Source organism: Streptomyces mirabilis, from assembly GCF_018310535.1.
Classification (GTDB): Bacteria; Actinomycetota; Actinomycetes; order Streptomycetales; family Streptomycetaceae; genus Streptomyces.
The window spans coordinates 6,532,300-6,989,435 of record NZ_CP074102.1 but is presented as its reverse complement, the minus strand read 5'-3'; the positions used below and the strand labels follow the sequence as shown (position 1 = coordinate 6,989,435).

Annotated in this window: 399 protein-coding genes, 1 tRNA gene, 3 rRNA genes, 7 pseudogenes and 1 riboswitch (2 of these 411 only partly in view); of the genes and pseudogenes, 171 read left to right on the top strand and 239 right to left on the bottom strand. The window is 70.6% G+C overall.

Annotated elements, in window-relative coordinates; genetic code table 11:
- Together SMIR_RS30840 and SMIR_RS30835 are read left to right on the top strand one after the other, a co-directional pair.
- Window positions 1-831, top strand: partial view of a DUF5925 domain-containing protein gene (locus SMIR_RS30840; RefSeq protein ID WP_168490266.1) — the 3' portion only. It extends 264 nt beyond the left edge of the window; the window shows 831 of its 1,095 coding nt (coding positions 265-1,095); its start codon lies beyond the left edge, outside the window; the stop codon is at window positions 829-831.
- A 35-nt stretch (window positions 832-866) separates the two neighbouring features.
- A complete protein-coding gene (locus SMIR_RS30835; RefSeq protein ID WP_168490267.1) occupies window positions 867-1,631 on the top strand; it encodes a DUF72 domain-containing protein in 765 nt (254 codons plus the stop codon).
- Here SMIR_RS30835 and SMIR_RS30830 read toward each other — a convergent pair.
- Complete coding sequence (locus SMIR_RS30830; RefSeq protein ID WP_177324034.1) at window positions 1,628-1,996, bottom strand: GntR family transcriptional regulator; 369 nt, start codon at window positions 1,994-1,996, stop codon at window positions 1,628-1,630. The two genes, SMIR_RS30835 and SMIR_RS30830, sit on opposite strands and share 4 nt — an antisense overlap.
- A gap of 71 nt (window positions 1,997-2,067) precedes the next feature.
- Between SMIR_RS30830 and SMIR_RS30825 the strand changes: the two genes are divergently transcribed.
- Window positions 2,068-2,997 carry a GNAT family N-acetyltransferase gene (locus tag SMIR_RS30825; RefSeq protein WP_168490269.1) on the top strand — a complete coding sequence of 310 codons (930 nt, stop codon included), beginning with the start codon at window positions 2,068-2,070 and terminating at the stop codon, window positions 2,995-2,997.
- Complete coding sequence (locus tag SMIR_RS30820) at window positions 2,978-3,478, top strand: ribonuclease FAU-1 family protein (RefSeq protein ID WP_168490270.1); 501 nt, start codon at window positions 2,978-2,980, stop codon at window positions 3,476-3,478. Before SMIR_RS30825 ends, SMIR_RS30820 begins: the two co-directional genes overlap by 20 nt.
- A gap of 49 nt (window positions 3,479-3,527) precedes the next feature.
- On the opposite strand, the gene SMIR_RS30815 is transcribed toward SMIR_RS30820, so the two are convergent.
- Window positions 3,528-4,124, bottom strand: coding sequence for a class I SAM-dependent methyltransferase (locus SMIR_RS30815; protein ID WP_422664476.1), 597 nt, complete (start codon window positions 4,122-4,124; stop codon window positions 3,528-3,530).
- 239 nt (window positions 4,125-4,363) lie between these two features.
- Here SMIR_RS30815 and SMIR_RS44395 point away from each other — a divergent pair, with 239 nt between their 5' ends.
- Window positions 4,364-4,498 (top strand): hypothetical protein, encoded by a 135-nt coding sequence (locus SMIR_RS44395; protein WP_282190303.1) that lies wholly within the window; start codon window positions 4,364-4,366, stop codon window positions 4,496-4,498.
- A 52-nt stretch (window positions 4,499-4,550) separates the two neighbouring features.
- Here the strand turns inward: SMIR_RS44395 and SMIR_RS30810 are convergent, their stop codons facing one another.
- Window positions 4,551-5,012 carry a GNAT family N-acetyltransferase gene (locus SMIR_RS30810; RefSeq protein WP_168490271.1) on the bottom strand — a complete coding sequence of 154 codons (462 nt, stop codon included), beginning with the start codon at window positions 5,010-5,012 and terminating at the stop codon, window positions 4,551-4,553.
- Between the two features lie 170 nt (window positions 5,013-5,182).
- On the opposite strand from SMIR_RS30810, the gene SMIR_RS30805 reads away from it, so the two are divergent.
- Window positions 5,183-6,235 (top strand): lytic polysaccharide monooxygenase auxiliary activity family 9 protein, encoded by a 1,053-nt coding sequence (locus SMIR_RS30805; protein ID WP_168490272.1) that lies wholly within the window; start codon window positions 5,183-5,185, stop codon window positions 6,233-6,235.
- A 61-nt stretch (window positions 6,236-6,296) separates the two neighbouring features.
- Here SMIR_RS30805 and SMIR_RS30800 read toward each other — a convergent pair whose 3' ends face one another.
- Window positions 6,297-7,154: an esterase/lipase family protein gene (locus tag SMIR_RS30800; protein WP_212727639.1), complete on the bottom strand. Its 858-nt coding sequence runs from the start codon at window positions 7,152-7,154 to the stop codon at window positions 6,297-6,299.
- Window positions 7,155-7,337: 183 nt separating this feature from the next.
- Window positions 7,338-7,781, bottom strand: coding sequence for a MarR family winged helix-turn-helix transcriptional regulator (locus SMIR_RS30795; RefSeq protein ID WP_212727638.1), 444 nt, complete (start codon window positions 7,779-7,781; stop codon window positions 7,338-7,340).
- 93 nt (window positions 7,782-7,874) lie between these two features.
- Between SMIR_RS30795 and SMIR_RS30790 the strand changes: the two genes are divergently transcribed.
- Window positions 7,875-8,249 (top strand): cupin domain-containing protein, encoded by a 375-nt coding sequence (locus SMIR_RS30790; protein ID WP_075027785.1) that lies wholly within the window; start codon window positions 7,875-7,877, stop codon window positions 8,247-8,249.
- Window positions 8,250-8,266: 17 nt separating this feature from the next.
- On the opposite strand, the gene SMIR_RS30785 is transcribed toward SMIR_RS30790, so the two are convergent.
- The 11 genes from SMIR_RS30785 to SMIR_RS30735 form a co-directional block, all read right to left on the bottom strand.
- Complete coding sequence (locus tag SMIR_RS30785) at window positions 8,267-9,241, bottom strand: DNA polymerase Y family protein (RefSeq protein WP_168490275.1); 975 nt, start codon at window positions 9,239-9,241, stop codon at window positions 8,267-8,269.
- The gene (locus SMIR_RS30780) at window positions 9,238-12,801 is read right to left on the bottom strand and encodes a DNA polymerase III subunit alpha (protein WP_212727637.1); all 3,564 of its coding nucleotides are present in this window, start codon (window positions 12,799-12,801) and stop codon (window positions 9,238-9,240) included. Before SMIR_RS30780 ends, SMIR_RS30785 begins: the two co-directional genes overlap by 4 nt.
- A 191-nt stretch (window positions 12,802-12,992) precedes the next feature.
- Window positions 12,993-14,075, bottom strand: a complete 1,083-nt coding sequence (locus SMIR_RS30775) for a S1 family peptidase (protein ID WP_212727636.1) — start codon at window positions 14,073-14,075, stop codon at window positions 12,993-12,995.
- A 245-nt stretch (window positions 14,076-14,320) separates the two neighbouring features.
- Complete coding sequence (locus SMIR_RS30770; RefSeq protein ID WP_101406003.1) at window positions 14,321-15,211, bottom strand: slipin family protein; 891 nt, start codon at window positions 15,209-15,211, stop codon at window positions 14,321-14,323.
- 188 nt (window positions 15,212-15,399) lie between these two features.
- Window positions 15,400-16,299 carry a S1 family peptidase gene (locus tag SMIR_RS30765; RefSeq protein ID WP_212728432.1) on the bottom strand — a complete coding sequence of 300 codons (900 nt, stop codon included), beginning with the start codon at window positions 16,297-16,299 and terminating at the stop codon, window positions 15,400-15,402.
- A 303-nt stretch (window positions 16,300-16,602) separates the two neighbouring features.
- Entirely contained in the window at window positions 16,603-17,433 is an 831-nt protein-coding gene (locus SMIR_RS30760) for a DUF1684 domain-containing protein (protein ID WP_212727635.1), read from the bottom strand.
- A 4-nt stretch (window positions 17,434-17,437) separates the two neighbouring features.
- Window positions 17,438-18,730: an NtaA/DmoA family FMN-dependent monooxygenase gene (locus SMIR_RS30755; protein ID WP_212727634.1), complete on the bottom strand. Its 1,293-nt coding sequence runs from the start codon at window positions 18,728-18,730 to the stop codon at window positions 17,438-17,440.
- Complete coding sequence (locus SMIR_RS30750; RefSeq protein WP_212727633.1) at window positions 18,727-19,845, bottom strand: LLM class flavin-dependent oxidoreductase; 1,119 nt, start codon at window positions 19,843-19,845, stop codon at window positions 18,727-18,729. The genes SMIR_RS30755 and SMIR_RS30750 overlap by 4 nt, the downstream gene beginning before the upstream one ends.
- Before the next feature lie 51 nt (window positions 19,846-19,896).
- Window positions 19,897-20,658: an amino acid ABC transporter ATP-binding protein gene (locus SMIR_RS30745; RefSeq protein WP_283959564.1), complete on the bottom strand. Its 762-nt coding sequence runs from the start codon at window positions 20,656-20,658 to the stop codon at window positions 19,897-19,899.
- A gap of 43 nt (window positions 20,659-20,701) precedes the next feature.
- Window positions 20,702-22,474 (bottom strand): FAD/NAD(P)-binding protein, encoded by a 1,773-nt coding sequence (locus SMIR_RS30740; RefSeq protein WP_212727631.1) that lies wholly within the window; start codon window positions 22,472-22,474, stop codon window positions 20,702-20,704.
- On the bottom strand, window positions 22,471-23,328 hold the full coding sequence (locus SMIR_RS30735; RefSeq protein WP_212727630.1) for an amino acid ABC transporter permease: 858 nt from the start codon (window positions 23,326-23,328) through the stop codon (window positions 22,471-22,473). The genes SMIR_RS30740 and SMIR_RS30735 overlap by 4 nt, the downstream gene beginning before the upstream one ends.
- A gap of 447 nt (window positions 23,329-23,775) precedes the next feature.
- Here SMIR_RS30735 and SMIR_RS30730 point away from each other — a divergent pair, with 447 nt between their 5' ends.
- Window positions 23,776-24,732, top strand: a complete 957-nt coding sequence (locus SMIR_RS30730) for an ABC transporter substrate-binding protein (RefSeq protein ID WP_168490283.1) — start codon at window positions 23,776-23,778, stop codon at window positions 24,730-24,732.
- Between the two features lie 111 nt (window positions 24,733-24,843).
- On the opposite strand, the pseudogene SMIR_RS30725 reads toward SMIR_RS30730, so the two are convergent.
- A pseudogene (locus SMIR_RS30725) lies at window positions 24,844-25,939 on the bottom strand (transposase); the annotation flags it as partial.
- A gap of 382 nt (window positions 25,940-26,321) precedes the next feature.
- On the opposite strand from SMIR_RS30725, the pseudogene SMIR_RS30720 reads away from it, so the two are divergent.
- Window positions 26,322-26,816, top strand: a pseudogene (locus SMIR_RS30720) (transposase); the annotation flags it as partial.
- 227 nt (window positions 26,817-27,043) lie between these two features.
- On the opposite strand, the gene SMIR_RS30715 reads toward SMIR_RS30720, so the two are convergent.
- On the bottom strand, window positions 27,044-28,279 hold the full coding sequence (locus SMIR_RS30715) for a DUF5685 family protein (RefSeq protein ID WP_168490284.1): 1,236 nt from the start codon (window positions 28,277-28,279) through the stop codon (window positions 27,044-27,046).
- A gap of 290 nt (window positions 28,280-28,569) precedes the next feature.
- Between SMIR_RS30715 and SMIR_RS30710 the strand changes: the two genes are divergently transcribed.
- Window positions 28,570-29,010, top strand: a complete 441-nt coding sequence (locus SMIR_RS30710; RefSeq protein ID WP_168490285.1) for a cell division protein SepF — start codon at window positions 28,570-28,572, stop codon at window positions 29,008-29,010.
- A gap of 39 nt (window positions 29,011-29,049) precedes the next feature.
- Here SMIR_RS30710 and SMIR_RS30705 read toward each other — a convergent pair whose 3' ends face one another.
- Window positions 29,050-30,240 (bottom strand): acyl-CoA dehydrogenase family protein, encoded by a 1,191-nt coding sequence (locus SMIR_RS30705; RefSeq protein WP_212727629.1) that lies wholly within the window; start codon window positions 30,238-30,240, stop codon window positions 29,050-29,052.
- A 282-nt stretch (window positions 30,241-30,522) separates the two neighbouring features.
- Window positions 30,523-32,130, bottom strand: a complete 1,608-nt coding sequence (locus tag SMIR_RS30700) for an MFS transporter (RefSeq protein ID WP_168490287.1) — start codon at window positions 32,128-32,130, stop codon at window positions 30,523-30,525.
- Window positions 32,131-32,389: 259 nt separating this feature from the next.
- Here SMIR_RS30700 and SMIR_RS30695 point away from each other — a divergent pair, with 259 nt between their 5' ends.
- Entirely contained in the window at window positions 32,390-33,559 is a 1,170-nt protein-coding gene (locus SMIR_RS30695) for a glycosyltransferase family 39 protein (protein ID WP_249938498.1), read from the top strand.
- A 239-nt stretch (window positions 33,560-33,798) separates the two neighbouring features.
- Window positions 33,799-34,839: a phosphatase PAP2 family protein gene (locus SMIR_RS30690; RefSeq protein WP_168490289.1), complete on the top strand. Its 1,041-nt coding sequence runs from the start codon at window positions 33,799-33,801 to the stop codon at window positions 34,837-34,839.
- Between the two features lie 145 nt (window positions 34,840-34,984).
- Here SMIR_RS30690 and SMIR_RS30685 read toward each other — a convergent pair whose 3' ends face one another.
- Entirely contained in the window at window positions 34,985-35,200 is a 216-nt protein-coding gene (locus tag SMIR_RS30685) for an I78 family peptidase inhibitor (protein WP_099940606.1), read from the bottom strand.
- Between the two features lie 415 nt (window positions 35,201-35,615).
- Here SMIR_RS30685 and ctaD point away from each other — a divergent pair, with 415 nt between their 5' ends.
- The gene (ctaD, locus tag SMIR_RS30680; protein ID WP_168490290.1) at window positions 35,616-37,310 is read left to right on the top strand and encodes an aa3-type cytochrome oxidase subunit I; all 1,695 of its coding nucleotides are present in this window, start codon (window positions 35,616-35,618) and stop codon (window positions 37,308-37,310) included.
- On the opposite strand, the gene SMIR_RS30675 is transcribed toward ctaD, so the two are convergent.
- The 4 genes from SMIR_RS30675 to SMIR_RS30660 form a co-directional block, all read right to left on the bottom strand.
- Window positions 37,192-38,229, bottom strand: a complete 1,038-nt coding sequence (locus SMIR_RS30675; RefSeq protein ID WP_168490291.1) for a helix-turn-helix transcriptional regulator — start codon at window positions 38,227-38,229, stop codon at window positions 37,192-37,194. The genes ctaD and SMIR_RS30675 overlap by 119 nt on opposite strands.
- Window positions 38,230-38,296: 67 nt before the next feature.
- Window positions 38,297-39,127 (bottom strand): hypothetical protein, encoded by an 831-nt coding sequence (locus SMIR_RS30670; protein WP_248002866.1) that lies wholly within the window; start codon window positions 39,125-39,127, stop codon window positions 38,297-38,299.
- 134 nt (window positions 39,128-39,261) lie between these two features.
- Entirely contained in the window at window positions 39,262-40,524 is a 1,263-nt protein-coding gene (locus SMIR_RS30665; protein WP_248003633.1) for an ABC transporter substrate-binding protein, read from the bottom strand.
- 48 nt (window positions 40,525-40,572) lie between these two features.
- Entirely contained in the window at window positions 40,573-41,115 is a 543-nt protein-coding gene (locus tag SMIR_RS30660; RefSeq protein ID WP_168490293.1) for an MTB12 C-terminal domain-containing protein, read from the bottom strand.
- A gap of 131 nt (window positions 41,116-41,246) precedes the next feature.
- On the opposite strand from SMIR_RS30660, the gene SMIR_RS30655 reads away from it, so the two are divergent.
- From SMIR_RS30655 to SMIR_RS30645, 3 genes are read left to right on the top strand one after another with little or no spacing between them, the layout of a single operon-like run.
- Window positions 41,247-41,741, top strand: coding sequence for a hypothetical protein (locus SMIR_RS30655; RefSeq protein ID WP_168490294.1), 495 nt, complete (start codon window positions 41,247-41,249; stop codon window positions 41,739-41,741).
- Window positions 41,741-44,422, top strand: coding sequence for an ABC transporter permease subunit (locus tag SMIR_RS30650; protein WP_212727627.1), 2,682 nt, complete (start codon window positions 41,741-41,743; stop codon window positions 44,420-44,422). The genes SMIR_RS30655 and SMIR_RS30650 overlap by 1 nt, the downstream gene beginning before the upstream one ends.
- A complete protein-coding gene (locus SMIR_RS30645; RefSeq protein WP_168490295.1) occupies window positions 44,419-45,075 on the top strand; it encodes an ATP-binding cassette domain-containing protein in 657 nt (218 codons plus the stop codon). Before SMIR_RS30650 ends, SMIR_RS30645 begins: the two co-directional genes overlap by 4 nt.
- Here SMIR_RS30645 and SMIR_RS44390 read toward each other — a convergent pair.
- Together SMIR_RS44390 and SMIR_RS30635 are read right to left on the bottom strand one after the other, a co-directional pair.
- Window positions 45,072-45,545: a transglycosylase family protein gene (locus SMIR_RS44390; RefSeq protein ID WP_348774695.1), complete on the bottom strand. Its 474-nt coding sequence runs from the start codon at window positions 45,543-45,545 to the stop codon at window positions 45,072-45,074. The genes SMIR_RS30645 and SMIR_RS44390 overlap by 4 nt on opposite strands.
- 100 nt (window positions 45,546-45,645) lie before the next feature.
- Window positions 45,646-46,362 (bottom strand): LysM peptidoglycan-binding domain-containing protein, encoded by a 717-nt coding sequence (locus SMIR_RS30635; RefSeq protein ID WP_212727626.1) that lies wholly within the window; start codon window positions 46,360-46,362, stop codon window positions 45,646-45,648.
- A 539-nt stretch (window positions 46,363-46,901) separates the two neighbouring features.
- Between SMIR_RS30635 and SMIR_RS30630 the strand changes: the two genes are divergently transcribed.
- Both SMIR_RS30630 and SMIR_RS30625 read left to right on the top strand, forming a co-directional pair.
- Window positions 46,902-47,675: a DUF8842 C-terminal domain-containing protein gene (locus tag SMIR_RS30630; RefSeq protein WP_099923453.1), complete on the top strand. Its 774-nt coding sequence runs from the start codon at window positions 46,902-46,904 to the stop codon at window positions 47,673-47,675.
- A gap of 240 nt (window positions 47,676-47,915) precedes the next feature.
- Window positions 47,916-48,323, top strand: coding sequence for a hypothetical protein (locus tag SMIR_RS30625; protein WP_168490297.1), 408 nt, complete (start codon window positions 47,916-47,918; stop codon window positions 48,321-48,323).
- A gap of 63 nt (window positions 48,324-48,386) precedes the next feature.
- Here SMIR_RS30625 and der read toward each other — a convergent pair whose 3' ends face one another.
- From der to SMIR_RS43715, 6 genes are all read right to left on the bottom strand, one after another.
- Window positions 48,387-49,871, bottom strand: coding sequence for a ribosome biogenesis GTPase Der (gene der / locus SMIR_RS30620; RefSeq protein WP_168490298.1), 1,485 nt, complete (start codon window positions 49,869-49,871; stop codon window positions 48,387-48,389).
- A gap of 77 nt (window positions 49,872-49,948) precedes the next feature.
- On the bottom strand, window positions 49,949-50,662 hold the full coding sequence (locus SMIR_RS30615; RefSeq protein WP_168490299.1) for a lysophospholipid acyltransferase family protein: 714 nt from the start codon (window positions 50,660-50,662) through the stop codon (window positions 49,949-49,951).
- A complete protein-coding gene (gene cmk / locus SMIR_RS30610) occupies window positions 50,620-51,315 on the bottom strand; it encodes a (d)CMP kinase (protein WP_168490300.1) in 696 nt (231 codons plus the stop codon). The genes SMIR_RS30615 and cmk overlap by 43 nt, the downstream gene beginning before the upstream one ends.
- Before the next feature lie 193 nt (window positions 51,316-51,508).
- The gene (locus SMIR_RS30605; protein WP_168490301.1) at window positions 51,509-52,594 is read right to left on the bottom strand and encodes a prephenate dehydrogenase; all 1,086 of its coding nucleotides are present in this window, start codon (window positions 52,592-52,594) and stop codon (window positions 51,509-51,511) included.
- Window positions 52,591-52,953, bottom strand: a complete 363-nt coding sequence (gene aroH, locus SMIR_RS30600) for a chorismate mutase (protein WP_054234458.1) — start codon at window positions 52,951-52,953, stop codon at window positions 52,591-52,593. Before aroH ends, SMIR_RS30605 begins: the two co-directional genes overlap by 4 nt.
- 165 nt (window positions 52,954-53,118) lie before the next feature.
- A complete protein-coding gene (locus tag SMIR_RS43715; protein WP_282190386.1) occupies window positions 53,119-53,235 on the bottom strand; it encodes a YidB family protein in 117 nt (38 codons plus the stop codon).
- 135 nt (window positions 53,236-53,370) lie between these two features.
- On the opposite strand from SMIR_RS43715, the gene SMIR_RS30595 reads away from it, so the two are divergent.
- The 4 genes and pseudogenes from SMIR_RS30595 to SMIR_RS30580 all read left to right on the top strand — a co-directional run.
- On the top strand, window positions 53,371-54,039 hold the full coding sequence (locus SMIR_RS30595; RefSeq protein WP_168500937.1) for a hypothetical protein: 669 nt from the start codon (window positions 53,371-53,373) through the stop codon (window positions 54,037-54,039).
- A 76-nt stretch (window positions 54,040-54,115) separates the two neighbouring features.
- Window positions 54,116-54,700 carry a DUF6529 family protein gene (locus SMIR_RS30590; RefSeq protein ID WP_168490302.1) on the top strand — a complete coding sequence of 195 codons (585 nt, stop codon included), beginning with the start codon at window positions 54,116-54,118 and terminating at the stop codon, window positions 54,698-54,700.
- Complete coding sequence (locus SMIR_RS30585) at window positions 54,697-55,128, top strand: Rieske (2Fe-2S) protein (protein ID WP_168490303.1); 432 nt, start codon at window positions 54,697-54,699, stop codon at window positions 55,126-55,128. The genes SMIR_RS30590 and SMIR_RS30585 overlap by 4 nt, the downstream gene beginning before the upstream one ends.
- A 19-nt stretch (window positions 55,129-55,147) precedes the next feature.
- Window positions 55,148-55,933 (top strand): annotated as a pseudogene (locus tag SMIR_RS30580) (nucleotidyltransferase domain-containing protein); the annotation flags it as partial.
- Here SMIR_RS30580 and SMIR_RS30575 read toward each other — a convergent pair.
- From SMIR_RS30575 to pyrG, 12 genes are all read right to left on the bottom strand, one after another.
- Window positions 55,829-56,614: a nucleotidyltransferase domain-containing protein gene (locus SMIR_RS30575; protein ID WP_422664475.1), complete on the bottom strand. Its 786-nt coding sequence runs from the start codon at window positions 56,612-56,614 to the stop codon at window positions 55,829-55,831. The pseudogene SMIR_RS30580 and the gene SMIR_RS30575 sit on opposite strands and share 105 nt — an antisense overlap.
- 47 nt (window positions 56,615-56,661) lie before the next feature.
- Window positions 56,662-57,687, bottom strand: a complete 1,026-nt coding sequence (locus SMIR_RS30570; RefSeq protein WP_168490305.1) for an ADP-ribosylglycohydrolase family protein — start codon at window positions 57,685-57,687, stop codon at window positions 56,662-56,664.
- Window positions 57,684-58,427, bottom strand: a complete 744-nt coding sequence (locus tag SMIR_RS30565) for an NUDIX hydrolase (RefSeq protein ID WP_168490306.1) — start codon at window positions 58,425-58,427, stop codon at window positions 57,684-57,686. Before SMIR_RS30565 ends, SMIR_RS30570 begins: the two co-directional genes overlap by 4 nt.
- Window positions 58,428-58,679: 252 nt before the next feature.
- Complete coding sequence (locus SMIR_RS30560) at window positions 58,680-59,825, bottom strand: pseudouridine synthase (protein ID WP_101405971.1); 1,146 nt, start codon at window positions 59,823-59,825, stop codon at window positions 58,680-58,682.
- Complete coding sequence (scpB, locus tag SMIR_RS30555) at window positions 59,825-60,481, bottom strand: SMC-Scp complex subunit ScpB (protein ID WP_168490307.1); 657 nt, start codon at window positions 60,479-60,481, stop codon at window positions 59,825-59,827. The genes SMIR_RS30560 and scpB overlap by 1 nt, the downstream gene beginning before the upstream one ends.
- Window positions 60,478-61,809 (bottom strand): segregation and condensation protein A, encoded by a 1,332-nt coding sequence (locus SMIR_RS30550; protein WP_212727625.1) that lies wholly within the window; start codon window positions 61,807-61,809, stop codon window positions 60,478-60,480. The genes scpB and SMIR_RS30550 overlap by 4 nt, the downstream gene beginning before the upstream one ends.
- Window positions 61,810-61,827: 18 nt before the next feature.
- Window positions 61,828-62,397, bottom strand: a complete 570-nt coding sequence (locus SMIR_RS30545; RefSeq protein WP_212727624.1) for a hypothetical protein — start codon at window positions 62,395-62,397, stop codon at window positions 61,828-61,830.
- Entirely contained in the window at window positions 62,382-63,509 is a 1,128-nt protein-coding gene (locus SMIR_RS30540) for a ParA family protein (RefSeq protein WP_075027827.1), read from the bottom strand. The genes SMIR_RS30545 and SMIR_RS30540 overlap by 16 nt, the downstream gene beginning before the upstream one ends.
- Window positions 63,510-63,932: 423 nt before the next feature.
- On the bottom strand, window positions 63,933-65,057 hold the full coding sequence (gene ald / locus SMIR_RS30535) for an alanine dehydrogenase (RefSeq protein ID WP_067364910.1): 1,125 nt from the start codon (window positions 65,055-65,057) through the stop codon (window positions 63,933-63,935).
- A gap of 165 nt (window positions 65,058-65,222) precedes the next feature.
- Window positions 65,223-67,322 (bottom strand): tetratricopeptide repeat protein, encoded by a 2,100-nt coding sequence (locus tag SMIR_RS30530; RefSeq protein WP_212727623.1) that lies wholly within the window; start codon window positions 67,320-67,322, stop codon window positions 65,223-65,225.
- Window positions 67,323-67,523: 201 nt separating this feature from the next.
- Window positions 67,524-68,150 (bottom strand): NUDIX domain-containing protein, encoded by a 627-nt coding sequence (locus SMIR_RS30525; protein ID WP_168490309.1) that lies wholly within the window; start codon window positions 68,148-68,150, stop codon window positions 67,524-67,526.
- Window positions 68,151-68,236: 86 nt separating this feature from the next.
- The gene (gene pyrG, locus SMIR_RS30520) at window positions 68,237-69,886 is read right to left on the bottom strand and encodes a CTP synthase (RefSeq protein ID WP_067364904.1); all 1,650 of its coding nucleotides are present in this window, start codon (window positions 69,884-69,886) and stop codon (window positions 68,237-68,239) included.
- A 490-nt stretch (window positions 69,887-70,376) separates the two neighbouring features.
- Here pyrG and SMIR_RS30515 point away from each other — a divergent pair, with 490 nt between their 5' ends.
- The 3 genes from SMIR_RS30515 (at window position 70,377) to SMIR_RS30505 (ending at window position 75,481) form a co-directional block, all read left to right on the top strand.
- On the top strand, window positions 70,377-72,185 hold the full coding sequence (locus SMIR_RS30515; RefSeq protein WP_101405965.1) for a glycoside hydrolase family 15 protein: 1,809 nt from the start codon (window positions 70,377-70,379) through the stop codon (window positions 72,183-72,185).
- Window positions 72,186-72,433: 248 nt separating this feature from the next.
- The gene (locus SMIR_RS30510; protein ID WP_168490310.1) at window positions 72,434-73,771 is read left to right on the top strand and encodes an FAD-binding oxidoreductase; all 1,338 of its coding nucleotides are present in this window, start codon (window positions 72,434-72,436) and stop codon (window positions 73,769-73,771) included.
- A gap of 57 nt (window positions 73,772-73,828) precedes the next feature.
- Complete coding sequence (locus SMIR_RS30505; RefSeq protein WP_389604091.1) at window positions 73,829-75,481, top strand: PucR family transcriptional regulator; 1,653 nt, start codon at window positions 73,829-73,831, stop codon at window positions 75,479-75,481.
- A gap of 15 nt (window positions 75,482-75,496) precedes the next feature.
- Here SMIR_RS30505 and SMIR_RS30500 read toward each other — a convergent pair whose 3' ends face one another.
- The 5 genes from SMIR_RS30500 to SMIR_RS30480 form a co-directional block, all read right to left on the bottom strand.
- Window positions 75,497-76,633, bottom strand: coding sequence for a glycosyltransferase family 4 protein (locus SMIR_RS30500; protein ID WP_212727622.1), 1,137 nt, complete (start codon window positions 76,631-76,633; stop codon window positions 75,497-75,499).
- Window positions 76,634-77,088: 455 nt separating this feature from the next.
- Window positions 77,089-78,807, bottom strand: coding sequence for a DNA repair protein RecN (gene recN / locus SMIR_RS30495; RefSeq protein ID WP_168500940.1), 1,719 nt, complete (start codon window positions 78,805-78,807; stop codon window positions 77,089-77,091).
- Window positions 78,808-78,945: 138 nt separating this feature from the next.
- Window positions 78,946-79,851, bottom strand: a complete 906-nt coding sequence (locus SMIR_RS30490; protein ID WP_067364895.1) for an NAD kinase — start codon at window positions 79,849-79,851, stop codon at window positions 78,946-78,948.
- A complete protein-coding gene (locus SMIR_RS30485) occupies window positions 79,848-80,663 on the bottom strand; it encodes a TlyA family RNA methyltransferase (protein ID WP_168490311.1) in 816 nt (271 codons plus the stop codon). Before SMIR_RS30485 ends, SMIR_RS30490 begins: the two co-directional genes overlap by 4 nt.
- 7 nt (window positions 80,664-80,670) lie before the next feature.
- A complete protein-coding gene (locus tag SMIR_RS30480; RefSeq protein WP_168490312.1) occupies window positions 80,671-80,982 on the bottom strand; it encodes a hypothetical protein in 312 nt (103 codons plus the stop codon).
- A gap of 42 nt (window positions 80,983-81,024) precedes the next feature.
- On the opposite strand from SMIR_RS30480, the gene SMIR_RS30475 reads away from it, so the two are divergent.
- A complete protein-coding gene (locus SMIR_RS30475; RefSeq protein ID WP_168490313.1) occupies window positions 81,025-81,372 on the top strand; it encodes an SCP2 sterol-binding domain-containing protein in 348 nt (115 codons plus the stop codon).
- On the opposite strand, the gene SMIR_RS30470 is transcribed toward SMIR_RS30475, so the two are convergent.
- The 4 genes from SMIR_RS30470 to SMIR_RS30455 form a co-directional block, all read right to left on the bottom strand.
- Window positions 81,356-82,237: an ABC transporter ATP-binding protein gene (locus SMIR_RS30470; RefSeq protein ID WP_168490314.1), complete on the bottom strand. Its 882-nt coding sequence runs from the start codon at window positions 82,235-82,237 to the stop codon at window positions 81,356-81,358. The genes SMIR_RS30475 and SMIR_RS30470 overlap by 17 nt on opposite strands.
- Window positions 82,234-83,277 (bottom strand): FecCD family ABC transporter permease, encoded by a 1,044-nt coding sequence (locus SMIR_RS30465; protein ID WP_168490315.1) that lies wholly within the window; start codon window positions 83,275-83,277, stop codon window positions 82,234-82,236. The genes SMIR_RS30470 and SMIR_RS30465 overlap by 4 nt, the downstream gene beginning before the upstream one ends.
- Window positions 83,274-84,317 carry a FecCD family ABC transporter permease gene (locus SMIR_RS30460; protein ID WP_212727621.1) on the bottom strand — a complete coding sequence of 348 codons (1,044 nt, stop codon included), beginning with the start codon at window positions 84,315-84,317 and terminating at the stop codon, window positions 83,274-83,276. Before SMIR_RS30460 ends, SMIR_RS30465 begins: the two co-directional genes overlap by 4 nt.
- 78 nt (window positions 84,318-84,395) lie before the next feature.
- Window positions 84,396-85,424: an HAD hydrolase-like protein gene (locus SMIR_RS30455; RefSeq protein ID WP_168490317.1), complete on the bottom strand. Its 1,029-nt coding sequence runs from the start codon at window positions 85,422-85,424 to the stop codon at window positions 84,396-84,398.
- Between the two features lie 72 nt (window positions 85,425-85,496).
- Between SMIR_RS30455 and SMIR_RS30450 the strand changes: the two genes are divergently transcribed.
- The gene (locus tag SMIR_RS30450; RefSeq protein ID WP_168490318.1) at window positions 85,497-86,789 is read left to right on the top strand and encodes a DUF1015 domain-containing protein; all 1,293 of its coding nucleotides are present in this window, start codon (window positions 85,497-85,499) and stop codon (window positions 86,787-86,789) included.
- A gap of 92 nt (window positions 86,790-86,881) precedes the next feature.
- Here SMIR_RS30450 and SMIR_RS30445 read toward each other — a convergent pair whose 3' ends face one another.
- From SMIR_RS30445 to SMIR_RS30420, 6 genes and pseudogenes are all read right to left on the bottom strand, one after another.
- Window positions 86,882-87,727, bottom strand: a complete 846-nt coding sequence (locus SMIR_RS30445; RefSeq protein WP_422664529.1) for a hypothetical protein — start codon at window positions 87,725-87,727, stop codon at window positions 86,882-86,884.
- A 21-nt stretch (window positions 87,728-87,748) separates the two neighbouring features.
- A pseudogene (locus SMIR_RS44635) lies at window positions 87,749-89,044 on the bottom strand (hypothetical protein); the annotation flags it as partial.
- Between the two features lie 109 nt (window positions 89,045-89,153).
- Window positions 89,154-89,270, bottom strand: a 5S ribosomal RNA gene (gene rrf / locus SMIR_RS30435).
- A 136-nt stretch (window positions 89,271-89,406) separates the two neighbouring features.
- Window positions 89,407-92,529, bottom strand: a 23S ribosomal RNA gene (locus SMIR_RS30430).
- 315 nt (window positions 92,530-92,844) lie between these two features.
- Window positions 92,845-94,370, bottom strand: a 16S ribosomal RNA gene (locus SMIR_RS30425).
- Together the 16S, 23S and 5S rRNA genes form the textbook arrangement of a ribosomal RNA operon.
- 659 nt (window positions 94,371-95,029) lie before the next feature.
- On the bottom strand, window positions 95,030-95,671 hold the full coding sequence (locus tag SMIR_RS30420) for a DNA-3-methyladenine glycosylase (RefSeq protein ID WP_212727620.1): 642 nt from the start codon (window positions 95,669-95,671) through the stop codon (window positions 95,030-95,032).
- Between the two features lie 225 nt (window positions 95,672-95,896).
- On the opposite strand from SMIR_RS30420, the gene SMIR_RS30415 reads away from it, so the two are divergent.
- From SMIR_RS30415 to SMIR_RS30405, 3 genes are all read left to right on the top strand, one after another.
- Window positions 95,897-96,682: a sporulation protein gene (locus SMIR_RS30415; RefSeq protein WP_054230566.1), complete on the top strand. Its 786-nt coding sequence runs from the start codon at window positions 95,897-95,899 to the stop codon at window positions 96,680-96,682.
- 39 nt (window positions 96,683-96,721) lie between these two features.
- On the top strand, window positions 96,722-97,255 hold the full coding sequence (locus SMIR_RS30410; RefSeq protein ID WP_212727619.1) for a YbhB/YbcL family Raf kinase inhibitor-like protein: 534 nt from the start codon (window positions 96,722-96,724) through the stop codon (window positions 97,253-97,255).
- 158 nt (window positions 97,256-97,413) lie between these two features.
- A complete protein-coding gene (locus tag SMIR_RS30405; RefSeq protein ID WP_168490322.1) occupies window positions 97,414-97,920 on the top strand; it encodes an HNH endonuclease in 507 nt (168 codons plus the stop codon).
- Window positions 97,921-98,024: 104 nt separating this feature from the next.
- On the opposite strand, the gene SMIR_RS30400 is transcribed toward SMIR_RS30405, so the two are convergent.
- From SMIR_RS30400 to SMIR_RS30390, 3 genes are all read right to left on the bottom strand, one after another.
- Entirely contained in the window at window positions 98,025-98,960 is a 936-nt protein-coding gene (locus SMIR_RS30400; RefSeq protein WP_054230569.1) for an SPFH domain-containing protein, read from the bottom strand.
- Window positions 98,961-99,091: 131 nt separating this feature from the next.
- A complete protein-coding gene (locus SMIR_RS30395) occupies window positions 99,092-99,526 on the bottom strand; it encodes an NfeD family protein (protein WP_168490323.1) in 435 nt (144 codons plus the stop codon).
- 124 nt (window positions 99,527-99,650) lie between these two features.
- Window positions 99,651-100,442: an ABC transporter ATP-binding protein gene (locus SMIR_RS30390; protein ID WP_168490324.1), complete on the bottom strand. Its 792-nt coding sequence runs from the start codon at window positions 100,440-100,442 to the stop codon at window positions 99,651-99,653.
- 121 nt (window positions 100,443-100,563) lie between these two features.
- Here SMIR_RS30390 and SMIR_RS30385 point away from each other — a divergent pair, with 121 nt between their 5' ends.
- Window positions 100,564-101,352, top strand: a complete 789-nt coding sequence (locus tag SMIR_RS30385; RefSeq protein ID WP_168490325.1) for an Rv1486c family protein — start codon at window positions 100,564-100,566, stop codon at window positions 101,350-101,352.
- A gap of 227 nt (window positions 101,353-101,579) precedes the next feature.
- On the opposite strand, the gene SMIR_RS30380 is transcribed toward SMIR_RS30385, so the two are convergent.
- The 3 genes from SMIR_RS30380 to SMIR_RS30370 all read right to left on the bottom strand — a co-directional run bounded on the left by SMIR_RS30380 (window position 101,580) and on the right by SMIR_RS30370 (window position 103,788).
- On the bottom strand, window positions 101,580-101,825 hold the full coding sequence (locus tag SMIR_RS30380) for a chaplin (protein WP_054232214.1): 246 nt from the start codon (window positions 101,823-101,825) through the stop codon (window positions 101,580-101,582).
- A 159-nt stretch (window positions 101,826-101,984) separates the two neighbouring features.
- Window positions 101,985-102,626 carry a response regulator gene (locus tag SMIR_RS30375; RefSeq protein ID WP_054232215.1) on the bottom strand — a complete coding sequence of 214 codons (642 nt, stop codon included), beginning with the start codon at window positions 102,624-102,626 and terminating at the stop codon, window positions 101,985-101,987.
- Entirely contained in the window at window positions 102,619-103,788 is a 1,170-nt protein-coding gene (locus SMIR_RS30370; RefSeq protein WP_168490326.1) for a GAF domain-containing sensor histidine kinase, read from the bottom strand. Before SMIR_RS30370 ends, SMIR_RS30375 begins: the two co-directional genes overlap by 8 nt.
- A gap of 188 nt (window positions 103,789-103,976) precedes the next feature.
- Here SMIR_RS30370 and SMIR_RS30365 point away from each other — a divergent pair, with 188 nt between their 5' ends.
- The 3 genes from SMIR_RS30365 (at window position 103,977) to SMIR_RS30355 (ending at window position 106,833) form a co-directional block, all read left to right on the top strand.
- On the top strand, window positions 103,977-104,672 hold the full coding sequence (locus tag SMIR_RS30365) for an SDR family NAD(P)-dependent oxidoreductase (protein ID WP_212727618.1): 696 nt from the start codon (window positions 103,977-103,979) through the stop codon (window positions 104,670-104,672).
- Complete coding sequence (locus SMIR_RS30360) at window positions 104,669-105,751, top strand: S-adenosylmethionine:tRNA ribosyltransferase-isomerase (protein WP_212727617.1); 1,083 nt, start codon at window positions 104,669-104,671, stop codon at window positions 105,749-105,751. The genes SMIR_RS30365 and SMIR_RS30360 overlap by 4 nt, the downstream gene beginning before the upstream one ends.
- A gap of 299 nt (window positions 105,752-106,050) precedes the next feature.
- Complete coding sequence (locus SMIR_RS30355) at window positions 106,051-106,833, top strand: transglycosylase SLT domain-containing protein (RefSeq protein WP_168490329.1); 783 nt, start codon at window positions 106,051-106,053, stop codon at window positions 106,831-106,833.
- Between the two features lie 84 nt (window positions 106,834-106,917).
- On the opposite strand, the gene SMIR_RS30350 is transcribed toward SMIR_RS30355, so the two are convergent.
- A complete protein-coding gene (locus tag SMIR_RS30350; protein WP_168500941.1) occupies window positions 106,918-109,422 on the bottom strand; it encodes an ABC transporter ATP-binding protein/permease in 2,505 nt (834 codons plus the stop codon).
- A gap of 243 nt (window positions 109,423-109,665) precedes the next feature.
- Between SMIR_RS30350 and SMIR_RS30345 the strand changes: the two genes are divergently transcribed.
- Both SMIR_RS30345 and serB read left to right on the top strand, forming a co-directional pair.
- Window positions 109,666-111,426, top strand: a complete 1,761-nt coding sequence (locus SMIR_RS30345; RefSeq protein ID WP_212727616.1) for a streptophobe family protein — start codon at window positions 109,666-109,668, stop codon at window positions 111,424-111,426.
- A gap of 111 nt (window positions 111,427-111,537) precedes the next feature.
- Window positions 111,538-112,749, top strand: a complete 1,212-nt coding sequence (serB, locus tag SMIR_RS30340) for a phosphoserine phosphatase SerB (protein WP_168490330.1) — start codon at window positions 111,538-111,540, stop codon at window positions 112,747-112,749.
- A gap of 67 nt (window positions 112,750-112,816) precedes the next feature.
- Here the strand turns inward: serB and SMIR_RS30335 are convergent, their stop codons facing one another.
- From SMIR_RS30335 to SMIR_RS30325, 4 genes are all read right to left on the bottom strand, one after another.
- Window positions 112,817-113,335, bottom strand: a complete 519-nt coding sequence (locus SMIR_RS30335) for a SixA phosphatase family protein (protein ID WP_168490331.1) — start codon at window positions 113,333-113,335, stop codon at window positions 112,817-112,819.
- 65 nt (window positions 113,336-113,400) lie between these two features.
- Window positions 113,401-113,616, bottom strand: coding sequence for a hypothetical protein (locus tag SMIR_RS30330; protein ID WP_054232224.1), 216 nt, complete (start codon window positions 113,614-113,616; stop codon window positions 113,401-113,403).
- Window positions 113,617-113,796: 180 nt separating this feature from the next.
- On the bottom strand, window positions 113,797-113,910 hold the full coding sequence (locus SMIR_RS44385; protein ID WP_097284109.1) for an SGM_5486 family transporter-associated protein: 114 nt from the start codon (window positions 113,908-113,910) through the stop codon (window positions 113,797-113,799).
- 48 nt (window positions 113,911-113,958) lie between these two features.
- Complete coding sequence (locus tag SMIR_RS30325) at window positions 113,959-115,263, bottom strand: CynX/NimT family MFS transporter (protein WP_249938496.1); 1,305 nt, start codon at window positions 115,261-115,263, stop codon at window positions 113,959-113,961.
- A 111-nt stretch (window positions 115,264-115,374) separates the two neighbouring features.
- On the opposite strand from SMIR_RS30325, the gene SMIR_RS30320 reads away from it, so the two are divergent.
- Entirely contained in the window at window positions 115,375-116,070 is a 696-nt protein-coding gene (locus tag SMIR_RS30320; protein ID WP_168490333.1) for a FadR/GntR family transcriptional regulator, read from the top strand.
- Window positions 116,071-116,079: 9 nt separating this feature from the next.
- Here the strand turns inward: SMIR_RS30320 and SMIR_RS30315 are convergent, their stop codons facing one another.
- From SMIR_RS30315 to fabG, 3 genes are all read right to left on the bottom strand, one after another.
- On the bottom strand, window positions 116,080-116,424 hold the full coding sequence (locus SMIR_RS30315; RefSeq protein ID WP_168490334.1) for a hypothetical protein: 345 nt from the start codon (window positions 116,422-116,424) through the stop codon (window positions 116,080-116,082).
- Window positions 116,425-116,575: 151 nt separating this feature from the next.
- A complete protein-coding gene (gene fabI, locus SMIR_RS30310; RefSeq protein WP_168490335.1) occupies window positions 116,576-117,343 on the bottom strand; it encodes an enoyl-ACP reductase FabI in 768 nt (255 codons plus the stop codon).
- 5 nt (window positions 117,344-117,348) lie between these two features.
- On the bottom strand, window positions 117,349-118,068 hold the full coding sequence (fabG, locus tag SMIR_RS30305; RefSeq protein ID WP_168490336.1) for a 3-oxoacyl-[acyl-carrier-protein] reductase: 720 nt from the start codon (window positions 118,066-118,068) through the stop codon (window positions 117,349-117,351).
- Between the two features lie 228 nt (window positions 118,069-118,296).
- On the opposite strand from fabG, the gene SMIR_RS30300 reads away from it, so the two are divergent.
- From SMIR_RS30300 to tyrS, 3 genes are read left to right on the top strand one after another with little or no spacing between them, the layout of a single operon-like run.
- A complete protein-coding gene (locus SMIR_RS30300) occupies window positions 118,297-119,820 on the top strand; it encodes a TldD/PmbA family protein (RefSeq protein ID WP_168490337.1) in 1,524 nt (507 codons plus the stop codon).
- Complete coding sequence (locus SMIR_RS30295; protein ID WP_168490338.1) at window positions 119,817-121,211, top strand: metallopeptidase TldD-related protein; 1,395 nt, start codon at window positions 119,817-119,819, stop codon at window positions 121,209-121,211. The genes SMIR_RS30300 and SMIR_RS30295 overlap by 4 nt, the downstream gene beginning before the upstream one ends.
- Before the next feature lie 44 nt (window positions 121,212-121,255).
- Window positions 121,256-122,527 carry a tyrosine--tRNA ligase gene (tyrS, locus tag SMIR_RS30290; RefSeq protein ID WP_212727614.1) on the top strand — a complete coding sequence of 424 codons (1,272 nt, stop codon included), beginning with the start codon at window positions 121,256-121,258 and terminating at the stop codon, window positions 122,525-122,527.
- A gap of 96 nt (window positions 122,528-122,623) precedes the next feature.
- On the opposite strand, the gene SMIR_RS30285 is transcribed toward tyrS, so the two are convergent.
- Window positions 122,624-122,899: a GlsB/YeaQ/YmgE family stress response membrane protein gene (locus tag SMIR_RS30285; protein WP_067364569.1), complete on the bottom strand. Its 276-nt coding sequence runs from the start codon at window positions 122,897-122,899 to the stop codon at window positions 122,624-122,626.
- A 247-nt stretch (window positions 122,900-123,146) separates the two neighbouring features.
- Here SMIR_RS30285 and SMIR_RS30280 point away from each other — a divergent pair, with 247 nt between their 5' ends.
- Together SMIR_RS30280 and SMIR_RS30275 are read left to right on the top strand one after the other, a co-directional pair.
- On the top strand, window positions 123,147-123,554 hold the full coding sequence (locus SMIR_RS30280) for a DUF3099 domain-containing protein (RefSeq protein ID WP_168490340.1): 408 nt from the start codon (window positions 123,147-123,149) through the stop codon (window positions 123,552-123,554).
- A gap of 232 nt (window positions 123,555-123,786) precedes the next feature.
- Window positions 123,787-124,008, top strand: coding sequence for a hypothetical protein (locus SMIR_RS30275; RefSeq protein ID WP_101405928.1), 222 nt, complete (start codon window positions 123,787-123,789; stop codon window positions 124,006-124,008).
- Window positions 124,009-124,104: 96 nt separating this feature from the next.
- On the opposite strand, the gene moaA is transcribed toward SMIR_RS30275, so the two are convergent.
- The 3 genes from moaA to SMIR_RS30260 all read right to left on the bottom strand — a co-directional run bounded on the left by moaA (window position 124,105) and on the right by SMIR_RS30260 (window position 127,217).
- A complete protein-coding gene (gene moaA, locus SMIR_RS30270) occupies window positions 124,105-125,094 on the bottom strand; it encodes a GTP 3',8-cyclase MoaA (protein WP_168490341.1) in 990 nt (329 codons plus the stop codon).
- Window positions 125,095-125,238: 144 nt separating this feature from the next.
- A complete protein-coding gene (locus SMIR_RS30265; protein ID WP_168490342.1) occupies window positions 125,239-126,864 on the bottom strand; it encodes a monocarboxylic acid transporter in 1,626 nt (541 codons plus the stop codon).
- The gene (locus tag SMIR_RS30260; RefSeq protein ID WP_054232238.1) at window positions 126,861-127,217 is read right to left on the bottom strand and encodes a DUF485 domain-containing protein; all 357 of its coding nucleotides are present in this window, start codon (window positions 127,215-127,217) and stop codon (window positions 126,861-126,863) included. The genes SMIR_RS30265 and SMIR_RS30260 overlap by 4 nt, the downstream gene beginning before the upstream one ends.
- Window positions 127,218-127,633: 416 nt before the next feature.
- Between SMIR_RS30260 and SMIR_RS30255 the strand changes: the two genes are divergently transcribed.
- The 4 genes from SMIR_RS30255 (at window position 127,634) to SMIR_RS30240 (ending at window position 133,443) form a co-directional block, all read left to right on the top strand.
- Entirely contained in the window at window positions 127,634-129,160 is a 1,527-nt protein-coding gene (locus tag SMIR_RS30255) for a S8 family serine peptidase (RefSeq protein ID WP_168490343.1), read from the top strand.
- Window positions 129,161-129,230: 70 nt separating this feature from the next.
- Window positions 129,231-130,775, top strand: coding sequence for a S8 family peptidase (locus SMIR_RS30250; RefSeq protein ID WP_168490344.1), 1,545 nt, complete (start codon window positions 129,231-129,233; stop codon window positions 130,773-130,775).
- A 79-nt stretch (window positions 130,776-130,854) separates the two neighbouring features.
- The gene (locus SMIR_RS30245; protein WP_168490345.1) at window positions 130,855-132,237 is read left to right on the top strand and encodes a CoA transferase; all 1,383 of its coding nucleotides are present in this window, start codon (window positions 130,855-130,857) and stop codon (window positions 132,235-132,237) included.
- A 144-nt stretch (window positions 132,238-132,381) separates the two neighbouring features.
- A complete protein-coding gene (locus tag SMIR_RS30240; RefSeq protein WP_168490346.1) occupies window positions 132,382-133,443 on the top strand; it encodes a CopD family protein in 1,062 nt (353 codons plus the stop codon).
- Here the strand turns inward: SMIR_RS30240 and SMIR_RS30235 are convergent.
- The 8 genes from SMIR_RS30235 to SMIR_RS30200 all read right to left on the bottom strand — a co-directional run bounded on the left by SMIR_RS30235 (window position 133,438) and on the right by SMIR_RS30200 (window position 141,205).
- Window positions 133,438-134,487 carry a zinc-dependent alcohol dehydrogenase family protein gene (locus SMIR_RS30235; RefSeq protein ID WP_075026128.1) on the bottom strand — a complete coding sequence of 350 codons (1,050 nt, stop codon included), beginning with the start codon at window positions 134,485-134,487 and terminating at the stop codon, window positions 133,438-133,440. The genes SMIR_RS30240 and SMIR_RS30235 overlap by 6 nt on opposite strands.
- 41 nt (window positions 134,488-134,528) lie before the next feature.
- Window positions 134,529-135,224, bottom strand: a complete 696-nt coding sequence (locus SMIR_RS30230; RefSeq protein ID WP_212727613.1) for a lysoplasmalogenase — start codon at window positions 135,222-135,224, stop codon at window positions 134,529-134,531.
- A complete protein-coding gene (locus SMIR_RS30225; protein ID WP_168490348.1) occupies window positions 135,221-136,093 on the bottom strand; it encodes a sterol desaturase family protein in 873 nt (290 codons plus the stop codon). The genes SMIR_RS30230 and SMIR_RS30225 overlap by 4 nt, the downstream gene beginning before the upstream one ends.
- A 147-nt stretch (window positions 136,094-136,240) precedes the next feature.
- The gene (locus tag SMIR_RS30220) at window positions 136,241-136,951 is read right to left on the bottom strand and encodes a VIT1/CCC1 transporter family protein (RefSeq protein WP_168490349.1); all 711 of its coding nucleotides are present in this window, start codon (window positions 136,949-136,951) and stop codon (window positions 136,241-136,243) included.
- A gap of 24 nt (window positions 136,952-136,975) precedes the next feature.
- On the bottom strand, window positions 136,976-138,232 hold the full coding sequence (locus SMIR_RS30215; protein ID WP_249938495.1) for an amidohydrolase family protein: 1,257 nt from the start codon (window positions 138,230-138,232) through the stop codon (window positions 136,976-136,978).
- Window positions 138,229-139,512, bottom strand: a complete 1,284-nt coding sequence (locus SMIR_RS30210; protein ID WP_212727612.1) for an amidohydrolase family protein — start codon at window positions 139,510-139,512, stop codon at window positions 138,229-138,231. Before SMIR_RS30210 ends, SMIR_RS30215 begins: the two co-directional genes overlap by 4 nt.
- Before the next feature lie 11 nt (window positions 139,513-139,523).
- Window positions 139,524-140,408: an SDR family NAD(P)-dependent oxidoreductase gene (locus SMIR_RS30205; protein WP_168490351.1), complete on the bottom strand. Its 885-nt coding sequence runs from the start codon at window positions 140,406-140,408 to the stop codon at window positions 139,524-139,526.
- Complete coding sequence (locus SMIR_RS30200) at window positions 140,408-141,205, bottom strand: acetoacetate decarboxylase family protein (RefSeq protein WP_168490352.1); 798 nt, start codon at window positions 141,203-141,205, stop codon at window positions 140,408-140,410. The genes SMIR_RS30205 and SMIR_RS30200 overlap by 1 nt, the downstream gene beginning before the upstream one ends.
- A 251-nt stretch (window positions 141,206-141,456) precedes the next feature.
- Between SMIR_RS30200 and SMIR_RS30195 the strand changes: the two genes are divergently transcribed.
- The 5 genes from SMIR_RS30195 to SMIR_RS30175 all read left to right on the top strand — a co-directional run bounded on the left by SMIR_RS30195 (window position 141,457) and on the right by SMIR_RS30175 (window position 146,377).
- Window positions 141,457-142,476 carry a DEDDh family exonuclease gene (locus tag SMIR_RS30195; RefSeq protein WP_168490353.1) on the top strand — a complete coding sequence of 340 codons (1,020 nt, stop codon included), beginning with the start codon at window positions 141,457-141,459 and terminating at the stop codon, window positions 142,474-142,476.
- A gap of 112 nt (window positions 142,477-142,588) precedes the next feature.
- Window positions 142,589-142,822, top strand: coding sequence for a metallothionein (locus SMIR_RS30190; RefSeq protein ID WP_054232337.1), 234 nt, complete (start codon window positions 142,589-142,591; stop codon window positions 142,820-142,822).
- Window positions 142,823-142,915: 93 nt separating this feature from the next.
- A complete protein-coding gene (locus tag SMIR_RS30185; RefSeq protein WP_168490354.1) occupies window positions 142,916-143,707 on the top strand; it encodes an SURF1 family cytochrome oxidase biogenesis protein in 792 nt (263 codons plus the stop codon).
- Window positions 143,708-143,800: 93 nt separating this feature from the next.
- Window positions 143,801-145,606, top strand: coding sequence for a glycoside hydrolase family 15 protein (locus SMIR_RS30180; protein WP_168490355.1), 1,806 nt, complete (start codon window positions 143,801-143,803; stop codon window positions 145,604-145,606).
- Between the two features lie 15 nt (window positions 145,607-145,621).
- Complete coding sequence (locus SMIR_RS30175) at window positions 145,622-146,377, top strand: SDR family oxidoreductase (RefSeq protein ID WP_168490356.1); 756 nt, start codon at window positions 145,622-145,624, stop codon at window positions 146,375-146,377.
- Between the two features lie 22 nt (window positions 146,378-146,399).
- On the opposite strand, the gene amaP is transcribed toward SMIR_RS30175, so the two are convergent.
- The 5 genes from amaP to SMIR_RS30150 are packed head-to-tail and all read right to left on the bottom strand — an operon-like array spanning window position 146,400 to window position 148,790.
- Window positions 146,400-146,987, bottom strand: coding sequence for an alkaline shock response membrane anchor protein AmaP (amaP, locus tag SMIR_RS30170; RefSeq protein WP_168490357.1), 588 nt, complete (start codon window positions 146,985-146,987; stop codon window positions 146,400-146,402).
- The gene (locus SMIR_RS30165; RefSeq protein ID WP_168490358.1) at window positions 146,984-147,679 is read right to left on the bottom strand and encodes a DUF6286 domain-containing protein; all 696 of its coding nucleotides are present in this window, start codon (window positions 147,677-147,679) and stop codon (window positions 146,984-146,986) included. The genes amaP and SMIR_RS30165 overlap by 4 nt, the downstream gene beginning before the upstream one ends.
- On the bottom strand, window positions 147,676-148,059 hold the full coding sequence (locus SMIR_RS30160; RefSeq protein WP_422664474.1) for an Asp23/Gls24 family envelope stress response protein: 384 nt from the start codon (window positions 148,057-148,059) through the stop codon (window positions 147,676-147,678). Before SMIR_RS30160 ends, SMIR_RS30165 begins: the two co-directional genes overlap by 4 nt.
- Window positions 148,056-148,241: a hypothetical protein gene (locus SMIR_RS30155; protein ID WP_054232254.1), complete on the bottom strand. Its 186-nt coding sequence runs from the start codon at window positions 148,239-148,241 to the stop codon at window positions 148,056-148,058. Before SMIR_RS30155 ends, SMIR_RS30160 begins: the two co-directional genes overlap by 4 nt.
- 60 nt (window positions 148,242-148,301) lie before the next feature.
- On the bottom strand, window positions 148,302-148,790 hold the full coding sequence (locus SMIR_RS30150; RefSeq protein ID WP_101405911.1) for an Asp23/Gls24 family envelope stress response protein: 489 nt from the start codon (window positions 148,788-148,790) through the stop codon (window positions 148,302-148,304).
- Between the two features lie 86 nt (window positions 148,791-148,876).
- On the opposite strand from SMIR_RS30150, the gene SMIR_RS30145 reads away from it, so the two are divergent.
- The gene (locus tag SMIR_RS30145) at window positions 148,877-149,605 is read left to right on the top strand and encodes a nucleopolyhedrovirus P10 family protein (protein WP_168490360.1); all 729 of its coding nucleotides are present in this window, start codon (window positions 148,877-148,879) and stop codon (window positions 149,603-149,605) included.
- 11 nt (window positions 149,606-149,616) lie between these two features.
- On the opposite strand, the gene SMIR_RS30140 is transcribed toward SMIR_RS30145, so the two are convergent.
- From SMIR_RS30140 to SMIR_RS30125, 4 genes are all read right to left on the bottom strand, one after another.
- Window positions 149,617-150,420 carry an enoyl-CoA hydratase/isomerase family protein gene (locus SMIR_RS30140; RefSeq protein ID WP_168490361.1) on the bottom strand — a complete coding sequence of 268 codons (804 nt, stop codon included), beginning with the start codon at window positions 150,418-150,420 and terminating at the stop codon, window positions 149,617-149,619.
- Window positions 150,421-150,566: 146 nt separating this feature from the next.
- The gene (locus tag SMIR_RS30135) at window positions 150,567-150,788 is read right to left on the bottom strand and encodes a helix-turn-helix domain-containing protein (protein WP_006123601.1); all 222 of its coding nucleotides are present in this window, start codon (window positions 150,786-150,788) and stop codon (window positions 150,567-150,569) included.
- A gap of 388 nt (window positions 150,789-151,176) precedes the next feature.
- Window positions 151,177-152,775, bottom strand: coding sequence for an ABC-F family ATP-binding cassette domain-containing protein (locus SMIR_RS30130; protein ID WP_168490362.1), 1,599 nt, complete (start codon window positions 152,773-152,775; stop codon window positions 151,177-151,179).
- A 91-nt stretch (window positions 152,776-152,866) separates the two neighbouring features.
- Window positions 152,867-153,667, bottom strand: a complete 801-nt coding sequence (locus tag SMIR_RS30125) for a PQQ-binding-like beta-propeller repeat protein (protein ID WP_212727611.1) — start codon at window positions 153,665-153,667, stop codon at window positions 152,867-152,869.
- 280 nt (window positions 153,668-153,947) lie between these two features.
- On the opposite strand from SMIR_RS30125, the gene ypfJ reads away from it, so the two are divergent.
- Together ypfJ and SMIR_RS30115 are read left to right on the top strand one after the other, a co-directional pair.
- Entirely contained in the window at window positions 153,948-154,838 is an 891-nt protein-coding gene (gene ypfJ, locus SMIR_RS30120; RefSeq protein ID WP_168490363.1) for a KPN_02809 family neutral zinc metallopeptidase, read from the top strand.
- Window positions 154,839-154,985: 147 nt separating this feature from the next.
- Window positions 154,986-155,399 carry a VOC family protein gene (locus tag SMIR_RS30115; RefSeq protein WP_168490364.1) on the top strand — a complete coding sequence of 138 codons (414 nt, stop codon included), beginning with the start codon at window positions 154,986-154,988 and terminating at the stop codon, window positions 155,397-155,399.
- 34 nt (window positions 155,400-155,433) lie between these two features.
- Here the strand turns inward: SMIR_RS30115 and SMIR_RS30110 are convergent, their stop codons facing one another.
- The 3 genes from SMIR_RS30110 to SMIR_RS30100 all read right to left on the bottom strand — a co-directional run bounded on the left by SMIR_RS30110 (window position 155,434) and on the right by SMIR_RS30100 (window position 159,046).
- On the bottom strand, window positions 155,434-156,837 hold the full coding sequence (locus tag SMIR_RS30110; RefSeq protein ID WP_180362570.1) for a hypothetical protein: 1,404 nt from the start codon (window positions 156,835-156,837) through the stop codon (window positions 155,434-155,436).
- 226 nt (window positions 156,838-157,063) lie between these two features.
- Window positions 157,064-158,188: an alpha/beta hydrolase family protein gene (locus SMIR_RS30105; RefSeq protein WP_168490365.1), complete on the bottom strand. Its 1,125-nt coding sequence runs from the start codon at window positions 158,186-158,188 to the stop codon at window positions 157,064-157,066.
- A gap of 132 nt (window positions 158,189-158,320) precedes the next feature.
- A complete protein-coding gene (locus SMIR_RS30100) occupies window positions 158,321-159,046 on the bottom strand; it encodes a class II aldolase/adducin family protein (RefSeq protein WP_168490366.1) in 726 nt (241 codons plus the stop codon).
- Between the two features lie 196 nt (window positions 159,047-159,242).
- Between SMIR_RS30100 and SMIR_RS30095 the strand changes: the two genes are divergently transcribed.
- The 10 genes from SMIR_RS30095 (at window position 159,243) to cobI (ending at window position 172,908) form a co-directional block, all read left to right on the top strand.
- The gene (locus tag SMIR_RS30095) at window positions 159,243-159,995 is read left to right on the top strand and encodes a lysozyme (RefSeq protein WP_168490367.1); all 753 of its coding nucleotides are present in this window, start codon (window positions 159,243-159,245) and stop codon (window positions 159,993-159,995) included.
- Window positions 159,996-160,207: 212 nt separating this feature from the next.
- On the top strand, window positions 160,208-161,452 hold the full coding sequence (locus SMIR_RS30090) for an inorganic phosphate transporter (RefSeq protein WP_101405904.1): 1,245 nt from the start codon (window positions 160,208-160,210) through the stop codon (window positions 161,450-161,452).
- A 12-nt stretch (window positions 161,453-161,464) separates the two neighbouring features.
- Window positions 161,465-161,689: a hypothetical protein gene (locus tag SMIR_RS30085; protein WP_054232266.1), complete on the top strand. Its 225-nt coding sequence runs from the start codon at window positions 161,465-161,467 to the stop codon at window positions 161,687-161,689.
- A gap of 111 nt (window positions 161,690-161,800) precedes the next feature.
- Window positions 161,801-161,941, top strand: a riboswitch (cobalamin riboswitch).
- Between the two features lie 101 nt (window positions 161,942-162,042).
- Entirely contained in the window at window positions 162,043-162,999 is a 957-nt protein-coding gene (locus tag SMIR_RS30080; RefSeq protein ID WP_168490368.1) for a cobalamin biosynthesis protein, read from the top strand.
- Window positions 162,996-164,504: a cobyric acid synthase gene (locus tag SMIR_RS30075; RefSeq protein ID WP_168490369.1), complete on the top strand. Its 1,509-nt coding sequence runs from the start codon at window positions 162,996-162,998 to the stop codon at window positions 164,502-164,504. Before SMIR_RS30080 ends, SMIR_RS30075 begins: the two co-directional genes overlap by 4 nt.
- Window positions 164,501-168,154 carry a cobaltochelatase subunit CobN gene (gene cobN, locus SMIR_RS30070; protein WP_168490370.1) on the top strand — a complete coding sequence of 1,218 codons (3,654 nt, stop codon included), beginning with the start codon at window positions 164,501-164,503 and terminating at the stop codon, window positions 168,152-168,154. The genes SMIR_RS30075 and cobN overlap by 4 nt, the downstream gene beginning before the upstream one ends.
- On the top strand, window positions 168,151-170,184 hold the full coding sequence (locus SMIR_RS30065) for a putative cobaltochelatase (RefSeq protein ID WP_168490371.1): 2,034 nt from the start codon (window positions 168,151-168,153) through the stop codon (window positions 170,182-170,184). The genes cobN and SMIR_RS30065 overlap by 4 nt, the downstream gene beginning before the upstream one ends.
- Window positions 170,184-170,783 (top strand): cob(I)yrinic acid a,c-diamide adenosyltransferase, encoded by a 600-nt coding sequence (gene cobO, locus SMIR_RS30060; protein WP_054232271.1) that lies wholly within the window; start codon window positions 170,184-170,186, stop codon window positions 170,781-170,783. The genes SMIR_RS30065 and cobO overlap by 1 nt, the downstream gene beginning before the upstream one ends.
- A complete protein-coding gene (locus SMIR_RS30055; RefSeq protein WP_168490372.1) occupies window positions 170,777-172,162 on the top strand; it encodes a cobyrinic acid a,c-diamide synthase CobB in 1,386 nt (461 codons plus the stop codon). Before cobO ends, SMIR_RS30055 begins: the two co-directional genes overlap by 7 nt.
- The gene (cobI, locus tag SMIR_RS30050) at window positions 172,159-172,908 is read left to right on the top strand and encodes a precorrin-2 C(20)-methyltransferase (protein WP_168490373.1); all 750 of its coding nucleotides are present in this window, start codon (window positions 172,159-172,161) and stop codon (window positions 172,906-172,908) included. Before SMIR_RS30055 ends, cobI begins: the two co-directional genes overlap by 4 nt.
- A gap of 11 nt (window positions 172,909-172,919) precedes the next feature.
- Here cobI and SMIR_RS30045 read toward each other — a convergent pair whose 3' ends face one another.
- The gene (locus SMIR_RS30045) at window positions 172,920-173,654 is read right to left on the bottom strand and encodes a ZIP family metal transporter (protein WP_168490374.1); all 735 of its coding nucleotides are present in this window, start codon (window positions 173,652-173,654) and stop codon (window positions 172,920-172,922) included.
- 119 nt (window positions 173,655-173,773) lie between these two features.
- On the opposite strand from SMIR_RS30045, the gene cobM reads away from it, so the two are divergent.
- The 6 genes from cobM to cobC all read left to right on the top strand — a co-directional run bounded on the left by cobM (window position 173,774) and on the right by cobC (window position 180,345).
- Window positions 173,774-174,598: a precorrin-4 C(11)-methyltransferase gene (gene cobM / locus SMIR_RS30040; RefSeq protein ID WP_168490375.1), complete on the top strand. Its 825-nt coding sequence runs from the start codon at window positions 173,774-173,776 to the stop codon at window positions 174,596-174,598.
- Window positions 174,595-175,845 (top strand): precorrin-6y C5,15-methyltransferase (decarboxylating) subunit CbiE, encoded by a 1,251-nt coding sequence (gene cbiE, locus SMIR_RS30035; protein ID WP_212727610.1) that lies wholly within the window; start codon window positions 174,595-174,597, stop codon window positions 175,843-175,845. Before cobM ends, cbiE begins: the two co-directional genes overlap by 4 nt.
- Window positions 175,842-177,575: a precorrin-3B C(17)-methyltransferase gene (gene cobJ, locus SMIR_RS30030; RefSeq protein WP_168490376.1), complete on the top strand. Its 1,734-nt coding sequence runs from the start codon at window positions 175,842-175,844 to the stop codon at window positions 177,573-177,575. The genes cbiE and cobJ overlap by 4 nt, the downstream gene beginning before the upstream one ends.
- A 184-nt stretch (window positions 177,576-177,759) precedes the next feature.
- Window positions 177,760-178,344, top strand: a complete 585-nt coding sequence (locus SMIR_RS30025) for a precorrin-8X methylmutase (protein WP_168490377.1) — start codon at window positions 177,760-177,762, stop codon at window positions 178,342-178,344.
- Window positions 178,341-179,276: a sirohydrochlorin chelatase gene (locus SMIR_RS30020; protein ID WP_168490378.1), complete on the top strand. Its 936-nt coding sequence runs from the start codon at window positions 178,341-178,343 to the stop codon at window positions 179,274-179,276. Before SMIR_RS30025 ends, SMIR_RS30020 begins: the two co-directional genes overlap by 4 nt.
- Window positions 179,266-180,345, top strand: coding sequence for an Rv2231c family histidinol phosphate aminotransferase CobC (cobC, locus tag SMIR_RS30015; protein WP_168490379.1), 1,080 nt, complete (start codon window positions 179,266-179,268; stop codon window positions 180,343-180,345). The genes SMIR_RS30020 and cobC overlap by 11 nt, the downstream gene beginning before the upstream one ends.
- Window positions 180,346-180,657: 312 nt before the next feature.
- On the opposite strand, the gene SMIR_RS30010 is transcribed toward cobC, so the two are convergent.
- The 5 genes from SMIR_RS30010 to SMIR_RS29990 form a co-directional block, all read right to left on the bottom strand.
- A complete protein-coding gene (locus SMIR_RS30010; protein ID WP_212727609.1) occupies window positions 180,658-181,566 on the bottom strand; it encodes an SCO1860 family LAETG-anchored protein in 909 nt (302 codons plus the stop codon).
- Window positions 181,567-181,856: 290 nt separating this feature from the next.
- Window positions 181,857-182,948 (bottom strand): amidohydrolase family protein, encoded by a 1,092-nt coding sequence (locus SMIR_RS30005; protein ID WP_168490381.1) that lies wholly within the window; start codon window positions 182,946-182,948, stop codon window positions 181,857-181,859.
- 35 nt (window positions 182,949-182,983) lie between these two features.
- Complete coding sequence (locus SMIR_RS30000) at window positions 182,984-183,796, bottom strand: amino acid ABC transporter ATP-binding protein (RefSeq protein ID WP_282190304.1); 813 nt, start codon at window positions 183,794-183,796, stop codon at window positions 182,984-182,986.
- Window positions 183,793-184,626, bottom strand: a complete 834-nt coding sequence (locus SMIR_RS29995) for an amino acid ABC transporter permease (RefSeq protein ID WP_212727608.1) — start codon at window positions 184,624-184,626, stop codon at window positions 183,793-183,795. The genes SMIR_RS30000 and SMIR_RS29995 overlap by 4 nt, the downstream gene beginning before the upstream one ends.
- On the bottom strand, window positions 184,623-185,471 hold the full coding sequence (locus SMIR_RS29990; protein WP_168490383.1) for a transporter substrate-binding domain-containing protein: 849 nt from the start codon (window positions 185,469-185,471) through the stop codon (window positions 184,623-184,625). The genes SMIR_RS29995 and SMIR_RS29990 overlap by 4 nt, the downstream gene beginning before the upstream one ends.
- A 235-nt stretch (window positions 185,472-185,706) precedes the next feature.
- On the opposite strand from SMIR_RS29990, the gene SMIR_RS29985 reads away from it, so the two are divergent.
- The 5 genes from SMIR_RS29985 (at window position 185,707) to thpD (ending at window position 190,662) form a co-directional block, all read left to right on the top strand.
- The gene (locus tag SMIR_RS29985) at window positions 185,707-186,807 is read left to right on the top strand and encodes a pyridoxal-phosphate-dependent aminotransferase family protein (protein WP_168500944.1); all 1,101 of its coding nucleotides are present in this window, start codon (window positions 185,707-185,709) and stop codon (window positions 186,805-186,807) included.
- A gap of 522 nt (window positions 186,808-187,329) precedes the next feature.
- Window positions 187,330-187,869, top strand: coding sequence for a diaminobutyrate acetyltransferase (ectA, locus tag SMIR_RS29980; RefSeq protein ID WP_168490384.1), 540 nt, complete (start codon window positions 187,330-187,332; stop codon window positions 187,867-187,869).
- A 135-nt stretch (window positions 187,870-188,004) separates the two neighbouring features.
- Window positions 188,005-189,276 (top strand): diaminobutyrate--2-oxoglutarate transaminase, encoded by a 1,272-nt coding sequence (ectB, locus tag SMIR_RS29975; RefSeq protein ID WP_168490385.1) that lies wholly within the window; start codon window positions 188,005-188,007, stop codon window positions 189,274-189,276.
- A gap of 60 nt (window positions 189,277-189,336) precedes the next feature.
- Window positions 189,337-189,741: an ectoine synthase gene (locus SMIR_RS29970; RefSeq protein WP_054232284.1), complete on the top strand. Its 405-nt coding sequence runs from the start codon at window positions 189,337-189,339 to the stop codon at window positions 189,739-189,741.
- 6 nt (window positions 189,742-189,747) lie between these two features.
- Window positions 189,748-190,662: an ectoine hydroxylase gene (gene thpD / locus SMIR_RS29965; RefSeq protein ID WP_168490386.1), complete on the top strand. Its 915-nt coding sequence runs from the start codon at window positions 189,748-189,750 to the stop codon at window positions 190,660-190,662.
- Between the two features lie 63 nt (window positions 190,663-190,725).
- Here thpD and SMIR_RS29960 read toward each other — a convergent pair whose 3' ends face one another.
- The 5 genes from SMIR_RS29960 to SMIR_RS29940 form a co-directional block, all read right to left on the bottom strand.
- Window positions 190,726-191,811 carry an aminotransferase class V-fold PLP-dependent enzyme gene (locus SMIR_RS29960; RefSeq protein ID WP_212727607.1) on the bottom strand — a complete coding sequence of 362 codons (1,086 nt, stop codon included), beginning with the start codon at window positions 191,809-191,811 and terminating at the stop codon, window positions 190,726-190,728.
- 80 nt (window positions 191,812-191,891) lie between these two features.
- Window positions 191,892-192,611, bottom strand: a complete 720-nt coding sequence (locus SMIR_RS29955; RefSeq protein ID WP_168500945.1) for a DsbA family oxidoreductase — start codon at window positions 192,609-192,611, stop codon at window positions 191,892-191,894.
- 76 nt (window positions 192,612-192,687) lie between these two features.
- Window positions 192,688-193,194 carry a GNAT family N-acetyltransferase gene (locus SMIR_RS29950; protein WP_168490388.1) on the bottom strand — a complete coding sequence of 169 codons (507 nt, stop codon included), beginning with the start codon at window positions 193,192-193,194 and terminating at the stop codon, window positions 192,688-192,690.
- 63 nt (window positions 193,195-193,257) lie between these two features.
- Entirely contained in the window at window positions 193,258-193,866 is a 609-nt protein-coding gene (locus SMIR_RS29945; RefSeq protein ID WP_101405881.1) for a DUF1349 domain-containing protein, read from the bottom strand.
- 107 nt (window positions 193,867-193,973) lie between these two features.
- Window positions 193,974-195,503: an aldehyde dehydrogenase (NADP(+)) gene (locus SMIR_RS29940; protein ID WP_168490390.1), complete on the bottom strand. Its 1,530-nt coding sequence runs from the start codon at window positions 195,501-195,503 to the stop codon at window positions 193,974-193,976.
- A 131-nt stretch (window positions 195,504-195,634) separates the two neighbouring features.
- On the opposite strand from SMIR_RS29940, the gene SMIR_RS29935 reads away from it, so the two are divergent.
- From SMIR_RS29935 to SMIR_RS29925, 3 genes are all read left to right on the top strand, one after another.
- Window positions 195,635-196,408, top strand: a complete 774-nt coding sequence (locus tag SMIR_RS29935) for an IclR family transcriptional regulator (protein WP_028803360.1) — start codon at window positions 195,635-195,637, stop codon at window positions 196,406-196,408.
- Between the two features lie 3 nt (window positions 196,409-196,411).
- A complete protein-coding gene (locus SMIR_RS29930) occupies window positions 196,412-196,885 on the top strand; it encodes a GNAT family N-acetyltransferase (protein ID WP_212727606.1) in 474 nt (157 codons plus the stop codon).
- 80 nt (window positions 196,886-196,965) lie between these two features.
- Window positions 196,966-198,417 carry a peptidoglycan D,D-transpeptidase FtsI family protein gene (locus SMIR_RS29925; RefSeq protein WP_168490393.1) on the top strand — a complete coding sequence of 484 codons (1,452 nt, stop codon included), beginning with the start codon at window positions 196,966-196,968 and terminating at the stop codon, window positions 198,415-198,417.
- Between the two features lie 79 nt (window positions 198,418-198,496).
- Here the strand turns inward: SMIR_RS29925 and SMIR_RS29920 are convergent, their stop codons facing one another.
- Window positions 198,497-199,948, bottom strand: coding sequence for an NCS2 family permease (locus tag SMIR_RS29920; protein WP_212727605.1), 1,452 nt, complete (start codon window positions 199,946-199,948; stop codon window positions 198,497-198,499).
- Between the two features lie 260 nt (window positions 199,949-200,208).
- Between SMIR_RS29920 and SMIR_RS29915 the strand changes: the two genes are divergently transcribed.
- From SMIR_RS29915 to SMIR_RS29905, 3 genes are all read left to right on the top strand, one after another.
- Window positions 200,209-200,775: a SigE family RNA polymerase sigma factor gene (locus SMIR_RS29915; protein WP_168490395.1), complete on the top strand. Its 567-nt coding sequence runs from the start codon at window positions 200,209-200,211 to the stop codon at window positions 200,773-200,775.
- On the top strand, window positions 200,772-201,635 hold the full coding sequence (locus SMIR_RS29910) for a hypothetical protein (protein WP_168490396.1): 864 nt from the start codon (window positions 200,772-200,774) through the stop codon (window positions 201,633-201,635). Before SMIR_RS29915 ends, SMIR_RS29910 begins: the two co-directional genes overlap by 4 nt.
- A 99-nt stretch (window positions 201,636-201,734) precedes the next feature.
- Entirely contained in the window at window positions 201,735-202,565 is an 831-nt protein-coding gene (locus tag SMIR_RS29905) for a pectate lyase (RefSeq protein WP_212727604.1), read from the top strand.
- 108 nt (window positions 202,566-202,673) lie between these two features.
- Here the strand turns inward: SMIR_RS29905 and SMIR_RS29900 are convergent, their stop codons facing one another.
- Entirely contained in the window at window positions 202,674-203,831 is a 1,158-nt protein-coding gene (locus SMIR_RS29900; RefSeq protein ID WP_168490398.1) for a right-handed parallel beta-helix repeat-containing protein, read from the bottom strand.
- 234 nt (window positions 203,832-204,065) lie between these two features.
- Here SMIR_RS29900 and SMIR_RS29895 point away from each other — a divergent pair, with 234 nt between their 5' ends.
- Window positions 204,066-206,288 carry a glycoside hydrolase family 43 protein gene (locus tag SMIR_RS29895; protein ID WP_168490399.1) on the top strand — a complete coding sequence of 741 codons (2,223 nt, stop codon included), beginning with the start codon at window positions 204,066-204,068 and terminating at the stop codon, window positions 206,286-206,288.
- A gap of 18 nt (window positions 206,289-206,306) precedes the next feature.
- Here SMIR_RS29895 and SMIR_RS29890 read toward each other — a convergent pair whose 3' ends face one another.
- Window positions 206,307-207,101 (bottom strand): HAD family acid phosphatase, encoded by a 795-nt coding sequence (locus SMIR_RS29890; protein WP_168490400.1) that lies wholly within the window; start codon window positions 207,099-207,101, stop codon window positions 206,307-206,309.
- Between the two features lie 232 nt (window positions 207,102-207,333).
- Here SMIR_RS29890 and SMIR_RS29885 point away from each other — a divergent pair, with 232 nt between their 5' ends.
- Genes SMIR_RS29885 through SMIR_RS29870 form a run of 4 tightly spaced genes read left to right on the top strand, consistent with a single transcriptional unit; the run spans window position 207,334 to window position 212,955 of the window.
- Window positions 207,334-207,711, top strand: coding sequence for a hypothetical protein (locus tag SMIR_RS29885; protein WP_168490401.1), 378 nt, complete (start codon window positions 207,334-207,336; stop codon window positions 207,709-207,711).
- The gene (locus SMIR_RS29880; RefSeq protein ID WP_168490402.1) at window positions 207,701-212,062 is read left to right on the top strand and encodes an RHS repeat-associated core domain-containing protein; all 4,362 of its coding nucleotides are present in this window, start codon (window positions 207,701-207,703) and stop codon (window positions 212,060-212,062) included. The genes SMIR_RS29885 and SMIR_RS29880 overlap by 11 nt, the downstream gene beginning before the upstream one ends.
- A gap of 8 nt (window positions 212,063-212,070) precedes the next feature.
- Window positions 212,071-212,610, top strand: a complete 540-nt coding sequence (locus tag SMIR_RS29875) for a hypothetical protein (protein ID WP_212727603.1) — start codon at window positions 212,071-212,073, stop codon at window positions 212,608-212,610.
- Window positions 212,611-212,643: 33 nt separating this feature from the next.
- On the top strand, window positions 212,644-212,955 hold the full coding sequence (locus tag SMIR_RS29870; protein WP_168490404.1) for a hypothetical protein: 312 nt from the start codon (window positions 212,644-212,646) through the stop codon (window positions 212,953-212,955).
- Window positions 212,956-213,023: 68 nt separating this feature from the next.
- Here SMIR_RS29870 and SMIR_RS29865 read toward each other — a convergent pair whose 3' ends face one another.
- From SMIR_RS29865 to SMIR_RS29795, 15 genes are all read right to left on the bottom strand, one after another.
- A complete protein-coding gene (locus SMIR_RS29865) occupies window positions 213,024-214,136 on the bottom strand; it encodes a right-handed parallel beta-helix repeat-containing protein (protein WP_212727602.1) in 1,113 nt (370 codons plus the stop codon).
- Between the two features lie 60 nt (window positions 214,137-214,196).
- Complete coding sequence (locus SMIR_RS29860) at window positions 214,197-215,213, bottom strand: pectinesterase family protein (protein WP_212727601.1); 1,017 nt, start codon at window positions 215,211-215,213, stop codon at window positions 214,197-214,199.
- Window position 215,214: 1 nt separating this feature from the next.
- Window positions 215,215-216,387, bottom strand: a complete 1,173-nt coding sequence (locus SMIR_RS29855) for a pectinesterase family protein (protein ID WP_168490407.1) — start codon at window positions 216,385-216,387, stop codon at window positions 215,215-215,217.
- A 189-nt stretch (window positions 216,388-216,576) separates the two neighbouring features.
- Entirely contained in the window at window positions 216,577-217,911 is a 1,335-nt protein-coding gene (locus SMIR_RS29850) for a pectate lyase family protein (protein ID WP_212727600.1), read from the bottom strand.
- Window positions 217,912-217,948: 37 nt separating this feature from the next.
- Complete coding sequence (locus SMIR_RS29845; protein ID WP_168490409.1) at window positions 217,949-218,743, bottom strand: rhamnogalacturonan acetylesterase; 795 nt, start codon at window positions 218,741-218,743, stop codon at window positions 217,949-217,951.
- Window positions 218,744-218,899: 156 nt separating this feature from the next.
- On the bottom strand, window positions 218,900-220,237 hold the full coding sequence (locus SMIR_RS29840) for an ABC transporter substrate-binding protein (protein ID WP_168490410.1): 1,338 nt from the start codon (window positions 220,235-220,237) through the stop codon (window positions 218,900-218,902).
- Window positions 220,238-220,281: 44 nt separating this feature from the next.
- The gene (locus tag SMIR_RS29835) at window positions 220,282-221,817 is read right to left on the bottom strand and encodes a glycoside hydrolase family 43 protein (RefSeq protein WP_212727599.1); all 1,536 of its coding nucleotides are present in this window, start codon (window positions 221,815-221,817) and stop codon (window positions 220,282-220,284) included.
- Entirely contained in the window at window positions 221,817-222,671 is an 855-nt protein-coding gene (locus SMIR_RS29830; protein ID WP_168490412.1) for a DUF6807 domain-containing protein, read from the bottom strand. Before SMIR_RS29830 ends, SMIR_RS29835 begins: the two co-directional genes overlap by 1 nt.
- On the bottom strand, window positions 222,668-223,909 hold the full coding sequence (locus tag SMIR_RS29825) for a Gfo/Idh/MocA family protein (protein ID WP_212727598.1): 1,242 nt from the start codon (window positions 223,907-223,909) through the stop codon (window positions 222,668-222,670). The genes SMIR_RS29830 and SMIR_RS29825 overlap by 4 nt, the downstream gene beginning before the upstream one ends.
- The gene (locus SMIR_RS29820) at window positions 223,906-224,808 is read right to left on the bottom strand and encodes a carbohydrate ABC transporter permease (RefSeq protein ID WP_168490414.1); all 903 of its coding nucleotides are present in this window, start codon (window positions 224,806-224,808) and stop codon (window positions 223,906-223,908) included. The genes SMIR_RS29825 and SMIR_RS29820 overlap by 4 nt, the downstream gene beginning before the upstream one ends.
- Window positions 224,805-225,740, bottom strand: coding sequence for a carbohydrate ABC transporter permease (locus SMIR_RS29815; RefSeq protein WP_101405858.1), 936 nt, complete (start codon window positions 225,738-225,740; stop codon window positions 224,805-224,807). The genes SMIR_RS29820 and SMIR_RS29815 overlap by 4 nt, the downstream gene beginning before the upstream one ends.
- Before the next feature lie 163 nt (window positions 225,741-225,903).
- Window positions 225,904-227,646: an L-arabinonate dehydratase gene (gene araD / locus SMIR_RS29810; RefSeq protein ID WP_168490415.1), complete on the bottom strand. Its 1,743-nt coding sequence runs from the start codon at window positions 227,644-227,646 to the stop codon at window positions 225,904-225,906.
- The gene (locus SMIR_RS29805) at window positions 227,643-228,551 is read right to left on the bottom strand and encodes a dihydrodipicolinate synthase family protein (protein ID WP_168490416.1); all 909 of its coding nucleotides are present in this window, start codon (window positions 228,549-228,551) and stop codon (window positions 227,643-227,645) included. Before SMIR_RS29805 ends, araD begins: the two co-directional genes overlap by 4 nt.
- A complete protein-coding gene (locus SMIR_RS29800; protein WP_168490417.1) occupies window positions 228,548-229,204 on the bottom strand; it encodes a GntR family transcriptional regulator in 657 nt (218 codons plus the stop codon). The genes SMIR_RS29805 and SMIR_RS29800 overlap by 4 nt, the downstream gene beginning before the upstream one ends.
- A 420-nt stretch (window positions 229,205-229,624) precedes the next feature.
- The gene (locus SMIR_RS29795) at window positions 229,625-230,224 is read right to left on the bottom strand and encodes a TIGR03086 family metal-binding protein (RefSeq protein ID WP_212727597.1); all 600 of its coding nucleotides are present in this window, start codon (window positions 230,222-230,224) and stop codon (window positions 229,625-229,627) included.
- 161 nt (window positions 230,225-230,385) lie between these two features.
- On the opposite strand from SMIR_RS29795, the gene SMIR_RS29790 reads away from it, so the two are divergent.
- Entirely contained in the window at window positions 230,386-231,558 is a 1,173-nt protein-coding gene (locus SMIR_RS29790) for an MFS transporter (RefSeq protein ID WP_168490418.1), read from the top strand.
- 25 nt (window positions 231,559-231,583) lie between these two features.
- Here the strand turns inward: SMIR_RS29790 and SMIR_RS29785 are convergent, their stop codons facing one another.
- Together SMIR_RS29785 and SMIR_RS29780 are read right to left on the bottom strand one after the other, a co-directional pair.
- The gene (locus tag SMIR_RS29785) at window positions 231,584-232,756 is read right to left on the bottom strand and encodes a hypothetical protein (RefSeq protein WP_168490419.1); all 1,173 of its coding nucleotides are present in this window, start codon (window positions 232,754-232,756) and stop codon (window positions 231,584-231,586) included.
- Window positions 232,753-233,739 carry a 5-dehydro-4-deoxyglucarate dehydratase gene (locus SMIR_RS29780; RefSeq protein ID WP_168490420.1) on the bottom strand — a complete coding sequence of 329 codons (987 nt, stop codon included), beginning with the start codon at window positions 233,737-233,739 and terminating at the stop codon, window positions 232,753-232,755. The genes SMIR_RS29785 and SMIR_RS29780 overlap by 4 nt, the downstream gene beginning before the upstream one ends.
- A gap of 253 nt (window positions 233,740-233,992) precedes the next feature.
- On the opposite strand from SMIR_RS29780, the gene SMIR_RS29775 reads away from it, so the two are divergent.
- The 7 genes from SMIR_RS29775 to SMIR_RS29745 all read left to right on the top strand — a co-directional run bounded on the left by SMIR_RS29775 (window position 233,993) and on the right by SMIR_RS29745 (window position 241,439).
- On the top strand, window positions 233,993-234,817 hold the full coding sequence (locus SMIR_RS29775) for an NAD-dependent epimerase/dehydratase family protein (RefSeq protein ID WP_168490421.1): 825 nt from the start codon (window positions 233,993-233,995) through the stop codon (window positions 234,815-234,817).
- Window positions 234,818-235,149: 332 nt separating this feature from the next.
- Entirely contained in the window at window positions 235,150-235,911 is a 762-nt protein-coding gene (locus SMIR_RS29770; protein ID WP_060902183.1) for a DeoR/GlpR family DNA-binding transcription regulator, read from the top strand.
- Window positions 235,912-235,989: 78 nt separating this feature from the next.
- Window positions 235,990-237,357 carry an ABC transporter substrate-binding protein gene (locus tag SMIR_RS29765; RefSeq protein WP_212727596.1) on the top strand — a complete coding sequence of 456 codons (1,368 nt, stop codon included), beginning with the start codon at window positions 235,990-235,992 and terminating at the stop codon, window positions 237,355-237,357.
- Window positions 237,354-238,292, top strand: coding sequence for a carbohydrate ABC transporter permease (locus SMIR_RS29760; protein WP_168490423.1), 939 nt, complete (start codon window positions 237,354-237,356; stop codon window positions 238,290-238,292). Before SMIR_RS29765 ends, SMIR_RS29760 begins: the two co-directional genes overlap by 4 nt.
- Window positions 238,289-239,140, top strand: coding sequence for a carbohydrate ABC transporter permease (locus SMIR_RS29755; RefSeq protein ID WP_168490424.1), 852 nt, complete (start codon window positions 238,289-238,291; stop codon window positions 239,138-239,140). The genes SMIR_RS29760 and SMIR_RS29755 overlap by 4 nt, the downstream gene beginning before the upstream one ends.
- Window positions 239,137-240,126 carry a zinc-dependent alcohol dehydrogenase family protein gene (locus SMIR_RS29750; RefSeq protein WP_168490425.1) on the top strand — a complete coding sequence of 330 codons (990 nt, stop codon included), beginning with the start codon at window positions 239,137-239,139 and terminating at the stop codon, window positions 240,124-240,126. The genes SMIR_RS29755 and SMIR_RS29750 overlap by 4 nt, the downstream gene beginning before the upstream one ends.
- Window positions 240,127-240,227: 101 nt before the next feature.
- Window positions 240,228-241,439: a TerD family protein gene (locus SMIR_RS29745; RefSeq protein WP_168490426.1), complete on the top strand. Its 1,212-nt coding sequence runs from the start codon at window positions 240,228-240,230 to the stop codon at window positions 241,437-241,439.
- Between the two features lie 194 nt (window positions 241,440-241,633).
- Here the strand turns inward: SMIR_RS29745 and SMIR_RS29740 are convergent, their stop codons facing one another.
- Window positions 241,634-242,200 (bottom strand): TetR/AcrR family transcriptional regulator, encoded by a 567-nt coding sequence (locus SMIR_RS29740; protein ID WP_168490427.1) that lies wholly within the window; start codon window positions 242,198-242,200, stop codon window positions 241,634-241,636.
- Between the two features lie 137 nt (window positions 242,201-242,337).
- Between SMIR_RS29740 and SMIR_RS29735 the strand changes: the two genes are divergently transcribed.
- Window positions 242,338-243,789: an MFS transporter gene (locus SMIR_RS29735; RefSeq protein WP_168490428.1), complete on the top strand. Its 1,452-nt coding sequence runs from the start codon at window positions 242,338-242,340 to the stop codon at window positions 243,787-243,789.
- A gap of 30 nt (window positions 243,790-243,819) precedes the next feature.
- Here SMIR_RS29735 and SMIR_RS29730 read toward each other — a convergent pair whose 3' ends face one another.
- The 5 genes from SMIR_RS29730 to SMIR_RS29710 all read right to left on the bottom strand — a co-directional run bounded on the left by SMIR_RS29730 (window position 243,820) and on the right by SMIR_RS29710 (window position 251,132).
- Window positions 243,820-244,836, bottom strand: coding sequence for a 1-aminocyclopropane-1-carboxylate deaminase (locus SMIR_RS29730; protein ID WP_168490429.1), 1,017 nt, complete (start codon window positions 244,834-244,836; stop codon window positions 243,820-243,822).
- Window positions 244,837-244,849: 13 nt separating this feature from the next.
- Window positions 244,850-245,500 (bottom strand): GntR family transcriptional regulator, encoded by a 651-nt coding sequence (locus SMIR_RS29725; RefSeq protein ID WP_168490430.1) that lies wholly within the window; start codon window positions 245,498-245,500, stop codon window positions 244,850-244,852.
- 84 nt (window positions 245,501-245,584) lie between these two features.
- Window positions 245,585-247,168, bottom strand: a complete 1,584-nt coding sequence (locus SMIR_RS29720; protein WP_168490431.1) for a TROVE domain-containing protein — start codon at window positions 247,166-247,168, stop codon at window positions 245,585-245,587.
- Window positions 247,169-247,675: 507 nt separating this feature from the next.
- A complete protein-coding gene (locus SMIR_RS29715; RefSeq protein WP_212727595.1) occupies window positions 247,676-249,127 on the bottom strand; it encodes an alkaline phosphatase PhoX in 1,452 nt (483 codons plus the stop codon).
- A 583-nt stretch (window positions 249,128-249,710) separates the two neighbouring features.
- Window positions 249,711-251,132: a hypothetical protein gene (locus SMIR_RS29710; RefSeq protein WP_212727594.1), complete on the bottom strand. Its 1,422-nt coding sequence runs from the start codon at window positions 251,130-251,132 to the stop codon at window positions 249,711-249,713.
- 573 nt (window positions 251,133-251,705) lie between these two features.
- On the opposite strand from SMIR_RS29710, the gene SMIR_RS29705 reads away from it, so the two are divergent.
- Entirely contained in the window at window positions 251,706-253,532 is a 1,827-nt protein-coding gene (locus tag SMIR_RS29705) for a DUF8508 domain-containing protein (RefSeq protein ID WP_168490433.1), read from the top strand.
- A gap of 91 nt (window positions 253,533-253,623) precedes the next feature.
- Here SMIR_RS29705 and SMIR_RS29700 read toward each other — a convergent pair whose 3' ends face one another.
- The 4 genes and pseudogenes from SMIR_RS29700 to SMIR_RS44380 all read right to left on the bottom strand — a co-directional run bounded on the left by SMIR_RS29700 (window position 253,624) and on the right by SMIR_RS44380 (window position 256,054).
- On the bottom strand, window positions 253,624-254,358 hold the full coding sequence (locus SMIR_RS29700; RefSeq protein WP_168490434.1) for an SRPBCC family protein: 735 nt from the start codon (window positions 254,356-254,358) through the stop codon (window positions 253,624-253,626).
- A gap of 209 nt (window positions 254,359-254,567) precedes the next feature.
- Window positions 254,568-255,167 (bottom strand): annotated as a pseudogene (locus tag SMIR_RS29695) (ArsR/SmtB family transcription factor); the annotation flags it as partial.
- A gap of 87 nt (window positions 255,168-255,254) precedes the next feature.
- Window positions 255,255-255,923 carry a hypothetical protein gene (locus SMIR_RS29690; RefSeq protein WP_212727593.1) on the bottom strand — a complete coding sequence of 223 codons (669 nt, stop codon included), beginning with the start codon at window positions 255,921-255,923 and terminating at the stop codon, window positions 255,255-255,257.
- Window positions 255,920-256,054, bottom strand: coding sequence for a hypothetical protein (locus tag SMIR_RS44380; protein ID WP_282190305.1), 135 nt, complete (start codon window positions 256,052-256,054; stop codon window positions 255,920-255,922). The genes SMIR_RS29690 and SMIR_RS44380 overlap by 4 nt, the downstream gene beginning before the upstream one ends.
- A gap of 167 nt (window positions 256,055-256,221) precedes the next feature.
- On the opposite strand from SMIR_RS44380, the gene dapA reads away from it, so the two are divergent.
- The gene (dapA, locus tag SMIR_RS29685) at window positions 256,222-257,160 is read left to right on the top strand and encodes a 4-hydroxy-tetrahydrodipicolinate synthase (RefSeq protein ID WP_212727592.1); all 939 of its coding nucleotides are present in this window, start codon (window positions 256,222-256,224) and stop codon (window positions 257,158-257,160) included.
- Here the strand turns inward: dapA and SMIR_RS29680 are convergent, their stop codons facing one another.
- Both SMIR_RS29680 and SMIR_RS29675 read right to left on the bottom strand, forming a co-directional pair.
- Window positions 257,161-258,354, bottom strand: a complete 1,194-nt coding sequence (locus SMIR_RS29680) for a WD40 repeat domain-containing protein (protein ID WP_212727591.1) — start codon at window positions 258,352-258,354, stop codon at window positions 257,161-257,163.
- A pseudogene (locus SMIR_RS29675) lies at window positions 258,351-258,909 on the bottom strand (SigE family RNA polymerase sigma factor). The gene SMIR_RS29680 and the pseudogene SMIR_RS29675 overlap by 4 nt, the downstream one beginning before the upstream one ends.
- A gap of 289 nt (window positions 258,910-259,198) precedes the next feature.
- Between SMIR_RS29675 and SMIR_RS29670 the strand changes: the two are divergent.
- The 3 genes from SMIR_RS29670 (at window position 259,199) to SMIR_RS29660 (ending at window position 264,036) form a co-directional block, all read left to right on the top strand.
- Window positions 259,199-260,434: a glycosyltransferase gene (locus SMIR_RS29670; protein WP_168490437.1), complete on the top strand. Its 1,236-nt coding sequence runs from the start codon at window positions 259,199-259,201 to the stop codon at window positions 260,432-260,434.
- A gap of 122 nt (window positions 260,435-260,556) precedes the next feature.
- A complete protein-coding gene (helR, locus tag SMIR_RS29665) occupies window positions 260,557-262,728 on the top strand; it encodes an RNA polymerase recycling motor ATPase HelR (RefSeq protein ID WP_168490438.1) in 2,172 nt (723 codons plus the stop codon).
- Window positions 262,729-262,977: 249 nt separating this feature from the next.
- Entirely contained in the window at window positions 262,978-264,036 is a 1,059-nt protein-coding gene (locus SMIR_RS29660) for a zinc-dependent alcohol dehydrogenase family protein (RefSeq protein WP_168490439.1), read from the top strand.
- 211 nt (window positions 264,037-264,247) lie between these two features.
- Here the strand turns inward: SMIR_RS29660 and dapD are convergent, their stop codons facing one another.
- The 5 genes from dapD to SMIR_RS29635 form a co-directional block, all read right to left on the bottom strand.
- Entirely contained in the window at window positions 264,248-265,237 is a 990-nt protein-coding gene (gene dapD, locus SMIR_RS29655) for a 2,3,4,5-tetrahydropyridine-2,6-dicarboxylate N-succinyltransferase (protein WP_168490440.1), read from the bottom strand.
- A 133-nt stretch (window positions 265,238-265,370) separates the two neighbouring features.
- A complete protein-coding gene (locus SMIR_RS29650; RefSeq protein ID WP_212727590.1) occupies window positions 265,371-265,910 on the bottom strand; it encodes a TetR/AcrR family transcriptional regulator in 540 nt (179 codons plus the stop codon).
- Window positions 265,910-266,230, bottom strand: a complete 321-nt coding sequence (locus SMIR_RS29645) for a DMT family transporter (RefSeq protein WP_060902166.1) — start codon at window positions 266,228-266,230, stop codon at window positions 265,910-265,912. The genes SMIR_RS29650 and SMIR_RS29645 overlap by 1 nt, the downstream gene beginning before the upstream one ends.
- A 64-nt stretch (window positions 266,231-266,294) precedes the next feature.
- Window positions 266,295-266,558, bottom strand: a complete 264-nt coding sequence (locus SMIR_RS29640; protein ID WP_211118677.1) for a hypothetical protein — start codon at window positions 266,556-266,558, stop codon at window positions 266,295-266,297.
- Complete coding sequence (locus SMIR_RS29635; RefSeq protein ID WP_249938493.1) at window positions 266,516-266,788, bottom strand: sulfotransferase; 273 nt, start codon at window positions 266,786-266,788, stop codon at window positions 266,516-266,518. The genes SMIR_RS29640 and SMIR_RS29635 overlap by 43 nt, the downstream gene beginning before the upstream one ends.
- Window positions 266,789-267,257: 469 nt before the next feature.
- On the opposite strand from SMIR_RS29635, the gene SMIR_RS29630 reads away from it, so the two are divergent.
- Entirely contained in the window at window positions 267,258-268,232 is a 975-nt protein-coding gene (locus SMIR_RS29630; protein WP_168490442.1) for an AbfB domain-containing protein, read from the top strand.
- A gap of 69 nt (window positions 268,233-268,301) precedes the next feature.
- Here SMIR_RS29630 and SMIR_RS29625 read toward each other — a convergent pair whose 3' ends face one another.
- From SMIR_RS29625 to SMIR_RS29590, 8 genes are all read right to left on the bottom strand, one after another.
- Window positions 268,302-268,640: a metal-sulfur cluster assembly factor gene (locus SMIR_RS29625; RefSeq protein WP_101405825.1), complete on the bottom strand. Its 339-nt coding sequence runs from the start codon at window positions 268,638-268,640 to the stop codon at window positions 268,302-268,304.
- The gene (sufU, locus tag SMIR_RS29620) at window positions 268,637-269,101 is read right to left on the bottom strand and encodes a Fe-S cluster assembly sulfur transfer protein SufU (protein WP_054235893.1); all 465 of its coding nucleotides are present in this window, start codon (window positions 269,099-269,101) and stop codon (window positions 268,637-268,639) included. Before sufU ends, SMIR_RS29625 begins: the two co-directional genes overlap by 4 nt.
- 15 nt (window positions 269,102-269,116) lie before the next feature.
- The gene (locus tag SMIR_RS29615; protein WP_054235894.1) at window positions 269,117-270,373 is read right to left on the bottom strand and encodes a cysteine desulfurase; all 1,257 of its coding nucleotides are present in this window, start codon (window positions 270,371-270,373) and stop codon (window positions 269,117-269,119) included.
- Entirely contained in the window at window positions 270,370-271,152 is a 783-nt protein-coding gene (gene sufC / locus SMIR_RS29610; protein ID WP_101405823.1) for a Fe-S cluster assembly ATPase SufC, read from the bottom strand. The genes SMIR_RS29615 and sufC overlap by 4 nt, the downstream gene beginning before the upstream one ends.
- 7 nt (window positions 271,153-271,159) lie before the next feature.
- Entirely contained in the window at window positions 271,160-271,483 is a 324-nt protein-coding gene (locus SMIR_RS29605; RefSeq protein WP_101405822.1) for a bifunctional 3-phenylpropionate/cinnamic acid dioxygenase ferredoxin subunit, read from the bottom strand.
- Window positions 271,483-272,664 carry a Fe-S cluster assembly protein SufD gene (gene sufD / locus SMIR_RS29600; protein ID WP_168490443.1) on the bottom strand — a complete coding sequence of 394 codons (1,182 nt, stop codon included), beginning with the start codon at window positions 272,662-272,664 and terminating at the stop codon, window positions 271,483-271,485. Before sufD ends, SMIR_RS29605 begins: the two co-directional genes overlap by 1 nt.
- 90 nt (window positions 272,665-272,754) lie before the next feature.
- Window positions 272,755-274,179: a Fe-S cluster assembly protein SufB gene (sufB, locus tag SMIR_RS29595; protein WP_101405820.1), complete on the bottom strand. Its 1,425-nt coding sequence runs from the start codon at window positions 274,177-274,179 to the stop codon at window positions 272,755-272,757.
- Entirely contained in the window at window positions 274,176-274,928 is a 753-nt protein-coding gene (locus SMIR_RS29590) for a helix-turn-helix transcriptional regulator (protein ID WP_168490444.1), read from the bottom strand. The genes sufB and SMIR_RS29590 overlap by 4 nt, the downstream gene beginning before the upstream one ends.
- 161 nt (window positions 274,929-275,089) lie before the next feature.
- Here SMIR_RS29590 and SMIR_RS29585 point away from each other — a divergent pair, with 161 nt between their 5' ends.
- The 4 genes from SMIR_RS29585 (at window position 275,090) to SMIR_RS29570 (ending at window position 278,828) form a co-directional block, all read left to right on the top strand.
- The gene (locus tag SMIR_RS29585) at window positions 275,090-275,920 is read left to right on the top strand and encodes an AAC(3) family N-acetyltransferase (RefSeq protein ID WP_168490445.1); all 831 of its coding nucleotides are present in this window, start codon (window positions 275,090-275,092) and stop codon (window positions 275,918-275,920) included.
- A 46-nt stretch (window positions 275,921-275,966) separates the two neighbouring features.
- Complete coding sequence (locus tag SMIR_RS29580; protein ID WP_168490446.1) at window positions 275,967-276,890, top strand: ABC transporter ATP-binding protein; 924 nt, start codon at window positions 275,967-275,969, stop codon at window positions 276,888-276,890.
- A 142-nt stretch (window positions 276,891-277,032) separates the two neighbouring features.
- A complete protein-coding gene (locus tag SMIR_RS29575) occupies window positions 277,033-277,749 on the top strand; it encodes an ABC transporter permease (protein ID WP_248003634.1) in 717 nt (238 codons plus the stop codon).
- Between the two features lie 71 nt (window positions 277,750-277,820).
- Entirely contained in the window at window positions 277,821-278,828 is a 1,008-nt protein-coding gene (locus tag SMIR_RS29570) for a COX15/CtaA family protein (RefSeq protein ID WP_168490448.1), read from the top strand.
- A 27-nt stretch (window positions 278,829-278,855) separates the two neighbouring features.
- Here the strand turns inward: SMIR_RS29570 and SMIR_RS29565 are convergent, their stop codons facing one another.
- The 3 genes from SMIR_RS29565 to SMIR_RS29555 form a co-directional block, all read right to left on the bottom strand.
- Window positions 278,856-279,962 carry an amidohydrolase family protein gene (locus tag SMIR_RS29565; protein ID WP_168490449.1) on the bottom strand — a complete coding sequence of 369 codons (1,107 nt, stop codon included), beginning with the start codon at window positions 279,960-279,962 and terminating at the stop codon, window positions 278,856-278,858.
- Window positions 279,963-280,122: 160 nt separating this feature from the next.
- Window positions 280,123-280,479 (bottom strand): hypothetical protein, encoded by a 357-nt coding sequence (locus SMIR_RS29560; protein WP_168490450.1) that lies wholly within the window; start codon window positions 280,477-280,479, stop codon window positions 280,123-280,125.
- Window positions 280,480-280,573: 94 nt separating this feature from the next.
- On the bottom strand, window positions 280,574-281,527 hold the full coding sequence (locus SMIR_RS29555; RefSeq protein WP_168500946.1) for a heme o synthase: 954 nt from the start codon (window positions 281,525-281,527) through the stop codon (window positions 280,574-280,576).
- Between the two features lie 379 nt (window positions 281,528-281,906).
- Between SMIR_RS29555 and tkt the strand changes: the two genes are divergently transcribed.
- From tkt to pgl, 5 genes are read left to right on the top strand one after another with little or no spacing between them, the layout of a single operon-like run.
- Window positions 281,907-284,009 carry a transketolase gene (gene tkt, locus SMIR_RS29550; protein WP_212727588.1) on the top strand — a complete coding sequence of 701 codons (2,103 nt, stop codon included), beginning with the start codon at window positions 281,907-281,909 and terminating at the stop codon, window positions 284,007-284,009.
- A 34-nt stretch (window positions 284,010-284,043) separates the two neighbouring features.
- Entirely contained in the window at window positions 284,044-285,162 is a 1,119-nt protein-coding gene (gene tal / locus SMIR_RS29545) for a transaldolase (protein WP_168490452.1), read from the top strand.
- A 4-nt stretch (window positions 285,163-285,166) separates the two neighbouring features.
- Complete coding sequence (gene zwf / locus SMIR_RS29540) at window positions 285,167-286,690, top strand: glucose-6-phosphate dehydrogenase (RefSeq protein WP_101405810.1); 1,524 nt, start codon at window positions 285,167-285,169, stop codon at window positions 286,688-286,690.
- Entirely contained in the window at window positions 286,687-287,736 is a 1,050-nt protein-coding gene (gene opcA / locus SMIR_RS29535) for a glucose-6-phosphate dehydrogenase assembly protein OpcA (protein ID WP_212727587.1), read from the top strand. Before zwf ends, opcA begins: the two co-directional genes overlap by 4 nt.
- Window positions 287,733-288,515 (top strand): 6-phosphogluconolactonase, encoded by a 783-nt coding sequence (gene pgl / locus SMIR_RS29530; RefSeq protein WP_168490454.1) that lies wholly within the window; start codon window positions 287,733-287,735, stop codon window positions 288,513-288,515. Before opcA ends, pgl begins: the two co-directional genes overlap by 4 nt.
- Window positions 288,516-288,621: 106 nt before the next feature.
- Here pgl and SMIR_RS29525 read toward each other — a convergent pair whose 3' ends face one another.
- From SMIR_RS29525 to SMIR_RS29505, 5 genes are all read right to left on the bottom strand, one after another.
- Complete coding sequence (locus tag SMIR_RS29525; RefSeq protein WP_101405807.1) at window positions 288,622-289,461, bottom strand: carbohydrate ABC transporter permease; 840 nt, start codon at window positions 289,459-289,461, stop codon at window positions 288,622-288,624.
- On the bottom strand, window positions 289,458-290,816 hold the full coding sequence (locus tag SMIR_RS29520; protein WP_168490455.1) for an ABC transporter permease: 1,359 nt from the start codon (window positions 290,814-290,816) through the stop codon (window positions 289,458-289,460). Before SMIR_RS29520 ends, SMIR_RS29525 begins: the two co-directional genes overlap by 4 nt.
- A gap of 5 nt (window positions 290,817-290,821) precedes the next feature.
- On the bottom strand, window positions 290,822-292,147 hold the full coding sequence (locus SMIR_RS29515; protein ID WP_168490456.1) for an ABC transporter substrate-binding protein: 1,326 nt from the start codon (window positions 292,145-292,147) through the stop codon (window positions 290,822-290,824).
- 69 nt (window positions 292,148-292,216) lie between these two features.
- Window positions 292,217-293,854 carry a glycoside hydrolase family 13 protein gene (locus SMIR_RS29510; RefSeq protein ID WP_168490457.1) on the bottom strand — a complete coding sequence of 546 codons (1,638 nt, stop codon included), beginning with the start codon at window positions 293,852-293,854 and terminating at the stop codon, window positions 292,217-292,219.
- Window positions 293,855-294,053: 199 nt separating this feature from the next.
- The gene (locus SMIR_RS29505) at window positions 294,054-295,325 is read right to left on the bottom strand and encodes an ABC transporter substrate-binding protein (protein ID WP_212727586.1); all 1,272 of its coding nucleotides are present in this window, start codon (window positions 295,323-295,325) and stop codon (window positions 294,054-294,056) included.
- A gap of 177 nt (window positions 295,326-295,502) precedes the next feature.
- Here SMIR_RS29505 and SMIR_RS29500 point away from each other — a divergent pair, with 177 nt between their 5' ends.
- From SMIR_RS29500 to SMIR_RS29490, 3 genes are read left to right on the top strand one after another with little or no spacing between them, the layout of a single operon-like run.
- On the top strand, window positions 295,503-296,018 hold the full coding sequence (locus SMIR_RS29500) for a PadR family transcriptional regulator (protein WP_168490459.1): 516 nt from the start codon (window positions 295,503-295,505) through the stop codon (window positions 296,016-296,018).
- Complete coding sequence (locus SMIR_RS29495) at window positions 296,015-296,761, top strand: ABC transporter ATP-binding protein (RefSeq protein ID WP_168490460.1); 747 nt, start codon at window positions 296,015-296,017, stop codon at window positions 296,759-296,761. The genes SMIR_RS29500 and SMIR_RS29495 overlap by 4 nt, the downstream gene beginning before the upstream one ends.
- Before the next feature lie 5 nt (window positions 296,762-296,766).
- On the top strand, window positions 296,767-299,058 hold the full coding sequence (locus SMIR_RS29490) for an ABC transporter permease (RefSeq protein ID WP_212727585.1): 2,292 nt from the start codon (window positions 296,767-296,769) through the stop codon (window positions 299,056-299,058).
- A 19-nt stretch (window positions 299,059-299,077) separates the two neighbouring features.
- On the opposite strand, the gene SMIR_RS29485 is transcribed toward SMIR_RS29490, so the two are convergent.
- The 13 genes from SMIR_RS29485 to uvrC all read right to left on the bottom strand — a co-directional run bounded on the left by SMIR_RS29485 (window position 299,078) and on the right by uvrC (window position 315,855).
- Entirely contained in the window at window positions 299,078-299,983 is a 906-nt protein-coding gene (locus SMIR_RS29485; RefSeq protein ID WP_168490462.1) for a hypothetical protein, read from the bottom strand.
- A gap of 101 nt (window positions 299,984-300,084) precedes the next feature.
- On the bottom strand, window positions 300,085-301,737 hold the full coding sequence (gene pgi / locus SMIR_RS29480) for a glucose-6-phosphate isomerase (RefSeq protein ID WP_168490463.1): 1,653 nt from the start codon (window positions 301,735-301,737) through the stop codon (window positions 300,085-300,087).
- Between the two features lie 72 nt (window positions 301,738-301,809).
- The gene (locus tag SMIR_RS29475; RefSeq protein ID WP_168490464.1) at window positions 301,810-303,078 is read right to left on the bottom strand and encodes an MFS transporter; all 1,269 of its coding nucleotides are present in this window, start codon (window positions 303,076-303,078) and stop codon (window positions 301,810-301,812) included.
- Window positions 303,079-303,266: 188 nt separating this feature from the next.
- Window positions 303,267-303,602, bottom strand: coding sequence for an RNA polymerase-binding protein RbpA (locus SMIR_RS29470; protein ID WP_075026247.1), 336 nt, complete (start codon window positions 303,600-303,602; stop codon window positions 303,267-303,269).
- A 236-nt stretch (window positions 303,603-303,838) separates the two neighbouring features.
- A complete protein-coding gene (secG, locus tag SMIR_RS29465) occupies window positions 303,839-304,075 on the bottom strand; it encodes a preprotein translocase subunit SecG (RefSeq protein WP_006373292.1) in 237 nt (78 codons plus the stop codon).
- Window positions 304,076-304,200: 125 nt separating this feature from the next.
- Window positions 304,201-304,977: a triose-phosphate isomerase gene (gene tpiA / locus SMIR_RS29460; RefSeq protein ID WP_168490465.1), complete on the bottom strand. Its 777-nt coding sequence runs from the start codon at window positions 304,975-304,977 to the stop codon at window positions 304,201-304,203.
- Between the two features lie 6 nt (window positions 304,978-304,983).
- The gene (locus SMIR_RS29455; RefSeq protein ID WP_212727584.1) at window positions 304,984-306,195 is read right to left on the bottom strand and encodes a phosphoglycerate kinase; all 1,212 of its coding nucleotides are present in this window, start codon (window positions 306,193-306,195) and stop codon (window positions 304,984-304,986) included.
- Between the two features lie 130 nt (window positions 306,196-306,325).
- Window positions 306,326-307,336 (bottom strand): type I glyceraldehyde-3-phosphate dehydrogenase, encoded by a 1,011-nt coding sequence (gene gap, locus SMIR_RS29450; RefSeq protein ID WP_168490466.1) that lies wholly within the window; start codon window positions 307,334-307,336, stop codon window positions 306,326-306,328.
- A 190-nt stretch (window positions 307,337-307,526) separates the two neighbouring features.
- A complete protein-coding gene (locus tag SMIR_RS29445) occupies window positions 307,527-310,484 on the bottom strand; it encodes a M14 family metallopeptidase (RefSeq protein WP_212727583.1) in 2,958 nt (985 codons plus the stop codon).
- A gap of 163 nt (window positions 310,485-310,647) precedes the next feature.
- Complete coding sequence (gene whiA / locus SMIR_RS29440; RefSeq protein WP_010987695.1) at window positions 310,648-311,637, bottom strand: DNA-binding protein WhiA; 990 nt, start codon at window positions 311,635-311,637, stop codon at window positions 310,648-310,650.
- Window positions 311,628-312,698 carry a gluconeogenesis factor YvcK family protein gene (locus SMIR_RS29435; RefSeq protein ID WP_168490468.1) on the bottom strand — a complete coding sequence of 357 codons (1,071 nt, stop codon included), beginning with the start codon at window positions 312,696-312,698 and terminating at the stop codon, window positions 311,628-311,630. The genes whiA and SMIR_RS29435 overlap by 10 nt, the downstream gene beginning before the upstream one ends.
- The gene (rapZ, locus tag SMIR_RS29430) at window positions 312,695-313,582 is read right to left on the bottom strand and encodes an RNase adapter RapZ (RefSeq protein WP_075026813.1); all 888 of its coding nucleotides are present in this window, start codon (window positions 313,580-313,582) and stop codon (window positions 312,695-312,697) included. The genes SMIR_RS29435 and rapZ overlap by 4 nt, the downstream gene beginning before the upstream one ends.
- Before the next feature lie 122 nt (window positions 313,583-313,704).
- Complete coding sequence (gene uvrC, locus SMIR_RS29425) at window positions 313,705-315,855, bottom strand: excinuclease ABC subunit UvrC (protein WP_212727582.1); 2,151 nt, start codon at window positions 315,853-315,855, stop codon at window positions 313,705-313,707.
- Window positions 315,856-316,147: 292 nt separating this feature from the next.
- On the opposite strand from uvrC, the gene SMIR_RS29420 reads away from it, so the two are divergent.
- Window positions 316,148-317,095, top strand: a complete 948-nt coding sequence (locus SMIR_RS29420) for a hypothetical protein (protein WP_101405790.1) — start codon at window positions 316,148-316,150, stop codon at window positions 317,093-317,095.
- A 39-nt stretch (window positions 317,096-317,134) separates the two neighbouring features.
- Here SMIR_RS29420 and SMIR_RS29415 read toward each other — a convergent pair whose 3' ends face one another.
- Complete coding sequence (locus SMIR_RS29415) at window positions 317,135-317,539, bottom strand: Rieske (2Fe-2S) protein (RefSeq protein ID WP_168490470.1); 405 nt, start codon at window positions 317,537-317,539, stop codon at window positions 317,135-317,137.
- A 207-nt stretch (window positions 317,540-317,746) separates the two neighbouring features.
- On the opposite strand from SMIR_RS29415, the gene SMIR_RS29410 reads away from it, so the two are divergent.
- The gene (locus tag SMIR_RS29410; RefSeq protein ID WP_168490471.1) at window positions 317,747-318,832 is read left to right on the top strand and encodes a LacI family DNA-binding transcriptional regulator; all 1,086 of its coding nucleotides are present in this window, start codon (window positions 317,747-317,749) and stop codon (window positions 318,830-318,832) included.
- Window positions 318,829-319,740 carry a carbohydrate kinase family protein gene (locus SMIR_RS29405; protein ID WP_168490472.1) on the top strand — a complete coding sequence of 304 codons (912 nt, stop codon included), beginning with the start codon at window positions 318,829-318,831 and terminating at the stop codon, window positions 319,738-319,740. The genes SMIR_RS29410 and SMIR_RS29405 overlap by 4 nt, the downstream gene beginning before the upstream one ends.
- 125 nt (window positions 319,741-319,865) lie before the next feature.
- Here the strand turns inward: SMIR_RS29405 and uvrA are convergent, their stop codons facing one another.
- The gene (uvrA, locus tag SMIR_RS29400; RefSeq protein ID WP_212727581.1) at window positions 319,866-322,907 is read right to left on the bottom strand and encodes an excinuclease ABC subunit UvrA; all 3,042 of its coding nucleotides are present in this window, start codon (window positions 322,905-322,907) and stop codon (window positions 319,866-319,868) included.
- 223 nt (window positions 322,908-323,130) lie between these two features.
- On the opposite strand from uvrA, the gene SMIR_RS29395 reads away from it, so the two are divergent.
- The 5 genes from SMIR_RS29395 (at window position 323,131) to SMIR_RS29375 (ending at window position 327,373) form a co-directional block, all read left to right on the top strand.
- Window positions 323,131-323,820, top strand: coding sequence for a maleylpyruvate isomerase family mycothiol-dependent enzyme (locus SMIR_RS29395; RefSeq protein ID WP_212727580.1), 690 nt, complete (start codon window positions 323,131-323,133; stop codon window positions 323,818-323,820).
- A gap of 9 nt (window positions 323,821-323,829) precedes the next feature.
- Window positions 323,830-324,486 carry an MBL fold metallo-hydrolase gene (locus SMIR_RS29390; RefSeq protein ID WP_168490475.1) on the top strand — a complete coding sequence of 219 codons (657 nt, stop codon included), beginning with the start codon at window positions 323,830-323,832 and terminating at the stop codon, window positions 324,484-324,486.
- A 342-nt stretch (window positions 324,487-324,828) separates the two neighbouring features.
- Window positions 324,829-325,713 (top strand): ABC transporter substrate-binding protein, encoded by an 885-nt coding sequence (locus SMIR_RS29385; RefSeq protein ID WP_168490476.1) that lies wholly within the window; start codon window positions 324,829-324,831, stop codon window positions 325,711-325,713.
- On the top strand, window positions 325,710-326,624 hold the full coding sequence (locus SMIR_RS29380) for an amino acid ABC transporter permease (RefSeq protein ID WP_168490477.1): 915 nt from the start codon (window positions 325,710-325,712) through the stop codon (window positions 326,622-326,624). Before SMIR_RS29385 ends, SMIR_RS29380 begins: the two co-directional genes overlap by 4 nt.
- The gene (locus tag SMIR_RS29375) at window positions 326,621-327,373 is read left to right on the top strand and encodes an amino acid ABC transporter ATP-binding protein (protein WP_067364105.1); all 753 of its coding nucleotides are present in this window, start codon (window positions 326,621-326,623) and stop codon (window positions 327,371-327,373) included. Before SMIR_RS29380 ends, SMIR_RS29375 begins: the two co-directional genes overlap by 4 nt.
- Before the next feature lies 1 nt (window position 327,374).
- Here SMIR_RS29375 and aroQ read toward each other — a convergent pair whose 3' ends face one another.
- Complete coding sequence (gene aroQ, locus SMIR_RS29370; protein ID WP_168490478.1) at window positions 327,375-327,848, bottom strand: type II 3-dehydroquinate dehydratase; 474 nt, start codon at window positions 327,846-327,848, stop codon at window positions 327,375-327,377.
- Between the two features lie 223 nt (window positions 327,849-328,071).
- Here aroQ and SMIR_RS29365 point away from each other — a divergent pair, with 223 nt between their 5' ends.
- A complete protein-coding gene (locus SMIR_RS29365; protein ID WP_211118679.1) occupies window positions 328,072-329,373 on the top strand; it encodes an MFS transporter in 1,302 nt (433 codons plus the stop codon).
- A gap of 43 nt (window positions 329,374-329,416) precedes the next feature.
- On the opposite strand, the gene SMIR_RS29360 is transcribed toward SMIR_RS29365, so the two are convergent.
- The 6 genes from SMIR_RS29360 to SMIR_RS29335 form a co-directional block, all read right to left on the bottom strand.
- Window positions 329,417-330,517, bottom strand: coding sequence for a calcium:cation antiporter (locus SMIR_RS29360; protein ID WP_168490480.1), 1,101 nt, complete (start codon window positions 330,515-330,517; stop codon window positions 329,417-329,419).
- A 126-nt stretch (window positions 330,518-330,643) separates the two neighbouring features.
- Window positions 330,644-331,660, bottom strand: coding sequence for a TerC family protein (locus SMIR_RS29355; RefSeq protein ID WP_212727579.1), 1,017 nt, complete (start codon window positions 331,658-331,660; stop codon window positions 330,644-330,646).
- 283 nt (window positions 331,661-331,943) lie between these two features.
- Entirely contained in the window at window positions 331,944-333,962 is a 2,019-nt protein-coding gene (locus SMIR_RS29350) for a TerD family protein (protein WP_168490482.1), read from the bottom strand.
- Window positions 333,963-334,007: 45 nt separating this feature from the next.
- Window positions 334,008-334,586, bottom strand: a complete 579-nt coding sequence (locus SMIR_RS29345) for a TerD family protein (protein WP_101405777.1) — start codon at window positions 334,584-334,586, stop codon at window positions 334,008-334,010.
- A gap of 161 nt (window positions 334,587-334,747) precedes the next feature.
- Window positions 334,748-336,877: an excinuclease ABC subunit UvrB gene (uvrB, locus tag SMIR_RS29340; RefSeq protein WP_101405776.1), complete on the bottom strand. Its 2,130-nt coding sequence runs from the start codon at window positions 336,875-336,877 to the stop codon at window positions 334,748-334,750.
- Between the two features lie 40 nt (window positions 336,878-336,917).
- A complete protein-coding gene (locus tag SMIR_RS29335; protein ID WP_168490483.1) occupies window positions 336,918-337,784 on the bottom strand; it encodes an MHYT domain-containing protein in 867 nt (288 codons plus the stop codon).
- 279 nt (window positions 337,785-338,063) lie between these two features.
- Between SMIR_RS29335 and SMIR_RS29330 the strand changes: the two genes are divergently transcribed.
- The 3 genes from SMIR_RS29330 (at window position 338,064) to SMIR_RS29320 (ending at window position 341,046) form a co-directional block, all read left to right on the top strand.
- Window positions 338,064-338,939 (top strand): glycerophosphodiester phosphodiesterase, encoded by an 876-nt coding sequence (locus SMIR_RS29330; RefSeq protein WP_168490484.1) that lies wholly within the window; start codon window positions 338,064-338,066, stop codon window positions 338,937-338,939.
- A 93-nt stretch (window positions 338,940-339,032) separates the two neighbouring features.
- Complete coding sequence (locus SMIR_RS29325) at window positions 339,033-339,587, top strand: methylated-DNA--[protein]-cysteine S-methyltransferase (protein WP_168490485.1); 555 nt, start codon at window positions 339,033-339,035, stop codon at window positions 339,585-339,587.
- 184 nt (window positions 339,588-339,771) lie between these two features.
- Window positions 339,772-341,046 carry an MFS transporter gene (locus SMIR_RS29320; protein ID WP_168490486.1) on the top strand — a complete coding sequence of 425 codons (1,275 nt, stop codon included), beginning with the start codon at window positions 339,772-339,774 and terminating at the stop codon, window positions 341,044-341,046.
- Between the two features lie 13 nt (window positions 341,047-341,059).
- Here SMIR_RS29320 and SMIR_RS29315 read toward each other — a convergent pair whose 3' ends face one another.
- Together SMIR_RS29315 and SMIR_RS29310 are read right to left on the bottom strand one after the other, a co-directional pair.
- Entirely contained in the window at window positions 341,060-341,422 is a 363-nt protein-coding gene (locus SMIR_RS29315) for a cupin domain-containing protein (RefSeq protein ID WP_168490487.1), read from the bottom strand.
- Between the two features lie 63 nt (window positions 341,423-341,485).
- Window positions 341,486-341,914, bottom strand: coding sequence for a VOC family protein (locus SMIR_RS29310; protein ID WP_168490488.1), 429 nt, complete (start codon window positions 341,912-341,914; stop codon window positions 341,486-341,488).
- Window positions 341,915-342,011: 97 nt separating this feature from the next.
- Here SMIR_RS29310 and SMIR_RS29305 point away from each other — a divergent pair, with 97 nt between their 5' ends.
- Both SMIR_RS29305 and SMIR_RS29300 read left to right on the top strand, forming a co-directional pair.
- Window positions 342,012-342,917: a pseudouridine-5'-phosphate glycosidase gene (locus SMIR_RS29305; protein WP_168490489.1), complete on the top strand. Its 906-nt coding sequence runs from the start codon at window positions 342,012-342,014 to the stop codon at window positions 342,915-342,917.
- Window positions 342,914-343,906 (top strand): carbohydrate kinase family protein, encoded by a 993-nt coding sequence (locus tag SMIR_RS29300; protein ID WP_212727578.1) that lies wholly within the window; start codon window positions 342,914-342,916, stop codon window positions 343,904-343,906. Before SMIR_RS29305 ends, SMIR_RS29300 begins: the two co-directional genes overlap by 4 nt.
- Window positions 343,907-343,911: 5 nt before the next feature.
- Here SMIR_RS29300 and SMIR_RS29295 read toward each other — a convergent pair whose 3' ends face one another.
- Window positions 343,912-344,703: a methyltransferase domain-containing protein gene (locus tag SMIR_RS29295; RefSeq protein WP_168490491.1), complete on the bottom strand. Its 792-nt coding sequence runs from the start codon at window positions 344,701-344,703 to the stop codon at window positions 343,912-343,914.
- 260 nt (window positions 344,704-344,963) lie between these two features.
- On the opposite strand from SMIR_RS29295, the gene corA reads away from it, so the two are divergent.
- On the top strand, window positions 344,964-346,091 hold the full coding sequence (gene corA, locus SMIR_RS29290) for a magnesium/cobalt transporter CorA (RefSeq protein WP_168490492.1): 1,128 nt from the start codon (window positions 344,964-344,966) through the stop codon (window positions 346,089-346,091).
- Between the two features lie 85 nt (window positions 346,092-346,176).
- Here the strand turns inward: corA and SMIR_RS29285 are convergent, their stop codons facing one another.
- Together SMIR_RS29285 and SMIR_RS29280 are read right to left on the bottom strand one after the other, a co-directional pair.
- On the bottom strand, window positions 346,177-346,605 hold the full coding sequence (locus tag SMIR_RS29285) for a CBS domain-containing protein (protein ID WP_095855260.1): 429 nt from the start codon (window positions 346,603-346,605) through the stop codon (window positions 346,177-346,179).
- A 128-nt stretch (window positions 346,606-346,733) separates the two neighbouring features.
- A complete protein-coding gene (locus tag SMIR_RS29280) occupies window positions 346,734-347,366 on the bottom strand; it encodes a nucleoside/nucleotide kinase family protein (RefSeq protein WP_168490493.1) in 633 nt (210 codons plus the stop codon).
- Window positions 347,367-347,571: 205 nt separating this feature from the next.
- Here SMIR_RS29280 and SMIR_RS29275 point away from each other — a divergent pair, with 205 nt between their 5' ends.
- The 3 genes from SMIR_RS29275 to gltD (SMIR_RS29265) all read left to right on the top strand — a co-directional run bounded on the left by SMIR_RS29275 (window position 347,572) and on the right by gltD (SMIR_RS29265) (window position 350,552).
- Window positions 347,572-348,267, top strand: a complete 696-nt coding sequence (locus tag SMIR_RS29275) for a DUF2293 domain-containing protein (protein WP_168490494.1) — start codon at window positions 347,572-347,574, stop codon at window positions 348,265-348,267.
- A 160-nt stretch (window positions 348,268-348,427) separates the two neighbouring features.
- Entirely contained in the window at window positions 348,428-348,907 is a 480-nt protein-coding gene (locus SMIR_RS29270) for an anthrone oxygenase family protein (protein ID WP_168490495.1), read from the top strand.
- 157 nt (window positions 348,908-349,064) lie between these two features.
- Window positions 349,065-350,552 (top strand): glutamate synthase subunit beta, encoded by a 1,488-nt coding sequence (gene gltD, locus SMIR_RS29265; RefSeq protein WP_168490496.1) that lies wholly within the window; start codon window positions 349,065-349,067, stop codon window positions 350,550-350,552.
- A gap of 49 nt (window positions 350,553-350,601) precedes the next feature.
- Here the strand turns inward: gltD (SMIR_RS29265) and SMIR_RS29260 are convergent, their stop codons facing one another.
- The gene (locus SMIR_RS29260; protein WP_422664473.1) at window positions 350,602-351,141 is read right to left on the bottom strand and encodes a carboxymuconolactone decarboxylase family protein; all 540 of its coding nucleotides are present in this window, start codon (window positions 351,139-351,141) and stop codon (window positions 350,602-350,604) included.
- A gap of 47 nt (window positions 351,142-351,188) precedes the next feature.
- Here SMIR_RS29260 and pdxR point away from each other — a divergent pair, with 47 nt between their 5' ends.
- A complete protein-coding gene (gene pdxR, locus SMIR_RS29255) occupies window positions 351,189-352,601 on the top strand; it encodes a MocR-like pyridoxine biosynthesis transcription factor PdxR (protein WP_168490498.1) in 1,413 nt (470 codons plus the stop codon).
- A 156-nt stretch (window positions 352,602-352,757) separates the two neighbouring features.
- On the opposite strand, the gene SMIR_RS29250 is transcribed toward pdxR, so the two are convergent.
- Together SMIR_RS29250 and SMIR_RS29245 are read right to left on the bottom strand one after the other, a co-directional pair.
- Entirely contained in the window at window positions 352,758-353,036 is a 279-nt protein-coding gene (locus tag SMIR_RS29250; RefSeq protein WP_101405759.1) for a DUF397 domain-containing protein, read from the bottom strand.
- Window positions 353,037-353,897 (bottom strand): Sco1979 family transcriptional regulator, encoded by an 861-nt coding sequence (locus SMIR_RS29245; protein WP_168490499.1) that lies wholly within the window; start codon window positions 353,895-353,897, stop codon window positions 353,037-353,039.
- A gap of 289 nt (window positions 353,898-354,186) precedes the next feature.
- On the opposite strand from SMIR_RS29245, the gene SMIR_RS29240 reads away from it, so the two are divergent.
- The 3 genes from SMIR_RS29240 to SMIR_RS29230 all read left to right on the top strand — a co-directional run bounded on the left by SMIR_RS29240 (window position 354,187) and on the right by SMIR_RS29230 (window position 357,533).
- Window positions 354,187-354,903 carry an ATP-binding protein gene (locus SMIR_RS29240; RefSeq protein WP_168490500.1) on the top strand — a complete coding sequence of 239 codons (717 nt, stop codon included), beginning with the start codon at window positions 354,187-354,189 and terminating at the stop codon, window positions 354,901-354,903.
- Complete coding sequence (locus SMIR_RS29235; RefSeq protein ID WP_168490501.1) at window positions 354,900-355,346, top strand: hypothetical protein; 447 nt, start codon at window positions 354,900-354,902, stop codon at window positions 355,344-355,346. The genes SMIR_RS29240 and SMIR_RS29235 overlap by 4 nt, the downstream gene beginning before the upstream one ends.
- Window positions 355,347-355,523: 177 nt before the next feature.
- Complete coding sequence (locus SMIR_RS29230; protein WP_168490502.1) at window positions 355,524-357,533, top strand: ABC transporter ATP-binding protein; 2,010 nt, start codon at window positions 355,524-355,526, stop codon at window positions 357,531-357,533.
- A gap of 12 nt (window positions 357,534-357,545) precedes the next feature.
- On the opposite strand, the gene SMIR_RS29225 is transcribed toward SMIR_RS29230, so the two are convergent.
- The 7 genes from SMIR_RS29225 to SMIR_RS29195 all read right to left on the bottom strand — a co-directional run bounded on the left by SMIR_RS29225 (window position 357,546) and on the right by SMIR_RS29195 (window position 365,356).
- Window positions 357,546-357,719, bottom strand: a complete 174-nt coding sequence (locus tag SMIR_RS29225; protein WP_095855250.1) for a DUF8839 family protein — start codon at window positions 357,717-357,719, stop codon at window positions 357,546-357,548.
- Between the two features lie 189 nt (window positions 357,720-357,908).
- Complete coding sequence (locus SMIR_RS29220) at window positions 357,909-358,598, bottom strand: DUF899 domain-containing protein (protein ID WP_168490503.1); 690 nt, start codon at window positions 358,596-358,598, stop codon at window positions 357,909-357,911.
- 89 nt (window positions 358,599-358,687) lie between these two features.
- The gene (locus SMIR_RS29215; protein WP_168490504.1) at window positions 358,688-359,860 is read right to left on the bottom strand and encodes a cytochrome P450 family protein; all 1,173 of its coding nucleotides are present in this window, start codon (window positions 359,858-359,860) and stop codon (window positions 358,688-358,690) included.
- A 24-nt stretch (window positions 359,861-359,884) separates the two neighbouring features.
- The gene (locus SMIR_RS29210) at window positions 359,885-361,258 is read right to left on the bottom strand and encodes an amidohydrolase (RefSeq protein WP_168490505.1); all 1,374 of its coding nucleotides are present in this window, start codon (window positions 361,256-361,258) and stop codon (window positions 359,885-359,887) included.
- A gap of 34 nt (window positions 361,259-361,292) precedes the next feature.
- Entirely contained in the window at window positions 361,293-363,170 is a 1,878-nt protein-coding gene (locus tag SMIR_RS29205; RefSeq protein WP_168490506.1) for an FUSC family protein, read from the bottom strand.
- Between the two features lie 606 nt (window positions 363,171-363,776).
- Complete coding sequence (locus SMIR_RS29200; RefSeq protein WP_054235966.1) at window positions 363,777-364,508, bottom strand: DUF7873 family protein; 732 nt, start codon at window positions 364,506-364,508, stop codon at window positions 363,777-363,779.
- A 41-nt stretch (window positions 364,509-364,549) separates the two neighbouring features.
- The gene (locus SMIR_RS29195; RefSeq protein WP_168490507.1) at window positions 364,550-365,356 is read right to left on the bottom strand and encodes a nucleotidyltransferase family protein; all 807 of its coding nucleotides are present in this window, start codon (window positions 365,354-365,356) and stop codon (window positions 364,550-364,552) included.
- A gap of 184 nt (window positions 365,357-365,540) precedes the next feature.
- Here SMIR_RS29195 and SMIR_RS29190 point away from each other — a divergent pair, with 184 nt between their 5' ends.
- Window positions 365,541-365,987, top strand: coding sequence for a RidA family protein (locus SMIR_RS29190; protein WP_168490508.1), 447 nt, complete (start codon window positions 365,541-365,543; stop codon window positions 365,985-365,987).
- 41 nt (window positions 365,988-366,028) lie between these two features.
- Here the strand turns inward: SMIR_RS29190 and SMIR_RS29185 are convergent, their stop codons facing one another.
- Together SMIR_RS29185 and SMIR_RS29180 are read right to left on the bottom strand one after the other, a co-directional pair.
- The gene (locus SMIR_RS29185; RefSeq protein WP_168490509.1) at window positions 366,029-366,745 is read right to left on the bottom strand and encodes an aspartate/glutamate racemase family protein; all 717 of its coding nucleotides are present in this window, start codon (window positions 366,743-366,745) and stop codon (window positions 366,029-366,031) included.
- A 5-nt stretch (window positions 366,746-366,750) separates the two neighbouring features.
- Window positions 366,751-368,226: an NCS1 family nucleobase:cation symporter-1 gene (locus tag SMIR_RS29180; protein WP_168490510.1), complete on the bottom strand. Its 1,476-nt coding sequence runs from the start codon at window positions 368,224-368,226 to the stop codon at window positions 366,751-366,753.
- 196 nt (window positions 368,227-368,422) lie between these two features.
- On the opposite strand from SMIR_RS29180, the gene SMIR_RS29175 reads away from it, so the two are divergent.
- Window positions 368,423-369,106, top strand: coding sequence for a GntR family transcriptional regulator (locus tag SMIR_RS29175; protein WP_168490511.1), 684 nt, complete (start codon window positions 368,423-368,425; stop codon window positions 369,104-369,106).
- A 6-nt stretch (window positions 369,107-369,112) separates the two neighbouring features.
- On the opposite strand, the gene pip is transcribed toward SMIR_RS29175, so the two are convergent.
- The 3 genes and pseudogenes from pip to SMIR_RS29160 form a co-directional block, all read right to left on the bottom strand.
- Entirely contained in the window at window positions 369,113-370,075 is a 963-nt protein-coding gene (gene pip, locus SMIR_RS29170) for a prolyl aminopeptidase (RefSeq protein WP_168490512.1), read from the bottom strand.
- A 9-nt stretch (window positions 370,076-370,084) separates the two neighbouring features.
- Entirely contained in the window at window positions 370,085-370,879 is a 795-nt protein-coding gene (locus tag SMIR_RS29165) for a uracil-DNA glycosylase (RefSeq protein WP_168490513.1), read from the bottom strand.
- Between the two features lie 52 nt (window positions 370,880-370,931).
- Window positions 370,932-371,306: pseudogene (locus SMIR_RS29160) on the bottom strand (HoxN/HupN/NixA family nickel/cobalt transporter); the annotation flags it as partial.
- 193 nt (window positions 371,307-371,499) lie between these two features.
- Between SMIR_RS29160 and hslR the strand changes: the two are divergent.
- Window positions 371,500-371,997, top strand: a complete 498-nt coding sequence (gene hslR / locus SMIR_RS29155; RefSeq protein ID WP_168490514.1) for an Hsp15 family ribosome-associated heat shock protein — start codon at window positions 371,500-371,502, stop codon at window positions 371,995-371,997.
- Window positions 371,998-372,086: 89 nt separating this feature from the next.
- On the opposite strand, the gene SMIR_RS29150 is transcribed toward hslR, so the two are convergent.
- Both SMIR_RS29150 and SMIR_RS29145 read right to left on the bottom strand, forming a co-directional pair.
- Window positions 372,087-372,542, bottom strand: coding sequence for a DoxX family protein (locus SMIR_RS29150; RefSeq protein WP_168490515.1), 456 nt, complete (start codon window positions 372,540-372,542; stop codon window positions 372,087-372,089).
- Window positions 372,543-372,633: 91 nt separating this feature from the next.
- On the bottom strand, window positions 372,634-373,680 hold the full coding sequence (locus tag SMIR_RS29145; protein WP_422664472.1) for an acyltransferase domain-containing protein: 1,047 nt from the start codon (window positions 373,678-373,680) through the stop codon (window positions 372,634-372,636).
- A gap of 64 nt (window positions 373,681-373,744) precedes the next feature.
- Here SMIR_RS29145 and SMIR_RS29140 point away from each other — a divergent pair, with 64 nt between their 5' ends.
- Entirely contained in the window at window positions 373,745-374,011 is a 267-nt protein-coding gene (locus SMIR_RS29140) for a DUF6343 family protein (RefSeq protein ID WP_211118680.1), read from the top strand.
- Between the two features lie 122 nt (window positions 374,012-374,133).
- Here the strand turns inward: SMIR_RS29140 and SMIR_RS29135 are convergent, their stop codons facing one another.
- The 5 genes from SMIR_RS29135 to rpsA form a co-directional block, all read right to left on the bottom strand.
- Window positions 374,134-374,514 (bottom strand): tetratricopeptide repeat protein, encoded by a 381-nt coding sequence (locus tag SMIR_RS29135; protein ID WP_054235974.1) that lies wholly within the window; start codon window positions 374,512-374,514, stop codon window positions 374,134-374,136.
- Between the two features lie 50 nt (window positions 374,515-374,564).
- A complete protein-coding gene (gene coaE / locus SMIR_RS29130) occupies window positions 374,565-375,173 on the bottom strand; it encodes a dephospho-CoA kinase (protein WP_101405738.1) in 609 nt (202 codons plus the stop codon).
- Window positions 375,174-375,304: 131 nt separating this feature from the next.
- On the bottom strand, window positions 375,305-376,243 hold the full coding sequence (locus tag SMIR_RS29125) for a PAC2 family protein (RefSeq protein ID WP_212727577.1): 939 nt from the start codon (window positions 376,241-376,243) through the stop codon (window positions 375,305-375,307).
- Between the two features lie 147 nt (window positions 376,244-376,390).
- Window positions 376,391-377,917, bottom strand: coding sequence for a flavin monoamine oxidase family protein (locus tag SMIR_RS29120; RefSeq protein WP_211119031.1), 1,527 nt, complete (start codon window positions 377,915-377,917; stop codon window positions 376,391-376,393).
- Between the two features lie 295 nt (window positions 377,918-378,212).
- A complete protein-coding gene (rpsA, locus tag SMIR_RS29115; protein WP_075026303.1) occupies window positions 378,213-379,712 on the bottom strand; it encodes a 30S ribosomal protein S1 in 1,500 nt (499 codons plus the stop codon).
- A gap of 226 nt (window positions 379,713-379,938) precedes the next feature.
- On the opposite strand from rpsA, the gene SMIR_RS29110 reads away from it, so the two are divergent.
- Window positions 379,939-380,934, top strand: a complete 996-nt coding sequence (locus SMIR_RS29110) for a class I SAM-dependent methyltransferase (protein ID WP_248002873.1) — start codon at window positions 379,939-379,941, stop codon at window positions 380,932-380,934.
- A gap of 4 nt (window positions 380,935-380,938) precedes the next feature.
- On the top strand, window positions 380,939-383,509 hold the full coding sequence (hrpB, locus tag SMIR_RS29105; protein ID WP_212727576.1) for an ATP-dependent helicase HrpB: 2,571 nt from the start codon (window positions 380,939-380,941) through the stop codon (window positions 383,507-383,509).
- On the opposite strand, the gene pgfA is transcribed toward hrpB, so the two are convergent.
- The 3 genes from pgfA to SMIR_RS29090 form a co-directional block, all read right to left on the bottom strand.
- Window positions 383,499-384,491 (bottom strand): cell envelope lipid trafficking protein PgfA, encoded by a 993-nt coding sequence (gene pgfA, locus SMIR_RS29100; RefSeq protein WP_168490519.1) that lies wholly within the window; start codon window positions 384,489-384,491, stop codon window positions 383,499-383,501. The two genes, hrpB and pgfA, sit on opposite strands and share 11 nt — an antisense overlap.
- 39 nt (window positions 384,492-384,530) lie before the next feature.
- Entirely contained in the window at window positions 384,531-384,665 is a 135-nt protein-coding gene (locus tag SMIR_RS29095) for an SPW_0924 family protein (RefSeq protein ID WP_107469484.1), read from the bottom strand.
- 154 nt (window positions 384,666-384,819) lie between these two features.
- Window positions 384,820-386,544, bottom strand: coding sequence for a lytic transglycosylase domain-containing protein (locus SMIR_RS29090; protein WP_212727575.1), 1,725 nt, complete (start codon window positions 386,542-386,544; stop codon window positions 384,820-384,822).
- Window positions 386,545-386,800: 256 nt separating this feature from the next.
- On the opposite strand from SMIR_RS29090, the gene SMIR_RS29085 reads away from it, so the two are divergent.
- A complete protein-coding gene (locus SMIR_RS29085) occupies window positions 386,801-387,655 on the top strand; it encodes a DUF4184 family protein (protein ID WP_212728429.1) in 855 nt (284 codons plus the stop codon).
- Here the strand turns inward: SMIR_RS29085 and SMIR_RS29080 are convergent.
- Both SMIR_RS29080 and polA read right to left on the bottom strand, forming a co-directional pair.
- The gene (locus tag SMIR_RS29080; protein WP_168490521.1) at window positions 387,576-388,538 is read right to left on the bottom strand and encodes a serine hydrolase; all 963 of its coding nucleotides are present in this window, start codon (window positions 388,536-388,538) and stop codon (window positions 387,576-387,578) included. The genes SMIR_RS29085 and SMIR_RS29080 overlap by 80 nt on opposite strands.
- A 605-nt stretch (window positions 388,539-389,143) precedes the next feature.
- A complete protein-coding gene (gene polA, locus SMIR_RS29075) occupies window positions 389,144-391,873 on the bottom strand; it encodes a DNA polymerase I (RefSeq protein WP_212727574.1) in 2,730 nt (909 codons plus the stop codon).
- Between the two features lie 122 nt (window positions 391,874-391,995).
- Between polA and SMIR_RS29070 the strand changes: the two genes are divergently transcribed.
- The 7 genes from SMIR_RS29070 (at window position 391,996) to SMIR_RS29040 (ending at window position 401,444) form a co-directional block, all read left to right on the top strand.
- On the top strand, window positions 391,996-394,275 hold the full coding sequence (locus SMIR_RS29070) for an FdhF/YdeP family oxidoreductase (RefSeq protein WP_168490523.1): 2,280 nt from the start codon (window positions 391,996-391,998) through the stop codon (window positions 394,273-394,275).
- 54 nt (window positions 394,276-394,329) lie between these two features.
- Window positions 394,330-394,815, top strand: coding sequence for a PaaI family thioesterase (locus SMIR_RS29065; protein WP_212727573.1), 486 nt, complete (start codon window positions 394,330-394,332; stop codon window positions 394,813-394,815).
- An 815-nt stretch (window positions 394,816-395,630) separates the two neighbouring features.
- On the top strand, window positions 395,631-396,851 hold the full coding sequence (locus SMIR_RS29060; RefSeq protein ID WP_211118681.1) for a branched-chain amino acid ABC transporter substrate-binding protein: 1,221 nt from the start codon (window positions 395,631-395,633) through the stop codon (window positions 396,849-396,851).
- Window positions 396,852-397,025: 174 nt separating this feature from the next.
- Entirely contained in the window at window positions 397,026-397,958 is a 933-nt protein-coding gene (locus SMIR_RS29055) for a branched-chain amino acid ABC transporter permease (RefSeq protein ID WP_075026312.1), read from the top strand.
- A gap of 5 nt (window positions 397,959-397,963) precedes the next feature.
- Entirely contained in the window at window positions 397,964-399,760 is a 1,797-nt protein-coding gene (locus tag SMIR_RS29050) for a branched-chain amino acid ABC transporter permease (protein ID WP_168490525.1), read from the top strand.
- Window positions 399,761-399,765: 5 nt separating this feature from the next.
- On the top strand, window positions 399,766-400,731 hold the full coding sequence (locus tag SMIR_RS29045; protein ID WP_168490526.1) for an ABC transporter ATP-binding protein: 966 nt from the start codon (window positions 399,766-399,768) through the stop codon (window positions 400,729-400,731).
- Window positions 400,728-401,444, top strand: coding sequence for an ABC transporter ATP-binding protein (locus SMIR_RS29040; RefSeq protein ID WP_101405726.1), 717 nt, complete (start codon window positions 400,728-400,730; stop codon window positions 401,442-401,444). Before SMIR_RS29045 ends, SMIR_RS29040 begins: the two co-directional genes overlap by 4 nt.
- A 116-nt stretch (window positions 401,445-401,560) precedes the next feature.
- Here the strand turns inward: SMIR_RS29040 and SMIR_RS29035 are convergent, their stop codons facing one another.
- A complete protein-coding gene (locus SMIR_RS29035) occupies window positions 401,561-401,944 on the bottom strand; it encodes a DUF2267 domain-containing protein (protein WP_168490527.1) in 384 nt (127 codons plus the stop codon).
- A gap of 123 nt (window positions 401,945-402,067) precedes the next feature.
- On the bottom strand, window positions 402,068-402,718 hold the full coding sequence (locus tag SMIR_RS29030) for an ANTAR domain-containing response regulator (RefSeq protein WP_168490528.1): 651 nt from the start codon (window positions 402,716-402,718) through the stop codon (window positions 402,068-402,070).
- Window positions 402,719-402,819: 101 nt separating this feature from the next.
- Between SMIR_RS29030 and SMIR_RS29025 the strand changes: the two genes are divergently transcribed.
- A tRNA-Leu gene (locus SMIR_RS29025) sits at window positions 402,820-402,902 on the top strand.
- An 88-nt stretch (window positions 402,903-402,990) separates the two neighbouring features.
- Window positions 402,991-403,779, top strand: a complete 789-nt coding sequence (locus SMIR_RS29020) for a helix-turn-helix domain-containing protein (protein WP_168490529.1) — start codon at window positions 402,991-402,993, stop codon at window positions 403,777-403,779.
- A gap of 9 nt (window positions 403,780-403,788) precedes the next feature.
- On the opposite strand, the gene pyk is transcribed toward SMIR_RS29020, so the two are convergent.
- Window positions 403,789-405,225 (bottom strand): pyruvate kinase, encoded by a 1,437-nt coding sequence (gene pyk / locus SMIR_RS29015; RefSeq protein ID WP_168490530.1) that lies wholly within the window; start codon window positions 405,223-405,225, stop codon window positions 403,789-403,791.
- A 150-nt stretch (window positions 405,226-405,375) separates the two neighbouring features.
- Window positions 405,376-406,089, bottom strand: a complete 714-nt coding sequence (locus SMIR_RS29010) for an SIMPL domain-containing protein (RefSeq protein ID WP_212727572.1) — start codon at window positions 406,087-406,089, stop codon at window positions 405,376-405,378.
- Between the two features lie 138 nt (window positions 406,090-406,227).
- Between SMIR_RS29010 and SMIR_RS29005 the strand changes: the two genes are divergently transcribed.
- A complete protein-coding gene (locus SMIR_RS29005) occupies window positions 406,228-408,042 on the top strand; it encodes a bifunctional metallophosphatase/5'-nucleotidase (protein WP_212727571.1) in 1,815 nt (604 codons plus the stop codon).
- Between the two features lie 77 nt (window positions 408,043-408,119).
- Here SMIR_RS29005 and SMIR_RS29000 read toward each other — a convergent pair whose 3' ends face one another.
- The 6 genes from SMIR_RS29000 to SMIR_RS28975 form a co-directional block, all read right to left on the bottom strand.
- Complete coding sequence (locus SMIR_RS29000; RefSeq protein WP_168490533.1) at window positions 408,120-409,541, bottom strand: lysine N(6)-hydroxylase/L-ornithine N(5)-oxygenase family protein; 1,422 nt, start codon at window positions 409,539-409,541, stop codon at window positions 408,120-408,122.
- Window positions 409,538-410,902: a pyridoxal phosphate-dependent decarboxylase family protein gene (locus SMIR_RS28995; protein WP_101405719.1), complete on the bottom strand. Its 1,365-nt coding sequence runs from the start codon at window positions 410,900-410,902 to the stop codon at window positions 409,538-409,540. The genes SMIR_RS29000 and SMIR_RS28995 overlap by 4 nt, the downstream gene beginning before the upstream one ends.
- Window positions 410,903-411,511: 609 nt before the next feature.
- Window positions 411,512-414,010, bottom strand: coding sequence for an aminopeptidase N (gene pepN / locus SMIR_RS28990; RefSeq protein ID WP_168500952.1), 2,499 nt, complete (start codon window positions 414,008-414,010; stop codon window positions 411,512-411,514).
- Between the two features lie 82 nt (window positions 414,011-414,092).
- Window positions 414,093-414,692 carry a response regulator gene (locus tag SMIR_RS28985; protein WP_212727570.1) on the bottom strand — a complete coding sequence of 200 codons (600 nt, stop codon included), beginning with the start codon at window positions 414,690-414,692 and terminating at the stop codon, window positions 414,093-414,095.
- Window positions 414,693-414,866: 174 nt separating this feature from the next.
- On the bottom strand, window positions 414,867-415,235 hold the full coding sequence (locus SMIR_RS28980; protein WP_168490536.1) for a chorismate mutase: 369 nt from the start codon (window positions 415,233-415,235) through the stop codon (window positions 414,867-414,869).
- Between the two features lie 11 nt (window positions 415,236-415,246).
- Complete coding sequence (locus tag SMIR_RS28975) at window positions 415,247-416,131, bottom strand: helix-turn-helix transcriptional regulator (protein WP_101405715.1); 885 nt, start codon at window positions 416,129-416,131, stop codon at window positions 415,247-415,249.
- Between the two features lie 110 nt (window positions 416,132-416,241).
- Here SMIR_RS28975 and SMIR_RS28970 point away from each other — a divergent pair, with 110 nt between their 5' ends.
- Complete coding sequence (locus tag SMIR_RS28970; RefSeq protein WP_168490538.1) at window positions 416,242-417,990, top strand: glycoside hydrolase family 35 protein; 1,749 nt, start codon at window positions 416,242-416,244, stop codon at window positions 417,988-417,990.
- A 142-nt stretch (window positions 417,991-418,132) separates the two neighbouring features.
- Here the strand turns inward: SMIR_RS28970 and SMIR_RS28965 are convergent, their stop codons facing one another.
- The gene (locus tag SMIR_RS28965) at window positions 418,133-418,915 is read right to left on the bottom strand and encodes a S1 family peptidase (RefSeq protein ID WP_212727569.1); all 783 of its coding nucleotides are present in this window, start codon (window positions 418,913-418,915) and stop codon (window positions 418,133-418,135) included.
- 230 nt (window positions 418,916-419,145) lie between these two features.
- Here SMIR_RS28965 and SMIR_RS28960 point away from each other — a divergent pair, with 230 nt between their 5' ends.
- Entirely contained in the window at window positions 419,146-420,042 is an 897-nt protein-coding gene (locus SMIR_RS28960; RefSeq protein ID WP_212727568.1) for a hypothetical protein, read from the top strand.
- Window positions 420,043-420,104: 62 nt separating this feature from the next.
- On the top strand, window positions 420,105-421,139 hold the full coding sequence (locus SMIR_RS28955) for an ankyrin repeat domain-containing protein (protein ID WP_168490540.1): 1,035 nt from the start codon (window positions 420,105-420,107) through the stop codon (window positions 421,137-421,139).
- A gap of 67 nt (window positions 421,140-421,206) precedes the next feature.
- On the opposite strand, the gene SMIR_RS28950 is transcribed toward SMIR_RS28955, so the two are convergent.
- Together SMIR_RS28950 and SMIR_RS28945 are read right to left on the bottom strand one after the other, a co-directional pair.
- Window positions 421,207-422,124: an SDR family oxidoreductase gene (locus SMIR_RS28950; protein ID WP_168490541.1), complete on the bottom strand. Its 918-nt coding sequence runs from the start codon at window positions 422,122-422,124 to the stop codon at window positions 421,207-421,209.
- 10 nt (window positions 422,125-422,134) lie between these two features.
- Window positions 422,135-422,890: an SDR family oxidoreductase gene (locus tag SMIR_RS28945; RefSeq protein ID WP_168500953.1), complete on the bottom strand. Its 756-nt coding sequence runs from the start codon at window positions 422,888-422,890 to the stop codon at window positions 422,135-422,137.
- 108 nt (window positions 422,891-422,998) lie between these two features.
- On the opposite strand from SMIR_RS28945, the gene SMIR_RS28940 reads away from it, so the two are divergent.
- Genes SMIR_RS28940 through SMIR_RS28925 form a run of 4 tightly spaced genes read left to right on the top strand, consistent with a single transcriptional unit; the run spans window position 422,999 to window position 426,445 of the window.
- The gene (locus tag SMIR_RS28940; protein ID WP_168490542.1) at window positions 422,999-423,763 is read left to right on the top strand and encodes an enoyl-CoA hydratase family protein; all 765 of its coding nucleotides are present in this window, start codon (window positions 422,999-423,001) and stop codon (window positions 423,761-423,763) included.
- Window positions 423,760-424,623, top strand: coding sequence for a CoA transferase subunit A (locus SMIR_RS28935; RefSeq protein WP_168490543.1), 864 nt, complete (start codon window positions 423,760-423,762; stop codon window positions 424,621-424,623). Before SMIR_RS28940 ends, SMIR_RS28935 begins: the two co-directional genes overlap by 4 nt.
- Window positions 424,620-425,390: a CoA-transferase subunit beta gene (locus tag SMIR_RS28930; RefSeq protein ID WP_168490544.1), complete on the top strand. Its 771-nt coding sequence runs from the start codon at window positions 424,620-424,622 to the stop codon at window positions 425,388-425,390. Before SMIR_RS28935 ends, SMIR_RS28930 begins: the two co-directional genes overlap by 4 nt.
- Window positions 425,390-426,445: an NAD(P)H-dependent flavin oxidoreductase gene (locus SMIR_RS28925; RefSeq protein WP_168490545.1), complete on the top strand. Its 1,056-nt coding sequence runs from the start codon at window positions 425,390-425,392 to the stop codon at window positions 426,443-426,445. The genes SMIR_RS28930 and SMIR_RS28925 overlap by 1 nt, the downstream gene beginning before the upstream one ends.
- On the opposite strand, the gene SMIR_RS28920 is transcribed toward SMIR_RS28925, so the two are convergent.
- Genes SMIR_RS28920 through SMIR_RS28910 form a run of 3 tightly spaced genes read right to left on the bottom strand, consistent with a single transcriptional unit; the run spans window position 426,429 to window position 429,068 of the window.
- Window positions 426,429-427,586: an acetyl-CoA C-acetyltransferase gene (locus tag SMIR_RS28920; protein WP_212727567.1), complete on the bottom strand. Its 1,158-nt coding sequence runs from the start codon at window positions 427,584-427,586 to the stop codon at window positions 426,429-426,431. The genes SMIR_RS28925 and SMIR_RS28920 overlap by 17 nt on opposite strands.
- Before the next feature lie 39 nt (window positions 427,587-427,625).
- On the bottom strand, window positions 427,626-428,237 hold the full coding sequence (locus tag SMIR_RS28915; RefSeq protein ID WP_099923177.1) for a TetR/AcrR family transcriptional regulator: 612 nt from the start codon (window positions 428,235-428,237) through the stop codon (window positions 427,626-427,628).
- A 39-nt stretch (window positions 428,238-428,276) separates the two neighbouring features.
- Complete coding sequence (locus tag SMIR_RS28910; RefSeq protein ID WP_168490547.1) at window positions 428,277-429,068, bottom strand: SDR family oxidoreductase; 792 nt, start codon at window positions 429,066-429,068, stop codon at window positions 428,277-428,279.
- A 46-nt stretch (window positions 429,069-429,114) separates the two neighbouring features.
- On the opposite strand from SMIR_RS28910, the gene SMIR_RS28905 reads away from it, so the two are divergent.
- Complete coding sequence (locus SMIR_RS28905; protein WP_212727566.1) at window positions 429,115-430,260, top strand: acyl-CoA dehydrogenase family protein; 1,146 nt, start codon at window positions 429,115-429,117, stop codon at window positions 430,258-430,260.
- Window positions 430,260-431,228 (top strand): acyl-CoA dehydrogenase family protein, encoded by a 969-nt coding sequence (locus SMIR_RS28900; protein WP_168490549.1) that lies wholly within the window; start codon window positions 430,260-430,262, stop codon window positions 431,226-431,228. The genes SMIR_RS28905 and SMIR_RS28900 overlap by 1 nt, the downstream gene beginning before the upstream one ends.
- Here the strand turns inward: SMIR_RS28900 and qcrB are convergent.
- From qcrB to SMIR_RS28885, 3 genes are all read right to left on the bottom strand, one after another.
- Window positions 431,203-432,864: a cytochrome bc1 complex cytochrome b subunit gene (qcrB, locus tag SMIR_RS28895; protein WP_212727565.1), complete on the bottom strand. Its 1,662-nt coding sequence runs from the start codon at window positions 432,862-432,864 to the stop codon at window positions 431,203-431,205. The two genes, SMIR_RS28900 and qcrB, sit on opposite strands and share 26 nt — an antisense overlap.
- Window positions 432,865-433,248: 384 nt before the next feature.
- Complete coding sequence (locus SMIR_RS28890) at window positions 433,249-433,809, bottom strand: HutD/Ves family protein (protein ID WP_168490551.1); 561 nt, start codon at window positions 433,807-433,809, stop codon at window positions 433,249-433,251.
- Window positions 433,806-434,525: a vWA domain-containing protein gene (locus SMIR_RS28885; protein ID WP_212727564.1), complete on the bottom strand. Its 720-nt coding sequence runs from the start codon at window positions 434,523-434,525 to the stop codon at window positions 433,806-433,808. The genes SMIR_RS28890 and SMIR_RS28885 overlap by 4 nt, the downstream gene beginning before the upstream one ends.
- Window positions 434,526-434,681: 156 nt before the next feature.
- On the opposite strand from SMIR_RS28885, the gene SMIR_RS28880 reads away from it, so the two are divergent.
- Together SMIR_RS28880 and SMIR_RS28875 are read left to right on the top strand one after the other, a co-directional pair.
- Complete coding sequence (locus SMIR_RS28880; protein ID WP_168490553.1) at window positions 434,682-435,611, top strand: rhomboid family intramembrane serine protease; 930 nt, start codon at window positions 434,682-434,684, stop codon at window positions 435,609-435,611.
- Window positions 435,612-435,631: 20 nt separating this feature from the next.
- Window positions 435,632-436,480: a chitosanase gene (locus SMIR_RS28875; RefSeq protein ID WP_168490554.1), complete on the top strand. Its 849-nt coding sequence runs from the start codon at window positions 435,632-435,634 to the stop codon at window positions 436,478-436,480.
- Between the two features lie 107 nt (window positions 436,481-436,587).
- Here SMIR_RS28875 and SMIR_RS28870 read toward each other — a convergent pair whose 3' ends face one another.
- Entirely contained in the window at window positions 436,588-437,319 is a 732-nt protein-coding gene (locus SMIR_RS28870) for an ABC transporter ATP-binding protein (RefSeq protein ID WP_168490555.1), read from the bottom strand.
- 104 nt (window positions 437,320-437,423) lie between these two features.
- On the opposite strand from SMIR_RS28870, the gene SMIR_RS28865 reads away from it, so the two are divergent.
- The 3 genes from SMIR_RS28865 to SMIR_RS28855 are packed head-to-tail and all read left to right on the top strand — an operon-like array spanning window position 437,424 to window position 444,650.
- On the top strand, window positions 437,424-440,864 hold the full coding sequence (locus tag SMIR_RS28865) for an FtsX-like permease family protein (protein WP_212727563.1): 3,441 nt from the start codon (window positions 437,424-437,426) through the stop codon (window positions 440,862-440,864).
- 1 nt (window position 440,865) lies between these two features.
- Window positions 440,866-443,643: an ABC transporter permease gene (locus tag SMIR_RS28860; protein ID WP_212727562.1), complete on the top strand. Its 2,778-nt coding sequence runs from the start codon at window positions 440,866-440,868 to the stop codon at window positions 443,641-443,643.
- Window positions 443,640-444,650 (top strand): ABC transporter ATP-binding protein, encoded by a 1,011-nt coding sequence (locus SMIR_RS28855; protein WP_168490557.1) that lies wholly within the window; start codon window positions 443,640-443,642, stop codon window positions 444,648-444,650. The genes SMIR_RS28860 and SMIR_RS28855 overlap by 4 nt, the downstream gene beginning before the upstream one ends.
- A 135-nt stretch (window positions 444,651-444,785) precedes the next feature.
- On the opposite strand, the gene gltD (SMIR_RS28850) is transcribed toward SMIR_RS28855, so the two are convergent.
- From gltD (SMIR_RS28850) to SMIR_RS28840, 3 genes are all read right to left on the bottom strand, one after another.
- A complete protein-coding gene (gene gltD / locus SMIR_RS28850) occupies window positions 444,786-446,246 on the bottom strand; it encodes a glutamate synthase subunit beta (protein ID WP_168490558.1) in 1,461 nt (486 codons plus the stop codon).
- Window positions 446,239-450,831 (bottom strand): glutamate synthase large subunit, encoded by a 4,593-nt coding sequence (gltB, locus tag SMIR_RS28845; RefSeq protein ID WP_168490559.1) that lies wholly within the window; start codon window positions 450,829-450,831, stop codon window positions 446,239-446,241. The genes gltD (SMIR_RS28850) and gltB overlap by 8 nt, the downstream gene beginning before the upstream one ends.
- A 364-nt stretch (window positions 450,832-451,195) precedes the next feature.
- Window positions 451,196-451,927, bottom strand: coding sequence for a VIT1/CCC1 transporter family protein (locus tag SMIR_RS28840; protein WP_168490560.1), 732 nt, complete (start codon window positions 451,925-451,927; stop codon window positions 451,196-451,198).
- A gap of 249 nt (window positions 451,928-452,176) precedes the next feature.
- Between SMIR_RS28840 and SMIR_RS28835 the strand changes: the two genes are divergently transcribed.
- The 5 genes in view from SMIR_RS28835 to SMIR_RS28815 are tightly spaced (at most 7 nt apart) and all read left to right on the top strand, a layout consistent with a single transcriptional unit that may run on beyond the window.
- A complete protein-coding gene (locus SMIR_RS28835; RefSeq protein ID WP_168490561.1) occupies window positions 452,177-453,277 on the top strand; it encodes an ADP-ribosylglycohydrolase family protein in 1,101 nt (366 codons plus the stop codon).
- Complete coding sequence (locus SMIR_RS28830; RefSeq protein WP_248002875.1) at window positions 453,274-454,569, top strand: ADP-ribosylglycohydrolase family protein; 1,296 nt, start codon at window positions 453,274-453,276, stop codon at window positions 454,567-454,569. The genes SMIR_RS28835 and SMIR_RS28830 overlap by 4 nt, the downstream gene beginning before the upstream one ends.
- Before the next feature lie 7 nt (window positions 454,570-454,576).
- Complete coding sequence (locus SMIR_RS28825) at window positions 454,577-455,737, top strand: ADP-ribosylglycohydrolase family protein (RefSeq protein WP_212727561.1); 1,161 nt, start codon at window positions 454,577-454,579, stop codon at window positions 455,735-455,737.
- The gene (locus tag SMIR_RS28820; protein ID WP_212727560.1) at window positions 455,737-457,110 is read left to right on the top strand and encodes an ADP-ribosylglycohydrolase family protein; all 1,374 of its coding nucleotides are present in this window, start codon (window positions 455,737-455,739) and stop codon (window positions 457,108-457,110) included. Before SMIR_RS28825 ends, SMIR_RS28820 begins: the two co-directional genes overlap by 1 nt.
- Window positions 457,107-457,136, top strand: partial view of a PfkB family carbohydrate kinase gene (locus SMIR_RS28815; RefSeq protein ID WP_168490564.1) — the beginning only. It continues 816 nt past the right edge of the window; the window shows 30 of its 846 coding nt (coding positions 1-30); the start codon lies at window positions 457,107-457,109; its stop codon lies off the right edge, out of view. The genes SMIR_RS28820 and SMIR_RS28815 overlap by 4 nt, the downstream gene beginning before the upstream one ends.

The following is a 457,136-nucleotide window of genomic DNA, read 5'->3' as shown; positions in this document are numbered from 1 at the left end:
AACCGCGGCGCCGACGTCACGGTCACCGCGACCAGCACCGAACTGGCCGCCAAGATCCTCGACCAGGCGACGGACGGCGCGGCGGACGAACCCGAACCCCAGCCGGAGAACGTGACGATGGGGTTCTGGTACGTCTCCCCGCGCCGCGGCCCGCACCGCACCACCCGGCAGATCTCCGCGGGTACGTGGGAGGAGGTGCGGCCGAACTACACCGGGCCGGTGGCGGACGCCATGGACCGGCTGATGAAGACGACGCCCGAGGACATCGCGGGCCGGCTGTTGCTGCTGCACGGCCCGCCCGGCACGGGCAAGACCTCGGCCCTGCGCACCCTGGCCCGTTCCTGGCGCGACTGGTGCCAGGTGGACTGCGTCCTCGACCCGGAGCGGCTCTTCTCCGACGTCGGCTATCTGATGGACATCGCGATCGGCGAGGAGGACGGCACGGGCAAGGGCCGCTGGCGGCTGCTCCTGCTGGAGGACTGCGACGAGCTGATCCGCGGCGAGGCCAAGCACACCGCGGGCCAGGCGCTCTCGCGGCTGCTCAACCTCACCGACGGGCTCCTCGGCCAGGGCCGCAACGTGCTCGTGGGCGTCACGACCAACGAGGACCTCGAGCGCCTCCACCCCGCCGTGGTCCGCCCCGGCCGTTGTCTCGCCCGGATCGAGGTCGGCGCGCTGACCCGCCCGGAGGCGGTGAGCTGGCTGGGCACGGAGGAGGGCGTCGGCCGCGACGGCGCGACCCTGGCCGAGCTGTACGCGCTGCGCCGGGGTACGACGCCGACGTCGGTGCCGGACCAGCGGGAGGGCGCGGACGCGGGGCTGTATCTGTAGCTGCCCGGCACTCCGTGCGGTGCTTTGATGGCCGTATGACCCTGTTCGTCGGCACGTCGGGGTGGCAGTACAAGGACTGGCGCGGCGTCCTGTACCCGGACGGAGTGCCGATGCGGCTCTGGCTGGAGGAGTACGCGGCGCGGTTCGCCACGGTCGAGATCAACAACGCCTTCTACCGGCTGCCGACGCACGAGACCTTCGAGAGCTGGCGGGAGCGCACCCCGCCGGACTTCGTCGTCGCTCTCAAGGCGAGCCGCTATCTGACGCACATCAAACGGCTGCGCGACCCGGCGGAGCCGGTCGGCCGGCTGCTGGGCCACGCCGCCGGGCTCGGTGACCGCCTGGGCCCGGTCCTGCTCCAGCTCCCGCCCACGCTGCACGCCGATCCCGCCCTTCTCGACGAGTGCCTGGGCCGCTTCCCCGCCGGCGTCCGGGTCGCGGTCGAACCGCGACACGATTCCTGGTGGACACCGGAGGTGCGCAAGGTACTGGAGTCACGGGGCGCCGCCCTCTGCTGGGCCGATGTGCTGGCCCGCCCCGTGACGCCCCTGTGGCGGACCGCCGACTGGGGCTACGTCCGCTTCCACGAGGGCCGCGCCCAGCCGTGGCCCCGCTACGGCCGGCAGTCCCTGACGACCTGGGTACGACGCGTCGCGGACACCTGGTCCGACGACCACGAGGTGTACGCGTACTTCAACAACGACCCGTACGCGGCGGCCGTCCGGGACGCGGTGGCCTTCGCCCACGCGGCAAGGTCAACGGGCCTGACGGTGTCCCGCACGCCGAACGACAAGACCTAGTCCCCGTAAGCCGCCCGCAGGGCATCCCGCACGGCGTCCAGCGCGGCGGACTCCGAGAGGCCGAGGCGGTGCACGCGCTCGGCGTACGCCTGTGCGGCCGACGCCGCTTCGCGCTCCGCCGCCGAGCCCGCGGCGGCGACGAACGTCCCGTTGCGGCCGCGCGTCTCGATCACCCCGTCCGACTCCAGTGCCCGGTAGGCCTTGGCGACCGTGTTGGCGGCGAGGCCGAGCTCCTCGGCCAGCCCCCGCACGGTGGGCAGCTTGTAGCCGACCGGCAGCGCACCGGACCGCGCCTGCTCGGAGATCTGGGCACGCACCTGTTCGTAGGGCGCGGCCCCCTCATCGATGTGGATCTTCAGCGTCACGGAGCGATTGTCCCGTACGGGAAGGAAAATGAGAGGCACTCGAACACACCTCGCGCGTAGCGTTCGACTCCATGACTGTGATCATCAGCGACGTCCGCCCGGACGACCGACGGCACACCGAGGGCTTCGCCCACGTCCGCAACCGCGCCCTCCCCTTCGTGCTGTACACACCTGACTCCATCGCGTACGACGTCACGCACGCGCACCCCGACGCCCACTACCGTCCGCTGCTCGCGGAGCAGGACGGCGAACCGGTCGGCACGGCCCAGGTCGGCATCGCGCACGACAGCGCGGAGCCGAATCAGGGCTACCTCAACGTGTACGTCGACCCCGGCCGCACCCGCCGGGGCGCGGGCTCGCTCCTGGTGCGCACCGCCGAGGAGCACCTGGCGGCCCTGGGCGCGACCAAGCTCTTCGCCTGGGTCCTGGACGAGCCGGACAACCGCGCGTTCGCCGAGAAGCACGGCTACCACGCGAGCCGCTCCGCCCACTTCCTCCGCCTCGACCTGGCGGGCGGCACCCTGCCGCCGCTCCAGGACCCGCCGCCGGGCGTCGAGCTGCGCAAGGGCTCGGACTTCGCCGACGACCCGCGCCCCCTGTTCACCCTGGACGCGGAGACGATGGCGGACGAACCCAGCGACATCCCCCACGAGTTCACGGACTACCAGGCCTGGCTCCAGGAGACCTGGCACCACCCCCTGTTCAGTGCCGAGCTGACCACGGTCGCGCTCGTCGACGGCCGCCCGGCGGCGTTCAGCGCGGCCCGCACGGACGGCGGCACCCGCTACGGCACCGTGATGACGGGCACCGCCGCCGCGTTCCGCGGTCGCGGCCTCGCCAAGCTCGCCAAGAACGACTCGCTGCACCGTGCCCGCGCCGCCGGGTGCACGGAGGCGTTCACGGGCAACGACGCCGGCAACGAACCGATGATCGCGATCAACAAGTGGTTCGGCTACGAGATCTGCGGGACGGAGGTGCGGTATGTCCGCGAACTCGCCTGACGCACCCCGCACCGTGGAGATCGTCCTCGTCAAGTCCGGCCGCACGAAGATCCGTTACCCCGCCGAGCTGCTCGCCGACGACGGCACCCGCGTCACCGTGCGCGCGCCGTGGGCGGGCGAGGGCGTCCGCGACTTCGGCTTCGTACGGTTCGAGCCGGGCGATGTCTTCACCGAGTACTACTGGCGGGACCGCTGGTACGCGGTCAAGGAGGTCCGGGACGCCGAGGGCGTACGGAAGGGCTGGTACTGCGACATCACCCGCCCGGCCACCCTCTCCGGCGGCGAACTGGTCGTCGAGGACCTCGACCTGGACCTGTGGCGCTCCGCGGACGGCACGGACGTACTGCGCCTGGACGAGGACGAGTTCGCGGCGAGCGGCCTCGCGACCACCGATCCGCGGGCCGCGACCGCCGCGCGGAACGCCCTCGACACGCTCGAACTCCTGGCTCACGAGGGTGACTTCGAGGCACTGCTCGGCTAGAGCGGGTACCCGGCGGATACCCGCTCGACGACCGTCGAGTACCCGGTGGTCAGACGTGGGCCACCACCGCGTACCGCTCGTCCGCCACCTCGCGCCCCCACAGCCGTGCGTCGTCGGACAGCCGCTCCACTCGGAGGTCCGAGGTCAGGGGCTCCAGCAGGGCGGCCAGCCGGTCCGCGGGTATGCCGACCGGGCTCAGCGTCCCCCACACCCCCTCGACCAGGACGAGCCGCCCTCCGGGGCGCAGCAGCCCGCGCCAGTGCCGCAGGACGCGCTCGGGGTCGGGCAGGGCCCACAGGACGTGCCGGACGAGCACGACGTCGAACCGCTGCTCGCCGACGGGCGGTGCCGTCGCGTCGCCGAGGAGGAACACCGCGTCACGTCCGGCGAGCTTGGCGCGGGCCAGGTCGACCATGCGCGGCGCGCGGTCGACCCCGGTGACGTGGTGGCCCCGCTGGGCCGCGAGGAGCGCCAGGCTGCCGGTGCCGCAGCCGAGGTCGAGCACGTCGGACGGGGTCTCGGGCAGCCAGGCGCGCAGCCGCTCCGCCCAGGCCTCCCGCACGGCGGCGTCGCGCAGCCCGTGGTCCGGCTCGTCGTCGAAGGTGGCGGCCTCGGCGTCCCAGTCCACCTGGTCCGCGTCGGCCACCGGGTCCACACCCCCGCCCGCGCCACCGAGCTCCGGCCGCACACCGCTCTGACACGGTTTGACACCGCTCTGACCTGGATTCATTTCGCTGTAACCCGCCATGTGCCCCAGGGTGACACCCACCACTGACAGTCGAATCGTGACAGCCGCCACAGACAGATCCCGACTGATGAGCAACTCTCCCGGAAAGGGTCTACCTCCGTACAACCGCGGATCCCGGTAGGCACAAGGAGGCAGCCATGCGCCGTGTGACCGTGCAGAAGCCCCTGAGGAAGTCGGAGTCCCGCCGAGTGCGGGACGAGGCCGACGAGCGTCCGGCCGAGCGTCCGGAGGTCCGCAAGGACATCCACCGCACGTGGTGGCCGGACGGGTGAGCGGCCCGGGCCGCGCGCCCCGGCACTGAGACACGCCCCGGCACGGAAACCGTCAGTCGAGCCGCTTGCGGTAGTGGATCCGGTCGTACCGGCCGTCCACGCGGCGTTCCACCACCTCGTACCCGTACTTCGGGTAGATCTTCTGGTTCTCCCACATCATCGCGTTCGTGTAGAGCCTGACCTCGGACAGCCCGAGCGCACGCGCGTGTGCGTCCACGAACGCCAGCAGCCGTTGCCCGACACCCTTGCCATGGGCGTCGGGGTGGACGGCGATGCTGTCGAGGAAGAGATGGTCCTCGTGCGCCTCGATCACCACGAGGCCCCTCACGGGCTCCCCCGTGACGAACACCCGCCCCGCGGCCACGTTCGCCGCGTGGTCCGCCTCCATGGGCTTCGGCACCACTCCGATGCGCTCGATGTAGTGGTGGTACGCGGCGTCGGTCACCGCCTTCACTGCGGCGACGTCGGCGGCGACGGCCGGGCGGATCTCCGGTTCGTTCGGGGCATCTGTCATGGCCAGAACGGTAGCTACCTGAGCGCAGGCTCAGCACTCCCTTAAGCCGACCATAAGGATCTCCCGCACCCGCCTCCAGCAGGCGAATTCGCGGTTTCTTCGGGCTAGCTTGCTGATCACCCCCCACGGGTCCGCCGTAGACGTGAAGGTCCGCTTCGAGGAGTTCCCCCATGCCTGCTCGCCGCAAGGCCGCCACCGTCGCGGTCGCCGTCGGTGTCGGTGTCGCCCCGGTCGCCCTGATCGCGCTCGCCGCGGCGCCCGCCGCCGCGCACGGCACGATGGGCGACCCGGTCAGCCGGGTCTTCCAGTGCTACGCGGAGAATCCCGAGAGCCCGAGGTCCGGCGCCTGCAAGGCGGCCGTCGCGGCCGGCGGCACCCAGGCGCTGTACGACTGGAACGGCATCCGGATCGGCGACGCGAACGGCAGACACCAGCAGCTCATTCCCGACGGGAAGCTGTGCGGCGCGGGCAACGACGAGTTCAAGGGCCTGGACCTGGCCCGCGCCGACTGGCCGACGACGAGCGTGAGCGGCGGCGCGTACACCTTCAAGTACCGGGTGACGGCCCCGCACAAGGGCACCTTCAACGTCTACATCACCAAGGCGGGTTACGACCCGTCCAAGCCGTTGGCCTGGGCCGACCTGGACCTGGCGCACCCGGTCGCCACCAAGACCGACCCGGCCGCGACGAACGGCTACTACACCTTCTCCGGCACCCTGCCGCAGCGCTCGGGCAGGCAGCTCCTCTACGCGATCTGGCAGCGCTCGGACAGTCCGGAGGCGTTCTACTCCTGCTCGGACGTCACCTTCGGTGGCGGGGGTTCCGGCAACACCGGTTCCGGCGGCGGCAGCACGGGCAGCAGCGGTACGGGCAGTACCGGAAGCGGTACCACCCCCGCGCCGACCTCCCCGGCACCCACCGCTTCCGCGCCCTCCGAGCAGCAGATAGCCGATGGTGCCGACAAGTCGTCGGTGCGGCACGACCACCACGACGGCACAGCCACTCCGGCCGCCGGCACGAACCCCTCCGACGCCGCTACCGGCGGCTCCGACGCCCGGCCCGAGGCCGCGGGTGTCTCGGAGCGGCACCTCGCCGAGACCGGCGGTGACTCCTCCAGCGCCTACCTCGCGATCGGCGGGGCGAGCGCGCTGGCGCTGGGCGCGGCGGCGCTGTTCTCCTCGGTCCGCCGTCGCGCGACGACCGGCGGCCGGCGCGACCGCTAGTTCCCGGTGTACTCCGGGGCCTGTCCGGCGGCTCAGGTCGGACAGGCCCCGGCCGGGGCGGTCAGCTGAACACGGAGGCGCAGTTCGTGGGGGTGGCGTGTGCCGGGTCGAGGGCGTTGGCCGCCTCGTGGAAGGCGATCCGGTCGAGGAGGCCGATCGCGGCGTGCTCGGAGAGATCGACCGGGCACAGGTCCTGCAGCAGAACGTTGTGGACGTCGGATCCGGTGAGGAACTGTGAGCGGTACGGCGTGACCACCTCGTCGTACTTGGTGGCGATCACCGTGTAGTGCACGCCCGGGACGGTGTCGCCGCCGGCGTTGAGTTTGGTCAGGAAGGCGGAGCCGACGATCTGGTCGGCGAGCGCGGGTGTGGCCGCGGACAGCAGGTCCTCGGCGCCCGGGAAGTACGGCAGCAGGTTGGTCAGGCCGTCCAGGGTGGTGCCGTGGTTGTCGGGCGCGATGCCGACGAAGGCGTTCACCTTGGCGGCTCCGCCGAGGAACTTGAGGTAGTAGCGGGGCATCAGGCCGCCCTGCGAGTGGCCGACGAGGTCGGCCTTGGGGGCGCCGGTCGCGGCGAGCACCTTGTCGACGAATACCTGAAGCTGTTCGGCCGACTTGTCGATGGGGCCGAGGGCGTTGAAGAGGGGGACGCCGGGCAGTTGCCCGTAGTCGAGGGAGAAGACGCAGTACCCGCGGTCCACCAGGTAGGGGGCGAAGGCCAGCCAGTTGTCGGTCGAGTTGGCGAAGGTGCCGTGGACGAGGACGACGGGGCGGGGATGGCCGGCGGAGGGCTTGCAGGAGTAGTCGTTCCAGCCGCTGCTCGGCGCGGCGGCGTGGGCGGTGGCGGCGGGGACCACGGCGACCACGGCGGTCAGCAGCAGTGCGGTGAGGGGTCTGAGCAGGCGCTTCCAGGGCAGCATCGGGTGATCTCCTTGCGGCTCAAGGGAGTTGCGACGACGTACGCCCTGTGATCCGGATCACGAGGATGCTGTTCACTCGTCAAGTTACGGGCGAGTAGCCCAAGTGTGAAGTTACGCGTCAGTAAAAAACTTCCGGCGACAAACAGCGGCAGTCCCAGCCACCGGTCAACACCTGAAGAACCATCACCAGGCGGGCCTGATGGGACCATAGGGCGCGATTCGCGCCAAGCGGTCACGCAACACGCCCACTTCACCCTCACCGAGCACCTCGATCCACGCCCGCACGGCATCGGCGGCCGCCTCCTCCGCCGCACGGGTGCAGGCCCAGCCGCGTTCGGTCAGCACGACGAGCCGGGCGCGCGCGTCGCCGGGATACGGGCGCCGCTCGGCGTATCCCTTGCGCACGAGCTCGTCGACGAGCTGGCTGGCGGCCTGTTTGGTCACCCCCAGGTGGGTCGCGAGGTCGGTGACCGTCGCACCGTCCGGGGCGAGCCGGGTGAACGCGAAGCCGTACGCGGGCCGCACCTCGAAGCCACGGGCTTCTACGCCGTCGTTGATGCGTCGCGTCAGGTCGCCCGCGACGGTGAGCAGGGCGGCGGTCAGGGCCATGGCCTCGGAGTTCTCCACGGATGCATTGAAACACCCTTGACGGATTGGTCAAGCAGCTTGACCATGAGGGCATATAGTCAAGCTACTTGACCACTTGCCCAGGAGGCAGCCATGCCCGTCATCCACCCGTCCGATGCCGTCGTCCACGAGATGCACGGCGCCCGCTTCGTCTCGTACGCCCGTCCCGGCGCCGGCAGCAAGGAACTGTGCGCCTGGCGGGGCGAGATCCCCGCCGGCACCAAGGCGCCCCTGCACACCGTCAGCCGCGAGGAGATCCTCCACATCCTCGAGGGCGAGCTGGTGATCACGCTCGACGGACGCACCGAGCGGGTCACCGCGGGCGACACGCTGATCATCAACCCCGGGGCGACCTTCGGTGCCGAGAACCCGACCGACCGGACCGTGATCACCTGGGTCACCACGCCCATCGGCCTGACGGCGGAACTGTCCGACGGCACCCGCATCACCCCGCCGTGGGCCAACTGACACACACCTGAGGAGAGTTACGCCGCCAGCGTGCCCGGCATCACCGCATGCGGGCCGAACTTCGCTCGCGCGCGGTCCGCGACCTCCTCGATGCGGCGGACCTTCTCGTCCACGGGGTCGAAGGTGAGCTGGTGGGAGGCCTGTCCGGCGGGGGTGAGTCCCTCGGCGCGCAGGCCGATCGCGCGGACCCGGGCGCGCTGGAGGCCGAGTGTCTCGTACAGGGCGTACGCGGTGGCGGTGAGCGCCGAGGAGTGCGCGGTCGGTTCCTTGAGGGTGCGGCTGCGGGTGGTCGAGGAGCGGTCGGCGTAGCGGACGGTGAGGGTCAGAGTGCGGCAGACCTTCTCCAGGGCGCGCAGCCGGGTGCCCAGTTCCTCGGTGGCGGAGAGCAGCGCGCGGCGGTGCAGGGACGGGTCCAACTCGTCCCGGGAGAAGGGGCGTTCGGTGGCAAGAGAGCGCGAGGTGGCGTTCGGGACGACCCGGCCGCGGTCGATGCCGGACGCCTTCTCATGCAGTTCGCGGCCGGTCCGGGCACTGGTCAGGCGCTGGAGCGTGGACAGGGGCGCGGCAGCGACCTTGCCGATGGTGTCGAGGCCGTACTCGCACAGGGTGCGGGCGGTGGCGCCGCCGACCCCGGGCAGCGCGGCGACGGGCCGCTCGGCGAGGAACTCCGCGACGGCGTCCGGCTCCCCGGGCACCACCCGGGTCACTCCGGGCACGGCCTCCCGCAGTGCCATCCGCGCGAGCATCGGACCGGGCCCGGCACCGATCACGCAGTCGACCCCGTACCGGGCGAGTGCCCGTACCCGGATCAGCGAGGCGAACTCCACGGCGGTCCGCCCGAAGTACCTTTCGGCGCCCCGCAGATCGACCAGCGCGCCGTCGGGCGGCAGCGCCTCGATGACGGGGGTGAACTCCTCCAACAGTCCGAGGAGCCCCGGCAGGGCGGCCTCGTACATCGGAGGCAGCTGGAAACGTACACAGAGGATGGTCATCCCGCACTCCCCGGACTCTGGTGCCACAACTTCTTTCCCCCCGCGGGCCCTTCGCCCGCGGGACGCAGATCGGCCCAGGGGTGCATCTCGTACCCCGTGGGCATCCGGATCTTCCGGCTCTCCTTCGCGCCCTCCCCCTCCGGCAGGGGCTCCGGTACGGGCTCCGCCAGCCGCGCCGCCACCACGTCGAGGCCGCCCTCGGCGCGCAGCTCGACCAGTTCGGCGAGGTTCCAGGCCGCCGCGCCCACCACACTGAGACTGCGCGGGCCCCGGCGCTGCACCACTCCGCGCACCAGCAGCAGCCAGGAGTGGAAGACGGTGTGGGCGCAGACGTCGTGGGAGTCGTCGAAGAAGGCGAGGTCGACCAGGCCGGTGCCGTCGTCCAGGGTGGTGAAGATGACGCGTTTACCGGAGCGGATCGGCGGGGTCTGGGTGGCCGCCTTGGCGCCCGCGACCAGGACCGTCTCTCCGTGCCGCGCCTCCCGCAGCCGGCGTGCCGTCACCACGCCCAGCTCCTCCAGGAACTCCCGGTGGTCGTCCATCAGGTTGCGCGAGGCGTCCATCGACAACACGCCCAGTTCGGCGCTGAGCCGCTCGGCCGAGGAGAGGTCGGGCAGCCCGGCGGAGGCGGTCTTCCGCCCACCCGTCAGCGGGAGTTGGCCTCCGCCCGCACCTCGGGCGCCCCGGTGCAGTTCGGTCAGGTGCAGTTGCAGGTCACGCCGGTTGGCGCCGAACGCGTCCAGCGCGCCGACCTGCGCGAGCCGCTGTGCGAGCGGCCTGCTCGGCCGGGCCCGCTCCCAGAAGTCGAGCAGGGAGGCGTACGGCTGTCCGTCCGCGATCCGCGCCGCCTCGGCCTCGCTGATGCCGTGCACGTCGGAGAGGGCAAGGCGGACGCCCCAGCGGCCGGCAGAGCCAGCAGATTCAGACACCAGTTCGATACGGTGGGCGACCGCCGACCGGTTCACGTCCAACGGCAGGACCGGCACCCCCCGGCGCCGCGCGTCCGCCAGCAGCAGCCGCTTCGGATACATCCCGGGGTCGTGCGTGAGCAACCCAGCGTAGAAAGCGGCCGGGTGATGGGCCTTCAGCCACGCCGACTGGTACGTCGGCACGGCGAAGGCGACCGCGTGCGCCTTGCAGAAGCCGTACGACCCGAAGGCCTCGACGATCTCCCAGGTCCGCGCGATGGTCTCGGCGTCGTACCCCTTGGCCGCCGCGTTCTGTGCGAACCAGAACCGGATCCGCCCCTGCGACTCGGGGTCGGACAGCCCGCGCCGCACTCGGTCCGCCTCGTCACGTCCGCAGCCGGTCATGATGTCGACGATGTCGATGATCTGCTCGTGGAAGACCACGACGCCGTACGTCTCCTTCAGCGGTCCCTCCAGGTCCGGGTGCGGATAGCGGATCGGCGCCCGCCCGTGCCGCGCTTCGATGAACGGCCGCACCATGTCGGCGGCGACCGGTCCCGGCCGGAAGAGCGAGATGTCGACGACGAGGTCGTGGAAGGTCGCGGGCTGCAGCCGTCCGACCAGGTCGCGCTGTCCGGGCGACTCGATCTGGAAGCAGCCCAGCGTCTCGGCGGACTGGATGAGTCGATAGGTCGCCGGGTCGCCCGGCGCCACCGCGTCGATGTCCGGCCGGTCCCCCGTGGCCCGCTGCACCTCGGCCACCGCGTGCGCCATCGCGGACTGCATCCGCACGCCCAGCACATCGAGCTTGAGCAGCCCGAGGTCCTCGACGTCCTCCTTGTCGAACTGCGACATGGGCAAGCCCTCGCCACTGGTCGGCACGACCGGTGTACGGGCGAGCAGGGAGGCGTCGGAGAGGAGCACCCCGCACGGGTGCATGGCGATGCCGCGCGGGAGGGCGTCGAGGGACTCCACCAGCTCCCACAGCCGTCCGTACTTCTCGCCTTCCCGCTGAACCCCCCTCGCCAGCTCCCGCAGTTCGGGCAGCTCGTCCATCGCCGTGCGGGCGTCGCGGGCGCGGATGTGCGGGAAGGACTTGGCGATCCGGTCGATGTCTGCCGGGTCCATGGAGAGCGCGGCGCCCACATCGCGGACGGCGTGCCGCACCCGGTAGGTCTCGGGCATCGAGACGGTCGCGACCCGCTCGGTGCCGAACCGGTCGATGATCGCGCGGTAGACCTCCAGCCGGCGCGCGGACTCCACGTCGATGTCGATGTCGGGCAGCACCGAGCGGCGCTTGGACAGGAAGCGCTCCATCAGCAGCCCGTGCTCGACCGGATCGGCGTGCGCGATACCGAGGAGGTGGTTGACGAGGGAACCCGCGCCGGAACCGCGCGCGGCGACCCGGATGCCCATCTTCCTTACGTCGTCCACGACCTGGGCGACCGTCAGGAAGTAGGAGGCGAAGTCGTGGTGGGCGATGATGTCCAGCTCGCGGTGCATCCGCTCCCAGTAGGCCCGCTTGCCGCCGTATCCGCGCAGCACCATGCCCGCCGCCGCCCGGGAGGCCAGGACGCGCTGGGCGGTGCGTCGGCCCGCCCCGACGAGATGCGGCTCGGGGAAGTGGACGGTACCGATGCCGAGGTCGTCCTCGGGGTCGACGAGGCACTCGGCGGCGGTGGCCTGGGTCTGTTCGAGCAGACGGTACGCGGTGTCACGGCGGTAGCCCGCGGCCTCGACGATCCGTTCGGCGGCACCCAGCATGGCGGCCTCGCCCTTGAGCCAGGCCTCGCCGGAGTCCAGCTCGCGCCGGGGGTCGACGGGGACGAGACGGCGGGCGGCGTCCAGGACGTCGGCGACCGGACCGAGGCCCGGGTCGGCGTACCGGACCGCGTTGCTGAGCACCGGGCGCACCCGCTGTTCGGCGGCGAAGCCGACGGTGCGGGCGGCGAGCCGCAGGGACCCCGGCCCGGTACCCTCGCGGCCGTGCCAGACGGCTTCGAGGCGCAGGGCGTCGCCGTAGATCTCCCGCCAGGGCGCGAGCAGCTTCGCGGCGCGGTCGGGGCGCCCCGCGGCGAGTGCGCGGCCGACGTCGGAGGCGGGGCCGAGCAGTACGGTCAGTCCTTCGGCGTGGTTGTCCGGCCGGAGCAGCAGGGGCTGCTGCCCCGGGCCGCTGCCGGGACCGCCGCCCGCATGCGCCGCCGTAACGATTCTGCAGAGGTCGGCCCAGCCGGCCGCGCCGTCCCGGGCGAGGAAGGTCACCCGGGGAGTCGACTCATCGATGAAGGCACCGCCACGGACCGGGGCGCGGCGCCGCTCCCCTCCTACGGACTCCCCGGCCGCTCGGGCAAAAGCCCCGCCCGTCGGCGCGGAGGCCCCGGCCGTCCGCGCGAAGGCCCCCGCCGTCCGGGCGGAAGCCCTCGCTTCCCGGGCGGGAGCCTCGACCGCGAGGTCCGCCCCGAACAGTGGACGGACACCCGCCTTCGCGCAGGCCTTGGCGAACCGGACCGTGCCCGCGAGGCTGTCCCGGTCGGTGAGCGCGAGGGCGTCCATGCCCCGCTCCGAGGCACGCTCGGCCAGCCGCTCCGGGTGCGAGGCCCCGTACCGCAGGGAGAACCCGGAGACGGTGTGCAGATGCGTGAACCCCGGCACACGCACCTCCCGTACCCGTCCGTATCCATTCGTGTCCGAGGGCCCTCCCACCAGGCTCTCGAACATTAGTTCCCAATGACCTCACCCCCACCATAGACCAATTTCCGAACAAGTGTGCGACATCCGTTCGAGCCCGTCCCACCTGCGCAAACACCGGTCCACCCGGCCCTGAGCAGGCAGGACGGATCGCGTCAGCCGATCTGGGCGCCGAAGGCCGACAGCGCCTCGGTGACCGGCTGGAAGAAGGTCTCGCCGCCCGAGGTGCAGTCGCCACTGCCGCCCGAGGTGAGGCCGATGGCCGTGGAGCCCGAGAAGAGCGAGCCGCCGCTGTCACCGGGCTCGGCACAGACGTCGGTCTGGATGAGTCCGTCGACGATGTCGCCGTTGCCGTAGTTCACGGTGGCGTCCAGGCCGGTGACCGTGCCGCTGTGCACCTGGGTCGTCGAACCGCTGCGCGTCACCGACTGCCCGACGGTCGCCGCACCCGCCTGGGTGATGGGCTGCGCGGAGCCGTTGTAGAGATCGACCTCGCTCGGGTGGGCGACCGTCGAGGTGTACTTGACCAGACCGAAGTCGTTGCCGGGGAAGCTGGACTGCTCGTTCGTGCCGATCTCCTTGCCGCTGGAGTCCGACCAGGTGGAGATCGCCCGGGTGCAGTGCCCGGCGGTGATGAAGTACGGCTGGCCGCCCTTGACCACGTTGAAGCCGAGCGAGCAGCGCCCGCCGGAGCCGGTGATCGCGTCGCCGCCCGCGATGAAGGTCTTGAACTCCCCCTTCGTGCGCTGGAGTTCGGCCTTGGCGCCGAGACCGTCGACGACCTTGGTCAGCCGGGCGAGGGTCGCGCCGCCGACCGTGCGGTCGGCGGTGACGACGACCTTGTTGGTCCCCGGGTCGGTCGCCCAGGACGTGCCGGGGATGGTCGCGTCCTTCTTGAGGGTGGTACGGGCGCTCGTCAGTTCGGCGAGGGAGTTCTCGACGATTCTGGCCTGGGCGCCGGCCGCCTCGACGACGCGCGCCGCGGCCCGGTCGAGCACGTTGACGACGAGGTGCCCGGCCTTCGCGTCGTAATACGTTCCCGCCGCGTCGGGACCCAGGTCCTTGCCGAGCGTCGAGGCGAGCTTTCCGGCCGCCGTGATCGAGAGCGGCCGGGGCGCCGCACTCTTCTGCGTCTCGCTCGCGTTCGCAGTCTGGAAGGTGACTCCCGCGGCGACCAGGGCGGCGACACTCGCGCCTGCCACGGCTGCGCGCCGCCCGGATATACGTCGGTGCTTCACTTCGCGTCCTCCTGTGGGGGCGGCCCGGGAGGTCGTGGGGACCTCCGGGGCCGGAAGGCGTACGGAATCGAAAGGCGTACGGGCGCCCACTATTCCGAGACCCACAGGTGGCTCACAAGGTCGACTTCAGGACGCGCGTACAGCAACGGGCGTACGCCCCCGGCACCTTGACCCTGTGTGATCGCACCCTGTGCGTTCGCAGTGCAAACACCGAGCGCGAGTGACGTATGCGCAGCCCGTGAGGTCTAGCCCTGTCTGGTTTTCGACCCTTCAGGGTCCGATCCCAACGGGGGCGCGAGGGAGGACGGTTGCTCCTGCACCGATTGCTCAACGCCTTCCGATGCCCGCACCGGCTGCTCGGGCGCCGGCGCGGCCGGCTGCTGCGCCCGTTCCAGGAACCGCAGCAGTTCCACCGGGAAGGGGAGGACGAGGGTGGAGTTCTTCTCGGCGGCGACCGCCACCACGGTCTGCAGCAGCCGCAGTTGGAGCGCGGCGGGCTGTTCGGACATCACCCCGGCGGCCTCCGCCAGCTTCTTCGACGCCTGGAGCTCCGCGTCCGCGTTGATGACCCGCGCGCGCCGTTCACGGTCGGCCTCGGCCTGCCGGGCCATCGAGCGTTTCATCGTCTCCGGCAGTGACACGTCCTTGATCTCGACCCGGTCGATCTGCACACCCCAGCCCATCGCCGGACTGTCGATCATCAACTCCAGGCCCTGGTTGAGCTTCTCCCGGTTGGAGAGCAGATCGTCCAGGTCGCTCTTGCCGATGATCGAGCGCAGCGAGGTCTGCGCCATCTGCGAGACCGCGAACTGGTAGTCCTCGACCTGGATGACCGCGTCGGCCGCGTCGACCACCTTGAAGTAGACGACCGCGTCGACCCGCACCGTGACGTTGTCCCGCGTGATGCCCTCCTGCGCGGGCACCGGCATCGTCACGATCTGCATGTTGACCTTGCGCAGTTTGTCGACGAAGGGCACCACCATGGTGAACCCGGGCCCACGCACGTCCGAGCGCAGCCGGCCGAGTCGCAACACCACACCGCGTTCGTACTGTTTGACGACACGGGCCCCGGCCATCGCATAGACGATCCCCACGGATACGACGGAGACTCCCGCCGCCACCAGTTCCTCGACCATCACGGCCCCCCAGGGTCCGAAGTGGGCGCATCGGGCAAGTACCGCATCAGGCGCGTACCCGGCGTGTACTTCGACGGTAACTCCGTCACCCGAGCAAGGGCGAGCCCCCGCACGACAGTTGCGTACGGGGGCTCGCCTGCTGCTGGCTGCAGATCCGGTCGTGCGGGTGTTACGGGGGGGACCGTCGGTCAGCCGACGCTCACGCCGTAGTAGCTCAGTGCCTCGGTGACCGGCTGGAAGAAGGTCGTACCGCCGGAGGTGCAGTCACCACTGCCGCCCGAGGTCAGACCGTAGGCGACGGAACCCGCGTAGAGCGGACCGCCGCTGTCGCCGCCCTCGGCGCAGACCGTGGTCTGGATCATCTGGTAGACCACGTCGCCGCTGCCGTAGTTGACCGTGGCGTTCAACGCGGTGACCCGGCCGCTGTGCGTGCCGGTGGTCGAGCCGCGACGGTAGACGGTCGTGCCCACGCTGGGCGTGGCGGCGCTGCTGATGGTCTGGCTGCCGACCGCGCTCGGGTGGGCGATCGAGGTGTTGGTGTAGCGCACCAGCGCGAAGTCATTGGTCGGGAAGCTGTAGCTGACGTTCGTGCCCAGCGTGGTGGTGTGACCGGAGTTGGAGTACCAGGTGGAGGCGACCTCACCGCAGTGGCCGGCGGTCAGGAAGTAGTAGGTGCTCCCGCTGTGCACGTTGAAGCCGAGCGAGCAGCGGTAGGAACCGCCGTAGATGGCGTCGCCGCCGGTGATCAGCTTCTTGAACTTGCCCGGGGTGTGCTTGATCGTGATGGCCGCGGAGTTGCCGCCCGCGTCCTTCTTGATCTTTGCGATCTCGGCCTTGGAGACCGTGCTGTCGACGGTGACGACGACGCGGTTCGTCTTGGTGTCGACCGCCCAGGCGGTTCCCGCGATGTCGGACTTGAGTACCGACTTGTTCACCGAGCTCAGCTGGGTGGCGCTGAACGTATGGACGTCGGATGCGTTCGCGGTGGGGACGGAGAACGCTGCGGCGGCCAGGAGTCCGGTGGTCACGGCGATCAGCCGGGTCCGTCTCGCTATACCGCTGCGGGGGGTGGTGCGCTTGATCCTCACTTGTCGTTCCTCCCGAGGGAAGTAGGGGGCCCGCGTGGGGTCGGGGCCCGTGAGGCGCAGCCGGGAGCCGCCCGACCGGATTCCGGACAAGCCGTGCTCCTGACAAGCGCTGTGGGGGAGTATTCGGCCGCACGGCCGACCGGCGCAAGGGCACCTTTCGGCCGTGCAGCGTTCAACTTACGTACCACCAGCGGGAGTTGATCTTCCCAGACTCGGGTGCGCGGATTGCGTGTGGATCGTCGGGGCACTCGAAGCGCCTGAAGGGCTTGGAGGAGTGAGCGGAGGGCGCGGAGGAGTGAACCGTCAGAGCAGCGTGCGCTCCCCCGCCGGGACGGCCACGCCCAGGGTGTTCCCGGGCGGCGGGAAGGGGCAGATGAAGTGGTCGGCGAACGCGCACGGCGGGAGCACGGCCCGGTTGAAGTCCACCGTCGTACGCCCCTCGGCGTCGGGCGCCGCGGGGCGCAGGAACCGGAAGCGGTAGCTGCTGTCCCCGCTGGTGGTGTCGGCGAACACGGCCCACAGCGAGCCGTCGCTCTCCACCGACACCTGGAGCGTGAGGTCCTCGCCGTCCAGGGTGAAGGCGAGGATGCCGCCGAGCCCCAGACCGCGGGCGACTCCGTCCGCGTTCTCCACGTGTACGGTGCGGCTCTCGCCGTACGGCGTGAAGTGCCCCGGCACCGACCAGCGCGGGTCGTACGGCGTCGCCTCGACGCCCTTGAAGGCCGCGCGCCCTTCGGAGGCGGGGTCGAAGTCGCGTACGCCCCAGATCCCTTCGCGCACCAGGACGACGAAACGGCGCTCGCCGAGCCCGACCCGGGCCTCGGCCGCCGACCCGAGGTCGGCGTCGAGCCGGACCTCGCCGGTGAAGGGATTTCCGTCCAGGCTCAGACCGTCCTCGGGGGCGGCCGTCAGCAGGACCCCGTCCTCCTGGTCGGTCCACAGCCCGGGGATGTCCGGAAGTCGCCCGTCCGGATAGTCCTCCAGCCAGTGCGTGCCGGTGAGCGCCAACGGGCCGTAGGGGGCGGACACCGTCTCGACGCGGCGCTCGTGCCACCGCTCCCAGCCCTCGGTTGCGCCGTCGAACACGTCTGCGGATGTCCCGTCAGATGCGTCTGCGGATGCGTCTTTCGTCATGTGATCAACCCTTCCATACGGGTTCCGGCAACCCGAGATGTGAGCGCAGCGTCATACCCGTGTATTCCGTGCGGAAGGCGTCCCGCTCCTGGAGCAGCGGGACCACCCGGTCCACGAACTCGTCCAGTCCGTCCGGGGTCAGATGGGGGACGAGGATGAAGCCGTCGGCGGCGTCGGCCGTCACGAACTCGTCGAGTTCGGCGGCGACCGCCTCCGGAGTGCCGATGAAGGACTGCCGCCCGGACGCCTCGATCACGGTCTGCCGGATGGACAGCCCCTTCGCCCGCGACAGGGCCCGCCACTTCTCCGCCACCGCGAGGGGGTCGGCGACGCGCACCCGCCCCTGCGCGAGGGCCGGCTCCGGGTCGATGTCGGGCAGGGGCCCATCGGGGTCGTACGAGGAGAGGTCGACGCCCCAGATCTGTTCCAGGGCGAGGAGCGCGTTCTGCGGGGAGACCTGCCGGCGGCGGATCTCGGCGGCCCGCTCCCGCGCGTCGGCCGCGGTGTCACCGAGCACGACGGTGACACCGGGCATGATCTTCAGGTCCTCGGGCGACCGCCCGTACGTCGCGAGCCGCCCCTTCACATCGGCGTAGAACTCCCGGCCGGCTTCCAGAGTCCCGTGCCGGGTGAAGACCACGTCCGCCGTGGACGCGGCGAACTCCCGGCCCTCGTCCGAGTCCCCGGCCTGGATGACGACGGGCCGCCCCTGCGGTGAGCGCGGCAGCCCGAACTCCCCCGCGATGTCGAAGTGCCGCCCCTGGTGCGCGAAGGGGCGCGCCACGCCTTCCGGCGTCCAGGAGTCCCACAGCTCTCGTGCCGTGGCGACGAATTCGGCGGCGCGCGCATACCGGTCGGCGCGGTCGAGAAAGCCGCCGCGGCGGAAGTTCTCCCCGGTGAAGGCGTCGGAGGAGGTGACCACGTTCCAAGCGGCCCGGCCCCCGCTGAGGTGGTCCAGCGTGGCCAGTCTGCGGGCGAGTTCGTACGGCTCGTTGAAGGTCGCGTTGACCGTGGCGGCGAGCCCGAGCCGCTCGGTGACGGCGGCGAGCGCGTTGAGGACGGTGATCGACTCCGGTCGCCCCACGACGTCCAGGTCGTGGATACGTCCCTTGTGTTCACGCAGCCGCAGCCCCTCGGCGAGGAAGAAGAAGTCGAACAGGCCGCGTTCGGCGGTGCGCGCGAGGTGCTCGAAGGAGGCGAAGTCGATCTGGGACTTCGAGCGCGGGTCGGTCCAGACGGTGGTGCTGTTGACGCCCGGGAAGTGCGCCGCCAGATGCATGCGCTTGCGTACGGTCATGACGCTCCCCCTGTCACGGCGTACTGGTTGGCGGGCCGGGCCAGCCCCAGGTGCTCCCTGAGCGTGCTGCCCGGATAGAAGGTGCGGAACAGACCGCGGTGCTGGAGCAGCGCCACCGTTGCGTTCACGAGCCGTTCCAGGTCACGGCGCGGCTCGACCGGGGTGAGGTGGAAGCCGTCGACGGCCTCGGACGCGTGCCAGGCGGCGATCAGCTCGGCCAGGTCCACCGGGCCGCCCCGGTACAGCGGCCCCTGCGCGGTCTGCCGGGGACCGCCACCACCTCCCCCAAGTTCTCGGCTTCGCTCGAACAGGGGGGACCCCCATCCCGGCTCGGCCGCGCACTCCCCGTCGCCGAGGTCGACGACGAGCGAACCGAGGACCCGCAGGGTGTCGGGGTTGCGGCCGAACTCCGCTGCCGCCTCCCGGAGTTCGGTCCGCACGGCCCGGGCCTGCGCGGGTCCCACGACCCGGACGAGCGCCACGTCGGCGTACCGGGCGGCGACCCGCCGGGCGGCCCCCTCGGTGGCGTCGACGACCCGCACGGGGTGGCCCTGCGGGGGCCGCGGCACGACCGAGGGGCCCTTCACGAAGAAGGTGGCGCCCTGGAAGTCGACGTGGTGCAGCTTGTCCCGGTCGATGAATCGGCCGGTGGCCTCGTCGCGTATCTCGGCGTCGTCCTCCCAGCTGTCCCAGAGCCGGGCGGCCGCCTCGGCGATCTCGCCGGCCTCCCGCCACAGCGCGTCGGTGGGTGCGGCGTGCCGGCGGCCGAAGAGGCGGGCCTCGCCCTCGGTCGTCGACACGTCGAGCTGCCAGCCGGCCCGGCCGCGGCTGACCCAGTCGAGGGTCGCCACGGCCGCCTGGACGTGGAAGGGCTCGGTGTGGGTGGTGGTCACGGTCGGCACCAGACCGATCCGGCGGGTGGCGGGCGCGACACGGGAGAGCACGGCGAGCGCGTCGGGCCCGGGGCGCGCGAAGGTGTCGCCGAGCGTCACGAAGTCGAGCCCGCCACGCTCCGCGAGCTGCGCCGTCCCGACGTACGAGGCGGCGTCGAAGGCCGCCTGTTGATCGAGGGCGGCGGCCAGGTGCAGCAGCCCCCGGCCGTGCGGTGCGGTCATATCGAGTGAAACCTCTCTCCGGTAAACCGATCAAAGACCCCTGGAGAGGGATCAAAGAACCTTGGACAGGAACGACCGCGTCCGTTCGTGCCGCGGCCGGTCGAGTACGTCACCGGGGGCGCCCTGCTCGACGATCCGCCCGTCGTCCATGAAGACGACGGTGTCGGCGACCTCCCGGGCGAACCCGATCTCGTGCGTGACGACGATCATCGTGGTGCCCTGGTGGGCCAGATCCTTGATGACGTCGAGGACTTCGCCGACCAGCTCGGGGTCGAGCGCCGAGGTCGGCTCGTCGAAGAGCAGCAGCTTCGGCTCCAGGGCGAGCGCGCGGGCGATGGCGACGCGTTGCTGCTGGCCGCCGGAGAGCCGCTTCGGGTAGGCGTCGGCCTTGTCGGCGAGCCCCACCCGGTCGAGCAGTGCCCGCGCCGCCTCGACGGCGTCCTTGCGCGGGCGCTTCAGCGCGGAGACCGGGGCCTCGACGATGTTGTCCAGCACGGTGAGGTGCGGGAAGAGGTTGAAGTTCTGGAAGACGAACCCGATCCGGGTGCGCTGCCTCAGGATCTCGCGCTCACGCAGCTCGTACAGCTTGTCGCCGGAGCGCCGGTAGCCGACCAGCGAGCCGTCGACGCTGATCCGGCCCCGGTCCACCTTCTCCAGGTGGTTGATGGTGCGCAGCAGCGTGGACTTGCCGGAGCCGGACGGGCCGAGGACCACGGTGACCTCGCCGGTGCGCACCGCGAAGTCGATGCCCTTGAGCACTTCCAGTGGTCCGAAGCTCTTGTGGACGGACCTGATGTCGACCATGAAGGTCATCGTGTGAATCCCTTGTGCTGGCAGTGGAGTTGACGGTCGGGAGTTACGCGGCGGCCCGACACGCAAGGTCGCGCAGGAACGCCAGCGCGGCTCGCGCGGTGGCGTCGTTCTGCCGGAACGCGGGCCCGCCGGTGCGCGGCCGGGTGAAGGCGCCGGGGGTACGTACGTCGGTGTAGGGCCCCAGCGCGAACCGCCGGGGGTGTGGCTGCCCGGCCCTGTCGAGGATCCGCCCGTCGGTGCGGTCCACCCGCAGCAGCCCCTCCGGGGTCTCGACGGCCCCGTCGTCGTGCAGTTCACGCAACAGCGGGTCGAGGGCGCGTCCGACGGTGGGCTCGGGCAGCCGCGCCTCGACGAGCGCCCGTGCCTCGACCGTCGCGCCCGGCACGGTCGCGCTCGACGCCCGGAACACCCCGCCCTCGGCGACCACGGCCATGTCCGCGCCCACGAACCGCACGACGCCGGCCCGGGAGAGTGCGAGCATCTGCCGCAGCCGGGGTCCGGGCGGCCCCGAGGCGAGGTAGCTGAAGAAGCCGTGCCACCAGGGCCCGACGTCACCGAGCCGGATCAACTGCCCGTAGACGGAGAGCAGTCCGAGGAAGACGGCCAAGTCAGGGCTGTTCCCGGGATCATGACGTCGCCTCAGATCACCCTCTATGTACGCCCGGAGTCCCTCCTGGAACTCCTCCTCCGACGCGTACCGCACCCCGTCCAGTGGACGGTCGAGCGCCGCGAGGTCGAGCCGGTCGGCGGGGTCGGGCACGGCGGACGCCACGAGAGCCTCGCGCTCCGCCGCCTCCCCCGCCGCGTACTTCTCCTCGAAGTCGGTCCAGGCGATACTCGTCCGCTCGGGATGCACGCCGAACAGCCGGTGGTAGTGCGCGAACCCCAACTCCTTCTCGATCAACGGCCACACATCGCGCCGGAAGTCGAAACCGTCCGGTCGTGCGAGCACCGCGTCGACCTCGGCGGGCCCGAAGAAGCGGGGAAGCGGCGGCCGTTCACCGGTCCAGTCGTAACCGATCTTCGAGTGGTACGGCACTCCGCGCCGCGACCCGACGTACAGCACCGGCTCCTGCCCCGAGGGCACGTACGTGTCACCGTCGTACCGCCCGCCCCGCCCCTCCGTGAGCAGCACCATCAGGTCGACGAAGGCGAGTCCGAAGCCGCGCACGAGGACGGGTTCGCCGGGCGCGAGCGAGGACAGGTCGCTGTCGGCGGTGAAGTCGGGCGGCAGGTGGACCAGGTCGTGGGCACGGGCGTACGCCGCCAATTCGCGCTGCTCCTGGTCGAGTTCGGCGTCCAGATGGCCGAGCGCGAGAACGACGAGGTCGGCGAGGAGGGGACGCGGACGGCCCTCCAGCCACACCTGCTGGCGCCCCTCGCGCGGGCCGCTGACGCGCAGGGCCCTGCACGGGTGATGGTGGACGGTGACGTCCGGCGGCAGGGCAGCCACGGCTTGCTCGTGCACCCAGCTCAGGTAGGCCCCTTGCAGCTGTCGGTCGGCGAAGGTGCGGCCGTCGACGGCCGCCCATTCGTGCAGTGTGGGACCGGGGCGCACAGGCCCGGCCATGGCCACCGTCTCGTCGGTGAACATGGTGACGTCCTCGGCGTGCGAGTTCATCCACAGCAGCGGCGACTGCGCCTCGCGCCAGATGCGTCCGGCACCCGGCGGATGGGGATCGACAAGATGGATGTCGAGACCTTCGGCGCCCGAACCGGCGTACAGCTCGGGCGCGTTGGCGGCGATGCGCTCGATGAGACCGGTCCCCCGCGGCCCGGCCCCGACGATCACGAGAGTCGGCTTCGACGTGCTCATCGCGAGCGCTCCGAACCGCGCGCGTAGTGCTTCTCGACGTAGTACTGGCCGAGGCTGAGCACCGAGGTGACGACGGTGTACCAGATGGTGGCGACCATCAGCAGCGGGATGACCTGGTAGGTGCGGTGGTAGACGAGCTGCACGGAGAAGAGCAGGTCCTGGACGGCGATGACGCTGACGATCGAGGTGCCCTTGAGGGTGCCGATCAGCATGTTCCCGGCGGGCGGCACGATGGAGCGCATCGCCTGCGGCAGCACGATCCGCCACCAGCGGCGCCACCGGCTCAGCCCGAGCGCCTGCGCGGCCTCGATCTGCCCGCGGTCGACGGAGAGGATGCCGCCGCGGACGACCTCGGCGGCATAGGCGGCCTCGTGCAGGGTGAGCCCGATGATCGCGACCGCGATCGGGGTGAACAGATTGACCGTCTTCACGCCGAGAAGCTGCGGATACAGCGCCCCGATGTTGAACCACAGCAGCAGCTGCACCAGGATCGGGATCGACCGGAACAGCCACACGTAACCCCAACTCACGCCGCGCAGCACGGGGTTGGCGGACAACCGGGCCGCCGCGAGCAGCGCCCCAAGGACGAAGCCGAGCACCATCACCACGGCCGTCAGCCACAGGGTGAGCCACAGGCCGCGCAGTACGGAGTCCGAGGTGAAGTAGTCGCCGACCACTCCCCACTGGAACGCCTTGTTGCGGACGACGGAGGTGACGGCGAGCCCGAGCAGCACCAGCACGGCGACGGCGGCCGTCCACTGACCGAGACGGCGCTGCGGGACGATCCGCAGGGAGTCGGCCTGCTCCGGTATGTCCGGTGCGGCGGATGTTTTGGCGAGGGTGTCGGAAGACATGCGGAAGACTCCGTGACGTCGGTCGAACACGGGTGCCTTCACACGGAGCGCCTCACGGCGCCGTACGGCCGAGCCCCTCAGCAGGGCCGTCCACCGAGAGTACGGGCCCGTTTCCCCCCGCTGTCAAGGCTGTCCATACTGTGAGCCGTACGTCTCAAGTCAGTTGACGCACAACCGGATGCCTGTTCCACTTGGCCCATGCATCCACAGCAGTGGCTGGTCAAGCGCTCCCACATCGACTTCGGTCGAGTGTGGTCCTCTTCCTGTTGAGCTGACCCACTGCGCGCCCTGATCGCTTGATCCCTTGATCGATCCGATCGCTTGGTCAATCCGATCGCTTGATCCTTTGATCAATCGGGCGCCTTTCGCGTTCTCCCTCCCCTTCGCCTTCACACACACCCCTCCCCTCGGGTTCTGCTCACTCTTGCTCTCAGGAGACCGCACACCATGCGTACGTCCACGCGTACCCGTTATCGGCATTTTGCTCCCTTTGTCATCATCACCTCGACGGCCCTGCTCCTCACTGCATGCGGCTCCGGCTCGGACGACACGACCGGCAGCGCGGCGAATGCGGCGGCGGCCAAGGCCGACAAGATCCCCACCACGGACGTCGTCTCGGACATCACGAAGGACGAGGCCGCGGCCAAACTGCTCCCGTCCGGCGTCACCAGCCTCACCGTGGCGGTCGCCGTCGGCGGTACGCCACCCGGCACGACGTACCTGGACGACGGCAAGACGCTGACGGGCCAGGACGTCGACTTCGCGGACGCCGTGGCCAAGGTGCTCGGCATCGAGCTCAAGACGGAACAGGCCAGTTTCGAGGCGATCCTGCCGGCCCTGGACAGCGGCAAGTACGACTTCGGCGCCAGCAACTTCGGCGTGACCGACGAACGGCGCAAGACGATCGACTTCGTCACCTACATCAACGACGGCCAGGGGTTCGCCACCCGCAAGGACAGCAAACTCGCCAAGATCACCGACCTCGAGCAGCTGTGCGGCCTGAACGTCGCGACCGGCGCGGGCACCACCTTCGAGGCGACGCTGGAGGAGAACAAGAAGGTCTGCACCGACGCCGGCAAGAAGGCGTACAAGGTGCAGACCTACAGCGAGCAGGGCGCGATCTGGTCCTCACTCCAACAGGGCCGCAGCAACATCGTGATGAGCACCATCAACGGCCTGCGCTACGCCGTCACCCAACAGCAGGGCGTCAAGTTCCTCAACGAGTTCCACCGCCTCGACGTCGGCTTCGCCTTCAAGAAGGACACCAAGCTCGCCCCCGCCTTCCAGGCGGCGGTGAACAAGCTGATCGCGGACGGCACGTACGACAGGATCCTCAAGAAGTGGGGGACGACGGGTTCGGCGATAGAGAAGTCGCAGGTCTCGCCGCCGGAACTGAAGAACTAGGGTTGTAGGGGGTCGGTTTCCCAGGCCGACCCCCGTTCCCGCGCATCGCACTCCAGCACGGGCACATCCGCGCTCAGCCCCAACGCCTCCCGAGCCTCCTCCGCTTCGAACCCCGCAGTTCCGGCACGCGAACCAGGCCTGGGAGACCCGGTTCGCCCTGTCGATGTGCCCGCACTCGGCGCAGGTGCGGGAGGTGTACGCCGGATCGACGTACACCACCGCCACCCCCGCCCGGCGGGCCTTGTATCCGATGAAGCTCCCCAACTGGGCGAACGACCAGGCGGAGTGGGTGGCCCGTTGGAGCTTGCGAAGCCGTACCCGCTCGCGGATCCCTGTCAGGTCTTCCAGGGCGATTCCGCGACCGGTGCTCCCCCACTGCCTCAAGGGCGTGGGAGGTACCCCCAGCCTCGGCCACCACATGCTTCGCGATCTTGTGGTTGATGTCCCGCGCCCGCCGCGCCTCCTTGCGCCGCCGTTTCTTCAGGCGCCGCTTGGCGGACGGTGTGTTCTTTTTCTGCAGCTTGGTGCGCAGGCCGCGCTCGCGCAGGCGGGTGCGGTTGAGCTCGCGTCCGGCCATGATCTCGCCGTCACTGGTGGTGGCGATGTTCACGATCCCGAGGTCGATACCGAGGAAGTCCACCGGACCGATGTTGAGCGCCGCCTCAGGGACCTCGCAGGTGGCGTTGAGGAACCACATGCCGTCCCGCTCCAGCAGATCCGACTCGCCCTTGCGGTACAGGGCCAACGTGGCCAGCTGCTCCACCGACGCGGTGAACGCCACGCTCTTGACCCGGCCGCTGGTGGTCCAGATGGACACCGTGCGCTCAGCGGTCTGCCAGGACAACATGCGGTCGTCGTAGGGCTGCGCGCCCCGGGGGGGGCGGAAGGCGATCGGCTTCTCAGCGGCCCTGCGGTAACGGCGCGAGCCGGGCCTGCCGAGGTTCCCGGCCCTCAGGTTCGCCCTCAGCGTGGTGTAGGCGTCACACACTTTCCTGATCGAATGCTGCGCGGCCTGCGCACCCAGATTCCAACGGGATTTGACAGCATCGTAGGTGTGCTTACGCAAGGCGAAGTTCTTGAACTCCCCACACTCGAAAGCGACCTCACTCACCCACGTTGCGGCCTCGTTACAGGCACGCAGGGTCGCCTCAAGCGTCGCCGCCTGTTTCGGAGTCGGCTCCAGCTTGACCTGCACGACCAGCTTCACGATCACCGATCGTAGGCACCCGTACGAGACACCACCACACGTTCGGGTCCGTCATCACATGGAGTGATCCACCCGGCCATGCGTTCGCACCACCCGGCTCGCCGGAGAAGGCACCCGGCCGCTCCGCGGCCGAACAGACACAGTGATACTGCGGCGCTCCGCGCCGCAGCCACGGGGATGCGATTCCTCCCGAGCGTAAACGCCCGGGGTTCCTAATTCGTTCGTAGCAGTCCTGGCTGGGGCAGGTTGCCGCTTGGGCTGTTCGAGCGTGAAGTCCATGACGCCTTGCATGGTCCTGGTGCCTGACACCTGCCCACAGGCTGGTGCATCGGCCTCGCGCTCACGGTGTTGACGAGCGCATGAGTGCCGGATGTATGCCTTCGCCCTCCTGCGGCAGCTGGAGGCCGCCTGCCTCGCCGCCGACGAGCTCACCGAGGCGGTCGAGGAGTCTTTTCTCCAGCACCCGGACGCTGAGGTCATCGTGAGCTTCCCCGGTCTCGGGGTCCAACTCGGCGCCCGGGTCCTAGCCGAGGTCGGCGACGACCGTGAGCGCTTCGCCGACGCCCGCGGCCTGAAGGCCTACGCCGGATCGGCCCCCGTCACCCGGGCCTCGGGCAAGAAGCACCACGTCGGACGGCGCATGGTCAAAAACGACCGGCTCAACCACGCCGGTTACCTGTGGGCTTTCTCCGCCCTGCGCTCCTCGCCCGGAGCCGACGCCCACTACCGGCGACGGCGCGAACGGGGAGACTGGCACGCGGCCGCCCAGCGGCACCTGTTCAACCGCATGATCGGCCAGCTCTACCACTGCCTGCAGAAGGGCGAACTGTTCGACGAACTCGTCGCCTTCCCTACCAAAACGGCCGCAGCGGCTTGACGACTTGGCATCGTGAGATGTCTCGCAAGAATTCGCTGAAGTGCCTTAGGGCGAGGACGAGTTACTGGCAGGGCAGAATTGGTTCTGCGCCGGACCAACGACCGCTACGGCATCCCGGTCACCCGATCATGTTTTTGTTTTACGCCCCGGAAACAATGACATCCCCGAATGGGCAGGCCCGATCCTTTCGTCGGCGTGATCGCCCACGCCGCCGTATACGAGGTCCGTCACAGGCCGCAGTCGCAGCACGAGCAGCATTCACAGCACTCGCAGATCTCACAGGCCTCGCAGCAGCTGCAGTCACAGTCGCAGTTGCCGAGGCAGCCCTCGCGCCTCTTTCGCGACCACGGCCCCTCGAACTCGTCGGCACAGCACACCTTGCAGGTGCAGCACACCCCGATCGCGGCCGCGCACCCGGCCCAGAAGCCTCGCTTGCCGGGTCCGGGCGGCGGGAAGGAGGGACCGCCGCCGAAGGGGTTGCCGCCACCGGCGTAAGGATTCTGCCCGTCGTACGGACCCGGCGGGCTCTGCGGGTTGTACGGCCCACCGTGCTGCGGCGGCCCGAAGGCCCCTCGCACACCGTCCGCGTGGACCTGGTGCCCGCATCCCGCGGTCCCGAACGCGCGGTCCACCGACCGCCCCAGCTCGTGCGCGAGCAGCAGATGGGCCAGCTTGCCGTCCGTGAACTCCACCTCGCGCAGCGCGAGCCGTATCCCGCGCAGAGCGTCATCGGCGAGCCGACGCGCCTCCACGAGCGGGGTGCCGGTGGCCGTGAGCGGGTTCCACGCCCCCGACGCGGCGTCGGTCTCCCGGTCCTCCACGGCGTCCAGCAGATGCGCGAGCCGCCCGAAGAGCCGGCCGGCCTCGGCGAGCGGCTCGGCGTTGCCCGGCCGCCCGGCCAGGACGGCCGTGTGCGCGAAGGCGGCGGCGGTCGCGGTCTCGGTGGGCTCGGTGACGGTCAGAAGCGGCGTCCCGGGACCGGCGAGCGCCTCGATGCCGACCTGCCGGTCGACGGCGTCGACGAGTACGGCGGTGTCGAAGCCCACGTCGGATCCGGTACGGGCCCCGGCGCGCCCCCAGCTCGCGGCGACCCGGCGGGCGGCGAGCGCCACCGGCCTGCGCGCCAACAGCCCGTCCTTGTCCGCCACGTGGTCGCGCACCTTGGCCGAGGCCAGCACCAGCGAGACGGCGGCGGCGAGGCGGGCTCCCTCACCCTGTGCGACGGACGCGGTCCGCATCCCGCGCAACGGGCACGGCCCCGCCGTACGCCGCCACCCGGTGGTGCGCTCGACCTGAGCCTCCGTCAAAACCGATATCAGCAGCCCATCGTAATTGGTGACAACCCGAGCGAACTGTCCGTGGTCTCCGCGCAACGCGAGACAGAGTCCGCACAGATGCGCCATCCACTGCGTTTTGAGCCCCTCACCGAGGCGGTGGCTGCAGGGCCTCACGATTCCGAACATGACACTCCCCCGTGCCTCGTACGACGTTGAGCTGCGGCATCGTACCGACCCCCTCGTTCACCCGTACGCCCCACCCATCACCCGAACGCCGTCGAGAATCATATTTCACTCACAGTCAGCAGTCGTACACGGCAAGACCCTTGGGGCACGCGGGCTCTCGACGAATTCGCTGTGCACCAGTACCGTCACGAAACCCCCGCGCGGCGTCTATCCACTTGGCGCGACATCCGCATCATGGACGACCATGGGGATGCGGAAAGCAAGAAAGACCGCTGTGAGAGGAGGCGTCCATGGGATCGGTGCGCAAGGCGAGTGCCTGGCTTGGCCTCGTCGACGACAACGATGACGAGCGTTACTACGACGACGACAACTACGCCGAAGGACAGGACTCCGGCGATGCCTGGGTCACGGACCCGCGCGTGAAGGTCGCGTCCGAGACGGCGGAAGAATCAGGCCGCCGGATCGGCACGGTCACCCCGGACAGCTTCCGGGACGCACGCGGCATCGGCGAACTCTTCCGGGACGGCGTCCCGGTCATCATCAACCTCACGGCCATGGAGCCCGCCGACGCCAAGCGCGTGGTGGACTTCGCGGCCGGCCTGACCTTCGGCCTGCACGGCACCATCGAGCGGGTCGCCACCCGGGTCTTCCTGCTGACCCCTGCCAACACCGAGATCGTCAGCGGCGAGGCCCCAAGGCGTCAGGCGGACGGCTTCTTCAACCAGAGCTGAGGCAGGGCCGCTCACCGGCCCTGCTCTCCGGTGCTCGACTCACCGAAAGGCGTCGAGTCCGGTGAGCGCCTTGCCCAGCACGAGTTGGTGCATCTCGACGGTGCCCTCGTAGGTGAGCACCGATTCGAGGTTGGTCGCGTGCCGCATCACGGGGTATTCGAGCGAGATCCCGTTGGCGCCGAGGATGGTACGGGCGGTCCGGCAGATCTCGATCGCCTCCCGTACGTTGTTGAGCTTGCCGAAGCTGACCTGCTCGGGACGGAGCCGTCCCGCGTCCATGCGCCGCCCAAGATGGTGGGCGAGCAGAATCCCCTTGTGCAGTTCCACCGCCATGTCGGCGAGCTTGGCCTGGGTGAGCTGGAAGCCGCCGATGGGACGCCCGAACTGCTCGCGCGTCTTCGCGTACTCGACGGCGGCCTCGAAACTGGCCCGCGCGGCACCCATCGAGCCCCACACGATCCCGTACCGCGCGTGCGACAGACAGCTGAGCGGGCCCTTGAGCCCGGTCACGTCCGGCAGCACGGCGTCGGCGGGCAGCCGTACGTCGTCGAGTACGAGCTCACTGGTGACGCTCGCCCGCAGGGACCATTTGTGCTTGATCTCGGGAGCGGAGAACCCGGGAGCGTCGGTGGGCACGACGAACCCCCGGATCCCGTCCTCACTCTGCGCCCAGACGACCGCGACCCCGGCCACGGACCCGTTCGTGATCCACATCTTCCGCCCGTTGAGGACCCAGTCGCCGCCGTCGCGCTTGGCATACGTCCGCATGGCGCCGGGGTCGGACCCGTGGTCGGGCTCGGTCAGCCCGAAGCACCCGATGACCTCACCGGCGGCCATGCGCGGCAGCCACGCCTGCTTCTGCTCCTCGCTCCCGAACCGGTGAATGGCGTACATGGCGAGGGAGCCCTGTACGGAGACGAGGGACCGGATGCCCGAGTCGGCGGCCTCCAGCTCCAGACAGGCGAGCCCGTACTGCACGGCGGTCGCCCCCGCGCATCCGTACCCCTCCAACGACATCCCGAGCGCCCCGATCCCGCCCAGCTCGCGCGCCAGCTCCCGGATCCCGGGCAGCTCGCCCTTCTCGTACCACTCGGCGACATACGGCAGCACCCGGTCCGCGGCCCATGTCCGTACGGTCTCCCGGATCGCCAGGTCCTCCGGGTCCAGGAGGTCGTCGAGGCCGAGGGGGTCGGTGGGGTCGAAGGGCGGGAGCTTCGGGGACGCGGACATGGGGGCAGCCTCCGGCACGCTAAAACTAGCACCGCTAGTTACGGTCTCGCCCCGACGGTACGACCCAGCGTCCCGCACGTCCAGTACCTCTCCCACCCACGCACCACCCGTTTCCAGCACCCCGACACGTGCGGGTCCCCCGCGGGGGTGAAGCGCCGTCGGCGGCGGCGCGTGGCCGCTCTCCGAGCGGACCGGCAGGCGCCGACGGCGGACAAGCCCCCCGGGAGAGCCGCACGTGGCGACATGGTGGAAACGGGTGGTGCGTGGGTGGGTGAAGCTCGGCTACGCCGAGACGCGGGACTCCGCAACCCCCCGCGGCGCCGGAATCTCCGCCGAGCCCGCCGCAGGCACCCCGCACTCCATGACCCGGGGCAACCGCAACGCCATCCCCGCCCCCAGCAACAACAACCCCGCACTGACGAGCAACGTCACATGCAGTCCGTGCACGAAGGAGTCCCGAGCCGCATGACGCAGGGCCGCACCCCGCACCCCGCCGAGCCGCGCGGCGACGTCGTACGCCTCTCCCAACGAGTGCCCCGCCGCAGCGGAGTCCCCCGGCGAGACCCCCGGTACGGACGACAGTCCGGGCGCGTACGCCGCGTTCATCACACTCCCCAGAAGCGCGATCCCGATCCCCGCCCCCAGCTGGTACGAGGTCTCGCCGATCGCCGCCGCCCCACCCGCCTGCGCCGGCGGCGCCTCGCTCAGCATCGACTCGTACGCCCCGAAGAGCGTCGTCTCCAGCCCGAACCCCAGCAGCACGAACCCGAACAGCAGCAGCCCGGTGTTGTCGTCGCCGCCCATCGCGGTGAGCGTGACGACGGCCACCGCCGTGAGACAGAACCCGAAACAGACCATCGCGCGCGGCCCGAACCGTCGCAGCAGCCGCGCCCCCGCGAGCCCCGCGGCCATCGCCGCGAAGGTGAGCGGCAGCAGCCGCAGGCCGGTCTGCAGGGGCGAGAGCCCGAGGACCAGTTGCAGGTACTGCGCGGCGATCAGCTCAAGGCCGACCAGCGCGAGCATGGCGAGGACGATGCAGCCCACGGACGTACTGAACGCGGGCCGCGAGAACATCCGCAGGTCCACCAGCGGATGCGTACGCCGTCGCTGGCGCCGTACGAAGGCGAACATCAGCGCGCCGCCCACGACCAGCGGCGCCAGCGTGAACGGACCGAACGGCGCTTCGCCGCCGCCGAGCCGCTTGACCCCGAGCACGAGCCCGAAAAGCCCGGCGGCTGCCATCAGGGCCCCCACCACGTCCCAGGGACCGTCGCGGTCGCCGTAGGACTCGGGCAGCAGCAGCCGTCCGATCGGCAGGCTTATCAGCATCAGCGGAATGTTGACGAGGAAGACCGATCCCCACCAGAAGTGTTCGAGGAGGAACCCGCCGAGCAGCGGCCCGACCGCCGCGCCCACCGCCGCGACGGCGCTCCAGATGCCGATCGCGAGCGCCCGCTCCCGCCGGTCGGGAAAGACCTGGCGCAGGATCGACAGGGTCGCGGGCATGATCATCGCGCCGCCGACGCCGAGCAGGGCGCGCGCGCCGATGAGGACCTGGGCGTTGTCGGCGAGCGCGGCGATCCCGGAGGCGATGCCGAAGAGTCCGTATCCGAGGAGGAGCACACGCCTGCGGCCCACCCGGTCACCCAGCGTGCCGAAGAGGATCAGCAGCGCGGCGCAGACGAGCGGGTAGATGTCGACGATCCAGAGCAGTTCTATCGCGCCGGGCTTGAGGTCCTCGGTGACGGCGGGCACCGCGACGTGCAGCACGGTGGCATCGAGGGCCACGAGGAGCAGGCTGGCGCACAGCACCACGAGGACGACCCAGCGGTTGGCACCGGCTCCGGCCTCCCGACGGCGACGCGCGGCGGCCGTGGTCGTCCCGGACATGTACGTACCTCCCAGATGTTCCCTCGCGTTCGGCGATCCGCTGGGTGGGGACTCCCTGCGGCTGCGGTCCTGGAGGAGCGGGGTCCCGGACGCACGCATCAAAGGCGAGTGAGCGGCCAGCGTACGCGAGTTCCTGTCTCATACACGTGGCAGACCTCTCACGTTCTCCTTACCGAGCATGTGGCGTACGCCACGCCCCCTCTGGGGCACCACGCCCCGGACGGCCGCCCGGTTCCGCTCGCCGTCGATAATCGAGCCCGTGACCGATCTTGAGACGCCCCTCGCGACGCCGCCCGGCGCGAGCGCGCCAAGCCGGGCCGCGCCGGCCCTCCTCGGGTACGCCGCGGTGCGGGCCCTGGGCGTCCTCACGCTCGCCCTGTGGAGCGCGGCGAACGGCAAGAGCGCCCACAAACTGCTGACGGCGCGCTGGGACTCGCTCTGGTACACCCGCGTCGCCGATCTCGGCTACGGCTACGAGGTGCGGCTGCCCAACGGCGACGTCCACTCGAACCTCGCATTCTTCCCCCTGCTGCCCTGGCTGGAGCGGCTCGTCTCGGCGCTCACCCCTCTGTCGTACGCGGATGCCGGGCTGCTGGTCAGCACGCTGGCCTCGCTCACCGCGGCCTGGGGGATCTTCGCCGTCGCGGACCACCTGTACGGCCCCCGCGTGGGCGTCTGCGCGGCGCTGGTCTGGGCGGTGCTGCCCGTCGGCATCGTGCAGTCGATGGCGTACAGCGAGTCCCTGTTCACGGCGCTCGCCGCCTGGTCGCTCTACGCGGTACTGACCGGCCGCTGGGTGACGGCGGGCCTGCTCGCCGCGTTCGCCGGGCTGACCCGCCCGGTGGGGGCCGCGGTGGTCGCGGCCCTGTGGGTGGCGGCCATCGCCTCGTTCGTGCGGGATCGAAGCGCGCGCCCCGCGCACGGCGCAACCGTGCTCCGACGCGCCCTCGGCATGCTTCTCGCGCCGCTCGGCGCCGCCGGGTATGTGCTCTGGGTCGGCCGTCGCACGGGCAAGGGGCCGCTCGGCTATCTCGACGTCCAGGCGGGCTGGCGCAACGGATTCGACGGCGGGTATGCGTTCGCCCGCTTCGTGGGCGACAAGTTCACGTCAATTCCGTCGGCTCTGGCCGGCGTCGGACTGATCGCCGGAGTCGCACTGATCGTCTGGCTGTACGTGACGTGCGTACGACAGGGCCAGCCGCCGGCTCTGCTGGTGTACGCGGGAATCGTCATCGCGCTCGCCCTGTGCGCGTCGAGTTACTTCGGCTCGAAACCGCGCCTCCTGCTGCCCGCTTTCCCCCTCTTGCTCCCCCTCGCGCTGGCCCTGGCCCGACTGCGTACGTCCAGGTCAGCGCTGATTCTCGGTGGTGCGGCGATGGCCTCCGCGCTCTACGGGGCGTTCTGGCTGAACGGCTCCGGTCCGCCATGATCCACCCGTTGACGCTCGGTGAGCGGCCGGAGAATTCCACCCCAGGATTCGGTGAACGAATTCAAAAGTGGCATAAAACCGAAGCCCGAGCCGATCAATGGAATTGAAGGATCAAGGCGTCGATGATTAGAGAATCATTGGAATTAAACATCACCCTGAGAGGAATCCCACATCACATCGTCATCACAAAGCGAGTGATTCGGCCTGGAACGCAGCTCACTCGCTGTAACGTCGATTGAGTGCGTACCGAACGAAACCTCACCCGTCTGGACCGGGTCTTCGCCCGGTTGGACCGTGAGCCGGAACGGCCGGCGAACATCGATGTGCCGAAGATGAGCAGGCACAGGGTTGTGCTCTTCGGAGCCACCCTGGCCTTCTACGTGGCCATCGTGTGGGCCGTTGCGATCACATCGTGGCTGGTCCGGTTCGACTGGCAGGTCATGTTCTTCCGGCCCTATCAGCAGTGGCCGGAGATCCACGCGTTCCTCGACTACTACGTGGTGCTGGGCCAGCGCGGCCCCACCGCCGTGATGGTCGCCGCGTGGCTCGGCTGGCGCTCCTGGCGGCAGCACACCCTGCGCCCGCTGCTCACGCTGGGCGCCTCGCTGCTGCTGCTCAACATCACGGTCGGCGCCGCGAAGCTCGGCATGGGCCGCCTCGGCCCGCACTACGCCATCACGATCGGCTCGAACGAGATGGGGCTCGGCGGCGATATATTCCCTTCGGGCCACACCGCGAACGCCGTCGTGACCTGGGGAATCCTGGCCTATCTGGCCTCCACCCCGCGGGCGAGGCGCTGGCTGTCGGCGCTGTCCGCCGTGACCTCGCTCGGCGTCGGCCTCACCACCGTCTACCTCGGCACGCACTGGCTGAGCGATGTGCTGCTGGGCTGGGCCGCCGGTCTGCTGATCCTGCTGGCGCTGCCGTGGTGCGAGCCGCTGATCGCCCGCGCCGAGACCGGCCTGTTCACTCTGCGCGACGCCTGGCGCGCCCGCCGCGGCCGTGCGCTGCCCGTCCCGGCCGAGGCTCCGGTCGGCTCCCCGGTCGGTGCGCCCGTGCTGGTCAAGCAGTCGGTCCCGGTGGACGAGGAGGTTCCGGCGCGCGCGGCGGTGGCCACCGGCCGCGCGCCCCGGGCGCCGGTCTACCTGGCGCCGGGACCGCACACGACCCGCTCGGAGCGCACCCCGGTCACCCCGGTCGGCAGCCGCCGTCCACCGCACTCGGACCGCGCGGCGCGCACCGCCACGACGACGTCCGCCCGGCCGCTGACAGGCGGATGAGGCGCAACGGACCGATCATGGAGAACAGCGGGGCCGGTACGCACAACCTCCCCGCACGGCGAAGGCCCCCGGCTCGTGAGCCGGGGGCCTTCGCGCATTCCGAGGATTCCGGCCCCCGGCCTCCGTGGGTTCGGCCTCCGCGGCCTCAGCCCTTCCAGCAGCGGGTCACCCGGCCGTCGGTGACCTCGAAGTTCAGCCGGCCCGCGCGGTACTCCATGGTGATGATCGCGCCGGGCGGCAGCGAGCGCACCGTGGACCAGCCGTGCTCCCGGGCGCGGTGCTCGGCGTTCCTCGCCTCCAGGCCGACATAGGCCTGCGGACTGTCCTGGGGCTCTGCGGGCGGGGTGGGAATGGGTGCCATGACCGCCACGTTAGGCGGCCGACCTCGGCGGGGGAAGTCCGGGCCGGAGACCATGCGTCACCCGTGCCCCTCCGGTCACGCTTCTGTCACAGGATCTCGACACGCGTTTCGGCCGAACTCCGTCACACGTACGAGGGGTTCCGTACGTGTCCCGCACGCCTTCGAACGTAATTCGGGACTACCTTGACGCCGTCCCGAATAACCCAATGGAAAGTGCGGAGTCCCCCGTCGAGATCCCGTGGGGCGAAGCATTTCCATTCCGATTCCGGGGCATGTCGCGGAAGCTGACACCGCATAGGAAATGCACGGTTCCAGCACAGAACCCCCGCACACCCTCTGTCGGAGCGCGGAGCGACGCGAGCACCACGGCGTGGGCTTCCGTCAGGCCCACGGCGCGACGGCGAAGGGGCGAGCAATGGGCACGGACACCGCGCAGGCGACGGCGCGCCCCGTACACAGGAGGCAGCGGCCGGGGCGGCTCGCCGTGGACTGGCTCACCACGACGGACCACAAGAAGATCGGCCACCTCTACCTGATCACGTCCTTCGCCTTCTTCCTCATCGGCGGTCTGATGGCGTTGGTGATGCGCGCCGAACTCGCCCGGCCCGGTCTGCAGATCGTGGACAACAACCAGTTCAACCAGTTGTTCACCCTGCACGGCACGATCATGCTGCTGCTGTTCGCCACCCCGACCTTCGCCGGGTTCGCCAACGAGATCATGCCGCTGCAGATCGGCTCCCCGGACGTCGCCTTCCCCCGCCTGAACATGCTGTCGTACTGGTTCTTCCTCTTCGGCGGCCTGATCGTCCTCGGCTCGCTCATGGTGCCCGACGGGCCCGCCTCCTTCGGCTGGTTCGCCTATGCCCCGCTCAACAGCCTGGAGCGCTCTCCGAACATCGGCGCCGACATGTGGATCATGGGCCTGGCGCTGACGGGCTTCGGCACGATCCTCGGCGCGGTGAACTTCATCACGACCATCGTCGGGATGCGGGCCCCTGGCATGACGATGTTCCGGCTGCCGATCTTCACCTGGAACATCCTCTTCACCTCGATCCTCGTCCTCTTCGCGTTCCCGGTGCTCGCGGCGGCGCTGCTGGTCCTGGAGGCGGACCGGCGCTTCGGGTCGGTGGTGTTCGAGGCGGCCAACGGCGGCGCGCTGCTGTGGCAGCACCTGTTCTGGTTCTTCGGGCATCCCGAGGTCTACATCATCGCGTTGCCGTTCTTCGGGATCATCACGGAGATCCTGCCGGTCTTCAGCAGGAAGCCGGTCTTCGGCTATCTGACGCTGGTCGCCGCGACGATGGCCATCACCGGTCTGTCGATCGTGGTGTGGGCGCACCACATGTTCGCGACGGGCGCGGTGCTGCTGCCGTACTTCTCCTTCATGTCGTTCATGATCGCGGTGCCCACGGGGGTGAAGTTCTTCAACTGGAGCGGGACGATGATCAAGGGCTCGCTCTCCTTCGAGACCCCCATGCTGTGGGCCATCGGCTTCCTGGTGTCGTTCCTGTTCGGCGGTCTGACCGGAGTGATCCTGGCCTCGCCGCCGATGGACTTCGAGGTCACCGACTCGTATTTCGTGGTCGCGCACTTCCACTACGTCGTCTTCGGCACCGTCGTCTTCGCGACCTTCGGCGGCTTCTACTTCTGGTGGCCCAAGTTCACCGGCAAGATGCTCGACGAACGGCTCGGCAAGATCCATTTCTGGACGCTCTTCGTCGGCTTCCACACGACGTTCCTGGTGCAGCACTGGCTGGGTGCCGAGGGCATGCCGCGCCGGTACGCGGACTATCTGGCCGCCGACGGCTTCACTGCGCTCAACACCGTCTCGACGATCGGCGCGTTCCTGCTGGGCATGTCGACGCTTCCGTTCCTCTACAACGTCTGGAAGACGTCCCGGTACGGCACGAAGGTCGAGGTGGACGACCCCTGGGGCTTCGGCCGCTCCCTGGAGTGGGCGACCTCGTGTCCGCCGCCCCGGCACAACTTCGTCACGCTGCCCCGGATCCGCTCCGAGAGCCCGGCGTTCGACCTGCACCATCCCCAGTACGGGGCGATCGCTCAGGAGGCCGCTCCAGCGCCCGGGACAGCCGGTCCCGGGCCGTCCTGATCGCCTCGGTGAGTTCGGCCGGCTCCAGGACCTCGAACTCGAAGCCCATCAGCATCACGTGAATCACCATCACATCGAGGCTGGCGGCGCCGGTGCGCAGGACGCAGCTGTCCTCCCCGGAGGCTTCCAGCGTTCCCGCCGAGGGGGAGATCCGCTCGGCCGCCTCTTCCAGGGGCACGAAGAGCCGGACGACCGCCCGCGAGGCGTACGCGCGTGTGGAGACCCCTTTGGAGACGTACGCCGCCAGATCCTCGGCCGGTGGCGTACGGGGGGTGAAGCGGGGTCCGTGCGGAGGCCTGGGGGTGATGCGGTCGGCCCGGAACGTGCGCCAGTCGCCGCGGTCGACGTCCCAGGCGACCAGGTACCAGCGGTGCTCGGTGCACACCAGGCGGTGCGGTTCGACGGTCCGGCGGGTCGGGGAGCCGCCGTGGTCTCGGTACTCGAAGCGCAGCCGCTCACCGTCGCGGCAGGCGTTGGCGAGTTCCGTGAGCACGCCCGGGTCCACGGCGGAGGGCTGGGGGCCGCGCAGCATCGGCACGGTGAAGGCGTTGAGGGCGCTCACGCGGCGGCGCAGTCGGCTCGGCAGTACCTGTTCGAGCTTGGCGAGGGCGCGTACAGAGGTCTCGCCGATGCCCTCGATGCCCTGCCCGGCGGCCGTGCGCAGCCCGACCGCGACGGCCACCGCCTCGTCGTCGTCCAGCAGCAGCGGCGGCAGCTCGGCTCCCGCCCCGAGTTGGTAGCCGCCTCCCGTGCCCGGGCTGGCGTTGACGGGATAGCCCAGCTCGCGCAGCCGGTCCACATCGCGGCGGATCGTGCGGGGCGTCACGCCCAGACGGCCCGCCAGATCGGCCCCGGACCATTCGCGGTGGGCCTGGAGCAGTGAGAGCAACCGCAGCAGTCGTGCCGATGTCTCCAACATGGCGTCGAGTCTGCCAGCCCTTGCGGACAACCACTGTCCGCAAGGTGCTCCTGGGCGCCGGGCGCGGTCAGCCGACCGCGGTGACCGTCACGGACAGGTCGTTGTCCCGCGTGTAGTAGGGCCCGGCCTCCACCGGGCCGTACAGGGTCTTCACCGGCACCCTCGGATGGATGAGGAAGGGGCGCTTGTCGGCGATGTCGTCGAGCAGCCGCGCGATCCGTACCCGGGGCCCGCCCTCCCCCGCCGGGCGCAGCCAGAGGTCCCAGACGCCGGGCCGCAGGGCGCCGTATGCCACCGTGAAGCCGAACTCCACCTGCTCCACGGCCACTTCCGCGCGGATCAGCGGACCCGCCGTGTCCCGGTGGCAGACCTCGGCATGCGCGTCCGGCGCGAGGGGGATGCCGTACACCCGGCCTCGTACGCCCAGTCCCCGCTCTCCTCGGTACAGCTCCACGGCCTCCGCGTGCGGGGCCCGCAGCCAGCTGCGCACGGAGAGGTTGCCGTGCCGGGTCGCGTACGGGATGCGCACGGCGACATGGCCGAGGGAACCGCTGGGGACCCGGGCGACGAGCGAGCGCAGGTCGTTGGCGCCCGGGGCCAGTCGTCGCGGCTCGCCTCCCGCGACCTGGGCGTAGGCGTCCCAGCGGCCCTCGGGCAGGGCGACGCCGCTGGGCAGCGCCGCGCGCAGCCGGCCGTCCCCGGTGGGGGTCAGCGGCAGGCTGACCTCGTCGTGGCCCTCGCGGCGGCGCAGCACCAGGAGCGCGGCGCCCGGCTCGCCGGTCTCGATGACGTCGAAGGTCAGTCCGCCCGCGGAGTCGGCGATGCAGTCGGCGCACGGGGGCACGGCGGTGCCCGGGTCGGCGCGGTGCCGAGCGGTCCACGGGACCGGCGTCATCATGCGGGCGCCCTTTCGTGCGGGGCGGCACCACCGGGTCCTCCGTCGGATCCGCCTCCTGTCGGGATAGACCCCAGGCCCGGGTGAATGGTTGCTTCTCATGCGCACATCAGGGCGCGCAGGACAGCCGAGGCACGTCAGGGCTCGTACGACAGTTGCGGCACGTCGAAGCAGTCGCTGTTCATGTCGCCCTGGGAGACCCAGCCCCTGCCGTCCTCCCAGCGGGCCACCGACACGCAGGTCCGGCGGGTCTTCGGGGGCGTGGGCAGGCGCTCGGAGGAGACGGGGATCAGCAGGCCGTCGGCGGTGTACGGGGCGCCGCGGTCCATGAAACGGTCGACACACGCGCGTGTGACGCCCGTTTTCGCGCAGGACTTCGCGGCGTCCGTGAACCACATCGCGGCCGCCCAGCCCTCCAGCTGCCACTGGGAGTGAGTCGGCAGGCCCTTGGTGGCGCCCCGGAACGCGCGGACGGCGGCGTCGGAGGTGTCCTCGTAGTTCCGGCTGGATCCGGTCACCCACAGGGCGTTTCGGCAGCGCGGGGCGTCCTTGTAGTCCTCGGGGACGGTGGAGGTCCAGTTCTGCACGTTGGTGACCTTGGCGATGACCTTGGCGCCGACGTCGTCCATCGCCTTGCACAGCTGGGCGTTGCCGTGCGTGTCGAGGGCGTCGAAGACGAGGTCGGCGCCCTGGTCCTTCAGATCGGCCGCGGCGGCACGGAAATTGGGCAGCGCGAAGTCGACCTGTTCGGTGACCACCTGGTAGCCCTCGGCCTTCAGACCCCGGGTGACGAGCCGGGCGTACGCGGCGGACGCGGACTGGTTGTAGGAGATCACGGCGGCCGTACGGGCGCCGTGGACACGCTTGAAGTAGCGGTAGACCTCGGTACCGCCGTACAGCTTCCCGCCCCAGCCCGGTGTTCCCTCGCGGGGCGCGAGGCTGCCGTAGATCCCGTAGAGGTGCGGATAGGTGTCGTAGGCCGCGCCTATGGGCTGTCCGCCGATGTCGGGCACCCCCGCGGCGGACACCCGGGAGGCGCCCGCGTAGTCGAGGGCGGTGGTGGCGACGAGGGCGACGACCTTGTCCTCGTCGATGAGCCGGTGCACGCACTCGTTGTCGCCCACGCCGCTGCCGCCGTCGTCGCAGGTGCGCACCTCGACCGGGCGGCCGCCGATGCCCCCGCGCGCGTTGAGGCGGTCGAAGTAGGCCTTGGCCCCGTCGCGCGGGCCGGTGAAGGCGGAGCCGCCGACGGGGCTGGTGGCGCTGGTGACGATGCCGACCCGGAGCGGGGCGGTGCCCTGCGGGGCGGGCGTGGTCCGGTGCTCGAAGTCGCTCTCGGGCAGACGGCTGCCGCAGGCCGCCGTGCCCAGGACGAGCGCCGTGCCCAGCAGGAGCGGCAGGCCCGCGGCGAGGACTCCTTCGGCAACACCCTTGGGGCGCACGGCGGGTCAGCAGCCGGCCGGGGTCGCGGATCCGTCGCCGCTCAGCGCGACCAGTGCGCAGAGGGTGTTGTCGGAGACCTTCCAGGTGCCGTTCTCGTAGACGGCCGTCCCGGAGGCGTTCGGCAGGGCGGTCGCGCCCTTCAGGGTCAACGCGTACGTCACCTCGGCCTCGGCCGGCGCGGTGAACACGACCTTCTGGACCTGGGCCGCGACCTGCTGACCACGCTTGTCGCCGCTGAAGCCCTGGACGACCGCGGCCATCCTGTCGCCGTTCTCCAGGTAGTTCAGTTTGTCCTTGACGGGGACGGACGGGGAGAAGAACTTCTCCCAGTTCCGCCTGACCTGGTTCTCGGCCGCCGCCGGGTCGTCCGGGCCGGTCGGGCTGGGCGACGCGCTGCTGGGCCGCTCCACGGTGGGGGCGGGCGGAGGGGTCGAACTCCCGCCGCCGCTGCTGTCGCCGCACGCCGTGAGGGCCCCGGCGAGGACGAGCACGACCAGCGCCGCCACCCCCCGGCCGTTGTCCCGCCTGAGGTCGCTCCCGAGAACCATGCTGGCTCACCACCGGGTGTCGGTCCGGGCCGACCGCGCCCGGAGCTTTCAGGGTCAGCTTCCAGAAGGCATAGTGCAAGTCCATTGGCGGACTTGGAAGACAGACAGCCACACGACGTCTGGGAGCCAGGATGCGGACACCTCGACTGCGGACCGTGCACCCCGTCCTGTGGGCCGGGTGCGCCGCGCTCGCCGCCGGGGCGGTGCTGTGCGTCATCGGCTGGTACGGCGTCTCGGGCGAGCGGTACGCGGAACGGCAGTTGCCCTACCTGGCGTCCTGCACGATTCCCGGGGCCGCGCTCATCGTCGCGGGCGCGGTGCTGCTCACGCACGGCAGGAACGCCCTGGCGGCGGCGCGCGTCGAGGAGTTGTACGGACTGCTGGTGGCGACGGAGCCCGCCGACCCGGAGCGGTCCGAACAGGCCGCCGTGGCGCCCCTCGCCGTCAGCGGGGAACTGCTGATGGTCCCCGGGGGCACGCTGTGGCACCGCGCGGACTGCCCGCTGGTCGCGGGGAAGCCGGCCGCCGTGCCGGTGGACTCGCGGGTGCTGGCGAGCGGGGAGCTGGGCCCGTGCCCGATCTGTGAGCCGCCCGCGGCCGAGCGTGCGCCCGCGCCGGAGCGGTGATGAGCGGCTCTCTGACCTACGACCTCACGCTGGCCGGGCTCTCGGTCGGCGGCGCGGCGGCGCTCACCGGGATCGGACTGGTCGTCACCCACCGGGCGACCGGGGTGCTGAACTTCGCGCACGGCGCGATCGCGATGGTGTGCGCGTATCTGCTGCGGCAGTTCACGGTGGTGTGGGGCTGGCCGCTCGCGCTCGGTGCCGCGGTGACGCTGCTGCTGGTGGCCCCCGCGATCGGCGTGACCCTGGAACGGTTCGTCTTCCGCCCCCTGTCCGTCCTCGGCGGCGACCCGGCGCAGACGCTGGTCGCGTCTCTCGGCGTCTTCGTGCTGCTGGTCGGCGGGGCCGCGCTGGTGTGGGGCACCGGGGCGCGCGCGGACGCGCCGACGCTGGTGTCGGCGGACCCGTGGGGGCAGTTGGCGGTCGCCCTCGCACTGGCGGTCGGGGTGGGGGGCGTGACGCGCTGGACGCGCTTCGGCACGGAACTGCGGGCTGTCGTCGACGACCGCTCGCTCGCCGTGCTCGGCGGCATCGACGCGGACCGGGTGGCCGCCGCGGGCTGGGCGTTCGGCTCCTTCACGGCGGGCCTGACGGGCGTGCTCCTGGCGCCGTACGTACGACTCGATCCGTACGGCATGCCGTTGCTCGTCATGGAGGTGATGGCGGTGGCCGTCGCCGCCCGGATGCGCAGCCTCCCGGTGGCCGTCGTGGTGGCGCTGGGTCTCGGGGTCGCGCAGAGTCAGCTGACGCGGCTGCATCCGGCGGGCTGGGCGGAGCCGCTGCTCCAGGCGGTGGGCGCGAACCTGTTCGTGGTGGCCCTGTTGGTCGCGGCGCTCGTCCTGCCGGGGATCGGCGACCGGGACGCCCTGCCGCGTACGGCGACGACCCGGGCGGCGACGCCCCCGGGCGCGTGGATCGTCGCGGTCGTCCTGTTCCTGCTGCCGCTCGGCCTCGCGGGCTCGGACCTGCACACGTCGGTGCAGGTGCCCGCGCTGGGTGTGGTGCTCCTGTCCCTGGTCGTGGTGACCGGCCGCGGCGGTCAGATCTCCCTCGGGCAGGCGGCGTACGCGGGTCTGGGCGCGCTCTTCACCGCACTGCTGGCCGCCGGCCGCTTCCCCGGCCTGCCCCGTCTGCCCGAACTGGCCGCGCTGGCGGTGGCGGTGGTGCTGGTCGCCCCGCTCGGGGTCCTGACCGGCTGGCCGGCGATCAGCCGCCACGGCCTGGCGCTGGCCCTGGCGACGTTCGCCGTGGGGGTGGGCGTCAGCCGTTTCGTCTTCGCCCAGCCCTACGCGACTTCGGGGCTGTCCCTGGACCGCCCGGCGGGCTTCGACGGCGACCGCGCGTACTACGTGCTCGAACTGGGGCTGCTGGCGACCGCGTTGCTGGCGACGGGGGCGCTGCGCCGGGGCCGTACGGGCCGCGCCCTGGCCGCGATGCGCGACCACGCGTCGGGCGCCTCGGCGGCGGGCGTACGGGTCCCTTCGCTGAAGCTGACGGCCTTCGTCGCGGGCGCCGCCCTGGCCGCGCTGGGTGGGGGGATGCTCGGCATGGGTCTGCGCGCCTTCGACGCGACGGCGTACGACCCGGTGCGTGGGCTGCTCTGGTTCGCGGCGGTCGTGGTCCTCGGCGCCGACAGCGCCCTCGGCGCGCTGGCCGCGGCGGCGTTGCTGGTGGGGCTCGACGCGGGGGCGCGCGGCGGGGTCGCCGCGGCACTGATCGGGGTGCTCGCGGTACTCGTCGGCCGGTTCCCCGGTGGCCCGTACGAGGCCCTGCGCACGGCGACGTCCCGGCTCCGGCCACGCCGCCGGGCGACGCCGACCCCGCTGGGGGCGCGGGTGCGGCGACGACTGCGGTCGGTGGAGACGGGGCCCACCCAACCGCCCGCCGACCAACCGCCCGCCGACGAACGGCCGGACGGTGCCGGCCCGGAACCCGCCACACCCCGGCGGGGCGCAGCATCCCGCCGGGCGGACACCCCGCATGCTCCTGCCGTGCCGGCCCCCGGATCTCTGCTCGCCCGAGGTATACGGGTCGCCTACGACGGTTTCACCGCGCTCGACGGGGTCGATCTCGAGGTCCGGCCCGGGTGGGTCACCGCTGTCGTGGGGCCCAACGGGGCCGGCAAAAGCACCCTGTTCCACTGCCTCGCCGGCACGCTGCGCCCGTCGCACGGCCGGGTGCTGTTCGGCGAGCAGGACATCACCCGGCTCGCCGCGCACGCCCGGACCCGGCTGGGCATCGCGCGGACCTTCCAGCAGCTGGCCGTCTTCCCCTCGTTGGCGGTGGCCGAGAACGTGCAGGTGGGGGCGGAGCAGGGCCGGATCGTCGATCCCGCCGCGGCGGAACGAGCGTTGCGGCTGTTCGGGCTCGACGGCTCGGTCCGCGCGCTGCCCGCCGAGGGCCTGCCGACCGGGACGCTCAGACGCGTCGAGCTGGCGCGGGCCCTCGCCGGAAGTCCGCACGTGCTGCTGCTCGACGAGCCCGCCGCGGGCCTGGACACCGCCGAAGTGACCTCGCTGGCCCGGATACTGCGGGCACTCGCCGCGGACGGCACGGCCCTGCTGGTCGTCGAGCACGACCTCGATCTGGTCGCCGACCTCGCCGACGTCGTCCATGTCATGGCCGCCGGACGCGTCGTCACCTCCGGCCCCGCCCGCCACGTACTGGAGCGGGGACGCGGATGAACATCTCGCTGCGCCACGCGCGCGTGCGCTACGGCCCCCTGGAGGCCCTGCACGGCGTGACCCTGGTCGCGCCCGGCCCCGGCCTCACCGTGCTGCTCGGCCGCAACGGCTCGGGCCGTACGACCGCCCTGCGCGCCCTCGCGGGAACCGTGCCGCTGTCCGACGGCACAGTCCTCTGGGACGGGGTGGACGTGACCCGGCTGGCCGCCTTCGAACGGGCCCGGCGCGGGTTGTGCCTGGTCCCGGAGCGCCGGGCCGTCTTCGGCTCGCTCACGGTTCGCGAGCACCTGGTGCTGGCCGCGCCCGACTTCACTCCCGTCCTCGACGCGTACCCGCAGTTGGAGCCTCTTCTCCCGCGCCGCGCCGGCACCCTCTCCGGGGGCGAGCAACGCATGCTCGCCCTCTCCCGCGCCCTGCTGGCACGCGCGCGCGTGGTGCTCGTCGACGAGCCCGCGCAGGGCATGTCACCGGCGGTCGCGGCCCGCACGTACGAACTTCTCGGCGGCCTCGACGCGTGCGTGGTGGTCGCCGAGCAGCGGCTGCCGCCCGGTCTGCGCGAACGGACGGGCCGGACGACCTACGTCCATGAACTGAGCCGGGGCTCGGTCGCGTTCAGCGGAGAGGCGGCCGAAGTGCGGCGCCGGGAGACCTAGAACGTCCGACCGGGGTTCATCACACGTGTGTGGTTCCGGAGTTTGTACCTCTTGGCACAGACGGGCCAGGCGCCCCACCCCTGGGTGTGCACCACCCGCTTGGCGACCTTGATCTGCTCCTTCCGCCGGGCCAGGTCCGCACGCGGGGCATACGCCAGGCCGCCGAACGCCACCCAGGTGGCCTGCCTGAACTGCAGTCCTCCGTAGTGGTGGTTTCCGGTGTTCGCGTGCCAGCGCCCGCCGCTCTCGCACTTGGCGAGGCAGCCCCAGGGCCAGTGGTCCCGAGCACAGTTGTACGACACCCGCCCCGCCGGCCGGCCGGAGAACGGGGACAACGGGGACAACGGGGACGGGGACGCGACGGCCGCCCTCTCGGGAACGAGGACGGCCAGGGTGGCGGCGACGACGGTCGCGGCCACGTACCGCATGCGCTTGTTCAACAGGGGCGACGGCGTCGGATAGAGGTGCATCGGGTCACGCTAAACAGCACACCGGGCGCGTCCGCCCCGCCGCGCCCGGGGCCCCACCCGGTCGGAGGACCGGGGTGGGGCGGCGGGATGGAGCCGGGGCTCAGAGGTCGAGCCGCTGGCCGGGCATGATCAGGTCGGGGTCACCGCCGATGACCGCCCGGTTGGCGGCGTAGATCTTCCGCCAGGTCGTTCCGTGCCGCTCCGCGATGCCGCTCAGGGTGTCGCCGCCGCGGACGGTGTAGTCGCCGCGGGACGCCGCGCGGTTCGTGTGGCCGGATGCGCGCGCCGGGGCCTCGGACGCCTGTGCGGGGGCCGACTTGGTCGTCGACTCGGTGGGAGCCGACTTGGAGGCCGACTTCGACGTCGACCTGGGTGCCGCCTTGGGGGCCGACTTCGTGGTGGCCGACCCTCCGGACGACGCGGCGCCCGAGGACGCGGGTGCGTTGCCGTACGCTCCGGCCCGCGCCGAACAGGTGGGCCAGGCGCCCCATCCCTGTGCGTTCTGGACCTTGGTGGCAACGGCTATCTGGGCGGCCTTGGAGGCCTTGTCGGCGGTCGACGCATAGGCCGAACCGCCGTACGCCCGCCAGGTGCCGGCGGAGAACTGAAGTCCTCCGTAGTAGCCGTTGCCGGTGTTGATGTGCCAGTTTCCGCCGCTCTCGCACTTGGCGATGCGGTCCCACACTCCGCTGTCGGCCGCGGCGGCGTTGCCGGTCGCGGCGAGCAGTCCGAGCGGGGCGAGCAGAGCCGCCCCGGCGAGGACCGCCGTCGTACGCGTCGTACGAACCTTACGAGTGTTATCGGCACATGCGGACATGTAGTTCCCTCTCGAAACACCCGGGATCCCCCAAGGCGGGGCGCGACTTCCTGCGTGTAGGACGCGGTCGTCGTGCTCCGCCCCGTCCGCCGGAGGTGGTGCTGCGAACCAGTCGTACGGTTCGGCCGGCGGACGTACCCGAGCGGTGCTCTGTGCACACGGCCGAGAAATCTATGGAGGTGGTCGCCCCGATATCAACCAACTCCATGTCATTCGAGGCCAGTTCACAGTTACCGCGGGTATCGGCGATTTTCGGCCACCCACTTCATAGGCTGATTTCAGGATTTGTCGACCAGCCGCTCAAGTGACCTGTGACCCACTTCACGGAACCAACTTCCTTGAACGCACACGAAGTTGGCTCGGAGTAACAGATTCCGCACGAGGGATCACCCTGCGCGTCGGATGGTTCGATTCCGTTCGCTCCCGGGCGTGACTCCGGCCACAGATCGCCCGTTGTCATCTTCATGAGCCGGGACCCCCGGATTCATGGGCCGGGAGCCACCCGGCATCGCCACGTACCGCATCCCGAGGAGCCACCCGTGCCGCGCATGCTCGACGTCAGCGACGACGTACGCGCCGAGATCGGCGACGAAGAAGCCGACCGGCTGCTCGCCGGAGAGAACGCCCCGGGCAGTTACGACTGCACGTCCTGCCGCACCCCGGGCGACTCGGAACAGGAGCGCACCAGCACCGTCCTGTTCATCGGCGACGAGACCGCCGTCCTCGCCTTCGCCCACGCCACCTGTCTGCCCTCACAGGTCGTCCAGGTCACCGAGGAGCAACTCCAGGGCGCCGTCCGCTCGATCAACCCCGACGGCGTGCCCGCCCAGGCCGCGCCCGAGCAGGCCGTGCTCGGCGTGACCAGCGGACTCATCCTGATCAGTGGCGAGTTGCACCCCGCGCTCGTCGTCGAGCCGACGGGGCCCATCGTGCGGCCCGGCTCGACGGACATCGGTGACGACTTCCTGCCGCTCCTCATCGAACAGGGGTTCATGCCGGTGACCGAGCTGAGCTCGGTGCCGCCGGTGCTGCACGGGTGGTCCGTGCTGCTCGCCATGGGGCAGTTGCACGCCGTGCTCCAGCCGGGCACCGGGGGCGGGTCGCCCGTCGCCTGGTGGCAGGCGCACCAGGCGCTCCAGGTCGCCGAGAGCTGGCGGGCCGCCGCCAACAAGCACCAGCAGGTGCTGCTGTTCGCGGCGCCGGTCGGGTCGATCGGGCGGCAGCCGCGGGAGGATCTGCTGCGGGACGCGCTGGACAAGGCGGCGGCGAACGGGAAGTTGGTGGCTGCCGCGATGCCGCTCGCCGGAACGTGAGCGTTCCACTGGGTTGAGCCGGGCTGCGCGGGTGCGTTGTCGGCTGCGGGTCGTGTGTGGCTGGTCGCGCAGTTCCCCGCGCCCCTGGAAGAAGGGGGCTGCGCGTGCGTTGTCGGCTGCGGGTCGTATGTGGCTGAGCGCGCAGTTCCCCGCGCCCCTAAGGGGCTTGCGCCTCTGACGGGGCGGGCTGAAGCAAAGGTGTGACCGCATCTGTTGGGCTGTGGGGTCGTTGGCACATACGTGCACACCTACGACGCCCCCCGCCGCCAGCCCTTCCAGCAGATCCCGGCCGCGCGATCGGCTCAGGATCCTCCGCGTGGCCCATCGGCCACGCCGATCTATGACGCGCTCTACGCCGAGTGGGTCAGATCGTTCAAGGCCCTGCCCGGCGACCGCCACGGCGAGGACCAGCTCGGCTTCACGGCCTTCGGGATCCTGACACAGGGTTCCAGCGCGTACGGCGGATCCTCGTACCCCTCGTCGTACAGCTCCTACAGCGCGGGGGCGTACTCCGCGCGCAACGGCGGCTCTCAGCAAGGTCAAGGCGCGTCGACGACCGGCGTCTGGCAGCCGGTGGCGCGCCAGCACGGTACGGGACTGCACCACATCCCGGCCGCGCTGCCACCCGCGCCCCGCAGGGGGCTGTGAGCAGAAACAGTTGAACAGGTGAGGGGCGGCTCCCATGGGAGCCGCCCCTCACCTGTCGCTACGTCACTTCTTCTTGGTGCCGCGCTTCTCGCGCACCCGTACGGAGATGTGGATCGGCGTCCCCTCGAAGCCGAACTCCTCGCGCAGTCGGCGCTCGATGAAGCGCCGGTAGCCGTGCTCGATGAAGCCGGAGGCGAAGAGCACGAACCGCGGAGGCTTGGTGCCGGCCTGCGTACCGAAGAGGATGCGGGGCTGCTTGCCGCCGCGGACCGGGTGCGGGTGGGCGGCGACGAGCTCGCCGAGGAAGGCGTTCAGACGGCCGGTCGGGACACGGGTCTCCCAGCCGTCCAGGGCCGCCTCGATCGCGGGGACGAGCTTCTCCATGTGCCGTCCGGTGCGCGCCGAGACGTTCACCCGGGGCGCCCACGCCACCTGGAGAAGCTCGGTCTCGATCTCCCGCTCCAGGTAGTAGCGGCGCTCCTCGTCGAGGGTGTCCCACTTGTTGAAGGCGAGGACGATCGCGCGGCCCGCCTCGACGGCCATCGTCACGATGCGCTGGTCCTGTACGGAGATGGTCTCGGACGCGTCGATCAGGATGACCGCGACCTCGGCCTTCTCGACGGCGGCGGCCGTACGCAGCGAGGCGTAGTAGTCCGCGCCCTGCTGAAGGTGGACGCGCTTGCGGATGCCCGCCGTGTCGACGAACTTCCAGGTGACACCGCCGAGTTCGATCAGCTCGTCGACCGGGTCACGGGTGGTGCCCGCGATCTCGTTGACGACCACGCGGTCCTCGTTGGCCACCTTGTTCAGGAGCGAGGACTTGCCGACGTTCGGGCGGCCGATGAGGGCGATACGGCGGGGGCCGCCCACCGCGACGCCGAAGGTCTGCGCCGGGGCCTCGGGCAGGGCCTCAAGGACGGCGTCCAGCATGTCGCCGGTGCCACGGCCGTGCAGCGCGGAGACGGGGTGCGGCTCGCCGAGACCGAGGGACCAGAGGTACGAGGCGTCGGCCTCGCCGCTCGGGCCGTCGACCTTGTTGGCGCACAGCACGACGGGCTTGCCGGCCTTGCGCAGCAGGCGGACGACCGCCTCGTCGGTGTCGGTCGCGCCGACCTTGGCGTCGACGACGAAGACGACCGCGTCGGCCGCCTCGATCGCGTACTCGGCCTGCGCGGCCACGGACGCGTCGATGCCGAGGACGTCCTGCTCCCAGCCACCGGTGTCGACGAGCTTGAAGCGGCGGCCCGCCCACTCGGCCTCGTAGGTGACGCGGTCGCGGGTGACGCCGGGCTTGTCCTCGACGACCGCCTCACGGCGGCCGATGATCCGGTTCACCAGGGTCGACTTGCCGACATTGGGCCGGCCGACGACGGCGAGAACGGGCAGCGGGCCGTGGCCCGCCTCCTCGATCGCGCCCTCGACGTCCTCGATGTCGAAGCCCTCTTCCGCGGCGAGCTCCATGAACTCCGCGTACTCGGCATCGCCAAGCGCCCCGTGCTCGTGCTCGGCCGGGCCGGCCGAGCCGTCGGGCTGGATGTGGTCGTTCATGAAGTCCGTACCTCGTCGTTCATCGTGGTGATCGGTGGACCGCCCGCATATCGGGTGATCCACTACTCAAGTGTCGCCTAGTGCCCGGTGGGGCGCCCGGCGTTTTCCGGGCGTCCGGTCAGACGCCTGGCGTGGTCCAGGTGGGCGCTCAGCTGCTTCTGGATGCGGGCGGTCGCCTCGTCCAGCGCCTTGCGGGTACGCCGTCCGCTGCCGTCGCCCGCCTCGAAGGGGTCTCCGAAGACGACGTCGACCCGGCTGCGCAGCGGGGGCAGCGCCTTTGTCAACCGGCTGCTCTTCTCGGAACTTCCCAGGACCGCCACCGGGACGACCGGCGCGCCGGAGCGCACCGCGAAGTACGCGAGTCCGGCACGCAGCGAGGCGAAGTCGCCGTCGCCGCGGGTGCCCTCCGGGAAGATCCCGAGCACGCCACCGGACGACAGGACTCCGAGAGCGTCGGTGATGGCGGTGCGATCGGTGGTCTCACGGTCCACCTTCAGCTGGCCGATGGCGAGCAGGAAGGGGTCGAGCGGGCCGATGAACGCTTCCTTCTTGATCAGGAAGTGGGTGGGGCGGGGCGCCACGCCCATGACCATCGGGCCGTCGATGTTGTGCGAGTGGTTCACGGCCAGGATCGCCGGGCCGGTCGCGGGGACCTTCCAGGCGCCGAGCACGCGCGGCTTCCACAGCCCGTACATCAGGCCGACGCCGATACGGCGCCCTACCTCGGCTCCTCTCTCGGAGGTTGCGGTCACTTGGCGGCCCGCTTCTCCTCGACGAGGGTGACGACGCACTCGATGACCTGCTGGAGCGTGAGATCGGAGGTGTCCACCTCGACCGCGTCGTCCGCCTTGGCGAGGGGGGAGGTCTTACGGCTGGAGTCGGCGGCGTCCCGCTTGAGCAGGGCCTCGCGGGTGCTGTTGACGTCCGCGCCCTTCAGCTCACCGCTGCGGCGGGAGGCACGCGCCTCCGGGGAGGCGGTGAGGAAGATCTTCAGATCGGCGTCCGGCAGCACGGTGGTGCCGATGTCGCGTCCCTCGACGACTATGCCCAGCTCGGCGGCGGCCGCGATCGAACGCTGCAGCTCGGTGATATGGGCGCGCACCTCGGGCACCGCGCTGACCGCGCTGACCTTGGAGGTGACCTCCTGGGTGCGGATCGGGCCCGCGACGTCGGTCCCGTCGACCGTGATGGCCGGCGCGGACGGGTCGGTCCCGGAGATGATCTCCGGCTTTCCGGCCACGGCGGCGATCGCGGTCGGGTCCGTGATGTCGATGCCGTTGGTCACCATCCACCAGGTGATCGCCCGGTACTGCGCGCCCGTGTCCAGGTAGCTGAGGCCCAGCTGCGCGGCCACGGCCTTGGAGGTGCTCGACTTGCCCGTGCCGGAGGGGCCGTCGATGGCGACAATCACTGCCGGGGCGGGCCGGGCGGCGCCGTTTTCCACGGTGGGAACACCTTCCTGGTGCGGGGTGGAGGTCTGTGCGGGGCACGATCGCGCCCCGCACAAGGTTACTGGCTTCCCGGACCCCGCATTACTGGCCCTTCCCGGGGCCGATCACCCACCGCACCACGGCCCACCACACAGGCCCCCCGCCCCGGACGCCGGCCCTACTGCCACAGCGGGGCCTCACGACGGCCTACTGCCGCAGCGCCCAGCCCCGTTCCCGTAGTGCCGTGCTCAGCACCGGTGCCGCCTTCGGCTCCACCATCAGCTGGACGAGGCCGGCCTGCTGTCCGGTCGCGTGCTCGATGCGTACGTCCTCGATGTTGACTCCGGCGGCCCCCGCGTCGGCGAAGATGCGGGCCAGCTGGCCGGGCTGGTCGTCGATGAGGACGGCCACCGTCTCGTACGTCAGCGGCGCGGCACCGTGCTTGCCGGGGACGCGGACCTGGCCCGCGTTGCCGCGGCGCAGGACGTCCTCGATGCCGCTCACGCCCTCGCGCCGCTTGGCGTCGTCGGAGGACTGGAGGGCGCGCAGGGCCTGGACGGTCTCGTCGAGGTCGGCGGAGACGTCCGTGAGGAGGTCGGCGACCGGGCCCGGGTTCGCGGAGAGGATGTCGATCCACATCCGGGGGTCGGAGGCCGCGATCCGGGTCACGTCACGGATGCCCTGCCCGCACAGCCGTACCGCCGCCTCCTCCGCGTTCTCCAGGCGCGCGGCGACCATGCTGGACACCAGGTGCGGCATGTGGGAGACGAGCGCGACCGCGCGGTCATGGGCGTCGGCGTCCATGACGACCGGGACGGCACGGCAGTGCGACACCAGCTCGAGGGCGAGGTTCAGGACCTCGGTGTCCGTGTCCCGAGTGGGGGTGAGAACCCAGGGGCGGCCTTCGAAGAGGTCGCCCGTCGCGGCCAGCGGGCCCGACTTCTCACGGCCCGACATGGGGTGCGAACCGATGTACGCGGAGAGGTCGAGGCCGAGCGCCTCCAGCTCGCGGCGCGGTCCGCCCTTGACGCTCGCCACGTCGAGGTAGCCGCGCGCGACCCCACGCCGCATGGCGTCCGCGAGCGTCGCCGCCACGTGCGCCGGCGGGGCCGCCACGATCGCGAGGTCCACGGGCCCGCCGGGCGCCTCGTCGGTGCCGGCGCCGAGCGCGGCCGCCGTACGGGCCTGCTCCGGGTCGTGGTCGGTGAGGTGGACGACGACGCCCCGCTGGGAGAGCGCGAGGGCCGCCGACGTACCGATCAGCCCGGTTCCGATGACGAGCGCGGTTCTCACTGGGCGATGTCCTTGCGCAGCGCGCCCGCGGCGCCCAGGTAGACGTGCGCGATGTCGGCGCGGGGCTTGTCGGACTCGATGTGCGCGAGGACCCGTACGACCCGGGGCATCGCGCCCTCGATGTCCAGCTCCTGCGCGCAGATCAGCGGCACGTCGACGATGCCGAGCTTGCGGGCGGCGGCGGCCGGGAAGTCGCTGTGCAGATCGGGCGTCGCGGTGAACCAGATGCTGATGAGGTCGTCGGTGGTGAGACCGTTCCGCTCCAGGACAGCGGTAAGCAGCTCGCTGACCTGCTCGTCCATGTGGCCGGCCTCGTCCCGTTCCAGTTGGACGGCGCCCCGGACCGCTCGTACCGCCACGATGTCACTCCTCGCTGAGCCGAGCTACGTACTGGTCGTATCTCGTCGTATGTCGTCGTGTCTCGCCTTGTCACACCAGCGTAGTCAGGCCGCAACCCGCGAGTGTGCGGCGCCCGCCTGACGAGACGGCCGCCGCACACGAAAAGGAGCACGTCTCGGAGCGACTCAGAGCGACTGCTGCTTGTCGAGGCCGCTGACGGGCTTGTTCTCTCCCGTGCCGATCCACGACTGGGCCTGGTCGATCAGGCCGGACCTGGTGAGCATGTCCAGCAGGCCGCCCAGGTCTCCGCCAATGTCACTTGAATCGCCCTATTCCGCTACTTGTAGTGAGAACACACCCGTGCGCCTCTGGACGCCGGGGCACGGGTCCGCTCTCATGGCAGGAGACTCGCCTCGGGGGAGGCCCGCATGGCCCGTATGAAACGCCCAGGACCGCTGCTCACCCTTCTGGCGGGGCTCCTGCTCGCCGTGTTCATGCTGACGCTCAACGCGACGGCGGGGACGAAGAACGCGTCCTCGTCGTACCAAGAGGCCTCACCCAGCGCCACGCCACAGGCGAGCCCGCCGCCCACGAGTACGTCGCCGCCGTCGAGCCCCCCGCCCCCTTCGAGGAGCGCGCCACCGAACGCCGACTACGCGGGCCGCACCGACGACGACTCCTCCGCGGTCTCCGTCTCCCTGCGGGGCGGCAAGGCGATCGCGTACTTCTGCGACGGCCGCAGCAAGGAGTCGTGGCTGAAGGGCGATGTCAAGGACGACGGCACCATGAAGCTCACCGGCAAGCACGGCGCCGAACTGAACGGCACGCTCAAGGACGGCAGAAGCATCCGCGGCACCGTCGACCTCGGCGGGCAGCGCTACGCGTTCACCGCCGACAAGGCGGTCAAGCCGTCCGGGCTCTACCGCGCGACCGCCACGGTGCGCGGCGCCAAGCTCGACGGCGGCTGGATCGTGCTGCCCGGCGGCAAGCAGGTCGGCATTCTCGACCGTGACGGCAAGCCCGCGGCGGCGCCGACGATCGACCCGGAGACCGGCACCGTGACGGTCGACGGACAGACACTCACCGCCTCGCCCGTCACTCCATGACCTGTCACTCCAAGACGCGTCACTCCAAGACCCGTTCGTGAACCCTTTCCTGGCCCTTTCCTGATCGGGAACCGATATGACCGTGGATCCGAACGCCGCCACCCAGGGCTTCCCCTCTCCCCCGCCCGCCCACCGCCGCCCGGGCGCGGCCCGCTATCTCGTCCCCGCCCTGGTCGCCGCGGCGGTCGCGGTCGGCCTCGGCGCCTATGGCAAGTCGCACCACCCGGCGGGGACCGCCTTCAACCTCGCGGGGTTCAGCAGCACGGGCGCGGTGAAGTCGTGGCTGGCGACGACGGCGTTCGCCTTCGCGCTGGTCCAGCTGGTCTCGGCGTTCATGGTCTACGGGAAGCTGCCCGGGCCGAGCTGGGCGCCGACGCTGCACCGCTGGTCGGGGCGGATCGCGTTCCTGGTGGCGGTGCCGGTCGCGGTGCACTGCCTGTATGCGTTGGGCTATCAGACGTACGAACCGCGAGTGATGTGGCACTCGCTCCTGGGTTGCTTCTTCTTCGGTGCATTTAGTGCCAAAATGCTCCTGCTCCGCTCGGAGCGACTGCCCGGCTGGCTGCTGCCCATGGTCGGAGGACTCGTCTTCGTCGTCCTCACGGCCATCTGGCTGACGTCGGCTCTCTGGTTCTTCCGCACGTTCGGAGTGACGACATGACGAACCCCCCGGCGCGGCGCACGGTGCTCGGGACGGGCGCGGCCTTCCTGCTCGCGGGATGCAGCAAGTACGGCGACAGCAACAGCTCGTCGGCATCCTCCCCGACCGCGACCACCTCCCCGATCGCCAAACCCTCAGCAGGCAAGGAACTCGCCGAGAAGAGTGACATCCCGGTCGGCGGCGGCAAGGTCTTCAAGGAAGAGAAGGTCGTGGTCACCCAGCCGAAGAAGGGCGAGTTCAAGGCCTTCTCGGCGATCTGCACCCACCAGGGCTGCACGGTGAACAAGGTCGCCGACGGCACCATCGACTGCCCCTGCCACGGCAGCAAGTACCGCATCACCGACGCCTCGGTGGTCCACGGCCCGGCCCCGCGTCCCCTGCCCGCGAAGAAGATCACGGTGAAGGGAAAATCGATCTTCCTGGTGTGAGCGGGCGCGTACGCTCCAGGACATGCATGCCGAGACCCAGGTGTCCCTGGTGCGCGACCACACGATCTACTCCTGCGTGATGGGCTCGCGCGCCTTCGGGCTGGCCACGGACGGCAGCGACACGGACCGCCGGGGCGTGTTCCTCGCGCCGACCCCGCTCTTCTGGCGCTTCGAAAAGCCTCCGACGCACGTCGAGGGGCCGGCCGAGGAACAGTTCAGCTGGGAACTGGAGCGCTTCTGCACCCTCGCGCTGCGCGCCAACCCGAACATCCTGGAGTGCCTGCACTCCCCGCTCGTCGAGTACGTCGACGACACGGGTCGCGAACTGCTCGCCCTGCGCGAGGCGTTCCTCTCCCGCCGGGCACACGACACGTTCGCCCGCTACGCGCTGGGCCAGCGCAAGAAGCTGGACGCCGACGTCCGGCAGCACGGCGCCCCGCGCTGGAAGCACGCCATGCACCTCCTGCGCCTCCTCATGAGCTCCCGTGACCTGCTGCGCACCGGCGCACTGACGATAGACGTCGGCCTACGGCGCGAGGCGCTGCTCGCGGTGAAGCGCGGCGAGGTCCCGTGGCCGGAGGTCGAGGCCTGGATGACCCGGCTGGCGGCCGAGGCGGACGACGCGGCCGCCCACAGCCCGCTGCCCGCCGAACCGGACCACGCCCGCGTCGAGGACTTCCTCCTGCGCACCCGCCGCGCCTCAGCCCTCCGCGCGGACTGCGACGCTCCCCGGACCCTCCAGCCGGACCCGGACGACGAACGCGTGCAGGGCGTCGTACGCGGACGGGGCGTCCGGCAGCGCTGAGGCGTCCTGCGCCACGTCCAGCACGCCGTGCAGCCGCTCCACGTCGGCCGCCACACGCGCGTGGTCGACGTCCGCGTCCCCGTGCTCCCGCTCCGCCTTCGCCGCGATCAGGTCGGGCAGATACACGGGAGCCTCCCCGACCTCCGAGACCAGCGTGCGCAGATCGGGCTGCACCTCGCCGCTGCGCATCAGATGGATACCGGTGAGCAGCACCCGGAACGTGTAGAGCAGCGGCTTGAGTTCACCGGTCTTCTCGAACAGCCGCCACTGGGTCGCCGCGAAGCCCCGGTAGTGATGGGCGTGGTGGGAGGTGAGGACTCCGGGGGCGAGCGAGACCAGCTCGCTGTGCGCCTCCCCGGTGTGCACGACCAGTGGCGAGAGCAGCTGCTCCAGCACATAGCCGTTGCGCCGCAGCATCAGCCGTACGAACTTGCGCAGGTCGTGGGTGACGAGGTCCATCTCGACACCGTCCCGGTCCCACATCCGCGACCGGGTCTCGTCCGGCTCGCGCAGGCCGACCAGTTCGGCCGCCGACAGCAGGTGCACGCCCCTGAGGTCGACGTCCGAGTCGCGCGAGGGGAAGCCGTACAGGTGCGCCCCGGAGACGGTGGCGAACAGCACCGGGTCGGGCTGCTCGGCCACCACGGCCGCGAGGTCGATGTCCAGGACGTCGTCGATCATCACTCAAGCATCCCAGAGCCGTATCTCATGCATCCCAGAGGCATCTCTCACGCATCCCAGAGCGCCCCCAGCGACATGAGGTCGCTCTGGTACTCGATGCGGTCGGCCCACTCCGTCGGCCAGGTGTCGGAGCCGTGGTGGGCGCCGGCGAACGCGCCCGTCAGGCAGGCGATGGAGTCGGAATCGCCCGAGGTGCAGGCCGCGCGGCGCAGCGCGGTGACGGGCTCGTCGACGAACTGCAGGAAGCAGAGCAGTCCGGTGGCGAGCGCCTCCTCGGCTATCCAGCCCGCGCCGGTGGCCAGGCACGGGTCGCTCTCGGGCGAGGCGGTACGCACGGCGTCCTGAAGGCGGTCGAGGACCGCGAGGCACTCGTCCCAGCCGCGTCCGATGAAGTGCTCCGGTGTGGGGTCCTGGCTGCGGGTCCACAGGTCGCCGAGCCAGCGGGAGAGGTAGCGGCCGCGGTTCTCCTGGGCGTACGAGCGCAGGAGGCCGATCAGTTCGGTCGGCTCGGCGCCTCCGGCGAGGAGCCACACGGCGTGGGCGGTGAGGTCCGAGGCGGCGAGCGCGGTGGGATGGCCGTGGGTGAGCGCGGCCTGCAACTGCGCGGCGCCCGAGCGCTGTTCGTCGCTGAGCCCCCGTACGAGCCCGACCGGCGCCACCCGCATGTTGGCCCCGCACCCCTTGGAGTCGATCTGGCTGGCCTCCTGCCAGGGCCGGTCCTCGGTCTTCAGGAGGTTGCAGGCCACGAGGCAGGTGCGGCCGGGCGCGCGGTTGTTGTCGGGCGACTGGTACCAGTCCACGAACTCCTCGCGCACGGGCCGTTCCATCCGCAGCGGTGTGAGCAGGCCGCGGTCCATCGCCGTACGCAGTCCCCGCCCCAGCGCCAGCGTCATCTGCGTGTCGTCCGTGACGATCGCGGGTCGCGGCAGCTTCATCTCCCGCCAGGGGCCGAACTTGGCCAGGATCGAGGGGACGTCGTTGAACTCGGTCGGGAAACCCAGCGCGTCGCCGAGGGCGAGGCCGAGCAGGGATCCGGTGGCGGCGTGCTTCGCGAGCGTCGGGGTGGTGGTCATGAGGGCCGTCCTTCCGAAGGGGGACGCAGCAGGGGTGGCTGCAGGGCGGTGGCGCCGCCCGCGCGGTAGAGCGCGGCGGGTTTGCCGCGGCCTCCGGTGAGGCGTGCGGCCCCCGGGACCGGTTCGACGAACCCGGGCGTGGCGAGGACCTTGCGCCGGAAGTTGGGCCGGTCGAGGACGGCGCCCCACACCGTCTCGTAGACCCGCTGCAGCTCCCCGAGGGTGAACTCGGGCGGGCAGAAGGACGTGGCCAGGCAGGTGTACTCGAGCTTGGCGCCGACGCGTTCGTGGGCGTCGGCGAGGATGCGGTCGTGGTCGAAGGCGAGCGGGCCGACCGAGCCGTACGGCACCCACCGGGCCTGCACCGCGTCCCCGCCGCCGTGCGGCTCGGGAGGGTCGGGGAGCAGTGCGGCGAACGCGACGGAGACGACCCGCATCCTCGGGTCGCGGTCGGGTTCGCTGTAGGTCCGCAACTGTTCCAGATGGAGGCAGGAGAGGTCCGGGATGCCGGTCTCCTCGGCGAGTTCACGCCGGGCGGCCGTCTCCGCGGACTCCTTCGGCAGCACGAAGCCGCCGGGCAGTGCCCAGCGGCCGGCGTACGGTTCCTGCCCCCGTTCGACGAGCAGCACTTCGAGTTCGCCCGCGCGGACGGTCAGGACGGCGAGGTCGACGGTGACGGCGAAGGGTTCGAAGGCGTACTTGTCGTAGCCCTCGGGGGCGAGACCTCCCCTTGCGCGCAAGTCACCCGCCCCCGGTTCCGCACGAGTCGTAGCCGGTCATGACCGGCACGAGTAATAGTCAGTACGACTATAAAAAGCCGAACCGCGCCCCCACAAGACCTCGGGCGCGGTTCTCGGCACATCCGTGTTCTCGGCACATCCGTGACAGAAGCCCTCAGCGGCCCCTGGAGCGTGTCGGAGCCCGCCGCGCTCCCCGAGGGCGGTGAAGGCGGGCGGAGGGCGCACAGCGCCCTCCAGGGCCGTCAGTCGGGCCTAGAGATCGACCTCCTGCATGAGCATCCCGACCTCGGTGTTCGACAGGCGGCGCAGCCAGCCCGACTTCTGGTCGCCCAGGGTGATCGGACCGAAGGCCACACGCACGAGCTTGTCGACCGGGAAGCCGGCCTCCGCGAGCATGCGGCGCACGATGTGCTTGCGGCCCTCGTGCAGGGTCACCTCGACGAGGTAGTTCTTGCCGGTCTGCTCGACGACCCGGAAGTGGTCCGCCTTGGCGTACCCGTCCTCCAGCTGGATGCCGTCCTTGAGCCGCTTGCCCAGGTCGCGCGGGATCGGACCCACGATGTGCGCGAGGTAGACCTTCTTCACGCCGTACTTGGGGTGGGTCAGCCGGTGCGCCAGCTCGCCGTGGTTGGTGAGCAGGATGACGCCCTCGGTCTCGGTGTCGAGCCGCCCGACGTGGAAGAGCCGCGTCTCGCGGTTCGTCACGTAGTCACCGAGGCACTGCCGGCCCTCCGTGTCCTCCATCGTCGAGACCACACCGGCGGGCTTGTTCAGCGAGAAGAACTGGTACGACTGCGTGGCCACGGTCAGCCCGTCGACCTTGATCTCGTCGTGCTCCGGGTCGACGCGCAGACCCTGCTCCAGGACGATCTCGCCGTTGACCTCGACCCTGGCCTGCTCGATCAGCTCCTCGCAGGAGCGCCGGGAGCCGTAGCCCGCACGCGCGAGCACCTTCTGCAGGCGCTCGCCCTCCTGCTCGGCGCCCGGGAAGGTCTTGGGCAGCTTGACTTCCTTCTTGCCCGCGTACCGGTCCCGGTTGCGCTCCTCGGTCCGCGTCTCGTACTCGCGGGAGCGCGAGGGCTCCGTACGGCCACCACGCGGCTGGCCCTGCTTGGGGCCGCCCTTGGCGCCGCCGCGCGCCGCGTTGCCGCGCCCGGACTTCGGGCCGTCCGGCGAGGCCCCGGGGCCTACGTCGTAGCGGCGCTCCTCAGGGCGGGGCTTGCTGGGACGCTTCGGCCTGTCGTCGCGCCCTCCCGCGCTCCTCGGCTGGGAGCCGCTCCCACCACTCCCCCGCGGGTTGCCGCTCCCACCGGTTCCCCGCGGGTTGCTGCCCCCGCCGGTTCCCCGCGGGTTGCCACGCCCGCTGTTCCTGCCACTGCCACTGCCACTGCTTCGCATCAAAGTTCCGTCGTCGTCGTGTCGTCTGCATCTGCATCCGGTGCATCCGGATCGAACGACGGGACCCCTTCCAGCGTCTCGGCCTCGATCGCGTCCGCCTCGGGAAGGAAGGGCGCGAGCTCCGGGAGCTCGTCCAGACCGCGCAGGCCCATTCGCTCCAGGAAGTAGTTCGTCGTCACGTACAGGATCGCACCTGTTTCGGGTTCCGTGCCCGCCTCCTCGACCAGACCGCGCTGCAACAGGGTGCGCATCACACCGTCACAGTTCACTCCGCGGACCGCCGAGACCCGGGATCGGCTCACCGGCTGGCGGTAGGCGACGACCGCCAGAGTCTCAAGGGCCGCCTGGGTCAGCCGGGCCTGCTGCCCGTCGAGGACGAAGCGTTCGACGGCCGCCGCGTACTCGGGCCGGGTGTAGAAGCGCCAGCCGCCCGCGATGAGCCGCAGCTCGAAACCGCGGCCCTGGACGGTGTACTCGTCGGCCAGCTCCCGCAGCGCGTCCTTGATCTGCCGTCTGGGCCGCTCCAGGATCTTCGCGAGGTGCTCCTCGGTCGCGGGCTCGTCCACGACCATGAGGACGGCCTCCAGGGCGGGCTTCAGGTCGAGGTCGGCGACGGTACGCAGGCCCGCCGCGATGTCGGTGGTCTCCTGGTTCACGCCTTCTCCTCCTTGGCGCCGTCCTTGATCTTGTCGTCCTTGGCGCCGTCCTTGATCTTGTCGTCCTTGGTGTCGCCGTCCTTGGCCCGGTCGTCCTTGGCCCGGTCGTCCTTGGCCCGGTCGTCCTTGGCCGCCTCCGCCGGGCGGTCGAACTCGTCCGTCACCCTCGGCTGGTCGTCGCCGTCCCCACCCGTCCAGCGCACCATGAGCTCCCCGAGGGCCTCCTCCTGGTCGAGGGCGACGGCCTTCTCCCGGTAGAGCTCCAGCAGGGCCAGGAACCGGGCCACGACGGTGAGGGTGTCCTCGGTGTCCTCGACGAGGGCGCGGAAACTGGCCTCCCCGAACTCCCGCAGCCGCGCCACCACGATCCCGGCCTGCTCCTGCACGCTCACCAGCGGGGCGTGGATGTGGTCGACGTACACCTGCGGCTTGGGCTTGGGCTGCATCGCCTTCACGGCGAGCCTGGCGAATCCTTCCGCCCCGATGCTGATGACCACCTCGGGCAGCAGCGCGGCGTGGTGCGCTTCGAGCCCGACAGTACGGGGGTAGCGGCGGCCCTCTTCCTCCAGCCGGGCGTTGAAGATGTCCGCGATCTGCTTGTAGGCGCGGTACTGGAGCAGCCGCGCGAACAGCAGGTCCCGCGCCTCCAGCAGCGCCAGATCCGCCTCGTCCTCGACCTCGGCGGCCGGGAGCAGCCGGGCGGCCTTCAGATCGAGCAGCGTCGCCGCGACGACCAGGAACTCGGTCGTCTGGTCGAGGTCCCAGTCGGGCCCCATCGCCCTGATGTGCGCCATGAACTCGTCGGTGACCTTGGACAGCGCCACTTCGGTGACATCGAGCTTGTGCTTCGAGATCAACTGAAGCAGCAGGTCGAACGGCCCCTCGAAGTTCGCAAGCCGCACCTTGAAGACCCCGCCACCGACCTCGTCGGAAGCCGCGGACTCGGCAGCACCCTCCGAACGGGGCAGACGCTCCGGCCCCGCGGAGGCCTCGGCCTGTGCCGGAGACTCGGGCGCCGTCTCCGCCGGAGGCTCGGCGCTCTCATGCGCAGGAAGCTCGGGCGCCGTCTCCGCGGCGGCCTCAACGGGCTCATGCGCCTCGACGGGCTCATGCGCAGGAGGTTCGGGCGCCGTCTCCGCGGCGGCCTCGACGGGCTCCTCGACCGACTCGGCCCGCCCTTTGACCGGCGCCCCCTCGGCCGACTCGACGCGCTCCTCGGGCCGCCCGTCCCGCCCCTCCGTCGGGACCGGCGTCGCGCCGGGGCCCCGGCCCAGGACACGGCGACGGCCGCCGGAGCCGGCGGGGACAGAGGTGTCGTTCGAGGTCATAGCCGTCGCAGGCTACCGCTACCGCCCGCGAAGCCGTCGTACGAGGATGCTCGCGTCCCCGCGGGATTCAAGATCGGCGAGTACGACGGCGACCGCCTCGCGGACGATCCGGCCCCGGTCGACCGCGAGCCCGTGCTCCCCGCGGAGCACCAGCCGGGCGTGCTCGAGGTCCATGAGCTCCTCGGCGGACACGTACACCGTGATCTTCTCGTCGTGCCGCTCCCGCCCGCTGGGCCGCCGGTTCGCGGCGCGGGAGCGCTTGCCGCCGCGGGCGGGCTGCCCGTCGGCACCCTCCTGCGTCGCCTGGCGCCGCGCCGAGCGCTCCGGGGCCGTACCCCGGCTGCGGGACTCTCCCGCGTCCGCCGCGGCGTCCGCCGCGACGTGTTCGTCGCCCTCGCCGTCACCACCCTGCACGGGCACCGACTGCGGCGCGTCCTCCGCTACGGCGGCCGGGTCGCTCTCACCGGCCGGAGCCGGTACCCGGGCCTCGCCGTTGGTCCGGCGGGTGGGGGTGGATGACTGGAGCGCCATGCCCCCGGTGGTACGGAACAGTTCGTCGGCCCCCGGCAGACTCACTCGGCGTGACACCGGGCGAGCACCTCCCTGGCGAGCTGGCGATAGGCGGCGGCACCGACGGAGTTGGAGGCGTACGTGGTGATCGGCTCACCGGCGACGGTGGTCTCCGGGAAGCGGACGGTCCGGCCGATCACCGTGTGGTAGACGTGATCGTCGAACGCCTCGACCACGCGCGCGAGCACCTCACGGCTGTGCACCGTGCGGGAGTCGTACATCGTGGCGAGGATGCCGTCGAGCTCCAGCTCGGGGTTGAGCCGCTCCTGGACCTTCTCGATGGTCTCGGTGAGCAACGCGACACCGCGCAGGGCGAAGAACTCGCACTCGAGCGGCACGATCACCTTGTGGGCCGCCGTGAGGGCGTTGACGGTGAGCAGGCCGAGCGAGGGCTGACAGTCGATCACGATGTAGTCGTAGTCGGCCATCAGGGGCTTGAGCGCCCGCTGAAGCGTGGACTCGCGCGCGACCTCGGACACCAACTGCACCTCGGCGGCGGACAGGTCGATGTTGCTGGGCAGCAGGTCCATGTTCGGGACCGCCGTCTTCAGGAGCACCTCGTCGGCCGCCATGCCCCGCTCCATGAGCAGGTTGTAGACGGTGAGGTCGAGCTCCATGGGGTTGACGCCGAGGCCCACGGAGAGCGCGCCCTGCGGGTCGAAGTCGACGAGCAGGACCCGGCGTCCGTACTCCGCGAGCGCGGCGCCCAGGTTGATGGTCGACGTCGTCTTGCCGACGCCGCCCTTCTGGTTGCACATCGCGATGATCGTCGCGGGGCCGTGGCTGGTCAGCGGACCCGGGATCGGGAAGTAGGGCAGCGGGCGTCCGGTCGGTCCGACGCGCTCACGGCGCTGACGGGCCGCGTCGGGCGCGAGCGTGGCTGCGTACTCCGGATCGGGCTCGTACTCGGCGTCGGGGTCGTAGAAGTGCCCCTCGGGCAGTTCGTCGTAGTCGGCGAAGTGGGTGTGGTTCCCGCCACTTCCGTTGCCGGCCATGGCGTTCACGTGATGGCCATCCATGCTCTGGTGTGCTGTCTGAGTCATCCGGGGACTCTTTTGCGCTGCGAAGGTTCGGACAGCGACGGAGCCGACAGCCTCGAGCCCCGTGGGGCCCTGGCCCCGCGCCGGCATTCCTGGTTGACCACCCCCGGGAGTAAATGTCGACTCATTCACAAGTCGTCTTACCTCCTTGGTGACCAGGAAACTTCTAGATAGGTCAGCGTGGCACCATGCCGACGATTGGCGACTCTATGGCGTGTCACCGGTCCGCAGCAACACAATCCGCCGTACCCGACCCGATGTGTCGGCAACCGAACACCCCTCTGTCAAGGGCGTAAGGCCGTCGCACAGCAGGTTTCACGGGTGTGCGAATCGGTTGAAGGGTTACGTTCGTGGCGAGTTGAACGAGTGTCGCAAAGTGACCCGACACACACCCGGCCGGACCTCGCTGGGCAAGGTCCGGCCGGGTACGGGGCGTTGACGACCTGTGTTGACGTATCGCCTTTTGCTGATTGATGGGTCAGCCGGCCACTCGTCCGGTCACCCTTCGGTGTCTCAGCCGAGCAGGGACTCCAGCTCGACGTGCTCCAGGCCGTGCGCCTCCGCGACCTCCCGGTACACGACCTTGCCGTCGTGCGTGTTGAGGCCCTTGGCCAGCGCGGGGTCGCGGCGCAGCGCCTCGGCCCAGCCGCGGTTGGCCAGTTCCACGATGTACGGCAGCGTGGCGTTGGTCAGCGCGTACGTGGAGGTGTTGGGCACGGCGCCGGGCATGTTGGCGACGCAGTAGAAGACCGAGTTGTGGACCGGGAAGGTCGGCTCGGCGTGCGTGGTCGGGCGGGAGTCCTCGAAGCAGCCGCCCTGGTCGATCGCGATGTCGACAAGAACACTTCCCGCCTTCATCCGGGAGACCAGCTCGTTGGTGACGAGCTTCGGGGCCTTGGCGCCGGGGATGAGGACCGCACCGATGACGAGGTCGGCCTCGAGGCAGGCCTTCTCGAGCTCGAAGGCGTTGGAGACGACGGTCTGGATCTTCGTGCCGAAGATCTTGTCCGCCTCCTTGAGCTTGTTGATGTCACGGTCGAGCAGGGTCACCTGGAAGCCCATGCCGATGGCGATCTGCGCGGCGTTCCAGCCGGAGACGCCGCCGCCGATGACGACCGCCTTGGCGGGCAGGACACCGGGGACACCGCCGGGCAGCACACCGCGGCCGCCGTTGGCGGCCATCAGGTGGTAGGCGCCGACCTGGGGGGCGAGGCGGCCCGCGACCTCGGACATCGGGGCGAGCAGCGGCAGCGCGCGGCTCGGCAGCTCGACCGTCTCGTACGCGATCGCCGTGGTGCCGGACTCCAGGAGCGCGTCCGTGCACTCCTTGGACGCGGCCAGGTGCAGGTAGGTGAAGAGGGTCTGGTCCTTGCGGAGGCGGTGGTACTCCTCCGCGATGGGCTCCTTGACCTTCAGCAGCAGGTCGGCGGCGGCCCAGACCTCGTCGGCGGTCTCCAGGATCTGCGCACCGGCGGAAACGTACTCGTCGTCCGTGATCGAGGAGCCGACACCGGCGTTCCGCTCGACGACGACCTGGTGGCCGTTGCGCACCAGCTCGTGCACACCGGCGGGGGTGATGGCCACCCGGAACTCGTTGTTCTTGACCTCGCGGGGGATGCCGACCTTCACGTCGATCACGGTCCTTGGCTCAGAGGGTTCTGGGGCTATGCACGGCCGGGGCGATGCAAGCCGGGGCAATGCATGTCATACCCGGATACACGGGGGCGCACCGGGAGACACCACGAAAGAACGCGGCGGAGCCAGTCTAATGAAGGGGTTCTCTCTGTCTAGCCTTTCAATGCATCAATCTTCGACGGATGTACTACGGATTTCGCAGGCGTTAGCGTCTTGTTCCGTGTCTTCTGTGTCTTCCTTGGCCGTCGCGCTCTCCGGAAGCTCATCACCCAGCATGCGCTCGGCGGCCTTGCGGTGCAGTCGCGCCGCGGCGGGGTCGCCGAGCCGGTCCAGGGTGTCGGCCAGCCGGAGCTGCAGTGCGGCCTGCAGCCGGTGGTCGTCGGCGCGGCGCGCCCACTCGACCGCCTCGTGGCAGGTGCGCAGCGACTCCTCGGGCCGCCCTGCGTACTCCTGGACGCGCGCCAGCTCGCTCAACGCCCGCGCCTGGGCGGGCACATCGCCGTTCCTGCGGTGTCCGGTGACGGCGGCGCGCCAGTTGCGCAGCGCCTCGCCGTAGCGGCCCGCGTAGGTGTGCGCGGTGGCGATACGGCCGTACAGCCGGGCGGCGTCCACCCGCTCGTCCCGCGCCAGCCGCTGGGCGAGCGCCCTGCCGTACCAGTCGGCGGCCCGGTCGTGGTCACCGAGCTCCTGGTGGGCGCCGCCTACGGATTCCATCGCGCGGCCGGTCGCATACGGGTCGTTCGCCTCGCGTCCGGCGTCCAGGGCGGCCCGGTAGCGGGCCAGGGCGTCGGCCGTACGGCCGGTCTGCGCGTCCAGGTCGGCGAGGTTCAGCAGGGCGGCGGCCTTCTCGCGGGGCTGGCCCTGGCGCTCGGCGACGTCGAGGACGAGGCGGTGGATGCCGTACAGCTCGGCCGCCGCGGCCCGGGTGCCGAAGTGGGCGACCATCGCCCGCACCAGCGCGGCCATCAGTCTCCTGGCCAGGGTGTCCAGCTCCCCGTCCGCGACCGCGAGCCGGGCCGCGGCCAGCAGCGCGGGCTGCCGGATGCGCAGCCAGTCCTCGGCCGCCCTGGGGGTCGGGAAGCGCAGTTCGCGGGGAAGCGCGGCGAGCTTCTCGCGTGCGGGCGCGTTGTCGGTCTCGGTGATGGCGCGGCAGGACGCCAGCAGCCGTACGGTCCGCTCCAGCATCCGGGCGCGGGCCAGCTGCAGCTCCGCCGGACGGTCCTGGCTCTCGGCCAGGGAGCGCAGCAGCGGCAGCAGGCAGCCGGGCACCTCGTACTGCGGCAGCCGCGACTCGACGGGCCGTACGAGGCCGAAGCCGACGAAGTCGTCCAGCGCGGACCGTGCGGTGTCCACCGAGCAGCCGGCCAGCGCGGACGCCGTGTGCGGGTCGATGAGGCCGGCCGGGGCGAGCGAGAGCAGACGCAGTATCCGCGCGGCGGTGGCGGACAGCGCGGTGTAGACGAGGTGGAAGACCCGGCCGAGCGGGGTGCTCTCGTCGCCCTCGGTGCGCAGTTGCTTGGCGAGGTCGGCGACGGCCGAGGTGGGGCGGGCGGCGAGCCAGCCTCCCGCGAGACGCAGGGCGGCGGGCTGACCGGCGCACTCCTCGACCAGTCCCTCGGCGGCGAGCGGGTCGACGGTGATGCGCACCGAGCCGGTGAAGCGGTCGAGCAGTTCGAGCGCGGACTTGGTGTCCAGGCCGCCCAGGGTGCAGGGGCGGACGTCCGCGATGCCGGTCAGCGGTCCGCCGGAGACCGCGACGACCAGGCACTCGGGGGTGTCCGGGAGCAGCGCGTCGACCTGCTCGGCGTCGGCCGCGTCGTCGAGCAGCAGCAGAACGCGGCGGGTGGCGAGGGCCTCGCGCACCGCCTCGCTCAGGTCGTCGGCGGCTGCCCCCGCCGGCGCGGGCAGCTCCAGGGCCCTCAACAGCTCCCGCGCGGTGCGCTCGGTGGGCACGGGGGTGCCGTCGGGTTCGGCGAGCCGGGCGCGCAGCACCCCGTCGGGGTAACTCCCCGCAACCTGCCGTGCGAGCTCCTCGGCGAGCGCGGTGCGGCCCGAGCCGGGCCTGCCGGCGATGAGCAGCACGCGCGCGCGGGGTGCCTTGCGGCCCGCGAGGGTGTCCAGGCCCGCGCGCTCGATGTCGACCCTGAGTTCCTTCAACTCTCGTGTGCGGCCCAGGAACTGACCCTCCGTAGGAGCGGACTCGGCAGCCGGGCGCCGCCCCGCCGACGACACTTTCGTGCCGTCTGTGTCCACCGCCTGATCCGCCACGGGCCACGCTCCCGTCCCACTGCGCGCGCAAGCCCGCCGGGACTCCGGTTCGGGCGTTTCCAGAGCCTAGTTCACGCTCTGCGACGATCCGGGCGGAGCACGGCGGAGACGTCCCCCGATCGGATCAGCCGATCGTAGGACTGATGCTGTCGGATCTTGGGAGAGGAGAGCCCAGGGTGGGAGAGCGGCGTCCAGGGTGCGTCAGGACTCGAAGGGGCGGGCCGGCCAGGGCGCCTCGGCCGGGCGCAGCGCGTCGAGTCCGTCGCCGCTACGGGCGGCGATCAGGGCGAGGACACCCACGACGAGACAGTTGTTGTGCAGGTCTCCGGCGAGCACCCCGCGCACGAGTTCGCCGACGGGGACCCGGGCCAGCTCCATGTCGGCCTCTTCGTCCTCGACCTCGAAGCGCTCGCCCTCGGCCTCGGAGAGTTCGCGGGCGAGGAAGATCCGCACGGCCTCGGAGCAGCCGCCCGGGGTGGTGTAGACATCGGTCAGCACACGCCAGTCCTCGGCCTTGACGTGCGCCTCCTCGTACAGCTCGCGCTGGGCGGCGTGCAGCGGGTTCTCACCGGGGACGTCGAGGAGGCCGGCCGGGATCTCCCACAGCTTGTGGCGCACGGGGTGCCGGTACTGACGCAGCACCACCGCACGGTCCTGGTCGTCGAGGGCGAGGACGGCCACGGAGCCGGGGTGGACCTGGTAGTCGCGGCGGGCGACCGATCCGTCCGGCATGACCACGTCGTCGGTGCGGACGGACGTCTTGTTGCCGACGAAGGGAGTCGCGGTGGCCCTGACTTCCCACTCCTCGGGAGTGTCCTTGATCGTCATGTCGCCCTGTTCCTCCTACGCACCGAACGAAAACCGGGGCACGTGTCCCGAAAGACGCGTACCCCGGCCACCGTACAGCCCTTGTGCTACTTGCCCGTCTTGCGCTCGACGGCGGCCTTGACCAGGCCTGCGAAGAGCGGGTGCGGGCGGGTCGGGCGGGAGCGCAGCTCGGGGTGCGCCTGGGTCGCGACCAGGTAGGGGTGCACCTCGCGCGGGTACTCCACGTACTCCACGAGCTTGCCGTCCGGGGAGGTGCCGGAGAACTGCAGACCGGCCTTCTTCTCCAGCTCGCCGCGGTAGGCGTTGTTCACCTCGTAGCGGTGGCGGTGACGCTCCTCGACGTACTCCTTGCCGTCGTACACCTCGCGCGCGATGGAACCCTCGGCGAGCTTGGCCGGATACATGCCCAGGCGCATCGTTCCGCCCATGTCGCCCTCGCCCGCCACGATGTCGAGCTGCTCGGCCATGGTGGAGATGACCGGGTGCGCGGTGGCGGAGTCGAACTCGGTGGAGTTGGCGTCCGGGATGCCGGCCAGGTTGCGCGCGGCCTCGATCACGATGCACTGCAGGCCGAGACAGAGGCCGAGCAGCGGGATCTTGTTCTCGCGGGCGTACTGGATCGCACCGACCTTGCCCGACACGCCACGGTCGCCGAAGCCGCCGGGGATGCAGATCGCGTCGACGTCGCCGAGCTGCTTGGCGGCGCCCGCCGGGGTCTTGCAGTCGTCCGAGGTGACCCACTTGATCTTCACGCGGGCCTTGTTGGCGAAGCCGCCGGCGCGCAGCGCCTCGGTGACCGAGAGGTAGGCGTCGGGCAGGTCGATGTACTTGCCGACGAGCGCGAGGTTGATCTCGTGGAGCGGGTTGTGGACGCGGTCGAGCAGGTCGTCCCAGGTCGTCCAGTCCACGTCACGGAAGGGCAGGTCCAGCTTGCGCACGACATAGGCGTCCAGGCCCTCGGTGTGCAGCACCTTCGGGATGTCGTAGATCGACTTGGCGTCGATGGCAGCGACCACGGCCGCCTCGTCGACGTCGCACATCAGCGAGATCTTGCGCTTGATGGCGGTGGGCACCTCGCGGTCGGCGCGCAGCACGATCGCGTCGGGCTGGATACCGATGTTCCTGAGAGCCGCGACCGAGTGCTGGGTCGGCTTGGTCTTCAGTTCGCCGGAGGGGCCGATGTACGGCAGCAGCGAGATGTGGACCACGAACACGTTGTCCCGGCCGACCTCGTGCCGGACCTGACGGACGGTCTCCAGGAAGGGCAGCGACTCGATGTCGCCGACCGTGCCGCCGACCTCGGTGATGACGACGTCGACGTCGTCGGTCGCCATACGCCGGATGCGGTGCTTGATCTCGTTGGTGATGTGCGGGATGACCTGCACGGTGTCGCCCAGGTACTCGCCGCGCCGCTCCTTGGCGATGACCGTCGAGTACACCTGCCCTGTAGTGACATTGGCGGAGCCGTCCAAGTCAACGTCGAGGAAGCGCTCGTAGTGTCCGATGTCCAGGTCGGTCTCGGCGCCGTCATTGGTGACGAACACCTCGCCGTGCTGGAACGGGTTCATGGTGCCCGGGTCGACGTTCAGGTAGGGGTCGAGCTTCTGCATGGTGACCCGCAGGCCCCGCGCCTTGAGCAGCGCACCCAGGCTGGAGGCGGTCAGGCCCTTACCGAGGGAGGAGGCGACACCCCCGGTGACGAAGATGTGCTTGGTCGTCGTGGATTTGGGCGGCATGGCCAAGAGGGGGCTCCCGTGGTCGCGGTCTGGGGTGCGTACCGGCGTGGTGTCCGAAGATTTCCGGAGGTGCCGTCGCTGCGGTTCGGGGGTTTCTTGCCCACCGGTCCACGGGCTACCAGGGTATCAGCGACCCGGGGAGGCCGCTTCCGGCCACGCTCCGCACACACATCGGCACAGACCACGCACAGCGCTCACTCGATCGGACCACTCGGGTTGCCTGGAGCGGCACGCGGATCACCCACGTGCGTCGTATCCTGCTCGGACACTCGCTGCCGAGTCCGGCCGGCACACGGCACCATCCCCGCCCGTATCCCGGAACCACGAGAGCTCGTCAGTTCGTTTCGCAACGACAATCGCACCGATAATTGACGTTCCGCAACGACGCTTTACCAACGTTCTAACGTTCAATCTTCTAACGTTTTAACGTTCCTGTTCCCTGACCGCAGAGCGACCGCCCCTCGGGGGCGACGTGGCCGTTCGACTGGAGATGCACGTGGCCGGGCGCATCGAGGACTACGCACTCATCGGAGACATGCAGACCGCAGCACTGGTCTGCCGGGACGGCACGGTGGACTGGCTGTGCCTGCCCCGCTTCGACTCCCATGCCATCTTCGCGGGACTGCTCGGCACGGAGGAACACGGATTCTGGCGGCTCGGGCCCGCCCACGCGGCCGACGCCGAACCGCCGACGGCGGCGCGCCGCTCGTACCGCGGCGACTCGCTGATCCTGGAATCCGAGTGGGACACCCCTCGCGGCACGGTCCGAGTGACCGATTTCATGCCGCCGCGCGACGGCGCGCCCCAGCTGATCCGGATCGTGGAAGGCGTCACGGGCCGGGTCCCGATGCGCTCCGCGCTGCGGATGCGTTTCTCGTACGGCCGTGTCGTGCCCTGGGTGCACAAGCACGAGGGGCGCACGGTCGCCGTCGCCGGACCCGACTCGGTGTGGTTCGACACCGCCTGTGAGACCTACGGCAAGGCGCTGACCACGTACGCGGACTTCACGGTGGCACCCGGTGACCGGATCGCGTTCACCATCTCGTGGGAACCCTCACACAAGAAGCCCCCCGCGCTGCCCGAGCCGGAGCAGGCCCTGGAGGCCACCGAGGACTTCTGGCGCGACTGGGTCGATCAGTGCACGTACCACGGCCCCTACCGCGAGGCCGTCGTCCGCTCCCTGATCACCCTCAAGGCCCTGACGTACGCCCCCACGGGCGGCATCGTCGCCGCGCCCACCACCTCCCTCCCGGAGGAGATCGGCGGCGTACGCAACTGGGACTACCGCTACACCTGGCTGCGCGACGCCGCGATCACCCTCTCCTCCCTCCTGCGCACCGGCTACCGCGAGGAGGCCCGCGCCTGGCGCGAATGGCTGCTGCGCGCGGTGGCCGGCGACCCCGAGAACCTGCAGATCATGTACGGCATCGCGGGCGAGCGGGAGTTGGGCGAGGCGGAGCTCGACTGGCTGCCCGGATACGAGAACTCCGGCCCCGTGCGGGTCGGCAACGGCGCCGCGCACCAGCTCCAGCTGGACGTCTACGGCGAGGTCACCGAGGCCCTGCACCTGGCCCACATGACGGGCCTGTCCCGCAACGACTACGCCTCGCTCCTGCAGCTGAAGCTGATCCGCTACCTGGAGGACCATTGGGACCAGCCGGACGAGGGCATCTGGGAGGTCCGCGGCCCGCGCCGCCACTTCGTGCACTCCAAGGTGATGGCCTGGGTCGCCGTCGACCGCACGATCAAGCTCATCGAGTCCGGTGACGCGGACGGCCCGCTGGAGAAGTGGCGCGAACTGCGCGACGACATCCACCGGGACGTGTGCGAGAAGGGCTACGACAAGGAGCGCAACACCTTCACGCAGTCGTACGGCTCCAAGGAACTGGACGCCTCGCTGCTCCTCATCCCGCAGATGGGCTTCCTCCCCCCGGACGACAAGCGCGTGATCGGCACCATCGAGGCGATCCAGCGCGAGCTGTCCACCCCGGACGGCTTCATCCTGCGCTACCCGACCACCGGCGAGGACGCGGGCGTGGACGGCCTCGAGGGCGACGAGGGGGCCTTCCTGGCCTGCTCCTTCTGGATGGCGGACGACCTGGCGATGATCGGTCGCGTCGACGAGGCCCGCAAGCTCTTCGAAAGGCTCCTGGCCCTCCGCAACGACCTGGGCCTCCTGGCCGAGGAATGGGACCCCCGCCTCCAGCGCCAGGTGGGCAACTTCCCCCAGGCCTTCAGCCACGTGCCCCTGATCGACACGGCCCTGCGGCTGACGGCAAGCGGGGCGTACGGCGGCTGACACGAGCGCGACAGCGGCCCGCGCTCCCCTTTCGGGGGGGGAGTCGCGGGCAACTGCTGTTCTTCAGGGACACGGGCCGCTGCCTTCTTCGGGGGCGCGGACAGCCGCCCCTGAGGTGCGCGGGGCTGCGACACTGTGCGGCTCCGCCGCGTGGGGGCGCGACCAGCCCTCACCGGCCCGCGGCCTCACAACAAGCCCCTAGGCTGAAAGCAGTCCCGTCCCCTACTGAAAAAATGGGGGCAACTGCGATGTCCCCCTTCTCAAAGGCCCACACCCGCCTCGCCGCCCTACGCGCGGACCTGACCGGCGACGCTTTCAGGCCGGAGGACCCCGGCTACGACAACGCCCGCAAAGTCTTCAACGCCCGCATCGACCGCCACCCCGCAGTGATCGCCCAGTGCGCAACCATCGCGGACGTAGTCCATTCGGTCCGCTTCGCCCGGGACCTGGACCTCCACATCGCGATCCGAGCCGGCGGCCACAGCCCGGCCGGGATGTCACTCAACGACAACGGCTTGGTCATCGACCTGCGCCGGATGCGCACGGTGACCGTCCACCCCGGCTCCCAGACGGTACGGGTCGAGGGCGGCGCCCTGATGAGCCACCTCGACCACGCCACCCGGCCCCACGGCCTGGCCACCACCGGCGCCCGGAACTCCACCACCGGCGTCGCCGGCTTCGCCCTCGGCGGCGGCACCGGCTGGCTCGACCGCGCCTTCGGCCTCGCCGTCGACAACCTGCTCGGCGTCGAACTGGTCACGTCCGACGGCTCGCAGATCCAGGCCAGCGATCACGAGAACCCGGAACTCTTCTGGGCGCTGCACGGCGGTGGTGGCAACTTCGGCGTCGCCACCGCACTGACCCTGAGACTGCACCCGCTGCCGGATTTCTCGATCGCCCTGCTGACGTACCGCCCGGAGACCGGCCCGGATGTGGTCCGCACCTACCGCGAGATCATCGAGGCCGCTCCGCCGGAGACGGGCGGCGGCATCATCCGCACACAGCTGGTCGACGCGCTCCTGACGTACGCGGGAGCCGAGCAGGACCTCCGCAAACTCGCCCGGCCGCTGCTGGCGCTGCCTCACGCGGCCGAGATGCTCACGCCCCTCCCCTACGCCGCCTTCCAGCGCATCCTGGACAGCCCCCCGGGGCTGAGGAACCACTGTTCCGCGGAGTCCCTGACCTGCCTGCCCGACGAGGCCGTGGATGTCTTCTGCGAGCTGGGGAACGCCATGCCCATGCCCACGGCCACCCGGCACTCGCTGTTCCCGCAGGGCGGCGCGATCGCCTCCGGCCCGGACCGCTTCCCGGTCCCGTTCCGGGACGCCCGGTGGACCGTGCACCCCTTCGGGATGTGGGAGGACCCGGCCGACGACGGGCGCTGCGTCCAGTGGGTCGAGGACGTGCGCGCCGCCGTCCGGCCGTGGAGCACCGGCGCGGTCTGCCTCAACCTCATCGGCGACGAGGGCGCGGACCGCGTGGTGGGCGGCCTCGGCGCCGGGAACTTCCGACGGCTGGCCGCGGTGAAGGCCGCGTACGACCCGGACAACGTCTTCCGCTTCAACCACAACATCCCGCCCCTGTAGCTAGCGGCTCGGCCTCGGACATGCCTCAGGGAGGCCTCCCCGGGTAGCGTCCGCTGCATGGACAGCCGTTTGGACAGCCATGTGGACAGTCGATACGACACCCAGGGCGCCGGAATCACCGTGCAGCGGGCGCTGGAGCTGCCCGGGCTGCGCAGCGGGCTGCCGGAGATCCTCGCAGGCGCCGACCGGCTGGGCCGCACCGTGCGCTGGGTGCACGCGGGCGAGGTCCCGAACATCGCCTCGCTCCTCAAGGGCGGCGAGCTGCTCCTGACCACGGGCTACGGCCTCGGCACCCGCCCCGCCGACCAGCGCGCGTTCGTCCGCACCCTCGCGGAGCGCGGTATCGCGGCGCTCGTCGTGGAGCTCGGCCCGCGCTTCACCCGGCTGCCCTCGGCCCTCGTGGAGACGGCCCGCTCCGCCGGCCTCCCGCTGGTCCAGCTGCACCGCGAGGTGCCCTTCGTGGCGGTCACGGAGGAGATCCACACCGAGATCGTCAACGGCCACTACGCGCTGCTGCAGCGGGCCGAGGAAGTGCACCGGCGCTGTACCGAGGCCCTCCTCGGCGGCGGGGGCATACCCCAGGTGCTCGGCATCCTCGCGGACTTCAGCGGCAACCCCGTCTTCCTGGAGACCGCGGACGGACAGCTCCTGTACGCCGCGGGGGCCGGCTCCGCCGGCGCCGATCCGCTCCAGGTGTGGGAGGGGCTGCGAGGCCAGCACAAGGAGGAGCCACCCGCCGGGACGACCCTCGTGGACGTGCCGGGCGGCGGCCCCGGCACCGGTTCGGTGCGCGCCCGGCTGGTCCTCCTTCCTGTCAGCGCCCCGGTCGCCCCCGTGCACCGGATCGCGGCGGAGCGGGCCGCGGGCATCCTGGCCGTCGTCCTCATGCAGGCCCGCCAGGAGGAGGAGCTCGCGGCACGCGGACGCGGCGACTTCCTCACCGACCTCGCGGAGGGCCGTATCGCCGCCGAGGACGCCCCGGCACAGGCCCGCGTGCTCGGCTTCAAGCCCGGCAACAGCCCGCTCCTGCCGGTCGTGATGCGGCTCGCCGACGGCCCCTCCCCCGGCGGCGGCTGGGCCGTCCTGGCGCGCGCGGTCGCGGAGGAGCTGGCCTCGGTGGGGGTGCCGGTCCTTCTGGGCGTACGCCCGGTGGAAGGCCGCGTCCCCCTGCTGCTGGGCCTGCGTTCGGAGTCCGAGCGCGCCGCGGTCGCGGACCGGGTCGCGGCAGCGCTCAGGGCGGGCGTGGAGCGCGCGGGCATGCAGCGGCCGGGGGCACAGCCGCCCGTGGTGGTGGTCGGGGTCGCGGGCGGCTGGGCGGCGGCTTCGGCGGGCCTGCGGCACGCGGCGGAGACGGCGACGGCCGCACAGGGCCTGACGGACCGCCCCTGGTACGACGCCCGCCGCCTCGACACCGACCTGCTCCTGTGGCGGCTGCGCGACCATCCGGACCTGGCGGCCTTCGTGGACCGCGCCATCGGCCCCCTCCGCGACCACGACCTCCGCTCCAAGCCGCCGCTGCTGCCCACTCTGGAGACGTACTTGGCGCACGCGGGCCGCAAGGCGGAGACGGCCCGCGAGCTGCACCTGAACCGGCAGACCCTCTACAACCGCCTCGCCCGGATCGGGGAGTTGCTGGGCACGGACCTGGACGACCCGCAGACGGTACTGGCGTTGAGCCTGGCACTGCGAGCACGACGGCACGTGCCCTGAGTCACCGGACGGCCTCTAGGCGAGGGGCCTCGCCTGGGTCAACTCGTCGTAGACACTGAGCACTTGGGCCACCGTCTCGTCCTCGGTCGGCCAGGTCGCGGCCTGCCGCACCCCCCGCTCCTTGAGCAACTCCCGGCGATCGTCGTCCCCGAGCAGCCGTACGACGGCCTCGGCGAGCGCGTCGGCGTCCGCGCACGGGACGAGTTCGGCCGCGTCGCCGACCAGTTCGGGGATGCCGTCGGCGGCGGTCGCGACGAGCGGCACGCGCGCGTGCAGGGCCTCCTGGGCGAGCACGGAACGGGACTCCCAACCGCTCGGCAGCACCGCGAGATCGGAGGCCAGAAGCAGCTCGGAGACGTCGTCGCGCCGCCCGACGAGCCGAACCGGCAGCTCCTCGTCCTCGATCCGCCGCTGGAGGGCCGCCCGCAGCGGCCCCTCCCCGGCGATCACCAGGAGCGGCACGGGGTCGAGCGAGCGCCATGCGCGCGAGGCGTCCAGCAGGGTGTCGTATCCGCGGTGCCGGTCGAGGGAGCCGACGGCCATGAGCAACGGGCGTTCGGTGGCGCCGAGTTCGGCCCGCGCCTTGTGGCGGAGCCGGTCGGGGTCCCCGTACTCGATGGCCTTGCGTGGCGTCGGGAACGCGACGGCAGCAAGCCGTGCGTCCCGCGCCCCGCGCCTGCGGGCGCGGTCCACGAGGTCGGACGAGGAGCCCAGCACCACCGCCGCGGCCCTGGCGACCCGTCGCTCCAGCAGCCGCAGCAGATGTGCCCGCGCCCCCTCCGCGTGCGAACGGGTGTGCCAGGTGACGACGAGCGGGATGCGCCGCCCGCTGAGCGCGAGCGCGGCCCGCAGCGCGGCATGCAGTCCGTGCGCGTGCACGAGGTCGGCGTCCGCGCAGACCGCCCGCAGCGCGGCCACGGCGGTCGGATCGCTGCTGCGCGGCACGGGAACGTGCTGGGCGCCCACGCCACTGAACCCGTACGCGAGGTCGGCCTCGGCGGGTGCGCACACGGTGACCCGCACGCCCCGGGCGACGAGCCCCGAGGCCAGCGACCGCACATGCGCGCTGCTGCCCGCGCTTCCGCCGCCGAGCACCTGCACGGTGCGCAGCGGCGACTGACCGTGCGGTGAGTGGCTGCTCACGTGGCTCACGTGGCCGGGGCTCCTGGTTCGGCGTCGGACGGGCACGGAGAACATACAGAAAGAAAGACAGAGGGGGGTGTACCGCACGTCGTGCTCCGCGTACTACGCCAAGGATGCCAGGCCGCACGGGTGTTCCGGGACCGCCAACGGAGCAAGCCACGCGGCGTAGCGCCCAACTCGACGACACCTGTCACCCACAAGAGTGATAAGTCGCTTGTCTTCGCGACGGGTTGCCCAACCCTCACCCCAACGATCGCGCGACGGCCGTCGCCGCACGCGCCGGCGATCGGGACCGCGGCCCCGGCTCCGCGGTGGACGCGCACGGTCGCGAGCGCCGCTCCGAGGGCGGTGGCGGAGCGCTCGCGCTGGGGCCTTGCCTCGCAGGCCTGTCCAGGGGCCCGCGGAGCGGTCAAGGCGCCCGTCGCGGAGCGACGCAAAAGCCGGCCCTCCGCCCGCAGACGGAACTACACGTCACCCCGAGCCGTAGCCAACAATTCCTCCGCATGCGCCCGGGCCGTCTCCGAGTCCTCCTGCCCCGCCAGCATCCGGGACAGCTCCCGAATCCGCTCCTCCCCCTCGAGCACCTTCACCCCGGAGCGCGTCACAGAACCGTCGTTGGTCTTCTCGACCAGCAGCTGCCGGTCGGCGAACGCGGCGACCTGCGGCAGATGAGTCACCACGACGACCTGCGCACTCTTGGCGAGCTTGGCCAACCGCCGCCCGATCTCGACCGCGGCCTTGCCACCCACACCGGCGTCGACCTCGTCGAAGAGATACGTCGGCACAGGGTCGGTCCCCGCGAAGACGACCTCCACCGCGAGCATCACGCGTGAGAGCTCACCACCGGAGGCCCCCTTGGCGATGGGCCGCGGCGGCGCCCCGGGATGCGGGGCGAGCAGCAGCTCGACCTCGTCCACACCCGCGGGCCCGTACGCGACGGTGCGCCCGCCGAGCTCCACGCCCTCGGGGTCGTCGGTCTGCCGGATCTCGAACGACACGCGCGCGTGCGGCATGGCGAGCGAGGCCAGCTCGGCGGTCACGGCGGCGGCGAACCGTTCGGCGGCCTCGGTCCTGGCGTCCGTCAGCGCCTGCGCAAGCCCGCCCAGTTCGGCGCGCAGCGCGTCCCGCTCGCCGGTCAGTTCGTCGATCCGCTCGTCGTCGCCGTCGAGTTCGAGGAGTCGCGCGGCGCCCTGCTCGGCCCACGCGAGTACGGCGTCGATGTCCTCGCCGTACTTCCGGGTCAGCTGGGTGAGCGCGGCCCGGCGCTCCTCCACGGCCGCGAGCCGCAAGGGGTCGGCGTCGAGGTCGTCGGCGTACCCGGCCAGCTCCCCCGCCACGTCGCGCAGCAGGATGTTGATCTCCCCGATCCGCCCGGACAGCCCGGCGAGCGCGGCGTCGTGCGACCGTACGGCCTCCAGGGCCCGGTGTGCGCCCGCGACGAGCGTCGCCGCGTCGATGCCCTCGGGGTCCTCGGGGTTGCCCGCGAGCGCGGCATGGGCGGCCGTGGCGGCTGACGCGAGTGCCTCCGCGTGCCCGAGCCGCTCCGCCTCCGCCGACAGTTCCGCGTCCTCGCCCGCGCGCGGTTCGACCGCCGCGATCTCGTCGAGTCCGAAGCGCAGCAGGTCGGCTTCCTGGGCCCGCTCACGCGCGCGTGTGGTGATCTCGTCCAGCTCGGCCGAGATGGCCCGCAGCCGCCGGTAGGCCCCCGCGTACTTGGCGAGCGGCACGGCGACCGCGTCCCCGGCGTACCGGTCGAGCGCCTGCCGCTGCCGGGACAGTTTGAGCAGCCCCTGCTGGTCGGTCTGCCCGTGCACGGCCACCAGCTCGTCGGCCAGCTCGGCGAGCACGCCCACCGGGACGGAGCGGCCGCCCAGGTGCGCCCGTGAGCGCCCCTCGGCCGAAACGGTACGGCTGATCAGCAGCGCACCGTCGTCGAGCTCGGCGCCCGCCTCCTCGGCCCGTACGATCGCCGTACCGCCCGTGGGTACGGTGATCCGGCCCTCCACGACGGCGTTCTTGGCGCCGATCCGTACGAGGGCGGGGTCCGCGCGCCCGCCGAGCAGCAGCCCGAGGCTGGTGACCACCATCGTCTTGCCCGCACCGGTCTCACCGGTCACGGCGGTGAAGCCGGGCGACAGCTCGACGACCGCGTCGTCGATGACTCCGAGCGACCGTATCCGCATCTCCTCCAACACGGACACGACCTTACGAGGTCCAGCCACGGATGTGCGACGGCCCCCGCCCCGCAGCCGCGAACCCGCAGGTGACAAGCACCTACAAACGGTGCCTTGTCACCCACGGGAGTGGACCTGGCGGGAGCGTCAGTGCGGCGCCCCGCGCCATCCGGAAACCGGCAACGCGAACTTGGCCACCAGCCGGTCGGTGAACGAGGCGTGGTGCAGCCGGGCCAGCCGCACCGGCACGGCCCCCCGCCGTACCTCCACCCGCGCCCCCGGCGGCAGCTCCACCGTCCGCCGCCCGTCGCACCACAGCACCCCCGGCGGAATGTGCGGCAGCACCTCCACCGCGAGCACCGAGTTCGGCGAGGTCACCATCGGCTTGGCGAACAGCGCGTGCGCGCTGATCGGCACCATGAGCAGCGCCTCGACCTCGGGCCAGACGACGGGTCCGCCTGCGGAGAAGGCGTACGCCGTGGACCCGGTCGGGGTCGCGCAGACGATGCCGTCGCAGCCGAAGCCGGTGACCGGCCGCCCGTCGATCTCCAGGATGACCTCGAGGAGCTTCTCGGCGGAGACCTTCTGCACGGCGGCCTCGTTCAGCGCCCAGTCGGTGTGCACGATGTCGCCGTTCTGGTGGACGACGACGTCGACGGTCATGCGTTCCTCGACCTCGTACGCCTTGGTCACCACCCGGTCGACGACCTTGTCGAGGTCGTCACGCTCGGCCTCCGCGAGGAAGCCGACGCTGCCGAGGTTGACGCCGAGCATCGGCACGCCGGAGGCGCGGGCGAACTCGGCGCCGCGCAGCAGTGTGCCGTCACCGCCGAGCACGATCAGCAGTTCGCATCCGTCGAGGCACTGCGGAGTGGCTTCCTTCACCAGCTCCACCTCGGGCGGCAGCGGCAGATCGGCCGCCTCCGCCTCCAGCACGCGCACCCCGATCCCGGAGCGCAGCAGCCCCTGGACCACGAGTTCGGCGCTGCGGATCGCGGCCGGCCGCCCGGTGTGGGCCAGCAGGAAAACAGTACGAGCTCGGGTCTCTGTCAACGCGGCCCCTCCGCCACTGCACGGTCAACGTCGGCCGGGTCGAGTTCGGGTGCCCCGGCACGCAGCCACAGAAAGTACTCGACATTGCCCGAGGGTCCGGGCAGCGGACTCGCGGTCACGCCCTTCACCCCGAGCCCCAGCTCCGCGGCCCGCCGGGCCACTCCGCGCACCGCCTCGGCGCGCAGTTCGGGACTGCGTACGACTCCACCACTCCCCAGCCGTTCCTTCCCCACCTCGAACTGCGGCTTGACCATCATCACCAGATCGGCGTCGGGCGCCGCGCACCGCACGAGGGCGGGCAGCACCAGGCCGAGCGGGATGAAGGACAGATCCCCGACAACAAGATCCACGGGCTCCCCATCGATCGCCTCCAACGTCAACTCGCGTACGTTCGTACGGTCCTTGACGGTGACGCGTTCATCGCTCTGCAGAGACCAGGCGAGTTGACCGTAGCCGACGTCGACGGCGACGACATGGGAGGCGCCCGCGCGCAGCAGTACGTCGGTGAAGCCTCCGGTGGACGCTCCGGCGTCCAGCGCCCGCCGCCCCTCGACCTTCAGCCCACGAGGTACGAAGGCCGCCAGAGCGCCCGCGAGCTTGTGTCCGCCGCGCGAGACGTAGTCGGGGTCGCTGTCGTCCTGGGTGACCACGATCGCGGCCGCGGTCTCCACCTGGGTGGCGGGTTTGGTCGCGAGGGTCTTGCCGACGCTCACCCGGCCGGCGGCGATCAGCTGGCTGGCGTGCTCGCGCGAGCGGGCGAGCTTCCGGCGGACCAGCTCGGCGTCGAGACGGCGGCGTGCCACTCCTGCCACGTTGGGTTCAGCTCCTGCGGTCGTACGGCGTAGGGGGCACCGGAGGTCCCGGGCGGGCGTCGAGCGCGGTCAGCGCGTCGCGCAGCCCCCGGTGTACATCCTCGTACACCTCGACATGTCCGTCCGTGGCGAGGTGGTCGGCGTCGCCCAGCCGGTCGAGCTGGGCGTCGACCTCGGCGTTCCCGGTGGGGGTGCGGTCCACGTCCAGCGGGGCCGGGGCGGCGGGGTCGTACTCGAGTTCGGGTTCGACCTCGACCGGAACCTCCGGCTCCGGCATCGGGCTCTGCGGAGTCCCGGCCTCCGGCACTGACTCGTTCATGCCCCGACGCTACCCCGAAGCGCTGCGGTACCGTCGACCGCGATGGCCACGATTGAGGAGTGCCGCAGCGCACTCGACAAACTCTCGGACAACATGGCGGGCGCCGACGGGAAGGTACGCGAGGCGGCGGCCCTGGACCGCTCGCTCAGCTGCCATATCACCGACCTCGACATCACCTTCGTCGGCCGCCTCAAGGACGGCCGGATCGAGGTGCTCGACACCCTCCAAGGGCCGCCCCGCGAGAAAGCCCAGATCAGACTCGCCATGGCTGGCGACGACCTGGTCGCCATGGTCGGCGGGGAGCTGAACTTCGCGAAGGCCTGGGGCTCGGGCCGGGTGCGGCTGGAGGCGGCCCTGCTCGACCTGTTCCGCCTCAGGAAGCTTCTTTAGCGGCTCCGGCGGCCACCTTCACGCGGGCCTTCCGCGCCGCCGGCACCACCAGCGGCGTCCCCGTCTCCGGGTCGTCGATGACCTGGCAGCGCAGCCCGAAGACCTCCTCGACCAGTTCGGCCGTGACGACGTCGTTCGGCGCGCCCTCGGCAATGACCCGGCCCTCGCGCAGGGCGATGAGGTGGGTGGCGTACCGAGCCGCGTGATTGAGGTCGTGCAGGACGGCGACCAGGGTGCGCCCCTGCTCCTCGTGGAGTTCGGCGCACAGGTCGAGCACGTCGATCTGGTGCTGGATGTCGAGGTAGGTCGTCGGCTCGTCGAGCAGCAGCAGCGGGGTCTGCTGGGCGAGGGCCATCGCGATCCACACGCGCTGACGCTGGCCGCCGGACAGTTCGTCGACATAGCGATCGGCCAGTTCGGCGACGCCGGTCGAGGCCATCGACTCCTGTACGACCCGTTCGTCCTCCGTCGACCACTGGCGCAGCAGGCCCTGGTGCGGATAGCGGCCCCGGCCGACCAGGTCGCCGACCGTGATCCCGTCCGGCGCGATCGACGACTGCGGCAGCAGCCCGAGCGTCCTGGCCACCTTCTTCGCAGGCATCGACTGGATGACCTGCCCGTCGAGCAGCACCCGTCCCTCGGAGGGCTTGAGCATCCGCGACAGGGCGCGCAGCAGCGTGGACTTGCCGCACGCGTTCGGGCCGACGATCACGGTGAAGGAGTGGTCGGGGATCTCCACCGACAGCTTCTCCGCGATGACGCGCTGGTCGTAGCCGAGGGTGACGTTGTCGGCGGACAGGCGGTTCACAGTGCTCCTTCGAGTGTTCTTGTTCGCCTGAGTGCTCTTGTTCGCCGCGGCGCTCATATCCGGCCCGCCTTGCGCTCGGTGACCAGCAGCCACAGCAGATAGATCCCGCCCAGAACCCCCGTCACGACGCCGACGGGCAGCTGATCGGCGCCGAAGGCCCGCTGCGAGGCCCAGTCCGCGACGATCAGCAGGGTCGCGCCCATGCACATCGACGGCACCAGGTTGGGCCCCGGCGAGCGGGTCAGCCGCCGGGCGAGCTGCGGCGCGGTGAGCGCCACGAAGCCGACCGGGCCCGCGGCGGCGGTGGCACCGGCGGTGAGCAGCACGGCGGCCAGCATCAGCAGCAGTCGTACGCGCTCGACGCGCACTCCGAGGGCGTACGACACGTCGTCGCCCATCTCCATCATGCGCAGCCCGCGCGTGTTGGCGAGGACGAGCGGGACGAGGACGGCGCACAGGACGAGCAGCGGCCAGACCTGCGCCCAGTCACGGCCGTTGAGGGAGCCGGTCATCCAGACGACCGCACGGGCGGCGTCGACGATGTCCGCCTTGGTGAGCAGATAGCCGTTGACCGCCGTGACGATCGCGGAGACTCCGATACCGACCAGGACCAGTCGGTATCCATGCACGCCCCGCTTCCAGGCGAGCAGATAGATGGCGAGCCCGGTCAGCAGACCGCCGACGAGCGCTCCGAGCGCGACCTGGTTCGCGCTGCCCGAGAAGAGCACGATCATGATGAGCGCCCCGGCCGTCGATCCCTGGCCGAGGCCGAGGACGTCCGGGCTGCCCAGCGGGTTGCGGGAGATGGACTGGAAGAGCGCCCCGCCGAGCCCGAGCGAGGCCCCGACCAGCAGGCCGACGAGCACCCGCGGCAGCCGCAGGTCGTTGACGATGAACTCCTGGCCCGCGCTCCCGTTGCCGACGAGCGTCTTGAGGACGTCGGCGGCCGGGATCGGGAAGTCGCCGGTGCCGATCAGCACCACGCTCGCGGCGAGCGCGGCCATCAGCAGCAGTACGACGACGGTGAACGCCCGGACGTCGAGCCGGACGGAGAGACCGCCGCGCGTCCGCACGGCTCGGGTACGTGTGGTCGTCACAGCTGCGCCGTCCTCCGCCGTCGTACGAGATAGATGAAGACCGGCCCGCCGAGGACCGCGGTGACGATGCCGACCTGCAGCTCCGCGGGCCGCGCGACCATCCGCCCCACGACATCGGCGCCGAGGAGCAGAACGGGCGACAGCACGGTCGCGTACGGCAGGATCCAGCGCAGGTCGGGCCCGGTGAAGGAGCGGACCACGTGCGGAACCATGAGCCCGACGAAGACGATCGGCCCGCAGGCCGCGGTCGCGGCGCCGCACAGCACGGTGGCGGCGGCCATGGACAGCGCCCGGGTGCGGTTCAGATTGGCGCCGAGCGCGCGGGCGGTGTCGTCGCCCATGGCCATGGCGTTCAGGGGCCGGGCGAGCGCCAGCGCGACCACCGTGCCGACCACGAGGAAGGGCAGCACCTGCTTGATGGTCGAGTCGGTGGCCGAGGCCAGCGAACCGACCGTCCAGAAGCGCATCTTGCCGAGCGCCGCGTCATCCGTGATCATCACGGCCTGCAGATAGCCGTAGAGCGCGGCGCTGATCGCCGTGCCGGCCAGCGCGAGCCGCACCGGGGTGGCGCCGCGGCTGCCGCCCAGGAACCAGACCAGCGCACCGACCCCTGCCGCGCCGAAGAAGGCGAACCAGACATAGCCGCTCAGGCTCGTGACACCGAAGTAGGTGATGGCGGTGACGACCGCGGCGGACGCGCCCGCGTTGATGCCGAGCAGTCCGGGGTCGGCCAGCGGATTGCGGGTGAGCGCCTGGAGGACGGCACCCGACAGCCCGAGCGCGGCGCCGACGAGCAGCCCGAGGACGGTACGTGAGATCCGGTCGTCCACCACGACGTCGGAGTATGTCCCCGTGCCGTGGAACAGACCGTGCCAGACCTGGTCCAGCGGCAGCGCTTTCGCACCGATCGCGATACTCGCCAACGCGACGAGCACCAGAAGGGCCAGGGACGCGAGGAGCCCAACGGCGCGTATCGCCTGACGGCTTGGGGGCGCGGGGGCGGTCTCCGCGCGCTGTTCGGGGGGACTGTCGACCAACACGTGGTTAGGTTAGCCTACCCTCGCTCACGCTTCGATCCCGGGTGACTACGCCCCACCACCGACGAGCCCCCGGGGCCTTCAGAGCCCCAGCCGCGCCAGCGCCTTCCCCCCGTCCAGCTCGCACGTCCCGTCCCCCGCGGCCGTCCACGCCGCCGCGCACAGCGCCCGCAACCCGTCAAGCGCCTCACCGTCGCCCGCCAGCTCCAGACCATCGCTCCCGGCCCGCGCCGTCCAGCCGCCGCAGCAGAACCCGTCGCCCTCCTCCACGACCTCCGGCTGCCCGGTGAGCAACCCGCGCAGATCCGCGTCCACGTACGTCGGCCGGTGCTGCGGCGGGGCCGCGAGGAGCTGCGCGCCGTCCGTCACCCCGGTGAGCACGAGCAGCGAGTCCACCTCGCCGTTGAACGCGCCCTCGATGTCCGTGTCAAGCCGGTCGCCGACCACCAGCGGCCGCTTCGCCCCGGTCCGCAGGATCGTCTCGCGGTGCATCGGGGGCAGCGGCTTGCCCGCCACCTGCGGCTCGGCGCCCGTGGCGATGCGTACGACCTCCACAGCGGCCCCGTTCCCGGGCGCGATCCCCCGCGCGCTCGGGATCGTCAGGTCGGTGTTGGACGCGAACCACGGCACCCCGCGCGCGACGGCGTAGGACGCCTCCGCGAAGCGCCCCCAGGGCAGGTCGGGACCGCCGAACCCCTGGACGACCGCCGCCGGGTCGTCGTCCGCCGACTCGACCGGCTCCAGCCCGCGCTCGCGCAGTGCGACCCGCAGTCCCTCGCCGCCGATGACCAGCACGCGCGCACCGGCGGGCACCTGCTCACTGATCAGCCGCGCCACGGCCTGCGCCGAGGTGATGACGTCATCGGCGCCCGTCGGTATACCGAGCTCACTCAGATGCTCCGCCACCGCATCGGGCGTACGCAGCGCATTGTTCGTGACATACGCGAGATGCAACCCTCCTGAACGGGCCGTGCCCAGTGATGCCACGGCGTGCGCGATCGCGTTGCCACCCGCGTACACCACGCCGTCGAGGTCGAGCAGAGCCGTGTCGTAGGCCTCGCTCAGCGCCTGTTCACTGGCCTCGGGCCGGGTCCTGGCGGTCTGGCTCATTACGCATCGCTCCTCGTTCGATCACTTTCCCCCGATCATCCCGCACAGCGCCGGCACACTTACGATGCCTCAATGAACTATGCAGGTCCCGCGGAGGAGACCCCGGCGCGCAGCGGCCTCGAACTGACCCCGTTCCGGGGCCTGCGCTACGACCCCGACCGGGTCGGCAGCCTCGCCGCCGTGACATCTCCGCCGTACGACGTCATCGTCCGGCCGGACGGTCTGCTCCACCTCGAGTCCGCCGACCCGCACAACATCGTCCGGCTGATCCTCCCCCAGGACACGACCCCGACGGCCCGCAACCGCCAGGCGGCGGACACCCTGCACGACTGGGTGTCCGAAGGCGTCCTGGCCGCCGACCCCGAGCCGGGCCTGTACGTCTACGAGCAGCACGACGACGGCATGCTGCAACGCGGCATCATCGGCGCCCTGCGCCTGTCGGAGCCGTCCGCCGGCGTCGTCCTCCCGCACGAGGACGTCATGCCGCACATCATCGCGGACCGCGCGGCCCTGATGCGTGCCACCTCGGCCAACCTCGAACCGCTGCTGCTGACCTACCGCGGCAACGGCTCCCGGGTCGGCACGGCCGCCGTCATCGAGCGCGCCGCGGAGGGCGACCCGCTGCTCTCGACGACCACGGAGGACGGTTTCAGCCACCGTCTGTGGGCCATCACCGACCCGGCCGACCTGGCCGAGATCCAGACGGACCTGGGCCGGCACCAGGCCCTCATCGCGGACGGCCACCACCGCTGGGCGACGTACCTGCGGCTGCGCGCCGAGCACCCCTCACCCAGCCCCTGGGACTACGGGCTCGTGCTCCTGGTGGACACCGCGCGCTACCCGCTCCGGGTCCGCGCGATCCACCGCCTGCTGCACAATCTGCCGGTCGCGGAGGCGCTGAGCGCCCTCACGGACTCGTTCCGCGTACGTCACCTCGATGTTCCGCTCCCCGAGGCCCTGGAGGCCCTCGCCGCGGCCGCCGCCGAGGGCAACGCCTTCCTCCTCGCGGGCGACGGCTCGTTCCACCTGGTCGACCGCCCGTCCCCGGACCTCCTCGCCCGTACGGTCCCGGCGGATCGCCCCGAGGCCTGGCGCACCCTGGACGCGACCGTCCTGCACGCCACTCTCCTGGCCCACATCTGGGACATCCCCGAGGACTCGCCCGCCCAGATCGCGTACATCCACGACACGGCCGCCACGGTGGACAAGGCGGAGCGCGACGGCGGTACGGCCGTCCTCATGCACCCGGTCCGGGAGGAGGTCGTACGCGACCTCGCCCGCCAGGGCGTCACGATGCCCCGCAAGTCGACGTCGTTCGGCCCGAAGCCGGCTTCGGGGCTGGTACTGCGGGCGCTGCCCCTCTGAGCCACCCCGGCGAAAACAGGGGCTGAAACGCCATGGGCGGCGAGATCCCTTCCGGAATCCCGCCGCCCATGTCCTACGACAACCGCTGTACGTCAGTCGCGCGGAGCATCGTCATCGTCGTCGGCCTCGACGACGGGCTTGGTCTGCCCGGCCTCGACGATGTCGTCCTCGCCGTCGTCCTCGGTCTCGACCTCGGCGTCGGTGTCTGCCTCCGCGTCCGCCGGGGCCTCGACGATGTCGTCCTCGTCCTCGACGAACGCGTCGACGAACTCGACGCCGTCCAGCTCGGCGAGCCGGTCGGAGGCGTCCGTGCTGCCGTCCTTGTCGGACTCGACGGCCTTCGCGAACCACTCGCGCGCCTCGCCCTCACGACCGGCGGCCAGCAGCGCGTCGGCGTAGGCGTAACGCAGTCGGGCCGTCCAGGGCTGTACGGAGTTCGAGGCGAGCTCCGGGCTCTGGAGCGTCACGATGGCGGCGTCGAGCTGCCCCATGTCGCGCCGGGCGCCGGCCGCAACGAGCCGCATCTCGACCTGACCGGCCTTGTCCAACTTGTGCACCTCGGGCGCACCCGCCATGTCCAACGCCTTCTCGGGCCGGCCCAGGCCGCGCTCACAGTCCGCCATGACGGGCCACAGGTCCACGTTCCCGGTCATACGGCGCGCCGCCCGGAACTCGGCGAGCGCCTCGCTGTACTTCTGGTTCGCGTACGCGGCGAACCCGGCCGCCTCGCGTACGGCGGCCACACGCGACGCCAGCCGCAGGGCGATCTTCGAGTACGCGTACGCGCCCTCGGGGTCCTCGTCGATGAGCCGGGCGACCATCACCAGGTTCCTGGAGACGTCCTCCGCGAGCCCCTTCGGCAGGCTCTGGAGCTCCTGCCGTACGTCCGCGTCGATCTCCTCGCCCGTGACGTCATCGGGGATCGGCAGCCGCTTGATCGGCTCACGGTCCCGGTCGCGCTCGTCGCGGCCGCGGAAGCCGCCACCGCGCCGGTCGTCGCCCCGACGGTCGTCACGGCCCCGGAAGCCACCGGTGCCACCGGGGCGGCCACCCCGGTCGTCACGACGGGGGCCACCACGTCCGCGGTCGTCGCGACCCCGGTCGTCGCGGGCGCGGAAACCGCCGCCGCCACGGCTGTCGTCACGACGGTCATCGCGCCGGTCGTCCCGCCTGTCGTCGCGACGGAAGGCCGGACGGTCGCCCTCACGACGGTCATCACGGCGGAAGTCACCGCGGTCGTCGCGCCGGAAACCGCCGCCACCACCACCGCGGTTGTCGTCCCGACGGAACCCGCCACGGTCACCACTGTCACGACGGTCATCGCGCCGGTCGTCCCGACGAAACCCACCGCGGTCTCCACTGTCACGACGGTCGTCACGGCGGTCATCGCGACGGAATCCGCCACGGTCGTCGTCACGACGGGGACCACTGCTGGGTCGGTCGTCGCGACGCGGGCCGCTGCTGGGTCGGTCGTCACGGCGGAACGGCGGACGGTCCCCGTCCCGACGGAACCCGCCACGGTCGTCACCCCGGCGATCGTCACGCCGGAAGTCACCGCGATCATCACGGCGGAAGCCACCGCGGTCGCCGCTGTCGCGACGGTCATCGCGGCGATCGTCGCGACGGAACCCACCACGGTCGTCACCCCGGCGATCGTCACGCCGGTCGTCCCGACGGTCATCACGGCGGAAGTCACCGCGGTCGTCGCGCCGGAAACCGCCGCCACCACCACCTCGGTTGTCGTCCCGACGGAACCCACCGCGGTCGTCGTCGCGGCGCGGTCCACCACCGCGGTCGTCGTCGCGGCGCGGTCCACCACTGGGTCGGTCGTCTCGGCGCGGGCCGCTGCTGGGGCGGTCGTCTCGGCGCGGGCCGCTGCTGGGGCGGTCGTCACGGCGGAACGCCGGACGGTCCCCGTCCCGACGGACCCCACGGTCACGGTCGTCGCGACGCGGACCACTGGTGGGCCGATCGTCACGGCGGAACGGCGGGCGACCGCCCCGGTCGCCCTCACGCCGGTCGTCACGCCGGTTGTCGTCGCGCCGGAAACCGCCGCCACCACCACGGTTGTCGTCCCGACGGAACCCACCGCGGTCGTCGTCGCGGCGCGGAGCACCACTGGGGCGGTCGTCACGCCGGTCGTTGTCGCGGCGCGGACCCCCGCGGTAGCCCCCGCGGTCACCACTGTCCCGGCGGCGCTGATCGCGCTCCGGTCGCTCGTCGGGAGAGTTGGTGGACATGGTGACTCCTGTCATCGGTACCGCAAGTCATTCTCGCGCAGCCGGGTACCCGGCGCGCTTCGGAAAAACAAAAAAGGACCTCTGGTCCCAGCGAGTCGCTGGGACCAGAGGTCCTCCAAAGATTGTTCGGCGGCGTCCTACTCTCCCACAGGGTCCCCCCTGCAGTACCATCGGCGCTGTGAGGCTTAGCTTCCGGGTTCGGAATGTAACCGGGCGTTTCCCTCACGCTATGACCACCGAAACCCTTTCAGACACCCCGCAATAAAGCGAGGTCTTGAACGGGCAGCGAACAAGCACACTATTCTATTGATAAGTGAAACTGTTCAGCCAGCACAACCGTTCGTTGTCTGGGAACTACACAGTGGACGCGAGCAACTGAGGACAAGCCCTCGGCCTATTAGTACCGGTCACCTCCAGCGGTTACCCGCCTTCCAGATCCGGCCTATCAACCCAGTCGTCTACTGGGAGCCTTAACCCCTCAAGGGGGTGGGAATACTCATCTCGAAGCAGGCTTCCCGCTTAGATGCTTTCAGCGGTTATCCCTCCCGAACGTAGCCAACCAGCCATGCCCTTGGCAGGACAACTGGCACACCAGAGGTTCGTCCGTCCCGGTCCTCTCGTACTAGGGACAGCCCTTCTCAATATTCCTACGCGCACAGCGGATAGGGACCGAACTGTCTCACGACGTTCTAAACCCAGCTCGCGTACCGCTTTAATGGGCGAACAGCCCAACCCTTGGGACCGACTCCAGCCCCAGGATGCGACGAGCCGACATCGAGGTGCCAAACCATCCCGTCGATATGGACTCTTGGGGAAGATCAGCCTGTTATCCCCGGGGTACCTTTTATCCGTTGAGCGACGGCGCTTCCACAAGCCACCGCCGGATCACTAGTCCCGACTTTCGTCCCTGCTCGACCCGTCGGTCTCACAGTCAAGCTCCCTTGTGCACTTACACTCAACACCTGATTACCAACCAGGCTGAGGGAACCTTTGGGCGCCTCCGTTACTCTTTAGGAGGCAACCGCCCCAGTTAAACTACCCATCAGACACTGTCCCTGATCCGGATCACGGACCCAGGTTAGACATCCAGCACGACCAGAGTGGTATTTCAACGACGACTCCACAACAGCTGGCGCTGCCGCTTCAAAGTCTCCCACCTATCCTACACAAGCCGAACCGAACACCAATATCAAACTGTAGTAAAGGTCCCGGGGTCTTTCCGTCCTGCTGCGCGAAACGAGCATCTTTACTCGTAGTGCAATTTCACCGGGCCTATGGTTGAGACAGTCGAGAAGTCGTTACGCCATTCGTGCAGGTCGGAACTTACCCGACAAGGAATTTCGCTACCTTAGGATGGTTATAGTTACCACCGCCGTTTACTGGCGCTTAAGTTCTCAGCTTCGCCACCCCGAAGAGTGACTAACCGGTCCCCTTAACGTTCCAGCACCGGGCAGGCGTCAGTCCGTATACATCGCCTTACGGCTTCGCACGGACCTGTGTTTTTAGTAAACAGTCGCTTCTCGCTGGTCTCTGCGGCCACCCCCAGCTCAGAGTGCAAGACTCATCACCGGTGATGGCCCCCCTTCTCCCGAAGTTACGGGGGCATTTTGCCGAGTTCCTTAACCATAGTTCACCCGAACGCCTCGGTATTCTCTACCTGACCACCTGAGTCGGTTTAGGGTACGGGCCGCCATGAAACTCGCTAGAGGCTTTTCTCGACAGCATAGGATCATCCACTTCACCACAATCGGCTCGGCATCAGGTCTCAGACTATGTGCCAGGCGGATTTACCTACCTGACGTCCTACACCCTTACCCCGGGACAACCACCGCCCGGGATGGACTACCTTCCTGCGTCACCCCATCACTCACCTACTGCAGGTCTGGTCCGTCGGCTCCACCACTCCCCTTTGCCCGAAGGCTCCGGGGCGGCTTCACGGACTTAGCATCGCCTGGTTCAATGTTTGACGCTTCACAGCGGGTACCGGAATATCAACCGGTTATCCATCGACTACGCCTGTCGGCCTCGCCTTAGGTCCCGACTTACCCTGGGCAGATCAGCTTGACCCAGGAACCCTTAGTCAATCGGCGCACACGTTTCTCACGTGTGTATCGCTACTCATGCCTGCATTCTCACTCGTGAACCGTCCACCACTGCCTTCCGGCGCGGCTTCACCCGGCACACGACGCTCCCCTACCCATCACAGCCGCCGTTGGGCGTATTGCTGCAATGACACGACTTCGGCGGTACGCTTGAGCCCCGCTACATTGTCGGCGCGGAATCACTAGACCAGTGAGCTATTACGCACTCTTTCAAGGGTGGCTGCTTCTAAGCCAACCTCCTGGTTGTCTCTGCGACTCCACATCCTTTCCCACTTAGCGTACGCTTAGGGGCCTTAGTCGATGCTCTGGGCTGTTTCCCTCTCGACCATGGAGCTTATCCCCCACAGTCTCACTGCCGCGCTCTCACTTACCGGCATTCGGAGTTTGGCTAAGGTCAGTAACCCGGTAGGGCCCATCGCCTATCCAGTGCTCTACCTCCGGCAAGAAACACACGACGCTGCACCTAAATGCATTTCGGGGAGAACCAGCTATCACGGAGTTTGATTGGCCTTTCACCCCTAACCACAGGTCATCCCCCAGGTTTTCAACCCTGGTGGGTTCGGTCCTCCACGACCTCTTACAGCCGCTTCAACCTGCCCATGGCTAGATCACTCCGCTTCGGGTCTTGAGCGCGCTACTATGTCGCCCTATTCGGACTCGCTTTCGCTACGGCTTCCCCACACGGGTTAACCTCGCAACACACCGCAAACTCGCAGGCTCATTCTTCAAAAGGCACGCAGTCACGACGCACTGAGTAAACTCAATGCGCGACGCTCCCACGGCTTGTAGGCACACGGTTTCAGGTACTATTTCACTCCGCTCCCGCGGTACTTTTCACCATTCCCTCACGGTACTATCCGCTATCGGTCACCAGGGAATATTTAGGCTTAGCGGGTGGTCCCGCCAGATTCACACGGGATTTCTCGGGCCCCGTGCTACTTGGGTGTTTCTCAAACGAGCCGTTGACGTTTCGACTACGGGGGTCTTACCCTCTACGCCGGACCTTTCGCATGTCCTTCGCCTACATCAACGGTTTCTGACTCGTCTCACGGCCGGCAGACCGTGAAAGAGAAATCCCACAACCCCACATACGCAACCCCTGCCGGGTCTCACACGCATATGGTTTGGCCTCATCCAGTTTCGCTCGCCACTACTCCCGGAATCACGGTTGTTTTCTCTTCCTGCGGGTACTGAGATGTTTCACTTCCCCGCGTTCCCTCCACTTGCCCTATGTGTTCAGGCAAGGGTGACAGCCCATGACGACTGCCGGGTTTCCCCATTCGGAAACCCCCGGATCAAAGCCTGGTTGACGACTCCCCGGGGACTATCGTGGCCTCCCACGTCCTTCATCGGTTCCTGGTGCCAAGGCATCCACCGTGCGCCCTTAAAAACTTGGCCACAGATGCTCGCGTCCACTGTGCAGTTCTCAAACAACGACCAACCACCCATCACCCCCGGTTACCACCGGAGTTCACTGGGGCCGGCACTGAAGGCAGCCAACAATCGGCCGTACCCTCAGACACCCAACAGCGTGCCCGACACCCCCGCCACTCATGATCAGCTTTCCACGCCCCGAAGAGCAGTACTCACAGCCTGAGATGACTGAAGATGCCGAATAATCAACGTTCCACCCATGAGCAACCACCGTCGAACGTGTGCCGACGTAATGGCCCTGGACCACCAAGCAAGCTTGGCGGCCTAGATGCTCCTTAGAAAGGAGGTGATCCAGCCGCACCTTCCGGTACGGCTACCTTGTTACGACTTCGTCCCAATCGCCAGTCCCACCTTCGACAGCTCCCTCCCACAAGGGGTTGGGCCACCGGCTTCGGGTGTTACCGACTTTCGTGACGTGACGGGCGGTGTGTACAAGGCCCGGGAACGTATTCACCGCAGCAATGCTGATCTGCGATTACTAGCAACTCCGACTTCATGGGGTCGAGTTGCAGACCCCAATCCGAACTGAGACAGGCTTTTTGAGATTCGCTCCGCCTCACGGCTTCGCAGCTCATTGTACCTGCCATTGTAGCACGTGTGCAGCCCAAGACATAAGGGGCATGATGACTTGACGTCGTCCCCACCTTCCTCCGAGTTGACCCCGGCAGTCTCCTGTGAGTCCCCATCACCCCGAAGGGCATGCTGGCAACACAGAACAAGGGTTGCGCTCGTTGCGGGACTTAACCCAACATCTCACGACACGAGCTGACGACAGCCATGCACCACCTGTACACCGACCACAAGGGGGCGACCATCTCTGGCCGTTTCCGGTGTATGTCAAGCCTTGGTAAGGTTCTTCGCGTTGCGTCGAATTAAGCCACATGCTCCGCTGCTTGTGCGGGCCCCCGTCAATTCCTTTGAGTTTTAGCCTTGCGGCCGTACTCCCCAGGCGGGGAACTTAATGCGTTAGCTGCGGCACCGACGACGTGGAATGTCGCCAACACCTAGTTCCCACCGTTTACGGCGTGGACTACCAGGGTATCTAATCCTGTTCGCTCCCCACGCTTTCGCTCCTCAGCGTCAGTAATGGCCCAGAGATCCGCCTTCGCCACCGGTGTTCCTCCTGATATCTGCGCATTTCACCGCTACACCAGGAATTCCGATCTCCCCTACCACACTCTAGCTAGCCCGTATCGAATGCAGACCCGGGGTTAAGCCCCGGGCTTTCACACCCGACGTGACAAGCCGCCTACGAGCTCTTTACGCCCAATAATTCCGGACAACGCTTGCGCCCTACGTATTACCGCGGCTGCTGGCACGTAGTTAGCCGGCGCTTCTTCTGCAGGTACCGTCACTTTCGCTTCTTCCCTGCTGAAAGAGGTTTACAACCCGAAGGCCGTCATCCCTCACGCGGCGTCGCTGCATCAGGCTTTCGCCCATTGTGCAATATTCCCCACTGCTGCCTCCCGTAGGAGTCTGGGCCGTGTCTCAGTCCCAGTGTGGCCGGTCGCCCTCTCAGGCCGGCTACCCGTCGTCGCCTTGGTGAGCCACTACCTCACCAACAAGCTGATAGGCCGCGGGCTCATCCTTCACCGCCGGAGCTTTTAACCCACCCGGATGCCCGGGCAGGTGTTATCCGGTATTAGACCCCGTTTCCAGGGCTTGTCCCAGAGTGAAGGGCAGATTGCCCACGTGTTACTCACCCGTTCGCCACTAATCCACCCCGAAGGGCTTCATCGTTCGACTTGCATGTGTTAAGCACGCCGCCAGCGTTCGTCCTGAGCCAGGATCAAACTCTCCGTGAATGTTTTCCCGTAATCGGGACGACACCACGAGAGCGGAACCAAGGAGAGGAATAATCCCCTCGGTTCACAGCGTCCTCGCTGTGCGCCTACCGGACAGTGCCCGGCAGGACTTTTTCAAAGGAACCTCGTCCCAGCCGATCGGCCGGAGACGGGGTATCAACATATCTGGCGTTGATTTTTGGCACGCTGTTGAGTTCTCAAGGAACGGACGCTTCCTTTGTACTCACCCTCTCGGGCTTTCCTCCGGGCGCTTCCCTTCGGTCTTGCTGTCTTGCTTTGTTCTTGCGTTTCCGACTCTATCAGACCGTTTCCCGATCCGATTTCCTCGGTGCTTTCCAGGTTCCCGCTCTCGCGTTTCCCTTTCCGGCGGTTCCGACTGTATCAGACTCTTTGGTGTCCGATTCCCTGTCGGAGAGGGATTCCGTCTTCTGGCTTTGAGTGCTTTCGCATCTCGGCCTTTCGACATTCACTACGCTAGCCGATTCCCTCGGTAACTCATAATCGAGTTCCGCGGGCTGCAATTCGGGCATGCAGGCACGCCGAATTGACCCCCGCTGAGGGGAAGTCGTAGGTAGTGGGTTGGCCACTTCCGGCTGCAGGCTGAACGCCGTACCCGGGTCAAGCGGCTTGGGCTACATTACGGACCCCCCAGGGGCGAGTCAAGTTGAGCGACGGCGTGGCGTATGGGCCCGATAAGGACTCACGGTGGGGTCGTTGGCGACCCAGAAGCGCCAGGGGTGAACGCCACCGTCGCCGGCCACTCCGGTGCGCGGACCGTTACGTACCTGGTCGGAGTGGACGGGGGTGCCCGTCAGGAGGGTCAGTGGAGAGCCCTCGGGGGCGCAGGCGTCGACACCGTCGAGGGCCCTGTCCACGCCGAGTGCCGTGGCCAGGCGCGCGGGCCCTTTGGCCAGTTCCTTGTCACTTCGGGCCGAGAGTCGACGTTTGCGAGCGAGTTCGGCGCCCTCGGTGATCTCTCCGGCACGGAGGAGGACCCCGCTGGGGTTGCCCTCCGGACCACACACCAGGTTCATGCAGAACCACATGCCGTAGGTGAAGTAGACGTATACATGCCCGGGCGGACCGAACATCACGCCATTGCGGGCCGTGCGGCCGCGATAAGCATGGGAGCCGGGATCGTTCGGGCCGTCGTACGCCTCCACCTCCGTGAGACGGAGCTCGATCGGACCGTCCGGTGTCGTGCGGACGAGGATGCGACCCAGCAGGTCGGGGGCGACCTCCAGCACGGGGCGGTCGAAGAAGTCCCGGGTGATGGGCGTACGGTCAGGGGCCGCGATCATGGCGTACGAGCGTAGTCCAGTGGCCCGGACGCATGCAGCCCGGTGAGGGACTGTGCGTACGGGTCGGCACGAGTGCGTGTCAGTGCGTGTCTACGGGTGGTCAGGGAGCGTCCTCCTTGTAAGGGTGAGGGCGCGGAACCGGCCGCGGCCGGATCGCGTTTGTAGGGATCAAGGATCCAGACGGATGTACGACGGAGCACAGGCGTTGCCTGGGGAGGAAGAGACATGGGGTTCAAGCGGCTGCTTGCGAGCCTGGGAGCCGGTGGGGCTTCGGTCGAGACGGTGCTGACCGAGGTCAACGTCGTTCCGGGCGGTGTCGTGCAGGGTGAGGTGCGGATCCAGGGCGGGTCCGTGAACCAGGCCATCGAGGGGCTGTCGGTCGGGCTCCAGGCCAAGGTCGAGGTCGAGGGCCACGACGACCAGGAGTACAAGCAGGACATCGAGTTCACCAAGCTGCGGCTCGGTGGGGCCTTCGAGCTGCAGGCCGGTGCCGTGCACGCCGTTCCCTTCGGGCTCGAGATCCCGTGGGAGACGCCGATCACCACGATCGACGGGCAGGCGCTTCGGGGCATGCACATCGGTGTGACCACCGAGCTGGAGATCGCGCGCGCCGTGGACTCCGGTGACCTGGACCCGATCAACGTGCACCCGCTGCCGGCGCAGCAGGCGATCCTGAACGCCTTCATCCAGCTGGGCTTCCGCTTCAAGAACGCGGACATGGAGCGCGGTCACATCCGGGGCACCCGGCAGAAGCTGCCGTTCTACCAGGAGATCGAGTTCTTCCCGCCGTCGCAGTACCGCGGGCTGAACCAGGTCGAGCTGAGCTTCGTCGCGGACGACCACGAGATGGACGTCATCCTGGAGATGGACAAGAAGCCGGGCCTCTTCAGTGAGGGCAGCGACTCGTACCGCTCCTTCCGCGTGGGGCTGCACGACTACCAGGGCACGGACTGGGCCGCGTACCTGAACCAGTGGCTGTCCGAGGTCGGCAGCAAGCGCAGCTGGTTCTAGGCTCGGGTCGAGAGATTCCGCCGTTCAGGAGGTTCTGACGTGACCGAGCTCAAGAGGCCGCCGCTTCCCCATGACTTCCACCCGCCCGTTGCGACCTTCACGGTCATCAGTGAGGACGTCGAGCCGGGCGGGGTGCTGAAGGACGCTCAGGTCTACGCGGCTGGGAACACCTCGCCGCAGCTGAGCTGGGAGGGGTTCCCGCCGGAGACCAAGAGCTTCGCCGTGACCTGCTTCGACCCGGACGCCCCGACGGGGAGCGGGTTCTGGCACTGGGTGGTGTTCGACATTCCCGCTTCGGTGACGGAACTGCCGACGGGTGCGGGCAGCGGCAAGTTCGAGGGGCTGCCGGAGGGTGCCGTCCAGGTGCGCAGCGACTACGGGTCCAGGGACTTCGGTGGCGCCGCGCCGCCGGCCGGGGATCCCGCGCACCGATATGTGTTCACGGTGTACGCCGTGGATCAGGAGAAGCTCGGTCCCGACGCGGAGGTGTCGCCGGCCGTCGTGGGATTCAATCTGCGGTTCCACACGCTGGCGCGCGCCCAGCTGATGGGTGAGTACGCGTCTCCCGCGTAAAGCGGTGAAGACTCACGTTCACTGAACGTTTGCCCGCCTCTGGTCTTGGAAGTGATCAGGGGCGGGCATTTTTATTGCGTTGTCCATCTCGGCGTGCCCGGCCAGAGTTGATCCAAGCCCGCCAGGGGGTGGGCCGGTGCGCACGGGAGGTGGGCTGGATGCGGGACACGCTGGTTTTGAACGCGAGCTTTGAGCCGCTGTCGACGGTGACGTTGAACCGAGCCGTCGTTCTGGTGCTGCAGGACAAGGCTGTCGTCGAGCAGGCCCACCCCGAACTCCGTATGCGCGGCGCCGCGCTGGACATACCCGTGCCTCGAGTCATCAGGCTGTGCAGGTATGTGAGGGTGCCTTTCCGAAGACAAGCGCCGTGGTCGAGGCGCGGTGTGCTGGTACGCGACCAGCACAGGTGCGCGTACTGCGGAAGGCGGGCGACGACGGTCGACCACGTGGTGCCGCGCGCACAGGGCGGTCGGGACTCCTGGCTGAATACGGTCGCGTCCTGCGCGGAGGACAACCACCGCAAGGCGGACCGGACTCCGGAGCAGGCGGGTATGCCGCTGCTGCGGCAGCCGTTCGAGCCGACGCCCGCGGACGCGATGCTGCTGGCGCTGGGCCGTGACGACCTCGACGCCCTCCCGGAGTGGCTGGCCCAACCCGCTGCGTAGCCGCTCCGCTGGGAGAACCCGGGAACCCGCCGGTCGTTCGGCTGCGGGTCGTCCGTGGCCGGGTCTCGCAGTTCCCCGCGCCCCTGACGGGGCGCGGGACGGCGTCAGTCGGTGACGGACGGCTTCTCGCGGCGCTCGGTGCCCGCGTTGCCCGAACCGCCGCCCATGGGGCCGAAGTTGCCCATGGCGCCGCTCAGGCCCTTGAGGGCGTCGCCGATCTCGCTGGGCACGATCCAGAGCTTGTTGGCGTCGCCCTCGGCGATCTTGGGGAGCATCTGGAGGTACTGGTAGGCGAGGAGCTTCTGGTCGGCGTCGCCGGCGTGGATGGACTCGAAGACCGTGCGGATGGCCTGGGCCTCGCCCTCGGCGCGCAGGGCGGCGGCCTTCGCTTCACCTTCGGCGCGCAGGATCGCGGACTGCTTCTCACCTTCGGCGGTGAGGATCTGCGACTGGCGGATACCTTCGGCGGTGAGGATCGCGGCGCGCTTGTCACGGTCGGCGCGCATCTGCTTCTCCATCGAATCCTGGATGGAGGTGGGCGGTTCGATCGCCTTGAGCTCGACGCGGTTGACGCGGATGCCCCACTTGCCGGTGGCCTCGTCGAGGACGCCGCGCAGGGCCGCGTTGATCTCCTCGCGGGAGGTGAGGGTCCGCTCCAGGTCCATGCCACCGATGATGTTGCGCAGGGTGGTGACGGTGAGCTGCTCGATCGCCTGGATGTAGCTGGCGACTTCGTAGGTGGCGGCGCGCGCGTCGGTGACCTGGTAGTAGATGACCGTGTCGATGTTGACCACCAGGTTGTCCTGGGTGATCACCGGCTGCGGCGGGAACGGCACGACCTGTTCACGCAGGTCGATGCGGTTGCGGATCGAGTCGATGAACGGGACCACGATGTTCAGGCCCGCGTTCAGGGTCCGTGTGTAGCGGCCGAAGCGCTCCACGATGGCCGCGCTGGCCTGTGGGATGACCTGGATGGTCTTGATCAGGGCGATGAATACCAACACCACCAGAATGATCAGGACGATGATGATTGGTGCCATCGATGCTCCCCGTACCCTTCTCCGCCTCGGTATGTCCGAAAGATCTTATGGTTGTTGAAGATCTTGCTCGACGAGTCTGACAGACCGTCGTCTGCCACGTGGGGCGTTCGGTTCACTTGCGTCGCACGAGGTCACATCACAATCGCCGTGGCTCCTTCGATGTCCACGACGTCCACCTCCTGGCCCACTTCGTAGGCCTGTCCGGCGTCGAGAGCGCGCGCCGACCAGATCTCTCCGCCGAGTTTGATCCGGCCGCCGCCCGAACCGTCCACCCGTTCCAGGACGATGGCCTGTTTGCCCTTCAACGCCTCCACGCCGGTGGCGAGTTGGGGGCGCTGGGCGCGGTGCCGGGCCGCGATGGGTCGTACGACGCCGATGAGCGCGAACGAGACGACGGCGAAGACGAGTACCTGAAGGACGACATCGCCGCCGAGGCCCGCTGTCACCGCCGCCGCAGCGGCGCCGAGGGCGAGCATGCCGAACTCCGGCATCGCGGTCACCACGAGCGGGATGCCCAGCGCGGCCGCGCCGACGAGCCACCACACCCATGCGTTGATGTCGTTCACGTGGTCATGGTAGGTCCGCGGGCCGGGCGCGGACAGGGCGCAGATCGGTTGAGAAGGGGCTCGTACCGGGTGTTTCGTGCCGGAGGCTTCGCACGAAGCACCTCGTACGCGTGTTTCCGGTCGGTCAGGACATCGGCAGGCCCTGCGCGGTCCAACGTTCGCCGACCTGTTCGACGATGAGCGGGAGTCCGAAGCAGAGGGAGAGGTTGCGCGAGGTGAGTTCGAGCTCGAGCGGGCCGGCGGCGAGCACCTTGCCCTGACGGATCATCAGGACATGGGTGAAGCCGGGGGCGATCTCCTCGACGTGGTGCGTGACCATGATCATGGAGGGGGCGATCGGGTCGCGGGCGAGACGGCCGAGGCGGCGGACGAGGTCCTCGCGGCCGCCGAGGTCGAGGCCCGCGGCGGGCTCGTCGAGCAGGAGCAGCTCGGGGTCGGTCATCAGGGCGCGGGCGATCAGGGTGCGCTTGCGCTCGCCCTCGGAGAGCGTGCCGAACCGGCGGTCCAGGTAGTCGCTCATGCCGAGGCGGTCGAGGAACGCGCGGGCGCGCTGCTCGTCGATCTCCTCGTAGTCCTCGTGCCAGCCCGCGGTCATGCCGTACGCGGCCGTCAGCACGGTCTGCAGGACGGTCTGGCGCTTGGGGAGCTTCTCGGCCATGGCGATACCGGCCACGCCGATGCGCGGGCGCAGCTCGAAGACGTCGACCTTGCCGAGGGTCTCGCCGAGGATGGTGGCGGTGCCCTGGCTGGGGAAGAGATAGCTGGAGGCGAGGTTCAGGAGGGTGGTCTTTCCGGCGCCGTTCGGGCCGAGGATCACCCAGCGCTCCCCCTCCTTGACCGACCAGGAGACCTGGTCCACCAGAGCCCGGCCCTCTCGGACCACGGACACGTCCTCCAGCTCCAGTACATCGCTCATGAGCGCGTTGTCTCCCATTGCAGTCTCGGCCGTCGCTTACGTCTGTGGACGCAGCCCCCAGGGAAAACCTACGCCACCGGTCGGTCGCTCCCATCCATCGGTCGGTCCTTAGGGTGGAGGCATGCTCTCGGAACCACGCTCAGGACGTCTGGCCGCATGGGGAAACGCCCTTTTGGCCGGACTTGTTTCGCCGGATGACGCGGTGCTCGCCATCGTCGGTGAGGACGCGGTGCACCGGGTCGAGGGGCTGCCGGGTGAGTCCGGCCCCGTCGGGCTCACGCTCGCCCTCGGCCGGCTTCGCGCGCTCGGGGTGACCGGACTGCGGGTCGCTCTGCCCGCGCCGGGGCATCCGCTCGGGCTGAGCGGGCCGCCGGACTTCAATGCGCGCGCCCTCGACGCGGAGGAGGCGGTGGTCTGCCACGGGGCGGCACTCGGGCTCGTTCCCGAGGTGTACGAGGCCGGGCCCGACGGTGATGTCCATGTCGAGGTGGTGTGGCACTGCCTCGCCGTGCGGGAGGCGCCGCCCGCGGATGTGCCTTCGCTCGGTGAGGCCGAGCGGGAGCTCGCGGAGGCGCTGCGTGAGGCGACGGAGGTGTTGTCGCGGCTCGACGTGGCGGGGTCGGGGCCGGTCGCCGAGGCGGCGGTCGACGCGTACCGGGCGCGGGCCGAGCGGGGGCGGGAGGTGTTGGCGCCCGGGTATCCGCCGCGTGCGGTGCGGGTGCTGGAGCTGGCCCAGCGGGTGGGGGTGCTCATCTCGGTCGCGTACGAGAACGGGCATGGCGGTGCGGTGAGTGCGTCGGAGATTTCGGCGCGGGCGTTGGCGTTGCGGCCGGTCGAGCGGACGGCTCGGCGGGCGCAAGTGGCGGCGTACAACGCGTTCGTGGAGGAGCGGGAGCGGGGGGTTCGCTGAGGTCTGTTTGCGCCCCCGCCGCCCCTACCCGTCCCATCCCGTCCCTGGGGCTTCGCCCCCAGACCCCCCGGGTGGGCTTGTTGGCTGCGGGTGGGTGGGAGCTGGGTGCGCAGTTCCCCGCGCCCCTGGGGGCGGGGAACTCGGCCCGGCCCCCCGTCGGCCTGAACGGACCGAACGGCCTCCCAGGAGAGCCTGGGAGGCCGGTGGGGGTGGTGGGGGCGTGGGTCTCAGTGGTTGAGGCCCAGGTTGCCGAAGGCCGGGTTCAGGACGCCGATGACGTTCACGCTGTTGCCGACCGCGTTCACGGGGATGTGGATCGGGGCCTGGATGACGTTGCCCGAGACGACGCCCGGGGAGCCCGCGGCATTGCCGCCCGCCCACGAGCCGTCCGTCGCGGACGCCATACCGGCACCGGCGGCGACGAGCCCGCCGGCCACCATCGCGACAGCCGTGGCCTTCTTCAGGTTCTTCACTTCTGAGCCCTCCCTAGCGATCACCGCGGCAGTCGCCGCGGCACGCACTGGAGAACGGCCGAGATCCCCGGAGGATGCGCCATCCGGGTGACATACACACGACGGTATGAATCTCAGCCCGGAGCGGAACCCTCCGAGTTGCCGCCACCGGGCGGGCGATCAGCCCGCTGCCCCATGGCGTACGGCCCAGAGCGCGGCCTGTGTGCGGTCGGCGAGGTCGAGCTTCATCAGGATGTTCGAGACATGCGTCTTGACGGTCTTCTCGGAGAGAACGAGCGCGCGTGCGATCTCGCGGTTGGAGCGGCCGTCCGCGATCAGGCCGAGCACTTCGCGCTCCCGTTCGGTGAGCGAGCCGCCTCTCCCCTGGCCCGAGTTGGCCTCCTCCTGGGACAGCAGGACGCCCGCCACCTCGGGCTGGAGCAGGATGTGCCCGGCGTGCACGGAGCGGATGGCTCCGGCGAGGGCGTCCGGGTCCACGTCCTTGTAGACATAGCCGGCGGCGCCCGCGCGCAGGGCCGGGACGACCGTGCGCTGTTCGGTGAAGCTGGTGACGATCAGCACACGCGCGGGGTTGGCGAGTTCACGGAGCTTGCGCAGCGCGTCGATGCCGTCCATGCCCGGCATCTTGACGTCCATGAGGACGACGTCGGGCTTCAGCTCCTCGGCGCGGGCGACCCCTTCGGCGCCGTCGGACGCCTCGCCCACGACCTCGATGTCGTCCTGCACTTCAAGAAAGGTGCGCAGCCCCCGGCGGACCACTTGGTGGTCGTCGACGAGCAGCACCTTGATTGCGTCAGCCACCAGGGACCTCCATCTCGATCGTGGTGCCCTTCCCGGGCGCCGATTCCACGCTGAGGGTGCCGCCGACCCCGCTCGACCGGTCGCGCATGGAGACCAGGCCCAGGTGGCGTCCCGCGGCGCGGGTCGCCGTGGGTTCGAAGCCGCTGCCGTCGTCACTGACGCGCAGGACGCTGCCGGGGCCGCGCTTCTCCAGGGTGACGTCGACGCGGCCGGCTCCAGAATGCCGCAGTGCGTTGTGCAGGGCCTCCTGGGCGACGCGCAGCACGGCCTCCTCCTGGGCGGCGGGCAGCGCCCGCACCCCGTGGCTCGCGAAGGTCACGCGCGCGGAGTGGGCACGGTCGAGGACCTGTATCTGGGTGCGCAGGGTGGCGACCAGGCCGTCCTCGTCGAGGGCGGCGGGGCGCAGCTCGATGACGGCGGCGCGCAGCTCCTCGGTGGCCTCCGCGGCGAGCATGGCAACCTGGTGCAGCTCGCCCTTGGCGCGTGCGGGGTCGCGGTCCACGAGGGCGGCGGCGGCCTGCGCGGTCAGGCGCAGGGAGAAGAGCTTCTGGCTGACGGCGTCGTGGAGCTCGTGGGCGAGCCGGGAGCGCTCCTCGGCGATGGTGAGCTCGCGGCTGCGCTCGTAGAGACGGGCGTTGGTCAGGGCGATCGCCGCGTGCTGGGCGAGGATCGTGAGGAGTTCCTGGTCGTCCTCGGTGAAGCCGCACCCTCCGTCCGGCGCGGAGCAGTCCTTCTTGTCCCCTTTCGTCCTGTTCTTGTTCGCCAGGAACAGGGCGCCGATGACCTCGTCGCCGTCGCGGATGGGCAGGCCCAGGAAATCGGACATGTCGGGGTGGGCGGTGGGCCAGCCCTCGAAGCGGGGGTCCTTGCGCACGTCCGCGAGGCGCTCGGGGCGGGCCTCGTGCAGCATCGCGGCGAGGATGCCGTGCTGGCGAGGAAGCGGGCCGATGGCCTTCCACTGGGCGTCGCTGACGCCGTCGACCACGAACTGGGCGAAGCCTCCGTGGTCGTCGGGCACACCGAGCGCCGCGTACTGCGCGTCAAGCAGCTCACGGGCCGAGGCGACGATCGTCTTGAGGACGTCGCGCACCTCGAGGTGCCTGCTCATGGCCAGCAGCGCGGTGCTCACCGCGTACAGACCGGACCGGGGGCCTTGGCTCATGTCCCCAACGTACCGGCGGGGTGTGACAGTGCGTATCCGACCTGTGGGGGCGGCCGCCTAGGCCGGTGGGCCTAGGGCGAAGGGCCCCAGGTCATTGGGGCCAGCGCACGAGGCGGCGGGGGCGGCCCGGTTCTTACGTTGAAGGCACCCGCCGGGAGCGGCGGTGCTGGGACGAGGGGACGGACGTCATGCCGGTAGCGATCATCACGGGTGCTTCGAAAGGGCTGGGTCGGGCGCTCGCCGCGGCCCTGGCGGAGCGCGGCTGGGATCTGGTGCTCGACGCCAGGACCGCGGGAGTGCTGAAGGAGACGGCGGAGGCGCTGTCCGCGTACGGGACCCGGGTGGAGGCGTTGCCCGGGGATGTCGGGGACGCCGGGCACCGCGCCGGGCTGGTGGCGGCGGCCCGTGGGCTCGGCGGCGTGGACCTGCTGGTGCACAACGCGAGCGCGCTGGGCGCCGAGCCGCTGGTGCGCCTGGAGGACCTGACCCTGGACGGGCTGCGCCACGCCCTGGAGGTCAACGTGGTCGCGGCGCTGGGGCTGGTCCAGGAGGCGCTGCCACTACTGCGGGCCGCGGAGGCCGGTGCGGTCGTCGCCGTCAGCTCGGACGCGGCCGCGGAGGCGTACGAGACGTGGGGCGGGTACGGGGCGTCCAAGGCCGCCCTGGACCATCTGGCGGCCGTGCTCGGCGTGGAGGAGCCAGGGCTGCGGGTGTGGGCCGTGGACCCGGGGGACATGGGCACGGACCTTTACGCGGCGGCCGTACCGGATGACGACGACCCGCGGCCGACGCCGGACAGCGTGGTTCCGGCCTTTCTGCGGCTGCTGGACGAACGCCCTGCCAGTGGCCGCTACGGCGCTCCGGCGCTGCTGGAGGTGCGATGACGACGACCGTGCGGGTTCCGGAGGAGCGGTCGGCGCGGGTGCCGGCCGAGCAGCGCGGGCCCGGGCGGGACCGGGACTCCGTGCGGCTGCTCGTGTCGTGCGGTACGGAGGTGTCGCATCACGCGTTCGTGGAGCTGCCGCGGCGGCTGCGGGCGGGGGATCTGCTGATCGTCAACACCTCCCCCACGCTGGCGGCCGCTGTGGACGGGCGGATCGGGCACGCGCGCGTGGTGGTGCATTTCTCCACGCGGGGCGATGACGGACGGTGGGCCGTCGAACTGCGGGATCCCGACGGGAGGGGCACCACACGTGCGCGCGCGGGCGGACCCGCGGGGACGGAGGTGCGCCTTGCCGGGGACGTACGCCTCGTGCTGGAGGAGCCGCTGACGCCGTACGGCTCGCGGCTGTGGTGGGGGCGGGTGTCGGATCCGGACGTGCTCGGGCTGCTGCGGCGCCACGGGCGCCCCATTCGCTACTCCTATACACAGAGGGACCAGCCGCTGTCCGTCTACCAGACGGTGTTCGCGCTGCCGTCGGCCGACGGCAGCGGCAGTGCGGAGATGCCGAGCGCGGCGCGGCCCTTCACCGCGCGCCTGGTGGCGGAGCTGGTGAGCCGGGGCGTGCAGTTCGCGCCGATCACGCTGCACACCGGTGTCGCGTCGGCGGAGGCCCACGAGCCGCCGTATCCGGAGCGGTACGAGGTGCCGGAGGCGTCGGCCCGGCTGATCAACGCCGCGAGGGCGGGAGGGGGGCGGATCCTCGCGGTCGGTACGACGGCCGTACGCGCCGTGGAGTCGGCCGTCGACGCCGGCGGGGTGGTCCGGGCCCGGAAGGGCTGGACGGACCTCGTGGTGACCCCGGAGCGGGGCGTGCGGGTGGTGGACGGGCTGCTGACCGGGCTGCACGAGCCGGAGGCCTCGCATCTGCTGATGCTGGAGGCGATCGCGGGACGGGCGGCGGTCGAGCGCAGCTACGGCGAGGCGTTGAGCGGGCTCTACCTCTGGCACGAGTTCGGGGACGTGCACCTCATCCTCCCGGAGGGGCCTCACGCTGAGCGTTGCTCCAGCAACTGCCGGTGAGAATTCCACAGGGCCGATGTGAGCCCGCACATAGGGCGCACATCACGTACGAAGGCGCATAGGAGATAAAGGCGGGCATAGTGAGCGGGGCAGACGTGACAGTCTGCCCCGATTTGCCCCTACTGGGCCTACTACCTTCCGTCGTACGTCACACCTTTGCCACGGTATTTTGCGGCCGCTAAGAATGGCACCCGTCGCTCAGCACCGCGGGTTTCACCCCACGGCGCCAGATCCGGAAACACTCTGTCCCCCACCGGATCGGGAGCGACCTCCGCGCTATTCGAAGAGGTCCATCAGCCATGACCAAGAACACCCGCACTCCTGGCCATAGTCCGAAGCTGACCCAGGTCCGCAAGCTCTCGATCGCCGGCGTCGCCACGCTCGGTGCCGCGACCCTCGCGTTCTCGCTGGCGCCGAGCCACACGCAGACCACCACGAACGACGCCGCCGTCTCCGCGGCGCCGGTCGTCTTCAGCCAGCAGCCGATCAAGAACGTGCAGGCCCGCCTCACCGACCAGCTGGCCGGCACGAGCCTGAAGACCCAGGCCATCGAGGCGAAGAAGAAGGCGGCCGACGACGCCGCCAAGAAGGCCGCCGACGCGGCCGCCGCCAAGAAGGCCGCCGAGAACGTGCGCAAGGTGCAGGCCGCGAGCCGCTCCGTGCAGCGCCCCGCGATCGAGACGGTCGCCATGAAGACGGTCGCCATGAAGACGGTCGCCATGAAGACGGTGGCCCTGAAGACGGCCGCCACGAAGACGTACGCCAACAACCTCGACGGCTGGATCCGCCAGTCGCTCGACATCATGAAGCGCAGGGGCATACCGGGTTCGTACAACGGGCTGCACCGCAACATCATGCGCGAGTCCTCGGGCAACCCGATGGCCATCAACGGCTGGGACATCAACGCCATCAACGGGATCCCCTCGAAGGGCCTGCTGCAGGTCATCCAGCCGACCTTCAACGCGTACCACGTCCCCGGCACCTCGTGGAACATCTACGACCCGGTCGCCAACATCACGGCCGCCGCCAACTACGCGGCCGACAAGTACGGCTCGATGGACAACGTCAACAGCGCGTACTGAGGCCGGCGCGGACCTCTGACACGTACGCCGAAGGGCGGCACCCCGGTGTTGGGGTGCCGCCCTTCGGCGTACGTACGCGCGGGACTACTTGCGCATGACCTCGGGCTCGTGGCGGCGCAGGAAGCGCGCCACGAAGAAGCCGCAGACGGCGGCGAGGACGAGCAGCGCGACGATGTCCATGCCGTAGGCGGACGCGGTGTGGTTCCACAGCGGGTCCGTGCTGGACGGGTCGTCCGTGTTCGGACTGATGTTGTTGAAGTCCAGCGTGGCGCCGGCGGCGGCGACCGCCCAGCGCGAGGGCATCAGGTACGAGAACTCGTTGACGCCGATCTTGCCGTTCAGGATGAACAGGCAGCCGGTGAACACGACCTGGATGATCGCGAACATGACCAGCAGCGGCATGGTCTTCTCGGCCGTCTTCACCAGCGAGGAGATGACCAGGCCGAACATCATCGAGGCGAAGCCCAGCGCCATGATCGGGATGGAGAGTTCCAGCAGCACCGAATGGCCGAAGACCACGCCCTCGGTGGGCTTGGTGCGGCTGGTGAAACCGATCGCGCCGACCATGGCGCCCTGCAGCACGGTGACCACGCCGAGCACGACCACCTTGGACATCAGGTACGCCGAGCGGGACAGGCCGGTGGCGCGCTCCCGCTCGTAGATCACCCGTTCCTTGATCAGCTCACGGACGGAGTTCGCCGCGCCCGCGAAACAGGCGCCGACCGCGAGGATCAGCAGCACCGTGGTGGCCGTGCCGTTCGGCACGTGCACGCCGGTCTTCGGGTTCACCTGCGGGTTCACCAGCAGGGTCTTGTTCGGGTCGATGAGCAGGCTCACCGCGCCGAGCACGGCCGGCAGGATTACCGTCAGCGCCAGGAAGCCCTTGTCGGACACGATCACCGACACATAGCGCCGTACCAGCGTGCTGAGCTGGGAGAACCAGCCCTGCGGCTTCGGCGGCTTCATCGCCTGCGGCGGCGTCACATTGGCCGACTGCGGGGCGACGGCGTCGATGTCCGCGGCATACATCTGGTAGTGCTGCGAGCCCTTCCAGCGGCCCGCCCAGTCGTAGTCGCGGTAGTTCTCGAAGGCGGAGAAGACGTCGGCCCAGGTCTCGTAGCCGAAGAAGTTGAGGGCTTCCTCCGGCGGACCGAAGTACGCGACCGAACCACCCGGTGCCATCACCAGCAGCTTGTCGCAGATCGCCAGCTCGGCCACGGAGTGCGTGACGACGAGGACGGTACGCCCGTCGTCGGCGAGGCCGCGCAGCAGCTGCATGACGTCCCGGTCCATGCCCGGGTCGAGACCTGAGGTCGGCTCGTCCAGGAAGATCAGCGACGGCTTGGTCAGCAGCTCCAGGGCCACCGAGACGCGCTTGCGCTGGCCGCCGGAGAGGGAGGTGACCTTCTTCTCCTTGTGGATGTCCAGCTTCAGCTCGCGCAGCACCTCGTCTATGCGGGCCTCACGCTCGGCCGCCGTGGTGTCGGCGGGGAAGCGCAGCTTGGCCGCGTACTTGAGGGCCTTCTTGACGGTGAGTTCCTTGTGCAGGATGTCGTCCTGCGGGACCAGACCGATGCGCTGACGCAGCTCGGCGAACTGCTTGTACAGGTTCCGGTTGTCGTAGAGGACGTCACCCTGGTTGGCGGGGCGGTAGCCCGTGAGCGCCTTCAGGAGCGTCGACTTGCCGGAGCCCGAGGGGCCGATGACCGCGATGAGCGACTTCTCGGGGACACCGAAGGAGACGTCCTTGAGGATCTGCTTGCCGCCGTCGACCGTCACCGTCAGATGGCGGGCCGAGAAGGAGACCTCACCGGTGTCGACGAACTCCTCGAGCCGGTCCCCGACCAGGCGGAACGTCGAGTGGCCCACGCCGACGATGTCGTTCGGGCCGAGCAGCGCCGAGCCGCCCTTGGCGATCGGCTGGCCGTTGACGTAGGTGCCGTTGTGCGAGCCGAGGTCGCGGATCTCGAAGCGGCCGTCGGGCGTCGCGTGGAACTCGGCGTGGTGGCGCGAGACCTGGAGGTCGGAGACGACCAGCTCGTTCTCCAGCGCACGACCGATGCGCATCACCCGGCCGAGGTCGAGCTGGTGGAAGGTGGTCGGGCTGCGGTCGCCGTAGACCGGCGGCGCCCCCGCGCCACCGCCGGGTCCCTGCTGCTGCGGCACTCGCGCCGCGGGCTGTTGCGGCTGCTGGTGACTCTGTTCCGGCGTCTGCTGCTGCGGTGCCTGCTGGGCCCAGCCGGGGCTCGCGCCCTGCGCGGCGTAGGGCTGCTGCTGAGGCTGCGCGACGGCGGCCGCGGCGCCGGAGAGGTTCAGGCGCGGGCCGTCGGTCGCGTTGCCGAGGTGCACGGCCGAACCGGGGCCGATCTCCATCCGATGGATCCGCTGCCCCTGCACAAAGGTGCCGTTGGTGCTGCCGTGGTCCTCGATGACCCAACTCCGGCCGTCCCAGCTCATCGTGGCGTGACGCCAGGAGACCCTGGCGTCGTCGAGCACGACGTCCCCCTGCGGATCACGTCCGAGGGTGTATGGCCTGGACGCATCGAGCGTCCAGGTCCGTCCATTCAATTCCAGTACGAGTTCCGGCACTCCATGCCCCACTGAGTTGTCCCCCGAAGTTCCCCCATCACAGGGAGTCTAGGGATGTCGAACATCGGGGGGAACTATTTCAGGAGCAGCCCCCTGACCGAAAGTCGGGCCATGTGAAGAGCGCGTACGGGCGGGTTGCCCGTTTCCGTTGACGGGGTTGAAACCGGCCCGGAGAGTGGTAATCCCACGCGAGGGGGACATCCGCGGTGATGACGCCGTGGCGCGGATCGGGGGGGTCTGACGATGAGCATCGACACCGCGGGACACGGCAGGCGACTGCCGTGGGGGGATGTGCTGTTGTCCGCGATCGCCTCGGTGAGCTGGGCGTTGATCGCGATGGCGGGCACGGCCGCGCTCGGTCTGCATCTGGTCGGCGCGGACGCGGCGGGCTCGCTCGGGCCGATGACCGCGGCGGTGGTGGCCCTTGGGGCCAATGGTGCGGTCAAACCGTCCGGCGATGTGTCGGCCTTCGGTCTGAAGGGGGCACAGGCGCACACGGCCATACAGATCACGCCACTGGGTGTGGGACTGGTGGGCGCGCTCCTGCTCTCCTTCTTCTTCCTGCGCTCCCTGCGCGGGGCGGGAGTTGTGATCGCGCCGTCCGAACTCCTCGCGCGCGCGGGCGCGGTGGTCGTGCTGTTCGTGGCGACGCTGGGCGGGCTCGCCTGGGCCGGGCACGACATCATCACGATCGACGGGAGCAAGCTCGGCCTCGACCGGGTGACGGGCGGCGGCGGCCTCGGGAACATCACCGACAAGCTCCCCGGCGGGCTCGGGGACCTCGGCGGACTGCTGCCCGGCAAGATCGGCGACCTGGTGCACGCGCAGGCGGCCGTGGGCTTCACCGTCGACACGGTGCCCACGCTGCTCGGCGGCGCGGCCTGGGCGGCCGGAATCCTGGTGATCTCCCTGCTCGCCTCCCGGCGCACCCCGCTGCCGCGCGGCTGGGAGGGCGTGCACCGGATGGTGCGCCCGGCCGCGTCCGCGCTGGTCACGGTGTTCCTGGTGGCGGTCCTCGCGGGCCTCGCGGCGGCGGCGTACGCGGCGATCGGTGATCCCCATCCCAAGCTGATCGCGGGCGCCGCGCTGCTCGGCGCGCCCAACGGGGTGTGGCTCGGCATCCCGATCGGCCTCTTCGTGCCCTGGGACGGCAAGGCCACCGGCGAACTCGCCAAGCTGCTCCCCCACCCGCTGGACCGGTTGCTGAGCGTCAATTCCGATCAGCCCGTCACCCTGGGCCGGCTCGCCGAACTCGACGGACGGGTGTGGCTGTTGGGGGTCGCGACCGCGGTCATGATGCTGTTCGCGGGCGTCCTCGCCGCCTCGCGTACGCCTTTTGTACGGGGGCAGGGTGCGGCTTCGGTGGGAACACCGACTGCTCCCGATGTACGAGGAGGGGGCGCCCTCGGTTTCGCCGGGCGCTGCGCTCTTCGGCTCGGCATCGTGACGGCGCTTGCGCTGCCGCTGCTGGCGTGGCTGACGGACGTGTCCGTGGACGCCTCGCTCTCGGTGTTCGGCATCGACGCGTTCGGTGCCGGAATCCGGTTGCACGGGCATCTGGGCATGGCGCTGCTGCTCGGCGCCGCCTGGGGTGCGGGCGCGGGGGCGGCGGGGGCGCTGCTGGCGTACACGAGTGGGGCCGCGGGGCGGCGGGCGGCGCCGCTGGCACTGGGTGACGCGGGTCCCCCGGTCACCGCGCCCGCCCCTGACCTCTCCGGGCAGAGCGGACCGTACGCCCCGAGCGCGCCGTACCGGCCGGCGAACCCCGACACCAATCCCTATCTGCGACTGCCCGACGCACTGCGGGAACCCGCCGACGGTCGGCCGTCGGAGCGGCCGCGCTCGCCCGACGACGTGTACGGCGCACCGACGGTCGTCCGGCCGATGGCGCCGCCACCCGGACCACAGAAGCGGCGGCCACGGGGGCGCAATGTGCCGCCTCCGCCGCAGCCGCCGCCCGACCAGGGACCTTCCGCGCCGCCGGGGCCGGGGCGGCAGAACTGATCGCCGTTGCCGGGCAACGCGCTCGACACCGCTCCGACACCCAGTGTTCCCCGTCCGCTGGACGGACCTCAGGGGCGGAAGGCACTGGGTGCCGGATACGGTGGAGTCACCATGAGCGCTTCGCAGACCCCCGAGGTCCCCACTCTCCTCGTCAAGATCTTCGGCAAGGACCGGCCGGGCATCACGGCCGGACTCTTCGACACCCTCGCCGCCTACTCCGTCGAGGTGGTCGACATCGAGCAGGTCGTCACCCGTGGCCGGATCGTGCTCTGCGCGCTCGTGACCGAGCCGCCGGCCGGCCTGGAGGGCGATCTGCGGGCCACCGTCCACAGCTGGGCGGAGTCGATGAAGATGCAGGCGGAGATCATCTCCGGCCTCGGCGACAACCGGCCGCGCGGCCTCGGGCGGTCCCTCGTCACCGTGCTCGGGCATCCGCTCACCGCCGAGTCGACGGCCGCGATCGCCGCCCGGATCACCAAGACCGGCGGCAACATCGACCGTATCTTCCGGCTCGCCAAGTACCCGGTGACGGCGGTCGAGTTCGCCGTGTCCGGTACGGGGACCGAGACGCTGCGCACCGCACTGGTGACCGAGGCCGCGGCGCTCGGAGTGGACATCGCCGTGGTGGCGGCGGGGCTGCACCGCAGGGCACAGCGTCTGGTCGTCATGGATGTGGACTCGACGCTCATCCAGGACGAGGTGATCGAGCTCTTCGCCGCGCACGCCGGGTGCGAGGAGCAGGTCGCCGAGGTGACGGCGGCGGCGATGCGCGGGGAGCTGGACTTCGAGCAGTCGCTGCACGCGCGTGTGGCACTGCTCAAGGGGCTGGACGCCTCGGTGGTGACCAAGGTGCGCGAGGAGGTGCGGCTGACACCGGGCGCGCGCACGCTGATCCGTACGCTGAAGCGGCTCGGTTTCCAAGTCGGTGTCGTCTCGGGCGGATTCACGCAGGTCACGGACGATCTGAAGGAGCGGCTCGGGCTCGACTTCGCGCAGGCCAACACGCTGGAGATCGTCGACGGGAAGCTGACGGGCAGGGTCACCGGGGAGATCGTGGACCGCGCGGGCAAGGCACGGCTGCTGCGCCGGTTCGCCGCCGAGGCGGGGGTGCCGCTCGCCCAGACCGTGGCGATCGGCGACGGGGCCAATGACCTCGACATGCTCAACGCGGCCGGTCTCGGCGTCGCCTTCAACGCCAAGCCCGTCGTCCGCCAGGCCGCGCACACCGCGGTGAATTTCCCCTTCCTGGACACCGTGCTGTATCTGCTGGGTGTCACCCGCGAAGAGGTCGAGGCGGCGGACATGCACCTCGGCGACCACTGAGGGCAGGACATACGTCGGCGGGGGCCCGGAACCGTGCTGGTGCCCGGCCCCCGTCCTGTCGGGTGGGTTACTCGGTCGGCGCCCAGTAGTCGGTCAGCGTGCACACTCCGGGCTCCAGGGATTTCCAGGAGCCCTCGACGGAGAGCACGGCGAAGGCGCCCGTGTGGAAGCCGTGGGCGGCCATCCGGGCGCGGGTGTCGCCCTCGGCCTGTCCGGCCAGAACGTCGGCGAGGCCCTGGATGCCGGGGTTGTGGCCGATCAGGACCACGTTGTGCGCGTCGTCCGGGGTCTCGTTGAGTACGGCGATCAGCTCGCCGGGCGAGGCCTCGTAGAGCCGCTCCTCATAGACGGTTTTCGGCCGGTGCGGGAGCTCGTGGACGGCGAGCTTCCAGGTTTCCCGGGTGCGGGTCGCCGTGGAGCAGAGGGCCATATCGAAAGGGATCCCGGTGTCGGCCAGCTTGCGTCCGGCGAGGGCGGCGTCCTTACGGCCCCGGTCAGCGAGCGGCCGCTCGTGGTCGGACACCTGTGGCCAGTCGGCTTTCGCATGCCGGAAGAGGACAATCCTGCGGGGTTCTGCGACGCTCATGGGTCCCAGCTTCGCATGAAACACGCCATGCGGCGCTGAGAGTTGACCTGCTCCCCCAGGGGTGCTCAGGGGGTCTGGTGCAGCACCGTCTGCTGGACGCGCTCGAAGAGGTGGGTGATCGCGGGGTCGCCGCCCGCGGCGTGCGCGTCCGCCGGGTTCAGTATCAGGAGCAGCAGGGCGACGAAGGCGAGGGCGGGCAGGGCGAGGGCCCACCAGGGCAGCCGGATGTCCACGCCGCCCGGGGTCGCCGGGTGGGGCCGGGTGTGCGTACGGGCCGACATGCCGCCTCCGTGGGGCTTCGAATGCTCCGTGGTCCGCGTCCTCGCGGCCACATCTCGAAGTTACGGATTCCTGGGCCGTCAACCCATCCGGTGATCCACCCACTTGACCCTGACACTCACCCCCTAGGGGACAGGGGGGCTAGCCCCACCATCGGCGGCCCAGGGAGCCCGCGGCGGCGGTCAGGGTGAGGCGATCGACGCGATGATGCCGATGATCACGGTGATGGCCAGCATCGCGCCGAGCACGAGCAGCAGCTTCTTCTGGCCGTTCTGGGGGTTCGGGTCGAGCGCCATACGGCCAGTCTCGCACCCTTCGTCCCCACCTCCGCCCTCGGGGGGGTCTCAGGCGCGTCGGCCGGGCGCGGCCTCGTCCTCCACCGTGCGGTCCCGGCCGGCCAGGACGCCCACCGCGATCTGCGGGATCATCAGGGCGGCCATGAGCGCGATCGGCAGCCCCCAGCCGCCGCTGTGCTGGTAGAGCACGCCCACGAGGAGGGGTCCGGGGATCGAGATCAGATACCCGGTGCTCTGCGCGAACGCCGACAGCTGGGCGACGCCCGCACCGGTCCTGGCCCGCATGCCGACCATGGTGAGGGCCAGCGGGAAGGCGCAGTTGGAGACACCGAGCAGGAGAGCCCAGGCCCAGGCTCCGCCCGCCGGGGCGAGGTAGAGGCCCGCGTATCCCGCGAGGCCGCAGACACCGAGCGCGACCACGATCGGCCCCTGGTGGGGCATGCGGGTGGCGAGGCGCGGGATGACGAAGGCCAAGGGCACGCCCATCACCATCGTGACGGCGAGGAGCAGCCCCGCGGTGCCCGCGGAGACACCCGCATCGCGGAAGATCTGCGCCATCCAGCCCATCGTGATGTACGCGGCGGTGGCCTGGAGTCCGAAGAAGACGGCGAGCGCCCAGGCGGTCCGGCTGCGGGTGATGCGCAGTGCGCCGGGTTCCCGCCGGGCGGGGTGTGCCGCCCGCGCCGGCTCGCCGTCGCGGGAATCGGCGCCCCGCGCGCGTGCCAGCGCGATCCAGGGCAGTACGGCGGCCGCCGCCAGGCCCGCCCACACCGCGAGGCCCGACTGCCAGCCGCCGCCCAGGGCGTCGGTCACGGGCACGGTCACCGCCGCCGCGGCCGAGGTGCCCAGGGCGAGCGCCATCGAGTAGAGGCCGGTCATGGAGCCGACCCGGTCCGGGAACCAGCGTTTGACGATCACCGGCATCAGGACGTTGCTGACGGCGATACCCATCAGTGCGAGGGCGCTGGCGGCCAGAAAGCCGACCGCGCTCCCGATGTACGGCCGGATCGCGAGCCCCGCCGTGATGGCGACCATTCCGGCGCAGACGACCGCGCCGGGTCCGAAGCGGCGGGCGAGGCGCGGCGCCATGACGCCGAAGACGGCGAAGCAGAGCGGGGGTACGGAGGTGAGCAGTCCGGCGACGCTGCCGCTCATGCCGAGCCCGTCGCGCACGTCTTCCAGGAGTGCGCCGAAGCTGGTGATGGCGGGGCGCAGGTTGAGGGCCGTGAGGACGATGCCGACCGTCACCAGCCGCGTCATCCACGCGCGCGTGGGCTGCGATCGAGGCTCCGTGCCCTCGGCGGAACTGCATATGGGTGTGGACGTCGTCGTCCGGGTCTCCTCGCTCACCATGAGGCCCATCATAGAATCATGGGATGATTGGATGTCCAATCCCGTTGCGTTAATCTCCGGATTCTCCGGCCCCGCGCGAACGATCACACCGGGCCCGTACGAAGGACCGCCATGCCGCTGAGCCACCCCCGCCGTTCGGCGCTGTCCGAGCAGGTCATCGCCGAGCTGCGGAACCAGATCACCTCGGGCGAGTGGCCGGTCGGCTCCCGCATCCCCACCGAGCCGGAGCTCGTCGACCAGCTGGGCGTCGCTCGCAACACCGTCCGCGAGGCCGTCCGCGCGCTGGCCCACAACGGTCTGCTCGACATCCGCCAGGGCTCGGGCACCTATGTCGTGGCGACCAGCGAACTCGCGGGCGTGATGCACCGGCGCTTCGCCGACGCCGATCCGCGGCACATCGCGGAGCTGCGCGCCACGCTGGAGTCGAGCGCGGCGAAGCTGGCCGCCGAGCGGCGCACCGAGCGCGATCTGAAGCAGCTCGACGCGCTGCTCGTACGGCGGGAGGAGGCCTGGGAGTCGGGTGACGCGGAGGCCTTCGTGGCCGCCGACGCGACCTTCCACCTGGCGGTCGTGGCCGCGTCCCACAACGACGTCATGACGGCGATGTACGCGGACCTGGGCGAGGTGCTGCGCGACTGGCTGCGCGAGGACGTCGGCGGGAAGCTGACGCCGGAGACATACATGGACCACGCGCGGCTCGTCGACGCGATCCGCGCGGGGGACAGGGAGACGGCAGGCGCGGAAGCCGGGGGCTATCCGTTCCAGTGCCGTCCGGGACGGCTCAGGCCCTCGGCCTCCGACCGCTGACGAACACGGTCACTTCTGGTGGCTGACCCAAGCCGACCGGACCTCCTCCCAGCACCGGCCGGCCAGCCGGACCGTCATCGCGGGGCCCGCGTCGACCGGGTCGGTGTCGGTGTCGATGTCCCACCAGCGGTCGCACTCGATGTGCAGGGCGACCCGGTCGGTCTCCGGGTAGGGGTTGTGGCAGTAGGCGGTCACGTGCGACCCCTGGACCGTGGTGCGGCACTCAGCGCCGAAAGGCTGAGGGACGGGGAGCCTTCCGTGCACTACGCGCGCGTGGGGCACGGCGTCGTACGGCAGAACCATCATGAGGGCGACAGCGGCGAACACCGGGGCAAAACGGCGGGACAGGCGCACAAGGGGGACCTCCTCGGCCGTACGGCTGCGGGGCGGTGCGTAGTTCCAGCGTGCGCGGTGCGATGCCCGGGACGCCCGGCCGACTAGGCCGAACGGGCGACGCCCCGCTCCCCGCGTTGCGGGAAACGGGGCGTCGGCCAGACGGGGGAAATCAGGCGCCGATGGCGTGCAGTCCGCCGTCCACGTGGATGATCTCGCCGGTGGTCTTCGGGAACCAGTCGCTCAGCAGCGCGACGACACCGCGGCCGGCCGGCTCCGGGTCCTTGAGGTCCCACTCGAGGGGCGCCCGGGTGTCCCAGACGGAAGCGAGCTCGCCGAAGCCCGGGATGGACTTGGCGGCCATGGAGCCGATCGGGCCCGCCGAGATCAGGTTGGAGCGCACGTTCTGCTTGCCCAGGTCACGGGCGAGGTAGCGGTTCACGGACTCCAGGGCGGCCTTGGCCGGGCCCATCCAGTCGTACTGCGGCCACGCGTACTGCGCGTCGAAGGTGAGGCCGACGACCGAGCCGCCGTTCTGCATCAGCGGCAGGCAGGCCATGGTCAGCGACTTCAGGGAGAACGCCGAGACGTGCATGGCCGTGGCGACCGACTCGAAGGGGGTGTTGAGGAAGTTGCCACCGAGGGCGTCCTGCGGCGCGAAGCCGATGGAGTGCACGACGCCGTCGAGGCCGCCCAGCTCCTCACCGACGACGTCGGCGAGACGCGCCAGGTGCTCGTCGTTGGTCACGTCGAGCTCGATGACCTTGGTGGGCTTGGGGAGCTTCCTGGCGATGCGCTCGGTCAGCGTGGGCCGCGGGAACGCGGTCAGGATGATCTCGGCGCCCTGCTCCTGGGCCAGCTTGGCGGTGTGGAAGGCGATGGAGGACTCCATCAGCACACCGGTGATCAGGACGCGCTTGCCCTCGAGGATTCCGCTCATGGTGATCAGTGACCCATTCCCAGTCCGCCGTCAACCGGAATGACGGCTCCAGTGATGTACGAGGCGTCGTCCGAGGCGAGGAACCGCACCGTCGCGGCGATCTCCTCGGGCTGCGCGTACCGGCCGAGCGGCACCTGGGCGACGATGCCCTCACGCTGCTCGTCGGTGAGCGCCTTGGTCATGTCGGTGTCGACGAAACCGGGCGCGACGACGTTGAAGGTGATGTTGCGCGAGCCGAGTTCGCGGGCGAGTGAACGCGCGAAGCCGACGAGGGCGGCCTTGGAGGCGGCGTAGTTCGACTGCCCCGCGGAGCCGAGCAGCCCCACGACCGACGAAATGAGGACGACCCGCCCCTTCTTGGCACGGAGCATCCCACGGTTGGCACGCTTGACGACCCGGAAGGCGCCGGTCAGGTTGGTGTCGAGGACGGAGGTGAAGTCCTCCTCGGACATCCGCATCAGAAGCTGGTCCTTGGTGACGCCCGCGTTGGCGACCAGGATCTCGACGGGGCCGTGCTCGGCCTCGATCTCCTTGTAGGCCTGCTCCACCTGCTCGGTGTCGGTGATGTCGCACTTGACGGCGAGGCAGCCCAATGCGGTGAGGGCGGCCGGCGGCTCACCCGAGCGGTATGTGATCGCGACCTTGTCGCCGGCATCGGCGAACGCGCGGGCGATGGCGAGGCCGATGCCCCGGTTGCCTCCGGTGACGAGAACCGAGCGGCTCAACGGATCACCCTTTCGATAGCTGTCTGAAACCCCTGCAAGACAGGCGCCTTCCTTGGAAACCTATCGGTCCCCTACGCCTCCCGGAGAATCGGGCACCGACAGTGGCGCGGGGGACTCACTGTCGGATCCCTACAGAAAGCCTCGATACGCGAACGGAAAGATGTGGCCCCCGCACCCGCCCGCGCGACATGATCGGACCCGACAGGCCACGACAGCAGGGAGACCTCCGTGCCTCATTCCATCGACGAAGCCTTCACGGCACTTCCACTGCGGGCCCTGGCCGACGCCGCGCTCGCACGGGCGCGCGCGCTGGGGGCCGAGCACGCGGACTTCCGGTTCGAGCGGGTGCGCAGCGCGTCCTGGCGGCTGCGGGACGCCAAGCCCGCCGGATCGTCGGACACCACGGACCTGGGGTACGCGGTGCGGGTGGTGCACGGCGGGACCTGGGGGTTCGCGTCAGGTGTGGATCTGACGATGGACGCGGCCGCGAAGGTCGCGTCGCAGGCCGTGGCGATGGCGAAGCTCTCGGCCCAGGTGATCAGGGCGGCGGGCTCCGACGAACGCGTGGAGCTGGCGGACGAGCCGGTGCACGCCGAGAAGACGTGGATCTCGTCGTACGACATCGACCCCTTCTCCGTGCCGGACGAGGAGAAGGCCGGGCTGCTCGCGGACTGGAGCGCGCGGCTGCTCGCGGCCGACGGCGTCAACCACGTCGACGCCTCGCTGCTGACCGTCCACGAGAACAAGTTCTACGCAGACACCGCCGGGACCGTGACCACCCAGCAGCGCGTGCGGCTGCACCCGCAGCTCACCGCCGTCGCCGTCGACGAGTCCAGCGGCGAGTTCGACTCCATGCGCACCATCGCGCCGCCGGTCGGACGCGGCTGGGAGTACCTGAGGGGCACCGGCTGGGACTGGGAGTCCGAGCTCGCGCGGATCCCGGAGCTGCTCGCTGAGAAGATGCGGGCGCCGAGCGTCGAGGCGGGGCTGTACGACCTCGTCGTCGACCCCTCCAATCTGTGGCTGACGATCCACGAGTCCATCGGCCACGCCACCGAGCTGGACCGCGCGCTGGGCTACGAGGCGGCGTACGCCGGCACCTCCTTCGCCACCTTCGACCAGCTCGGCAAGCTGAGGTACGGCTCCGAGCGGATGAACGTCACCGGTGACCGCACCGCCGAGCACGGCCTCGCGACCATCGGGTACGACGACGAGGGCGTCGAGGGGCAGTCCTGGGACCTCGTGAAGGACGGCACCCTCGTCGGCTACCAGCTGGACCGGCGGATCGCGAAGCTCACCGGCTTCGACCGGTCCAACGGGTGCGCCTACGCCGACTCCCCCGGGCACGTGCCCGTACAGCGCATGGCCAACGTCTCGCTCCAGCCGGACCCCGCGGGGCACTCGACCGAGGACCTGATCGGGGGCGTGGACCGCGGCATCTACGTCGTCGGTGACCGGTCCTGGTCCATCGACATGCAGAGGTACAACTTCCAGTTCACCGGCCAGCGGTTCTTCAAGATCGAGAACGGCCGGATCACCGGGCAGCTGCGGGATGTCGCGTACCAGGCCACGACCACCGACTTCTGGGGTTCGATGGCCGCGGTGGGTGGTCCGGGGACGTACGTCCTGGGCGGTGCCTTCAACTGCGGCAAGGCCCAGCCGGGTCAGGTCGCGGCGGTCTCGCACGGCTGCCCGTCGGCTCTCTTCCAGGGGGTCAATATCCTCAACACGACTCAGGAGGCCGGTCGATGAGCGCCCGTACGAACAAGCCGCACGAGGTCGTCGAGCGCGCCCTCGAACTCTCCCGCGCCGACGGCTGCGTCGTGATCGCCGACGAGCACTCGACCGCCAACCTGCGCTGGGCCGGCAACGCGCTGACCACGAACGGGGTCACGCGCGGGCGCACCCTGACCGTCATCGCGACCGTCGACGGCCGTGAGGGCACGGCCTCCGGGGTCGTCTCGCGCGCGGCCGTGACGGCGGACGAGCTGGAACCCCTGGTGCGGGCCGCGGAGGCGGCGGCCCGCGGCGCGGGGCCCGCCGAGGACGCCCAGCCGCTGGTCACCGGCGTGCCGGAGTCCCCCGACTTCACCGACGCGCCCACCGAGACCTCCTCCGCCGTCTTCGCCGACTTCGCCCCGGCGCTCGGCGAGTCCTTCGCCCGCGCCCGTGCGGGCGGACGCGAGCTGTACGGCTTCGCCAACCACGAGCTCGTCTCCAGCTATCTCGGTACGTCGACGGGGCTGCGTCTGCGCCACGACCAGCCGAACGGGACGCTGGAACTCAATGCCAAGTCGCCCGACCGGACGCGCTCGGCGTGGGCGGGGCGGTCCACGCGGGACTTCAAGGACGTCGACCCGGCCGCCCTGGACGCCGAGCTGGCGACCCGGCTCGGATGGGCCGAGCGGCGCGTCGACCTGCCCGCCGGCCGCTACGAGACGCTGCTGCCGCCGACCGCCGTCGCGGACCTGCTGATCTACCAGATGTGGTCGGCTGCGGCCCGGGACGCGGCCGAGGGCCGGACCGTCTTCAGCAAGCCCGGCGGCGGCACCCGTGTCGGCGAGAAGCTCACCGAGCTGCCGCTGACCCTGCGCAGCGACCCGAACGAGCCGGGGCTCGAGTCCGCGCCCTTCGTGCTCACGCACTCCTCGGGCGACGACGCCTCCGTGTTCGACAACGGGCTGCCCCTGTCGGCGACGGACTGGGTGCGCGAGGGCACACTGAACCGTCTCTCCACCACCCGCCACAGCGCGGGCCTCACCGGGCTGCCCGTCGCCCCGATCATCGGCAACCTGATCCTGGACGGCGGCGAGGACCGCTCCCTGGAGGAGATGGTCGCCGCCACCGAGCGCGGTCTGCTGCTGACCTGCCTCTGGTACATCCGCGAGGTCGACCCGGCGACGCTGCTGCTCACGGGGCTGACCCGGGACGGCGTCTACCTCGTCGAGAACGGCCAGGTCGTCGGCGCGGTGAACAACTTCCGGTTCAACGAGTCGCCGGTGGACCTGCTGTCGCGGGCGACGGAGGCGGGGCGTACCGAAAAGACATTGCCGCGTGAATGGAGCGATTGGTTCACTCGTGCTGCGATGCCCGCGCTGAGGGTGCCCGACTTCAACATGAGCTCTGTCAGCCAGGGCGTATAACCTCGTACCTGATTCACGAGACCACTCAAGGAGATACGAGAACCGTGACGGACATCGTCGACGAACTGCAGTGGCGTGGGCTGATCGCCCTCTCCACTGACGAGGACGCATTGCGCAAGGCGTTCGCGGACGGTCCCGTCACGTTCTATTGCGGCTTCGACCCGACCGCGCCCAGTCTGCATCTCGGCAACCTCGTGCAGATCCTCACGATGCGCCGGATCCAGCAGGCGGGCAACCGCCCGCTGGGCCTGGTCGGCGGTGCCACCGGCCTGATCGGTGACCCGAAGCCGAACTCCGAGCGCACGCTGAACTCGCCCGAGGTCGTCGCCGAGTGGGTCGGGCGGCTGCGCGCGCAGATCGCACCGCTGCTGGACTTCGAGGGTCCGAACGCCGCGGTGATGGTCAACAACCTGGACTGGACCCAGGGCCTGTCGGCCATCGAGTTCCTGCGTGACGTGGGCAAGCACTTCCGGGTCAACAAGATGATCGCGAAGGAGGCCGTCTCCCGGCGGCTCAACTCCGACACGGGCATCAGCTACACCGAGTTCAGCTACCAGATCCTGCAGGGCATGGACTTCCTGGAGCTGTACCGGAGGTACGGTTGCACACTTCAGACCGGCGGCAGCGACCAGTGGGGCAACCTCACCTCGGGCACCGACCTGATCCACCGGGTCCAGCCGGAGGCCGTGGTGCACGCGCTCGGCACCCCGCTGATCACCAAGGCGGACGGCACCAAGTTCGGCAAGACGGAGTCCGGCACGGTCTGGCTGGATCCCGAGATGACCACGCCGTACGCGTTCTACCAGTTCTGGCTGAACGCGGACGACCGGGACGTCTCCAAGTTCCTGCGCATTTTCAGCTTCAGGTCCCACGAAGAGATCGAGGAGCTGGAGAAGCAGACCGAGGAGCGCCCTCAGGCCCGCGCCGCCCAGCGCGCGCTGGCCGAGGAGCTGACGACGCTGGTGCACGGCGCCGACCAGACGGCCGCGGTGATCGCCGCGTCCAAGGCTCTCTTCGGCCAGGGCGAGCTGACCGAGCTCGACGGGAGGACGCTGGCCGCGGCGCTCTCCGAGGTACCGCACATCCAGGTCGCCGAGCTCGGCTTGGTGGTGGACCTCTTCGCGGAGGTCGGCCTGGTGGCCAGCAAGTCGGCCGCGCGCCGCACGGTCAAGGAGGGCGGTGCCTACGTGAACAACGTCAAGGTCACCACCGAGGACGCGGTCCCCGCCAAGGAGGACCTGCTGCACGGGCGCTGGCTGGTGCTGCGCCGGGGCAAGAAGAACCTGGCGGCGGTGGAGGTCACAGAGGAGGCCTAGACACGAGTCGCTGAGGCCTGGACACGACGAGGGGGCGGTTTCCCGTGCGGGAGGCCGCCCCTTCGTCGTACCTCGTCATCGGGCTTCACGCTTTCGTCAGGCTCTTTGCTTGTTGCCCCGCAGCGCCATGTAGGCCATGTCGCCGAGGAAGACGATGATGATCGCGGCCACGAGCTGGAAGGCGTGGCGGCTCCAGTCGATGCCTCGGGTCTCGGCGACGCCGACCGCCCGGGCGATCGCGTTGCCGACGATGGCTCCGAGGATGCCGAAGATGGTGGTCAGCCAGAGTGGGCTGTGCTGCTTGCCCGGAAGGATCGCCTTGGCCAGCAGCCCCAGCACGAAGCCCACGATGATCGCCCACAACCAGCCCATGTCTGCCTCCTAGTACGGCTCTACGTGAGCATTACGCCCAGTCTCGGCGTTGTGCGCCATACGGCGCATGTCGGGCGCGGCCATACGCGGTACGGCGCATCATGTCCACCCAGGTCGGACCCGCCCCGGTCTCGAAGGCGACGGAGCCGCGGCGTAACGTGGGACGTGTTCGGGCCTGCTTCCCAGACCGGGTTCGGACCGGGTACGGGCCGGGGAGAGTCCGACACAGGGCAGGTGGTGGAACGCGATGCGGAAGCAGAGCAAAAGCCAGGTCTTCCGGATCACCGGGGCCAGGCAGGGGCTCGACGAGGACGTCCGCGGCAGGCAGCGCCGCTATGTCATCTCGATGTCGGTCCGCACGGTCTCCGTGATCCTCGCCGTGACCCTCTGGAACGTGGAGCGGCACGTCGCGATCGTCGCACTGGTGCTCGGCGTACTCCTCCCCTACATCTCCGTGGTGATCGCCAACGCCGGACGGGAGAACGCGCCGTCGCTGCCGTCGACGTTCGTCACCCTGCCCGGCCCTGCGATGATCGCGCCGCCGCGCCCGGACGCCTCCGCGGAATCCGTCCCGCAGGACGTCGTGACCGACCCCGGGGTGCGTCCGGGAGGCGGGCCGCACGAGCGGGCCGAGCCCGACTCGACCCTCACCTGACCACGGGGGATCCGCCGAAAACGGAATCCGATCGCGCACCAAGCTCAAGAAAAGCTCAGATCAATCATGTTGTTCCGGTGCCGGGCAGCGGGCTACCCGTGACATACTTCGTACGCGCTCCGCATCCCCCGTCGGAGCGACAGACCGACGCCGGGCAGCTCCCCCCGTGGCTGCTCGGCGTCGCCTTTTCGGGGCCGTTTAGGGTTGAGGCGTGACTTTCCCGCTCCCCGACATGTCCCCGGCCCCCAGCACTCCGCAGTGCTCCGCCAAGGGCTGCCGCACCGATGCCGTGTGGGTGCTCGCCTGGAACAACCCGAAGCTGCACACGCCCGAGCGGCGCAAGACGTGGCTCGCCTGCGAGGAGCATCGCGAGCACCTGTCCAAGTTCCTCGGTGTGCGGGGCTTCTTGAAGGACGTGGTGCGGCTGGAGGACTGGGAGGAGCCAGGGGCCTGAGCTCGCCCCGGAAGGCAGTTCGCCGACTGCGGACCGGTTGTGGCTGGTCGCGCGGTTCCCCGCGCCCCTGAAGGGGCGCCTACCTCGACGGGGTTACTAGCCGCCGATCGACGACATCGGTCTGGCCGGCTGGAGGAACGACGGGTCGTCCAGGCCCGAGCCCGCCTTCTTGCCCCACATCGCGAGGCGCCAGACGCGGGCGATCTCCTCGTCGGGGGCGTCCGAGCGGAGCGCGGTGCGCAGGTCGGTCTCCTCGGTGGCGAACAGGCAGTTGCGTATCTGGCCGTCGGCCGTCAGGCGCGTACGGTCGCAGGCCGCGCAGAACGGGCGGGTGACCGAGGCGATCACGCCGACGCGGTGCGGGCCGCCGTCCACGAGCCAGCGCTCGGCCGGGGCGGAGCCCCGCTCGTCGACACCCTCCTCGGTGAGCGCGAAGCGCGTACGCAGCGAGGTGAGGATGTCGCCCGCGGTGACCATGCCCTCGCGCTTCCAGCCGTGCTGGGCGTCCAGAGGCATCTGCTCGATGAAGCGCAGTTCGTAGTCGTGCTCCACCGCCCAGGCCAGCAGGTCGGGGGCCTCGTCGTCATTGAGGCCCGGCATCAGGACGCAGTTGACCTTGACGGGGGTCAGGCCGGCGTCGCGGGCGGCTTCGAGACCCGCGATGACGTCCTGGTGTCGGTCACGGCGGGTGAGGGCCTTGAAGACGTCGGGGCGCAGGGTGTCCAGCGAGACGTTCACCCGGTCCAGACCCGCGGTCTTCAGGGCGGCGGCGGTGCGCTTGAGGCCGATGCCGTTGGTCGTCAGGGACGTCTGGGGGTGGGGTTCGAGCGCGGCGACCCGCTCCACGATGCCCACGATGCCGGGGCGCAGCAGGGGTTCGCCGCCGGTGAAGCGGACCTCGGTGATGCCGAGGCGGGTGACCGCTATCCCGATGAGACGGACGATCTCGTCGTCCGTGAGCAGGTCGGGCTTGGCCAGCCACTGCAGGCCCTCTTCGGGCATGCAGTACGTACACCGGAGATTGCACCTGTCCGTCAGTGAGACGCGCAGGTCGGTCGCCACTCGGCCATAGGTGTCGATGAGCACGTGGGCCCCCTCCCGCGTTGCGGATCACTTCTACTGACACGATCGAGCCTACGTGACACGGCTGACATCAACCCCGGCCGGATCCCACGAGACGCGGCGCGGCCGCATCGTAGAGATCTACGACGCGGCCGTCGGCGAGGGGGATCAGTGTGCTCCGGTGCCCGTCAGGGACCGCACCTCCAGCTCGGCGTACTTGCCGGCGTCCGGCTCCTCCTTGGACAGGAGCGTGCCGAGCCAGCCCAGCAGGAAGCCGACCGGGATCGAGATGAGGCCCGGGTTCTCCAGCGGGAACCAGTGGAAGTCGACGCCGGGGAACATCGAGGTGGGCTTGCCCGAGACCACCGGCGAGAACAGCACCAGGCCGACCGCCGTGATCAGGCCGCCGTAGATCGACCACAGCGCGCCCTGGGTGGTGAACCGCTTCCAGAAGAGGCTGTAGAGGATCGTCGGCAGGTTGGCGGAGGCGGCGACCGCGAAGGCGAGCGCGACCAGCCCCGCGACGTTCAGGTCGCGGGCGAGGGCGCCCAGCAGGATGGACACGGCACCGATGCCCACCGTCGCGTAGCGGGCGGCGGTCATCTCCTGTTTCTCCGTGGCCTGCCCCCTCTTGATGACGTTCGCGTAGATGTCGTGCGCGAAGGAGGAGGACGAGGCCAGGGTCAGGCCGGCGACGACCGCGAGGATCGTGGCGAAGGCGACGGCGGAGATCGAGGCGAGCAGGATGGCGCCCCAGTTGGAGTCGACGCCTCCCAGGTGCAGTGCCAGGAGTGGCGCGGCGGTGTTGCCCGCCTTGTTGGAGGCGATGATCTCGTCGGGTTTGATCAGCGCGGCGGCGCCGAAGCCGAGGGCGAGGGTCATCAGGTAGAAGGCGCCGATGAGGCCGATCGCCCAGTTCACCGACTTCCGCGCGGTCTTCGCCGTGGGCACGGTGTAGAAGCGGATGAGGATGTGCGGCAGGCCCGCGGTGCCCAGGACCAGCGCCATGCCCAGGGAGATGAAGTCCAGCTTGGTGGTGGACGTGGCGCCGTACTTGAGGCCGGGCTCCAGGAAGGGCGCGCCCTTGCCGCTGTTGTCGGCCGCCTTGCCGAGCAGGTCGGAGATGTTGAAGTTGAACTTCAGCAGCACCAGGAAGGTGAGCAGCAGGGCGCCGATGATCAGCAGGACGGCCTTGACCATCTGGACCCAGGTGGTGCCCTTCATGCCGCCGATGGTGACGTACACGATCATCAGGACGCCGACGAGGGCGACGATGCCGATCTTGCCGCCGTCGCTGGTGATGCCGAGGAGCAGCGAGACCAGGACACCCGCGCCCGCCATCTGCGCCAGCAGATAGAAGATCGACACGACGATGGTGGAGGTGCCCGCGGCCGTACGGACCGGGCGCTGGCGCATCCGGTACGCCAGTACGTCGCCCATGGTGTAGCGGCCGGAGTTGCGCAGCGGTTCGGCGACCAGGAGGAGGGCCACCAGCCAGGCGACCAGGAAGCCGATGGAGTAGAGGAAGCCGTCGTACCCGAAGAGGGCGATCGCGCCCGCGATGCCGAGGAACGAGGCCGCGGACATGTAGTCGCCGGAGACGGCCAGGCCGTTCTGGAAGGCGGTGAACTGTCGGCCGCCCGCGTAGAAGTCGGCGGCGTCCTTGGTCTGGCGGCCCGCCCAGACGGTGATGACGAGGGTCGCGGCGACGAACACCGCGAAGAGGGTGATGATCAGCGGCCGGTGCTGGCTGGCCTCACCGGCGGCGAGCACGGTCGTCTGTACGGGGCTCATGCGTCGCCCTCCAGCCGGGACTTGATCGCCTCGCCCTTGGGGTCGAGCTTCGCGGCGGCGTACCGCGAGTACCACCAGGCGATGAGGAACGTGGTGAGGAACTGGGCGAGCCCCAGGACCAGGGCGACGTTGATGTTGCCGACCACCTGGGTGCCCATGAAGTCGCCCGCGTAGTTCGAGAGCAGGACGTACAGCAGGTACCAGGCGATGAAGGCGACGGTCAGGGGGAAGGCGAAGGAGCGGTGCGAGCGGCGCAGTTCGGCGAACTCTGCGCTCTCCTGCACCTCGACGAACTGCTCGGTCGAGGGCAGCCGGGGATCGGCCTTCGATGGGGGCGGTGCGTCGGTAGCCACGAAGTCTCCTCGCGTTGCGGGTGCGGTTACGACGGTGGACGGGGGCGGGTCGGTGCTCGCGGACGGGGACGGCTGGGGTGCGGACATACGGTTGCGACCTCACAGTGACCTGGATCACACAACCGGGAGCGACGGAATTGCTTCCGTGCGTGATCCAACAGGGGGCTCGATCGTCCTCGGGCTCCCTGCTCAAGGTCACGGCGCCACGCGTGGACCGGTTCAACTCCCCCGACTTCTTTCGGAAGTCATCTCCGGAAGTCATTGCTGGCCAGTTGGGACGGGAGATAGCTTCGGCCTGCAGTACTCGTCATGCACCTGCCGAAGCGCCACCCGCACCAGCCTCAGCACCATCACGCACCTGCCCGAGCACCACCTGTGTTCGGGCGGCTTTCTTTTCCGGATGATGTGGAGATCCCATGGCTCATCTGCGTTCCAGACGTCGCCTCGCCCTCGCGGTGCCGGTCGTCCTGTCCCTCACCGCCTCGCTCGGCTTCCTGCCGGGCGCAGCGTCGGCCGCCCCGCTGACCGCGTCCGCCACGCCGAGCGCGGACGGCCCCAACCTCGCGTACGTGGTCAACACCAGGACGGACCACCGCACGATCGAGTCGGTGGAGAAGGCGATCACCGCGGCGGGCGGCACCGTCGTCATCGCCTACGAGAAGATCGGCGTGATCGTCGTCCATTCGGCCAACCCGGACTTCGGCAAGCGGATCCGCGCCGTGCGCGGGGTGCAGTCGGCGGGCGCGACCCGGACCGCGCCGCTGACGGCCGCGGGGACGACGGACGAGGGCGCGGCGCAGATGCTGTCCGCCGCCGAGGCCGCCAAGGTCTCCAGGACCGCCGCCTCGGGCGAGGAGCCCCTGGAAGCCGACCAGTGGGACCTGCGCGCGATCGGCGCCGACAAGGCCGCGAAGATCAACCCGGGCAGCAAGAGCGTGACGGTCGCCGTGATCGACGTCGGCGTCGACGACACCCACCCGGACATCGCCCCGAACTTCTCCCCCTCGCAGTCCGCGAACTGCGTGGGCGGCAAGCCGGACACCACGTACGGCGCGTGGCGCCCCGTGGACGCCGACCACTACCACGGGACCCATGTCGCGGGGGAGATCGCCGCCGCCCGCAACGGCATCGGTGTCGCGGGCGTCGCACCCGGTGTGAAGGTCTCGGGCATCACCGTGGCCGAGCCGGACGCGAGCCAGCTCTTCTATCCGGAGAGCGTCGTCTGCGCCTTCGTCTTCGCCGCCGACCACGGCGTGGAGATAACCAACAACAGCTACTACGTGGACCCGTGGCTCTACAACTGCCTCGACGACCCCGACCAGAGGGCCATCGTCGACGCCGTCAACCGGGCCCAGCTGTACGCCCAGAAGAAGGGCACCCTCAACGTCGCCGCGGCGGGCAACTCCAACGACGACCTCGACTCGAGTGCCCTCGCCGACGCCTCCAGCCCCGACGACTCGACCCCTGTGACCCGCACGGTCGACCCGCACAAGTGCTTCGACGTACCGACCCAGCTGCCGGGCGTCGTCACGGTCGCCTCGACCGGCGTCACCGGTGCCAAGTCGTACTTCTCCAGTTACGGCAAGGGCGTCATCGATGTCGCCGCCCCGGGCGGCGACAAGTTCCAGATCCCGGACACGCCGTCGAAGAACGGCCGCATCCTGTCGACGATGCCGAACAACCAGTACGGCTTCCTGCAGGGCACGTCGATGGCGACGCCGCACGTCGCGGGCGTGGCCGCGCTGCTGAAGTCCACGTACCCCTGGGCCTCGCCGGCCCAGCTCCAGGCGCTCCTCAAGGCCGAAGCGGACAACCCCGGTTGCCCGACCGCCCCGTACGACGGGGACGGCGACGGCGTCGTGGACGCCACCTGCGTGGGCGGCAAGCACGTGAACGGCTTCTACGGAGCCGGGATCGTCAACGCGCTGCGCGCGGTCAAGTAGCTCCGGTCGGACGTCACATGAGCTTCCGCACGGCTCGTACCGCTCGTACCGCGAATGAACTGGAGACTCCATGACCGCGCCTCGCAAGCGCTCCCGTCGCGCCATAGCCCTCCCGCTCGGGATGGCCACGGCGACGGCCCTCGCCTTCCTGCCGAACGTCAGCGCCTCGGCGGCCGACACCGACAGCTCCGCCGCGCAGACCGCCACGGCAACGACGGCGGACGCGACCGCCCTCAGCTATGTCGTCAACGTCCGCCCGGGGCACGGCACTTCCTCCTCCGTGAAGAAGGCCATCACCAGGGCGGGCGGCACGATCGTGACGTCGTACGACCAGATCGGCGTGATCGTCGTGCACTCCTCGAACGCCGACTTCGCCAAGACGATCCGCGGCGTACGCGGCGTGCAGTCGGCCGGCAACACGCGCAACGCCCCACTGCCCGCGCAGTCGACCACCGACATGGGCGCGCCCCAGGTGCTCACCGCGGCGCAGGAGCGGGCCGCGAGCGCCACGGCCGCCGCCGGGCAGGACCCGCTGGAGTCCCTCCAGTGGGACCTGCCCGCCATCAAGGCGGACAAGGCGCACGAGAAGACCCTCGGCAGCAGCAAGGTGACGGTCGCCGTGATCGACACCGGTGTCGACGACACGCACCCCGACATCGCGCCGAACTTCAACCGCGACGCCTCGGTCAACTGTGTGACGGGCAAGCCGGACACCACCGACGGGGCTTGGCGGCCGACCGCCGCGGAGAGCCCGCACGGCACGCATGTCGCGGGCGAGATCGCGGCCGCCAAGAACGGCGTCGGCATCACCGGAGTCGCGCCCGGCGTGAAGGTCGCCGGCATCAAGGTGGCCACGACGGCCGGCTACTTCTACACCGAGGCCGTCGTCTGCGGTTTCGTGTGGGCCGCCGAGCACCACGTCGACGTGACCAACAACAGCTATTACACCGACCCCTGGTACTTCAACTGCAAGGACGACCCGGACCAGAAGGCCCTGGTCGACGCGATCACCCGCGCCTCGCGGTACGCGGAGCACAAGGGCACCGTCAACGTCGCCGCGGCGGGCAACGAGAACTACGACCTGGCAGCCGACTCGATCACCGACCCGGTCTCCCCGAACGACGGCACACCCTCGGACCGGGTGATCGACCCCTCCAAGTGCTACGACATCCCCACCCAGCTGCCGGGTGTGGTCACCGTGGCCGCGACGGGCGCCAAGGGCATCAAGTCGTCCTTCTCCAACCACGGCCTGGGCGTCATCGACGTCGCCGCGCCCGGCGGCGACTCGACGCGCTACCAGACCCCGGCCCCGCCCGCCACCAGCGGCCTGATCCTCGGCCCGCTGCCCGGCGGCACGTGGGGGTACATGGCCGGCACGTCGATGGCGTCCCCGCACGTCGCCGGTGTCGCCGCCCTCATCAAGTCGACCCACCCGCACGCCTCCGCCGCCCTGGTGAAGGCACTGCTGTACGCGGAGGCCGACGCCACACCGTGCACCGACCCGTACGACATCGACGGCGACGGCAAGGTCGACGCGGTGTGCGAGGGCACGAAGAACCACAACGGGTTCTACGGCTGGGGCACCGTCAACGCGTTGAAGGCGGTCACGAAGTAGCCCTGTGAGCGGGAGGGGCCGGGCGCGCACCCCGGCCCCTCCCGCCATGTTGATCCAGTACACCCGGCATAGTGCCGTCATGACTCATACGGACTTCGCGTGGGCGGCTCTGGGCGGCGACCCCGCACTCGTCTCACGGATCTCGGCCGTCGCACGGGAGGGCGTGCTGCCCTCACGGCTGCCGGTGCGGGGGATGGCCCGGGCGTGTGTCGCGGTCTGCGCCCTCGCCGGGGCCGAGCTGACCGCCGGCCGCACCGGAGGGAAGGTGCCCGAGGTGCGGGTCGACGACGGGGCTGTCGCCACCGCCTTCCACAGTGAGCGGCACCTGCGCGTCGACGGGAGTGAGCCGGTCAACTTCGCCCCGCTGTCCCGGTTCTGGCGGACGGCGGACGGCTGGGTCCGCACCCACGCGAACTATCCGCACCATCAAAAGCGGCTGCTGGGCGCGCTGGGTGTACCGGAGGACCGGGGCTCCCTCACCGAGGTACTCGCCGAGGTGTTCGCCGAGCGACCGGCCATCGAGGTGGAGGAGACGGTGTACGCGGCCGGCGGGCTCGCGATCGCCCTGCGCACGCCCGGTCAGTGGGCGGCGCACCCACAGGGGCGGGCGATCGCCGCACACCCGCTGGTGGCCCGCGAGCGACTGGACACGGCACCCGTACGACCGCTCGCCCCGCTCGCCGGGGATCCGCTGCTGCCCGCCGCGGGCGTACGCGTGCTGGACCTCACCCGGGTCATCGCGGGCCCGGTGGCCACCCGCACGCTCGCCCTCCTCGGCGCGGACGTCCTGCGGATCGACAGCCCGCGCCTGCCCGAAATCGACGACCAGCACGCCGACATGGACTTCGGGAAGCGTTCCGCCACGCTCGACCTGGCGGCGCGCGGGGATCACACGGCCTTCGAGGAGCTGCTCGCCGAGGCCGATGTCGTCGTCACCGGGTACCGGCCCGGCGCACTGGACCGGTTCGGGCTCTCCCCGCGGGCACTGGCCGAGCGGCGGCCCGGTCTGGTGGTGGCGCAGTTGTCGGCGTGGGGCGACTACGGGCCGTGGTCCGGGCGGCGGGGCTTCGACAGCCTGGTGCAGGTCGCCACCGGGATCGCGGAGATCGAGGGGTCCGCCGAGCGGCCGGGCGCGCTGCCCGCGCAGGCCCTCGACCACGGCACGGGGTATCTGCTGGCCGCCGCGGTGCTCCGGTCGCTCACCGAGCAGACCCGGGAGGGCGGGACGCGGCTCGTCCGGCTGGCGCTCGCACGGACGGCCGCGTGGCTGGTGGACGGGCCGGCGCACCGGGACGAGGAGCCCGCCGACGCCTCGTACGAACCGGGCTCCTGGCTCGCCGAGACCGACAGCGACCTGGGCAGGCTCCGGTACGCACGGTCGCCCGTCTCCTTCGCCGACGGGCCCCCCGACTGGGCACGGCCGCCGGGACGTTGGGGGACGGACCCGGCCCGGTGGGCCTGAGCCCCCGGGTCACTTCGGGAGACGACCGCGCCCGTCGGGCGTGAGCGAGGGGTCGGCCGGAAACGTATCTATGGGCGGAATGCCTAACCGCCGCTTGTTTCCCTGCACTTGCCCGGTTCTGTGCCGACTGGTGAAGATCCTGGGGTGACCTTGATACGACCGACAGCCGAGACAGCGGGCGCGAGTGCTCCGGCGCGGCGCCCCGTGGCCGGACGCGCCGCCGCCCTGCTCGTCCTGGTGGCCGTGGCCGCCCTGATCCCGCTGCTCGGCCCGCGCCCCGCGCTGGACGGCACCGGCGAGGCGGCCGCCCCCGGCGTCGGCGGCATCGCCCTGCTGCGCGCGGTCTTGTTCACGGCGCTGTGCGTCCCCGCGGGCGAACTGTTCGCGGCCCGGCTGGCCCGCCGGGTGCCGGGCGCGCCACTGGAGTACGCGCCTCGCAGCTGGGCGCCCCACGCCGCGGTGGCCGGGTTCGTCGCCGCGCTGGGGCTCGCCTCGGTGGTGGCCACCGGCAATCTGCTGCCGCACCACCTCTCCGACATGGATGTCGGCGGGCTCTACCAGACCCGGGACGGAAAGCTCGCGCTCCTGGAGGTGAACGCGTTCCTGGCCGCCGGGCTCTGCGCCTTCTCACGGAGACCGGCCGCCCAGGCGTGGCCGCTGGCCGCGGTGGCCCTCGCGGAGGCACTGCGCGCCCACCCTGCGCCGGAGCACGGCCCGCTCGTCGGCTCCGGTCTGACGCTCGTTCACGTGACCTGCGCGGCCCTGTGGACGGGCGGACTGCTGCATGTGCTGCGGATGCTGCGCACCTGGCGCGCCTCTTCGAAGGCGGAGACGGCGGAGAGGGCCGAGACGGCGGTTTCGGCGGACGCGGCAGGCGCGGCGCTTCTGGGCCTCTACGCGCGCGTGGCCGCCGTCCTGTTCGCGGCGCTCACCGCGACGGGCGTGTGGAGCGCGCTGCGCCGGATGCCGCCCGGCACGGTCCTGGACCAGCTGACGGCGACGTCGTACGGGCGCACCCTGCTCGCCAAGCTGGTGCTGGTGGCCGCCGTCGCCGTGCTGGCGCTGCTCGCGCGGCTGCGGCTGCGCCGGGCCGCCGACCGGCTCAGTGCCTGTGTGCCCGCTCGCGCGGAGGTGGTGGCGCTGGGCCTGGTCGTGGCGGTGTCGGGGCTGCTGACGGCGCTGCCGCTGCCGATCAGGTGGTCATGAGCCGTTGGTGACGAGCACCTTGAGGGCGGTGCGCTCGTCCATCGCCTTGTAGCCCTCGGGCACGCCTTCCAGACCGACGGTCATGTCGAAGACGGGCGACGGGTCGATGGTGCCGTCCAGGATGTCGGGCAGCAGCTCCGGGATGTACGCCCGCACCGGCGCCACACCGCCGCGCAGCGCGATGTTCCGGTCGAACATCACGCCCAGGTCGAGGCCCGTGCCACTGCCGTGCGGCACGCCGACGAAGCCGATGGCGCCGCCGTCGCGGGTGATGTTCACGGCCGTCCGCATGGACTGCTCGGTGCCGACCGCCTCCACGACGGCGTGCGCGCCCTGGCCGCGGGTCAGCTCGCGGACGGCCTCGACGGCCGCCTCGCCGCGTTCGGCGACGACGTCCGTGGCGCCGAAGGCGCGCGCGATGTCCGTACGTGCCTGGTGACGTCCGAGCGCGATGATCCGCTCGGCGCCGAGCCGCTTGGCGGCCAGCACGGCGCAGAGTCCGACGGCGCCGTCCCCGACGACCGCGACGGTGGCGCCCTTGCGGGCTCCCGCGCCGAGGGCCGCGTGGTGCCCGGTGCCCATGACGTCGGAGAGCGTCAGCAGGGCCGACAGCAGGTGGTCGTCGGAGGCCGCCTCCTTGGGCAGCTGTACGAGGGTGCCGTCGGCGAAGGGGACGCGCACGGCCTCGCCCTGACCGCCGTCGTAGCCGACCGCGCCCCAGAAGCCGCCGTGCTCACAGGAGGTGGTGAGGCCCTCGCGGCAGTAGTCGCAGACGCCGTCCGACCACATGAAGGGGGCGACGACCAGGTCGCCCCGGCGCACGCCGGTCACCTCGGAGCCGGTCTCCTCGACGATGCCGAGGAACTCGTGCCCGATCCGCTGCCCCGCCTGCCGCGCCGCCTCACCCCGGTAGGCCCACAGGTCGCTGCCGCAGATGCAGGACCGCAGCACCCGCACGACCGCGTCGGTGGGCAGTTGCACCAGGGGCTCGGGGACGTCCTCCACGCGCATGTCGTACGGGGCGTGGATGGTGGTGGCGCGCATGACGAGGATCCTTCTCGGCTGATCGGCTGGGTGAGATGCGCTCAGGGGGTGGTTGAGCGCATCCCACCGTACGCCGCCCTCGCTGCGGTATGCGCGCCGAGGGTGCCCTGCACTCCGCTGACCAGCAGGAACTGGGCGGCGGCATAGGTCAGCATGATCCAGAAGTCCGGCCTCGGGAGCTGCGGCCAGTCGGCGACGCCGGTGGCGATGAGGGTGTCGGACAGCAGGAAGAGCGCCCCGCCCACGCCCGCGACGGGCCCGAGCCGGGTGCTTCCGGCCGCCATCGCGGTCAGCAGCAGGCTGTAGCCGGCGACGGGGATACGGAGGCCGGCGGGCAGATCGGGCCACAGGAGGGTGACGGTGACGACGAGGGCGAGGACATACGCGCCGACGAGCCAGGCGGACGGCCCACGCACGTGTGGAGGGAGACGTGGCGAATCCGGCCTTCTGAAGAGCAGGAGGTAGCAGACGTGACCGGCCGCGAAGGAGGCCATCCCCACGAGGAAGGCCGGGTCGGCGTCGGACAGCAGCAGTACGTCGCCGCCCCAGCCGCAGAGCAGGGCGGCCACCAGGAGCCTCGGTCCGCCGCGTACGACCGCGTGGGCGGCGAGCAGGGGCATCAGAAGCGGCTTGGCGACCAGGTGCCCCGGGGTGAACCCGACGGCCAGGGAAACGAGGTCCACGGCAGCGGCCACGCCGAAGGAGACGAGCAGCACGCGCGCGTGCCGTGGGCTCACGCGACGGGCTCCGTGACCGGCTTGCTCCCCGCGGACTTCGGCGTCGGCTGCCAGCCGGGCCCGCAAAAGACCCGCCCCGCCCGCTCGCGCCAGCCGGTCGCCGCCTTCAGGTCCCTGGCGATGGCGGCGTACTCGTGGGTGGCGACGCGCAGGGGGTTGTACGTGGCGATGTTCTTGGTGAGCCCGTAGACGGGCCGCTCGGTCTCGGCGACGAAGGACCCGAAGAGCCGGTCCCAGACGATGAGGATCCCGCCGAAGTTGCGGTCCAGGTAGCCGCCCTGGGAGGCGTGGTGGACCCGGTGGTGGGAGGGCGTGTTGAACACGAACTCGAACCAACGGGGCATCTTGTCTATCCGCTCCGTGTGAATCCAGAACTGGTAGACGAGGTTCGCCGACGAACAGAACGCCAGCGCGGCGGGGTGCACGCCGAGGGCGATCAGCGGCACGTAGAAGGGCCAGACCGTCCAGGTCGTCCAGGGCTGGCGCAGCGCGGTGGTGAGGTTGAACTTCCGGCTGGAGTGGTGGACCACGTGGCAGGCCCACAGGACGCGGATGACGTGGTGGCCGCGATGCGACCAGTAGTAGAAGAAGTCCTGCCCCAGCAGCATCAGCGGAACGGTCCACCACAGGACGGGCACCCGCAGCGGCGTGAGTTCATAGATCGCCGTATAGATCGCGACGATCGGGATCTTCCACAGGAAGTCGAAGACGAGACTCCCAAGCCCCATGCCGACGCTCGTCGCGGCATCCTTCGCCTCGTACCCCGCGGCATCGTCGTCCGGATGGATCCGGACGCTCACCATCTCGATCACGGTGAGCAGCACAAAGGCGGGTATCGACCACAGCACGACATCGGGCAGGTTCGGCATGGGTGCACCGTAGAACCGCAGCTCGGCCACGGCTAGACGTTGTTACCCACAAGTATTACCGGGGGTACGCGCTTGCTTATTGGTGATCTCCGCCAAGGACGCCGACAGGTCCGGACCGATGCTCGTCGGATGTCCGCTCGGCGCTCGTCACACCCCCGCCGCCCCCAACAGCACCCCCGCCGCATACGTGACCCCCATCGCCAGCGCTCCCCCGCCCACGTTCCGCAGTACCGCGCGGCTCGGATTCGCCGAGCCCAGGCGGGCGCTCAGCCAGCCGGTGAGGACCAGGGCGGCCAGTACCGAGAGCACGGTGACACCCAGGCGCCAGGCTTCCGGTGGCAGGACGATGGCGAGGAGGGGAAGAAGGGCACCCACGGTGAAGGAGAGGAAGCTCGCCCAGGCCGCGTGCCAGGGGTTGGTGAGGTCGTCGGGGTCGATGCCGAGTTCCACGCGTGCGTGGGCCCTCAGGGCGTCGCGTTCCGTGAGCTGCTCCGCCGCCTCGCGGGCCACCTCGCGGGTCAGGCCGCGCTGCTCCAGGAGTTCGGTCAGCTCCTCGAGCTCGGCGGCCGGCTGTTCGCGCAGTTCGCGTCGCTCCAGCGCCAGGGCGGCCTTCTCGGAGTCCAGTTGGGTGGAGACCGAGACGTACTCGCCCGCCGCCATCGACATGGACCCGGCCAGCAGCCCGGCGAGGCCCGCCGTGAGCAGCGCGGAGCGGTCGTCCGTGGCGCCGGCCACGCCGACGACGAGGCCCGCGGTGGAAACGATGCCGTCGTTGGCGCCCAGCACCGCGGCCCGCAGCCAGTTCAGGCGGGAGCCGAGGGTGCCTTCGTGGGCCTCGTCGTGCGTGGGTACCGTCACACGGGGAGGATGCCACCTGGCGCGTCACCAGACGCGTACTGACGCTCCCCGCGCGAACACCGGGCTCGTCGCGTCCGCCGGGGGCCGCGTCAGCGGTTCGGCCAGTTCCGCCACGGCCGGTCCCACCTTCGCCGCGAGGGGATCCAGGGCGTCGAGGTCGAAGCCGTAGACCCGGGCGGCGTTCCCGCCGACCATCGCGGCGACCTCCTCGCGCGGCACGCCCGCGTACGCGCAGCGCAGGCCCTCCCGCGAGTAGGGGTAGGTGCCCTCGTCGTGCGGGTAGTCGCTGCCCCACATGATCTTGTCGACGCCGATCCGCGCCCGCAGCGGCACCTCGTGCGGGCGCATGAAGCTCGCGCCGACGAAGCAGTTGTCCCGCCAGACGTCCGAGGGGCCCTTGCCCATCGACTCGGCGAGTCCCGCGCCGAACTTCGACTCCGCCGTCGACCGCTTCGTCCTCCTCGCCACCGCCGACAGCCTCCCGTGGTAGTAGTCCAGCATGTCGAGCACCCCGGGGATCCAGCCCGAGCCCTGCTCGGTCAGCACCAGCTTCAGGCCGGGATGGCGGCGGAAGGCGCCGCCGAAGATGAGGTGCCAGAGCGCGCGGTGGGAGAACCAGGTCGTCTCGACCATGAAGACCGCGCGGGCCGCCGGTTCCTCGCCCAGTGGCGGGGACGCCGAGCCCGCGTGGTGGTTCACGGGGACGCCGAGCTCCTCACAGACCGCCCAGATCGGGTCGTACGTCGACGAGTACAGCTCGGGCAGTCCCGAGCCCGGTGGGGTGCCGGGGAGCAGCAGGCCGCCCCTGAGGCCCGCCCGGGAGGCCCATCTGATCTCCTTCACCGCCTCCGCCACGTCGTTCAGGAGGATCTGGAAGACACCCGCGCGGCGGCCCGGCGCGGCCGCGCAGAAGTCCGCGAGCCAGCGGTTGTGGGCGCGCAGGCCCGCCCAGCGCCGTTCGAACTCCTCGGCGGTGGGGGCCGGCGCCATCAGGGCGGCCGACGGGAAGAAGGGCGGGATGGTGTTGGGGAACACCACCTCCGCGACGATGCCGTCCTCCTCCAGCTCCGCCAGGCGCCGTGCGGAGTTCCAGTTCTTGTCGGCGGTGTCGGCGAGCAGGTCCTCGTACGGATTGACGTAGCCGGCCGCCCACGCGTCGAACACCTCGTGGTGATCCTTCGCCAGGTAGGGCCGGTAGTCCAGGAGGTCCGCTCCGGCGTGGCAGTCCGCCGAGATCACGGTGTAGCGGTCGGTCACGGAGTCGTTCGTGGGGGCGCTCACGGCGTCGCCCCCAGGACCGGGAAGTCGTGGTCGGTCAGCCAGTGGCGGCCCACCTCGCGCGAGCGTGCCCAGGACGCCGCCACGGCCGTCTGGTCGTCGCTCTGGCCGAGGTCGGCCGGGGTCGGGCCGATGCGCCGGGCGAGCGGGGCCAGGTGCTCGACGTCGAAGCCGAAGACCTCGGCTGCCGCGAGGCCGAGCATGCGGCGGGTCTCCGCGACCGGGATGTCGTGGAAGGTGCGCCGCAGCCACGCGCGTGTGTCGGGCCAGGTTCCCTCGGGGTGCGGGAAGTCGCTGCCCCAGAGGATGTTGTCGACTCCGATCTCGTAGCGCTGGGCGAGTTCGCGGCGCTTGGTGTTCGTCGCGCAGATGAAGAGCTGCCGGTCGAGGTACTCGTGCGGGGGCCGCTCGAGCTCGGCGAAGGGCGACAGCTTCTTGCCGCCGTGCGCGCCCAGGTAAAGGCGGTCCATGAACCAGAGGAGGTTCGGCAGCCACCAGCAACCCGACTCGGCCACCCCGAACTTCAGCCCCGGGTGACGTTCGAAGACGCCCGACCAGAGCAGGAACCACAGGGGGCGCGCGGGCCACCAGGTGACTTCGGAGACGTAGATCCCCAGGTAGTCGCCGTACTCGTGGCGCGGCGCCGCGCCCGAGTGCGTGACCACCGGCATCCCGCACTCGGCGGCGGCCGCCCACACGGGGTCGTAACGGCGGTCGTGGTAAGGCTCCTTGTCGACCCACATGGCGGGGATCATCAGGGCACCGAGTCCCGACTCCTTGGCGCGGTACACCTCGGCGACGACCGCGTCGGGGGACGCCGTGATCGGCAACAGGGCGACCCCGCAGTGCCGTTCGGGGTTCTGCCCGACGAACTCCGCCAGCCAGCGGTTGTGGGCCTGCGCGCCCGCCATCCCGAGCTGCGGGTCGTGGTCGCCGGAGAGGCCGAGGCCCACGCCGAAGGGGGCCGCCGTGCGGCTGTCCACGGCGTCGGCGTCCGGGAAGACCACCTCCCCTGCCACACCGTCGCCGTCCAGCTCCTTGAGACGCTGCGCGGTGTCCCAACCGCCGCGCAGGCCCTCCTCGTTGTCCTGGAACCAGCGGTCCGCGAACGCCTCGTTGCGGATGCCGAGCCGGTTCATCTCCTCGCGGCGCCGGCCCTGGCCCGCGAGGAACTCGTCGAAGTCCCGGTGGAACCGGGAGTCCAGGTAGGGCCGGTACTCCTCGGTGGGGAGCCCGGCATGGCAGTCGGAGGAGATGATCAGATAGGGGTCCCGGTCGGTCATCGCCCGCCTCCTCAGTCCAGGATGAAGTGCTCTAGGTACGACGGGTCGGCCCGGTCGAGCATCGACTGCGACCTCGCCCGGATCTGCCGGTCGCTGTGCTCGCTCGCGGGCAGCAGCCAGAACCGGCCCTCCCGGATGCCGTCCGCCACCAGGTCGGCGACCTCCTCCACCGGCGTGAACCGCACCTCCTGCCCCGCCTCCTTCATCGCGGCCTCCCACTGGTCGAGGCTGCGGTACGGGGTCTTCCTGGGGCGCTGTTTCGCGTAGCGCTCGGGCCGGTTGCGGTGCGACTCCCACAGGCCGGTACGGAGCATGTGGGGCCCGGGGAAGAGCACGGACGCCCCCACGCGCGCGTGCTCCGCCTTGAGATGCGCGTACAGGGACTCGGTCATCGTCACGACGGCCGCCTTGGTGACGGCGTACACGGAGGCGGTCGGCAGCGGGGCGATCCCGCCGTCGCCGGACGAGGTGTTGACGACGTGGCCCGGCTCTCCCGCGGCGATCATCCGCGGCACGAAGGCCTGGACGCCGTGGAAGACACCCCAGACGTTGACGGCGAAGGCCCACTTCCAGTCGTTCGGATCGTGCTCCCACATGCGGCCCTCGGCGCCGGAGCCGACCCCCGCGTTGTTGCACAGGACATGCGCGGCGCCGTACTTCTCGTACGTCTCGGCGGCGAGCGCGTCGAGCTGTTCGCGCTCCGAGACGTCCACCACGCGCGCGTGCACCTGCGCCCCGTCCTCCCGCAGCGTGGCGGCGGCCTTCTCCAGGGCGCCCTCCTCGACGTCCGCGAGGACCACCTTCAGACCGTCCGCCGCGAACCGGCGCGCCATCGCGAGCCCGATACCGCTCGCCGCGCCGGTGACGACGGCGACCTGTCCCGCCCGCAGCTCCATCAGGCGCTCCCTTCCGGCGGCCCGTCGAGGATCTGCCGCGGATCGTCGTAGCGCTGATGGATGTACGGCAACAGGGCCTGGGCGCTGACGCGTTCGACCACCCTGCCCGTCTGGTCGGTGGTCTTCTCGCCGAGGGTGATCTCGACCAGTTCGCGTACGGGGAGGTCGGCGACCGGGTCGTACATCGACTCGCGCAGCACGACGTCCCCGGTGACGCGCTCCAGCCTGCGCACCTTCTCGTTGCGCACGCAGTGCACGAGCACGGGGTGGGCGTCGAAGCCCGAACCGTCCACCGCGGGAAGGAACTTGAAGTAGAAGTCGGTCTTCTGGGCGGGCTCGGGCAGCGGCAGGTCACCGCTCACCGCGCCGCGCACCTCGACGAACGCGATGCCGTGCCGGGCGAGTGCGGCCCGTACGACGAGACCGTCGCGTTCCACGGTCACCTCGCCGAGCTTCTTGGGCTCCCCGAAGACCTCGCGGCCGCCTATGAGCGCCCGCTCGTGGGTCATCGGCATGACCAGCGGGTACCAGCCCTCGACGCCGTCGTGCGCCGCGGCGACGGCGAACGAACCCGCGCCGAGCGGATAACCCGGCAGGTCGACCTTGCTGATGTTCACCCGGACCAGGGGCCGCCCGGTGGGTTTGAGCGGGGGTGGCAGGACCGCCGCGACCGCGTCCGGATCGCTCTCCCAGACGGCCACCACACCGGTGGACCAGATGTCGGGGAGTTTGGCGCTCGCGGTGCGCGCGGCGGCGATCTCCGCCTCGGTCCGTGCGCCGTACCTCACTCGTGCCATGTCCGTACCGCCCTTCGTAGGCGCTACCTGCTGGGGCGCGGAGCACGCTTGCAGGACACCGTCGAAAGGTCCATAGCCATGCGTCAGCCATGCGCCCGGGGACGTGCGCCGGGCCGGACCAACCGGTGACCCGCGCCACACGAAGCACCCCCGCCACCCGCCGACCGCGTCAACTCCGGGGGCCGGACCGTCCGTCGGATCCGGGAAGGTGGGGGCCGGACTGTCAGTCAGGGCCCGTATCCTCAGTGACCATGCTCGAAGACCTGACGACCGCATCGTCACCAGCCCCCTGGCCGGCCGCGTATCCGCAGGGGTACGCGGTCGTCGACGTGGAGACCACCGGCCTTGCCCGCGACGACCGGATAATCTCGGCCGCCGTCTACCGGCTGGACGCGCGCGGCGAGGTCGAGGACCACTGGTACACGATGGTCAACCCGGAGCGGGACCCGGGCCCGGTCTGGATCCACGGTCTGACGACCGACGTGCTCGAAGGCGCGCCGCTCTTCCAGGACATCGCCGAGGAGTTCTCCGACCGGCTCGCCGACCGGGTGCTCGTGGCGCACAACGCGGTCTTCGACTGGTCGATGATCGCGCGGGAGTACGCGCGCGCGCAGCGTGAGGCGCCGGTGCGTCAGCGGCTGTGCACCATCGCGCTCTCCAAGGAGCTGGGCCTGCCGCTGCCCAACCACAAGCTGGAGTCGCTGGCCGCGCACTTCGGTGTCGTACAGCAGCGGGCGCACCACGCGCTGGACGACGCGCGCGTGCTGGCCGAGGCGTTCCGGCCGAGCCTGCGGGCCGCCGCGCGGGACGGCATCCGGCTGCCGCTCCTGGAGTGCCGGCCACTCAAGGAGTGGTCCGAGAGCCCCGCGGCGCCGCGCATCGGACGGCAGTCCGGTTCCGGCGGTTACTCCTCCGGCGGTTATTCGTCCGGTGGCTATCCGTCCGGGAGTTGGCGGCCTTCACGCAAACGCCCCGCATGCCCCTATCCCAACCCAGGACGCTATGAAGCGGGCAAACCGCTCAAGCAGGGTATGCGGGTCGCGTTCTCCGGGGACACGTCCGTCGACCGCGAGCTGCTGGAGGACCGTGCCGTCGAGGCCGGCCTGCATGTCGCGACGAGCCTGTCCCGGCTGACCAGCCTGCTGGTCACCAACGATCCGGACTCCAGCACGTCCAAGGTGGTCAAGGCCAAACAGTTCGGGACACCGGTGATCGACGAGGCGGCGTTCGGCCAGCTGCTGCGGGACGTGGCCCCGGCCTCGGAGAAGTGACCCCGGAGGGCCGCAGAGGGGCCGGGGTCGCTGACGGACGTACGGGTGATTGCCGGGCGACTCGCCCGGCGCCCGCTCGCCCGCGCCGCGTCGGCACCTCACCCTGTGGCGCATGGCGAGATGCGAAGTGTGCGGCAACGACTACGGCATGACCTTCGAGGTGCACGCGCAGGGCGCGGTGCACGTCTTCGACTGTTTCTCCTGCGCGATCCACCGGATGGCCCCCATCTGCGAGCACTGTCGCGTGCAGATCATCGGCCAGGGCGTCGAGGTCGAGGGCCACTGGTTCTGCGGCGCGCACTGCGCCCGCGCGGAGGGCAAGGTGGGCATCATCGACAAGGTCTGAGAGCCGACCGGAACGGTCCGAGAGCACACGTCGCCGTCCGGGCGACGCGCACCCCCGTGAACACGCCCCACGACCGAGTTGTACGGTCGTGGGGTGTACCGCTTCCTGTTGTCCCGGCAGTGGGTGATTCTCACCCTCGTGGCCCTCCTGCTCATCCCCACGATGATCAAGCTGGGCTTCTGGCAGCTGCACCGCCATGAGCACAAGGTCGCTCTGAACAAGGTGATCTCGCAGTCGCTGACGGCCACGCCGGTGCCCGCAGAGTCGGTCACCGCGCCGGGGCAGCCCGTCAAGCACGCGGACCTGTACCGCCGGGTGACCGCGAAGGGCACCTTCGACACCGCGCACGAGGTCGTCGTGCGGCGCCGCACCAACGCCGACGGCGAGGTCGGCTACCACGTCCTGACCCCCTTCGACCTGGACGACGGCCGGGTGCTGATCGTCAACCGGGGCTGGATCGACTCGAACGGCTCGCAGACCGCGTTCCCGAAGATCCCGGCGCCCGCGAAGGGCGAGATCACCGTCACCGGGCGGCTGATGCCCGACGAGACGACCGGCGACAGCGGCATCAAGAACATCCAGGGCCTGCCCGACCGCCAGGTCATGCTGATCAACAGCGCGCAGCAGGCCAAGAGCCTCGGCAAGCAGGTCCTCGGCGGGTACATCGAGCAGACCGCGCCCGCGCCCAGGGGCGACTCCCCCGAGCTGATTCCCGACCCCGAGCACAACGACATCGGTCCGCACATGGCGTACGCGATCCAGTGGTGGCTCTTCTCCGCGGGTGTGCCGGTGGGCTGGGTGATCCTGGTTCGCCGGGAGCGCCGCGACCGGGCCGAGGCCGCCGCCTCCGCGACCACGCCGGAAGCGGCCACGGTGGCCGCCTGACCCCCGCCCGCCGCGCCCGTACCTCCTCGACCGGTGTCACCCGGTCGGCCCCCGACCCGATTGGCCCCGGCCTTCGCCGGGAACTCGCCCCACGTGCACCCACGTATCGAGGACTACGCGCTCATCGGGGACGAACAGACCGCCGCGCTGGTGGGCCGGGACGGGTCCGTCGACTGGCTCTGTCTGCCACGCTTCGACTCGGCCGCCTGCTTCGCCGCGATCCTCGGCGACGAGAACCACGGCCGCTGGCGGATCTCACCCACGGGGGCGGGCCCCTGCACCCGGCGGGCGTACCGGCCGGACACGCTGGTGCTCGACTCCGAATGGGAGACGGACGAGGGCGCGGTCCGCGTGACCGACTTCATGCCACAGCGCGAGCACGCCCCCGATCTCGTCCGCGTCGTCGAAGGGCTCAGCGGCCGGGTGACGGTCCACAGCACCCTGCAACTGCGCTTCGACTACGGCTCCGTCGTGCCGTGGGTGCGCAGGGCGGACGGCCAGCGGGTGGCGGTCGCGGGCCCGGACTCGGTGTGGCTGCGCAGCGAACCCGAGGTACGCACCTGGGGCAAGGACTTCCGTACGCACTCGGAGTTCACCGTGGAGGCGGGCGAGAAGGTCGCCTTCGTCCTGACCTGGCATCCCTCGCACCAGTCACGCCCGCCGCTCATCGACCCGTACGAGGCACTGCGCTCCAGCGTCGAGGACTGGCAGGCGTGGGCGGCGCGCTGCCGTTACGACGGTCCGCACCGGGACGCCGTCGTGCGCTCCCTGATCACCCTGAAGGCCCTCACCTTCGCCCCGACCGGCGGCATCGTCGCCGCCCCCACCACCTCGCTCCCTGAGGAACTCGGCGGCGTCCGCAACTGGGACTACCGCTACTGCTGGCTGCGCGACTCGACCCTCACCCTGGGCGCGCTCCTGTCGGCCGGGTACCACGAGGAGGCCGAGGCCTGGCGCGACTGGCTGCTGCGCGCGGTCGCGGGCGACCCCGCGGACCTGCAGATCATGTACGGCCTCTCCGGTGAGCGCCGGCTGCCCGAGTTCGAGCTGTCGTGGCTGCCCGGCTTCGCGGGCTCGTACCCGGTCCGGATCGGCAACGAGGCCGTCAAGCAGCTCCAACTGGACGTGTACGGCGAGGTCATCGACTCGCTCTCGCTGGCCCGGCGCTCGGGCCTGCCGTCCAAGCCGCACATGTGGCGCCTGCAGTGCGCCCTGATGGAGTTCCTGCGGACCGCCTGGCGGCAGCCGGACGAGGGGATCTGGGAGGTGCGCGGCCCGCGCCGGCACTTCGTGTACTCGAAGGTGATGGCGTGGGTGGCCGCCGACCGCGCCGTCCGGGCACTGGAGAGCGAACCGGATCTCGTCGGCGACCTGGAGGGCTGGCGCACGATGCGCGAAGAGGTGCACAAGGAGGTGTGCGAGCACGGCTTCGACAGCGAACGCAACACCTTCACGCAGTCCTACGGGTCACGCGAACTGGACGCCTCACTGCTGCTCATCCCCCGCGTCGGTTTCCTGCCGCCCGACGATCCCCGGGTCGTCGGCACCATCGACGCGGTGCGCGCCGAGCTCGAACGCGACGGCTTCCTGCTGCGCCGCTACAGCGACGAGGGCGTCGACGTCGACGGGCTGCCGGGCGGCGAGGGCACCTTCCTCGTCTGCTCGTTCTGGCTCGCGGACGCGCTGCACATGACGGGCCGTACGAAGGAGGCCCGCGAGCTGTTCGAACGGCTGATCGGCCTGGCCAACGACGTGGGGCTGCTGTCCGAGGAGTACGACCCTGTCGCGCGCCGCCAGCTCGGCAACTTCCCGCAGGCGTTCAGCCACCTCGGCCTGGTGGGAACCGCCTTCAACCTGTTCGGTGAAGCGCATCCGGGAGGAGTCGAGACGACCGGATAGGGGAGGATGGGGGCCATGGATCTTGGACTGAAGGACCGTGTGTACGTCGTCACGGGAGCCACCCGTGGCCTGGGCAACGCCACCGCGCGCGAGCTCACCGCCGACGGCGCGAAGGTGATCGTCACGGGGCGCGACGAGAAGACCGCCGCCGACGCGGCGTCCGCGCTCGGGCCGAACGCGGTCGGGGTGGCCGCAGACAACTCCGACCCGGGGGCCGCGGACCGGCTGATCGCGGCGGCCCGCGCGCACTTCGGCGGCTTCGACGGCATCCTGATCAGCGTCGGCGGCCCGCCGCCCGGGTTCGTCGCGGACAACACGGACGAGCAGTGGACGGCCGCCTTCGAGTCCGTCTTCCTGGGCGCGGTCCGGCTGGCCCGCGCGGCCGCCGCGGAGCTCGGCGAGGGCGGCGTCATCGGCTTCGTGCTCTCCGGCTCGGTCTACGAGCCGATCCCGGGCCTGACCATCTCCAACGGTCTGCGCCCCGGTCTCGCGGGCTTCGCCAAGTCCCTCGCCGACGAACTGGGACCGCGCGGCATCCGTGTCCTGGGCCTGCTCCCGGCCCGCATCGACACGGACCGCGTGCGCGAGCTCGACGGCCTCTCCGCCGACCCGGAGGCCACCCGTGCGGCCAACGAGTCGCGGATTCCGCTGCGCCGCTACGGCACCCCGGAGGAGTTCGGCCGCACGGCGGCGTTCCTGCTCTCGCCCGCCGCGTCGTATCTGACGGGCATCATGATGCCGGTGGACGGCGGCGTGCGGAGCGGGTTCTGAGTCCGCTCGGACACCTGAGGGACTAACTCACCCTTTCCGCCCGGTACTTGACCCTGCGGAGGCGTACCTCCGCGGGGAGCGCGGCAAGGCCCGCGGAGTCCCGGGCGTGCGCCAGGGCCTCCGTCGTCAGCAGATGCAGCGCGTGCCCGGGGTCGACATGCGGCTCCAGCAGGAGCTGGACCCGGGTCCCGGGAGCGCCGCGTCGCCCGGTCAGCTGGACCTGGGCTCGTTCGACACCGTCCAACCGCCCCGCCTCGTCGCCCAGTACGCCCTCCAGGGCCCGCCCGCGCAGCAGCGCCCCCTCGCCGTCGCCGGTGTCGACGAGCACCTCCGCGAGCCGGCGCCGCCGCAGTACGGCCGACAGCCACCACAGGCAGAGCAGGACGACGACCGCGAGAGTGGCGATGACGGTCGGCCACCACCAGCCCTGATCCCGCCACCGGGTCCGCTCGGCGGCGCTCAGCAGCACGTCGTGCCGCCCGTCGTGGATCCACCAGGAGGGCGGCCGGGCGCCCAGTCCGACGCCGAGCACGGAGCCGCCGAGGACCAGCAGCGCGAGCCCGACGATTCCCAGCAGGACACGGTTGAGGATCCTGAGCACCGCCCTCACCCCTTCCGGCCCTGGCGCGCGACATGCACCGACAGGGCGGGCGGCCGGACGAGCCCGAGTCCCCGGATGCCGTCGGCGAGCGTGGCGTCCAGGTCGGCCCGTACGTCGTCGAGTGCGCGGAAGTGCGAGACCGCCCGCACGTCGACCTTCCTGCGCCCCATCCGTACCCGGACCGACCGCACGCCGGAGACCTCCATGGCCCGGTCGCGCAGCGCCGTCGCGGCGGCGTCCCGGTGCAGCCCGGCCCGCACGTCGGGATGAGTGCGCCGCATCGGCAGGACGTCACGCAGCCCCGGCGTCACCGCGAGGACGATCAGCCAGAGTCCGAGGGCCGCGGCGAGGCAGGCGCCGACGAGCACCCAGGTGTCGTCGAGGGGCCGTTCGGCGAGCTGCCGGGCGAGGGACCTGCGCCAGTGCGAGGCGGGCCGGTGGGCACGTACGGCCGCGACGTCGTACAGCAGGACGCCCGCACCCACGAGGACCAGCAGCGCGACGATCCCCGCGGGGACGCGGCGCACCGACCAGAACCGGCCCTGCCCGCCGTTCGCGTCGTCGACGGCGGGCGGCGGGTCGTAGTCGGCCGCGGAGGCGGACTGGCCTAGTTCGCCCTCGGCCGGTGGGCTGCCCGCGTCCGTCTTCTCCAGGACGGGCATGCGTCGGGTGGTGTTCTCGGAGCCCTGAGGCTCGCTCATCGCGTCCTCCCCTGTGCCGCGGCGGCCGCCGGTACCAGGTGCAGCCGCTCGACGTGGACCGTCACCTCCGGCACTTCCATCCCCGTCAACGCGTCTACCCGCTCGGCGACATGTCGACGCACCGCGTTGCAGCGGCCGGCGATGTCGGAGGGGTAGCCGAGCTCGAGGTGGACGCGGATGCGGGCGATTTCGTGGTGAACGACGACCGTCGCATGCGGGGGTACGGCGTCCGGGGGCAGCGGGTCCAGGGCCTCGCGGGCGGCCTGCGCGGCGATCTTCGCCACGACCCGGTCGGCGATCCGGGTCGCGCCGCGCTCGGCCGCCTCGACGGCCGTCGGGGGCCGTCGGGTGTCACCGAGCGGGGCGGTCACGGGCGTCACCGCCGCCGGTCGTCGCGAGGACGGAAGAAGTCACCTAGGTCCAGGTCCCCTTCGAGGAACCGTCCGACGACGAACCCGACGGCACCCAGGGCGGCCACGAGCAGAAAGGCCCCGAAGCCCCCGAAGTACCCGGCGAAGCCCAGCGCCATTCCAGCGATCATGCCGATCACGGCCAAGCTCATGGTGCGCTCCTCAGCGGTTCGACGGCCGGGATGTCGTGGGCCGCCCCGCGGCCGGGCCGGTCACTGGAGCCGCGCCTCCGGCTCTTCATCTTCTTCCTCGGGAAGCTTCACATCACTCACCGCGATGTTGACCTCGACGACCTCGAGTCCCGTCATGCGCTCCACGGCCGCGATGACGTTCTCGCGGACGGCGCGGGCGACGTCCCCGATCGACACGCCGTACTCGACGACGATCTCCAGGTCGAGCGCGGTCTGGAGCTCCCCGACCTCGGCCTTGACGCCTCGTGAGACGGACTTGGACCCCCCTGGCACTCGGTCGCGCACGGCCCCGAAGGTCCGGCTCAGCCCACTGCCCATCGCATGGACACCGAGCACGTCCCGGGCGGCGAGTCCGGCGATCTTCTCCACGACACCGTCGGCGATCGTGGTCCGCCCCCGCATGGCGGGATCACCGCCGCCGCGCTTGGTGACCCCGGGCTTGCGGCTCTGCGGGGCTTCCTTCTCGCTCCCGGGGCTGTCCGTCCGGTTCTGCTCCGTCATGTCGGTCATCGCCGTACGTCCCTTTCGGTCGTCCTCTTTGCCCACAGTAGGTCCGGACGCGGGCTCGCGCGCCAGGGATGCGGCAGGCTGGAGCAATGACCGCGGATCGATGGACGCAGGCAGTACGGCGGCAGCTCGGGCTCGGGCGCCTGCTCCCGCTCGGGCATCCGCGCGACGGCGCCTGGATCGCCGAGGAGGCGGCCGAGGCGTTCCTGCGGCGCGGGGCGGCCGGCGTGCCCGGTGTCCGCCTCGGCACGCTCCGGATCGCCCTCGCGGACCCGGACCTGGTCCACGACCCCGTCGTACCGCCGCCGCCCAGCGCGCTGCCGCCCGGCCCACTGCGTGTCGTCGCGGAGTTCACGGCCGAGGCGGACCCGACGGCCCCCGGGGTCGAGCCGCTTCCCACGACCGCGGCCCGCCTGCGCGTGACTCTGGCCGAGGCGGCCGAACCCCTCGGCCTGACGGTCACGGAGATCGACCTGAAGGTGACGGGGCTGGGGGATGTCTCCGCGCCGCCGACCGCCGTACGCCACACCGCCCCGCGTCCGGCCGCCGTACCGACGACCCCCGACGAGGCCCGGGCGGCCACCGCCGCCCTGTCCGTGCCGGGGGTACTTCACCTGACGGACGTCCTGGGCCATCCGGTGCACATCGAGAACGTCCCCGGCAAGGACCCCGCCCTCGCCCGCCGCCACGTCCGCGTCGAGCTGGCGGTCGCCGCGACGGAGCGAACAGTGGACGTGGCAAGAGCCGTCAGAACAGCGGTCGCGGACGCCCTGCCGGACACCCCGTCAGTGACGGCACTGGTGACCTCCGTCGAGTAGCAAGGACGACCTCACTCCCCCAGACCGGCAAGGTCCCGCAGTCGCCGGGCCTGAGCCGCCCGCTCGGCGACCCGCTGCTCCTCGTACGTCCGCTCCTGCGCCCCCCGCAGCAACGCCTTGGTCTCGACGACCGCGTCCCGAGGCGCGGCCAACACCGCACCGGCGAGGTCCCGCACGGCATCCTCGAGCTGGTCGACAGGCACCGCGAGATTGGAGAGCCCCGTGCGCTCGGCCTCCTCGGCCGAAACGAAGCGACCCGTGGCGCAGATTTCCAGCGCACGGGCGTATCCGACCAGGCTCACCAGCGGATGCGTTCCCGTCAGATCGGGAACGAGCCCGAGGCTGGTCTCGCGCATGGCGAACTGCACGTCGTCCGCGACGACGCGCAGGTCACAGGCGAGCGCCAACTGGAAACCCGCACCGATGGCGTGCCCCTGCACGGCGGCGATGGACACGACGTCGCTGCGCCGCCACCAGGTGAACGCCTCCTGGTACTCGGCGATGGTCGCGTCGAGCTCGGCGTCGGCCCCGCGCGCGAGGTCGATGAACGACGGCTCGCCGTCGAACCCCTCGGGCGTGAACGCCTGCCGGTCGAGCCCGGCCGAGAACGACTGGCCCTCGGCACGCAGCACGACCACACGGACAGTGCCCGGCAACAACCGGCCGGCCTCCGTCAACGCCCGCCACAGAGCGGGACTTTGGGCGTTGCGCTTGGCCGGATTGGTCAGCGTCACCGTGGCGATCGCGTCGTCGACGGTGAGCCGTACGCCGTCCTTGTCGAGTACGGGGTCAAGATCGTTGTCGAGCGAAGCCATGGGCTGCCTCCGATGGGTGCGGTCGGATCAGACGCGGACCTCGTGAAGGACACGAGGAACACACCTAAGTGACTGCACAGTAACCACCCGGTCGATCACCCGACCGACCGGGTGGCCACCACCGAAGCCGATGGGGACGCCCGGCCTCAGGCCGAGGCGGCCTTCTTGCCCCGCGTCGCTCCGCCACGCCCTCGCAGCGTGACGCCCGACTCGCTGAGCATCCGGTGCACGAAGCCATACGAACGGCCGGTTTCTTCGGCCAGCGCTCGAATGCTCGCACCGGAGTCGTACTTCTTCTTCAGGTCTGCCGCGAGCTTGTCGCGCGCGGCGCCGGTTACCCGGCTGCCCTTCTTCAGAGTCTCGGCCACCCGTGCCTCCTCATGGGAAGTGCGCTCTGGACTTCTCATGATCACCCCTCAAGGGCTTCATGGCCACCCATTCGGCAAGGTCCGTGAGACACGGTTTTGACGACAGGAGCCCGTCCTCACAAACGGAATCATGGGGTCCGCACTGCTCTGTCCGTACGACCGAACGGGTTCTTCCGCGAAGTGCCAGGTCAGCGACGCAAGACGGCCGAGCCCTTGGGAACAAAGGACTCGGCCGCGAAATGGATGTAGGACACACCTCGGTACGAGGAGATCTCACACAGATGATGGATCACGGATCGGCCGAATGATCCATACGCAGTGGATCAGTCATTCGATCACGTCGTGCTGACGGCAGCCCCGGGGGCGGTCCGGGAGGCCGTACGAGGGCTCAGGCGAGGGCCACCAGGTCCGCGTAGTCGGAGCCCCACAGGTCCTCGACACCGTCCGGCAGCAGAATGATCCGCTCGGGCTGGAGCGCCTCGACGGCGCCCTCGTCGTGGGTGACGAGGACGACGGCGCCCTTGTAGGTGCGCAGCGCGCCGAGGATCTCCTCGCGGCTGGCGGGGTCGAGGTTGTTCGTCGGCTCGTCGAGGAGGAGGACGTTCGCGGAGGAGACCACGAGGGTCGCCAGCGCGAGACGGGTCTTCTCGCCGCCGGAGAGGACCCCGGCCGGCTTGTCGACGTCGTCGCCGGAGAACAGGAACGAGCCGAGCGTCTTGCGGACCTCGACCAGGTCGAGGTCGGGGGCGGCGGAGCGCATGTTCTCCAGGACCGTGCGCTCGGGGTCGAGGGTCTCGTGCTCCTGCGCGTAGTACCCGAGCTTGAGGCCGTGGCCCTCTATGACCTGACCGGTGTCGGGCTGCTCGGCGCCGCCGAGCAGCTTCAGCAGGGTCGTCTTGCCGGCGCCGTTGAGGCCCAGGATGACCACGCGCGAGCCCTTGTCGATGGCCAGGTCGACATCGGTGAAGATCTCCAGCGAGCCGTACGACTTCGACAGGCCCTCGGCCATCAGCGGGGTCTTGCCGCAGGGCGCGGGCTCCGGGAAGCGCAGCTTGGCGACCTTGTCGGAGACGCGGACCGCCTCGAGGCCGGCAAGCAGCTTGTCGGCACGCTTGGCCATGTTCTGCGCGGCCACCGTCTTGGTGGCCTTGGCGCGCATCTTGTCCGCCTGCGAGTTCAGTGCGGCGGCCTTCTTCTCGGCGTTCTGCCGTTCGCGCTTGCGGCGCTTCTCGTCGGCCTCGCGCTGCTGCTGGTAGAGCTTCCAGCCCATGTTGTAGACGTCGATCTGGGCGCGGTTGGCGTCCAGGTAGAAGACCTTGTTGACGACCGTCTCGACGAGGTCGACGTCGTGGGAGATCACGATGAAGCCGCCGCGGTAGGTCTTCAGGTAGTCGCGCAGCCAGACGATCGAGTCGGCGTCGAGGTGGTTGGTCGGCTCGTCGAGCAGGAGCGTGTCGGCGTCCGAGAACAGGATGCGGGCCAGCTCGACACGGCGGCGCTGACCGCCGGAGAGCGTGTGCAGGGGCTGGCCGAGCACGCGGTCGGGCAGGTTGAGCGCGGCGGCGATGGTGGCGGCCTCGGCCTCGGCGGAGTACCCGCCCTTGGTGAGGAACTCGGTCTCCTGGCGCTCGTACTGCCGCATGGCCTTCTCGCGGGTGGCGCCCGAGCCGCCCGCGATGCGCTGTTCGTTCTCCCGCATCTTGCGGATCAGGGTGTCCAGGCCGCGCGCGGAGAGGATGCGGTCGGTGGCGAGGACGTCGAGGTCGCCGGTGCGGGGGTCCTGGGGCAGATAGCCGACCTCGCCGGAGCGGGCGACGGTGCCGGAGGCGGGGATGCCCTCGCCGGCCAGCACCTTGGTCAGGGTCGTCTTGCCCGCGCCGTTGCGGCCGACCAGGCCGATGCGGTCGCCCTTGGTGATACGGAAGGTGGCGGACTCGATGAGGATGCGGGCGCCGGCGCGCAGCTCGATACCGGAGGCGGAGATCACGGACAGACTCCAGGGCAGGGTCGTTGGCGGGGTGGACGGCTGAGGACGTTCCCGCCGTCTAATGCGCGAGGAGAATGGCCATGGGCCAAGTCTAACGGGGCCGTGCAACCACTTTCCCTGGGTGAGCGTGTTCGGCACTGTGACGCTCGCCCTGCCACGCGTTGACCAGCGGCGTACGGTGCGGGGTGATTCTGCCCAGGTCGTCGACGGCGACGAGCTCGGTGGTCCAGCTGTCGCCGGTGGCGCAGGGCTGTGCGATCAGGAGCGCCTCGCCGTGACGCAGCGCACGTTCGGGGGCGAAGGAGCAGCCGTACCGGGCGGGCAGGGTCCAGCGCAGGTCGCCGTCGGCGATGCGGTAGGCGGCGACGCGCCGCGGGGTGATGACGGCGAGCATGCGGGCGCCCAGGGACCGCAGCACTCCGCTCGCCCCGTGGTCCGCGAGCCACCCGGCGGCCCCGGGAAGGGCCCGGTGCCAGCGCACCGCGCTGCCGTCGCCGCGCGCGGTGTCGGTGACCAGTCCGTCGTCCCACAGCGCGATCGCGTGCCCGCGCGCGGGGAGCACGGCCACCGGACGGCGGCCCTCTCGCGCGTAGGTCCAGCGGGGGTGGCCGGTCGCCCCGTCGTAGGCCTCGACGGCGGCCTTCGTGGTGCGCAGCGGGGGCTGTCGTGTCCCGTGCCCGTGCACCACGCGCGTGTGGGCGGTGAGGCGGTCTCCATAGGGCGCGGGGCGCGCTTCGTGGGCCGCGGTGAGCAGCAGGGCGACGGCGACGGGGAGCAGGGCGCGGGCGGCGCGGCGGCGGGCGGCGGGGGGAAGGAGCCGGGGGGCCGGGGGGTCCGTGGTCGCCGGGGCGGACCGTGCCGCCTCCGCCGGCTCGACCAGCACAGCGATCATCTCGCCCCCATCTGCACCACTCGCCGCGTCTGGGACCTGCCCGGCCGTTCAGGCGCACGGATCAGGCGCATGGATCAGGCGCATGGATCAGGCGCATGGATCAGGCGGAGAGCCTAGGCGCGGGCGGTGGGAACGCCCGCCGGGACACGGCGGGCGGCGGGAGCGTGTCGCCTGTTCGGCCCTCCGCCCGGGGCCGGACCCGTGAGGGCGTACGAGGATGGCGCCACGGAGCGACGTACGCCGAGGTGCGAAGCCGTACGCAGAGGGTGGTGTTGTGCCCATGCAGTTCGACGACGACGCCGACCTGGACACCTCCGACGTGCAGGATGTGCGCGGCAGTCGGATCCCTGGTGGCAGGGCGACCGTCGGGGGTGGCATCGCGGGTCTGATCGCCCTGATCCTCGGGCTGTTCTTCGGAGTCGGGCCCGATCAGCTCGGGCTGTCCTCCGGCAACGACCAGCCCGCGGTGACCACTTCCTCGCTCGACCAGATCAAGCAGACCTGCCGGACGGGGCGGGACGCGAACGCCAGGGAGGACTGCCGGATGGTGGCGGTGGTCAACAGCGTGCAGGACTTCTGGGCGCAGGAGTTCGCGCGGCGCGGCGGTACGTACACGCGCTCGCCGACCGTCTTCTTCAGCGGGCGGGTGAACACCGCGTGCGGCACCGCGACCTCGGCGGTCGGGCCCTTCTACTGTCCCGGTGACCGCAAGGTCTATCTGGACCTGGGCTTCTTCGACGACCTGCGGACCAAGTTCGGTTCCAGCGGTGGGCCGTTCGCGCAGGCGTACGTGGTGGCGCACGAGTACGGGCATCACGTGCAGGACCTGATGGGGACGCTGGGCAGGGCCCAGAGCGGTGTCGCGGGCGCGAACAGCAACTCGGTGAAGGTGGAGTTGCAGGCGGACTGCTACGCCGGGGTGTGGGCGCACCACGCGACGACGACGAAGGACCCGTCGACGGGCAGGCCGTTGATCACGAACCTCACTCCGGCCGACATCCGGGACGGGCTGGACGCGGCGGCCGCCGTCGGCGACGACCGGATCCAGCAGGAGTTCCAGGGCCGGGTGACCCCGGAGACGTGGACGCACGGCTCGTCCGCGCAGCGCCAGCAGTGGTTCTACCAGGGCTATCGCACCGGCGACATGGCGCAGTGCAACACCTTCCGCTGAGACCGCGGACGCGACGAAGGGAAGACCGCGGACGCGGCGCGTGCCGGGCGGCTTCCGCTCTCCGGGGCGTTGTCAGTGGCCGGTGCGAGACTGGGCAGCGGGTGACATTCCGGCCCAGCAGGACGAGTTCCGGTGGGAGTGATCGGCATGGCAGGTACGGACGGCGGGCGCCCGAGCATCTACCCGACACTGCTGTACTCGGACGCGAACGCGGCGATCAGGCAGCTCACGGAGGCCTTCGGCTTCTCGGAGGTCTCCGTGTACGAGAGTGAAGACGGCACGGTGATGCACGCCGAGCTGGTCCAGGGCAACGGCGCGGTGATGCTCGGCTCCAAGGGCCGCGGTGGCGTCTTCGACGGCGCGATGAAGGACGCGGGCCCCGCGGGGGTGTACGTGGTCGTGGACGACGTCGACGCACACCACCAGCGCGCCGTGGACCACGGCGCCGAGATCGTCATGCCCCCGACCGACCAGGACTACGGCTCGCGGGACTACCTGGCCCGGGACGCCGAGGGCAACATCTGGAGCTTCGGCACGTACGCCCCGGAGATACGGGACTGACCCGGGAGCGCGGGGCCGATCCGAAGGACAGGTCCTAGCTGCCTCCGGTGTGGACCTGGAAGGCGGCGCGGCGTACGGCCTTGGCGAGGGCCGGGTCCGGGTGGGCGGCGGCGAGCGCGACCAGGACCTGGACGGTGCGGGGATGGCCGACGGCGCGCACCTCGTCGAGCAGCGCGGGCACGGTGGGCTGCACCGCGGACTCCAGATGGCGCACGAGGAGCGGCGCCTCACCGTGGTCGGCGACGGCGGCGGCGGTGTCGACCCAGAGCCAGGTGGACTCTTCGCGGGTGAGGACCTCGTGGGCGTCCTCCGGGTCGTGGCCGTCGTGCTCGGCCAGCCACAGCAGGGCGTAGGGGCGCAGCCAGGACTCGTCGGCCACGGCGCGCACGTCGGGCTCGGCGGGGGCGCCGACCACGCGCAGCGCCTCGAAGGCGAGTCCGCGGGTGAGGGCGTCCTCGCCGCGGGCGGCTTCGAGGAGTTCGGTGACGGCGCTGCCGACGGGGCGGGCGGCGAGCCAGGCGCGGTACTCGGCGCGGGCCGCGTTCGGGCGCAGCTGGGCGCAGCCTCGGAGCATGTCCGAGGCGGGCTGTTCGATGTTCCCGGCGGGACTCTGCGCTGCGACGCAGATCTGCTCCAGCTTGACCCAGACCGCCCAGCTGCCGAGCGGGGTGAGCGTGGCCTGCCCCGCGGCGCAGGTGAGCGCGCCGACGGAGGCGAGCGCGTGCAGGGCCCAGTCGAGGAGGGGCGCGAGGGGGGCGTCCGCGATCTCGGCGGCCTCCGGGGCGGGCTCCGGCTGGGGGCCGTAGGGGATTTCGCAGCGCTCGGTGCGCAGTTCGGTGACGCGCTGTTCGAGGAGGTCGAGGAGCTGCTCCATGGGGACGGGCCCGGCGGAGAGCTGAAGGAAGGAGAGCACCTGGGGCATCGCGGAGACGACCTCGGCGACGGCGGACGCCTCGCGGTCGGCCGGCTCGGGGTGGGCGAGCGACCAGGCGTCGAAGAGGGCGACCCAGCCGCGCAGGACGGCGCTGTCGTCGCGGTTCCAGGCGCGCAGTCGCCAGCCGGGGCGGGCGATGTCGCCGTGCACCTCGACGAGGCCGGCGAGGCGTGCGGTGTCCCAGTCCGCGCGGACCTGAGCCGGGGTCAGGCCCAATTCCTCGGCGGCCCGTTCGGCGGTCGCGTCGGCGAGCGTGCCCTTGCCGTCGGGGGTCGCGCCGTCGCTCCCCGGGCCGAGCGAGGCGTCGGCCCAGCGGGCGACACGGGCCGCGGCGGCGAGGCCGGTGCGGGCCATACGGGCCAGTTCCGCGGGCGGCGGGGTGCCCTCGGGGGGCCGGGGTGCGGGTCGGCGCGAGCTGCGCTGGGTCACCGCTCGGGGGGCGGAAGCCAGGGGGCGCGAGCGGACGAGTCGGAGCCTGGAGTCGCGCGGGTTACGGGACGTCACGGGTGCAGTCTTCCGGTTGACGGTCCGAAAACCCAAACGGAATGTCACAGCAGGCGACAGGGGTGGCCAATGGACAGGGTTCCGAGGGGGCTCGACACGTGTGAGCGAGGCCTTCCACGAGTTGACCGGGGCCCAACCGGAAGCCTTGGGGGGCGGCTCCGCCGCGAGGGCGTGCGGGGAATGGTTGTGCGGTCTCTGTGGGGACTCCGCCCGGAGGGCGGGGTGGCTACATCAGGGGGGTCAGGAAGCGGCGTAGGGCCTCTTCGTAGTTCGGGGCGGCGTTCCACATGGCGCCGTGGGAGGCGTTCGGGACCGTGTGCAGGGTGACCAGGTCCGGACGGCGCTCGGCGAGGCGGCGTGAGGGGCCCCAGGGGGCGATGGTGTCGTCCGGGCCGTGCACGATCAGGGTCGGGACCTTGAGCTGGCCGGGGTCGGCGGCCTCCCGGATCCGGTCGCCGTGCAGACCGGTGCGGCCCTGCGCGGCACGGACCGCGAGGGGCAGCAGGACGCTGGGCGTGTGGCGGGCCGAGGCGAGGGCGCGCAGCGTGGCTCCCCAGTCGAGGACGGGCGAGTCCAGGATCAGCCCGGAGATCCGCTCGCGCAGGGCGGAGTGCGCGGCGGTGCGCAGGGCCATGGTGGCGCCGATGGACCAGCCGTACAGGACGACCTGGTCGGCGCCGTAGCGCACGGCGTAGCGCACGGCGGCGTCCAGGTCGCGCCACTCGGTCTCGCCGAGGTGGCTGAGGCCGTCCGGGGAGCGGGGTGCGCCGAGGTCGCCGCGGTAGGCGAGGTCGAGCACGGGGAGCCGGTTGCGGTGCAGGAACTCCATCACGTTCATGGGGTGCTCGCGGGTGGTGCCGAGCCCGTGCACCGTGATCACCCAGGTGGTGCGGGTGCCGGGCACGAACCAGGCGGGCAGCGGGCCGAGCTCGCCGGGGACGTCCACGTCGGCGTGGTCGAGACCGAGGGCGCTGCCGGGGTTGCCGATGTACAGGTTGGGGGTGAGCCACGCCTTGTCACCGGTCTCCAGGGTGCCGTGGGTGACGCGTTCGAGGCGGCGTACGACCGTGTCGGCGGTGTGGGGTGGGGAGTCCAGGACGGGACCGACGACCGCGTGGGAGCCGTCGCCCGTGAGGCCGTACCTTCCCGGGCGCAGGGAGGCCAGGTCGCGGGTGAGCGTGATCCGGCCCGCGGCCGTGGAGTGCACGGTGAGCCGGGGCTCGGTGGGCAGTGGCCTGCCGGGCGGCGCCTTCAGTGCGGCGTCGCTGGCGAAGCGGCCCGCCGCCACGGAGGCTGCGCCCGCGGCCAGGGCTACGGAGACGGCCGCGGCCGTCGCTTTGACAGTACGCACGGGTTCAGTCTCCCGGCGCGGCCCCCGGTCGGCCAGCGGGAGCGGGCGGTGGGCTTCCGCCTTGGGGTGCGCGGGCTCGTTCCCCGGCACCGGGCGCGCACCGGCACCACCGGGTCGCCGCACCGCGCCGGATCAGCGGGGACCGGCCCCGCCGCCCTGCCCGTAGCGCCCCAGCCGCTCCCCCGCCTCGTCCACCTGTTCCGGCGAGAGCAGTGTCGGGGACAGGCCGGGCACGGACGACGCCAGGAGCCAGACGCGGGACATCCATTCCAGTTGGGCGGTGCGGTCGAACGCCTGGGACAGCGAGGCTCCGTAGGCGATGGTGCCGTGGTTCTGGAGGAGGCAGGCCGTGCGGCCGGTGAGGGCCTGGAGCATGTTCTCGGCCAACTCCGGGGTGCCGTAGGTCGCATAGGGGGCAACTCGGACCGGTCCGCCGAGGGCGCCCGCCATGTAGTGGATCAGGGGGAGCTCGGGGACGAGGGCCGAGACGGCCGTCGCGTGCGCGGCGTGGGTGTGGACGACGGCCCGCGCGTCGGTGGCGCGGTGGATGGCGAGGTGCATCGGCAGTTCGCTCGTCGGAACGAGCGAACCGAGGACCTGCCGGCCCTCGAGGTCCACACCGACGGCGTCTTCGGGCCTCAGCCGGTCGTAGGGCACTCCCGTCGGTGTGACCAGGACCGTGTCGCCGACCCGGACGGAGACGTTGCCCGACGTACCGACGACCAGACCGTCGGCCACCGTTCGGCGGGCCGTCGCGACGAGCTCGTCCCACGCGGCCGCCACCTCCCGCTCGCGCGCGCCCGGCGTGCTCTCCCCCACGTCCCGCACTTCCCGTGCGTCCCGCCGCTGCTCAGCCATGCGGCGATCCTGCCAGGCGGGAACGTCAACCCGCTGTCGACGAGGGCACTTTAGGGCGGAAGACAAGCGTCCGTAAGGCTACATACCGGAACATATCGCCCTCCTGGGGTGATTGGCTGGCGATCGACGGGCTTTCAACGATCTTCCAATAGCCTCTGGAGGATTTGTCACGCACGTCGCCATTCCGGGGGAAAACATGGCTCGTGACCACAAACCACTCCTTCGTCGTGCCCGCGTCCTCGCGGCGGCGGCCGCCGTGGCGGCACTCACCGCCGCGGGGACCGTCCTCGCCGGGGCCCCGGTCGCCGCGGCGGCCAAACCCAAGGGCCACGACGTCTCCTCGCACCAGAAGAACGTCGACTGGCAGAGCGCGAAGGCGAAGGGCGCCCGGTTCGTCTATGTGAAGGCGACCGAGTCCCACACGTACCGCAATCCGTACTTCGCCCGGCAGTACGACGGGGCGCGCGAGGCGGGGATCCTCCGCGGCGCCTACCACTTCGCGGTGCCGGACAAGTCGTCCGGCGCCGCTCAGGCCGCGTACTTCGTGCGCAACGGCGGCGCCTGGCGCGCGGACGGCTGGACGCTGCCGCCCGCGCTCGACATGGAGTACAACCCGTACGACAAGAAGCACAAGTGCTACGGCCTGAGCAAGGACAGGATCGTGAGCTGGATCCAGGCGTTCAGCGACGAACTCGAACGGGAGACCGGCCGCCGTCCGGTCATCTACACGACCACCCACTGGTGGAACACCTGCACCGGCGGCAGCGGCGCCTTCGCCGCGAACCACGCCCTGTGGCTCGCCCGCTACGACTCCGCGGACACGGGCGCGTTGCCGGCCGGCTGGTCGACGTGGACGTTCTGGCAGTACGACAACAGCGGCACGCTCCCGGGTGACCAGAATCTCTTCAACGGATCCATGACCCGGCTCAAGCAGTTCGCCACCGGCTAGAAGCCCTCGAACACCCCCCGTCGGAACCCGAGATTCCGCCCCCGTTCGAACATCTGGTAAGTCATCGGGCCGCCCCTCCCGCACACTGGTCATCACAAACGGAGGGGCGGTCCACCGTTTGAGACACCCCAGCGCCCGCCCCAGTTCACCTTCCGTTCACTCAGGTTGCCTACGGTCCACCTGCCACTGACGCCAAACAGAAGCCTGGGTAAATGGAACACATCACGCTCCTCCTCGGAATCGTGATCGTCACCGCTCTCGTGTTCGATTTCACGAACGGTTTCCACGACACTGCCAACGCGATGGCGACCACCATCTCGACCGGCGCTCTGAAGCCCAAGACGGCGGTGGCCATGTCCGCCGTGCTGAACCTCGTCGGCGCGTTCCTCTCCGTGGAGGTCGCCAAGACGATCTCCGGCGGGATCATCAACGAAGAGGGCATACGCGTCCAAGTGATCTTCGCGGCGCTCGTCGGCGCCATCCTCTGGAATCTGCTGACCTGGCTTCTGGGTCTGCCCTCCAGTTCCTCCCACGCACTGTTCGGCGGCCTGATCGGCGCCGCGGTCATGTCGGCCGGCTGGTCGTCGGTGAACGGCTCGACCGTCGTCACCAAGGTGCTGATCCCCGCGGTCGCCGCGCCCATCGTGGCCGGACTCGCCGCGATGCTGGCCACCCGGCTGACGTACCGGATCGGCAACCGCGCCGACGAGAAGGCGACCGCCAAGGGCTACCGCGCCGGCCAGATCGCCTCCGCCGGCCTGGTCTCCCTGGCGCACGGCACGAACGACGCCCAGAAGACGATGGGCATCATCACCCTCGCGCTGGTCACCGGCGGCGTCATCGCCCCGGGCTCGAACCCCCCGCTGTGGGTCATCGTCTCGGCCGGTACGGCCATCGCGCTCGGCACCTACCTGGGCGGCTGGCGCATCATCCGCACCATGGGCAAGGGCCTCACGGACCTCGCGCCGCCGCAGGGCTTCGCCGCCCAGACCAGCGCCGCGACGGCCATCCTGGCCTCCTCGCACATCGGCTTCTCCCTCTCCACCACCCAGGTCTGCTCCGGCGCCGTGATGGGCTCGGGCATCGGCCGCAAGGGCGGCGTGGTCCGCTGGTCGACCGCGACCCGGATGTTCGTCGCCTGGGGCCTGACCCTGCCGGCCGCCGGTCTGGCCGGGGCCTCCGCCGAGTTCCTGACCAAGCAGGGCACGTGGGGCATCGTCCTCACCGGTGCGCTGCTCGTCGCCGGCGCCGGCACCATCTGGAAGCTCTCCCGCCGCCAGCCGGTCACCGTCGACAACGTCAACGACGTCGACGCCGAGCCCGCGGGCGTCGTCACCGCCGCGATCGCCGCCGTCACCCCGCCGCCCGCGGGCCCCGTCACCGGCGACCTGTCCGGCGACCTGAAGACCACCATCCCGTCCCCGGACGCGGAGCCCACCCGCCCGGCCACGGTGTAAGGACAGAACAGCATGCACATCGACTGGGCAGCCCTCGGCTCCGTCTTCGGAGTCAGCCTCGTGACCACCGTCGGTCTCGTCGGCCTCTTCACCCTCGGCATCGTCGGCCTCTCCAAGCGCGAGTCCGCGTCCGCCCAGGGCGGCTCCGCGACCCTCGCGGTCACCGGCGCGTACGTCTGCTTCGCGGCGTGCGCCGCGGCGGTGGCGTACGGCATCTTCCTGATCGTCGGCAAGTAACCCAAAACGGGCACCACTTCGAGTGGGGTGCGGGACGGATCACCGTCCCGCACCCCACCTGTATGTGGGCCTTCGCACACTCTCCCCGCGCAGGTCAACAGCAAGTTGACGGGTCTTCCAACCCGTGGTGGACTGCCGGAGCCAAGTACGGCGACAGAAGAGGAAGCCGGTGTGAATCCGGCGCGGTCCCGCCACTGTGACCGGGGAAGGAACTCCCCGGGAGCCAGGAACTCTCCCCGCCGGTCTCGTCGAACCAGGGCGTGGACACCCTGAGTGAGGACATAACGCCATGCGCGGCTGCCCAAGTGCCCTGCGAGCGACGGTTCCACCCGACCTGACGGTCGGCTGACCGCGTGCGTGCCGATCGCGTCTTCGCGTACGGCGCCGCCGCCGGACTCCTCGGTGACCTGCTGCTCGGCGATCCCCGCCGGGGGCATCCGGTCGCCGCGTTCGGGCGGAGCGCGGGCGCCGTGGAGCGGGTGCTGTGGCGGGACCACCGCGGGTGGGGCGCGCTGCACACCGCCGTGTGTGTGGGCGGTGCCACCGGACTCGCCGCCGTCGCTTCCCGTGCCGTACGCCCCTCACGTGCCGCGTCGCTCGCGCTGACGGCCGCCGCCACCTGGGCCGCCGTCGGAGGCACCACGCTCGGGCGGGAGGCCCGGGCGATCGGTGACGCCCTCGCGGACGGGGAGATCGAGACGGCCCGGGAGCGGCTGCCGCATCTGTGCGGGCGCGATCCCCAGGCCCTCGGCGCCGACGGTATCGCGCGCGCCGTCGTCGAGTCCGTCGCCGAGAACACCTCCGACGCCGTGGTGGGCGCCCTGGTGTGGGGGGCCGTGGGCGGAGTCCCGGGGCTCGTGGGCTTTCGGGCCGTCAACACCCTTGACGCGATGGTCGGTCACAGGTCGCCCCGGTACCGGCGGTACGGGTGGGCCTCGGCTCGGCTCGACGACGTCGCCGGGTGGCCGGGGGCTCGTCTCACCGCCGTGCTCGCAGCCCTCGCGGGTGACAATCCACGAGGAGCCGTACGGGCCTGGCGCGCCGACGCCGTCAAGCATCCGAGCCCCAACGCCGGGCCCGTGGAGGCCTCGTTCGCGGGGGCGCTCGGGGTGCGTCTGGGCGGCACCCTCTCCTACGGCGGCCGCGTCGAGCACCGGCCCGAACTCAACGGCGCCGGGCGCGCCGTGCACGTCGACGACATCGAACGGGCCGTACGGCTGTCACGGCGTGTCGGCTGGCTCGCCCTCGGCTTGAGTGCCGGCGGGCGGCTGCTCGTACAGAGGCTTCTCAGGAAGGGGCGTACGTCATGAGCGGCGGGCTGCTCGTCGCCGGAACCACCTCCGACGCGGGCAAGAGCGTCGTGACCGCCGGGATCTGCCGGTGGCTGGTGCGGCAGGGCGTCAAGGTCGCGCCCTTCAAGGCACAGAACATGTCCCTGAACTCGTTCGTGACGCGCGAGGGCGCCGAGATCGGGCGCGCCCAGGCCATGCAGGCGCAGGCCGCCCGGGTGGAGCCGACCGCGCTCATGAACCCCGTGCTGCTCAAGCCGGGCAGCGACCGGAGCAGTCAGGTCGTCCTCATGGGCAGACCCGTGGGCGAGATGACCGCCCGTGGCTACCACGGCGGGCGGCAGGAAGCCCTCCTCACCACCGTGCTGGACTGCCTCGCCGAGTTGCGGGGCACGTATGACGCGGTGATCTGTGAGGGAGCCGGCAGTCCTGCCGAGATCAATCTGCGGCGGACCGACATCGTGAACATGGGGATCGCGCGCAATGCGCGGTTGCCCGTGCTCGTCGTCGGCGACATCGACCGCGGGGGTGTGTTCGCCTCGTTCTTCGGGACGGTCGCGCTGCTGTCGCGCGAGGACCAGGAGTTCGTCGCCGGGTTCCTCGTCAACAAGTTCAGGGGGGACGTCTCCCTGCTCGAGCCGGGGCTCGACATGCTCCACGGCCTCACCGGGCGGCGTACGTACGGCGTCCTGCCCTTCCGGCACGGCCTCGGCATCGACGAGGAGGACGGGCTGCGGGTGTCGCTGCGGGGAGCGGTCCGGGAGTCCCGAGTGACCTCCCCCGTGGGCGAGGACGTGCTGCGCGTCGCCGTCTGCGCGATCCCGCTGATGTCCAACTTCACGGACGTGGACGCGCTGGCCGCCGAGCCGGGTGTCGTCGTGCGGTTCGTGGACCGGACCGAGGAGCTGGCCGACGCCGACCTCGTCGTCGTCCCCGGGACCCGGGGGACGGTGAAGGCGCTGGAGTGGCTGCGCGAGCGCGGACTCGCGGACGCCATCCTGCGCAGAGCCGCCGAGGGGCGGCCCGTACTGGGCATCTGCGGCGGTTTCCAGGTCCTCGGCGAGCACATCGAGGACGAGGTCGAATCGCGCGCCGGTCACGTCGACGGACTCGGACTCCTGCCCGTCCGGGTGCGGTTCGCACGCGAGAAGACCCTGACCCGGCCCGTCGGGGAGGCCCTCGGCGAGCACGTCGAGGGCTACGAGATCCATCACGGCGTCGCCGATGTGACGGGCGGTGAACCGTTCTTGGACGGCTGCCGGGTCGGTGCCGTCTGGGGCACGCACTGGCACGGCTCGCTGGAGTCGGACGGCTTCCGGCGCGCCTTCCTGCGCGAGGTGGCGGCCGCCGCGGGCCGTCGTTTCGTGCCGGCCGCCGACACGTCGTTCGCGGCGCTGCGCGAGGAGCAGCTCGACCGGCTCGGCGATCTGATCGAGGAACACGCGGACACGGACGCGCTGTGGCGGCTCATCGAGTCGGGCGCGCCGCAAGGACTGCCTTTCATTCCACCGGGAGCGCCCGCATGAGCACAGTGTTGTTGTTGTCGACCGCCGACACCGATCTGCTGGCGGCGCGTGCCTCCGGCGCCCCGTACCGGATCGGCAACCCGACCCGGGTGGATGTCGAGGGCGAACTGCCGTCCCTCGTCGAGGGCGCGGACATCGCCGTCGTACGGCTCCTGGGCGGCAAGCGTGCCTGGGAGGAGGGCCTGCGGAAGCTGAAGGCCTCGGGCATCCCCACCGTGCTGCTCGGCGGGGAGTCCGTCCCCGACGCCGAACTGATGGCGGAGTCGTCGGTGCCCGCCGGTGTCGTCGCCGAGGCGCTGCGCTACCTGGTCGAGGGCGGCCCGGACAACCTCACCGAACTGGCCCGGTTCCTCTCCGACACCGTGCTGCTGACGGGCGAGGGCTTCGAGGAGCCGCGGAAGATGCCGGAGTACGGCGTCCACGGTGAGCGCACGTTCGTCGAGGGCCGCCCGACCGTCGGCGTGCTCTTCTACCGGGCCCACCAGCTGTCCGGCAACACCGCGTTCGTGGACACGCTGTGCGACGCGATCGAGGCGCGCGGCGCCAACGCGCTGGCCGTGTACTGCGGTTCGCTGCGCGGCGCGGACGCGGGCCTGTACGAGATCCTCGGCAAGGCGGACACACTGGTCGCCACCGTGCTCGCGGCGGGCGGCACGCACGCCTCGGAGGCGTCCGCGGGCGGCGACGAGGAGGCCTGGGACATCGGCGCGCTCGCCGACCTGAACGTCCCCGTGCTGCAAGGGCTCTGCCTGACCTCGTCCAGGAGTGCCTGGGCCGCGTCGGACGCCGCCCTCTCCCCCATGGACGCGGCGATGCAGGTCGCGATCCCCGAGTTCGACGGCCGTCTGATCACCGTCCCCTTCTCCTTCAAGGAGCAGGGTCCCGACGAGGTGCCGGTCTACGTCGCCGACCCCGAGCGGGCCGCGCGCGTCGCCGGAATCGCCGTACGGCACGCCCGGCTGAAGCACAAGCCGAACGCGGACAAGAAGCTCGCGCTCGTCTTCACCGCCTACCCGACCAAGCACTCCCGGGTCGGCAACGCGGTGGGCCTCGACACGCCCGCCTCGGCCGTACGGGTGCTCGACGCGCTGCGGGACGCCGGGTACGTCGTCGAAGGGCACCCCGACAACGGCGACGAGTTGATCCACCGGCTCATCAACGCCGGTGGCCACGACGTCGAATGGCTCACCGAGGAGCAACTCGCCGCCGCCCCCGCGCGTGTGCCGCTCGCCGACTACCGGGCGTGGTTCGACAAGCTCGACCCCGAGCTGCGCGACGGCATGCTGGAGACGTGGGGCGAGCCGCCGGGCAGCCTGTACGTGGACGGCGACGACATCGTCCTGGCATCCCTCCAGTTCGGGAACGTCGTCGTGATGATCCAGCCGCCGCGCGGCTTCGGCGAGAACCCGATCGCGATCTACCACGACCCGGACATGCCTCCGTCGCACCACTACATGGCCGCGTACCGCTGGCTCGAAAACAGCTTCGGCGCCGACGCCGTCGTGCACATGGGCAAGCACGGCACGATGGAGTGGCTGCCGGGCAAGGGCCTCGGGCTCAGCGGCGGCTGCGCGCCGGACGCCGTCCTCGGCGAACTCCCGCTCATCTATCCCTTCATCGTCAACGACCCCGGCGAGGGCACCCAGGCCAAGCGGCGCGGCCACGCCACGGTCGTCGACCACCTCGTACCGCCGATGGCCCGCGCGGACACCTACGGCGACCTCGCGAAGCTGGAGCAGCTCCTCGACGAGTACGCGCTGGTGTCCGACCTGGACCCGACGAAGGCCCCGGCGGTCCGCGCGCAGATCTGGACGCTGGTCAAGGCGGCGGAGCTGCACCACGACCTGCATGTCGACGAGCAGCCGGACGACGGCGACTTCGACGAGTTCGTGATGCACATCGACGGCTATCTGTGCGAGATCAAGGACGTGCAGATCCGCGACGGCCTGCACATCCTCGGCGGCGGTCCGGAGGCCGAACCGCGCGTCAACCTCGTGCTGGCCGTGCTGCGCGCCTCCCAGGTGTGGGGCGGCACCGCGAACGCGCTGCCGGGTCTGCGGGCCTGCCTCGCCGAGTACTTCGGGCTGGTCGAGAAGGAGCTGCTCGCCGAGCCGGGCGCGCCGGTGAAGGTGCCGGTGGAACTGACGGACCTCGTCGAGGGCCCGGCGCGGACCGGAGCCGACGCGATCGACCTGCTGGAGCAGCTGTGCCGCCGGATCGCGGAGGGCATGGAGGAGCGCGGCTGGGTGACGTCCGAGAGCACCGCTCTCGTGCGGGAGGTGCTGGGCGTCGAACTCCCCGACGCCGTCGCGGTGCTGGAGTTCGCCTGCCGTGAGGTCGTGCCGCGCCTGGCCCGGACGACGGACGAGATCACCCACATCCTGCGCGCCCTGGACGGCGGTTACGTCCCCGCGGGCCCGTCGGGCTCACCGACCCGTGGGCTGGTGAACGTCCTGCCGACCGGCCGCAACTTCTACTCGGTCGACCCCAAGGCGATCCCGTCCAGGCTGAGCTGGGAGGTCGGGCAGTCGCTCGCCGACTCCCTGGTGCAGCGGTATCTGCAGGACACGGGCGAGTACCCGAAGTCCGTCGGTCTGACGGTCTGGGGCACGTCCGCGATGCGCACCCAGGGCGACGACATCGCCGAGATCCTCGCGCTGCTCGGCTGCCGCCCGGTCTGGGACGACGCCTCGCGCCGCGTGACCGGTTTCGACGTGGTGACCCTGGAGGAGCTGGGCCGGCCGCGCATCGACGTCACGGTCCGCATCTCCGGCTTCTTCCGGGACGCGTTCCCGCACGTCGTGGGCCTGATCGACGACGCGGTGCGCGCGGTGGCCGAGCTCGACGAGCCCGGCGACCGCAACTACGTCCGCGCGCACGCCGACGAGGACACCGCCGAGCACGGCGACCGGCGCCGCGCCACCTCCCGTATCTTCGGCTCCAAGCCGGGCGCGTACGGCGCCGGTCTCCTCCCCCTGATCGACGCCCGCAACTGGCGCTCCGACGCCGACCTCGCCGAGGTGTACGCGGTGTGGGGCGGCTACGCCTACGGGCGCGGGCTCGACGGGCGCGCGGCGCGCGGGGACATGGAGATCGCGTTCCGGCGGATCGCCGTCGCGGCGAAGAACGTCGACACCCGCGAGCACGACCTCGTCGACGCCGACGACTACTTCCAGTACCACGGCGGCATGGTCGCGATGGTCCGGCACCTGACGGGCGCGAGCCCGGAGGCGTACGTCGGCGACTCGGCCGTACCGGACCAGGTGAAGACCCGCACGCTGGGCGAGGAGACCCACCGCGTCTTCCGCGCCCGGGTCGTCAACCCGCGCTGGATGGCCGCCATGCGACGGCACGGTTACAAGGGCGCCTTCGAGATGGCGGCGACCGTCGACTACCTCTTCGGGTACGACGCCACGGCCGGGGTCGTGGACGACTGGATGTACGAGAAGCTCAGCGCGGAGTACGTCTTCGACGCGGAGAACCGGGACTTCATGAAGAAGTCCAACCCGTGGGCGCTGCGCGGCATCACGGAACGTCTCCTCGAAGCCGCCGACCGGGGGCTGTGGGCCGAACCGGACGCGGACACGCTGGAGCGGCTGCGCGCCACCTATCTGGAGCTCGAAGGCGACTTGGAGGGCGACGACCAGTGAGTACCCCGTTCCCGTTCACGGCCGTGGTCGGCCAGGACGACCTGCGGCTCGCGCTGCTGCTGAACGCCGTGTCGCCCGCCGTGGGCGGTGTGCTCGTCCGCGGTGAGAAGGGCACGGCCAAGTCCACGGCCGTACGCGCCCTCTCGGCGCTCATGCCGGGAGTGGACGTCGTCGCCGGGTGCCGGTTCTCGTGCGACCCGGCCGGGCCCGACCCGGCGTGTCCCGACGGTCCGCACGAGCCGGGCGCGTTCGAGACCCGGCCGGCCCGCATGGTCGAGCTGCCCGTCGGCGCCTCCGAGGACCGGCTCGTGGGCGCGCTCGACATCGAGCGGGCGCTCGCGGAGGGCGTGAAGGCCTTCGAGCCGGGGCTGCTGGCCGACGCGCACCGCGGGATCCTGTACGTCGACGAGGTCAACCTCCTCCACGACCACCTGGTCGACCTGCTGCTGGACGCCGCAGCCATGGGCGCCTCGTACGTCGAGCGCGAGGGCGTCTCCGTACGACACGCGGCACGCTTCCTGCTCGTGGGGACCATGAACCCCGAAGAGGGCGAGCTGCGGCCGCAGTTGCTCGACCGGTTCGGGCTGACCGTCGAGGTGGCCGCCTCGCGGGAGCCCGACCAGCGGGTCGAGGTCGTGCGGCGCAGGCTCGCCTACGACGACGATCCGGCGGGCTTCGCGGAGCGCTGGTCCGACGAGGAGTCCGCCGTACGGGCCCGGATCGTGGCGGCGCGGGAGCTGTTGCCGTCCGTGCGGCTCGGGGACCCGGCGCTGCGGCAGATCGCGGCGACCTGCGCGGCCTTCGAGGTGGACGGCATGCGGGCCGACATCGTCATGGCACGGACGGCGACCGCGCTCGCCGCGTGGGCGGGACGGACCGAAGTGCTGGCGGAGGACGTGCGTCAGGCCGCGCTGCTGGCGCTGCCGCACCGGCGGCGGCGCAACCCCTTCGACGCGCCGGGGCTCGACGAGGACAAGCTCGACGAGACGCTGGAGGAGTTCGGGGGATCGGACGAGGGTTCTTCCGGCGAAGGTTCTTCCGACGACGATCCGGACCCGGACCCGGACGGGCCCGGCGGCGGTGGGCAGCCGCCTCAGGACGGGCCCGACGGCGACTCCCCCGCCGGTGACGTCCCGGCGCGGGGCGAGCCCTCGGACGACGGGCAGGCGCCGGCCGCGCAGGGCGCCGGCGAGCAGTCCCCCGTACGGGCCGCCGAACCCTTTCGCACGAAGGTGCTGAGCGTGCCGGGGCTCGGCGAGGGCGCGGCCGGGCGGCGTTCGCGGGCGCGGACCGAGCACGGGCGGACCACCGGGTCGCGGCGGCCGCAAGGGGCGCTCACCAAACTGCACCTGGCGGCGACCGTGCAGGCGGCGGCACCCCATCAGCGGGCGCGGGGGCGGTCGGGACGCGGTCTCGTCGTACGACGGGACGATCTGCGCCAGGCCACCCGGGAGGGGCGTGAGGGCAACCTCGTGCTGTTCGTGGTGGACGCCTCCGGGTCGATGGCGGCGCGGCAGCGGATGAGTGCCGTCAAGGGCGCGGTGCTGTCGCTGCTGCTCGACGCGTACCAGCGGCGGGACAAGGTGGGGCTCGTGACCTTCCGGGGGTCCTCGGCCGACGTGGCGCTGCCGCCCACCTCGTCCGTGGACGCGGCCGCCGCCCGCCTCGAGTCGCTGCCCACGGGCGGGCGGACGCCGCTCGCGGCGGGGTTGCTGCGCGCGCACGACGTGCTGCGGGTCGAGCGGCTGCGGGATGCCGCCCGGCGGCCGCTGGTCGTCGTGGTGACCGACGGGCGGGCCACCGGCGGCCTTGAGCCCGTCGCGCTCGCCGAACGTGCGGCGCGGCTGTTCGCGGCCGACGGGGTCGCCTCCGTGGTCGTCGACTGCGAGGCGGGGCCCGTGCGGCTCGGACTCGCGGGGCGGCTCGCGGGTGAACTGGGCGGCACGGCGGTGACGTTGGACGAGTTGCGGGCCGACGCGATCGCCGGGCTCGTGCGCGATGTGCAGGGGACTTCGAGGAGGGCCGCGTAATGCCGCAGGGGCAGCCGAGTGTCGTACCGGAGGACGGACTGACGACGCGTCAGCGCCGCAACCGGCCGCTGGTCGTGGTGCACACGGGGATCGGGAAGGGCAAGTCCACCGCCGCCTTCGGGCTGGCGCTGCGCGCCTGGAACCAGGGGTGGCCCATCGGGGTGTTCCAGTTCGTCAAGTCGGCGAAGTGGAAGGTCGGGGAGGAGAACGCGCTGCGCGTGCTCGGCGCCTCCGGCGAGGGCGGGTCCGTCGACTGGCACAAGATGGGCGAAGGGTGGTCGTGGGTGCAGCGCGACTCCCAGATGGACAACGAGGAGAAGGCCCGCGAGGGCTGGGAGCAGGTCAAGCGGGACCTCGCCGCCGAGACGTACAAGCTGTATGTGCTGGACGAGTTCGCCTACCCCATGCACTGGGGATGGGTGGACGTCGACGAGGTCGTCGCCGTGCTGCGGGACCGGCCCGGGACCCAGCATGTCGTGATCACCGGGCGCAACGCTCCCGAGAAGCTCGTCGAGTTCGCGGATCTCGTGACGGACATGTCCAAGGTCAAGCATCCGATGGACGCCGGCCAGAAGGGCCAGAGGGGCATCGAGTGGTGATTTCCGTCCCTCGGCTGGTCATCGCCGCGCCCTCGTCCGGGAGCGGCAAGACCACCGTTGCCACGGGGCTGATGGCGGCCTTCGCCTCACGGGGGCTCGCCGTGTCCCCGCACAAGGTGGGGCCCGACTACATCGACCCCGGGTACCACGCGCTCGCCACCGGGCGCGTGGGGCGGAATCTCGACGCGTATCTGTGCGGTACGGAGCTGATCGCGCCGTTGTTCGCGCACGGCGCGCGCGGGTGCGATCTCGCGATCGTCGAAGGTGTGATGGGGCTGTACGACGGGGCCGCCGGGGAGGGTGAGCTCGCGTCCACGGCGCAGGTGGCGAAGGTGCTGCGGGCGCCGGTGGTGCTGGTCGTCGACGCGTCGTCGCAGTCCCGGTCCGTGGCCGCGCTGGTGCACGGGTTCGCTTCCTGGGATCCCGAGGTGCGGGTCGCGGGGGTGATCCTCAACAAGGTGGGGTCCGAGCGGCACGAGTCGATGCTGCGGGAGGCTCTCGACGCGTCCGGGGTGCCGGTGCTCGGCGCCCTGCGGCGCGCTCCGCAGGTGGACACACCTTCCCGGCATCTGGGGTTGGTGCCGGTTGCCGAGCGGCGCGCGGATGCCTTGGATGCCGTGGCGGCGATGGCCGAGCAGGTGCGGCGCGGGTGTGATCTGGATGCGTTGTTCGCGTTGGCGCGTGGCGCGGGTGAGTTGGCGGGTGCGGCTTGGGATGCGGCTGACGTCGTTGCTGCTCGAACGCCGGACGGGCTGAAGGACCGGGCTCCGGCCGGGGCGAAGAGGGTGGCCGTTGCCGGAGGGGCCGCCTTCACCTTCTCCTATGCCGAGCATGCCGAGTTGCTGACCGCCGCGGGAGCCGAAGTCGTCACCTTCGACCCTCTGCGGGACGAACAACTGCCGGACGGTACCGGCGGGTTGGTCATCGGTGGAGGGTTTCCCGAGGTGTACGCGCCCGAGCTGTCCGCCAACGAGCCGTTGCGCAAGGCCGTGGCCGAGCTGGCGTTCGGCGGGGCGCCGGTCGCCGCCGAGTGTGCCGGGCTGCTGTATCTCTCTCGCGAGCTCGACGGGCAGCCCATGTGCGGGGTGCTCGACGTCTCGGCCGGGATGAGTGAGCGGCTCACCCTGGGCTATCGGGACGCCGTGGCCGTGAGTGACAGCGTGCTCGCCGTCGCCGGGACGCGGATGCGGGGGCACGAGTTCCACCGGACCCTCGTCGAGCCGGGCGCCGGGGCGGCTCCCGCCTGGGGGGTGCGCGCCCCTCAGCGGCGCGTCGAAGGTTTCGTACAACAAGGTGTGCACGCGAGTTATGTGCACACGCACTGGGCGTCACAGCCCGGTGTCGCCCGTCGGTTCGTGGAGAGGTGCCGGACGTCATGAGCAGCAAGCTGATCGGAATCGGGGTCGGCCCCGGTGACCCGGAGCTGGTGACCGTCAAGGGCGTCAACGCGCTGCGTGCCGCCGAGGTCGTGGTCGTGCCGGTGATGGCCGCGCCTGATGGAAAGGACGGAGGAGAGCGGGGGCGCGCGGAGGCCACTGTCCTGCACTACGTGCCCGAGGAGAAGGTCGTCCGCGTCGTGTTCGCGCTCAACGAGCGGACCGACCGGGGGCGGCGCGAGGCCGCCTGGGACGCCGCCGGCGCGCGGGTCGCGGAGCTGCTCCGGCGGCACGCGTCCGTCGCCTTCGCGACCATCGGCGATCCGAACGTGTACTCGACCTTCACCTATCTCGCGCAGACCATCGAGGAACTGGTGCCCGGCACGGTCGTCGAGACCGTGCCCGGTATCACCGCCATGCAGGATCTGGCGGCACGCTCCGGGGCCGTGCTCACGGAAGGGACCGAGCCGCTCACCCTCGTGCCGGTGACCGCCGGGGCCGCCGTGCTCAAGGACGCCCTCAACGGGCCCGGGACCGTCGTCGCGTACAAGTTCGGGCGGCAGGCGCACGAGGTCGCCGAGGCGCTGCGGGTGACGGGGCGGCTCGACGACGCCGTGTGGGGGTCCGCGCTCGGGCTGGAGGGCGAGTCCATCCGGCCCGCCGCCGACCTCGACGGCGACCCGCTGCCGTACCTCTCCACCCTCATCGCACCCGCCCGGCGGGACGGCAAGCGCGGCGGGAAACTGTGATCCCCGGAAAGTCACCCGCTTCCGGCGAGACCCACCACCAGCCAGATGAACCCCGCTCCCGCGATCGTGCACAGCAGGGTCGAGCGGGCCGGGTGCTCGTGGTGCGCCTCGGGGAGGATCTCGGCGGCGGCCAGGTACAGGAGTACGCCGCCGAAGAGGCCGAGATAGCCGCCGAGCGCTCGCTCCGGGATGGTGAAGAACAGGGTCGAGGCGGCGCCGATCACCGGGGCCACCGCGTCCGCGAACAGCATCGTGATCGCCTTGCGGCGCGCGTTCCCGTACAGGCTCGTGATCGTGTACGTGTTGAAGCCGTCCGCGAAGTCATGGGCGATCACCGCGAGCGCGACCGCCAGGCCCATGCCGCCGCCGACCTGGAAGGCGGCGCCGATCGCGACGCCGTCCATGGCGCTGTGCCCGACCATCGCCGCGGCGGCCGTCAGGCCCACCTCGGGCGCGCGTCCGTCGTGCTCCTCGCCGCCGTGCGCGGCCTGCCGGGCGGCCAGCAGACGTTCCACCAAATGGGCCAACAGGAACCCGGCGACGAACAGCAGCAGGGCGGCCGGTACGCCGAACACCTCCTCGCCCGCCGCGTTCAGCGCCTCCGGGAGCAGATCCAGGCCGACCACGCCGAGCATCAGCCCGCCCGCCAGGCCCAGCACCAGGTGGCGGCGGTCGGTGACCCGCTGTGCCGTCCAGCCGCCGGCCAGCGTCATCAGGAACGCGCCGAGCGCGACGAAGACCGCCATGAGCCCTTCGTATCCGATCGCACCCCGTTCGCGCACATCCGGCGACAACCTCGTGCCCACCGACGCGCCCACTGACTTCTCGCAACACCCGATACATCCGTAGGAGAGGACCGATTCCCATGGCCGATGCCCCCACCGGCAAGGTGACCATCGTCGGGGCAGGGCCCGGCGCCGCCGACCTGCTGACGTTCCGCGCCGCGCGCGCCATCGCCGAGGCCGACGTCGTGATCTGGGCGGCCAGCCTGGTGCAGGCCGAGGTCCTCGAGCACGCGCGCGAGGGGACGGAGATCCTGGACTCGGCGACGATGTCCCTGGAGGACGTCGTGGCCGTGTACGAGCGGGCGGCGGCGGCGGGGCTGAAGGTGGCCCGCATCCACTCCGGCGACCCGGCCCTGTGGGGCGGCACGCAGGAGCAGCTGGACCGGTGTGCGGACCTCGGCGTCGAGACCGAGATCATTCCCGGCGTCTCCTCCTTCTCCGCCGTGGCCGCGCTCGCCCAGCGCGAGCTGACGATCCCCGAGGTCGCGCAGTCCGTGATCCTCACCCGGCTCGGCGGCGGCAAGACGCCCATGCCGCCCGGCGAGGAGGTGCGGGAGTTCGCACGGCACGGCACGACCATGGCGCTGTTCCTGTCGGCCGCCCGCAGCGGACAGCTCGTACGGGAGCTGCTGGAGGGCGGCTATCCGACGTCCACGCCGGTCGTGGTCGCCTACCAGGCGACCTGGCCGGAGGAACTGATCGTGAAGTGCACGATCGAGACGCTGGAGGAGACCGTCAAGGAGCACAAGCTCTGGAAGCACACCCTCTTCCTGGTCGGCCCCGCCCTCGACGCGACCGGCACCCGCTCGCACCTCTACCATCCCGGTCACTTCCACGGCTTCCGCAGGGCCGATCCGCAGGCGCGCGCGGAGCTGCGCGCGGCCCGCAAGGGCAGTCCGTCGTGATCACCGTCTTCGGTACGGGGACGGGGGCACCGCTTCCCACGGACGCCTCGGACGCGCTGGCCGACGCCGGGCTCGTCGTGGGCGCCCGACGGCACCTTGCGGCGGCGCGGCTGCCCGACGCGGTGGAGCGGATCGTCCTGGGGCCGCTCGCGCCCGCTCTCGACGCGATCGAGGGATGCCTGGAAAAGGAGCGGCGCGTCGTCGTGCTCGCCTCCGGTGACCCCGGGTTCTTCGGCATCGTGCGGGCGCTGGCCGAGCGGTTCGGGGCCGAGCGGCTCGACGTGCGCCCCGGTGTCTCGTCCGTCGCGACCGCCTTCGCGCGGCTCGGGCTGCCCTGGGACGACGCGGTGGTGGTGAGCGCCCACGGGCGCGCGCTGCGCACGGCCGTCCAGGTCTGCCGCTCCCACCCGAAGGTGGCGGTGCTGACCGGGCCCGGCTCCGGGCCCGCCGAGCTGGGCGCCGCCCTCGCCCACCGCTCCGCCGGGCGCGTCCTCGTCGTGGCGAGCGCCCTCGGGGACCCCGGGCACGAGCGCGTGGAGCGGGTCACCCCGGCTCAGGCCGCGGCCCGCGACTGGGGTACGGCCGTGAGTGTCGTCCTGTGCCTCGACGAGTCGCGGGTCCTCGCCCCCGTGCGGACGGTCGCCGGTCCCCCGGCCGGACCCGACCGGTGGGCCCTGGACGAGCGCGAGTTCGCCCACCGCGACTCGATGATCAGCAAGTTCGAGGTGCGGGCGCTGGCACTGGCCCGGCTCGGGCCGCGCCTCGGCGAGCTGGTCTGGGACGTCGGCGCGGGCTCCGGGTCCGTCGCCGTCGAGTGCGCGCGGTTCGGGGCCGCCGTCACCGCGATCGAGAAGACACGGGACGGCTGTGACCGGATCCTCGCCAACGCCGAGGCGCACGGCGTCGACGTCCGGGTGGTGCACGGGGCCGCGCCGACCGTGCTGTCCGACCTGGACGATCCGGACGCCGTGTTCATCGGCGGCGGGGGGCGCGAGCTGCCCGCCATCGTGACCGTCTGCGCACGGCGGGCCCGGCGGGCCGTTGTCGTCGCCATGGCCGCGCTCGACCGGGTGCCGGCGGCCCGGGAGGCGCTCACCGCCGCCGGGTTCGACTGCGACGGCGTACTGCTGCAGTCCTCCCGGCTCGCGCCGCTGCCCGGGAACGTCACCCGGCTCGCGGCCACCAACCCGGTTTTTCTGCTGTGGGGCGTCCGGCCTCCGGCGCGTACCGAAGGAGTCCTCCAGTGATCGGCCTGATTTCCGCCACGGCGGCGGGCGCGGCGGCCCGTGACCGGCTGGCCGCGGCCTGGCCCACCCGTACGCGGGTGTACGACTGGTCCGCCGGATCCGCTGGGTCCGCCGGGGCCGCGTCCGCCGAGTCCGTCGGGGACGCCGTGCGGCGGGCCTTCGCGGAGTGCGACCAGTTGGTGTGCTTCCTCGCCACGGGCGCGGTGGTGCGGCTGATCGCGCCGCTGCTGGGCGACAAGACGTCCGACCCGGGGGTCGTGTGCGTGGACGAGGGCGGGCGGTTCGCCGTTTCGCTCGTCGGCGGTCATGGCGGTGGCGCCAATGAACTAGCCCGCGAGGTGGGCGAGTTGCTCGGGGCCGAGCCGGTGGTGACGACGGCGACGGACGCGGTCGGAGTGCCGGGACTCGACACGCTCGGCTTCCCCGTGGAGGGGGAGGTCGCCGCGGTCACCCGGGCGCTGCTGGACGGCGAACCCGTCGCCCTGCGGGCCGAGTTGGCGTGGCCGCTACCGCCCCTGCCGATCGCGGCGGAGGGCGCGTACGGCATTCGTGTCACCGACCGGGCCGTGGCGCCCGGCGAGCGCGAAGTGCTGCTGCGGCCACCCTCTCTGGTGGTGGGGGTCGGCGCGTCCAAGGGCGCCCCGGTGGCGGAGGTCCTCGGTCTCGTCGAGGACGTGCTCCGTGACGCCGGGCTGTCCCCGAGGTCCGTCGCGGAGCTGGCCACCGTAGACGCCAAGGCCGAGGAGCCCGGCATCGTCGAGGCCGCCGGACGGCTCGGGGTGCCCGTGGTGACGTACACCGCCGAGGAGTTGGCGACGGTGGACGTGCCGAACCCCTCGGACGCGCCGCTCACCGCCGTCGGCACCCCGTCCGTGGCGGAGGCCGCCGCCCTCGTACGCGGCGGTGAACTCCTCGTACCCAAGCGGAAGTCGACGCGTGCGGACGGGCAGCCCGCGATGGCCACCTGTGCCGTCGTGCGCCGCGTGGCACGCGGGCGGCTCGCGGTCGTCGGGCTCGGTCCCGGCGCCCGTGACCTGCTCACCCCGCGGGCGAAGGAGGAACTGCGGCGGGCGTCCGTGCTCGTCGGGCTCGACCAGTACGTCGACCAGATCCGCGATCTGCTGCGCCCCGGCACCCGGATCCTGGAGTCCGGGCTCGGAGCCGAGGAGGAGCGGGCGCGCACGGCGGTGGCCGAGGCGCGGCGCGGGCATGCCGTCGCGCTGATCGGCAGCGGAGACGCGGGCGTGTACGCGATGGCGTCACCGGCGCTGGCCGAGGCGTCCGACGACATCGACGTGGTCGGGGTGCCGGGCGTGACCGCCGCGCTCGCCGCCGGGGCGATCCTGGGCGCGCCGCTGGGCCACGACCACGTGTCGATCAGCCTCTCCGACCTGCACACACCGTGGGAGGTCATCGAGCGCCGGGTGCGGGCGGCGGCCGAGGCGGACATCGTGGTGACGTTCTACAACCCGCGCAGCCGGGGCCGCGACTGGCAGCTCCCGAAGGCGCTCGCGATCCTCGCCGAGCACCGGGAACCGACGACGCCGGTCGGGGTCGTCCGCAACGCCTCCCGGCCGGACGAATCGAGCCGGGTGACGTCGCTGGGGTCCCTGGATCCGGCGATCGTCGACATGATGACCGTCGTGACCGTGGGCAACACGGCGACGCGGGAGATCGCCGGGCGCATGGTGACACCGCGCGGCTACCGCTGGCAGGAGGAGCCCAATTGAACCCTCCTCCTCGCGAACGAGGAGGATTCCTGGCTCACGCTGCTCGGTCGCTCGGCGAACGATCGAGTCTTCCGCGATCAACACCAGCCGGGTTGGAACCAGCCCGGTTTCCCCAAGGATTGGAGGCTGCTGTGCTGGCTTGGTTCTCGCTCAGCACGCGGCGACGTTACCACCGGGAGGCCCGGTGAACCGCGTGATTCACCCGATCGAGCAGGAGTCCTTCCGGCGGCTGCGTGCCCGCCTGGACACCTCTCACTTCCCGCCGCTGACGCGGGCGGTCGTGGAGCGGGTCGTCCACTCCGCGGCCGACCTCGACTACGCGGCCGACCTCGTCACCGACGAGGGCGCCCTGGCGAAGGCGCACGCGGCGCTGCACGCCGGGGCGCCGGTCGTGGTGGACGTGGAGATGGTCGCGGCGGGCATCACGCGCCGCGACACCGTCTGCCGCCTCAGGGACGCCAAGTCCGGCCCGGGGCTGACCCGTTCGGCCCACGCGATCCGGCTCGCCCACGAGGACGTCGGGCCCGGCGCGCTGTGGGTGATCGGCTGTGCGCCGACCGCGCTGGAGGAGCTGCTGACGCTCGACGCCGACCCGGCGCTCGTCATCGGGCTGCCCGTCGGCTTCGTCGGCGCTGCCGAGTCCAAGGCCGCGCTGCGCGAGAGCGGACTGCCCGCCGTCAGCAACGTGTCCGAGAAGGGCGGCTCGGCGGTCGCCGCCGCCGCGCTCAACGCCCTGCTGTACCACCCCGTGACCAAGGAGTTTTCGTGACCACCCCGCCCCCCGCCCTGCTCATCGCCGGACACGGCACCCGGGACGAGGCCGGAGCCGAGGCCTTCCGCGACTTCGTACGGGAGCTCGGCCGCCGTCACCCCGAACTGCCCGTCGCCGGAGGGTTCATCGAACTGTCGCCGCCGCCGCTGGGTGACGCCGTGACCGAACTGGTCGAGCAGGGGGTACGCCGGTTCGCCGCAGTGCCGCTGATGCTGGTGTCCGCCGGGCACGCCAAGGGGGACATCCCGGCGGCGCTGGCCCGCGAGAAGGAGCGGCACCCCGGGATCTCGTACACGTACGGGCGCCCGCTGGGCCCGCACCCGTCGCTGCTGGCGGTGCTCGAACGGCGACTGGACGAGGCGCTCGGCTCCGCGGCCCGTACGCCGGAGGACCGGTCCGACGTCACCGTGCTGCTCGTCGGGCGCGGCTCCACCGACCCGGACGCCAACGCCGAGGTGCACAAGGCGGCGCGGCTGCTGTGGGAGGGGCGTGGGTACGCGGGCGTCGAGACGGCGTTCGTGTCGCTGGCGGCGCCGGACGTCCCGTCGGGTCTGGACCGCTGTGTGAAGCTGGGCGCGCGGAGGGTCGTGGTGCTGCCGTACTTCCTGTTCACCGGCATCCTCCCCGACCGGGTGCGGCAGCAGACCGAGGGCTGGGCGGCCGCGCACCCGGACGTCGAGGTGCGGTCGGCCGAGGTCATCGGACCCGAGCCGGAGCTGCTCGACCTGGTCATGGAGCGGTACCGGGAGGCCGTCAAGGGCGACCTGCGGATGAACTGCGACTCCTGTGTCTACCGCATCGCGCTGCCCGGCTTCGAGGACAAGGTGGGCCTCCCCCAGCAGCCGCACTTCCACCCGGACGACGACGGGCACCACCACGACGGACACCACCACGGGCACCACCACGGCGGGCACGCGCATGCGCACTGAGGGCGTGCACGGGGGCGACGCGCACGATCTGCGGCACCACGGGGACGCCGAGGTGCGGGACGACGGCTCGGCACTCACCGATCTCGCGGTGAACGTCCGTGCGGACACGCCTCCGGCGTGGTTGCGCGAGCACGTCGCCGCGTCACTGGACGGGCTCGCGGCCTACCCGGACGGGCGGGCCGCGCGGGCCGCGGTGGCGGCGCGGCACGGGGTGCCGGTGGAGCGGGTGCTGCTGACGGCGGGGGCGGCGGAGGCGTTCGTGCTGCTGGCCCGCGCGCTGAAGGTCCGTCAGCCGGTGGTGGTCCACCCGCAGTTCACCGAGCCGGAGGCGGCGCTGCGGGATGCCGGCCACACGGTCGACCGGGTGCTGTTGCGTGAGTCGGACGGCTTTCGGCTGGATCCCGCGGCCGTACCCGAGGACGCGGACCTCGTCGTGATCGGCAACCCGACCAATCCGACGTCCGTGCTGCACCCGGCGGCCGCGATCGCCGCGCTCGCCCGGCCCGGGCGGACATTGGTGGTCGACGAGGCGTTCATGGACGCGGTGCCGGGTGAGCGGGAGGCGCTGGCCGGGCGGACGGACATTCCCGGGCTTGTCGTGCTGCGCAGCCTCACGAAGACGTGGGGGCTGGCGGGGTTGCGGATCGGGTACGTCCTGGCCGCGCCCGACACGGTCCGTGAGCTGTCCCGTGCGCAGCCGCTCTGGCCCGTCTCCACGCCCGCCCTCGCGGCGGCCGAGGTGTGCGTGTCGCCCCGGGCGCTCGCGGAGGCCGCCCACGCGGCTCGGCGGGTCGGCTCCGACCGGGCCCATCTCGTCGCGGGGCTCAGGGAGTTCGAGCCCGACGGGTTGCGGGTCGTCGAACCCGCCGAGGGGCCGTTCGTGCTGATTCGGCTGCCTCGGGCGGTGGTGGTGCGGCGTCAGTTGCGGGGGCTCGGGTTCGCGGTGCGGCGTGGGGACACGTTTCCGGGGCTGGGGGACGACTGGCTCCGCCTGGCCGTGCGTGACCGGGCCACCGTCAATGGGTTCCTCCAGGCGTTGGACCGGGCGATGGTTGTGGCTGGGGGATGAAGGTGGGTGCGGCACGGGGGTTCCTCGCCCCCGCCGCCCCTACCCGTCCCATCCGTACCTGGGGGCTGAGCCCCCAGACCCCCGCGTCGGCCTGAACGGCCTCGTCCTCAAACGCCGGACGGGCTGAAAGATGCGCGCCGGGGTCGAGGCTTTCAGGGGCGCGGGGAACTGCGCGACCAGCCCCCACCGGCCCGCGGCCGAACGAATCCGGGCGGGCGGAGGATGCGGGGCGAAGCCCCCGCCTCAGGGGCGCGGGGAACCGCGCGACCAGTCCCCACCGGCCCGCAGTCGAAGAACGCACCCGCCAGGGGGTCATGAGTGGCGGCGGCGGGCCAGGGCGACGGCCGCTCCGCCCGCGGCCAGGAGCACGACCGCGCCACCCACCACGTACGGAGTCGTCGACGCACCACCGGTCTCGGCGAGGCCCGACTCCGCCGGTCCCCCCTGGGGCTTGATGTCGGGGGCGGAGGCGGGGGCAGACACGGAGACAGCGGGCGCGGCCGGGGTCTCGCAGGTGACGGACCCCAGGGTCAGGGTGCCTTCCACATCCGCCACGTTCAGCTTCAACGGGTTGACGGAGACCTTGAGTTCGAGCGCGGACGCGGCCGCCGTGCGGGACGTGGTCCGCGTCCTGGAGAAGTCGAGCCGGACCTCACCGACCCCCGGCACCTTCACCTCCGTCGGACCGCCCACCGTCAGCGTCACCTTCTTGCCGAGAACGGTCACCCCGCCCAGAAGGGTGGCGGACGCCACGGGCTTGCGACCCGTCTCACAGGTCGCCTTCGAGGTCACCTGCCCGACCTCGACGAGGGACAGCAACGGCAGCCCGGGGACATGGATCCGCGCATGGGTGAGGTTCGTGGACGCCTCGGCCCCCGACGCGGACACCGTCGCCTTCGCGGAGGCGGCATCCGCCCGCAGCACACTGAACGGCTGCCCACCGTCGACCCCGTCCAGCCTCGCCGTCAGCGCGGTCCGCTCGGCGCTCTGCGGCGCCCGCACCTCGTTGAGGGAGACCGCGAGCGGGACGTTCACGGTCTTGTTGAGCAGGGACACGTCGAGCCCGGTGCGCAGCACGACGGCGCTCGCGCGACCGTGGTCGGCGCTCGCGTGCGCGGAACCCGCACCGGCCAGCACCACCGGACCGGCGGCGAGGACGGTGGCCGCCGCGCCGGCGGTGAAACGGCGTACGGGCATGCGGAAGCTGGTGTTGGCGTTCAAGGGTGGGACCCCCAGGAGAGAACAGCTTGGGACCCGGCAAGAATTACGCACCGAGAGTGAACAGTCAGCAACCTGACGTGACTTCACTCCAACGTGGGGTTTCCGGGAGTTCGTTCGAATCTCACGACACAGCTGGGCACGCATGTTCCCCACCGTCACCCACTCAACTGCCCTGCCCGAACACGCCGGTCGACGCTCCGGAGCGCGCACGGTGGTGCGTAACGAGGCGACCGGCGGACGCGTAACGCTCCGTCAACCGGGCGCCCGGACGCCCGACGACCTCTCCACCGCTAGCCCACGACCCGCCCGTTCAGGACCACCCGGCGCGGAGCCGCCAACACCCGTACGTCCGCGCGCGGATCCCCCTCGTACACCACGAGGTCGGCGGGCGCGCCCTCGTCCAGTCCCGGCCGCCCGAGCCACCGCCGGGCACCCCAGGCCGTCGCGGACAGCGCCTCGACCGGCGGGATGCCCGCGGTGACGAGTTCGGCGACCTCGCCGGCCACCAGACCGTGGGCCAGCGAACCACCCGCGTCGGTGCCGACATAGACCGGGACTCCGGCGTCGTAGGCGGCGCGCACGGTGTCGTAGCGGCGTTCGTGCAGTGCCCGCATGTGCGCCGACCAGCGCGGAAACTTCGTCTCTCCCCCGGCGGCGAGCTGCGGGAAGGTGGCGATGTTGACGAGCGTGGGGACGATCGCGACCCCACGGGAGGCGAAGAGGGGGATCGTCTCCTCGGTCAGACCGGTCGCGTGCTCGACGCAGTCGATGCCCGCCTCGACCAGGTCCCTGAGCGAGTCCTCCGCGAAGCAGTGCGCGGTCACCCGTGCGCCGAGGCGGTGTGCCTCGGCGATCGCCGCCGCAACGGCCTCGCGCGGCCAGCAGGCGCTGAGGTCGCCCGTCTCGCGGTCGATCCAGTCGCCGACCAGTTTCACCCAGCCGTCGCCGCGCCGGGCCTCCTGGGCGACGTACGCGACCAGGTCGTCCGGCTCGATCTCGTGCGCGTAGTTGCGGATGTAGCGGCGGGTGCGGGCGATGTGCCGGCCCGCTCGGATGATCTTCGGTAGGTCGGCGCGGTCGTCGATCCAGCGGGTGTCGGAGGGCGAGCCCGCGTCCCGGATGAGGAGGGTGCCGGCCTCGCGGTCGGTGAGCGCCTGTTTCTCGGAGACGTCGTCGGGGACGGGCCCGTGCGCGTCGAGGCCGACATGGCAGTGCGCGTCGACGAGGCCGGGGAGGGCCCAGCCCTCGACGGTACGGATGTCACGGGCGCCGGCGGGACGCTCGTAGGAGATCCTCCCGCCGACGACCCACAGTTCGTCCCGGACGTCGTCGGGCCCGACGAGCACCCGTCCCTTCACGTGCAGCACCGCGCGATCGCTCATGCACCGCACCCTAATTCGTGCCGAACGGCGAGACGCTACGGGCCCTTTTCGGTGTCTTCCTCCACGTCCGCCATCGCCGGGTCCAGCAGCCGGGACAGGAAGTGGCGGGTGCGCTCGTGGCTCGGGTTGCCGATGACCTGCGCGGGGGCGCCGTCCTCGACGATCACGCCACCGTCCATGAAGACGACCCGGTCGGCGACCTCGCGCGCGAAGCTCATCTCGTGGGTGACGACCATCATCGTCATGCCCTCGTGGGCGAGCCTGCGCATGACGGCGAGTACGTCGCCGACGAGCTCCGGGTCGAGCGCCGAGGTCGGCTCGTCGAAGAGCATCACCTCGGGGCCCATGGCGAGCGCGCGGGCGATCGCGACGCGCTGCTGCTGGCCGCCGGAGAGGGAGGAGGGGTAGGCGTCGGCCTTCTCGGACAGACCCACCCGTGCCAGGTTCTCGGCGGCGACCTGGGCCGCGGCCTCCTTGTCCCGCTTCAGCACCCGGCGCTGCGGGAGCGTGAGGTTCTCGGTCACCGACAGGTGCGGGAAGAGGTTGAACTGCTGGAAGACCATCCCGATCCGGCGGCGTACGGCGTCGATGTCGACATCGGGGTGGGTGACCTCGGTACCGCCGACGAAGACCTGCCCCTTGGTGGGTTCCTCCAGGAGATTCACACAGCGGAGCAGGGTGGACTTGCCGGAGCCGGAGGGTCCGATGACGCAGACGACCTCGCCCTGTCCGATCTCCAGGTCGATACCGCGCAGGACGTCGTTGTCGCCGAAGGACTTGTGCAGGTCCCGGACGTCGATCTCTGGAGTGCCGGTGCCGGTACTGCCGGTACTGCTGGTGCTGGTCACTTGGTGGCCTCCCCGGCCTTGGCCTCCAGGCGGCGTACGACGAATCCGAGCGGCACGGTGACGAGCAGGTAGCACAGGCCCGCGACCAGGATCGGTGTGGAGTTGGCGGTCTGGCTCGCCAGGTCGCGCCCGAACTTGGTGAGTTCGCGCTCCTCCAGGGTGACCCCGAGGAAGAGCACCAGCGAGGAGTCCTTGAAGAGGAGGACAAGCTCGTTGGTGAGCGGCGGGATCACGATGCGGAACGCCTGCGGGATGATGATCGAGACCATGGCCCGGGCGTGCGAGAAGCCCAGCGAACGGGCCGCCTCCATCTGCCCCTTGGGCACCGCCTGGATGCCCGCGCGGATCGTCTCGGCCATGTACGCGGCCGAGACCAGGCCGAGCGCGAGCGCCACCTTGCCGTAGGTGCCGCCGGGGATCTCCGTGCCCGGGAACGCGAGCGGTACGGCGACGCCCACGAAGACGAAGATCAGCAGGGCGGGCAGGCCCCGGAAGATCTCGATGTAGATACCGGCGACCCAACGGTAGGGGCCCACCGAGGACAGTCGCATCAGGGCGATGACCAGGCCGAGCACGAGACCGACGACGAAACCGGACATCGTGTAGAGCACGGTGTTCTTCAGCGCCAGCGTGATGACGTCCGGGAACATCTGCTTGACCAGGTCCCACTGTGCGAACTGGTTCTTCAGACGTCCCCAGTCCGCCGTGAGCGCGAAGGCGATCACGGTGGCGACGAAGACGACGTACTGCGCGCCGCGCGAGAGGGCACGCTTCTGGCGCCGGGTCAGGCCGGACCTGCGGGGCTGGAGTCGTGCGTCGGCATCGCTCATGAGGCGGACGGGGAGGCGGTGGCCGCGGACGCGGGGTACGGGCCGATCCACTTCTCGTAGAGCTTCTTGTACGTGCCGTCGGCCTTGGCCTGCTTGATCGCCTTGTTGATCTCGGCGAGGAACTTGGTGTTGCCCTTCTTGACCGTGAATCCGTACTGCTCACCGGTGTTGAGGTTGTCGACCACCTTGAAGGCGTCGGCGTTCGCCTTGTCCTTCAGCCAGCCCTGGACGACCGGGTAGTCGATGATGACGGCCTGGACCTGGCCGGTGCGCAGGCCGCTCAGGACCGCGTCGGAGGACTCGAAGGAGACCGGGTCGTAGCCGTGCTTGCGCACGTAGTCCTCGCCCGTCGTCTGCGCCTGGGCACCGAGCTTCTTGCCCTTGGTCTTCACGTCGGCGAGGGAGTCGACGCCGCTCTTCTTGTCGACCAGGACGGCCTGGGTGGCCTCGAAGTACGGGTCGGAGAAGTCGACGTTCTTCTTGCGCTCCGGCGTGATCGTCATGCCGGCCGCGGCGAGGTCGCACTGGCCGGAGTTGAGGAACGCGCCCGTCTTGAAGTTCTCGAAGGGCGTGTCGACGATGGCCTGCTTCACGCCGAGGTTCCCCGCGACCAGGTCGATCAGCGCGACGTCGAAGCCCTGCACCTTGCCGTTGATCTCCGACTGGAACGGCGGGTACGGGAGGTGGGTGCAGGTCGTGACCTGGCCCGCCTTGACCAGGGGAACGCCCTTGGCACTGCTCTGGCCGCCTCCGCCGCCCGAGGAACAGCCGGCCACGAGCAGCAGCCCGGCCGTGGCGGTGGTGGCGGCCAGAATGCGCGTCCGGCGTCCGAGGACCGAGTTCACGGAGACCTCCTGTGGGGGGAATGGAGGATTCTGATTATAAGGAAAGGTTTGACTCACTCAAATCAATCCGATGGCTGTTGCGCCGATCGGCCTCAGAAGTCATGCCTCACGGCGCCGTCCGGCCGTACGACCTGAGGGTGTCCGCCCGTACGACCGAGGATCGCCGCGGCGTGACAAGGCCGCCGGATACGCTCGGGGCTGCGCATCGGAACCCGTGAGCGAAGAGAGCACCGTCGTGACCCATCCCTTCCTGGACCTCGCCCCGCTGAGCGCCGCACACTTCGCGGCGATCGAGGACCGCGTGGCGCGGCTGCTCTCCACCGAGCAGGACGTCGTGATCACGCAGGGCGAGGCGCTGCTACCCCTGGAGGGTGCCATTCGCGCCACGACCGGGCCCGGCACCACCGCGCTCAACGTGATCACCGGGCCCTACGGGCAGACCTTCGGGGACTGGCTGCGGGACTGCGGGGCGACGGTGATCGATCTCGCTGTGCCGTTCCACACGGCGGTGACGGCCGCGCAGGTGCGTGACGCCTTTGCCGAGCATCCGGCGATCGACTTCGTCTCGCTGGTGCACGCGGAGGCGGCGACGGGCAACACGAACCCCGTCGCGGAGATCGGCGAGGTGGTGCGTGCGCACGGCGCGCTGTTCTACCTGGACGCCGTCGCCTCGATCGGCGCGGAGCCGGTGCTGCCGGACGCGTGGGGAGTCGACCTGTGCGTGATCGGGGCGCAGAAGGCGATGGGCGGTCCTGCCGGGGTGTCGGCGGTGTCCGTGAGCGAGCGGGCGTGGGCGCGGATGGCCGCCAATCCCGGGGCGCCGCGTCGGTCCTACCTCTCCCTGCTGGACTGGAAGGAGCGGTGGGTCGACGGCGGGCGCAAGGCGCTGCTGCACGCACCGGCGCAGCTGGAGATGCTGGCGCTGGAGGCGTGTGTCGAGCGGATCGAGGCGGAGGGGCTCGACGCGGTGATGCGCCGCCATGCCCTGGCGGCGCAGGCCACGCGGGCGGGGGCGGTCGCTCTGGGTGGCGGGCTGGAGCCGTATGTGTACGAGGCGGTGGACGCGGCGCCGGTCGCCACGACGTTGCGGGCGCCGTCCGGGGTCGATGCGGGGGTGTTGGTCGCGAAGGCGTTGGCCGCGGATCCGGTGTTGCCGTTGGTCGCGGGTGGGGGTGCGCTGGCGAAGGAGATGATCCGGGTGAACCACTACGGCCCCGATGCGACGCCGGGGGTCGTGCACTCCTGCCTCGCGGCGTTGGGGGCGGCGATGGCCGAGTCCGACCTCACGGTCGACCTGGAAGCGGCCCGCCGCGCGACGACGGAGGCATGGTCCTAGCCGTACCTCACAGCCGGGTGTGTCGGCCGCGGGCGGGTGGGGGCTGGTCACGCAGTTCCCCGCGCGCCCCTGAAAGCCCCCAGCTCGTCCGGCGCGTGAGGACGAGGCCGATGGGGCGCAGGGCGTTCGCTGGCGGACCGCGGCCACGCGGACATCGCGCGCGAGCGAATCGACGGACTTGTCGGAGCTTAATCGTGCATCAATTGACGAGGCGCTCACCATGCTTATTCTTGCATTAACTCGAAGATTAGCTTCCCGTATTCTCCTGCCCGCTTTCCCGGTCCTTAAACGCAAAGATTTCGCGAACACCAACCGACGTAATTCGGGCACGTTTCGTGGTCATTATGTGCCTGTGACGCATTCCACAATGCGTCCACTTCCTCCCCTATTTTCCGGGCAAACCATCCCTTTACACCACGCGTAGCACCAGGCCCTCACGGGCGCGTGATAACACAACGGCGCCTCGTACGTAACCCCGGCCGACGATGCAATTTGAGATTTCCCTGGGTAAATTAAATCCGCATGACCGCCGCACAAGCAGACCTGCAAGCGGAATTCCTGGAAATGCCGGAGGGCCTTCGGATCGACCGTCCGAAGGTGGCGGACGGAGCCGCGCTCTGGCATATCGCCAAGGACTCCGGAACCCTCGACCTGAACTCCTCGTACAGCTATCTGCTGTGGTGCCGTGACTTCGCCGGCACGTCGGCGGTGGCGCGCGACGCGGACGGCGTGCCCGTCGGCTTCGTCACCGGGTACGTCCGGCCCGAGCGCCCGGGCACCCTGCTCGTGTGGCAGGTGGCCGTCGACGCCGCCCACCGCGGACGCGGACTGGCCGCGGCCCTGCTCGACGGGCTGACCGCGCGGGTCACGGAGCAGCGGACGATCACCGCCGTCGAGACCACGATCACGCCCGGCAACACCGCCTCCGAGCGCCTGTTCACCTCGTACGCGCGCCGCCACGGCGCGAGCGTCGAGCGCGAAGTGCTGTTCGAGACAGGGCAGTTCCCGGACGGACCGCACGACCCCGAAGTGCTCTACCGGATCGGTCCGCTCCCCGGCTGACCCCGACAGTCGGCTCCCGGCTGACCCCGGGCCGGCTCCCGGCCGACCCGGACATCCCCCTGCCTTCCCCCTGCTCCCCCCTGCCTTCCCCTGACTTTCCCCTCCCTCCCCCCACGCACCGAGGAGCGATTCGCCGTGACCATCATCCAGCCCGACCTGAGCGTCTTCGAGACCCTGGAGTCGGAGGTGCGCAGCTACTGCCGCAGCTGGCCCACCGTCTTCGACCGGGCCCGGGGCAGCCGGATGTTCGACGAGGACGGACACGAGTACCTCGACTTCTTCGCCGGTGCGGGGTCCCTGAACTACGGGCACAACAACCCCGTACTCAAACGGGCCCTCATCGACTACCTGGAGCGCGACGGCGTCACCCACGGCCTCGACATGTCGACGACCGCCAAGCGCGCCTTCCTGGAGGCCTTCCAGAACCTCGTCCTACGGCCGCGCGACCTGCCGTACAAGGTCATGTTCCCGGGGCCGACGGGCACCAACGCCGTCGAGTCCGCGCTGAAGCTGGCGCGGAAGGTGAAGGGGCGCGAGGCGATCGTGTCCTTCACCAACGCCTTCCACGGGATGTCGCTGGGCTCGCTCGCCGTGACCGGGAACGCCTTCAAGCGGGCCGGTGCCGGGATTCCGCTCGTGCACGGGACCCCGATGCCGTTCGACAACTACTTCGACGGCCAGATGCCGGACTTCCTCTGGTTCGAGCGGCTGCTCGAGGACCAGGGGTCGGGGCTCAACCAGCCCGCCGCGGTCATTGTCGAGACCGTGCAGGGCGAGGGCGGCATCAACGTCGCCCGGCCCGAGTGGCTGCGCGCCCTCGCCGACCTGTGCCGGCGGCGCGACATGCTGCTCATCGTCGACGACATCCAGATGGGCTGCGGACGGACGGGAGCGTTCTTCTCCTTCGAGGAGGCGGGGATCGTGCCCGACATCGTGACCGTGTCCAAGTCCATCAGCGGGTACGGACTGCCCATGTCGCTGTGCCTGTTCAAGCCCGAGCTGGACATCTGGGAGCCGGGCGAGCACAACGGCACGTTCCGCGGCAACAACCCCGCGTTCGTCACCGCCGCCGCGGCCCTGGAGACGTACTGGTCCGACGGGTCCGCCATGGAGAAGCAGACCCGTGCCCGCGGCGAGCAGATCGAGCAGGCGCTGATCTCCCTCACCGAGGAGAACCTCGCCGACGTGAAGGAGTACCGGGGCCGCGGCCTCGTCTGGGGCCTTGAGTTCCACGAGAAGGAGCGTGCGGGGCGCGTCGCGCAGCGCGCCTTCGAACTCGGGCTCCTCATCGAGACCTCCGGCCCGGAGAGCGAGGTCGTGAAACTCCTCCCCGCGCTCACCATCACCCCCGACGAGCTCGACGAGGGCCTGCGCACCCTCGCCCGAGCCGTACGCGAAACCGTCTGACAGACATCCGGCAGACGTCCGACAGATCCGACAGATCTGACAGAAAGGCACGGCACCACCGTGATAGTCCGTTCGTTCAAGGACATCGAAGGCACCGACCGGCATGTGAAGGCCGCGACGGGTACCTGGGAGAGCAAGCGCATCGTCCTCGCCAAGGAGAAGGTGGGCTTCTCCCTCCACGAGACGGTCCTGTACGCGGGTACGGAGACGTCGATGTGGTACGCGAACCACATCGAGGCCGTGCTCTGCGTGGCGGGCGAGGCCGAGCTGACCAACGACGAGACCGGTGAGACGCACTGGATCACGCCGGGCACGATGTACCTGCTCGACGGCCACGAGCGCCACACCATGCGCCCCAAGACCGACTTCCGGTGCGTCTGCGTCTTCAATCCGCCCGTCACCGGACGGGAGGACCACGACGAGAACGGCGTCTACCCGCTGCTCACCGAACCCGAGGAGGTCTGAAGCCCCATGACCACGACCACCACCACGACCACCGCGACCACCTTCACCGATCTCTACCCCAGCCGCGGCACCGCCGAGGTGTCCGTGCCCCGTCAGGACCCGGTCGTCTGGGGCGCGCCCGGCACTCCCGGGCCGGTCTCCGTGCCCGACCTCCAGGCCTACGAGCGTGACGGCTTCCTCGCGATCGAGGAACTGATCGGCGAGGACGACGTCGCCCTCTACCGGGCCGAGTTGGAGCGGATGGTCACCGATCCGGCGATCCGCGCCGACGAGCGCTCGATCGTCGAGCCCGCCACGCAGGAGATCCGGTCCGTCTTCGAGGTGCACCGGATCAGCGAGGTCTTCGCCGCGCTCGTACGCGACGAGCGGGTCGTCGGGCGGGCCCGGCAGATCCTCGGCTCGGACGTCTACGTCCACCAGTCGCGGATCAACGTCAAGCCGGGCTTCGGGGCCAGCGGGTTCTACTGGCACTCGGACTTCGAGACCTGGCACGCCGAGGACGGGCTGCCGAACATGCGGACCGTGTCCGTGTCGATCGCGCTGACCGAGAACCACGACACCAACGGCGGCCTCATGATCATGCCGGGGTCGCACAAGACGTTCCTCGGCTGTGCGGGGGCCACCCCGCGGGACAACTACAAGAAGTCGCTCCAGATGCAGGACGCGGGCACCCCGTCCGACGAGGCGCTCACCCGCCTCGCCGACCGGCACGGCATCAAGCTCTTCACGGGCCGGGCCGGTTCGGCGACCTGGTTCGACTGCAACTGCATGCACGGCTCCGGGGACAACATCACCCCGTTCCCGCGCAGCAACGTCTTCATCGTGTTCAACAGCGTGGAGAACGCGGCGGTGGAGCCGTTCGCGGCGCCGGTCCGCAGGCCCGAGTTCATCGGTGCCCGTGATTTCACGCCCGTGAAGTAGCCGCGAGCGGGGTGTAGCCGCGAGCGGGGTGTAGCCGCGAGCGTGAAGGAGCCCCCGCCGGGGTCAGCCGGACAGGACGTCCAGCAGTCGGTCGACGTCGGCGGGGGTGTTGTACAGGTGGAAGGCCGCGCGAAGGTTGCCCGCCCGGTCGGAGACCTCGACCCCGGCCTCGCTCAGCTCCGGCTGGCGTCGGCCGAGTCCGGGCACGGACACGATCGGCGAGGCGGGGGCGGAAACCGGTGCGTGGCCGAGCCTCTGGAGCCCGGCGCGGAAACGGTCGGCGAGGGCGAGGTCATGGGCGTGTACGTTCGCCACGCCCAGCTCCTCGACGAGCTCCAGCGAGTGCCGGGCGCCCGCGTACGAGAAGAGGCTGGGGCTCTCGTCGAACCGCCGGGCCGAGTGGGCGAGTTCCTCCACCGGGCCGTAGCAGCTGTCCCAGGGCGCCTCACCCGCGACCCAGCCGGCGAACACCGGAGTGAGCCCGCCGAAGTCCTCCGGAACGACCAGGAAGGCCACGCCCCGAGGGCAGACGAGCCACTTGAAGGCGACCGAGGAGACGAAGTCGTACGCGTCGGCCTCCATCGGCAGCCAGCCGGCGGCCTGGGACACGTCCACGTACGTACGTGCTCCGTGCTCGCGCGCGGCCCGGGCGATGCCCGCCAGATCGGCGATCCGCCCGTCCGCGGACTGCGCGGCGCTGACCGCGACGAGCGCGGTGCCCGGACGTACGGACTCGGCGATCCGCTCCAGCGGTACGGCGCGCAGCTTGAGGTCGCCACGGACGTGGAAGGGGTTCACGACGGAGCTGAAGTCGTCCTCCGCGGTGAGGACTTCGGCACCCGGCGGCAGCGAGGCGGCGATCAGTCCGCTGTAGACGGCGACCGAGGCCCCTGCCGCCACCCGGCCCGCGGGGACCCCGGCCAGCCGGGCGAAGGCGGCGCGGGCGGCCTCCACGTCGTCGAACATGTCGGACGGCCGTCCGTCGGCGACGGACTCGACGGCGGCGCGCATGGCCTCGACCGTGCGCGCCGGCAGGAGTCCGCAGCTCGCGGTGTTCAGATAGGTGTTCTTCGGGGCGAACTCGGCTCGTACGAGGCTCTCGAAGGTCTCCATGGGACCACTGTGCGGCCCCGAGCACCTCTCGTCCATTACGGAGTTTTGCGTGGTTCCGGTAAGGACTGCTTATACGTACGCCCCGACCTGCGCTTTCACCGCCGTGCCGGACGGGCTTACGGCTGCGGTACGGCACATCCGTCCGGGCCGCAGGCCTCCGCGCCGGCGGAACCGTCCTGGATCAGCTTCAGCGGCGGGCGCTCGCCCCACGCCTGGGTCAGGGCCTGTGCGAAGACCTCGGCGGGCTGGGCGCCGGAGACGCCGTACTTGCGGTCCAGGACGAAGAACGGCACGCCGTTCGCGCCGAGCTCGGCGGCCTCGCGCTCGTCGGCGCGCACCTCGTCGGCGTACGCCTTCGGGTCGGCCAGCACCTCGCGGGACGCGTCGGCGTCGAGCCCGGCGGCGACGGCCAGCTCGACGAGCCGCTCGTCGTCGTTGAAGACGGTCCGCTCCTCGGCGAAGTTCGCCTTGTACAGCAGGCCGATCAGCTCGTCCTGGCGGCCCCGCTCCTTGGCGAAGTGGAGGAGACGGTGCATGTCGAAGGTGTTGCCGTGGTCGCGGTCCCGGGTGCGGTAGTCCAGGCCCTCGGCGGCGGCCTGCGTGCCCAGGTTCTCCTCGCCGGCCTGCGCCTGCGCCTCGCTCATGCCGTACTTCTTGGTCAGCATCTTGATCACGGGCTGGATGTCGCCCTTGGCGCGACCGGGGTCCAGCTCGAAGGAGCGGTGCACGACCTCGACCTCGTCACGGTGCGGGAAGGCGTCGAGCGCCTTCTCGAAACGGGCCTTTCCGACATAACACCAGGGACAAGCGATATCAGACCAGATCTCGACGCGCATGTCTTCGGCTCTCTCCAGGTCGTACGAATACGGGCCCCTCCGGGGCAGGAGTATGTGAACGTTCAAGCGGCCGATTTCATTCCCCGGCGACGGCGTAGCGCAGGAAGAGGTGGTGATCGCCTTCGGCGGGCGGGTTCTCCGGGTCCGGGACCCAGCCCTGGCGGGCGTAGAAGGCCTGGGCGCGGGCGTTGTCGACGTGGACGTCGAGGGTGGCCGTGTGCTTGCCGTCGGCCCGCCACTGTTCGAGGCAGGCCGTGTGCAGCGCGGTGCCGATGCCTTCGCGCCAGCGGTCGGGGGCCACGTGGAACTGGAAGAGCGTCACGGTGTCGGCGGGGGCGCCCTCCGCGGTACGGAAGGAGGCGATGCCCACGAGGTGTCCGTCGCGCACCGCGCACAGGACGTGGCCGTCGGGACGCTCGATGGCACCGCGCCAGCGTGCGAGCCAGTCGAAGCCGTCTTCCGGCAGGCCGTCCGGGTAGTAGGTCGCACGGGCGCGGACGTGGAGGTCGGCGATGGTGGCGGCCTCGCTGGGCAGCGCGGTTCTGATGACGAGGGGGCCGGTGCCGCGGGGTGTGCTGATCATGCAGCGGAGGACGTGATGGCGGGGGCCACGGTTCCCGCTGCGCGGCCGACCCCCCACCCGCGATCAGCTGCCGTCTCTCAGGTCCTGGGGCCAGTTCGGGCGGAACTCGATGCCGTCGTACGTCACCACGCACCCCTCCCCCATCGGCGACTGCGTCATGAAACCGACGAGCGCGGCGGACGTCTCCTTCTCGTCGCCCAGGGTGAAGAGCCGGATGAAGGTCCAGCGCTTGCCGTCGCGGGAGGCGTGGAAGGCGAAGGCCCGCCCCGTGCGGCTGATCCGCAGCCAGACGGAACTGCCGTCCACGGTGAAGGAGTTGGCGTCGTCGGAGTGCCCCCGGGTGACCACCGTGCAGACGGTGGGCACGTCCGGGGAGTTCTCCAGGCAGAGCTTCGCCCAGGCCCGCTCCCCCACATGGACGTAGAGGACCCCCGCGTCGAAGGCCGCGCCGAAGCCGACCGTGACGCGGGCGATCAGCTGGAAGTCCCCCTCCGGCGCGCCGAGAAGGCGGGGCGCGTCGGAGGCGGGGTCCAGTGCCTCGTCGGTGGGCGGCACGAAACGGTCCTGGCGGGGGCCGGCCCAGCCGGTGAGTATCCCGTCCTCGTGCGACCAGTGCCCGTCAGGCCCGTAGGTACGCAGAGGAAAGGGAAGTTCGGGAAGTTCGACGTCCATTCACCAATTCTCTCAGGCCAAGTCCCGCGCCCCCAAAAGGGCGCGGGGAACTGCGCGACCAGCCACAACGGCCCCGCAGCCGCCGAACAACCACAACCCCGACGGCGCTACCGCTCCAGACGACCGTCGTAGCGTCGCGGCAACCCCAGCGGGTTGTCGTCCCGCAGCTCCGCCGGCAGCAGCGCCTCCGGCGCGTTCTGGTACGCCACCGGCCGCAGCCAGCGTTCGATCGCCGTACCGCCGACCGACGTCGAGGTCGAGGTCGTCGCCGGGTAGGGACCGCCGTGGTGCTGGGCGGGGGCCACGGCGACACCGGTGGGCCAGCCGTTGACCAGCACGCGCCCGGCGAGCGGGGTCAGCTCGGCGAGGATCTCCGCGCCGCGGCCTTCGCCCGCCGCCTCCTCCGTCGACAGCTGCACGGTCGCGGTGAGGTTGCCGGGAAGGCGGGAGAGGACCGCGCTGGCCTCGGACTCGTCCTCGTAACGGGCGACGACCGTGAGCGGGCCGAAGCACTCCTCCAGGAGCAGGTCGTGCTCGCCCTCGGTGGCGAGCTTCTGCGCGGGCACGGTCAGGAAGCCGGGGCTCACCGTGTGCTCGCCGCCCGAGCCCGGGGTCACCGGGGTCTCGACGCCGGGAAGCCCGGCGCGCTCGGCGACACCCGCGATGAAGTTGTCGCGCATGCGGTGGTCCAGGAGGACGCCCGCGTCGGTGTCGCTGACGGCGTCGGTCAGGGACTTCACCAGGCGGTCGCCCGCCGCGCCCGCGGGCGCCAGGACCAGGCCCGGCTTCACGCAGAACTGGCCGACGCCCAGCGTCATCGAGCCCGCGAGCCCGGCGCCGATCGCCTCGGCGCGTTCGGCCGCCGCGGCCTCGGTGATCACGACGGGGTTGAGAGAGCCCAGCTCGCCGTGGAAGGGGATCGGCACGGGGCGCGCGGCCGCCGCGTCGAAGAGGGCACGTCCGCCACGGATGGAACCGGTGAACCCGGCCGCCGCGACCAGCGGGTGCTTGACGAGTTCGACGCCCGCCTCGAAGCCGTGCACGAGGCCGACGACACCGCCCGGGATGTCGTGCTGGGCGGCGGCCCGGCGCAGCACGGCCGCGACCAGCTCGGAGAGCGCCGGGTGGTCGGGATGGGCCTTGACCACGACCGGGCAGCCGGCCGCCAGCGCGCTCGCGGTGTCGCCGCCCGCGACGGAGAAGGCGAAGGGGAAGTTCGAGGCGGAGTAGACGGCGACGACGCCCAGCGGCACCTTGTAGCGGCGCAGGTCCGGGATCGGCGGGGTCGCCGTGTCGTCGGGGTGGTTGATGACGACGTCGAGGAACGCGCCCTCGTCGACGATGCCGCCGAAGGCCCGCAGCTGGTAGCAGGTGCGGGCGAGTTCGCCGGTGAGCCGGACCGGGCCGAGCGCGGTCTCGGCGTCGGCGGCCTCGACGAGCTGTTCCTTGGCCGCTTCGAGCAGGTCCGCGGCGGTCCTCAGGAAGGCCGCGCGCACCGTGCGGTCGGCGAGGGCTCCCCGGGCGGTGTGCGCGGCGCGGACGGCCTCGTCGACCTCCTGGGCCGTGGCCTCCACCGCAACCTGCTCGCGCTGCTTCCCGGTACGGGGGTCGACACTCCAGACTGGTGCTGCTGCCACCGCGGGTCCCTCCAGATGTAATGCCGCAGTTCTTGTCTCACCCACCAGCGGTGTTCGATATACTGAACGCTGTCTCTGATGGTGAATATGATGCGGAGACTATTTCCCGTCGAACGAGGGGGTCAAGGGCGATGTCGGCAGGCGAGACAGGCGGCGGAGCGCAGGTCAAGTCCGCGGTACGGACTGTGGAATTGCTCGAGTACTTCGCGGGCCGGCCCGGTATGCACTCCCTGGCCGCGGTCCAGGAGGCCGTCGGTTATCCGAAATCCAGCCTCTACATGCTGCTGCGCACCCTCGTGGAGCTCGGCTGGGTCGAGACGGACGCGACGGGCACGCGGTACGGCATCGGCGTACGGGCGCTGCTGGTCGGCACCTCGTACATCGACGGCGACGAGGTGGTCGCCGCGGCCCGCCCCACCCTGGACCGGCTCTCCGACGACACCACGGAGACCATCCACCTGGCGCGCCTGGACGGCACGAACGTCGTGTACCTGGCCACCCGCCAGTCGCAGCACTACCTGCGCCCCTTCACCCGGGTGGGCCGCCGGCTCCCCGCGCACTCGACCTCGCTCGGCAAGGCGCTGCTCGCCACCCACACCGACGAGCAGGTCCGCAAGATGCTGCCCGAGACGCTCCCCGCCCTGACCGAGCACACGATCACCGACCGGGAGAAGCTCATCGAGGAGCTGCACCAGGTCCGGGAGCAGGGCTTCGCCGTGGATCGTGAGGAGAACACGCTCGGGCTGCGCTGCTTCGGCGTCGCGATCCCCTACCGCACCCCCGCCCGGGACGCGATCAGCTGCTCGGTCCCGGTGGCCCGGCTCACTCCCGCGCACGAGCAGATGGTCAAGGACGCCCTGTTCGACGCCCGTGACCGGCTGACACTCGCCACCCGGAGGCTCTGAACCATGGACATCGCGCTCCGCCCGGTCCACGACAGCGACCTGCCGGTCTTCTACCGGCAGATGAACGACCCCGAGTCCCTGCGGATGGCCGCGTTCACCCCCCAGGACCCTGCCGACCGTGACGCCTTCGACGCCCGCTGGAAGCGCGTCCGCGCCTCGTCCGACGTGGTGCCGCGCACGATCCTCGCGGACGGCGATGTCGTGGGCAGCGCCGCGGTGTACGGGGAGCCGGGCGAGCGCGAGGTCACCTACTGGATCGACCGTGCGTACTGGGGCCGGGGCATCGCGACGGCCGCGCTGCGGGACCTGCTGGCCGAGGTGCCCGAACGCCCGCTGTACGCGCGGGCGGCGGCCGACAACGCGGGATCGCGGCGGGTTCTGGAGAAGTGCGGGTTCCGGGTCACCGCGAACGCCCGGGGGTACGCGCACGCGCGCGGCGAGGACACGGACGAGGTCGTACTCACCCTGACGGGCTGAGCCGGATTTCATGAACAGCGCATGAGAAACGCGGGCGGAAGGGAACGATTCACTCCCGTCCGCTCGTCCTTCTGAGCGGGATGAACAAGACGATCAGGCGTGCCGCCGTCTTCACTCTGCTGCTCGTGCTCTCCCTGCTGGTCAGGGCGACCTGGGTGCAGTTCTACGACGGCAAGGCACTCGCGGACAACAAGAGCAACCGACGGAACGCGATCGAGCAGTACGCGAACCCGCTCGGGAACATCATCGTGGCCGGCCGGGCGATCACCGGCTCCGCGCAGACGAAGGGCAGCGACCTCAAGTACAAGCGGACGTACACCGACGGCAGTCTGTACGCGGCGGTCACGGGCTACAGCTCCCAGGTGTTCGGGGCGACCCAGCTGGAGGGCGTCTACAAGAATCTGCTGGACGGCACGGACACCCAGCTGAAGAACCCCCTCGACACGATCACCAACAAGCGCGCCAGCCCTGGTGACGTGGTCACGACCATCGACCCGGACGTGCAGAAGGCGGCGTACGCGGCGCTCGGCAGCAAGAAGGGCGGGGCCGTCGCGATCGACCCGACGAACGGCAAGATCCTCGCGGTCGTCTCCACTCCGTCGTACGACCCCTCGCAGCTGAGCGCCGGCGACTCCGCCGCCTGGACGAAGCTGACGAAGGACGCGGACAAGCCGATGACCAACCGGGCGCTGCGCCAGCCGCTGCCCCCTGGGTCGACGTTCAAGCTGGTGGTCGCGGCGGCGGCGCTGGAGGACGGGCTGTACAAGAACGTGGACACCGGCACGGACAGCCCGAACCCGTACACACTGCCGAACACAACGACCGATCTGTCGAACGAGAGCGCCTCCGCGCCCTGCAAGGACGCCTCGATCCGGGTAGCGCTCCAGTACTCGTGCAACAACGTCTTCGCGAAGATGGCTGTCGACCTCGGGCAGGACAAGGTCAAGGCGATGGCGGAGAAGTTCGGCTTCAACGACAGCTCGCAGGACGTGCCGGTACGGGCGTACCCGAGCGTCTACCCCTCGAACATGGACAAGTCGTCCACGGCGCTGACCGGCATCGGCCAGTACGACGTCACCGCGACCCCGCTGCAGATGGCCATGGTGTCGGCCGCCATCGCCAACGGCGGCAAGCTGGTCTCGCCGCACATGGTGTCGCAGACCAGTGACGCGAGCGGCAATGAGGTGAAGAACTACGACGACAGCACCCAGACCAAGGAGATCGTCAGCTCGACGACCGCCGAGCAACTCCAGTCCGCGATGCAGACGGTCGTCACCGAGGGCACGGGCACGAACGCGAAGATCTCCGGCGCGACCGTAGGCGGCAAGACGGGTACGGCCCAGCACGGCGAGAAGAACAGCAAGACTCCGTACGCCTGGTTCACCTCGTACGCGAAGTCCGACTCGAACGGCAAGGAGGTCGCCGTGGCGGTCATCGTCGAGCAGTCCGACGCGGCGAGGTCCGAGGTCAGCGGCAACGGCCTGGCGGCACCGGTGGCCAAGGCCATGATGCGGGCGGCGCTGAAGAACTGACGCACCGCGCACGACGAAGGGCCGCCCCGCACCCCTGGGGGCGGCCCTTCCTCCGTACGGTCACTTCACACCCGTACGGTCACTTCACGCCGAACAGCTGCCGAACGGGATCGATCGCGAAGTACACCAGGAACAGCGCCGACACGGCCCACAGCAGCCAGTGGACCTCGCGTATCTTGCCGAGCACCGCCTTGATCACGACGTAGGCGACGAAACCGGCCCCGATGCCGTTGGTGATCGAGTAGGTGAACGGCATCGCCGCGATGGTCAGGAACGCGGGGATCGCGATCTCGTAGCTGTCCCATTCGATGTGCTTGACCTGCGTCATCATCAGGAAGCCGACCGCGACCAGGGCGGGGGCCGCCGCCTGCAGCGGCACGATGGTGAGCAGCGGGGTCAGGAACAGGGCGAGGGCGAACATACCGCCGGTGATGAGGTTCGAGAAGCCGGTGCGCGAGCCCTCGCCGACGCCGGCCGCGGACTCGATGTAGGCGGTGTTGGAGGAGGCGGAGGCCGCGCCGCCCGCGACGGCCGCGGCGCCGTCGATGAACAGCACCCGGCCGATGCCGGGCACCTTGCCCTCCTCGTCGAGCAGTCCGGCCTCGGCGCTGATGCCGACGATCGTGCCCATGGCGTCGAAGAAGTCCGACAGGATCAGGGTGAAGATCAGCAGGACGACGGTCAGGGCGCCGGTCTCGCCGAAGCCGCCGAACAGACTGAAGTGTCCGACGAGACCGAAGTCCGGGGTGGCCACCACGTCGGAGGGGATCTTCGGCGTGGTCAGGCCCCAACTCTTGATGTCCGCGGCCGAGTTGATGATCACGGCGACCACGGTCAGCGTCACGATGCTGATCAGGATGGCGCCCTTGACCTTGCGTGCCATCAGTCCGATGGTGAGCAGCACGCCGAGACAGAAGACCAGCACGGGCCAGCCGGTCAGCGAGCCGGTCGCGCCCAACTGCACCGGCACGGTGGTGTTCGCGACGTCCGGGATGCGGCTGACGAAACCGGCGTCCACGAAGCCGATGAAGGCGATGAAGAGTCCGATACCCACACCGATGGCGTGCTTCAGCGGTTGCGGGATGGCGTTCATGACGGCTTCGCGCAGTCCGGTGAGGACCAGTACGCAGATGATCACGCCTTCGATGACCACCAGGCCCATCGCGTCGGGCCAGCTCATCAGCGGGGCGATCTGGAAGGCGACGACGGCGTTCAGGCCGAGGCCCGCGGCGATCGCGAGGGGCAGATTGCCGCCCACGCCCATGATGACGGTCATCACCGCGGCCACCAGGGCGGTGGCCGTGACGAGTTGGCCGCTGTCGAGCTGGTGGCCGAACTTGTCCTTGGCACTGCCCAGGATGATCGGGTTCAGGACAAGGATGTAGGCCATGGTGAAGAACGTGGCGAATCCGCCGCGTATCTCCCGGCCGAAGGTGGAGCCCCGTTCGGAGATCCTGAAGAACCGGTCGACGCTGTTCGCCGCTGGTGGCACGGCACTTGGCCGGTCGGCCGCCTTCTGGGTTTCGGACATGGCTGATACTCCTTGTGACCTGCGTGCTGGGTGTGCGGATGCTGGCTGGATTGTTCCCGCGTTGAACCGCTTTCAGGTTTTCACCGTGTTACGGAATCAAGTTCGGCCCGCCATACGCTGTTCGAAGCCCTGTACGCATCGCTGGTACGCTCACGCATCTCGCCCCACAGGGGCACCATTCCTTCACGGATGGCGCACGGGGGCCGTATACGCACGCACCCGCACCGGTTGCTCAAATGCCGCAGCAAGGAGAGGTAGCCGTGGGCACTGTCGTCGACGACGCAGCCTCCGTGGAGTTCCACGCCTTCTTCGAGCGGCACCATGCCGAACTCGCCCGCTTCGCCCATCTGTTGACCGGCGAGGCGGACGCCGCCGACGATCTGGCGGCCGACGCGCTGCTCGCGCTGTGGCACCGCTGGGACCGGGTGCGCGCGGCCGACCACCCGGTGGCGTACGCCCGTGGTGTCGTCGCGAACCTGGCCCGCACCCGGATCCGCAGCGCCGTGCGCGAGCGCAGACGGATCACACTGTTCTGGTCGCAGCGCGAGGACACGACCGAGAACCCCGACATAGCGGGGAAGATCGATGTCCAGGAGGCGCTGCGCCGGCTGCCGTTCCGTAAGCGCGCATGTGTCGTGCTTCGGCACGCTTTCGACCTCTCGGAGAAGGACACGGCGCTCGCCCTCGGTGTTTCCGTGGGTACGGTTAAGTCCCAGACGTCGAAGGGCATGGCCGAACTGAAGCGGCTCCTCGGCACCGACGAGGCCCCGATGCGGGTGCACGCCGGTGTGCTGCCCACGGGTGGAGCCGGAGGAAGGGACCGATGAGGAAGGCGCAGGACGTGCACGACGAGCTGCGCGCCAGGCTGCACGAGGCGGCCGAGGCGCATGAGCCCGACCGCGCGCGCATCCTGGCCCGGGTCGAGCGCGGGATGTCCGGCGCCTCCGAGCGTCGTCCCCGGCGTGCGGCGCGTCCGCCGGTGCTCGGCTGGGGACGGGTCGTCGGCGCCACGGCCGCGGTCGCGGGCGTCCTCGCGGTCGGCGGCTACTGGGTGGCCGCGGCGGTGCAGGAGAACAACCCGCCGCAGCAGACGGTCGCGGTCTCGCCGACCCCGGTCGTCTCCCCGGACGCGACGAGCCGCGCGCCCGTCGTGCCGCACCCGTCGCACACCTCGGGTGCCTCGAAACCGTCAGGGAAGGCGAGCGCCTCCCCCTCGGACACTCCCTCGGCCGTGAACTCCTCGCCCGCCGCGCCCAAGGCGCCCGCCGCGGGCAACCAGGACGGCTCGCTGTGGTCCGACGGTTCGGTCGATCCGCACAGCAACGACTTCTGGGCGCAGAGCAATGTGACCCTGAAGAACGCCGACAAACTCACCTCGCTCACCGTCGAGTTGAAGATCAAGCTGACCGGCGGGGTCAGCGACGCGGGCTCCTGGCGCTCGGCACCCGAGAGCGACTTCACGACGACGGTCGCCGAGAAGGACGGCTTCCTCGTCTACACCTGGGTGCTCAAGGACGGCCACACCCTCGCGGCGGGCCAGTGGGTCTTCGCGGGCCAGTACAACCACACCCGCGGCGGCCGGGACGCCAAGGACGACCGCTACTCGGCGAACGCGAGGACCACGGACAGGACACTGTCGGTGGCGGGCGACTTCGCCGCCGCGAGCGGCACCGACGGCGACTCGTAGAAAGTCCCCTCGAAAAAACCTGCGGCCGGCGGCAACCCTTTCCTCACCTGCGGCGACCAGGAGACGAACACGTCCCCTCCCCACAAGGAAATGCGCTTCATGACTGCACGAGTTGAACAGCGCGTCCGGCACCGTCGCCGCCTCACCAAGCGGCGGTCCGTGATCGGTGGGGTCACCGCCCTCGGCATCACCGGGGCCGCGCTCGTCACGACGTCGATGCTGAGCACGGCGGGCGCCAGCTCTGTCTGGCCGACGGCCAAGGGCAGCAAGGCCGTCTCGAAGACGATCTCGGTCTCGGGCACCTACGACGGCAAGCTGACGAAGTTCTTCGGCAGCGGTTCTCTCGGCACCTCCGACCAGTCGGAGAACCAGGGCCCGATCTTCGAGCTGAAGGACGGCGCGGTCCTCAAGAACGTCATCATCGGCACCCCCGCCGCCGACGGCGTCCACTGCCTGGGCAGCTGCACGCTGCAGAACGTGTGGTGGCTGGACGTCGGCGAGGACGCGGCCACCTTCAAGGGCAAGGCGTCGTCCGCGAAGTACGACGTCATCGGCGGTGGCGCGCAGAAGGCCTCCGACAAGGTGTTCCAGTTCAACGGCGCCGGCAAGCTCACCATCACCGGCTTCCACGTGGAGAACTTCGGCAAGCTGGCGCGCTCCTGCGGCAACTGCAAGACGCAAGTCAAGCGCACGATCGTGCTCAGCGACATCGACGCGACCGCCCCGGGCAAGGCGCTGGTCGGCATCAACTCCAACTTCGGCGACACGGCGACGCTGTCGAAGATCCGTGTCACCGGCGACACCAAGAAGAAGCTCAAGACCTGCGTGCGCTTCAAGGGCAACAGCAGCGGCAAGGAGCCCACCGAGCTCGGCACCGGCGCGGACGGAACCTTCTGCAGGTTCTCGTCATCTGACATCACGTACAAGTAAGGGATCTGCTGGCCTGAGCCCCCCTTCGGAGCCAGTCAGAGGAACGCCCCCGCCGGTGACGACCGGCGGGGGCATTCACTTTCCCTCGTACGTCAGTACGCGGGTGCGTCAGTTCATGGTCGAGCCGATGGTCGTCGAGCCCGTCGTCAGGAACGTGGTCGCCGGCAGCGAGCCGCTCGACGAGCGGGCGCCGTACGCCGTGGTCGCGTCCGTCGACTTGAAGGACGGCGTCGAGGTGCCGCTGTCCCAGTTGTTGGCCGCGGAGACCGTGGACGAACCGAGCTTGTCCAGACCGCCCTTGTTGCTCACCGCGAGGTTCCTGGCGAGCCGCGCCTTGCCCGTCGCGAAGAAGAAGCCCGCGTCGGTGTTGGCGTAGGCGGTGTTGCGGTTGAGGACGATGGCACCGGTGTTGGAGTTCTCGGTGAAGCCGTTGCCCGCGTTGTCCCAGGCCGCGTCGTTGTTCACGACGTGGGCGACCGAGGCCCCGCCGCCGCCGAGCTTGAAGCCGTTGCCGTTGCCCTCGAAGGCGGAGTCGTTCCAGCGGTTCTTGCCGTTGCCGTACGACCAGGAGTGCTCGATGGTGATCGGCGAGGAGAACTGCCAGAGGTCGAGGCCGTCGTCCGCGTTGTTGTAGAGGCGCGCGCCGGTGACCTTGTTGCCGGTGCCGGAGCCGAACTTGATGGCGATGCCGTCGGCGTTCTGCCCGTGGTTCGCGGCGTCGTAGTTGCCGTAACTGTCCAGGTTCTGCACGAGGTTGTCGGTCGTTCCGTCGCCGCGCAGCGTGAAGCCCGAGTCGCCGTTGTTCGCGGTGACGAGGTTCTTGAAGACGCCGCCGACGGAGGAGGTGGCGACGAAGCCCTGGGCGGGCGAGTTCTGCCAGGTGATGTTCTGGACGGTCCAGTAGTCGCCGTAGATCCCGGCCAGCCAGGAACCGGCGGCCAGCTTGGAGCCGTCGATCTTCACCTTCTCGCTGCCGTACGCGGTGAGCGTGATCCGCGTGGAACCGGTGCCGTTCGCCGTCGACTTCAGCGTGGCCGTCGGGTAGTACGTGCCGCCGCGCACCTGGATGGTCGTGCCCGCGGCGGCATCGGCGACGGCCGTCTGCAGCTGCGCGGTGGTGGAGACGGTGACCGTGGTGGCGGCGGCCTGCGCCGAGCCGTTGTTCGCGAGGCCGAGGTAGACGCCACCCGCCCCCGCGGCGACGGCCACCGCCGCGGCGATCGAGAGCGTACGGGTCCTGCGGTGGCGTCCGGTGCTCAGAAGCACGGGGCGTTCCTTTCCTAGGGGGACGGGAGACGAAGCGGGCCAAAGGGGCCGCCCCGGCCCGCTTCTGCTCCCTGGTCGCCGCGGTGGCGGGAAACGTTGCCGGGGGCTCACGAAAAAGGTCGAAACTTTCGCTGGCCGTCGGGCCGCCTTCATCAATTGACGCGCTGTCCCCCACTGGCAACACTCCGAGAGCGCTTTCCCCACAGAATCCACCAGACTCCGACAGGATGTGTCATGCGACGCCGCACCGCCCGCGCGCTCCTGATCCCCGTCCTCGCGCTCCTCCTGGGCCTGCTGGCCGCCCCACCGAGCCCCGCGTCACCGTCACCATCGGGAGCATCGCACGTGAACGAACCGAAGTACGCCGGTTATCTCTTCGCCTACTTCACCGGCGAGGGAACGGCCGACGGCGAGCAGATCCGCTACGCCCTGAGCCGCGGCAACGACCCGTTGCACTGGCGGGAGTTGAACGCGGGCAGTCCCGTCCTGACCTCCACCATCGGAGAGAAGGGGTTGCGCGACCCGTTCGTGATCCGCTCCCCCAAGGGCGACAAGTTCTTCCTCATCGCCACCGACCTGAAGATGTATCAGAACTCCAGCGGCAGTTGGGACTACGTACAGCGGCACGGCAGCAGGTCCATCATGATCTGGGAGTCCACCGACCTGGTGCACTGGACCGACCAGCGCCTGGTGAAGGTGGCCCCCGACAACGCGGGCAACACCTGGGCCCCGGAGGCCTATTGGGACGACTCCCTCGGTGAGTACGTCGTCTTCTGGGCGTCCAAGCTGTACGCCGACGACGACCCGGACCACACCGGATCGACGTACAACAAGATGTTGTACGCCACCACGAAGGACTTCCGCACCTTCAGCGAGCCGAAGGTCTGGGACGACCCGGGCTACTCGGTCATCGACTCGACGGTCATCAAGAACAAGGGCAGTTACTACCGCTACACCAAGGACGAGCGCGACCCCAGCTCCTCCAGCCCCTGCTCGAAGTTCATCACCGGCGAGAAGTCGACCTCCCTGACGAACACCAAGTACGACTTCGTCTCCGACTGCATCGGCAGCGGCTCGATCGATCGCGGCGAGGGCCCGACGGTCTTCAAGTCCAACACCGAGAACAAGTGGTACCTGTTCATCGACGAGTACGGCAGCCGCGGTTACGTCCCCTTCGAGACGACCGACCTCGACTCGGGCAAGTGGACCATGTCGACGAACTACCAGCTGCCCGCGAGCCCCCGGCACGGCACGGTGATGCCGGTGACACAGGCGGAGTACGACCGGCTGCTGGCCGCCTATCCGACAACCGGCACGTCGGTCGTGGACGCGACCGCGAAGGGCCAGAAGGGGTACGCGATCGTCACCGAGTCGGCCTCGAAGGTCGTCCTGCCGATGAAGCCGGACGCGGACCTGAGGCACCTGGCCCCCGCCCTCGCGGTCGGCGCGGGTGCGAAGGTCAGCCCGGCCTCGGGCACACACCGGGACTTCCGCACCCCGCAGACGTACACCGTGACGGCCCCGGACGGGACGAGCCGGACCTGGACGGTCGAGGCGGCGGCGACCCGCAGCCCGGTCCTCCCCGGCCTCAACGCCGACCCGGACGTCCGCTACCTGGACGGCCAGTACTGGATCTACCCGACGACGGACGGCTACGCGGGCTGGAGCGGGACAAGCTTCAAGGCGTACTCGTCGAAGGACCTGGTCCACTGGAAGGACCACGGTGTGATCCTGGACCTGGGACCCGATGTGTCCTGGGCGGACAAGAACGCCTGGGCCCCGGCGATCGCCGAACGCGACGGCAAGTACTACTTCTACTTCTGCGCCGAGCAGCAGATCGGCGTGGCCGTGGCCGACTCCCCGGCCGGTCCCTTCAAGGACGCGCTGGGCAAACCCCTGGTCGGCAAGGGGCAGTTCACCGGTCAGATGATCGACCCGGCGGTGTTCACGGACGACGACGGCCAGTCGTACCTGTACTGGGGCAACGGCCATGGGTACGTGGTGCCGCTGAACGCCGACATGGTGTCGTTCGACGCCTCGAAGGTGCGGGACATCACGCAGCCCGACTTCCGTGAGGGATCCTTCGTCGTCAAGCGGCAGGGCACGTACTACTTCATGTGGTCCGAGGACGACACCCGCAGCGAGAACTACCACGTGGCCTACGCGACCGGACCGTCCCCGCTCGGCCCGTGGACCAAGCGGGGCACGATCCTGTCCAAGCGCCCGGAGTACGGCATCAAGGGCACCGGACATCACTCCGTGGTGAACGTCCCCGGCACCGACGACTGGTACATCGTCTACCACCGCTTCGCCCTGAACGGCCCCGGGAAGGCGGGCGGGGACGGCACACACCGGGAGACCACCATCGACCGCATGGAGTTCGCGGCCGACGGAACGATCGAACCGGTGGTGCCGACCCTGGAGTCGATCCGCCCCGTGCGGACCGACCGCTCCTGAGAGGACTCAGCCCATGACTCAGCTGACGAAGTACGTCGGGTTCGGGAGCTTGAACGTCTTGTCTGCGTAGCCCCCGTCGAGGTCGGAGTACTGGTCGCCGAAGTTGGCGACGATGTCGTACCCGAGGGACTCGATGTGCTTACGGGTGCCGGACTTGTACTGCACGGTGGTGCAGTTCCAGGCGGCGGCCGTGGCGCAGGCGCTCAGATAGGCCGGCGGGTTGGCCGCGTCCTTGAGGAACATGTGGGCGGCGTCGAGGTTGATGTCGGCGCCGACCTTCTTCAGGTTCGTGACCGCGTCGACGCGCTGCGACTCCTTCAAGCCCGAGTTGTAGAAGACCTCGACGCCCTTGGACTTGGCGTACGCGACGAGTTCGGGGGTGCCGAAGACGGCCGGACGGTCGGCCTGGGCCACGTACGCGGCCCAGGTGGCCGAGTTGTACGTGTAGTTGGTCTTCTTCTCGTAGTCGAGGGAGAGCAGCAGCGTGTCGTCGATGTCGAAGACGACCGCGGGCTTCTCGCCCCGGTGCTTCGCCTTGTGCGCCGCCCTGTCGATGTAGCGCTTGGCGTCCGACTCCAGCCGCGACAGGTCCTTGGCGTACTGGCTGTCCTTGGACGCCTGGTACACGCCGTTGCTGTCGAGCGTGGCGCCGTAGTAGGTGTCGATGTCCTTGACCAGGAGCCCGATGTTGTAGGGCTCGTGGGTCGAGTTGGCCGTCGACTGGCCGGCCGTGGCGACGCCCGTGCCGTAGAGAGCACCGCCGGCGACGGCACAAGCGGCCGCGATGGCTGCCGCTCTAAGGGACTTCCGCATGGATTCTCCGGATCTGGGTGATGGGTGACCAGGTCATTCCGCACCAGGTCAGGGAATGTCTACGCGCATCACGCATGCCGTGCGAGAGGCTTTATCCGATCGAGACCTCACCCGCGGGCGGCATCTCCCTGGATGCATTGCCCGCAGCTGGCGTCGACTTGACCTTCTCTTGAACCGGTTCTCCTAGGGTCGGAACGCACATGCGAACGATGCGTCAGACGGGGAGAACCGCATGGGTGAGGGAAACGGCGACGGCATGGTCCTGCACATCCACACCGCCGATCTGAAGCGCGCGGCGCCGGACTTCCACGAAGGGGCCAAGAACCTCAGCAAGGCACTCACCACCCTCGTCACCACCCTGGACGGCCTGGGAAAACCCTGGGGCGACGACAAACAGGGCAAGGAGTTCGGGGACGCCTACTCGCCGCTGCAGAAGAAGATAGAGAGCGCGGCGGGCACCCTCGTACTCGGCCTGGTGAGCATCCACGAGGCCATGAACGACCTGGCGGACGGCACCGTCGACAACGACCAGCTGATCGCGGGAATGTTCACCGAGGTGAAGACCGGCGGGGCCGACAAGGCCGGGAGCGACGGTTCCGGTGAGCGTTGAGGACGAGGCCAAGAAGATCCTGCTGAAGCTGGGCCTGTGGTGGCCGGACGCCAACTCCGGTTCGCTGCGGGCCGCGGCGACCGCCTGGCGCACCTTCGCCGACGCGGTCGACGACGTACGCGGACCGGTGCACACGAGCGCGTCCTCCCTCATCCACCACAACTCCGGCGAATCGATCGACGCGTTCGAGAAGTTCTGGGACCGCTACGCCAAGGGCAAGGACGCCGGCTGGCTGAGCGACCTGGCGGAGTCGTCCCGGGCGATGGCGAAGGCCCTGGACAAGTTCGCGGACGCCATCGACGACGCCATCAACAAACTCTGGACGCAGATCGGCATCGACGCCGCCGTGATCGCGGGCGGGGTGGCGCTGGCCTTCTTCACGGCGGGCCTCGCCTCCGGAGCCGCCGTCGCGGCGGCCGACGCCATCATCGAGTTCGGCGCCACCATGGGCATCGCCGTCTCCACCACCGTCGCGGAGATAGCGGCGGGCACCCTGGTCGCGGCGGCCTTCGGCGGGGTCGAGTCGGTCACCGTCGATCTGGCCGTGGCCCAGCCCCTGAAGATGGTCACCGGTCTGCAGCAGGGCTTCAGCCTGGACGAGGTCAACCAGGCCGCCAAGGACGGCATGATCTTCGGCGGCGCGCTGGGCGCGGGCAGCGGCGTACTGAAGGCGGGCGTGGAGGGCGCGTTCAGCGACACCACTCCCCTCCTGCTGCGCCCGCCGTCGCTCCGCCCCGACCTGGTCGAGCTGGGGCCGTCGGCCCGCCAGGCCGACCGCGTCCCGTGCGTGGGCGAGCCGATCGATGTGGCGACCGGTGCCATGCTGATGGCCCAGACCGACGTGACGCTGCCGGCCTCCCTCCCGCTTCTCTTCCAGCGCACCCACCTCTCCTCCTATCGCGGCGGCGTCTGCTTCGGCCCGACCTGGATCTCCACCCTCGACGAGTGCGTGCAGATCGACGGCGAGGGCGTCGTGTTCGCGGCGGCGGACGGCATGCGGCTCGTGTATCCCGTACCGGAGCCGGATGTAGCGACCCTCCCCGTGAAGGGCGCCCGCTGGCCGCTGCTCTGGGACGGCAAGCCCGACGGTGTCATGACCATCACCGACCCCGTCTCCGGAGTCGTCCGCACCTTCAGCACCCCCTTCTCGTCGGGCTCGTTCGGCGTCGTACACCTCCCGCTCGACTCCTGGAGCGACCGCAACGGCGCCCGCATCGACGTCGAACGCGACGACGAGGGCGTGCCGTTCGGGATCCGCCACTCGGGCGGCTACTACCTGGCCGTCGACACCCAGGGCCCCCGCATCACGGCCCTGCGCCTGCTCGACGAGGCCCCGTACCGCTACGGCCCCGACGGCCCGGTGGGCGAGGGCACGGTCGTCATGCGGTACGGCTACGACCCGTCCGGCAACCTCACCGAGGTCGTCAACTCCAGCGGCGAGCCCCTGCGTTTCACGTACGACGAACAGGGCCGGGTCACCCGGTGGACCGACCGCAACGGCACGTGGTTCTCGTACGTGTACGACGAGCGTGGCCGGGTCGTCCGCACCGAGGGCGTCGACGGCATCCTGTCGGGCACGCTGACGTACGACGACGCGGCGTCCACGACGACGTACACCGACTCCCTCGGCCGCGTCTCCAGCCATCGTTACAACTCCGAGGGTCTGGTCGTCGAGGAGACGGACCCGCTCGGGCACGTCACTCGCACGGAGTGGGACGCGTACGGGGCCCATCCCCTCACCGTCACCGATCCGCTGGGGCGTGCCACCCGATTCGCCTACGACGGCGCCGGGAACCTCACCGAACTCACCCTGCCGGACGGGTCGGTGGCGAGCGCGACGTACACCGCGTTCGGTCTGCCCGCCAACGTGCTGGAGCCCGGTGGTGCCGAGTGGCGCCACACCTACGACTCCCGCGGCAATCTGCTCACCACCCGCGACCCCCTCGGCGCCGAGACCCGCTGCACGTACGACGAGTCCGGTCATCTGGCCACCCTGACCGATGCCCTCGGCCACACACGAGTGGTCACTTCCAATTCCGCCGGGCTCCCCGTGACGGTCACCGACGAACTCGGGCAGGTCACCACCATCCGCCGCGACACCTTCGGCCGGATCGTAGGGGTCGCCGATCCGCTGGGCCGCACGACGCGGATGAGCTGGTCGGTCGAGGGTCGACCTGAGTGGCGTGAACTCCCGGACGGCGCCCGTGAGTCATGGACCTGGGACGCCGAGGGCAATCTCCTGACCCACACAGACCTGGCGGGGAACGTCACGCGCCACGCCGTCGCCCCTTTCGACGCCCCCGCCACCCGTACCGCGCCGGACGGCACGACCTACACGTTCACGCATGACACGGAGCTGCGCCTCACGGGCGTCACCAACCCGCAGGGCCGAAAGTGGTCGTACTCGTACGACAGAGCGGGGCGCCTCGTCGCGGAGACCGACTTCGACGGCCGAGTCCTCGCCTACGAGCACGACGCGACGGGCGCACTCGTCTCGCGCAAAAACGGCGCGGGCGAGACGCTGCACTTCACACGGGACACGCTCGGCCGCGTCACCGAACAGCGCGACGACACCGGCGGGACGACGGTCTACACCTACGCGGCGAGCGGCCGTCCGGCCACCGCGAGCAACGCGGACGCCGAGATCGGTTTCGCGTACGACGCGGCGGGCCGCACCATCAGCGAGACCGTCAATGGCCTTACGACCGCGTTCGCCTACGACGCCCTGGGACGCACCACTCGTCGCACCACACCGTCCGGACTCGCTTCACACTGGACCTACGATCCGGTGGGCCGCGCGGTCGCACTCTGCAACGACGCCGGAGAGGTGAGGTTCGAGTACGACGCGGCCGGCCAGGAGACACGGCGTCTTGTCGGCGACCACGTGGAGCTCTCCCAGAGCTGGGACCCCGCTGGACGCCTCATGTCCCAGGCGGTGACCGACACCGGAAACGGGGCAGGCGACCGTCTTCTCCAGCACCGCTCCTATGCCTATCGCCCCGATGGCTATCTCACCGAGATCCGTGAACTCACCGCCGGCACCCGGTCATTCGAACTGGACGCCTCAGGCCGGGTCACCCGGGTTCGCGCCCTCGGCTGGAGCGAGACCTACGCCTACGACACCGCGGGCAACCTCACACACGCCACCGCCCCGGCTCACGAGGCGCCCGGCGAGCGCACCTTCGACGGCACCCGCATCCGCAGTGCCGATCGCACGACGTACGATCACGACGCCCAGGGCCGACTCGTGCGCAGGGCACGCATGCTCCTGAACGGGCAGCGGCGCACGTGGACGTACGCGTGGAGTGCCGAGGACCGGCTGACCGAGGTGACCACCCCGGACGGCGAGTGCTGGCAGTACCTGTACGACCCTCTCGGACGTCGCGTCGCCAAGGTGCGCCTCGCCGAGGACGGCTCGGTCACCGCGCGCACGGACTTCTCGTGGGACGGCACCCGCCTGGCCGAGCAGGTCTCCCCCGACGGCCGCGTCACCTCTTGGGACTACTCCCCCGACACACACCGGCCGGTCGCGCAGACCGAACGCACACCAACGCCGCGCGGCCCGCAGGAATCCTTCCTGGCCCGGCTGGCCGAGGAGACCACGGGCGATCGCGCCGTCCGGTTCCACGCGATCGTCACGGACGCCGTAGGCGCTCCCGCCGAACTGGTCACCGCCGAGGGCGAGGTGACCTGGCAGCGGCGCACCGGCCTGTGGGGCACCGGTCTCCCCGGCCCCGAGGACCGAGGCAGGGCGGACACGGACTGCCCCCTCCGTTTCCCCGGCCAGTACGCCGACCCGGAAACGGGTCTGCACTACAACTACTTCCGTTATTACGACCCCGAAACCGCACGCTATCTCTCGCCCGACCCCCTCGGTCTGGCGCCCGCCCCCAATCCGGCCGCGTATGTTCACAACCCGTACTCCTGGTCGGACCCGCTCGGCCTGGGACCCTGCCCGCAGCTCAGGGAGGGTTACAGCTCCCAGCCCGCGTTCAAGGACGACCCGTACCACCCGAAGGCCGTGGACGACCGCGTTCAGGACATGCGGGATCTGTACGGAATACGCGACCCCAAGTCCGCGGGAATGATCGGCTCCAACGGTCCGCAGATCACCAGTAAAACCCTCTGGAATCAGGGGCCCTACCGAATCGACGTAGAAAACCCCAACCCTGGGCAGCGCCCCGGCCAGCTGCACTTCCAGGACCAGACGAACAAGAGCGCAAAGTACCAGTACAATTTTGAGACCGGACAGTTCGACGGACTCCCCCGTTCAGTATTGAAGGCTGTGGGGAACAATCCGGGATTCATCGCGGCCATCAGAAAGGGACTCGCCGCTCTGGGCGAGGGATAGACATGCGCATGAACAGAATGATGGCCGCCATGATGCAGCGGACCGACCTCACCCGACTGTCCGAGCCGGACATTCCGTTGCCCTTCCGGGATGTCGCCGGACGAGGTTGGACAGTCGGCTCCGATGGCGCCGTCCTGTTGACCGAATTGACCGAGGGCACGGTCGGATCCTTCTTCGACGTGGTCCAGGAAGAGACCTCGGTCAACGGTCGCGGAATGACCGACTACGATCTGCCTGAATCCGGACAAAGCCGCGAAGAGCAGCTTCTCCGCCGATGTCTCGCCTACTCCTTCGCATGTCTCGAAAGCGCGGCAGACCAATTCGGAAAGAACTCCGTGTGCGCCTATGTCTCCCTTTCGATGGGTGGACTCGACGACGATGTCCTCACGGCCAATGTGACATTCTCCAGCCATCACCCCGGCCTCCCGCCATATGTAGAGGACATCGAGAGTTACTCGCGCGAGGCACTCCTTGAGATTCAGCTCGGGGACTACTCCGCATCGACCGGCGCCGGCGGCCCGTGGCCGGTCGAAGTCCGCCAGAAATAATGCGAAATGATCACTTCGAAAGGGATCTGAAAATTGACTGACGGATTCAACCTGGCCGCGGGGTCGCACGGCCCCTCGCCGGTCGTCCTCGCCGTGTTCCTGTTGGGCGGCCTGGTCGCTCTCTGGTGCGGGGTGGGCTGGGCGTTCGACGTGCGGGGGATCACCACCCGGCGCTCCGAGCGGATTCGCCGCAAGAATGAGGAGAGCTGGGCGGCGATGGGGCGCCTGGGCGGGTCGCCCACCCTTTTCGCGACCCCTGGATATCTCCGGTTCCTGGGTGCGCTGATGGCGTTCGCCGGTGTGATCCTGTGCGTGGTGGCGTACGCCCTGTGGCACTTGGGCTGAGTGTGCGTCGGCGTACGCGCGGGAAGCGGTCGGCCCTGCCGCTTCCCGCACGGGACGGTCGCTGAGAGCTAGTTCATCGTGGCGCCGATCGTCGTACTGCCCGTCGTCAGGAATGTCGTCGCGGGCAGCGAGCCGTCGGACTTGCGGGAGTTGTACGTCGTCGACGCGTCCGTGGAGACGAAGGACGGGGTGGAGATGCCCGAGTCCCAGTTGTTGCCGGAGGACGTGACGGAGGACCCCTTGGAGACGGCCGCGCTGCCGTTGCCGACGGCCAGGTTCTTGCCGAGCTTCGTGGAGCTGGTGGCGAAGTAGTAGCCGTACTTGCCGTTGGCGTACGCGGTGGTGCGGTTGATGACGATCGAGCCGGTGTTGGAGTTCTCGGTGAAGCCGTTGCCGGCGTCGTCCCAGGCGGCGGAGTTGTTGACGACGTGCGCGACGACCTCGCCGTCGCCGCCCAGCTTGTAGCCGTTGCCGTCACCCGCGAAGGCCGAGTCGCCCCAGCGGTTCTTCCCGTTGCCGAAGGACCAGGTGTGCTCGACGGTGACGGGGGACGAGAAGGACCAGAAGTCGATGCCGTCGTCCGAGTTGTTGTACAGGCGGGCGCCGGTGATCAGGTTGCCGGTGCCGGAGCCGAACTTCACGGCGACGCCGTCCGCGTTCTCGCCATGGCCCGCGGCGTCGTAGTTGCCGTACGAGTCGATGTTCTTGACCGTGTTGTTGACGGTGCCGTCACCCGTGAGTGTGAAGCCGGAATCGCCGCCGTTGATGGTCTTGATGTTGTTCCAGTTCGTGCCGGTGCAGGACTGGCAGACGACCGCGCTGTCCGGGGAGTTCTGGAAGGTGAGGTTGGAGACGTTCCAGTAGTCTGCGGTCAGCTTGAAGATCCAGTCCCCGGCGGGCAGCGACGAGCCGTCGATCTTCACCGTCTCCGAGCCGTACGCCTGGAGGGTGACGGGGCTCGACGAGGTGCCGTTGGCCGTCGACTGGAGGGTGGCCGTCGGGTAGTACGTACCGGCGCGCACCTGGATGACGGTGCCGGCGGTGGCGTTCTTGATGGCGCTGGTGAGGTCGGCCGTGGTGCTGACGACGACGGTCGCCGCCTGGGCCTGGGTGGGCAGGACGGCGAGTCCGGCGCCGAGCGCCAGGGTGGCGCCTAGGGCGAGAGCGGTTCGACGAGACATGGAGTGCGGTCCTTTCGTCGAGCGGGTGGGGGAGCTACTGCGGTGATCGGTGCGGGGCCATCACGGGCACCAGTCGCCGAGATACGCCGCACGCGTGTGCGACATGGCTTCCGTGTCCGTGAGCTGGGGACGGTTCTCCGGCACGGTGATCTCCGCGCCGGGGCCGGTGTTGCGGTACTCGCGAAAGCGCATGGACTGCCAGGGGTAGGCCTCGCGCATGTTGACGTAGGGCGCCACCGCGTCGATGCCGGGGCCGAGTTCCGTCTCCCGTACGACCAGGGACGGCCAGGCCGTCGTCTCGTACGACGGCACCCACGGCCGCGCGATCTTGTACGCCCCGTCCTGCGCGCCCGAGGTGACCCGGCCGCGCAGGGCCAGGAAGCCGTGCGGGTTGGCGCGGGCCGTGGAGGGCGCGAAGACCATCCCCTCAGGTCTGAAGGTGACGTCCCGGTCGAGGGTGTGGAAGTGGCAGCGCTCGAAGACGGCGGTGGCCCGCCCGAAGACGAAGTCGACGTCGCCCTCGATGTAGCAGTCGCGGTAGTACTGGCGGTCGAAGGCGGTCAGGGCCGTCGTGTCCGCGAACAGGGTGTCCTGGTGTGCCAGCAGGCGGACCTGGGTGAAGGACGAGCGGTCCCCGGTGACGTACGCCGCCACCGCCTGCGTCCCGGTGATGTCCGGGTGGTCGGCGCGCAGCCAGTCGTTGGCGAGCGTCAGCCCCTGCACGGTGAGCCCCGGCGCCGCCGAGGTGAAGGTGGCGGAGCCGGCGGTGCCGTACGTCCCCGAACCGTCGGGCTTCTGCGTGCCGCCCGCGTGGTCGTACACGATGACGACGTCGCGCGGGTCACGGGTGGCACCGCGCAGTGTCAGGTCGGCCTTGTCGGCGGGGATGTTCACGACCTCGCGGTAGGTGCCCGGGTGCACGACGATCGTCCAGCCGGCGCCGGTCACCGCGTCGACGGCGGCCTGGACGGAGTCACCGGGGCGGACGTGCAGCACCCGGCGCCCGCCCGCGAAGGCGGGAGTCGCGCCGAGGACGGTGAGCGCACCGGCCGTGGTGAGGAAGGCGCGTCGGCGCATCTCAGCACCCCTTCCACGGCGTCCAGTCGCCGAGATACGCCTCCCGGGTCGCCGACTCGGCCTCGACGGCGCTCAGTTGGGGACGGTTCTCCGGGACGCTGATCACCGCGCCCGGCCCCGTGTTCCGGTACTCGGCGAAGCGCTGGCTCTGCCAGGGGTAGGCGTCCGCCATGTCGGTGTAGGGCGCGACCGCGTCGATCCCGGCGGCGAGGCGGGTGTCGCGGACGGTCAGCATGGGCCGGGCGGTGGTGTCCGAACCCGGCACCCAGGGGCGGGCGAGCTTGTAGTACGCGTCCGGGGCCTCGCTGCTGACACGGCCGTGGGTGACCAGGTAGCCGCGCGGGTTGGCGAGCGCGGTGGAGGGGGCGAAGACGAAGCCGTACGGGGCGGCCGCCAGGTCCGTGCGGTTCAGGGTGCGGAAGTGGCAGCGCTCGAAGACGGCGCTCGCCCGGCCGAAGACGAAGTCCACGTCACCCTCGACGTAGCAGTCGCGGTAGTACTGGCGGGCGAAGGTGCCGAGCGCGATCGAGTCGGCGTACAGCGTGTCCTGGTGGCCCAGGAACCGGCACCCCACGAACGCCGAGCGGTCGCCCTGCACCTTGACGGCGACCGCCTGGGTGCCGGTGATCTCGGGGTGGTCGGCGCGCAGGAAGTCGTTGGCGAAGGTGATCCCACGGGCGGTGAACCCGTCGGCCTGCACGGTGGTGGTGGCCGAGCCGGTGGTCCCGTAGGTACCGCCGCCGGGCTTCGGCGTGCCGTTGGCGTTGTCGTACACGACGACGACGTCACGGGGGTCCCCGGAGGCGCCGATCCAGGTCATCTCCGTACGGGCGACGCCGACGGCGACGGTCTCCCGGTACGTTCCCGGCGCGATGACCAGGCTGTATCCGGCCCCTCCCCCAGTGCTTAACGCCTGGGAGGTGCCCCCACCGGCGCTGACGGCGGCCTGGACGGTGGTGTGATCGCCGAGGCCGCCGGGGTGGACGTACAGGGTGCGCTCGGTGAGCCGGGCGGACGGCGAACCGTAACGCCCGAAGGGGGATTTCTCCTGGGGCCACGCCTGGGCCCGCGCGGGAGTCGCGAGGCCGAGCGCGAGAGCGGCCCCGGCACTGGCGACGAGGAAGGTTCTCCGGCTGGAGACGGCAGGACCGGGTGTGGTGGTGCGGGAGAGCATGGCGATGCTCCTTCGCTGTGCCGCGAGGCTCAGAGGCCTCGCGGGCTCTGCGGGAGGGACGAGGGGCCGGAGCGGCACGCCCTGGGTGAGGGGCGGTGCGGAGCCGCTCCGGCCTGACCAGAAGGGCTGCAACGATCGGAGCCGGTTCGACCCGATCAGCTGGTCGACCGGATCAGCCGGATCAGCTGGTCAGCAGATCTTTCCGGCGCCCGCCCCGCGGTCCACGATCCGCGGCACCGCCCTGGGCGAGTCGACCTTGGTCCGCAGGGTCGGCGTCCATCCAGCCCCGGACTGCAGCGTCTCCGCCGGGATCTCCGCGTTGTGCACGGCGATCAGGTCGGTGGCCGCCCCGTTGACGTAGTTGTCCGCCGCGGTGAGCGGCGCCTCCTTCCACTTCTTCAGGACGGTCGCCGCGCTGACCCCGGCGGGCAGCGTGAACGCGTTGTGCTGGGCGACGAGTTGGGACTCCATGCCGATGCCGTAGCTGTAGGAGTAGCCGTCGCCCGCGACGAAGTGGTTGTTGTAGGAGTCGACCTGGCCGAAGCGGACGCGGGGCGCGCGCTCGACGAGGTTCGAGAACAGGTTGTGGTGGAAGGTGACCTTGAGGTGGCCCCGGTCGACCGCGGCGGTGGACGCGCTGTCGCTGTTGCCGATGAGGATCGTCTTGTCGTGGTCGGCGAAGACGTTCCAGGAGGCGGTCACGTAGTCCGCGCCCTTGACGATGTCCAGCTCACCGTCGTGCTGCTCGAAGATCCGGCCGAAGTACGTGGGCAGCGTGCTGTCGGGGTGGTCCCCGTCGGTGAAGGTGTTGTGGTCCAGCCAGACGTGCGTCGAGCCGTACACCACCGCGCTGTCGTACTCGGAGTTCCAGTTGCCGACGGAGGTGTCGGTCGGGTCCCACTGCGGGAAGCAGTCGAGCGGGCTCTCGAAGGTGAGGTTGCGGACGATGACGTTGTCCACGGCCTTGATCTGGAGGCTGGCGCCCTTGAACCCCGCGCCCTTGCCGAGGCCGACGAGAGTGGTGTTGGCGGGGATCTCCGCCTTGATGGCGGTGTCCTGGTTGGCGGCGGAGGCGCGGCGCAGGCCTTCGGGGCTGTCATCGGGCTCGGCGTCCAGGTTGGTGCCGTATCCCCAGTTCTCCGGGGAGTACTTCTGCAGATAGGCGTCGAAGTCGTAGCCCGGCGCGGCGAAGGAGTCGCAGCCCTCGGCGTTGGCGTCGATCGTGCCCTTCACCTGGATGATCTTCGGGGCGGTGCCGCCGCTCTTCAGCGCGGCCTTGAACTCGGCCCAGGTGGTGACGGTGTACACGTGCGCGGCGTCGGCCGCCGCACCACCGGAGGTCCCCGTGCCGTCGGAGCCCCAACCGTCACCGGCGGCGAGGGTCTGTCGACCGAGGTCGCCCGACCGGGCCTGGGCCTGGGCGGTGGTGCCGGTGACGGCGAGGGCCAGAGCGGTGCAACCGACCAGCAGGGCCGTCGTCGCCGGCCTTGCTGTGGCATGTCCATGCCATCTCTGTGTGTTCACTGTGCGGCTCTCCTTCTGGCGGAGGTGTGGAAGGGGGTTACGCGGCCGCGTCCGGCCAGGTGATCCAGGACTCGGGGACTTCCTCGTCCAGCCGGCGCACGTCCCGGTGCGCCAGCACCCGGCGGTGCGGCAGCTCGGCCGCGACGAGACGGGCCACGGCGATCGCGCCCGGCGGGTTGAAGTGGGTGTTGTCCTGCTCGGTCGCGGTCCAGTTGAAGTACTTCTTGGTCTCCTCGACGCCGAGCCGCTGCCACAAAGCGATCGACAGGGCCTGGATGTCGAGCAGCGCCACGCGCTCCTGTTCGGCGAGGGCGCGCATCGCCGCCGGGTAGTCGCCGTGGGTCGGCACGGCGTTGCCGTCCGCGTCGAACTTTCTGCGCTCGACGGGGGTGGCGAGCACGGGCCGCGCGCCACGGGCCCGCGCCCCGTCGACGTACTGCCGCAGATGGTCCTGGTACGTCGTCCAGGGCTCGGTGTAGCGCGTCGGGTCGGCGCTCTTCTCGTCGTTGTGCCCGAACTGGATGAGCAGGAAGTCTCCCGGCCGGATCACGTCGAGGATGACGTCGAGCCGCCCCTCGTCGACGAAACTCTTCGAACTCCGCCCGTTCACGGCGTGATTGGAGACTTCCAGGTGCTCCCGCAGAAAGAACGGAAGCGCCATGCCCCACCCGGTCTCGGGCGCGGCGTCGGCGTACTTCTGGGCGGCGGTCGAGTCACCGGCGATGTAGAGGGTGCGGCGACGCTGGGTGGCTTGTGCGGTGCCGGTTGCCGCAAGGGCAACGGGAACGGCGGCAAGAGCCGCCGAGGTGACCTGTCTACGCGTAAGGGACACGAACGTGTGCCTTTCAAGCAGAGGGGGACCCGCGCCCCGTCTTTTGGGGGCGCGGGGAACTGCGCGACCAGCCACGCCCGGCCCGCGGTCGCCACACAACCTCGAAGACCACGAACCGACCGCGCCCGGCCCAACCAGCGGAGCGAACCCGCGGAGCTAGTGGTTCGACTTCCAGTCCGCCTGCGCCTTGTTCAACTGGTCGGCCAACGTGTCCAGGAACTGCTTCGCGCTCATCTTCCCGAGCAGCAGCTTCTGGAAGTTCGGCTCGTTGTCGGACTTGGAGATCGTGTTCCAGTCCGGCAGGTAGTACGGCAGCTGCACGATCTTGGTACCGGCCCCGTTCAGCGCCTCCGCGGCCAGCTTGGTGGGCTCGGCCTTCTGGATCCACGCGTCCTTCGCGGCGTCGGTGTTCGCCGGGACCTGTCCCGCCGACTCGTTGAACTTGGAGTTCTCCGCCGCCGAGAGGGCGAACTCGATGAACTTCCAGGCGGCCGCCTTGTTCTTGCTGGACTTGAACAGGCTCATCCCGTCGACCGGGTTGGACACCTGCACGCGGGTGCCGTCGTCCTGCGTCGGGTTCGGGATGCCGCGGAACTTCTCCGCGCCCAGCGCCTTCACGTGGTCCTGGTAGGAACCGAGGTTGTGGCTGAGCATGCCGATGGTGCCGCTGTCCCACTGGGCGACCATCTTGGTGAAGTCGTTGTTGACGTCGGCGGACGGGGTGTCCTTCTTGTACAGGGCGATGTACTTCTCGAGGGCGGCGACGTTCTTCGGGTCGTTGACGGTGGTCTTGTCGCCGTTCCAGAACGAGGTGATGCCGGTCTGGCCGTACACCGCGTCGAGGGCCGGCGCGATCGCCCCCTCGCCGCCCCGGATGGTGAAGCCGAACTTGTTCTTGCCCTTGTCGGTGAGCTTGTCGGCGGCGTCGTAGAACTTCGACCAGGTGGTCGGGGCGTCCAGTCCCGCCGCCTTGAACAGGTCCGTCCGGTACCAGAGCGTGCCGTTGTTGGCGGAGGTCGGCACCTGGTACAGGCTGTCACCGCCGCCCGCGGCCCGGCTGACGTCGAGCAGGTTCTGGCTCAGCCTGCCGCCCAGCGAGCTCCCCTTGAGCCGGCTGTCCAGCGGCTCCAGCGCGCCCTGGACGGCGACCTCGGCGAGCATCGCGGTACCCACGCCGCCGACGTCGGGCAGGCCGCCGCCCTGGATGGCGGTGTCGTACTTCGACTGGGCGCTCGCCGCCGGGATGCCGACGTACTTGACCTTGATGTCCGGGTACTTCTTCTCGAAGTCCGCGATGATCTGCTTCCAGATGTCGGTGCGGACACCGCCGTTGTTGTCCCAGAAGGTGATCTCGCCCTTGCCGGAGCCCTCGGTGCCCTTGTCGCCCGCCGCTCCGCTGCCGTTGTCGCCGCAGGCGGTGACGGTGAGCGCAAGCACGGAGCCCAGGGCGACGACCGTCGCGGCACGCCCGGTTCTGTGGATGTTGATCTTCATTGATCGGCTCTCTTCTTCTGGATCCAACGGGGTTGTGTGGCTTGTCAGCGGAATGAACTGGTGATGCGGAACTGCGTGAACGAGGCCGCGCCGGCGTGTCCCCCGCCGACGGGCGCGAGTGCGAAAAGTCCGAGCAGGGCGCCGACCCAGCGCCAGGAGGTGGCGGCGAAGACCTGGCCGGAGGACTGCCGGCCGCCCCCGACGTCGTACGAGAACCGGCAGCGCGCCCCCGCCCCGCTCTCGATCCACAGCCGGGCCCGCCCCTGGGGCGCCGCTCGCGGAGGTGCGGCGTCGCGCTCCCGCTCGGCGACCGACTCGGCGAACCGGTGCACGAGCCGCACCGACCCGTCCGCCTCCCGCTGGAGCCCGATCCAGCTGAAGGCGTCCCCGAGCACCGCGAGCCCCGCCCGCGCCCCCGGCTCCTTGCTGTCGAGGCGCAGCTCCACCTCGACGGTGGCGGGAATGCCGGGTAACCGCTGGGTGAGGACGTTCGGCAGTCTGCGCAGGTCGTGCGCGTCCACCGTCCGGACGCAGCTCAGCCGCAGCCCGTCCCCGGAGTGCTGGGTGGCCCAGCCGTCCTGCCGGTTGGCGGTCCACTGCCACTGCCGTCCGAACCGGCCGCCGGGGAAGTCGTCGTCGGTGGCGGGCGCGGAGGGCGGCTGCTGCGGCAGTCGCGGCTTCTGGTGTACGGCGACGGGGGCGCCCTCGTCACCGAGCACCGGCCAGCCGTCGGCGCCCCAGCGCATCGGCTGGAGGTGGACGACCCGCCCGTAGGGCCCGCGCTGCTGGAAGTGCGCGAACCAGTCCTCGCCGGCCCCCGTGCGTACCCAGCCGCCCTGGTGGGGGCCGTTGACATCGGTGTCCCCCTGCTCCAGCACCACCCGCTCCTCGTACGGGCCGAAGAAGCCGCGCGAGCGGAAGGCGCCCTGCCAGCCGGTCTCCACTCCCCCGGCGGGTGCGAAGATCCAGAACCAGCCGTCGTGCCGGTAGGCCTTGGGCCCTTCGAGGGTGAACCAGCCCGGGATCCGGTCCGCGTCGATGATCACCTTGCCCTCGTCGAGCAGCCCGGTGCCGTCGGGGCGCATACGGTGGCCGGTGAGCCGGTTCTTGACGCCCGCACGGGACTTGGCCCAGGCGTGCACGAGATACGCCTCGCCGGTCTCCTCGTCCCACAGCGGGCAGGCGTCGATGAGGCCCTTGCCCTCCTTGACCAGGTGCGGTCGGGTCCAGGGACCGCGGATCTCCGGGGCGTTGACCTGGAAGATGCCGTGGTCGGGGTCGCCCCAGAAGATCCAGAAGCGGTCGTCGTGGTGCCGCAGGGACGGGGCCCACACACCGCAGTCGTGCCGGGGCTTCCTGAATTCCCTCGCGGGTTCAAGGAGCCCGAGCGCGTGTCCGACGAGCGTCCAGTTGACCAGGTCGCGGGAGTGCAGGAGCGGCAGTCCGGGCGCGCGACCGAAGCTGGAGGCGGTGAGGTAGAAGTCGTCGCCCACGCGCAGGAGGTCGGGGTCGGACCAGTCGGCGTCGAGGACGGGGTTGCGGTAGGTGCCGTCGCCGAGGTCTGCGGAGGCCAGCGCCATCAGGGGCTCACCGCCTTCCGCACCAGCGCCGCGGCCTCGCTGCTGCCGAGGGCGCCGTCCGCGACGACGGTGACGACCCGGCGTACGACCGTCTCCCCGGCCGGTATCGGCAGCCGTTCGGTGTGCGCGAGGGAGGATCCGACGCCCGGGTACTCGGCGGTGCGCACGAACCACGGGTCGCGGCGGGTCGCCGCGGTGGCCCCGGCGAAGACGAGGGTCCAGCCCGCGCCCACGAGGGCGAGCCAGTCGGCGGGGGCCCCGTGGACCGCCTCCTCGCCCTCGGTGTCGGCGGTGAAGACGCGCGGCGCCCGCGCTTCCTTGCGGGCCCGCCAGAAGAAGCCGCCGTAGGCCGCTCCGGGCCGCCCGTTGGTGGCCGGGCTGCCGATCGAGAGGGGGCGGGTGGTCGTGTTGGTGAGGGAGAAGGTGAAGTCCAACGCCCAGGCGGAGTCGGCGAGTTCGGTGACGGCGACCGTACGGCGCTCGCGCAGCAGCTCGCCGCCCGCGGCCACCCAGCGCAGCTCCTCCACGAAGCCGTCCGGGTCGCGCAGCTGGAAACCGGAGTGCCGCTGGGCGCCGTGGTTGGCCAGCTCGGTGGGTCCCTGGTCGCGGACGTAGGTGCGCCCGCCCCAGAAGTTGTGCCCCTCGACGTCGGGAACGGCGACACCGACGCCGAGGTGGTGGGTGTGGTCGGCGGGGCTGAGCTCGGTGACGGCCGTGCCGGCCAGGGTGGTGACCGGGTGGAGGTAGGGGCGCGGCGAGAACCGGGGCGCGAGTTCGGGCCGGGTGACGTACCGGCCGACCGGGCGGCCCGCGACACGCAGGACGAGCGAGTCGGTGCTCTGTGCGTGGTTCATGGGGTGCTCACCTCGCTTCCCACCTTGTTCGCGGCTTTGTTCGGGACGTCGCTCGGCACGTCGTTCGGGAACCGGTTCGGCCGGGCCCAGGAGGCGCCGAGCTCGGAGTAGAGGGCGAGGGTGTCGGCGGCGGCCGCGACGAGTCCGTCGATGCCGGGCACGACCCTGCGGTTCTCCTCGGGAAGCGGCTCCCAGGCGTCGGCGGGCAGCGCGAGCGGGTCCGGCGCCTGCCGGATCGCCTCCACCACCTTCATGAAGGCACCCGTCGTATCCGGCGCGACCAGCAGTCCGGCACCCTCCGTCATATGCGCGACCAGGTTCTCCAGCAGGTCCGTGCGGCCGTACTCGATCTCCTCCGGGCCGTGCCCGGACCGCTGCACCAGCACCCGGTCCTGCTTGTACCAGAAGGTGATCCGGCCGCTGCTGCCGTGCACCAGGACGTACGGTTCGCCGGGCCGCTCGGCACAGAGCGTGGCGGCGACGGTGACCCGGCCCCGCGGGGTGGTGATGCGTACGCAGGACGTGTCGTCGGACTCGATGTCGTTGGCGTGCTGCAGCTCGGTCTCGATCGCGGTGACGTCCTCGGCGCGGGTGGATCCGTTGAGCGCCAGGGCGGTGGCGACGGCGTGCGCGAGGGGGTTGGTGAGCGCCCCGTCGATCACGTCCACGCCGTTCAGACGGCGCTTGCCCGCCCACGGCGCCCGCCGGTAGTACGCCTCGTCGCGCGCCCAGGCGCCCGCCCCGCCGATCCCGGCCACCTGGCCGATCACCCCCTGCGCGATCAGCTTCCGGATCGCGGGCACGGCGTGCGAACCGAGCGACTGGAAGCCGATCTGGCAGACGACCCCGGCCGCGGCGACCCCGTCGGCCATCCGGCGGAACTCGGCGTACGACGGCGCGGGCGGCTTCTCCAGCAGCAGGTGTACGCCCTTGCCCGCGGCGATCAGCGCCAGGTCGGTGTGGGTGGGGATGGGCGTGCAGATCACGGCGATCGCGGCGCCGGTGGAGTCGAGGAGGGCGCCGAAGTCGGCCGACTGCTCGACCGTTTGCCCGTTCAGTTCCTCTGCGCCGAGCGGGGTCAGCTCGCAGATGCCCGCCAGCCGTACGAGCCCCTTGGCCTGGAGCCGACGGATGTTCTCCAGGTGCCAACGGCCGTGACCGCGCGCACCCGCGAGAACGACGGGCAGCGGCAGTTGTCCGGTGGACGTGCTCGACGGGAATTCCTCGGCGGCCCTCATCCCTTCACCGCCCCCGCGCTGAACCCGGTGATCAGCCACTTCTGGATGAAGGCGAAGACGATGACGACGGGGACGGCCGCGATGATGCCGCCCGCGGCGAGCGCGCCCAGGTCGACGCTGTCGGAGCTCATCAGCGTGTTGAGGCCGACGGGGATGGTCTGCTTGCTCTGGTCGCTGAGGAACATCAGAGCGAACAGGAAGTGGTTCCAGGCGTGCACGAAGGCGAAGGAGCCGACGGCGATCAGCCCGGGCCGCAGCAGGGGCAGGACGACGATCCGGAAGGCGGTGAAGCGGTCGCAGCCGTCGACCCAGGCGGCCTCTTCGAGCGAGTACGGGACGTTCCTGATGAACCCGCTGATGAGGATCATCGACAGCGGCAGCTGGAAGACCGTCTCGGCGATGATGACGCTGCCCAGCGAGTTGATCATCTGGAGCTTGGCGAAGATCTGGAAGAGCGGGACCAGGAGCAGCGCGCCCGGCACGAACTGGGAGCAGAGCAGCGCCAGCATGAAGCCGCGCTTGATCCTGAAGTCGAAGCGGGCCAGGGCGTACCCGCCGGCGAGGGCGACGAGGGTCGTCATCACCAGCGTGGCGACGGCGATGAGCACGCTGTTCTGGAAGTAGGTCCCGAAGCTGCGGTCGTTCCACACCTTGTCGAAGTGCTCGAAGGTCATGGGCCACGGCACGAGCGAGGTCGAGCCGGCCGGGCGGAGCGCGAAGAGCAGGATCCAGTAGAAGGGGATCAGAGTGAAGAGGAGGTAGATGGAGAGCGGGAGGTAGATGTGCCGGCGCGGGACCTCGTCCCAGGCGCGGCGCTTCCTCCCCGGGCGCTCCCGGGGTTCCTCGGCGAGCGGGGCGGGCGCCGCGGGGGCGCTGATCGTGGCGTCCTTGGTGATCACTTGTCCCCGCCTCCGAACTTGCTCAGTCGCAGATAGACGACCGAACAGAAGAGCAGAATCACGAACGCGACCGTGGTGAGGGCGGACGCGTAGCCGAAGTTGTGGGCGTCGACGCTGGTGTTGGCGATGTAGAGCGGGAGGGTCGTCGTCTCGCCCGCGGGACCACCGCCCGTCAGCGTGTAGAGCAGGTCGACGTTGTTGAACTCCCAGACCGCGCGCAGCAGCGTGGACAGGATGATGGCGTCCTTCAGGTGCGGCAGTGTGATGTGCAGGAACTGCTTGAAGCGGCTGGCACCGTCGACCTCGGCGGCCTCGTACAGGTCCTTGGAGACGGACTGGAGGTCGGCGAGGATCAAAATCGCGAAGAAGGGGACACCGCGCCACAGGTCAGCGACCACGGCCGCCGGGAAGACGGTGGAGGTGTCCGACAGCCAGCTGGTGCCGTACTGGCCGATGCCCGCGTCGGCCAGGTAACGGGTGATGCCGGTCTGGGAGTTGTAGAGCAGCACCCAGATCGCGGAGGTCAGCACACCGGAGACGGCCCAGGGCGAGAAGACCAGCGCGCGGCCGACGGCCCGTCCCACGAAGGTCTGGTTGACGATCAGCGCGAGCGCGAGCCCGAAGAGCAGTTGCAGGCCGACCTCGACGAAGACCCACTTGGCGCTGAAGGTCAGCGTGTCCCAGAACTGGGGGTCGCTGGTGAAGGCGTGGGTGAAGTTGTCGAGGCCCGCGAAGCCGTTGCGCCACGGTTTGGTGGGGTTGTAGTTCTGCAGGCTGTAGTAGAAGACGCTGATGACCGGGTAGGCGATGAAGCCCAGCATCAGCAGGCCCGCCGGGGCGATCAGCAGATACGGGAGCTTGCGGGGCGTCGCCGAGCCACGGCGCCGCCGGGGTGGCGCGGGCTGTTTCGCCACGACTGCGGCTTGGGCCATGACTGTTCTCCGTTCTGGCGGGTGCCGTGGAGCGCTTGCTGTACCGATAGGAAGCGCTTGCTACGTACACATGGGTGAAGCGCTTGCTGTTTGCTGATCACTGCTTGCTTTTCGAGATGTCGATCAGGAGGGACTCGAAGAGGGGCGGCCCTCGCGGGCACGCTCAGCCCGCGTACGGGTCCGGCACCTTCCCCGGCCGGGCCAGGAACGCGAAGTCGCAGCCGGTGTCCGCCTGGGTGATCTGCTCGTTGTAGAGCGCCCCGTACCCGCGCTCGTACCGTTCGGGCGGCGCCGTCCACTCCGCCCTGCGCCGCTCCAACTCCTCGTCGTCCACGTTGAGCTGGAGCGACCGTGCCTCGACGTCGAGGGTGATCGTGTCCCCGGTGCGTACCAGGGCGAGCGGTCCGCCGATGTGCGACTCGGGCGCCACGTGCAGCACACAGGCGCCGTAACTCGTGCCGCTCATCCGGGCGTCGGAGATCCGCACCATGTCCCGTACACCCTGCTTCAGCAGATGGTCGGGGATGGGCAGCATCCCGTACTCCGGCATGCCGGGACCGCCCTTGGGCCCGGAGCCCCGCAGCACCAGCACGCTGTCCGCCGTGATGCCGAGCGACGGGTCGTTGATGGTCCGCTGCATGGTCTTGTAGTCGTCGAAGACGACCGCGGGACCGGTGTGCTTGAGCAGGTGCGGCTCGGCGGCGATGTGCTTGATGACGGCTCCGTCGGGGCAGAGGTTGCCGCGCAGCACGGCGACTCCGCCCTCGGCCGCGACCGGGTTGTGCCGGGTGCGGATGACGTCGTCGTCGTGCACCTGGGCGCCGGCCAGCTGCTCCCCCATGCTGTCGTACGACACCGTCGGCCGGTCCAGGTGCAGCAGATCGGTGATCCGCGAGAGGAACCCGGGCAGACCGCCGGCGAAGTGGAAGTCCTCCATGAGGTACTTCTGGCCGCCAGGCCGGACGTTCGCGAGCACCGGCACGGTCCGCGCGATCCGGTCGAAGTCGTCGAGCGTGAGGGTGACACCCGCGCGGCCCGCCATGGCGATCAGATGGATCACGGCGTTGGTGGAGCCGCCGAGCCCGAGGACGGTCGTCACCGCGTCCTCGAACGCGTCCGCGGTGAGGATGTCGGACAGCTTCCGGTCCTGGCGGACGAGTTCGACGATCCTCAGGCCCGCCGCGGCCGCCATCCGGTCGTGCCCGGAGTCGACGGCGGGGATGCTGGACGCCCCGGGCACGGTCACCCCGAGCACCTCGGCGGCGGCCGTCAGCGTGGACGCCGTACCCATGGTCATGCAGTGCCCCGGCGACCGCGCGAGCCCGCTCTCCAGCTCGGTCATCTCGCAGTCGCCGATGAGTCCGGCGCGCTTGTCGTCCCAGTACTTCCACATGTCGGTGCCGGAACCGAGGACCTCGCCCCGCCAGTGACCGGGCAGCATCGGCCCGGCGGGCACGAAGACCGCCGGCAGGTCGACGGACGTGGCGCCCATGAGCAGGGCGGGCGTGGACTTGTCGCAGCCGCCCATCAGTACGGCGCCGTCGACGGGATACGAGCGCAGCAGTTCCTCGGTCTCCATCGCCAGCAGGTTGCGGTAGAGCATCGGGGTCGGCTTCTGGAAGGTCTCACTGAGGGTGGAGACCGGGAATTCGAGCGGGAAGCCCCCGGCCTGCCACACCCCCCGCTTCACGGCCTGCGCGCGGTCGCGCAGATGGACGTGACAGGGGTTGATGTCGGACCAGGTGTTCAGGATCGCGATGACCGGCTTGCCGAGGTGCTCCTCGGGCAGGTACCCGAGCTGGCGGGTGCGGGCCCGATGGCTGAAGGAGCGCAGTCCGTCGGTGCCGTACCACTGATGGCTCCGGAGCTCCTCGGGGCGCTTCGGCTCCTTTCCTCCCTGGCTCATATGGACCACCCCGCGGCGATGGCGGCGACTTCCGCGCGCTCGGAGTCGGGCAGCTCCCTGCTCGGCGGGCGGACCTCGCGGCGGCACAGGCCGAGCGAGGCGAGGGCCTCCTTGACCACGGTGACGTTGTTGGCGGAGGTGTTCGCCGCGCGCAGCTCCTCGAAGCGGCGGATCTGCTCCCAGACCTTCATGGCGGCCGGGTAGTCACCGGCTCGGAGCGCTTCGATCATGTTCAGGGAGACGGCCGGGGCTACGTTCACGAGGCCCGAGGTGAAGCCCGTGGCACCGGCCGAGAAGTACGACGGGGCGTACGGTTCGGCGAGGCCCGCGACCCACACGAACCGGTCGAGCCCCGCGTCCCGGGCGAAGGCGGCGAAGCGGGCCGCGTCCGGGACGGCGTACTTCACGCCGATCACATTCGGGCAGACGTCGGCGAGGTCGGCGAGCCGGGCGCCGGGCAGCACCGGGTTGCGGATGTAGGGCACGACGCCCAGTTCCGGCACGGCCTCGGCGATGGCCCGGTGGTAGTCGACCCAGCCGCCTTCCGAGACGTAGGGGTGCACGGGCTGATGGACCATCACCATCTGCGCCCCGAGCTCCCGGGCGTGCCGGGCGGAGGCGACGGCGGTCGGCACGTCGTGTCCGACGCCGACCAGGACGGTGGCGCGGTCGCCGGCCTCGTCGATCGTCAACTCGGTGACGAGCTGCCGCTCTTCGGGGGTCAGGGCGTAGAACTCACCGGTGTTGCCGTTCGGGGTGAGGGTGCGGATGCCGCCGTCGAGCAGCCGACGCAGCAGGGCCCGGTGGGTGTCGCCGTCGATCGTCCCGTCCTCCGTGAAGGGGGTCACGGGGATCGCCACGACCTCGGCGAGCGCCGCCCGCTGGGTCTCGTACGTCGCTGTCATTCCTGTCCAACCTCTTCCTGGGCCGCGGGGAAGGCCCGTCGCACGAACGACTCGATGTGGGCGTGCAGCGCGCGGGCCGCGCCGTCGCAGTCACCGTCGAGGGCGAGGCGCAGGATCTCCCGGTGCTCGCTGGCCTCGCGCTCCCAGGACGGGTCGGCGGCCCAGGCGACCGCCGACACGAGAGCGGCCTGGTCACGCACTTCGTCGAGCATCCGGCCGAGCAGCGGGTTGCCGCAGGAGACGTACAGGGCGCGGTGGAACTCCCGGTTGGCGAGCGAGCGTTCGGCGGTGTCGGAGGCGTCGTCGGCGCGGGTCAGCGCGTCGCGCGCGGCGTCGAGTGACGCCTCGCGCCGTACGGTCCGCCGCAGCGCCTCCGGCTCCAGCAGCAGCCGCACGTCGTACACCTCGCGCGCCATGTCCGCGTCCACCATGCGCACCGTGACGCCCTTGTACTGGTTCATCACGACGAGTCCGGTACCGGCCAGGGTCTTCAGCGCCTCACGCACGGGCGTCTTCGACACCCCGAACTGTGCGGCGAGCTCGGTCTCGACCAGGGCCTGTCCCGGGGTCAACTGCCCGGTGAGGATGCGGTGTTTGATCCCCTCCAGCACGAACTGCGTGCGGGACGGGATCGGAATGGGCACAGAGGTCATGCGCGCCTCTCGGATCTGTATCTGATCTCGTGTATCGCGTCTCATATATGACGTACGAAGTACGACGCGTTGAAGGTAGGAGCGCAGCCGTGTTTCGTCAACGCTTCCGACAAAAGAAGTTGGAGTGACCGACGGGGGCAGGTCGTCGGGGCGCGGACGGGGTGCGCACACCGCACGCCGGTCCGTGCACGAAAGAGAGGATGTGCATGTGCAACATGGCGAAGGCGCCGGGGCCCGCTTCGGCGCCACAAGACGCCTCCGCCCCGGCGCCTCGCTTCCGCACCGCACGGCATTCCGCTTCCGCACGGCACTTCACTCCCGCACCGCACGTAACTTCACTTCCGCACAGCACCCCACCTCGCTCCGCACGGCACCCCGTTTCCGCGCCGCGAGGCTCCCGTGGTCTTTGGCGAGGCGGGGCTACGGCTTCCAGCCGGGGTCGCGGCCGCTGAGGCCGATCACGCGGTCGAGGAAGGGCGCATCGTCAGGCACGGGCACCACGGGGCCGAACACGCCACCGCCCGGGCCGGAACTCTCGGCCGCGGCGGCGAGGAAGCCGTAGGCCGCCCGCAACGCGACCTCGTCGGGCTCGTACTCCTGGCCGGTGGCCCGGGCCAGGTCCCAGCCGTGCACCACCAGCTCGTCGGCGGCCACGGCCCCGGCGACCGCGCCCGGCAGCGTCACCCCGCCCGCACGGGTCACGCCGGTCCACGCGGCCGGGTCGCGCCAGGCCTCGGCGAGCTCGTCGAGCGCCTTCGGCAGGGTCGCGCGCCAGTCGGGCCCGATGTCCGGCACCACGGAACCGGGGTTGGTGTCGGTCGTGACGCCCAGGTCCTTGCGCCCGGCGTCACGGAAGGCGACGGCCAGTCCGCCCAGATGCCCGAGCATGTTGTGCACCGCGAGCCCGGGACAGGGCGTGGCGCGGTCGAGCTGCTCCTGCGTCATCCCCGCCGCGAGGCGCGCCACGATCAGGGCCTGCGGCCCGAGGTCGAAGGTGTCGAAAGTGCGGTCGTCCGTCATCGGCTGCTCCCCAGCTCTTGAGCTCTTCAGCTCGTCGGCTCTTCTGCGACTCCACTCCGGAGGCAGACCGAAACGGCGCCCGGAACTCATCGCTCCCGGCCGAGGAGATAGGTTGGATGCCCGATCCCCGACCGCCCTCCTTAGAACCACGATCACCTGTCATGACATGGACGGTGACGCGTGTGCTGGGTGACCGCAACGCGGGGTTGTACCTGGCCGGAGTGGTGGTCTCGGGCTTCGGCTCGTCGGCGATGTGGCTGGTGTCGGGCATCTGGGTCAAGGACCTGACGGGCTCGAACGGTCTGGCGGCCCTGTGCGTGTTCGCCCTCTGGGCCCCCACGCTCGTCGGCCCCGTCCTCGGCGTGCTCGCGGACCGCACCCGCCGCCGGCCGCTCCTGATCGCCCTGAACCTGACCCTGGCCGCGCTCCTGCCGACGCTGTCGGCCGTGACCACCCGGGACCGCCTGTGGATCCTCTTCACGGTGCTTTTGCTCTACGGGGCGGCGGGCGTCGTCCATGACGCTGGGGAGTCGGCGCTCATGGCCACGGCAGTCGACAGGCACCTCCTCGGCGACTTCAACGGCCTGCGCATGACGGCCGGCGAGGGCATGAAGCTCCTGGCTCCGCTGACCGGGGCGGGCCTGTACGCGGCGTACGGCGGTGCGAGGGTGGCCGTCCTGGACGCCGTGACGTTCGCCCTCGCGGCCGGGCTGTACGCGCTGCTGCGGGTCCGCGAAGCCCCGCCCGTCCCGGACTCCTTGGCCTGGCGGGCCCGGACCGCCGCGGGCATCCGCCACATCCGGCACCACCCGGAACTCCGGCCACTGATCCTGGCCGCCGCCACGACCATGCTCTTCGCGGGCGTCAACGGCGCCACGGTCTACGCCGTCGCCGAGGGTCTTGGCCGCTCCCCCGCGTACGTCGGCCTCCTCTACGTCGCCCAAGGCGCCGGCTCGGTGCTGATCGGCCTGGTCTCGGGTCCCCTGCTCCGCCGACTGGGCGAGCGCCGCTTCGCCGCGTACGGCATCGCCCTCACGGCGGTCGCGGTCGCGCTCCGCGCGATCCCGTCCGACGCGGTGGCCCTGGTCTGCGGCGCAGTGATCGGCTTCGGCCTCCCCTGCGTCCTGATCGCCGCGTACACCGCCGTCCAGCGCGAGACTCCGGCCCCGCTCCTCGGCCGCACCTCCGCCACCGCGAACACCCTGATGTACGCCCCGAACGCGCTCGGGCTGGCCGTCGGCGCGGGCCTGATCGAACTGGTCGACTACCGGCCCCTGCTCCTGGCCCTCGGGCTGACCCGCCTCCTGACGCTGCCCCCGCTCACCCGCACCTAGAAAACGCACCCCTCCGGGTCTGGGCTCAGGCCGGCCCCGTCAACACCGCCCGCACGGCATCCAGATCCGCGTCCGAGGCCAACCCCGCGTGATACAGCCGCAGTTCGGTCGCGCCCGCCGAAGCCGCCCGAGCCGCGTCCTCCGCCAACGTGCCCGGACTGCCTCCCATCCCTGACACGACCGTGAAGTTGGCGGCCAGTACGGCCGCCTCCCTCCCCTGTTCCGCGAACGGCGTCAGCGGGCCCACCCCACCCGTGCACGGCACCACCACCCCGTCCGCGACGGACAGAATGTGCCCGGGATCGACCCCGGCGTTCGCCCCGCAGTGGTACGACACGGGATCGGCGTGCAGCAACACCTGGAAGCCGGCCGACGCGGCCGCCCGCACCGCCGCGACCGCCGTCTCCTGGAGCGAACGGGCCACGCCCTCACGCCACGCGCGCGTGGCGGCCGCCGTCTCGCCCCCGAGCAGCTTCTCGACCGCCGGCCAGCCGCCGTCCGACGGCACCTCCCCGCGCCACACAGGCTCCAGCGCCTCCCGGACGGCCGACGCCAGGTCATCCGTGTCGAGCCCGCATCCCCCGTACCCCTCCCGGCAGGCCGCGCAGAAGCAGAGCGACATCAGGTACTGCCCGGCGTCCCCGAGCCCCACCCCGCCGATCTTGTCGTGGGCGTGCAGATGCGTGAGGCCGTACCAGCCGAGCGACTCCAGCTCCGTACCCGGCGCCCCGGGCCGCACCGCCGCCTCCACCGCGAGGTCGACGAGGTACGCCCGCGTGTCGGCCTGCGCGATGCACGGCGCCCACGCATAACGGTCCCCGTAGGCGTTGACGACGGAGGTGGACGGATGCTCTGCACCCATCCGGGAGTTGTGCGCGAGGACCACCCATGTGTGGACGTCCAGCCCGGCCTCCGCGAGCGCGCCCGCCGCCTCCCCGTACGCGTCCCCGGGCGCCCACTCCCCGGCGGCGTACGGCCGCAGCGCGCGCCCCTCCCACCGTGCGTCGTCGACGGGGTACAGGACGGCGGCGTGCGAGGCCGTCACGATCCGGTGCCGGGGGTGGCGAGGGGTCAGCGCGCGCGTGGAGTGGTACGCGGAGGCGAGCGTCACCTGCCGCACCCCGAGCCCGGCGATCCGCTCGGCCGCCCCCGGATCCCCGACGACGTCCCACGGATAGACGAAAGCGGACGCCTTCACTCGCCCTCCCCCAGCCGTCCTTCTCCCTCAGGCCCCTCAGGTCCTTCGAGCGGCTCCAGCAGCGCATACCCCCGCTCGATCAGCTGCGCGAGCTGCTTCACATGGTCCTCGGTCGGCTCGTGCAGCGGCGGCCGTACCTCACCCACGTCCAGCCCCCGCAGCCGCACCCCCGCCTTGACCAGGGAGACCGCGTATCCGCGGCCCTGGGCCCGCAGATCGACGAAGGGGCGGTAGAAGCCGTCCAGCAGCCGGTTCGCCGTCTCGTCGTCGCCCGTGTTGAGCGCCGTGTGGAACGCCAGGGCGATCTCGGGCGCGAAGCAGAAGACCGCCGACGAGTACAGCGTGATGCCGATGCCCCGGTACGCGAGCCCCGTCAGTTCGGCGGTCGGCAGCCCGTTGAAGTACAGGAAGTCACCGGGGACCTCACTGCGCACCGCGCTCACGATCCGCTGCATCAGGTCGAGGTCGCCCACCCCGTCCTTGAAACCGATGATCCCGTCGGTGCGTGCGAGTTCGACCACGGTCTCGGGCGTGAACACGGCGTTGTCGCGCTGGTAGACCACAATGTCCAGCGAGGTGGCGGCGGCGAGTTCCCGGTAGTGCCGCAGGAGCCCCTCCTGCCCCGCCACCACCAGATACGGCGGCATCGCGAGCAGCGCGTCGGCCCCGGCCTCCTCGGCGAGGCGTGCGAACCGTACTGCGAGCGCGGTCCCGTACCCGGCGCCCGCGACGACCGGAACCCGCCCGGCCGTCTCCTCCACGGCCGCCCGCACACACTCCTGGAACTCCTCGGGCGTGAGCGCGTGGAACTCCCCGGTGCCGCAGCAGGCGAAGACGGCGGCGGCACCGGCCTCGACGCCGCGTCGCACGTGCGCGCGGTAGGTGTCGAGATCGAGGGCACCGTCGGGGCCGTACGCCGTGACGGGGAAGAACAGCGGCCCGCTGGGGACGCTGAGCCGAGCGGCAAGGGGGGCTGACGTCACGGACTCTCCCTGGGGCAGGTGCTCACGCACACAGCAGCCGGTGCATGTTTCTGATCCATGTCCATATTTCTGAACGCCACCACGCTAAAGCGCGACCTTGGGGCCGGTCAAGCGCGCAAACCCGCGACACAGCAGCAGATTCGCCACCTCCGCGCGACACTTGACGGAGCAGGTCGGCGCTCCATAGCGTGTCCATGGATGTGAATGCCGTACACGAATACGGCCACTCACGTGGCCGTGAGGAGACACCCGCATGCCCGCTCCCCGCACCGTTCTGCTCACCGGCGCCGCCGGCGGACTCGGCACCCTGATGCGGGGGCTGCTGCCGGACTACGGCTACCAGCTGCGCCTCCTCGACCTGCTGCCCGTCGAGGGCGAGCCGGACGCGCTCACCGCGGACCTCGCGGACAAGGCCGCCCTGCGTGAGGCCGTGCGGGGCGTCGACGCGATCATCCACCTCGCGGGCATCTCCCTGGAAGCCTCCTTCGACAAGATCCTCAAGGCGAACATCGAGGGGACGTACAACCTGTACGAGGCGGCGCGCGAAGAGGGCGTACGACGGATCGTCTTCGCCTCCTCCAACCACGCCGTCGGCTTCACCCCGCACCCCCAGGGCGAGGCCCCCTTCGACGACAGCGCCCTGATCCCGATCGACACCCCGCGCCGCCCGGACACCTTCTACGGGCTCTCCAAGTCCTTCGGCGAGGACCTGGCGCAGTTCTACTGGGACAAGCACGGCCTGGAGACGGTCTCGGTCCGCATCGGCTCCTGCTTCGCGGAGCCCACCAGCGTGCGCATGCTCTCCGTCTGGATGAGCCCCGAGGACGGCGCCCGCCTCTTCCACGCGGCGCTGACCGCCGAGGACGTACGGCACACGGTCGTCTACGGTTCCTCCGCCAACACCCGCCTGTGGTGGGACCTCTCGACGGCCCGGGCGCTGGGCTATGAGCCGCGGGACGACTCCGAGCCGTACGCCGAGAAGCTCATCGCCGAACAGGGCGAGCTCGACCCGGCCAACCCGGACCACGCCCACCTGGGCGGCCACTTCACGACGCACCCGCCGATCTGGCCGTACTGACGAACGGACGGCCGCACTCACACCCGGGCGGCCGCACCGACGACCGGACGGCCGGAAGACAACCGTGCGGCGAGGGCGCGAGAAGGCGGGCGGGCACCGAACGGGCCCGCCCGCCGCCGTGTTCGGGCACGAACCCTGCCCGATCCCACCCCGCCCACCGCTCCGCCCCAGGTCCGGCACGGGCGCCCGCTACGCCAAACGGTCACAGCCGGGCACCATCGGTCACGCAACAGGCCTGGTCAGTGCCGCGCACCCGCTGTAGAACTTCCCCCAAGGCCCACACCGGGCCCGAACGGGCAGTACGCACAGGACGCAGGGAGCAGGTGTCGGCCATGACCGCGGAAGAACGTCAGCGGGAGATCGTCAGGGCCGCCCGCCGTACCGGCGCGGTCGACGTCACCGCGCTCGCCGCCGAACTGGGCGTCGCCAAGGAGACCGTACGGCGCGACCTGCGCGCCCTGGAGGACCACGGCCTGGTCCGCCGCACCCACGGCGGCGCCTACCCCGTGGAGAGCGCCGGGTTCGAGACGACGCTCGCCTTCCGGGCCACCAGCCATGTGCCCGAGAAGCGCCGGATCGCGAGCGCCGCGGCCGAGCTGCTCGGGGACGCCGAGACCGTGTTCATCGACGAGGGGTTCACCCCGCAGCTCATCGCCGAGGCTCTCCCCAAGGACCGGCCACTGACCGTGGTCACCGCCTCCCTGGCCACGGCGGGCGCGCTCGCCGAGGCCGACCACACCAGCGTCCTGCTGCTCGGCGGCCGGGTCCGCCCGGGCACGCTCGCGACCGTGGACCACTGGACGACGAAGATGCTCGCCGGCTTCGTCATCGACCTGGCGTACATCGGCGCCAACGGCATCTCCCGCGAACACGGCCTCACCACCCCCGACCCGGCGGTCAGCGAGGTCAAGGCCCAGGCGATCAGAGCCTCCCGGCGCACGGTCTTCGCGGGCGTGCACACCAAGTTCGGGGCGGTCAGCTTCTGCCGCTTCGCGGAGATCACCGCCCTGGAAGCCATCGTCACGAGCACGCTGCTTCCGACGTCGGAGGCGCACCGGTACTCCTTGCAAGGCCCCCAGGTCATCCGAGTCTGAAAAACCAACTCACCCACTACAAGGGCACACCCACACCCGAAGAAGCCCTTTATCTCCCTATACGTCCAGGAGCGATCCATGCGAACCCAGAGCCGACGGAGGTCGCGCGCACTCGCCGCGGCCGCCGCAGGGACGCTGCTCGCCCCGCTGCTCTCCGGCTGTTGGGTCGGAGCGGGCGGGTCGGGGTCGGGCGGCGACTCCATCAACGTCCTGATGGTCAACAACCCGCAGATGGTGGAGCTGCAGAAGCTCACCAAGGCGCACTTCACCAAGGAGACCGGCATCAAGGTGAACTTCACCGTGCTGCCGGAGAACGACGTCCGCGACAAGATCAGCCAGGACTTCGCCAACCAGGCCGGCCAGTACGACGTCGCCACACTCTCCAACTACGAGATACCGATCTACGCCCGCAACGGCTGGCTGCACGACATGGACTCCTACGTACGCCAGGACAGCGGCTACGACGAGCAGGACATCCTCGCCCCCATGCGGCAGTCCCTGACGGCCGCCGACGGCAAGCTCTACGGGCAGCCGTTCTACGGCGAGTCGTCCTTCCTGATGTACCGCAAGGACGTCTTCGCCCAGAAGGGCCTGACGATGCCCGACCACCCCACCTGGGAGCAGGTGGGACAGCTGGCCGCCGAGGCCGACGGCGCCCAGTCCGGCATGAAGGGCATCTGCCTGCGCGGCCTGCCCGGCTGGGGCGAGCTCATGGCACCCCTCACCACCGTCGTGAACACCTTCGGCGGCACCTGGTTCGACAAGGACTGGAAGGCCCGCCTCGACTCCCCCGAGTTCGAGAAGGCGACGAAGTTCTACGTGGACCTCGTCCGCAAGCACGGCGAGTCCGGCGCGGCCCAGTCGGGCTTCGCCGAGTGCCTCAACAACATGACCCAGGGCAAGACCGCCATGTGGTACGACGCCACCTCCGCGGCGGGCTCCCTGGAGGCGTCCGACTCCCCGGTCAAGGGCAAGATCGGCTACGTACCCGCACCGGTCGAGAAGACCAAGTCCTCCGGCTGGCTCTACACCTGGGCCTGGGGCCTGCAGAAGGCCTCCCACAACTCCGACAAGGCCTGGAAGTTCATCTCCTGGGCCTCGAGCAAGCAGTACGAGCAGCTGGTCGGGGACACCATCGGCTGGTCCAACGTGCCGGCCGGCAAGCGCGCCTCCACCTACACGAACGCCACGTACACCAAGGAGGCCGCCGCCTTCCAGGAGATGACCCGCGAGGCCATCGAGGGCGCCCGGCCGCGCGACCCGGGGGTGCAGCCGCGCCCCGCGCCCGGCATCCAGTTCGTCGGCATCCCCGAGTTCACCGACCTCGGCACCAAGGTCTCGCAGGAGATCAGCGCGGCCATCGCCGGACGCCAGTCCGTCGACTCGGCCCTGAAGAAGTCCCAGAAACTCGCCGAGAAGATCTCCAAGGAGTACGAGGGACGATGACCGCCACGACAACGGCCCCCGTGGCCGCCACACCCGTACGCACCCTGGGAAAGCCGTCCAACCGGCTGCGCGCCTGGGCCACCCGCGCCCCGCTGCTCCCCGCCCTGATCTTCATGGTCGCCGTGACCCAGCTGCCCTTCGTGGCCACCCTGGTGATCTCCTTCTTCGACTGGAACGCGCTCTACCCCAAGGCCCGCCACTTCACCGGCCTCTCCAACTACTCGGACGTCCTCACCGACCCCGACCTGCGCCACTCCGTCTGGACGACGATCCTCCTGACGGCGGCCGTGGTCGTCGCCAGCCTGGTCATCGGCCTGGGTCTGGCCCTGCTCCTGGACCGCAAGTTCCGCGGCCGGGGCATCGTCAGAACCCTCCTCATCGCCCCCTTCCTGGTGGTCCCGGTCGCCGCGGCGCTGCTCTGGAAGCACGTGCTCTACAACCCGGAGTACGGCCTGCTCAACGGACTGCTGCACTACGTGGGCGGCCCCCAGCCCGACTGGATCTCCAACACCCCGTTGCTGGCGGTCGAGGCCTCCCTGGTCTGGCAGTGGACGCCGTTCATGATGCTGATCCTCCTGGCCGGCCTGCAGAGCCGCGACCACCAGCAGATCGAGGCCGCGCGGGTGGACGGCGCGAGCGACTGGCAGGTCTTCCGCCACCTCACCCTCCCCCACCTGCGCCGCTATCTCGAACTGGGCGCCCTGCTGGGCTCGATCTACATCGTCCAGAACTTCGACGCGGTCTTCACCCTCACGTCCGGCGGCCTGGGGACGGCGAACCTCCCCTACACCGTCTACCAGAGCTTCTACCAGGCCCACGAGAACGGCCTCGCCTCCGCCGCGGGCGTCCTGGTCGTCATCGGTTCGATCATCATCGCGACCTTCGCGCTGCGCGTGGTCTCGTCCCTGTTCCGCGAGGAGGTGTCCCGCGCATGAGCGCCACCACGATCCGCGTACGACCCCGGCGTGCCCGGGGAACGGGCCTGGGCCTGTTGGCCTGGCTGCTCGGTGTGCTGTTCTTCCTGCCCGTCGCGTGGATGGCCCTGACGTCGTTCCACTCGGAGTCGGACGCGGCGACCAACCCGCCGTCCTTCGGCGCCGCCCTCACCCTCGACGGCTACCGCGACTTCTTCGGCACGGGCGGCGGCGCGAGCCCCTGGCCCGCGCTGATCAACTCGACGGTGGCCTCGGTGGTCTCCACCCTCTGCGTCCTCCTGCTGGCCTTCCCGGCGGCGTACGCACTCTCCATCCGCCCGGTGAAGAAGTGGACGGACGTCCTGTTCTTCTTCCTGTCGACGAAGATGCTGCCGGTCGTAGCCGGACTCCTCCCGATCTACCTCTTCGCGAAGAACACCGGAATGCTGGACAACATCTGGCTCCTGGTCATCCTTTACACCTCCATGAACCTGCCGATCGCGGTGTGGATGATGCAGTCGTTCCTCGCCGAGGTACCGGTGGCGGTGATCGAGGCGGCCCAGATCGACGGCGCGAAACTGCCGACGATCCTGGCCCGCGTCGTGGCCCCCATAGCCCTCCCCGGCATCGCGGCCACGGCCCTGATCTGCTTCATCTTCAGCTGGAACGAACTGCTGTTCGCCCGCGTGCTGACGGGTGTGGTCGCCGAGACGGCCCCCGTCTTCCTGACCGGCTTCATCACCAGCCAGGGCCTGTTCCTGGCCAAGGTGTGCGCCGCCTCGCTCGTCATCTCCCTGCCGGTGCTCGCCGCGGGGTTCGCCGCCCAGGACAAACTGGTCCAGGGCCTCTCCCTGGGAGCCGTCAAATGAAGGCCGCCGTCATCGAGTCCGTGGGCCGCGCCGTCGTCACCGAGGTCCCGGACCCGACGCCGGGCCCCCGCGAGGTCGTCGTCGAGGTCGCCGCCTGCGGCCTGTGCGGCACGGACCTGCACATCCTCCAGGGCGAGTTCGCGCCCAAGCTGCCGATCGTGCCGGGGCACGAGTTCGCGGGCGAGGTGGTCGGGGTCGGCACCCAGGTCACCGAGCTCGCGGTCGGCGACCGGGTGGCCGTCGACCCCTCGCTGTACTGCTACGAGTGCCGGCAGTGCCGTACGGGCCACAACAACCTCTGCGAACGCTGGGCCGCGATCGGCGTCACCACGGCGGGCGGGGCCGCGCAGTACGCGGTGGCCCCGGTGGCGAACTGCGTCAAGCTGCCCGAGCACGTACGCACCCAGGACGCCGCACTCGTGGAGCCGCTGTCCTGCGCGGTGCGCGGCTACGACGTCCTGCGGTCCCGGCTCGGCGCCCACGTCCTGATCTACGGCTCCGGGACGATGGGCCTGATGATGCTGGAGCTGGCCAAGCGGACCGGCGCGGCGAGCGTCGACGTGGTGGACCTGAACCCGGCCCGGCTGGAGACGGCACGGACGCTCGGCGTCTCGGGGTCGGCGGCGAACGCGGACGAGCTGGACCGGCCGCAGGGCTGGGACCTCGTCGTCGACGCCACCGGCAACGCGGCGGCGATCCAGGACGGCCTGGACCGGGTGGCGAAGGCGGGCACGTTCCTCCAGTTCGGGGTCGCCGACTACGCGACCCGCGTGACGATCGACCCGTACCGCATCTACAACCAGGAGATCACCATCACCGGTTCGATGGCGGTGCTGCACAGCTTCGAGCGGGCGGCGGAACTGTTCGCGAACGGTGTGCTCGACCCCGAGATCTTCATCAGCGACCGGATCGAGCTGGAGCGGTATCCGCAGGCGTTGGAGCAGTTCGCGGCGGGCGTGGGCAGGAAGATCGTGGTGGTTCCGTAGGGAATCGGCGGGATTCGGGCCAGGGTTTCGGGGTTCCTCCAATTGGCCGCTTGGTAAGGGAACGGCAAAATGGTCTCGCTCGTTCACCAGGCATGACAGCTATGACCCCTGGCTCGAACATCCCTCTCTCCGCCGCGCGCGTGACGGTGGACGTCGCCGCTCCGGTGCGGCTCGACGTATCGGGCCTGCTGCTCACCGCCGACGGCAAGGTGCGCTCGGACGACGACTTCATCTTCTACAACCAGCCGAGCGGGCCTGGTGTGACGTACCGCTCGGGCGGCGGTGCGGCACCCGACGCGATCACCGTCGACACCGGCGCCGTCCCCCCGGGCATCGAGAAGATCGTGGTCACCGCGAGCCCGGACGCCGCGGGCCAGACCTTCCAGGGCATCGAACCGACGGCCACGATCCGCAACGCGGACGACAACAGCGTCCTGGGCACGTTCACGCCCCCTCAACTCGGCACCGAGACGGCGCTGGTGGTCGTGGAGATCTATCTGCGCAACGGCGCCTGGAAGGCCCGCGCGGTCGGCCAGGGGTACGCGAACGGCCTCGCGGGCATCGCCACGGACTTCGGCGTCTCGGTGGAGGAACCGGCTCCGGCGCCGGCCCCTGTCGCCGCGGCCACCCCGCCGGCGCAGGCCCCGGTGGCACCTCCGGCCCCGCCCGTCGCGGTGACTCCCACACCGCCCGCCGCACCCCCGGCCCCGCCCGCCGCGCCGCCGATCGGCGCCGGAAAGATCAACCTCGACAAGGGCCGCGTCAGCCTCCAGAAGAACCAGACGGTCTCCCTGGTCAAGGGCGGCCGCCCGCTGCTCTCCCAGGTCAAGATGGGCCTCGGCTGGGAGCCCGCGTACCGCGGCAAGGACATCGACCTGGACGCCTCGGTCATCGCCTACGGCCCGCAGCGCAACCACATCGACAGCTGCTACTTCGGCAAGCTGTCCATCCTGAACGGCGCGATCAAGCACTCCGGCGACAACCTCACGGGCGAGGGCGGCGGTGACGACGAGGTGATCGTGGTCGACCTCGGCCGCCTCCCCCAGGAGACGACCGGCCTGGTCTTCACGGTCAACTCCTTCTCCGGCCAGAAGTTCACCGAGGTCGCCAAGGCCTACTGCCGCCTGCTGGACGCCGCCACCGGCGAGGAGCTGGTCCGCTTCGACCTCACCAGCGCCGAGGCCCAGACCGGCGTGATGATGGCCAAGATGATCAAGCAGTTCTCCGGCGAGTGGGAGATGACGGCCATGGGCGACTTCGTGAAGTCGCGTACGGTCCGCGGCATGGTGAAGCCCGCGGCCCAGGCCCTCTGACCCGCGGCCGCCCACCCTCCGAAGGGGCCGTGGCGGTACGTCGCAAGCCCGTCGCATACGTTCGGATCTGGAAACGGCTCCCTTGGAGGGCAACGCCTGATCCAGCGGCGACGGGCTCGACGCACCGCCACGGCCCCGACCCACCCACCGGCGGACAGCGCACGCCGGACAGCGCACCGCCCAAGACCCCGCCGCTACGGCCGCAGCCCGTCCGTCAGCAGGGACAGATACCGGCGGATCTGCTTGCCCTGGCCGTTCGCCAGCTCCGAGGCCGTGGAAACCCCGTGAGCCAGCCGCAGGACCTCGATCGGCTCGATGTCCTGCCGCAGGGTCCCCTCCCGCTGCGCCGCCTCGACCAGCCGCTGCGCCGCCCCCTTCATGGAAGTGCCGCAGGCCGTGAGGGCGGCCCTGCTGCCGTCCGTGACGGCCGAGCCCAGCAGGGCCTTCATTCCGCGTACCTGGATCGTGCCGACGCACAGCTCGTAGAGCCACTCCGCCAGCGCCTCGCCCGGGGGGAGTTCCTTCGCGATCTCGTCGGCCCGCGCCCCGAGCGCCTCGATCCGGTCGACGTACGCCGCCTCCAACAGCGCCTGCCGCGTGGGGAAGTGCCGGTACAGCGTGCCCGACCCGACACCCGCCCGCTTGGCGATGTCGTCGAGCGACGCACCTTCCCCGCGCTCGGCGAACGCCTCGGCCGCCACCTTCAGCAACCGCTCATAGTTGCGCCGAGCGTCCGCGCGCATGGGCTTGACCTGCGTCATTCAGATACTCCTTGCGAACCGGGGACCCCCTCCGTATCTTAGCGAGGGTTAAACGGAGACAGTCCCCGCTTATCTCGCGGGCAGTCCGTGCTGCCCGTACGCACCTTCATCCGGGGACGCCAGACCGGGAGAACACCGTGTCCACCTCGTCTACCCCGTCCGCACCGTCCACCACCACCGACGCTCTCTCCGCACCACCCCAACCCGCCAGGCTCGGCGCCGTCCTGTTCGTCATCGTCACCGCCTACCTGATGGTCGGCGTGGACTCCACGGTCGTCAATGTCGCACTGCCCGACATCCAGAAGAACCTGCACTTCAGCCCGACCGGCCTGTCCTGGGTGCTCAACGCGTACACCCTCACCTTCGGCGGCCTGCTCCTGCTCGGCGGCCGGGTCGGCGACATCGCGGGCCGCCGCCGCACCCTGACCATCGGCGTCCTGCTCTTCGCCGGATCCTCCCTGCTCGGCGGTCTCGCCACCGAAAGCGCCTGGCTGCTCACCGCCCGCGCCCTCCAGGGCGTCGGCGCCGCCCTCACCGCGCCCAGCACCCTCGCGCTGATCACCACGAACTTCCCCGACGGCCCGCGCCGCCACCACGCCCTGGGCATCTACGCGTCGATGGCGGGCATCGGCGCCTCCATCGGCCTGGTCCTCGGCGGCATGCTCACCTCCTGGGCGTCCTGGCGCTGGGCCCTGCTGATCAACGTACCGATCGGCATCGCGGTCGCCGTCGCCCTGCCCCGCTTCGTCACCGAGACCCCGCGCCACGCGGGCCGGTTCGACGCGGCGGGGGCACTCGCCGGCACGGCCGGGATGACCTCGCTGGTGTACGCGTTCATCCGGGTCTCGGAGGACGGCTGGACCGACACCCAGGCGCTGCTGGGCTTCAGCTCGGCGGCGGCCCTGCTGGTGGGCTTCACGCTGATCGAGTCCCGCGCGGACCAGCCGATCATGCCGCTGCGCCTGTTGGCGAGCCGCAACCGCGCGGGCGGCTACGCGGGCGTACTGCTGCTGCCCGCGGGCATGTTCGGCGCGTTCTACTTCCTCACCCTGATCTGCCAGCAGGTCCTGGGCTACAGCCCGCTCCGCGCGGGATTCGCCTTCCTGCCCATGACCCTGGCGATGTTCACGGTCGTACGCTTCGTGCCCCGGCTGCTCGCGCGGCTCGGCGCCAAGCCGGTGCTGCTCACCGGCATGGCCCTGCTCGTCGTCGCGGCCGCGTGGCTGTGGCGGCTACGACCCGACGACGGCTACCTCACCGGCCTGTTCGGCCCGCTGGTGCTGATGGGCGTGGGCGTCGGCCTGAGTTTCATGCCGCTCAACGCGACGATCCTCGCGGGCATCGAGCCACGGGAGGCGGGCGCCGCCTCCGGCCTGCTGCAGACCCTGCAGTGGCTCGGCGGCACCCTCGGCCTCTCCATCCTGGTCACGGTCTTCGGCACGGCGGCCCGGCGCGCGCACGGCTCCCCGTCCGACATCCTCACCGAGGGTGCGGCCCGCGCTTTCGGCATCGGCTCGCTGATCGCGCTGACCGCCCTGCTGGTGTCGGCGTTCGTGATCACAGGTACGAAGCCGAAGCACACCACCTGAAGGAACCGACCGCCTGAAGAAACCCAGCATCTAGAACAACGCGCTGTACGCGTTCAACGCGGGCTGTCCGCCCAGATGGGCGTAGAGCACGGTGGACTCCCGCCCTATCTCCCCCCGGGCCACCAGATCCACCATCCCGGCCATCGACTTGCCCTCGTAGACGGGGTCGGTGACCATCCCCTCGGTGCGCGCCGCGAGCCGCATCGCCTCCAGCGTGGCCTCGTCCGGAATCCCGTACGTGCCCGCGTGGTACCGCTCGTCCAGCTCGACGTCCGACTCCGTCAACTCCTTCCGTACGCCGATGAGCTGCCCGGTGCCGTGTGCGATCCGCGCGATCTGCTCCCGGGTGCGGGCGGGCGCCGCCGACGCGTCGATCCCGAGGACGCGCCGCGGCCGCCCGCCCGCCTCCTCCAGGGCCGCGAACCCGGCGACCATGCCCGCCTGGGTCGATCCGGTCACCGAGCACACCACGACGGTGTCGAAGTAGACGCCCAACTCCGCTTCCTGCTCGGCCACTTCATAGGCCCACCCGGCGAACCCCAGGCCCCCCAGCGGATGGTCCGACGCCCCCGCCGGAATGGCGTACGGCTTGCCGCCGCCCTCCTCAACCTCCCGCAGCGCCTGCTCCCAGCTCTCCTTGAAGCCGATCCCGAACCCCGCCCGCACGAGTCGTACGTCGGCCCCGGCGAGGCGGCTGATGAGGATGTTTCCGACCTTGTCGTACACGGAGTCGGGCCACTCCACCCAACTCTCCTGAACGAGCACGCACTTGAGCCCGGCACGGGCGGCGACGGCCGCGACCTGGCGGGTGTGGTTGGACTGCACGCCACCGATCGAGACGAGGGTGTCGCAGCCCTGGGCGAGCGCGTCGGCGACGAGGTACTCCAGCTTGCGGGTCTTGTTCCCGCCGTACGCGACACCGGAGTTGCAGTCCTCCCGCTTGGCCCACAGGGAGGCACCGCCGAGGTGCTCGGTCAGGCGCTCCAGCGGATGCAGGGGCGAGGTCCCGAAGAGCAGGGGGTAACGCTCGTACGAGGAAAGGGACATGGGTCCTCCCGCATCAGGGTTCGACATCGGCCAGGTCTTCGAGCGCGCCCCAGATCTCCGTGGTGACGCGGACGGCGGCGGCCACGTCCCGTTCGGCACAGGCGTCGATCAGCTCGTCGTGCAGGCCCGCCGAACGGCAGTTGCCGCCCTCACCGAAGCGGCGCCGCTCCAGACGGCGGATCAGCGGGGTGTAGCGGGCGACGGTGGCGGCGGCGGCACGATTGCCGCTCACCCGCACCAGTACGTCGTGCAGCTCGTCGTCGGCCGTCAGGGCGGCGTCCACGTCACCGGCGCGAACAGCGTCCGCGAAGCGCACATTGGCCTCGCGCATGACCTCGATGTGCGGCGCTTCGAGCCGGGGCACCGCGGTGCGCGCGGCCAGCTCGTGCATGGCGCCGACCACGGCCGCCGCGTCCCGTACATCGGCGGCCACCAAGGGGGTCACCCGTGTGTAGCTCTGCGGCTTGGACTCCAGCAGCCCCTCGTCGACCAGCCGGGAGAAGGCCTCGCGCACCGGCGCTCGCGACAGCCCGAGCAGTTCGGCGAGCCCGGCGTCGCGCACCACCGCGCCCGGTGCGAGCTCACCGGCCACGATGGCATCCCGTATCGCTTCGTACGCGCGGTCCCTCAGCAGGGTCCGGCGCACGGGTCGTATCGCCTCCATGAACTGAAATGTTAGATATCAGTTCCCGCTGCGCACAAGAGTGCGGCCCGTACCGAAGTACGGGCCGCGCTCACGCACGATCGGCTATCCGGCCCACGGCCAGTCGGCGTCCCGCGCCGACTCCAGAAGCGGCACCATCCGGAAAGCCGCGTCCGAGAGCCCCCCGAACGTGTGCCGGTTCGCCTTTCCGGACGGGCCGTGGCCCGCCCGGTAGCCGGCCAGGTTCCAGGTATAGACCGGGACGTGCGCCGGGACCTGCTCGGTCGGGTCGCCGTAGTGGCTGTAGGTGGCCTGCTCGTCGGTGACGATGAGCACCCGGTCGTGCTTCCTGTAGTGCGCGCGCACCGCCTCGCTCGTGTTGGTGCCGCCGAGGTCGCCGAAGCGCTCCAGCACCTTCAGCACCGACTCGCCCTTCTTGAACTTCACCCGGTTGCTGCTGGTGCCGAACTCGACGAGATCCGCGTCCGCCGCCCGCAGCGCGAGCGCCGTACCGAAGATCGCCGCCGCGTCGGCCCGGTTGAGCTCCGAGCGCTCCGACAGCCGCGAGTAGAACATCGAGCCGGACCGGTCGACCAGCACGAGAGTGCGTCCGGGCAGCGCGGGCACGTTCGCCAGCGAGTGGCCGAGCGCCTGCTCCAGCGGGTACGACCAGCGCAGCGAGGGCGCGTGCTGGTACGCGGCGAGGTAGCGGAAGGGGAACTGCCGCGAGCGCGCCACCTCCGCCGGGTCGCTGATCCTGGCGGCGACCTGAGCCGCCACCTCGTCGCTCACTCCCGCCTCGTCGAAGTTCCGCAGGTTGCGTACGAGCGCCATCGCGCCCATGGACGGGATGACGGCCTCCCAGGCCGCCTTGTCCATCGGGCCCTGCAGCCAGCCGGCCAGTGCCTCCCAGGTCATCCCCGCGTCCGCGAGGCGCCGCGCGCCGTGCGCACCGGTCACGACCTTGCGCCGCTTGGCGGGCCGCAGCGCCATCAGGTCGCGGTGGGCCGCCACGACGGACAGCGACTTGGGAACCACGGCCGCCTCCGGGTGGTGCCGCCGGTCGAGGGCGTACTGGAACAGGTCGCCCTGCCACGGCTTCGCCGGATCGGGTGCCGCGTGCACCAGGTTGAGGATGTCGCCGAAGCGGTAGCCCTTGGCCGCCGTGTCGTACTTCAGCAGCGACTTCTCGCCGTAGAGCCGGCGTACGGCGTCGGCGATGCCCCGCTTGACGGGCTTGGGCACGTTGCGGCCGTACCGGGAGGTCCAGTAGGCGAGCAGCTCGCCGGGCTCGTCCGGGCGGCGCAGCACGGAGGCGATGACCTGGCGGTTGGCCGGGCCGTCGGTGGCGCCCGCGTCGAGGCGTGCCTTCACGTACTCGGCGGCGCCCACGAGCGAGGCCGTCCGCAGGTTGCCCTCGCCGCGCAGCCAGCCGAGCAGGGCGGCCGTCCACGAGGGGTCGGCGACGGCGAGCTCACGCACGAGCGCGGCGAACCGGTCGTCGCGGGCCTCGCCGGTCTCGTAGAAGGCGTTCTGCGAGACGAAGTTGGCGATGGCCAGCAGGAAGAGCTCGGAGCGTGCGTCGCGCTCCTGGCCGCGGCCGCCCTGGTGGGTGCGCAGCACGCGGCCGGTCGACGTCACACGGGAAGTGGGCTGCGCCTTGGCCGCCTTGGTGTTGAATCGCGCCATGATGAATTCCCCCGAATTCGTTCTACGACTTCGTCCTACGACGTGAAGCCGCGTTTCGGAGGGAGGCACAGCAAATGGAGGGTGCCCGAGTTCAGAGGTCGGCGACGGACTTAGCCAGATGCTCTACCCAATTGAGCTACACCGACCCGAAGTCGATGACGGGACTTGAACCCGCAACCGTCCGATCCAATGAAGTAACCGTTGCCTGCGCACCGGGCACCCACCATGAGCTGCGCCTCCCGAGATCAATTCGGCGGCGGCGTGGATTCTGTTGGAAAGAAGTAGCCGCTGCCTGCGCACCGGGAGGTGCATGAAATTGTGGTGTCCAGAGTTCAAGGCCGGCGGAACCGACGTAGGTGCTCTAACCCCTGAGCTACACCGGCGCGTTGTACCGGTGGCGGGACTCGAACCCGCGGCCGCCCCATTATCAGTGGAAGTAGGTCCTGCCTTCGCACCTGGACGTGCACCACTTTAGGAGGGCGGCCGCGGTTCGAGCCATTGAATTAACTACCCGCGCTTCTGGCGCTTCCAGGGGCCGGTGATGGCGAGCATGATGCCCGGCTCCTGGATGTTGGCGAAGAGGGTCCTGCCGTCGGGTGAGAAGGTGACGCCGGTGAACTCGCTGTAGGCCGGCTCGGCTTCGGTCCCGATGTTCAGTTCGTTGCGGGCGATCGGGTAGGTACGGCCGCTGTCGGTGGCGCCGAAGAGGTGCTGGACGCCCTCGCCGTCCTCGGCGATGACGAGGCCGCCGTAGGGGGAGACGGTGATGTTGTCGGGGCCGTCGAAGGCGCCGTCCTTGGTCGGGTCGGGGTTCACACCGAGCAGGACCTTGAGGGTCAGGGTGCGGCGCTTGGGGTCGTAGAACCAGACGGCGCCGTCGTGCTGGACGGGACTTTCCTCGCGGGCGTACGAGGAGACGATGTACGTGCCGCCGTCGCCCCACCACATGCCTTCGAGCTTGCGGGCGCGGGTGACCTGGCCGTCGGTGAACTGCTTGCGGACGGAGACGGTCTTCGCGTCACGGTCCGGGACGTCGACCCAGTCCACGCCGTACACCGTGCCGATCTTGGTGGCGCGGGAGAGGTCGTCGACGAACCGGCCTCCGGAGTCGAAGCACTTGAAGGCCTGGAGGGCGCCGGCGTCGTCGGCGAGGGTGGCGAGCTGTCCGTGGCCGTGTTCGAAGCCCTGCGGGGGCGTCCAGCGGTAGAGGAGGCCGTTGGGGCCCGAGGCGTCCTCGGTGAGGTAGAGGCGGCCGCGCTGGGGATCGACGACGACGGCCTCGTGGGCGTACCGGCCGAGTGCCTTGATCGGCTTGGGGTTCCGGTTGCGGCGGCGGTCGACGGGGTCGACCTCGAAGACGTAGCCGTGGTCCTTGGTCATGCCGTTCTGGCCGGCCTTGTCCTCGGTCTCCTCGCAGGTGAGCCAGGTGCCCCAAGGGGTGTTGCCGCCCGCGCAGTTGGTGGAGGTGCCCGCGACGCCGACCCACTCGGCGACCTTGTCGTGGCGCACCTCGACGACCGTGCAGCCGCCGGACGCGGCGGGGTCGTAGACCAGGCCCTCGGTGAGCGGCACGGGGTACTTCCAACTGGCGCGGGGGCCTTTGAGCTCGTGGTTGTTGACGAGAAGGGTGGCGCCGCGCGGCCCGTCGAAGGTGGAGGTGCCGTCGTGGTTGGACGGCGTGAACTCACCCGAGTCCAGCTTCGTACGACCGCTGTAGGTGATGACGCGGTAGGAGAATCCGGCGGGCAGCGCGAGCAGGCCCTTCGGGTCCGGGACCAGCGGTCCGTAGCCGACTCCGCCGTGCCGGTCCGTCGGCTTGCCGTCCTCCCCCACGCTCTCGGTGTCGGTGGACGCGAGGGCGTTCGGGGCGGTGGCGAGGGCGCCGACACTGCCGGCCAGGACGATACCGGCGCCGGTCAGCGCGGATCGACCGGCGAAGTCCCTGCGGGTGAGCGACATGGGTGTCTCCCGTGACGGTGGAGGATGACCGTGGAGGGTGGCCGAGGGCATTGCGGCCACACCGTCCCGCCCACGCCTGAACGGCGGTTGAACACCGGGCGACTTCACCGCACTCGGTTCCATGAATCCGTAAGGACTCGGCCACAGACACCAAAAGTCCTCCGGACAGGGGAACGGGCGGAACCCTCCGGGACCGGAAACGAGCGCCCTTCCCGAGGCCGGGGGCCGGGGGCCGGGGGAAGCCCCCCCGGGGCCGGGAACGGGCACCCCTCCCGAGGCTGGGACGAGCGCCCGCTCGGGGCTGGGGATCGGGCGAAGCCCAACCGGGGCCGGACAAGCGCACCTCCCGGGGCCGGAGAACGGGTGAAGCCCACCCGGGCCGAGGAACGGGGCGAAGCCCACCCGGGCCGAGGAACGGGCGAAGCCCACCCGGGCCGAGGAACGGGGCGAAGCCCACCCGGGCCGAGGAACGGGCGAAGCCCACCCGGGCCGAGGAACGGGCGAAGCCCTCCCGGGGCCGAGGAACGAACGCCCCCTCGGGACCGGGGCAAGGGAAGCCCCCCGCGACCGGCCCCGCCCCCGCTCAACCCCCTTGCTGCGAGCGTGCCTTGAACGCGGCCTTGCGGGCCTCCTTGGCGACCTTCTTGTCGGGGTGGAGGCGGCCCATCGCCTCCAGGACGTCCGGGGTGGCCGGGTGGTCGACGCGCCAGGCCGCGGCGAAGAAGCCGCCGTGCTGCTGGGCAAGCCCCTCGACCAGTCCCTGCAGCTCGGCGGAGTTGCCCTCGGCGGAGAGCTGCGCGGCGATCGTGTCGATGGTGAGCCAGAAGATCATCGCCTCGGACGGCGGGGGCACGTCGGCGGCGCCGTGTTCAGAGAGCCAGACCCGGGCGAGTCCGCCCAGTTCGGCGTCGTCGAGGACCTCGCGCAGCGCGGGCTCGGCCTCCAGGCCGACGAGCGAGAGCGCCTGCTGACAGTGCAGCCGGCGCAGCGGCGCCCCGGTATCGCCGCCGCGCGCCGCGTCGAGCAACTCCCGGGCGGCGGCGAGGGGTTCACGTCGGGCGAGCCACTGCTCGGTCTCGGCCCGGGCAGCGGTCGGCGGGAAGGTGGCGGTGCCGTCCAGCAGCGCGTCCGCGCCCTTGTCCGCGAGGTCGCCCACCGCGGGGGCGACGAGGCCGGACTCCAGCAGCCGCGCCCGCAACCCGTACAGGCCGAGGGGTGTCAGCCGTACCATCCCGTACCGCGACACGTCGTCGTCGGCGGCCGAGGACTCCTCGTCGGTGTCCGCCATCAGTGTCTCGTCGACCGGCTGGAAGTCGACGAGACCGACGGGTTCGAGCAGCCGGAACTGGTCGTCGAGCCGCATCATCGCGTCCGACACCTGCTCCAGTACGTCGTTGGTGGGCTCCCCCATGTCGTCGGGCACGATCATGGACGCGGCGAGGGCCGGCAGCGGTACCGGACCTTCACCCGCCCCGCCCTCGCTCACACTCAGCAGGTACAGATTGCCGAGCACTCCGTCCAGGAACTCGGCCTCGGCCTCGGGGTCCCAGTCCAGCGAGGAGAAGTCGATCTCCCCGCCGCCGTCCATCGCGTCGACGAGCTCGTCGAGGTCGGGCACGCTCGCGTCGGCCAGTACGGCCTCCAGGGCGGTGAGCCACACCCCGAGGACGTCCTGCGGCGCTCCGGAGGTGAGCAGCGCGAGGTCCGCGCCCGCGGCGACCGTGCCCTCCTCCTCGTCCACGATCTCAACGAGCCCGGTGTCGACGGCCACCCGCCAGGCCTCGCCGGTCGTCGCCGCCGCGTCGTCGCCGGTGAGCCCGAGCGCGTCGGCCGCCCCAGGAAGCTGTTCCTCGACGAGTTCGCCCCCGGCGCCGACCCGCGTGTCCGGGCCGGCCCAGCGGGCCAGCCGTGCGGCGCGGGAGAGCAGCGGTGTGGCGAGCGCGTCCCGCGCCAGCTCCGCTTCGGACGTCAGCCGCACCGGCGGCAAGGGGGAGCTCTCTGACATCGGCTGGGTTCTCCTCCGAACAATCAGGACCCGAACAGCGGGATCGAACGGTCCGAACGAGCGGAACCGGGCGACCCGACCGGCGGGACCGACCAAGCATGACAAGCAGGAAAAGCACGAAACGCAGTACAAGCGGAACAAGCATGACGAGCGGAACAAGCGTGACATCCACCGGGGTCCGGCAGATCACCCACCGGGACCCGGCAGCGCATCCGCCCGCCCCAGGGGTACGTCCACCGAGCCCACAAGGACATCGTCCCGCAGGACATCCCGCGCGCCCCGTGGACCGCCCCCGGACCCGAGGGTCCGGACGCCAGACCGGAAAACCGCGTCGACGGCTCAGCCTAGACGGATTTCCACCCATGCCGCCCGGTTCATGTCCCTGTCAGGAGTTGTACATCACTCCATCCTTGACAACTCCCCTTCCCACACACGAGATTGACGCGCGTAGAAGTTCAAAGGGGCACCCGTCCCACCAGCTTCTACGCGCGTCACCGGCCCGCACACAGGTCGCGCTACCCCACACGCTCCACCCTCGTCCCGGCGTTCATGCAAGTCCCCGGAGGGATTCCCTTGCCGAGCAAGAGAACCGCGCGCATCGGCGCGCTGACCGTAGCCGCGGTCTGTTCCACCGTCTCCGCCGTGGTGCTGACCGCACCCGCCCACGCGGACACCGTCCACATCCACGACATCCAGGGCACCACCCGGACGTCCCCCTACGCGGGCCAGAAGGTCACGGACGTGGCGGGCATCGTCACGGCCCTGCGGACCTACGGCTCGTCCCGGGGTTTCTGGATCCAGGACCCGAACCCGGACAACAACCCTGCCACCAGTGAGGGCGTCTTCGTCTTCACCAGCTCCGCCCCGAAGGTCGCCGTCGGCGACTCGGTCACCGTCACCGGCACCGTCTCCGAGTACGTGCCCGGCGGCGCCTCCAGCGGCAACCAGTCGCTGACGGAGATCACCAAGCCGACGATCACGGTGCTGTCGTCCGGCAACGCGGTCCCCGCGCCCACGGTCATCAACAGCCGTTCCGTGCCGGCCGCCTACAGCCCCGCCGGTGACACGGCCGCGAGCGGCTCGATCAACGCGCTCACCCTGGAGCCGACGAAGTACGCCCTGGACTACTACGAGTCCCTCGAGGGCATGAACGTCCAGGTCGCCGACACCCGCGTGGTCACCGCCACCGACCCGTACAGCGAGCTGTGGGTCACGGTGAAGCCGCACGAGCACCCCACCCGCCGCGGCGGCACGATCTACGGCGCGTACACCTCGCAGAACACCGGCCGCCTGCAGATCCAGTCCCTCGGCTCGACCGCCGCCTTCCCCGTCGCGAACGTCGGCGACGAGCTCGCCGGCACCACCGCGGGCCCGCTCGACTACAACCAGTTCGGCGGCTACACGCTCGTCGCGAGCCAGTTGGGCACCCTGGAGAAGGGCGGCCTGCAGCGCGAGACGACCCGCAAGCAGTCGCGCAGCGAGCTGGCCGTGGCGACGTACAACGTCGAGAACCTGGACCCGGGCGACGGCACGTTCGCCGCCCACGCGGCCGCGATCGTGAACAACTTGCAGTCGCCCGACATCGTGTCCCTGGAGGAGATCCAGGACAACAACGGCGCGACGGACGACGGCACGGTCGCCGCCGACCAGACGGTGAACAAGCTGATCGACGCGATCGTCGCGGCGGGCGGCCCGAAGTACGACTGGCGTTCCATCAACCCGGTCAACGACCAGGACGGCGGCGAGCCCGGCGGCAACATCCGCCAGGTCTTCCTCTTCAACCCGGAGCGGGTCTCCTTCACGGACCGCGCGGGCGGCGACTCGACGACCGCCGTCGGTGTCACCAAGGTGCACGGCAAGGCCCAGCTGACGGCCTCCCCCGGCCGGATCGACCCGGCCAACACGGCCTGGACGTCCAGCCGCAAGCCGCTGGCCGGCGAGTTCGTCTTCCGTGGCAAGACGGTCTTCGTGATCGCCAACCACCTCAACTCCAAGGGCGGCGACCAGGGGCTGACCGCGCAGTACCAGCCCCCGGCCCGCAGCTCGGAGACCCAGCGTCATCTCCAGGCGACGGCGGTGAACTCCTTCGTCAACGAGATCCTCAAGGCGCAGAAGAACGCCGACGTGCTCGCCCTCGGTGACATGAACGACTTCGAGTTCTCGGACACCACCAAGATACTCGAGGGCGACGGCGAGCTCTGGTCCGCGATCAAGTCGCTGCCCAAGAGCGAGCGTTACACGTACGACTACCAGGGCAACCAGCAGGTCCTGGACCAGATCCTGGTCAGCCCGTCGATTCGCAAGGACTGCGACTTCGACTACGACAGCGTGCACATCAACTCGGAGTTCTCCGACCAGATCAGCGACCACGACCCGCAGGTACTGCGGTTCCGGCCGTAGGTCTGTAGGGGCTGTGGATGAGGCCACGGCCCCGAAACGGGAAGAGCCCGGCCCCGTCGTCCGGGGGGCCGGGCTCTTCCCTTGCCCGAGGTCAGGCGGCGAACGTCTCGTTCAGCCAGCCCTTCCAGGCGGTCTCGTTGTGCTTGGCGTCGGCGTCGGACGCGAAGTCGTGGACGCTCATGCCGACCGGGGCGCCCCAGTGGTTGCGCCCGAAGAAACGGATGAGGGCGTTGTCGGTGCGCAGCCCGATGAAGTACGGGTTGCGGTAGTCGACCACGGCGTCGAGGAGCTGCCCCTCGGGTCCGCGGGCCTGCACCCGCGTACCCTCGGCCGTGTCGTCCGCGAGGCCGAGCGCCCGCCCGACGGCGGCGAAGGCGTCGGACACCGTGGACGCGCCGGGCCCGTCGAAGGTGGCGAAGGCGACCGGGCGCCCCGCGAAGTGCGTCACGTACTCGCGCAGGGTGTGCAGATAGAAGTCCGTGTGCTTGCTCGCGCCGTCGTACTGGTTGCCCCAGTCCTCGACGAAGATGCCGCTGTGCACGTACCGCACCCACGACCGGCGGCCGTCGTCACGCGGCTCGATGGTCTCGTCGATCTGGTTGAGGGTCTGCTGGGAGATGCCCTCGACGTCCTCGACCAGGCTGGTGAGGCGGTGCGGCGGGTCCCAGTTGGTGAGCGTGGAGCCGAAGGGCCCGGTCCCGCCCTGGCGCGGCTCGAACTCCATCGGCCACAGCCAGCCGCCGGTACCGGTGGTGATCGCCTCCCACATCTGCTCCGGGGTGGCGTCGACCTCGAACTCGCGGGCGATCTCGAATTCCTTGGACATGGTGGGGGTTCTCCTGTGGTTCAGTCCTGGTCGGGCGGGGCCGGGGCCACCGCGAGGGCGGTCTCCGGCGTCGAGGCGGCCGCCGCCTCGACGGTGACTTCCGGCGTGACGATGGCTTCCGGCTTTGCGGTGGCGTCCGGCATTGCGGTGGCGTCCGGCTTTGCGGTGGCGTCCGGCATTGCGGTGGCGTCCGGCATTGCGGTGGCGTCCGGCATTGCGGTGGCGTCCGGCTTGAGCGTCGGGTGGACGGCGACGACGATCCGGTGGTCGCGCCCGCCCTCCGCGTTCCCGTCGTGGTACTTGCGGATGAGCGCGCCGACCCCTTGCGTCAGCTCCTCGATGAACGCGGCGCGGTCGGCGGCGGAGGCGAAGGTCACCTCACCGTCGAGCGCGTAGGTGGCGAGCCGCTTGCGGGCCTTCGCCGCGCCGGTGATCAGCGCCCCCACGTCCCGGACCAGCCGGGCACCGACGGCGAGCAGCCAGCGGGCCGAGAGCTGGTCCCGGAAGCGGTCCGGGTCGGGCTGCACGGCGGCGAGGGCGAGTGGCGAGATGACGTACGACGACGCCGTCGCGCGCATCAGCCGCTCGGTGACATTGCCCTTGCGGCGCTCGCCCGCGAGCTCGACCAGTCCGTGCCGCTCCAGCGCCTTCAGGTGGTAGTTCACCTTCTGCCGCGGCAGACCGACCTTTCCGGCCAGCATGGCGGCCGACGCGGGCCCGGCGGCGAGCTCGGCCAGCAGCCGGGCCCGTATGGGGTCGAGCGAGACGGCGGCTGCCTCGGCATCCTCGATCACGGTCACGTCCAACATGACTCCACCGTCTCACCGAAAACTTTTTTTGTCCAGACGGGTCAAGTTGTCGGAGAAGGGCCGCAAAGACTCGTCGACCGCCGCACGTCAGCCCTGCGGCCCGCCCTCGTCGAGACGTGCCAGCTGGGTCTGGAACCAGTCCAGCCTGGCCTGCAGCAGTGCCGCCTCGGCGACGAGTTCGGACACCCCGAGCCCGGCGGGCAGATCCCCGACCACGGCCCCGCTCCCGGCGCGGACCCGCAGCCCGTCACCGGCCAGCCGCGCGAACCCTGCCAACGACAGGGACGTACGACCGCGTACGCAGCCCGCGCAGGCCGCCGCGAGGGCGCGCCAGCCGGGGCGTCCCCAGCCCGCGTCCGCGAGCGCGGCGGCCACCGTGCCGCACGCGCAGGGACCGACCGTCGCGCTCCGCACCCGCTGGCGGGCGTAGCGGAAGCCCTGTTCGAAGCGGATGTAGGCGCCGAGGACGGAGACCTCCAGGAGGACGGCCGCCCGGTGCTCGGCGGTGCCGAGCATGGCCTCGGCCGTAGCCGTGTCGTGCACGCAGTGGAAGCCGCAGTCGCAGCGACGGTGCGGCGACCGGTGCCTCAGCCCGTAGACGCAGCGCGCCTCGTCCAGCACTCCGTACGGCACCGCGCCGCCCAGCGAGACGCCGGTGAACCCGGCCCGGGTGCCGTCCTGGGACAGCACCGGGTGGGCGATCTTGTATCCGGTCGGCGGCTCCGTCGGTCGTTCCTCGGGGAGCCGCAGCCTCATCGGGCGACCGGGACCTCTTCGGGCGCGGACGCCTCCAGCTCCTCGATTTCCTCGGGAAGTTGGAGATTGTCTTCGTCCGCGCGAGTCCGCTCTTCCGCGACTCCGGTGGCGAGTGCCTTGCCCAGCCTCATGACGCCTCCCGCGATCTGCCGTCGACTTCCGTCCTCGCCATGGTGACCCATGAGGGGCCGGGTTGGCATCAGGGCCTCGCGAAAGCAGTCACCTGGTAGCAATGCTTTCCTTTACCTCGTAGAAGAATTAAGTGGAGCTTCACAGTTGAGCTGCCGAGACTACTCGCATGACGACCTCAGCCCCCTCCGCCCCTCCCTCCGCCTCTTCCTCCGCCTCTTCCTCCGCCCCTCCCTTCGGTCGTGCGCTCTGCGCGATGGTCACGCCCTTCACCCAGGCGGGCGCGCTCGACCTCGACGGGGCGGGGCGGCTCGCCGACCGACTGGTCCGCGCGGGCTGCGACGGTCTGGTCCTGTCCGGCACCACGGGCGAGTCCCCGACCACGACGGACGCCGAGAAGTCCGCGCTCGTACGCGCCGTGCGCGAGGCGGTAGGCGACCGGGCCGTGATCGTCGCGGGCGTCGGCACCGCCGACACGCGGCACACCGTCGAACTGGCCCTGGCGGCCGAAAAGGCGGGCGCGGACGGCCTGTTGGTCGTGACGCCGTACTACAGCAGACCTCCGCAGGACGCCGTCGAGGCGCACTTCCGGGAGATCGCCGACGCCACCGGACTGCCGCTCGCGCTGTACGACATTCCCGGCCGCACCGGCACCCGTATCGAGCCCGACACCCTGATCCGGCTCGCCGAGCACCCCCGGATCGTGGCCGTCAAGGACTGCGCGTACGACCTCCTCGGCACCCAGAAGGTGCTGGCCCGCACGGAGTTGGCGTACTACGCGGGCTGCGACGAGCAGGTGCTCGCGCTGCGGGCGGTCGGCGGGACCGGGTACATCAGCACGGTGGCGAACGCCGCCCCCGGCCCCTTCCGCGCGATCCTCGACGCGTTCGAGGCGGGGAACACGGCGGAGGCGGCCCGTCGGCAACAACGCGCCGTCCCGCTCACCGAGTTGATGATGGCGTCAGGACTGCCCGGCACGGTCACGGCCAAGGCCCTGCTCGGCCGGCTCGGCCTGCCCGCGGGTCCGGTCCGCCCACCGCTGCGGCCCGCCGGCCGGGAGGTGACCGACGGACTGCTGGCGGCGTACGAGGAGTTGGCGGCCGCCTGATCAGCGCCGGGCGAATACCGGTGTCCAGCGCCCGGCGGCGCCGTCGTTGCCGCCGCGGAAGCCGCTCAGCGCCACTTCCTTGCCGCTGCCCAGGGCAACGACCACGAGCCGGTTGTGGAACTCGTTCGAGCCCGGCGTGATGTCCCAGGCGATCAGGCGCTTGTTGTCGACCCAGGCGAGCAGTTCCTGCCCGCGTACGGTCGTGATCCGCCTGCCGGTGACGGGGTCCAGGATCGCGGAGGCGGTGTTCTGCGCGCCGCCCGCGAAGTCGCCCGCGGCGTGCCTGCCGTCCGGGGACAGCCGCGCGTCGACGTACCAGGGCAGGTGCTTCTCGTTCGCGGGTGCCTGAACCTGGTAGCCCCGGAAGTCGTAGAAGTACTGGCCCGGTGCCGGGGTGAACCCGGTGTAGACCAGCTTTCCCTCGTGGCTGAAGCCGAAGTCCTGACGGTCGTTGAGGCCGCTGCCGTCGCCGGGCGACACCTCGTTCCAGGACGCCGCCCTACCGGAAGCGACATCGACGACGTAGAAGCCGGTCCGGCCCGGCTCCTGGAAGTTCGGCCAGGGGCTGCCCTGACCGTCCTTCGGCGTGACATGCAGATCGGGGTCCTTCTTGTAGGTCGTCGCGACGAGTTTGCGGCCGTCGGGCGAGAACGCGACCGCTCCGACGGTGTGGTCGACCGGAATCCAGCGCTCCACCTTGCCGGTGAGCAGGTTGAGCAGACCGATCCGCCTGGCGGGCAGGTTCCACTCCAGGACGGCGGCGGTCCGCAGACCGGGGGCGACCGCCACGAACGACCACTTCGTCTTCACGTACTTACGGGTGCGCGCGTCGAGGAGCCAGTACGTGCGGACGTCGGTGTGCTGCGTGGCCGACAGCTTGACGTTCGTCTCCGTGTAGTACGCGGCCAGCGCGACTCCCCCGGCCGCGATCAGGTCGCGCGGTGGGGTCTGGCCGGGGTGGGCGATGATGTCGTTCTCGTTCAGGACGTTCGCCGGGCGCACGTCGTCCTTGCCGGTGCCCAGCACGGGCACCGCGACGGCGACGGCGACGGTGGCCACGGCGGCGGCCGCGATCGTACGGGTCCGGCGGCGCCGTCGGACGGCCAGTACCCGGTCGGCGAAGTCCACGGGAGGCGGGGCGAGATCCGCGACCTGCTCGTGGAAGGAGTCTCGGACGAGGTCGTCGACGTTCACGGGCGCACCTCCAGCGGCGAGAAGTCACGGGACGACGGCCGCTCGTCGCCGCCCCGGCCGAGTGCGGCCAGTTCGGGGGCGAGAGTGCGCAGCCGGGCGAGCGAGCGGTGGGTGGTGGACCGTACGGTTCCGACGGAGCAGCCGGGGAGGCGGGCCACGTCGGCCTCCGGCAGATCCTCGAAGTAGCGCAGAACGAGCACGGTGCGCTGCCGGGCGGTGAGCCGGGCCAGCGCCCCCCATCACGACCCGCAGCTCCGCGGCGGACGAGGCATCCGCGTCATGGAACGTGCCCTCGGGCGGCTCGGCGACGCTGAGCTCGCGCCGGGGCCACTTCAGCCGCCAGCGGCTCACCTGCTGCCGGTACAGCACCTGCCGTACGTACGCCTCGGGTTCGTCGATCCGGTGCCACCGCCCCGCGGCCTTGATCAGGGCGTTCTGCAGCAGGTCCTCGGCGGCGTGCCGGTCCCCGCCGCTGAGCAGCACGGCCGTCTTCAACAGCGTGGACGACCGAATTCGCACGAACTCCCGGAAGCTCTTCTGCGCTTCGGCATCCATCGTCACCTTCGTCTTCCCCGAGGGTCTGCTCCGGCGGCCCTGACGGCCCGCCCCTGTACCCCTTGTGACGCGTGCGCCCGCCCGCCGCTATGCCCCGGGGCCGCGATCAATCTCGAGCAATCTCAAGGAGGTTGTCCGTCCAGAGCGGACGGACAAAGACGAAGGCAAGGAGGTTACCCACTCCTTGCCACTCTCAACTTATAGCGCACCGGGGGGCTTGCGGCAAGGCCCCGGTCGTGGCGCAGAATCTCCGGCCGAGGCCGGAATCCGCGGAAATCGGGAGTCGCTGATGCGTGTGTTGTTGTCGACGTATGGGTCGCGCGGGGACGTCGAACCGCTGGCGGGACTCGCGGTGCGGTTGCGGGAACTCGGTGCGGAGGTGCGGGTGTGCGCGCCGCCGGACGAGGACTTCGCGCGGCGGCTGGCCGGTGTCGGCGTGCCGTTGGTGCCGGTCGGCCGGTCGGCGCGCGCGCTGACGACCGCGGCGCCGTCGCCGGCCGACCTGCCCCGGCGTGCGGCCGAGTTGATCGCCGACCAGGTCGACGTGGTCACCGCGGCGGCCGAGGGATGCGACGTGCTGGTGGCGACCGGCGTGATTCCGGCCGCGGCCGGCGCGCGCTCGGTGGCCGAGAAGCTGGGCGTCCGCTCCGTGTCCGTGACCTTCCAGCAGCTCACCCTGCCGTCGCCGCACCACCCGCCGCTGGCGTATCCGGGCCGGCCGTTCCCGCCGGAGGTGACCGACAACAGGGTGCTGTGGGACCTGGACGCCCGGAGCATCGACGCGCTGTTCGGCGCGGCGCTCAACACGAGCCGCGCGTCGATCGGCCTGCCGCCGGTGGACAACGTCCGCGACTACGTCATCGGCGACCGGCCGTGGCTGGCGACGGACCCGGTCCTGGACCCGTGGCGGGAGCCTGCGGACCTCGACGTCGTGCAGACCGGCGCGTGGATCCTGCCGGACGAACGCCCCCTCCCGGACGAGCTTGTGGCGTATCTGGAGGCCGGCGCACCACCCGTGTACGTGGGCTTCGGCAGCATGCCCATGCACACGTCGACGGACGTCGCCCGGGTGGCGATCGGGGCGATCCGTGCGCAGGGCCGCCGTGCGGTCGTGGCCCGCGGCTGGGCCGACCTGGCCCTGGTCGACGACCGGGACGACTGCTTCGTCGTCGGCGAGGTCAATCAGCAGGCGCTGTTCGGCCGGGTGGCCGCCGTCGTGCACCACGGCGGCGCGGGCACGACGACGACGGCCGCCCGGGCCGGCGCGCCCCAGGTGGTGGTACCCCAGGCGACGGACCAACCGTACTGGGCCGGCCGGGTGGCCGATCTGGGCGTGGGCGCGGCACACGGCGGTCCGACTCCGACCTTCGAGTCCCTGTCGGCCGCGCTCAGCACGGCCCTGGCCCCCGAGACCCGCGCACGGGCGACCGCCGTGGCCGCCACGATCCGCACCGACGGGACGACGGTGGCCGCGAAGCTTCTCCTCGACATGATCAGCCGGGAAGAGCCGCGCACATCCGCATGAACCCCACGGGACCCGTCCGGCCAGGACCCCGAACACAAGAACCCGCACACGCCGGTCCGGACGCCTTGCCGCGCGCAAGGGTCACGAGCGACCCCACCCTCGGAACATTCGGAGCCAACGACGTGAACCCCCTGACCACCAGCGCGTTCGACCTTCCCGACCGCCTCTCCGCCAAGGCCGACCCGACGCTGATCGCCGGCGACGAAGAGCACTTCGCGGCCATCGCGGAGTGCCTCGAACAGTCGATCGCCGAGCTGACCGACCTCCTCGACGCCGAGCGCAGGGCGCCCGGCGGTGCGGGCCGGCAGGCGATGGACCGGGACGTGGAGATCCACCGGCTGACCGCTCGCCTGCGCGCACTGCGTCGCTTCGGTCTGGACCTGTGCCTCGGACACATGGTCGGCGCGGACGACCCCGAGCCCGTGTACGTCGGACGGCTCGGCCTCACGGACAGTACGGGCCGTCGGCTGCTGCTCGACTGGCGCTCCCCCGCGGCCGAGCCGTTCTTCGGAGCCACCCACGCCGACCCGATGGGTCTGGCGAGCCGCCGCAGGTATCGCTGGACCCGAGGCCGGATCGGCGACTACTGGGACGAGGTGTTCACCTCGGACGGATTCGCCGGCCACGCCGCGCTCGACGACCAGTCCGCCTTCATCGCCAGCCTGGGCGGCGACCGGTCGCCGCGGATGCGCGACGTGCTCGGCACCATCCAGGCCGACCAGGACGCCATCATCCGCGCGGGATCCCGCGGCGCTCTCGTCGTCGACGGCGGTCCGGGTACGGGCAAGACGGTCGTCGCTCTGCACCGCTCCGCCTACCTCCTCTACTCCGACCCGCGCCTCGGTCACCGCCGGGGCGGCGTGCTGTTCGTCGGTCCGCACCGGCCCTACCTGGCCTACGTCGCCGACGTCCTGCCCAGCCTCGGAGAGGAGGGCGTGCAGACCTGCGTCCTGCGGGATCTCGTCGCCGAGGGAGCCGCCGCGACGATCGAGGCCGACCCGGACGTGGCTCGCCTGAAGTCGTCCGCCGATCTGGTGAAGGCGATCGAGACAGCCGTGAGGTTCTACGAGGAGCCGCCCACCAAGGGGATGACGGTCACGACCCACTGGTCCGACATCTGGCTGAGCGCCGACGACTGGGCCATGGCGTTCGAAGCGGCGGAACCCGGCACTCCGCACAACGAGGCGCGCGACCAGGTCTGGGAGGAGCTGCTCACGATCCTGGTGGACAAGCACGACGACGCCTCGGCGCATGACGGCGACGTCTCGGCCGACCTGCTCCGCACGTCGCTGCTGCGGAACAGGGAGCTGCTCACGGCCTTCAACCGCGCCTGGCCGCTGCTCGAAGCGGCCGACCTCGTCTCGGACCTGTGGTCGGTACCCGCCTACCTGCGCAAGTGCGCTCCCTGGCTCGGCCCCGACGGGGTTCGGCGGCTGCGGCGCGAGGACGCCCAGGCCTGGACGGTGTCCGACCTGCCGCTCCTGGACGCGGCACGGCAGCGGCTCGGCGACCCGGAGGCGGCGCGGCGCAAGCGTCGTAACGAAGCCGCCGTCGCCGCCGAACGCGCACGCAGGGCCGACGTCATCGACAGCCTGCTGCAGAACGTCGTGATCGACGAGAGCGAAGGCGCGATGGGGATGCTGCACGGACGGGACCTGCAGGACACCCTGGTCGACGAGAGCGCACTGCCCGGCACCGAACCGGACCTGCTCGCCGGCCCGTTCGCGCACATCGTCGTGGACGAGGCTCAGGAGCTGACCGACGCGGAGTGGCAGATGCTGCTGCTCCGCTGCCCGTCCCGGAGCTTCACCATCGTCGGGGACCGTGCCCAGGCCAGGCACGGGTTCACGGAGTCGTGGCGGGAACGGCTCGAGCGGATCGGGCTCGACCGGATCGAGTCGGCCTCCCTGAGCATCAACTACCGGACGCCGGAAGAAATCATGGCGGAGGCCGGGCCGGTCATCCAGGCCGTGCTCCCGGACGCCAATGTGCCGACCTCCATCCGCAGCGGCGGCGTTCCCGTCGTACACGGATCCACCGCGGATCTGAGCTCCGTCCTCGACACCTGGCTCGCCGCGCATGCGGACGGCATCGCCTGTGTCATCGGCGATCCCACATTCCGGGCGACGTCCCGCGTCCGTTCACTGACCCCGGAGCTGTCGAAGGGGCTCGAGTTCGACCTGGTCGTCCTCGTCGACCCGGAGGCATTCGGCGAGGGCGTCGAAGGAGCGGTCGACCGCTATGTCGCGATGACCCGAGCGACCCGGCAACTCGTCGTCCTCACGAGCTCATGAAGCGGTTCCCCGCGCCCCGACAGGGCGCGGGGGCTGCGCCATCTGCGGCTCGGCGCGGGAGCCGTCGGAGGCTGGATTGCAGAGCATGTGAGTGGCGCTTAGCGTGATGTCGGGGACTCCAGGGGCTCTCGGGTGCGGTGCGCGCGGCGGACTTGGCAGAACATTCGCCCACCCTGACCTCAGATCGGTTCGCTGCGGCGAGCGGTCCTGATCACGGACCTCGATGAAAGGTCACTCATGCCACAATCCATGCGCGCTCTCGTAGCCGGAAAGGTTGGCGAGCCGGCCGATGTCCTGCGGCTGGAATCCCGTCCTGTTCCCACGCCGGAAGCCGGTCAGGCGTTGATCCGCGTGAAGGCGACTCCGATTCACGCCAGTGATCTGCACGTGCTGCGTGGCCGCTACGGTTTCTCCCCCGAGTTTCCCACCGTCGGGGGTCACATGGAATGCGTGGGCCGTATTGAGGCCCTGGGCCCGGATACCGAGGGACTGAAGACCGGCGAGCGCGTGGTGGCCGTTGCCGTCCCGGCGGTACCCGGGCCGCATGTGGCCGGCACTTGGCAGGAATACCTTGTTGCCGATACACGAAGGCTCCTGCCTGTCCCCGATCATCTGAGCGACTCCAGCGCCTGTCAGCTCGCCGTCAACCCGTTGACCGCGCTGCTGCTGGTGACTCGCGAACTCGACGTACAGCCGGGTGAATGGTTGTTGCAGACGGCCGCGGGCTCCACCGTCGGCCGCCTCGTCATCCAGCTGGCCAGGCATCTGGGTATTCGCACGATCAATGTCGTGCGGCGGCGCGATGCCGTCGAGGAGATCAAGGCGCTTGGTGGTGACGAGGTCATCTGCACCGAGGACGAGGACTTGTTGCAGCGAGTGGCCGAGGTCGCAGGATCGGTCGGCGTGCGCAAGGCCATCGACTGTGTCGCGGGCCATGTGGGTGCCCAGGTGTCCCAGGCACTGGCTCCGGGAGGAGAGGTCGTGGTCTACGGCGCGCTCTCCACCCATCGGCAGACCGACCCGGCAGCGCTGACGATCCCGCTGTCGGCACGCTCGGTCATCTACGAGACCAAAGCAGTCCGTGGGTTCTGGCTGAACGGCTGGTTCGGCACTGCCTCACCTGCGGATGCGCTGCGCGCGCTGTCCGAGGTTCGCAGTCTCGTCGCTGATGAAGTGCTGAGCATCCCCCAGGGTGAGCCGTTCCCGCTCGAACGCTTCACTGAAGCCATCTCGTTCGCCGAAGCACCCGCACATGGCGCGAAACCGCTCTTCGTCTTCGAGGATGGCCGGGACGAAGACGCCAGGTAGGACGCGGGTTCCCGGCTGACATCCACAGGTGGCATCACCTTACAAGGCGGCTGTCTCCCTCGACGCACGAGCGCCCTCCCGGGCCGTCCTGGGGCCGTGGAAGGGCGCTCGACGACGACCAACGCCGACAGCTGCCGACAACTCAGCAGCAGGTCAGCGGCAGGTCAGAGCATTGATCGATGAGGCGGCCGCAGGTCACGGCCGCCGATGATCAGTTGTGGCTGTGCAGAACCTCGTTCAGGCCGCCCCACACCGCGTTGTTCGGCCGCGCCTCGACGGTTCCGGTCACCGAGTTGCGGCGGAAGAGGATGTTCGACGCCCCGGACAGCTCACGGGCCTTGACGATCTGCCCGTCGGGCATGGTCACGCGGGTGCCCGCGGTGACGTACAGCCCCGCCTCGACCACGCACTCGTCGCCGAGGGCGATACCGACGCCCGCCTCGGCGCCGATCAGGCATCGCTCGCCGATGGTGATGCGGACGTTGCCGCCGCCGGACAGGGTGCCCATGGTGGAGGCGCCGCCGCCGATGTCGGAGCCGTCGCCGACCACGACGCCGGCCGAGATGCGGCCCTCGACCATCGACGTGCCGAGCGTGCCCGCGTTGAAGTTCACGAAGCCCTCGTGCATGACGGTGGTGCCCTCGGCGAGATGCGCGCCGAGCCGGACGCGGTCGGCGTCGGCGATCCGGACGCCCTTGGGGGCGACGTAGTCCGTCATGCGCGGGAACTTGTCGATGGACGTCACCTGGAGGTGCAGGCCCTCGGCGCGGGCGTTGAGGCGCGCCTTCTCGACGTCGTCCACCGCGACCGGGCCGAGCGAGGTCCAGGCGACGTTGGCGAGATGACCGAAGATGCCGTCCAGGCTCTGGCCGTGCGGCTGCACGAGGCGGTGCGAGAGCAGGTGCAGGCGCAGGTAGGTGTCGTGCGCGTCGATCGGCTTCTCGTCCAGCGAGGCGATGACCGTGCGGACCGCGACCACTTCGACGCCCCGGCGGGCGTCGGGCCCGATGGCTTTGGCGGCGCCTTCGCCGAGCAGCTCGACGGCACGCTCGGCGGACAGCCGCTCGGTGCCGGCCGGGCCGGGCTCGGCGGACAGCTCGGGCGCGGGGAACCAGGTGTCGAGGACGGTGCCGTCGGCCGTGAGGGTGGCGAGGCCGGCGGCGACGGCGCCGGTGGTGCGAGTAGCAGTCGTGTCGGTCATGGGTGAAACCTAACGCGGCCCGGGGCGCACGAGCGAACCGGTACACCCGCCATCTCACGTGCCGGGCGCCCCGTACACCCCTTCGCGGGACCCCGTTCTCCCCTCGCACATTCCCCGCGCCGAACCCTCCCCCTCAGCCGATCAACCGCCCCAACACCTCCCGCGCATACTCCTCGTCATACGACACCCCCGTCAGCAGCACCTGCAGACAGATCCCGTCCACCAGCGCGACCAGCGCCCTCGCGGTGACGGGGTCGGTGCGGCGGGCGAGGGGTTCGGCGAGGTCCTGGACCCATTCGGCGGCGACGGGGCGCAGGGCGGGGCGGCGCAGCGCCGCGAGGTAGAGCTCGTACTCCAGCTCCACCCCCGTACGGTCGCCCGCCAGCCACTCGCCCATCAGCCCGGCGAGTTCGCCGGCGAGGTCGGCCTGGGGATCCTCCAGCGCGCCGCGCGCGGCGATCACCTTGGCGAAGCCCTCGTTCGCCTGGCGCAGCGCGGCGACCATGAGCTCGTCGAGGGTCTTGAAGTGGTACGTGGTGGAGCCGAGCGGCACATCGGCCTCGGCGGCGACGGTGCGATGGCTCAGCCCGGCGAGTCCTTTGGCGCCCACGACCCGGATCGCCGCGTCGATGATCCGCTGCCGCCGCTCGGGGTCGTAGCGGCGCGCCGCCATCAGTGGGCCCCGCCGAGGTTCAGCACCACGACCCCGCCGATGATCAGCAGTATCCCGGCGACCTTGGTGAAGCTGAGCGCCTCGCCGAGGAACACCATGCCGATCGCGGCGATGACGGCGGTGCCGGCGCCGGCCCAGATCGCGTAGGCCGTGCCGACCTGGACGGTCTTCAGGCACTGCGCGAGCAGCACGAAGGCGATGACGTATCCGAGGACGGTCACCAGCGAGGGCCAGAGCCTGCTGAAGCCCTCGCTGTACTTCATGGCGGTCGTGGCGGCCACCTCGGAGGCGATGGCTCCGGCGAGCAGTGCGTATCCCATGTGTACGAGTGTACGCATCGATGTGTACGCCCGTACGCAAAGAGCGCGAGCCCCTCGCCGCAGCTCACCCCGTGACCGGCCGGCAGGCCACCGGCCCCGGTTCACGCACCCGCGCCAGGCGGTCCAGCGTCCGCCGCTTGGCGCGGGCGGCCCGGCGAGGCACCTCCACCCGCCGGTAGCGCAGCAGTTCGGCGGGGTCGGGGCGGACGGCACCGGCAAGTTCGTAGCCGCACGAGGTCAGCCGTTCGCCCAATACGGCCTCGCACAGCCGTATTTGATCGGGCGTCAGTCTGGTGGTCCAGGTGCCGTCCCGGGAGGTGTCCAGCACGCCGTGGGTGCGTCGGTGCCAGGTCTGCGGGCGGGTACCGCCATCCCGGCGACGCGGCGCGGCTCGGTCATCCCGGGGGCGTACTCCTCACCCAGGAACCCGCACACGCCCTGGAGTTGGCTCTCGGGATCGGCCACGAGGTCCTCGAAGCGAAGTTGGTACCAGCGGTCCGGGCCCAGTTCGCACGCGTACTTGCGCGTGGCGTCCACGACCTGTGCCCAGGTGGCCACGGCCTCATGGAATCCCCGGCGCCACCAGGGCATCCGGAGCAGCGAGGCGACGCAGTCCCGGTGTTTCGGGCGGCAGGGCGATCCGTGGATGCGCGTGCAGCATCAGCTGGGGAAGCGTGGTTCCCGAGCGGGGCAGCCGAGGACGAACACCGGACGTGCGGGGCGGGTTGCACAGAAGCGGACACGACCTCACGCTGTCGCGCCCCGATGAGCCCGGACTCGGATCACACTGAGAATGCAATGTGAAGCCACCACGCCCATGAATTCCCATGAACCCCCATGAATCCCCGTGGGGCCACGGGATCAGTGGGGGAAACGGCTGCTCAGAAGTCACCAAGTCCACTACTGTTTCACCAGTCGCGCACCGGGTTTCCACGGCTACCGCCGTTCCGTGTGCCTGCGCCCCCCTCTTGTGCTGAGACCAGTAGACGAATCCGCGTGCGCCTTGGGCGACGCTGGAGGAACGCGCATGCCAGAAACAACGCCAGAGCCCGAACCCGAGCTCGGGGCCGACCAGCCCGTGCCCACTTCGGAGGAACCCGCCTGGCGCCCCACCCCCCACGGCACTCCCTATCCGGCGGAACTGCCTCCCTTCGTCGAGCCGCCGGTGCCCTGGGAGTCCGGGGAGTTCCCGGACGAGGGTCGGTTGCCCGGAACCCGACGACTGTGGATGGCCGGCGGGCTCGCGGTGGCGGTGCTCATCGCCACCGCGACCGCGATCGCCGTACTGGACAGCAACACTGACGCCGCGTCGAAGAACCGGGCGAACCACACCGCCTCCGACACGGACGTCCCGTTCATACCCGGCGTCTCCGCCTCGGCCGACGGCAGCACCACGGCCCCGGCGGGCAAGAACGCCCTGTCCTCCCCGCGGCGCTCCGGCTCCCCCTCCACCGCGTCGGACTCGGCCTCGCCGGGGCCCTCGGAACAGGGGTCCGACGACAAGCCCGTCGCCGGCACCACCGAGCCGTCGAAGACCGCCTCGTCCAGCAAGCCTCCCGAGTCCAAGCCCGTCTCCTCGCGGAAGTCGCTCCAGTCGGTCAACTACCCGAACCGCTACTGGCATCTGAGCAACGGCTTCGTACGGCTCGATCCGGTGGATTCGGGCAGCTCGGGCTCGACCAAGCGGGACGCCAGCTTCAAGGTGGTGGCGGGGCTCGGCAACGCCAACTGCTACTCCTTCACCACCGCCGACGGCGCCTATCTGCGCCACCGCAACTTCTCTCTGCGCGCCGACCGCAACGACGGCTCCGACCTCTTCAGCAAGGACGCCACCTTCTGTCCCCGGACGTCCCCGTACACCGGCGCCGTCATGCTGGAGTCGATCAACTACCCGGGCCGCTATCTGCGCCACCGCAACTTCCAGCTCCGTCTGGACAGAGACGACAACAGTCAGCTCTTCCGCGCGGACTCGGCGTTCCGTGTGGTGAACGGCTGGTCCTGACCCCAGGAACACCTGTGGCCCCCGGCGAGCTGCCGGGGGCCACAGACGTGTGCGGAGGTGTGCGCGGACTCAGACGTTGAACCCGAGCGCCCGAAGCTGCTCACGTCCGTCGTCCGTGATCTTGTCCGGGCCCCACGGCGGCATCCAGACCCAGTTGATGCGCAGCTCGTTGACGATGCCGTCCGTGGCGGACTTGGCCTGGTCCTCGATGACGTCGGTGAGCGGGCAGGCCGCGGACGTCAGGGTCATGTCGATGGTCGCGATGTTCGCGTCGTCGATGTGGATGCCGTAGATCAGGCCGAGGTTGACGACGTCGATGCCCAGCTCGGGGTCGACGACGTCGTACAGCGCCTCACGGAGTTCTTCCTCCGAGGCCGGCTTCGTCGTCAGGGTCTCGTTCTCGCTCATGCCGTCTTCCTCTCGGCGCTCTCGCCCAGAGCCTGGGCCGTCGCGTCCTTCCACGCCATCCAGCTCAGGAGGGCGCACTTGACCCGGGCCGGGTACTTGGAGACACCGGCGAACGCGACCGCGTCCTCCAGCACCTCCTCCATCGCGTCGTCGGGCTCGATCCTGCCCTTGGACTGCATGAGCTCCAGGAAGGTCTCCTGGATCTTCTGCGCCTCGGACACGTCCTTGCCGACGAGGAGCTCGTTCAGCACGGACGCCGAGGCCTGGCTGATGGAGCAGCCCTGACCCTCGTACGAGATGTCCGCGATCTGCTCGCCGTCGTACTTCACGCGCAGCGTGATCTCGTCGCCGCACGTCGGGTTGACGTGATGCACCTCGGCATCGCCATCCCGCAAGCCTCGCCCATGGGGGTGCTTGTAGTGGTCCAGGATGACTTCCTGGTACATCGAATCAAGCTTCACGTCTCAGCCAGCCCCTCAGCCGAAGAAGTTCCGGACGTGCTCCAGGCCGTCCACCAGCGCGTCGATCTCGGCCGGCGTGGAGTACAGATAGAACGACGCTCGCGTGGTCGCAGGAATTCCGTACCGCAGGCAGACCGGGCGCGCGCAGTGGTGTCCGACCCGGACCGCGATGCCCTGCTCGTCCAGGACCTGACCCACGTCGTGCGGGTGGATGTCACCCAGGGTGAACGAGATCGCGGCGCCGCGGTCCTCGGCCGTGGTCGGGCCGATGATCCGCAGGTCGGGGACCTCGCCTAGCCGCTTCACCGCGTACTCGGTGAGCGCGTGCTCATGGGCGAGGATCTTGTCCATGCCGATCGCGTTCAGGTAGTCGATCGCCGCGCCGAGGCCGACCGCCTGCGCGATCGGCGGGGTGCCCGCCTCGAACTTGTGCGGCGCCGGGGCGTACGTCGACGAGTGCATCGACACCGTCTCGATCATCTCGCCGCCGCCGAGGAACGGGGGCAGGTCCTCCAGGAGCTCCTGGCGGCCCCACAGCACGCCGATGCCCGTCGGGCCGCACATCTTGTGGCCGGTGAAGGCGACGAAGTCGGCCTGGAGGGCCTGGACGTCCAGCGGCATGTGCGGCGCGGCCTGCGAGGCGTCGATGCAGACCAGCGCGCCGACCTCCTGGGCGCGGCGGACTATGGCCTCGACCGGGTTGACGGTGCCCAGGATGTTCGACACCAGCACGAAGGAGACGATCTTCGTCTTCTCGGTGATGATCTCGTTGATGTTCGACAGGTCGAGGCGGCCGTCGTCGGTGAGACCGAACCACTTCAGCTTCGCGCCCGTGCGCTGCGCCAGCAGCTGCCACGGCACGATGTTGGAGTGGTGCTCCATCTCGGTGATGACGATCTCGGTCTCGTGGTCGACCCGGTAGGGCTCGTCGGCCCAGCCGAGCATGTTGGCCACGAGGTTGAGCGACTCGGAGGCGTTCTTGGTGAAGATCACCTCGTCGCGGCTCGGCGCGTTGATGAACGCGGCGACCTTGTCGCGCGCGCCCTCGTACAGCGCCGTGGCCTCCTCGGCGAGCACATGCACACCGCGGTGGACGTTGGCGTTGTAGCGCTCGTAGTACTCACTCAGGGCGTCCAGCACCTGGCGCGGCTTCTGCGAGGTCGCCGCGTTGTCCAGGTACACGAGCTTCCTGCCGTCGTGGACCTGACGGTCCAGGATGGGGAAGTCCTTGCGGATCGCCTCGGTGTCGAGGAGGCCCGGCAGCTGTGTCACGCGGATGCGCCACCCTTCGTGTCGACTTCGTGCTTCGCGTAAGCCTCGTAGCCCTCGTTCTCCAGCTTGTCGGCGAGCTCGGCGCCGCCGGACTCGACGATGCGGCCGCCGGAGAAGACGTGGACGAAGTCGGGCTTGATGTAGCGCAGGATGCGCGTGTAGTGCGTGATCAGCAGGGTGCCGACCTCGCCGGTCTCGCGGACGCGGTTGACACCCTCGGAGACGACGCGCAGGGCGTCGACGTCCAAGCCGGAGTCGGTCTCGTCGAGGATCGCGATCTTCGGCTTGAGCAGCTCCAGCTGGAGGATCTCGTGGCGCTTCTTCTCACCGCCGGAGAAGCCCTCGTTCACGTTGCGCTCGGCGAAGGCGGGGTCCATGGAGAGGCGCTCCATGGTCTCCTTGACCTCCTTCACCCAGGTGCGCAGCTTGGGGGCCTCGCCGCGGACGGCCGTGGCGGAGGTGCGCAGGAAGTTGGAGACGGAGACACCGGGGATCTCGACCGGGTACTGCATCGCCAGGAACAGGCCCGCGCGGGCGCGCTCGTCGACGGACATCTCCAGGACGTCCTCACCGTCGAGGGTGACGGTGCCGCCGGTGATCGTGTACTTCGGGTGGCCCGCGAGAGAGTAGGCGAGGGTCGACTTGCCGGAGCCGTTCGGGCCCATGATGGCGTGCGTCTCGCCCTGCTTCACGGTCAGGTCGACGCCCTTGAGGATCTCCTTCGTGGCGTTGTCGGCCTCGACGGTGACGTGCAGGTCGTGGATTTCAAGCGTTGCCATGGGTTCCTCAGGACTCCTGGGTGAGGGAGACGAGTACGTCGTCCCCTTCGATCTTTACGGGGTATACGGGGACGGGGCGCGTCGCGGGAAGGCCGGACGGCTTGCCGGTGCGCAGGTCGAACGCGGAGCCGTGCAGCCAGCACTCGATCTGGCAGTCCTCCACCTCGCCCTCGGAGAGCGAGACGTTCGCGTGCGAGCAGATGTCGTTGATCGCGAACACCTCCCCCTCGGTCTTCACGACCGAGACCGGCGTGCCGTCGAGTTCCACCCGCTTCGGGGTGTCCTCCTCCAGCTCGCTCAGCCCACAGGCGCGTACGAAGGTGCTGGTCATCAGACCGACGCCTCCAGCTCCTCGTCGATCTTCACGAGAAGGCGCTGCTCGATGTCGTCGACACCGATCTGCTGCACGAGCTCGGCGAAGAACCCGCGGACCACCAGTCGGCGGGCCTCGTCGGCGGGGATGCCGCGGGCCATCAGGTAGAAGAGCTGCTCGTCGTCGAAGCGGCCGGTCGCGGAGGCGTGTCCGGCGCCGACGATCTCGCCGGTCTCGATCTCCAGATTCGGCACGGAGTCGACGCGGGCGCCGTCGGTCAGAACCAGGTTGCGGTTCATCTCGTACGTGTCCGTGCCCTCGGCCTTGGCCTCGATGAGGACATCACCGATCCACACGGCGTGCGCGCCGTCGCCCTGGAGCGCGCCCTTGTAGGCGACGTTCGACTTGCAGTGCGGGGTGTTGTGGTCGACCAGCAGACGGTGCTCCTGGTGCTGGCCCGCGTCCGTGAAGTAGAGACCGAACAGCTCGGCCTCACCGCCGGTGCCGGCGTAGGCCACGCGCGGGTGCAGGCGCACGAGGTCGCCGCCGAACGTGACCACGAATGACTTGAACGTGGCGTCCCGGCCGATCAGCGCGTTGTGCTGGCCCACGTGCACGGCCTTGTCGTCCCAGTCCTGGACGGAGACGACGGTGAGCTTGGCGCCGTCGCCCAGGATGTAGTCGACGTTGGCGGCGAGCACGGCGTCACCGGTGTGGTCGATGACGACGACGGCCTCGGCGAAGGCTCCGAGCTCCACGACCTGGTGGCCGTAGGCGACGCCGCCCTCTCCGTGCACCGCGACGCGGATGGGCTCGGTGAGCACCGTCTCCTTGGGGACGGTGATCACGCCGGCCTTCTCGAACGCGGAGTACGCCTGGGCGGCGACGCGGTCCACCGGAGTGCCCGCCCTGCCGAGGCGCGCGTCGTCACGGCCGACGGTCTCCACGACGACGCCCGCGGGCGCCTCCACGTCGACCTTCAGGCCGTTGCCGGTCGCGACCGCGGTCCCGTCGTGCAGCCCGCGCAGGCGCTCCAGCGGAGTGAACCGCCACTCCTCCTCGCGGCCGTGGGGGACCGGGAAGTCCGCCACGTCGAAGGACGGGGGCGCGCTCATGCGCGTGGCGACGGTCGACTCGGCGGCCACCGCGATCTGGCCGGCGGTGGTGGACCCCACCGGGATGTTCTGAGCCTCAGCCATGGCTGTCGGTCTGCTCTCTTTCCTGCGTCAGTTGAGATCCTCGGGCCCGCCGGAAGGGGCGGGCCACCAGCTGTTTTCCGGCGGCGGGTCTTAGCCGACCGCGCCTTCCATCTGCAGCTCGATCAGCCGGTTGAGTTCAAGCGCGTACTCCATGGGCAGCTCCTTGGCGATCGGCTCGACAAAGCCGCGCACGATCATCGCCATCGCCTCGAACTCCGTCAGACCGCGGCTCATCAGGTAGAAGAGCTGGTCCTCGGAGACCTTGGAGACGGTCGCCTCGTGGCCCATGGACACGTCGTCCTCACGGACGTCGACGTACGGGTAGGTGTCGGAGCGGGAGATGGTGTCGACGAGCAGCGCGTCGCACAGCACGTTCGACTTCGAGCCGTGGGCGCCCTCGCCGATCTCGACCAGACCGCGGTAGGACGTACGACCGCCACCGCGCGCCACGGACTTCGACACGATGTTCGACGACGTGTTCGGCGCCATGTGGACCATCTTGGAGCCGGCGTCCTGGTGCTGGCCCTCGCCCGCGAAGGCGATGGAGAGGGTCTCGCCCTTGGCGTGCTCGCCCATGAGGTAAACGGCCGGGTACTTCATGGTGACCTTGGAGCCGATGTTGCCGTCGATCCACTCCATGGTCGCGCCCTCGTACGCCACGGCGCGCTTGGTGACCAGGTTGTAGACGTTGTTCGACCAGTTCTGGATGGTCGTGTAGCGGCAGCGGGCGCCCTTCTTCACGATGATCTCGACCACCGCGGAGTGCAGGGAGTCCGACTTGTAGATCGGCGCCGTACAACCCTCGACGTAGTGGACGTAGGCGTCCTCGTCGACGATGATCAGCGTCCGCTCGAACTGGCCCATGTTCTCCGTATTGATGCGGAAGTAGGCCTGGAGCGGGATCTCGACGTGCACGCCCTTCGGCACGTAGATGAAGGAGCCACCGGACCACACGGCGGTGTTCAGCGACGCGAACTTGTTGTCGCCGACCGGGATGACGGTGCCGAAGTACTCCTTGAAGAGCTCCGGGTGCTCCTTGAGGGCGGTGTCGGTGTCGAGGAAGATGACGCCCTGCTCCTCCAGGTCCTCGCGGATCTGGTGGTAGACGACCTCGGACTCGTACTGGGCCGCGACACCGGCGACGAGGCGCTGCTTCTCCGCCTCGGGGATGCCGAGCTTGTCGTACGTGTTCTTGATGTCCTCGGGCAGGTCCTCCCAGGACTCCGCCTGCTTCTCCGTGGAGCGCACGAAGTACTTGATGTTGTCGAAGTCGATCCCGGACAGGTCCGAGCCCCAGTTGGGCATGGGCTTCTTCTCGAAGAGGCGCAGGCCCTTGAGGCGGAGCTTGGTCATCCACTCCGGCTCGTTCTTCTTCGCGGAGATGTCGCGGACGACGTCCTCGTTGATACCGCGCTTGGCAGAGGCACCGGCCACGTCGGAGTCGGCCCAGCCGTATTCGTACGTACCCAGACCCTCGAGCTCAGGGTGGGCAGTCTCCTCGATGGGGAGCGTCATGCGGGGTTCCTCCCGGCGGTACTTGCAGATGCGTTATGGGTGGATTCGGAAATCTTGGAAATCTTGGGGATGAACGTGGTGCACACACCGTCGCCGTGGGCGATGGTGGCCAGCCGCTGAACATGGGTGCCGAGCAGCTGGGAGAAGATCTCGGTCTCCGCCTCGCACAGCTGCGGGAACTGCTCGGCGACATGAGCGACCGGGCAGTGGTGCTGGCAGAGCTGCTCGCCGACCGGTGCGCTACGCGCTGCAGCAGCGTACCCGTCCACGCTCAGGGCCTTGGCCAACGCTTCGGTGCGCTGCTCCGGCGCGGCGGCCTCGACGGCCTTGCGGTACGCGTCGGCCTGGGCGGCCATCCGGGCGCGGGCGAAGGCGACGACCGCCTCGTCCCCGCCCTCGCGCGCCGCGATCCAGCGCATCGCGTCCGCGGCGAGCTTGTCGTAGGACTGGTCGAAGGCGTCCCGGCCGCAGTCGGTCAGGGCGAACACCTTGGCGGGGCGGCCGCGCGTACGCGCTCCGTAGACCCGCTGCTCCCGTGCCTCCACCACGTCGTCGGCGACCAGCGCGTCGAGATGACGGCGCACGGCGGCCTGGGTCAGCCCCAGCCGCCCCGCGAGGTCGGCCACGGTCGACGGGCCGTGGTCCAGGATGGACCGCGCGACACGGTTGCGCGTCGAACGCTCACCGGTCGCGAGTTCCTCCTGAGGGGCCCCCATGGGGGTCTCCCGAGCCTCGCCAACGTTTTTCACAACGCCATTGTTGCGTAATTCCTCAGAGCCTGACAAGCCGCGCCCCCGGAGGCGGGCGGTGCGCTGCATCACTTAGGTATACCTAAGGTGACCTGCGGAAACGATCTTTGATCGATCAATTCACTGGCTTCGGGACCGGCTCTCCGCAAGACTCGGGAACCATGCCGACACCCCCTCCGACCGGCCCACTCGTCACACGGGACACCCTCGCCGCCCAGCTCCTGGAGCTGGGCGTCCAGCCCGGAGAAACGCTTCTCACGCACTCCTCCCTGAGCTCCCTCGGCTGGGTCAACGGCGGCGCCGTCGCCGTCGTCCAGGGACTGCTCGACGCCCTCGGTCCCGACGGCACCCTGGTGGTCCCCACCCAGTCCGGGGACCTCTCCGACCCGGCGCTGTGGAGCAATCCGCCCGTACCCGAGGAGTGGTGGTCGCCCATTCGGGCGACGATGCCCGCGTACGACCCCCTCGTGACACCCAGCCGCGGAGTCGGCGTGGTCCCCGAGACCCTCCGCACCTGGCCCGGCGCCCTGCGCAGCGCCCATCCGCAGACCTCCTTCGCGGCCCTCGGCCCCCGCGCGGCGGAGATCGTCGAGTGGCACGCCCCCGACTGCCGGCTCGGTGAGCGCAGCCCACTGGCCCGCCTGGAGTCCCTCGGTGCCCGGGTGCTCCTGCTCGGCGCGGGCTACGACACGTGCACCAGCTTCCACCTGGCCGAATACCGCATACCGTCCCCGCTCGTCGAGGTGGGACGCCCGGTGCGCACCCCGCAGGGGGCGACCCGCTGGGAGGTCGTCACCGAGGTCTCCGTCGACTCCGACCGCTTCGACGAACTGGGCTCCGACTTCGAACGGGACCGCCCCGTCGTACGGGGCCGGGTGGGCGCGGCCGACGTACGCCTGTTCCCGGTGGCCGACGCGGTGGCGTACGCGGAGCGCTGGCTGGCGCTGCACCGCCCCCGGGAGGAATGGGTCATGCCCGGGACCGCCTCCTGAACCCCGCCCGACCGATCACCCGACCGGCTCCCTAGACTTGCGCCTCATGCGAAGCGAGCCCGTGGTCCAGGTCCAGGCCCTGGTGAAGCGGTACGGCGACAAGACCGCGGTGGACGGCCTCGACCTGGTGGCCGAGGCGGGCATCACCGCCGTACTGGGCCCCAACGGGGCGGGCAAGACGACCACGGTCGAGACCTGCGAGGGGTACCGGAAGCCGGATTCCGGCACGGTACGCGTCCTGGGCCTCGACCCGGTGGGACAGTCCGGGCAACTGCATTCCCGCATCGGCGTGATGCTCCAGTCCGGCGGGGTCTACTCCGGTGCCCGCGCCGACGAGATGCTCCGCCATGTGGCGAAGCTCCACGCCCACCCCCTGGACGTGGACACGCTCATCGAACGGCTCGGCCTCGACAGCTGCGGCCGCACGACCTACCGGCGGCTCTCGGGCGGCCAGCAGCAGCGCCTCGCGCTCGCGATGGCCGTGGTCGGCCGTCCCGAACTGGTCTTCCTCGACGAGCCCACCGCGGGCCTCGACCCGCAGGCCCGCCGCGCCACCTGGGACCTCGTCCGTGATCTGCGCGCCGACGGCGTCTCGGTCATCCTCACCACGCACTACATGGACGAGGCCGAGCAGCTCGCCGACGACGTCGCGATCATCGACGCGGGCAGGGTCATCGCGCAGGGCTCCCCCGAGGAGCTGTGCCGCGGCGGCGCCGAGAACACCCTGCGGTTCACCGGCCGTCCGGGGCTCGACGTCGGCTCCCTGCTGAAGGCCCTGCCGGCCGACTGCACGGCCGCGGAGCTGACGCCCGGCTCGTACCGGGTGGGCGGCAAGATCGATCCGCAGCTGCTGGCGACGGTCACCTCCTGGTGCGCGCAGCACGGCGTGATGCCGGAGAAGATCTCGGTCGAACGCCACACCCTGGAAGACGTGTTTTTGGAGCTCACGGGTAAGGAGTTGCGCTCATGAGTGAGGCTCGACTGCATCTCGGCCGGGGGTCCGGGGGTTGTCCCCCGGGAAGACACAGCCTGGAACTGACCGGCAGGGAGCTGCGTTCGTGACCACCGCCGGTACCTACACCCCGAAGCCGGGGGCGGCCCCGCTGCCCCGGATGATCGGCGCGCAGGCCGCGCTCGAGACGAAGATGCTGCTCCGCAACGGAGAACAGCTCCTCCTCACGGTGATCATCCCGACACTCCTGCTGGTCCTTTTCAGCTCGGTCGACATCATCGACACCGGCAAGGGCAAGTCGGTCGACTTCCTGGCCCCCGGCATCCTGGCGCTCGCCGTGATGTCGACGGCCTTCACCGGGCAGGCCATCGCCACCGGCTTCGAACGGCGCTACGGGGTCCTGAAGCGGCTCGCCGCCTCCCCGCTGCCCCGCTGGGGCCTGATGACCGCGAAGACGGCGTCCGTGCTGGTCACGGAGGTCCTCCAGGTCGTCCTGTTGACGGTGATCGCCTTCTCGCTGGGCTGGTCGCCGCACGGCAACCCGCTGGCCGTCCTGCTCCTGCTGATCCTGGGCACGGCCGCCTTCTCGGGCCTGGGCCTGCTGATGGCCGGCACGCTCAAGGCGGAGGCGACGCTCGCCGCCGCGAACCTGGTCTTCCTGCTGCTCCTCGTGGGCGGCGGCGTGATCGTCCCGATGGACAAGTTCCCGGCGGGCGCCCAGGACGTGCTCGGCCTGCTGCCCATCTCGGCGCTCTCGGACGGGCTGCGCGACGTGCTCCAGCACGGGGCGGGCATGCCGTGGGGCGACCTCGGGATCCTGGCCGTGTGGGCGGTCGTGGGCCTGGGAGCGGCGGGCAGGTTCTTCCGCTGGGAGTGACTCCCGGGCCGAGGTGGCGATTTGCGTAGGTGCGGGGGCCTCGTGAAGGCGTGCACAAGCGGCCGCCTACGATGGTGCCCGTGCCAAACGTGACCCGAGCCGACGCCGTAGCCTTCGCGCGCAATCCGCTCGCCCTCATCGCCGAACGCTGGACCCCGACCTCCCGGACGGTGCAACGAGCGGCCCTCGCCGCGCTCGTCATGTCGGTGGTCATCGTGGTCACCGGCGGCGCCGTACGGCTGACCGGCTCCGGCCTCGGCTGCCCGACCTGGCCCAAGTGCACCGACGACTCGCTCACCACGACGAGCGCGATGGGCTTCCACGGAGTCATCGAGTTCACCAACCGCATGCTGACCTACGTGCTGTGCGCCGCGGTCGGCTGGGCGATCATCGCCGCGCGCTCCGAGAAGCCGTGGCGGCGTGACCTCACCCGGCTCGGCTGGGCGCAGTTCTGGATCGTCATGAGCAACGCGATCCTCGGCGGCATCGTCGTCCTGGTCGGCCTCAACCCCTACACGGTCGCCGCGCACTTCCTGCTCTCCACGGTGCTCATCACGGTGGCCACGGTGATGTGGCAGCGCACGCGCGAGGGCTCCGCCGAGCCGCGCCCGCTGGTCGGCAAGGCGGTGCAGCAGCTCGTGTGGTGCCTGGTCGCCGCCGCCATCCTGCTGATCGCGGTGGGCACGGTGGTCACCGGCGCGGGTCCGCACGCGGGCGACTCCAGCGAGGTCGAACGCATGGCCGTGAACTGGGAGACCGTCGCCAAGCTGCACGCCGTGCTGGCCTGGATCGTGGTCACGTTGACCTTCGCCCTGTGGTTCGTCCTCAAGGCCGTCGACGCCCCCAAGGGCCCGCTCGACCGCACCCGCGACCTGTTCCTGATCCTGCTCGGTCAGGGCGTCATCGGCTACGTCCAGTACTTCACGGACCTCCCCGAGGCCCTGGTCGGCCTCCACATGTTCGGCTCCTGCCTGGTGTGGATCGGCGTCCTGCGGGTCCTGCTGTCGCTGCGCGAACGCCCTGGGATCGCGGCGGAACTGCCGGGGTCGGCCGCGGAGTCGGCGCTCACGCGCGCGTAGGCCGGTTGTAGGGAACCCGGCACCGGCTCACTCCACCCCGTACACCCGCCGCGCGTTCCCCGCCGCGATCAGTCCCGCCACCCGCTGCGCGTCCACCAGCGACCAGGCGCCCTCGGCGACCCAGGCGCCCAGCACCCGGGCGAGCGCCTCGCGGAACAGGCGCGCGCCGACGACGTGCAGTTCGGGCAGGCCGTGGGCCCCGCTGGAGAACAGGAGCTTGCCGAAGGGGGCCAGCTCCAGGATCTCGGAGAGGACGGCCGCCGCCCGGGCTCCCGTACGCACCAGGGCCGCACCCAGGTCGGCGTAGACGTGCGGGAAGACCCCGGCGAGGTGCGCCGCGTGGCGGTGGTACGGGTAGCCGTGCAGAAGGACGAGATCCGTGCCGAGCCCCGCCGTGGCACGGGCGAAGTCGGTGAGCAGGACGGGGTCGGTGCGGTCGATGCGCAGACCGGGTTCGCCCAGGCCCGCGTGGAGCTGGAGGGGCAGGCCCGAGGCGACCGCGATCCACAGTAAGTGCCGCAACAGCACCGGGTCGCTCAGCGCACCGCCCACCCGGCGGCCCGCCAGCCAGCGGCCCGCCGCGCCCCGCACCTCTCCCGGTCCCGGCGGCTCGGGCGCGAGCGCCAGACCGTGCCGTCCCCCCGCGACCGACGTGAAGGCGACGGCGTTCGCGGCGGCTCCGTGGACGGACTCGGCGAGATTGGCGAGGAAGGACTCGACGGTGCCCGAGGTGTCCGCGACCTGTTCCGCCAACAGCTCCAGGCGGACGATCTCATGGGCGTGGGCCGCGCCGGTCGAGGCCATCTCGCCCGGTCCCGTCAGGTCCCCGGGCAGCCCCGTGTCGACGAGGTACGTCGTGATGCCGCTACCGCGCAGGAGTCTGCGCCCCGACTCCAGGACGCCGAGTTCGCGACGCCTGGCCAGATAGCGGGCGGGCGAACAGTGCGGTTCCAGGCCGAGCAGGGGCGGGCACCAACGGCGTACCGCGAAGCCGGTCTGGGTGTCGAAGAAGGTGGTGCCGGGGGCCGGGGGGCCCTCGGTTCTGGCGAGGTGGGCCTCGAAGGTGCCGAGGCCCAGCTCCGTCCTCAGTACGCCGTGGCAGTACTGGTCCACCAGGGATGGCGTTTCGATCATCCGGACTCCCCGCGACTGGACCGTTGCGTTCTTCAGGTCCTAACGGGTGAGGCGCGCGTCAGGTGTTGGTGAAGCGCAAGCCGTACAACAGCTGACGGATATCGGCCGACGGATATCAGATGACGGATATCAACTATCAGGTGACAGATAACAGATACTGTCAGCCGTTACTCGGCGCCCCAAGCTGGATCCCCGCCATCCTCTTCCACTCGTACGGCCCCGTCTTGACCTTCGCCGCGAACTCACCGTCGAACGCCTCGTGAACAGTGATCCCGGCCTTCTTCACGGCCTCTTCGGCAATCGTGTAGGTCGGCGCCACCACGTCCCCCCAAGCACCGTCCGCACCGACGAGGACGATCCGGGCTCCGAGCTGTCCGATGTACTCGACGTGCCCCTCGGTCCCGCCGTGCTCCTTGGCGAAGGCGTTGATCCGCTGGGCGAGCTTGGCCGCCTTGCGCTCGGCCTTGACGTCCTGGGCGGCGCCGGTGGTCTCGTCAACCTGCTGCGTGTCTGCCATGGCCAGGATGCTACCGACGGGTAGATCAAACGGCGACGGGCGGGGTACGTGGCTTAGCCCACGTACCCCGCCCGTCAAGGATCAGGGAGCCGTACTAGCGCAGGAAGGGGTCCACCGCGACCGCCACGAACAGGAGCGACACATAGGTGATGGACCAGTGGAACAGCCGCATCTCCTTGAGCTTCCCGCCGGTCACCTCGGCCTTGGCGCGGTTCTGCAGACCGTGCGCCTCCCACAGCCAGAACCCGCCCGCGCCGAGCGCGACCAGGGTGTAGAACCAGCCCGTGTAGCCGAGCGGGGTGAGCAGCAGCGAGACCGCGACCATCACCCAGCTGTAGATGACGATCTGGCGGGCGACCACCTTGTTGGAGGCGACGACCGGGAGCATCGGCACGCCCACGCGCGCGTAGTCGTCCTTCACCTTCATGGACAGCGGCCAGTAGTGCGGCGGCGTCCAGAAGAACATGACGAGGAAGAGGATGACCGGCGCCCACGACATGGAGTTGGTGACGGACGACCAGCCGATGAGCACCGGGAGGCAGCCGGCGATGCCGCCCCAGACGATGTTCTGGGAGGTGCGCCGCTTGAGGATCATCGTGTAGACGACGACGTAGAAAAGGAGCGCTCCGAGTGACAGCCAGGCGGACAACCAGTTGACGGTCAGTCCGAACAGCAGGGTCGAGACGACCGCCAGCGTGATCCCGAAGGCGAGGCACTCGCGTGGGCTGACCATGCCGGTGACCAGCGGGCGCTGCGAGGTGCGCTCCATCAGAGCGTCGATGTCGCGGTCGATGTACATGTTCAGCGCGTTGGCGCCGCCCGCTGACAGAAAACCTCCGAGGCAGGTGAGCAGGACCAGCTTGAGGTCGGGTACACCCTGCTGGGCCAGGAACATCACCGGAACGGTGGTGATCAGCAACAGTTCGATGATTCGCGGCTTGGTCAGCGCCACGAACGCCTTGACACGGGCCCCGAACGGCCGGTGGCTTGGGCTGCTGCTCGTCCCGAGCACCCCCGCTGGACGGGATTCGACGGCCGTCACGCACACCCCTGACAGAGACATCCCAGCAAGCCCCCGGGTGTGAACTCCCCGTAAAGGCTCGCGCGTACCACGCCACTGTAGACGTTGCCTATACCTCGGCCTTCGCGGGGGTGGGGTCGTGTTGGGAGCGGGCGCGCCAGGAAGGGAAGAGGGCCTGCACAACGGGCGTGACGGAGCTCGATTGAGCACTCTTACGAGCGGCTCCGTATTCAGTTGCCGAACACGGAACGGACCAGTCGGGAGGCGGATCCCGGAGAGTCCCGGCAGTCTGGAATGACTCGAAAAAACGCACGTACCTACGGGGGTAGGCTCGACAACGGCCGGTGGGCGCCCAGTGCACCGGCATTCGACATGCGTGACATGTGGAGAGGAGCCCTGACCCAGGGTGAGCACCAAGCCGACCACCACAGACCTCGAGTGGACCGAGTTGGACCAGCGGGCCGTCGACACCGCCCGCGTCCTGGCCGCCGATGCCGTACAGAAGGTCGGAAACGGCCATCCCGGTACGGCCATGAGTCTGGCGCCTGCCGCGTACACCCTCTTTCAGAAGGTGATGCGGCACGACCCGGCGGATCCCGACTGGACCGGACGTGACCGCTTCGTGCTGTCCGCGGGCCACTCGTCCCTGACCCTCTACACGCAGCTCTACCTGGCCGGGTTCGGCCTGGAGCTGGACGATCTGGAGTCCTTCCGGACGTGGGGCTCCCGCACCCCGGGCCACCCCGAGTACGGACACACTCCGGGCGTGGAGACCACGACCGGCCCGCTCGGGCAGGGTGTCGCGAACGCGGTGGGCATGGCGATGGCCGCCCGCTACGAGCGCGGTCTGTTCGACCCGGACACGGCGCAGGGCGAGTCTCCCTTCGACCACTTCATCTACGCGATCGCCGGTGACGGCTGCCTCCAGGAGGGCATCTCGCACGAGGCGTCCTCCCTGGCCGGTCACCAGAAGCTCGGCAACCTGGTCCTGCTGTGGGACGACAACCACATCTCGATCGAGGGCGACACCGAGACGGCGGTCTCCGAGGACACCGTCAAGCGGTACGAGGCGTACGGCTGGCACGTGCAGCGCGTCGCTCCGAAGCCGGACGGCGACATCGACCCGCACGCCATCTACAACGCGATCGAGGCCGCGAAGAAGGTGACGGACAAGCCGTCGTTCATCGCGATGCGCTCGATCATCGCCTGGCCCGCTCCGCACGCGCAGAACACCGAGGCCGCGCACGGCTCGGCGCTCGGCGAGGACGAGGTCGCGGCCACCAAGCGCGTCCTGGGCTTCGACCCGGAGAAGTCCTTCGAGGTCGCCGCCGAGGTTCTCGCACACACCCGCCAGGCTCTCGACCGCGGTCGTGAGGCGAAGGCCGAGTGGGAGAAGGGCTTCCAGGAGTGGCGCACCGCTCAGCCCGAGCGTGCCGCCGAGTTCGACCGGATCGCCGCGTGCGAGCTGCCGGCCGGCTGGGAGGAGAAGCTCCCGGCGTTCGAGGCGGGCAAGGGTGTCGCCACCCGTGCCGCGTCCGGCAAGGTGCTGCAGGCTCTCGGTGCGGTCATCCCCGAGCTGTGGGGCGGCTCCGCCGACCTCGCGGGCTCGAACAACACGACGATCGACCCGAACTCCTCGTTCCTTCCTGGCGACAACCCGCTGCCGGGCGCGAACCCGTACGGCCGCACGATCCACTTCGGCATCCGCGAGCACTCCATGGCCGCGGAGATGAACGGCATCACGCTGCACGGCAACACCCGTGTCTACGGCGGCACCTTCCTGGTGTTTTCCGACTACATGCGCAACGCCGTGCGTCTGTCCGCGCTGATGCACCTGCCGGTGACATACGTGTGGACGCACGACTCCATCGGTCTCGGTGAGGACGGCCCGACCCACCAGCCGGTCGAGCACCTGGCCTCGCTGCGTGCCATCCCCGGCCTCAACGTCGTCCGTCCCGCGGACGCCAACGAGACCGCGATCGCCTGGCGCGAGATCCTGGGGCGCTACACGAAGGTCTTCGGCAAGGGCGCTCCGCACGGCCTGGCGCTGACCCGTCAGGGCGTGCCGACGTACGAGGCCGACGAGAACACGGTCAAGGGCGGTTACGTCCGCTTCGAGGCCGAAGGGCCCGGCGGGCAGAGCGCGGAGCCGGAGGTCATCCTCATCGCCACCGGTTCCGAGGTGCACGTGGCGGTGGAGGCGCGCGAGCAGCTCCAGGCCGCGGGCGTCCCGACGCGGGTCGTTTCCATGCCGTGCGTGGAGTGGTTCGAGGAGCAGGACCAGGGGTACCGGGACAGCGTCCTGCCGCCGTCGGTGAAGGCGCGCGTCTCGATCGAGGCCGGTATCGGTCTGACCTGGCACCGGTTCGTCGGGGACGCGGGACGCATTGTTTCGCTGGAGCACTTCGGTGCTTCGGCCGACGGCAAGGTCCTCTTCCGCGAATTCGGCTTCACTGCCGAGAACGTCGCCAACGCCGCCCGGGAATCGATCGCCGCAGCCCAGCGCTGACGCTGATATACGACACGTAGGAGATGCAATTTCCATGACAGACGCACTCAAGCGCCTCTCCGAGGAAGGCGTCGCGATCTGGCTGGACGACCTGTCGCGCAAGCGGATCACGTCCGGCAACCTCGCCGAACTGATCGACCAGCAGCACGTCGTGGGCGTCACCACCAACCCGTCGATCTTCCAGAAGGCGATCAGCAGCGGCGACGGCTACGAGCAGCAGCTCGCCGATCTCGCCGCCCGCAAGGTCACCGTCGACGAGGCCATCCGCATGATCACGACGGCGGACGTCCGTGACGCCGCCGACATCCTGCGCCCGGTCTTCGACGCGACGCAGGGCCAGGACGGCCGGGTCTCCATCGAGGTCGACCCGCGCCTGGCCCACAACACCACGGCGACCATCGCCGAGGCCAAGCAGCTGGCCTGGCTGGTGGACCGCCCGAACACGCTCATCAAGATCCCGGCGACGAAGGCGGGCCTGCCCGCGATCACCGAGGTCATCGGCAGGGGCATCAGCGTCAACGTCACGCTGATCTTCTCGCTGGAGCGCTACCGCGAGGTCATGGACGCCTACCTGGCGGGTCTGGAGAAGGCGAAGGCCGCGGGCCTGGACCTCTCCAAGATCCACTCGGTGGCGTCCTTCTTCGTGTCCCGCGTGGACACCGAGATCGACAAGCGGCTCGACGCCCTGGGCACCCCCGAGGCCAAGGCCGCCCGCGGCAAGGCGGCGCTCGCCAACGCCCGGCTCGCCTACGAGGCGTACGAAGAGGTCTTCTCCTCCGACCGCTGGGCCGCCCTCGACAAGGCGCAGGCCAACAAGCAGCGCCCGCTGTGGGCGTCGACCGGCGTCAAGGACCCGGCGTACAAGGACACCCTGTACGTCGACGACCTGGTGGCGCCGAACACGGTGAACACCATGCCGGAGGCCACCCTGCAGGCCACCGAGGACCACGGCGACATCACCGGCAACACCATCACCGGTACGTACGAGCAGTCCCGCGCCGAACTCGACGCGGTCGAGAAGCTCGGGATCTCGTACGACGACGTGGTCCAGCTCCTGGAGGACGAGGGCGTCGAGAAGTTCGCGGCGTCCTGGAACGACCTGCTCAAGTCCACAGAGGCGGAGCTCAAGCGCCTCGCCCCTTCGGAGGGCTGAAACCTTGTCAAGCAGCAACCCGCTGCGTGACCCCGCAGACCGACGGCTCCCGCGTATCGCGGGGCCGTCGGGCCTGGTCATCTTCGGCGTCACGGGCGATTTGTCACGTAAAAAGCTGATGCCCGCCGTGTACGACCTCGCCAACCGCGGGCTGCTGCCGCCGGGCTTCTCGCTCGTCGGCTTCGCCCGCCGCGAGTGGAAGAACGAGGACTTCGCCCAGGAAGTCCACGACGCCGTCAAGGAACACGCCCGTACGGAGTTCCGCGAGGAGGTATGGCAGCAGCTCATCCAGGGGATGCGCTTCGTCCAGGGCACCTTCGACGACGACGACTCGTTCGAGCGGCTGCGCGCCACGATCGACGAGCTGGACAAGGCACAGGGCACGGGCGGCAACTTCGCCTTCTACCTCTCCGTGCCGCCGTCCGCCTTCCCGGTGGTCATCCAGCAGCTGAAGAAGCACCACCTGGCGGACCAGTCGAACGGCTCCTGGCGGCGCGCGGTCATCGAGAAGCCCTTCGGCCACGACCTGAAGTCGGCCGAGGAACTCAACGCGATCGTGCACGAGGTCTTCTCCTCGGACCAGGTCTTCCGCATCGACCACTACCTCGGCAAGGAGACCGTCCAGAACATCCTGGCGCTCCGCTTCGCCAACACCATGTTCGAGCCGATCTGGAACCGGTCCTTCGTCGACCACATCCAGATCACCATGGCCGAGGACATCGGCATCGGCGGCCGCGCCGGCTACTACGACGGCATCGGCGCCGCCCGGGACGTCATCCAGAACCACCTCCTGCAGCTGATGGCCCTGACCGCCATGGAGGAGCCCGCCTCCTTCGACGCGGACGCCCTCGCCGCCGAGAAGACCAAGGTCCTCGGCGCGGTCCGGATCCCCCGGGACCTGGGCCGCGACACCGTCCGCGGGCAGTACGCGGCCGGCTGGCAGGGCGGCGAGAAGGCCGTCGGCTATCTCCAGGAAGACGGCATCGACCCCAAGTCGAAGACCGACACCTACGCCGCGATCAAGGTCGAGGTCGACAACCGCCGCTGGGCGGGCGTCCCCTTCTACCTGCGTACCGGCAAGCGTCTGGGCCGCCGCGTCACCGAGATCGCCGTGGTCTTCCAGCGCGCCCCGCACTCCCCCTTCGACCACACGGCGACGGAGGAACTGGGCCAGAACGCGATCGTCATCCGCGTCCAGCCCGACGAGGGCATCACGGTCCGCTTCGGCTCCAAGGTGCCCGGCACCTCGATGGAGATCCGGGACGTCTCCATGGACTTCGCCTACGGCGAGTCCTTCACGGAGTCGAGCCCGGAGGCGTACGAGCGCCTGATCCTGGACGTCCTGCTGGGCGACTCGAACCTCTTCCCGCGCACCGAGGAGGTCGAGCTGTCCTGGAAGATCCTCGACCCGATCGAGCAGTACTGGGACAAGCACGGCAAGCCCGCGCAGTACCCCTCGGGCACGTGGGGCCCCGTCGAGGCCGACGAAATGCTCGAGCGAGACGGACGGAGCTGGCGTCGCCCATGAAGATAGACCTCACGGACACCACGGCCAGCAAGATCAACAAGGCGCTGGTGCAGGGGCGCCGCGCCATCGGAACCCCCGCCGTCGGCATGGTGCTCACCCTCGTCATCGTCACCGACGAGGAGAACGCCTACGACGCCCTGAAGGCGGCCAACGAGGCCTCCCGCGAGCACCCCTCGCGCACCCTCGTGGTCATCAAGCGCGTCTCCCGCTCGCCCCGCGACCGCACGAAGTCGCGCCTCGACGCCGAGGTGCGGGTCGGCGCGGACGCGGGCACCGGCGAGACGGTCGTGCTGCGGCTGTACGGCGAGGTCGCCGACCACGCCGACTCGGTCGTCCTGCCGCTGCTGCTGCCGGATGCGCCGGTCGTCGTCTGGTGGCCGGTGAGCGCGCCGCTCGACCCGGCCAACGACCCGCTCGGAAAGCTGGCCCAGCGCCGCGTCACCGACACCTACGCCGCCGAGGCGCCCGTACGCGAGCTCAACGCTCGTGCCGACGCCTACACCCCCGGGGACACCGACCTCTCCTGGACTCGCATCACGCCCTGGCGCTCGATGCTGGCCGCCGCCCTCGACCAGGTCATCTGCGACGTGAACGCGGTCGAGGTGGAGGGCGAGGAGTTCAACCCGAGCGTGGAGCTGCTCGCCATGTGGCTCGCGGACCGGCTGGACGTTCCCGTCAAGCGGTCCAAGTCCCCCGGCCCCGGCCTCACCGCCGTCCGCATGGAAACGAGCTGCGGCCCGATCGCGCTGGACCGCGCCGACGGCGCCCTGGCGACCCTCTCCATCGAGGGCCAGCCCGACCGTGCGGTGGCCCTCAAGCGCCGCGACACCTCGGAGCTGATCGCGGAGGAGCTGCGCCGGCTCGACCCGGACGACACCTACGCGTCGGCGCTGCGGTACGGGGTGGACCGGCTGAACGGGGCGGCGGCCGACGCCGTCGAGGAGGAGCCGGCCACGGCGAAGGCGACCGCCAAGACCGCCGCCGCCAAGGCACCCGCGAAGAAGGCCCCTGCGAAGGCCCCTGCGAAGAAGGCGGCCGCCAAGTGAACACTCCGCAGCTCGTCGTGCACCGCGACAAGGAGCTGATGGCCCAGGCCGCCGCGGCCCGGCTGATCACCAAGGTCGTGGACGCGCAGGCCTCGCGCGGCTACGCCTCGGTGGTCCTCACCGGCGGACGCAACGGCAACGGGCTCCTCGCGGCGCTCGCGGCCGCGCCCGCCCGGGACGCCGTCGACTGGGGCCGTATCGACCTGTGGTGGGGTGACGAGCGGTTCCTGCCCGAGGGCGATCCGGACCGCAACGACACCCAGGCCCGTGCGGCGCTGCTGGACTCGGTGCCGGTGGACCCCGCACGGGTGCATCCGATGCCCGCGTCCGACGGTCCCTACGGTGCCGACGTGGACGCGGCGGCGGAGGCGTACGCGGCCGAGCTCGCGAAGGCCGCGAGCCCCGAGAACCACGGTTCCGTGCCCTCGTTCGACGTCCTGATGCTGGGTGTCGGCCCGGACACCCACGTGGCCTCGCTCTTCCCGGAGCTGCCCGCGGTCCGTGAGACGGAGCGGACGGTGGTGGGCGTGCACGGCGCCCCCAAGCCCCCGCCGACCCGGGTCACGCTCACCCTGCCCGCGATCCGCTCCGCCCGTGAGGTCTGGTTGCTGGCGGCCGGCGAGGACAAGGCGCAGGCCGCGGCGATCGCCCTCTCGGGCGCGGGCGAGGTGCAGGCCCCGGCGGCCGGCGCCCACGGCCGCTCCCGCACCCTGTGGCTCCTGGACGCGGCAGCGGCCTCCCGGCTGCCACGCTCGCTGTACCCGCCAGCTTCGGCCTGAGCCGTACCCGGGGCCTGGCCCCAGACCCCGTTCGCGCAGTTCCCCGCGCCCCTGAAGAGGGGCTCGGGGAACTGCGCGAGTCTTTTGGCGGGCGCGAGAAAGCCCGTCACTTCACCGAGCCGGCCATCACCCCCTGCACAAAGTGCCGCTGGAACGCGAAGAACACGACCACCGGAACGATCAGCGACAGAAACGCCCCCGGTGCCAGCACATCGATATTGCTGCCGAACTGCCGTATCTGGGACTGGAGTTCGACCGTCAACGGCTGCGAGGAACTGTCGGCGAACAGCAGGGCGACCAGCATGTCGTTCCACACCCACAGGAACTGGAAGATGGCCAGGCTCGCGATGGCCGGACGTCCGACCGGCAGCACCAGCCGGGTGAAGATGCGCCACTCGCTGCCTCCGTCCATCCGGGCGGCCTCCAGCATCTCCTTCGGCATCTCCGCGAAGTAGTTGCGCAGCAGGAAGATGGCGAACGGCAGCCCGTAGGAGACGTGGAAGAGCACGACACCGGGGATCGTGCCGAACAGCCCCAGCGCACCGAAGAGTTTGGCGACCGGCAGCAGCCCGATCTGGACCGGCACCACCAACAACGCCACCACGACAAGGAAGATCGTGTCCCGGAAGGGGAACTCCAGCCAGGCGAAGGCGTATCCGGCGAGCGCCGCGATCACCACGACGAGGACGGTGGCCGGCACGGAGATCAGCACGGTGTTCCAGAACGCCCGCGTCATCCCCGCATTGCCCAGAAGGGCGGAGTAGTTGTCGAAGGAGAGCTGACCGGGGCTGGTCAGCGCCGTCCACCAGCCTCCCTTGGCGGTGTCCTGCGCCGAGCGCATCGAGGAGAGGAAGAGCCCTGCGAGCGGGGTGACCCAGACCAGGCCGACGATCACCAGGAACGCCTGCACCAGGCCGTTGCCGAGCCCCCGCCTGAGCGCGTTCATCGTTGACTCCTTCGGAAGCGGCGGACGTTGAAGACCATGGCGGGGACGACCAGGAGCAGGAGGAGCACACCGAGTGCGCTGCCCAGGCCCTGGTTGTTGCCGCCGCCGAAGGACACCAGCCACATCTGGGTGGCGAGCACGGTGGCGTCCTCCTGCACCGGTCCGGGCGCGATGATGTAGACGAGGTCGAAGACCTTCATCACGTTGATCACGAGCGTGACGAAGACCACGGTGAGCACGGGTGCCAGCAGCGGCACGGTGATCCGGCGGAAGATCTGCCACTCGTTGGCGCCGTCCATCCGGGCCGCCTCCAGCGCGTCGCGCGGCAGGGCGGCGAGTCCGGCGCCGATCAGCACCATGGCGAAGCCGGTCCAGATCCACAGGTACGCGCCGATGATGGCGGGGGTGACCAACGCAGGACCGAGCCAGGACACACCCTCGTACGGCGGGCTGAAGTTCGACGCGGGCAGCCGCACGGTGTACGAGCCGGAGTCCAGCCCGGAGAAGCGGAAGGAGCCGTCGGCCGCGGTGGTCGTGCTCGCGACCGTCTTCCCGTCGCGCGCCGCCTCGACCTTCATCTCGGGCAGTCCGCTCTCCCCTCGGTCGACCTGGCCCTGTTTTCCTCCCCCGCCGGGTGTGAAGTCCAGGTAGACGACACCGCGCAGCTCGTCCCGGGCCGCCTTCTGCCCGGCGGCCGCGTAGGCGGGCTTCGCGTCCTTCGGCAGGTCCTTGGGGAGGACGCCGACGAGCCCGAGGCCGACCGTGTGGCCGGGCGAGGCGTAGGCGGTCGTACGGTACGAACCGTCGGCGCCCTTGGTGAGGCCCTGGCCGTCGCGGGCGCGGGCGGTCGGATAGGACGAGGTTCCCTCGAACGCGTCGTGGACGCCGACCACGGCGGCGTTCAGGACACCCTTGTCGGGGTCCTCGTCGTACGCGAGCCGGAAGATGATGCCGGCGGCCAGGAAGGAGACCGCCATGGGCATGAACAGCAGCAGCTTGAACGCGGTGGCCCAGCGGATCTTCTCGACCAGGACGGCGAGCACCAGGCCGAGCCCGGTGAGCAGCGTCGGCGCGACGACGACCCAGATGGCGCTGTTGCGTACGGCCTTGAGCGTGGCTGGGTCGCGGAACATCTCGGTGTAGTTGTCGCCGCCCACGAACCGGTTGCCGGAGGCGTCGAAGAAGCTGCGCCCCACGGAGAAGACCACGGGGTAGACGACGAGCGCGCCGAGCAGGAGCAGGGCGGGCAGGACGAAGACGAGGGCGACGATCCGGCCGCGGCGCCTGGCGCGCCGTCTGTGGTCGGCCGTGCCGACGGCCGGAGGGCTCGCCTCTTTCACGAGGGTGGCGGTCATGGTGATCAGCCCTGGTACGCCTTGGCCGCGGCCTTCTCCAGTTCGGCCGCGGTCGCCTTCGGGTCCGAGGGGTCACGGAGGAAGTCCTGGAGGATCTTCCACTCGCCGGCGCCCTTGGTGCCGCCGAACGCGGCGGGGGCCTGGTCGGACATGTCGAAGCGGACCGAATCCCCGGCGGCGACCAGGGACTTGGCGGTCTCACGGGCGATGTCGTCGCTGTAGGAGGCGAGGTCGAGCTTCTTGTTCGGGGAGAGGAAGCCGCCCGCCCCGGCCCAGACGGCGGCGGCTTCGGGGGTCGCCAGGTACTCCAGGAACGTCATGGCGGCCTTCTGGTTCTTGCCGTCCTTGAGGACCACGGCCGCGTCGCCGCCGCTGACCACCGGCGCCTTGCCGCCGTCGACCGCGGGGAAGGGGAAGAAGTTCGCGTCCTGGCCGATCTTCTTGCCGAACTGGTCCTTGGCGACCCCGGCGACGAAGTCGCCCTCGTAGACCATGCCCGCCTCGGGCTTGGGTCCGAAGACCTTCTCCACGGAGCCGGGGAAGTCCGTGTTCAGGGCCCCCTTCTGGCCGCCGGCTATCAGTTGCTTGTCCTTGAAGAGCTTGCCGAGGGTGGTGAGCGCCTTGACCACGGTCGGGTCGGTCCACTTCAGCTGGTGGGCGGCCAGGGCGTCGTACTTCTCGGGGCCCGCCTGGGAGAGGTAGATGTTCTCGAACCAGTCGGTGAGCGTCCAGCCGTCCTGTCCGGCGACGGAGAAGGCGGCGAGGCCCGAGTCGGAGACGGTGTGTCCGGCCTTCAGCATGGCGTCGTACGTGGTCGGCGGCTTGACACCGGCCTGGGCGAGCGCGTCGGGGCTGTACCAGACGGTCGACTTGTGGGCGGCCTTGAAGTAGAGACCGTAGAAGGTGTCGCCGACGCTGCCATACTTCTTCCAGACGCTCGCGTAGTTGGTGTCGACGGACCGTTCGGTGGTCTTGGAGAGCGGCTTGAGCCAGCCCTCCTTCGCGAACTGCTGGAGGACGCCGACCTGCGGGACCATCACCACGTCGGGGGCGTTGCCGCCCTCGATCTTGCTGCCGACGACCGTGGAGACGTTGTCGCCGGTGGAGACGAACTGGGTCTTGGCACCCGTCTTCGCGGTGAAGGCGTCCAGGACCTTCTGGAAGTTCTTCTGCTCGCTGCCGGACCAGACACCGGCCACGGTGATCGTCTGGCCGCTGAGCGACTTACCGCCGCCTCCGGCGGCTACAGGCCCGCCTCCGCAGGCGGTGGCGCCGAGCGCCAGGGCGAGGGCGGTGCAGCTCGCGAGCAGGGTCGTACGTCGTCGCATCATCGTTGATGTCCCTTTCAGGGCAGGGGAATTGACGGAAACCAGAGGAACGGGAAGCAGAGGAGGGGATGGTCAGGGGTTCGTGCAGTCGCTGATCCACCAGGCGGCCGTCGAGCCGGGCAGCACGCCGGCCGGACAGGGCCCGCTGGACAGCAAGGGGGTGCCGGAGACCGGTGCGGGCGTCGGGGCCGCGTCGAAGTTGACCGCGCACACCAGGCCGTCGTCGCGGACGAAGGCGAGGACGCCGGGCGGCGCCTGAAGCCAGCGCAGCGTGCCCTCGCCCAACTGCGGGAGTCCGGCGCGCAGCTGGAGCCCGTCGCGGTAGAGGTGCCAGAAGGAGCGGGTGTCGGCGAGCGCGCGGTCGGTGGCGTACTCGGCGAAGTAGGCGGGCTGCGGCAGCCACGGCTTGGCGCTCTCCGCGCCCGAGGTGAAGCCGAACGGCGAGGTGTGCCCGGACCAGGGCAGCGGCACCCGGCAGCCGTCGCGGATGCGGGCACGGCTTCCCGTGCGGCGGAAGATCGGGTCCGTCAGCACGTCGTCGGGCAGGTCGACGACCTCGGGCAGCCCGAGCTCCTCGCCCTGGTAGATGTACGCGGCTCCGGGCAGCGCCAGCATCAGCAGTGCGGCGGCGCGGGCACGGGCCGTACCGAGGCCGCTGCCCTCGGTGCCGAGCTCGCCATAGCGGGTGACGGTGCGGACCTGGTCGTGGTTGTTGAGGACCCAGGTGACCGTCGATCCGGTGCCGGCTATGTCCTGCATGGCCTCGGAAATGACCTTGCGGAAGGCGTCGGCGTTCCAGGGCGCGCTGAGCAGGTCGAAGAAGAAGGCCTGGTGGAGCTCGTCCGGGCGTACGTACTGGGCGTGTTCGCGGGCCGTCGGTACCGAGACCTCGCCGACCAGCAGCCGGTCGCGGCCGTCGCGCCCGGTGTACTCCTCGCAGACGGACCGCCAGTGGCGCCACACGTCGTGCACCTCGGGCCGGTTCCAGGCGAGCGGGTTGACCGAGTCGCGGGTGCGGGCGTCGGCCTCCGGGTCGGGCGAGTCCGGCAGGTCGGGGTGCTTGAAGAGGCCGGCGGCGACGTCGATGCGGAAGCCGTCGACGCCCCGGTCGAGCCAGAACCGCAGCACGTGGTCGAAGTGCGCGCCGACCTCGGGGTTGCGCCAGTTCAGGTCGGGCTGCTCGGACGTGAACATGTTCAGGTACCACTGGCCGGGGTTGCCGTCCGCCTCGGTGACGCGGGACCAGGCGGGTCCGCCGAACATGGCGTGCCAGTTGTTGGGCGGCTCGGCGCCCTCCGGGCCGCGTCCGTCGGCGAAGTGGAAGCGGGCGCGGGCCGAGCTGCCCGGCTCCGCCGCGAGCGCGGCCCGGAACCACGGGTGCTCACTGGAGCAGTGGTTGGGGACGATGTCCAGGAGCACCTTGACGCCGAGGCGGCGGGCGTCGGTCATCAGCAGGTCGAACTCGGCGAGGTCGCCGAAGAGCGGGTCCACGTCGCAGTAGTCGGCGACGTCGTAGCCGTGGTCGTGCTGCGGCGAGGGGTAGAAGGGGCTCAGCCAGATGCCGTCGACACCGAGCTTCTTGAGGTACGGCATGCCCGCGCGAACCCCGGCGAGATCGCCGATGCCGTCACCGGTGCTGTCCAGGAAGCTGCGGACGTACACCTGGTAGATCACTGCGTCGCGCCACCAGCGGTGCGTGTTGAGGGTCACCCGTTGGACCTGTCTGTGCGTGCCTGTGGTTATGCATGCATGTTAAGTAGGCGTGTCGCGCAGGTGTCAACGAGTAGGCAGCACCAACCGGGAAGTTGGGCAGTTATATGCAGACTTTTCGGGCACGAAACCCGAAGATGGGATGCTCCCGTTACCTAACAAGTAACTAGCAGGGTGCCGACAGGGCACCGCCGTGGTGCTACCGGCGTGAGATGGCCGCCAGCTCGCGCGCCAGCCGCCGTACCGCCGCGGAAGGCGTCTCTTGCCCCGTCATCGCGTCGTGGACCACGGCCTGCACGACCAGGCTGACCTGGTCGTAACGCGGGCTCTTGGGGCGCGGGGCGGCCGCGAGGACGCTGGCGCGCAGCGTGGGCAGATAGGGGAACTCCCGGATCAGCTCCGGGTCCTGGTACAGCGCCGCCCGTACGGGCGGCAGCGCACCCTTGGTGAGGACCTGGCGCTGCGCCCGCTCGGTCGTGAGGTACGCGATCAGGCGCGCGGCCGAATCGGGGTGCCGCGCATGCGTGTTGACGGCCAGGTTGGAGCCGCCCAGCACGCTCGTGCCCGGTCCGTCGGGTCCGGGCAGGGGGACCGCGCCGACCTTCCCGGCGACCGCCGATCCCTTGCCGGAAGCACCGACGTAGGCGTAGGGCCAGTTGCGCAGAAAGAGGAGGTGGCCGTCCTGAAAGGCCTGTTTCGACTCCTCTTCCTTGTACGTCAGCGCCTTCCTCGGAATCCAGCCGTCACGCACGCCGTCGGCGAGGAACCCGATGCCCTCGCGGGCCGCCTCGGAGTTCACGGTGACGCGCTCGCCCTCGTCGCCGAGGATCGTGCCGCCCGCCGAGTAGACCGCCTCCGCCGCGTTCACGGTGAGACCCTCGTAGGGCAGGAACTGGCCGGCGTAACCGTCGAGTCCGTACTTCGGGGCGATGGTCCTCGCCTGCCGCTCCAGCTCGGCCCAGGTCCGCGGCGGCGCGACGCCCTCCTTGGCGAGGACGTCCTTGCGGTACAGGAGGAGTCCCGCGTTGGTGACGTACGGGACCGCGTACAGCCTGCCGTCGTACGTCGCCGTGTCCACGACCGGCGGCAGGAAGCTGTGGAGCGGGAAGCGGCCGCGGTCCAGCGGAGATATCCAGCCCGCGGCGGCGAACTCCGAGGTCCAGGCGACGTCGATGTTGAGGACGTCGAAGCGGCTTCTGCCACCGCCGCGCAGGTCGGTCGTCATCTGCGCGTGCGTCTCGTCGGCGGAGTCCGGGAGCTCGACGAGGGTCACCTTCTCGCCGGGGTGGGTACGGTTCCACCCTTCGAGCAGTGGCCCCAGATAGCCGGTGAGGTCGCCCGCGGTCGCCAGGGTGAGCGGGCCGCGACCGGCGCCGTGCGCCCCGTCGGCGGGGGTGCCGGAGGTGACGTAACCGGTCAGGACCACCGCTGCGACCAGGAGGCCCCTACCGGCGGCACGTATCCACCGCATAGGTTCCTCCCTGTACACCGGCGTCGGGCACCTTCGCCCGGCGTCAGTGGCCATGTATACCTGTTAGGTATGGGCGATACTAGGGCCTGCGACACATTGGCCTCCGGCCGCATCGACCGGGCGACGGCCTGACATCGGTGCGCGGCACATGACAAGGATGCGGGGAGGAGAGCACGGGTGCGGCTGCCCCTCCTGGCCCTGCTGGCGCGAGGCCCGGCCCACGGGTACGAGCTCAAGCAGGACCTTGAGCAACTGCTGGGCTCCGCGTACCCTCAGCCCAACGTCGGCCAGATCTACGTCACGCTCGGCCGCCTCGAGAAGACGGGACTGATCGAGGGCGAGGAAGTCGAACAGTCGAGCCGGCCCAACAAGAAGATCTACCACCTCACCGACACCGGGCGCGAAGCGCTGCATGCCTGGTACCAGGAGACGGCGGACGAGCCTCGGGTACGGGACGAGTTCTTCATGAAACTCGCGCTCGCCCCGACGACCGGCCTGGCCGACCAGATCGCCCTGATCAACAGGCAGCGGCGGCAGTATCTGAACACCATGCGCAACCTGTCGAAGCTCGCCGCGGCCGAGGACCGGGACAACCGCATCTCCCAGCTGCTGATCGAGGGCGCCATGCTGCACCTGCAGGCCGATCTTGACTGGCTGGAGCGCTGCCAGGAGGAACTGGAGGATCTGGAATGAGCCACACCGGTCCTTTGCTGCGCGCCGAGGGCCTGGTCAAGACCCACTACGGCGAGGGCGCCCCGGCGTATGCCGTACGCGGAGTGGATCTTGCCGTGCGCCAAGGCGAGTTCGTGGCCGTCACCGGCCCGTCCGGCGCCGGCAAGTCGACGCTGCTGCACCTCCTCGGCGGCCTCCAGCGGCCCGACTCCGGCAGCGTCTGGCTGGACGCCGAATGCACGGACGCGTACAGCGAGGCGCGCTGGGCGGTGGAACGGCGACGGCGCATCGGCATCGTCTTCCAGTTCTTCAACCTGGTCTCCAATCTGTCGGTCGCCGACAACGTGGAGCTGCCCGCGCTGCTCGCCGGGGTCTCCCCCAAGCGGGCGCGCGCCGAGCGCGAGCGGCTGCTGTCCGAGCTGGGCCTGGAGGGCAAGGGACGCAGCATGCCGGGTGAGCTGTCCGGCGGCGAACAGCAGCGCGTCGCCCTGGCCCGGGCGCTGGTCAACCATCCGTCCCTGCTGCTGGCCGACGAACCCGCGGGCAGCCTGGACAGCAAGGGCACCCGCGAGGTGATGCGGCTGCTGTCCCGCTTCCACCAGCGCGGTCAGACCATCGTGCTCGTCACCCACGACGCCCGGCTCGCCAGCGCCGCGGACCGCGTGATCAGCTTCTTCGACGGCCGCATCGCCGACGACGCGGAACTCGACGGCACGCCGTCACGCGGCGCCGGGATATCCGGCGTGCTGGAACTGAGGGACTGAGCAGCGTGCGGGCCACTCTGCGCTGGGCGCATGCCGATCTGCGCACGCATCGGGGCGAGGCGCTGTTCATCGTGCTCGCCACCGCGGGAATCGTCACCTCTCTGCTGCTCGCCGCGGCGCTCTTCGGATACGCGACGAACCCCTGGCAGCGCGTCTTCACACAGTCGCACGGCGCCCATGTGTGGATCCACACCGGCGCGTCCGCCGACGCCGGGCGGCTCGCGCGGCTGGACGGCGTCGAGTCCGTGGCGGGCCCGTACCGCACCGCGTCCGCCACCGTCGAGTCACGCGGCACCCGTGCCTATGTCGAGCTGCGCGGCGCCGTCGAGCCGCCCGCCACCGGTCGGCCGCTGCTCGTCTCCGGTCACTGGCTCGACCGCGCCCGGCCCGACGGAGTCGTCCTGGAGGACAGCCTCGCCCGTGCGCTGTGGGCCGAGCCCGGGGACACCCTCACCGTGCCCGGCACCGCACGCACCCTGACCGTCCTGGGCGTGGCCGACAGCGCCGAGCCCCGCTACCGCCCCGGCGAGCGGTCGGGGGTCGTCTGGGCGCTGCCCTCCGCGGTGTGGGGCGCGGACGGACGTACGGGCCAGGTCATCGGTCTGCGTCTGACCGATCCCGGCGACACGGACTACGCCGTGCAGCGCGCGGTGACGGCGCTCGGCTCCGGTGCGGTGACCCAGGTGTCGAACTGGCAGCAGGCCCGCGCCGAGGCCCAGGGCGACAACCGGCTGCTGGGACAGGTGCTGGGCCTGTTCGGCCTCGGCGCGCTCCTCGCCGCCGCGCTCGCCGTGTACGGCGCGATCGGCACCCGTATCCGCGGCCATCTGCGGGACATCTCGGTACTGAAGGCGATCGGGTTCACGCCCGCCCAGGTGGTGCGCATCTTCCTGATCCAACACGTGGTGTACGCGTCGCTGGGCGCCCTGGTCGCCGCCACGCTCACCCAGGCGCTGGGGAGCAGGATCCCCGGCCGTCTCGGCGATGCCTTGGGCGTCTGGCAGGGACTGCCCGGGCACACCGCGGCACTGTTGGCGGTACCGGTGGCCGCGGTGCTCTTCATCGGCGCGACGACCGGGATCGCGGCGTGGCGGGCGGGCCGGGTGCCCCCCGTGCCGGTGCTGCGGGCCGCGGCACCGCCGGCCGGCCGCCTGTCGGGCGTGGCCCGCCGGGCGATCGGACTGCGGCTGCCCCCTGCGCTCGTGCTGGGCTGGCACCAGGCGTTCCCGCGGCGGCCGCGCTCGCTGGCCACGGTCGCCCGGCTCGCCCTGCCACTGCTGCTGATCGTGGTCGCGCTGAGCGCGTGGACCACCATCGACCGCTTCCACAGCGAACCCGAGCGGATCGGCCTCGCGGCCGCGCTCACTGCGCACCCGGACGAGAGCCTCGGCGATCCGGCAGCCCGCGCCCTGCTCGCCCGGAACGCACAGGTCACCGCCGTGCACCCGGGCGCCGAGGTGGCCGCTCTGGTTCCGGGCCAGACGGCGACGATCGCACTGCGCGGGCTCGGCACGCATCAGGACCCGTACCCGTTCACGCTGGCCGAGGGCCGCCCGGCCCACGGGCCCGACGAGGCGGTGGCCGGTCAGGGGCTGCTCGACCTGCTGGACGTGCGCGTCGGGGACTGGGTGCGGATGACCGTCGGCGCACGCCCGCAGATCCTGCACATCGTCGGCCGCAGCATCGAGCCGGAGAACGGCGGCCGCGTCATCTCCACCTCGCTCGACACCCTGCGCGAGAACGACCCGGAGCTCCGCCCGACCCTCTACCAGCTCCAGTTGCGCCCCGGCGCCGACCCGGGCAAGGTCGCCGCCGAGCTGACCGCGGCCGGGCACGGGCACCTGGACGTGCACGCCGTGACCAACCCGGCCGACGGCCTCTCGCCGCTGCGCGGGGTCGTCGTCGGGCTGATCGCCGTGCTGGCCCTCATCGGGCTCATCGAACTGCTGACCGCGATCGGCGGCACCGTGCGCGAGGGCGAGCGGGATCTGCTGGCGCTCAAGGCCATCGGGCTGTCCCCGCGGCAGATCACGGCGGTCACCGTCACGGGCACCGCCTGCACCGCGCTGGCAGCGGTCCTCGCGGGTACCGCGCTGGGGCTGCCTCTGGCGCACTGGCTGATCGACGCCCAGGGGAAGTCGAGCGGGATCGGCGCCGGTATCGCGCGGGGGCCGTCCCCCCTCCTGCTGTCGCTGTTCGGTCTGGCCGCGGTCCTGGGTGCCGCCGCCCTCGCCGCGTTCCCCGCGGGCCGCGCCGCCCGACGACGGCTCGCGGACACCCTGAGCGCGGTGGCCTGAGCCCGGGGCCCGAGCGCCGTCAGAATCCGTGCGGGTTGTACGGGTTCTGCGGTCCTTGGTTGTACGGGTTCCGCGGCCCCGGCGCATAGGGGTTGCCCTGGTTGTACGTGTACGCCGGACCCGACCCGTACGGGTTGCCCTGCGGCGGCACATACCCGGCCCCCGGCGTGTACGCGGGCCGCGGCGGCGGCAACGACGCCGGATGCGCCCCCAGCCGTATCCCGTGCCGACTCCGCAACCGGTACATCTCCAGCGCGGCAATCCCCGTGACCGTCACCGGCGCCCCCAGGATGAAGACAACCCCCATCCCGAGACTGAGCCCGTGCAGATCCCCCGTGGCGAGATCCGGAATGGCCATCAGCCACGTCGTCACGGTGGCGAGCAACGGCGGCAGACAGCGATGCACCGCCGCCGTACCGAAGAAGTTGCCGGACACCTTCACCGCGCCCGAGCCGACGAACCCGGTCAGCCAGATCGCCACCAGCCCCAGCACCAGGGCGAACCCTCCGACCCCGGCGGCAAGCCACCACATCAGCACCGTCAGGACGATGGACCCGACGAAGGCCAGCAGCAGCTTGAACGAGTTGCCGAGCGGCACCCGCAGCTGCCGGACCGTCCCGGTGCGCCGCCAGACGAAGAGCATCGCCCCGACGGTCAACGGCGTGATGAACAGCAGCACGGCGGACGCCGTCAGCATGTTCTGCAGCATTTCCGTGAACGCGAACCCGCCTTGCACGAAGGTGTAGACACCGACCGCCGCGACCGCCCCGGCGATGACCCGTACCCGCTTGAGCCGCTCCACCTCCGGATCGACCGCCTCCGGGATCCACGCCGGATGGAAGACCGCCTCCGCGACCCGCTTCGGCTTCAGAAACGACCTCGCCGTCAACGTGCCGCCCGTCCAACTCCCGTGCGAACCAGTCAACTTCCGCTCCCCCGAGCCTTCATCTGCATGATCGCCCGGGAGTCTACGGGAAGCGGGCGGACTCCCGCCGCCCGCTTTCCGTGACCCACGCGCGTCCGCGCCTACCGGCCGCGCAGCTCCCGGTACTTCGCGACGAGCGCCTTCGTCGACTCGTCCAGGCCAGGCACTTCCGCACCCTCGGTCAGCGCGGGTTCGACCCGCTTGGCGAGGACCTTGCCGAGCTCGACACCCCACTGGTCGAAGGAGTCGATGTTCCAGACCGCTCCCTGGACGAACACCTTGTGCTCGTAGAGGGCGACCAACTGGCCGAGCACCGACGGCGACAGCTCCCTCGCGAGAATCGTCGTCGTCGGGTGGTTGCCCTTGAACGTCTTGTGCGGGACCAGTTCCTCGGCCACGCCCTCGGCGCGCACCTCGTCCGGCGTCTTGCCGAAGGCGAGGGCCTGGGTCTGCGCGAAGAAGTTCGCCATCAGCAGGTCGTGCTGGGCGACCAGACCCGGCAGCAGATCGGCGACCGGCTCGGCGAAGCCGATGAAGTCCGCCGGGATCAGCTTCGTGCCCTGGTGGATGAGCTGGTAGTAAGCGTGTTGCCCATTGGTACCGGGCGTCCCCCACACGACCGGGCCGGTCTCCCACTCCACGTCGTGCCCGTCGCGCTCCACGGACTTGCCGTTGGACTCCATGTCCAGCTGTTGCAGATACGCCGTGAACTTCGAAAGGTAGTGCGAGTACGGCAGCACCGCATGCGACTGGGCGTTGTGGAAGTTGCCGTACCAGATACCCAACAGGCCCATCAGCAGCGGCACATTGGTCTCGACGGGCGCGGTGCGGAAGTGCTCGTCGACGAGGTGGAACCCGTCGAGCATCTCCCGGAAGCGGTCCGGCCCGATCGCGATCATCAGGGACAGACCGATCGCGGAGTCGTACGAGTACCGTCCGCCGACCCAGTCCCAGAACTCGAACATGTTGGCCGTGTCGATACCGAAGTCGGCGACCTTCTCGGCATTGGTCGACAGCGCCACGAAGTGCTTGGCCACGGCCTCCTGACCGGCCTTCAGCTCGGTGAGCAGCCAGTCGCGCGCGGAGGTCGCGTTGGTGATCGTCTCGATGGTGGTGAACGTCTTCGAGGCGATGATGAACAGTGTCTCGGCCGGGTCGAGGTCGCGGACGGCCTCGTGCAGGTCGGCGCCGTCCACGTTCGACACGAAGCGGACCGTGAGGTCGCGGTCGGTGAAGGAGCGCAGCACCTCGTAGGCCATCGCCGGGCCGAGGTCGGAGCCGCCGATACCGATGTTCACGACGTTCTTGATGCGCTTGCCGGTGTGGCCGGTCCACTCGCCGGAGCGGACCCGCTCGGCGAAGTCGGCCATCTTGTCGAGCACGGCGTGCACGCCAGGGACGACGTTCTCCCCGTCGACCTCGATCACCGCGTCGCGCGGGGCACGCAGCGCCACGTGGAGCACGGCCCGGTTCTCGGTGACGTTGATCTTCTCGCCGCGGAACATGGCGTCCCGCAGCCCGAAGACGTCGGTCGCCGCTGCCAGCTCGCGCAGCAGCCGCAGCGTCTCGTCGGCGACCAGGTGCTTGGAGTAGTCGACGTGCAGATCGCCGACCTGAAGGGTGTACCCCGTTCCGCGCCCGGGGTCGGTTGCGAACAGGTCCCGCAGATGGGTCTCCGCGAGCTCCTCGCGGTGCTTGGCCAGAGCGGTCCACTCGGGCGTCTGGTTGAGCCTGGCACGGCTGTCTGCGTTCATCTCTGGCTTCCGCCTTCTTTCCTGCGTGTGCTGCTGCTTGCCTCGCCCCACTGCCGGTCCCAACCTAATTGATCAGGGCTTGACGTGAGCTGTCGTAGCGCCGTCGTCCGGCTCAACAACAGATACGTCCGGCAGATGCGCGGGTATCAGCGAGATGACGGCGAGCCCGAAGAGGACGGCCGCGAACAGCGCGGGCCCGTTCAGCCCGTAGGCACCCGCCACGGTGCCGCCGAGCAGGGCGCCGAGCGGGGCCCCGGAGGTGGAGGCGGTGCGGAACGCGGAGCTGACGCGGCCCACCATGACTGCCGGGCTGCGCTGCTGCATCAGCGTGACCTGGTTGACGTTCCACACCATGCCCATCAGTCCGAGCAGTGCCATGCCCACGAGGAGTGCACCCAGATGGCGGACGGTGCCGAGGAGTACCAGGGCCGCCGTCTGGACGCATCCGCACAGGAACAGGCTCCGCACCCGTCCGATCCGGCGCGCGATCCACTGGGCCGGCACTCCCCCGGCCAGGGATCCGGCCGAGTAGGCCGTCATCGCGGCCGCGAAGCCCACGTTTCCCGCGTGCAGCCAGCCGGTCACGTGCAGGACCAGGGTGGCGATCAGGGCCCCCATGCCGATGTTGCACAGCAGTGTGGCCGTGCAGACCGCGCGCAGCACCCTGTCGTGCCACAGGGTGCGCACTCCTTCGGCCACCTCCGCCCGCAGGGTGCTCCCGGCGGGCCGGGGCTCCCGCTCGGGCGCCCGGATCCGCAGGGAGGCCACGAGGGCCGCGGCCAGCAGATAAGTGAGTGCGTCGGCCGCGAACGGCGCGGCGGCCCCGAGGGTGAGCAGCACCGGCACGAAGGGGCCGGCCAGGAAACCGCCGGCGAACTGCTGGCCGGTCATCAGCCGGGCATTGGCGCCGCCCAGGGCCTCTTTGTCCACCAGAGAGGGCAGCAGGGCCGTGGACGCGTTGTCGAACAGCGTCTGGAGGGTGGTCAGGGCGAAGGCGAGCATGATCAGCAGGCCGATCGTGGCGTGGCCGAGCCCGACGGCGAGGGCGAAGCAGGCCACCAGCCCGCCGCGCACGATGTCGACGGCCCACATCGCCCGCCGCTGGTCCACCCGGTCCGCGACCGCGCCGCCCAGCAGCCCGAAGAAGAGCCAGGGGAGGTAGCCACAGGCCGTGACAGAGGCGATGACGAGCGGATCGTCCGTGAGCCGCACGGCGAGCAGCGGCAGCGCTGCGGTGCGCAGGGCGTCCCCGAAACGCGACACCACCGCCGCGCTCCACAGGCGCCCGAAGCCCCCGCGCCACGCGGGTGCCCGCACCCCCGCCGCCTCGACCGTCGTCACAACGCCCCCTCTGGTTCCGTCACTTCAAGAACCGTAGAGGGCACCACTGACAATCGGCTCGCGGCAGCGCCGCGGGCGCTCCGCAACCGGGTCGGCACGACGGTGCGCCCCGGCGGTGCGCCCGTGCGCGACCCGGCGTACGAAACACATCCGGCCAGGCACCTCGGTGCCCGGCCGGTTCTCAACCCCTAGATTTCGCCCCGCAGTTTGGCGAGCGCCTCGGCGAGGATCGCCTCGCCGTCCGCGTCGCTGCGCCGCTCCCGTACGTACGCGAGGTGCGTCTTGTACGGCTCGGTGCGCGGCGGGTCCGGCGGGTTGTCCTGGTCCTGCCCGGCGGGAAAGCCGCAGCGCGGACAGTCCCAGGTCTCGGGAACCTGCGCGTCGCTGGCGAAGCTGGGCACCGTCTCGTGCCCATTGGAGCACCAGAAGGAGATGCGCAGCCGCGGCGCGGACTCGCCGCGCTCGGCCTCGCCCATCGGCCCCGCCCCGACCCGGCTTCCTCGGATCGCGTTGCCACTTGCCACGGTCGTAACTCCCTGCGTGATGGTGCCGCGAAGCGAGTCGGCGTGACGCTTCGCTGCGAGCGCCTCAGTCTACGTAAGGCCCAACGCGCGTCCAGTGATTGGAGTTACACCCCGGCCCCTAGACGCAAGCCCCATGATAGGCCGCGCCTGGGGGCGCGTACCGGACATGGGGCCTTACGTGCGGATTGTGCTTGCGTAATGTGCAGTTGTGCTGCTGTACCGATGCCGGTCGGTGATCAGTTGTTGACCTTCATCAGGATGCCGAGCACGACAATGGACGCGAACCAGAGCAGACCGATCACCACGGTGATGCGGTCGAGGTTGCGCTCGGCGACCGAGGAGCCACCGACGGACGACTGCATGCCGCCACCGAACATGTCGGAGAGACCGCCGCCCTTCCCCTTGTGCATCAGCACCAGCAGCATCAGCAGCAGGCTGAAGACGATCAGGGCGATCGAGAACCCCAAAACCACGGCTGGACCAACTTCCTCGGAACTGAATGGACGACGGGGGCCGAAGCCTACTGGGTGAGCACCTCAAGCCCACTCCGAAGGCCACGACCCCCGCAAGGGTACGACGAATCGCCGCTAGCGCATACTTACTGGTCGCGGAAGCGGACGATCTTGACGAACTCGTCGGCGTCCAGAGAGGCGCCGCCGACCAGGGCGCCGTCGATGTCGGGCTTCGCCATGATCTCCGCGACATTGCCGGACTTCACGGAGCCGCCGTACTGGATACGGACCTGGTCGGCCACTTCCTGGGAGTACAGCTCGGCCAGCCGGGCGCGGATCGCCGCGCAGACCTCCTGGGCGTCGTCGGAGCCGCAGACCTTGCCGGTGCCGATGGCCCAGACCGGCTCGTACGCGATCACGATCGACTCGGCCTGCTCGGCCGGGACGTCCTTGAGACCCCCGTCGACCTGGGAGAGCGTGTGCGCGACGTGGTTGCCCGCCTCCCGGACGTCCAGCTCCTCGCCGACGCACAGGATCGGGGTCAGACCGTGCTTGAAGGCGGCCTTGACCTTGGCGTTGACGATCTCGTCGGTCTCGTTGTGGTACTGCCGGCGCTCGGAGTGGCCGATCGCCACATACGTGCACTTCAGCTTGGACAGCATCGGGCCCGAGATCTCTCCGGTGTAGGCACCGGAGTCCTGCGCCGAGAGGTCCTGCGCGCCGTACTTGATCTTGAGCTTGTCACCGTCGACCAGGGTCTGCACGGAGCGCAGGTCGGTGAAGGGCGGCAGGACGGCGACCTCACAGGCCTCGTAGTCCTTGTCGGCCAGGGCGAAGGCGAGCTTCTGGACGTGCGCGATGGCCTCGAGGTGGTTGAGGTTCATCTTCCAGTTGCCTGCCATCAGCGGCATACGGGTCGTCATGCGGGGTCAGTCCTCCAGTGCGGCGAGGCCGGGGAGCGTCTTGCCCTCGAGGTATTCGAGGGAGGCGCCGCCACCGGTCGAGATGTGACCGAATGCCTTCTCGTCGAAGCCCAGGATGCGGACGGCCGCGGCGGAGTCGCCACCGCCGACGACCGTGAAGGCCGGGGATTCGACGAGGGCCTGGGCGACCGCCTTGGTGCCCTCGGCGTAGTCGGGGTGCTCGAAGACGCCCATCGGACCGTTCCAGAAGACGGTGGCCGCGTCGGCGAGCTTCGAGGCGTACAGCTTGCGGGTCTCCGGACCGATGTCCAGGCCCTCCTGGTCGGCCGGGATGGCGTCCGCGGCGACGGTGGTCGGGTTGGCGGGGGCCTTGGTCTTGAGGTCCGGGAACTCCGGAGCGACCAGGACGTCGACGGGGAGGACTAGCTCGACGCCGTTCTTCTCCGCGCGGTCCATGTACTCCTTGACGGCCGGAACCTGGTCCTCCTGGAGGAGGGAGATGCCGACCTCGTACCCCTTGGCCTTGAGGAAGGTGTACGCCATGCCGCCGCCGATGAGCAGACGGTCGGCCTTGCCGAGCAGCTGGTCGATGACGGCGAGCTTGTCGGAGACCTTGGCGCCGCCGAGCGCGACGACGTAGGGGCGCTTGACGTCCTCGGTGAGCTTCTTCAGGACGTTGACCTCGGTGGCGATGAGGTAGCCCGCGTAGTGCGGAAGGCGCGCCGGGAGGTCGTACACGGAGGCGTGCTTGCGGTGCACGGCACCGAAACCGTCGCCTACGTAGACATCGGCCAGGGCGGCGAGCTGGTCGGCGAACTCGCCGCGCTCGGTGTCGTCCTTGGACGTCTCACCCGGGTTGAAGCGCAGGTTCTCGATCACGGCGACCTGGCCGGGCTGGAGGCCGTTCACGGCGTCGTGGGCGGCGGGGCCGACGGTGTCCTGGGCGAACGCCACGGGGGCGCCGAGCAGTTCACCGAGACGCTCGGCGGGCTGCAGCAGGGAGAACGCCGGGTCCGGGGCGCCCTTGGGGCGGCCCAGGTGCGAGGCGACGACCACCTTGGCGCCCGCTTCGGCGAGGGCCTTGATGGTGGGCAGGACGGCGCGGATACGGCCGTCGTCGGTGATGAGGCCGTCGGCCAGCGGCACGTTCAGGTCGGCGCGGACGAAGACCCGCTTGCCGTCCACGCCTTCGGTGAGAAGTTCGTCGATCGTCTTCATGAAGGGACTCCTAGGAGGGCTCTGTGTTGTCCGGGAGGGCTGATCGATCCGTGCACAGAGCAGGGCTCGGACAACGCGGCTGTGCGCTGCCCGAGCCCTGCTCTCACATCAGAGGTGCCTGCTCCGGGACTTAGAGCTGGCCGCCGACGAAGACCGTGAGGTCGACGAGGCGGTTGGAGTAGCCCCACTCGTTGTCGTACCAGCCGAGGATCTTCACCGAGTTGCCCTCCTGAACCATCGTCAGGGAGGAGTCGAAGGTGCAGGACGCCGGGTCGCCGACGATGTCCGAGGAGACGATCGGGTCCTCGGTGTACGACAGGTAGCCCTTGAGGTCGCCGTCGTCGGAGGCCTTCTTGAACGCGGCGTTGACCTCGTCCTTGGTGACCTCGCGCTGCAGCGTCACGACCAGGTCGGTGGCCGAGCCGGTCGGGACCGGGACGCGCATCGCGATGCCGTCGAGCTTGCCCTTGAGCTGCGGCAGGACCAGGGCGGTGGCCTTGGCGGCACCGGTCGTGGTCGGGATGATGTTCTCGGCGGCGGCGCGGGCGCGGCGCAGGTCCGAGTGCGGGAAGTCCAGGATGCGCTGGTCGTTCGTGTACGCGTGGACCGTCGTCATCAGGCCCTTGACGATGCCGAAGTTCTCGTCGAGCACCTTGGCCATCGGCGCCACACAGTTGGTGGTGCAGGAGGCGTTGGAGATGATGTGGTGCTGCGCCGGGTCGTACTTGTCCTGGTTGACGCCCATCACGATGGTGATGTCCTCGTCCTTGGCCGGAGCCGAGATCAGGACCTTCTTGGCGCCGCCCGCGATGTGCTTCTCGGCGTCGGCCTTCTTGGTGAAGATGCCGGTCGACTCGATGACGATGTCGACGCCCAGCTCGCCCCACGGGATGTCGGCGGGGTTGCGCTCGGAGAGCACCTTGATGGTGTGGCCGTCGACGGTGATCGTGTCGGCGGTGTGCGACACCTCGGCCTTGAGGCGGCCCAGGATGGTGTCGTACTTCAGCAGGTGAGCGGTGGTCGCGGTGTCACCCAGGTCGTTGACAGCCACGATCTCGATGTCAGCACCCTGCTCCAGCAGCGCGCGGAAGTAGTTACGACCGATGCGGCCAAAGCCGTTGATGCCTACGCGGATCGTCACGAACCGATCTCCTCGTTAGGTACGCCGACTCAGTGCCGGCGAGTTGTATGGGATGTCCCCGACCGCCTACGACCCTACCTCCCCGGGGCGTCTGCGGTGACATCGAGATACCCCATACACGGCAGGGTGTTCCGTACCCACCAGTAGGGGTACGGAACACCCTCGATGTTGACGAGATAGTCACACAGGGTTAGCTGTTCAGCGCCCCGAGCGCCTTCTTGATGAGGGCCGCACGGTCGGCCGCCGCGGTGACGTGCTCCAGGCCGAAGCCCAGCAGCACCGTGTCGTCCGTGGTGACTCCGCCGTACGTCTTGAACAGCTCTCCGTACCGCGCCCAGTCCTTGAGCACGGAGGGACTGCCCGGAGGCGGTCCGGAGGCGCTCCAGGGCCCGAGGGAGGTCTCGAAGCCCTCGGTCTCGGTGGCCGCCCCGCCGACGACGAGGGAGGCGTTGTCCGCGAGGACGCCGTGACCACCGGTGTTCGGGTCGGTGATGTAGCTCAGCGACACCTCGACCGACTTGCCGGCGTACGCGCTGAGGTCGAAGTTGACCTGCTGCCAGCCGCTGGAGGCGCCGGTGAAGCTGTTCCACGCCCCGCTGGTACCGGTGTTGGCGCAGCCGGTGGAACTCACCGTCAGGTACCGCTTGAGGAACGGGTGCTCCCTGACCAGGAATCCGGCCTCGCACTCCGCGGGGACCGCGGTGCTGGTGGCGCCGCCCGCCTCGGGGAGCGTCGTCCAGTCGTCGGCCCCGGTGGTGTGGGCCTCGAGCACGGCGTGGTCGTAGCCGGGCTCGGTGTCCCACAGGAGTTGGGTGCGCAGCGTCGGCTTGTCGGCGGCGCTGACACCGGTGAGGTCGATGGTCCGGGTGAGGCGCTTGTAGGCGTCGTCGGTGTGCACGGCGGCGGCCATGTACGAGCCCGCGTAGGGCCCGTACGGGTTGACCGTCCCGGCGAACTGACCCGCTCCCGCGCTCGACGCGAACTGCGGGTACTGCGCGGGCGCCAGTGAGTCCGAGGTGACGCCGTAGGTACCCGCCGTGTTCAGCGGATTGCCGGGCGCGTCGCCGAGCGCTCCCGTGAAGCCGGTGAGCTTTCCGGAGCCGGCGAATCCGTTGGCCCCCGGAGTGGACGTACGGGAGTAGGCACCCAGGTAGTACTGGCTGAAGTCGTTCGAAAGGGTGCCGCCGCCTAGGTCGACGTTGCCGCCGGCCTGCTCGCCCGCCTCGATCAGCTTGCCGCCCTCGTTGAGGAAGGCGCGCAGTTGGAGCTGGGTGGCGTTGCCCGGCCGTGCGGCGCCGGTGTAGTGGACGACCGTCTTGAAGTGGTCGAGCACGCCGAGCGCGTCGGGCGCGCCCAGGGCCGCCACGTCCCAGACGAGGGGCTTCTTGCCGTTGGCCTTCAAGGCATCGACGTAGGCCTGGGACTGCGTGGCGGTCGCGCCCTCCTCGGCGACGACCAGCGTGTCGGCACTGGGCCGCTGGGCCACGGTGTACGTGAAGTGCGTACTGGAGGTCTTCTTGCCGCTCCTGGTCTCACCGGTGAACCACACCTCGACCTTGTCGCCGGGGTCGCCGTCCTTCACCTCGGCGCGGTACTCGTCGAAGTAGAGGTTGTCCTTGCCGCCGTAGGTCTCGCCGCCCTTCCAGGCCTTGAGCGCCATGTCCAGCGTACGGCCGCCGTTGACGCGGTACTTGAGCTCCTTGTCGCGTACGGACTTGCGGACGACGACGGAGACCTCCTGGTCGGCGCCGCGGGAGTACGACGTCGTGAAGGGGGCCGGGGTGAAGTCGGGTGCGTCGAGGCCCACCGCGGACGACGGCTGGTCGGGGTGGGCCGCGGTCTCGGCGACGGAGAGCGCGAACGGGACGTTCTTCTCGAACTCCTGCTCGATCAGCTTCTCGTCGTCAGGGAAGGTGAAGACCGAGGCGCAGTCGGCCGCGTTCCAGGCGTCGTTCGGGTCGAGGTCCGAGGCGGTCTGACAGGTCGACATCTCGGGGGTGAACATCGCCATGCCGTTGACGTTGCCCGCGTGGCCGTCCGCCTCGCCGTTGGTCGTGTAGAGCTCCGAGGAGACCTGGGGGTGGTAGCCCGGGATCGCGGAGTGCTCGGGGGTTCCGGCGAGCGCCTTGTAGAGCACGTCGTCCGGGGTGGGCGTCGCCACCTGCCAGCCCACTCCGTAGAGGAGCAGTTCGGCGGCGGAGTGGTAGTTGATGCCGTACGTGAAACCGATCCGCTTCTCGAAGGCGTCGAGCGCCTTGGTCTCGGGCTCGGAGCCGGGGCTCGCGCCGCGGTAGGTCTCATTGGTGGGGTTGGGTGACGAACCCTCGTCGTCGTAGCCCCACTTGTAGGCGAAGTTGCGGTTGAGGTCGACACCGTCACCGGTGGAGATGACCCCGTCGCCGTTCACGTCCCGCAGGTTCTTGCGCCACTGGCGGGCGTCGGCGTCCTTGAACGTGTAGTCGTAGCCGTCGGGGTTGGCCGACAGGACGAACCACAGCTCGGTGGAGTCGACGATCTTCTTGATGCGTTTGTTCGTGGAGTAGTTGTCCAAGTAGTAGTGCATCAGACGCCGTGTCATCTCGGGCGTGATCCACTCGCGCGCGTGCTGGTTGGACATGTACAGCACGGACGGCTTGGAGCCGTCCTTGGTCTTCTTCGCGCCCTTGGTCAGTTTGAGCGCGAGGATGTCCTGGCCGTTGACCGTCTTGCCGATGGAGACGACCTTGGCGAGGTCGGGGTGGGCGGCGCCGGTCTTGACGATCTCCTCCTGGAGATTGCCCTTGCCGCTGTACGGGCGGAACACGCCCTGGGCCGCGCTCTCCACCCGCGCCTCGGCCTTGGCCGTCAAGGTGTGCTCGGTGAGGTGGACGCCCTGCTTCTCCAGCTTCTTGGCCTGCTGGTCGGTGACGTAGACCTCGACCGCGCTCTTGCCGTTCTTCCACGTCGTGTCGCCGAGTTCGTGGCCGTCCTGCCCGGCCGCGAGCAGCAGGGGTATCTGCTGCTTCGTGATCTCCGCGTGGAACACCTTCACGGCGTTCGCGTCGGGCTTGGGTGAACCGCCGTTCTGCGCCTGGGCGATGGGCGCCATGCCCGCACCGCCCAGCAGGAGCGCGCCCGTAGCGAGGATCGCTCTCGCTCTTCGTCTCATGAGCCCCCCTTGCGTGAGTCCGCCACAGCAGCGAACAGATGCCAGGCTCATGACACTTCATGGTCAAGTCAAGGGTGCCTCACAGGAACGCAAACGCCGGCGCCGATGTCCCAAGTGGGCATCGGCACCGGCGTGTTGGGCTTCTGGCGATCGGTCGGACCAGTCAGCCGGCGAGGTTGTCCGCCATTTCCTCGGTGAGGTTGGACTCCGTCCCGGGGATGCCGAGATCCTGGGCCCGCTTGTCGGCCATCGCGAGCAGCCGCCGGATACGGCCGGCGACGGCGTCCTTGGTCAGCGGCGGGTCGGCGAGCGCGCCCAGCTCCTCCAGGGAGGCCTGCTTGTGCTCCATGCGCAGCCGTCCGGCGGCCGCGAGGTGCTCGGGCACCTCGTCCGCGAGGATCTCCAGGGCGCGCTGCACACGGGCCCCGGCGGCGACGGCGGCACGGGCCGAGCGGCGCAGGTTGGCGTCGTCGAAGTTGGCGAGCCGGTTCGCCGTGGCGCGGACCTCGCGGCGCATCCGCCGCTCCTCCCAGGCCAGCACCGACTCGTGCGCTCCGAGGCGGGTGAGCAGCGCGCCGATCGCGTCTCCGTCACGGACGACCACGCGGTCCACGCCGCGCACCTCGCGGGCCTTCGCGGCGATCGAGAGCCGACGGGCGGCGCCGACGAGCGCGAGCGCGGCCTCCGGACCCGGGCAGGTCACCTCCAGGGAGGAGGAGCGGCCCGGCTCGGTGAGCGAGCCGTGCGCCAGGAAGGCCCCGCGCCAGGCAGCCTCGGCGTCGCAGGTGGCCCCCGAGACCACCTGCGGCGGGAGGCCCCGGATCGGGCGGCCACGACCGTCCACGAGCCCCGTCTGGCGGGCCAGCTGGTCGCCGCCCGCGACGACCCGTACGACATACCGGGAGCCGCGGCGCAGACCGCCGGGCGCCATCACGATCAGTTCGGAGCTGTGGCCGAAAATCTCCAGAATGTCCCGCTTCAGCCGGCGCGCCGCCATCGCGGTGTCCAGCTCCGCCTCGATCACAATCCGGCCGCTCACCAGGTGGAGGCCGCCGGCGAACCGCAGAATGGCGGAGACCTCCGCCTTTCTGCAGCAGGTCCGGGTGACGGGGAGCCGGGAAATTTCATCCTTCACCGCTGCCGTCATCGCCATGGGCCGATCCTTCCATGCATCCGAAAAATACGGTCGTACGCGGCGGCCAACAGCTCCGGGTCGTGCCGCGGAGATCCGTCGGTCCGGGCCACCGGCGCCAGCTCGACCGCGGCGCCGAACCGCTTGGCGGCGTCGGTGAGTGAGTCGCGATCGGGCACGGCAGCCTCGTCGGCCAGCACCACGTCCAGGGCGAGTTTAGGGGCGTGTCGTCCCAAAACCTCCAAATGACGCTGCGGAGAGAAGCCCTCGGTTTCTCCGGGCTGCGGGGCGAGGTTCAGGGAGAGTACCCGGCGCGCCTTCGTCTCGGTGAGCGCATCGAGGAGCTCGGGCACGAGAAGGTGAGGAATCACCGAGGAGAACCAGGAGCCGGGGCCAAGGACCACCCAGTCCGCGTCGAGGACCGCCGCCACGGCCTCGGGGACGGCCGGCGGGTCGGCGGGGACGACGTGCACGGACTGCACCTCGCCGGGGGTGAGGGCCACGGTCGCCTGTCCCCGTACCGTTTCCACGTCCTCGGGCCGTTCCGGGTCGTGCCCCTTGACCAGGGCCTGAAGCTCCAGGGGTACGGCGGACATGGGCAGCACCCGGCCGTGCGCGCCGAGGAGCCTGCCGACCAGGTCCAGGGCCTGGACATGGTCGCCGAGCTGTTCCCACAGGGCGACGATCAGCAGATTGCCGACCGCGTGCTCGTGCAGATCGCCCTGGGACTGGAAGCGGTGCTGGATGACGCGGGCCCAGGTCTGGCCCCAGTCGTCGTCGCCGCACAGCGCGGCCAGGGCCTTGCGCAGGTCGCCGGGCGGCAGCACGCCCAGCTCGTCGCGCAGGCGCCCGCTGGAACCGCCGTCGTCGGCCACGGTGACGACGGCGGTGAGGTCGCCGGTGATCCGGCGCAGCGCGGCGAGCGAGGCGGACAGCCCCATGCCGCCGCCGAGGGCGACGACCTTGGGCTGGGCACCGCGGCGGCGCGGCTTCCCGCCGCGCGCCTCGGCGGGCCTGTCGCCGCGTCCCTCGGAGGCGACCCGGCGCAGCCTGCTCAGCCGCAGAGCGGCACGTCCGGTCACTCGCGCCCCATGTCCCGGTGGACGACCACGGTCTCCACGCCCTGCGAGGCGAGGCGAGCGGCGAGCTTCTCGGAGGTCGCGACCGAACGGTGCTTGCCGCCGGTGCAGCCGACCGCGATGGTCACATAGCGCTTGCCCTCGCGGCGGTAGCCGGCGGCGATGAGCTGGAGCAGCTCGGTGTAGCGGTCGAGGAACTCCTTGGCGCCGGGCTGGTTGAAGACGTACGCCGACACCTCCTCGTTCAGGCCGGTGAAGGGGCGCAGCTCCGGTACCCAGTGCGGGTTGGGCAGGAAGCGCATGTCCACGACCAGGTCGGCGTCGACCGGAAGGCCGTACTTGAAGCCGAAGGACATGACGGTGGCCCGCAGCTCGGGCTCCTCCTCGCCTGCGAACTGGGCGTCCATCTTGGCGCGCAGCTCGTGCACGTTCAGGCTGGAGGTGTCGATGACCAGGTCGGCGTCGCCGCGCAGCTCACGCAGCAGCTCGCGCTCGGCGTCGATGCCGTCGACGATACGGCCGTCGCCCTGGAGGGGGTGGGGACGGCGCACGGACTCGAAGCGGCGCACCAGTGCCTCGTCGGAGGACTCCAGGAAAACGATCCGGCGGGTGACGTTCTTCGCCTCCAGGTCGGCGAGGGACTCACGGAGGTTGTCGAAGAAGCGGCGGCCCCGTACGTCGACGACGACCGCGATCCTCGCCACGTTGCCCTGCGAGCGGGCGCCGAGCTCCACCATCGTGGGGATCAGCGCGGGCGGCAGGTTGTCGACGACGAACCAGCCGAGGTCCTCCAGACACTTGGCGGCCGTCGACCGGCCCGCCCCGGACATCCCGGAGATGATCACCAGCTCGGGGATGGCGGCTTCGGGCACCGCGGGCGTCTCCATCGTCGTACCCCCCTGGGTCTCGTCGGCAGCCTGTGGTGCGGCCGTCTGTCCGGTCTGCGGTCCGGCCGGTTGCTCGGCCGGTTGTTCGGTCTGCGCTGGGTTCTCTTGTCGTTCGTTGTCGCTCATGTCTCCTGCCCCCGTCGCTCGTGTGAGGCGCCCGCGGACACGGGCTCCTCCGGGGAGCCCGTGGTGGTGACGGACGCCCCGGCTTCCTCGTCTTCCATGATCTCTCCAGTCGCCGTGTTCACGGCGGGTGCGGCCGGAGCCGCCTGGGCGAGGGCCACGGCGACTGCCTCGGCGGTCTTGCGGCCTATGCCAGGGACCTCGCAGATCTGGTCGATGGACGCGGATCGCAGCTTTTTCACCGAGCCGAAGTGCTTGATCAGCGCCTGCTTGCGGGTCTCGCCGAGGCCCGGCACCTCGTCCAGCGGGCTCGCCTTGAAACGCTTGGCGCGCTTGGTGCGCTGGTAGGTGATGGCGAAGCGGTGGGCCTCGTCACGGACCCGCTGGAGCAGGTACAGCCCCTCACTGGTGCGGGGCAGCACCACCGGGTCGTCCTCGTGCGGCAGCCAGACCTCCTCCAGACGCTTGGCGAGGCCGCAGACGGCGATGTCGTCGATGCCCAGTTCGTCGAGGGCCCTCTTGGCCGCCGCGACCTGCGGCTGGCCTCCGTCGACGACGACGAGCTGCGGAGGGTAGGCGAAGCGCTTGGGGCGGCCGTCCTCCTCGGTGAAGGCGTTCCCCGCGAAGGTGTTCCCCGTGGTGTCACTCTCCAGAGTGGCGGTCGCCGGAGTGGCGTTCCCCAGGGTGGCGTTTTCGGTGGAGGCCCCGTCGGTGGAGACGTCCTCGCCGTCCGTCCACTCGCCCGTCCGCTCCTTCTCGGCGAGATAGCGCCTGAAACGGCGGGTGATCACCTCGTGCATGGAGCGGACGTCGTCCTGGCCCTCGAAGCCCTTGATCTGGAAGCGCCGGTACTCGCTCTTGCGCTGCAGCCCGTCCTCGAAGACGACCATGGAGGCGACCACGTCGTCACCCTGGAGGTGCGAGATGTCGTAGCACTCGATCCGGAGCGGGGCACTGTCCAGGTCGAGGGCTACGGCGATCTCCTCCAGCGCGCGCGAGCGGGTGGTCAGGTCGGAGGCGCGCTTGGTCTTGTGCAGGCCGAGCGCCTGGAGCGCGTTGCGTTGCACGGTCTCCATGAGCGCCTTCTTGTCGCCGCGCTGCGGAATGCGCAGGGACACGTTCGACCCGCGGCGCTCGGTCAGCCACTCCTGGACGGGCTCCACGGGGTCGGGCAGTGCCGGGACGAGCACCTCCTTGGGGACGGAGTCGCCCCTCTCCTCCCCGTAGAGCTGCTGCAGCGCGTGTTCGACCAGGTCACCAGTGGTGACGGCCTCCACCTTGTCGGTGACCCAGCCGCGCTGGCCGCGCACCCGGCCGCCACGCACGTGGAAGATCTGCACGGCGGCTTCCAGCTCGTCCTCGGCGACGGCCATCAGGTCGGCGTCGGTCGCGTCGGCGAGCACGACCGCGTTCTTCTCCATGGCCTTCTTCAGGGCCTCGATGTCGTCGCGCAGACGGGCCGCCCGCTCGTACTCCATCTCCTCGGCCGCGTCCGTCATCTGCTTCTCGAGGCGGCGGATGTACGTCCCCGTACGGCCGGCCATGAAGTCGCAGAACTCCTCGGCCAGGTCAAGGTGTTCCTCGGCGGAGACCCGCCCGACACAGGGGGCGGAGCACTTGCCGATGTAGCCCAGGAGGCAGGGGCGGCCGGTGCGGGCGGCGTTCTTGAAGACGCCCGCCGAGCAGGTGCGGACCGGGAAGACGCGCAGCAGCAGGTCGACGGTGTCGCGGATCGCCCACGCGTGCCCGTACGGACCGAAATAGCGCACGCCCTTGCGCTTGTGGCCGCGCATCACCTGCACCCGCGGGAACTCCTCGTTCATCGTCACCGCGAGGTAGGGGTAGCTCTTGTCGTCGCGGTACTTGACGTTGAACCGGGGGTCGAACTCCTTGATCCAGGAGTACTCCAGCTGCAGTGCCTCGACCTCCGTGGACACCACTGTCCACTCCACGGACGCGGCCGTGGTGACCATGGTGCGGGTGCGGGGGTGGAGGCCCGCCAGGTCCTGGAAGTAGCTGGCCAGGCGCTGGCGCAGGCTTTTCGCCTTTCCGACGTAGATCACCCGGCGGTGCTCGTCGCGGAATTTGTACACCCCGGGAGAGTCCGGGATCTGTCCCGGCTTGGGGCGGTAGCTGGAGGGGTCGGCCATGTCACACACCCTACTGGCGAGGGCTGACACCGCGACGACCTCCCGGCCCGCCCGTGGACTCAGCTGCCGGGACCGCGATCGCAGATCGGCCAGAGGGCGGTACGGCAGGTTGAGTAGGTTGCGTATCAGGTGTTGTCGGGGCTTGGTCAACACGCTTCAATGCGTGGGAACTCGGGGTCGTGGACGGCGACAGGCGCGTGTGAACAAGCCCCGCGCGCCGGCCGGGCGCCCCCGACGACCTGCATCCAACGGTCTGACCAGCCGTTGTGAACATTCACAGAAAGGCCCCTGCATGCGGTACGGCACACAGCACGCGGACGTCGCCATCGCGGAACTGGAGACGGCCCTGGCGGGCGGCCCCTTCCATGTCGCGCTGCGCGCCGCGATCGCCGCTCGCGGCCTGCCTCTCCAGCGCGTGCAGCACCACCTGTCGCGGTACGGGGTCAAAGTCGGGGTCACGAGCCTGAGTTACTGGCAGCAGGGCGCCCGGCGCCCGCAGCGCCCCGAGTCGCTGCGCGCCGTACGCGCTCTGGAGGAGATCCTCCAGCTCCCGGACGAATCGCTGATCCGGCTGCTGGCCAAGGCCGACGAGCGCTGCGCCCCCCAGCGCCCCACCGGCCGCTCGTACCGCTCCCTGGTGGAGGCCTCCGGCGTCCTGGAGCGGCTCCTGGCCGAGCTGGAGTCCCCGCTCGACGGCGGGCTGCACACCCTCGGCCATCACGAACTCGTCCGGATAGGCACGCACCGCGAGCTGCTCGCGCGTGAGTCCCACCACATCGTGCGGGCCTACAAGGACGGTGTGGACCGCTATGTGGCCGTCCATCACGGCGACCCGGGCTGCGCCCCGGAGCGCACGGCGGTCCGAGCCCTGGAAAACTGCCGTACGGGACGGGTGCGCTGGCACCACGACACCGGAGTGCTGGTCGCCGAGCTGCTCTTCGACACGCGGCTGCGCGCAGGAGATACGTTCCTGTTCCGCTACGGCTTCGAGGACGGCACGGCCGGTGCGTCCAGCGAGTACGTACGCGGGTTCGGCTTCGCGGGCGGGCAGTACGCCCTCCAGGTGCGGTTCGCCGAGGAGGTGCTGCCCGTGCGCTGCCACCGGTTCACCCAGCACTCGGCGGCGGCGCCACGCAGCGGCCGCCAGGAGCTCCCCCTCAGCGGGCGTCATCGCTCGGTGCATCTCGTCGAGCCGCGGGTGCGGTCGGGCATCGTGGGCATCGGCTGGGACTGGGAGTGAACCCCGCCGGCCGGGAACACGGCGTCACCGCGCATCCGGTCAGGGACCCGCGACGATCCTGCCGCCCTTGGCCTCCACGGACAGCTCCTTCAGCGCCACGGTGGCCGGGGCCTGCAGCACCTTGCCCGTCGCCGCGTCGAATTCGCTGCCGTGGCACGGGCAGATGAGCGTCGTGCCCTGAAGCTTGTTGATGGCGCACCCGGCGTGCGTGCAGATCGTGCTGAACGCCTTCAGGGAGCCGTTCTCGGCGCGGCTGACCACGACGTTCTCTTCCCGGTACAGCTTGGCGCCGCCCTTGGCGATCTCGCTCTCCGCGCCCAGGTCGACCGGCGCGGTCGGCGTCGCCGGCGTCCCGCCACCGCTGCCGCCGGAGCAGGCACTGAGGGCGATCCCGGCGACCGGGGCGAGCGCCGCTCCTCGCAGGACGGTACGGCGGGCAGGCATGGCGTCTCCACGGGTCGGGGCCGGATGTGTCGACGATACCGGTACGGATCATTCCGCCTGGAGGGGGTCCGCACAGGTCTGAGCGACAGGACGTAAACGTTTGCGCAAGCGTTTACGTCCACCGGCAAATGCGATACGTTCCCGCCGGAGCAGGCCGAGAGTTCGGGGAGGGCTCCAGAGGGTCGCGGGGAGAGGCGAGGCAGGGCGATGGCAACGATGGTCGACGTGGCGGCGCACGCGGGAGTGTCCGTGGCGACCGTCTCCCATGTGCTCAACGACACGCGCCCTGTGCTGCCCCACACCCGCCAGGCCGTCCTGGACGCCATCGACGCGCTCGGCTACACGCCCAACACCCTGGCCCGTTCCCTGGTCACCGCACGCACCCGGTCCATCGGCCTCGCGGTGTCGGCGATCAGCAACCCGTACTTCACGGAGATCCTCCAGGGCGTCGAGGCGGGCGCCCTGGAGCACGGATACGGGCTGCTCCTCGCCGATCCCCACGACGACCCCCAGCACGAGCGGAAGGTCGTCCAGCTGCTGCACGAGCGACGCGTCGACGGTCTGATCGTCGCGCCCTCCGCCGATCCGGACGCACTCCTGCGCTACCTGGGGCAGCACAACGTGCCGACCGTCTTCCTGGACCGCCTGGTCGAGGCCCCGGCCGGTCACCCCTTCCGCTTCGACCAGGTCTGCGCCGAGAACGCCGAGCCGATGGCACAGCTGGTCGGGCATCTCGCCGAACGGGGTCACCGGCGCATCGGACTCGTCGCGGGCCTGCCCGGGCTCAGCACCACCAACGAGCGGATCTCCGGCTACCGCCACGGCCTCGCGGGCGCCGGGCTCCCCTACGACGAACGGCTCGTGGCACACGGCGACTCCGAGGCGACGGCCGCCGAACGTGCCACCGACGCGCTGCTGTCCCTGGCGGCGCCCCCGACCGCGCTGGTCACCGGAAACAACGCGATGACCATCGGCGCCCTGCGCGCCCTGCGCGAACACGATCTGTCCGTGCCGGACGACCTGGCGCTGTGCTGCTTCGACGACTTCGCGTGGGCGGATCTGTTCGCACCCCGGCTGACCGCGATCTCCCAGCCCAGCAAGGAGATCGGCGCGCAGGCCGTCCGGCTGCTCCTGGAACGGCTCGCCTCGCCGGACCACCCGGCCCGCACCGTGCGACTCCCCTGCGCCTTCGTCCACCGCACCTCGTGCGGCTGCGCCGAGCCCCCCAGGACGTCGGGGGCCACCCACACCGACCTGAGTCAGAAGAGTCCCGCGAAAGGATCCCTGTCGTGATCGTCGTCGCCGGTGAGGCCCTGATCGACCTGGTACCGCAGGGCGCGGGCGCGCTCGTCAGCCTGCGGCCCGCACGCGGCGGCGGCCCCTACAACACGGCGGTGGCGCTGGGCCGCCTCGGCTCCCCCACCGCCTTCTGCTCCCGGGTCTCGTACGACGCCTTCGGTGAGGCGCTCCTCGGCGGGCTGCACGAGGCGGGCGTCGATGTCTCCTCCGTGCAGCGCGGGACGGAGCCGACGACCCTCGCGGTCGCCTCCATCGACGCGGACGGCTCGGCGGCGTACTCCTTCTACGTCGAGGGCACGGCCGACCGCCTGTTCGCCGCACCGGACCGGCTCCCGGACGCCACCCGGGCGGTGTCGTTCGGGACCTGCTCGCTGGTCCTGGAGCCGGGCGCGAGCGCCTACGAGGAGCTGATGCGGGCGGCCGCCGCGCGCGGTGTGTTCACCACGCTCGACCCGAACATTCGGGCCGTGCTCATTCCCGACGCGGACGCCTATCGGGCCCGCTTCAAGAGCTGGCTGCCGTCGGTGTCGCTCCTCAAACTCTCCGAGGAGGACGCGCTGTGGCTGGGCGGCACCCCGCGCGAGTGGCTGGCGTCCGGTCCCGCGGCCGTCGTGATCACCCAGGGCGGCGACGGCCTGACGGTGTTCACCCAGGACGGCTCGGTCCACTCCGTGCCCGGTGAGCCGGTCGAGGTCGTGGACACCATCGGCGCCGGAGACACGGTGAACGCGGCCCTGCTGCACGGCCTGGCCACGCGGGACGCGCTGTCCCCGGCGGCGCTGGCCGAGCTGGGCCCCGACGGTTGGAGCGAGCTGCTGCGGTTCGCGGCCCGCGCGGCGGCGATCACCTGCTCACGAGCGGGCGCGGAGCCGCCGTTCGCCGCGGAACTCGCCGCCCCCTGAGGCAGCTGGATCCTCTGCGACCGATGTGGTCCAAGGGCGGCTGACCGCGCAACGGGCGGTGCCCCATGGGGAGTTCCCATGGGGCACCGTGTTTTTCGTGACGTGTCCGGCCTGGCCCGGCCGGATCAGGCCTTGCGTGCCCGCGTGGTCTTCTTCGCGGGGGTCGCCTTCTTCGTGGCCGTCGTCCCGGTGGCCGCGGCGGCCTTCTTCGTGGCCGTGTTGTTCACGGCCTTCGTGGTCGTCTTCCTGGCCGTCGACTTGGCCGCGACCGCCTTCTTGGCCGCCGCCTTGCGGGGGGCCGGTACGGAGGCGGCGTCGCTGATCCGGTCCGCGCCCAGGACGTCGCGCAGGAACTTGCCGGTGTGGCTGGCCGGAACCCCGGCGACCTGCTCGGGCGTGCCTTCGGCGACCACGAGACCACCGCCGTTGCCGCCCTCCGGGCCCATGTCGACGACCCAGTCGGCGGTCTTGATGACGTCGAGGTTGTGCTCGATGACGATGACCGTGTTGCCCTTGTCGACCAGCCCGGAGAGCACCGTGATCAGCTTGCTGATGTCCTCGAAGTGCAGACCCGTGGTCGGCTCGTCCAGCACGTACACCGTGCGGCCCGTGGAACGCTTCTGCAGCTCGCTGGCGAGCTTGACGCGCTGGGCCTCACCGCCGGACAGCGTCGGCGCGGACTGACCGAGCCGGACGTAGCCGAGACCGACGTCGTTGAGCGTGCGCAGGTGGCGGGCGATCGCGGGGACGGCCTCGAAGAAGCCGAGGGCCTCCTCGATCGGCATGTCGAGGACCTCGGAGATGGACTTGCCCTTGTAGTGGACCTCCAGGGTCTCCCGGTTGTAGCGCGCCCCGTGGCAGACCTCGCAGGGGACGTACACGTCCGGCAGGAAGTTCATCTCGATCTTGATGGTGCCGTCGCCCGAGCAGTTCTCGCAGCGGCCGCCCTTGACGTTGAAGGAGAAGCGGCCGGGCATGTAGCCCCGCACCTTCGCCTCGGTCGTCTCGGCGAACAGCTTGCGGACGTGGTCGAAGACTCCGGTGTACGTCGCCGGGTTCGACCGCGGGGTGCGTCCGATGGGCGACTGGTCGACGTGCACGACCTTGTCGACGAGGTCGTCGCCGTCCACGCGCGTGTGCCGCCCGGGAACGCTCCGGGCGCCGTTGAGCTCGCGCGCCAGGTGCGTGTACAGGATGTCGTTGACCAGCGTCGACTTGCCGGAACCCGAGACACCCGTGACCGCCGTGAGCACGCCCAGCGGGAAGGACACGTCGATGTCCTGGAGGTTGTTCTCACGGGCGCCGTGCACGGTGAGTCTGCGGCCCGGGTCGGCGGGGCGGCGGATGTCCGGAAGCGCGATCTCCCTCTTGCCCGACAGGTACTGGCCGGTCATCGACTCGGGGTTGGCGAGCAGCTCCTTCAAGGGACCGCTGTGCACGACCTTGCCGCCGTGCTCACCCGCGCCGGGGCCGATGTCGACGACCCAGTCGGCGACCTTGATGGTGTCCTCGTCGTGCTCGACGACGATGAGCGTGTTGCCCATGTCGCGCAGCCGGACCAGGGTCTCGATCAGCCGGTGGTTGTCGCGCTGGTGCAGACCGATGGACGGCTCGTCGAGGACGTACAGGACGCCGACGAGGCCGGAGCCGATCTGGGTGGCCAGGCGGATGCGCTGGGCCTCGCCGCCGGAGAGCGTGCCGGCCGCGCGGTTGAGCGACAGGTAGTCGAGGCCGACGTCGACCAGGAAGCGCAGCCGTTCGTTGACCTCCTTCAGGACGCGCTCGGCGATCTTCTTGTCGCGCGCGTCGAGCTTCAGCTTGCCCAGGAAGTCCGCGCAGTCGCTGATCGACATCGCGGAGACCTCCGCGATCGACTTCTCCATGACGGTGACGGCGAGGATGAGCGGCTTGAGGCGGGTGCCCTCACAGGTGGGGCAGGGCACCTCGCGCATATAGCCCTCGAAGCGCTCGCGGCTGGCGTCGCTCTCGGACTCGCTGTGCCGCCGCTTGATGAAGGGGACGGCCCCTTCGAAGGGCGTGGTGTAGACACGCTCGCGCCCGTAGCGGTTGCGGTAGCGCACCTCGATCTGCGTCTTGTGGCCGTAGAGCAGGGCCTTCTTGGCGCGCTGCGGGAGACCGGCGAAGGGGATGTCGGTCCGGAATCCCAACGCGTCGGCGAGGGCTCCGACGAGCCGCCCGAAGTAGTCCTTGGTGTGCCCGTGCGACCAGGGGTGGATGGCGCCCTCGTCGAGGGACTTGTCCTCGTCCGGGACGATCAGCTCGGGGTCGACCTCCATGCGCGTACCGATACCGGTGCACTCGGGGCAGGCGCCGAAGGGCGAGTTGAAGGAGAAGGAGCGGGGCTCCAGCTCCTCGAACGACAGGTCGTCGTACGGGCAGTACAGGTGCTCCGAGTACATGCGCTCGCGCTCGGGGTCGTCCTCGGGGAGGTCGACGAAGTCGAGCACGACCATGCCGCCGGAGAGCCCGAGGGCGGTCTCCACGGAGTCGGTGAGGCGGCGCTTGGCGGAGTCCTTCACCGTGAGGCGGTCGACGACCACCTCGATGGTGTGCTTCTCCTGCTTCTTCAGCGTGGGCGGCTCGGTGAGCTGGATCGTCTGACCGTCGACCCTGGCCCGGCTGTACCCCTTGGTCTGGAGATCGGCGAAGAGGTCGACGAACTCGCCCTTGCGCTCGCGCACCAGCGGGGACAGCACCTGGAAGCGGCTCCCCTCGGGCAGCTCCAGAACCCTGTCGACGATGGCCTGCGGCGACTGGCGCGTGATGGGGCGGCCGCACTCGGGACAGTGCGGCTTGCCGATGCGCGCGAAGAGCAGGCGCAGGTAGTCGTAGACCTCGGTGATGGTGCCGACCGTCGAGCGCGGGTTGCGCGAGGTCGACTTCTGGTCGATGGAGACCGCCGGGGAGAGGCCTTCGATGAAGTCGACGTCCGGCTTGTCCATCTGGCCGAGGAACTGCCGGGCGTACGAGGACAGTGACTCCACGTAACGCCGCTGCCCCTCGGCGAAGATCGTGTCGAAGGCCAGCGAGGACTTGCCCGACCCCGACAGGCCCGTGAAGACGATGAGCGAGTCGCGCGGGAGGTCGAGCGAGACATTCTTCAGATTGTGCTCGCGCGCTCCACGGACGATGAGACGGTCGGCCACGCCGGTCCGCACCTTTCTTGAGAGAAGTGACAGGGGCCGAGGCCCCCGTCTTTCCCAGACTAGGGGGAGCCACTGACAGCGCCGGTTGCTTTCCCTGGTTCACAACAATCCCGGGCCATCCAGCATGCCCGACGCCGCACCCGAGGGTATAGCACGTGCATTCGATTTGCGGGCGTGCCCGACCACCTTCACCCGAACGTGTGGCGGGGCTAGGGTCGGCCGCATGATGGATCATGCGCGCGACCTGGCGTCTGTACGCGACGCGACCGAACGACTGCTCAACGCAGCCGCCGAACTGGACAACGCTTCCATGGCCGAGTCGTCACGGCTGCCCGGCTGGAGCCGCGGCCATGTGCTCGCCCACCTCGCCCGTAACGCGGACGCACTCGTGAACGTCCTCGACGGGCGCCCCATGTACGTCTCCGGGGAGGCCCGGGACGCCGACATCGAGCGGGACGCGCCGCGCCCCCTGGACGTACAGCTCGCGGACCTGCGGGAGAGCGCGGCCCGGTTCCAGGACGTGGGGGCCGTGCCCGCGGACTGGTCGCGCACGGTGGAGCTGCGGGGCGGGGTCACGGACTCCGCGGCCCGGGTGCCGTTCCGGCGCTGGGGCGAGGTCGAGCTGCATCACGTGGATCTGGGGATCGGGTACGAGCTCGAAGATCTCCCGGAGGAGTTCGTGGAACGGGAGATCGAGTTCCTCGCCGATCGCTTCACGGGGCACCCCGAGGTGCCGTCCACACGGATCACCGACGGCGCGCGCGTGTGGAGCACGGGACGCGACGCCGAGGGCGGACCCGAGGTTAAGGTGACCGGTCCCGCTCCGGCGCTGCTCGGCTGGCTCTGCGGACGGCGTGACGGTTCGGGGCTGAGCGCCGATGGCGGGCCCCTCCCCGCGCTCCCCCCGCTATAGGCTGCCGTCATGACGTACAGCGGAGCGGTGAAGGTCGGCGGACCAGCCGATGTGCACGAGCTGCAGAACCTGATGATCTCCAAGGTCGCGGTCGGCCCGATGGACAACAACGCCTATCTGCTGCGCTGCCGGGCCACCGACGAGCAGCTGCTGATCGACGCGGCCAACGATGCCGGCACCCTGCTCACGCTGATCGGTGACGACGGCATCGCGTCCGTCGTCACCACACATCAGCACGGCGACCACTGGCAGGCGCTCGCGGAGGTCGTGGTGGCCACCGGCGCCCGCACCTATGCGGGCCGGGACGACGCCGAGGGCATCCCCGTGCCGACCGACGTCCTCGTGGGCGACGGCGACACGATCCGGGTGGGGCGCGTGGAACTCACCGCGCGCCACCTCGTGGGGCACACGCCGGGCTCGATCGCCCTCGTCTACGACGACCCGCACGGGCATCCGCACGTGTTCACCGGGGACTGTCTCTTCCCCGGCGGTGTGGGCAACACCCGCAAGGACCCGAAGGCGTTCGCCAGCCTCATCCGCGACGTCGAGACGAAGATCTTCGACGCACTGCCGGACGAGACCTGGGTCTACCCGGGGCACGGCAACGACACGACGCTGGGCGCCGAACGGCCGCACCTTCCGGAGTGGCACGCGCGCGGCTGGTGACTCCGGCCAGGTGACGAACCCCGGCCGGCAGGGCGTGAAGTCCGCGAACACGCGCCCCGTGTGAATGGAGCGCACGCGCCGGCGCCCTGCGCGCGCTCCCGGCGCGTGCAGTGGTGCAGTCCACTGGAAGCAGCCCCGCTCAGGTCGACGGCTCCTGACGCGAAACGGGCCGCCGGCCTGTCGATCCCCGCCCTCGGCCGGCGGCCCCGGCAGAGCCGTCCGCAGGCCGATCCGCGGCTCTTCTCATCGAGCGTTCACAGGACCGCAACACACGTTCCCACCATGCGGACATTTACCGCTGTGACCTCGACAAACGGCATGCCGCGCTGTCACTCTCCCGCCATGCATCTCGCCCAACGCACCCTGCGCCGCGTCGCGTCCGCCGCCACCGTCGCCCTGCTCGCCGTCGCCGTGGGCTGTGCCCCGCAGCCGGAGGACAAAGCCTCCGCCAACGCCTCCGGGACAACCGGGGAAGCCTGCGCGAAGGGCGCGTTGGGCACCCGGACGTCCGGCAAGCTGACCATCGCGACCGACGAGCCCGCGTACGAGCCGTGGTTCAAGGACGACAAGCCCGCGAACGGCAAGGGCTTCGAGTCCGCGATCGCGTACGCCGTGGCCAAGCAGCTCGGCTACGACAAGAGCGCCGTCGTCTGGCAGACCGTCCCCTTCAACAAGGCCTTCGCGCCCGGCGTGAAGACCTTCGACTTCGACATCAACCAGGTGTCGATCAGCGCCGAGCGCAAGAAGGCGGTGGACTTCTCGTCCGGCTACTACGACGTCCGCCAGGCCGTCATCGCGCTCAAGGGCTCCAAGGCCGCGAAGGCGAAGAGCATCGCGGACCTCAAGGGCGTCAAGCTGGGCGCCCAGGTCGGCACCACCAGCCTGAACTACATCGACGACGTGGTGAAGCCGACCCAGCAGCCGGCCGCGTACGCGAAGAACGATCAGGCCAAGTCCGCGCTGAAGAACGGCCAGGTCGACGCCATCGTGGTCGACCTGCCGACCGCCTTCTACATCACGGCGGCCGAGGTGACCGACGCCAAGATCGTCGGGCAGTTCGAGAACACCGGCGGCACGCCCGAACAGTTCGGACTCGTCCTCGACAAGGGCAGCGCCCTGACCTCGTGCGTGACGAAGGCCGTGGACGCCCTGCGTCAGGACGGCACGCTCGCCTCGATCGAGAAGCAGTGGCTGTCCGAGGCCGTCGACGCTCCGGTGCTCAAGTGACCGTCACCAAGGAGGAGTCGGGAGAGGACTCCGGCGAGAGCTCCGGCGAGGGCGACATGCCCGAGGCGTACGTCCCGTCGCAACGGCGGATCGAGCGGGAGCGCCACAAGCGCGCCCGCGCCCGCCGCGCGACGGCGATCGCCGCGCTCTCCACCCTGGTCACCGGCGTCGTGCTGTACCTCGTCGTCGTCAACGCGCCCGGCTGGTCGCGCACCAAGGAGACGTTCTTCAACGGGCAGTACGCGCGCGAGGCGTTCCCCAAGGTCCTCGAAGGGCTGTGGCTGAACGTACGGCTGCTCCTGATATGCGGCGTCGCGGTCCTCGTCCTGGGCATGCTGATCGCCATCGCCCGCACCCTGCGCGGCCCGGTGTTCTTCCCCGTACGGGCGCTGGCCGCCGCGTACACGGACTTCTTCCGCGGCCTCCCGCTCATCATCAACCTGATGATCGTGGTCCTGGGCGTCCCCGCGCTGCGGCTGCAGGGCGTCACCGTGGACCCGGTCCTTCTGGGCGGTACGGCGCTGACGCTGACGTACTCGGCGTACGTCGCCGAGGTGTTCCGTGCCGGCATCGAGTCCATCCACCCCTCGCAGCGTGCCGCGGCCCGTTCGCTGGGGCTCACCAACCGGCAGGCCCTGCGCTACGTCGTCCTCCCCCAGGCGGTACGCCGCCAGGTGCCGCCGCTCCTCAACGACCTGGTGTCCCTCCAGAAGGACACCGGGCTCGTGTCGATCGGCGGCGCGGTCGACGCGGTGCGGGCCGCCGACATCATCGTGGGCCGCAGCCTCAACTACACGCCGTACATCGTCGCGGGACTGGTCTTCGTAGCGCTGACCATCCCGATGACCCGCTTCACGGACTGGATCACGGCCCGGATGGACCGTCAGCGGGCCCAGGGAGGGACCATATGACCGGCACACCGGTGCTGCGGATGGAATCCGTCCGCAAGACCTTCGGCGACTCCGTCGTACTGCGGGACGTCGACCTGGAGGTCGCCCCGCACACGGTGACCGCGCTGATCGGCGCCTCCGGCTCCGGCAAGTCGACCCTGCTGCGCTGTGCGAACCTCCTCGAGGAGATCGACGACGGCGCGATCTGGCTGGACGACGAGGAGATCACCGACCCGAGGGCCGACCACGATGCCGTACGCCGTCGGATCGGCGTGGTCTTCCAGGCGTACAACCTCTTCCCGCACATGACCGTGCTGGAGAACATCACGCTCGCCCCGCGCCGCGTGCACGGCGTGGGCCGCGCGGAGGCCGAGGCACACGCGCGTGAGCTGCTCGACCGGCTCGGCCTGGGCGCGAAGGCGGGCGAGTATCCCGACCGGCTGAGCGGCGGGCAGCAGCAACGGGCCGCGATCGTCCGCGCGTTGGCCGTACGTCCCCGACTGCTGCTCCTCGACGAGATCACCGCCGCCCTCGACCCGGAGCTCGTGGGTGAGGTCCTGTCCGTCGTCCGGGACCTGAAGGACGAAGGCATGACCATGGTGCTGGCCACGCACGAGATGGGCTTCGCCCGCGAGGTCGCCGACCAGGTGTGCTTCCTGGACGGCGGTGTGGTACTCGAACGCGGCACGGCCGAGGAGCTCTTCGGAAGCCCGCGACAGGAGCGCACCCAGCGGTTCCTGCGCCGGATCGTGGAGGCGGGGCGGCTCTGAGTCAGGCCTGCGCCTGCCCCGTCCCCGCCAGCGCCGCCACCCGCTCCACCGCGAACGCGTACCCCTGCACCCCGCACCCCGCGATGACCCCGTCGGCCCGCTGCGAGACGTACGAGTGGTGCCGGAACGCCTCGCGCTGGTGGATGTTGGAGATGTGGACCTCCACCACCGGAAGGCCGTCGCAGGCGTTGAGCGCGTCCAGGATCGCGACGGAGGTGTGCGAGTACGCGGCCGGGTTGATCACGATCCCGGCGTGGTTCAGGCGCGCCTCGTGGATCCAGTCCACCAGCTCGCCCTCGTGGTTGGACTGGCGGAAGTCCACCGTGCCGCCGTGCGCGGCAGCCGCCTTGGCACACAGGGCCTCCACGTCCGCGAGCGTGTCCGAGCCGTAGATCTCCGGCTGACGCTGCCCGAGAAGGTTCAGATTGGGCCCGTTGAGGATCATGATCGGGGCGTTGGCGAGGGTGCGGGGCACGGTTCCTCCGGTCCTTCCAGATCTGCCGGCCCGTTGAGGACCGCTGCTCGGACCCGGTCTATCACGCTACGGCGCGGCGGTGACGGGCCGTCCATTCCGTGATGAGACCCGCTCCGAGCGGTACGAGGCCGGTCTGCTCCGGCGCATCGTGGTCGGCCTCCGACGCGCACCATGCTTCCGCACGCCCCCGTAACCGTTGATCACCGTGGGTAGTTGACGCGGCATGCACGACGTACGCATCGTAAGGGCGCCCTCCATGCTCCGGCTCGCGGCCGCCTCGCTCGCCGGAACGGCCATCGAGTTCTACGACTTCTTCGTCTACGGGACCGCGGCCGCCCTGGTCCTGGGGCCGTTGTTCTTCCCGACCTTCTCACCGCTGGCGGGAACGCTGGCGGCCTTCGCGACGTTCGGCGTCGGCTTCGTCGCCCGTCCGCTCGGCTCGGTGCTGTTCGGACACATCGGGGACCGGCGCGGACGACGGCCGGTGCTCGTCGCCTCGCTGTTGCTGACCGGCGCCGCGACCGTCGCGGTCGGATGCGTGCCGACGTACGACTCGATCGGTACGGCCGCCCCCGTGCTCCTTCTTGTACTGCGTTTCCTGCAGGGGCTCGGGCTCGGCGGGGAGTGGGGCGGGGCGGTGCTGCTGACCGCTGAGCACGCGCCCGCCGAGCGGCGCGCCCTGTGGTCGAGCTTCCCGCAGATCGGCCCCTCCCTGGGGTTCGTGCTGGCCAACGGCGTGATGCTGACGCTGTCGGCGACGCTGTCCGACGCGCAGTTCGCGGCATGGGGGTGGCGGGTGCCGTTCTGGGCGGCGGGCCTGCTCGCTGCCGCGGGGCTGTGGCTGCGCAGTTCGCTCGCGGAGAGCCCCAGCTTCCTCGAAATGGAGGACCACGCGCGTGTGCCGCTCGCCGAGGTGGTGCGCGACCACTGGCGGCTCGTCCTGCTGACCGCCGGTGGACTCGCGGTCGGCTACGCCGTGTTCTACGCGGTGACGACCTGGGCGCTCACCTACGGCGTCGAGCGGCTCGGGGTGAGCCGTACCGTCATGCTGTCCTGCATCATGGCGGCCGTGGTGGTGAAGGGCTCCCTGACACCCGTGATGGCCCTTCTCGGCGACCGCTATGGACGGCGGCCGCTGTGTCTGGCGGGATGTACGGCCTCGGCACTGTGGATGTTCCCGATGATCGCGCTGCTGTCGACCGGCGAACCCCTGTTGATGTTCCTGGGCTTCCTGGTGGCGCTGCTCGCGTTCATCATGATGTTCGCCGTGATCGCCGCGTATCTGCCGGAGTTGTACGAGCCTCGGGTGCGCTGCACGGGGGCGGCGGTGGGCTACAACCTGGGCGGGGTCCTGGGCGGCGCGCTCACGCCCATCGTGGCGACGGCGCTGGCCGCGGGAGAGCGGGTGCCCTGGGGTGTGGCGGCGTATCTGACGGGGATCGCCCTGTTCAGCCTCGGGTGTTTCGCACTGCTGCCGGAGACCCGGCCGGTGCCCCGGATGGCCGTCGCACCGGCGACGGAGTGAGCGTCGGCTCACCGGCTGAGTGTCGGCTCCACCGTGCGGGCGGTCAGGGAGTGACCGCCAGCTCCAAGTACGCCGCGAACACCACCAGATGCACGCCGCCCTGGAGGGGGGTCGCGCGTCCGGGGACGACCGTCAGGGAACTCACGACCACCGTGAGCGCGAGCAGCACCATATGGGTGGAACCGAGGCCGAGTACGAGCGGTCCGGAGAGCCAGACGGACGCCAGGGCGACCGCGGGAATCGTCAGGCCGATGCTGGCCATCGCGGAGCCGAGGGCGAGGTTCAGGCTCGTCTGCACCCGGTCGCGGCGGGCCGACCGGACCGCGGCGATGGTCTCCGGCAGCAGCACGAGCAGCGCGATGATCACACCGACCACGGACTGCGGCATACCGGCCGCCTCGACGCCGGACTCGATGGTGGGCGACACGCCCTTGGCGAGGCCGACCACTCCGACGAGGGCCAGGGCGAGCAGGCCCAGGCTGATCCCGGCGGCACGGGCGGACGGGGCGTTCGCGTGTTCGTCCACGTCGATCACCTCGCCCAGACGGGTGATCGGGAGGAAGTAGTCGCGGTGCCGCACGGTCTGGGTCGTCACGAACAGGCCGTACAGGACGAGTGAGGCGAGCGCGGCGAAGGTGAGCTGGACCGTGGAGAACTCCGGGCCCGGCTTGCTGGTGGTGAAGGTCGGGAAGACGAGGCTGAGCGTGGCCAGCGTCGCGACGGTCGCCAGGGCGGCGCCGGTGCCCTCCGCGTTGAAGACGGCGAGCCCGTGGCGCAGGGAGGCGACGAGCAGGCACAGTCCCACGATGCCGTTGCACGTGATCATCACGGCCGCGAACACCGTGTCACGGGCGAGCGTCGAGCTCTTTGCGCCGCCGTCCGCCATCAAGGTGACGATGAGCGCCACTTCGATGATCGTGACCGCGACGGCCAGAACGAGGGAACCGAAGGGTTCGCCGACCCGGTGCGCGACCACCTCGGCGTGGTGGACCGCGGCCAGCACCGCCCCGGCCAGGACCAGGGTCACCAGTGCGACGATCGCGCCGGGCAGTTCGCGCCCCCAGGTGAGGACCAGCAGGACCACCGCGACCACGGGCACGACGGCCGTCCACTGCGTCAGGAGCGACCGGAGCCGAACGATCATGCAGCGATCGTCGCAGGCGCGGGCGGGCCCCGCATTCCGATGGTCGCCCGAGCGAACACATGGCGGGGTGCGCGGCCCTGCGCCGCGCACCCCGCCACGGGGCGGCTGTTGCCGCCGCCGACGTGATCAGACGTCGATGCTGCTCGTCGGGGACTTCTCAGACGTCGGAGTCTCCGAAGCGCCTTCGGACGCTTCCAGCGCCGCCTGCTTCTTGGAGGCGATCAGGCTGGTGATCGTCGTGACGACCAGGACCGCGCAGATCACCCCGAGCGAGACCGGGATGGAGATCTCGGGGACGTGGACGCCGGACTCGTGCAGTGCGTGCAGCACCAGCTTGACGCCGATGAAGCCGAGGATGACGGACAGGCCGTAGCTGAGGTGGACCAGCTTCCTGAGCAAGCCGCCGATGAGGAAGTACAGCTGGCGCAGGCCCATCAGCGCGAACGCGTTGGCCGTGAAGACGATGTACGGGTCCTGGGTCAGGCCGAAGATCGCGGGGATCGAGTCGAGCGCGAAGACCACGTCCGTGGTGCCGATCGCAAGCATCACGACCAGCATCGGCGTCATGACGCGCTTGCCGTTCTGCTGGATCCACAGCTTGGTGCCGTGATAGCGGTCGGCTACGCCGAAGCGCTTCTCGGCGGCCTTGAGCAGCTTGTTCTCCTCGAACTCCTCCTCCGGCTCGTCGGCCCGCGCCTCCTGGATCAGCTTCCAGGCCGTGTAGATGAGGAACGCGCCGAATATGTAGAAGACCCAGGCGAAGTTGGAGATGATCGCGGCGCCCGCGGCGATGAAGATCGTGCGCAGGACGAGCGCTATGAGGACGCCGACGAGAAGTACCCGCTGCTGGTACTGCGTCGGCACGGCGAACTTCGCCATGATCAGGACGAAGACGAAGAGGTTGTCGACGCTCAGCGACTTCTCGGTGATGAAGCCGGCGAAGAACTCTCCGGCGGGCTGGCCGCCGGAGAAGAGGAGCAGTCCCAGGCCGAACAGTCCGGCCAGAGCGATCCAGACGATCGTCCAGATTCCGGCTTCCTTGATCGATACGTCGTGCGGCTTGCGACCGATGAAGAAGTCGACCGCGATGAGGGCGGCGAGGCCCACGATCGTGAGGACCCAAAGGGTCACGGAAACATCCACTGCGCCTCCGGCAGTCGTAACGGCAAATACCAGCGTCGTCGCTGCCGGAGGTCTCTTCCACCCGCGACCGAGGGGACGCGTGACGCGTCCGCGGTCCACGGGCCGGCGCCCCGGGATCCGGTCGGATCCGTATTGACGGGAACGCCGCTACTGGTAGGGAGTACTCCCCTCCGTACGGAAAACAGTACCCGAAACGCCAAGGAAAGGTAAAGCAATTAGTAAAAGAAAGACCAAACGCCCTGGTCAGGGCGCTTTACTGATGCTTGGTAAAGCCTTCTGAGGGTCAGCGGTTCCATGAGCGGCGGGCCGCCGCCACCTGTGAGAGCACCTGCTGGAGCACCTGACTGCCCGGCGGGACGAGCGCGGGTTCGTACGTCCAGGCGTGTCCCACCCACGGGTCGGCGAGATGGTCGTCGGGCACCGGGGTGAGTCGCAACAGCGAACGCCAGAGAGGATCGAGCAGCGGCCCGTAGGCGGCGGCGTCCTCCCGGTCCGCGACCATCATCAGATGGACGCCGACGGCCGGTCCCTCGTCCGCGAGATAGCGCAACTGCGTCACGGCGCGGTCGTCGAAACCGTGCGGGAAGTCGTTGACGATCAGCAGCTGTTCGGCGGTGTCGAGGTCCGGCGGCAGCGAGTCGGCCACGCCGCCGCGCACCGCCATCTGCACCAGGTCGACACGCTGGGTGAGCCGGGCCAGCACCTCGCCCACCCCCGCGGCACCGGCGGCGGGCGGAGCGTCGAGGACTCCGGAACGCACCAGCGGCGCGAGAGACGAGGCTCCCGAACCGGCCGGGTCGATCACATGCACCGTGAACTCACCCGCGGGATAGACGGCGAGCAGCCGGGCGGCGTGCGCCACCGCCGTGTCCATGGCGAGTCGGCTCAGCTCGTCGGAGTCGGCGAGCGGGTCGTCGAGGCCGGCCCGTCCGCTGTCGATCCACAGGCCACGTTCGAGCGGAAGCCGGACCAGCATCGGGATGCTCAGGTTCTCGCTCTCGGGCAACCGGAGGTCGCCGAGGCGCAGGGCCATGGGGATCTCCATGGGCACCCGGTAGCCGTGCCAGACCGGGTTGTCCCAGGACGCGTACGCAGCGGGCAGCGCGGGCTCGACCACCTCGGCCTCGGCCGCGAGCTGGGCGAGGTCCCGGTCGAGCGCGGCGCGGGCCTGGTCGACCAGGCCCGCGCGCTTGGCCTGGGCCGCCTCACGCGCGGCGTCGCCCTGCCCGCCGATCCGGCTGCGCGGGTCGGACAGGACCTTGTCGAGCTCCTGCTCCATGCGCGAGTCGGCGAAGTCGACGGCGCTGCGATACGCGGCCGTGGTGCGCGCCAGGTCCTCGAACATGCCCCACACCTGGTTGTAGAGCCGCTCCTCCATGGACCAGCCGGTCGCGTCACCGGCGACGGGCTGCGCGGGCTGCCCCGGCGCGGCCGGTGGTGCGGTCGGCGGAGGAGGGGGCGGCGCGGCGGTCTGCCTGCCGGGGTGGCTGTAGTCGACCGGGCCGCCCGTGGGAGCGGACGGCTGGGTGACGGCGGAGGCGTCGGGCTGCGCGGGGCCTCCCGGGTAGCCCGACTGCGGCACCGTGGCTCCTTGCGGACCCGGCGCGTCGTACGGGGACTGCGGCGGTACGGTCCCGGAGGCGCCCTGCGGTCCGGCGTACGGCTGATCCGGTCCCGGGGCCGAGGCGGCCGCCTGCCGTGAGCGGTCCGTGTCCGCCGTACGCGGCGGGGGTGCCGACACCGAGCGGGCCAGCCCCTGGGCCACCGCTTCGTTGATGCTGCTCGCGAGCTGCCGGGCCTCGGACAGGCCCTGGTCGGTGAGGAGTTCGGCGAGGCCGCCCGCGTAGCCCTGGCCGACCGCGCGTACCTTCCAGGCGCCCTGTCTGCGGTAGAGCTCCAGGGCGACGACGGCCGACTCCGTGTCCAGGCCGGTGATGGTGTAGCTGGCGACCTCGGAGCCATCGAGGCCGGTGACGGCGAGGAAGGGGGCGGCGACTGCCCCGAACCGGACAGGGCCACCGACACCGGTCGGCAGTGCGAGCAGCACGCTGACGCGGTGCACGGTCCCCGGCAGGGCGTCCAGGTCGAACGCGAGGCGGTGGTCGGCCGCCGCCTGCTTGGAGACCTCGAGTCCGGGCAGGGTCGGCGCGCCCGGGTGAGCCACCCATTCGACGCCCCGGACCCTGCCCTGCTCGTCGCTGAGCGTGGCCCCGGCCACGATCGGCCGGCCGGCCGATACGCGGACCTCAAGACGGGCCTGGGAGAGCGGGTGGTTCTGCCCCCGGACCAGCTCGGCCGTCATCGCCTTGTCCCCCCGTGTCGCTTCGTGTGCCGGGCGCCGCGCCGCCTACAGGTGCGGCAGGATCGCGGGCATCAGGTCCTGGAAGGTACGGCCGTTGGCCGGTGTACCCAGGGCCGTCATCTGCCAGCCAGGGCCCGCGCGGTGCACCTTCGCCATGATCTGCGCCGTGTACTGGCCGCCGCCCGCGAGCGTGTAGCGGGCGAGCTCCTGGCCGTTGCTCTCGTCGACCAGCCGGCAGAACGCGTTCTGCACTTCCTGGAACGTCTGGCCCGTGAAGGAGTTCACGGTGAAGATGATCTGGTCGATGTGGACCGGGACGCGCTGGAGGTCGACGAGGATCGCCTCGTCGTCGCCGCCCTGGCCCACGCCACCGACGAGGTTGTCACCGGTGTGCCGCACGGATCCGTCGTCGCTGACGAGGTGACGGAAGAACACCACGTCGACGGGCTGCTTGTCCGCGAACAGCACGGCGGACGCGTCGAGGTCGATCTCCCGGGTGCGCGAGCCGAACAGGCCGCGCCGGGGAGCCGCCTGCCAGCCGAGCCCCATGCGCACCGCGGTCAGGGTGCCCCCGTCGTTCTTCTGCAGACTGATGGCCTGACCCTTGGTCATGTTGACCGTCACGCGCTGTTCCCCTCTCGAGCTGTCCCCTGTTGCCGCGGAGTCCGCGGATGTCCAGAACCCTACGCAGCGCCGACGACCGTGCCGAACCCTGGGGCGCGCTTTGTGTCGGTGTTGCAACACAGCGCGCATCCGCCGAGGTCCGGCACAGTGGACGGGGGCCCTCAGGCCAGGCCCGCCTCCTTCATCTGACGCAGTTCCTTCTTCATCTCCGACACCTCGTCGCGCAGCCGTGCCGCGATCTCGAACTGGAGGTCTGCCGCGGCGGCCCGCATCCGCTCCGTCATCTCCTCGATCTGCTCCGCGAGTTCGGCCGCGGGGCGGTCGGTCGGCACCGTCTCCTTGGCCTTGCCCTTGGCGGACTTGGCCGCCTTGCCTCCGAGCGAGGGCACGGGGGCCTTGGCTCCCTTGCCGTCCTTGCCCTTGCGGTATCCGGAGCCGAGCAACTGCTCCGTGTCGACGTCCTCGCGGGCGATCTGCGCCACGATGTCGTTGATCTTCTTGCGGAGGGGCTGCGGGTCGATGCCCCTCTCCTCGTTGTAGGCGACCTGCTTCTCCCGGCGGCGGTTGGTCTCCTCGATGGCCTTCTCCATCGCCGGGGTGATCCGGTCGGCGTACATGTGGACCTGGCCGGAGACATTGCGCGCCGCGCGGCCGATGGTCTGGATCAACGAGGTGCCCGAGCGCAGGAAGCCCTCCTTGTCGGCGTCGAGGATCGACACCAGGGAGACCTCGGGCAGGTCGAGGCCCTCGCGCAGCAGGTTGATGCCGACCAGGACGTCGAACTCGCCCGAGCGCAGCTCGCGCAGCAGCTCGACGCGGCGCAGGGTGTCGACGTCGCTGTGCAGATAGCGCACCTGGATGCCGAGCTCCAGGAAGTAGTCGGTGAGGTCCTCGGCCATCTTCTTGGTGAGCGTGGTGACCAGGACACGCTCGTCCTTCTCGGTGCGCCCCCGGATCTCGTGCACCAGGTCGTCGATCTGTCCCTCGGTGGGCTTGACGACGACCTCGGGGTCGATCAGGCCAGTGGGACGGATGATCTGCTCGACAAAGCCGTCCCCGCGGGAGAGCTCGTACTTGCCGGGCGTCGCCGACAGGTAGACGGTCTGGCCGATGCGCTCCTGGAACTCCTCCCACTTCAGGGGGCGGTTGTCCAGGGCGGAGGGCAGCCGGAAGCCGTGGTCGACGAGGGTGCGCTTGCGGGAGGCGTCGCCCTCGTACATGGCGCCGATCTGCGGCACGGTGTTGTGCGACTCGTCGATGACGAGCAGGAAGTCGTCCGGGAAGTAGTCGATCAGCGTGTTCGGCGGGGAGCCGGGTTCGCGGCCGTCGAAGTGCATCGAGTAGTTCTCGACGCCGGAGCAGGAGCCGATCTGGCGGAGCATCTCCAGGTCGTACGTCGTACGCATGCGCAGGCGCTGGGCCTCCAGGAGCTTGCCCTGCTTCTCCAGCTCGGCGAGGCGCTCCCCCAGTTCCTTCTCGATGTCGTTGACCGCGCGCTCCATGCGCTCGGGGCCCGCCACGTAGTGGGACGCGGGGAAGACGTAGACCTGGTTGTCGTCGCTGATGACCTCACCGGTGAGCGGGTGCAGCGTGGAGAGGGCCTCGATCTCGTCGCCGAACATCTCGATGCGGACGGCGAGTTCCTCGTAGACCGGGAAGATCTCGATGGTGTCGCCGCGGACCCGGAAGGTGCCGCGGGCGAACGCCACGTCGTTGCGCGTGTACTGGATGTCGACGAAGCGGCGCAGCAGGTCGTCGCGGTCGATCTCGTCGCCGACCTTGAGGCTGACCATCCGGTCGACGTACTCCTGCGGCGTGCCGAGGCCGTAGATGCAGGAGACCGAGGCGACCACCACGACGTCGCGGCGGGTGAGCAGCGAGTTGGTCGCGGAGTGGCGCAGGCGCTCGACCTCCTCGTTGATCGAGGAGTCCTTCTCGATGTAGGTGTCCGACTGCGGGACGTAGGCCTCGGGCTGGTAGTAGTCGTAGTACGAGACGAAGTACTCGACCGCGTTGTTCGGCAGCAGCTCGCGGAACTCGTTGGCCAACTGGGCGGCCAGCGTCTTGTTCGGTGCCATGACGAGCGTGGGGCGCTGGAGCTTCTCGATCATCCACGCGGTGGTGGCGGACTTTCCGGTGCCGGTCGCGCCCAGCAGGACGACATCCTTCTCACCCGCGCGGATGCGCTTTTCCAGGTCGGCGATGGCCGCCGGCTGGTCACCGCTCGGCTGGTAGGGGCTGACGACCTCGAAGGGCGCCACCGAACGTTCGATCTTTGATACGGGCCGCATGGGTTCCACCGTACGACCCCGCACTGACAACGGGCCCGGATCACCGGTTCTGGGGGGTGCGTGAGCTGCGGTGGCCGCGCTCCCGGCCGGCGCGCGGCAGAGGGCGGCGGCCGACGTACTGGACCGTGGGGTGGGCCGGGACGCCGGGCCGGTGCTCCGTGGGCCTCCAGTCGGGCTTGCCCATGACCATCAGCGGGTCGAACATCACGACGACGCCCGCCAGACACAGGAAGACCAGCGGGCCGATCATCATGGGCGCGAGCAGTGCGGCGGCCGAGTCGCCGTCGGGACTGCTGGACGTGCCGTGGAGATGGACGCTGAGGGCGGCCATGCCCGTGTAGTGCATACCGCTGACGGCCAGCCCCATGACGAGGCTGGCGCCCACGCTCCAGAGGAATCCCCGGACCTGCCCCGCCGCCCACAGAGCGGCGGTGGCGGCGACGACGGCTATGACCACCGAGGCGGAGACGGTGAGGGTGTTGTACTCGAGGTTCCCGTTGAGGCGCATGCCGGCCATGCCCAGATAGTGCATCGAGGCGACTCCCAGACCGGTGATGGTCCCCCCGGTGAAGAGCGCCGTTCCGGTGGCGCCCCGGTAACCCACGATGAAGATCCCGATGCCGACCATCACGATGGCAACGCCCAGGCTCGCGAACGTCGTCGGCTTGTCGTAGTGGACCGGGGTCTCCTTTACGGTGAACCCCATCATGGCTATGAAATGCATGGTCCATATGCCCGAGGCGATCGCCACCGAGCCGAGCGCGAGCCAGCCGGCCCGCCAGGAGTGGGCGACGAGCATCGATCTGGTGGTGCAGCGCAGGCCGAGCGCTCCGCCCAGGCAGGCCATGAGGTACGCCACCAGCGGTGTGACGAGTCCGTAACTGAAGCCGTCGACCGTGCCCTGCATGCGCGGCTGCCCTTCCCGCCCTTTTACGCCAGAAATTCCCGGAAATGCCCCCACCCTCAGGACCGAAACAACGGCCAGGGTCGAGGCAGAGAGTATGACCCTCACCTGAATGGTCGAACGATTTTCCGGCAAAGAATCACGACCTCGCCGCACCTGTGTGATGCCGGTGAGCGGACTTGGTCAACTCCATTCAATCCGTGTCCATCCCGTACCCCTCCGTCGTTGACTCTCTGCTGTCACTCTTGACCTGTCTGTGATCGCTCGACGCGAGGAGTACGTATGCACGTGCGCGTTGCCGCCGCCACGACCGCCGCGTTTGTCGGGGGAACCGTTCTGATACTCCCCACCTCCCACGCACAGGCCGGCTCCCTGCGCAAGGCTCCGGCGATCGTCTCGCATCGCGGAGCGTCCGCCTACGCGCCCGAGAACACCCTCGCCTCCATCGACAAGGCGGCCGCGATGGGCTTCGGCTGGGTCGAGAACGACGTCCAGCGCACCAAGGACGGCGAGCTCGTCGTGCTCCACGACGCAAGCCTGGCCCGTACGACCGACGTCAAGAAGGTCTATCCCCGCCGGGCTCCCTGGAAGGTCAAGGACTTCACCGCGGCGGAGATCGCGCGCCTGGACGCGGGGAGCTGGTTCGGTCGCCGGTACGCGGGCACACGTGTGCCGACGCTGAAGCAGTACATGAACCGCGTCTCGCACAATCACCAGAAGCTCGTGCTGGAGATCAAGAACCCCGAGCTTTATCCGGGTATCGAGCGGCAGACCCTCAAGGTCCTGAGCAACGAAGGCTGGCTGGATCCGGACCATCTCAGGAACCGGCTGGTCGTCCAGAGCTTCAGCGAGCAGAGCGTGCGGACGGTCCACGAACTGCGTCCGGGGATCACGACGGCCTTTCTGGGCAAGCCGTCGCTCGCGCGCCTGCACGAGTTCGCACGGTTCGCCGATCTGATCAACCCGGACCACACCTCCCTCTCGTCCGGCTATGTCTCCGCGGTCCACTCGTTCGTCGGACCGCACCGCCGGCCGATGGAGGTCTTCGCCTGGACCATCGACGACGCGGACACCGCGCGGCGCCTGGCGGGTTACGGCGTGGACGGCGTGATCACGAACAAGCCCGACGTGATCCGGAGCGCTCTGCAACAGACCTGAACGGGCTGTCGGCAGGCCTCTCGCCCGTGGTGCGGACGCCGGGCGGCGTCCGTGCCGCGGGCATTGTCAGTGGCGGATCGTACGGTGGATCGCATGAACAGCGATGGGCAGGACGAACAGCGGGTCGTGTGGGCCGTCGTCGGCACGGACATCGGTCCGCTGCTGCTGGCGGCGACACCGGACGGCCTGGTGAACGTGGTCTTCCACGCCACGGACGCGGTGCGCGACAAGGCGCTCGAGCGGCTCGCCGCGCGTCTGGGCGCCGAGCCGGTCGAGGCACCCGGGTCACCGCTCCTGGCCGAGTCGATACGCCAGGTCGCAGCGTACTTCGCGGGCGAGCGGCGGGACTTCGAGCTGCCGCTGGACTGGTCGCTGATCTCCGGGTTCAACCGTCAGGTGCTGCGTGAGCTGGCCGCGGGAGTTCCGTACGGCGGGGTCGTGGGCTATGGCGACCTGGCCCGACGGGTCGGCCAGCCGGGCGCGGCGCAGGCCGTGGGCGTGGCCATGGGCTCGAACCCGCTGCCGGTCGTCGTGCCGTGCCATCGGGTGGTGGAGAGCGACGGCGGCATCGGGGGGTTCGGGGGCGGCCTGGAGACCAAGCGGAAGCTGCTGGCGCTGGAAGGGGTGCTGCCGGAGCCGTTGTTCTGACGGACGGGACTGGCGGTCGGCGGCCGCGTACGGTGCCTGGCGTGCCCGGTGTGGGCTGCCGTACCTGCCGGACCGGTGGAGGCGACAGCGCTCATCGCTCGCGATATCCCTTGTTCATGTGGGGGCGCGGGCTGGAAACTGCGCCGGTGACCCGAGCCGATTCCAGCGCATCCCAGTGTTCGCCGTGACCTCCGTCGAGCGGCAGCTCGCCGTACCCGTGGAAGCCGAGGAGATACCGGCGCTGCGGCGCCGCATCACCGCCGTACTCATCGCCGGTCAGATCCTCGGTGGGCTCGGCGTCGCCACCGGCATCGCACTCGCCACCGTGCTGGCCAAGCAGGTCAGCGGCACCGAGTCGCTCTCCGGGCTCGCGCCCACCGCGACGGTCACCGGGACGGCGGTGCTCTCCGTGCCGCTGGCCGCGCTGATGACCGCGCGAGGACGCCGACCGGGCCTGGTGCTGGCGTACCTCATCGGGGCGTCGGGAGCGGGCGTCGTCGTGGTCGCCGCGTCTCTGGGGAGCTTTCCGCTGCTGCTGCTCGGCATGGCGGGCTTCGGCGCGGCCTCGTCGGCGAACCTCCAGGCGCGGTTCGCGGCCGCCGATCTGGCCGAGCCGCAGCGGCGTGCCCGGGCCATCTCGAACGTGGTGTGGGCGACCACGATCGGAGCGGTGCTGGGGCCCAACATCGCCGCGCCCGCCGGACGCAGCGTCTCCGGGCTCGGGATACCCGAGGCAGCGGGGCCGTTCGTCTGGGCGGCCGGGGTCTTCCTCCTCTCCGCGCTGCTGATGGCCGTACTGCTGCGTCCCGATCCTCTGCTGACCGCCCGGGCGCTGGCGCCCGTCGAGGAGCAGTCGGCTCAGGCGCGTTCCATCCGCGCCGGTTTCGCCGCGGTCGCCGCCTCGCCGCGGGCCAGGCTGGCGCTCGTGACAGTGGCCGTCTCGCACACCGCGATGGTCTCGATCATGTCGATGACCCCCGTCGACCTCGGACACCACGGGGCGAGCATCGATCTGATCGGGCTGGTGATCAGTGGCCACATCGCGGGCATGTACGCGTTCTCGCCCCTCATGGGGCGACTCTCGGACCGGCTCGGGCGGCTCTCCGGGATCGGGCTCGCCGTGGGCCTGCTGGCCTGCGCGGCGCTCCTCGCGGGCACGGCGGGCGGCAGCCACGGGCAGATCGCCGCGGGGCTCTTCGTACTGGGCCTCGGCTGGTCGTCCGGGCTCGTGTCCGGCTCGGCGCTCCTGACGGACTCGGTGCCCCAGGCCGCGCGGGCCGCCGCCCAGGGGGTGTCCGACCTGACCATGAACACGGCGGCCGGTGTCGGTGGGGCGACCGCCGGTCTCGTCGTCGCACAGGCGAGCTACGGGTGGCTGAACCTCCTCGCCGCGTGCCTGCTGGTGCCGCTGGGCGGGCTGGCGCTGTTCACGCGGCGCCGAGGCCGAAGCCGCCGGTGAGCGCCGAAGGGCCTCAGAGGCTGATGTGGTAAGCCTTGCGGAGCGTCTCGTGCACGGTCCACGTCGTACGGTCGCCCTCGCGCAGCACGGCCGCGTCGCCCGGACCCACCTCGATCACGTCACCGCCCTCGACCTCGATCGTGGCGCGGCCACTGACGACGACGAAGAGTTCGTTGGCCTCGGTGTCCGTGACCACTCCGGGCGTGATCTGCCAGATGCCGCGCAGTTGCTTGCCGTCGGCCGACTCCCACAGCACCTTGCCGCTCACCACCGGGTCGCCGGAGACGATCTGAGCCGGGTCCAGGGGCTCCGGTTCCAGCTCGGCGTCGGGGATGTGCACGGCGAAGGACGGGGTGGCCTGCGTGTTCATGCTCATGAGCGGTCACCTTAAGGGCATGCGAGAAAGCCTCACGCGCAGGGTCGCCGGAAGGCCCGGAACCTAGTCGTAGTGGCGTGCCTCGAAGACGTTTCCGTCCGGGTCCTGGAAGTAGAAGCTGCGCTTGGCCATGCCACGGGCCCCGAAGGAGTCGTACGAGAAGCCCGAAAGGGGGACGGACCCTTCCTCCAGACGTGTGTGCAGCGCGTCGAAATCGGCTTCCCGGAAGGACAGGCATACGTGGTTGACCGGGTGCCCCGCGCTGTCCGCGGCGCCCGGGATCATGTTCATGTACGCGGCCATGGGGAGGGCCATGAGGTCGAGAATGGTCTCTTCATTGACGCGCACGGAGGGAAACGGTGCCTTCCCCTCTGCGTATTCGGCGACCCTCACGGGTTCCAGGCCGACCGTCTTCTCGTAGAAGTCGGCCGAGGCGACCGGATCGCGCACCCAGAGGACGACATGGTCAAGACGTGCCGAGTTGTCCGTCATGCCCCCAGGCTGGTGTCGTACGCCGCAGGTCGCAAGGGTTTGACCGGGCGCGCCGCCCGCCAGAGATGAGGAAAGGCGGCAGACAGGAGGCAGGCACGTGATCGAGGTGTCCGAAGAGGTGCGGGAAGCGCTCGACGCGCGCCGGCCGGTGGTGGCCCTGGAGTCGACGATCATCGCGCACGGGCTGCCCCGCCCGCGCAATCTGCAGGTCGCGCTGGAGCTGGAGGACGTCGTACGGCAGGAGGGCGCCGTACCGGCGACGATCGCCGTGCTGGACGGGCGGCCCCATGTCGGACTGGACAAGGAGCAGTTGGAGCGGGTCGCCAACGAGGACGGGATCCGCAAGCTGGGGCACCGCGATCTGCCGCTCGCGGTGGCGGCGGGCGCGAGCGGCGCGACGACCGTGTCCGCGACGGCGTTGCTGGCCGCTCTCGCGGGTGTCCGCGTGTTCGCGACGGGCGGCCTCGGCGGGGTGCACCGGGAGTGGACGGTGACGCAGGACGAGTCGGCGGACCTGGGTCTGCTGGCGCGAACCCGGATCACGGTGGTGTGCGCGGGCGTCAAGTCGATCCTGGACGTGCCGGCGACACTGCAGCGCCTGGAGACACTGGGCATCGCGGTGGCCGGGTACGGCACGGCTCGCTTCCCCGGCTTCTATCTGTCCGACTCGGGGCATCCCGTGGACTGGACGCTGGACTCCCCGGGGCAGGTGGCGGACGTCATGCGCGCGCAGGACGCGCTGGACGGCCCGGAATCGGCGCTCATCGTGGCGAACCCGGTCCCCGAGGAGGAGCAGCTCGATCCCGCGCTCCACGCGCGCGTGCTCGCCGAGGCGTTGCGGGCGTGCGAGGCGGAGGGCGTGAGCGGGCAGGCCGTGACGCCGTTCCTGCTCGACCATCTGGTGCGGCACACCGACGGCGCGTCACTGAGCGCCAATCTGGCGGCGGTGCGCGGAAACGTACGACTCGCGGGACGGATCGCGGCGGCCTGGGCCGGGGCATGAACGGGACGGATCGCGGCGGCGGCCCGGGCCGGGGCGCAAACCGGGCGGACCGGGACGCTGCCGGGCGGGATGTGGGCGCGGCGACGGGGGCACTGCTCGTCGTCGGTGACGTGGTCACGGACATCGTCGCCCGGCACCACGGGCCGCTCGCGGCGAGCACCGACACGGCCGCCGCGATCCGAACCCTGCCGGGCGGGGCCGGTGCCAACGTCGCGTGCTGGGCCGCGCATCGGGGCTGCGCGGAGGTGCGACTGCTGGGCCGGGTGGGGGCGGATGCCGCCGCTTGGCACGAGCGTGAGCTGGTGGCCTGCGGCGTACGCCCCCTCCTCGTCGTCGATCCGCAGGCGCCGACGGGGACGGTGATCTGCCTGGTGGACCAGGGTGCCTCGGCCGAGCGGACGTTTCTCACCGACAGCGGGGCCTCCCTGCGGCTCGGCCCCGACGACTGGTCGCCCGCGCTGCTCGACGGTGTCGCGCGGCTGCATCTGTCGGGCTATCTGTTCTTCTCCGAGCCGAGCCGGGCGCTGGTGTCGGTGGCTCTGGAGTCGGCACGCGCGCGGGGGGTACCGGTCAGCCTGGACCCCGCGTCGGCGGGGTTCCTCACGGAACTGGGCGTGGACCGCTTCCTCGCGCTCGCCGAGGGCGTCGATCTGCTGCTGCCCAGTCGCGACGAGGCGTTCCTGCTGACGGGCCTGCCCGATCCGGCGGACGCGGCGGCCAAGTTGAGCCGCCACGTCCCCCTGGTCGTCGCGAAGCAGGGCCCCGACGGGGCCCTGGTGGCCCGCTCGGGTGCCGTACGGGCCCACGTCCCGGCGGTGCCCGCGAACCCTCGCGACACCACGGGTGCCGGCGACGCCTTCACCGGAGCGTTCCTCGCCGCTCTTCTCGCGGGCGCCGAGCCCGAGGCGGCGGCGGTGGAGGGGTGCAGGGCGGGGGCGATGGCGGTGGAGCGGGTCGGGGGCAGGCCCGAGGGGGCGCGGGGCCGGTAGTGGCGCTACTTGCGTCCCCAGGCCGAGATCATCGGCGCGGTCGCCAGGTCCATCGAGCCGGAGGCCACGTTGGCCAGGTGACGGTCGATGTCCTCGTCGGTGGCGAGTCCCGCGGTGACGAGCTGGTCGCGGATCTGACGGATCGTCGCGGACTCGAGGTCTGCGCAGGCGGTCGAGGTGACGGGGAAGTACGCGTCGGCCTCCACCTCGCGCAGTCCCGCCTCCCGCAGCAGGCGAGGGAGTTTACGGCCGTAGGAGAGGTCGGCGCCGCGCTCGGCGAGCAGCTTGCGGAAGCCGTGCCTCAGCCGGTTCGCGAGCTGTTGCTCGGGGCCGTGTTCGTCGGGGCAGAGCAGCGGTTGCAGCGCGGGGTCGGCGTCCTCGATGAGAAGCCGTCCGCCGGGCCGCAGTGCCTTGACCATCGACCGCAACGCCCGCTCCCGGTCCGGTACATGGACCAGCACGAGCCGTGCGTGCACGAGGTCGAAGCCCTCCCCCGGCGGTTCCTCGGCGCCCACGTCGTGCACCCGGATCTCGACCGGCGGGCGGGCCGCGGAGGCCGCCCACGACGTGTCGATGTCGGTCGCGACGACCCGCCCGGTCGGGCCGACCTTCTTGGCGAGCCAGGACACCACGGACGTGCCGCCCGCGCCGACCTCCCAGCAGCGCCAGCCGGACCCGATGCCGAAGCGCTCGATGTGCCGGAAGGTCGTGGGGTCGAAGAGAGTGGCGAAGGCGTCGAAGCGCTTTCCCGCCTCGGTCTGCCGGTTGTCGAGAAGATAGCCGTCGGTTTGCGTCATACAGCGATCATCCCAGTTGACCCGCTTGTCCGGAATCGCCGACGCTCCCGTTCTCCCCACCCGTGCGTCACCGCGGGCACCGACCTCCTCTGACGCTCGGACAGCAACCCTGCCCGGTCTGGTCCGAGACCGCCCGGCACCACCGAAGCGAAGTGGAACATTCCGTTCCCACAGGCTTTCCCGGCGGGCGAAAGGGACTGGCAGACTTGCACGCCAGGGCGCGAAGTACGGCGCGGGGAGATCCACGCAAGGAGTTCCGGATGTCCATGGCAGGGAATCTGCGGAAGGTCACGGGCCTCGGCAAGGTCGGCGGCCTCCGTAAGGTGGCGCGGCTGGCCCGGCGGCGTACCCGTGTCGACCTGAGTCACCACGCCCGGTCCCCGCTGGGCACGGCGGTGGTGAACTGCGTGGCGTACCAGGACGGCGCCAGGGTCCCGGGCGGACGCGATCTCGTCGAGACCGTGGAGCGGATCCGCAAGAGCGACGAGGGTTTCGTCTGGCTCGGGCTGCACGAGCCCACGGACCAGGAGTTCGCCGGCATCGCCGACCTCTTCGACCTGCACCCGCTGGCCGTCGAGGACGCGGTGGAGGCCCATCAGCGGCCTAAGCTGGAGCGGTACGGCGACACACTCTTCGCGGTGTTCAAAACGGTCTGCTACGTCGAGCACAAGGAGCTGACGGCGACCAGCGAGGTGGTGAACACCGGCGAGATCATGGTCTTCGTCGGGTCCGACTTCGTCATCACCGTGCGGCACGGACGGCACGGGTCACTGGGGCCGCTGCGCGAGGGGCTGGAGGCGGACGCCCGTCAGCTCGCCAAGGGCCCGGCCGCGGTGCTGCACGCGATCGCGGACCATGTGGTCGACGACTACGTGCATGTCACGGACTCGGTCCAGGAGGACATCGACCAGGTCGAGGCCGATGTGTTCGCCGAGAACGGCGCGCGGGCGGACGCCGGCCGCATCTACCAGCTCAAGCGCGAACTCCTCGAACTGAAGCGGGCGGTGGTGCCGCTCGCCCGCCCCGTCCAGGAGCTCGCCACCCGGCCGATACGGGTGATCGCCCCGGAGATACAGGCGTACTTCCGGGACGTCTCCGACCATCTGCTGCGGGTCACCGAGCAGATCGCCGCCTTCGACGAACTGCTCAACTCGATCCTGCAGGCGCACCTCGCGCAGGTGACGGTGGCGCAGAACGAGGACATGCGGAAGATCACGGCCTGGGCGGCGGTCATCGCCGTACCGACGATGGTCTGCGGGCTCTACGGCATGAACTTCGACCACATGCCGGAACTGCACTGGCGGTTCGGTTACCCCATAGTCATCGGCGTGATCACCCTCGCCTGCCTCGTCCTGTACCGGGGGTTCCGGCGCAACGGCTGGCTGTGAGAGTGGTGAGCCGCTCCTCGCCCGGCTCGGCCGGCCGGGCGGGAGTGCGCGCTCATGACCCTCCCGGTCGGAAGAGTCCGCGCGGTCAGCGCAACGCGCTCCTCGCGTAGACGCTCTCGACCCACGCGGCGAGCTGTTCGTCCGTCAGATGCTGGGCCAGGTCGGCCTCGCTGATCATGCCGACGAGGCGTTTGTTCTCGATCACGGGAAGCCGGCGGATCTGGTGCCCCTTCATCTCCTGGAGCACCTCGCCGACATCGGCACCCGACTCGATCCAGCGCGGGGTGCCCTGGGCCATCTCGCCCGCGGTGACCTGGGCCGGGTCGTGGCCCATGGCGACACAGCCGACGACGATGTCGCGGTCGGTGAGGATGCCGCAGAGCCGTTCGTTCTCGTCACTGATGGGCAGCGCGCCCACGTTGAGCTCCCGCATCAGCTGGGCTGCGCGGTCCAAAGTCTCGTGAGCGGGGATCCACTGGGCACCACGGTGCATGATGTCTCCGGCGGTGGTCATGAAGTACCTCCCGGTGCCGGACGGCCGGCGCGGCGCGGAACACACCGCTAGTCCCGGCGCCCTACATTCTTGCCGTGTCCCCAGGGACGCGCACCCGGAAGTCCGGGATGCTTTTCCGTGGCAGCCGCTCAGCCGTTCCAGGCCGGGTGGCGGGGATCGTCGGCGCGGACCAGGACGTCGGCCGTGGCGCCCGGGTCCACTTCCGTCTCGTAGCGCTCGAAGGCGGGCAGGGTCCAGTGCTCGGATTCCGGAGTGCGGCGGCGAAGGGCGCCCGGGGAGAGCAGGACGTGGACGCTCAGGTCGAACGGGAACCAGTGCCGCAGCAGGAAGGGGCCGTGGAGCAACAGCACCCCGCCGGGAGGGAGCTGGACATAGGGGCTGCGGGTGGCGCGGTCGGTGGCCGGGTCCCAGAGGTCGGGCAGGACGCGGCCGTCGCCGCCGGGGTCGAGCGGGCCGAAGACCTCGCGCCACAGGGCGCTGGTGTCGACCCAGCCGTTGTAGTACGCCTCGGCGTCCTCGTGACCGTATTCGAGCCGCAGTGACGCGGGGCGCAGGAAGCCCTCCGTGCCGACGACGAGCGAGGACCGGCCGCGTATGCGCAGCGCCTCACAGACGCGCTGCGCGAGATCACCGGGGTGGGCGGCGGGGGCTCCGTCGAAAGCGATCCGCGGCCACGGACTGCCGTCGTCCGGTTTCAGGTCGAGCAGGCGCTCGGCGAGGAGGTCGCCGAGCCGTTCCCAGGTGATCGCTTCGAGTCGCACAGGCCCATGATGCCGCGATCACGAGTCGCTCTCGTGGGCGCGGCGAGCGGCGAGGGCCAGGGAGGCGGGGGGCGGGGCGAGAAGAGGGTGGGGGGTGAGGGGGGCGGGGGGCGGGCCCCAGGGGGCAGGGGTCGAGGAGGAGGCGGTGTCGAGAAGGCGGCGGCATCGCGTAGGGAGCCGCCCCCGACGGGGGAATGAACGACCTATGGCACCGATCGCAACTCCCCCGCCCCCTGGCGGACTTCTCGTCATCCAGCCGCTCAAGAAGCGGCTCTGTGCCGAGTGCCGGAGCGGGCCGTTGGCGCTGCTGGTGCTGGAGGAGGGGGAGCCACGCTGTCTGGACTGCGCGGACCTGGGGCACCTGGTGTTCCTGCCGCGGGGCGACACGGCGCTGACGCGCCGGTCGCGGGAGGGCAGCGCGCTGTCGGCGGTGGTGGTGCGCTTCAACCGGCGGCGGAGCCGCTACGAGCGGCAGGGCGTCCTCGTCGAGGAGGCGGCGCTCGCCCGGGCCGAGGAGCGGTGCCTGGCGGACGCGGAGGTGCGAAGGCGGCGGCGGGCACGGGACGCGCGACGGCGGGAGGCGGAGGATCTGCGGTTCACGGAGGCGTTCGCGCGGGAGATACGCGGGCTTTTCCCCGGCTGTCCTGCCGACCGGGCGCGGGCGATCGCCGCGCACGCCTCGGTGCGCGGGAGCGGCCGGGTGGGGCGCAGCGCCGCGGGCCGTGCGCTGTCCGAGGCCGCGGTGACGGCTGCGGTCCGTGCCGCCGTACGGCACACGGACACTCCGTACGACCAGTTGCTGATGAGTGGCGTGCCGCGGCACGAGGCGCGCCGTCGGATCGCGGCCGCGGTGGAGGCGCGGCTCCAGGGGTGGCACGACGAGCTCGCGGCACGCGCGTGACGGCGTGCCACCCGGCGAGGGCGTGCCACCCGGTTCCGGACGCTCGCGCATGCCTCCGCGCCCCTCGGCCATGGTCACTGTGGCGGTGTGGGATTTCACTTGTGGTGACGGTGGGCGCCGTGCAGGATCTTGGGCTTCGGGGAGCGACGGGGGAGTTGTCATGATCGATGGACCGTATTTCGTGCTGACCGTGCTGGGGGTGCTCGGCTGCGGGCTGGTGGCCGGGGTGTTCTGCGGGTTCTCGACGTTCGTGATGCGGGGGCTCGCCGAGTTGCCGCCCGCGCAGGGCGTGGCGGCGATGAACGCGATCAACGTGGCCGCGGTGCGCCCGGCGTTCATGCTCGTGTTCGTCGGGTCGGCGGGGCTGTGTGCCGTGCTCGCCGTGGTCACCTTCGTGCTGCTGCCCGACGAGGGGACGGTGGAGCTGTTGCTGGGCAGCGCGCTGTATCTGTTCGGGACGTTCGGGGTGACGGTCGTCGCCAACGTCCCGCGCAACGACGCGCTGCTGAGGATGGACCCGGGTACGCCGGAGGCGGCCGTGTACTGGCGTTCGTACGTGCGCGAGTGGACGCTGTGGAACCACGTCCGCGCGGTCGCGTCGGCCGCCGCGGCGGTCTCGTACACGCTGGCCCTCACCTGAGGCCGCCACCGGCCACGACCGGGGCCCGCAGCTGAGCGGCAGGGTACGTGAAGGCGACGTATCGTGGCGGGAAAGGAGTGCCGCCCAGGGCCGTGGGCCGAAGGCGTTCGATGGTCGCGCGGCCCCGTACCGGTACGCGTACGTGAGGGAGACGGCCATGGCCGATCCCAAGGGATTCATGACCACTCCGCGCGAGGAGAATCCCCGTCGGCCCGTCGAGGAACGGGTGCGGGACTGGAACGAGGTGTACGTTCCCGGTGCGCTGCTGCCGATCATCAGCAGGCAGGCCGACCGCTGTATGGACTGCGGCATTCCGTTCTGCCACGACGCCTGCCCGCTGGGCAATCTGATCCCCGAGTGGAACGACCTCGTCTCGCGCGAGGACTGGCGGGCGGCGAGCGACCGGTTGCACGCGACGAACAACTTCCCCGAGTTCACCGGCCGGCTGTGCCCGGCGCCCTGCGAGGCGGGCTGTGTTCTCGCGATCAACCAGCCCGCGGTGACGATCAAGAACGTCGAGGTCGCCATCGCCGACCGCGCCTGGGCGGACGGTTTCACGCCACCGCGTCCACCGGACCGGCTCTCCGGCCGTACGGTCGCGGTGATCGGGTCGGGGCCCGCCGGGCTCGCCGCGGCGCAGCAGCTGACCCGGGCCGGGCACACCGTCGCCGTGTACGAGCGGGCCGACCGGATCGGTGGGCTGCTGCGGTACGGGATCCCCGCGTTCAAGATGGAGAAGCGGCATCTGGACCGGCGGCTGGAGCAGATGCGGGCGGAGGGCACGAAGTTCCGGACGTCCACGGCGATCGGCCGCGACCTCGGGGCGGCCGAGCTGCGGGCGCGCTACGACGCCGTCGTGCTCGCGGTGGGCGCCACGGCCTGGCGCGAACTTGACGTTCCGGGGCGGGAGTTGGCTGGCATCCATCAGGCGATGGAGTATCTGCCGCTGGCCGACCGGGTGTGCGAGGGGGATCTGGAGGTCTCGCCGTTGTCCGCGGCCGGAAAACACGTCGTCATCGTCGGCGGCGGTGACACGGGCGCCGACTGTCTGGGGACCGCCGTGCGCGAGGGCGCCGCATCCGTGACCCAGCTCGACATCTATCCGCAGCCGGAGGCCGAGCGCGACGAGGACGTCGAGCCGTGGCCGACATACCCCAAGATCTACCGGCTCTCGGCCGCGCACGAGGAGGCCCGCGACCTGGAGACGGCGCCCGCCGCGGACGCGGACGCACGCCTCTTCGCGGCGTCCACGCTCCACTTCACCGGGGACGCGGACGGTCATGTGCGCTCCCTGCATCTGGTCGAGGTCGACGAGCGGCGCCGCCCGGTCCCCGGCTCCGGGCGGAGCCTCCCCGCCGACCTCGTGCTGCTCGCTCTCGGCTTCTCGGGACCCGACCGGCACGACGGGCTGATCGACCAGCTCGGCCTGGTCCTCGACGCGCGGGGCACGATCACCCGCGACACCGACTTCGCGACCAATGTCCCCAAGGTGTTCGTCGCCGGGGACGCGGCCCGCGGCCAGTCGCTCATCGTGTGGGCCATCGCCGAGGGGCGGTCGGTGGCGGCCGCCGTGGACCGCGCGCTGGCCGGGACATCGCAGCTGCCGGCGCCGATCGGACCGTACGACCGCCCCATGATCGCGTAGGGCTACGCCGGTCGGTACGGACGGCTCCGGGCCTGCGAAGCCGGGCGGGTCAGCGGCGTTCGTCCGTGCCCGCCACCTTCGCCGTGGACAGCGCGACCCGGTTCCAGGTGTTGATCGTGAGGATGAGAGCCAGGACCTGAGCCAGCTCCTGGTCGTCGAAGTGGGCGGCGGCCTCCGCGTAGACGTCGTCGGGCACACCCGCGTCGGCGACGCGCGTGACCGCCTCCGTCAGGGCGAGGGCCGCGCGCTCCCTCTCGGTGAAGAAGTGCCGGGCCTCGCGCCACACCGGGACCATGTGCAGCCGGTCTTCGCTCTCGCCGGCCTTGCGGGCGTCGTTGGTGTGCATGTGGAGGCAGTACGCGCAGTGGTTGAGGTGGGAGGCGCGGATCTGGATCAGTTCGACGAGGGCGGGGTCGAGCCCGTCGCGGGCCGCCGCGTCGAATCCGACGAGGGCGCGGAAGACCTTCGGGGCGGACTTCGCGAAGTCGAGGCGAGCGGGGACGGCGGTCGTCGCGTTGATCATGTTCGTCGCGTTCGCGTTCGTGTTCGTGTTCGTGTTCGTCGCGTTCGCGTTCGTGTTCGTCGTCATGACCATGAATCTACGGGCCGGAAAGACCGGCTGTAGGGTGCATTTCCATGGCGGAATCATGGGTCAATTCTGCGGAGCGGATCGGCGCCGACCTGCATCTGGAGCTGTCCGGGCCGGGCGGCCGGCGGGCCGCGCTGATCCGGGCGCTGCGCGAGGCCGTACGCGGTGGCAGGCTCGCCCCGGGCACTCGGCTGCCGCCGTATCGCTCGCTCGCCGCCGACCTGGGCGTGGCTCGCAACACGGTCGCCGATGCGTACGCCGAACTCGTCGCCGAGGGCTGGCTGACCGCCCGGCAGGGCTCGGGCACCCGCGTTGCCGAGCGCGCCGCACCACTGGGTGCCCCGGAGCGCGTGCCGAAAAAGGCACCTCCACGCGCGCGTGGGCCCCGACACGATCTGCGGCAGGGGACACCTGACGCCTCGTCGTTCCCGCGCGCCGCATGGCTCGCCTCGTACCGTCGGACGCTCCAGCAGGCGCCCAACTCGGCCTTCGGGCCCGGCGATCCCGCGGGCCGCGTCGAACTGCGCGAGGCCCTCGCCGAGTACCTGGCACGCGCGCGTGGCGTGCGCACCGAGCCGGGACGGATCGTGATCTGTTCGGGCTTCGCGCACGCCCTGCGGCTGCTCTTCCCGGGCGTGTTGCGCGGACCGCTGGCGGTCGAGTCGTACGGCCTCGGCTTCCACCGCGAGCTGCTGGCCGCCGCGTCGGTCCGGACCGTGCCGCTGCCGCTGGACGAGGACGGCGCCCAGGTGGGCGAGTTGGGCCGGGAGCGGGCGGTCCTTCTCACGCCCGCGCACCAGTTCCCGACCGGTGGCCCGCTGCACCCGGAGCGGCGGGCCGCCGCCGTCGACTGGGCACGCGCGCGTGGCGGCGTGATTCTGGAGGACGACTACGACGGCGAGTTCCGCTACGACCGCAAGCCCGTCGGCGCCGTGCAGGGACTGGACCCCGAGCGGGTCATCCACATCGGCTCGGTGAGCAAGAGTCTGTCGCCCGCGCTGCGGCTCGGCTGGATGGTCCTGCCGCGGCGGTACGTCGACGCCGTCCTCGCCGTCAAAGGCGAACGGGAGGCGTGGGCGAGCGTCCTGGAGCAGCTGACGCTCGCGGACTTCCTCGCCTCCGGGTCGTACGACCGTCATGTCCGCCGGATGCGGCAGCGGTACCGCGGGCGGCGTGACCGGCTCGTCGCGGCCCTCGTGGAGCGGGCGCCGCACATCGAGGTGACGGGGATCGCGGCCGGGCTGCACGCGGTGCTGCGGCTGCCGCCCGGCACCGAGCGGTCGGCCGTCAAGGCCGCGACCTGGCAGGGTGTCGCGCTCGACGGGCTCGCCGGGTTCCGGCATCCGGAGGCGACGATGTCCGCGCCGGACGGGCTGGTGGTGGGTTACGCGACGCCCTCGGAGCATGCGTACGGGGCGGCGTTGGAGGCGTTGTGCGGGGCGCTGCCGCCGGGTCCTTAGACACCCTCTTGGCCGACGCCCCGCCAGGTAAAGCGTTTGTCGCGCAAATCGGTTGTTGCGTAAAGCGTTTGTTGTCGTGGCCCTACGGTCTCGGTCTTCTACCGCTGCAATTAATCAATTCAGCACCAATTTATTCAGCACCAATTTCAAGAGAGTTCAGGAAAGAAGGAAGTCCGCCACCCCCTCCTTGGCGCCTTGGATGAACGCGGTCATCTCACCGGGTGTGTAGATGAGCGCGGGCCCGTCCGGATCCGCCGACTGGCGGACGGCGATACGCCCGTCCGCGAGCTTCATCGCCTCCAGGCAGTTGCCGCCGTTGCCGCCGCTCCACGGCTTGTGCCAGCCCTCGCTGCCCAGTTCACGGGCGGGCATCCCGTTGTAGATCCGCTCGTCGCGGATCCGCTCATTGCGTATCCGCTGCTTGATGTTGTCCATTCACAGCTCCTTGCGGAAATCCCGGAGGATCTCCTTCGTGCGATGTGCCGTGGCGGCCTGAGCCGCCATGCGGTCCATGACCTCGAGGTGGGTCGCCACCTCGGAACGCTCGTCCAGATAGACGGCGCCGGTCAGGTACTCGCTGTAGACCATGTCCGGGAGCTCCGGCATGGCAAAGCGAAACAGCACGAAGGGCCCGTACGTGCCGGGGTGCGGCCCCGTGGAGAACGGGACGACCTGGAGCGTCACGTTGGGCAGCTTCGTGGCCTCGATCAGCTTGTCGATCTGGGCGCGCATCACCTCGGGACCGCCGACGGGGCGGCGCAGGGCCGTCTCGTCCATCACGGCCCAGATCCGGGGTGCGCCTTCACGAGTGAGCAGATTCTGGCGTTGCATGCGCAGCGCCACATGGCGCTCGATGTCCTCGGGTCTGGTCTGGCCGATGGCGCCCGACTTCAGGACGCCACGGGCGTACTCCTCGGTCTGCAGGATTCCGGGCACGAAGTGGGGTTCGTACGAACGGATGAGGGTGGCGGCGCCCTCCAGGCTGACGTACATCGAGAACCAGCCCGGCAGGATGTCGTGGAAGCGCTGCCACCAGCCGGGCCGGTTGGCCTCCTCGGCCAGTTGGACGAAGGCCTCGGCCTCCTCGTCCGACACCCCGTACGACTTCAGCAGGAGCTGGAGGTACGGGATTTTGAGGGCGACTTCGGCCATCTCCATCCGGCGGACCGTGGCGGGCGCGACACGCAGGATGCGCGCCGCCTCCTCACGTTTGAGACCCACGCGTTCCCGTAGGTCCAGCAGGCGCCGGCCGAGGACGACCTGGCCGACCGTCGGCGCGGACCGCGGTTCGCTCACGTCCCACCTCCACTGAGTCCCGAACAGACGCCGTCGCGACGGTCGGATGCCGTCGTGAACGGTCGGACACCGTTCTGAACGGTTCTGAACAGGTACTGCGTCATGGCAGACCGGACGGCGCCGTTCGGGGTCCTGTTCGTCCTCTTAGTCTTCTTCGACTTCTTCGACGATCCCAACTGGCGCCGCTCGGCGTGCTGTTGCCAGCAGTGTGCCACGGCCTTTCTCAGAGTCACACGGCACTCTGCAATTTTCAGAGTGACACTTGCCAAGTGTTCACGGCGGGGAGATAGTGGCAAGCGTGATTCCGTCCGCGCCCTTAGGAACAGACGCCGCCGAGGACCGCTCCGGTCTGCGTGCCGCCGCAGGGGTGCGCCCTGGCGCCGCCGCCGCGCGCCGGTTTCGCTTCGAGCTGGCCGCACACCCGGGTTCCGTGGCTCAGGCCCGGCACCTGACGCGCGCCCGGCTCTCCGGCTGGGACGTGTCCGACGACACCTGTGACACGGCGGTCCTCGTCGTCTCCGAGCTGGTCACCAACGCCATCGTGCACAGCGCGAGCGCGCGTGTGGTGTGCGAGCTGCACGACGGGGACGACCTGGTGCGGATAGCCGTACGTGACGAGGGATGCGCTCCTGATGAGCCGCACCCCTCGCCGCAGCGTCCCGAGGAGGAACACGGCAGGGGGCTGCTGCTCGTCACGGCCGTGTGCCGGTCCTGGGGCGCCCAGGACACCGCGCCGGGGCTGCTGGTCTGGGCGGATCTCCCGCGCTCCCCGGCCGCCGACGCCACGGGTGCCGCAGCGGCCCGCTCCGACCTCGGATGGGGCGCGAGGAAGCCACCGGCCGACGGCCGGGGCACCGGGACGGAAGCGTCCTGGGGAACGGAAGACTCCTGGAGGACGGAAGGGTCCTGGAGGACGGAAGGGTCCTGGAGGAGGGAAACCTCCTGGGGGACGCGGACCATGGGGGTCCCCCCGATCGGGCGAAGCCGGGATCGGGGAAGGCTGTGAGGAGTACGTCGGCGACAGGACCCGGTGCTCAGGTCCTGAGCCTGGACACGCTGGTCCGCCTGAGGCGCGAGCAGACGGCGTCCAAGGCGCTGCGACGTCTCCCCGTGCCCGAGGGCATGACGGTACCGCTGGGCTGCGACGCGGTCGCGGTGCCCGCCCGGTTCGGCCCCCTGCTGATGACCCGGCTGCCCCGGGTGGGCTGTGTGTACGCCGACGGGGCGCACTGGTGGTGGCTCGTGCCCTCCGAGTCCGATGTGACCCTGGACTGGCCCGCACCCGCCCACTACGCCGCCGGGGCGGTCGTACCGGACACCCCGCACGCCCCCGGCCTCATCCACAAGCCGGCCGGCACCCTGCCGTACACCCCGCCGATCCCCCTCTATCTGGCCCTGTGCCGGGTCACCGGTACGACACCCGTCTGGTCGCGTCCGATCAGCGCGTGACGCTCCTGTCGACGATCAGCGCGTGACTCTCCGGTCCCCGAGCGGCGCGTAGTCTCCGGTTCGGGGGCTGGCGAGCGTGTCCGAAGTGCGCCGGTCGCCACCCGTACTCGGCCATCACCACGAGTGGACTGCCGTGTTCCTGGGGAGGGCACCGTTCATCCGTTCCCGGGGAGGCCGATGGTGGGGAAAACCACAGGGAAAGCGCGCAAGAAGAAACGCGACGACGACAAACCGGCGCCGTCCGCCTCCGAACACCTGCTCTTCGGCGGCCCGCTGCGCTATGACATGGGCTGGTCGCAGCACTCCGACGCGTTCCTCGAGTTGAACTTCCGCGCGATGGTGACGCGGCTGCCGTCCCTGCTCGCGTCCAGTTTCCGGCTCGCCTGGACCGCCGACCGCCGCGCCGCCCGGATCGTGGTGTCCGCCGAACTGGCCCGGGGCGCGGCGCAGGCGGTGAGCCTGCTGGCCGTCAACATCGTGCTGGGCCGGCTGATGACGAGCGGCTCCGTCGGGGACCGGCTGCACGGCGCGGTCCCGGCGCTGATCACGGTCGCCGCCGTCATGCTGCTCGGCGCGCTGCTGCGGGCGGCCTCCACGTATGCCACCGGGCGCCTGGAACCCAAGGTGGAACGCGTCGCCACCGAGCTGTACCTGGAGCGCGCGGCGGCCGTCGAACTGTCCGCGATCGAGGACGACGCCTTTCACAAGCTGCTGGACACCGCGCAGTACGGTGCCTCCTCGGCCCGCCGCATGATCGCGATCGCCACCCGCGTGGTGAACGCGATGATCTCGCTCATCGCGGCCGCGGGCGTGCTGACCGTGCTGCACCCCGCCCTGCTGCCGCTGCTCGTGACGATGACCCTGCCGAGCGCCTGGAGTTCCCTGACGATCGCCCGGCGCCGCTACGAGTCCTTCCACACCTGGGTGCAGCACGCCCGCGCCGGGCATCTGATCAGCAGTCTGCTCACCGAGCCCGCGGCGGCCCCGGAGATCCGCGTGCACGGCGTCGGCCCCTTCCTGCTGCGTCACTTCCGCTCGATGTCGGAGACCGCGGAGGCGGAACAGGCCCGCCTGGCCCGTCTCTCCGCCCGCACCGGCCTGGTCGCGGCGGGCTGGACGGGCATCGCCACCGTGGCGACGTACGCGACGCTCGGCGGACTGCTGCTCGCCGGTGCGATGGCACTCTCCGTCGCCGGTACGGCCGTGATCGCGATCCGCACCGGCTCCGCGAGCCTCGACACGCTCGTCCTGGAGGTCAACTCCCTCCATGAGGAAGCCCTGTTCGTGGGCGATCTGCAACGCCTGTACGTGGAGGCGGCCGAGCGCGCGATCCCGGTGGGCGGCGAGCCGCTCCCCGACGATCCGAGCGAAATCCGCTTCGAGAACGTCACGTTCACCTATCCGGGCGCCTCGACCCGGCCGGCGCTCGCGGACGTCACCCTCCGTCTGCCGCTCGGCAAGATCGTGGCGCTCGTCGGCGAGAACGGCTCGGGCAAGACGACCCTGGTGAAGCTGCTCGCGGGCCTGTACGCGCCCGAGCGGGGCCGGATCCTGTGGGACGGCGTCGACGCGGCGACCGCGGACCGGCAGCAACTCGCCGAACGCATCGCGATGGTGGCGCAGGACTTCAAACGCTGGCCGTTCACGGCCCGCGTCAACGTGGCGGTCGGCCGTGCCTCGGCGCCGCTGACGGACGAGCGCGTCACCTCGTCGGTGACGGAGGCCGGGGCCGAGGACGTGGTCGCCGACCTGCCCCGCGGCCTGGACACGCTGCTGGCCCGCGGTTTCAGCGGCGGGCACGAGCTGTCGGGCGGGCAGTGGCAGCGGCTGGGCATCGCACGGGCCGCGTACCGCCGTGGTCGCATCCTGATCGTGGACGAGCCGACCGCGGCGCTCGACGCCCGGGCCGAGCTGGAGGTCTTCGACAAGATCAGGGCCCTGGCGGGCGGCGGCCAGACGGTCGTCCTCATCACCCACCGGCTGGCCTCGGTCCGCCACGCCGATCTGGTGCATGTCCTCGAACAGGGTCGCCTGGTGGAGTCCGGCAGTCCGGACGAACTGCTGGCGAAGGGCGGTGTCTACGCCGAGCTGTACTCCTTGCAGGCCGAGCAGTTCACGACGAAGGTGCCCACGAAGATTCCTACGACAGTGCCCGCTCCGACAGTGCCCGCTCCGAAGGTGGGCTGACCTCGGCCGGCCTCACTCGACGAGTTCCCCGGCACGCACGATCACCAAGAACGCGTCCGAGGCGAGGTCCATGACGACCTCGGCGGCCTGCCCCTGAAGGCGGCACGCCTGCGCGAACTCCTCAGCGGGCCACGAACCGCGCGGCCCTCCGGCGGGAAAGCGCTCCAGCACCATTCGCCCGTTCACCCTGCACCTCCATGTAGCGCGCCGTACTCATGACGCGTACTCATAGAGTTAAACGCCAAAGGCGGGGTGAACGGCTCGGTCAGTGACGGTACTGAGACATAGTCAACACTCGTTCACTACTCCGCTGTGAGGGAACTCTCGGTCTGTGCGCGTTTCATTTCGCGAGTTCTCCCTTCTCGTACTTTCTTGTCATTCCTCGTACTCGTCGTGGTACCGGATCCGCTCGCTGCCCGCCGGCGCCCCCAGTGCCGAGGCGCGCCCCCGGGGCACCTCCCACTCCTCCTGCCTGCCGAGTGCCGTGAGATCCAGCAGGGTGGTCGTGGAGCCGAGCCCGTCGAGGCCGCGCTCGTACGTCGAGTAGGTGTGGAAGACCCGGTCACGGTCCCGCAGGAAGCAGCTCACGCCCGGCCGCTCGTAGGGCTCGTCGTCGACCTCGACGGACACCCTGAAGTCGTAGTTGAAGTCGCTGTCGTACGACGAGTACCAGGGCACCGTCCAGCCCATACGGGCCTTGAAGGGCAGGATCTTCGTGTACGGCGCGCGGGACACGGCGGCGAACTCCGTGCCCCGGGCCCGCAGATGGGCGAGGTGGCCGATCTGGTCGAGGAAGGCCGAGCAGCTGCGGCAGCCCGCGTCCCACTCCGGCGCGAACATGAAGTGGTAGACGACGAGTTGGTGGCGCCCCTCGAAGAGGTCGAGCAAGGCCGTTTTGCCGTCTCCGCCCTCGAACACGTACTCCTTGTCGATCTCGACCATCGGCAGCCCGCGCCGCTCCGCGTTGAGCGCGTCCCGTGCGCGGGTCGCCGCCTTCTCCTTGACCAGCAGTTTCTCGCGCGCGGCGCGCCACTCCTCGCTCGAGACGATCTGCGGAAGCGTCATGTGCCCCTCCTACGGACGCAACGGTGCCTTCGCAGTGGTGACCGGGCGCGGGAGCGGAACTCATCGGCGTCGGCGGAGAATTTCTGGATTCAGTACGTCACCGGGAGCGCGAGCAGGCCGCGGGCACGCAGGGAGGGCCGCCACCGCAGCTCGGCCGGGTCGGCGGCGAGGGCGAGGTCCGGAAGGCGTTCCAGGAGCGCGGACACGGCGATCTCCGTCTCCAGGCGGGCCAGCGGCGCGCCCACGCAGTAGTGGATGCCCCGGCCGAGGGCGAGATGGGCGGAGGCGTCCCGGTCGAGGTCGAGGCGCTCGGGGTCCGGGAAGCGGGCCGGGTCCCGGTTGGCCGCGGCCAGGGACAGCAGGACGGTCTCACCCGCGGGCACGGTGACCTCGCCGATCGTCACGTCCTCTACGGGGAAGCGCCGGATGGCGAGCAGCGCGGGCCCTTCGTGGCGCGCGAACTCCTCGACCGCGTCGGGGAATCGCTCCGGGTTCGCGCGCAGGGCGGCCAGCTGGTCGGGATGGGTGAGCAGTCCCAGGATGGCGTTGCCGATGAGCTGCACGGTGTTCTCGTAGCCCGCGAAGAGGATGAGGAAGGCGAGCGACGTCAGCTCGTCCTCGGTGAGCCGCTCACCCTCGTCGCGCACCGCGATCAGGTCGGAGAGCAGGTCGTCCGCCGGCTTCTTCCGTTTGTCCGCGAGGAGTTGGGTGAGGAACCCGAGCATGGCCACGACCGCCTCCTTGGTGGCCCCGGGACGCATCGGGTCCGGTGCGACGAGCACGTCGGTCCAGGCCCGGAAGTCCCGGCGGTGCTCCCCCGGAATGCCCAGCAGGTCGCAGATGACGGTGATCGGCAGGGGCGCGGCGTACGCGGCGATCAGGTCGGCGCTGCCGTGCGGTCCGAGCGCGTCGAGGAGCCGGTCGGCGGTTTCCCGTACGGGTGTGCGCAGTTGCTCGACGCGGCGCGGTGTGAAGGCGCGGACCACCAGGCGCCGGATGCGGGTGTGGTCGGGCGCCTCCATGTTCAGGAGGTTGGCGTCGAGGGCGGGCGGCAGCGACAGCCCCTGGTAACTCCCGGGCAACGCGTGCCTCTTGTCCATCGAGAGCAGCGGGTTCGCGAGTGCCTCGCGGACGTCCTCGTACCGGGTGACGAGCCAGGCGGGGTTGCCGTCGGTACCGGCGATGCGATGCACGGGCGCGGTGTCGCGCAGGCGGTCGTAGACGGCGTACGGGTGGTCGATGAGGCCTTCTGCGGGGTCCATGCCCTCCAGCCTAGGCAGAGTGGATCAGGTGTCGTACTCCTGAATCCGCCTCCCGTGGCCCCGATCGACGAGTCCGGGCAACCGCTCCCCCAACTCTCCGACCGTGGCGGGCAGATCGACGGTCAGCAGCACACGGTCGCGCATCAGGACACGTCCGTCGACGATCGTCGTCGTCACGTCCCCGGAGCGGGCGCTGTGGACGAGGGTGGCGGCGAGATCGTGCACGGGCTGGGTGTGTGGGCCGCTGAGATCGACGAGGACGATGTCGGCCCGCCGCCCGGGTGCGAGGCTGCCGATCCGCTCGCCCAGGCCGACGGCCCGCGCGCTCTGGAGTGTCGCGTGGTGCAGGGCTTGACGGGACGTCAGCCATCGTGGGTCGCCCTCGGCGGACTTCTGCACGAGTGAGGTGAGCGCCATCGACTCCCACACGTCCAGGGAGTTGTTCGACGCGGCTCCGTCCGTGGCGAGTCCGACGGGGACGCCGATCTCGCGCAGGGCCCGTACCGGGGTCGGGTCCCAGGCGAACTTGAGATATCCGCGGGGTGCGGTCGCGACGGCGACGGGTCCGCTCGCGCCCGCCAGCACCGGCAGGTCGCGTTCGACGATGCCGGTGCCGTGCGCGATGAGCAGACCGGGTTCGTTGTCGAGGAGACCGGCGCGCTGGAGGACCTCGATGGGCGTCCGGCCGAACCGGGCCAGGCTGGTGTCGGTCTGGCCGTGGCTCTCGGCCGCGTGCAGGTGCACGGGAAGGCCGTGCTCGCGGGCGAGGGCCGCGGTCGCGGCGAGATCGGCGTCGTCCACGGTGTACGGGGCGTGCGGGGCGAGGGCGGTGGTGATGCGGCCGCCTGCGCCGCCGCGCTGTCGCAGCGCGAACTCCAGGGACTTCTCGCGGCCTTCGGCGCCCTGCGAGGAGAAGAAGGTCTCGCCGAGGTGTGCGCGCAGCCCGCTCTCGGTCACCACGGCGGCGACCGCGTCCATCGAGAAGTAGTGGTCGGCGAAGCAGGTGACGCCTCCGCGGATCATCTCGGCGCAGGCGAGCCGCGCCCCCAACTCCACGTCCTTCTCCGTGAGGTTGGACTCGATGGGCCAGATGAAGTCGTTGAACCACTCCTCGGCGGGCAGGTCCTCGGCGATCCCGCGCAGGGCGACCATCGGGGTGTGCGTATGGCAGTTGATCAGGCCGGGCATCGCCACCTGGCCGCGCGCGTCGATGCGCTGGGCGGCGTCCGGAGGGCGCGTCTCGCGCGTGACCGCCTCGATGACCCCGGCCCGTACGACGATCGAGGCGTCCTCGACGAAGGTGATCTCCTCGTGCTCGTCGTGCACGAGCGCGATGCATCCGGTGATGAGGAGGTCGGCGGGGCCCGCCGCGGACGGGGTCGGGACGGACGGCGTCATGGCGTCACCGTACGACGGGTCGGGCTCCCGGCGCTCAGCCCGCGAGCGGAACAGGGGGCGCTTGCCCCTCCTTCACCGCCAGCCCCGCGCGTTCCCGCCCTTCGGCCAGTTCGGCGAGGAGTTCGGCGATGCGTTCGGAGTGCTGAGGGGTGAGCCGTCCGGTGTCGTCGAGCTGCACGGCACACGCGGTCGTGGTGTCGACGAGGCGTTCGAGGGTGGCCGCGACCTCGTCCGTTCCCTCGGCGTGCCGGGCCAGGGCGGGGAGTTCGGCGGCGGCGAGGTCGATCGAGGCGCGGGCCTCGGCGAGCGCGCGGTAGGCCTCGCGGCGCAGGGCCCAGCGGCCGGCCCGGTCGTCGGTCGTACCGTCGTCCAGTACGTGGGCGAGGTACAGGTGCGCGGCCTCGGCGGCGCGGGTGAGCCGTGCCCGTACCCCTCCCCCGCGCTGCCCGAGCGCGGGCAGATGTCCGACGAGCAGCACGATCGCGCAGGCCAGCAGCGTCTCGCCGATCCGGCTCCAGGAGGCCTGTGGCTCCCCGCCCACCATGACGAGGGAGAGCACGAGCACGGTGACGACGGCGGTCTGCGCCGCGAAGTGCCGGGTGGCGACGGGGATCAGGGCGCCGCACAGCGCCACCAGGGCGACCAGCCCGGCGGGGCGCGGGAGCAGCGCCGCGAACCCGGCGAAGAGAACGGCGCCGAGCACGGTCCCCGCCGCCCGGCAGATCACGCGTGAGGCGAGCGGTCCGAGGTCGGGCTTGACCAGGAAGACGGCGGTCGCGGGGAGCCAATACCAGTGGGAGTGACTGCCGTACCAGCGGGCGTGGTGCAGGGCCTGCGCCACCGCCACGCTGGCGCCGAAGCAGAGGGCGACCCGGAGCCCGTACTCGCGTCCTCCGGAACCGAGGACCGTATGGGCGAGGGGCATGGCGGTACGCCGCCGCGTGTGCAGCGCGCTGTCGTCGCCACCCCCGTCGAAGGCGTCGGCGGCGTGCAGGAGTGCGTCGTCGAGGGCGCGCAACGCCGGTGCGGAGCGGGCGGGCGCGGGCAGCGGCCCGGTGTGCGTACTGGTCCGTACGGCGACGGCGAGCCGCCGCGGCCCTTCGACGGCCCTTGCGGGCACCGCATCGCCCGCCCAGGCGAGCGCGGTGGCGGCCTCGGCGAGCGGGAGCGCGGCGGCGTACTGCGCGTGCAGCCGCCGCTCGGCCGCGGAACTGGCGTACCGCCGCAGCCGGGGCCCGCCGAGCGCGTCCTGGGCGTGGTCGAGCGCGGCGGTGAGGGCGACCCGGCGACCGGGCGCGTCCGGCCCCCCGACCGCTTCGAGCAGCGCGGCGACGGCGTCGTACACACCCCCGACGGCGTCCCGCTCCCCGTCGAAGCGGTAGTCCCCGGCGGTGGCCCCGGGTGTGGGCAGCGCGAGCCGCAGCACGAGCAGCCATCCGGCCCCGGCGACGAAGAAGAGCGCACGCTGCCAGCCGGGCTCGGGCAGCGGCATCCCGGCCCCGATGGCGGCGGCGACGAGCAGTTGCGTACCCGCTCCGCTGGCGACGGGCCCGACGGCGCTGACGGCTCCGGCGAGCAGTCCGAGCACGGTGAGAAGGAGGGTGAGCGTCACCGCGCCGACGTGCTGTCCCGCGTACGACCCCACGAGCAGCCCACCGGCTCCCGCGAGCGCCGGCACGCCGAGCCGCCTGACCGCGGCCCTACGACTGCCCGGCCGGTCGTTGATCCCGGCGAGCATGGCACCCAGAGCGGCGACGACACCGACGGACGTACGCCCGCTCTGCACCGCCGCGAGCAGCAGCGGCCCTGCGGCCAGTGCGCCCCGCACGACCGCGCTCCAGGGCACGGGGCCGCGCTGTGCGCGCAGGGCATGGGCGAGCCAGGGCGGTACGGCGGCACGGAGGCGGGACACGGGACTCCTGTCGGGCGAGGGCGGGGGCGCCTTCGGGCGACGTCGGCCGGGCGGTGTACTGCCTACGGTAGATCGCGTTGCTGGAGGAAATGGAACGTATGTATTTCCGGAAGGTGACGCATCGCGGGGATGCCGCGTTCTTTATGAACGCAACTGCCGGTCGGCCGGGGATGAAGGGGATGAAATGGAGCGGGTCCGAGGGCGTAGCCGGCCCCCGGACCCTTGTGATGCCACCCATGTCACACGCCGGCACGCTTGAGAACCCAGGTCAGTCGTTATGTCGCCGCGTCCTGCCTTTGGACCACCACGCATCGAGCTGCGCGGACCGGACTTGAACCGGCATTTCGGCGTCCCGGGGCCTGGGCCCGGTCGATCCGGCGATCGGCGGCGAATGCTGAGTCTGGAGCAAGAGTCTGAGATTGATCACGGTCTGCCTCTGCCGAGTTGGGCTACCGCGGCGCGTGGGCACTCGGTGGAGTGCCGTGTGGTGCCGCGGGGAGGATTCGAACCTCCACTGGAACCGTGCATTCACGACAAGCTTCAGGTTCAGCTTGCGCTCCTCGCGCACCCCGGCCGTGGTGCGTTGTGGCCGGGGAGTTCTTGAGGCTACCCGAACAGGTAACCGAACACGGAGTCCCCGACGCGCTGGTCGACGACATCCACGCCGTTCGCCTCTTCCCGGGCGAACTTGACGGCCTGCTGCAACTTCTCGACCCGGTCGAGCAGTTCGTTCACGCGCCGCGCGGGCAGGGCGCCGGAGAACTTCACGGTCGTCCAGTACCCGACGGGAATGTCCTCGTAGTACACCTCGACCTGGGCGGGATGCTTCTCGGTGGCCTCGGCCTTGACATGGTTGCGCGGCACCTTCTTGGTCCGCAGCGTCCTGACGGGCTCGGTCTTCCACGCGTCCGTCGACGGGTCCTGCACCCACGACTCGGAGGCGTCGAGAACGGGCAGCTTCCGCACAAAGGTGTTGAGATCGGTGAGCTGCTTCTCAAGGAAAAGCAGATACGACACGGGCACGTCGGCGACGAGCACCCGCCCGTCCACCTTCACATCCGCCCGGGCCGTGCAGTTCGCCCAGTCCTTGGTGGCGGTCACGTCGAACAGCCGGGTGAGCGTCCCCGCGGTCTCCCGCAACACGTCCTCGGCCTGCACCTGCACCCGCGTCGACTCGGGCGGCAGCTGCTCGCCCTCCTCGTCCTTCGGCTGATAGGTCCGCGAGATACCGGCCAGCAATGCGGGCTTCTGCAGCCCGTGATGAGCGGCCGTCAGGTCCTGATGGGACTTGGACTTGATGCCCTTCTCCACTGCGATGATCTGATTGAGTTTCGCCACGTCGGTGACGGTAGCAGTGACAACAGGCGCTTTTCGAAGGGTTATTCGGCGCCGGATTCCCGGGCCCCGGCGACCGCGGCGTCCAAGACCTCCTCGGCCCGCCCGAGCATGCGCACCAGGCCTTCGGGTTCTTTCACCCCGCCGCGCACGATCTCGTCGATCCCTCTCAGCCCGGCCCGCTCCAGTAGCCGCTTCTCGTTCGTCACCCACTCCCCGCGCGCCGCCAGCACCGCGTGACCGGTCTGCAGGGCGGCGGTCGCCAGCGCTCCCGCGACCTCTGTGAGACGACCGGCGGGCGCGTGGTTGGCCTTGGCGTAGGCGAGGGTGGCATGGGCGGTGCCGTGCCAGTGGGCGCAGGCGGAGGTGCGGAGTTTCGCCGGGTAGGCGGCGGGTCGGGGCAGGTCGCCGCACAGGACACGGTTGACGGCGAGCTCGGCGACGACGAGGTAGCTCGGGATTCCCGCGAGATGGAAGAGGAGCGGCTCCACGTGGAAGCGCCCCTGCTCCGCACTCGCCAACTGCCTTTCCACCACGTCGAGATCGCGATAGTGGACGTCGACACGACGGCCTTCGACAGTCAGCCAGGCCCCGCCGTTGAACACGCCCCCGCCCCAGCCGCCGATCTCCGAGACCTCACCCTGCCAGCCGACGGCCCGCAGGTCGTCGGGGTCGAAGACACCCCGGTAGTAGATCGCCAAGTCCCAGTCGCTGTCGGGTCCATGGGTACCTTGCGCGCGCGAGCCACCGAGGGCGACGCCCCGGACTCCGGGGAGGGCGGCCAGACGGTCGGTGACGTGGTCGAGGAACGTCTCGTCGTCGATGTGCGGCGGCCGGGTCGGTGTGGGCATGAGGTGAGGATGCGGTCGGGTGACGGGGCTGTCGAGCCAATATCCGGCGGGAGGGTGAACCGTCCGCTGGCGGGGGCAGGGCCTTCGGGCGGGGACGAGTCGGGGGAAAATCGCATGCGATCGTCGTCCGTCCGCCCACATCATGGAAAGGTTGCCCGCCCAGCCGAGGATTCCCGGAGTTCCCGTGCCCGCACGCGTCACCGTCCCCAGTCTCTTCCCGCCTCCCGGCTACGCTCACGCGTCGGTCGTCGAGGCGAGTACGCGGCTCGCCTTCCTCGCCGGGGCCGTGCCGCTGGATGCGGCGGGGAAGATCGTCGGCGTGGGGGATCCCGTACGGCAGGCCGAGCAGGTGATCGCCAATCTCGGCGAACAACTCCGCGCGGTGGGCAGTGACTTCGCGCACGTGGTGGCGACCGATGTGTATGTCGTCAGCGATGAGCCGAGAGTGCTGTCCGACGTGTGGGCTGTCGTCGAGGCGTCCGGGCTCAGTACGGGACCCCACTCGTCGACGCTGCTCGGGGTGGCCTGCCTCGGGTACACGGGGCAGTTGGTGGAGATCACGGCGACGGCGGTCGTGCCCGGGTCCGCATCAAAGCCGGAGGCCGAGGCCGACGGTCGTCGTCGAGGGTGAGGACGCCGTCCCCTCCTCCGGTAGTGCGCTGGCGTTTCCGCTCAGCCCCAACCGGCGCCCCACGCCCGCCGTTTCGGCAGCGGTCGCGCATAGCTGCCCACCCGGCTCGTCGTGAGGCCCAGGGAGACCAGCGACTCCGCGAGTTTGACCGCGGCGGCGACGCCGTCGACGACCGGGAGGTCCACCTTCTCCCCGACCGCCCGTTGCAGGCCGGTCATGCCGGCGCAGCCGAGGACGAGGACCTCGGCGCCTGCCTCCCGGGCCCGCTCCGCGGCGGCCACGAACGCCTCCTCCGTGCGCTGCACGTCGCCGAGGTCGAGGACGCCGAGGCCGGTGCCGACGACCGCGGCGCAGTTCTGGGCGACTCCGGCGGCGTACAGGCTGTCCTCGATCTGGCCGCGTGAGCGCTCCAGGGTGGTGACGACTCCGTAGCGGCGGCCGAGCAGGCAGGCGAGGTGGGCGGCGGCCTCCGTGATGTCGACGACGGGCACGTCGAGGAGTTCGCGCGCGCCCTCGCGTCCGTGTTCGCCGAAGCCCGCCATGACCACGGCGTCGCAGGGGCCCTCGTACGTGCGCAGGGTGTCGAGGACGGCCGCGGCGGAGAGGTAGCTGTCGAGCCAGCCCTCGGCGGACTCGGGTCCCCAGGCGGGGGTGAGGCCGGTCACGGTGGTGCCCGGGCCTGCGGCGGCCCGGGCACCTCGCACGATCTCCTCGGTCATCTCCTGCGTGGTGTTGCAGTTGGTGACGACGATGTGCACGCCGCTCAGACCTCCACGGGCTCGGGGACGGCTGTCTCGTCGGCGGCGCGCTCGCTGCGGCAGAGGGTCATGTAGAGAACCGCGGCCAGCGCGGTTCCGATGAACCAGGAGTACGGGGCCACGTCGCTGAACGCCTTCACCAGGGCCAGTACCGCGGCGACCGCCGCCGAGGGCAGGAACGCCCACAGGGCCTTGGGGTTGACGCCCTTGCGGTAGTAGTACGGCGATCCGGGCCGGGCGTCGAAGAGCCGGTCGACGTCGATCCTGCCGCGCTTCACCCAGTAGTAGTCGATCATGATGACGCCGAACAGCGGGCCCAGGAAGGCGCCGAGGCCGCCGAGGAAGTAGTTGACGACCGTGGGGTTGGAGAAGAGGTTCCAGGGGGTCACGACCAGTGCGGCGACCGTGCTGATCATGCCGCCGACCTTGAAGGTGATCTTCTGCGGCCAGACGTTCGCCAGGTCGTACGCCGGGGAGACGAAGTTGGCGACGATGTTGACACCCATGGTGGCGATGGCGAAGGTCAGGGCGCCGAGGACCAGGACCCAGGTGTTGCCGACCTTGGCGACCAGCAGCGCGGGGTCGGTGATGGCCTCGCCGAACGCCTCGATGGAACCGGCCGTGACGATGACGGACACGATGACGAAGGCCGTGGAGTTGATCGGCAGGCCCCAGAAGTTGCCGCGCCTGACCGTCTTGTAGCTGGGGGCGAAGCGCGAGAAGTCGCAGAAGTTCAGCATCAGCGTGCCGTAGGTCGCGAGGATCAGCCCGACCGCGCCGAACCACTGCCGCCACTGCTCACCCACCGAGACCGGGTGCGGGGTCGAGGTGAGCGAGATGCTCCAGCCGGCCTTGGCGAGGACCCAGACGGCCAGCGCGATCATGACGAGCCAGATGGCCGGGCCGCAGAAGTCCTGGAACTTGCGGACCGACTCCATGCCCTGGCTGATGATCATCGCCTGGATCAGCCAGAGGGAGACGAAGGACGTCCAGCCGAGCGCGTCCAGGCCGAGGAAGGAGTGGTGGGTCCACGACTCCAGGCCGGGCCAGGCGGCGAGCAGCATGACGTTGACGGCGACGGAGGCCAGGTAGGTCTGGATCCCGTACCACATGATGGCGATGACGGCCCTGATCAGCGCCGGGATGTTGGCGCCCCAGACACCGAAGCTGATGCGGCTGACGACGGGGAACGGCACGCCGGTGCGCTGGCCGATGCGGCCCATCATGTTCATGCCGGCGTAGATGATCACGAAGCCGACGAGCAGCGAGGTGAAGATCTGCCAGACGTTCATGCCGAGGACCAGCAGGCCCGCGGCGAAGGTGTAGTTGCCGAGGTTGTGGACGTCTGACATCCACATGGCGAAGAGGTCGAAGACCTTCCAGTTGCGCTTCTCCGCGGGTGCGAGGTCTTCGTTGGTGAGCCGGGGGTCGGGGACGAACGCTGGGGTGCCGGTGGCTTCGGCACGGTCGGCGAGGGACACGGGGCCTCCATGGGCGAGGGGACGGAGGACAGCAGTTCGCGTGGGGGGGGCGGCGGCTGTGGCGCGTGCGGGGCGACCTTGCGGAGCGTGTTTGGTATACCAAACTGCCGTCATGGTCTCGCCGTCAAGCGTTCTGACCGATGTCCGAGCGGTTACGGCTCCGTAAAACACCCCCGGAGTCGGCGAAGATGGCCCCATGACGAAGATCGAACCCCTGGGCGCGGAACGGGAACCCCTGGGCGCGGTCCGCGAGCGCGTCCTGGCCGCGCTGCGGCAGGAGATCATCGCGGGGCGGCTGCGCCCCGGGGACCGTCTCGTCGAGCGCGAGCTGGCGGAGCGGTTCGGGGTCTCACGGGTTCCCGTGCGCGAGGCGATCCGCGCGCTCGTGGCGGAGGGGTTCGTGCACTTCGAGACACCGCGCCGCACGGTCGTACGCCGGCTCACCCCGACGGACGTGGCCGAACTCTTCGAGCTGCGAGAGGCATTGGAGGTCTACGCGGCCGGGCTCGCGGCGGCACGGGCGACACCGCGGGACCTGGCCGAGCTGGCGGACCTGCTGGACCGTGCGGCGACGGCGACCCGCACCGGCGACGCCGAGGCGATCACCGACATCAACACCCGCTTCCACGACCGCATCCTCGCCATGGCGGGCAACAGCCTGCTGATCTCCGTCATGGAGCCGGTCGACGGCCGACTGCGCTGGCTCACCCGCCAGAACGAGGAGTGGCCCCAACTTCTCACCGAACACCACGAGTTGTACGAGTCCATCGCCTCCGGCGACCCGGAGCGCGCCCGCGCGCACGCCCTCGCCCACGTCCAGGCCAACTACCGGTCGACGGTGCGGCACCTCTTCGGCGAAGCAGAGGATTCCCGAGCGTGAAGTCGCCTAGCGCAGGGCGTACTTGTCCGTCGCCGCCACCAACGCGTCCACCACACCCCTCGCCCCCATGGTGTGCCCCACGTCGTCCACGACGATCAACTCGCTGTCGGGCCAGCCGTGGTGGAGCCGCCACACCGTGCCCAGCAGGTTCCCCAAGTCCAGACTGCCCTGGACGAGCGTGCCGGGGATGCCCTTCAGCAGGGGCGCGTCGCGGAGCACGACGCCTTCGTCGTTGCCTTCCCCGAGGAAGAGGTCGTTGCCGAAGTAGTGGGTGACGGTCCGCGCGAAAGCCATGCGGAACTCCGGGTCCTCATAGCGCTCCTCCGACCGCGGCGGCGCGGGAACGATCGCCGTCTCCCAGTCGGTCCAGGCCCGCGCCGCCCGCGCCCGCACCTCGGGGTCGGGCGATTCGAGCAGCCGGCTGTACGCGGCGGCGAGGTTCCCGTCCCGCTCCCCCTCGGGCAGTTCGGCGAGGAACCGCTCGAAGGCCTCGGGGAAGAACCGCCCAAGTCCCCTGGTCAGCAGGGCCACTTCGGCGTTCGCGCCGGTGCCCACCGCGGTCAGCACCAGTTCGGAGACGACGTCCGGATGCGTCTGCGCGTACCGCAGCCCCAGCATCGACCCCCACGACACGCCCCACACCAGCCACCGCCGGATGCCCAAGTGCCGTCGCAGCAGCTCCAGGTCGCCGATCACATGCGCAGTCGTGTTGACGGCCATGTCCGTCCCGTACGCGGCGGCGTGCGGTGTGGAGCGTCCGCAGCCGCGCTGGTCGAGCAGCACGATCCGGTACTCGGCGGGGTCGAAGTAACGCCGGAACCAAGGACCGCAGCCGGACCCCGGACCGCCGTGCAGCATGACGGCGGGCTTGCCGTCGGGGTTCCCGCAGACCTCCCAGTACACGCGGTTGTCGTCACCGACGTCGAGCATGCCGTGGTCGTACGGTTCGATCTCCGGATACAGGCCCATCGGGCGAGGTTAACCGTTGTACGGTCGTGTCGTCAGCCCCGCCGTCCCGGCCGCCGTACGCAGCACGTCCCGCAGCATGGCGGGCGTCAGCCGTCCGGTGAACGTGTTCCGCTGGCTGACGTGGAAGCACCCGAAGAGCTCGACGGATCCCGCCGCCGGACCGTCCTGCGCCTCGAGGCGAACCCTCGCCCCGTGCGCGAACACCGGCCTGGGCCGGGGCACCGTCCACCCCGCCGCGGCGAAGGCGGGCAGCGCGGCCTGCCAGCCGAAGGCTCCCAGCACGACCACCGCCCGGAGTGTGGGCCGCAGCAGCTCCAACTCCCGTACGAGCCAGGGGCGGCAGGTGTCCCGTTCGCCAGGTGTCGGCTTGTTGGCGGGCGGCGCGCAGTGCACGGGCGAGGTGACGCGTACGCCGTACAGCTCCAGTCCGTCGTCCGCGCTCACCGAGGTCCCGCGCGAGGCGAGCCCCACGTCGTGCAGCGCCGCGTAGAGCACGTCCCCGGAGCGGTCCCCCGTGAACATCCGTCCGGTCCGGTTCCCGCCGTGGGCGGCGGGTGCGAGGCCGACGATGAGCAGCGAGGCGTCGGCCGGTCCGTAGCCGGGGACCGGGCGGCCCCAGTACGTCTGGTCGGCGAAGGCGGCGCGCCTGGTGCGGGCGACCTCCTCGCGCCACGCGACCAGCCGCGGACACGCCCGGCACCCGGCGATCCGAGCGTCCAGATCAGTCAGTGCGTCCAGATCACCCAGACCGCCCAGGCCGCCGACGATGCCGGGATCGCTGCTGCCTGCCGGGCTGCTGTCCATGCCCCCACCGTACGACCGGGTACCGCTCCTCCCCCGCCCTGCCCTCGGTGGGTCAGTCGGTGGGCTGTTCGGCGAGGCGCAGCCCGGCGGTCCACTTCTCCTCGATCCGGCCGAACTTCCACACCGCCATGGCGACGATCCAGGTCACGAAGAACAGCCCGACGATGACGAAGCCGAGGACGTTCAGGTCCAGACCCGCGACCCAGTCCCAGAAGACTCCGCGCAGAGCGAGCTTCTCCGCGAGCAGCCCCAGCAGCTCCACGGTGCCGATGATCAGGGCGACGGCGACGGACAGACCCGTGATGGTGAGGTTGTAGAAGACCTTGCGGACCGGCTTGGAGAACGCCCAGCCGTAGGCGAAGTTCATGAAGGATCCGTCGATGGTGTCCAGCAGCGACATACCCGCGGCGAACAGCACCGGCAGGCACGGTCGTACCGATCATGCCGGTGACGCTGTGCAGCTGGGAGTTGTCGTCCCTTCCTGCTGCGCTTCCTACTGCGGGCTTCCTGCTGTCAGCGCAAGCGCCGAAGCCACTCTCTGGCACAGTTGTCGCAGCTGCAACAAACTCGCAGTAAGGCCATCGGGACATGCCGGGCCTGGACTCTTCTAGAGTCGAGGCATGGCTTCTGAGGGTGCGGACGTCGAGCGGAACGACGAGAAGGTCGACGAGAAGGTCGACGAGAAGGTCGACAAGGAGAAGGCGGTGGCCGCCGCCGAGGCCGCCCGTCCCGCGGGCGGCGAGAGCGTGCGGGTCGACAGCTGGATCTGGTCCGTACGTCTGGTCAAGACCCGCTCGGCGGGTGCGACCGCGTGCCGGGGCGGACATGTCCGGGTGAACGGGGAGCGCGTCAAGCCCGCGTACGCCCTGCGGGTCGGCGACGAGGTGCGCCTGCGGCAGGGGATCCGGGAACGGGTCGTCGTCGTGAAGCGGGTGATCCGCAAGCGGGTCGGCGCGCCCGTCGCCGTCGAGTGCTACGTCGACAACAGCCCGCCGCCCCCGCCGCGCGAGGCGGTCGCCCCGGCCGGTGTCCGCGACCGCGGAGCGGGCCGCCCGACCAAGCGCGACCGCCGCGAGATGGAACGCCTCCGGGGCCTCGGCGGCCCCGACTCGCCCTGACCCGAGGGTGTCGCCGTACGCCGTCGGGGGCTCCCCGTGGTCATGGGGGAGCCCCCGGCGTCGTACGGCCGTCGTACGCCGTCACCAGGTCACACCCGTCGCCGCACCCACCGGACCAGCTCGGTGGTGTGGCCTCTCCTGGCCCACGCGATCAGCGCGAGCGGCAGGATCAGGATGAGCGGGGTCGCCACGTACGGCCCGTGGATGACGGTGACGTTCACGACGAAGGCGCCCACCATCAGCGCGCTGAGCGCCACCGCCGCCACCGAGGACAGCAACGGGACCAACAGGGCGAGGCCTCCGGCGAGTTCGAGCGCGCCGATGAGGTACATCCCCGTGCTGCCCCAGCCGAGCTTGTCGAACGCCTCGGCGGCCGACGGGTGCGCGATCAGCTTGGGCAGCGCGCTCGCGAGCGCGTAGAAGAGACCGAGCACGATCTGCAGCGCGCCCAGGGAGATCCGGGCACCGCGGCGGGTCTTCAGCGAAGAGGAGCTGGTGGTGGAGGTGGGGGCGAGCGGGGTGACGGGGACGGTGGTCTCGGACATGAGGGTCTCCTGTGCGAAGCGGTACGCGTTGCTGTCGCAGGGGTAGACCGGGGGCGCGTCCGGAACTCATCGCCGTGGACCGGACAACGGGCTACAGCGCGAACCAGCCGTGCCCGACGTACCAGTGCCCGCCCCCGCGCAGATGGTCCCCCACCGCGCGCTCCACCGTGCTCCGGCGGGGCAGCGCGCGCGTGGGCAGCTCCGGATCGCCGAAGACGAAACCGACCGGCACCCCGTCGTCCGGAGTCGTCTCCTGGTACGCGATCCGGAAGCGTTCCTGGAAGCGGATGATGTTCGAGTCCGCCGGGAGGTACCGCCCGAGCTGTGGATCGAGCAGCCAGGAGTGGCACACGGCGACTTCAAGGCGCTCGTCGGGATAGTGCCTGGCGAAAAACTCCCGTGCCAGCGCAAGCGACCGCTCGCAGGCGGCGGGGGACAGCGGCCCGTGGAAGTCGGGTATGTGCAGGCTCAGACACGCGTCGCCGGGGCCGGCGTCGAGGCCCGCCGCCGCGACGGCCCGCCCCGTGCGCCGGCCGAGCCGCGACCGCTGGAACTGCAGCCGGCCCAGCTGGAACAGCTCACCGTGGAAGTGCAGGGCGATCCACCAGGGGAACAGCAGCCCCGGCGTCCCGAGCCGTCTGTGGTGCACGGACACATGCCGGCCGAGGTCGGCCAGGGTGCGCCGGGACACGTCGTCGGGGATGCCGCGCCCGCGGTGGTAGGCCCGGACGTACGGGAGCGCCGCGACGAAGACGTACAGGTGGAAACAGCGCCCGAGCGACCCCGCCGACTCGGGGAACGCGGGCGGCTCCCACCCCTTGCCGATCTCCCCCATGTCCCGGACGAAGCGGCCGACGCACCGGGCGAGGAGCGTCATCGCCTCCGGGTCGGCCACCAGCCGGCCGCGCAGCGCGACGAGTTCGTTGATGTGCTCGTGGGCGACGGTCAGGTCGAGCAGGAGGTCCGGCAGCTCGTCCGCGTCCGGGAGCACCGCCTCCAGCCGGGGAGCGCCCTCGCTCTCCAGGTCCCTCAGCCACTCGGCGAGCCTCGCGTCCGCCCGCAGCGCCTCCAGCAGCACCCGCGCCTCCCGTCGGTCCGGCCGCCGCCCTCTCTCGGCGGCCCCTTGGTCAACGTGCACGACGAAGAGTACGTTTCCAGTAGGAGCGATGGTCACGGATCAGCGTCATGGAGTAGTGATCCGTATGCGTACAGGCAGTGAACCGACGACGGCGCGCAGCGCCCTGCGCATGCGCTTCTGGCTGAGTGTCTGGGGACTGGTCTGGACGATCTTCGGTACGGCCGCGTTCGCGCTGGTCGGACGCCCCGGCTGGGCGGCCGCGTGCGGAGTGCTGTGGCTGATCGTCACCGTCGACATGACCGTGATCCTGCGCCACATCCATCAGGGACCGCACTACCAGCCGGGCCGCGACGTCCCGCCGTACCGGCCTCCGGAACACCGTCACCCGTAGCGGATCGGCGACGGCCACGACGAGTCACGACTCGCGACTCAGGACTCACGACTCACGACTCGCGACTCGCGACTCGCGACTCGCGACTCGCGACTCGCGACTCGCGACTCGCGACTCACGAGTCACGAGTCGAAGCGCGCCGCTTCCAGGTACTGGGGCTTCGGGTCGAGCGCCGCCGCCAGCCTGAAGTGCCGCTTCGCCTGGTCGGGACGGAGCTGGCGCTCATAGGTGCGGGCGAGCGCGAAATGCGCGAACGCGTTGTCCGGCTCGCGCTCCAGGACGATGGTGAACTCCAGCTCGGCGGGCCGCAGTTGCGCGGCGGCGAAGAAGGCACGCGCGCGCAGCAGTCGGGCGGCGGTGTTCTCCGGGTGCGCGGCGATCACTGGGTCGAGCAGCTTCACCGCGCCCCGCGGGTCCCGCGCGGCGAGCAGTTGCTCGGCGGCACGGAAGTCGATGACATGCGTCTCCGGAGTACGTCCGGTCGATCCGCTGGTCTCGGGCACGGCAGAGTCCTTCCCTCGCTGAACGGGTTCAACGCCCCCGTCGAGGGCGGCTATTCCTTGCGGGCGTACGCCCGGCGGACCAGATCGGCCCAAACCTCCCGTACGCGCCCCTCGAGCTCTTCCAGGGGGACGTCGTTGTCGATGACGACGTCCGCGATCCCCAGCCGCTTCTCTCGGGTGGCCTGGGCGGCCATGCGGGCGCGGGCGTCCTCCTCGGCCATGCCGCGCAGCCGCACGAGACGGTCGAGCTGGGTCTCGGGGCTGGCGTCGACGACGACCACGAGGTCGTACAGCGGTCCGAGGGCGTTCTCGGCGAGCAGCGGGACGTCGTGGATCACGACGGCGTCCTCGGCCGCCGCGCTCTCCAGCTCGCGGGAGCGGGCGCCCACCAGGGGGTGCACGATCGAGTTCAGGACGGCGAGTTTCTCGGGGTCGGTGAAGACGATCGAGCCCAGCTTGGGACGGTCCAGACCACCGTCGGGTGCGAGCACGTCCGGCCCGAACGCGTCGACGACGGCCGCGAGGCCGGGAGTTCCGGGCGCGACGACCTCCCGCGCGATCAGGTCCGCGTCGATCAGCACCGCGCCGAGCCGCACGAGCAGCCTCGACACCTCGCTCTTGCCGGCGCCGATACCGCCGGTCAGGCCAACCTTCAGCATGACCGAGAGCTTAGGGCCTGCCGGTGACGAGCCCCCCACGACCCCCAAAAGGGCCTGTGCGCAAGCACGAAGAGGCCTACGTGCGTCCCCGGCCTACGCGTCGGCCCCCGCCCTACGCGTCGCCCCCGCCCCTACGCGTCACCCTCGCGCTCCGCCAGGAAGCGCTCGAACTCCAACCCGATCTCGTCCGCCGACGGGATGTCCACCGGCTCCGCGAGCATGTTGCCCCGCGTCTCGGCGCCCGCGGCGGCGTCGTACTGGTGCTCCAGACCCTGGACCAGGGCCACGAGCTCCTCGTCGCCCTCCTGGATCTGCCGGTCGATCTCCGTCTGGGTGCGGTGCGCCTCGGTGCGCAGGGAGTGCGCGATGGCGGGGAGCACCAGACCCGTGGCACCCGTGATGCCCTCCAGGACGGTCAGCGCCGCGTCCGGGTACGGGGAGCGGGCGATGTAGTGCGGGACGTGCGCTGCGACGCCCAGGACGTCGTGTCCGGCCTCCATGAGGCGGTACTCGACGAGGGACTCGGCGCTGCCGGGGACCTGCGCCTCGTCGAAGGGGCTGCGGTGGCCCGGCACCAGGTCGGTGCGGTTGCCGTGCGGGGTGAGGCCCACGGGGCGGGTGTGCGGGACGCCCATGGGGATGCCGTGGAAGTTCACGGACAGCCGGACGCTGAGCCGCTCCACGATCTGCTGGACGGCGGCGGCGAAGCGCTCCCACTCGACGTCCGGCTCGGGCCCCGACAGCAGCAGGAAGGGCGCGCCCGTGGCGTCCTGGACGAGCCGCACCTCGAGCGTGGGCTCCTCGTAGTCGGTCCAGCGGTCGCGCTTGAACGTCAGCAGCGGGCGGCGCGCCCGGTAGTCCACGAGCCGGTCGTGGTCGAAACGGGCCACGACCTGGTGGGGCAGCGAGTCGAGGACACGGTCGACGATCTGGTCGCCCGTTTCGCCCGCGTCGATGTATCCGTCGAAGTGGTAGAGCATGACCAGACCGGCCGACTCCTGGGCGAGTGCCATGTCCACCACGGCCAGGCCCTTCGGCTCCCATGCGTACAAACCCTGCGGATCAAGCACTGTGACCGCTCCTCCTCGTGTTCGTACTTCACAACGTGGCGAGGATCGCGAGCATTCCCCGGACCGCTCTTTTCAGGACTCGGTTCGCCTCCGGGGCGCGCAAGCGCGCCCCTTCGGCTCACTCGCCGGGTTCGTCGCCCCACATACCTACGCCGACAGCACGCGTGTGTGCAGCGCGGTGACCGCCTTGCGGGCGGAGGTGAACGCGCCGTGCTGCCAGGCGTCGGTGTAGCTGAGCCAGTCGCCCGCGAAGTAGACGCGCCCCGTGGGCTCGTTCAGCGGTTTGTAGCGGACGTCGTCGGGACCGCCTGGGGTGTTGTGCCAGGCGGCCTCCAGATGCGGTGTCTGGCGCCAGTGGTGCGAGAAGGAGGACGCGAGTTCGGTGCGGTACTTCTCGCCGTAGATCTTCACGCCGGCGGCCACGGCGCGCTTCTCGCGCTCCTTGGGGGTGAGTGCGGCGTACGAGTCGGCGTCGCCGTCGTAGTTGTAGTAGCCGATCATCACGCCGCGCGCGCCGTGGAAGCCGTACGAGGGGTGCCAGATGTGCGTGACGTCCTGGTCGGTCTCGGTGATACCGCCGTAGATGTGGTGATCGAGCTCCCACCAGCGGGAACGGTATTCGAGACCGATCTTCGCCGCCGACGAGGGAGTGATCGCCTCCAGGGCGCTCTGCACCCCGGAGCCGAGGTTGTGCGGGATCTTGGCGAGGATGTTGGGCGGGAGGGCGCCGACGCAGTAGTCGGCGTCGATCACCTTCGTACGGCCTGACTGGGTGTAGGTGACCGAAACGCCGTTCCCCTTGTCGGTGATTTTGGAGACCACGGCCCCTGTACGGATGCGGTGGGCGCCTATCGCCTTGGTGAGCGCGCGCGGTATCTGATCCATGCCGCCCACCGGCTGGAACATCAACATCGCCTGGTCGAAGCCGAACTCGAAGGAGAAGTAGCGGCCGACACCGGACGCGAGGACGTCGGAGGCAGACGGAACGTCACCGAGGAGCGCTCCGGGGGTGCCCGCTGCGGCCGGGACGGTCGTGTATCCGCGGCGCTCGCCGCCCTCGTACGTCAGCTTGTCGCCCAGCTCCCCCCAGTCCTTGAGGAACTCGACGAGCTTCTCCTGGTCGGTGGCGGTCATCTCCTTGTCCAGGGCTCCCTTGTCGGTGGCCTTGGCGAGCAACTCGGAGACATAGCCGTACACATCGGCCTTCGCGGTGCGGTACCGCACGGGCTTCTTCATCCCGGTGGACTCGTTGAAGAGGTACGCGTCCGCGTTGACGTTGGTGAACACCTCGATGGGGACACCGAGTTCGCGGCAGTAGTCGAGGGTGACCATCCACTGGGGGATGCGGGCGGGGCCGCAGTTCATGTACTGGCCGTCGCTGAAGCGGGCCGTCTGCGTGTTGCCGAGGAGGTCGGTGGTGGTGTCGCCGCCGCGGACCGTGAAGTTGCGGCCGCCGGTGCGGCCTCTGGCCTCCAGGACCGTACAGTCGTAGCCCGCTTTGCCGAGTTCGTACGCGGAGGCCAGGCCTGCGATGCCGCCGCCGACGACGACCACCTTGGCGGCGCCGCGGCCGGTGAGGGTGAAGTCGCCCGGCTGCGGGGCGCGGAAGGGCTGTTCGCGCTGGGCGGCCTCGGCCGTGGGCGCGAGGCCGAGGGCACCCATGGTGGCGAGCATGGTGCCCGCGCCACCCGTGAGACCCACGTTGCGCAGGAAGGAACGCCGGCTCGTGCCAGGACCGCTCTGAGGTTGTGCCATGACGGGGGCTCCCCTTTCGATCTTGAACGACCGGGGAAGCCTCCCAACGAAGAGTTACGGCCCGTCAGTTACTCGTGTATCCCGCACGTTTCTGCAACCGCACATGTGCGGCCCGCTGGACGGCCGGGGGACGAGTGGGGAGCAAACGCACTGCGGGCCCACACCCCGAAGGGTGCGGGCCCGCAGTCACGTGCTACTGGCTAGCGGTGAGCTTTCAGCTCTGGCCGCCGGCGAGCTTCTCGCGGAGGGCAGCCAGGGCCTCGTCCGACGCCAGGGCGCCGGAGGTGTCGTCCGACTCCGAGGAGTACGAACCGCCACCGGAGGCGGCCGGAGCCGCACCCGTGGAGGTGGCACCCTCGGCCTCGGCCTGGGCGTCGGCCTCGCGGGACTTGATGACCTGAGCCTGGTGCTGCTCGAAGCGCGACTGCGCCTCGGCGTACTGGTGCTCCCACGCCTCGCGCTGGGTCTCGTAGCCCTCGAGCCAGTCGTTGGTCTCGGGGTCGAAGCCCTCGGGGTAGATGTAGTTGCCCTGGTCGTCGTAGGACGCGGCCATGCCGTACAGGGTCGGGTCGAACTCGACCGAGGCCGGGTCGGCACCGAAGGACTCGTTGGCCTGCTTCAGCGAGAGGCTGATGCGGCGGCGCTCGAGGTCGATGTCGATGACCTTGACGAAGATCTCGTCGTTGACCTGGACGACCTGCTCCGGGATCTCCACGTGGCGCTCGGCCAGCTCGGAGATGTGGACCAGGCCCTCGATGCCCTCGTCCACACGGACGAACGCACCGAACGGAACGAGCTTCGTGACCTTACCCGGGACGACCTGACCGATCTGGTGCGTACGGGCGAACTGCTGCCACGGGTCTTCCTGCGTCGCCTTGAGCGACAGGGAGACGCGCTCGCGGTCCATGTCGACGTCGAGGACCTCGACGGTGACTTCCTGGCCGACCTCGACAACCTCGGAGGGGTGGTCGATGTGCTTCCAGGAGAGCTCGGAGACGTGCACGAGACCGTCGACGCCACCCAGGTCCACGAAGGCACCGAAGTTGACGATCGAGGAGACGACGCCGGAGCGGACCTGACCCTTCTGCAGGGTGGTGAGGAACGTCTGGCGAACCTCGGACTGGGTCTGCTCCAGCCAGGCACGGCGGGACAGGACCACGTTGTTGCGGTTCTTGTCCAGCTCGATGATCTTGGCCTCGAGCTCCTTGCCCACGTAGGGCTGGAGGTCGCGGACACGGCGCATCTCGACGAGAGAAGCCGGCAGGAAGCCACGGAGGCCGATGTCGAGGATGAGACCACCCTTGACGACCTCGATGACGGTACCGGTGACGATGCCGTCCTCTTCCTTGATCTTCTCGATGGTGCCCCAGGCGCGCTCGTACTGGGCGCGCTTCTTCGAGAGGATCAGGCGGCCTTCCTTGTCCTCCTTCTGGAGAACAAGGGCTTCGATCTCGTCACCGACGGCGACGACCTCGTTCGGGTCGACGTCGTGCTTGATCGAGAGCTCGCGGCTCGGGATGACACCTTCGGTCTTGTAACCGATGTCGAGCAGGACCTCGTCCCGGTCGACCTTCACGATGACGCCGTCGACGATGTCGCCGTCGTTGAAGTACTTGATCGTCTCGTCGATCGCGGCGAGGAAGGCTTCCTCGTTACCGATGTCGTTGACCGCAACCTGCGGAGTGGTGGCGGTGGTCTCGGTGCTGCTCGTCATGTGGGAAAGGGCTCCGGTACGGACAGTGAGTCGTAGGTACTGCTTACGCCGGGAGCCCGTTTCGCCCTGTAGAAGCCGGACAGCCAAGGAAACGCCAACCCGGTCGCCCGGTGGCGCCTCGAAAACCGAGGGGACATACATACAGATGCGAGCGCAGCCTGCTACGTCTGAGGAGCGCAGGCCCGCAGCGCAACTTGTAGCATACGGGGGCAGCCGGGCAGGGTCAATGCGCGAAGGCGCACACCCGGGGCGGATCGCCGCATACCCGGCACAAAACCAGTCTCACGAGGCCACGCAGGCCGTAGACAGCCCCTGCCGTGACACGCCCGAGACCGGTTGGACGAGCCCGCAGACTAATACGAGGGAGCCGATCATCCAAGAGCCCCACATCCAAGAACCGGAACACTCCGAGGTCCGGGAGCCCGAACCCGCCGAGCCGGAGGCGACCCGGCGCGACGCGGGCGTCACGGAGAGCTCCCGCGCCAACCGCGGCTGGTGGGACCGGAACGCGGACGACTACCAGGTGGAACACGGCACGTTCCTCGGGGACGACCGTTTCGTATGGGGCCCCGAGGGCCTCGACGAGGTGGAGGCCGAGCTGCTCGGCCCGCCGGAGGACCTCAAGGGCAAGGACATCCTGGAGATCGGCGCCGGCGCGGCCCAGTGCTCGCGCTGGCTGGCCGCCCAGGGGGCCCGTCCGGTCGCCCTGGACCTCTCCCACCGCCAGCTTCAGCACGCGCTGCGCATAGGCGGCCGGGTGCCCCTCGTGGAGGCCGACGCGGGCGCGCTGCCCTTCGCGGACGGCTCCTTCGACCTCGCGTGCTCGGCGTACGGCGCGTTGCCGTTCGTCGCCGACCCGGTGCGTGTCCTGAAGGAGGTCCACCGGGTGCTGCGCCCCGGCGGCCGCTTCGTCTTCTCCGTGACACACCCGATCCGCTGGGCCTTCCCGGACGAGCCCGGTCCCGAGGGTCTGTCCGTCTCGTCCTCCTACTTCGACCGCACTCCCTACGTCGAGCAGGACGAGGAGGGCCGCGCGGTGTACGTCGAGCACCACAGGACGGTCGGCGACCGGGTGCGCGACGTGGTGGCCGGGGGCTTCCGGCTGATCGACCTGGTCGAGCCGCAGTGGCCCGCCTGGAACACCCAGGAGTGGGGCGGCTGGTCCCCGCTGCGCGGGAACCTGATCCCCGGTACGGCGATCTTCGTGTGCGTACGAGACTGAACGGGTGATCCGTTACGACGCCCTGGACGCGCTGCCCGTACGCGGCGCCCTGCCCGCCCTGGACGACGCCCTGGAGGGTGGCGGCAGCGCCGTGCTCGTGGCACCGCCCGGGACCGGCAAGACGACCCTCGTGCCGCTGGCGCTCGCCGGGCTCCTCGGCCACCCGGGTGACGGGCGGCCGGCGCGCCGGGTCGTGGTCGCCGAGCCGCGGCGGATCGCCGCCCGGGCCGCCGCACGGCGGATGGCGTGGCTGCTCGGCGAGAAGGTCGGCGAAAGCGTCGGGTTCACCGTGCGCGGGGAGCGGGTCGTGGGGGCACGCGCGCGTGTGGAGGTCGTCACGACGGGTGTCCTCCTCCAACGGCTCCAGCGGGACCAGGAGCTCGCGGGCGTCGACGTGGTGGTGCTCGACGAGTGCCACGAACGTCATCTGGACGCCGACACGGTCGCCGCGTTCCTCCTGGACGTACGGGCCGCGCTCCGTCCCGAGCTGCGGCTCGTGGCCGCCTCGGCGACCACGGACGCGGCGGGGTGGGCGCGGCTGCTCGGCGACGCCCCCGTCGTCGCGGCGGAGGGCGTCTCGTACCCGGTGGACGTGGAGTGGGCGCCTCCGGTACGTCCGGTACGGCCGCCGCACGGCATGCGTGTCGACCCGGCACTGCTGACACATGTCGCGTCGGTGGTGCGGCGGGCACTGGCGGAGTGCGAGGGGGACGTCCTCTGCTTCCTCCCCGGGGTCGGGGAGATCGTGCGGGTGATGGGTGGGCTGGGGGATCTGGGCGGCCGGGTCGACGTGCTGCAGGTGCACGGGCGGGCGCCCGCCGCCGTGCAGGACGCGGTGCTGTCACCGGGAAGCGGGGACCGGCGCCGGGTGGTCCTGGCGACCTCCGTGGCGGAGTCGTCGCTGACGGTTCCGGGGGTGCGGGTGGTCGTCGACTCCGGGCTGGCGCGGGAGCCGCGGGTGGACCACGCGCGCGGGCTGAGCGCGCTGACGACGGTACGGGCCTCGCAGGCGGCCGGGCGGCAGCGGGCGGGGCGGGCCGGGCGTGAGGCGCCGGGGCGGGTGTACCGGTGCTGGACGGAGGCCGAGGACGCCCGTCTGCCGCGTTTTCCCGCCCCTGAAATCAAGGTGGCCGACCTGACGGCGTTCGCCCTGCAGGCGGCCTGCTGGGGCGATCCCGGGGCGACGGGGCTGGCGCTGCTGGACCCGCCGCCTGGCGGGGCGATGGCGGCGGCGCGGTCCGTCCTGTCGGCGGTGGGTGCCGTGGACGCGGCCGGCCGGGCCACGGATCGGGGTGTCCGCATGTCCCGGCTGGGCCTGCACCCTCGGCTCGCCCGCGCGCTGCTGGACGCGGCCCCCGTGGTGGGCGCCGACCGCGCCGCCGAAGTGGTCGCCCTCCTGAGCGAGGAACCGCCCCGCGAGTACGGCGACGACCTGGCCGGGGCCTGGAGACTGGCCCGACGCGGCGGCGACTCCTACGCGTCCCGCTGGCGCACCGAATCCCGACGCCTGCGCTCCGCGTCGACGGGCCTTTCCCACCCACCCGCCCAGGACAGCGCTCGCGGAGGCGGGCTCGAAGGCGGTCCGTGGCCAGCCGGTGGCGGCGACGATCGCGTCGTCGGGCTGGTGGCTGCTCTGGCGTTCCCCGAGCGGCTCGCGCAGGCCCAGGGCGGCTCGTACCTCATGCTGAACGGCACCCGTGCCGACATCGGTGACGGCTCGGCCCTGCGCGGCTCGCCCTGGCTGGCGGTCGCCGTGGCCGATCGGCCGGTCGGGGCCGGGCACGCGCGTGTGCGGCTTGCCGCGGTGGTCGACGAGGAGACGGCACGCAGGGCCGCGGCGCCTCTGCTCAGCGAGGGGGACGAGGTCCACTGGGCCGACGGCGACGTCGTCGCACGGCGAGTCGAACGGCTCGGGGCCGTGGAGCTGGCGGTGCGTCCGCTGAAGAACGCCGACCCCGGGCTCGTACGGGAGGCGTTGCTCGAAGGCCTGCGGGAGGACGGGTTCGGGCTGTTGCGGTGGTCCCCGGATGCCGAGGGGCTGCGGCGGCGGCTCGGATTTGTGCGGCTGCACCTGGGCGACCCCTGGCCCAATGTGTCCGACGACGCGCTCCACGCGCGTGTGGACGAGTGGCTGGAGCCGGAGCTCGGCCGTGCCCGGCGGCGGGCCGACCTGGCGCGGATCGACGCCGGGCAGGCGCTGAACCGGCTGCTGCCCTGGGCCACGGGAGACGCGGCCCGGCTGGACGAGCTCGCGCCCGAACGGATCGAGGTGCCCAGTGGGTCCAGGATCCGGATCGACTACGCCGACCCCGAGCAGCCGGTGCTCGCCGTCAAGCTGCAGGAGATGTTCGGGCTGCACGAGTCACCGGCCGTCGCCGGGGTGCCCGTGGTCGTCCATCTGCTTTCGCCCGCCGGGCGCCCCGCCGCCGTCACCGCCGACCTCGCCTCGTTCTGGAAGGACGGGTACAAGGCGGTGCGGGCGGAGCTGCGGGGCCGCTACCCCAAGCATCCGTGGCCCGAGGACCCGGCCACCGCCGAGCCGACCCGGCACACGAACGCGCGGCTCAGGCGTTGACCGGCTCCGGTTCCACCGCCTCCGTGGGGGCCGGGTCGCCCGGGCGGCGGCTGCGCGCCTCCAGGTAGAGGGAGAGGGACAGCAGAGCCGCGCCCAGGAGCAGGAAGCCCCACGGCAGGTACGACGTCAGCAGCAGGATCAGGGTGCGGTTGGACTTGACCAGGGCGACGGTGTGCTTGATGTAGTCCTCGCGCATCTTCACGTGCCCGGCGAAGGCGGTCACCTTGTCACGGCCCCCGAGGAGCGTGCCGCCCCGCAGCTCCTCCTTGTGGATCTCCTCGCCGTAGACCGGCGCCCCCGTGACCGGTTCCACCCAGAACTTGCGGACGGTCGTGTACCAGCGTGTCGTGCCCGTCTTGGCGACCGACTCCGGAGTGATGCCCTGGACCGGCATCACCTTGGGGAACCTGACCTTCGTCCAGGGGATGGTCTGCTCGAAGTAGTAGACCTTGACCCCGCGGAAGCTCTGGGTGCCCTTGTAGTGGATGGGGGCCGAGGTGCGGGTCTGCGCGTCGAAGTACTCGTAGTCCCGTTTCTCCGTGTGGAAGGGCCACTTGAACTCGATGCCCTCGCGTGTGACGGGGTCGCCGTCGACGGACTCCCCGGTGGCGTGGACGGGGTCCTGGCTGTGCGCGTCGAAGATGTAGCGCTCGGGGAGCTTGGAGACCATCTTCCCGTCGGGGCCCTGCACATAGGAGAGGCTGTCCCAGACGACGACGTCGCGGCCCGCCGTCTTCTCGATGCGGTCGGAGGCCTCGACGTTGCCCTTCAGGGTCTGCACGATGGTGACCTTGGGGACCTTCTTGGCCTGCATGGTGCCGTAGTCGAGCAGGGTCGCGTCCTTCGCCTCCAGGACCATGTCCTGGTACTGGTTGGCGGGGATCTTCGCCAGCCGCGGGAAGGCGTACCAGCGCAGCAGCGGGGACAGCGCCGCGAAGAACACGGCGAAGGCGAGCAGGATCAGGCTGGCCTTGCGACGCATCTCGGCGTCCCTCCCTGAGAGTTGCGGATGGCCTGAGCGCTACGGGTGCGCGGGCACGGTCGTCAGCAGCGGCTTGGGCGAGGTCCTGCCTGCCGGTGAGCCCATGGCCGTGATCGTGAGCACCAGGGCGAACGCCACGGCGAGACCGGTCGCGGCGGCGATGAGGGCGCGCATGCGGGGCCTCCCGGGGGGACGGCGGAACGGGAACTGATACCTCGTCAGATCCGGCACGGTAGCAACGGCGGGGCGAGATGAGAACACATTGCGCACACGAACGAGGGCGCCCCTCCGCCGACAGGCGGAGGGGCGCCCTGGACGCGCTTGCGGCCTACGATGCGGCCGCGGCGACCTTCAGCTCGACCGTCAGCACCGCGCCGCCCGTGGTGTTGACGCGGAGCAGGAACGTGCCGGTCGCGTCGTCCGCGTACAGCTTGGGGAGCTTGAGCACGCCGTCCTCGTCCGTCGTGAGGTCCGTGAGGGTGCGGATCGTCTTGCCGTCCGCGTCCTTGAAGTACGGGCCCTTGTCGTTCTCGGTCGCGTCGTCGGCCGACTTGATGAGCGTCGCGGTGGCCGCGACCTTGCCGGCGACGGCACCCTTGTAGGTGGCCTTCACCTCGACCTGGTCGGCGAACTCACCGCCCGGCACACAGGTCAGCGCGGTGTCGCTGGTGCGGATGAGGGTGTCGGCCTGGCGCGGGGTGACGGTGGCCGTGTAGTCGAGGCCGCCCAGGACGCGGCCCACGACGGTGGCGCGGACGGTGAAGTCGCCGGTCTTCTCCCCCGCCACGAGTGCGGGCGCGGTGGCCGTGCCCGTGCTGCCGGTGACGACCGTGGCGACGCTCTCGCCGCCGGTGAAGGTGGCGTCCGTGTCGCCGATGATCGTGAACCGCACCCGGACCTTCGCCACGCCCTTGCTCGCCTTGGACTCGGCCCGCACGGCGATCTTGGCACCGAAGGCGCTGCCCGCCGTCGCCGTGAGCTTCCCGGTGTTCGCGTCCTCCAGATGGTCCACCGTCTGGGTGGGCGTGGGAGGCGTCGGGCTCGGTGCGGGCGAACTGGGCGCGGGCGGCTTCGGGGTGGGGCTCGTCGAGCCGCCGCTGCCCGGCTTGGGGGTGCCCGGCTTGGAGGTACCCGGTGTGCTCGGTGTACTCGGCGCACTCGGCGTCGAGGTCGCGGGCGTGGACGGGCTGGGGCTCGCCCCGGGGTGGCTGTTGCTGCTGTTCGAGGGCAAGGTGCCCGTGCCGTCCGGGACCTCGTGGGTGCCCTTGCGGTAGTACTCCAGCCACGACAGAACCGTGTTGAGGTACGCCGTCGAGTTGTTGTAGTTCAGGATCGCGGCGTTCATCTGCGACTGCACGGACAGATCCCGGTCGAACCGGCACAGGTAGTGGCCGGCCGCGAGCGCCGCGTCGTAGACGTTGTTGGGGTCCTTCTTGCCGTCGCCGTTGCCGTCGCGGCCCGCCCACGCCCAGGTGGAGGGGATGAACTGCATGGGGCCCACGGCCCGGTCGTAGGCCGGGTCGCCGTCGTACGCGCCGTTGTCGGTGTCGGCGATCAGAGCGAAGCCGTTGCCGTCGAGCTTCGGGCCGAGGATCGGCGAGTACGTCGTGCCGCTCGCGTCGACCCGGCCGCCGCGGGCCTGGCCGGACTCGACCTTGCCGATGGCGGCGAGCAGTTGCCAGGGCAGGTTGCAGCCCGGCTTGGAGGCACGCAGCTCGGCCTCGGCCTTCTTGTAGGCGTCGAGGACGGTCGCGGGTATGCCGGCCTCGGCCTCGCCCACGGAGACGGGCGTGCCTGTGGCCGGGCTCGCCGACGGGCTCGGGTTGGGGCTCTTCAGCGGTGGAAGGTCGGTGTAGTACGGCGAGTCGCCGGTCGCGCCGCCTTCGCCACCGGTGTTCGCGTCCCCCGATGGCTGGGCGGCGCCCGCGGACTGTCTGCCGAGATCGTCGGTGGTCACTCCGGGTGCCTGGGAAGCGGACAGGGCCGCGACCGCGACCGCGGCCACGGCGGTGGTCGTCGCTCCCTTGCGCAGTCTGCCGAAATGCGCCGCCATTGAGTGAACCCCTCCCGTGGACGACCGCCCGCGCACCGCGCGTTCGCTGGCTCAGTGACCCAGGCGACCCTACGACAACTTCCGTCGCCCGGGCACCCGTTCGTGCCCGATTTTCACCGGTTGGCCATGTGGGATTGTCCTAGAGAACACGCACCCAAGGGTGGATCCCTCGGTCATTTTCCTACGTCCCTCATACTGGGCGTCGGAGATCACCGGGGCCGACATGTCAGACCAACGTCTGCCACAGGGGGACGCTTTGCCCTTCACCCTCAGCCACGCGGCGGCCGTACTGCCCGCCCTGCGCGGCGACGGAAGCGGCCGCGGCCGCCTCGCGCCCGCGGCACTCGTGGCCGGTTCCTTCGCCCCCGACATGACCTACTACGCGGCGAGCGTGGTCCCCGGAGCGATGGAGTTCGGCGACTTCACGCACTCGTTCACCGGTGTCCTCACCTTCGACGTGCTCGTCGCCTGCGCGTTGGTGGGTGCCTGGCTGGTACTGCGCGAACCCTTGGTTGCGCTGCTGCCGCGGGCCCGTCAGGGACGTCCCGCGGCTCTGCTGCGCTGCGGGACACCGCGCGGGCCGGTGCGCTCCTCGACCGCACTGTGGTGGTACGCCTCCGCGGTGCTCGGCGCGCTGACACACGTCGTGTGGGACGCGTTCACGCACCACGACCGGTGGGGAGTACGGCTGATCCCCGTCCTGTCGCGGAACGCCGACGGCACGCCGGTGTTCACCTACGCGCAGTACGGCAGTTCGCTGGTGGGGGCCGTCGTGATCGTGGCCTTCGTGGCCGTCGCGCTGCGCCGGGCGCCCTCGGCCGAACCGGTGGGGGTGCCGGTGCTGTCGCGCTCCGACCGGTGGCTGGCCGCCGCCGTCATCGGCGGCTGCGGGCTGGTGGGCGCCGTGCAGCGGGCTTCACGCTGGTGGGCCTACTGGGGCACCCGCGCGAAGCCCTGGGAGTTGATCCCGGCGCTCTGTTTCGGCGCGGGCGCGGGCCTCGTGCTCGGTCTCGCGCTGTACGCCGTCGGGGTCAGGGTGTGGCGTCCCGCTCCGGCTCGTCCCAGCCCGGCACCGGCCCGCTCGGCGCCGAACCGTCCGACACCTCGCTGATCCTGTCCTGCGGAGTGGAACCCTGGACGGCGCCCCGCCCGCGGTTGAGGCCACGGTGGACGGCCTGGGCGATGCGCTCGATGGTGCGGACCCCGTACGTCATCGTCGGGTTGTCGTGCGACAGGACGACGATGCGGTAGGTGCGGTCGGAGCCGGTGAACACGCCGACGCTGTGGACGCGCCAGCCGTGGGTGGACCGGGGCAGCCAGCCATTCTTGATGTGCGCCTGCAGGCCGCGGGGCATGCCGGCGGGGACACCCCAGCGCTGGTCGCCGCGGACCTGGCTGAGCAGTTTCAGGCCGTAGGCGCGGCTCCTCAGGAAGGAACGGGGGCCGGTGAGCACGCCCAGCAGCCGCATCTGGTCGGCGGCCGTGGTGCGGGTCAGGCCCCAGTAGCCGGCCCGGCCGAGCTCGGTGCGGCGCGTTCCGACTCGGTCCAGGAAACGGCCGAGGTAGGTGTGGCCCAGGTCGTTCCAGAGATGCTGAGCCGCGGTGTTGTCCGAGATGGTGATCATGGGGCGTACGTTGGCGAGCTCCCAGTTCGTGAGGTTGCGGCGCAGCTCGTCCGCGCGGTGCAGGGTGGCCTCCATGATCGTGAGCTTGGCGACGCTCGCCGAGTCGTACTGACGCTCGCTCGCGAGGGCGCAGGTCAGGTCGCTGTTGTCGTCGCGCACCGCCACGGCGACGGTGCCCTGGCGTGACGACAGCGCCGTCCTGATGTCGCGGGACATCCGGGCGGCGAGCTCGGGGTTGCGGGTGGAACGGCAGACCGCGGGCACCTGGGCGGTGCTCGCGCTCGCGGCCACCGCGGACACCGGCGCGAGCAGCGCCGAGACGACGGCTGTGGCCAAGGCCGTGCGACGGTTGAGCATGCTTGTACTCATGCCCGCATCTTTACGGTCCCCTCGCACGGGGGGCGTCTTTGCGAGGGCCACGCGAGTGACGGTTCCCTCCGGGGGTTGAGCGGACCCCACCTCCCCTGCGCCTCTGGCCCACCGGAGAGGGCTCATGCCCTACGGGCAGCCAACGCAAGGACTTCACCCTGCGGGCGGCTCGCACGACGGGGCGGGGGGCGACTTTCCCTTTTCCCTGCGGGCGGCTCGCAAGGCGGAGGGCGGGGCGGCTTGCGCCGCAAGCGGCTGCGAGGGGCGTGCCCTGTGGGCGGGGGCTTCCCCTGTCGGGGTGGGGCAGCTGTCCACACCGGCGCGCAAGCCGCCCCAAGGGCACCCGACGCCGGGAGCGGGCGGAGCCACGACCAGCGCCACCCGGGACCGAACCGGTCCCGGCCCCGGGGCCGGGACCCACGGCCGGGACCGAGGCCGAAGCCCGGGGCGCGAGGCCTGGGGCCAGGACCGAGCCCGACGCCGGGACCCGGGACCGAGCCCGACGCCGGCGACCGAGGCCAGGACCCGGGGCTGGAACCGGGACCGACGCTGGGGTCCTGGGCCGGAAACCTGGGCCGGGGTTCCAGGGTCTCGTTCGCCGGAGGCTAGTGCGCCGCGGATTCCCAGTCGGGGCCCGCCCCGACGGACACGTCGAGGGGCGCCCGGAGATGAACGGCGGACGCCATCTCGCGGCGGACGAGTTCCTCGGTCTTCGCGCGCTCTCCGGGGGCGATCTCCAGGACGATTTCGTCGTGGACCTGGAGGAGCATGCGGGACCTGAGCTCGGCCTCGCGCAGCGCCCGGTCCACGTTCAGCATCGCGATCTTGACGATGTCCGCGGCCGTGCCCTGGATGGGGGCGTTGAGCGCCATGCGCTCGGCGGCCTCGCGACGCTGCCGGTTGTCGCTGTTGAGGTCGGGCAGATAGCGGCGGCGCCCGAAGAGCGTCGCCGTGTAGCCCGTGGCGCGGGCCTCGTCGACCACCCGGCGCAGATAGTCCCGCACCCCGCCGAAACGCTCGAAGTACGTGTCCATCAACGCACGCGCCTCACCCGCGTCGATGTTCAGCTGCTGGGAGAGACCGAACGCCGACAGCCCGTAGGCAAGGCCGTACGACATCGCCTTGATCTTGCGGCGCATCTCCGCATCGACCGCCGAACGCTCGACCGAGAACACCTGCGACGCCACCGTCGTGTGCAGGTCCTCGCCCGACGTGAACGCCTCCAACAGGCCCTCGTCCTCGGACAGATGGGCCATCACGCGCAGTTCGATCTGGCTGTAGTCGGCCGTCATGAGGGATTCGAAGCCCTCGCCGACCACGAAGCCGCGGCGGATCGCGCGGCCCTCCTCCGTACGGACCGGGATGTTCTGCAGGTTCGGGTCCACCGACGAGAGCCGGCCCGTCGCGGCCACCGTCTGGTTGAACGTGGTGTGGATGCGGCCGTCCGCGGCGATCGTCTTGATCAGACCCTCGACCGTCACCCGCAGCCTGGCCTGCTCACGGTGGCGCAGCATGATGACCGGCAGCTCGTGGTCGGTCTGCGTGGCCAGCCAGGCCAGCGCGTCCGCGTCCGTCGTGTAACCGGTCTTCGTCTTCTTCGTCTTGGGCAGGTCCAGCTCGCCGAAGAAGACCTCCTGGAGCTGCTTGGGCGAGCCGAGGTTGAACTCGTGCCCGACGGAGGCGTGGGCCTCCTTCACCGCCTGCTGCACGGCTCCGGCGAACATCTGCTCCATGGCTTCCAGGTGCGCCCGGTCCGCCGCGATGCCGTGCCGCTCCAGCCGGGCCAGCAGCGCCGACGTGGGCAGCTCCATGTCGCGCAGCAGCTCGGCCGCGCCGACCTCCGCCAGCTTCTCGCCGAACGCCTCGCCCAGGTCGAGGATCGTGCGGGCCTGCACCATCAGCGCCTCGGCCTCGGCCTGGTCGTCCGCGCCGAAGGCCAGCTGACCGTCGGCCGCGGCAGCGGGCCCCAGCTCCCGGCCCAGGTACTCCAGGGACAGCGCGTCCAGCGCGAAGGAGCGGCGGCCCGGCTTCACCAGATACGCGGCGAGCGCGGTGTCCATGGACACGCCCTCGATCGTCCACCCGTGCTCGGCGAAGACCCGCATCGCACCCTTGGCGTTGTGCAGCACCTTGGGCTTCTTCGGGTCGGCGAGCCACTTCGCGAACGCGTTCTCGTCGGCCTCGTCCAGCCGCGAGGGGTCGAACCACGCCGCCGCTCCGTCCGCCGCGGCGAGCGCGACCTCGGCCACCGAGCCCGAACCCAGCGCCCAGGTGTCGACGGTGGCCAGACCCAGGACCGCCTTGCCGTCGTGCTCGGCGAGCCACGGCTTCAGCTCGCCCGCACCCAGCACGGCCCCGTCCAGCTCGACACCCTCGACGACCGGAGCGGCCGCCTCGGCCTCCTCCGTCCCGGGGTCGACGGCGAAGAGCCGCTCACGCAGGGAGGGGTTACGGATCTCCAGGGTGTCCAGGACCATCACGACCGCCGTACGGTCGTACGCCGCGCGCTCCAGGTCGGTGACCGTCTTCGGGAGCTCGACGTCCTTCACCATCTCCGTGAGACGGCGGTTGAGCTTCACCGCCTCCAGGTGGTCGCGGAGGTTCTGCCCGGCCTTGCCCTTGACCTCGTCGACGCGCTCGACGAGGTCCGCGAACGAACCGAACTGGTTGATCCACTTCGCGGCCGTCTTCTCGCCGACGCCGGGGATGCCCGGCAGGTTGTCCGACGGGTCGCCGCGCAGCGCCGCGAAGTCGGGGTACTGCGTCGGCGTCAACCCGTACTTCTCGACGACCTTCTCCGGAGTGAAGCGGGTCAGCTCGGAGACGCCCTTCGTCGGGTACAGCACCGTCGTGTGCTCGGACACCAGCTGGAAGGAGTCGCGGTCACCGGTGACGATCAGGACCTCGAAGCCCTCGGCCTCGGCCTGCGTGGCGAGCGTCGCGATGATGTCGTCGGCCTCGAAGCCGTCGACCGCGAACCGCTGCGCGTGCATCGCGTCCAGCAGCTCGCCGATCAGCTCGACCTGCCCCTTGAACTCGTCCGGGGTCTTCGAACGGTTCGCCTTGTACTCCGTGAACTCCTCGGAGCGCCACGTCTTGCGCGAGACGTCGAACGCCACCGCGAAATGCGTGGGCGCCTCGTCGCGCAGCGTGTTCGCCAGCATCGACGCGAAACCATAGATCGCGTTCGTCGGCTGACCCGTCGCGGTCGTGAAATTCTCCGCGGGCAGCGCGAAGAACGCGCGGTACGCCAGCGAGTGCCCATCCATGAGCATCAGCCGCGGACGGCCCGCACCTGCGGTTTTCTCGGTCTTCTTCGATGCTGTTTCTGCCACGCCCCCGATCCTCGCACGCCCCACTGACAGTGCGGACCTCCCGGGACCGGCCGTCGTCGTCGTCACCGGCGCGTGGGAGGATCGCTCACGTACTTCATACGTGTATGCGAGGGGGTCCCCCGATGGCCAGCAAGCCGCCCAAGAGCGATCCGGTCCAGGACGCGCCGCAGGTCGTCGAGCCGAAGCACGCCGCGGCCGGGCTGCCCGCCATCGGACACACCCTGCGCATCGCCCAGCGGCAGATGGGCGTGAAGCGCACCGCGCTGACCCTCCTGCGCGTCAATCAGAAGGACGGCTTCGACTGCCCGGGCTGCGCCTGGCCCGAGCCGGAGCACCGGCACGCGGCGGAGTTCTGCGAGAACGGCGCGAAGGCGGTCGCCGAGGAGGCCACCCTGCGCAGGGTCACCCCGGACTTCTTCGCCGCGCACCCGGTCACCGACCTGCACGGCCGCAGCGGCTACTGGCTCGGCCAGCAGGGCCGCCTCACCCACCCCATGTACCTGCCCGAGGGCGCCGACCACTACGAGCCGGTCTCCTGGGAGCGCGCCTTCGACATCGTCGCCGAGGAGCTCGCCGCCCTCGGCTCCCCCGACGAGGCCCTCTTCTACACCTCGGGACGCACGAGCAACGAGGCCGCGTTCCTCTACCAGCTCTTCGCCCGCGAACTCGGCACGAACAACCTGCCGGACTGTTCGAACATGTGCCACGAGTCCTCGGGCTCCGCGCTCTCCGAGACCATCGGCATCGGCAAGGGCAGCGTCCTGCTCGAGGACCTCTACAAGGCGGACCTGATCATCGTCGCCGGGCAGAACCCCGGCACCAACCACCCGCGCATGCTCTCCGCCCTGGAGAAGGCCAAGGCCAACGGCGCGAAGATCATCAGCGTCAACCCGCTGCCCGAAGCGGGCCTGGGGCGCTTCAAGAACCCGCAGACACCCCAGGGCATGTTCAAGGGCGCCGCCCTCACCGACCTGTTCCTGCAGATCCGCCTGGGCGGCGACCAGGCCCTCTTCCGTCTCCTGAACAAGCTCGTCCTGGAGACCGAGGGCGCGGTCGACGAGGACTTCATCGCCGAACACACCCACGGCTACGAGGAGTTCGCGGCCACCGCCCGCGCCGCCGACTGGGACGAGACCCTCACCGCGACGGGCCTCACCCGCGAGAAGATCGACGAGGCCCTCCGCCTCGTCCTCTCCTCCCGGCGCACCATCGTCTGCTGGGCCATGGGCCTCACCCAGCACAAGCACTCCGTGCCCACGATCCGCGAAGTGGTCAACTTCCTGCTGCTGCGCGGCAACATCGGCCGTCCCGGCGCGGGCGTCTGCCCGGTCCGCGGCCACTCGAACGTGCAGGGCGACCGCACCATGGGCATCTTCGAACGCCCCGCCCCGGCCTTCCTGGACGCCCTGGAGAAGGAGTTCGGCTTCGCTCCGCCCCGCGAGCACGGCTACGACGTCGTACGGGCCATCCGCGCCCTGCGGGACGGCGACGCGAAGGTCTTCTTCGCCATGGGCGGCAACTTCGTCTCCGCCTCCCCCGACACCGACGTCACCGAGGCCGCCATGCGCCGCGCCCGCCTCACGGTGCACGTCTCGACCAAGCTCAACCGCTCCCACGTCGTCACCGGAGCCCGCGCCCTGATCCTGCCCACTCTCGGACGGACCGAGCGCGACCTCCAAGGCAGCGGCGAACAGTTCGTGACCGTCGAGGACTCCATGGGCATGGTCCACGCCTCACGCGGCCGTCTGGAGCCCGCGAGCGAGCACCTCCTGTCCGAGCCTGCCATCGTCTGCCGCCTCGCCCGCCGCGTGCTCGGCGACGCCTCCCGCACCCCCTGGGAGGAGTTCGCGAAGGACTACGCCACGATCCGAGACCGCATCGCGCGCGTGATCCCCGGCTTCGACGACTTCAACGCGCGCGTGGCCGACCCCGCGGGCTTCACCCTCCCCCACGCCCCCCGCGACGAACGCCGCTTCCCCACGGCCACCGGCAAGGCCAACTTCACCGCCGCGCCCGTCGAGTACCCGAAGCTCCCCGAAGGCCGCCTGCTCCTGCAGACCCTCCGCTCGCACGACCAGTACAACACCACCATCTACGGCCTCGACGACCGCTACAGGGGCATCAAGAACGGCCGCCGAGTGGTCCTCGTCAACCCCGAGGACGCCCGCGCGCTGAACGTCACCGACGGCTCGTACGTCGACCTCGTCAGCGAATGGCAGGACGGCATAGAGCGGCGCGCCGCGGGCTTCCGCGTCGTGCACTACCCGACCGCCCGCGGCTGCGCCGCCGCGTACTACCCGGAGACCAACGTCCTCGTCCCGCTCGACGCCACCGCGGACACCAGCAACACCCCGGCCAGCAAGTCCGTCGTGGTCCGTCTGGAACAATCGGCCACCGACTGAGCGTTTGCTCAGCCAGTCAGCCAGAGAGATCGACGACGATCGGAGCCGGCCCCCATGGGCGAGCAGAGTCAAGTGAAGTTCCCGCAAGAGGTCATCGACGAGTACGCCGCACTCGGTGTCGACCTGCCCGCCCTCTTCTCGGCAGGCCACCTCGGCACCCGCATGGGCGTGCAGATCGTCGAGGCCTCCGCGGACCGGGTCGTCGGCACCATGCCGGTGGAGGGCAACACCCAGCCCTACGGCCTCCTGCACGGCGGCGCCTCCGCCGTCCTCGCGGAGACCCTCGGCTCGGTCGGCTCCATGCTCCACGGCGGCAGCTCCAAGATCGCCGTCGGCGTCGACCTGAACTGCACCCACCACCGCGGCGCCCGCTCCGGCCTCGTCACCGGCGTGGCCACCCCCGTACACCGCGGGCGCACGACAGCGACGTACGAGATCGTCATCACCGACGAGAACGACAAGCGCGTCTGCACCGCCCGCCTCACCTGCCTCCTGCGCGACGTCAATCCCACCGACGCCGCCCACGTACGCCAGGCCTGACACCCGCCTCCACAAGAGCCCCACTCACCGGCACCGGCGTACGGCGAGCAAGGGGGCAGGAGACAACTGCCCCCCACTCACCGGCAGTCGGGTACGGCGGGCAGGGGACGGGGCGGAGGTGTCCGCCCGCAGCGGTCGGCGCGTCAACACCGGCCCCTTCCGGGACCGACCGATTCCGCGCCTGACCGAGGACGGATACCTCCGCCCCGGCCCCCACACACCTTCCGCACGCACCCGCACGCCCCCGCCCGCCGCAAACACACTCCAATACGCCGGAGTTATCGGAAATCAGCGGCAACTCAGTAACCTTTTCAGGCGACTTCACGCGCCTTCACGAGGCTGCACGCCCGCACCGCACCTCATGCGCCCTATATCGCGCACGCCGACCGAACTCCGAGTTCCCTTTTCTCGACGTAACGCTGCGTAACACGCACGCAATACGGCATCAGAGTTCCATCTTCGACGGCTCGTACTCCCGCGACCTCCCCCGGCTCCTCCACGCGACCTGCGACGGCGCCCGACCGCGATCTCCGTCCACGCACAACCGGAGGTGCGGATTCTCAACATGTGGAACGGGAAGAATTTCCGCCAAATCGGCTGAGAATACCCGTCCCTGAAGCCCATCAACCGGCACGTCATAACAAGAAAGTCACAAGCCAGCCCACGGCGATGCCCGGGCCCACAGACAGGCTTAGAGTCACGGCCAGTCACCGCGCCGCCGGGCGCGTCTGCAGCACGGCTCGGTATCACCCAGTACGGCCCGGCGAGACACACGGCAGTCCAGCAGGGCTGCTGCGCCAGGGAGAGGATTCAACGTGCGACAGCGTTCTTTGGTCATACTCACCTCCGTGCTCACCACCGGAGCACTCACGCTGACCGCCTGCGGTTCGCGTGACAACAGCGGGGACAAGAGCAGCAGCAGCAAGACCGAGATCATCATCGGCGTTGACGCTCCGCTGACCGGTCAGAACTCCGCAACCGGCCTTGGCATCCAGGGCGGCGTGCAGATCGCCGTCGACGACGCCAACAAGAACAACACCGTCCCCGGCGTGACCTTCAAGGTCCAGGCGCTCGACGACAAGGCGATCCCGGCCAGCGGCCAGCAGAACGCCACCGCCCTCGTCAACAACGACAAGGTCCTCGGCGTCGTCGGCCCGCTGAACTCCGGTGTCGCCACGCAGATGCAGCAGGTCTTCGCGACCGCCAACCTGGTCGAGATCTCGCCCTCCAACACGGCGCCCGAGCTCACCCAGGGCAAGAACTGGCAGACCTCGAAGTCGCGCCCGTTCAAGACGTACTTCCGCACGGCCACCACCGACGCCCTCCAGGGCGGCTTCGCGGCCGAGTACGCGTCCACCACGCTCAAGAAGAAGAACGTCTTCGTCGTCGACGACAAGCAGACCTACGGCGCGGGCCTGGCCAAGCTGTTCAAGGCCGGCTTCACCAAGAACGGCGGCAAGGTCGCCGGCGAGGACCACGTCAACACCGGCGACACCGACTTCTCCGCCCTCGTCACCAAGATCAAGAACTCCAAGGCCGACCTGGTCTACTACGGCGGCCAGTACGACGAGTCGGAGAAGCTCACCAAGCAGCTCAAGGACGGCGGCGTCAAGGTCCCGCTGTTCGGCGGTGACGGCATGTTCAGCGACACCTACATCCAGACCGCCGGCAAGACCTCCGAAGGTGACCTGGCCACCTCCGTCGGCCAGCCCGTCGACTCCCTGCCCTCCGCCGCGGACTTCATCAAGAAGTACAAGGCCTCCGGCCTCAAGGGCGACTACGGCACCTACGGTGGCTACTCCTACGACGCCGCGACCGCCATCATCAAGGCGATCGCCAACGTCGTGAAGGACGGCAAGATCCCCGACGGCGCCCGCGCCAAGATCGTGGACGAGGTCCAGAAGACGAAGTTCGAGGGCATCGCCGGCCCCGTCTCCTTCGACGAGTACGGCGACACCACCAACAAGCAGCTCACCGTCTACCAGGTCGTCGGCGGCAAGTGGAAGGCCGTCAAGAGCGGCACGTTCAACGGCTGATCCGATCCGATCCCAGCTGAGCTCAGCTGATTCCAGCTAACTCCAGCTGATCCCAGCTGATCCGAGATCCGCCGCTAGCTACACCCCAGGGCCGCGCGGCCAAGACCACACGTCACCGCGCGGCCCGTCCCATATACCCCCGTTCACTCTCCCCACCCACATGGAGGCCATGCGGTGAACACCCTGCCGCAGCAGCTGGCCAACGGGCTGTTCCTCGGCTCGATGTACGGGCTGATCGCCATCGGCTACACGATGGTGTACGGCATCGTCCAGCTCATCAACTTCGCCCACGGCGAGATCTTCATGACCGGAGGCTTCGGCGCACTCACGGTCTACCTCTACGTCCTGCCCGACGGCACATCCATGTGGATAGCCCTCCCGGCGATGCTCATCGGCGGCGGACTCGTCGCCGTCCTCATCGCCGTCGGGGCGGAACGGTTCGCCTACCGACCACTGCGCGGCGCGCCACGCCTGGCACCGCTCATCACCGCCATCGGCCTCTCCCTCGCGCTCCAGCAGGCCGTCTTCAACTGGTACCCGAACGCCAAGACCGACCGCAACTTCCCCCAGATCGACGCCGGACCCTGGCACATCGGGTCCATCAGCATCAGCAGCGGCTCGCTCTTCGTCATCGTCGCCGCCCCGCTCTGCATGGCGGCCCTCGCCCTCTTCGTCAGCATGTCCCGCACCGGCCGCGCCATGCAGGCCACCGCCCAAGACCCTGACACCGCCCAGCTCATGGGCATCGACACCAACAAGATCATCGTGATCGCCTTCGCCATCGGCGGCTTCTTCGCCGCCGTCGCCGCCGTCTCCTACGGCCTGCGCTACGGCTCGATCCAGTACAACATGGGCTTCCAGATGGGCCTCAAGGCCTTCACCGCGGCCGTCCTCGGCGGCATCGGCAACATCTACGGCGCCATGATCGGCGGCCTCGTCCTCGGCCTCGCCGAGACCATGGCCACCTCCTACATCGACGGTATCCCCGGCATGCAGCAGCTCGGCGGCGGCGGCTGGTCCTCCGTCTGGGCCTTCGTCCTCCTCATCCTCGTACTGCTGTTCAGGCCACAAGGCCTGGTCGGCGAACGCGTCGCGGACAGGGCGTGAACACCATGGCAACCACCGAGAACACCACCGAGAACACCGCCGAGATCACCGCCCCCGCGCGCGGCCTGATCGCACTCCCCCAGACCGCCGCGCGCGCCCTCATCGCCGTCGGCGCCGTCGCCACCATCGCCAGCACCTTCATGTCGTGGACCTACACGGCCGACTTCCCCGGGGACCTCACCTACTACGGCTCCCCGGCCGGCCTCCAGATCCTCGACCTCGTCGCCGGCGCGATCACCCTGCTCTTCGCGCTCACCCTCTTCGGCGTCCGCGGCCTGCGCTGGCTCAACCCGGCAGGCGCCACCGCGCCCGTCGTCCTCGCCGCCGCCTCCGCGTTCGCGGTCAGCTGGTTCAGCGCCATCGCCATCGCGGTCGACCTCAAGGGCCTCGTCGCCCTCGACCCCGGCGCCTACGTCACCGCCATCGGCTCCCTGATCGCCCTCGTCGGCGCCCTCGCTCTCCCGAGCCCCGGCGACACCTTCAAGGACTGGGTCAGCAAGCCCGACCGCATCCCCGCGGCCCAGCAGCTCCCCGGCTGGGCCGAGCGCCTCGTCATCACCGGCGCCACCGCCGTCGCGCTGATCGTCTTCACGTACGGCATCGGCGTCGACCCCGACGCCAGCGAGACCTTCATCGGCTACCTGCTGCTCGTCGTCCTCGGCACCTGGGCGCTCCAGGCCGCCGGGCTCTTCGACCGGTTCGCCACACTCAACGCCCGCCACAAGGGATTCGCCACCTCCATGGCGTTCCTCGCCGCGGCGGTCTTCCCCTTCGTCGAGAACAACGAGCACAACGCCAACCTCGGCGTGAACATCCTCGTCGTCGCCACCGTCGCCCTCGGCCTGAACATCGTCGTCGGCCTCACCGGACTCCTCGACCTCGGATACGTCGCCTTCCTCGGCGTCGGCGCCTACGCCGCGGCCCTCGTCTCCGGCTCCGAGTTCTCCCGCTTCTCCGGCGTCCAGTTCCCCTTCTGGGCCGCCATGCTCACCGGCATGGCCGCGTCGCTCGTCTTCGGCGTCCTCATCGGCGCCCCCACCCTGCGACTGCGCGGCGACTACCTCGCCATCGTCACCCTCGGCTTCGGAGAGATCTTCCGCATCTCCGTCAACAACCTCGACGGCTCCTCCGGACCGAACCTGACCAACGGCCCCAACGGCATCTCGATGATCCCGGACCTCGACATCTTCGGGTTCAACCTCGGGAACTCGCACGACATCGGCTCGATCACCCTCGGCCGCTTCGCGAACTACTTCCTGCTGATGCTGATCATCACCGGCATCGTCGTGATCGTCTTCAACCGCGCCGCCGACTCCCGTATCGGCCGCTCCTGGATCGCCATCCGCGAGGACGAGACCGCCGCCACCGCCATGGGCATCAACGGCTTCCGCGTCAAGCTCATCGCCTTCGCCCTCGGCGCCTCCCTCGCCGGCCTCGCCGGTACGGTCAGCGCCCACGTCGGCTACAGCGTCAACCCGGCCCCGTACCAGTTCGCCGGCTCCGTACCGCCCAACTCGGCCTTCCTGCTGGCCGCGGTCGTCCTCGGCGGCATGGGCACCGTCAACGGCCCCATCCTCGGCGCCACCCTGCTCTACCTCCTCCCCGAGAAGCTCGGCTTCCTGAAGGAGTACCAGCTCTTCGCCTTCGGCATCGCGCTCGTGGTCCTCATGCGCTTCCGCCCCGAAGGCATCATCGCCAACCGCCGCCGCCAGCTCGAATTCCACGAGTCCGACGACAGCATCGACATCCCCGAACAAGGCCTGCCCGACTCCACTGTCGGCGTCACCAAGGCAGGGGCGTGACCCACATGACCACCACCACGGCCACCAGCCCCGTACTCGAGGCCAGCGGCGTCACCATGCGCTTCGGCGGCCTCACCGCCGTCCGCAGCGTCGACCTCACCGTCAACTCCGGCGAGATCGTCGGCCTCATCGGCCCCAACGGCGCGGGCAAGACCACCTTCTTCAACTGCCTCACCGGCCTGTACGTGCCGACCGAGGGCAAGGTCTCCTACAAGGGCACCGTCCTCCCGCCCAAGCCCCACCTCGTCACCAGCGCCGGCATCGCCCGCACCTTCCAGAACATCCGGCTCTTCGCCAACATGACCGTCCTGGAGAACGTGCTCGTCGGCCGCCACACCAGGACCAAGGAAGGCCTCTGGTCGGCCCTCCTGCGCGGCCCCGGCTTCCGCAAGGCAGAAGCCGCCTCCCGCGAACGCGCCATGGAACTGCTGGAGTTCATCGGCCTCGACCACAAGGCCGACCACCTCTCCCGCAACCTCCCCTACGGCGAACAGCGCAAGCTCGAAATCGCCCGCGCCATGGCGAGCGAACCGGGACTGCTGCTCCTGGACGAGCCCACGGCCGGCATGAACCCCCAGGAGACACGCGCGACCGAAGACCTCGTCTTCGCCATCCGCGACAGGGGCATCGCCGTCCTCGTCATCGAGCACGACATGCGCTTCATCTTCAACCTGTCCGACCGCGTCGCCTGCCTCGTCCAGGGCGAGAAGCTCGTCGAGGGCACCTCCGAGGTCGTCCAGGGCGACGAACGCGTCATCGCCGCCTACCTCGGCACCCCCTTCGAGGGCGCCCCCGGCGCGGAAGAGGTCGCCGAGGTCGAAGCCGCCGAGGCGGCGGAGGCCACGGACACTCCCGAGGCCGCGGAAGCCCCCGAGGCCGCCGAGGCTCCCGAGGTCACCGAGACTCCTGAGGCCGCCGAGAGCGACGCCGCCGCGGAGGGCACCACCAGCAAGGAAGGAAACGCCCAGTGACCGCACTGCTCGAGGTCGAAGACCTCAAGGTCGCCTACGGCAAGATCGAAGCCGTCAAGGGCATCTCCTTCTCCGTCGAAGCCGGCCAGATCGTCACCCTCATCGGCACCAACGGCGCCGGCAAGACGACCACCCTGCGCACCCTCTCCGGGCTCCTCAAGCCCACCGGGGGCCGCATCACCTTCGACGGCAAACCCCTCAGCAACATCCCCGCCCACAAGATCGTCTCCCTGGGCCTCGCCCACTCCCCCGAGGGACGCCACATCTTCCCCCGGCTGACGATCACCGAGAACCTCCAGCTCGGCGCGTTCCTGCGCTCCGACAAGGCGGGCATCGAGAAGGACATCCAGCGCGCCTACGACCTCTTCCCCATCCTGGGTGAACGCCGCAAGCAGGCCGCGGGAACCCTCTCCGGCGGCGAGCAGCAGATGCTGGCCATGGGCCGCGCGCTCATGTCCCAGCCCAAGCTGCTCATGCTCGACGAACCCTCCATGGGCCTCTCGCCGATCATGATGCAGAAGATCATGGCCACCATCGCCGAACTCAAGGCCGACGGCACGACCATCCTCCTCGTCGAGCAGAACGCCCAGGCGGCGCTCTCCCTCGCCGATCAGGGACACGTCATGGAGGTCGGCAACATCGTCCTCTCCGGCACCGGTCAGGACCTGCTGCACGACGAGTCGGTGCGCAAGGCCTACCTGGGCGAGGACTGAGACCAGGCTCCGGCCGTACGACCGTACGGCCGACACACGAAGAGGCCCGCGCCCCCCAGCCGGGGGGCGTGGGCCTCTTCGTCACTCGCTGGCTGCCGTCGCCGAAAGGCGCGGAATCAACCGGCGAAATTCTCGATCGGCCTGGTGAAGTCGGCACCGAGTTGCGACATCGCGTGGCCGAACTCCTTCTCGCTGATCGCCTCACGGAGCGTGACCAGCACGGCACGGACGCCGCTGTCGGCCTCGTCCGGCTTGAGTACGTTGCGCGCCGCCACACGCCGCACGAGCTCGTCGTAGTCGAAGCGCTCGATCTCGGCGGTCGCACCCCGCCGAACGGACTCCGCCAGACCCTCCGGGAGCTCCAGCGCCAGGTTCCGCGCCTCACCCGAGCTCAGCCGATGGGCGAGCGTCTCGAGCGTGGCACGCGTGAGATCGGCCGACTCCTGCCGAGTCAGGCCCGTACGTTCCGACACCGCTTGGACGAACGCCTTCTCTTCCACGCGCCGTCTCCTTTGCTGCCTTGCCGCCCCGAAGGCCACGCGGCCCCGAAACCAGCCTGACACGCGGTCGCCGGGCTCGCGCGGGCAAGCCACTGCACCCCGAAACGGGGCGCCCCGCCCTCCCTAACCCTTGGAGGCCTTCTTCTCCTCGGCGTCCGCGATGACCGCCTCGGCGACCTGCTGCATGGACATACGGCGGTCCATGGAGGTCTTCTGGATCCACCGGAACGCGGCGGGCTCCGTCAGCCCATATTCCGTCTGGAGCACGGACTTGGCCCGGTCCACCAGCTTCCGCGTCTCCAGACGCTGACTGAGGTCCGCAACCTCCCTCTCCAGCTGCTTCAGCTCCGTGAACCGCGAGACGGCCATCTCGATCGCCGGTACGACGTCGCTCTTGCTGAAGGGCTTCACGAGGTACGCCATCGCGCCGGCGTCGCGGGCCCGCTCGACGAGGTCGCGCTGCGAGAACGCGGTGAGCATCAGCACGGGGGCGATGCCCTCCTCGGCGATCTTCTCGGCCGCCGAGATCCCGTCCAGCTTGGGCATCTTGACGTCGAGGATCACGAGGTCGGGCCGGTGCTCACGGGCCAGTTCGACGGCCTGCTCCCCGTCCCCCGCCTCTCCCACGACGGCGTAGCCCTCTTCCTCGAGCATCTCTTTGAGGTCGAGGCGGATCAGCGCCTCGTCCTCGGCGATGACGACACGGGTCGTCAGCGGAGGCACGTGCGACTTGTCGTCGTCGGCGACGGGCTGGGGCGACTCGGGGGCGGTCACGGGGGCTCCTCGTTCACGGGCCGGGCAAGTGCTGCTGCCCAAGAGCCTACCTAGCTGCAGCGAGCTGCGGTGACCCGGTATGCTTCCGGGCAGCTACTTACGCCGGGTTGGTGGAACGGTATACACGGAGGTCTCAAACACCTCTGCCCGTGAGGGCTTGCGGGTTCGAATCCCGCACCCGGCACAGTTTTCCAGCTAAGCGGATGTTCTCGTTCTCGTGAACATCCGCTTTTTGCTGCGCACGGTCACGATCAGTAACGCAGAGTGGCCACATGATCTTTCACGGAACTGAGGTTCGACAGCAGGCGCTCTCACTACTGCGCGACGGCGCGCGGAACGCGGACGTAGCACGGCGATTCAACGTCCCGCTCGGGACGGTCAGTTACTGGAAGCACATGGACCGCGCGAAACGCGGCGAGTGCCCAGGGAAGCATGACCCCAAGTGCCCACGGTGCGATGGACGAGACCTCGACGAGCCCGCCTACAGCTACCTACTCGGCCTGTATCTGGGCGACGGCCACATCAGTCGCTACTCCGAGCACCGCGTGCCCAATCTCATGATCACGTGCTGCGAAGCATGGCCCGGACTCATGGACGACTGCGAGCAAGCCATGCGCGCGGTCTTCCCCGACAACGCCGTGTGTCGCGTCCGCAAGACAGGCTGCCGCAACGTGAAGGTCTACTCGAAACACCTGCACTGCCTGTTTCCCCAGCACGGCCCCGGCAAGAAGCACGAGCGCCCGATCGTCCTCGAACCCTGGCAACAGGAAATCGTCGACGCTCACCCGTGGGAATTCATCCGCGGGCTCATCCACTCCGATGGCTGTCGCATCACGAACTGGACGACCCGCCTCGTCGCCGGTGAGCGCAAGCGCTATGAGTACCCCCGGTATTTCTTCACCAACAAGTCCGACGACATCCGGAAGCTCTTTACCGACACCCTGGACAACGTCGGCGTCGAGTGGACGACGCTGGCGCGCGGCAGCGACCCGTTCAACATCTCCGTCGCCCGCAAAGCCTCCGTCGCTCTCATGGACGCCCACGTCGGGCCCAAGTACTGACAGCCGGACCTACTTGGGGCTGTCGTCCTCCCCGATGTGGTGGACGCGTACGAGGTTCGTGGTGCCCGAGACGCCGGGCGGGGAGCCGGCGGTGATGACGACGATGTCGCCCTTCTTGCAGCGGCCGTACTTCAGGAGGAGTTCGTCCACCTGGTCGACCATCGCGTCGGTGGAGTCGACGTGCGGCCCCAGGAACGTTTCTACGCCCCAGGTCAGGTTCAGCTGGGAGCGGGTCGCCGGGGTCGGGGTGAAGGCGAGGAGGGGGATCGGGGAGCGGTAGCGGGACAGGCGGCGGACCGTGTCGCCGGACTGGGTGAAGGCGACGAGGAACTTGGCGCCGAGGAAGTCGCCCATCTCCGCCGCCGCGCGGGCGACCGCACCGCCCTGGGTGCGGGGCTTGTTCCGGTCGGTCAGGGGCGGCAGACCCTTGGCGAGGATGTCCTCCTCGGCGGCCTCGACGATGCGGGACATCGTCCGGACGGTCTCCACGGGGTACTTGCCGACGCTCGTCTCGCCGGAGAGCATCACGGCGTCCGTGCCGTCGATGACGGCGTTGGCGACGTCGGACGCCTCGGCTCGGGTGGGGCGGGAGTTGTCGATCATCGAGTCGAGCATCTGGGTGGCGACGATGACCGGCTTGGCGTTGCGCTTGGCCAGCTTGATGGCGCGCTTCTGGACGATCGGGACCTGTTCGAGGGGCATTTCGACGCCCAGGTCGCCGCGGGCGACCATGATGCCGTCGAAGGCGGCGACGATGTCGTCGATCGCGTCGACCGCCTGGGGCTTCTCGACCTTGGCGATGACGGGGAGGCGGCGGCCTTCCTCGTCCATGATGCGGTGGACGTCGTCGATGTCGCGGCCGCTGCGGACGAAGGAGAGGGCGATGACGTCGAAGCCGGTGCGCAGGGCCCAGCGGAGGTCCGCTTCGTCCTTGTCGGAGAGGGCGGGGACGGAGACGGCGACGCCGGGGAGGTTGAGGCCCTTGTGGTCGGAGACCATGCCGCCTTCGACGACGGTGGTGTGGACGCGGGGGCCGTCGACGGCGGTGACTTCGAGGCAGACCTTGCCGTCGTCGACGAGGATGCGTTCGCCGGGGGTGACATCGGCCGCGAGGCCCGAGTACGTCGTGCCGCAGGTGAGGCGGTCGCCCTCGGCGCCTTCTTCGACGGTGATGGTGAAGGTGTCTCCGCGTTCAAGGAGTACGGGGCCTTCGGTGAAGCGGCCGAGTCGGATCTTCGGGCCTTGAAGGTCGGCGAGCAGTCCGACGCTGCGGCCGGTCTCGTCGGAGGCCTTTCGCACGCGCTGGTAGCGCTCCTCGTGTTCGGCGTAGGTGCCGTGGCTGAGGTTGAAGCGGGCTACGTCCATTCCGGCGTCGACCAGGGCTTTGAGCTGGTCGTACGAGTCGGTGGCGGGGCCCAATGTACAGACGATTTTCGCTCGGCGCATGGTTTGAGCCTAGGCCTTACCGGTCGGTAGAGAATTGGTCCAGCATGACTACTCAACAACCTTTGCATGAAGCCTTATTGACAACAGTTGAATTGTGCGCGGGGGTGCTCCGATGAGCGCGTCGGTACTTTATGGCGACCGGTCCGCGCTTTACAGTTCCGGCGGTGCCATCGTGAATCGGGCGTTGACCTGGGCGTAGATGTGTTGGCGCTCGGGTTCGAGGTCGAGGGGGGCGGCTTCTTCGGGGGCGCCGCCGGCGAAGGACATGGAGCGCATGGCGCGGCCGGGGGCCGCGGGGAAGGGCTGGGCGTTCTCGGCGCCGATGTCGGCGAGTTCGACGAGGGCGGCGAGGGTGGTGCCGAGGGCTTCGGCATATTCACGGGCGCGTTGGACGGCTTCGCGGACCGCTTGCTGGCGGGCTTGGCGGTGGGAGGGCGAGTCGGGGCGCAGGGCCCACCAGGGGCCGGCGACCCGGGTGAGGTCGAGATCCGCGAGGCGTGTCGTCAGCTCGCCGAGTGCGGTGAAGTCGGTGAGTTCGGCGGTGAGGTGGACGCGGCCGTGGTAGGCGCGGATACGTTCGCCGCGGCCGTGTTTGGTGAGTTCCGGACTGATCGAGAAGGCGCCGGTTTCGAGGCGTTCGACGGCGTCTCCGTAGGACTTCACGAGGTCCATGGCGGTGGCGTTGCGGCGGGTGAGGTCGGCGAGGGCATCGCGTCGGTCGGTGCCGCGGGCGCTGACGGTGATGCCGATGCGGGCGATCTCGGGGTCGACTTCGAGGTGGGCTTCGCCGCGGACTGCGATGCGGGGTGATTCGGGGGTTCCGTAGGGGACTGCGGGTCGGGGTTCCTCTGCGGTGGGGGCCATACGCCCCACTCTGTCACCGGAAGGGTGGTCGTGGTGCCCGGTGGTCACCAGATGGAAACCTCCAGGACCTGTTCTGGAGTGTCATGTGTGGGTCAGAATCTACGCGCGTCGTTGACCATTTCCCGAGGAGCCATAGACATGCCGTTGAACCGCCGGAAGTTCCTGAAGAAGTCCGCCGTGACGGGTGCGGGGGTGGCGTTGACCGGTGCGGTCGCGGCTCCGCCCGCGCAGGCGGCCACCTCGGCGGCGGCGGGGGGTAAGAAGAAGCCCGTGAAGCGGTACTCCCTCACCGTCATGGGCACGACGGATCTGCACGGACATGTCTTCAACTGGGACTACTTCAAGGACGCGGAGTACAAGGACACCGCGGGCAACGCGCAGGGTCTGGCGCGGATCTCGACACTGGTGAACGAGATCCGCAAGGAGAAGGGGCGTTGCAACACCCTCCTTCTGGACGCGGGCGACACGATTCAGGGCACCCCGCTGACGTACTACTACGCGAAGGTGGACCCGATCACCGCCAAGGGCGGTCCGGTGCACCCGATGGCGCAGGCGATGAACGCGATCGGCTATGACGCGGTGGCGCTGGGCAACCACGAGTTCAACTACGGCATCGAGACGCTGCGGAAGTTCGAGTCGCAGTGCCGCTTCCCGCTGCTGGGTGCGAACGCGCTGGACGCGAAGACGCTGAAGCCGGCTTTCCCGCCGTACTTCATGAAGACGTTCCACGTGCCGGGCGCGCCGTCGGTGAAGGTGGCGGTGCTCGGTCTGACGAACCCGGGTATCGCGATCTGGGACAAGGCTTACGTCCAGGGGAAGTTGACGTTCCCTGGTCTGGAGGAGCAGGCGGCGAAGTGGGTGCCGAAGCTGCGGTCGATGGGTGCGGACGTGGTCGTCGTGTCGGCGCACTCCGGTTCGTCCGGCACGTCCTCCTACGGTGACCAGCTGCCGTACGTCGAGAACTCGGCGGCGCTCGTCGCCCAGCAGGTGCCGGGGATCGACGCGATTCTCGTCGGGCACGCGCACGTGGAGATCCCGGAGCTGAAGGTCACCAACGCCAAGACCGGCAGGACGGTGGTGCTGTCGGAGCCGCTGGCGTATGCGGAGCGGCTGTCGGTGTTCGACTTCGAGCTGGTCTTCGAGAAGGGGAAGTGGCAGGTCGAGTCGGTGGCGGCCGCGGTCCGCAACTCGAACTCGGTCGCCGACGACCCGAAGATCACCCGGCTGCTGAAGGACGAGCACGATCTGGTGGTGGCGTACGTCAACCAGGTCGTCGGCACGGCCACGGACACGCTGACGACGGTCGAGGCGCGTTACAAGGACGCCCCGATCATCGACCTGATCACCAAGGTGCAGGAGGACGTGGTCAAGGCGGCGCTGGTCGGCACGGAGTACGCGTCGCTGCCCGTCATCGCGCAGGCCTCGCCGTTCTCGCGCACCTCCGAGATCCCGGCCGGCAAGGTGACGATCCGGGATCTGTCGAGCCTGTACGTGTACGACAACACGCTGGTCGCGAAGGTGCTGACGGGGGCGCAGGTGCGGGCGTACCTGGAGTACTCGGCGAACTACTTCGTGCGGACGTCGGCCGGTGCCGTGATCGACACGGAGAAGCTGACCAACGCGAACAACCGTCCGGACTACAACTACGACTATGTGTCGGGACTCCGGTACGACATCGACATCGCGCAGGCGGAGGGTTCGCGGATCAAGAACCTGACGTACAACGGTGCGGCGCTGGACGACGCGCAGCAGTTCGTGTTCGCGGTGAACAACTACCGGGCGAACGGTGGCGGCGCCTTCCCGCATGTGGCGTCCGCGAAGGAGGTCTGGTCGGAGTCGACGGAGATCCGTACGCGGATCGCCGAGTGGGTGACCGCGAAGGGTGTGCTCGACCCGAAGGAGTTCGCTTCGGTGGACTGGAAGCTCACGCGGGACGGCACGCCTGTCTTCTAGCCTGCCTGTCTTCTGGCCTGCTTGTTTTCTGGCACGCCTGTTTTCTGGACCCCGGACGCGTGTCCGGGGTCTTCTTCTTACCGTCCGTCGGCGAGCGGGGTGAGGGTCTGGGCGGTGCGGCCGGCGGGCGGGACCTGGGAGTGGGGTTCGAGTCCGAAGGTGGTGAAGGCCGTGCGGCGCGGGAGCGGGTAGGGGTCCTTGCCCGTGAGCGAGTTGAGGATGGTGGCGCTGCGCCAGGCGGCGAGGCCGAGGTCGGGGGCGCCGACGCCGTGGGTGTGGAGTTCGGCGTTCTGGACGTAGACGCGGCCGTGGACGGAGGGGTCGAGGGCCAGGCGGAACTGATCGTCGATGCGGGGGCGTTCGGCGCTGTCGCGGCGCAGGTAGGGGTCGAGTCCGGCGAGGATCTGGCCGAGGGGACGTTCGCGGTAGCCGGTGGCGAGGACCACGGCGTCGGTGACGAGGCGGGTACGGGCGCCCTGCTGGCCGTGTTCGAGGTGGAGTTCGACCTGGGTGGTGGCGACGAGGCCCGCGGTGCGGACGGTGACGGCGGGGGTGAGGACGGCGTCGGGCCAGCCGCCGTGGAGGGTGCGGCGGTAGAGCTCGTCGTGGATGGCGGCGATGGTGTCGGCGTCGATGCCCTTGTGGAGTTGCCATTGGGCGGCGACGAGCCGGTCGCGTACGGGCTCGGCGAGGGCGTGGAAGTAGCGGGTGTAGTCGGGGGTGAAGTGTTCGAGGCCGAGCTTGGAGTACTCCATCGGGGCGAAGGCCTCGGTGCGGGCGAGCCAGTGGATCTTCTCGCGGCCTGCGGGCCGGTTGCGCAGGAGGTCGAGGAAGACCTCGGCACCCGACTGCCCCGCGCCGATGACGGTGATGTGTTCGGCGGTGAGGAAGCGTTCGCGGTGGGCGAGGTAGTCCGCGGCGTGGATGACGGGGACGCCGGGGGCATCGACGAGGGATTTGAGGGGCTCTGGGATGTGGGGTGCGGTGCCGACGCCGAGCACGATGTTGCGGGTGTGGGTACGGCCGAGGGCCTCGGCTTCTCCCTCGCTGTCGAGCTGGGTGAAGTCGACTTCGAACAGGGTGCGTTCGGGGTCCCAGCGGACGGCATCGACCTGGTGGCCGAAGTGGAGTCCGGGGAGGCGGCCGGCGACCCAGCGGCAGTAGGCGTCGTACTCGGCGCGCTGCATGTGGAAGCGCTCGGCGAAGTAGAAGGGGAAGAGGCGGTCGCGGTCCTTGAGGTAGTTGAGGAAGGACCAGGGGCTGGCGGGGTCGGCGAGGGTGACCAGGTCGGCGAGGAAGGGGACTTGGAGGGTGGCGCCGTCGATGAGCAGGCCCGGGTGCCAGTCGAAGCCGGGGCGCTGTTCGTAGAAGACGCTGTCGAGTTCGGAGAGGGGGTGGGCGAGGGCGGCGAGGGAGAGGTTGAACGGGCCGATGCCGATGCCCACGAGGTCGCGGGGCGCGTCGGGCTCGTGGCGTGGGGGGAGGGGCGTCGGGCTCATCGGGGTGTGTGTCCTTCCACCAGTTTCAGGAGCGCGGCCAGGTCGCCCGGCCGGGTGTGGGGATTGAGGAGGGTGGCTTTGAGCCAGAGCCGGTCGTCGAGCAGGGCTCGGCCGAGGACGGCGCGTCCTTCGTGGAGCAGGGTGCGGCGTACGGCGGCGACGGCTTCGTCGGAGGCCTCGGCGGGGCGGAACAGGACGGTGCTGAGGGTGGGCGGGTCGTAGAGCTCGAAGCCGGGGTGTGCTTCGACGAGGTCCGCCAGCTCGACGGCGCGGGCGCAGACCTGGTCGACGAGCGCGCCGAGTCCCGCTCGCCCCAGGGTTTTGAGGGTGACGGCGACTTTGAGGATGTCGGGGCGTCGGGTGGTGCGCAGGGAGCGGCCGAGGAGGTCGGGGAGGCCCGCTTCGGTGTCGTCGTCGGCGTTGAGGTAGTCGGCGCGGTGGCTCAGGGCGTCGAGGTCGTGGGGGTCCTTGACGACGAGGAGGCCTGCGGCGACGGGCTGCCAGCCGAGTTTGTGCAGGTCGAGGGTGACGGTGTGGGCGCGGTCGAGTCCGTCGAGTTTGCCGCGGTGGTGGTCGCTGAAGAGGAGGCCTCCGCCGTAGGCGGCGTCGATGTGGAGGCGGGTGCCGTGGGCTTCGCAGAGGTCGGCGATGTCGGGCAGGGGGTCGATGAGTCCGGCGTCGGTGGTGCCGGCGGTGGCGGCTACGAGGAGGGAGCCGCGGAGGCCTTGGAGTTCGGTGAGGGCTTCGTCGAGGGCGGCGAGGTCCATGGTGCCGGCGGGGGCGGGGACGACGACGGGGTCGGGCAGGCCGAGGAGCCAGGCGGCGCGGGGCAGGGAGTGGTGGGCGTTGGCGCCGTGGATGAGCCGCACGCCGGCGTGTGCCTCCCGGGCGAGCAGGAGGGCGAGTTGGTTGGACTCGGTGCCGCCGGTGGTGACCAGGGCGTCGTCGGCGCCGATCTCCTGGGCCAGGGCCCGGGTGACGAGTGCCTCCAGTTCCGAGGCGGCCGGGGCCTGGTCCCAGGAGTCCATGGAGGGGTTGAGGGTGGAGGCGGCGAGGTCGGCGGCGGTGGCGACGGCGAGGGGTGGGCAGTGCAGGTGGGCGGCGCACAGGGGGTCGGCGGGGTCGGCTGCGCCCTCGGCGAGAGCCCGTACGAGGACGCGTAGGGCGTCTTCGGTGCCCTGCTCGGGCAGTACGTCGCCGACCGCGTCCCGTACGCGCCGGGCCACGCTCTCGGGTCCGCCGGCGGGCAGCGGTCCCCCGCGGGCCTCGCCGCCCTCGCGCAGTGCGTCGAGGACGGTGTCGAGCAGCGGCCGCAGCGCGCCGGGACCTTCGGGGCCTGAGGCGAGGGGCGGCGTGCTCATGAGGTGTCCTCCGGTGGGCGCGCGGCAGGGGGAATACCAGCCTGTACGGGGATGGGCCTGCGCGCCCTGAAAGGTCAACGATCCGACCCGAATGGGGGTACTGGTGGGCGGAGGAAATGTGGGTGGGGGGTGAAGCTGCTAGACGCCACGCCGGAACCGGACCCGCCTTCCCTCGCCCCCGGCGCCCCTACCCTCCCCCAAGCTCTCGGCTTCGCTCGAGCAGGGGGACCCCCATCGTCCTCAGGGGCTGCGCCCCCAGACCCCCCTGTCGGCCTGAACGGCCTCGTCCTCAAACGCCGGACGGGCTGAAGACGCGGGCCGGGGCGGGTGGGGCATCGGCCCCCGGCCTCGCCCTGGAACACCGGACGCCCCCGCGGCCTTTAGGGGCGCGGGGAACTGCGCGACCAGCCCCCACCGAGCCCGTAGCCGAACGAATCCGGGCGGGCCGGGAACGCGGGGCGAAGCCCCCGCCTCAGGGGCGCGGGGAACTGCGCGGCCCGCCCCCACCGAGCCCGCAGGCGAGCAACCGGGGGGCGGGCGGGGAATCGGGGCGAAGCCCCGCCCGAGGTGCGCGATCAGCGACCGCGCGTCCGCGGCCAATGGTCGTGGTTACGCGGTGCGTACCCTCAACGCCCGTGCCAGATCGTCGAGTTGGTCGACGAGTTTGCGGCGGAGGGCGGGGATGAGGTCGGCGTCGCGAAGGCACGCCTCGCCGAGGGCGAGGGTTTCGGGGGTGACGGCGTGGACGGGGAACGCGTAGCGCCCGGCGGCGTCGGCGATGGCGGGGCCGCGACGCGCGGCGACGGCGACGGCGTCGGTCCAGTAGCGCTCGACATACTCCCGGACGAGCTGGGTCTGTTCGGGCTGCCAGAAGCCCTGGGCGGTGGCGGTGAAGAGGTAGTTGGAGAGGTGGTCGGAGATGAACATCTCCTCCCAGGCGCGGCGCTTGGCCTCGGGGTCGGGCAGCGCGGCACGGCAGCGGGCGGCGCCTTCCTGGCCGGTGGCGCTGGGGTCCTGGACGAGTTCGGCCTCGATGACGGCGTCGTCGATGGCGCCGAGGACGGCGAGCCTGCCGAGGATGCGCCAGCGCAGTTCGGGGTCGAGTTCGGGTCCGCCGGGGACGGTGCCTTCGGAGAACCAGGCGCTGATGGTGTCGGGGTGGGCGGCGACGTCGATGTAGTGGCGTACGGCGGTGAGGCGCAGCCCGGGGTGGGAGCCGTCCTCGGTGCGGCGGATGAGGTCGCGGCAGAGGTCGGTGAGGGTGGCGAGGGCGGTCGGGCGGTCCTCGGCGGGGAGGTAGCGGTCCGCGACCTGGGCGGCGGCGAACGACAGGACGCCCTGGACCAGGGCGAGGTCACTCTCGTGCGGGAGGTGGGCGCGGGCGGCGTCGATGTAGGCCATGGCGGGCAGTTCGCCGTCGCGGACGGCGTCGCGCAGGGCGTTCCAGACGACCGCGCGGGTGAGGGGTTCGGGCAGTCCGGCGAGGGCGGTGCGCACGGCCTGGAAGGACTCGGGGTCGAAGCGGACCTTGGCGTACGAGAGGTCGCCGTCGTTGAGGAGGAGCAGGGCGGGGCGCTTGCCGATCACGGTCGGCTCGGTGCCCGGGACGTCGGCTTCGAGGCGGTCGCGCAGGGTGAGGCGGCCTTCGCCGCCGAGGTCGTTGTCGTAGAGGCCGACGGCGATGCGGTGCGGGCGGCTGCCGTGGTGTTCGACGGTGAGGGTGTGGGTGCCGTCGGGTCCGGCGGTGAGGGTGGGGGTGAGGGTGTCGACGCCGGTGGTGCGCAGCCAGGAGTCGGCCCAGGCGTGGACGTCGCGTTCGGTGGCGGAGGCGAGGTTGTCGATGAAGTCGGCGAGGGTGGCGTTGGCGAACTTGTGGCGGGCGAAGTGGGTGTTGATGCCGGCCAGGAAGTCCTTCTCGCCGAGCCAGGTGACGAGTTGGCGCAGGGCGGAGGCGCCCTTGGCGTAGGAGATGCCGTCGAAGTTGAGCATGGCGGACGCGGTGTCGGGGACGGCGTCCGGGTCGGGGGCGACGGGGTGGGTGGAGGGGCGCTGGTCGGCGTCGTAGCCCCAGGGTTTGCGGGTGACGCCGAAGTCGGTCCAGGTGTCGGTGAAGCGGGTGGCTTCGGTGAGGGTCTGGTAGCCCATGTACTCGGCGAAGGACTCGTTCAGCCAGATGTCGTCCCACCAGCGCAGGGTGACGAGGTCGCCGAACCACATGTGGGCCATTTCGTGGGCGATGACCATGGCGCGGGTCTGGCGTTCGGTGTCGGTGACGGCGGAGCGGTAGACGAACTCGTCGCGGAAGGTGACGAGGCCGGGGTTCTCCATGGCGCCGGCGTTGAACTCGGGGACGAACGCCTGGTCGTAGGAGTCGAAGGGGTAGGGCTCGTCGAACTTCTCGTGGTAGCGGTCGAAGCAGGCGCGGGTGACGTCGAGGATCTCGTCGACGTCGGCGTCGAGGTAGGGGGCGAGCGAGCGGCGGCAGTGGATGCCGAAGGGCAGGCCGCGGTGCTCGGTGCGGACGGAGTGCCAGGGGCCGGCGGCGACGGCGACGAGGTAGGTGGAGATCAGCGGGGTGGGGGCGACCTGCCAGCGGCCCTCCCCCAGGTGTTCGGCGACGCCGTTGGCGAGGACGGTCCAGCCGTAGGGGGCGGTCACGGAGAGTTCGAAGACGGCCTTCAGGTCGGGCTGGTCGAAGGCGGCGAAGACGCGCTGGACGTCGTCCATGAACAGCTGGCTGTAGACGTAGGTCTCGCCGTCGGTGGGGTCGGTGAAGCGGTGCATGCCCTCTCCGGTGCGGGAGTAGCGCATGCTCGCGTCGACGCGCAGTTCGTGCTCGCCCGCGGTGAGGCCTTTGAGGGGCAGCCGGTTCTCGTCGAGGGTCTCGGGGTCGAGGGGCTGTCCGTCGAGGGTGACGGAGCGCAGCTCGGCGGGCTTCAGCTCGACGAAGGTGTCCGCGTCGGCGCGGGCGGTGAACCGGATGACGGTCAGGGAGTCGAAGGTCTCGTCCCCGCGGGTCACGTCGAGTGCGATCCCGTAGTGGTGGACGTCGAGGAGCTGGGCACGGGTCTGCGCTTCGTCGCGCGTCAGTACGGACATGGGGGACATGCTGCCTGATGCCTCGGACAGGACACAGGGGTGGCCCGATATATGGCTTTTGTCCAGCATGGGCACGGCGGGATCGGCGTAATCAGGCGGTGCGGTCCTGCTCCCGTGCGTCCCGTGCGTCCCGCGTGCCCCGTGCCTCCCGTGCTCCCCGTGCTTCCCGTGCCTCCCGTGCGTCGGTGTGGCCGTCGCGTTGCGGGGGGACGCGGGTGTCGGAGTGGGGGCGGCCCGGAGTGGGCGGTGAGGCGCGTTTCCTGGTCCGGGCGCGTAACTCGCGCACCTCCGCCTGCAGGGCGCGGTGGCGCTGGTGCGTGTCGTACAGGTAGCGGACCTTGGTGCGCAGGGTCCAGGGGTCGACGGGTTTCATGACGAGGTCGGCGACGCCGAGGGCGAACGCGGTGGCGGACAGTTCGGTGTCCGGTCCGAAGCCGGTGAGCAGGATGACCGGGATGTGCTGGGTCTGTTCCACGCGGCGCATGTACCGCACGACGTCGAGGCCGCCGACGCCGGGCATGCGCACGTCGAGGAGGAGCAGTCCGACCTGGCCGCGCAGCACTTCCTTGAGGGCGTCGTCGCCGCTGGTCGCGCGGGCCACGAGGTGGCCCAGCGGGGCGAGGGCGCTTTCGAGCGCGTACAGCGTGTCCTCGTGGTCGTCGACAATGAGGATCTTGGCATCCGACTGCATGGCCCGACGTCCCCTCGATCGGCCACATGCCGGCCCGGCCCGGTACGGGCGGGTGGCGGGTGCCACGGGTGGCGGGTGCCCTGGGGCCCGTACGGACGGTCGGCCGGCATGTGCCATTGGCCTGACACCTGACAGGGAGTGCTCACGCAGGATGCACGCCGGGGGCGCCCGGTGTCACTCCCCCGTGGCCGACGCGCCGCGCCCGGCACCGTCCGCGATGCTCTCGTGGTGGCGGATGACCTCGGCGATGATGAAATTCAGCAACTTTTCCGCGAAGGCCGGATCCAGCTTGGCGCTCTCGGCGAGGCGGCGCAGCCGGGCGATCTGGTGGGCCTCGCGGGACGGGTCGGCGGGCGGCAGTTGGTGGGCGGCCTTGAGATGGCCGACCTGTTGGGTGCATTTGAAGCGTTCGGCGAGCATGTGGACGACGGCGGCGTCGATGTTGTCGATGCTGTCGCGCAGCCGGGCGAGTTCCGCGCGCACGGCGGGGTCGACCTCGTCGCCCGCCCCGTCGTTCGTGTTGCCGGTGTTGCTGGTGGTCATGGGGACCAACCCTACGTGGCGTGCCGGGGCTCGATCATGGGCGGATCGTCGGGGTCGGGTATGTGATCGCTCCAGCCGCCGGGGAGGGTGCGGCCCTGCTGTTCGCGGAAGCGGACGGGGGCCATGCCGACGCGGCGGGTGAACAGGCGGGAGAAGTAGGCGGGGTCGTCGTAGCCGACGCGTCGGGCGACCGCGGCGACGGGGAGTTCGGTGGCGGCGAGGAGTTCCTTGGCGCGGCCCAGGCGGATACCGAGGAGGTAGTCCTTGGGGCTGCGGCCGGCGCCGCGGCGGACGGCGGCGCGCAGTTCGGCGGGGGTCATGCCGTGGCGGGCCGCGTGCTCGGCGACGGACAGTGGCTGGAACGCGTCACGGGCGAGGGCGTGCAGGACGGGGTCGCCGTCGGGGGCGAGGTCGGCGCGGGCACGGCGCAGTGCGACGAGGAGTTCGTGGACGGCGGCGCCGGTCTCGACTTCGAGGAGGGGGTTGCCGCGGCGGGCGGCGCGGGCGATGCGGCCGACGGTGGCGCGGGCGCCGGTGGCGTCGGAGAGCGGCACGACGGGGCGGTCGGGTTCGATGTAGCCGAGTTCGGTGTACGTGGCGGTGGCGGGCCCGGTGAAGTCGACGAAGCACTCGTCCCAGCTGGGGTCGGGCCCGTAGTGGTGGGGTACGCCGGGGGTGAGCCAGAGCAGGGCGGGCGCGGTGACGGTGTGGTGGTGTCCGTCGGGGCCCCGGAACCAGCCGCCGCCCGCGCTGACGACGACGGCCACGTGGTGGTCGAGGGTGCGGGGCCCGACGGTGGGCAGTTCGCCGTGCTGGAGGCCCACGCCGAGGCAGGCGAGGCCGAGCCGGTGGTGGACGGGAGCGGGGGAGAAATAGCGCATCCAGGTGTGGTACATCCGCGCTCCTCCCCTCCTCCGCGTCTTTGCCACCGGCGTCACTCTTTGGTCCAACCAGAGCTGATCTTTGTCCATGGACGCGGCCCGCCGCCAGGGGTGAGGGTGAGCGCATGAGCGAGTTCACGGTGGGGGACACGGATTTTCTGCTGGACGGGCGCCCGGTGCGGCTGCTGTCCGGCGCGTTGCACTACTTCCGGGTGCACGAGGAGCAGTGGGGGCATCGGCTGGGGATGCTGCGGGCGATGGGGCTCAACTGTGTGGAGACGTACGTCCCGTGGAATCTGCACGAGCCGCGCCCGGGCGAGTACCGGGACGTCCAGGCGCTGGGCCGGTTCCTGGACACCGTACGGGAGGCGGGCCTGTGGGCGATCGTGCGCCCCGGCCCGTACATCTGCGCGGAGTGGGAGAACGGGGGGCTGCCGCACTGGCTGACGGGGAGGCTCCGCACCAGGGACGAGGAGTACATGGGGCACGTGGAGCACTGGTTCCACCAGGTGCTGCACGAGATCGTGCCGCGGCAGATCGACCGCGGCGGGCCGGTGCTGATGGTGCAGGTGGAGAACGAGTACGGCAGTTACGGCTCCGACCAGGTGTATCTGCAGCGCCTGGCGGACGTGCTGCGGGCCAAGGGCGTGAGCGTTCCGCTGGTCACCTCGGACGGTCCCGAGGACCACATGCTGGGCGGCGGTTCGATCCCCGGTGTCCTCGCGACCGTCAACTTCGGCTCCCGCGCACGCGCGGCCTTCGAGGTGCTGCGCCGGCACCGGTCCGAAGGGCCGCTGATGTGCATGGAGTTCTGGTGCGGCTGGTTCGACCACTGGGGCGGCGAGCATGTCGTACGGGATGCGGGGGACGCGGCACAGGCGCTGCGCGAGATCCTGGAGTGCGGGGCTTCGGTCAACCTGTACATGGCGCACGGGGGTACCAACTTCGCGGGCTGGGCGGGGGCGAACCGCGGCGGGGGCGCGCTGCACGAGGGCCCCTTGGAGCCGGACGTCACCTCCTACGACTACGACGCGCCCATCGACGAACTGGGGCGCCCCACCGAGAAGTTCTGGCGCTTCAGGGAGATCCTGGCAGCGTACGCGGACGGGCCGCTGCCGGAGCTGCCGCCCGCGCCCGCGCCGCTCGGTGCGGACGCGACCGTGGACCTTCGGGAGTGGGCCGCCCTGGACGCCGTGCTGGAGACACTGGGCGGCCGGGACGCCGAGTACCCCGTCCCGCCCACCTTCGAGGAACTGGACGTCGACCGGGGCCTGGTGAAGTACGAGGTGACCGTCCCAGGCCCGCGGGGGCCGTACCCCCTCCTGCTGCGCGGGCTGCGGGACCTGGCGGTGGTGTACGTCGACGGCGAGGCGGCCGGGGTGCTCACCGAGGAGGACCCGGGGCTCAAGGAGCCTGTCGCGGGGCACGCGCGCGTGGAGGCGTGGGTGGAGTCCCTGGGGAGGGTCAACTACGGTCCGCGTTCGGGTGAGCCGAAGGGCATCACCGGGGGGATTCTGCACGAGCGGCAGTATCTGCACGGGGTGCGGGCGCGGGGGCTGCGTCTTGACGCGTTCGACGGTGAGGGTGTGGGGCGGGTGCCGTTCGGGGGGTTGCCGGCGAAGGGTGGTCGCGGGCTGTACCGGGGCACCGTGGAGGTGCGTGGCGCCGGGGACGCCTTCCTCGAACTTCCCGGCTGGACGCGGGGGTTCGTGTGGGTCAACGGGTTCGATCTCGGGCGGTACTGGTCGGTGGGGCCGCAGCGGTCGTTGTACGTTCCCGGGCCGGTGCTGCGCGAGGGTGCCAACGAGGTGTGGGTCCTGGAGCTCCAGGAGGCGTCGCCGACGGCGCCGGCCCTCAAACGCCGGACGGGCTGAGGACGCGGGTGGGTGGGGCAGGACCCGCGCCCCTCGAACCCCGGACGACCGAGGCTCTTGGGGGCGCGGGGAACTGTGCGACCAGCCCCCACCCACCCGCACCCGAACGACTGCTGCCGGACGGGGAATCGGGGCGCGGCCCCTACAGGGTGGACGCCGCCCTGGCTATGTCGGCGGCGAAGGTCGAGACCTCGGAGTACACCCCGGGATACCCCGGCTCCGCACAGCCCTGCCCCCAACTGACGATCCCGACCTGGATGAACGCCCCCGAGTCGTCCTTGCGGAACATCGGCCCGCCGGAGTCGCCCTGGCACGTGTCGACCCCGCCCTGCTGCACGAACCCGGCGCAGATCTCGTCACCGGGCACGAGATCGCTGCCGTACGCCTGCTGACAGGTGGCGTCGCTGACGAAGGGGACGGTGGCCTTGAGGAGGTAGCGCTGCTGGGCGCCGCCTTCGCGCGCGGCGCCCCACCCGGCGATGGTGAAGTTGCCGTTGTTGTACGCGGTGGTGGTGGCGATCTTCAGTGTGGGCTGGTTGACGGGCGAGGCGAGCTTGATCAGCGCCCAGTCCTTGCCCTTGCCGTTGTAGCCGGGCGCCTGCAGCACCTTGGTCGACTTGACCTTGATCGCGCTGCTGCTCTGCAGGTCGACGACGCCGGCGGTGGCGGTGATGGAGGTGTTGTTGCCGGAGCCGCTCACACAGTGGGCGGCGGTGAGGACGATCTGCTGGGTGTAGAGCGCCCCGCCGCAGCCCATGGAGAGCCGGACCATGAACGGGAACTCTCCCTGCGCCGCGCGGGTGCCGCCGACGACGGGCGTGGGCGCGGCCTGCGCGGAGACGGGCTGGAGCGAGACGGTGGCGAGGGTGACGGCACCGAGGGCGAGGACTCTCTTGATGCCCGTGAACTTCTTCGGAGACTTCAACGTGCTTCCTCTCGTGGGGGGTTGAAAGCCCGACGGGGTCACACCGAGGCCGCACGACACGACAGCCGTCGCACATACCGAGTGACATGCACCCGCCAAGTCTTTGCGAATTATTTAGACAGGGGAGCGCTCCGACAAGGACCCCGTTTCGGCCAGCCGCACCCCGCCGCCCACGGGAACCGCGCTTAGAGTGGAGTGCAGGAGGCCCGGCGTCTTCAGGGGGTAGGGACGTGGCGAACGGCGGACCCGTCGAGCACGGCTTCCCGCATCTGGACACGGTGCGGGCATCGATCACCGCGCTCTACAAGCGGCTCTCGTACGACACCATCCACACCTTCGCGACCAGCGTGGCCCCCGCCGACGTGGCCTTCGGCGACATCGACGACCTGCATCTGGGCGCGCAGCGCGTGGCCCGCGAGATGGTGCACCACTACCACCTCCCGGACGCCCGGCTGATCATCGGCTTCCGCGAGATGACCCAGGCGGCCAACGTCGAACTCACGGCGGGCCCCGAGTACTTCGTCGAACTGAACGACCGCTTCCGCTCCCACCGCCAGGACATCGGCGCCGCCCTCGCCCACGAGGTGATGCACGTCTATCTGCACCGCCTCGACCTCTACTTCCCCGGCACGCGCGACAACGAGATCCTCACGGACACCGCGGCGACCTACCTCGGCGCGGGCTGGCTGCTTCTCGACGCCTACCGGGAGGACGCGGACTCCTCGCAGAAGCTCGGCTACCTCACCCCGGAGGAGTTCGGCTACGTCCTCGCCAAACGCGCCCTGGTCTTCGGCGAGGACCCCTCGATCTGGTTCACCAGCCCGCAGGCGTACACGGCGTACACGCAGGGCATGGCGCAGGCCCGCCGTGACGAGCAGCAGCCCCCGCTGACCGCGGCCGGCTGGGCGGGCCGCCGCCGCTACGCGAAGGACCGACGGCACGCCCAGGACCAGCACCCCCCGGGCTCGCACCCCGGCGTCCCCTACGCGTTCAGCCCCGACAGCCGCGGCCCCCTGCGCGTCTCCTTCCCCTGCCCGACCTGCCACCAGCGGATCCGGGTACCGGTCCGGGGCCGGGTACGGGCGCGCTGCACACTGTGCAGGACGGTGCTGGAGTGCGACACATGAGGTGAGACACAACACCCCAAAAGACTTTGCCTCTCGTGTCCTTGGCGAGCGAGGGTCGAAGGATGAGCACGAACGACCCCGCGGCACACCTCTTCACGGCTGTGCACGAGGGTGACGAGGACGCGGTGGTACGGCTGCTGCGCTCCGGTGTGAGCCCGGACGCGGTGGACGAGGACGGCCAGACGGCGCTGTATCTGGCGGCGGTGAGCGACCGCCCCGGCGTCGTACGACTGCTGCTGGCGACCGGGGCCGCGCCCGACCGGCTCAGCCAGGGCACGGACGCGCCGCTGTGCGGGGCGGCGTGCGGTGGGCACACGGAGGTCGTACGTGCCCTGCTGGCGGCCGGGGCCGCGCCGGACACGGTGGAGGAGTTCGGGTTCACGGCGCTGACGTGGGCGGTGCGGCTGGGACGGGTCGCGGTGGTGACGGAGCTCCTCGCGGCGGGCGCGGACCCCGACCGCCCGGGCCCGACCGGTGAGCCCCCGCTCGTCGCGGCCGCCCGCCGTGGCTCGCCCGGCTGTGTACGCGCCCTCCTGCGGCGCGGAGCGCGGGCGCGGTCGGCGGCGCTCGCCGAGGCCCACCGCCGGCTCACCGTCGACGTGGAGACCGAAGTGCGCGCGGGCCTGGAAGAGACCTGGGGCCCGGGCCATCCCTCCGTCACCCACCGCTACCCGGAGGACGGCGGCATCACCGTCGAGGTCCAACTCCTCGGCCCGGCCGGGGATCCCGTCGCGAGCGACGACCAGCAGACGGGCCACGCCGCGATAGCGACCCTCCTCGAATCCGCCCTCGGCATCGCCGCGCCCGCCGCCGAACTGGCCGCCCGCGCCCTGCGCCCCGCCGACCCCGACAACGACGACTGGACCGAGGCGGCGACGGCACTGGGCCTGCGCGGCGACGAGGAGACGTTCCGGGCGGCGGTCCAGTGGTGCGCCGTCCCCGACCCCCTCCGCCAGGCCTTCGGCGCGGACGTACTGGGCCGCCTCGGCAACCCCCACGGCCTGCCGATCCTGCACACCCTCACCCGCGCGACCGACCCCGTGATCCGCGACCGGGCCACGAGCGCGCTGGCGCGGCTGGACTCCGCCGGCCCGTAGCCCGTCCGACCCTTGAAACCTTGACCGAGGCGCCTCCAAGGAGAGACGCGCCCCCTGCTCCGCCCTCCTACTCCGCCCCGTACACCGCCCCCGGAACCTCCGCCTCCGCCAACAGTTTCAGGGCCGTGTCGCCGGCCTCGGACGGGGTCCAGCGGGCGCCCTTGTCCGCGGTGGGGCCCGGGCGCCAGCCCTCCATGACGGTGATGCGGCCCCCCTCGGTCTCGAAGACGCGGCCCGTGACTCCGGTGCTCGCGCTCGCGCCGAGCCAGACGACGAGGGGGGAGACGTTCTCGGGGGCCATCGCGTCGAAGGAGTCGGCGCCGGGAGCCGCCATGGTGTCCGCGAAGGTGCGTTCGGTCATCCGGGTGCGGGCCGCGGGGGCGATCGCGTTGACCTGGACGCCGTAGCGGCCCAGTTCGGCCGCGGCGACCAGGGTCAGCCCGATGATCCCGGCCTTGGCGGCACTGTAGTTGCCCTGTCCGACCGAACCCAACAGGCCTGCCCCGCTACTGGTGTTGACGACCCTGGCCCGGGGTGTGCGGCCTTCCTTCGCCTGCGACCGCCAGTGCGCCGCGGCGTGCTTCAGCGGCAGGAAGTGGCCCTTGAGGTGGACGCGCAGTACAGCGTCCCAGTCGTCCTCGTCGAGATTGACGAGCATCCGGTCGCGCAGGAACCCCGCGTTGTTGACCAGGGTGTCCAGGCGCCCGTAGGTCTCCAGCGCAGTACGTACGAGGGAGGCGGCGCCGTCGGTGGTGGCGATGTCGCCACCGTGGGCCACCGCTTGCCCGCCCGCCGCCCGGATCTCCTCCACGACCCGCGCGGCCGGGCTGTCCGGGCCGGGCGTGCCGTCGAGGCCCACCCCGAGGTCGTTCACGACGACCCGCGCCCCCTCGGCGGCGTACGCGAGCGCGTGCGCGCGGCCGAGTCCGCGCCCGGCGCCCGTGACGATCACGACCCGCCCCTCGCACAGCAGCGGTCCACTCATCTCAGTCCTCCTAGGGCCTGTCCGACGTGTCGGCCTTGTTGGCGGTCGCCGCGTCCAGGAAGGCGGGCCGCTCGCCGCCGCCGTGGACGAGCAGCGAGGCCCCGCTGATGTACCTCGCCGCGTCCGAGGCGAGGAAGACCGCGGCCCCGCCGATGTCGGACGGGTCGGCGAGGCGGCCCAGCGGGACGGTGCGGGAGACGGCGGCGATGCCGTCCTCGCCGCCGTAGTGCAGATGGGAGAGTTCGGTGCGGACCATGCCGACGACGAGGGTGTTGACCCGGACGTCGGGAGCCCATTCGACGGCCATCGAACGGGCCAGGTTCGCAAGGCCCGCCTTGGCCGCCCCGTACGCCGCCGACCCGGGCGACGGCCGCGCCCCGCTCACGCTGCCGATCATCACGATCGATCCCCGCGCCCGTCTGAGGTGCTCGTACGCGGCGAGCGAGGCGGTCAGCGGCACGATGAGGTTCAGCTCGATCACGCGCGCGTGGCGCTCGGCGTCCGCCTCCGTCAGTGGACGGTAGGGCGCGCCGCCCGCGTTGTTCACCAGCACGTCCAGCCGGGGCAGCGCGGCGAAGAAGGCGTGCACGGCGGCCGGGTCGCGGAGGTCCACGGACACGAACTCCGTTCCCTCCAGCGGCACGTCGGGGGGTCTGCGGGCACAGACCACCACGTCCGCGCCCGCCTCGACGAACGCCCGCGCTATCCCGGCCCCCACCCCACGGGTGCCGCCCGTGACGACGACGGTCCTGCCGCCGAGATCCAGGTTGTCCACAGGGCCTCCCGCCCGGATGCATTCACTGCTAGCTTCGAGAGTGCGCCTAACAAACGTTTGGTGGAATGGTCCTGAGGTGGAAAGGTAGCTGATGCGTCCATGGGTGTCTCCACCTCGTCCCCGGAAAAGGGGATTTCCGTCGTCACGGTCGACTTCCCGCCGGTGAACGCGCTGCCGGTGCGCGGCTGGTTCGACCTGGCCGGCGCCCTGCGCGCGGCGGGCCGCGATCCCGGTGTCCGGTGCGTCGTGCTGACGGCCGAGGGGCGCGGTTTCAACGCGGGCGTGGACATCAAGGAGATGCAGCGCGAGACCAGGGACAGCGGAGGACATCGCGCGCTCATAGGGGCGAACCGCGGCTGTTTCGAGGCCTTCGCCGCGGTCTACGAGTGCGAGGTCCCCGTCGTCGCGGCGGTGCACGGCTTCTGTCTGGGCGGCGGGATCGGGCTGGTGGGGAACGCGGACGCGATCGTGGCGAGCGAGGACGCCACCTTCGGCCTGCCCGAGCTGGACCGCGGCGCCCTCGGCGCGGCCACGCATCTGGCCCGCCTGGTCCCGGGCCACCTGGTGCGCGCGCTGTACTACACCTCGCGCACGGCGACCGCCGCCGAGCTGCACGCGCACGGCTCGGTGTGGCGGGTCGTGCCGCGCGGGGAACTCCTGGGCGCCGCGCTGGAGCTGGCGCGTGAGATCGCCGCCAAGGACGGCGAGCTGATCCGGCTCGCGAAGGCCGCGCTGAACGGCATCGACCCCGTGGACGTGCGCCGCAGCTACCGATTCGAGCAGGGCTTCACCTTCGAGGCGAACCTCGGCGGGGTCGCCGACCGTGTCCGCGACACCTTCGGGAAGGAGGGGGTCGACAGGTGAGCGACAAGACGATGACCACCGACGAGGTGGTCTCCCGGCTCCGCAGCGGGATGACTCTCGGCATCGGCGGCTGGGGCTCGCGCCGCAAGCCGATGGCCCTGGTGAGAGCACTGCTCCACACCAAGATCACCGATCTCACCGTGGTGTCGTACGGCGGCCCGGACGTCGGCCTGCTCGCCGCCGCGGGCCGGATCCGAAGGCTCGTCACCGCCTTCACCACCCTCGACTCGATCCCGCTCGAACCGCACTACCGGGCGGCGCGCGAGCGCGGGGCGTTCGAGCTGATGGAGGTCGACGAGGCGATGTTCATGTGGGGGCTGCACGCCGCCGCGAACCGCCTGCCCTTCCTCCCTGTCCGGGCCGGGCTCGGCTCGGACGTGATGCGGGTCAACCCCGGCCTGCGCACGGTCACTTCGCCGTACGCCGATGCCTCCTCGGGGGTACGGGAGGAGCTCGTCGCCATGCCCGCCCTGCGCCTGGACGCGGCCCTGGTCCACATGAACCGCGCCGACCGCCTGGGCAACGGCCAGTATCTGGGCCCGGACCCGTACTTCGACGACCTGTTCTGCGAGGCGGCCGACGCCGCGTACGTCTCGTGCGAGCGTGTGGTCGACACGGCGGAGCTCACCAAGGAGGCCGCCCCGCAGACCCTGCTGCTCAAGCGGTCGAGCGTGACGGGCGTCGTCGAGACTCCGAACGGCGCGCACTTCACGTCCTGCGCCCCCGACCACGGACGCGACGAGCCCTTCCAGAAGCTGTACGCCACCACGCCGTACGCCGAGTTCGCCGCGCGCTTCCTCGCCGGCGACGAGCGGGCCTACCAGTCCGCCGTACGGGCCTGGCACGAGGAGCAGCGATGAACCCCGCATCCGTACCCGCCCCCGGCGCCCCCGCGCCCGGGGTCACCCGCGCCGAGTACTGCGTGATCGCCTGCGCCGAGGCCTGGCGGGACAACGGCGAGGTGCTCGCCAGCCCCATGGGCCCCATCCCCTCCATCGGCGCCCGTCTCGCCAAGCGCACCTTCTCCCCCGATCTGCTGCTGACCGACGGCGAGGCGATGCTCGTCGGTCTCGACGGCACCCCGGAGGGCTGGCTGCCGTACCGGCAGCACCTGACCATGGTCACCGGCGGACGTCGGCACGTGATGATGGGCGCGAGCCAGCTCGACCGCTTCGGCAACCAGAACATCTCCTGCATCGGTGACTGGTCCAGGCCCACGCGTCAGCTCCTCGGCGTGCGCGGCGCGCCGGTCAACACCCTGAACAACCCGACCAGTTACTGGGTTCCCAGGCACTCGCCGCGCGTCTTCGTCGAGCGGGTCGACATGGTGTGCGGGGTGGGGTACGACCGTGCCGCCGCCGCGGGCCCGAGCGCCACCCGCTTCCACCGCGTGCCGCGCGTGGTGAGCGACCTCGGCGTCTTCGACTTCGCCACCCCCGACCACTCGATGCGCCTCGCCTCGCTGCACCCGGGCGTCACGGTGGAGCAGGTGCGGGAGGCGACGGGCTTTCGGCTGTCGGTCCCCGACGAGGTGCCCCGCACCCGTGAACCGACGCCCCAGGAGCTGGGACTGATCCGCGAAGTCATCGATCCGGGCGGCACCCGGGACCGAGAGGTCAGGAGCTGATGGAGACCGCGCTCACCCGCCTCGTAGGTGTCCGTCACCCCATCGTGCAGACCGGTATGGGGTGGGTGGCCGGACCCCGCCTGGTCTCCGCCACGGCGAACGCGGGGGCGCTGGGCATCCTGGCCTCCGCGACGATGACCCTCGACCATCTGAGAGAGGCCATACGCGAGGTCAAGTCCCGTACGGACGCGCCGTTCGGCGTGAATCTGCGTGCCGACGCCGGGGACGCGGGCGAGCGGGTGCGGATCATCGTCGAGGAGGGGGTGCGGGTCGCGTCCTTCGCCCTCGCGCCCTCCCGCGAGCTGATCGCCGAGCTGAAGGAGGCGGGCGTGGTCGTCGTCCCCTCCGTCGGGGCACGCCGGCACGCCGAGAAGGTGGCCGCCTGGGGCGCGGACGCGGTGATCGTGCAGGGCGGAGAGGGCGGCGGCCACACCGGCGAGGTCGCGACGACGGTGCTGCTGCCGCAGGTGGTGGACGCGGTGGACATCCCGGTGGTCGCGGCGGGCGGTTTCCACGACGGGCGGGGGCTGGTCGCGGCGCTGGCGTACGGGGCGGCGGGCATCGCCATGGGCACCCGTTTCCTGCTCACCTCGGACTCGACGGTCCCGTCCGCGGTGAAGGCGAAGTACCTGGCGGCCACGGTCAGGGACGTCACGGTCACCTCGGCCGTGGACGGCCTCCCCCATCGCATGCTGCGCACGGACTTCGTCGACTTCTTGGAGAGGTCCGGCCGTGCGAGGGCCCTCGCAGGGGCCGTCCGCCGGGCCGCCCGGTTCCGGAGGATGTCCGGGCTCTCCTGGCCGCGGATGGTCCGCGACGGTCTCGCCATGAGGCACGGCAAGGAGCTGACCTGGAGCCAGGTGCTGCTCGCCGCGAACACTCCGATGCTCCTGAAGGCGTCGATGGTGGACGGGCGTACGGACCTGGGGGTGATGGCGTCGGGGCAGGTCGCGGGGGTGATCGAGGATCTGCCGTCGTGCAAGGAGCTGGTGGAGCGGGTGATGGCACAGGCGGACGAGACTCTCGGCGCGCTGGGTCTCAGAGCCGTTCGATGATCGTCACGTTCGCCTGGCCGCCGCCCTCGCACATCGTCTGGAGGCCGAACCGGCCGCCGGTGCGCTCCAGTTCGTGCAGGAGCGTCGTCATCAGTTTCACGCCCGTCGCCCCCAGCGGATGCCCCAGAGCGATGGCGCCGCCGTTGACGTTGACCTTCTCCGGGTCGGCGCCGGTCTCCTTGAGCCAGGCGAGGACGACCGGGGCGAAGGCCTCGTTGATCTCGACGAGGTCGATGGCGTCGAGGGACATGCCGGTCTTCTTCAGGGCGTACGCGGTGGCCGGGATGGGCGCGGACAGCATGCGGATGGGGTCCTCGCCGCGTACGGAGAGGTGGTGCACGCGGGCGCGCGGGGTCAGCCCGTGCTCCCGTACCGCCCGCTCGGAGGCGAGCAGCATCGCGGCGGCGCCGTCGGAGACCTGGGAGGAGCAGGCGGCGGTGATGGTGCCGCCCTCGACGACCGGCTTCAGGCCCGCCATCTTCTCCAGTGAGGTGTCCCGGCGCGGGCCCTCGTCGACGGTGACCTCGCCGTAGGCCACGGTCTCGCGGGCGAAGCGGCCCTCGTCGATGGCGCGGATCGCCCGCCGGTGCGAGCGGAGGGCGAACTCCTCCTGGTCGGGGCGGCTGATGCCCCACTTGGCGGCGATCATCTCGGCGCCGGCGAACTGGTTGACGGGCCGGTCGCCGTAGCGCGCCCGCCAGCCCTCGCTGCCGGCGAAGGGGCCTTCGGTGAGGCCGAGGGGTTCGGCGGCCTGGCGGGAGGCGAAGGCGATGGGAATCTGGCTCATGTTCTGCACGCCGCCCGCGACCACCAGGTCCTGGGTGCCGGACAGGACGCCCTGGGCGGCGAAGTGCACGGCCTGCTGGGAGGAGCCGCACTGCCGGTCGACGGTGACGCCCGGCACCTCCTCGGGGAGCCCTGCCGCCAGCCAGCAGGTGCGGGCGATGTCCCCGGCCTGCGGTCCCACGGTGTCCAGGCAGCCGAAGACGACGTCCTCGACGGCGGCCGGGTCCACTCCGGAGCGCTCGACCAGCGCCTTGAGGACATGCGCGCCGAGGTCGGCCGGGTGGACGCCGCTCAGACCTCCCCCGCGCCGCCCGACGGGCGTACGGACCGCTTCGACGATGTAGGCCTCGGCCATGACAACTCCCTCACAGACATGGGCTATCGCAGACATGGGCTATTCGCGTACGGAGATGCCGTCCAGCACCATCGACAGGTACTGCCGGGCGATCTCCTCGGGGCTGTGCTGTCCGCCGGGCCGGTACCAGGACGCGGCGACCCACACCGTGTCGCGCACGAAGCGGTAGGTGAGCCGGATGTCGAGGTCGGCCCGGAAGACCTCGGCGGCCACGCCGCGCTCCAGCGTGCTCAGCCACGCCTTCTCGAAGTTGCGCTGCGAGTCGGCGAGGAAGGCGAAGCGCTGCTGGGCGGCGAGGTGCCGGGACTCCTTCTGGTAGATGGCGACGGCGGCACGGTGCCGGTCGATCTCCCGGAAGGACTCGGTGACCAGGGCCTCCAGCGTCCGGCGCGGATCGAGTTCGGCGTCCAGGACGGCGTCGTAGCCCTCCCAGAGCTCGTCGAGGAAGGTCCGCAGGATCTCCTCCAGCATCGATTCCTTGGAGTCGAAGTGGTAGTAGAGGCTGCCCGCGAGCATCCCGGCCTCGTCCGCGATCTTGCGTACGGTGGTGGCGTTGTAGCCCTGCTCGGCGAAGACCTCCGCGGCGGTGTCGAGGAGTTCGCGGCGCCGCTCGGGGGTGGCGGTCACCTGGGGCTTCTTCTTGGTAGGCACGGTTCCATTGTGGTCCCAGGGGTGCCGGCCGACGGCGCCCTACGCATGTTGGCTGCTGACGGAGACGACTTCGCCGGTCATGTACGAGGAGTAGCCGGACGCCAGGAACACGATCACGTTGGCCACCTCCCAGGGCTCGGCGTAGCGGCCGAAGGCCTCGCGGCCCGTCAGTTCCTCCAGCAGCTCGGGCGTGGTCACCTTCACCAGGTGCGGGTGCATGGCGAGACTCGGTGAGACCGCGTTGACGCGCACCCCGTACTCGGCGGCCTCGACGGCCGCGCACCGGGTGAGCGCCATGACCCCCGCCTTGGCGGCGGCGTAGTGCGCCTGACCGGTCTGGGCGCGCCAGCCGATGACGGAGGCGTTGTTGACGACGACTCCGCCGCCGCCCTGGTCCCGGAAACGGCGCAGGGCGGCCCGGGTGCACCGGAACGTGCCGTTCAGCGTCACGTCCAGCACCCGCGACCACTGCTCGTCGGTCATGTCGACGAGGGCACAAGTGCCACCGAGGCCCGCGTTGTTGACGACGATGTCCAGGCCGTCGTGAAGGTCTCCCGCCAGCGTGAACAGGGCTTCCACCTGCTGCTCGTCCGTCACGTCGCACGGCAGCGAGGCGACGTTCGCCGCGCCGAACTCCGCGGCGAGGGCCTCTTCGCTCTCCTTGAGGCGGCGGACGTGGGCGTCACTGATGACCACCCGCGCCCCCTCCTCCAGGAACCTGCGCGCCGTCGCCCCGCCGATGCCCGCGCCCGCGGCGGCGGTGATGACGGCGGTGCGCCCGGTCAGCAGCCCGTGCCCGGTGACGTACGCCGGACTCTCGACGTCGCTCATACCTCCACGCTAACCTACCAAACACTTGTTAGGGAAGGTGCTGCCGATGGATCTGACCCTCTCCCCCGCCGACGAGGCCTTCCGCGCCGAGGCCCGGACCTGGCTCGCCGCCCATGTGCCACAAACGCCCCTCCGGTCCCTGGAGACCGAGGAGGGCTTCGCGGCACACCGCGTGTGGGAGGCCGAACTCGCCGCCGACCGCTGGTCGGTGGTGTCCTGGCCGGAGGTGTACGGCGGCCGGGGCGCGGGCATCGTGCGCTGGCTGGTGTTCGAGGAGGAGTACTACGCGGCGGGCGCGCCGGGCCGGGTCGGCCAGAACGGCATCAACCTCCTCGCGCCCACCCTGTTCGACCACGGCACGGAGGAACAGCGCGCCCGGATCCTGCCCTCCATGGCCACCGGGGAGGTCGTCTGGGCGCAGGCGTGGTCCGAGCCGGAGGCGGGGTCCGACCTGGCCTCGCTCACCTCGCGTGCGGTGCGTACGAACGGGGGCTGGCTGCTGAGCGGGCAGAAGACCTGGTCGTCACGGGCCGCCTTCGCCGACCGCGCGTTCGGCCTCTTCCGCAGCGAGCCGGACACGCCGAGGCCTCATCAGGGCCTGACCTACCTGATGTTCGACCTGCGCGCGCCCGGGGTCACCGTGCGCCCCATCGGCCGCCTCGACGGCAGACCGGCCTTCGCCGAGGTCTTCCTCGACGAGGTCTTCGTCCCGGACGAGGACGTGATCGGCGAGCCGGGCGGGGGCTGGCGGGTCGCCATGTCGACGGCGGGCAACGAGCGAGGGCTGACGCTGCGTTCACCGGGCCGATTCCTCGCCGCCTCGGACCGTCTGGTGGCCCTGTGGCGCGGCCGCGCCGACCCCTCGGACACGGCGCTGCGGGACCGGGTGGCCGACGCGGTGATCGGCGCCCGCGCCTACCAGCTCTTCACCTACGCCCATGCCTCCCGCTTCCTCGACGGCGCGACCATGGGCCCGGAGTCCAGCCTGAACAAGGTCTTCTGGTCCGAGTACGACATCGCGCTGCACGAGACGGCCCTCGATCTCCTCGGCCCGGACGGGGAGTCGGCGGACACGGACTGGTCCGAGGGGTACGTCTTCTCGCTCGCCGGTCCGATCTACGCCGGCACCAACGAGATCCAGCGCGACATCATCGCCGAGCGCCTGCTCGGCCTCCCGAAGGGCCGCCGCTGATGCGCTTCCTCCTCGACGCCGAGCAGCGGGCGTTCGCCGACTCGCTGGACGCGATGCTGACGGCCGCGGACACCCCGTCGGTCGTACGGGACTGGAGCCGCGGCGACCACGGCGGCGGCCGCGCGCTGTGGTCCCGTATCGCCAAGGCGGGCGTGTTCGCGCTCGCGGTGCCGGAGGCGTACGAGGGGATGGGCCCGCGTCCGGTGGAACTGGCCGTGGGCTTCATCGAGTTGGGCCGGCACGCGGTGCCCGGGCCGCTGGTGGAGACGGTCGCGGCGGCCGCCCTGCTGGCCGAGCTGGCGGACCCCCTTCCCGCCGGGCGGCTGCTCCCGTCGCTGGCCTCGGGCGAGGCGTCGGCCACGCTGGCCCTCGACGGGGCGTACGCGCTGGACGGCGACGCGGCGACCACCCGCCTCGCCCTGGCCGCCGACGGACTGCGTCTGGCGCCCGGCCACGGCCCGGTACGCGCCTCCCTGGACCCCGCCCGCCACCTCACGCCCCTGTCACCAGGCGGTGAACTGCTCTCCACCGCCCCTCCCGTCGCCCATGCCCTCGGCTGGGCCCGGCTCGCCACCGCCGCCCAGGCCCTCGGCGTCGGCCTCGCACTCCTCGACCGGACCGTCGCCTACGTCAAGCAGCGCACCCAGTTCGGCGTCCCCGTCGGCTCGTTCCAGGCGGTCAAGCATCGCCTCGCCGACGCGAAGATCGCCCTGGAGTTCGCGCGACCGCTGCTGTTCGGCGCGGCTCTGACGATGGCGCCCGCCGACGTGGCCGCCGCCAAGGTCACGGCCTGCGAGGCCGCGTACGTCACCGCGCGCACGGCGCTCCAGCTGCACGGCGCGATCGGCTACACCGCGGAGTACGACCTGTCCCTGTGGCTGGCCAAGGCCCGTGCCCTGCGTACCGCGTGGGGCACCCCGGCCGAGTGCCGGGCCGAGGTGCTCAGTGGTGGTGATCGCCGCTGGTGAGTTCCCGGTACTCCTCCGGCGTCGGCTTCGGAATCTGGGTGTCGGGCCCGTACATGGCGCGGGCGAGCCGGGCGCGCAGTCTGCGGCCGGCGCCGACCCGGCGGGCGACGCCGTTCGCGTCCACGAGCGGTCCCACCTCGTAGGGCGGAGGCTGCTCGTGCTGGGTGAGCGTGAACCGCTGCGCCGGTGAGAGCGGTTCGTGCACCTCGACGTACTCGCCGTGCGGAAGCATCCGGATGATCCCGGACTCCCTTCCGTGCAGCACCTTGTCGCGGTCCCGTCGCTGGAGTCCCATACAGATCCGGCGCGTGACGACGAAGGCGAGGGCCGGGGCGACGAAGAAGGAGACCCGTACGAACCAGGTGATGGCGTTGATGGAGAGGTGGAAGTGGGTGGCCCACAGGTCGTTGCCGCCGCCGACCAGCAGCACTCCGTACAGCGTCAGCCAGGCGACGCCGAGCCCGGTGCGGGTGGGCACGTTGCGCGGCCGGTCCAGGATGTGGTGTTCCCGTCTGTCCCCGGTGATCCACGCCTCGATGAACGGGTAGACGGCGATGGCGGTCATGATCAGCGGGAAGAGGGAGAAGGGGATGAACACACCCAGTTGGAGGGTATGGCCCCAGGCGTTGATCTCCCATCCCGGCATCACCCGGATGAGCCCCTCGGAGAAGCCGAGGTACCAGTCGGGCTGTGCGCCGGTCGTCACCAGGTCCGGCCGGTAGGGGCCGAAGGCCCAGACGGGGTTGATGGTCGCGATCGCCCCCATCAGCGACAGCACCCCGAAGACGAGGAAGAAGAACCCGCCCGCCTTGGCCATGTAGACCGGCATGAACGGCATCCCGACGACGGACTTCTGGTCGCGTCCGGGTCCCGGGTACTGCGTGTGCTTGTGGTAGAAGACCAGGATCAGATGGGCGACCACCAGGCCCAGCATGATGCCCGGCAGCAGGAGGACGTGGATCGGGAAGAAGCGCGGAATGATGTCGTGACCCGGGAACTCGCCTCCGAAGAGGAAGAAGGAGAGGTACGTTCCCACGATCGGGACCGACAGGATCGCGCCCTGGGCGAAGCGGACGCCGGTGCCGGAGAGCAGGTCGTCGGGGAGCGAGTAGCCGGTCAGGCCGGTGATCAGGCCGAGCATCAACAGGGTCCAGCCGAACAGCCAGTTGACCTCGCGGGGCTTGCGGAACGCGCCGGTGAAGAAGACGCGCATCATGTGCACGAGCATGCCGGCGAGGAAGACGATCGCCGCCCAATGGTGGATCTGCCGGACCAGGAGTCCGCCGCGGACCTCGAAGCTGATGTGGAGGGTGGACTCGTAGGCGCGGGTCATGAGGATGCCGTTGAGCGGCTCGTACGGGCCGTGGTAGACGACCTCGGAGGCGCTCGGCTCGAAGAAGAGCGTGAGGTAGACGCCGGTCAGGATCAGGATCAGGAAGCTGTAGAGGCAGACCTCGCCGAGCATGAAGGACCAGTGGTCCGGGAAGACCTTGCGCATGTTGGCCTTGGCCAGCGCGTAGAGGCCGAGCCGGCCGTCGGCCCAGTCCGCCAGCCGCTCACCCCCCGGCGTCTCGCCCCGCCGCCCCGCACGTGAAATCCCTTGCCCCTGACCGGAGTTGATCTCTCCCGCGTCCATGGGCCACCCCCTCGGCCCACCAGGGTGGCACGACACCACCCCGAAGCCAACGGCGCGTCACCCCCCACCTGTCCCTCGCCCCCGCGCGGGTTTCGTTCGCTGCGGGTGGGTGGGGGCCGAGCGCGCAGTTCCCCGCGCCCCTAAGACGGGGCTGCGCCCCGCATCCCCCGCCCGCCCGATCCGTTCGACTGTCGGCCGGTGGGCGCCGGGCTCGCAGTTCCCCGCGCCCCTGACGGGGCGCTCTTGTCGGCGCTGGTTCACATGTTCAGCCCGTCCGGCGTTTGAGGACGAGGCCGTTCAGGCCGATCGGGGGGCTGGGGGCGGAGCCCCCAGGAACGGGATGGGACGGGTAGGGGCGGCGGGGGCGAGAAACCGGGCGGGGGCTCAGCCGCTCGGCGTGAGGGTGATCACGGCGGTGTGGGCGGTTGCGTGGAGGGTTGATTTCTCGTTGGTCAGGAGCACGGCGTCGTAGCGCCCGAGAGTCACCCCGGCCACCTCGGCCGTGCCGTCGAGGGCGACGACAAGGACGGCCGGGCCCGCCGGAAGGGCGAGGGATAGGCGGGGGGCGGCGACCTTGACGGTGGGGGTCGCGGCGGCGCCCCGGTGCCACATGACGTTGAGGTTGACGACCGGGCCGCCGATCAGCCGGCAGTCGGTCGGCAGGTCACCGGGGAAGCGTTGTGGGTCGAACCGCGTGTCGACCCGGCGGTGTTCGCCGCCGACGGTCAGGTCCATCCCCTCCCCCTCGACCATGGTGAGGATCCGGTCCACGTCGGCGAACGCCGAGAACGGCCCGTCGCCGCCGACGTCGGCCAGGCTCACCCGCCACTCGAAGTCCCCCATGTCCGCGCCCTCGGGCCGGGCGGCGATCTCGCGCGTCACCCCGCCACCGTTCTTCCAGGGCACACCGACCCGCCCGGCGGCCGGCAGGACACGCACGGTCACTGGACGATCCCCCGCTCGCGCGCGGCCGTCAGCCACTGGGGGAAGTCGCCCACGATCCGGTCGTACAGCTCGGCGTCGGAGACCTTCCGAGGCTGCGAACCGGCGTGGAAGAAACCGGCGTTGTCGACGACCCGCTTCTGCGGCATCGGCAGCTCGTCGAGTTTGCGCAGGAACTCGAACTGCTTGCTGTCCGGGTCACCGAACCCTATGAACTGCCAGAACAGCGGAAGCTTCGCCGCCTTGCACAAGTACCGTTCGGCGGCGAGCTTGTTGATGGGGCCGCCGTCGGTCTGGAAGACGACCAGGGCGGGGTCCTTGGAGCCGCTGTCGAGATAGTGGTCGATGACCGCGTCCATGGCCAGGTGGTAACTGGTCTTCCCCATGTGGCCGAGCCCGGCGACGATCTCCTCCACCCGGCCCTGGTGGTTGTCGAGCGCGATGTCCGTGACCGCGTCGATGTCCGTGGAGAAGAAGACGACGGGGACGGTGCCGTCGTCGTCGAGGTGCGCCGACAGGCCGAGCACCCGGTCCGCCAGCGCCTGCACACTGCCGTCCTTGTAGTACGGCTTCATCGACCCGGAGTAGTCGACGACCAGGTACACCGCGGCCCGCTGTCCGCTCAGCCCGTGCTTGGTGAGGGAGACACCGGCGCTCTTGTACAGGCTGACCAGCGCGGGTGCGGTCTCCTCCACCTTGGTGAGGCTGATTCCGGCCATGCGGGGCTCCCATCGCGCGAGGGTTGCGGAAACGCCGAGATTACGGCACCGCCAGCCCCTGCTGTCCCCCTCTCACATGGGCGTTCGCTATTTTGTTCGCCGCCGACCCCACCGGCTCATCGTCCCCCTGATCTCCGTACCCGCGAGGAGCCGGTCGTGGAATCCGAATCCACCGAATCCGCCGTCACCACCTGCTACCGCCATCCCAAGGTGGAGTCCCATGTGCGCTGCACACGGTGCGACCGCTACATCTGCCCGGACTGCATGCGCGAGGCGGCCGTCGGTCACCAGTGCGTGGAGTGCGTGAAGGAGGGCGCCAGGACGATCCGGCAGGCCCGTACGGCGTTCGGCGGCCGTATCTCGACCGTGCCCGTGGTGACGTACGTCCTGATCGCGCTCAACGTGCTGGCCTATGTGGGCGAGGTGGTGCGCCCGGCGATCGTGGACCGGTTCGAGATGCTGGGCGCGGCGCTGACGGGGCCCGACGGCGGGCACTACGTCTGGCAGGCCCAGTACCCCTACGACTTCCACCCGGAGGGCGTGGTCGACGGGGAGTGGTACCGGATGCTGACCGGCGCGTTCCTCCATCTGCCGCCCACCGAGGGCACGTTCGGGATTCTGCACATCGTGATGAACATGGTCTCGCTGTGGAACCTGGGCCGGGTGGTGGAGGCCCAGCTCGGCCGGATCCGCTTCGTCACGCTCTATCTGCTCTCGGCGCTCGGCGGCTCGGTCCTCGTGCTGGTGATCGCGCCGTACACGCCCACGCTCGGTGCGTCGGGTGCCATCTTCGGGCTGGGAGCCGCGTACTACGTCATGGCCCGTCGGCTGGGCGCCGACATGAGCGCCGTCAACCGCTTCATGGCGGGCCTGCTGCTGTGGCTGCTCATCTCGGCGGGACTCACCTCCTGGCAGGGCCACCTCGGCGGACTGCTGGCGGGCGGTGTGGTCACGCTCGCCTACGCGTACGCGCCCCGGCACCGCCACCGGGCCCTGGTCCAAGCGGCCGCGTGCGCCGCGCTGTTGGCACTGCTGGTGATCACGGCCGTCGGCAAGGTGTCCGAGCTGACGAGCGGAGCGGCCTGAGCGCTCCCTAGGCTGAGCCCATGAAACGTGCTCGGCTCCTCCTGCTCACGGTGCTCCCCCTGGTCGCGGCGGCGGTCTACTTCCTCGCCCCGGGACTCACGGACGCGAGCGGGGCGGCCGGGCACGCGCAGGCCCGCCAGGACGCCGAGCGACCGGCGGGCGCGGGCCTCGCCGCCCCGGACAAGAAGGAGTTGGCGCAGAAGCTCGTGGCGAGCGCGGAGAACTCCACGCTCGACTGGCGCAGCGCGTACGCCTACATCGAGGACATCGGCGACGGCCAGGGCTACACGGCGGGCCTCATCGGCTTCTGCACCGGCACCCACGATCTGCTCGTCCTGGTCGAGGGCTACACGAAGGACCACCCGGGCAACGGCCTCGCCCGCTACCTCCCCGCCCTGCGCAAGGTCGACGGGACGGACTCGCACAAGGGTCTCGACCCGGGCTTTGCGGCGGCCTGGCGCAAGGAGGCCTCGGTGGCCGCCTTCCGCAGGGCGCAGGACGCCGAGCGGGACCGCGTCTACTTCGACCCCGCGGTGCGCCGCGCCAAACTCGACGGCCTCGGCACGCTGGGCCAGTTCATCTACTACGACGCCATGGTCATGCACGGGCCCGGCACCGGCGCGGGCGGCTTCTACGACCTGCGCGCCCGTGCCATGGCCCAGGCCGACACCCCCGCCGAGGGCGGCTCCGAGAAGGCCTACCTCGACATCTTCCTCGACGTCCGTCGCGCGGCGATGAAGGCCGAGAGCGCCCACCGCGACACGACCCGCGTCGACACGGCCCAGCGGATGTTCCTGTACGACGGGAACCTGGACCTGCGCACGCCGCTGGAGTGGAAGGTGTACGGGGAGACGTACAAGGTGCCGTAGCCCCTCCGCCACAGTGCCGGGGCCCCTCCGCCGAGGTGCCGGGGCCCCTCCGCCGAGGTGCCGGGGCCCCTCCGCCGAGGTGCCTGCGCCCGGTCGGTCGGGCGCCCTCAGTGCTCGACGACCTCGCCGTCGCCCAGTTCCAGTACGCGGTCGGCCAGGCCCAGGAGTTGGGGGTCGTGCGTGGCGACCAGGGCCGTGACGCCCTCACTGGCGACCACCGCCCTCAGCAGTTCCATCACCGCCAGGCCGGTCTGCGCGTCCAGCTGTCCGGTCGGCTCGTCGGCGAGCAGCAGGGCCGGGTGGTTGGCGAGGGCGCGGGCGATGGACACCCGCTGCTGCTGCCCGCCGGAGAGTTCCGCCGGGCGCTGGTCCCTGTGGTCGGCGAGCCCCACGAGGGCGAGCAGCAGGGCCACGCGCTCCTCGCGTTCGCGGGTGTCGGCTCTGCGCAGCCGCAGCGGCACTCCCACGTTCTCGGCCGCGGTGAGGATGGGGATGAGTCCGAAGGACTGGAAGATGTAGCCGATCCGGTCGCGGCGCAGTTCCAGCAGCTCGTTCTCGCCGAGTGCGGACAGGTCGGTGCCGTCGATGACGACGCGGCCGCGGTCCGGGCGGTCGAGGCCGCCGATCAGATGGAGCAGGGTCGTCTTGCCGGAGCCCGACCGGCCCTTGAGGGCGACGAGTTCGCCGCGCCGCAGCTCGAAGGAGGCCCCGCGCAGCGCGTGCACGGCCACGGCGCCCGTGCCGTAGGAGTGGTGCAGGTTCTCCACCCGCACCATCGGCTCGTCGGCGGATTCGCCCACGAGGGCGGCACCGGACCGCGTGCCGGTGTTCTCCGTCATCGACGCACCCCCTACGGAATGGAACTCATGTGCCCAGAGTGGGAACCCCATGATATTCATGTCGGGTTGGCGAGGGGGTGGCTCGGCAATCGGGTGGGGGACGAGTGACGGGCTTCTTGTTGCTGCGCGTTCGGGCGCATCGGCTGCTGCTCGGTGCTGCCCTGCTCGCGGTGCTGCTGACCACCTCGGTGCTCGCCGCCCTCGCCGCGTTCTCCGCCTCGGTCGGGGACGCGGCGCTCCGACAGAACCTGAGCGGCCCGGCCGCGACCTCCGCCTCGCTCGTCATCGGTGCCGACGTGCCCCGCGGCCGGGAGGAGGAGGCCCAGGACGCGGCGGTCGGCGGCGCGCGCCGGACCTTCGCCGGGCTTCCGGTGACCGTACGGACGTTGCGCAGCTCGGGGCCGTACGCGCTGCCCCGGTCTCTCCAGGGCACCGATGCCCGCGCGGGGCAACCGGACCTCACCCACTTCGCCGCTCTTGACCGGTCGCGGATCAGGCTGGTCTCGGGCACACTGCCCGGCCCTGCCCCGGCGGCGCGCACCGCTCCCGTGCCCGTCGCGCTGCCCGAAGTCGCCGCCGACCGGCTGAAGGTGCGGCCCGGAGCGCGGATCGCGCTCACCGACCGGCTGGGCGGCGCGCCCCTGACGGTCCGGGTCACCGGCGTGTACCGGGTCGCCGACAGCACGGATCCGTACTGGCAGCTGGACACCGTCGGCGGTCACGGGGTGCGCACCGTCGACTTCACCACCTACGGCCCGCTGCTCGCCGACCCGTCCGTCCTCGCCTCCCGCACCTCCGCGGGCACCACCGGGTGGGTGGCGACGGCCGACTACCGGAGCCTGACCACCGACGGGATCGACGCGCTGCGCGAGGCCTCGGCGCGTGAACCCGAAGCACTGGGCAAGAACCCGGCGTTCGGAGCGGGCGCGACCGTGCGGACGGCGTTGCCCGCCGTGCTCGACCGGACCGGGCGGGCGCTGCTCGTGTCCCGGTCCACGCTGATGATCGTCTCCGTCCAGCTGGTGCTGCTCGCCGGGTACGCGCTGCTGCTGGTGGCCCGGCTGCTCGACACCGAGCGGGCGGGCGAGACCGATCTGCTGAAGGCGCGGGGTGCCTCGCGCCGCCGGATCACGGGCCTCGCCGCGCTGGAGGCGCTGCTGCTGGCCGTACCGGCGGCGGTGGGTGCCGCGCTGTTGTCCGGCCCGCTGGTGCGGCTGCTCGCCCGGTGGTCGTCCCTCGACCGGACCGGGGTACGGCTCGGGGACGCTCCGGTGCTCCAGGTGTGGCTGGTCGCGGCCGGGGTCGCGGTGTGCTGCGCGGCGGCGGTCGTGGCGCCCGCGCTGGCCGCCACGGCGGGTGCGCCGGCGCGGCTGCGGCGGGTGCGGGCCGCGGCGGGCGCGGCGCCGGTTCGGGCGGGTGCCGACGTGGGGCTGCTGTTGATCGCGGCGGTGGCGTACTGGCAACTCGACCGGCAGACCGGCTCGTTCGGCGGCGGCGCGCTCAGCCGTGACCGGGCGGGCGATCTGGGCGTCGATCCGCTGCTGGTCGCGGCGCCCGCACTGGCACTGCTGGCCGGCACGGTGCTGACACTGCGGCTGCTGCCCCTGGGGGCGCGGCTCGCGGAGCGGCGCGCCGCCGGCGGGCGGGGCCTTCCCGCGGCGCTGGCGGGCTGGCAGTTCAGCCGGCGTCCGCTGCGCGGGGCGGGGCCGGTGCTGCTGCTGGTCCTCGCGGTGACGACCGGGATGCTGGCGATCGGGCAGAGCGCTTCGTGGCAGCGGTCGCAGGGCGACCAGGCGGACTTCGGGACGGGTGCTTCCGTACGGGTCCTGGACGGCAGGCCGGGCGGCCCGGGCCAGACCGGTCTGTACGCCGCGCTGCCCGGGGTACGGGACGCCGCTCCCGCCTACCGCGCCACCACGGACCTCTCCGGCGGCCGGAGGGCGACGGTGCTCGCTCTGGACACGGCGCATGCCGGGGAGGGGATGCTGATGCGCGGCGATCTCGCCGACGAGCCCGTGGAGCGGCTGCTGCGGGGTCTCGCGCCTCGGGAGAAGGCGGCCGGGCCCTCGGTGTCGCTGCCCGAGGGCACCCGGCGGCTCGCGCTGGATCTGCGGATCACCGACGAGACGGCGGCAACGGGCGAGGGAACGAAGGCGGGTGAGGGGACGAAGACGGGGCGTTCCCCTTCCGGACTCGCGCCCCTGGTCACCGTCGTCGTCGAGGACGGCTACGGCATCGCGTACCGGCTGAGCACCGGGAAGATACCCGTCGACGGCCGGGTCCACCGGGTCACCCTCGACCTGGATGTGTCGGCCTCGGGCGCCCGCGCCACGCCGGCCGGGCCGCTGCGGCTGACCGGGCTGCAGCTCGACGGCACGGTTCCCGCGGGCGAGCCCGAACAGCACCGGCTCACCGTCGTACGGATGCTGTCCACGGGCCCCGACGGGACCGCCCGCGCGGTCGCGGTGCCCGCCGGGGTGCGCTGGCGGGGCAGCAGGACCGAGACGGCGGACGGAGCGGCGTACCCGTCGACGGCCCTGCGTCCGGCCGCGTCGAAGACGGCGCCGTTGACGGTCACGTACGGGACGGGCGCCGCGCCCGGGAGCGACGAATCGCCCTCCGGTCCGCCGGAGTTCACCGTCCGCCTCGACGCCGCGCGAGCCACGCCCCCGGCACGGATCGCGGCCGTCGCCACCCGGGCGTTTCTGCGGGCGGCCGGGACCGAGCCGGGCGAGAGCGTCGACGTGACGCTGGACGGGGAGCGGCTGCGGGTGACGATCGTGCGGTCGGTGAGCGAGCTGCCGACGACCGGATCGGGCACGGCCTGGGCCGGGGTCACCGCGGACGCAGCGGCGGACGGGGGCGCAGCGGGAGCGTCGGACGAGGGCGGGGCGGAAGCGGCGGACGGCGGCGCGCTGTTGCTGGATCTGCGCGCCGTGAACGCCGTGTTCGCGCAGCGCGCACGCGCTCCGCTCGCACCCGCCGAATGGTGGCTGAGCACCGCCCCCGGCAGGGCCGGGAAGGTCGCGGCCGCGCTGCGGGCCCGCCCCGACGTCGAGCCGGACCAGGTGCTCGTACGGGACGAGGCCGCGGACCGACTGCTGGGCGACCCGCTCGGCGCCGGGCCCCGCGCGGCGCTGATGGCGGTGGCGGTGGCCGCCGCGGCCCTCGCCGCGGGCGGCTTCGCGGTGAGCACCGCAGGCTCCCGGCGCGAGCGGTCCGCGGAGTTCGCCGTGCTCCGGGCCCTGGGCGCGGGCCGCCGGGAACTCGCCCGGCTGGTCGCCGTGGAGCAGGGCCTGCTGATCGGGGCCGGTCTGCTCGCCGGTCTCGGCCTCGGCACCGTCCTGACCCGGGCCGTCGTCCCCCTGATCGTGCTGACCCCGGGGGCCGCCCGGCCGGTCCCCCGCGTCCTCGTCGAACTCCCGGTGTCCCAGGTGGCGCTGCTCCTCGTGGGCGTCGCGGCCCTGCCCCTGCTGATCAGCGCCGCGACGGCGGTGCGCCGCGCCGACCCGGCGGTCGCGCTCCGCCACCAGGGGGACAGCTGAGATGGCGTGGTGGAGACAGCGCACGGAGCGCGGTGTGGCGCCCTGGGTGCGTACGCGGCTGCGGACCGCCCCCGGGGCGGCCGTCGCGTTCGGAGTGCTCGTGCTGGTCACGGCGTTCCTCGCGGCGGCGCTGCCGCGGGCCCTCGACGCGTACGAGACGAAAGGGCTGCGGCAGGAGATCGCCGGGGCGCCCCCGGCCGCCACCTCGGTGGAACTGAGCGCGCCGCAGCCGGGGTTGGAGATCGCGCAGTCCACCCGGGAGAAGGCGGTGCGGCCCGCGGCACTCTCGGCCGTCCGACGCGCGGCGCTGGCCAGGCTGCCCGCGCCGCTGCGGGCGGACACCACGGAGTCGGCCTACGGGGTGCGGACCTCCAAGAGCCTCGTCGGACTGAATCACTGGCTGCCGGTGATCGACGCGCCGCCCCGTTTCACTCTGGTCGCGCAGTCGGAACTCGCCGCCCATTCCATCGTGCGCGGCGGACGGCTCCCCACCGCCGCCGGGAAGGTGACGGCGGACACCAGGAAGGTCGAGGCCGCCGTGACCGAGGCGACCGCCCGGACGCTGCGGCTGCGGGTCGGTTCCGTCATCGACGTGGACGGCTTCGGGGGCGCGCCGCTCGTCGTGCGGATCACCGGGATCGTGGAGCCCCGGCATCCGCAGGGCGGTTACTGGTCCGCGGAGCCGGTCCTGCGCACCCCGGGCGTGGCCGCGGACGCCCCGGTCCCGCCGCAGTTCTACTGGGACGCGGGCCTCCTGCTGGCGCCCGGCGCCGCCCCGGTGCTCCTCGGCAGCCAGGGACAGCCGGAGCTGTACTGGCGGTTCGCCCCCGCCACCGACCGGCTCACCGCACAGGACGTTCCGGGGCTCGTTTCCCGGATCGCCTCCCTCGAAGGCGGGCCCGAGCTGCTGCGGATGCGCGAGGTGGCCGGGAGCACCGCGGCCGTCGCCACCGACCTGGAGACGGTCGTCGGCTCCTACACGACGACCCGCGCGGCGATCACGCCCGTCGTGGCGGTCGGGGCGTTCGGGATCGGCGCGGTCGCCGCCGTCGTCCTGGCGATGGCCGGCGGCCTGGTCGCCGTCCGCCGGGCCACCGAACTCGCCCTGCTGCGCGCGCGGGGCGGCTCACTGCGCGGGATCGCCGGACGGCTCCTCGCCGAGACAGCGGTCGTGGCGGTGCCCTCGGCCGCCGCCGGTCTGCTGCTCGCCGTGCTCACCGTCGACGAGGCCCGGCTCCTGCCCGCCGTGCTCGGGGCGTCCGGCGTCGCGCTCCTCGCCTGTGCCGTACTGCCGGTGCGGGCGGTCGTGGCGCACCGCAGGCCGCGGGCGCACGCGGAGCGCGACGATCTCGCCCACGCCAGGCCCGGCAGGCGCCGCACGGTCGCCGAACTCACCGTGCTGGTGCTGGCCGTCGGCTCGGTCGTGGCGCTGCGGCGGCGCGGCGCGTCCAGCTCGGGCGACCTCCTGGTGAGCGCCGCTCCGGTCCTGGTCGGGCTGATCGCGGCGCTGGTGCTCGTACGGCTGTATCCGCTGCCGCTGCGGTGGGCCGCGCGCCCGGCCGCGCGAGGGCGCGGGGTGGTCGGTTTCCTGTCGCTGGCCCGCGCGGGCCGCTCCTCGACGGTGGGCGTCGCGTTGCCGCTGCTGGCACTGTTGCTGGCCCTGACGACGGCGGCGTTCGGGGGTTCCGTGCTCGCCGGGGTGTCCGACGCCCGGGACCGGGCCGCGCTGCTGGCGACCGGCGCGGACGCGCGGATCGCGGGGCCGGGCGAGGCGACGCCGCTCCCGGCGGGCGTGGCAGGGGCGGTACGGAAGGTCGCGGGCGTACGTGGGGTGACGGCCGTGCGGATCGAGCGCACGGCCGAGCTCGCCTCCCGCGGGGCAGGGGCGAAGGAGGGCCTGACGCTGATCGGGGTCGAGCCGGCGTCGTACGCCCGGCTGGCCCGGCAGACGGGCCTCGGGGCCTTCTCCGCCGACGTGTTGACGCCGAAGAGGACGGAGGGTGCCGGGACGGGGAGTGTCCTGAACGCCGTCGCCTCCCCCGGTCTCGCCGAGCGCCTGGGCCGCGCACCGCGCCGGATCACGTCCCTCGCCGGTGACATCACCGTCCGGATCGCCGCCGTACGCTCCCGCACGCCCGCCGCCCCCGGCGCCGACTTCCTGCTGGTCGACGCCGCGGGCCTCGAACACTCCGATCCGACGACGCTGCTGGCGACCGGTGCCACACTCGACGCACCGGCACTGCGGACGGCCGTGCGCGGCGCCGGGAAGGGCCTCTCCGTGACGTTGCGCGACGAGCAACGGGTGGCGCTCTCCGATGCGCCGTTGCAGGCGGGCGCCGAGCGGATCTACACCACGGCCGCCCTGGCCGGTGCGGGGTACGCCGTACTCGCCCTGCTGCTCTCCCTCCTTCAGTCCGCGCCGGAGCGGGCCGCGCTGCTGGCCCGGCTGCGCACCATGGGCCTCACGCCCCGCCAGGGCCGTCGGCTGCTCAGCCTGGACGCGCTGCCCCAGGCGCTGCTCGCGGCCTCGGGCGGGATGCTCGCCGGCTGGGCCACGGTCCGGCTGCTCGCTCCCGGCATCGACCTGGAACGTCTCGCGCTGGCCGGCGCGGCGGGCCGCGTGCCGGTGGTCGGCGCGTCGCTGCGTACCGACATGTGGTCGCTGCTCCTGCCCGCGGCGGGCACGGTGCTGCTGGCGTGGGCGGTGGCCGTCGCGCAGGCCTGGTGGGCCGGGCGCCGTACGACGATCAGCGAACTCAGGACAGGAGACATGCGATGACCCGTGCGACGACCTCGCGGACGAGCCTGGCGGAGCTGGAGCATCGGGCGGCGGCACGCCGCGACCGGCCCGCGTACGGTCGGGACGCCCTGATCGCCTGCGACCGGCTGGTCCGCATCTTCTCCGGCCGGGCGGCCGGGGGCGACTCCCCTGGGCGCGGCGGCTCCGCCGGGGTGGAGGTACAGGCGCTCCAGGGACTCGATCTGCTGGTCCAGGAGGGCGAGTTGATGGCCCTGGTCGGCGCCTCGGGAAGCGGCAAGTCGACCCTGATGAACATCCTCGCCGGCCTCGACGTGCCCACCGCGGGCGCCGCGCGGGTCGCGGGCCGCGATCTGCTCACCATGAACGCGAAGGACCGGCTGCGCTACCGCCGTGAGGTGGTCGGTTTCGTCTGGCAGCAGACGGCCCGCAATCTCCTCCCCTATCTGACGGCGGCCCAGAACGTGGCGCTGCCCATGCAGTTGAAGGGCGGGCGGGGCCGCGGTGAGCGGCGGGCCGAGCGGGCGCGGGAACTGCTCGCGATGCTCGGCGTCGCCGACTGCCACGGCCGCCGTCCGCCGCAGATGTCCGGCGGGCAGCAGCAGCGGGTCGCTATCGCCGTGGCCCTCGCCAACTCGCCGTCCGTGCTGCTCGCCGACGAGCCGACCGGCGAGCTGGACTCGGCGACGGGCGCGGAGGTCTTCGCGGCGTTCCGCCGGGCCAACGAGGAGCTGGGCACGACGATCGTGATCGTCACGCACGACCAGGCGGTCGCCGGGGAGGTCCGGCGCGCGGTCGCGATCCGTGACGGCCGCACCTCGACGGAGGTGCTGCGCCGCACGGAGGTCGACGCGGAGGGCCAGGAGTCCCTGGTGGCACGGGAGTTCGCGACCCTGGACCGGGCCGGCCGGCTCCAGCTGCCCGCCGAGTACACCGCGGCCCTCGGCATGGAGGACCGGGTGATGCTGGAACTGGAGCAGGACCACATCGGGGTGTGGCCGGACGACACCGGGCGCCCGGCCGACTGATACCGCCACCAGGCGCCCCACCGCCCGACCTGCTGACGACGCACCACGGCGCCCACCACCGTCCGGTCGGGGACAAGGCAGGCGCCGCGTTCAGTTCCGTACGCCGTTGTACGGGACGTTTGTTGGGGTGGAGCGTCAGACCATCAGCGAGCGGTCCGTCGGGCGGATCGGGGCCGGCAGATCGCTGGCCCCGGTCAGGAAGCGGTCGACCCCGCGGGCGGCCGAGCGGCCCTCCGCGATGGCCCACACGATCAACGACTGGCCGCGGCCGGCGTCACCGGCGACGTACACGCCGGGCACGTTCGTCGCGAACTCGGCGTCGCGGGCGATGTTGCCGCGCGCGTCGAGCTCCAGGCCGAACTGGGAGACCACGCCGTTCTCGACGTCGGTGCCGGTGAAGCCCATGGCCAGTGTGACCAGCTGGGCGGGGATCTTGCGCTCCGTGCCCGGCTTCTGGTTCAGCTTGCCGTCGACGAACTCGACCTCGGCGAGGTGCAGCCACTGGACGTTGCCGTCCTCGTCGCCCTCGAAGTGGGTGGTGGAGACCGAGTAGACGCGGTCGCCGCCCTCCTCGTGCGCGGAGGTGACCTTGTAGAGCATCGGGAACGTCGGCCAGGGCTGGCCCGGGTTCCGCTCCTCGCCCGGTCGCGGCATGATCTCCAGCTGCGTGACCGAGGCAGCGCCCTGGCGGTGGGCGGTGCCCACGCAGTCCGCGCCGGTGTCGCCGCCGCCGATGACCACGACGTGCTTGCCCTCGGCCGTGATCGGGGGCGCCACGTAGTCGCCCTCCTGGACCTTGTTGGCCAGCGGCAGGTACTCCATGGCCTGGTGGATGCCCTTGAGCTCGCGGCCGGGGACCGGGAGGTCACGCGCGGTCGTCGCACCGGCGGCGATGACCACGGCGTCGTACCGCTTGCGCAGGTCCGTCGCCTTGAGGTCGCGGCCGATCTCGATGCCGGTGCGGAAGCGGGTGCCCTCCGCGCGCATCTGCTCGATGCGGCGGTTGATGTGCCGCTTCTCCATCTTGAACTCGGGGATGCCGTAGCGCAGCAGGCCGCCGACGCGGTCGGCACGCTCGTACACGGCGACCGTGTGGCCCGCCCGGGTGAGCTGCTGGGCGGCGGCCAGGCCCGCCGGGCCCGAGCCGATGACCGCGACGGTCTTGCCCGACAGGCGCTCGGGGATCCGCGGGGCGACATCGCCCGTGTCCCACGCCTTGTCGATGATCGAGACCTCGACGTTCTTGATGGTCACGGCGGGCTGGTTGATGCCGAGCACACACGCCGACTCGCAGGGAGCGGGGCACAGGCGGCCCGTGAACTCCGGGAAGTTGTTCGTGGCGTGCAGACGCTCGGACGCGGCGGACCAGTCCTCGCGGTAGGCGTAGTCGTTCCACTCGGGGATCAGGTTCCCCAGCGGACAGCCGTTGTGGCAGAACGGGATCCCGCAGTCCATGCAACGGCTGGCCTGCTTGGAGATGATCGGGAGCAGTGAGCCCGGAACGTAGACCTCGTTCCAGTCCTTGACGCGCTCCTCGACGGGGCGGGTCCTGGCGACCTCGCGGCCGTGGTTCAGAAAGCCCTTGGGATCAGCCATTGGTCGCCGCCTCCATCATCTTCTCGGTGATCTCGGACTCGGGGAGTCCGGCTCGCTCGGCGGCGTCCTTGGCGGCGAGCACTGCCTTGTACGTGCTGGGGATGATCTTGCTGAAGCGGTCCACCGCTGTGTCCCACTCCGCAAGGAGCTTCTCGGCGACGGTCGAGCCGGTCTCCTCCTGGTGGCGGCGCACCACGTCGTGCAGCCACTGCTTGTCGGTGTCGTCGAGAGCCTCGACGGCGCCCACGTTGCCGGCGTTGACGTTGTCGCGGTTCAGGTCGACGACGTACGCGATGCCGCCGGACATGCCGGCCGCGAAGTTGCGGCCCGTCTCGCCGAGGACGACCGCGTGGCCGCCGGTCATGTACTCGCAGCCGTGGTCGCCCACGCCCTCGGAGACCACCGTCGCGCCGGAGTTGCGGACGCAGAAGCGCTCGCCGGTGCGGCCGCGCAGGAAGAGCTCGCCGCCCGTCGCGCCGTACGCGATGGTGTTGCCCGCGATGGTCGAGTACTCGGCGAGGTGGTCGGCGCCCCGGTCGGGACGGACGATCACCCGGCCGCCGGAGAGGCCCTTGCCGACGTAGTCGTTGGCGTCGCCCTCCAGGCGCAGCGTGACACCGCGCGGCAGGAAGGCGCCGAAGGACTGGCCCGCGGAGCCGGTGAAGGTGATGTCGATGGTGTCGTCGGGCAGGCCCCCGCCACCGAACTTCTTCGTCACCTCGTGGCCGAGCATGGTGCCGACCGTGCGGTTGATGTTGCGGATCGCGACCTGGGCGCGCACCGGCTGGGCGTCGGCCTGGGTGTTCGCGGCCAGCGCGTCGGCGGCGAGCTTGATCAGCTCGTTGTCGAGCGCCTTCTCCAGACCATGGTCCTGGGCGATGACCTGGTGGCGCACCGCGCCCTCGGGCAGCTCGGGCACGTGGAAGAGCGGGGACAGGTCCAGGCCCTGCGCCTTCCAGTGGGTGATCGCCCGCTCCACGTCGAGGTTCTCGGCGTGGCCGACGGCCTCCTCGATCGTGCGGAAGCCGAGCTCGGCGAGGATCTCGCGGACCTCTTCGGCGATGAACTTGAAGAAGTTCACGACGTACTCGGCCTTGCCGGCGAAGCGCTCGCGCAGCACCGGGTTCTGGGTGGCGATGCCGACCGGGCAGGTGTCCAGGTGGCAGACGCGCATCATGACGCAGCCGGAGACGACGAGCGGCGCGGTCGCGAAACCGAACTCCTCGGCGCCGAGCAGCGCGGCGATGACGACGTCACGGCCGGTCTTCAGCTGGCCGTCGGTCTGCACGACGATACGGTCGCGCAGGCCGTTGAGCAGCAGCGTCTGCTGGGTCTCGGCGAGGCCGAGCTCCCAGGGGCCGCCGGCGTGCTTCAGGGACGTCAGCGGGGAGGCGCCCGTACCGCCGTCGTGGCCGGAGATGAGCACCACGTCCGCGTGCGCCTTGGAGACACCCGCGGCGACCGTGCCGACCCCGACCTCGGAGACCAGCTTCACGTGAATCCGCGCCTGCGGGTTCGCGTTCTTGAGGTCGTGGATCAGCTGGGCCAGGTCCTCGATGGAGTAGATGTCGTGGTGCGGGGGCGGAGAGATCAGGCCCACGCCCGGGGTGCTGTGCCGGGTCTTGGCGACCCAGGGGTAGACCTTGTGGCCGGGCAGCTGGCCGCCCTCGCCGGGCTTGGCGCCCTGCGCCATCTTGATCTGGATGTCGTCGGCGTTGACCAGGTACTCCGACGTGACGCCGAAGCGGCCGGAGGCGACCTGCTTGATCGACGAGCGGCGCGCCGGGTCGTAGAGCCGGTCCGCGTCCTCGCCGCCCTCACCGGTGTTGGACTTGCCGCCCAGCTGGTTCATGGCGATGGCGAGGGTCTCGTGCGCCTCCTTGGAGATGGAGCCGTACGACATGGCGCCGGTGGAGAAGCGCTTGACGATCTCGCTCACCGGCTCGACCTCGTCGATCGAGATCGGCTGCCGGTCGGACTTGAAGCCGAACAGGCCGCGGAGCGTCATCAGGCGCTCGGACTGCTCGTTCACCCGGTCCGTGTACTTCTTGAAGATGTCGTAGCTGCCGGAGCGCGTCGAGTGCTGGAGGCGGAAGACCGTCTCCGGGTCGAACAGGTGCGGCTCGCCCTCGCGGCGCCACTGGTACTCGCCGCCTATGTCGAGGGCCCGGTGCGCCGGGGCGATGCCGGAGGCCGGGTAGGCCTTGGCGTGCCGCGCCGCGACCTCCTTGGCGATGACGTCGAGACCGGCGCCGCCGATCTTGGTGGCCGTGCCGTTGAAGTACTTCTCGACGAAGGCCCGGTCGAGGCCGACGGCCTCGAAGACCTGGGCGCCGCGGTAGGAGGCGACGGTCGAGATGCCCATCTTGGACATGACCTTGAGGACGCCCTTGCCGAGCGCGTAGATCAGATTGCGGATGGCCTGCTCGGGCTCGATGTCCCCCAGGAAGGTACCGGCGCGGACCAGGTCCTCGACCGACTCCATCGCCAGGTACGGGTTGACCGCGGCGGCGCCGAAGCCGATGAGGAGGGCCACGTGGTGGACCTCGCGGACGTCGCCCGCCTCGACCAGCAGGCCCACCTGGGTGCGCTGCTTGGTGCGGATGAGGTGGTGGTGGACGGCCGCGGTGAGCAGCAGCGAGGGGATCGGCGCGTGCTCGGCGTCGGAGTGGCGGTCCGACAGGACGATCAGACGGGCGCCGTTCTCTATGGCGGCGTCGGCCTCCGCGCAGATCTCCTCGATCCGCGCGGCGAGGGAGTCGCCGCCACCGCTGACCCGGTAGAGACCGGACAGGGTCGCGGCCTTCATGCCCGGCATGTCGCCGTCGGCGTTGATGTGGATGAGCTTGGCCAGCTCGTCGTTGTCGATCACCGGGAAGGGCAGGGTGACGCTACGACAGGACGCGGCTGTGGGCTCCAGCAGGTTGCCCTGCGGGCCCAGCGAGGAGCGCAGCGAGGTGACGAGCTCCTCGCGGATCGCGTCCAGCGGCGGGTTGGTGACCTGCGCGAACAGCTGGGTGAAGTAGTCGAAGAGCAGGCGCGGGCGCGCGGAGAGGGCCGCGATCGGCGAGTCCGTGCCCATGGAGCCCAGCGGCTCACCGCCGGTGTTGGCCATCGGCGCGAGGATGATGCGCAGCTCTTCCTCGGTGTAGCCGAAGGTCTGCTGGCGGCGGGTGACCGAGGCGTGGGTGTGCACGATGTGCTCGCGCTCGGGGAGGTCGGAGAGCTCGATCTCGCCGGCTTCCAGCCACTCCGCGTACGGCTTGTCGGCGACGAGGGCGGCCTTGATCTCGTCGTCCTCGATGATGCGGTGCTCGGCGGTGTCGACGAGGAACATCTTGCCGGGCTGGAGGCGGCCCTTGCGGACGACCTTCGCGGGGTCGATGTCGAGGACGCCGACCTCGGAGCCGAGGACGACGAGGCCCTCGTCGGTGACCCAGTAGCGGCCGGGGCGCAGACCGTTGCGGTCGAGGACCGCGCCGACCTGGGTGCCGTCGGTGAAGGTGACACAGGCCGGGCCGTCCCAGGGCTCCATCATCGTGGAGTGGAACTGGTAGAAGGCGCGGCGGGCCGGGTCCATGGAGTCGTGGTTCTCCCACGCCTCCGGGATCATCATCAGCACGGAGTGCGGGAGCGAGCGGCCGCCGAGGTGGAGGAGCTCGAGCACCTCGTCGAAGGAGGCGGAGTCGGACGCGTCGGGCGTGCAGATCGGGAAGACCCGCTCCAGGCCCTTGTCCCCGAAGAGATCCGAGACCAGCTGGGACTCGCGCGCCTGCATCCAGTTGCGGTTGCCCTTGACCGTGTTGATCTCGCCGTTGTGCGCGACGAAGCGGTACGGGTGGGCGAGCGGCCAGCTCGGGAAGGTGTTGGTGGAGAACCGGGAGTGCACGAGCGCGATCGCGGAGGCGAAGCGGCGGTCGGACAGGTCCGGGAAGAAGGGCTCCAGCTGGCCGGTGGTCAGCATGCCCTTGTAGACGATGGTGCGCGCGGAGAGCGACGGGAAGTACACGCCGGCCTCGCGCTCGGCGCGCTTGCGCAGCACGAACGCCTTGCGGTCGAGCTCGATGCCGGTCGAGACGCCGTCCGTGACGAAGATCTGGCGGAAGGCGGGCATCGTGGAGCGGGCGGTGGCCCCGAGCAGTTCGGGGGCGACCGGAACCTCGCGCCAGCCGAGGACGGTCAGGCCCTCGTCGGCGGCGATCGTCTCGATCTGTGAGACGACATCCTCGATGCCGTCCTCGGGCAGGAAGGCGATGCCGACCGCGTACGCGCCGGCCGCGGGCAGCTCGAATTCGGCCACCTCACGGAAGAACGCGTCGGGGACCTGGGACAGGATGCCCGCGCCGTCGCCCGAGTCGGGCTCGGCGCCGGTGGCACCCCGGTGCTCCAGGTTGCGCAGCACGGTGAGCGCCTGCTCGACCAGCGCGTAGCTCGCCTCACCGGTGAGGGTGGCCACGAAGCCGACGCCACAGGCGTCGTGCTCGTTGCGGGGGTCGTACATACCCTGCGCAGCAGGGCGAGCATCCATGAAGGACCAGTTCTGGCCATTCGTGGAGTGCTGGGACGGCTGGCGCGGCGAACGCATCGGCTCTCCCGTCGTCGTCGTGGCATATGCATGTGCCGAGGGACGACGTTGGCCCTCTGCTGGGGGTGCAAAATTTCGTGCAGGTTACATGATGGAATGGTTCTCGGGAACCGGATACTCCGTTCCAACATGCGGACACCGGTGGGTGGCGTGGGGGTACCGCGCACGACGGTGGAGTTAAGGGGACCTAAGCGGACAGATCAGTGTCCGCGGGTCCGGGGTACGGCGGGCAACGTCACCCACCGCACTGAAGCGGCGCAGGCCTCATTGCCCGCAGCGCTTACGGCTCATTCCCAGTGGTTAAGCGATCGAAACCAGGGAGTAACGGCTACTTATGCAGTCCCTTGCATAAGTGCGCGAGAACTCATCCTACGGCGGTACCGAACAGGCTGCCCAGGACGTACGTCACACCCGCCGCGGCACCCCCGAGCGCGAGCTGCCGGATTCCGCTGTACCACCAGGTTCGAGCCGTCACCCGGGCCACGATCGCGCCGCACGCGAAGAGCCCGATCAGCGCGAGCAGCAGCGCGGGCCACAGGACGGTCGCGCCGAGCAGATACGGCAGTACGGGGAGCAGGGCACCCAGGGCGAAGGAGCCGAAGCTCGACACGGCGGCGACGGCCGGGGAGGGCAGGTCGCCCGGGTCGATGCCGAGCTCTTCGCGGGCGTGTATCTCCAGGGCCTGCTCGGGGTCGCGCGAGAGCTGCTTGGCCACTTCGCTGGCGAGTGCGGAATCGACGCCGCGCGACTCGTACAGCGCGGCGAGCTCGCGCTCCTCGTCCTGCGGATGCTTTCTCAACTCACGGCGCTCGACGTCGAGTTCGGCCTGGACGAGTTCGCGCTGCGAGGCGACGGAGGTGTACTCGCCGGCGGCCATGGAGAAGGCGCCGGCGGCCAGGCCCGCGAGCCCGGTGATGACGATCGTCTGGTGGGAGACGGACCCGCCGGCGACGCCGGTCATCAGGGCGAGGTTGGACACGAGCCCGTCCATCGCGCCGAACACGGCCGGGCGCAGCCATCCGCCGTTCACGTCCCGGTGGGTGTGGTTGTCGCGGTGCGCCTCGTGCAGGGTCGCTTCGGTCTCGATGATGGACATACCGGTCCCCCAGGATCCTTCGATTGGACTGTTTCTACTTTTCGACAACCACGAAAGTACGCCGGTAATTTCTTCTCCGCCAGCAAGGAAAGGCTGGGCTAACCTGCGGTTTTACGCTCAGCCGCTCATCCGTGATGGATCATGCACAGATGTCGACCGGGTGAATGAGGAGCCGCGGACGGCTCTCCCCGCCCCCTCCCGTGGGACACATCCCCAAAGGGCTCTGCGCCCTGAGAGGAGAGGCACCGTATGGCTTCCATCGCCTGCATTCCCTCCGTCCCGGCACCCGGGGACTCGGCCGCTCTGCGCGAGCGGGCCCGCGGCGCGCTGCTCGGCCTCGCCGTCGGGGACGCGCTGGGCGCGCCCGCCGAGAACATGAGGCCGTCGCAGATCCGCGCGAAGTGGGGACGGATCACGGGGTACGTCGCCGATCAACCGGCCGGGACGGACGACACGGAGTACGCGATCTTCTCGGGGCTGCTGCTGGCCCGGCACGGTTCGGCGCTGACCGTGACGCATGTCGAGGCGGCCTGGCACCAGTGGATCGCCGACCGTGACGAGGGGCCGTTCCGGGGCGCCGGCTTCAGCGAGCGCGGCACCCTGGAGAACCTGCGCCGGGGACTCGCGGCCCCCATCTCGGCCCAGCACCGGCACGCCTGGAGCGACGGTCTGGCGATGCGCGCGGCCCCCTTCGGCGTCTTCGCGGCCGGGCGCCCGGCGGAGGCGGCCCGGCTGGTGGCGATCGACGGCTCGGTGAGCCACGAAGGCGAGGGCATCTACGGCGGCCAGGCGGTCGCGGCGGGGGTCGCGGCGGCGATGGCGGGCGCGGCCACGATCGCGGTGGTCGCCTCCGCGCTCGCCGTGATCCCGGACGACTCCTGGACGGCCCGCTCCCTGCGCCGGGCGGTGGCCGTCGCCCACCGCGGGGAACGGGCGGTCCGCTCGGCGGTCGTCATCGGCGGCTACCCCTGGACGGACCTGGCCCCGGAGGCCGTCGCCCTCGCCTTCGGCGCGTACGCCGCCGCCGACGGCGACTTCACCGAGTCCGTCCTCACCGCCGTCAACATGGGCCGCGACGCCGACACCACGGCCGCGGTGGCGGGCGCGCTGGCCGGGGCGACCCGGGGCGCCGCCGCGATCCCGGCGGACTGGGCGGCGGCGATCGGCCCGGCACGCGGCAGCTGCCTGCCCTCCATGGCGGGCCACCACGTACTGGACGTGGCGGAACTGCTCACACCGGGGGACGACGGGAAGTGGGGGACCGGGAGCACGGCGCCTCCGCCCCCCGACCCGTACGCCCTCACCAGCGATTACATCCTTGCCGACGAAGATGACGAGGTGCAGCCATGAGACCCGGCCTGGTGGGCGACGAACCCGGCACGGGATCGGCCTCGGCACCGGGGACCGGGGGATCGATCTCGATCTCCGACATCGGGGACCCACCCTCGACGTCCGACACCGGGGACTCCCCCTCGACGGATGCGGACCCCCGTACGGAGCGGGGCGCCGCCCCCGTACCCGCCCCGCACCCCCGCCGGATCGAGGGCCTCCTGCTCGGGCTCGCCGCGGGCGACGCCGCCGGCTGGCCCGCCGGCCGGCACCGCGCGGCCCGGATGCCCGAGTGGACCCGGCGGCTGACCCGCGAGCTGGACACCTTCGCGGAGCAGAACGCGACGACGACCCTGCCCGTGCCCATCGCGCTCAATCAGCCGCCGGAACCCCTGCGGCTCGGCCCGTCGGACGACGCGGAGTGGGCGGCGTTCGCGGCGGAGGCCGTGCTGCGCGCCGGGGACCGCAGCGCGCTCGGCGACCTGAGCCGGGAACGCCGGATGCGGGCATCCATCGACCTGTCCTGGAACGCCGTCGCCAGCGAGGTCGCCGCGGCCGCCGAGCGCGCCCCCGAGGTCGAGTCCGCGCTGCTCCCCCTGCGCGCCCGGATCTCCGTACGGGCGGGCCTGGGCAACCTCGCCACCGGGCTGCGCCCGCCCGCCACCGGCCACGACAACCCGCACTACTTCGACGACGCGGCCTGTGTACGGGCCTGTGTGCTCGCCGTGGCGCACCCGGGCGACCCCCGACTCGCCGCGGAACTCGCCGAGTTCGACGCCCGCTACACCCAGGACGGCGACGGGGTGCACGGCGCCCGCGCGATGGCCGCGGCCCTCGCGCTCGCCCTCGCCGGGGCCGACGTCGACGCCTGCGCGGACGCCGCCCTCGCCGAGCTCCCCGAGTCGACGGAGATCGGCCGCAACGCCCGGCACGCACTGCGGCTCGCCCGCGCCAGCGAGGACACCTTCGCCCTGGTCCCCCTCCTGGAACACCAGATCGTCGACCACGTCTACAGCTACGGCATCGCGGCGGCGGAGACCGTGCCGGTCGCCCTCGCCCTGGCCACCGCCGCACGCGGCCGGATCGCGGAGGCGGTGCCCGCCGCCGCCTGTCTGTCCCGGGTCGCGGACTCGGCCCCGGCCCTCGCGGGCGCGCTCACCGGCGCGCTGGGCGGCGGCGGCGCGATCCCTGCCTCCTGGCGCGACGCCTGCCGCATCCTGTCCGGCTGCGCGCTGCCCCGGCTCACGGGCACGGACCTGATCGGACTCGCCGACCTCCTGGAAGCGACGGAACTGGCCACCCCAGAGGGATGATTCGGGCATGACGCCCAAAGGAGAAGGAACGGGAACCCTCGACGAACGCATCACCGGAGCCCTCGTCGGAGCCGCCGTCGGCGACGCGCTCGGCGGCCCCGTCGAGGGCTACACCCCCGAGCAGATCGTCGAACGGCACGGCGGCCGGATCCACGGCATCGTCGGCCCCTGGAACGGCGACGCCTGGCGCACCGCCCGCCCCATCGCCCCGTACCACAAGGGCGACGGACACGTCACCGACGACACCCTGATGACCCATGCGCTGGTACGCGTGTACGCCACCGTCCGCGACCACCTCGACGCGTACGCCGTCGCCGAGCACCTGGTCCCCGACCTCATGACGGGCCCGCGCTGGATCCCGGAACTGGAGGCCGAGGCCATCCCCCTCCAGCGGATCTTCCTCGCGGAGAAGTGGCTGGTGGCCCGCCTCCACTACGGCCATGTGGACCCCCGGGAGGCCGGTACCGGCAACATCGTCAACTGCGGCGCCGCGATGTACATGGCGCCGGCCGGCCTGGTCAACGCGGCCAACCCGGCGGGCGCGTACGCCGAGGCGCTCGACATCGCGGGCGCCCACCAGTCGTCGTACGGGCGGGAGGCGGCGGGCGTCTTCGCGGCGGGGGTGGCGGCGGCGTGCGCGCCCGGGGCGAGCCCGGACTCGGTCGTCGCGGCCTGCCTGTCCCTGGCGAAGGACGGCACCCGGTCGGCGATCGAGGCGGTCTGCGAAGTCGCCGCCCGCCACACGGACTTCGAGTCGGCGCTGATCCCGCTCCGCGAGGCGGTGATCCCCTACGACACGGTCGGCCCCGACTACCGTTCCCCCTCCCTCGCCGCCCGCCGCCCCTCCCGTCTCCACGCGATCGAGGAACTCCCCGTCGCCCTGGGCATGTTGGTGGTGTCCGGGGGCGACTACCGGCACGCGGTCCTCGGCTCGGTGAACTACGGCCGCGACTGCGACTCCATCGCCACCATGTCCGGCGCCCTCGCCGGTGCCCTCGGCTCCGAGGTCCCCCACGACTGGGCCAAGACGGTCGCCGAGGCCAGCCGCCTGGACCTGCACGCCCCGGCGACCACCCTCACCGGGGTGACCCGCGAGATCTTCGCTCGTGACGTGGGCCGTCGCCGCGCCCACGAGTCGGCGTACGCCGAGCTGACGGGGACCCCGTGATGCTCCGACTGACCTGGGTCCAACCGGAGGACCTCCTCGGCCACGAGCTCGCCCAGGCGTATCAGGACGGCCGCGCACCGGAGGCGATCGCCGCCCGCTGGCACGCGGCGGGCGGCCCAAAGGCCCCACCGCGCGCGGGCGCGTCCCCGACTCCGGCCTCGCGGTACCTACACGCACTGGCGGAAGACCTCCTGGACGAACTGGCGGAGCTGCCCGGTGAGTTGGCGGACACAGAGCCGACAGACCTCGGCCGGATCAGGGCCCACTGCCCGAACTGGCCCGCCCGACCCGTGCCCACCCCAGCCCCCACCCAGGCCCACCTGGAAACCGCCTGGCTGGGCAGAGCGGTCGGCTGCCTCCTTGGCAAACCGGTGGAAAAGCTCCCCCTCGACGGCATCCGCCAACTGGCCCGGGCCGCCGGAAACTGGCCCCTGCACACTTGGTTCACCGCCCGGGACGTACCCGACGACCTCCTCCGGGCCCACCCCTGGAACAGACGCTCCGCCCCCACCTCCCTCGCCGAGAACATCGACGGCATGCCCGAGGACGACGACCTCAACTACCCCCTCCTGAACCTCCTGTTGCTCCAGCGATACGGCAGGGACTTCACGACCGCCGACGTGGGCCGCCTCTGGCTGGACGAACTCCCCGCCGGCCGCACGTTCACCGCCGAACGCGTCGCCTACCGCAACCTCCTCACCGGCATCGAACCCCCGCACACGGCCCGCCACCGCAACCCCTTCCGCGAATGGATCGGCGCCCTGATCCGCGCCGACGTCCACGGCTGGACGAACCCGGGCGATCCGGCCGCCGCCGCGGAAGCGGCCCACCGGGACGCCACCCTCACCCACACCGCGAACGGCGTGTACGCGGCGATGTTCACGGCGGCCACCATCGCCGAGGCGGCCACCGGCCGCGGCGACATCCACGCCTGCCTGCGCACCGGCCTCACCGTCGTGCCCCCCGCCTCCCGGCTGGCCGAGGCGATCCGCCACGCCGTCCACCTCGCCCGCACCACCGAGGACTTCGACACGGTCGTCGACGCCCTGCACGCCACCCACCGCGCCTACCACTGGGTCCACGCCCTCCCCAACACCGCCCTGATCGCCGCCGCCCTCACCCACGCGGACGGCGACTTCTCCGGCTCCATCTGCCGCGCGGTGTCCGGCGGCTGGGACACCGACTCCAACGGCGCGACGACGGGCAGCGTCGCGGGCCTCCTCACCGGCACCCCCGCCGCGCTCCCCGACCGCTGGACCACCCCCCTCAAGAACCGCCTCGCCACCTCCGTCGCCGACTTCGACGGCATCGGCTTCGACACCCTCGCCCAGCTGACCCACCAGCTCACGCACCGGGAGACCCGTCACCCATGACCCAAATCGCCGTGCTCGGCAGCACG

What these genes read in the sequence shown, in the direction of transcription:
- SMIR_RS30835 (WP_168490267.1), top strand. Translation starts at nt 867, where the DNA reads ATGACCCTGTTCGTCGGCACGTCGGGGTGGCAGTACAAGGACTGGCGC.
- SMIR_RS30825 (WP_168490269.1), top strand. Translation starts at nt 2,068, where the DNA reads ATGACTGTGATCATCAGCGACGTCCGCCCGGACGACCGACGGCACACC.
- SMIR_RS30820 (WP_168490270.1), top strand. Translation starts at nt 2,978, where the DNA reads ATGTCCGCGAACTCGCCTGACGCACCCCGCACCGTGGAGATCGTCCTC.
- SMIR_RS44395 (WP_282190303.1), top strand. Translation starts at nt 4,364, where the DNA reads ATGCGCCGTGTGACCGTGCAGAAGCCCCTGAGGAAGTCGGAGTCCCGC.
- SMIR_RS30810 (WP_168490271.1), bottom strand. Translation starts at nt 5,012, where the DNA reads ATGACAGATGCCCCGAACGAACCGGAGATCCGCCCGGCCGTCGCCGCC.
- SMIR_RS30805 (WP_168490272.1), top strand. Translation starts at nt 5,183, where the DNA reads ATGCCTGCTCGCCGCAAGGCCGCCACCGTCGCGGTCGCCGTCGGTGTC.
- SMIR_RS30800 (WP_212727639.1), bottom strand. Translation starts at nt 7,154, where the DNA reads ATGCTGCCCTGGAAGCGCCTGCTCAGACCCCTCACCGCACTGCTGCTG.
- SMIR_RS30790 (WP_075027785.1), top strand. Translation starts at nt 7,875, where the DNA reads ATGCCCGTCATCCACCCGTCCGATGCCGTCGTCCACGAGATGCACGGC.
- SMIR_RS30785 (WP_168490275.1), bottom strand. Translation starts at nt 9,241, where the DNA reads ATGACCATCCTCTGTGTACGTTTCCAGCTGCCTCCGATGTACGAGGCC.
- SMIR_RS30770 (WP_101406003.1), bottom strand. Translation starts at nt 15,211, where the DNA reads ATGGTCGAGGAACTGGTGGCGGCGGGAGTCTCCGTCGTATCCGTGGGG.
- SMIR_RS30760 (WP_212727635.1), bottom strand. Translation starts at nt 17,433, where the DNA reads ATGACGAAAGACGCATCCGCAGACGCATCTGACGGGACATCCGCAGAC.
- SMIR_RS30755 (WP_212727634.1), bottom strand. Translation starts at nt 18,730, where the DNA reads ATGACCGTACGCAAGCGCATGCATCTGGCGGCGCACTTCCCGGGCGTC.
- SMIR_RS30750 (WP_212727633.1), bottom strand. Translation starts at nt 19,845, where the DNA reads ATGACCGCACCGCACGGCCGGGGGCTGCTGCACCTGGCCGCCGCCCTC.
- SMIR_RS30745 (WP_283959564.1), bottom strand. Translation starts at nt 20,658, where the DNA reads ATGACCTTCATGGTCGACATCAGGTCCGTCCACAAGAGCTTCGGACCA.
- SMIR_RS30740 (WP_212727631.1), bottom strand. Translation starts at nt 22,474, where the DNA reads ATGAGCACGTCGAAGCCGACTCTCGTGATCGTCGGGGCCGGGCCGCGG.
- SMIR_RS30735 (WP_212727630.1), bottom strand. Translation starts at nt 23,328, where the DNA reads ATGTCTTCCGACACCCTCGCCAAAACATCCGCCGCACCGGACATACCG.
- SMIR_RS30730 (WP_168490283.1), top strand. Translation starts at nt 23,776, where the DNA reads ATGCGTACGTCCACGCGTACCCGTTATCGGCATTTTGCTCCCTTTGTC.
- SMIR_RS30715 (WP_168490284.1), bottom strand. Translation starts at nt 28,279, where the DNA reads ATGTTCGGAATCGTGAGGCCCTGCAGCCACCGCCTCGGTGAGGGGCTC.
- SMIR_RS30710 (WP_168490285.1), top strand. Translation starts at nt 28,570, where the DNA reads ATGGGATCGGTGCGCAAGGCGAGTGCCTGGCTTGGCCTCGTCGACGAC.
- SMIR_RS30705 (WP_212727629.1), bottom strand. Translation starts at nt 30,240, where the DNA reads ATGTCCGCGTCCCCGAAGCTCCCGCCCTTCGACCCCACCGACCCCCTC.
- SMIR_RS30700 (WP_168490287.1), bottom strand. Translation starts at nt 32,130, where the DNA reads ATGTCCGGGACGACCACGGCCGCCGCGCGTCGCCGTCGGGAGGCCGGA.
- SMIR_RS30685 (WP_099940606.1), bottom strand. Translation starts at nt 35,200, where the DNA reads ATGGCACCCATTCCCACCCCGCCCGCAGAGCCCCAGGACAGTCCGCAG.
- ctaD (WP_168490290.1), top strand. Translation starts at nt 35,616, where the DNA reads ATGGGCACGGACACCGCGCAGGCGACGGCGCGCCCCGTACACAGGAGG.
- SMIR_RS30675 (WP_168490291.1), bottom strand. Translation starts at nt 38,229, where the DNA reads ATGTTGGAGACATCGGCACGACTGCTGCGGTTGCTCTCACTGCTCCAG.
- SMIR_RS30670 (WP_248002866.1), bottom strand. Translation starts at nt 39,127, where the DNA reads ATGATGACGCCGGTCCCGTGGACCGCTCGGCACCGCGCCGACCCGGGC.
- SMIR_RS30660 (WP_168490293.1), bottom strand. Translation starts at nt 41,115, where the DNA reads ATGGTTCTCGGGAGCGACCTCAGGCGGGACAACGGCCGGGGGGTGGCG.
- SMIR_RS30655 (WP_168490294.1), top strand. Translation starts at nt 41,247, where the DNA reads ATGCGGACACCTCGACTGCGGACCGTGCACCCCGTCCTGTGGGCCGGG.
- SMIR_RS30650 (WP_212727627.1), top strand. Translation starts at nt 41,741, where the DNA reads ATGAGCGGCTCTCTGACCTACGACCTCACGCTGGCCGGGCTCTCGGTC.
- SMIR_RS30645 (WP_168490295.1), top strand. Translation starts at nt 44,419, where the DNA reads ATGAACATCTCGCTGCGCCACGCGCGCGTGCGCTACGGCCCCCTGGAG.
- SMIR_RS44390 (WP_348774695.1), bottom strand. Translation starts at nt 45,545, where the DNA reads ATGCACCTCTATCCGACGCCGTCGCCCCTGTTGAACAAGCGCATGCGG.
- SMIR_RS30635 (WP_212727626.1), bottom strand. Translation starts at nt 46,362, where the DNA reads ATGTCCGCATGTGCCGATAACACTCGTAAGGTTCGTACGACGCGTACG.
- der (WP_168490298.1), bottom strand. Translation starts at nt 49,871, where the DNA reads ATGAACGACCACATCCAGCCCGACGGCTCGGCCGGCCCGGCCGAGCAC.
- SMIR_RS30595 (WP_168500937.1), top strand. Translation starts at nt 53,371, where the DNA reads ATGAAACGCCCAGGACCGCTGCTCACCCTTCTGGCGGGGCTCCTGCTC.
- SMIR_RS30590 (WP_168490302.1), top strand. Translation starts at nt 54,116, where the DNA reads ATGACCGTGGATCCGAACGCCGCCACCCAGGGCTTCCCCTCTCCCCCG.
- SMIR_RS30585 (WP_168490303.1), top strand. Translation starts at nt 54,697, where the DNA reads ATGACGAACCCCCCGGCGCGGCGCACGGTGCTCGGGACGGGCGCGGCC.
- SMIR_RS30575 (WP_422664475.1), bottom strand. Translation starts at nt 56,614, where the DNA reads ATGATCGACGACGTCCTGGACATCGACCTCGCGGCCGTGGTGGCCGAG.
- SMIR_RS30570 (WP_168490305.1), bottom strand. Translation starts at nt 57,687, where the DNA reads ATGACCACCACCCCGACGCTCGCGAAGCACGCCGCCACCGGATCCCTG.
- SMIR_RS30560 (WP_101405971.1), bottom strand. Translation starts at nt 59,825, where the DNA reads ATGCGAAGCAGTGGCAGTGGCAGTGGCAGGAACAGCGGGCGTGGCAAC.
- SMIR_RS30550 (WP_212727625.1), bottom strand. Translation starts at nt 61,809, where the DNA reads ATGACCTCGAACGACACCTCTGTCCCCGCCGGCTCCGGCGGCCGTCGC.
- SMIR_RS30540 (WP_075027827.1), bottom strand. Translation starts at nt 63,509, where the DNA reads ATGCCGGCGCGGGGCCAGGGCCCCACGGGGCTCGAGGCTGTCGGCTCC.
- SMIR_RS30525 (WP_168490309.1), bottom strand. Translation starts at nt 68,150, where the DNA reads ATGACGATCAAGGACACTCCCGAGGAGTGGGAAGTCAGGGCCACCGCG.
- pyrG (WP_067364904.1), bottom strand. Translation starts at nt 69,886, where the DNA reads ATGCCGCCCAAATCCACGACGACCAAGCACATCTTCGTCACCGGGGGT.
- SMIR_RS30515 (WP_101405965.1), top strand. Translation starts at nt 70,377, where the DNA reads ATGCACGTGGCCGGGCGCATCGAGGACTACGCACTCATCGGAGACATG.
- SMIR_RS30510 (WP_168490310.1), top strand. Translation starts at nt 72,434, where the DNA reads ATGTCCCCCTTCTCAAAGGCCCACACCCGCCTCGCCGCCCTACGCGCG.
- SMIR_RS30505 (WP_389604091.1), top strand. Translation starts at nt 73,829, where the DNA reads ATGGACAGCCGTTTGGACAGCCATGTGGACAGTCGATACGACACCCAG.
- recN (WP_168500940.1), bottom strand. Translation starts at nt 78,807, where the DNA reads ATGCGGATACGGTCGCTCGGAGTCATCGACGACGCGGTCGTCGAGCTG.
- SMIR_RS30480 (WP_168490312.1), bottom strand. Translation starts at nt 80,982, where the DNA reads ATGAACGAGTCAGTGCCGGAGGCCGGGACTCCGCAGAGCCCGATGCCG.
- SMIR_RS30475 (WP_168490313.1), top strand. Translation starts at nt 81,025, where the DNA reads ATGGCCACGATTGAGGAGTGCCGCAGCGCACTCGACAAACTCTCGGAC.
- SMIR_RS30470 (WP_168490314.1), bottom strand. Translation starts at nt 82,237, where the DNA reads ATGAGCGCCGCGGCGAACAAGAGCACTCAGGCGAACAAGAACACTCGA.
- SMIR_RS30455 (WP_168490317.1), bottom strand. Translation starts at nt 85,424, where the DNA reads ATGAGCCAGACCGCCAGGACCCGGCCCGAGGCCAGTGAACAGGCGCTG.
- SMIR_RS30450 (WP_168490318.1), top strand. Translation starts at nt 85,497, where the DNA reads ATGAACTATGCAGGTCCCGCGGAGGAGACCCCGGCGCGCAGCGGCCTC.
- SMIR_RS30420 (WP_212727620.1), bottom strand. Translation starts at nt 95,671, where the DNA reads ATGATCGCGGCCCCTGACCGTACGCCCATCACCCGGGACTTCTTCGAC.
- SMIR_RS30415 (WP_054230566.1), top strand. Translation starts at nt 95,897, where the DNA reads ATGGGGTTCAAGCGGCTGCTTGCGAGCCTGGGAGCCGGTGGGGCTTCG.
- SMIR_RS30405 (WP_168490322.1), top strand. Translation starts at nt 97,414, where the DNA reads ATGCGGGACACGCTGGTTTTGAACGCGAGCTTTGAGCCGCTGTCGACG.
- SMIR_RS30400 (WP_054230569.1), bottom strand. Translation starts at nt 98,960, where the DNA reads ATGGCACCAATCATCATCGTCCTGATCATTCTGGTGGTGTTGGTATTC.
- SMIR_RS30390 (WP_168490324.1), bottom strand. Translation starts at nt 100,442, where the DNA reads ATGAGCGATGTACTGGAGCTGGAGGACGTGTCCGTGGTCCGAGAGGGC.
- SMIR_RS30385 (WP_168490325.1), top strand. Translation starts at nt 100,564, where the DNA reads ATGCTCTCGGAACCACGCTCAGGACGTCTGGCCGCATGGGGAAACGCC.
- SMIR_RS30370 (WP_168490326.1), bottom strand. Translation starts at nt 103,788, where the DNA reads ATGAGCCAAGGCCCCCGGTCCGGTCTGTACGCGGTGAGCACCGCGCTG.
- SMIR_RS30365 (WP_212727618.1), top strand. Translation starts at nt 103,977, where the DNA reads ATGCCGGTAGCGATCATCACGGGTGCTTCGAAAGGGCTGGGTCGGGCG.
- SMIR_RS30360 (WP_212727617.1), top strand. Translation starts at nt 104,669, where the DNA reads ATGACGACGACCGTGCGGGTTCCGGAGGAGCGGTCGGCGCGGGTGCCG.
- SMIR_RS30355 (WP_168490329.1), top strand. Translation starts at nt 106,051, where the DNA reads ATGACCAAGAACACCCGCACTCCTGGCCATAGTCCGAAGCTGACCCAG.
- SMIR_RS30345 (WP_212727616.1), top strand. Translation starts at nt 109,666, where the DNA reads ATGAGCATCGACACCGCGGGACACGGCAGGCGACTGCCGTGGGGGGAT.
- serB (WP_168490330.1), top strand. Translation starts at nt 111,538, where the DNA reads ATGAGCGCTTCGCAGACCCCCGAGGTCCCCACTCTCCTCGTCAAGATC.
- SMIR_RS30335 (WP_168490331.1), bottom strand. Translation starts at nt 113,335, where the DNA reads ATGAGCGTCGCAGAACCCCGCAGGATTGTCCTCTTCCGGCATGCGAAA.
- SMIR_RS30330 (WP_054232224.1), bottom strand. Translation starts at nt 113,616, where the DNA reads ATGTCGGCCCGTACGCACACCCGGCCCCACCCGGCGACCCCGGGCGGC.
- SMIR_RS44385 (WP_097284109.1), bottom strand. Translation starts at nt 113,910, where the DNA reads ATGGCGCTCGACCCGAACCCCCAGAACGGCCAGAAGAAGCTGCTGCTC.
- SMIR_RS30325 (WP_249938496.1), bottom strand. Translation starts at nt 115,263, where the DNA reads ATGGTGAGCGAGGAGACCCGGACGACGACGTCCACACCCATATGCAGT.
- SMIR_RS30320 (WP_168490333.1), top strand. Translation starts at nt 115,375, where the DNA reads ATGCCGCTGAGCCACCCCCGCCGTTCGGCGCTGTCCGAGCAGGTCATC.
- fabI (WP_168490335.1), bottom strand. Translation starts at nt 117,343, where the DNA reads ATGAGCGGAATCCTCGAGGGCAAGCGCGTCCTGATCACCGGTGTGCTG.
- SMIR_RS30295 (WP_168490338.1), top strand. Translation starts at nt 119,817, where the DNA reads ATGAGCGCCCGTACGAACAAGCCGCACGAGGTCGTCGAGCGCGCCCTC.
- SMIR_RS30285 (WP_067364569.1), bottom strand. Translation starts at nt 122,899, where the DNA reads ATGGGCTGGTTGTGGGCGATCATCGTGGGCTTCGTGCTGGGGCTGCTG.
- SMIR_RS30280 (WP_168490340.1), top strand. Translation starts at nt 123,147, where the DNA reads ATGCGGAAGCAGAGCAAAAGCCAGGTCTTCCGGATCACCGGGGCCAGG.
- SMIR_RS30275 (WP_101405928.1), top strand. Translation starts at nt 123,787, where the DNA reads ATGTCCCCGGCCCCCAGCACTCCGCAGTGCTCCGCCAAGGGCTGCCGC.
- SMIR_RS30265 (WP_168490342.1), bottom strand. Translation starts at nt 126,864, where the DNA reads ATGAGCCCCGTACAGACGACCGTGCTCGCCGCCGGTGAGGCCAGCCAG.
- SMIR_RS30255 (WP_168490343.1), top strand. Translation starts at nt 127,634, where the DNA reads ATGGCTCATCTGCGTTCCAGACGTCGCCTCGCCCTCGCGGTGCCGGTC.
- SMIR_RS30250 (WP_168490344.1), top strand. Translation starts at nt 129,231, where the DNA reads ATGACCGCGCCTCGCAAGCGCTCCCGTCGCGCCATAGCCCTCCCGCTC.
- SMIR_RS30245 (WP_168490345.1), top strand. Translation starts at nt 130,855, where the DNA reads ATGACTCATACGGACTTCGCGTGGGCGGCTCTGGGCGGCGACCCCGCA.
- SMIR_RS30235 (WP_075026128.1), bottom strand. Translation starts at nt 134,487, where the DNA reads ATGCGCGCCACCACCATCCACGCCCCGTACGACATGCGCGTGGAGGAC.
- SMIR_RS30225 (WP_168490348.1), bottom strand. Translation starts at nt 136,093, where the DNA reads ATGCCGAACCTGCCCGATGTCGTGCTGTGGTCGATACCCGCCTTTGTG.
- SMIR_RS30210 (WP_212727612.1), bottom strand. Translation starts at nt 139,512, where the DNA reads ATGACCGACCGGGACCCCTATCTGATCATCTCCTCCGACTGCCATGCC.
- SMIR_RS30205 (WP_168490351.1), bottom strand. Translation starts at nt 140,408, where the DNA reads ATGGAGCTGCGGGCGGGACAGGTCGCCGTCGTCACCGGCGCGGCGAGC.
- SMIR_RS30200 (WP_168490352.1), bottom strand. Translation starts at nt 141,205, where the DNA reads ATGGCACGAGTGAGGTACGGCGCACGGACCGAGGCGGAGATCGCCGCC.
- SMIR_RS30195 (WP_168490353.1), top strand. Translation starts at nt 141,457, where the DNA reads ATGCTCGAAGACCTGACGACCGCATCGTCACCAGCCCCCTGGCCGGCC.
- SMIR_RS30190 (WP_054232337.1), top strand. Translation starts at nt 142,589, where the DNA reads ATGGCGAGATGCGAAGTGTGCGGCAACGACTACGGCATGACCTTCGAG.
- SMIR_RS30175 (WP_168490356.1), top strand. Translation starts at nt 145,622, where the DNA reads ATGGATCTTGGACTGAAGGACCGTGTGTACGTCGTCACGGGAGCCACC.
- SMIR_RS30165 (WP_168490358.1), bottom strand. Translation starts at nt 147,679, where the DNA reads ATGAGCGAGCCTCAGGGCTCCGAGAACACCACCCGACGCATGCCCGTC.
- SMIR_RS30155 (WP_054232254.1), bottom strand. Translation starts at nt 148,241, where the DNA reads ATGAGCTTGGCCGTGATCGGCATGATCGCTGGAATGGCGCTGGGCTTC.
- SMIR_RS30150 (WP_101405911.1), bottom strand. Translation starts at nt 148,790, where the DNA reads ATGACCGACATGACGGAGCAGAACCGGACGGACAGCCCCGGGAGCGAG.
- SMIR_RS30145 (WP_168490360.1), top strand. Translation starts at nt 148,877, where the DNA reads ATGACCGCGGATCGATGGACGCAGGCAGTACGGCGGCAGCTCGGGCTC.
- SMIR_RS30140 (WP_168490361.1), bottom strand. Translation starts at nt 150,420, where the DNA reads ATGGCTTCGCTCGACAACGATCTTGACCCCGTACTCGACAAGGACGGC.
- SMIR_RS30125 (WP_212727611.1), bottom strand. Translation starts at nt 153,667, where the DNA reads ATGATCGCTGTGCTGGTCGAGCCGGCGGAGGCGGCACGGTCCGCCCCG.
- ypfJ (WP_168490363.1), top strand. Translation starts at nt 153,948, where the DNA reads ATGCAGTTCGACGACGACGCCGACCTGGACACCTCCGACGTGCAGGAT.
- SMIR_RS30115 (WP_168490364.1), top strand. Translation starts at nt 154,986, where the DNA reads ATGGCAGGTACGGACGGCGGGCGCCCGAGCATCTACCCGACACTGCTG.
- SMIR_RS30100 (WP_168490366.1), bottom strand. Translation starts at nt 159,046, where the DNA reads ATGGCTGAGCAGCGGCGGGACGCACGGGAAGTGCGGGACGTGGGGGAG.
- SMIR_RS30095 (WP_168490367.1), top strand. Translation starts at nt 159,243, where the DNA reads ATGGCTCGTGACCACAAACCACTCCTTCGTCGTGCCCGCGTCCTCGCG.
- SMIR_RS30090 (WP_101405904.1), top strand. Translation starts at nt 160,208, where the DNA reads ATGGAACACATCACGCTCCTCCTCGGAATCGTGATCGTCACCGCTCTC.
- SMIR_RS30085 (WP_054232266.1), top strand. Translation starts at nt 161,465, where the DNA reads ATGCACATCGACTGGGCAGCCCTCGGCTCCGTCTTCGGAGTCAGCCTC.
- SMIR_RS30075 (WP_168490369.1), top strand. Translation starts at nt 162,996, where the DNA reads ATGAGCGGCGGGCTGCTCGTCGCCGGAACCACCTCCGACGCGGGCAAG.
- cobN (WP_168490370.1), top strand. Translation starts at nt 164,501, where the DNA reads ATGAGCACAGTGTTGTTGTTGTCGACCGCCGACACCGATCTGCTGGCG.
- cobO (WP_054232271.1), top strand. Translation starts at nt 170,184, where the DNA reads ATGCCGCAGGGGCAGCCGAGTGTCGTACCGGAGGACGGACTGACGACG.
- cobI (WP_168490373.1), top strand. Translation starts at nt 172,159, where the DNA reads ATGAGCAGCAAGCTGATCGGAATCGGGGTCGGCCCCGGTGACCCGGAG.
- SMIR_RS30045 (WP_168490374.1), bottom strand. Translation starts at nt 173,654, where the DNA reads ATGGCGGTCTTCGTCGCGCTCGGCGCGTTCCTGATGACGCTGGCCGGC.
- cobM (WP_168490375.1), top strand. Translation starts at nt 173,774, where the DNA reads ATGGCCGATGCCCCCACCGGCAAGGTGACCATCGTCGGGGCAGGGCCC.
- cobC (WP_168490379.1), top strand. Translation starts at nt 179,266, where the DNA reads ATGCGCACTGAGGGCGTGCACGGGGGCGACGCGCACGATCTGCGGCAC.
- SMIR_RS30005 (WP_168490381.1), bottom strand. Translation starts at nt 182,948, where the DNA reads ATGAGCGATCGCGCGGTGCTGCACGTGAAGGGACGGGTGCTCGTCGGG.
- SMIR_RS29995 (WP_212727608.1), bottom strand. Translation starts at nt 184,626, where the DNA reads ATGAGCGATGCCGACGCACGACTCCAGCCCCGCAGGTCCGGCCTGACC.
- ectA (WP_168490384.1), top strand. Translation starts at nt 187,330, where the DNA reads ATGACCGCCGCACAAGCAGACCTGCAAGCGGAATTCCTGGAAATGCCG.
- thpD (WP_168490386.1), top strand. Translation starts at nt 189,748, where the DNA reads ATGACCACGACCACCACCACGACCACCGCGACCACCTTCACCGATCTC.
- SMIR_RS29960 (WP_212727607.1), bottom strand. Translation starts at nt 191,811, where the DNA reads ATGGACGAGAGGTGCTCGGGGCCGCACAGTGGTCCCATGGAGACCTTC.
- SMIR_RS29955 (WP_168500945.1), bottom strand. Translation starts at nt 192,611, where the DNA reads ATGCGCGTCGAGATCTGGTCTGATATCGCTTGTCCCTGGTGTTATGTC.
- SMIR_RS29950 (WP_168490388.1), bottom strand. Translation starts at nt 193,194, where the DNA reads ATGATCAGCACACCCCGCGGCACCGGCCCCCTCGTCATCAGAACCGCG.
- SMIR_RS29945 (WP_101405881.1), bottom strand. Translation starts at nt 193,866, where the DNA reads ATGGACGTCGAACTTCCCGAACTTCCCTTTCCTCTGCGTACCTACGGG.
- SMIR_RS29935 (WP_028803360.1), top strand. Translation starts at nt 195,635, where the DNA reads ATGTCGGCAGGCGAGACAGGCGGCGGAGCGCAGGTCAAGTCCGCGGTA.
- SMIR_RS29930 (WP_212727606.1), top strand. Translation starts at nt 196,412, where the DNA reads ATGGACATCGCGCTCCGCCCGGTCCACGACAGCGACCTGCCGGTCTTC.
- SMIR_RS29925 (WP_168490393.1), top strand. Translation starts at nt 196,966, where the DNA reads ATGAACAAGACGATCAGGCGTGCCGCCGTCTTCACTCTGCTGCTCGTG.
- SMIR_RS29920 (WP_212727605.1), bottom strand. Translation starts at nt 199,948, where the DNA reads ATGTCCGAAACCCAGAAGGCGGCCGACCGGCCAAGTGCCGTGCCACCA.
- SMIR_RS29910 (WP_168490396.1), top strand. Translation starts at nt 200,772, where the DNA reads ATGAGGAAGGCGCAGGACGTGCACGACGAGCTGCGCGCCAGGCTGCAC.
- SMIR_RS29905 (WP_212727604.1), top strand. Translation starts at nt 201,735, where the DNA reads ATGACTGCACGAGTTGAACAGCGCGTCCGGCACCGTCGCCGCCTCACC.
- SMIR_RS29895 (WP_168490399.1), top strand. Translation starts at nt 204,066, where the DNA reads ATGCGACGCCGCACCGCCCGCGCGCTCCTGATCCCCGTCCTCGCGCTC.
- SMIR_RS29890 (WP_168490400.1), bottom strand. Translation starts at nt 207,101, where the DNA reads ATGCGGAAGTCCCTTAGAGCGGCAGCCATCGCGGCCGCTTGTGCCGTC.
- SMIR_RS29885 (WP_168490401.1), top strand. Translation starts at nt 207,334, where the DNA reads ATGGGTGAGGGAAACGGCGACGGCATGGTCCTGCACATCCACACCGCC.
- SMIR_RS29875 (WP_212727603.1), top strand. Translation starts at nt 212,071, where the DNA reads ATGAACAGAATGATGGCCGCCATGATGCAGCGGACCGACCTCACCCGA.
- SMIR_RS29865 (WP_212727602.1), bottom strand. Translation starts at nt 214,136, where the DNA reads ATGTCTCGTCGAACCGCTCTCGCCCTAGGCGCCACCCTGGCGCTCGGC.
- SMIR_RS29860 (WP_212727601.1), bottom strand. Translation starts at nt 215,213, where the DNA reads ATGCGCCGACGCGCCTTCCTCACCACGGCCGGTGCGCTCACCGTCCTC.
- SMIR_RS29855 (WP_168490407.1), bottom strand. Translation starts at nt 216,387, where the DNA reads ATGCTCTCCCGCACCACCACACCCGGTCCTGCCGTCTCCAGCCGGAGA.
- SMIR_RS29840 (WP_168490410.1), bottom strand. Translation starts at nt 220,237, where the DNA reads ATGAAGATCAACATCCACAGAACCGGGCGTGCCGCGACGGTCGTCGCC.
- SMIR_RS29835 (WP_212727599.1), bottom strand. Translation starts at nt 221,817, where the DNA reads ATGGCGCTGGCCTCCGCAGACCTCGGCGACGGCACCTACCGCAACCCC.
- SMIR_RS29830 (WP_168490412.1), bottom strand. Translation starts at nt 222,671, where the DNA reads ATGAACCACGCACAGAGCACCGACTCGCTCGTCCTGCGTGTCGCGGGC.
- SMIR_RS29825 (WP_212727598.1), bottom strand. Translation starts at nt 223,909, where the DNA reads ATGAGGGCCGCCGAGGAATTCCCGTCGAGCACGTCCACCGGACAACTG.
- SMIR_RS29815 (WP_101405858.1), bottom strand. Translation starts at nt 225,740, where the DNA reads ATGGCCCAAGCCGCAGTCGTGGCGAAACAGCCCGCGCCACCCCGGCGG.
- araD (WP_168490415.1), bottom strand. Translation starts at nt 227,646, where the DNA reads ATGAGCCAGGGAGGAAAGGAGCCGAAGCGCCCCGAGGAGCTCCGGAGC.
- SMIR_RS29805 (WP_168490416.1), bottom strand. Translation starts at nt 228,551, where the DNA reads ATGACAGCGACGTACGAGACCCAGCGGGCGGCGCTCGCCGAGGTCGTG.
- SMIR_RS29800 (WP_168490417.1), bottom strand. Translation starts at nt 229,204, where the DNA reads ATGACCTCTGTGCCCATTCCGATCCCGTCCCGCACGCAGTTCGTGCTG.
- SMIR_RS29795 (WP_212727597.1), bottom strand. Translation starts at nt 230,224, where the DNA reads ATGACGGACGACCGCACTTTCGACACCTTCGACCTCGGGCCGCAGGCC.
- SMIR_RS29790 (WP_168490418.1), top strand. Translation starts at nt 230,386, where the DNA reads ATGACATGGACGGTGACGCGTGTGCTGGGTGACCGCAACGCGGGGTTG.
- SMIR_RS29775 (WP_168490421.1), top strand. Translation starts at nt 233,993, where the DNA reads ATGCCCGCTCCCCGCACCGTTCTGCTCACCGGCGCCGCCGGCGGACTC.
- SMIR_RS29770 (WP_060902183.1), top strand. Translation starts at nt 235,150, where the DNA reads ATGACCGCGGAAGAACGTCAGCGGGAGATCGTCAGGGCCGCCCGCCGT.
- SMIR_RS29765 (WP_212727596.1), top strand. Translation starts at nt 235,990, where the DNA reads ATGCGAACCCAGAGCCGACGGAGGTCGCGCGCACTCGCCGCGGCCGCC.
- SMIR_RS29760 (WP_168490423.1), top strand. Translation starts at nt 237,354, where the DNA reads ATGACCGCCACGACAACGGCCCCCGTGGCCGCCACACCCGTACGCACC.
- SMIR_RS29755 (WP_168490424.1), top strand. Translation starts at nt 238,289, where the DNA reads ATGAGCGCCACCACGATCCGCGTACGACCCCGGCGTGCCCGGGGAACG.
- SMIR_RS29750 (WP_168490425.1), top strand. Translation starts at nt 239,137, where the DNA reads ATGAAGGCCGCCGTCATCGAGTCCGTGGGCCGCGCCGTCGTCACCGAG.
- SMIR_RS29745 (WP_168490426.1), top strand. Translation starts at nt 240,228, where the DNA reads ATGACCCCTGGCTCGAACATCCCTCTCTCCGCCGCGCGCGTGACGGTG.
- SMIR_RS29740 (WP_168490427.1), bottom strand. Translation starts at nt 242,200, where the DNA reads ATGACGCAGGTCAAGCCCATGCGCGCGGACGCTCGGCGCAACTATGAG.
- SMIR_RS29730 (WP_168490429.1), bottom strand. Translation starts at nt 244,836, where the DNA reads ATGTCCCTTTCCTCGTACGAGCGTTACCCCCTGCTCTTCGGGACCTCG.
- SMIR_RS29725 (WP_168490430.1), bottom strand. Translation starts at nt 245,500, where the DNA reads ATGGAGGCGATACGACCCGTGCGCCGGACCCTGCTGAGGGACCGCGCG.
- SMIR_RS29720 (WP_168490431.1), bottom strand. Translation starts at nt 247,168, where the DNA reads ATGGCGCGATTCAACACCAAGGCGGCCAAGGCGCAGCCCACTTCCCGT.
- SMIR_RS29715 (WP_212727595.1), bottom strand. Translation starts at nt 249,127, where the DNA reads ATGTCGCTCACCCGCAGGGACTTCGCCGGTCGATCCGCGCTGACCGGC.
- SMIR_RS29710 (WP_212727594.1), bottom strand. Translation starts at nt 251,132, where the DNA reads ATGTCAGAGAGCTCCCCCTTGCCGCCGGTGCGGCTGACGTCCGAAGCG.
- SMIR_RS29700 (WP_168490434.1), bottom strand. Translation starts at nt 254,358, where the DNA reads ATGTCCAAGGAATTCGAGATCGCCCGCGAGTTCGAGGTCGACGCCACC.
- SMIR_RS29690 (WP_212727593.1), bottom strand. Translation starts at nt 255,923, where the DNA reads ATGAGGCTGCGGCTCCCCGAGGAACGACCGACGGAGCCGCCGACCGGA.
- SMIR_RS44380 (WP_282190305.1), bottom strand. Translation starts at nt 256,054, where the DNA reads ATGAGGCTGGGCAAGGCACTCGCCACCGGAGTCGCGGAAGAGCGGACT.
- dapA (WP_212727592.1), top strand. Translation starts at nt 256,222, where the DNA reads ATGACGACCTCAGCCCCCTCCGCCCCTCCCTCCGCCTCTTCCTCCGCC.
- SMIR_RS29670 (WP_168490437.1), top strand. Translation starts at nt 259,199, where the DNA reads ATGCGTGTGTTGTTGTCGACGTATGGGTCGCGCGGGGACGTCGAACCG.
- SMIR_RS29660 (WP_168490439.1), top strand. Translation starts at nt 262,978, where the DNA reads ATGCGCGCTCTCGTAGCCGGAAAGGTTGGCGAGCCGGCCGATGTCCTG.
- dapD (WP_168490440.1), bottom strand. Translation starts at nt 265,237, where the DNA reads ATGACCGACACGACTGCTACTCGCACCACCGGCGCCGTCGCCGCCGGC.
- SMIR_RS29650 (WP_212727590.1), bottom strand. Translation starts at nt 265,910, where the DNA reads ATGGCGGCGCGCCGCTACGACCCCGAGCGGCGGCAGCGGATCATCGAC.
- SMIR_RS29645 (WP_060902166.1), bottom strand. Translation starts at nt 266,230, where the DNA reads ATGGGATACGCACTGCTCGCCGGAGCCATCGCCTCCGAGGTGGCCGCC.
- SMIR_RS29630 (WP_168490442.1), top strand. Translation starts at nt 267,258, where the DNA reads ATGCCAGAAACAACGCCAGAGCCCGAACCCGAGCTCGGGGCCGACCAG.
- SMIR_RS29625 (WP_101405825.1), bottom strand. Translation starts at nt 268,640, where the DNA reads ATGAGCGAGAACGAGACCCTGACGACGAAGCCGGCCTCGGAGGAAGAA.
- sufC (WP_101405823.1), bottom strand. Translation starts at nt 271,152, where the DNA reads ATGGCAACGCTTGAAATCCACGACCTGCACGTCACCGTCGAGGCCGAC.
- SMIR_RS29605 (WP_101405822.1), bottom strand. Translation starts at nt 271,483, where the DNA reads ATGACCAGCACCTTCGTACGCGCCTGTGGGCTGAGCGAGCTGGAGGAG.
- sufD (WP_168490443.1), bottom strand. Translation starts at nt 272,664, where the DNA reads ATGGCTGAGGCTCAGAACATCCCGGTGGGGTCCACCACCGCCGGCCAG.
- sufB (WP_101405820.1), bottom strand. Translation starts at nt 274,179, where the DNA reads ATGACGCTCCCCATCGAGGAGACTGCCCACCCTGAGCTCGAGGGTCTG.
- SMIR_RS29585 (WP_168490445.1), top strand. Translation starts at nt 275,090, where the DNA reads ATGCCGACACCCCCTCCGACCGGCCCACTCGTCACACGGGACACCCTC.
- SMIR_RS29580 (WP_168490446.1), top strand. Translation starts at nt 275,967, where the DNA reads ATGCGAAGCGAGCCCGTGGTCCAGGTCCAGGCCCTGGTGAAGCGGTAC.
- SMIR_RS29575 (WP_248003634.1), top strand. Translation starts at nt 277,033, where the DNA reads ATGATCGGCGCGCAGGCCGCGCTCGAGACGAAGATGCTGCTCCGCAAC.
- SMIR_RS29570 (WP_168490448.1), top strand. Translation starts at nt 277,821, where the DNA reads ATGGTGCCCGTGCCAAACGTGACCCGAGCCGACGCCGTAGCCTTCGCG.
- SMIR_RS29565 (WP_168490449.1), bottom strand. Translation starts at nt 279,962, where the DNA reads ATGATCGAAACGCCATCCCTGGTGGACCAGTACTGCCACGGCGTACTG.
- SMIR_RS29560 (WP_168490450.1), bottom strand. Translation starts at nt 280,479, where the DNA reads ATGGCAGACACGCAGCAGGTTGACGAGACCACCGGCGCCGCCCAGGAC.
- tal (WP_168490452.1), top strand. Translation starts at nt 284,044, where the DNA reads ATGACAGACGCACTCAAGCGCCTCTCCGAGGAAGGCGTCGCGATCTGG.
- opcA (WP_212727587.1), top strand. Translation starts at nt 286,687, where the DNA reads ATGAAGATAGACCTCACGGACACCACGGCCAGCAAGATCAACAAGGCG.
- SMIR_RS29525 (WP_101405807.1), bottom strand. Translation starts at nt 289,461, where the DNA reads ATGAACGCGCTCAGGCGGGGGCTCGGCAACGGCCTGGTGCAGGCGTTC.
- SMIR_RS29520 (WP_168490455.1), bottom strand. Translation starts at nt 290,816, where the DNA reads ATGACCGCCACCCTCGTGAAAGAGGCGAGCCCTCCGGCCGTCGGCACG.
- SMIR_RS29515 (WP_168490456.1), bottom strand. Translation starts at nt 292,147, where the DNA reads ATGATGCGACGACGTACGACCCTGCTCGCGAGCTGCACCGCCCTCGCC.
- SMIR_RS29505 (WP_212727586.1), bottom strand. Translation starts at nt 295,325, where the DNA reads ATGCGGTGGATACGTGCCGCCGGTAGGGGCCTCCTGGTCGCAGCGGTG.
- SMIR_RS29495 (WP_168490460.1), top strand. Translation starts at nt 296,015, where the DNA reads ATGAGCCACACCGGTCCTTTGCTGCGCGCCGAGGGCCTGGTCAAGACC.
- pgi (WP_168490463.1), bottom strand. Translation starts at nt 301,737, where the DNA reads ATGAACGCAGACAGCCGTGCCAGGCTCAACCAGACGCCCGAGTGGACC.
- tpiA (WP_168490465.1), bottom strand. Translation starts at nt 304,977, where the DNA reads ATGACGACCCGTATGCCGCTGATGGCAGGCAACTGGAAGATGAACCTC.
- SMIR_RS29455 (WP_212727584.1), bottom strand. Translation starts at nt 306,195, where the DNA reads ATGAAGACGATCGACGAACTTCTCACCGAAGGCGTGGACGGCAAGCGG.
- SMIR_RS29445 (WP_212727583.1), bottom strand. Translation starts at nt 310,484, where the DNA reads ATGAGACGAAGAGCGAGAGCGATCCTCGCTACGGGCGCGCTCCTGCTG.
- whiA (WP_010987695.1), bottom strand. Translation starts at nt 311,637, where the DNA reads ATGGCGATGACGGCAGCGGTGAAGGATGAAATTTCCCGGCTCCCCGTC.
- rapZ (WP_075026813.1), bottom strand. Translation starts at nt 313,582, where the DNA reads ATGGAGACGCCCGCGGTGCCCGAAGCCGCCATCCCCGAGCTGGTGATC.
- uvrC (WP_212727582.1), bottom strand. Translation starts at nt 315,855, where the DNA reads ATGGCCGACCCCTCCAGCTACCGCCCCAAGCCGGGACAGATCCCGGAC.
- SMIR_RS29420 (WP_101405790.1), top strand. Translation starts at nt 316,148, where the DNA reads ATGCGGTACGGCACACAGCACGCGGACGTCGCCATCGCGGAACTGGAG.
- SMIR_RS29415 (WP_168490470.1), bottom strand. Translation starts at nt 317,539, where the DNA reads ATGCCTGCCCGCCGTACCGTCCTGCGAGGAGCGGCGCTCGCCCCGGTC.
- SMIR_RS29410 (WP_168490471.1), top strand. Translation starts at nt 317,747, where the DNA reads ATGGCAACGATGGTCGACGTGGCGGCGCACGCGGGAGTGTCCGTGGCG.
- SMIR_RS29395 (WP_212727580.1), top strand. Translation starts at nt 323,131, where the DNA reads ATGATGGATCATGCGCGCGACCTGGCGTCTGTACGCGACGCGACCGAA.
- SMIR_RS29390 (WP_168490475.1), top strand. Translation starts at nt 323,830, where the DNA reads ATGACGTACAGCGGAGCGGTGAAGGTCGGCGGACCAGCCGATGTGCAC.
- SMIR_RS29385 (WP_168490476.1), top strand. Translation starts at nt 324,829, where the DNA reads ATGCATCTCGCCCAACGCACCCTGCGCCGCGTCGCGTCCGCCGCCACC.
- SMIR_RS29375 (WP_067364105.1), top strand. Translation starts at nt 326,621, where the DNA reads ATGACCGGCACACCGGTGCTGCGGATGGAATCCGTCCGCAAGACCTTC.
- SMIR_RS29365 (WP_211118679.1), top strand. Translation starts at nt 328,072, where the DNA reads ATGCACGACGTACGCATCGTAAGGGCGCCCTCCATGCTCCGGCTCGCG.
- SMIR_RS29360 (WP_168490480.1), bottom strand. Translation starts at nt 330,517, where the DNA reads ATGATCGTTCGGCTCCGGTCGCTCCTGACGCAGTGGACGGCCGTCGTG.
- SMIR_RS29350 (WP_168490482.1), bottom strand. Translation starts at nt 333,962, where the DNA reads ATGACGGCCGAGCTGGTCCGGGGGCAGAACCACCCGCTCTCCCAGGCC.
- uvrB (WP_101405776.1), bottom strand. Translation starts at nt 336,877, where the DNA reads ATGCGGCCCGTATCAAAGATCGAACGTTCGGTGGCGCCCTTCGAGGTC.
- SMIR_RS29335 (WP_168490483.1), bottom strand. Translation starts at nt 337,784, where the DNA reads ATGCAGGGCACGGTCGACGGCTTCAGTTACGGACTCGTCACACCGCTG.
- SMIR_RS29330 (WP_168490484.1), top strand. Translation starts at nt 338,064, where the DNA reads ATGCACGTGCGCGTTGCCGCCGCCACGACCGCCGCGTTTGTCGGGGGA.
- SMIR_RS29325 (WP_168490485.1), top strand. Translation starts at nt 339,033, where the DNA reads ATGAACAGCGATGGGCAGGACGAACAGCGGGTCGTGTGGGCCGTCGTC.
- SMIR_RS29315 (WP_168490487.1), bottom strand. Translation starts at nt 341,422, where the DNA reads ATGAGCATGAACACGCAGGCCACCCCGTCCTTCGCCGTGCACATCCCC.
- SMIR_RS29310 (WP_168490488.1), bottom strand. Translation starts at nt 341,914, where the DNA reads ATGACGGACAACTCGGCACGTCTTGACCATGTCGTCCTCTGGGTGCGC.
- SMIR_RS29300 (WP_212727578.1), top strand. Translation starts at nt 342,914, where the DNA reads ATGAACGGGACGGATCGCGGCGGCGGCCCGGGCCGGGGCGCAAACCGG.
- SMIR_RS29295 (WP_168490491.1), bottom strand. Translation starts at nt 344,703, where the DNA reads ATGACGCAAACCGACGGCTATCTTCTCGACAACCGGCAGACCGAGGCG.
- corA (WP_168490492.1), top strand. Translation starts at nt 344,964, where the DNA reads ATGTCCATGGCAGGGAATCTGCGGAAGGTCACGGGCCTCGGCAAGGTC.
- SMIR_RS29285 (WP_095855260.1), bottom strand. Translation starts at nt 346,605, where the DNA reads ATGACCACCGCCGGAGACATCATGCACCGTGGTGCCCAGTGGATCCCC.
- SMIR_RS29275 (WP_168490494.1), top strand. Translation starts at nt 347,572, where the DNA reads ATGGCACCGATCGCAACTCCCCCGCCCCCTGGCGGACTTCTCGTCATC.
- SMIR_RS29270 (WP_168490495.1), top strand. Translation starts at nt 348,428, where the DNA reads ATGATCGATGGACCGTATTTCGTGCTGACCGTGCTGGGGGTGCTCGGC.
- gltD (WP_168490496.1), top strand. Translation starts at nt 349,065, where the DNA reads ATGGCCGATCCCAAGGGATTCATGACCACTCCGCGCGAGGAGAATCCC.
- SMIR_RS29260 (WP_422664473.1), bottom strand. Translation starts at nt 351,141, where the DNA reads ATGACGACGAACACGAACGCGAACGCGACGAACACGAACACGAACACG.
- pdxR (WP_168490498.1), top strand. Translation starts at nt 351,189, where the DNA reads ATGGCGGAATCATGGGTCAATTCTGCGGAGCGGATCGGCGCCGACCTG.
- SMIR_RS29250 (WP_101405759.1), bottom strand. Translation starts at nt 353,036, where the DNA reads ATGGACAACATCAAGCAGCGGATACGCAATGAGCGGATCCGCGACGAG.
- SMIR_RS29230 (WP_168490502.1), top strand. Translation starts at nt 355,524, where the DNA reads ATGGTGGGGAAAACCACAGGGAAAGCGCGCAAGAAGAAACGCGACGAC.
- SMIR_RS29220 (WP_168490503.1), bottom strand. Translation starts at nt 358,598, where the DNA reads ATGACGCTTCCGCAGATCGTCTCGAGCGAGGAGTGGCGCGCCGCGCGC.
- SMIR_RS29215 (WP_168490504.1), bottom strand. Translation starts at nt 359,860, where the DNA reads ATGGACCCCGCAGAAGGCCTCATCGACCACCCGTACGCCGTCTACGAC.
- SMIR_RS29210 (WP_168490505.1), bottom strand. Translation starts at nt 361,258, where the DNA reads ATGACGCCGTCCGTCCCGACCCCGTCCGCGGCGGGCCCCGCCGACCTC.
- SMIR_RS29195 (WP_168490507.1), bottom strand. Translation starts at nt 365,356, where the DNA reads ATGCCCACACCGACCCGGCCGCCGCACATCGACGACGAGACGTTCCTC.
- SMIR_RS29175 (WP_168490511.1), top strand. Translation starts at nt 368,423, where the DNA reads ATGACGAAGATCGAACCCCTGGGCGCGGAACGGGAACCCCTGGGCGCG.
- pip (WP_168490512.1), bottom strand. Translation starts at nt 370,075, where the DNA reads ATGGGCCTGTATCCGGAGATCGAACCGTACGACCACGGCATGCTCGAC.
- SMIR_RS29165 (WP_168490513.1), bottom strand. Translation starts at nt 370,879, where the DNA reads ATGGACAGCAGCCCGGCAGGCAGCAGCGATCCCGGCATCGTCGGCGGC.
- hslR (WP_168490514.1), top strand. Translation starts at nt 371,500, where the DNA reads ATGGCTTCTGAGGGTGCGGACGTCGAGCGGAACGACGAGAAGGTCGAC.
- SMIR_RS29150 (WP_168490515.1), bottom strand. Translation starts at nt 372,542, where the DNA reads ATGTCCGAGACCACCGTCCCCGTCACCCCGCTCGCCCCCACCTCCACC.
- SMIR_RS29140 (WP_211118680.1), top strand. Translation starts at nt 373,745, where the DNA reads ATGCGTACAGGCAGTGAACCGACGACGGCGCGCAGCGCCCTGCGCATG.
- coaE (WP_101405738.1), bottom strand. Translation starts at nt 375,173, where the DNA reads ATGCTGAAGGTTGGCCTGACCGGCGGTATCGGCGCCGGCAAGAGCGAG.
- SMIR_RS29120 (WP_211119031.1), bottom strand. Translation starts at nt 377,917, where the DNA reads ATGCTCGCCACCATGGGTGCCCTCGGCCTCGCGCCCACGGCCGAGGCC.
- rpsA (WP_075026303.1), bottom strand. Translation starts at nt 379,712, where the DNA reads ATGACGAGCAGCACCGAGACCACCGCCACCACTCCGCAGGTTGCGGTC.
- SMIR_RS29110 (WP_248002873.1), top strand. Translation starts at nt 379,939, where the DNA reads ATGCGCGAAGGCGCACACCCGGGGCGGATCGCCGCATACCCGGCACAA.
- pgfA (WP_168490519.1), bottom strand. Translation starts at nt 384,491, where the DNA reads ATGCGTCGCAAGGCCAGCCTGATCCTGCTCGCCTTCGCCGTGTTCTTC.
- SMIR_RS29095 (WP_107469484.1), bottom strand. Translation starts at nt 384,665, where the DNA reads ATGCGCGCCCTCATCGCCGCCGCGACCGGTCTCGCCGTGGCGTTCGCC.
- SMIR_RS29090 (WP_212727575.1), bottom strand. Translation starts at nt 386,544, where the DNA reads ATGGCGGCGCATTTCGGCAGACTGCGCAAGGGAGCGACGACCACCGCC.
- SMIR_RS29080 (WP_168490521.1), bottom strand. Translation starts at nt 388,538, where the DNA reads ATGAGTACAAGCATGCTCAACCGTCGCACGGCCTTGGCCACAGCCGTC.
- SMIR_RS29070 (WP_168490523.1), top strand. Translation starts at nt 391,996, where the DNA reads ATGGCCAGCAAGCCGCCCAAGAGCGATCCGGTCCAGGACGCGCCGCAG.
- SMIR_RS29065 (WP_212727573.1), top strand. Translation starts at nt 394,330, where the DNA reads ATGGGCGAGCAGAGTCAAGTGAAGTTCCCGCAAGAGGTCATCGACGAG.
- SMIR_RS29050 (WP_168490525.1), top strand. Translation starts at nt 397,964, where the DNA reads ATGGCAACCACCGAGAACACCACCGAGAACACCGCCGAGATCACCGCC.
- SMIR_RS29045 (WP_168490526.1), top strand. Translation starts at nt 399,766, where the DNA reads ATGACCACCACCACGGCCACCAGCCCCGTACTCGAGGCCAGCGGCGTC.
- SMIR_RS29020 (WP_168490529.1), top strand. Translation starts at nt 402,991, where the DNA reads ATGATCTTTCACGGAACTGAGGTTCGACAGCAGGCGCTCTCACTACTG.
- pyk (WP_168490530.1), bottom strand. Translation starts at nt 405,225, where the DNA reads ATGCGCCGAGCGAAAATCGTCTGTACATTGGGCCCCGCCACCGACTCG.
- SMIR_RS29010 (WP_212727572.1), bottom strand. Translation starts at nt 406,089, where the DNA reads ATGGCCCCCACCGCAGAGGAACCCCGACCCGCAGTCCCCTACGGAACC.
- SMIR_RS29005 (WP_212727571.1), top strand. Translation starts at nt 406,228, where the DNA reads ATGCCGTTGAACCGCCGGAAGTTCCTGAAGAAGTCCGCCGTGACGGGT.
- SMIR_RS29000 (WP_168490533.1), bottom strand. Translation starts at nt 409,541, where the DNA reads ATGAGCCCGACGCCCCTCCCCCCACGCCACGAGCCCGACGCGCCCCGC.
- SMIR_RS28995 (WP_101405719.1), bottom strand. Translation starts at nt 410,902, where the DNA reads ATGAGCACGCCGCCCCTCGCCTCAGGCCCCGAAGGTCCCGGCGCGCTG.
- pepN (WP_168500952.1), bottom strand. Translation starts at nt 414,010, where the DNA reads ATGTCCCCCATGTCCGTACTGACGCGCGACGAAGCGCAGACCCGTGCC.
- SMIR_RS28985 (WP_212727570.1), bottom strand. Translation starts at nt 414,692, where the DNA reads ATGCAGTCGGATGCCAAGATCCTCATTGTCGACGACCACGAGGACACG.
- SMIR_RS28980 (WP_168490536.1), bottom strand. Translation starts at nt 415,235, where the DNA reads ATGACCACCAGCAACACCGGCAACACGAACGACGGGGCGGGCGACGAG.
- SMIR_RS28975 (WP_101405715.1), bottom strand. Translation starts at nt 416,131, where the DNA reads ATGTACCACACCTGGATGCGCTATTTCTCCCCCGCTCCCGTCCACCAC.
- SMIR_RS28970 (WP_168490538.1), top strand. Translation starts at nt 416,242, where the DNA reads ATGAGCGAGTTCACGGTGGGGGACACGGATTTTCTGCTGGACGGGCGC.
- SMIR_RS28955 (WP_168490540.1), top strand. Translation starts at nt 420,105, where the DNA reads ATGAGCACGAACGACCCCGCGGCACACCTCTTCACGGCTGTGCACGAG.
- SMIR_RS28950 (WP_168490541.1), bottom strand. Translation starts at nt 422,124, where the DNA reads ATGAGTGGACCGCTGCTGTGCGAGGGGCGGGTCGTGATCGTCACGGGC.
- SMIR_RS28940 (WP_168490542.1), top strand. Translation starts at nt 422,999, where the DNA reads ATGGGTGTCTCCACCTCGTCCCCGGAAAAGGGGATTTCCGTCGTCACG.
- SMIR_RS28930 (WP_168490544.1), top strand. Translation starts at nt 424,620, where the DNA reads ATGAACCCCGCATCCGTACCCGCCCCCGGCGCCCCCGCGCCCGGGGTC.
- SMIR_RS28925 (WP_168490545.1), top strand. Translation starts at nt 425,390, where the DNA reads ATGGAGACCGCGCTCACCCGCCTCGTAGGTGTCCGTCACCCCATCGTG.
- SMIR_RS28920 (WP_212727567.1), bottom strand. Translation starts at nt 427,586, where the DNA reads ATGGCCGAGGCCTACATCGTCGAAGCGGTCCGTACGCCCGTCGGGCGG.
- SMIR_RS28910 (WP_168490547.1), bottom strand. Translation starts at nt 429,068, where the DNA reads ATGAGCGACGTCGAGAGTCCGGCGTACGTCACCGGGCACGGGCTGCTG.
- SMIR_RS28905 (WP_212727566.1), top strand. Translation starts at nt 429,115, where the DNA reads ATGGATCTGACCCTCTCCCCCGCCGACGAGGCCTTCCGCGCCGAGGCC.
- SMIR_RS28900 (WP_168490549.1), top strand. Translation starts at nt 430,260, where the DNA reads ATGCGCTTCCTCCTCGACGCCGAGCAGCGGGCGTTCGCCGACTCGCTG.
- qcrB (WP_212727565.1), bottom strand. Translation starts at nt 432,864, where the DNA reads ATGGACGCGGGAGAGATCAACTCCGGTCAGGGGCAAGGGATTTCACGT.
- SMIR_RS28885 (WP_212727564.1), bottom strand. Translation starts at nt 434,525, where the DNA reads ATGGCCGGAATCAGCCTCACCAAGGTGGAGGAGACCGCACCCGCGCTG.
- SMIR_RS28875 (WP_168490554.1), top strand. Translation starts at nt 435,632, where the DNA reads ATGAAACGTGCTCGGCTCCTCCTGCTCACGGTGCTCCCCCTGGTCGCG.
- SMIR_RS28870 (WP_168490555.1), bottom strand. Translation starts at nt 437,319, where the DNA reads ATGACGGAGAACACCGGCACGCGGTCCGGTGCCGCCCTCGTGGGCGAA.
- SMIR_RS28860 (WP_212727562.1), top strand. Translation starts at nt 440,866, where the DNA reads ATGGCGTGGTGGAGACAGCGCACGGAGCGCGGTGTGGCGCCCTGGGTG.
- SMIR_RS28855 (WP_168490557.1), top strand. Translation starts at nt 443,640, where the DNA reads ATGACCCGTGCGACGACCTCGCGGACGAGCCTGGCGGAGCTGGAGCAT.
- gltD (WP_168490558.1), bottom strand. Translation starts at nt 446,246, where the DNA reads ATGGCTGATCCCAAGGGCTTTCTGAACCACGGCCGCGAGGTCGCCAGG.
- gltB (WP_168490559.1), bottom strand. Translation starts at nt 450,831, where the DNA reads ATGCGTTCGCCGCGCCAGCCGTCCCAGCACTCCACGAATGGCCAGAAC.
- SMIR_RS28840 (WP_168490560.1), bottom strand. Translation starts at nt 451,927, where the DNA reads ATGTCCATCATCGAGACCGAAGCGACCCTGCACGAGGCGCACCGCGAC.
- SMIR_RS28835 (WP_168490561.1), top strand. Translation starts at nt 452,177, where the DNA reads ATGGCTTCCATCGCCTGCATTCCCTCCGTCCCGGCACCCGGGGACTCG.
- SMIR_RS28830 (WP_248002875.1), top strand. Translation starts at nt 453,274, where the DNA reads ATGAGACCCGGCCTGGTGGGCGACGAACCCGGCACGGGATCGGCCTCG.
- SMIR_RS28825 (WP_212727561.1), top strand. Translation starts at nt 454,577, where the DNA reads ATGACGCCCAAAGGAGAAGGAACGGGAACCCTCGACGAACGCATCACC.
- SMIR_RS28820 (WP_212727560.1), top strand. Translation starts at nt 455,737, where the DNA reads ATGCTCCGACTGACCTGGGTCCAACCGGAGGACCTCCTCGGCCACGAG.